This window comes from Gillisella taibaishanensis, from assembly GCF_001938985.1.
GTDB classification, from domain to species: Bacteria; Pseudomonadota; Alphaproteobacteria; order Rhizobiales; family Rhizobiaceae; genus Allorhizobium; species Allorhizobium taibaishanense.
This window is the reverse complement of record NZ_MKIN01000023.1, coordinates 1-461,373: the sequence shown is the minus strand read 5'-3', so window position 1 is coordinate 461,373 and position 461,373 is coordinate 1. Positions and strand designations below refer to the sequence as shown.

The following is a 461,373-nucleotide window of genomic DNA, read 5'->3' as shown; positions in this document are numbered from 1 at the left end:
GGGTGGGGAGGCAGGCATGGACGCAAAAACGGATATTCGCATGCATTTTGGTACATCCAGCCGGCGATTGCGGCTTGAAACCCTGGTTCGGCTGCGCTGGCTGGCCGTCGCGGGGCAGACGATCACGCTCGCCATCGTCGCGCTCGTGCTGCAATTTCCGATGCCGGTCCTGCCAGCGGCGATCCTGATCGGTGGTTTGGCGATCGTCAATTTCCTGCTGCAATTGGCCTTTCCCTCCACCCAGCGGCTGGAGCCGATCTGGACGCTGGCGATCCTCGCGCTCGACCTGTTGCAGATGGGAGCATTGCTGTTCATCACCGGCGGGCTTGCCAATCCGTTTGCGCCGCTGATCTGTGTGCCTGTGATCATCGTCTTTGCCTCGCAGCCGCTGCGTCACTCCATGACGCTGCTCGGGCTTGCCATCCTCTGCATCTCTATCCAGGCATTTTCGCCCTTCCCCCTCCCCTGGTATGCCGATTACATCGACCGCGGTGGCCCGGTCATGCTGGTGGCGATCTGGTGCTCGATTGTATCGATGACCACCTTTGCCGCCTTCTATGCCTACCGGGTGTCGAAGGAGGCCAATCTACTGGCCGACGCGCTAGCGGCGACGGAACTGGTGCTACAGAAGGAAAAGCACCTTTCCCAGTTGGACGGCCTTGCCGCGGCCGCCGCCCATGAACTCGGCACGCCGCTCGCCACGATCAGCGTCGTCGCCAAGGAAATGGAGCGGGAGATGGGGAATGATCCGCGCTTTGGTGAAGACGTGCAATTGCTGCGCAGCCAGAGCGAGCGTTGCCGTGATATCCTGAAGCGGCTGACCACGCTGTCGACTGAGGACGAGGCCCATATGCGGCAACTGCCTTTGTCATCAATGATAGAGGACGTGATCGCGCCGCATCGCGATTTCGGGATCAAGCTCAAGTTGGTTGAAAATTCGGACCGGGCAAATGAGCCGGTCGGCCAGCGCAACCCAGGTATTCTCTATGGCCTTGGAAACTTGATCGAGAACGCCCTAGATTACGCAAGAGACCAGGTCATCGTGACGGTGGAGCATGACAATCGCTTCGTGACTGTTGTGATCGAGGACGATGGAGAAGGCTTTGCGCCCGATATCCTGCTGCGGATCGGCGAACCCTACGTCACCAGCCGCAAGAGCGACGCACGGGCGGGTGGATTGGGCCTTGGCTTGTTCATCGCGAAAACGCTGCTGGAACGCTCAGGCGCGGTACTGACCTTCGAGAACAGGGGAGCCGAGGGGCCCGGCGCCAAGGTGACGGTGCGTTGGCCACGGCGGGAAATGGAAACGGCGACAAAGTGACTTTACCATGAATGGCGAGTGCGCAATAACGCTGCCGATGTCAGGGATTGAAAGAATATGACCCAGGATATGCCGACCCCCGCTCGGGACCATCACGAAGATCTCGGCCCAGATGCGCGCCTGCTGATCGTCGATGACGACCAGCCGTTTCTGCGACGCTTGGCCCGGGCGATGGAATCGCGTGGGTTTGAAGTGGAGATTGCGGGCTCCGTTGCAGAAGGTATCGCCAAAGCGAAAACCGCTGCGCCGAAATATGCGGTGGTCGATCTCAGGCTCGGCGATGGCAATGGCCTTGATGTGATCGAGGCGATCCGGGAGCAACGCAGCGATACGCGCATCATCGTGCTGACAGGCTATGGCAATATTGCCACCGCCGTGACAGCCGTCAAACTGGGTGCCGTCGACTATCTCTCGAAGCCGGCCGATGCGGATGACGTCTACAACGCCTTGACCCAGCGGCCGGGCGAAAAGGCCGATGTGCCGGAAAATCCGATGTCGGCCGACCGGGTACGATGGGAGCATATCCAGCGGGTTTACGAGGCATGCGAACGCAACGTCTCTGAAACCGCCCGCCGGCTGAACATGCATCGCCGCACCCTGCAGCGCATTCTGGCAAAGCGCGCGCCAAAATAATTCAGCAGTGATCAGTCAGGGCAGAAGCTGGGGCGACGCATCCCATTCCGCTCGCATCAATCGTTGTGCGGATGCCCGCGCGAAGGCCAGCGTCACCGCCTTGCGGGTAGCAGGGGAGAGCCGGTGCTCCGGTGCCTCCCGCAACATATGGGCGCCGTATCCATCCGAAACGATGAGCCCGCAATCTTCCGGAAAAATTTCCTGGGGCACGTCAGGAAGCGTAGCGAAAAACAGCCTGTCGCAATGCTGGCGATAGTCAGGCCATTTGCGGTCGACCCGGAAATCCTCGATGGAGGATTTGATCTCTATTATCCAGATCTCCCCTTTTTCAGAGAGACTGATCAGATCGGCGCGCCGGCCACTGGCCAGAGATAGTTCCGGCAAGACAGCGTGCCGCATTTCGCTGATGAGCAATTGCGTGCCCCGGCGAATCAGCAAAGCGCGCTCGGACTGGCGTCCGTCAATTAATCCATTCTTAACGGAAACATTAAGAATCGTCATAGATACGTCCTCTGCAGAGCCTCAGTCTGTTGCAAAAAAGCCAGTCCTCGGCAATTTGCGAAGCCGGAGACAGCGTGGGACTTCTGTTCCCTTGCAAACTTCATGCTAATCAAAAATATACCTCTATCAAAGCTGGTAAAACAGATCACTTCCCGCCCGAAAGTCGATGAGCCACCCATGCGAATCCGCAATGCACTGACCGTGCTCGGTCTTTTCTCCGCCCTTGCCATCACTGGCTGCTCCACAACGTCTGACGCCCAGAAGACCGCCGACGCCACGCCGACTTCGGCGCCGGTTTTGACGCCTGCTTCCGTCGAAACGGCACAGATCTTCGACGATGCCTACGGTCCGGTGACCGACGCTGGCTACGCACTGCCGGGGATCCCGATCCAGAAGGTCAATCCGAAGTTCCGTCGCCAGATCATCTCGTTCGAGACCAGCGAGCGGCCCGGCACGATTATCGTGAACACCAAGGAACGCTTCCTGTATTACGTTCTGCCGAACGACAAAGCGATCCGCTACGGTATCGGCGTCGGCAAGGAAGGCTTTGCCTGGCAGGGTCAGGCCTACATCGCCTGGAAGCAGGAATGGCCGACCTGGCATCCGCCGAAGGAAATGGCAGCCCGCAAGCCTGAGGTGGCCAAGTATGTCGAAAACGGCATGGGCCCGAGCATCAGCAACCCGCTTGGCGCCCGCGCCATGTACCTGTTTAACGAAAAGGGCCAGGACACGCTTTTCCGTATCCACGGCTCCCCTGAATGGGCTTCGATCGGCACCGCCGCTTCGTCCGGCTGCATCCGCATGATCAATCAGGACGTTATCGATCTTTACAGCCGCGTCCTGCCGGGCAAGGCCACCAAGGTTATCGTCCAGCAGTCCTAATCCTTTTCAGGACAATGAACTGACAGAGAAAAGCCGCCAGGGTCACCCGGCGGCTTTTTTGTTTCACGTGAAATAGAGTGTTAGCCGCGCGTGGCTATTCAAACGGATGCGGCCGCCTTTGGTGACGGCCTCATTTTTGCAGCGCTTCAGGCGCTTGCCTTCAACTGCAACCGGCGGCGATGCAGGACCGGTTCGGTATAGCCGTTGGGCTGCTCTCTGCCCTTCAGCACCAGTTCCAGCGCGGCCTGGAAGGCAATCGATCCCTCGAAATCGGTAGCCATTGGCCGATAGGCGGGATCGCCGGCGTTCTGCTTGTCGACCACGGCGGCCATGCGCTTCATGGTTTCGACCACTTGGCTCTCGGTGATCACGCCGTGATGCAGCCAGTTGGCCATATGCTGGGCGGAGATACGCAGAGTGGCACGGTCTTCCATCAGGCCGACATTGTTGATGTCAGGCACTTTCGAGCAGCCGACGCCCTGGTCAACCCAGCGTACGACATAACCGAGAATGCCTTGGGCATTGTTGTCGAGTTCCCGCTGGATTTCCTCCGGTGTCCAATTTGGCCGCGTCGCGACCGGCACCGACAGAATGTCCGACAGCTTAGCGCGGGTGCGGCTTTTCAAACCGGCCTGAACGGAAGCGACCTCCACCTGATGATAATGGGTAGCATGCAGCGTGGCAGCGGTTGGCGATGGAACCCAGGCGGTGTTGGCGCCGGCCTTGGGGTGAGCGATCTTCTGCTCGAGCATGGCGGCCATCAGGTCAGGCATAGCCCACATGCCCTTGCCGATCTGGGCATGTCCGGACAGGCCGCATTGCAGGCCGATATCGACATTCCAGTTTTCGTAAGCGGCGATCCAGGCGGCCTGCTTCATATCGCCCTTGCGGATCATCGGGCCTGCTTCCATGGACGTATGGATTTCATCGCCGGTGCGGTCGAGGAAGCCGGTATTGATGAACACGACGCGGTCCTTGGCAGCCCGGATGCATTCCTTAAGATTGACCGTGGTGCGGCGCTCCTCGTCCATGATCCCCATCTTGATGGTGTTGGGAGCCATGCCTAGCGCCTTCTCGACGCTGGTGAAGATCTCGACGGCGAAGGCCACTTCTTCCGGACCGTGCATCTTCGGCTTGACGACATACATCGAGCCGCGGCGCGAATTCTGCCGGCGTCCGTTTGGCCCAATATCATGCAGGGCGATCAGCGCGGTGATGGCAGCATCCATGATGCCTTCCGGCACTTCATGGCCGTCCCGATCCAGGATAGCCGGATTGGTCATGAGATGCCCGACATTGCGAATCAGCATCAGTGAACGGCAATGCACGGCAAATGGCTTGCCATCGGTACCGGTGAAGTCGAGATCAGGATTGAGCGTGCGGGTAAAGACGTGATCGCCCTTGGCAACCACTTCCTTGAGATCGCCCTTCATCAGGCCGAGCCAGTTGGAATAGGCGAGAACCTTGTCCTCGGCATCGACAGCGGCGACGGAATCTTCGCAGTCCATGATCGTCGTGATCGCCGATTCCAGTCTGACATCATTGATGTGAGCCTTATCCGCACCGCCGATCGCTCCCTTGCCGTCGATGCAGATCTCGATATGCAAGCCGTTGCGGCGAAGCAGATAGGATGTCACATCGCCATTTTCGCTGCGGCTTCCGGCATATTGCGATGGGTCCATCAGGCCTGTCTGTTGTCCAGATACAAGCGTGACGTCGAGATAGCCATCATTGAGCCCGAGACCGGCAACCTCAGCCCAAGTGCCTGCCGCCAGCGGCACCGACCGGTCCAGGAAGGCACGGGCCCAGGCGATGACCTTTTCGCCACGCTTTGGATTATAGCCCCTGCCCTTCTCGGCTCCATCGACTTCGGGAATAGCATCGGTGCCATAGAGCGCATCATAGAGCGAACCCCAGCGCGCATTGGCAGCGTTCAGGGCATAACGAGCATTCATGACGGGCACCACGAGCTGCGGCCCGGCAATCGAGGCAATCTCGGCATCGACATTGTCCGTCGTGACGGAAAAATCCGGGCCTTCCGGCAGGATATAGCCAATGTCGCGCAGGAAGGTCTCGTAAGCAGCTAGATCCGAGGGCGCGCCATTCTGCTTGTACCACGCATCGAGCTTGGCCTGGAACGCATCGCGCTTGGCCAGCAGGGCTCGATTCACCGGCGCCAGATCATGGACCAGGCTGGAAAAATCTCGGAAGAAGGCGTCGGGATCGACACCCGTCCCCGGCAGGGCCTTAGCGACCAAAAAGTCATAGAGATCCTGCTCGATAGCCAGACCAGAGTGTTCAACACGCGCCATATCGGCCTCCTGCGATAAATCCGTTATCAGGGATATCACAGTCGCCGCACCAAGGCGTCCCCGCGAATCCCGTTCTGCCATCGGCCAAATCGTCCTGCGGCAGCCCGGCTACAATCGCCGATCCCTATTGCGTGTCAACGGGGCATAAATCGGAGATATCTATGCCGAAAAGGAAAGAATAGCCGGCATTGCGAATGAGTGGCTTAAAGCAGGCCTTCGAGTTCCTTCAGGCGGTCATTGATCAGCCAGCCGTAATAGTTTTCTTCAGGCATGCCGCCGCGCCGGCCAAGGGCCCGGGCCCGCGCTTCCGAATTGCCAACATTATAAAGCGTCGCCGTCACACCGGGATTCTTGGAAATATCGACATTGGCAAAAGTCTTATAGTCGTCGATGGATTTGCGGATGATCGCCGCGATATAGGCAAGCGACGTATCCGGGTCCATGATTGCCTTATAGAGGCCAGCCGCATCGTTTTCGTCGAGCTTCGGATAGCCCGAGGTTTCATGGACCATGTCGGTCAGCATCAGGGCCGTCAGGGGATTGATCTGGCCAAGACCGAACGTCTGGCCGGCATAGAAGGGCTGGAAAAATACCGCGCTGAAGCGATTGTTCGGGAAGCTCTTGTTTCCAACCCGCTTGCCACGGAATTTGTCGTCCCAGACATTTTCACGGCAGGTCCACAGCTTGGCCGAATTTTTCAAATTGGCGCATTCCGCAAATTCCGGCCGAGCAACGAAATCGTCGACATCCTCGCCGTCATAGGCAAAGCGGAATGTATGGCCTGCATAGGATGCAGCCTTCACATAATAGCTCTGCAAGGTGTCATAGGCATCGACATTATACGTATGTTCGCCAACCAGTGCGCCAACGATATGGATCGGATCGATGTCATAAGCTGCGGCAGTCTTTTTGATCTTGGCGATCAATTGCCGGTCCCTGACGAGCAGATCACGGATCTTCTCATATTTCAGGTCGAAGGTTGTTTTGGTTTCCTTGGTCCGCTGCTTGGACGCACCGGGAATTGGCGGCTGTTCAGCATTGCGATTGCCTGGTGGGTCTATCCGGACCTCCGCAGCGGCGCCAAGCGCCGTGGAACACAGTGTGGAAACCGAAAGAAGAACGACCAGAGCGAACCGATGCACTATTTCCATCCCGAACAGATTGCGGACGAGCTCGCGCCCAACCGGATACCGCGTTATTGCAACACGGCGAACGGCCCTCCTTATAAAGGAAGGCCGTATCTGTCGACTATCGACCGGTTACAAGGTCGAATTAGGGCGATGTTTCGCCCTTTTCATCCTCTTGCGGTGCGAAAACGTCACAGAATGTAGCGCGACAGATCTGCATCGGCTGCAATCTCGCCGACATGCTCGCGAACATAAGCGGAATCGACCACCACCTTGGCACCACCACGATCCGGTGCATTGAAGGAGATTTCGTCTAGAACCCGCTCCATCACCGTCTGCAGCCGCCGCGCACCAATATTCTCGATGGAACTGTTGAGGTTGACGGCCACATCAGCAAGCGCATCGATGGCATCATCGGTAAACTCCAGATCGAGGTCTTCCGTCGCCATCAGGGCGATGTACTGCCGGATAAGGCTTGCCTCCGTCTCGGTCAGAATGCGCCGGAAATCTTCCTTTGTCAGAGCCTTGAGCTCGACCCGGATCGGCAAGCGGCCCTGCAACTCAGGCAAAAGGTCCGACGGCTTGGAGACGTGGAAGGCGCCCGAGGCGATGAACAGGATATGGTCGGTTTTGACCGGACCGTATTTGGTCGCGACCGTCGTGCCTTCGACCAGTGGCAGCAGATCGCGCTGCACGCCTTCGCGGGAAACACCGGCACCCATGCCGCCTTCCCGGTTGGCGATCTTATCGATCTCGTCCAGAAAGACGATGCCGTCATTCTCGACCGATTTAACCGCCTCGCGCTGAATGACATCATTATCAATCAGTTTGTCGGATTCATCGCGGATCAGGTCGGCATAGGAGGCCTTCACGGTCGTGCGAACCTTCTTGGTGCGCCCGCCCATGGCTTTTCCGAACATGTCGGAGAGATTGAGAACGCCAATATTGGCGCCGGGCATGCCGGGAATTTCGAACCCGGGCATGCCGGAGGCGGTATCCGCTACCTCGATATCGATTTCCTTATCATCGAGTTCGCCGGCCCGCAGCTTCTTGCGGAAGCTGTCTCGGGTGGCGGGAGACGCGGTAGCGCCGACCAGCGCATCCAGCACCCGCTCTTCGGCACCGGCATGGGCCTTAGCTTCCACATCCAGCCGCTTCTTTTCCTTGATCAGGCCGATGCCGATTTCGACGAGATCGCGGATGATCTGCTCGACGTCGCGGCCGACATAACCGACCTCGGTAAACTTGGTCGCCTCGACCTTGATGAACGGCGCGCCAGCCAGCTTGGCGAGACGGCGGGAGATTTCGGTCTTGCCGACGCCGGTCGGGCCGATCATCAGGATGTTCTTGGGCATGACTTCGTCGCGCAGGCTCTCATCGAGCTGCTGGCGGCGCCAGCGGTTGCGCAGCGCGATCGCCACAGCACGCTTGGCATCGTTCTGACCGATGATATAGCGGTCGAGTTCCGAGACGATTTCGCGAGGAGAAAAGGTTGTCATGGAGAATACTCTTGAAGAGGAGAGAATGAGGAGCGGTCAGTTGGCGCTTTCAAGCGTCTCGACCAGCACGTTTTCATTGGTATAGACGCAGATATCGGCGGCGATCTTCATCGCCCGGCGGGCGACGTCTTCAGCCGATCTGTCAGTGTCCATCAGCGCCAACGCCGCAGCGAGCGCGTAATTGCCGCCCGAGCCGATTGCAATTGTGCCGTGCTCTGGCTCCAGCACATCGCCATTGCCCGTGATCGCCAGCGTCACCGTCTTGTCGGCCACCAGCATCATCGCTTCGAGATTGCGCAAGTATTTGTCGGTGCGCCAATCCTTGGCGAGTTCGACGGCGGCGCGCATCAGCTGACCGGGATATTGCTCCAGCTTCTTTTCAAGCCGTTCCAGCAGGGTGAAAGCATCGGCCGTCGCGCCGGCAAAACCGGCGATCACTTCGCCCTTGCCGATGCGCCGCACCTTGCGGGCATTGCCTTTCATAACAGTCTGGCCAAGGCTGACCTGGCCGTCACCGGCCATGACTACCATGCCGCCCTTGCGCACCGTGATGATCGTGGTGCCATGCATGGTTCCATAGGGATTGTGTTCGCTCATATCGATCCGTTCCAGTCCATCGCCGTTGCGTGAGGCGCTTCGTTGACCCTTATGTAAGCGGCCAAAACGCAATTGCAAACGTCGGATGGAGGCATCGCACCTCACCTTAAAAACCGGGCTTCCGCTGCTGGATATTTCAACCCCCGCCTGATAAGGAACGGCAGGATTTCAAGGAGAAGGCCATGGCAGAGAGCCGCAGCGCCAGCGTTTCGCGCAAGACCAACGAGACCTCGGTTTCGGTTTCCGTCCAGATCGACGGCACCGGCGCGTCGACGATTTCGACCGGTGTCGGTTTCTTCGACCACATGCTGGACCAGCTGTCCCGCCATTCGCTGATCGACATGCAGATCGACGTCAAAGGCGATCTACACATCGACGATCATCACACAGTCGAAGACACCGGCATTGCCATAGGCCAGGCGATTTCGAAGGCATTGGGCGACCGGCGCGGCATCGTACGCTACGCCTCGATCGATCTTGCCATGGACGAGACCATGACCAAGGCTGCCCTCGATGTGTCCGGTCGGCCTTTCCTCGTCTGGAATGTCAATTTCTCGGCACCAAAGATCGGCACCTTCGACACCGAACTGGTGCGCGAGTTCTTCCAGGCGCTGGCGCAGAATGCCGGGATTACCCTGCATGTCCTCAATCACTACGGCGCCAACAACCACCATATTGCCGAGACCTGTTTCAAGGCGGTGGCCCGGGCACTGCGCATGGCGCTGGAGATCGATCCGCGCCAGGCCGGCCGCATTCCCTCCACCAAGGGTACTCTCTGAGGATCGAGCTTTCCCATGCGTGTTGCGATTATTGACTATGGATCGGGCAATCTGCGCTCCGCCACCAAGGCCTTCGAGCGCGTTGCCCGCGAGATGGGTCTCAATGCTGAGATCGAGCTGACCGACAAAGCCGAACGGGTGGCAACAGCCGACCGCATCATGCTTCCAGGCGTCGGCGCTTACGCCGACTGCAAGCGCGGGCTAGATGCGGTTCCAGGCATGCATGAAGCCCTGACGGAAGCGGTCATCGTCAAGGCGCGGCCGTTTCTCGGCGTCTGCGTCGGCATGCAGCTGATGTCCTCGCGCGGGCTGGAAAAGACCGTGACCGACGGCCTCGACTGGATCGCTGGCGATGTCGTCGAAATGACCCCTACCGATCCCACCCTCAAAATTCCGCAGATCGGCTGGAATACGCTGACCCTGTCTCGCCCGCATCCGCTTTTTAACGGCATTCCCACCGGGCCGGACGGGCTGCATGCCTATTTCGTGCATTCCTACCATCTGGCGGCTGACAAGCCGGAGCAAGTGATTGCCACGACCGATTACGGCGGCCCGATGACCGCCTTTGTCGGCCGCGACAACCTGGCCGGCGCGCAGTTCCATCCGGAAAAGAGCCAGACGCTGGGTCTGAAGCTGATTTCCAATTTCCTCACCTGGGCGCCTTGAGCCTGCTCCTGTTGGATAGCATACGATGATTCTTTTTCCCGCCATCGACCTCAAGGACGGCCAATGCGTTCGTCTGAAGCTCGGCGATATGGACCAGGCGACGGTCTACAATCCCGACCCGGCCGCGCAAGCCAAGGCCTTTGAAGACCAGGGCTTCGAATGGCTGCACGTGGTCGATCTCAACGGTGCCTTTGCTGGCGAGAGCGTCAATGGGTCTGCCGTGGACGCGATCTTGAAGGCCACGAAGAACCCTGTGCAGCTGGGCGGCGGTATTCGCACGATCGCCCATATCGAAAACTGGCTGAGCCGTGGCCTTTCGCGCGTCATCCTCGGCACCGTTGCGGTGCGTGAGCCGGCGCTTGTCATCGAGGCCTGCCGGCTGTTCCCCGGCAAGGTCGCCGTCGGCATCGATGCCAAGGGCGGCAAAGTGGCGGTCGAGGGTTGGGCGGAAGCGTCAGAGCTGGGCGTGATCGAACTGGCGAAAAAATTCGAAGGCGCCGGCGTTGCGGCGATCATCTATACCGATATCGACCGTGACGGGATTCTCGCCGGTATCAACTGGGCTTCGACGCTGGAATTGGCTGGAGCCGTCTCCATTCCGGTCATTGCCTCGGGCGGTCTCGCGTCAATCGAGGATATTCACCGGATGCTGGAGCCGGATGCTCGCAAACTCGAAGGTGCTATTTCCGGTCGCGCGCTCTACGATGGGCGGATCGATCCGAAAGAGGCTCTGGCATTGATTGCCGCCGCAAAACAGGATGCCGCACGATGACGCTGAAAGCCCGCATCATTCCTTGTCTGGATGTGAAGGACGGCCGCGTCGTCAAGGGCGTCAACTTCGTCGATCTGATCGACGCCGGCGATCCGGTGGAAGCGGCAAAGGCCTATGACGCGGCAGGGGCCGACGAGCTTTGCTTTCTCGACATCACCGCCTCCTCCGACAACAGGGACACGATTTTCGATGTCGTTGCCCGCACCGCCGATCACTGCTTCATGCCTGTTACCGTGGGTGGTGGTGTCAGGGCCGTGGCCGATATCCGCAAGCTGCTGCTCTGCGGTGCCGACAAGGTGTCGATTAATTCGGCAGCGGTAAACAATCCCGATTTCGTCGCTGAAGCCGCCGACAAATTCGGCAACCAGTGCATTGTCGTGTCGATCGACGCCAAGAAGGTATCCGCGCAGGGCGAAGCGGGCCGCTGGGAGATCTTCACCCATGGCGGACGTCAGCCAACCAGCATCGATGCCGTGGAATTTGCCGTGAAAATGGTCGAGCGCGGTGCAGGCGAATTGCTTGTGACTTCCATGGACCGTGACGGCACCAAGAGCGGTTACGATCTGGCGCTGACCCGAACGATTGCGGATGCGGTGCGGGTGCCAGTCATTGCGTCTGGCGGCGTCGGCACGCTTGACGATCTCGTGGCCGGCGTCAAACAAGGGCACGCCACCGCCGTTCTGGCCGCTTCGATCTTCCATTTCGGCACCTATTCGATTGCAGAGGCCAAGACACACATGGCCGAAGCCGGCATCGCCATGCGGCTCGACCGGGCCTGAAAGAGCTTATCATGACGACATTCACCATATCGGATCTCGAAGTCATCGTCGCCACCCGCGCCAAGGCCTCTCCCGATGAAAGCTGGACCGCCAAGCTAGTGGCGTCAGGTCAGGACAAGGCTGCCAAGAAGCTGGGCGAAGAGGCCATCGAGGCCGTCATGGCAGCGGTGAAAGGTGACCGCGCCAACCTGATCTATGAGAGTGCCGACCTGCTCTATCACCTCTTGGTCGTATTGAAAATTGCCGATATACCGGTAGAAACGGTGCTGGAAGAGTTGCAGCGCCGCACGGCCCAATCGGGCCTCAGCGAGAAGGCGAGCCGGAAAGATCCATGACGACAGCGATCAGGCAAGCCGAGGGGGAGGAAGCCCTTGATCATTTCCAGGTGGGCAGTTACTCGCCCTACCTGTTCTTTTCATCGGACGAATGGGCGCGGTTTCGTGCAGACACGCCACTGACCTTGACACTGGACGAAGTCCATCGCCTACGATCCATCGACGATCCGATCGATCTGGCCGAGGTGAGGCGCATCTATCTGGCGCTGTCGCGGCTCCTGTCCTCCCATGTCGAATCCTCGCAATTGCTGTTTGAGCAACGCAACCGGTTTCTCAGCACCAATGCCAGCAAGACCCCCTTCATCATCGGTATTGCCGGGTCGGTGGCGGTCGGGAAATCGACAACGGCGCGCGTGCTAAAAGAGCTTCTGGCGCGCTGGCCCTCGAGCCCGAAAGTGGATCTGGTCACCACCGACGGCTTTCTCTATCCCAATGCCACACTGGTGCGCGAGAACAAGCTGAACCGCAAGGGTTTCCCGGAAAGCTATGATACGGCGGCGCTGCTGCGGTTTTTATCGGCGATCAAGGCTGGCCAGCAGAATGTCAAAGCACCGCGCTATTCTCACCTGACCTATGACGTGCTGCCGGACCAGCATACGATCATCGATCGGCCGGATATCCTGATTTTTGAAGGGATCAATGTGCTGCAATCACGCGATTTGCCGCGCGACGGCAAGATCGTGCCGATGGTGTCCGACTTCTTTGACTTTTCGATTTATATCGATGCCGAGGAAAGCCTGATCCACCACTGGTATGTGAAGCGGTTCATGAAACTGCGGCAAACGGCATTTCGCGATCCGAATTCCTATTTCCATCGCTATGCAACGATCAGCGAGGAGGAAGCGCTGACCATTGCTGAAAACCTTTGGGCACATATCAACCTGATCAATCTGCGCGACAACATCAAGCCGACCCGGCCGCGGGCCGACCTAATCCTGCGCAAGGGAGAGAATCATCTGGTCGAACAGGTCGCCTTGCGCAAACTGTAAACGCTTGAGCTACAATTAATTTTTGCGAATTTTATAAGCCATTTCTCTGGGAGGAGAGCCATGACTTTTACCGATAATGCGGAAACCTCTGCGGTTTCCAGCCGCCGCACTTTTCTCGGCGCCGCAACAACAGCACTTGCCGTGTCAGCAGCCGGAGTGACGGCACAGGCAGCCGACCAGGTGGCCAGTGGTGGCCCATTATCGGACCTGCCAATCACCCTTCCTCGGACGGAGTTCGTATACGAAGCGATTTTCACGCTGCAGGATGCGCTCGAAATGGGGCATTCGCCATTCGGTGACCGCAGGATCATCAATATCACCGGCGGAGAATTTGCCGGCCCGCGCATCAAAGGCAAGGTTCTGCCCGGGGGTGCTGACCGGCAATTGGCCCGGCAGGACGGCGTCCGCCAGTTGAACGCCCTTTACGAACTGCAAGCCGATGACGGAGCTGTTATCACGGTCAACAACCGCGTCCTGATCGACCGCCAGCCCGACGGCACGCAGTATGCTTTTTCCCATATCGAGATCACGGCACCGCAAGGTCCGCACGATTGGCTGAACCGTCGCGTCTTTGTCGGCACGCTGCACAGCCTGAAACCAAAGCCCATGGTTCTGATCCGGGTGTTCAGCCTGGTCTAGCGGTCGTTTTGCGGTGCTTGCGCAATGCTGAACGAGGCCGCAGCTGATGCAATGTTGGAAGCACGGCCAATGAGTCAGAGCGGAATCAATCGTGCCCCGGCTTTTCGCGCATCTTCTTGATTTCACCGCGGCCGGTCTTTTCCTTGAGACGGCGCTCGATCGAGCCTTTGGTGGGCTTGGTCTTCCGGCGCGGCGGCGGCGGCGGCTTGGCTGCCTCCAGCAGCAATTCTTTCAGCCTTTCGCGCGCATCTTCGCGATTGCGCTCCTGGCTGCGAAAGCGGCTGGCCTCGATCAGCAACACACCTTCCTTCGACAGTCGCCGACCGGCAAGCTTAATGGCATTGGCCTTGACGCGATCCGGCAGCGACGGCGACGTCGTCAGCGGAAAAAAGAGTTGCACAGCTGTGGAGACTTTATTGACATTCTGCCCGCCCGGCCCGCCAGCCAGCACAAATTGCTCGGTCAATTCCCAACCGGCAATCGTCATCCTGTCATTGATATAGAGCGGGTCGCTCGCCATGGCCTTCAGTCTCCTGATGCGAGGCTCTAGCGGAAAACGCCAATTCAGGCAAATCCGGATTCAGAGCGACCGCAGCCGGATTCCGATCCGTGAATACAAACGGCCCGGCGATTTGCACCGCCGGGCCGCTCAAAACGTCACACGTGAAACTTACTCGGCAGCGACGGCCAAAACCGGAGCGGCATCGCGGACATTGCTGTCGACATGCGCTTCGAATTTCTCGAAGTTGGTGATGAACATGCCAACCAGTTTCTTGGCCTGCGCGTCATATTCGGCACCATTGGCCCAGGTCGAACGCGGATCGAGGATCTTGGTATCGACGCCCTCGACGGCAACCGGTACGGCGAAGCCGAAATTGGCGTCCGTGCGGAAATCAGCCTTCTTGAGTTCTCCAGACAGTGCCGCCGTCAGCAAGGCACGGGTGGCCTTGATCGGCATGCGGCTACCGATGCCATAGGCACCGCCGGTCCAGCCGGTGTTGACCAGCCAGCAATCGACTTCATGCTTGGCGATCAGTTCCTTGAGCAGGTTGCCATATTCGGCCGGATGACGCGGCATGAACGGCGCGCCGAAGCAGGTCGAGAAGGTCGCTTCCGGCTCAGTCACGCCGCGTTCCGTGCCAGCTACCTTCGCGGTATAGCCCGAAAGGAAGTGGTACATGGCCTGTTCCGGCGTCAGCTTGGCAATCGGCGGCATGACGCCGAAGGCATCGGCCGTCAGCATGATGATCGTCTTCGGATGGCCAGCGCGGCCGGTTGCCGACGCGTTCGGGATGAAGTCGAGAGGATAGGCGCAGCGGGTGTTTTCCGTCTTCGAACCATCGTTGAAGTCAGGAACGCGGTTCTCGTCGAGCACGACATTTTCCAGCACCGTGCCGAAACGCTTGGTGGTGGCGAAGATTTCGGGCTCAGCTTCTGCCGACAGACGGATGGTCTTTGCGTAGCAGCCGCCTTCGAAGTTGAAGATACCGTCTTCGCCCCAGCCGTGCTCGTCATCGCCGATCAGCGTGCGGGCCGGATCGGCAGACAGCGTGGTCTTGCCGGTGCCCGACAGGCCGAAGAACACAGCCGAATCGCCAGCCGGGCCGACATTGGCCGAGCAGTGCATCGGCATGACCTTCTTGGCCGGCAGCATGTAGTTGAGAGCGGTGAAGACCGACTTCTTCATTTCACCGGCATAGTAGGTGCCGGCGATCAGCACGATATTGTTAGTGAAATCGCAGGCGATCACCGTTTCCGTGCGGCAGCCATGGCGGGCCGGGTCGGCCTTGAAGCTCGGCAGGTCGATGATGGTGAACTTTGCCTGGAAGTCGGCCAGAGCAGCCCGATCCGGACGGATGAGCAAGTTACGGATGAAAAGCGAATGCCAGGCAAGTTCCGTAACAACGCGGGTCGGCAGTGCGTTCGCGGCATCGGCACCACCAATCAGGTCCTGCACGAACAGGGTTTTACCAGCAACATGTGCCAGCATGTCCTGGTGGAGAATGTCGAAATGCTCCTTCGACATCGGCTTATTGTTGTCCCACCAGACCTGGCCGTCGGTGTTGGCATCCCGCACGACGAACTTGTCTTTGGGCGAGCGGCCTGTGTGCTGGCCGGTTTCGGCTAAGAGGGCGCCATCTGCCGTCAAAACGGCTTCGCCATTGCGGATTGCATGCTCATAAAGCGCTGCCGGAAGCAGGTTGTAATGGACGCGAGCGGCCTTGCCCAAGCCAATGGTCTCGATGCCAACGCGGCTATTGTTCACTCCAAGCTCCTCCATACTACACTTCCTTCTCAGCGGGATGGCTAGATGATTATGGGGCAACGCTACTGACGATATTTTAAAAACGCAATAGCAAAAACTTCGAAAAGATCAATAATATCATACATTTAATCGTTTTAAACTGATATGCCAGATTTAAATCGGTTCAGTTTAAAGGCATTTGGGCGCCGTCAGCGGCCCCTGTGACCCAACAACGTGAGACGCCGCAGCCATCCGCCCCTTTATCTTTGCCACAATTTGTTCCACCTTTACCCTCATGACACGCCGACGACTCTGACGAGTCGAAAGGGTCGGCACGCCCGCGGCGGCGGGTCGGCAATCGTAAGGACGGAGATAAACGGCATGCAGACAATTGCGCTTGTGGATGACGACCGGAATATCCTGACGTCGGTTTCGATCGCTCTGGAAGCGGAAGGCTACAAGGTCGAAACGTACACGGACGGAGCTTCGGCGCTTGACGGGCTTTTGGCACGGCCGCCGCAGCTTGCGATCTTCGACATCAAGATGCCGCGCATGGACGGGATGGAACTGCTGCGCCGCCTGCGGCAGAAGTCCGACATCCCCGTGATCTTCCTCACCTCCAAGGATGAAGAGATCGACGAATTGTTCGGCCTGAAGATGGGCGCCGACGATTTCATCACCAAGCCGTTTTCGCAGCGTCTTCTGGTCGAGCGTGTAAAGGCCATCTTGCGCCGGGCCGCGAACCGCGATACCAATGCCGCCCCTGGCGCCGTCAAAACCACGGCCGAGCAGCAGGCCCGCAACCTGGAACGCGGGCAGCTGGTGATGGACCAGGAACGCCACACCTGCACCTGGAAAGGCGATCCGGTCACGCTGACGGTCACTGAATTCCTGATCCTGCATTCACTGGCGCAGCGCCCCGGCGTGGTAAAAAGCCGCGACGCGCTGATGGATGCCGCCTATGACGAGCAGGTCTATGTCGATGACCGCACCATTGACAGCCACATCAAGCGCCTGCGAAAGAAATTCAAAATGGTCGACAATGATTTCGACATGATCGAAACATTGTATGGCGTCGGTTATCGCTTCCGCGAAACAGCCTGACCTTCAGCGAAAGCTGAGAATATTTGAACCGGGTGCGGCGACAGCGAATGCTATTATACGGCAGAGATGAGGGATTGCGGCGGGATTTTTGTGTCCCGCTACCTTGGCGTGCCGTATGAAAGGGTATGTGTTGAAGAGGCTCGTGGACGAAAAGGACGGCGAGACCGGCGATAGCCGCCGGCCGCCCTTGCGTCTGACCTTTTCCCACCCTTTCACGCTGATCCGCCGGATCTTCGGCAACGCAGTCTTCTCCAGCCTGACGCGTCGGATCGTCTTCTTCAATCTCGCCGCCCTGATCGTTCTGGTCGGCGGGATCATGTATCTCAATCAGTTCCGCGAGGGGCTGATCGATGCGCGGGTGGAAAGCCTGCTGACCCAAGGCGAAATCATCGCCGGCGCCATTTCGGCCTCCGCCTCGGTGGATACCAATTCCATCACCATCGATCCGCAAAAACTGCTGGAATTGCAGGCCGGACAGAGCATTACCCCTGTTCCGAACGACGAGGATCTGGAATTTCCGATCAAGCCCGAGCGAGTGGCGCCTGTGTTGCGCCGGCTGATTTCGCCGACCAGAACCCGAGCGCGACTTTTCGATGCCGATGCCAATCTGCTTCTCGACTCCCGCCATCTTTATTCCCGAGGCCAAGTGCTGCGCTACGACCTTCCGCCGGTCGAGGGCGACACCGGTAGCTGGACGGAGTGGGTGACCAAACAGTTCAACCGCCTGCTGCAGCCAAGCAACGTGCCGCTCTACAAGGAAGCGCCTGGCGGAGACGGCTCGATCTATCCCGAAGTGATGAATGCCCTGACCGGCGTGCGCGGCGCCGTGGTGCGGGTGACCGAACAGGGTGAGTTGATCGTCTCGGTAGCGGTGCCGGTGCAGCGCTTCCGTGCCGTGCTCGGCGTACTGCTCTTGTCGACGCAGGCCGGCGATATCGACAAGATCGTCCATGCCGAGCGTCTGGCGATCTTGCGGGTATTCGGCGTGGCGACGCTGGTCAACATCGTGTTGTCGCTGCTCTTGTCGTCCACCATCGCCAATCCCTTGCGGCGCCTGTCGGCAGCCGCGATCCGCGTGCGGCGCGGCGCCAAGGAGCGCGAGGAAATTCCTGATTTTTCCGCCCGCCAGGACGAGATCGGCAATCTCTCGGTGGCGCTTCGCGAAATGACCACGGCGCTGTATGACCGGATCGATGCGATTGAAAGCTTTGCCGCCGATGTCAGCCACGAGCTGAAAAACCCACTGACCTCACTGCGCAGTGCCGTCGAAACGCTGCCGCTTGCCAAGACCGATGTCTCGAAACAGCGGCTGCTCGACGTCATTCAGCACGATGTTCGCCGGCTGGACCGGCTGATCAGCGATATCTCGGATGCCTCACGGCTCGATGCAGAACTGGCCCGCACCGATGCCTCCCCTGTTGATATGGAAGTCGTGCTCGGCAATCTCGTGGAGATTTCCCGCCAGATCCGCTCCACCAAAAAGCCGGTCGATATCGACTATGTCGTGGAACAGAAACAGGGGCAGAAGCAACGCTATATCGTCAACGGCCACGACTTGCGCATCGGCCAGATCGTCACCAACCTGATCGAAAACGCCCGCTCCTTCGTCCCCGAAAAGGGTGGACGAATCACTGTTAGGCTATCGCGCACCCGCAGCCGTTGCCTCATCCAGGTGGAAGACAATGGTCCCGGTATCCTCGTTGAAAATATCGATCGGATCTTTGAGCGCTTCTATACAGACAGACCGGAGGGCGAAAGCTTCGGCCAGAATTCCGGCCTCGGTCTGTCGATCAGCCGGCAGATCGCTGAGGCCCATGGCGGATCGCTGCGAGCGGAAAACATTCTCGAGCCGGAAACGGCGAAGATTCTCGGGGCGCGCTTCATCCTGACCCTGCCCGCCGAGCCAAGCCCGTGATGGCAGGCGCTCCATGACAAATCCAGGCCAAGCGCGCGAGACGTTAATTCATGCAACAGCGATCGTTCTTGGCCGGCATGGCTATCTGATCATCGGCCCGAGCGGCTCGGGTAAATCGCGGCTTGCGCGCCACCTGCTGGATAGCGCTGCCGAGACGGGTCTATTCGCCGCGCTGGTTGCCGACGACCAGGTCTCTATCGAGGTCAAAGGTGGACGGCTTCTGGCCTCGCGCCCCCGGACAATCGCCGGATTGATGGAAATCCGCTTTTCTGGTCTCGTTAAAGTCGCCAGTCTCGAGACGGCGGTAATGGACGCGGTCATTACGCCGGTGAGAGCGCAAGATGAGCCTGAACGCCTGCCACCCAGCGATGAAAGCAGACGATTTCCGGGAGATATCACCCTGCCCGTTATCCGGCTACATCAGGACCATTTGCTATCAGTTGCCAGCCTTGAACGGCTGCATTTTGCGCGAATACCGTGCTGAACGCGTAAAGACACGACTATTTTGCACTTGCACTTCGGATTTTCATCGCCAAGATGCGGTGCAAGATATGATCGTTGATTTTGGCACAGTGGAACATTGTCGCAAGGCATCGCCGCACCGGGAGATCGCTTGCTGTTTTTTATGACGGCTCTGGGTATCCCTGCGGATGGCTTGCCATACAACAGATCAGTGGACGAAACTATTGCAGTGCGATAACTGGCAGTCAGCAGTTGAGCAGGGAGCTATAAGCGAATGATCGGACTTGTGCTTGTCACCCATGGCAAGCTGGCTGAAGAATTTCATTATGCCGTGGAACATGTGGTTGGTCCGCAGAAATTCATCGAGACGATTTGTATCGGTCCTGAAGACGATATGGATCAGCGTCGCCAGGACATTCTCGACGCCGTGATGCGCGCCGATGACGGGCACGGGGTGATCATTCTCACCGACATGTTTGGCGGAACGCCATCGAATCTGGCGATTTCTGTCATGAATACCGGGCGCATCGAAGTGATCGCCGGCGTCAACCTGCCGATGTTGATCAAGCTCGCCGGTGTGCGCGGCGAAAATGACATGGAAAAGGCGCTCGTCGATGCTTCCGAGGCCGGCCGCAAATATATTAACGTCGCCAGCCGCGTCCTTAGCGGCAAGTAGGATCGGCCAGACACGAATGACTTCCTTCACCAGAGAGATGCTGATCGTCAACAAGCGCGGCTTGCACGCGCGGGCGTCTGCGAAATTCGTCCAGACCGTGCAAAGTTTTAATGCCGAAGTCACCGTCAGCAAGGACGGCACCACCGTAGGCGGCACCTCTATCATGGGCCTGATGATGCTCGCCGCCAGCCCTGGCTGCACCATCACAGTGGTGACATCAGGCGAAGAGGCAGAAAAGGCGCTTGAAACGCTGGACGCCCTGGTTCGCGACAAGTTTGGCGAGGAAATGTAAACCACGATCGAACATAAAGATATAAAGACCTCTTTATGTGATTATTGCCTTCCCCTGCTTTCCCTGATACACGAATGACACTGGCCTGCCGCAGAATGGCGGGCGGCGCATGGGCGCGTCCGCTGCTTGAAGCGGGTTATGCTCTTGCGTTTCAATCCCGGTCTGGAGAAAGCCATGAGCACTGTACAAGATTACATCGTCGCCGATATCGGCCTTGCGGATTACGGCCGCAAGGAACTGGATATCGCCGAGACGGAAATGCCGGGCCTGATGGCCTGCCGCACGGAACTGGGTGCGACTAAGCCGCTCAAGGGCGCACGCATCAGCGGCTCGCTGCATATGACCATTCAAACGGCTGTCCTGATCGAGACGCTGACGGCACTTGGCGCCGACGTCCGTTGGGCGTCCTGCAACATCTTTTCCACCCAGGACCATGCCGCTGCCGCAATCGCTGCATCTGGCGTTCCGGTCTTTGCCGTCAAGGGTGAAAGCCTCACGGAATATTGGGACTATACCGACCGGATCTTCCAATGGACCGACGGTGGCCAGTCGAACATGATCCTCGACGATGGCGGCGACGCGACCATGTACATCCTGCTCGGCGCTCGTGCCGAAGCCGGCGAAAATGTGCTGATCAACCCGGCTTCAGAAGAAGAAGAAATTCTGTTCGCGCAGATCAAGAAGCGGCTGGCTGCAACGCCTGGCTTCTTTACCCGCCAGCGCGACGCCATCAAGGGCGTAACTGAGGAAACCACGACAGGCGTCAACCGTCTGTATCAGCTCAGCCAGAAGGGCCTGCTGCCCTTCCCGGCCATCAACGTCAACGACTCAGTGACCAAATCGAAGTTCGACAACAAATACGGCTGCAAGGAATCGCTGGTCGACGGTATCCGCCGCGCCACCGACGTGATGATGGCTGGCAAGGTTGCCGTGGTCTGCGGCTATGGCGATGTTGGCAAGGGTTCTGCCGCCTCGCTGCGCGGTGCCGGCGCCCGTGTCAAGGTGACGGAAGTCGATCCGATCTGCGCCTTGCAGGCCGCGATGGACGGTTTTGAAGTGGTTCAGCTGGAGGATGTTGTCAGCTCGGCGGATATCTTCATCACCACGACCGGCAACAAGGACGTCATCCGCATCGAGCATATGCGCGCGATGAAGGATATGGCGATCGTCGGCAATATCGGCCATTTCGACAATGAAATTCAGATCTCCGCGCTGAAGAACCTGAAGTGGGTAAACATCAAGCCGCAGGTCGACATGATCGAATTCCCGGCTGGTAACCGGATGATCCTCCTGTCGGAAGGCCGCCTGCTGAACCTCGGCAACGCGACCGGCCACCCTTCCTTCGTGATGAGCGCGTCGTTCACCAACCAGGTTCTGGCCCAGATCGAGCTCTACACCAAGCCCGACGCCTACAAGAACCAGGTCTATGTTCTGCCCAAGCATCTCGATGAAAAGGTTGCGCGCCTGCATCTCGACAAGCTTGGCGTGAAGCTCACGCAGCTCTCGGATGAACAGGCTTCCTATATCGGCGTCACGCCGGCTGGCCCGTTCAAGGCTGATCACTACAGATATTAATCCGTAGCCAGATATACACAAGATATAGCGATCCCAGCCTTGACAAAAGGCTGGGATTTCTTTTTTGCTCCACCCCTTTTTTCGAATTCTTATCCACAGTATTGTTTTCAGACTTGATTCGTGTGCCTCGCAGGCGCTGCCGGATCGCGCCGGGTGATTGCTTTCACCAGGATTGCGTTCTGCTTTGCCTGTGACGCAGCAAGCGGGTTGCATGACGTCACCTGTCGCCTCGGGCCTGGTGATGCGACCCTGCAGGAGAGCACGCGAAATGGGGATGTCTTGTCGAAATGCGGCACACTGGACGGAGACAGACCGAAAATGACGGTTCATGCGAAATACCCGTTCCTACGGGGAAGGACGGGTACATATATGCGTGCAGTATCGGCGCCTCATAAGGGCTCGACGGCAGAGCTTTGTCGGTCAAGAAGCGGCTTCAGGCTGTCCTGGCCCTTGGCACGCTGGTGGCTGCGCGGCAGCACCGTCCTGGCCAGCGGGCTGGGCTTGCAAGCTGTTCTCGCTGGTTCGGCATCTGCCCAGGCGCTGAACGCCGGCAGCATTGAAACCTTTTCATCCACTGAAATGATCGGATTTTCACTGGTTATCGGCGCAATTTCCGCCACGCTTCTGTCGACGCTCTGGCTGGTACGCCAACGCAATGGCATCGAAGCAGAAAGCCGCGAAATCCGCTCTGCACTATCGGATGCTAATCAGAGAATTTCCCGCTACCAGGCGCTGATCGCCGACAAGAACCGCCGCATCGTTATCTGGGACGGCGGGGAGACCAAGCCAGAGCAACTCGGTCAATTGCCTGTCGAAACCGGTGCTCCACAAACCGAGGCTGATTTTCTCGCCTTTGGGCGCTGGATGAAGCCGGGTTCGGCCGCCGAACTGGACAACGCAATCGAAAAGCTGCGTTTCAATGCTCAGAGTTTCGACCTGATCGTCGAGACCTATCGCGACGAAGTTCTCGAAGTACAAGGCCGGGTGTCCGGTGGCCGGGCTTTTGCCCGGTTTGTAGCCCTCAACAATCTGCGCGCCGAACTGGCCGAATTGAAGATCGAAAAGACTCGCCTGACAACCGCCATCGAAACCTTCGAGAGCTTGCTGGAGTCGGTCGAGCAGCCGGTTTGGCAGCGTGATTCCGAAGGACGTCTGGTCTGGGTAAACCAGGCCTATAGCGACGCCGTTGAGGCGCTGACCCCTGATCAGGCCGTGCAGGAAAACCGGGAAATTCTCAACACCATTACCCGGGAAAAGATCCGCGCGACGCTGACGCCGATCTCGCCCTTCCACGATACGGTTTCGACCGTGGTGCATGGCAACCGCACCTTCTTTTCCGTCGTCGACACCAAGACGCCGAAGGGCTCATGCGGCATGGCGATCGACGTGTCGCGCGAAGAGGCGCTGCGCGAGGAACTGAGCCGGACTTTGAAGAGCCATGCCGAAACGCTCGATCATCTCGCTACGCCGGTCGCAATTTTCGACGGCGAACGGCGGCTGCAATTCTACAACCAGGCCTTCCAGCAGCTCTGGGATCTGGATCTCGCCTTCCTTGAATCCCGGCCCGACCACGCGGAACTGCTCGACCGGCTGCGCAGCGCCGGTAAGCTGCCGGAACAGTTGAGCTGGAAAGCCTGGAAGGAAAACACCCTTTCCGTCTATCGCTCCATCGATACGCAAACCGTGCTCTGGCACCTGCCCAACGGTCAGACGCTGCGGGTCATCGCCTCGGCCCATCCGCAGGGCGGCGCCACCTGGGTTTTCGAGAACCTGACCGAACAGGTCGATCTCGAGACCCGCTACAATACGCTGGTGCGTGTTCAGGGCGAGACCATCGATCACCTCTCCGAGGGCGTCGCGGTCTTTGGTCCCGATGGCCGTATCCGTCTGTCGAACCCGGCCTTCCGGGCGCTCTGGGGTATTACCGAGGCGCAAGCGGCGCCGGGCACCCATATCCGCGCCATCGAAGAAGCCTGCGCGCCCTCCTATGAAAAGCCGGATGGCTGGCGCGCCTTCGGCAAGATGATCACCAGCTTCGAAGATGAGCGGCCGTCCAGCCAGGGCACGATCGAGCTGATGTCCGGCCTCGTGCTGGATTATGCCGTCATCCCGCTGCCGAACGCCCAGACCATGCTGACCTTCGTCAACATCACCGACAGCGTGCGGGCTGAGCGGGCACTGCTAGAAAAGAACGAGGCGCTGCGCAAGGCCGACGAGCTGAAGAACGATTTCGTACAGCATATTTCCTACGAACTGCGCTCGCCGCTCACCAATATCATCGGCTTTACCGATCTGCTGAAGTCGACGGCAATTGGCCCGCTCAATCCGAAGCAGTCGGAATATGTCGACCATATCTCCACGTCCTCGGCCGTGCTTTTGACCATCGTCAACGATATTCTCGATCTCGCCACCGTCGATGCAGGCATCATGCGGTTGACCTATTCCGATATCGACCTGACCGATCTGCTCGACGACGTCTCCATGCAGATGACGGACCGGTTGCAGGAAGGCGGCGTGACGCTGGAAATTCTGGCTGCTCCGCATCTCGGCGACATCGTTGCCGATCAACAGCGTCTGAAGCAGATCCTGATCAAGATCATCACCAATGCCGTAAACTTCTCGCCCGAAGGCGCGAAGGTCGTGCTCAAATGCTGGCGCGAAGAGGCGGATTTCGTTTTCTCGGTCTCCGATACCGGGTGCGGTATTCCCGAGGACATGCTGCCGTCGGTGTTCAAGCGCTTCTCCTCCAATGCCAAGGGCGGCAAGCGGACCGGTGCAGGTCTGGGCCTCTCCATCGTTGAGAGTTTCGTGCATCTGCACAGCGGCACCGTGTCGATCAATAGCGTGCCTGACCAAGGAACCACGGTTCTTTGCCGGATTCCTTCAGGCGTTCTCGTCCATTCCGTCGCTGCAGAATGACCATCGCGCCATCGTCACTGTCGATCATCCTGCCCGATGAAGCTGCGACTATCCAGCTGGGCGAAGATCTGGCGCTGGCGCTAAAGGCGGGCGATTGCCTAGCGCTTTATGGGGATTTGGGTGCTGGTAAATCGACACTGGCGCGTGCATTTCTGCGGGCAATGGCCGATGACGACATGCTCGACGTGCCAAGCCCGACCTTCACCCTTGTTCAAAGTTACGAGTTGCGCATTCCCGTCGCGCATTTCGATCTCTACCGGCTGAGCGACGCATCGGAACTGGACGAACTCGGCTTCGACGAGGCCTTGGAGATCGGGATATGTCTCGTCGAGTGGCCTGAGAGAGCCGATGACCGGCTGCCGAAATCGGTGATCAGCTTGCACTACGGCTTCACTCCCGACGGCGGCCGCGCGCTGACCATTACAGGGCCGAAACTAAAACTTGACCGTATTTCCCGCGTGCTGGCGATCCGGGCCTTTCTTGACCGTAATGCCATGAAGGCCGCTCGCCGCCGCTTTCTCAGCGGTGATGCGGATTACCGTGCCTATGAGGTTGTGCGGCTGGATGGTCAACCGCAGCGAATCCTGATGGACAGCCCGCCGCGGCCGGATACGCCGGTGATCCGCTTTGGCAAGACCTATCCGGAACTGGTGCATCTGGCTGAAGATTACCGACCTTTCGTCGCCATTGACCAGTTGCTTGCCTCCATGGGCGTTACCGTCCCGCAGATTTATGCCACTGATCCCGATGGCATCTTGCTGACGGAAGATCTCGGCCAAGACGGCATTCTTGATGATGAGGGCCGGCCGATTGCCGAGCGGTATCTTGAGGCCGCCGCCACGCTGGCCTTTCTGCATGGCCAGATTGTTTCACGTGAAATCACCGTTGCGCCCGACCATATTCACCGTATCCCGGATTTTGATACGCAAGCCATGGGTTTTGAGACTGAACTGCTGCTCGATTGGTATGTCGAGTGGAAGCTTGGTCGCAAACCAACCGAAGACGAGCGGCAGACCTATGCTCAGCTCTGGTCCAAGCTGTTTAGCCAGATCAGTGATCGCGAAAGCCTTGTTTTACGCGATGTGCACTCGCCCAACCTGCTCTGGCAAGGGAACCGCCGAGGCATCCAACGCGTTGGCTTGATCGACTTCCAGGATGCGATGATCGGGCCTGCCGCCTATGATCTCGCCTCGCTGGTGCAGGACGCGCGGGTAACCGTCGAGCCGGATCTACAGCGGCAGATGCTCGATCATTATCTCGACCTGCGCCAATCGGAAGCCGGATTCGATCATGATGCGCTGCTGCGCGATTTCGCCATCATGGCAGTCCAGCGCAATTGCAAGCTGGTCGGCCTCTGGGTGCGATTGATGAAGCGGGATGGCAAGCCCGATTATATGAAGCACATGCCGCGCACCCTCACCTACCTCACCGCCGCGCTTGACCACGAGACGCTGCATCCGCTGCGCAATTGGCTGACCGGCCTTGGCCTGTTGGAGCGGGTCTGACAGGACTTTGAATGCTGCCTTGAGAGTGGTTCTGCGGGAAGATCTGCGATAGACAGAGGCAGATCCAGAGATTCGAAAGCCGAATTCAAACCCATGACCATTTCCCAAGCCATGGTGCTGGCCGCAGGGCTCGGCACCAGAATGCGTCCGATCACAGATACGCTGCCAAAACCGCTGGTGAAAGTGGCGGGCAAGACGCTGGTCGATTACGCCCTGGACCACCTGAGCCAAGCCGGCGTCGAGACGGCGGTGGTCAATATCCATCATTTTCCAGAGATGATGCTGGCGCATCTGGCGCAGCGGCCGGCGCCGCGCATTCTGATTTCGGACGAGCGTGACGGACTGATGAACAATGGTGGCGGCCTTGCCAAAGGCATCAAGCTGCTCCAGCCCGGCCCGCTCCTGGTGATGAATGCCGACCTTTTCTGGATCGGTGAGCCCAAGGGACAGCCGACCAATCTTCAAAGGCTGGGAGCCGCCTTTGACCCAGCAGCTATGGACATGATCATGCTCTGCGTGCGGCTGGAGCAGACCACCGGCCACAATGGCAAAAATGACTTCAATCTCGGCACCGATGGCCGCCTGACGCGCTACAAGTCCGATGATCCGAACCCGGTTGTCTATGCCGGGGCGCTGGCCATGGATCGCGCGCTACTCGACGATGCGCCACAGGATGCCTTCAACCTCAATATCTATTTCGACACGGCAATTACCAAGGGCAGGCTGTTCGGCTTGATGCTGGAAGGCGAATGGCTAACCGTCGGCACGCCTGAAGCAATTGGTGAGGCCGAGGCCGTTCTCGCCCGCCTGCCTCAAGGCGCCTGACGATGGAAGCGAGTGCTCCAGGCGATAGAACCGGACCCGGAAGCCGGGCAAGGATTGTGACCATCCCACCTGCCCGGCCGTTCCTGCGCTTGATCGCCGAGATGCTCTGCGACGGGCGGCTGGCGCCAGGCTATCGCTACGACCCTGCCGATCCGCTGTCGCTGTCAAAGGTCACTATTCTGGTGCCGACCCGGCGCGCCGTGCGCGTGCTGCGTGCCCAATTCGTGGAGGTCCTGGGCGGGCGCTCGGCGATCCTGCCGATCATCAAGCCGCTCGGTGAAGCCGAAGACGACGCCAGCTATTTTGACGCCGAGCCGCCGGCGCTGCTCGCGCTCAATCCGCCGATCAGCAACACGGTGCGGCTGCTGGAACTGGCGCAACTGATCCTGGCCTGGCGCAACAAGCTGCCGGATATCGTGCTGAGCATCCATACCGAAACGCCGCTTGTTGCCCCCGCAAGCCCGGCCGATGCCGTCTGGCTTGCACGGGCGCTGGTGGAACTGATCGATGCCGTGGAGACCGAAGAGCGCGACTGGAGCGATCTGGAAAAGCTCGATGCCCGCGACTTTGCCTCCTGGTGGCAGCTGACGCTCGCCTTCCTCGGCATTGCCAGCGCCTATTGGCCGGCGCGGCTGGAAGAATTGAGCCGGTCATCACCAGTTCTGCATCGCAATGCGCTGCTGCGGGCCGAGCGCGACCGGCTGGCGCGCCTGCCCGGCGATAGCCCTGTCATCGTCGCCGGCTCCACCGGCTCCATCCCCGCCGCCTCGGAACTGATCGCGACCGTGGCCCAGCTTCCCCACGGCGTAATCGTCTTGCCAGGCCTGGACAAGACCATGCCCGAGTACCAGTGGCTGACTGTCGGCGGCGAGCAGCCGCCCGGCATGCCGCCAGAGCCGACCGCACGCACGCATCCGCAATACGGGCTGCACCGACTTTTGGGCCGGCTTCACCTCACCCGTGACGATGTCGAGGTGCTGGACCCGGCGGAGCCTGATCTTGCCGACCGCAGTGAAATCCTGTCGCGTGCCCTATCGCCCGCCAAGGCAACGGATGGCTGGACCGCCTGGCGTGCTGCGTTTGGCGACGCCAGGTTCGAGGCGGCCTTTGCCGATGTGGCGCTGATCGAAGCGGCCAATGAACGGGAAGAAGCCATTGCGATTGCCATCGCGCTGCGTCTTGCGCTGGAGCGGCCCGGCAGCGACGGCGGCGAGAGCCGGGCGGCGCTCATCACGCCCGACCGCAATCTTGCCCGCCGGGTGGCGTCTGAGCTTGCCCGCTTCGGCATCGAGGCCGACGATTCCGCCGGCACGCCCTTTGCCGCGACGCCGCAGGGCACGCTGCTGACCCTGATGCTGGAAGCGGTGCTGAGGCCGGGCGATCCGCTGGCGATCGTATCTCTTCTGAAGCATCCGCTAGCCCGGTTTGGCAGGCCGGTCGAGGGCCATAGGGCTGCCGCCGATGCGCTGGAAGCTATTGCGCTGCGCGGTGGCACCGGCACCATTGATATTGCTGGTCTGGCACCAATATTCGACGAGCAGCGCATTGCGCAATTCGATGATCGGCATCCGCCCGCCTGGCGGCGCTCGATGAGCGAGACGGCGCAGGAAGACGCACGAACGTTCGCGCTTGCGCTGGCCGAAGCGGTAGAACCGCTGGCCACGCATGTCGTTGCCAAGCCCGATGGCCGGCATTTCACCGCCCGGCTGTCGCTGAAGGACTGGGCCGAGCGCACCGGCCGGGTTCTGGAAGCGGTGGCCCGTACCGATGGTGGCGATCTGGCGCCGCTTTGGGCCGACGAGGCCGGCGGGGTACTGGCGCAGATGCTGAGCGAGATCATGGAAACCGATGGCGAAATGAGCGCCGACGGTCCGCAATGGATCGAGATCGTCGCGGCGCTGACGGCGAGCCTGTCGGTCAAGCCGAAATCGCTGCGCCATCCGCGCGTCTTCATTTTCGGGGCGCTGGAATCGCGTCTGCAAACCGTCGATACCATGGTGCTCGGCGGCCTCAACGAGGGCTCTTGGCCGGGGACCACCACCAATAATCCCTTTCTGTCACGCAGCATGAAGACTGATATGGGCCTGGAGCCACCGGAGCGACAAATCGGCCAGCTTGCCCATGACTTCGAAATGGCCAATGGCACCCGCCACCTGATTTACTGCCGGGCGCTGCGCCAGGGTTCAGCACCGACAGTCGCTTCGCGCTGGCTGCAGCGGCTGCTGGCGCTGGGCGGCAAGGAATTCGCTGCCACCCTGAAGGCCCGGGGCGAGCGCTACCGGCACTTCGCTGATCTTCTCGACAAGGGGCCCGAACAAGCGCCGGCGCAACGGCCGCAGCCCAAGCCCCCGGCCGATCTGCATCCGAAGACCTATTCCTTCAGCGAGGTCGGAAGGCTGCGGCGCGATCCCTATGCGATCTATGCCCGCCGTATCCTGAAACTTGATGCCGTCGATGGTTTCAATACCGATCCCGGTGCTTCTGAACGCGGAACGCTTTATCACGCGATCATCGAGCGGTTTGTGGCCGAGATGCCTGAGAAACTGGGACCAGAAGCCGAACAGCTCATGGCGGATATTGCCGACCAGCTGTTCGTCGAGGAAAATCTACCGCCGCATATCTACGTCGTCTGGCGCAAGCGCTTTGCCGAAGTGGGGCGCGCCTTTATTGACTGGCAACGCAAGCGTGATCCGGCGAAACTGGTGACGGAAGCCCACGCCGGGGTTGAACTTCCCGGTATCGATATCCGGCTAACTGGTGTCGCCGACCGGATCGATATCCGTGCCGGCCATGCCGATATCATCGATTACAAAACCGGACTCAACCCCAGCGTCTCCCAGGCCCGCAGCCTGCTCGATCCGCAACTGCCGCTGGAGGCGGCGGCACTGGAAAGAGGCGCCTTCAAGGATGTGGGACGGCTGACGCCGGATAATCTGATCTATGTTCGGCTCCGGCCGGGTGGGCGCTTCAAGGCTGAGACAGTCAACAACGAGCTGACCGGCAAAGGTGACAAGGCCAAATCCGCGCTGGATCTTGCAACGGAATCCATCGAACAGCTGACCCGCTTCGTCGCCCTGCTGCAATCGGGCGAGCGCGGCTATGTCTCGCGGCTGATGCCTGCACTGATGAATGATTTCAGTGGCGATTACGACCATCTCGCCCGCGTGGCGGAATGGTCCACCGCCGAAGCGGCAGAGGAGAGCGGCGGCGATGACTGATCCCGAGATACTGCGCGAGGGTGAAGACCCGATCGACTGGACCACGCGGCAGCAATCGCTGGCGTCAGACCCTGCACGTTCCGCCTGGGTCTCGGCCAATGCCGGATCAGGCAAAACCCATGTTCTCACCCAGCGGGTCATTCGCCTGCTACTGGCTGGCGCCCGCCCCTCCTCCATTCTCTGCCTGACCTATACCAAGGCGGCGGCGTCTGAGATGTCTAACCGGGTGTTCGACCGGCTGGCGGAATGGGCAACCCTGTCCGATCAGGATCTCGCCGGCCGGATCGAAGCCATTGAGCGACGGCCTCCGGACCGGATAAAGATTGCCGAGGCGCGCCGGCTGTTTGCACGGGCGCTGGAAACGCCGGGTGGGCTGAAAATCCAGACCATCCATGCCTTTTGCGAGGCGCTGCTGCATCAGTTTCCGCTGGAGGCCAATGTCGCCGGGCATTTTTCGGTGCTCGACGACCGCGCTGCCTCCGTGCTGTTGGCTGATGCGCGCCGCTCGCTTTTAACAGCGACTGCTGCGGAAGACGACGCGGCGCTGGCCGAAGCCTTTGCAGAAGTCCTGAGCCTGGGTGATGAATTCGGCCTGGAAAATCTGCTCTCGGATATCGTCTCCAATCGCCATGCCGTGCGCGGCTTCCTGGCAAAAGCCCGCCATCACGGTGGCGTCGATCCCGCCTTGCGGGCAGCACTCGGCGTTACGCCTGAGGAGACGGCGCAATCGCTGGCAGAGGCCTTCTGGCCGCTGCCGAGCCTGGAGGGGCCACAGCTCTCCACCTATATCGATCTGGCGCTGAGCAAGGGTGGCGTGCTGGTACAGGGCGTGGCTTTGAAGCTTGAGGCCGCCGTTCGCCAGCCGGACGCTTTGCTGCGGGTCGGCCTGCTGGAAGAGGCCTTCTTTACTGCAGCCGACAAGCCGAAGGCCGATCGCTCGCTGATTGCCGCCGCCATGGCCAAAGCGGCCCCTTACCTGTCCGATGCGATTTTTGCTGCGCGCGACCACGTCGTTGCCTGCCGCGAGCGGCTGAGGCTCTATCGCCTCTTCACCGCTACCCGGGCAGCGCTGACGCTGGCCGAGCGGCTGGATCACGACTATGAGGAGCTGAAAAAGCGCAGCAGCCAACTGGATTTTGAAGATCTGATTGCCCGCACGGCCGAGCTTTTGACCCGCAGCACTGTTGGCCCCTGGGTGCATTACAAGCTGGACCAGGGCATCGACCACATCCTTGTCGATGAAGCCCAGGACACGAGCCCGGTGCAATGGTCGGTGATCCGGTCGCTGCGCGAGGATTTCTTTTCCGGCCAAAGCGCGCGGCCGGTGCGCCGCACCTTCTTTGCGGTTGGTGACGAAAAGCAATCGATCTATTCCTTCCAGGGCGCGCGGCCGGAGCGTTTTTCCGAGGAAGCGCGCGAGACGGCGCAGGAAGTGGCCCGCGGCGGCGAGGCCTTCAGCGCCATCCGGCTGCCGCTTTCCTTCCGCTCTACCCACGCGGTGCTCTCAGCCGTCGACCAAGTGTTTTCCAAGCCGGACAATGCGCGGGGCCTGTCTGCCACCTCGGAAGCGGTCGTGCATATGTCGAGCCGCAGCGGCCATCCCGGCACCGTCGAGGTCTGGGAGATGATCGCGCCGGAAGGCGTCGATAACGAAGAGGACTGGACCGCGCCCTTCGATGCGACGCCGGAAAGTGCGCCCTCGGCTATCCTGGCACGGCGCATTGCCCAGCGGATCGAGGCGATGATCGGGCGGGAAACCATTGTCGAAAAGGGTGTGGAGCGGGCCATCGAAGCCGGCGATATCCTCATTCTCGTGCGCAAGCGAGGTGCCTTCGTCAATGCGCTGACCCGAGCCTTGAAGCGCCGCAGCCATATTCCCGTTGCTGGCGCCGACAGGCTGCGGCTGACGGGCCATATCGCCGTGCAGGATTTGCTGGCGCTCGGGCGGTTCGTTCTGTTCAGCGCCGACGATCTGTCGCTGGCGGCGCTGTTGAAAAGCCCTCTGTTCGATCTTGGCGAGGACCATGTATTCGAAGTGGCCGCCCGGCGCGGCGACCTCTCCGTTTATGCGGAAATTGCCCGGTTGGCGGAAGAAGGATCGGCGCTGTGGCAGGCCATTCTCAACCGGCTGCAACGCTACCAGACGCTGGCGCACACGCTGCTGCCGCATGATTTCTATGCGCGGGTGCTGGGCCCGCTGGGCGGGCGGCGGGACTTTCTGGCTCGGCTCGGCAGCGAAGTCAGCGACATCCTCGATGAATTCCTGACCTTTACCCTCTCGCATGAGCAGGCCGGCCTGCCAGGGCTGCAATCCTTCATCACCACGCTGGAGCAGGAATCGCCGGAAGTGAAGCGTGAGCAGGACAAGGAGCGCAGCGAAGTTCGGATCATGACCGTGCATGCCTCCAAGGGTCTGGAAGCACCGGTCGTGTTTTTGGTCGATGACGGAGCCAAGGCCTTCAACCATACGCATCTACCGAAATTTCGCATGATCGAGACAGGTCAGAAGATTGGCGAATGCCCGATCTGGGCGCCGGTCAAGGCGGTCGATACGGCGCTGACGGCGGAAGATGTGGCGCGGCGCCGGCAGGCGACCGAGGAAGAATATCGCCGGCTGCTCTATGTCGGCATGACCCGCGCCGCCGACCGGCTGGTGGTCTGCGGCTATCGCGGCAAGCAGCAGCAGCCCGAGATCTGGCATGAAATGGTCTGGTCTGCCCTGAAGGATGATGGCGAACGCTGCCGGGAAGAGCGGTTCAAGGGATCTGACGGAGAATGGCAGGGCCTGCTCTGGCAGATGGAGGCCGGCCCGGAGCGGTTTCGCCGGCAGGAGCAGCAGACGCATGAAAAGTCGGAGCTGGAAGCCCTGCCGGAGGCGCTGCTGCGCCCTGCCCCACCGCCGCCGCGCCTGCCCCGGCCTCTCAGCCCGTCCGGTGCCGGCATCGAGATTGATGACGAAGACGGCAACCTGATGCTGAACTCACCCTTGTTCGGCAAGGGTGAGGATGCGGGCCTTGCCTTGCAGCGAGGGCGGTTGGTGCATCGCATGCTGCAAATGCTGCCAGGCCTGCCCTCTGACGAGCGCGAGGCTGCCGCACGGCGTTACAGCGAGCGCGCCGCGCGCTTTTGGCCGGCGGGAGCGCGGGAGCAGCTCGTGATCCAGGTGCTTGCCGTACTTGATCATCCGGCGCTGACCACCGTGTTTTCCGCCCATGCGCAGGCGGAACTGTCGCTGATGGGCACGATGCGGCTGGGCGGCGAAGAGCGCGCCGTTTCCGCCCGGGTCGACCGGATGGCGGTGACTGACGAAAAAGTGATCCTGCTAGACTATAAGACCAACCGTCAGCCGCCGCGCCGGGAAAGCGATGTGCCGCTCTCCCATTCCGCCCAGCTGGCTATTTATCGGGAATTGCTGACGTCCCTCTATCCAAACAGGCCGATAGAATGCCTGCTGGTCTATACGGAAGGGCCACATGTGGTGGCGCTGACGGAGGTAACGCTCAGCCATGCATTGCAGGCACTTCAGCCCCTTCACCAAGACTAAGTTGAAATCCCCGCAATAACCATCATATATGTGACAACAGGATTTCTCCAAGGAGCAGCCAATGGCTACGGTAAAAGTCGATTCCAACAATTTCGAAGCGGAAGTTTTGCAGTCTGCAGAACCCGTCGTGGTGGATTTCTGGGCAGAATGGTGCGGCCCATGCAAAATGATCGCCCCCAGCCTGGATGAAATCTCCACGGAACTGGCCGGCAAGGTCAAGATCGCCAAGCTCAACATCGATGAGAACCCGGAACTCGCCGCCAAATTCGGCGTCCGCTCCATCCCCACGCTCGCTATGTTCAAGGGCGGCGAAGTCGCCGACATCAAGGTTGGAGCTGCGCCGAAGACGGCACTGTCGAGCTGGATCGCTGGCGCTGCTTGAGTGGTGTGTAGATAATTGGATACAAAAAAGCCCGGTTTTGCCGGGCTTTTTTATTGATGATGTTAAATAAACATATGTCAGTCATTGGACGGGATATTCGATGCAAAAGCTTAGAGTCGCGTTTCTTGCTTCGAATAATGGAACTTCATTTCGGGCAATTAATCACGCCATCATTGCAAACTCCATAAACGCATCGGCTGTCGTTCTAATCAGCAACAGACGAGATTCCACTGCCCTAGCCTATGCACAGGCCAATGGCATTCCCTCGCGTCATATTCCGACCCACAATCGAGAGGCTGATGCCGATCGAGAGGTCAAGGACATGCTCCTCGCACACGGGGCGCAAATCGTTGTCCTATCAGGCTATCTGAAGAAGCTTGGGCCACTGACACTCGATACTTTTCGCGGAAAAATATTGAATGTTCATCCTGGACTGCTCCCAAAATATGGAGGTCTTGGAATGTACGGTCAACGGGTTCACCACGCTGTTCTGGAAAATCAAGAGACGGAAACTGGTGCTACGATTCATGTCGTAGATGAGGAATACGATCATGGCAGGACGCTAGCCACCGCGATTGTCAAAATAGAGCCTTCAGATGATGTAGTCTCTCTGGAGCAACGGGTCATGTCTGCGGAATGTGCCCTTTTCACCGACCTCATACGACGCATCACCGAAGGTGAAGTGCGGTTGCCTTTCTAAAAGGGCATATCCATCTCAGGAGGAATCACAACTGCCCTCCCCCTGCGGCCACCGTCTCAGCGCCTCTTGCCCCGCCTCCGTCAGTCCATAAATCCCGCGATCCACGCGCTCAAACCACCCATAAACATTAGACAGCAAAATCTTCCCCGCGTCCGGGACTGCTTTGCGCACATCGGCAACACGGGTCGGGCCAGCGGCGATAATTGCGGCGCAAGTTAATGCGTTTTGACGGTAGGCGGTCATGACAGGCACTCGGGTGCTGCCACCAAGCGCGGGATCGCCACGGCGCTTTTGGTGCTCGCGCATCAAGCGGGAGCGTCGTTTTGAGTTGGTGCGCGGCATGGGTGAGACGGAGCCAACAAGGATGCTAACCTCTCCCCGGTCGGACACGCCGAGCATACCGATGCCGAGACGGCGGCAGAGGTCGCGGTAGCGCTTGTCGGCCTCCCTGCCCTTGCCTTTTGCCGAGATTTTCGCGGCGATCCAGACTTCGTCGCAGATGCTGGCCCGGTCGACGGCCTGGAGGATGAGTTCCAGATTGAATGTCAGTTTCAATTCGCAGATCACCACGACGGGTGGATCATCGTCGCTTAGGCCGACGAGATCGCAGCCGCCGATTTCGCCTTTGACGGTGTAGCCCGCCTGTTCGAGGAAGGCTTTGACCGGGAGGTATAGGGAGGTTTCCATGGGGTATTGGAGGCCAAACTGTTTTCAGAGAAGGGCTGGATGTCGCCTGCGGAAAAAGAGCCTCACCTAAAAAATCCACTACTTAGCTAAAGCCAAGATGCTGATTTTCGTCCTCTACTGCCTGAGAGCGGCTAAGCGTCGAGATCGCCGCGCCCTTTCATCTTCCGGCGAAGCGATGCTGGATGCACGATCCCGCTTATTTCGGCGGCGTGCCGTTATCCGCCAGCACATTGCCGACCACGTAGAGCGAGCCGCCGATCAGGATGCGCGGAGCAATGGCCTGGCCTTCGGTGCGGTTGCGGATAGCCTCCAGCGCTTCGGTCACCGATGAGACGGGTTCGGCTGGAATGCCGGCGTCGTAAGCGGAACTGGCGAGCGCGACCGGATCGAGGGCGGCATCGGTGCCGCGGATCGGCACGGTGAAGGCCTGGACCGCGAGGCCTTCGAAGGCTTTGAAATAGCCGAGCGGATCCTTGGTGTTGAGCATGCCCGTAATCATGTAGAGCGGCCGGGGCTGGCGCTCCTCGAAACCGGCCATGGCTTCGGCGATGACTTCACCGGCACCGGGATTATGACCGCCATCGACCCAGATTTCAGCACCCTTCGGCGCATGGGCGATCAGCGCGCCCTCGGTCAGCTTTTGCAGCCGGCCCGGCCATTCTACGCTCTGCATGGCGGTTTCGGCCACGGCTTCAGTGACGGTAAAGCCAGCGGAACGCACCGCACGGATGGCCGCAGCCGCATTCGCGTATTGATGACGGCCGGGCAGTCTTGGCAGGGGCAAATCCATCAGGCCGGTATCATCCTGATAGACCAGCCGTCCATGCTCTTCAAAGGCCAGATAATCCTGGCCGAACACCGACAGTGGGCAGGATAGGCGCTCTGCGGTTTCCACCAGGGTATCGCGGGCCGCGGCAAATTCCTGGTGGCCGATCACTACAGGGTGGCGCTTCTTCATGATCCCGGCCTTTTCGGCGGCGATCAGTTCCACCTTGTCGCCGAGATAGGCCTGATGATCGAAGGAAATCGGCATGATGACCGCGACGGCGGGTCGGTCGACAACATTGGTGCAGTCCAGCCGCCCGCCCATGCCAACTTCCATGATCACAGCGTCGGCGGGGATTTCAGAAAACAACAGGAAGGCGGCGGCCGTCAGGATTTCAAACACAGTGATATGCTGGCCGGCATTGGCCACGGCAACGCGCCTGAGAGCGTCAGCCAGCAGGCCGTCTTCGACGATTTGGCCTTTGCCGCCCTTCACACCGATGCGGTAGCGCTCGTGCCAATTGACCAGATGCGGTGAGGTATGAACGTGCACAGCAAGGCCGGCGGCCTCCAGCAGCGCCCTGGAGAAGGCGCTGACAGAGCCCTTGCCGTTGGTGCCAGCGACGTGGATGACCGGCGGCAGGCGGTCCTGCGGATTGCCGAGTACTTCCAGCAGGCGGCGCATGCGCCCAAGGGTCATGTCGAAACCCTTGGGGTGCAATTGCATCAGCTCGTTGATGACCTGTTCAGCTTGGCTCACTACGTTTTCTATCATCTCATGTTCCAAGGCTGGCAGGAGTCTTGTCGGTTTTAAGCCGAAACCGCCCGAGACGCCTCGACCACCGATATGGTCTTGTCGTCATTGGCGCTGACGACCGGTGCCGGCTGCTTCATCAGGATTTTCAGCGTGCGGGCAAGCGTCGAGGGAATGTCGTGGCGCTTGACCACCATATCCACCATGCCATGTTCCAGCAGATATTCCGAGGTCTGGAAGCCCTCGGGCAGCTTTTCGCGGATGGTCTGCTCAATGACGCGCTTACCGGCAAAGCAGATTTCTGCGCCCGGCTCGGCAATATGCAGGTCGCCCAGCATCGCGTAGGAGGCGGTAACGCCGCCGGTGGTCGGGTTGGTCAGCACGACGATGTAAGGCAGGCCGGCTTCCTTCAGCATGTCGACGGCAACCGTGGTGCGCGGCAGCTGCATCAGCGACAGGATGCCTTCCTGCATGCGCGCGCCGCCCGACGCCGGGAACATCACCAGCGGGCACTTTTCGGCAATTGCCCGCTCGAAAGCCTTGACGATGGCTTCGCCGGCGGCAATGCCGAGCGAGCCGCCCATGAAGTTAAATTCATGCACAACGGCGACCAGCTTCAGGCCCTGCACGGTGCCGAGGCCGGCGACGATCGTGTCTTCCTGGTCGGTCTTGGTGCGGCTATCCTTGAGGCGATCGCTATATCTCTTGGAATCGCGGAATTTCAGCGGGTCTTGCGCCACTTTCGGCTGGGCGAAAGCTTCATACTTGCCGCCGTCAAAGAGATCGGCAAGGCGCGCCTTGGCCGGCATCTTCATGTGATAGCCGGACGCGGGTACGACCCACTTATTCTCTTCCAGATCCTTGTGAAATACCATTTCACCGGTCTCCGGGCACTTGATCCAGAGATTATCAGGGACATCGCGGCGGCCGAGCATCGAGTTGATGCGGGGGCGAACGTAGTTGGTAATCCAGTTCACGTCGAATACTCCTAACTCGAGCATTTCCAGATTCGGCGGGCCGGTATCCGAAAAGGCTGAAAAATAGACAATCAGGAAGGGGTGAAGCCCGGTTTGGCCCCGCTCCTTCCAAGGCAATAGCCCATTTTAGAAGGACTATTGAGCAGCCGCAAGCCGAGCGGTCTGAACGCCGCTTGCCAGGCCACGCACTAGGGTTACCACCGATTGCACGGTGTCCGCGGTCGCCTTATCATCCTTGGTTAGGCTCAGTGCGACCTGATTGACGATGGCAGTGCCGACCACGACGCCATCGGCGCTGGCGCCGATTAGGCGCGCATGTTCAGCCGTCTTGACGCCGAAGCCGACGCAGATCGGCAGATCGGTATGCGCCTTGATCCGCCCGACAGCACCGGCAACCTTCGACGGATCGGGCAGAGCAGAGCCGGTAATGCCGTTCATCGAGACATAATAGACGAAACCTGAGGTGTTTTGCAGCACCATCGGCATGCGCTTCTCATCGGTCGTCGGCGTCGCCAATCGAATGAAGTTGATGTCCCGCTTGCGGGCCGGAAGGCACAATTCATCGTCCATTTCCGGCGGCAGGTCGACGACGATCAAGCCGTCGATGCCGGCTTGAAGCGCATCGTCGAGGAATTTTTCGACGCCGTAGACATAGATCGGATTGTAATAGCCCATCAGGACGATCGGTGTCGCCTGATTGTCCTTGCGAAATTCCCGAGCCATATCCAGGGTTTTCACCAGGGTCTGGCCAGCCTTCAGAGACCGCTGACCGGCCAACTGGATCGCCGGACCATCGGCCATGGGGTCGGAAAAGGGCATGCCAAGCTCGATCACGTCGGCACCGGCACCGGGCAAAGCCTTCATGATGGCGAGCGAGGTGTCGAAGTCAGGATCGCCGCCCATGAAATAGGTAACAAGAGCCGGGCGGCCCTCCGCCTTCAGATCGGCAAACCGTTTGTCCATACGCTGCGTCATGTCAGAGCCCCATTCCCAGAATCTTGCCGACCGTGAAGATATCCTTGTCGCCGCGGCCGCAGAGGTTCATCAGGATGATCTCGTCCTTGCCCATTTTCGGCGCCCGCTTCATCACTTCGGCCAGCGCATGGCTTGGCTCCAGCGCCGGGATGATGCCTTCGGTGCGGGTGAGCAGCTGGAAGGCCTCCAGCGCCTCATGGTCCATGATCGGTACATATTCGACCCGACCCATGTCCTTCAGCCAGGAATGTTCGGGACCGATGCCGGGATAATCAAGACCTGCCGAAATCGAATGGCCGTCCTTGATCTGGCCGTCGCTGTCCTGCAGCAGATAGGTGCGGTTGCCATGCAGCACGCCCGGCGAGCCAGCTGTCAGCGAGGCGCAATGCTCGTTGCCGTCAAGTCCCTTGCCGCCGGCCTCAACGCCGATCATCCGCACGCTCTCATCATCCAGGAAGGGATGGAACAGGCCAATGGCATTGGAGCCGCCACCGACAGCGGCCACCAGAACGTCCGGCAACCGGCCTTCGATAGCCATCATCTGGTCGCGTGATTCCTTGCCGATCACCGACTGGAATTCGCGCACCATTTCCGGATAGGGATGCGGACCGGCAGCGGTGCCGATCATGTAATAGGTTTCGTCGACATTGGTGACCCAGTCGCGCAGCGCCTCGTTCATCGCGTCCTTCAGCGTGCCGTGGCCCGAAGACACCGGGCGAACTTCAGCGCCGAGCAGCTTCATGCGGAAGACGTTAGGGGCTTGGCGCTCTACGTCGGTGGCGCCCATGTAAACGATGCAGGGCAGGCCGAAGCGGGCCGCAACCGTGGCCGAGGCTACGCCGTGCTGACCGGCCCCGGTTTCGGCGATGATCCGGGTCTTGCCCATGCGCTTGGCCAGCAGGATCTGGCCGAGGCAATTGTTGATCTTGTGCGAGCCGGTATGGTTGAGCTCATCGCGCTTGAAATAAATCTTGGCGCCACCCAGCTCGGCCGTCAGCCGCTCGGCGAAATAGAGCGGGCTCGGGCGGCCGGTATAGTGGGTGTTGAGATGATCGAGTTCGGCCTTGAAGCTCGGGTCCGTCTTGGCTTTTTCCCATTCCGCCTGCAGATCCAGGATCAGCGGCATCAGGGTCTCTGCGACGAAGCGGCCGCCGAAAATGCCAAAGCGTCCATCTTCATCCGGACCGGACCGGAAGGAATTCGGGATTGGGTTCTGGTTCACTGTACACTCCCTGAAACCGGCCCCTTGGCCGTTGCCTGCCTGACGGCGGCGAAGAACTGTTCCATCCGATCAAGATCCTTGACGCCGGGGGCGCTTTCAACGCCGGATGAAACATCGAGCCCGCGGGCACCCGTCTCGGCAAGGGCATGCGCCACATTGTCCTTGTTGAGCCCACCGGAAAGCATGTAATCGACATCTGCGTCAAGATTGCGCAGCAGCCGCCAATCAAAGGTAACACCGTTGCCGCCCGGCAGTTCCGATCCCGCCGGAGCCTTGGCATCGAGCAGGAAACGGTCCGCAACCCCTATATAGGAATCGATCTGGTCAAGATCAGCAGGTTCGCGGATGGAAAACACCTTGATAACAGGAAGACCGTAGATCGCCTTGAGGGTGAGGATCTGTTCCGGGCTTTCGTGACCGTGCAATTGCAGGATATCCGGCTTCAGCAGATAGACGATATCGTCGAGGTCGTCGCTATCGGCATCGACGGTAACCGCCACGATCTTGGCCCGGCCCCGCGCCTTCTCGGCGATCCGCCCGGCAATGTCAGGCTCGATATTCCTGGGGCTCTTTTCGAAGAAGATGAAGCCGACATGGGAGGCGCCAAGGGCAACGGCCTTTTCGACGGCCTCCTCGGTCTTCAATCCGCAAATTTTGACATCAGGTTTCATGGTGAGCGAAGTGACATGAAATCGTCTTGGAGTCGAGCCGAATCAGTCGAAATCGAGGGCGTGAAGTTCAGAACCATGCCGCTTCAGCCAGTCCTTGGCCGCCTCCGTGCCGGGACAAAGCCGCTTGCACAGCGCCCAGAATTGCGGCCCGTGGTTCATTTCCTTGAGATGCGCCACCTCGTGAGCTGCGAGATAATCGATAACCTCGGGCGGCGCCATGACGATACGCCAGGAAAAGCTCAGATTCCCGTTCCAGGAACAAGAGCCCCAACGGCTGCGGGTATCCTTCAGGGCCAGACCATTGGCGGGCTTGCCGAGGCGGCCGGTATGGATCGCCACCAGGCGCTCAAGATCGTGGCGCGCCTCCTTCTTCAGAAAGGTCGAAAGGCGCCGGCCGGCATGTTCCGGCAGACCGCTGATGCGGATGAGCGGTTCGCCACCCTCGATCACGGCCTCAGTCGTTCCGCGGATCTGTCCGGTATGGACGATGCGATGCGGCACGCCGCGCAAGGGGATCGTCCCTCCTGCCCCGATTTTCGTCTCGCCAGAAAAGCGCGCCAGTTTGGTCTCCAGCCAACCACGATGACGCTCGATGAAATCGTTGACCTCACCCCGGCGGATGCCTTTCGGCACCGTCATTTTCAGCCCGCGCCCGCCGGGCTCGATCCTCAGCGTGATCCGCGTCGCCCTCCGGTTTTCGCGGATGGCAAGCGCGACAGTGCGGCCGGCCACGAATAGTTCGCGGCTCTCGGACAGATCGGGCTTTTTTGCCACCCGCGTCGGGTTGCGCAGAAACGAGGGAAACATCGGGGTCTTGTACCTGATTCGCCTGAAGCATTTCTATGGTAAGTGGAAACCGGTGTCCGCCCGGAAATGCGCAAAAACCAGAGATGAGAGCGTTTCAGTGTTGGAATGAAACGCTGGAGAGCTAAGCCATACTTCGACAGAAGCCATAAAAAAAGGCCGACACCCGGAGATATCGGCCCTCTGATCGGTGATAACGCATCAGTCCTGCGTGAAGGTTTGGACATCGCCATCGCGGCGATTAGCATTGCGCTGGTTCATGAAGCGGTCGAACTCTTCCTTGTCCTTGGCACGCTGCAGTTCCAGCACATAGGCCTCGAACTCCGCACGCATTTCCTCGAGCTTGCGGCGTTCCTGCTCGATGCGCTCCAACTCGGCGACGCGCCATTCGTCAAAAGCAAGATTGCCGGTCGATGTGCGAAAACGGTTACGATTGCGCGACCGGCGGCTGCCGCAGCATTTGGAAAACATGGCGTCCATCGCCTCGGTTGGGTTACGGTTCGATGTCCGGAAGCGGTCGCCCCATAAGATATAGGCGAGCATGGCAAGGCCAAGCGGCCAGAAGACGACGAAGCCGAGCACCATCAGAGCAATGGTCGCGGGCGTCCAGCCCGGACGCAGCAATGCTGATTGGTTCATTCCCTTATCCTCGTTGCGTCCGGGGCACGATGCGACCGGACATATTCGAGATGGGAACGGCCGGCACAACCTTCAAGCGCATGTGCCGCCCAATCCGATAAACCGCTGCTGAAATTGGCAGAATTCGATTTGCCTAAGCCGACTTTCCGCCCTTGATAACGCGCTTTACCATAGACGCGCGCTTTGCTGCGGCGACTTCCGCAGTCGATTGCGGCTTGGAATGTTCCTTGGCAAACGCCACGATGCGCGGTGCGATTTCGCGGCGGAAGCGTGAACCGTTGAAAACACCGTAATGACCGACATCCGGCTGCATGTAATGCATCCGCTTGCTGTCCGGCAGATTGGTGCAAAGCGTTTGGGCTGCCTTGGTCTGGCCGAGGCCGGAAATATCGTCATTCTCGCCTTCGACGGTCAGCAGCGCTACATTGCGGATCGCGCCGCAATCCACTGGCTTGCCGCGATGTGTCATCTCACCCTTAGGCAGAGCGTGGCGCATGAAGACAGTCTCAACCGTTTGCAGATAAAACTCTGCCGTCAGGTCCATGACAGCCAGATATTCATCGTAGAATTCACGGTGCTTTTCGGCGGAGTCCCCGTCGTTCTTCACCAGATGCATGTAGAAATCTTTTTGAGCGATCATGTGCCGGTCGAGATTCATCGACATGAAGCCTGAAAGCTGCAGGAAGCCGGGATAAACCGCACGCATGAAGCCTGGCTGCGGCCAGGGCACATTCATGATCACATTGTCCTGGAACCAGTCGAGCGGTTTGTTCTTCGCCAGTTCGTTGACAGCGGTCGGATTGATCCGCGTGTCAATCGGGCCCCCCATCAACGTCATGGAGGCCGGAGCAAACACATCGTTTTCCGATTCCATGCGCGCCACGGCCGCTAGCACCGGAACGGAAGGTTGGCAGACCGCGACAACATTGGTGTTCGGGCCGAGGTGATGCAGGATCTCGATGACATAGTCGATGTAGTCGTCGAGATCGAAGGTACCGTCGGTCATCGGCACCATGCGGGCGTCTATCCAATCGGTGATGTAGACATCGGCCTGCGGCAGAAGCGCTTCGACGGTGCCGCGCAGCAGCGTGGCATAGTGACCGGACATTGGCGCAACGATCAAGATCTTTGGATCCTCGCTGCGGGCCTGGGCCAGGCCACGGCGAAAATGGATGAGGTTGCAGAACGGCTTAGACCACGTGACTTCCTCAGTGATCGTAACCGGCGAACCATCGATGACCGTGGTCGGCAGGCCAAATTCCGGCTTGCCATAACGGCGGGTGCTGCGCTCGAACACTTCGAAACCGGCCGCCATGGTGCGGCCGATAACCGTATGAGACAGCGGGTTCAGCGGGTTGCGAAAAGCCAGCCGCATCGCATCCGCGGTTGCGCGAAACGGGGCCATGGCTGCGTGGTTCATTTCATAAAGCTGATAGAACATCGACGAATTCGCCTTTTCCTGTTGTCACCCATCCGAAGCTAAACTGGAGCAGTTAAGCCGAGGTTCAAGCAAATCATTGCCGTCGTGAATATCGTCCGAACAATCTGCCGTAGGGAAGATAGTATGCACACAAACCTTTATATTTGATAGAATTTATCAGGCGAATGCCCTCACGGGATTTTACAACTTGACAAACGGCGCGAATGGCCAGTGCTTTACATACCTCGGTTTTCACCCAATCGCCGAGGCGCCTTAGCTTTGTTTTTCCGCCATCCGCGTCATCGGGACTGGGCTCTGCTTGATCCGTCGAGATATCAACTTGACTTGACGACAGATAGCAAACGAACGGTTGCTGAATGGCACTCCCTGCTCCAGATTAGGGTGGGCACTGCCACATCAGGTTGACGCCTCGGTTTCTTCGCAGTTCTGTCGCAAAGGCGCTACATGGCTTTGCAAGACTGTGAAGCGGCTCAAGCTTGAGTGAGACAAGCGGCACTCAAGGCCGGTAACGCAGAACTCTTTTCTCTTCAAAATCCAAGCGGTTTTGAAGGTTCCACATTTTGAGGTTTACTATGACAAGCAGCAATCACCGTACCGCAACCCACGACATCCATCCCATCTTCCTGGATCGCTGGTCGCCGCGTGCCTTTACCGGCGAGACCATGACGAAGACCGAATTGCTGACCATTCTGGAGGCCGCCCATTGGGCGCCGTCCGCATTCAACTATCAGCCTTGGCGTTTCGTCTATGCCCTCAAGGGCGACGCCCATTTCGAGACGTTGCTGGGGAGCTTGATCGAATTCAACCAGGGTTGGGCCAAAAATGCGTCGGCACTGGTCTTCGTGATTTCCGACACGCTGAGCCGTCCCGCCGATGGTTCGGCACCTAAGCCGTCGCGCAGCCATAGCTTCGACGCCGGCGCTGCCTGGGGTTATCTGGCATTGCAGGCACTGCATTCCGGCTATCATGCCCATGGCATGACAGGCGTGGACTTCGACAAGGCTGCCAGCGTTCTTGGTGTGCCCGGCGACTATCATATCGAAGCTGCCGTTGCGATCGGGAAGCTCGGCGACAAGTCGATCCTGCCGGAAGGTCTGCAGGCCAAGGAATCCCCGAATGGCCGTAAGCTGCTCGAAGACGTTGTTTTCGAAGGCAAGTTCAAGGCCTAACAAATTTCCGAGCTTTGGTTTTGCGCGTGGCAGCGATATCTCGACGCTGCCACGGACTGCCAAGCTTAAAAAGACAGGTTCTGAGGCTTAATGTTTCACGTGAGTCACGAAAAAAGGCCGCGCTTTTACGAGCGCGGCCTTTCTTATTTGGCGTCTTAATGCTCAGATATCGAGATTGGCAACGTTCAGGGCATTTTCCTGAATGAACTCGCGGCGAGGTTCGACTTCATCGCCCATCAGGCGCGAGAACAGGCCATCAGCATCGGTTGCGTCGTTGACGCGAACCTGCAGCAGCGAGCGGACATTCGGATCCAGCGTCGTTTCCCACAGCTGTTCGGCATTCATTTCGCCCAAGCCTTTATAACGCTGCATCGACAGGCCCTTGCGGCCGAAGGAGAAGACGGCGTCGAGAAGATTGCGCGGACCGGAAATGATTTGCTGGCCATCCTTGCGGGTCAGAACCGGCGGCTGGCCATAGATATCGTTCAGACGAGACGACAACTGGTCGATATGACGGGCGTCAGCCGAACCGATCAGCGCGACATCGAGAGCCGCAACTTCCTTGACGCCGCGCACCATGCGCTCGAAGCGCAGGCCACCCTCTTCGGTCACGAAGCCAGACCAGCCGCGTTCGGTTTCTTCTGCGATCAGGTCCAGTCGCTTGGCAACTTCGGCTGCCGTCTGTTCGGCGCGTTCGCGGTTAGCCGTCAGTTCGTGGTTGAGCGCGCCAACGACCGCCGCCTGTTCGACGACATTGCGGTTATAGCGGGAATGCAGACCGTCGATCAGGCTGCGCAGGCGCAGGGCGTCCTGCACCACTTCACGCAGATCCTGGCCGGCGCGAACTTCGCCGCTGCCGAGCTGCAATGAAGCCTCGTCCAGACCCATACCGATCAGATATTCCTCAAGCGCCTTTTCGTCTTTCAGATACTGAATCGACTTGCCACGCGTGACCTTATAAAGCGGCGGCTGGGCGATATAGAGATGGCCACGCTCGATCAGCTCCGGCATTTGGCGGAAGAAGAAGGTCAACAGCAGCGTGCGAATATGGGCGCCGTCGACGTCAGCATCGGTCATGATGATGATCTTGTGATAGCGCAGCTTGTCGGCGTTGAACTCGTCCTTGCCGATCGAGGTGCCGAGCGCGGTGATCAGCGTGCCGATTTCCTGGCTGGACAGCATCTTGTCGAAACGGGCGCGCTCAACATTGAGGATCTTACCACGCAGCGGCAGGATTGCCTGGCGCTCACGCGAGCGGCCCTGCTTGGCGGAACCACCAGCCGAATCACCCTCTACGAGGAAGAGTTCGGATTTGGCAGGATCGCGCTCGGAGCAATCGGCCAGCTTGCCGGGCAGTGAAGCGATGTCCAACGCTCCCTTACGGCGGGTGAGTTCACGCGCCTTGCGCGCCGCTTCACGGGCAACCGCAGCCTCGACGACCTTGCCGACGAGGATCTTGGCTTCCGTAGGGTGCTCTTCAAACCATGTGCTCAATGCCTCATTGACCAGGCTTTCGACCACAGGACGCACTTCCGAGGACACCAGCTTATCCTTGGTCTGCGACGAGAATTTCGGATCGGGAACCTTGACCGAGAGAACTGCAGTCAATCCTTCGCGGCAATCTTCGCCCTGCAGCGTCACCTTCTCTTTTTTGGTGATGCCGGACGTGTCCGCATAGGAGGTAATCTGGCGGGTCAACGCCCCGCGGAAGCCGGCCATATGGGTGCCGCCGTCGCGCTGGGGAATGTTGTTGGTAAAGCACAGCACGTTTTCATGGTAGCTGTCGTTCCACCACATTGCGACTTCGACCGTGATCCCGTCCTTCTCGCCGCGGATCGCCACGGGATTGGCAACAAGCGGCTTTTTCGAGCGGTCGAGATAGCGGACGAAGGCCTCAAGCCCGCCCTCGTACAGCATTTCTTCCTGACGAATGTCAGACTTGCGCTTGTCCGTCAGCAAGATGCGGACGCCGGAATTGAGGAAGGCGAGTTCGCGCAGGCGATGCTCCAGTGTCGAATAATCGAATTCGACCTGGGTAAATGTTTCCTGGCTCGGCAGGAAAGTAATTTCTGTGCCCGACCGGCCCTCATAGCTGCCGGTGATGGCCAATGGCGCATCGGCGACACCATGGGTAAAGCTCATCTCGTGGATCTTGCCGGCCCGCCGGATTTTCATCGACAGCTTGACCGACAGCGCATTGACAACGGAAACGCCGACGCCGTGCAAACCACCGGAGACTTTATAGGAATTCTGGTCGAACTTACCGCCGGCATGCAGCTGGGTCATGATGACTTCCGCAGCCGAAATGCCTTCGCCGGTATGAATATCCGTCGGAATGCCGCGACCGTTGTCGGTGACCGTAACCGATCCCTCGGCATTGAGCGTAACCGTGACGATGTCGGCGTGACCCGCCAGGGCTTCGTCGATGGCATTGTCCACGACTTCGTAGACCATATGATGCAAGCCTGAGCCGTCATCGGTATCGCCGATATACATGCCCGGCCGCTTACGGACAGCATCGAGGCCCTTCAGTACCTTGATGGAGTCGGCGCCATAGGCAGCGCTTGCGGCATTTGCTTCATCGGTCGTTTCAGTCATTCAGCGATCTTTCCAGTGTCATGAGCAAGATTCGTGACCGCAGGAAATGGCGAATCACGTATATTGGCACAGTCCGACTATAGGGATTTTGCGGCGACTTCCAAATCGCAGCGTTAAAATTCAGCAGGATTCCACGGGATTTCCAGGGTTTTGGCGGTCTTGCTCCCACCTGCTCAGGCGTGCATCGAGATCCTCTATCACATCGGGGGGCAAGGTGCGAATCATCCCTGCCAATCGATTGGCAAAGGCCGTGTAGGATGCCGGTAGTCCGACCGTGTCCAAAGCGACTTTGGGGTGGGACATACCGGCCACGGCAAACAGGTCGTCCGCCTCGTCCCAGATGATGTTGAAATAGCCGGCGATGCGCTGCAGCAGGTCGAAGCTCGGTTTGCCACGCTGCCCGTGTTCGAGCGCGGAGAGATAGGCAGGGGTCACGCCAATCGCGCTCGCCATGTCCTTCTGATTGACACCCTTGCGCTCGCGCAGTTGGCGGATCGCCTCGCCGAACGGGGTGATCATTCCTCCCGACTCCCTCTTTCGCCACCAGCCCTGGCGAGACGCACGTAAAGTGCGCCATCGCCGCCGTGATGGTGCGCGGCAGGTTCATGCGAGGAAATCAGGTAGCGGAATTCGGGTTTGGAAAACCAAAGCGGCACAGCGCGCTTCAAGGCGCCTTCACTGCCCATCGATGAGCCTTTGCCGGTAATGACAAGCACATGGCGCATCCCGCGCTCATGGGCGCGGACCAGAAACTCCAGCAGGATCGAATGCGCTTCGCTTTGAAACAGGCCATGCAGGTCGATGCGCGCCTCAAGCTTCAGCTTGCCGCGCGACAGCTTGCGCTTGACCGGCCGCTCCAGGGGGTGGTGGACGCCGGACGGCTTTTTCGGTTCGCCGCCGGCCGCAGAACTTTCCAGCGATTGCCGCCTCGCCGCAAGACCAACTTCAGGAGGGTTTGTTGGTGTCGTCTCAGTCAAGGCATCTTCGAAGACCGTCAGATCCTCAAGACGACCAGGAAGAGGCCTGGTGGTCCGCGCCACCTTGCCCCATAGAATTCGATCCTGGGCGCTGATCCTGTCACGACCCGCCATCAGCCAAACCTCGCTGCCGCCTGCTTCGGGATCAGAATATAGAAATCCGCATCGTTGCGCACCGCCCCTGCGGCATCGCCCGCCTCATCACCCGAACCGGTAAAGATATCGCCGCGGGCAGGACCAACGATCGCTGAGCCGGTGTCGAGCGCCAGCATCAGTCGGGCAAAAGGTTTGCCGCCATACAGCCGGGTAAGGCTTTCGGAATGAATGAAGAATGGAAAGCCGAATGTGTGGATCAATCGGTCCACCGCCAGTGAGCGGCCAGCGACCAGCGGCACCTTAGCGGCAGCAACCGGACCACGGGAGAGATCGCCAGCGTCTACTTCCCGAAAGAAAATGTAGGACCTGTTGTGCCAGAGAACCTCGTCCACGTCATCCGGATGCGCAGCAAGCCAGGCGCGAATGGCCTGCATGGACATGGCCGCCGACGGAATTTCGCCGCGATCGAGCAACAGCTTGCCAATGCCGGAAAACGGATGGCCAGCCTTGGCAGCATAGGTAATGCGCCCGACCCTGCCATCGGCATAGCGCAGCCTCGCCGCGCCCTGGACATGGACGTAGAACACATCCACCTTGGATTTCGCCCAAGCAATTTCCAGGCCCCTACCTTCCAGGTAGCCTTGGTCGATCGCCCGACGGTCAGGATAATGATCCACGCCCTCGGGACCGTTGCGACCGAAGACATAGGAAGCGTCGATACCCTCGGGCCGATTGCTGTCGTCGAGATCGATCAAGTCATCCGGTCGGCGATAGAAGGGAAATCGGTAGTACGCATCACGATGATCGGACACCTCGATGTCAGGCTCGTAAAAGGCAGTGACAAAACCCGCCCCGCCATCGGTTCGACGGATCAGGAACGGCCGGCATTCCTGCTCCAGCAGATTGCGCAATGCCGCACCGTCGCCCTTGGCCACGCCTGCAGCCTTTTCCAGAAGCGGCGCCAGATCGTCAGCGGTCAATCCCAACTGCCCGGTGCGATAGGGCTTCACCGTGCGGATGTGATGCAGACAATCGGCCATTGCTGGTAACAGAGCCGACGCATTGTCAGCCCTCCAGCCGGGTAGCTGCTCGAAGGTGACAGGCTCAAGGCGCAACGATTGCGGCAGATCGTTCATTGGTCGGATTCGGTGGCGATAAGCTTCCAGTTCGGATCGCGCGAGCGCGTATCGCGGGCGAAGGTCCAGATATCGTTGACATCGCCGACATTTTCCGCATCGCCATCAATGACAGCGCCGTTGCGGTCATAGGTCGCCGAAATCAGCTGGCTGACCAGACGCACGGTGATCTGCGCTTCATTGTCGCGCACTTCGGCAGCGGTGATTTCAGCCTTGTCGATGCCGACGAATGTGGATTTCACCACTTCGCCACGCTGTTCGCGCTCGGTGATGGCAGCGTCGAAGCCCTCATAGACCTCTCGCGACAATAGGCCCTTCAGCGTTTTGCGATCGCCGGCAGCAAAGGCCGTGACGATCATTTCATAAGCCATGCGCGCGCCATTGAGGAATTCTTTTGGCGTGAAGGTGGGGTCAGTTTCAACAATCCGGCGCAGTTGCTGGTTCAGCGGCGTGCCAACCGGAGTATAAGCGTCAATTACAGTCACGCGGTCTTCACCATCGGCCTCATCTCGGCGCGGCAATGTCACCACGCGGGCGTCCTCGGTGGACGGGGCTGCACCTGTGCGGCCAGCCAGAGGATCAACTGGCGGCTTTTCGTTGCCGGTGCGACGTCCCAAAACGCTGCGCAGCTGCCAGAAAATCACCACCGCAGCCACCAGAAAGAAGAGAGTCACAAAATCATTAGAACCCATGCCACCGCACCGCTGTTTAATTTGAAGCTTTCCCTATCCATATAGTCTGCATAGATGCTGCATTCAAATAGCCCGATGAGACTTCTTTGAAACATCGGACAATTGCTTCGAAGGACCCCTGATGCGCCTGACTGCCCTTTTCTTCCTTTTGCTGCCTTTGATGGAGATCACCGGCTTCGTTCTGGTCGGCCAGTGGCTGGGCGTGCTGGCAACTATCGCCTTGGTGATCGCGTCGAGTCTTCTCGGCGTGCTGGTTCTGAGAAGCCAAGGGATCAGCCTTGCCCAACGCCTGCGCCGCCCCCGGTCAGGTGATCCGCAGCAGGCAGCACAAAGTGTTCTGAGCAGCACAGCACAAGTGTTCGGTGGTCTGCTGTTGATCCTGCCAGGCTTCATTACCGATATTCTTGGACTGATGTTGCTGATCCCCGTGGTCCGCTCCACTCTGTGGAAAATCATCAGCCCTCGCCTTGTGGTCGTCCAGACTGGCCGCCGCAGGGCGCGAGGCGGTGGTCCAGGCGCGGGTTTTGCTGATCGTGATCCGGGCAATCACCGTGACCCGCGTCGTCAGGGTCCCGTGGACAGCGGCGACATCATCGATTTGGATGAAGGTGACTACCATAGGCAGAATCCAGGCGGATCCTCGCCCTGGACCCGCCTTCCCAAGGATGAAGGTTAAGGGCGAAAGGGTTGTAAGCCCCCTGTCGAAATGTTAGATGGCCTCGAACCATAATGCCTTGAGGAACCCCGATGGCCAATGAAAATGACAATGGGGCGGAGAGCCCGTCCCTGAATATCCTTGCCCAGTATATCAAGGATCTGTCCTTCGAAAATCCGGGCGCACCGCGCTCGCTCCAGGCCCGGGACAAGGCCCCTTCGATCAATATCAATGTCAACGTCAACGCAAATCCGCTGTCTGACAACGACTTCGATGTCGTGCTGTCGCTGACCGCCGAAGCCCGTGACGAAGACAAGATCGTGTTTGCGGCCGAACTGGTTTATGGCGGCGTGTTCCGCATCACCGGCTTCCCGCAGGAACATATGCTGCCGGTGCTGTTCATCGAATGCCCCCGCCTGCTGTTCCCGTTCGCTCGCCAGATCATTGCCGACGCGACGCGCAATGGCGGTTTCCCTCCGCTGATGATCGATCCGATCGATTTCGCTCAGATGTTCGCACAGCGCTTTGCCGAAGAGCAGGCTCGCGTCAACTGACGCCTTGCCTTCAGCGCGATCACTGAGAACGAAAAAGCCCGGCAATGCCGGGCTTTTTTCATGATGCTGTGTCCGCCTTTTCAGCTTGGCCATATTGGGCCCAGATGGCTTTCTGTCCCAGCCGCTTGACGAGCGCGGCGTGCCGCTGCTGTTCGTCATCACTGAGGCGCCGCGCCAATGGTCGCGGACGTGCGGTAATTTCAACGACGACTTCCGCATCATTACTGCGGCTGCGCCGGTCATCGCTCCCCGCCTGCTCCAGACCGAAGGTCGCCTGACGGCCACCCAGCATTTCAATATAGACTTCTGCCAATAGTTCGGAGTCGAGAAGCGCGCCGTGTTTGGTACGGTGCGAATTGTCGATACCGTAGCGCCGGCAGAGCGCGTCAAGCGTGTTCGGCCCCATCGGGTGCTTGCGCCGCGCCAGCGAAAGCGTGTCGATTACATGTTCGGGACCAACTGGCGGACGACCAAGCCGCTCCAACTCGGCGTTGATGAAGCCCATATCGAAAGTCGCGTTATGCGCCACCCATTTGGCACCGTCGAAAAACGCTACGAGGTCCTCAACTATGTCGGCGAAAAGAGGCTTGTCCTTCAGGAACTCGGGCGTGATACCATGTACCGCCAGCGCGTCCGGATGGATCGCCCGGTCAGCAGGGTTGATATACACATGGAAGGTTCGCCCGGTAGGGAAATGGTTGAACAGTTCCACACCACCGATTTCGATGACCCGATCCATCTTGCTTTCAAGGCCAGTGGTTTCTGTATCGAATACGATTTCGCGCATCATCGCTCCTGAATACTTTTGTCTGCCGATATCGGCGTTGCTTAATTATCGAGCCCGCACCGCGCCGATCCAGTCTTGATTACATCAGGCTTTTGGCTTTTGCACGTCGATGCGCGCTGCTTATCCAGTCTTTAGCTGCGAAGCTGAGTGACGATCGCCCTGACTTGCGCCTGGGCCGCCTGCAGTCCATTGCCAGTGTCGACTACAAAATCGGCCCGGTCTCGTTTCTCAGCGTCAGGCATCTGGCGCGATAAGACCAAAGCCAACTTGTCCTCAGTCCAGCCAGGTCGAGACAGAACCCGACGCTTCTGCGTGGCAGCATCGCAGCTGACGACAACCACCTTGTCGAGTTGCTTTTCGCCGCCGGTCTCAAACAGCAGCGGAATGTCGAAAACGACCAGGTCAGCACCTGCCAGATCCTGATCGTCAATAAAATCTCGCTGCTTGCGGCGAACAAGCGGATGCACGATCGCCTCCAACCTCTTAAGCTTATCCGGATTCTGAGCCAGAGTTCGACTGAGGATATCGCGATTGACGACACCGTTTACGATCGCCTCGGGGAATTCTGCACTAATCGGATCGACGGCTTCACCGCGATATAGATCATGCACTGCGGCGTCGGCATCATAGACCGGCACGCCCTCCTGGCGGAAGAAATCTGCCGTGGTCGTCTTGCCCATGCCTATTGAGCCCGTGAGGCCGATGCGGATCATCCATGCGCCTCCAGATCAGCGATTACCAACTGCCGCAACTCATCCGTTACCTCTGGCCTGATCCCGAACCATTTTTCAAAGCCGGGCACCGCCTGATGCAGCAGCATGCCGAGCCCATCGACTGTCGCAAGTCCTGCTGCTTTCGCTTGGCGCAAAAGGCCCGTTTCCAGCGGTGTGTAAACAATGTCCGTGACCAATGCATGAGGAGAGAACGACCCCCAGTCGATCTGCGGCACATCCTCGCCGTTCATGCCAAGTGAGGTTGTATTGACCAGCAGTTGAGTACCCCGCAGAACGTGATGCAGCTTTTCCATGCCATGACCGGCGACCGCTTCCCCGAAATGGGCCGCGAGTTCCTGCGCGCGCGCCTCAGTGCGGTTGACAATATCTATTCTCTCGAGACCGCGATCGAGCAGGCCATGGACGATCGCCCGGCTGGCGCCGCCCGCACCAAGAACGACAGCGCGTTTTGCGGCATCCCAGCCCTGACAGCGCTGGTCGAGATTGGCAAGGAAGCCATAGACATCGGTATTGGTTGCGTGCAGACGACCTTCTTCCAGCCAGAGCGTATTGGCCGCGCCGAGCCGCACGACCACCTCATCTCTGACATCTGCAATACGGTATGCCGCTTCCTTATGAGGGATTGTAACATTGCCACCACGGTAGGGATTGCGGCCCGATTTCACACCATCGAGGAAATTGGCAAAATCATCAGGCGCAACTTCAACTTTGCGGTAATCCCCTTCCAAGCCATGTTGGCGCAGCCAGTAGGAATGGATGAGGGGAGAGCGTGAGTGCTTGATTGGAAAGCCGGCAACGAATGCAGCGGGTGCGAGTGTTTCACGTGAATCATGCATGCAGGACGTCCAGTTGCCGAAGTTTTTCGAGAAGCGGTAGAAGCGGCACACCGACGATGGTGAAGTAATCGCCTTCGACCGCCGAAAACAATTGCAGGCCGCGGCCCTCGATCTGATAGCCGCCAACGCTTTTCAAGATCTTGTCGCCGGCCTTTTCAAGATAATCATCGAGAAAAGCTTCGCTGAACATCCGCACGCTCATATGCGCGAGAGACACACGCCGCCAAATGATCTCGTCGTCTTTAGCAATGGCGAGCACGCTATAGAGAGTATGCGTTTCGCCGCGCAGGCTTAGCAACTGATCCCGGGCAGCGGCCATATCCTTCGGTTTGTGATAGACGCGATCACCCAAAGCCATCACCTGGTCGCCGCCGATCACCAGCGCTCCATCATGCCGGCGGCTGACCGCGAGGGCCTTCTCACAAGCCAGCAACTCGGCCAATTGTTCAGGCGAAAGATGCTGATGTTCGGCCCTGCCCTCGATTTCGCGTTCATCGACATCAGGGGCAGCCGTGGAAAAGGTAAGGCCCACCTCGGTCAGCAGATGTTTGCGGAAGGGACTGGTGGAGGCAAGAATGATCGGACTTTTCATTGAAACCCTCATCGCCGGACCAGCCGGCCTTTGTTTCAGGCTCTAGCGCGGCTTGGCGCGCAGTGCAATGATTGCCGCAGCCGTCTCTTCGATCGAGCGACGGGTGACATCGATCACCGGCCAGTTATGGCGTGCACAGAGTGACCGTGCATATTTCAGTTCTTCGGCAATGCTCGCGCGGTCGGTATAGCCGCTCGGATCAAAACCGCTGACGCTGCCAAGCTCCCGGTGACCCCGCACCTGGGAAATCCGGTCTGACGTGGCAATTAGCCCGACGATCAGTGGTCTAGTTGCCGCAAGCAGAGAGTCCGGCAACGGCGCCCCGGGCACGATCGGAATATTGGCCGTCTTGATACCTCTGTTGGCAAGATAGATACTCGTCGGCGTTTTCGATGTCCGGCTGATACCGACAATCACGACGTCGGCCGTGTCATAATCCTCGACCATCTGCCCGTCATCATGGTCCATCGTGTAATTCAATGCTTCGATGCGGGCGAAATAATCGGCATTCATCACATGCTGCGCACCGACGCGACGACGCGCCAGCGGACCTAGATAGGTCTGGAACGTGCCGATAATAGGCTCCAGAACGTTGACACTGGGAACGCCGAGCTCAACGCATTTACGATCGACGAAATCCGCGAGTTCAGGGTCGACGATTGTATAGAGTACGATGCCGGGTTCCTTATCGACCGACTGCAGTACCGCATCGGCCTGGCGCCGATTTCGCACCAGCGGATAAACATGTTCGATCGGACTGGAATGCTGAAATTGCACCGCGGCCGCACGCCCAGCCGAGATCAAAGTTTCACCGGTCGAGTCAGAAATCAGGTGCAGATGGAAGAAGTTTTTTTTGTTCTCCACGTTATCCTGCCCCTGCTGTTGATAGACCGGGAGAGAAATCCCGTTTCCACGCCCTCGACCTCACCCCTCGGGATAAGCCGGGTTTTATCCACAGACCTAACCCGTTCAGCGAGGTTTTCACAGGGGCTGTGCATAAGCGGAAGAAATTTTGATAATCGGATTTCTATCCATCTTCTATCCACAGATGGGCTTCAATACGAATCTGAGCCTAAAAAATTGATTTTCTTGATTAAAGTGCCATTTGAACAATGAGTTTTCCAAACACTCCTTCTTCTATCCCATCCAGGAGGTTAACGTCGGACGAACATCGTTAATCTGTGTACGACCTTTAACCCTTGCTACTCACAGACTCTTAGAAATAGAAAAAAGAAGATCTCTCTTTTTATAATTTGAAAGGCACGACCTTGAGCGCGAAAAATCGGACCGTCTTGAAAGTGCTCGAGGGGCAGACCCTCTCTCCGCCCCCAATATGGTTGATGCGGCAGGCTGGTCGCTATCTGCCTGAGTACCGGGAAACGCGGGCGAAGGCTGGAAGTTTCCTGGATCTCTGTTATTCGCCGGACTTTGCGACCGAAGTCACCCTGCAGCCGATCCGGCGTTACGGCTTCGATGCAGCCATTCTGTTTTCAGACATTCTCGTTATTCCTGACGCCCTCAACCGGAATGTCACCTTCTCCGAAGGCAAGGGTCCGGAAATGACGCCGATCAGTCCGGAGGAGATTTTAGCCCTGAAGGAGCAATCGGTCTTTCCACATCTCAATCCTGTGATTGAGACCGTGGCACGGTTGCGTAAGACATTGCCTGATGAAACGACGCTGCTCGGCTTCTGCGGTGCGCCCTGGACAGTGGCGACCTATATGATCGCCGGCCACGGCACACCTGACCAGGCTCCTGCCCGATTGTTCGCCTATCGCCATCCCCGCGAATTTCGATACCTGCTCGATCATCTCGCGGATCTTTCGGCAGAATATCTGCTGGCCCAGCTCAAAGCCGGCGCGGACGCCGTTCAGATTTTCGATTCCTGGGCTGGGGTATTGGGTGAGGAAGAGTTTGCCACCTTCTGCATCGGTCCTGTAAAGCGGATCATCGACAAAGTGCGCAGCCAGCGTCCCGATGCCAAGATCATCGCCTTCGCCAAGGGTGCGGGGCTTCTCCTGAAAGATTATCGCCAGAAAACCGCTGCTGATGCCATCGGGCTGGATTGGAGCGTTCCGCTGTCTTTCGCAGCAGAGCTACAAAAGGATGGCCCTGTGCAGGGTAATCTCGATCCGATGCTGGCGGTGGCGGGTGGTCAGCCGATGCGCGATGGCATAGACAGAATTCTCGGGAGGCTCGGGGCAGGCCCGCTGATCTTCAATCTCGGTCATGGCATCACCCCGCAGGCCGATCCGGAAACCGTGCGCGATCTCGTGCAACATGTGCGTCTGAAAGCGAGCTAGGTCATGAGCGACAAGCAGAGCAGCAAAGCCACTGGAAGAGCCGCAGGGCGGCGGGCCTTGATAGCGCTTGTTGTTTTCGTCCTGATTGTTGCAGGTCTGTTTATGGCCGGCCCAGATCGTGCCTATCTCTGGATCAAGGCGCTGCATGTCATTGCCATCATTTCCTGGATGGCAGGGCTTCTCTACATGCCGCGGCTGCTGATCTACCATTTCGACGCCCCTGCAGGTTCGCAGCAGGCCGAAACATTCGCGGTGATGGAACGGCGTCTGATGAACGTGATCATGCGTCCGGCGATGACATTGTCCTGGATTCTTGGCCTTTACCTCGCCTGGTCGGTTTTCGATTTTCAGGGGGGCTGGCTGCATGCCAAACTGGCTGCGGTGCTTTGTCTCACCGCCGCCAATGAATACCTCGCCATGGCTGCGAAGTCATTCGGCCGGGGCACTTACTTGAAAACCCCCAGGTTCTGGCGGGCATTCAACGAGATCCCGACAGTACTGATGATCGTGATCGTCATTCTCGTGGTCGTGAAGCCCTTTTGATTTTCGTAGGATAGGGCTCTGCTAGCCCGAAATGTGAACGAAATTTTCCGCGCCTCTTGCGGCGCGGCCTCCAAACAGCTATTTTCCCGCTATCTCTTTTCGTGGCATGCATCTCTCGTATTCGCCAGTCCCCCTGGCAGAACCGATACATTCCCCGCACGCCCTTCCCCAACAAGTTAGATTTATGGTCCCCTTCATGGCTGAAATGAAGCTACAAGAACTCAAGAGCAAATCGCCAACCGATCTGCTGGCCTTTGCGGAATCGCTTGAGGTCGAAAATGCCAGCACGATGCGCAAACAGGAATTGATGTTTGCCATCCTGAAGATGCTGGCAAGCCAGGACGTGGAAATCATCGGCGAGGGCGTCGTCGAACTGCTGCAGGACGGTTTCGGTTTCATGCGCTCGGCCAATGCGAATTACCTGCCGGGTCCTGACGATATCTATATTTCCCCCTCGCAGATCCGGCGTTTTTCGCTGAAGACTGGCGATACCGTTGAAGGCCCGATCCGGGGTCCGAAGGAAGGCGAGCGCTATTTCGCTCTGCTCAAAGTCAATACGATCAATTTTGAGGATCCGGAAAAGATCCGCCATAAGGTTCACTTCGACAATTTGACTCCGCTCTATCCAAACGAGCGGTTCAAGATGGAACTGGAAATCCCGACCTCCAAGGATCTTTCGTCGCGCGTAATCGATCTGGTTGCCCCGCTCGGCAAAGGCCAGCGTGGATTGATCGTCGCTCCGCCACGCACTGGTAAGACGGTGCTTTTGCAGAACATCGCCCATTCGATCACCGCCAACCATCCGGAATGCTACCTGATCGTTCTGCTGATCGATGAACGGCCGGAAGAAGTCACTGACATGCAACGCTCCGTGCGTGGCGAGGTCGTGTCATCGACCTTCGATGAGCCGGCAGTACGGCATGTGCAGGTCGCGGAAATGGTCATTGAAAAGGCCAAGCGTCTTGTCGAGCACGGTCGCGATGTCGTGATCCTGCTCGATTCCATCACCCGCCTCGGCCGCGCCTATAACACTGTTGTCCCCTCTTCCGGTAAGGTTCTGACGGGTGGTGTGGACGCCAACGCCCTGCAGCGGCCGAAGCGTTTCTTCGGTGCCGCGCGTAACATCGAAGAAGGCGGCTCCTTGACGATCATTGCAACGGCGCTGATCGATACTGGCAGCCGTATGGACGAAGTCATTTTCGAAGAGTTCAAGGGCACGGGCAACTCGGAAATCGTGCTCGACCGGAAGGTCGCCGATAAGCGCATCTTCCCGTCGATGGATATTCTGAAGTCCGGAACACGTAAGGAAGACCTGCTGGTCCCCCGCCAGGATCTGCAGAAGATTTTCGTGCTGCGGAGGATTCTGGCACCGATGGGCACCACGGATGCTATCGAGTTCCTGATCGACAAGTTGAAACAGACCAAGACGAATGGCGACTTCTTCGAGTCGATGAACACCTGATCCGATTTTGTAAGCCGGATTCATTTACGGAAACCTCCGGTCCCTGGCCGGAGGTTTTGCATTTTTCGGTAGGCGTGAGATCATCGATGGCAGCCGAGCATTTTCGGCCGCATTGATTACAGCTCTTTGGACCATTCGGTTTAGTAATGACCAGCGACACTATCTTTGCCCTTTCAACCGGCGCCCTCCCCTGCGGGGTTGCGGTCATCCGGTTTTCCGGTCCCTCGGTTGCTCAGCTGCTCGAGCACTTCTGTGGTCCTGTGCCGGAGCCACGCCAGGCGACACTAAAATCGATTCGTAACCGTGACGGTGACGTTATAGATCGGGGCTTAGTGCTGTTTTTCCCCGGACCTGCCTCATTCACTGGCGAAGACTGCGGCGAATTTCATGTGCATGGTAGTCTAGCTGTGGTCAATTCTATCCTCTCGGAGATGGCTGCATTTAAAGATTGTCGCCTGGCCGAAGCGGGTGAGTTTTCACGCCGTGCTTTTGAGAATGGCAAGCTTGATCTTGTGGAAGTTGAAGGGCTTGCCGACCTGCTGGCGGCTGAAACGGAAATGCAGCGTCGCCAGGCGATCGTTCAGGCCGGTGGCGAGGCAACTCGAACCTACGCAGAGTGGAGAGAGTTGCTGATCCATGCCCGAGCGATGATCGAAGCGGAGCTCGATTTTTCCGATGAAGGCGACATACCAGGATCCGTTTCTGACCAAGTCTGGACCAGTGTCCGCGCCTTGCATGACAAGATCAGTAAGACCCTGGCAGATGAAAAACGTGGCGAGATCATCCGCGACGGATTTAAAGTGGTGATTGCTGGACCGCCGAATGCCGGCAAATCGAGTTTAATCAATGCACTCGCGGGACGCGATATTGCCATCGTCACGCATTATGCTGGTACGACACGCGACATTCTGCACTGCGATATTGATCTTGAAGGTTATGTGGTCCGGCTGTATGACACTGCCGGAATTAGAGACACCGATGAAGCCGTGGAGCAGGAAGGTATCCGTCGTGCTCTACGGAAGATCGATGAAGCTGATCTCGTACTTGCTCTTCAAGATGTGACAGTCGAGGGATCTGCACTGGATATCATTTCGGTTCCGGTTCTTAAAGTCGGGACAAAGATCGATCTCAGTGCATCCGGCGATATTTCCGGCTTTGACCTGATGATATCGACTTCGGATCCCGGCGATATCGACAGAGTTCGCGCCGCGATCTTGAATTCGATTCGGGCACGTTTCGACTTCGGTGGTTCTGTGATTCCTAGCCGGTTACGCCACGTCGAGTGTTTGAAGCAGTCATTAGCGAATATTGAATGTGCTTTGCACAGCAGTTTGAACCTTGAAATTCGCGCGGATTATTTACGGATGGCGTCGGATTGTTTGGGTCGGTTAACCGGACGGATCGACACGGAAATTCTGCTCGGTAAGATTTTCTCGGAATTCTGCGTTGGAAAATGATTCACGTGAAACACTGGTGATGAAGATGATACGTGAGCCTGGACATTTTGACGTTATTGTCATCGGCGGGGGCCATGCAGGGAGCGAGGCCGCTTATGCTGCTGCCCGCCTCGGCGCGCAGACGTGCCTCGTAACGCATCACCGAGATACCATTGGTGTTATGTCGTGCAATCCCGCTATCGGTGGTCTCGGCAAAGGTCATCTTGTTCGGGAGATAGATGCCCTGGATGGCCTGATGGGCCGCTGCGCCGACGCCGCTGGCATTCAGTTCAGAATGCTGAACCGCAAGAAGGGGCCTGCCGTTCGCGGACCTAGGACACAGGCCGACCGTAAACTTTATCGCCAAGCTGTGCAGTCAGTCCTGTTCGATCAGGCCAATCTGTCAATTGTCGAGGGTGATGTATTTGATCTGAAACTCGCCAACGGCGCCGTTAGCGGGGTTATCTTGGCAGACGGACGTGAATTGTCTGCGGCTTCTGTTATTTTAACATCCGGCACATTCTTGCGCGGTCTTATTCACATCGGCATGAAGAAAATCCCGGCGGGGAGAGTCGGAGAAGCGCCTTCTACCGGATTAAGTGCGACGCTCTCCCGCCTTGGATTGCGGCTTGGCCGGCTCAAAACTGGTACCCCGGCTCGTCTTGATGGTCGGACGATCAATTGGTCACAACTGGAAATGCAGTCGGCTGATGAGCAGCCGGTTCCGTTTTCATTTATGACAGATCGCATTTCCAATCCCCAGATTGACTGTGGCATTACCCGCACTACGCTTGATACGCATCAGATCATTCGAGACAATATCCATCTCTCGGCAATGTATTCTGGCCAGATTGAGGGTGTGGGGCCGCGCTATTGTCCTTCGATTGAAGACAAGATCATGCGGTTCGGCGATCGCGATGGGCATCAGATTTTTCTTGAGCCAGAAGGTCTGGACGATCATACCGTTTATCCAAACGGTATCTCAACCTCCTTGCCTGAGGAGGTCCAGGAAGCATTTATGCGGACGTTGCCGGGGTTGGAGAATGTTGCCATTCTGCAGCATGCCTATGCCATTGAATACGACCATATTGATCCGAGAGAGCTGAAGACAAACCTTGAGCTGAAAAGCGTCGATGGTCTCTATCTCGCTGGACAGATTAATGGGACGACTGGTTATGAAGAGGCAGCTGCTCAGGGGCTCGTTGCTGGTCTGAACGCCGCTCGCTCGGCAGCGGGTCAGAAGGCCGTGCAGTTCAGTCGCGCTAACTCCTATATCGGCGTAATGATCGATGATCTCACCAGCTCCGGCGTGACGGAGCCGTATCGTATGTTTACGTCCCGTGCTGAATTTCGGCTCTCATTACGTGCTGACAATGCCGACATGAGGCTTACGCCTCTTGGCATAGACCTCTGCTGTGTTGGACTTGAACGGCAGGTGAAGTTTCAAGCCTATAGGCAGGAACTAGACAGCGCCATTGCTCTTCTAAATGCCAGACAGATCACACCGAATGAAGCAGGGGCCGCGGGTATCGCGGTTAATCAGGACGGCCGTCGTCGGACAGGTCTAGAACTGCTTGCTTATCCGGATGTCAAACTTCCCAACCTTGCAAGTGTTTGGCCGGAACTCACTGCACTCAACGTGAAAGTCGCAGAAGCTGTCGAGATTCATGCGACCTATGCTGTCTATATGGATCGTCAGAACGCGGATATTGCCGCAACCAAACGCGATGAAGATAGGGCTATTCCCGCTGATTTCGATTATGGACTGCTATCGGGCCTATCGAATGAGTTGAAACAAAAATTAAATCGGCTCCGTCCCGTCAATTTAGCGCAGGCGGCGAAACTTGAGGGAATGACCCCAGCGGCGGTCTCACTTATTATTGCTTATTTGAATAAGGGCTCCTTGCGCAATGCCGGCTGATACAATGAATGCGAGTCTATTAGAGCGGCTGACCGGCTTGCGTGTTTCACGTGAAACATACGAAAAATTGGACTACTTCGTCGAACTCTTTGGCAAGTGGTCAAAGGTGATGAACCTAGTGGCTCAGTCAACACGTGAGCAGGTGTGGCGTCGTCACGTCGTCGACAGCGTTCAACTGTTGAAGATTGCTCCCGGCCCAAGACGGTGGATTGATCTCGGGAGCGGCGGAGGATTTCCTGGCGTTATCACAGCGATTTTGCTCACTGAATTTGACGACGGTTGGGTCGATCTAGTGGAGAGCAACAACAAGAAAGCCGGATTCCTGCGTACTGCACTGATGGAAACCGGCGCGCGAGGTAAGGTTCATTGCCTGCGGATTGAGGAAGCTACGGAGACCCTCCCCGCCAGCGAATCCATTTCGGCCCGAGCGCTCGCCGATCTCGACCTACTTTTCGACTATGCCTCCCCTTGGACGGAAAAAAACACAGATCTTAAATTTTTCTTGCATAAAGGCCGGGATTACCAATCCGAAATTAACAATGCGCGTGACCGATGGACGTTCGATCTGGTAATACATCCAAGCGCGCTTGAGGCGGACTCTGTTATTTTGGAAGTGAGTCGGCTGGCGCGATCACAATAGATTAGTCAGGTGACCTATGGCCTTCGACAAGAACCGGATCATAACCATCGCCAATCAAAAGGGCGGGGTTGGTAAGACGACCACTGCTATTAACCTCGCGACCGCGTTGGCGGCGATTGGTGAGCGGGTACTTATCGTTGACCTAGATCCGCAGGGTAATGCCAGCACTGGCCTGGGAATTGATCGCCGCGATCGAAAGCTGTCATCCTATGATTTGTTGATTGGAAGCCATAGCGTTTCCGAAACGGTTATTGAAACGGCCGTCCCCAATTTATCGATTGTTCCTTCAACCCTTGATCTACTTGGGCTTGAAATGGAAATTGCTCAACGCCCGGATCGCGTCTTCCGGTTGAAGGCAGCCTTGCAGACTGAAGAAGGCCTAGCTTATTCTTACGTGCTGGTGGACTGCCCGCCGTCTTTCAACCTTCTCACCATGAATGCAATGGCCGCCGCTCACTCTGTGCTAGTGCCGTTGCAGTGCGAATTTTTCGCATTGGAGGGCTTAAGCCAGTTGCTTGAGACGATTGGTCAAGTTCGCCGGAGCGTCAATCCGAATCTTGATATTCAGGGCATCGTCCTGACGATGTTTGACTCGCGCAATAATCTTGCGCAGCAGGTTGTGACCGATGTTCGCACCCATCTAGGGGAGAAGGTTTATCATACGCTGATCCCGCGCAATGTTCGCGTGTCGGAAGCGCCTTCCTATGGGAAGCCCGCAATCCTTTACGATCTAAAATGTGCGGGTAGCCAGGCCTATCTTCAGCTTGCCTCTGAAGTTATCCAGCGGGAACGGCAGCGACGGGCGGCTTGATGGCTGTTTTTTTCATGAGGCACTGGACCTCAAAGAGGCATCACCTGTCTCGGCGTTGATCCAGAGGCCGCGGCGGTCGGCCTGCCGCAGGAATGTAAGCTGAGAATTCAGGATATCCGTCCTTTGCTGCGGATGAATGACGAGGCGCTCATCAGTTCAAACTCTTGATGCGCTAGGATGGAACGAAGGGGTTCGCGATGAACGATGATATTTCGAAGCGGCGCTTGGGTCGCGGCCTAGCTGCCCTAATCGGCGAAATGGATCAGCCGGTCCCAGTCGAGTCAGGTCGCACCCTGGTTTCCGCCGATCGGATGGTCCCGATTGAATTCGTATCGCGTAATCCCCGTAACCCTCGTCGTTACTTTGACAAAACGGTTTTGCAAGAATTGGCCGGCTCGATACGCCAACACGGTATTGTTCAACCAGTGGTCGTTCGCACTGTCGGTACTGAGCGTTACGAGATTATTGCCGGGGAGCGGCGCTGGCGGGCGGCTCAACTGGCTGGCCTCGTTGAAATCCCGGTCATTGTCCGCGATGTCGATGATCGTACTGCTCTAGAATTGGCGATCGTCGAGAACGTCCAGCGCGCCGATCTCAATCCGTTAGAAGAGGCGATGGGCTATGAGCAACTGATCGCCGATCATGGTTATACCCAGAATGATCTCGGAGAAATTATCGGTAAGAGCCGCAGCCATGTGGCCAACAGCCTGAGGCTGTTAAAACTGCCGGATCCGGTGAGGGACATGCTTGCCGATGGTTCTCTGTCGGCGGGCCATGCTCGCGCCCTTGTTTCGACCTCTGATCCCGTGACTCTGGCCCGACAGATCGTGACCAAGGGTATGTCGGTTCGCGACGCTGAACGGCTGGCGCAGAACGATATCAAGGGCCAAGGACAACCAAAGCCAGCCGTCGCGCCTTCCAAAGATTCGGATACAATTGCGCTCGAAAGAAGCTTGACGGATCGGCTAGGGCTTGATGTTGCGATTACTCACAAGGGTGGCGGCGGACAGTTGCGCATCAATTACAAGACGCTGGAACAGCTTGAAGAAATTTGCCGGCTACTTGAAGCGCGATAAGCCGCGGATTTTCCTTTTGCAAAGGATCCACCGAAGTAGGCTATTGGCTTGATTGAGATGTGAAGGCCACCGAGGATCTATCCACGGTGGCCTTTTGAGTCGCACTAGTTCAAACCATAATGATTTGAGGCTACCTGAAGCCTCGCCGCTGAGGGGATTAGCGCCCACGCCGCGCAGCCTGCAGCGTGACAGCCAGGAGGGTCTGTAATGACATGCTCTCTTCCATGGCGGGCTGACGTCGGCTGGCGAGGATCGCAGTCTGGAGACGGCGAGTTTCCATGGCTATGGCGTCGGACGACCAGTTCCGCAGTGACTTTTCAAACAGTGGTTTTCGTTTGAAATGGATCTGCCGGCCGAGCGTTTGCATCACTTGGCCCGGCTGTTGACGCTTCTCGTCCATTTCGCTGCGCATCAGGTCCAGCAATTGAAACTGTCGTAGGCAGCCCTGGAGCACGAGGAACATAGGCGTTTTCGAGGTCGCAATCTTCTGAACGGCGTGCAAGAGAGCATCGGCATTGCCGGACAGCACGGCATCGACAGCTTCATCGGTCGAAATTGCGCTGGCATCACCGATGATTTGCTCGACATGGGTCTCGTCGACGAGATCGTCGTTTAGGCAATAGAGCAGGAGCTTGGCAATCTCGTTACGGGATGCGCGGCGGTCGCCACCAAGGCTTTCGCTGAGAAGGGCACGGGCGGCCGGTGTCAAGCGCTTGCCGGCCGCACCAAACTCCGCGTCGATCAGTGCATTGATCGCCCTCGCATCATCCTGGTAGCAGGGGATAACCGCCATATTGCGGGCCGGTTCGGCTATCTTGCGCGTTGCCGAGCCTTTTTTCAGGTCGCCTGCTTCCATAATGAGAAAGCTGTCCTCAGGCGGGTCCTTGGCGAGAACCTGCAATCCGTCGATAAGAGCCTTCTCGTTGGCAACCCCACGCAGCCAAACCAGCCGTTGGCCGCCAAACAAGCCCAAGGAATTCATCTCATCAAGCAAACGCCCCGGATCGCCCTGAAGATCACTGCTATCTAGCCGTATTACCGAGAAAGGATCATCGAGGGCAACACCGGAGGACTTCGCAATCGCCGCCGCCCGCTCGGCAACAAGGCCGACGTCCGGCCCATAAACTAGGAATACCTTGTAGTGGCGGGCCGATTTCTGCAGAAAGCCGTCGAACTCGTGAGATTTGACTTCAACCATGGGTCTGATGTCCGATCTGCACCGGGGTGAGGTGCTTTCGCCGCATGTCAATTGGCCGAGCGCCAGTTTGCTGGTCAGAATGCCATTGCCGGTCGTCTTTTACACGGCAATGGCCTCGCCTCGGCCGTTCATGGCAAAGGCTAGCGAGCCAGAATGCTGGCCAGGTCGGCAGAAATCAGCTCGGCAAGTTCGCGAGCTCCCCGATTTTCCGCATCGCGCACAGCGCGCAATTTGGCAAATTCCTGAGTGGGGAAGTCCACCAAGGCGACGGCTTGACGATGGGCAATGCGCATGACCGAACCATCGCTTGCCTTCTTCAGCGTATAATCTGCGCTGACGGTCACACGGCCGGCCGTGGCGCGGTCGGTGCTGTTGTTGATCAACACATCCGTAGACTCGCTGTGAACCACCAGGTTGACGATGTAGTCCGGATGCGCTGGCTCACCCTGACCGCCAGCTGCAAGGAATATCAACTGGTTGCGGACCTCTTGACCGACGCGGTCGGTTGCCGGCGAAAAAGCGATGGAGGCCATCAGCTTGCGGGTGCCTGACGCTTCGCCATACAAGGGCTTCACCTGGCAACCCGCCAAGGTTCCCAGAAGACCAATGGACACGGCGAGAACGGCCCGACGATACAAATTTACACGTGAATCAGACGACAATGTTCACAATCCTCTGCGGAACCACAATGATCTTTTTGGGGGCCTGCCCCTGAAGAGCGGCTTTGACGGCATCCAGATCGAGCACCGCTTGGCTTACGGCATTCTGATCCGCATCGCGAGCGATTGTCAATTCAGCCTTCTTCTTGCCGTTGATCTGTACCGGCATAACCACTTCGTTTTCGGCAACCAGATCGGGTTCAAAAACCGGCCAGGCGGCTTCTGCGACCATCGTAGAATGACCAAGTACGGCCCAGCATTCCTCGGCCAGATGCGGCATCATCGGGGCGATGATCTGGATCAGAATCTCCGTGGCATTGCGCACGGCTGATGTGAATGCCGTGTCAGCCTTGCCCGCGGCGACCTGCGTCAATGGGGCTGCCAAGGCATTGAGGAATTCGTAGATCCGGGCGACGGCCTTGTTGAAGGCCAGCTTGTCCAGATCTGACCCCACCGCCTGCAGGGTCTTGTGGGCGACCTGTGACACAGCCCTGCCCTCGCCCTCTTTGGCCGGCGTCGACGCGGAGGTTTTCAGGACATCGGCGGCTTCCGATACGAGCCGCCACAGGCGCTGCACGAAGCGGTGCGAGCCCTCGATACCGGCTTCTGACCAGATCACATCGCGATCGGGTGGCGAATCCGAGAGGACGAAGAAGCGGGCCGTATCGGCGCCATAGGAGCCGAGAATGTCGTCGGGATCGATGACGTTCTTCCTCGACTTCGACATTTTCTCGATCGAGCCGATGGTGACTTCCTCACCGGAGGACAACAGGAAGGCGCGACGCTTGCCGTCGACGTCCTCAATCCTGATATCTGCGGGCGCCACCCACTTACCATTGGCACCGCTGCCTATCTGATAGGTTTCGTGCACGACCATGCCCTGGGTGAACAGGCCCTTGAAGGGTTCGCTCACATCGACATGGCCGGTTTCGCGCATCGCGCGGGTAAAGAAGCGGGAATAGAGCAGATGCAGGATCGCGTGCTCGATACCGCCGATATACTGGTCGACTGGCAGCCAGTGATTGGCAACGGCCGGATCGGTCGGATTGTCCTCCCAGGGCGCCGTGAAGCGGGTGTAGTACCAGCTCGAATCGACGAAGGTATCCATGGTGTCGGTTTCACGACGCGCCGGCTTGCTGCAGCAAGGGCACGCGACGTTGCGCCAGGTCGGGTGACGATCTAGCGGATTGCCTGGAACGTCGAAGGTGACGTCATCAGGCAATTTGACAGGGAGATCCTGTTTCGGAACCGGAACAACTCCGCAGTCTTCGCAATGAATGACCGGAATAGGGCAGCCCCAATAGCGCTGACGGGAGACGCCCCAATCGCGCAGGCGGAAATTGACCTTACGTTCGGCAACCGGCTCATTGCCCAGTTTCGCTGCCGTCAATTTTTCGGCTACGGCTGTGAACGCGTCCTGCGTGGTCATGCCATCCAGGAAGCGGGAATTGATCATCACGCCGTCGCCGTCATAGGCGGTGTCACCAATTTCGAAGCTGGCTGCATCGCCGTCCTTGGGCATGACCACAGGCACGACCGGAAGGCCGTATTTGCGGGCGAAATCCAGGTCGCGCTGGTCGCCGGACGGGCAGGCGAAGATCGCGCCCGTGCCATAATCCATCAGCACGAAATTGGCGATGTAGACGGGCAGTTCCCAGGAGGGGTCGAGCGGATGCTTGACCTTGACGCCGGTGTCGATGCCCTTCTTTTCAGCCGTTTCCAAGGCTGCCAGCGAGGTCCCTGCCCTGCGGCAGTCGTCGCAGAAGCTGGCAATTTCTTGAGAGTTCTCGGACAGCGCCTTGGCCAGTGGATGATCGGCGGCGATCGCCAGGAAGCTGGCGCCAAACAGCGTATCAGGCCGGGTGGTGTAGACCTGTACGTCGGTGAAGCCTACAGGGCCGCTGCCGGCAGCGATTTCCCACCGAACGGCCAGGCCTTCAGAGCGGCCGATCCAGTTCTTCTGCATCAGGCGGACTTTTTCCGGCCAATTGTCGAGCGTGTCGAGCGCGTCCAGCAGATCCTGAGCGAAGTCGGTGATCTTAAAGAACCACTGGGTCAGTTCGCGCTGCTCGACCAAGGCGCCGGAACGCCAGCCGCGACCGTCGATCACCTGCTCGTTGGCAAGAACCGTCTGGTCGACCGGGTCCCAGTTGACCTTGGATTGCTTGCGATAGACCAGGCCCTTTTCCATCATGTCGATGAACAGCGCCTGCTGACGGTGGTAATATTCGACATCGCAGGTGGCGAATTCGCGTGACCAGTCCAGCGACAGGCCCATGGATTTCAGCTGGCTGCGCATGGCTGCAATGTTCTGGTAGGTCCAGTCCTTCGGATGGACATTGTTCTGCATCGCTGCGTTTTCAGCGGGCATGCCGAAGGCGTCCCAGCCCATCGGATGCAGCACGTTATAGCCGCGGGCGCGCTTGTAGCGCGCGACGACGTCGCCCATCGCGTAATTGCGCACATGGCCGATATGGATGCGTCCCGATGGGTAGGGGAACATCTCGAGCACATAATATTTCTCGCGAGCGTCATTGTTGTCGGTCTCGAAGATCTTCGCCTCAGACCACTTTTCCTGCCAACGAGGTTCCGCGTCGCGCGGATTGTAACGTTCGGTGCTCATGATATGCCACGTCCGGATTGCTTGAAAATTTGGCTGGACCTTCACCATGAAACAGCCCAAGCGTCAAGGTTTTGCGGCGCAATCGGGCTTCTTCTGGCGCATTCGGCGCGTTACAGCGCCGCGCGTTTTATAAAACGCGCAAAGGACGCTGTACCGTTTTCAATCTGCTGCATAATTTTCTCCTTAAATCGACGATTTAAGGAATGATGCAATAGCACTGGCGAGGCTCTTGCCTTTCGCCGTCAGGCCCGCGAAAACAGGGCGCATTTCAAAAGACGGATCGCAGGCCATGACCCCTACCATGACGATTGAAGAGAGACTGGACGAGGTAAAGGGGCGGATTGCCGCTGCAGCACGGGAGGGCGGCCGTGAGCCAGCGACGGTCGAACTGGTTGCTGTGTCTAAAACCTTCGATGCAGATGCGATCCGTCCGGTGATTGCCCATGGCCAGCGGGTTTTCGGTGAAAACCGCGTGCAGGAAGCGCAGGGAAAGTGGCCACAGTTGAAGGCGGAGACGTCGGGGATCGAACTGCATCTCATCGGCCCGCTTCAGTCCAACAAGGCTGCCGAAGCAGTAGAACTGTTTGACGTGATCGAAACTGTTGACCGCGAGAAAATCGCCCGGGTTCTGGCCGAAGAGATGCGCAAGCAAGATCGGCATCCCGCGCTTTACGTTCAGGTCAACACCGGGCTGGAGCCGCAGAAGGCTGGCGTCGCGCCGCAGGAGACGGTCGCTTTTGTCGAGCTTTGCCGCTCTCAACTCGGTCTCTCAATCCTGGGTCTGATGTGCATCCCGCCGGCTGACGAAAATCCGGGGCCGCATTTTGCCCTGCTGGCCAAGCTTGCCGGTCAATGCGGTGTCGAAAGACTGTCTATGGGCATGTCCGGGGATTACGAGACTGCGATCGCTTTCGGCGCCACTAGCGTACGGGTCGGCTCTGCAATATTCGGTCATCGTTGACTGCTTGATACGAAAAACCCCGGAAGGGCGAAACCATTCCGGGGTGCGATCATGTCGGCGCTATAGCATCGGACTTAAATTGGGAGAGGCGACAATCAGTATTGATCGTCTTCTTCTTCCGGGGTGGTCGACTTCAGCGACTGCAGCTTCTTGAACACGGCATTGGCGTCGATTTCCTTTTCCTCGTCCTGGGCATAGAAATCGAGATGTTCGGTCTGCGAGGCTGCTTGCAGGGTCGCGCCAAGTTCGGCGGCCGTCGGCAGCGGGCGGCCCTTGGAGGCCTTTTCCACTTCCATGTCCAGATCGATCTGGCTGCAGAGGCCGAGCGTCACCGGGTCCATCGGCGTCAGATTGGCCGAATTCCAGTGGCTGCGGTCGCGGATCTGCTCGATCGTGCTCTTGGTCGTGCCGACGAGGCGCGAAATCTGTGCGTCCTTCAGTTCCGGATGGTTGCGCACCAGCCATAGAATGGCATTCGGGCGATCCTGGCGCTTGGAAACCGGTGTGTAACGCGGGCCACGACGCTTGGAATCGGGTACGCGAACCTTCGGCTCGGAAATTTTCAGCTTGTAGGCTACGTCTTTTTCGCCGCGTCCGATTTCGTCGCGCGACAGCTGGCCGGTGGCGATGGGATCGAGACCCTTGATGCCCTGGGCGGCTTCACCGTCGGCAATGGCTTTTACCTCCAGCGGGTGCAGCTTGCAGAACTGGGCAATCTGTTCGAACGACAGCGCCGTATTGTCTACAAGCCATACGGCCGTGGCCTTTGGCATAAGCAGTGTCTGGGCCATGCAATTACAATCCTTCTTTGGGTACGCGCCGTGGGGCGCGAGCCGTGGATACAACCAGAATTTCCGGGAAATCACCTGTCGTATACGCCCATTGTCGCAGAAATGCAATTCTTTGAGAGACAAATGACCTTTGTCTAATTGCCGCCGCTTGATGAGCTGATAAGAATTGACACCATGACTGGCACATCATGAGGCGGCACTCAAACCTCGCCTCGTGACGGGTCAAAAAAAAGAGAGTTGAGGAGCTCTCCGCAGCCTGACATGGTTGCGTGACATCAGGAGGATTTCATGTCTGCCAAGTCTTATCCCATTTTGAAGACCGCCAAGGCCCAGGCGATGATCGATGAAGACAAGTACTTGAAATGGTACGAAGAAAGCATTGAAGAACCCGAGAAGTTCTGGTCCAAGCACGGCAAGAGAATCGATTGGTTCAAGCCCTATACCAAGGCGAAGAACACCTCGTTCAAGGGCAAGGTCGGGATCAAGTGGTTTGAAGACGGGCTGACCAACGTCTCCTACAATTGCATCGACCGGCACCTGAAGACCCATGGCGAGCGCACGGCGATTATCTGGGAAGGCGACAATCCCTATATCGACAAGCGGATCACCTACAACCAGCTGTATGACAATGTTTGCCGGCTTGCCAATGTCTTGAAGGCCCATGGCGTCAAGAAGGGTGACCGCGTCACCATCTATATGCCCATGGTGCCCGAGGCCGCTTATGCCATGCTGGCCTGTGCGCGCATCGGCGCGGTACATTCGGTGGTGTTTGGCGGTTTCTCGCCGGAAGCGCTGGCCGGACGCATCGTCGACTGTGAATCCACTTTCGTGATTACCTGCGACGAGGGCGTGCGCGGCGGCAAGCCGGTCCCGCTCAAGGAAAATACCGACGTCGCCATCGACATCGCCGCCAAGCAATATGTCATCGTCAACAAGGTGCTGGTCGTGCGTCGCACAGGCGGCAAGGTGGGCTGGGCTCCCGGCCGCGACCTCTGGTATCACCAGGAAACCGCGAAGGTTAAGCCGGATTGCCCGCCGGTGAAGATGAAGGCGGAAGATCCGCTGTTCATCCTCTACACATCAGGCTCGACAGGCAAGCCGAAGGGTGTGTTGCACACGACGGGTGGCTATCTCGTCTACGCATCGATGACCCACGAATATGTGTTCGACTACAAGGATGGCGAGACCTTCTGGTGCAGCGCCGATGTCGGCTGGGTCACTGGCCATTCCTATATCGTCTACGGGCCGCTCGCCAATTGCGCGACGACGCTGATGTTCGAAGGCGTGCCGAACTTTCCCGACCAGGGCCGATTCTGGGAAATCGTCGACAAGCACAAGGTCAATATCTTTTATACGGCGCCGACGGCCATCCGGTCGCTGATGGGGGCTGGCGATGAGTTCGTCAAGCGCTCGTCGCGCGCCAGCCTGCGCCTGCTCGGCTCTGTGGGCGAGCCGATCAATCCCGAAGCCTGGGAATGGTATTATAACGTGGTTGGCGAACACCGCTGCCCGATCGTCGATACCTGGTGGCAGACGGAAACCGGCGGCATCCTAATCAGTCCCCTACCCGGCGCAACCGTGCTGAAGCCGGGTTCTGCCACCCGCCCGTTCTTCGGCGTCAAGCCGGAACTGGTCGATAACGAAGGCAACGTGATCGAAGGACCCGGCGACGGCAATCTGTGCATCACAGACAGCTGGCCGGGCCAGGCGCGCACGATCTATGGCGATCATAGCCGCTTCGTCCAGACCTATTTCTCGACCTATAAGGGCAAATATTTCACCGGCGACGGCTGCCGGCGCGATGAGGACGGCTATTACTGGATCACCGGCCGTGTCGACGATGTCCTGAACGTTTCTGGCCATCGCCTCGGTACTGCGGAAGTGGAATCGGCGCTGGTCTCGCATCATCTTGTTTCGGAAGCCGCCGTCGTCGGCTATCCACATGGCATCAAGGGCCAGGGCATCTATTGCTACGTGACGCTGATGGCCGGCCATGAGGGAAATGAGGAATTGCGTCAGACGCTGGTCAAGCACGTACGCTCGGAAATTGGGCCGATTGCAGCGCCTGACAAGATCCAGTTTGCGCCGGGCCTCCCCAAGACGCGTTCCGGCAAGATCATGCGCCGCATCCTGCGCAAGATTGCCGAGGACGATTTCGGGGCACTGGGCGACACTTCCACGCTTGCCGATCCCGGTGTGGTCGATGATCTCATCGCCAACCGTCAGAACAAGGCAACAGCCTGATAGTAAGATGGGCGGAAGGTGATCTTCCGCCCATTCCTGCTCAAAGAACGAGATTCAGCACGATTTTGAATGCCACTCGTAAAGTGGTTGCAAACAGACTATATGGGGCTTTGCTGCGGCACGCTGAACCTGCCCTCGACTGAGGCGCAGCTGGTAGGGTTTGCAGTCCATCGAAGCGTTATGACAGGTCGCGCGTTGTCAGTCCTGCGCGGCACTGTCCTAGGAGTTCCCCATGGCCCGGATCGACCAATCCGAAGACTGGCGCGAGAAGCATGCGCCGACGATCAGCACTTTCGAGTCGCTGGCAATCGAAGCCTTCGGCAATTTACCCAAGGAATTCCGCGACCTTACCGGCAATCTCGTTATCGAAATTGCCGATTTTCCGACCGATGACGTGTTCGAAGACATGGCGCTTGAGACGCCTTTCGATCTGCTTGGGCTATTTGAGGGCCGTGGCATTTCGGAGCGCTTCAGTATGGACACCGGCGATGTGCCGAACAAGATCACGCTCTATCGCCGTCCGATCCTGGATTACTGGGCTGAAAACGAAGAGACGCTCGGCGATATCGTTACGCATGTGCTGATCCATGAGATCGGTCACCATTTCGGTCTGTCCGACGACGATATGGAGCGGATTGAGGAAAGCGTCGACGACGTGATCGTGGACCGGTCCTGACGGAATTCCATTGCGACTTTGCCGTGACTAGAACCGGTAAAGATCATCCATACGGCACGCCCGAATATCGTTCGGGCGTGCCGTATGCTTTTCAGGCTTCGAAGCCGATCAGCAGATCCTTTGCATCGATCTGATCACCGGCCTTTACAAGCACTTCGGCGATCTTGCCGTCGCGTTCGGCGTGAAGGGCCGTTTCCATCTTCATGGCTTCGATCGACAACAGCACATCGCCGGCCTTGACCATCTGGCCGGCCGAGACGAAGACGCGGGAAATGACGCCCGGCATCGGCGCGCCGACCTGTGCGGCATTGCCAGCTTCCGCCTTACGGCGGGCAACGCTTGCGGCTGCGCGGCTACGGTCCGGAATCTTGATGCGGCGCGGCTGGCCGTTCAGTTCAAAGAAGACGGTGACCATGCCTTGCGGATCAGGAGCACTGGCCGCCTGATTAACGATGACAAGCGTCTTGCCCTTTTCGATTTCGGCAAACAGTTCCTCGCCGTCGCCCATGCCATAGAAATAAGAATGGGTCGGCAGGACCGAAACCGGGCCATAGGTCTCCGAGGCCAGCGCGAAATCGGTGAAGACCTTCGGATACATCAGATAGGACGCGAATTCGAAGTCGTCGATCGGACGCTCCAGCTTGGTCTCGATGGTTTTGCGCTCGGCCTCGAGGTCGGCTTCCTTCAACAGTGAGCCGGGACGGACCGTGTAAGGCTTGTCGCCCTTGAGCGCCTTTTTCTGCAGAGCTTCCGGCCAGCCGCCCGGCGGTTGGCCCAGATCGCCCTTCAGCATCGACACGACGGAATCGGGGAAAGCGATATCCTTATCCGGATTCTGCACATCGGCGACGTCGAGATCCTGGGCGACCATCATCAGCGCCATGTCGCCGACCACCTTGGAGGATGGAGTGACCTTGACGATGTCGCCGAACATGCGGTTCACGTCGGCATAGGTCTGCGCCACCTCGTGCCAACGGGTTTCCAGCCCGAGCGAGCGTGCCTGTTCCTTGAGGTTGGTGAACTGGCCACCGGGCATTTCGTGTAGGTAGACTTCCGAGGCCGGACCCTTCAGGTCGCTTTCGAAGGCAGCATACTGGGCGCGCACGGCTTCCCAATAGAAGGAAATCCGGCGGATCCATTCCGGGTCGAGGCCGGGATCGCGGTCGGTGCCCGACAGCGCCTCGACGATGGAGCCCAGGCAGGGCTGCGAGGTGTTGCCGGAGAAGGCATCCATGGCGGCATCGACGGCATCGACGCCAGCATCGATAGCGGCCAGCACCGTTGCGGCGGAAATTCCTGACGTGTCATGGGTATGGAAATGGATCGGCAGGCTGGTCGCCTCGCGCAGCGCCTTGAACAGTACCTTCGCTGCTGCCGGCTTCAACAGGCCGGCCATATCCTTGACGGCAATGATATGAGCGCCGGCTTTTTCCAATTCAGCGGCAAGCGCCGTGTAATATTTCAGGTCATACTTCGGGCGGGCGCTGTTCAGGAGGTCGCCTGTGTAGCAGATCGCTGCTTCGCAGAGCTTGTTCTCTTCCTGCACGGCATCCATGGAGACGCGCATGTTGTCGACCCAGTTCAGGCAGTCGAACACCCGGAACAGATCGATGCCGCCCTTTGCGGCCTGACGAACGAAGTATTTGACGACATTGTCGGGATAGTTGGTGTAACCGACCCCGTTTGCGCCGCGCAGCAGCATTTGCAGCAGCAGGTTAGGCGCGCCCTCGCGGATCAGCGCCAGCCGCTCCCACGGGTCCTCGGTGAGAAAGCGCATGGACACGTCAAAGGTGGCGCCACCCCAGCATTCCAACGACAGAAGATTAGGCAATGCCCGGGCATAGACGCCGGCAACGCGGGCAATGTCGTGCGTGCGCATGCGGGTGGCGAGCAGCGACTGGTGACCGTCGCGCATCGTCGTATCCGTCAGCAGCACGCGCTTTTCGTTGCGCATCCACTCGGCAAAGCCTTTGGGGCCGAGCGCGTCGAGCTTCTGCTTGGTACCTTCGGCAATGTCGGCCTCGATATAGGGGATGACTGGCTTGGCAGCCTTGTCTGACGGCTTGGGGCGCCCCTTGGTCTCCGGGTGACCGTTGACGGTCACGTCGGCGAGGTAGGTCAACAGCTTGGTGGCGCGGTCCTGGCGCTTGACTTGGGCAAACAGTTCCGGCGTCGAGTCGATGAAGCGCGTCGTATAGGTATTGTTGCGAAACTTCTCGTGCCCGATGATCGCTTCCAGGAAGGTCAAGTTGGTCGCTACGCCACGGATGCGGAATTCCCGAAGCGCGCGGTCCATCCGGCTAATGGCTTCCTGCGGGCTTGCGCCGGCAGCGGTCACCTTGACCAGCAACGGATCGTAGTAGCGGGTGATGATCGCGCCAGTATAGGCGGTGCCGCCATCCAGGCGAATGCCGAAGCCGGCAGCCGAACGATAGGCGGTGATGCGGCCGTAGTCGGGAATGAAATTGTGCTCGGGATCCTCGGTGGTGACGCGGCATTGAAGCGCATGGCCGTTGAGGCGAATATTGTCTTGCGCTGGGACACCCGATTCCGGCGTGCCGATGGCAAAGCCCTCGAGAATATGGATCTGCGCCTTGACGATATCGATACCGGTGACGACTTCTGTCACGGTATGCTCGACCTGGATGCGCGGATTGACCTCGATGAAATAGAATTTCCCGGTATCGGCATCCATCAGATATTCGACGGTGCCGGCGCCGATATAGCCGGTCGCCCGGGCGATCTTCAGCGAATATTGCGCAAGTTCCTGGCGCTGTGCTTCTGAGAGATAGGGAGCCGGCGCCCGTTCTACGACTTTCTGGTTGCGGCGCTGCACCGAGCAATCGCGCTCGAAGAGATGCACGACATTGCCGTGCGTGTCGCCGAGGATCTGACTTTCGACATGGCGGGCGTTTTCGACCAGCTTTTCCAGATAAACTTCGTCCTTGCCGAAGGCAGCCTTGGCCTCGCGCTTGGCTTCCGTGACTTCCCGGGCCAGATCCGCTTCGGAGCGAATGACGCGCATGCCGCGTCCGCCGCCGCCCCACGAGGCCTTCAGCATCAACGGGTAGCCGATCTCCTTTGCCATCCGCGCGATTTCGTCCGTGTCATCAGGCAATGGCTCGGTTGCCGGCACGACGGGAACGTCCACCTCAACGGCAAGATTGCGAGCGGAGACCTTGTTGCCGAGCTGCCGCATTGTGTGCGAGGTCGGACCAATGAAAATCAGTCCTGCATCGTTACAGGCGTCGACAAATTCTGGACTTTCTGAAAGCAGACCGTAGCCGGGATGGATGGCATCGGCGCCGGAGAGCTTGGCGACGCGAATGATTTCTTCAATTGACAGATAGCTTTCGATCGGCCCCAGGTCACGCTTCAGATGCGGTCCGCGCCCGACCTGATAGCTTTCATCCGCCTTGAAGCGATGTAAGGAAAGTTTGTCTTCTTCAGCCCAGATGGCGACCGTCTTGATGCCCAGTTCATTCGCAGCCCGAAACACTCGGATCGCTATTTCTGAGCGATTGGCAACTAAGATTTTTGAAATCGACAAAATGGGCCTCCTCATCATCACGCACGTATTGTGCGACTGCGAAGAGAATGCATAGCCCTTTGTAAGGGATCGTGCAATTTAGGCAGCACGACCGCATGATGAAATTTTCAGCTAATCAGTCCGAGCCGATAGGCCATTGCAACCATATGCTGCCGGTTTTTGGCGTTCAGCTTATCCTGCAACTCGTTGACGTACCAATCGACCGTATGATTCGAGATTTCCAGCAGTTTGCTCATCTCGTTTGAGGTCATGCCTTCTGCGAGATAGGTGAGGATCTCCAACTCGCGACGGGTGAGCCGTACATCCACCTTCTGCACCGTCGATAGCTGATCGGCCTCGCCGCTGATTTCCGCCAGTCGCCAGAAAGCGCACTTCGCCACAGAATCAAACAGCACAATTTCCAGCTGGGTCAGTTCCACTGGTCGACCGCACACGGTCATATAGCCCAACAATCCGCCGCGACCATGCACCGGGAAAATATAGCCGTCCTCCAGGCCAAACCGCTGTGCATCCATCATCATCCGCTGCATACGCTTGAAATGCGGATCATCGCCAAAGACCGTCAGCGTCTCACTCCAGCGATACGGGCGGTGGGCATGAGCAAGATAGCGGATCGAGGGGTCAATCAGCGCAAATTTCTTTGTAGCGTAAATCTGAGGCCATTTTTCCGGCCAACGCCCCGCCAAGGCGAGCGAAAGAGGGTTCTGGTCAGGCTTTGGGCTGCGGAGGAGGCCGTAACAATCAAATTTATAGACTTCCAGAACTTTTTCCAATTCGAAGACGAGTTCTTCGCGACTGCGGCACCCTTGCGATACAGCCAAAAACTGTATGAGATGATTGACACTCACACGCACCCCCTAGGTCCAGCGCAGCTGAACATTAACATTACCTAATTCTTATCAAACACTATGTCTTAAAATACACGTTAAGCTTATGTGTTCGTTAATTCAGCTACCTGAAATTTCACCCATAGCAAGCATGGGTGAAAATAGAATTGCAAAAGTCGACTTTGCACAACAAGAACCGGTCTGTATAGGCAGCGTTCAGGTTCGCCTCCTTAAAATATCGTGAGTCGTTGCCGAAAACGGCCCATTCAAAAGCCGATCTGGAGAAACTGACGCCATGTCCCTGTTACAAATTTACTGGCGAGCCCTGCAGTATCTTGGAGCCTACCGGATGAAGGTAGGGATCGTAGTGATGGCCAACGTCACCCTGGCCGTCATCACCATCGCCGAGCCGGTTTTGTTTGGCTGGATCATCGATGCCATCTCGAGCGGCAAGCCCGTCAAGAATATCCTATTGCTCTGGGGCGGGTTCGGTGTGTTCAACACCATCGCCTTTGTGCTTGTGGCACGCGAGGCCGACAGGCTCGCTCATGGCCGGCGCGCCAGCCTGCTGACGGAAGCTTTCGGCCGGATCATTTCCATGCCGCTATCCTGGCACCATCAGCGGGGCACGTCCAACGCGCTGCATACGCTGTTGCGCGCCAGTGAAACCCTGTTCGGCCTCTGGCTCGAATTCATGCGCACGCATCTTGCGACCGCTGTGGCGCTGGTGCTGCTGGTGCCGACGGCCTTCTCCATGGACGTGCGCCTCTCGCTGGTGCTGATCGTGCTTGGCCTGATCTACATGGCGATCGGCAAGACGGTCATGGACAAGACCAAGGATGGCCAGGCGTCGGTCGAAAGCCATTATCACACGGTATTTTCCCATGTCAGCGACACGATCAGTAATGTCTCGGTGGTGCATAGCTACAACCGCATCCAGGCCGAAACCTCTGCCCTGAAGGAATTTACCACCAAGCTGCTCGACGCGCAGTATCCGGTGCTCGACTGGTGGGCGATTGCAAGCGGCCTCAACCGCATTGCCTCCACTGCGTCGATGCTGATCATTCTGATTATCGGCACCATGCTGGTGCAGAGCGGCGAATTGCGGGTCGGCGATGTCATCGCCTTCATCGGCTTTGCCAACCTGCTGATTGCCCGCCTGGACCAGATGCGGCAGTTTTCTACCCAGATCTTCGAGGCCCGCGCTAAGCTCGAGGAGTTTTACGTGCTCGAAGATTCCGTTCAGGAGCGCGACGAACCGGCGGGCAACCGCGACCTGAAAGGCGTGCGGGGCGATGTGGAATTCCAGCACGTCTCCTTCGATTTCGCCAACACGACCCAGGGCGTCAAGGATGTGTCCTTCTCGGTCAAGGCCGGCCAGACGATTGCGATCGTCGGTCCGACCGGTGCCGGCAAGACCACGTTGATCAACCTGTTGCAGCGCGTGCACGAACCGCAGCAAGGTCACATTCTGATTGACGGCGTCGATATCTCGACGATCACCCGTCAGTCGCTGCGCCATTCGATCGCAACCGTGTTCCAGGATGCCGGTATTCTCAACAGGTCGATTGCCGAGAATATCCGCATTGGCCGCGAGAACGCGACGGACGAGGATATCGTGCGGGCTGCCGAAGCTGCTGCCGCCACTGATTTCATCGAGAGCCGCCAGTCCGGTTTCGATACCCATGTCGGTGAGCGTGGCAACCGGCTGTCGGGCGGCGAACGCCAGCGTATTGCTATTGCCCGGGCAATCCTCAAGGATGCGCCGATCCTGGTTCTCGATGAAGCGACCAGCGCGCTCGATGTGGAAACCGAATCCCGGGTCAAATCGGCTATCGATCGCCTGCGCGAAAATCGAACCACCTTCATCATCGCCCATCGGCTGTCGACCGTGCGCGATGCCGATCAGGTGCTGTTCCTCGACCATGGCCGGATCATCGAAATGGGCGGTTATGAGGAATTGAGCGCCAAGGGCGGCCGCTTTGCAGCCCTGCTGCAGACCAGTGGCCTGCTGAAGGATGACGAAAAGGTGGCTGCGGCCGTCTAACGTCTGTCGACACCATTAAAGAAAAAGCGCGGCCTGCGAAGGTCGCGCTTTTTTCGTTGGCGCGTCGGAAGGCTATTCAGATCCTAATCTGCTTTCTACAAGCTCAACCCAGAAGGTCGTGCCTATAGGCAAGATATCATCGTTGAAATCGTAGCGCGGATGGTGGAGCGGCGGATCGTCATCCGTGCGCTTGGTGCCGAGGAAGAAGTAGGTGCCTGGCCGCTCTTGCAGCATATAGGCGAAGTCCTCGCTGCCCATGATCGGGCGGGGCATGTCGAACACCTTGTCTTCGCCGGCAAAGCGCTTGGCGAGGGCCCGTACATAATCGGTTTCAGGCCCGTGATTGACGGTCGCGGGATAGCCGCGTTCATAGTCCAGTTCGACCCGCATGCCGTAACTCGCTGCCTGGCCCTCGGCAATTGCGCGGATGCGGTTCTCCAGCTGGTCGCGCACGCCATCGTCGAAACAGCGGATAGTCAGCACCATCTCGGCGCGTTCAGGAATGACATTGCTGGCCGCACCGGCGTGAAAGCCGCCAACGGTGACCACGACGGGATCGAGCGGGTGAATATTGCGCGACGCAATGGTTTGCAGCGCCATAATAATGCTGGCGCCGGCGACGATGGGGTCGCTGGCGCTCTGCGGCTCCGCCCCATGACCGCCACGGCCGATCACGGTAATCTTGCACTCGTCGACCGAGGCCATGACTGGTCCCTCCCGGAAACCGAAATGTCCAAAAGCAGTACCGGGATCGTTGTGCAGACCGAACACGGCGTCGCAGGGGAAGCGCTCGAACAATCCGTCTTCGATCATGAGGCGGGCGCCGCCGAAATTCTCCTCGGCCGGCTGGAAGATCAGATGCACCGTGCCGTCGAAATTACGCCGCTCTGCCAGGATGGCGGCGGCGCCGAGCAGCATGGCGGTGTGGCCGTCGTGGCCGCAGGCATGCATGCGGCCGGGGTTGAGGCTGGCATAGTCGAGCCCGGTTTCCTCCGTGATCGGCAGCGCGTCGAAATCCGCCCTGATCCCGATAGACCTGTCGCTGTTTCCGTTGCGAAGGGTTGCGACGATCCCGGTTTTTGCCAGGCCGCGGGTAACCTCGTAGCCCAGCGCCTCCAGCTTGCCGGCCACGTAATCCGAGGTGTGGAATTCCGAGAGGCCGAGTTCCGGATGCTGGTGCAGGTAGCGACGCATCGCGACGACATCTTTCATGTCGTTTGAGAAAAAGAGAGACATAGTTAACCTAAAATGTGGATGGTCGGTTTCCGATTCGCGCCTTCGGCTGCGGTTGTCGTTCCCCTGTGTGCGGGCCTCAAAAAGGGTCACGCAGGGTGTCCGGGAACGATGTCGCGAGTTTACACCCGTTCAGCTTCGGTTCAAGCAGCGCGTTGCAGTGTCGGAAACTTGGATGGAATGCATTATGATAAAGACCCAGGGATCTGCAGCGATCGAGCAGATGATACGTCCCGGGCAAAGGGAGTGGCCGAAACCGTGAAAAGCTGCTTAAGAATGCCTGATATCCCGACCATAAAGACGGCGATGCGCTCTGCTTGCGCTGCCGATTCCTCCCTTTCCATCCTGCCATCGTTCCATCAGGACAATGGTTTTGAACCTTGTCACGCTGCCGCCATCGCCCCGGTTTATGCAGCTTCGCCGACTTTACCTCAGCTGCGGGCCTTCCCTTAGGCCCCGCTGAGGCTATGTCATTGCTGCATTTCCCATGCGGCCGATTTCAATCTTGCTGGTAACAGAATTCGAGACCATGTCCCCATCTATGACGCCGTCCACAGCGCCACGCGATACAGAAACCCGCAGTATCGATCATAACGATTCGATCAGGGCCACTTATCTGACGATTGAAGAGCTCCAGGAGAAATCCAGAGCTCTCGCCACGTCGGTCATAAGCAGCCTTCCAGGCTTCTTCGATTTCGACTTCTTTGCCCGGCATAAGGAAAACGAGCGGGAAATCCTGCGCGTTTACCGCACGACGGCTGCCGATGTGGAAGCCGGGGCGACGATTACGCCTGCGGCGGAATGGCTGCTCGACAATCATTACATTATCGAAGAAGCGATCCAGGAAGTCCGCCGCGATTTTCCCCGCAAGTTCTATCGCCAGCTGCCGACGGTGCAGATCGGCGACCGGGTCATTCCCCGCGTCATGGCGCTCGCCTGGCTTTACGTCGCCCATACCCATTCGACCGTGACACGCGAAAGCATGACGGCACTCGCCGAGGGCTATCAGTCCGAACATTCGCTTGAGATCGGCGAATTGTGGGCCCTGCCCTCCATGGTCCGCTTCGTGCTCGTCGAAAATCTGAAGCGCATTTCCACGCGCGTCGAACAGTCCCGGCAGATGCGGCGCAAGGCCAACGAGGCCGCCGACGAAATCGTGCGGCTGAACGACGAAGCCGCCTGCCGCGAGTATCTGAAGCAGCTGGAAACGCTCGCCGACGACAATACGTTTGCAACGCAGTTCCTTTACCGGCTGCGCAACGGATCACAGACCTCTGCCGTCGCCGTCAGCTGGCTTGAGCAGCGGCTGGAAGCCAATGGCCGCACGACCGAAGAGGCCATGGCCTCCGAACATAACCGGCTGTCATCAGGCAATGTCACGATGGGCAGCATCATCAAGGGTCTGCGGACCATTGATGATACGGAATGGTCGGTCTGGGTCGAAGAAGTTAGCCATGTCGACAAGGTGCTGCGGACCCACAGCGACTATGAAGCGCTGGATTTCGGCTCGCGCAACAGCTACCGCAATACGATCGAGAAACTGGCGCGTCGCTCAGACAAGTCAGAGCTGGAAATTGCCCAGATTGCCATCGATCTCTCCAAGGCTGCTGCGGTTACTGGCGATCTCTCGGACGCGCCGTCTAATGTTGGCAGCGTTCTGGTCGGAGCGCAGAAGGAAGAGCTGGAAAGGGCCGTCGGGTACCGCGTGCCCGCTCATATCGCCCTCACCCGCGCCTTCAAGCGGCTGCATTGGTTGGCGATTGCGCTACCCATCCTGGCTCTGACGGCATTGGCGCTGGCGCTGATCGCCTGGTACCTTGCCTATGCCGGCCTGTCGGTGCCGCTGATCACCGTGCTGGTGATCCTGTTTGCCCTGCCGGCTTCGGAAGGTGCCACGGGCCTGTTCAACACGCTCGCCACCTTCGTGCTCAAGCCTGCCCGGTTGGCGGGCTATGAATTCAAGGAAGGCATCCCGGAGGATGCGCGAACGCTGGTTGCCGTCCCCTGCATGATTTCCAAGCGTGACCATGTCGACGAACTGGTGCGCAATCTCGAAGTCCATTACCTCACCAATCCGCGCGGCGAAGTCTATTTCGCGCTGCTCAGCGACTGGCCAGATGCCAAGGTCGAGGAAACGCCTTCTGACCTCGAAGTCTTCGAATATGCCAAGCGCGAAGTTGCCGCGCTGAATGCGCGCTACAACGAGGATGGCAAGACCCGCTTCTATTTCCTGCACCGTCGCCGGCTGCTCAATCCGCAGGAAGACTGCTGGATGGGCTGGGAGCGCAAGCGCGGTAAGCTGCATGAGTTGAACCTGCTGCTGCGCGGCGACAAGGATACGTCCTATCTGCCGGGCGCCAATATGGTGCCAGAGGGCGTACAATATGTGATGACGCTGGACGCCGATACCAGGCTGATGCGCGATGCCGTCACCAAGTTGGTCGGCAAGATGTATCACCCGATCAACCGGCCGGTGCACGATCCGGAAACTGGTCGCGTCATCAGCGGCTACGGTATTCTGCAGCCGCGCGTCACTCCGTCGTTGACCACGGGCAAGGATGCCTCGGTCTTTCAGCGGGTATTTTCGATCAATCGCGGTCTCGACCCCTATGTCTTCACCGTTTCCGACGTCTATCAGGACATTACCGGCGAAGGCAGCTTCACGGGTAAGGGCCTCTACCACGTTGACGCCTTCGAGCGCGCCATCAAGGGACAGATCGACGAGAACACCATTCTCAGCCACGATTTGCTCGAAGGCTCGTTTGCCCGCTGCGCGCTGGTGACGGATGTCGAGCTGGTCGAGGATTTCCCGACCCGCTACGAAGTGGAAATTTCGCGCCAGCACCGCTGGGCGCGTGGCGACTGGCAGTTGCTGCCTTACATTCTTGATCCGAAGCGCGGGATCACCGCTCTCGGTCGTTGGAAGATGGTCGACAATCTGCGCCGTTCGCTAACGCCGATTGCCTGGTTTGCCGCCTCCGTGATCGGCTGGTTCGCCATGAACCCGATCGACACGCTGATCTGGCAATTGCTGCTGATCTTCTCGCTGTTCGTCGCTCCGACGATCTCGCTGATCAATGCGCTTGTGCCGCGTCAGACCGATATCGTGCCGAGCGCGCATTTCCAGTCGCTCTGGGCCGATCTGCGGGGCGCCAATGCCCAGGTGGCGTTGCGTATCGTCTTTATCGCCGACATGGCCTGCATGATGGCCGATGCCATCGTGCGCTCGATGTACCGGCTTCTCGTCACTCGCAAGTTCCTGCTGGAATGGCGCACCGCCGCCAGCATCCAGTCGGTCGCCCAGGGCAGCATCGCCACCTATTACCGGACGATGCGCTATGCGCCGACGCTGGCCATCGTCGCCTTTGGCCTGTCGACCTACGAAGCCGGCTATGGTGCGCTGATCGGCCTGCCGTTCTCGCTGATGTGGGTTCTGTCGCCGCTGGTCGCCTGGTATGTCAGCCAGTCCGCCGAGACGGAAGATCGGCTGCTGGTGCCCGAGGAAACTGTCATCGAACTGCGTCGCATCGCGCGCCGCACGTGGCGCTATTACGAGACCTTCGCCAATGCCGGCGAACATTTCCTGCCGCCTGATAACTTCCAGGAAACGCCGGAGCCTGTCGTGGCGCGGCGCACCTCGCCGACCAATATCGGCGTTTATCTTCTCTCGATCGTTTCCGCCCGCCATTTCGGCTGGCTCGGCTTCGAACAGACTATCGAGAAGCTGGAACAGACCATCGGTACCGTCGAGAAGATGGATAAGTTCCGTGGTCATATCTACAACTGGTATCATACGGATACGCTGAAGCCGCTCGGCAATCGCTACATCTCGGCTGTCGACAGCGGCAACCTTGCCGGTCACCTGATTGCCATCTCGTCCGCCTGCCGCCACTGGGCGGAAGCGCCCTCAGCGCATCTCCAGGGCAGCCTCGACGGTATCGGCGATGTCGGTGGTATCCTGATGGAAGCGCTGAAGGAACTGCCCGACGACCGCAAGACCGTGCGGCCGCTGCGCACCCGCCTCTATGAGCGGATCATCGGCTTCAACAATGCCCTGGCGTCCGTCAAGCGCGAGCATGAGTTTGCCTCGATCCGGGTGATCAACCTTGCGGTTCTTGCCCGCGACATCCAGAAACTTGCCGCCAATCTCCATCACGAACTCCGCTCCGACAAGAGTACAGATCTGCTGCGCTGGAGCGAATCGCTGGTCGCGGTCTGCGAATCCCATATTGCCGACAGCGCTTTCGACCTTTCCAATATCGAGCCGCTGCGCCAGCGTCTGGCCAGCCTGCGCGACCGCAGCCGCGATCTCGCCTTCTCGATGGATTTCGCCTTCCTGTTCCGCAAGGAGCGCCGTCTGCTCTCCATCGGCTACCGAGTCGAGACTATGGAGTTGGACGAGGCCTGCTACGACCTTTTGGCGTCGGAAGCACGCCTGACCTCGCTGTTTGCCATTGCCAAGGGCGATCTGCCGACCGAGCACTGGTACAAGCTTGGCCGCCAGGTCGTGCCGATCGGCTCGCGCGCGGCGCTGGTCTCCTGGTCCGGCTCGATGTTCGAATATCTGATGCCGCCTCTGGTCATGCAGGAGCGTCAGGGTGGCATTCTGAACCAGACGAACAATCTGATCGTCAAGGAACAGATGAACCACGGCAAGCGCCTGAATATCCCCTGGGGTATTTCGGAAGCGGCTTTCAACGCTCGCGACCATGCGCTGGCCTACCAGTATACCAACTTCGGCGTGCCGACCCTCGGCCTCAAGCGCGGTCTCGGCCAGAATGCCGTCATCGCACCTTATGCGTCGATCCTCGCCAGCCAGTACGATCCGAAGGCGGCAGCGGAAAACCTGAAGAAGCTGCGTTCGCTCGGCGCGCTTGGCGCCTACGGCTTCCACGATGCCGTCGACTTCACGCCGACCCGCGTGCCGAAGGGCAAGCCCTGCGCCGTGGTCTACAATTACTATGCCCACCATCACGGCATGTCGATTGCGGCCATCGCCAACGTGACCTTCAACGGTCTGTTGCGTGAACTCTTCCATGCCGATCCGGTGATCGAAGCGGCGGAACTGCTGCTGCAGGAAAAGGCACCGCGGGAAATCCCTGTCATGAGCGCGAAATACGAGCCTCAGACCCCGGGCAAGGGCCAGGCGGATCTGCTGCGTCCGGAGATCCGCACCATCACCGATCCGCTGTCCAAGGACCGCGAACTTGTTCTGCTGTCGAACGGCCACTACTCGGTCATGCTGACGGCGACAGGCTCCGGCTTCTCACGTTGGAACGGGCTTTCCGTGTCGCGTTGGAAGCCCGACCCGACCGAAGACCGCAACGGTACCTTTATCTTCCTGCGCGATACCGCGTCGGGCGAATGGTGGTCGACGACCGCAGCGCCGCGTCGCGCGGCGGAAGAAAAGACCCGAGTCGTGTTCAGCGACGACAAGGCGGAATTCACCAAGACTGTCGGCGACATCACCTCGACCGTCGAATGCGTCGTTGCCACAGAGCATGACGCCGAAGGCCGGCGCGTAACCTTGCTCAACACCGGCACCGAAGACCGCTTCATCGAAGTGACCTCCTACATGGAGCCGGTACTATCGAGCGACGACAATGACAACGCCCACCCGGTGTTCTCGCGGATGTTCGTTAAGACCGAGCTTGGCCGCAAGGGCGACGTGATCCGCATCGAGCGCAACAAGCGTTCACCGAGCGATCCCGATATCTGCGTGGCGCATCTGGTTTCCGATACGTCGGGACCGGGCCGCAATACCGAATTCGAGACGGACCGCTATAAGTTCATCGGCCGTGGCCGCACGCTTTCCGAAGCTGTGGCCTTCGATCCCGATGCGGTTCTGTCGGGTTCGGAAGGCTTTACGCTCGATCCGATTGCCAGCTTCCGCCGCGTGTTGCGCGTGCCCGCCGGCAAGAAGGTCAGCGTGGTCTATTGGACCATTGCCGCCCCGAGCCGCCAGGAAGTCGATGTCGCCATCGAGCGCTATCGCCATCCCGACGCCTTCAACCACGAAATGCTGCACGCCTGGACCAGAACCCAGGTTGAGATGCGCCATATCGGTATCACCTCGCAGCAGGCTGCAGCCTTCCAGCAGCTCGGTCGCTACCTGATCTATCCCGACATGCATCTGCGTGCCGATCCGGATACGGTCCGCGCCGGCCTCGCCTCGCAGTCGGCACTGTGGCCCAACTCGATCTCGGGCGACTATCCGATCTTTGCGGTGCGCATCAATGACGAAATGGACACGGAAGTGGTCCGTGAAGCATTGAGTGCTCAGGATTACCTGCAGCGCCATGGCGTCGTCACCGATGTCGTTGTCCTCAATGAGCGGGCTGCGTCCTACGCCCAGGACATGCAGCATGCCCTGGAACAGTTGGCCGAGGGCATGCGCACCAAGCAGGCCGAAGGTGGCCAGCAGCATGTGTTTGCCGTGCGCCGCGATCTGATGGATGAGAGCGGCTGGAATGCCGTGCTCGCCGCTGCCCGCGTCGTTCTGCATGCCCGCAATGGCAAGATCACCGATCAGGTCACCCATGCCGCCGAGCTGTTTGCAGCGCCGCGCGGTGTGGATGCCGTGGATTCCGATTGGTATCCGCCGGTGCCTGTCATGGCTGGTCGCGCTGACCGCATCCTGCCTGACATCGACGGCAGCGATCTGGAATTCTGGAATGGCTACGGCGGTTTCGCCGAAAGCGGTGCCGAATATGTGGTGCGGCTTGGCCCTGGCCAGTCGACGCCGCAGCCGTGGATCAATGTCATCTCCAATGACAATTTCGGCTTCCACATCTCGGCCGAAGGCGCAGGCTTTACCTGGAGCCGCAACTCGCGTGACTATCAGCTGACGCCCTGGTCGAACGATACAGTCACCAACCGCACCGGCGAGGCCTTCTACGTGGCCGATCTCGACAGCGGCGAGGTGGTGAGCCCGATTGCGGCTGCAAGCAATCGTCAGGATGTGGTCTATGAAACCCGCCATGGCCTGGGCTACTCGGTCTTCTCAACCGAGGCTGCCGGTCTTGCGGTCGAATTGACCGTTACGGTCGATCAGGTCGAGCCGGTCCGCTTTAGCCGGCTGAAGATCCGCAACACCGGCAATACCACCCGGCGTCTGCGCAGCTATGGTTATGTCGAATGGATCCTCGGCAACAACCCGATGAAGACGGCTGCCTTCGTGCTGCCGTCCCATGATGCGGAAACTGGCGCACTTCTGGCGACCAACCCCTATAGCATCGACTATTCGGGCCGGTTTGCCTTCCTGACCGCTGTGGAAGCGGCAACAGGCTTTGCCTCGAGCCGCCGTGAATTCATCGGCCGCCATGGCGATATCAAGATGCCGCAGGCGGTTGCCAAGGCTTCGCCTTTGTCCGGTTCCATCGATCCGGAAGGCGATCCCTGCGCGGCGCTGGCTTTCGACCTCACCCTTGAGCCGGGCGAGGAGGCTTCGGTTACCTTCCTGATGGGCGATGCCGCAACGGTCGACCAGGCCCGCAGCCTGATCGGTGCCGCAAGAGCCAAGGGCTTCGATGGCGCTCTCAACGAGGCCAAGGCCTTCTGGGGTGACTTCACCGGCCATATCAAGGTCAAGACCGGCGACAAGGCCTTTGACCATATGGTCAACCATTGGCTGCCGTACCAGACGCTCGCTTGCCGCATCAAAGCGCGTGCCGGCTTCTACCAGGCCTCCGGTGCCTATGGCTTCCGCGACCAGTTGCAGGACAGTCTCGCCTTCCTGCTCTATCGTCCGGAGCTCGCCCGAAACCAGATCCTCAATGCTGCTTCGCGGCAGTTTAAGGAAGGTGACGTGCAGCATTGGTGGCTGCCGCAGAACGGTGCCGGCATTCGCAGCACCATCTCGGATGACGTGGTCTGGCTGGCCTATGCCATCCACTCCTATGTGACAGCGACGGCCGACAAGGCGATCCTCGATGCCGATGTCAGCTTCCTCGATGGCCCGACACTTGCTCTCGGACGGCATGACGCCTTCTTCCAGCCGGAGATCTCCGCTGAAAAGGCCTCGCTTTACGAGCATGCTGCCCGCGCGCTGGATCTGGCGATCACACGCACCGGCACCAACGGTCTGCCGCTGATCCTCGGCGGTGACTGGAACGACGGCATGAATCGGGTCGGCGTCGCCGGTCGCGGCGAAAGCATCTGGCTCGGCTGGTTCCTTGCCAATGCACTGACGGTGTTTGCGCCCTTTGCCGAAGAGCGCAAGGACTCAGGCCGCGTCAAGGCTTGGACGAACCACCTGAAGAGCCTGAAGGTCGCCCTTGAAAAGGCCGGCTGGGACGGCGATCACTACCGTCGCGGCTATTTCGACGATGGCGATCCGTTGGGCTCCGATCAGTCGGACGAGTGCCGGATCGATGCCATTGCCCAATCCTGGTCGGTTCTCTCTGGCTTTGCCGAGCCGGACCGCCAGCAGAAGGCAATGGACGCTGTCGTCGGCCGCTTGATCGATGACGAAGTCGGTATCGTGCGTCTGTTCACTCCGCCGTTCGAGAAGAGCCGTCTGGACCCGGGCTATATCAAGTCCTATCCGCCGGGCGTGCGCGAAAACGGTGGCCAGTATACCCATGCGGCGATCTGGACGGGCCTGGCGCTTTCCAAGCTCGGCCGCACGGACGAGGCATGGAAGGTGTTCTCGATGCTGAACCCGGTCCATCATGCTCAAACCACCGATGAGGCAAACCGCTACCGCGTCGAGCCCTATGTCGTCGCAGCCGACGTCTATGGCGGACCGGGCTATGAAGGCCGCGGTGGCTGGACCTGGTATACGGGCTCGGCCGGCTGGCTCTACCGGTTCGCGCTCGAAGGCTTCCTCGGCATCCACCGCGAAGGCCAGGGCATCAGCCTGAAGCCGGCGCTGCCGTCCAGCATGGACGCCTACGAGGCGGAAATCAGCATCGGCGGCAAGGCCGTCTCGGTCAAGGCGAGCCGCAAGGCTGACGGCTCCGGCTATGACGTCAGTGCCAATGGCGTTGCGGTCGCTGAAAAGGATGGAGCTTTCGCGATCAGCCTTTGATGCTCATGTGACTTGAATAGAAAAAGCGGCTGGAACTTCGGTTCCGGCCGCTTTTCATATTTGTCTCTGGCTTCATGACCTTACCGAAGCAGCCAAAACTCTCCGAGAAAGCTATGGACGGCTTGTCAGTAGCTTTATTCCTGCTGCAGTGAAGAAGACTCCTAACGTCAGGTCTATCCACCGACGTGCCCGCTGGTAAATGGCGATAATGCGTTCGGTGGAGAATGCGACAGCATAGGCCGCATGGCCGGCAACCGAGAGAATTGTGGTGCCAATCACAATGGTAAGTGCAGTGGATGCTGGTGCCGAATGTGCAAGACCAAGCGACATGATTGCAATCCACGTCAGGGCGGCCTTTGGATTGGTCAGTTGGATAGCCAAGCCACGAAAGAAGAACGCATATAAACCTCCTGAATCAAGCGAGGAGGGGGCCTTGGCCGCCGCTGTAGTCGCTGCGGAACGAAACGCCTTAAACGCCAACCACAGAAGGTAGAGACCGCCAGCGATCTTGATGATTGTCAGAACGGATGCGTAGGCCGAGATCAAGGCCGTCAAACCAATGGCGGTCATGGACGCCCAAATGAGCGAGCCAGCAGAAATACCCAATGCCAGTGCAAGGCCAGCCCTCCGGCTCACGGCCATGGAAGTCCCGATGACAGACAGTATGTTCGGCCCAGGGCTCAACATTCCGAGCGCGAAGGCTCCGAAAGCAAGACCTATTTCAGGTAAATGCTCCATCTCCTATATCCTCCATTTCATTTCCCCCAGTCATCTCCTGTTGGCAGGATAAGGCGTTGCCAGCAGCAGGACCAGACCGAGACCGAGAAAGATGGTCAGACTTGCCATGCCGGCCCGTGACGAACCGGTTGCTGTGGTGATCAGGGAGAAGGAGAGGGTGGCCATGAAGCTGGTGGCGCGGCCCGACAGCGCGTAGATGCCGAAATAGCGTCCAGCCTCCTGCGGGGCGATGCTGCGGGCGAGATAGGAGCGTGAGGAGGCCTGGACTGGGCCGAAGGCAAGGCCGATCAACACGCCGTAGAGGATATAGACCTTTTCAGCCGGCGTTCCGAACAGGCTGCCGGAGCTTTCCGTCGATAGCGGCACCAGTCCAAAGGCGGTGAAGCTTGTGCCTGTCGAGACGATGCCGATGCTGGCGGTCAAAAGCAGGATCAGGCTGATTACCACCATGATTTTCGAGCCGAGTGCTGCATCGAGCCGGCTAGCCAGCGCGCAGCCAAAAATCGCGACGACGTTGAGAATGATGCCGTAAATGCCGATTTCCATGGTCGACCAGCCGAACATGCCTGCCGCAAACACGCCGCCGAGGATCAGCAAGCCGTTGACGCCGTCCTGATAGATCATACGGGCGATCAGGAAGCGTAGGATGCCGGCCCGCTGACGGACTTCGCGTAGCGTCGATTTCAGATCTCTCAGCCCGGCTTTTACGGCTTTGCCGAATGCCTCGCCTTTTTCCTGGTCAGGCGTGAAGAAAAACATCGGCAGGATGAACAGCAGATACCAGATGGCCGAGATCGGGCCGGTGATCCGTGCATCTTCGCCGGTTACGGGGTTCAGGCCAAAGAGCGGTGTTGTACCGAGAATGGTCTTGCCGCTGTCGGGATTGGCGGCGATCAGTAGCACGACTGCTATCAGCACGATCATGCCGCCGAGATAGCCGAGTCCCCAGGCCGTATTGGAAATCCGTCCTACATCTTTCGCGCTGACCAGGCGCGGCATCATTGAGTCGTTGAAAACGATAGAAAATTCGGCAGCGATCGATGCGAGGCTGAACAGAACCAGCGGATAGATCACCGGAGAGCCCGGTGCTGCTTCCCAAAGCATCAGCAGGCAGAGGATCTTGATAACGGCAAAGAACGCGATCCAGGGCTTGCGAGCGCCGCTGCGGTCGGCGATGGCGCCAAGGACGGGGGAGAGAAGGGCGATGACAACAGAGGCAACCGTGGCGGCATTGCTCCAGGCAGCCTGGGCGCTGACGGGATCATGGGTGAAGCGGGAGACGAAGTAGGGGCCGAAAATGAAGGTGGTCACGACGGTAAAGAAGGGCTGGGCTGCCCAATCGAACAGCATCCACCCCCATATGCCCGCCTTGCCGGTCGGATTTTCGGTCTGCCCTTGCGTCTGCTGCGCCATTTTCCACCTATCGCCGCCGATGATTTCGGCGGCGACACTGGCATTATCTCATTCGGGCTTCAATCCGAATTCCTGCCAGGGCTTGCGCCCGAGATCAGGCGCTCGCCTGGGCGATATCCGTCAGCAGGCTGGCGGCGACCGTCAGGCGCGACAAGCTCGGATCGCCTTCGGTCAGCGCGATCAACTCGCTGCCCAGCCGATTGATCCTGACCGTGTCGGCAGAGCGCCAGGCGGCGACCGGATCGCGGCTGTCGCCATGACCGGTCAGGGCCTGCACGACGATGTTGCGTCTGGCCTTGAGCACGAGATCCAGGCTGCGCAGCCGGGCGAGGCTGTCATAGTGGTCGCTGGTCGGGATCTTCTCGACCGAGGAGAGAAGCCTTCCGATGCGGAAGATCTCGCTGACCTTGTAATAGCCTTCCGTCGCCTTCTGCAGGCTAGCGTCGGCCCTGAGCGCGATGGAAATCACTTCCGGCGTCACGGTCAGGCTCCACAGTTCGGCGAGATCCTCGGCGAGATCCTCCGGCACGCCGGCTCCGATCATGGCGCTGGCTTCCGCATCGATCTGCGCCGAGAAATCGGCCGGTGTGACCGCGCGCGCGAAGCCCTTGAAGGATTTGATTGCCCCCTTCAGCTTGCGCACCGCTTCTGAAAGGTCGCCGCCAGCCAGTCTTGTGTCGATCGCGAGCTTGGTAAACACTCGGTAGCTCGTGCCGACGCGCTGATAGAGATCGTTTTGCGCGTCCCCGCCGATCTCGCCGTCCAAGGCGTCGATACGATCCCAGTAGCTGCGCAGATCAAGGCTGTCGCGGGTCAGCAGTGCGGCCCTTGCGATATCCTCGACTGTTGCCCCGGTCGCATCGCTCATCCAGGCCATGAAGCCAGGGCCGCCGCGATTGATGATGTGATTGGCAAGCACGGTGGCGACGATTTCCCGATGCAGCCGGTGGCCGGCGATGTCATCGGCATAGGGCCGGCGCATCTTCTTCGGGAAATAATTGCTGAGGATGCTGGTGCAATAGGCATCGTCAGGCAGGCTGGTCTCGATCAGATCGTCAAACAGCGAGATCTTCGCGTAGGAGAGCAACACGCCGACCTCCGGTCGGGTGAGGGACTGTCCGCCGGCATAACGTTCGGCCAAAGCCGCGTCATCCGGCAGGGTCTCCACCTTGCGGTTCAGACGGCCGGAGCTTTCCAGCACTGTCATCAGCCGGGCCAATTCATCCCTGTTGGCAGCGCCTTGGCGTGTCACCAGCGAAATCGCCAGGGACTGCAGGTAATTGTTGCGCAAGACGAGCTCGCCGACGTCCTCGGTCATCGATGCCAGCAGCTTGTTGCGGGCGGGCATGTCAAGTCGGCCGGATGAAACCACCGTCGACAGCGCGATCTTGATATTGACTTCGACGTCGGAGGAGTTGACGCCGGCCGAATTGTCGATGGCGTCGGAATTGCAGCGGCCGCCCTTCAGCGAGAAGGCGATGCGGCCCTTCTGGGTGACGCCGAGATTGGCGCCTTCGCCGATCACCTTGGCGCCGACTTCGTCGGCTGTGATGCGGATCGGGTCATTGGCGCGGTCGCCGACTTCGGCATCGGTTTCCGACAGCGCCTTGACATAGGTGCCGATGCCGCCGAACCAGAGCAGATCGACCTCAGCCTTGAGGATCGCGGTCATGATCTCGAATGGTGTCGCCACCTTCTTGGCAAGACCGATTGCCGCTGCCGCTTCGGGCGTGAGAGTTACGGATTTTTCGGCGCGCGAAATGATCATGCCGCCCTTGGACAGCAACGCCTTGTTATAGTCCTGCCAGCTGGAGCGGGGCAGGGCGAACATGCGCCTGCGCTCCTGGAACGACTTTTCCATATCCGGATCGGGATCGATGACGATGTCGCGGTGGTCGAAGGCGCCGATCAGCCGGATCTTGCGCGACAAGAGCATGCCATTGCCGAAAACGTCGCCGGACATGTCGCCGACGCCAACGACGCTGAACGGCGTCTTCTGGATGTCCACGTCCATTTCACGGAAATGCCGTTTGACCGCTTCCCAGGCGCCGCGGGCGGTAATACCCATCTTCTTATGGTCGTAGCCGGCCGAGCCTCCGGAGGCAAAGGCGTCGTCCAGCCAAAATCCGGCTTCGCGCGCCAGCCCATTGGCTGTGTCGGAGAAGGTTGCCGTGCCCTTGTCGGCAGCTACGACGAAATAAGGATCGTCGCCATCCAGCCGCAGGGTATTTTCCGGCGCTACGACGGCGCCGTCCTTGATGTTGTCGGTGATCGACAACAGCGTGCGGATATAGGTCATATAGGCTTCACGGCCCATCCGCAGGTATTCTTCGCGGTTGGCCGGGCTTGGAAGTTGTCGGGGGAAGAAGCCGCCCTTTGCGCCTACAGGGACGATGACGGCGTTCTTGACCTGCTGCGCCTTGACTAGGCCCAGCACTTCCGTGCGGTAGTCCTGGGCGCGATCCGACCAGCGCAAGCCGCCGCGGGCAACCTTGCCGAAGCGCAGATGCACGCCTTCTACCTCGACGCCATAGACGAAGATTTCGCGGAAGGGGCGAGGCTGCGGCAGACCGTCCAGCTGCTGCGGGTCGAATTTGAAGGCAAGCATCGGTTTGACGGTGCCGGCGCCCTTCTGGAAATAGTTGGTGCGCAAGGTGGAATCCACCGCGTTCTGGTAACGCCTGAGGATACGGTCCTCATCCAGGCTCGGCACGGAGGCAAGCGCCGTCTCAATACCATCGCGCAGGTCTGCCAGCTTGCGTGGTCGCGATTTTTCCGAGAGCTTCGGATCGAAGGACTGGTGGAACAGTGCAAATAAGTCGGCGGTGATCTTGGGATACTTATTCAGCGTCTCTGCAATGTAGGTCAGGGAATAGACGACACCTGCTTGGCGCAGATAGGCGGCATAGGCGCGCAGCACGGCGACTTCACCAACCTCCAGCCCTGTGCTCAGCACCAGCCGGTTGAAGGCGTCGTTGTCGACAACACCGTTGAAGGCGGCAAGGAAGGTCGCTGCCACCTGGCTGCCATGCTGGGCAATGTCGAAGTCCTGACCGGCCCTGACCGACAGTTCCATGTCGTGCAGCACGACGAGCTGTTCCTTGCCACTGCCGGTATCTTTGGCAGTGATATCGAAGGTTCGTTCGCTGACGACGCTGAAGCCGAGATTTTCGAGCAGCGGCACGCGCCGCGACAGCGGCAGGTGATGGCCAGCGTGGAAGACCTTCAGATAAAGCGTCCGGCCTTCTGCCGTCTCGCGATTGTGGAAGGCAATCGAGGCCTTGGCGCCAGAAAGGCAGGTCTGGATGTGAGTGAGATCGGCAACCGTTTCTTCCGGGGAGAAAGCATCCTCGAAGGCACGGCTGACAATCAGCTGCGGTGCTTTTGCCGGAGCAAGGCTGGCAAACCGGTCGTCCCAGCGCGAGGTGATCGCCTTGACCGCCTCTTCCAACTTGTTCTGGGCGATGCGCGGCGTCTTGCCCTCGGACCGGCCGATGATGAAATGCACCCGCGCTACCCCGCCCTCGGGGAAGGCCGGGTAATAGGCGGAGAGGCGGCCCTGGTAGATCTCGGTGAAATAGGCGCCGATCTTCTCACGCACCAGTGAATTATATTCTTCGCGCGGCACGAAGACGAGTAGCGAGACGAACCGGTCAAAATGGTCGATGCGCGGCAAGACCCGCACGCGCGGCCGCTCGCTCAAGTCCATGATCTGCTCGCAGAAGCGAGACAGAAGCTCGGTATCGATCTGAAAGAGATCGTCACGCGGATAGGATTCCAGCGTGTTCTGCAGGATACGGCCGGAATGGCTCAAGGGATCGAAGTTGAACTGTTCGGTGACCTTCTCGACCTTGGCCCGCAGGAGCGGGATGTGGTTGACCGAGTGGGTATAGGCCGTGGCGGTGAACAGGCCGACGATGCGCAGTTCGCCGACAACCTTGCCATCGGCATTGAAGCGTTTGATGCCGATATAGTCCATATAGGCGCGGCGGTGGACGACGGATTTGACATTGGCTTTAGTGACGATCAGGTCGTCTGGCCCCTGAAGGAAGGCAAGGATCTCAGGCGTCGTGGTGACGGCATTGCGGCCCTGGCGCAGCACGAGCACGTCGGGGTCAGAGAGAATTCCGAGCCCCCGGCCCTTGTCGCGTTCCAGCTTGGCGCTCGCGCCGTCGCCGGAATAAAGATATTCGCGCATGCCGAGGAAGGTGAAGTTCTCGTCACGCAGCCATTCCAGGAAGGCGATGGCTTCGGCGCGCTCCGCCTTGCGCTTGACATGGACTTGCTCGGCCAGTTCGCTCATGGCGGTTTTCAGAAGCGAGACCATCGGCTGCCAGTCGGCCGCCACTGTGGCGACCTGCGAGAGCACGGTCTGCAGACGCTCCGTTAGGCCTTGCGCCTGGTCATCGGTCAGGGGTGCCAGATGCAGCTGGATGTAGCTGACGCGATCTGCGGGCTCGGTCTTGATATCGGCGAGCGTCCAGTCGTCACCGCTGTGTACCAGGATGGGGTGGACCGCGAGGTGAATGTCACGGAACTGGCTGGTAACTTCGCCCATGACCGAATCGTAAAGAAAAGGCTTGTTACGGTCGACGATCGACAGCACGCTCAGGCTGGCGCCATCAGCCTCTATCCCTTCGACAGTGGCGATGCGCACGGCGGCCTTGTCGCCCTGCCAGGACTGCAGGTCCTCGCTCGCCCGATGCGCGGCGGCTTTCAGCATTGCTGGATCGTAACGCTGGAGATCGTCGTCGCTGGCGCGTCCGAACAGGGCGGCGGGATCGATCAAACTGGTCGTGCCCTTGCCATCCGCTGCTCTGGAAAGCTCGAAAAGCTGTTCCCGTTTTACCCGTTTAGCTGCAACCACGACTTCCTCCAAAGCATTTTGCTGCGATCTGACCATCACCGTTTACTACCGGTGATTTTCAATTTCATATCTGTGAGGGCAATTTTGGGTTTCACAAGCTGATTTTTCGTCTCTTTTCATTTTTTCAGAGGCGAAAATCAAAAAATCGGCTCAAGTTTGGGTCGCTAGCCATGAAAGTTTGACAAAACAGGCTCAAAAGCGTGGAGTAGCGTCCGTCATTCATAAGGTCCGCCCATCCATGTCCGAAAGTCCGGCCAGCGCCGTCATCGCCATTTCCAGCCATGTCATTCGCGGATCGGTCGGCAATCGCGCCGTCGTGTTCGCACTCGAGAGTCTGGGTTTTCCGGTTTGGTCGATGCCAACGGTGGTCTTGCCCTGGCATCCTGGCCACGGTCCATCGACGCGCATGAATTTTGCCGATGACGTGTTCGAGGCTGCCATAGACGATCTGATCCGGGCGCCGTGGCTCTCCGAGGTAAAGGCCGTGATATCAGGCTATTTCGGTAGTCCTCGTCAGCCGCTTGCTGTGGTTCGGCTGGTCGCGGCGCTGAAGCAGCGCAACCCCGACCTTATTTATCTCTGCGATCCCGTCATCGGTGATCTGCAGGGGCTTTACGTGCCGGAAACAACGGCCGTTGCGATCCGCGACCATCTCATTCCCCTGGCCGATATCGCCACGCCCAACCGCTACGAGCTTGCATGGATGGCGGGTGCTGGCCTCGAAAGCAATAGCGCGATCATTGACGCGGCTTTATCGCTTGGCCCGTCGCTGATGGCAGTGACTTCGGCGGTGCCGATGATGGCCGGCAGCATTGGAAACCTGCTGCTCTCGAACCGTCACGCGCTTCTGGCTGAACATCGTGCCATGGACAATGTCCCAAACGGCCTTGGCGACTTGTTTTCGGCCCTGCTACTCGCCCGACTGCTGCAAAAGCATGGTGAAGAAAAGGCGCTGCAACTGGCAACGGCCGGTGTTTACGAGGTCCTCGCGCGGTCGCTGAAACGCGAAAGCGATGAGCTGACGCTGGAGCAGGATCAATCCAGCCTGATCACGCCGATGGCGCTCGTGCAGATCCGCAGGCTGCTGCATCCGGCCAGCAAGCCGGTTCGCTCATGATCTGTCGCCTCTCTGGTGGTTTTCCTTGCTTGTCAATCCTGCTGCAGCGCGATAATTCAGGGTCATGATAGATTTTCCAGCATCCCTTCTCGCCGGTTACAGCAACTTCATGAACGGTCGTTATAGCGACGAACGGGATCGCTATCGAGCTTTGGCCGATCAAGGCCAAAACCCGCAGACCATGATCGTTGCCTGCTGCGACTCCCGTTCAGCCCCAGAAACGATTTTCGATTGTGGTCCCGGCGAATTGTTCGTCGTGCGAAATGTCGCCAACATGGTGCCGCCTTTTGAACCTGATGGCCAATATCACTCGACGTCGGCTGCACTTGAGTTTGCGGTGCTGGCGCTGAAGGTCAAGAACATCATCGTCATGGGCCACGGTCGTTGCGGTGGTATTCGCGCCGCGCTTGATCCGGATGCCGAGCCGCTGTCGCCCGGGGATTTCATTGGCAAGTGGATGAACCTGATCAAGCCCGCTGCCGAGCAGATTCAGACCGCTTCGGTGATGACCGCCGCAGAGCGCCAGACGGCGATGGAACGGATTTCGATTCGCAATTCGATCGAGAACCTGCGCACGTTTCCTGAAGTGAGAGCCCGCGAGCAGGAGGGCAAGCTGTCCATCCACGGCGCCTGGTTCGACATTTCCAACGGCGAATTGTGGGTGATGGATCCCGAAAGCCGGGATTTCAAACGGCTTGATCCCTGACAGTCGGAAGGGACCGGCTTCAAGCCGATCCCCTTTTTGCCGCTGCTTAAAGCGTTTTCAGATATTCCAGCAATGCCGTCTTATCGGACGGCGACAGGTCTGTTCCAAAGTCGTGGCCGCATCGGCTGTTGCCGGAGTTGCGCTGGCCGCAATCCGTCGTCTGGGTGACGGTGTTGAGCCCGGTCTGGGTGACCGCTAAACCCACAAGTTTCGGATCGTAATCGGGGCCGACGGCAAATGTCTGCGGCCGCTTGGCGACAGGCTGCAGGAGATCTGCAAGGGTCGGTACAGAACCGTTATGCAGATAAGGCGCTGTCGCCCAGATGCCGTAAAGAACCCGCGACTCGTATTTGAACTGTGTGGTCGGCGATATCGGCTGGGTAGCAGCCTGGCTCGTCGCGGTCGTTGGTGGCTTAGCCGCAGCATCTGTTCTCGCGGCGGCGACTTTCGCCTGCACTGCTGCCAGGTTCTGGCCCTGCGAGCGCGGGAAGGCGTTTTGCAGTTCGCGCAGATCGGAGGATAGATTGAGCTCCGGCAGTTTTGCCTTGAAGGCGTCGTCTATGGCACTTTGCAGCATCGGCAGCTTCTTTTCCCTGAGGTCAAAAATGCTTTCGGCATAATGCTGGAGAATGCTGCCTTCGACAGCGACAGTCAGGATGTCGATGGAAGGTGAGGTGGCGGCAAGCTTGTCGCCGATGAAGGGAATGCGCGCGCCGGTCATGATCCCAGGCGATGCCGTCCAGTTCATGATATTATATTCGCGGCTATCTGTTCCGACATCCCACAGCGGTGTTGCCCAGGTGGCATTGCCGAGCGATGGCGTGCCGGGCTTCTGGCCGTGACAGTCGAAACAGGTGCTGCCTTTACCGTCGCTGCCGCGCCAGGTGTTGAACAGGGTCTCACCGGTTTTGGCGAGGGTGGCATCGACCGGGAAGGGGTACTTTGGCGGACCCATCTGCTTGATCAGGTCCTCGAGCGTATTCAATCCCTCGAAGTTGAGAGAATTGTTTTTCAGGTAATCATAGCCGAGCAGCGACCATTGTTCCTTGGTCGGCTCAAACACGCCAAAGACACCGTAGACTTCGCCGACATTGCGTGCGAGGCCCAGAATGTCGCTGCCATTGGCAGCAAAGCCAGGCCACTGGGTGCGGTCCTGGATGGAGGCATTCCAGAGGAAGGGATAGCGAACCGGCGCATCGGCGGGCTGAAGATTAGCCTCGATCAGCCGGGTTGGCGGCGCACCGAGGTCTAGCCCGGTGAGCCGGTTGAAGATCATGCCGACCGCATCCAGCCGACCGACGCCCCAGGTGTTATGCGGAACGCCCTTGCTGACGATCGCGTGGAAGCGCTGCGTCCAGATGGTGAAGTCGACCTGCAATTGCGCACGGCTGTTGGGATTCGGATAATCGGTCCCCAGAACTGTTTTGCTGAAGAGGTCATAGGCGATCGGGTCGGCCACCAGCTTTTGCGTGGAGGCATCCAGATCGATCAGGAATTGATGAAAATCGGATAGGGCCGGGCCGCCATCAATGCGGTAGCGGATGTCGGAGATGGCGATTTCGCGCGTGTGGCACGCCGCGCAGGTCATACCAACCTCCTTGCGACCGTCCGGTCCGGTCACCGTAAAGCCGATAGGCAATCCGTTATTGGGACCATCCATGGTCAGATAGCCATACCGCGCGAGATTGTCGGCCAGGAACGGTGTACCGTCGGCCAAGGACAGCGCCTGCATCCAGGAGAGAGGCATGAGCCGCGAACCCTGGTCCTGAGTGTAGTAGATCGCCCGGGTCGTGGCGGTCCAGTTGCTTCCCTGATCGGTATAGACGAGGCTGTCAGCTTTGGCCGCGAAGGCGGCACCAAGACAGAGCGCAGCCGCAAGCGACGACGCAGTTGCAATATTTTTCACGAAAGTCCCCCTGACTTCAGTTCAATATGAGTTGAAATGAGGAGATTAATGCACGTCAGGAACGAAAATACAACTAATGATAATACTCTAAAAAAATACCCTTTTAAATAAAGGGGGCCGCAGATCTTCCGATCTGCAGCCCTTTTTAGTCAATCCGTGTCGACGCCGGTGACCCTGATGGGCCTATCAAGGTTTGTCGATTTCCTTGCCGATATAGGCAATCGCCTGCTGGTAGACCACAGCCGCATTCCAGCCGCCGATAGCGGAGAAATTCGGCTCGCCCGGCTGATAGCCGAGACCCGGTTGCCAGCCATGACCCTTCAGGAAATTCGCAGTTGAGGACAGCGCATCGGCGCGCGAATGAATAAGGTCGATATGGCGGTCGCCATCGCCATCGACGCCATAGAGCGTGACATTCTTCGGCAGGAACTGAGTCTGGCCGATTTCGCCATGGGCAGCACCACGCGAGTTAACGTCGAGGTCACCGTCGCTGACCAGCTTCAGGGCCGCATAAAGCTGCTCGCGGAAATAGTCGCTGCGGCGGCAGTCGAAGGTCAGCGTCGAGACGGCTGAGAGGGTGTGCTCATTGCCCATATAGGAGCCGAAGCCTGTCTCCATGCCCCAGATTGCGATCAGCGGGCCGGCCGGAACGCCGAAGCGCCGTTCAATGGTCGCAAACAACTGGGCATTGGCGCGCTTCATCGCCTTGCCGCGGCTGATGATTGCCTGACCACCGCGCTTCTTCATGAATTCGTCGAAGGAGAGCTTGAAGCTCTTCTGGCCACGGTCGGCGCGAATTGTCGGCTGGTTATAGTGAACATTGGCAAACGCGCGATCAAGAACCGAGCGGCTGACGCCACGGCCGGCTGCTTCGGCCTTGAAGCCTTCGACCCACTGTTCAAATCCAGCCGATGTATTGCTGCAAGCCGGCGCAGCAGTAGCGCTTCCGCTCATGAGACCCAGTGCCGCTACAGCCACACATGCTGCCGCGCTAACCATCTTCAGTGCCATAGAAACCTCATCCAAAAGGGAAGGCGCGGCGATGTTGTCAGCCGCGCCTCAACTTGTCCTAACCCATGTCCGTAAGCATTAAGCGTTTATACTTCGTGTAAACCATAAAAATTAACGGGCACGACAGGATGTATCGCCGTCAAATCCGCGTGATCGACGAATACCGGGGCATATCGCAGGCGATATTACCCCGATAAAATGATCAGGCAGCGATGGACTTCGGCTTGATCAGGCCGCGGTTGATCAGCAGTTCGGCAATCTGTATGGCGTTGAGAGCCGCACCCTTGCGCAGGTTGTCGGAGACGACCCAGATGTTGAGGCCGTTTTCAACCGTCGCATCTTCGCGGATACGCGAGATATAGGTCGCGTCTTCGCCGGCGCACTCGACGGGCGTGATGTAGCCGCCGTTTTCATGCTTGTCGATGACGAGGCAACCGGGCGCTTCGCGCAGGATCTCACGTGCCTGATCGGCGGTGATTTCCTTTTCGAACTCGATATTGACCGATTCCGAGTGGCCGATGAAAACCGGTACCCGCACGGCCGTGCAGGTTACCTTGATCTTCGGGTCCAGCATCTTCTTGGTTTCGGCCAGAACCTTCCATTCTTCCTTGGTGTAGCCGTCTTCCATGAAGACGTCGATGTGAGGAATAACGTTGAAGGCGATCCGCTTGGTGAACTTCTTGCTCTCGACCGGGTCGGCCACGAAGACGGCGCGGGTCTGGGTGAACAACTCGTCCATGCCATCCTTGCCCGCACCCGAAACCGACTGGTAGGTCGAGACCACGACGCGCTTGATGACGGCGGCGTCATGCAGCGGCTTCAGAGCGACGACCAGCTGGGCGGTCGAGCAATTCGGATTGGCAATGATGTTTCTCTTGGTGAAGCCGGTAATGGCATCCGGATTCACTTCCGGCACGATCAGCGGCACGTCGGAATCGTAGCGCCAGGCCGAGGAATTGTCGATGACGACGCAGCCCTGCGCGCCGATCTTTGGCGACCACTTCTGCGATACGGTGCCACCGGCCGACATCAAGCAGATATCGGTATCGGAGAAATCATAGTTTTCGAGGTTCTTGACCTTCAGCACCTTGTCGCCAAAGGACACTTCCGTGCCATGCGAGCGCGCGGAGGCGAGAGCCACCACTTCATCGGCGGGAAAACCGCGCTCGGCCAGAATGTTCAACATCTCGCGGCCGACATTGCCGGTGGCGCCTGCTACTGCAACTTTGAAACCCATTATCCTGCTCGCTTTCTGTCTCTCCTCGGGTGGTGAGGGGGAAGGCGCGCAATTGCGACCTCCTTGTCCCCGGCCGTGCCGGGGAGAGAGCGGGGGCCAGAGACGTCAGACGGTTTTGGTCGTCGTTTTGGCCTTGGTGGTGGAGGACATGGCAAACGCCATCATTGCCGGGGCATAAGCCGCAGGCTGCAGACGGTCAGCACTGAAGAGGTCGAGTGCGCGCATTCCATGATCCTTTCGCCCTTGCCTTTACCGGGTTTTATGGCGGTGTCAAGAAAATCGCTGCAAACCGGGCCATCGGCACCAAGAAATGGTGCTTGCGAGCCAGTCTCCAAGGCGGAGCGGACGTTAAAATATTAGACCAAAGTCATAAGCCGAAAGCATGCCTCTCGGTTCGCCCTGATTTCTGTCAGGCTATGGATAATTCGACGCCGTGATCTGAAGCCTTTGGAGGGGGTGCACGGCCATCGGAGAACTCGTTCTGGAGGAACAGCAATGGCACACGTCGCAAGCCTCAAAGGCTCACCGCGCGGCATGACGAAGGAAGAGCGGAAAGTCATTTTCGCGTCCTCGCTCGGCACCGTGTTCGAGTGGTATGACTTCTATCTCTATGGTTCGCTGGCAATTTATATCGGCGCCACCTTCTTTTCCCAATATCCCGAGACCACCCGCAATATCTTCACGCTTCTGGCCTTTGCCGCCGGCTTCCTGGTGCGGCCCTTCGGCGCGCTGGTCTTCGGCCGGCTCGGCGACCTCGTCGGACGTAAATATACCTTCCTGATCACCATCCTGATCATGGGCGCATCGACCTTCCTGGTTGGTGTTCTCCCGGGTTCGGCCACCATCGGCATTGCTGCACCAATCATCTTGATCGTGCTGCGCATGCTGCAGGGCCTGGCACTGGGCGGCGAATATGGCGGTGCGGCCACCTATGTGGCCGAACATGCGCCCCATGGCCGCCGAGGCTTCTACACGTCCTGGATCCAGACCACGGCAACGCTTGGTCTTTTCCTGTCGCTGCTGATCATCCTCGGTATCCAGACAGCCATGGGCAAGGAAGCCTTCGCAGCCTGGGGCTGGCGGCTGCCTTTCCTGCTTTCGGTGCTGTTGCTCGGCGTTTCCGTCTGGATCCGCATGCAGATGAACGAATCCCCGGCCTTCAAGAAGATGAAGGAAGAAGGCACCCAGTCCAAGGCACCGATTTCGGAAGCCTTCGGCCAGTGGAAGAACGCCAAGATCGCCATTCTCGCTTTGTTCGGTGCCGTCGCCGGTCAAGCCGTCGTCTGGTATTGCGGTCAGTTCTATGCGCTGTTCTTCCTGCAGAACGTGCTGAAAGTGGATGCCCAGGCGGCGAACATCATGGTTGCGATCGCGCTGGCCTGCGGCACACTGTTCTTCGTCGTCTTCGGCTGGCTGTCCGACAAGATCGGCCGCAAGCCGATCATCATGGCCGGTCTGCTGCTTGCCATGCTGACCTATTTCCCGCTGTTCCAGGGCATGACCTGGGCAGGCAATCCGGCCCTGGCGCAAGCTCAGGCCACGGTCAAGGCGACGGTGACGGCGGATCCGGCAGATTGTAATTTCCAATTCAATCCGACCGGCACGGCAAAGTTTACCACTTCCTGCGATATCGCAACGGCTCTGCTGACCAAGAATTCGGTGCCGTATGAAGTCGTGCCTGGTGCGGCCGGCTCTACTGCGTCGATCAAGCTCGGCACTGCCGAGATCCAGAGCTACGACAGCATCAAGGCGGGCGCCAATGCCAAGGCTCTCGATGGCGGCTTGCAGAAGGGCGTCAATACCGCTCTGCACGACGCGGGTTATCCGCTGGTTCGCGATGCCGTCAAGGTACCGGATGCCAAGCTGAATGCCTTCATTGCCGCCAATCCGGAACTGAAGCTGAATGCCGATGCCGTTCGCGCCGGACCGAGCGCCTCGGTGCCGACGGAAAAGCTGGTGGCCGACAAGCTGCTGACCGCTGATGAAGGTGCGGCCGCCGGCATGCAGTCCATGCCGGTTTACACGATCGCCAATGGCGGTGCCTTCAAGATGGTGGCCGATCCGACTCAGGTAAAATGGGTGCCGCTGATCGCGATTCTGACAGTATTGGTGATCTATGTCACCATGGTCTACGGGCCGATTGCCGCCATGCTGGTGGAAATGTTCCCGACCCGCATCCGCTATACCGGCATGTCGCTGCCCTATCATATCGGCAACGGTTGGTTCGGCGGTCTGCTTCCGGCCACGGCCTTTGCGATGAGCGCGGCGAAAGGCGATATCTATTATGGTCTCTGGTACCCTATCGTCATCGCCGGCATGTCGTTCCTGATCGGCATGATCTTCCTGAAGGAAACCAAGAACAACGATATCGACGGCTGATCCTTCCGCCTCTCACATCCATGAACGCCCGGACGCATCGCCGTCCGGGCGTTTTCTTTTGGCGTGTCGGGGAAACCAGCTCAGGCGGCGGGCATTGGCTGCGTCAAGTCGGGCGTTCGGGCCGGCGGTGTTGGCTTACCGTGTGAGCGAGCCGGTTCCGGGATCAGTGTCTGCCGCAGCACCAGGCCATTCTCCAGAGACTGCCGGAATACCAGACCACGGCGGGCAAAGCTCAGCGCGATGATCCAGGCGAACCAGGCGCCGAAGCCGAGGCCAGCAACGACATCGCTTGGATAATGGGCGCCCACCATGACGCGTGTCATGCCCAGCCAGAGACCTGCGATAACAAAACCCAGCCTGTAGCGCGGTGCGATTAGCGCTCCGATCATCATCAATGCGCCAATGGTGGTGGCATGGCCGGAGGGGAAGCTTTCAAATTGCGCCGAGTTGGCAAAGGGTAAAAAATCGAAGGCGCCAGCACCGGAGAATTGATCCGGTCGGGCCCGGCCAAACGCGCGCTTCAGCAGATTGGCAGCAAGGCCGGAGCCGGCAATGGCAATGAAGGCGTAGCAGCCGAGCAGGCTGACGAACAGCGCCCGGCAACGCTCTTCCGCTGTCTGGGCAATCCTAGAGCTGGCACTGGCTTGCATGGCGATCACGAAACTCGCCAACAGGCACCAATCGGACTCGCCAAGCCGGGTGAGCAAGGCTGCGATCCGGTAGAAAAACGGACAGGTCACCCGCCCGGTCTGGCCAATTGCCGTGTCAAATTGCAGCGCCATCAGCAGAATGAGACTTGCGCCGGCAACGAAGCAAAGGCGCGTTCGGCAATTCGGCACACACCGCTGGCCGGTCTTGATCCTGGCAAGAATTGTCATTGCGATCCCCATGTGCTGGTGCCTACTTCAGCAGGCCAGCACATACAGGCGGATGTCTTCAACTGTGTGACACCGGTGGGGATCAGTAAGCTGACCCCGGGGGGATCAGCCAGCGCGAGGATTGGTCCCGCGCTGGAATCGATTGGAAATCAGGCGGATCAGCCCATCAAAGACTGGAATTCCGAGAGGATCGCGTCGCCCATTTCGACGGTGCCGACTTGGCTGCAGCCTTCCGACATGATGTCGCCGGTGCGGATGCCCTTGTCGAGCACGTTGGCAATTGCCTTTTCCAGCGCTTCTGCCTCTGCGACCATGGCGAAGGAATAGCGCAGGCACATGGCGAAGGAAGCGATCATGGCGATCGGGTTGGCGATACCCTTGCCGGCGATGTCAGGGGCCGAGCCATGGACGGGCTCGTAAAGCGCCTTGCGCTTGCCGGTCTTGCCGTCGGGGGCGCCAAGAGAGGCAGAAGGCAGCATGCCGAGCGAACCAGTCAGCATCGCCGCGACATCCGACAGCATGTCGCCGAACAGGTTATCGGTGACGATGACGTCGAACTGCTTGGGCGCGCGCACCAACTGCATGCCACCGGCGTCAGCCAGCATATGCTCGAGCTTGACGTCGGAGAACTTTTCCTTGTGCAGGGCGGTGACAACCTGGTTCCACAGGACGCCGGACTTCATCACATTGCGCTTTTCCATCGAACAGACAGCGTTGCGGCGAGTGCGGGCCAGTTCGAAAGCGACGGCAGAAATCCGCTCGATTTCATAGGTGTCGTAGACTTGGGTGTCGATTGCGCGCTTCTGGCCATTGCCGAGATCGGTAATGGTCTTCGGCTCTCCGAAATAGACGCCGCCGGTCAGTTCGCGGATGATCAGGATATCCAGACCTTCGACAAGCTCGGGCTTCAGCGAAGAGGAAGCAGCCAGCGCCGGATAGCAGATGGCCGGGCGCAGATTGGCAAACAGTTCCAGATCCTTGCGCAGCCGCAGCAGGCCGGCTTCCGGGCGCACGTCATAATCGACGCCATCCCATTTAGGGCCGCCGACGGCGCCGAACAGCACGGCATCCGCTGCCATGGCCTTGCCCATGTCGGCTTCGGAAATCGCTGCGCCATGGGCATCGTAGGCGCAGCCGCCAACCAGACCTTCATCGGTTTCGAAGCCGGCGCTAAGCGCGGAATTCATGTAGGAAATGATCTTGCGGACTTCGTTCATGGCTTCCGGACCAATGCCGTCGCCAGGAAGAAGGAAGAGTTTGCGGACTGTCATGAGCCGACCTCGTTTGAAACAGCAGTGCGGGGGTTTTATCGGGCGATCAAGGGCAATTCAAGGACAGCGGCGCTGCTAACGGTACGGTTTTGCCCCACAGTTGCGGCAAACTGAAGCCGCAAAGAAAAAGGCGGAGCCTGAGCCCCGCCTTCGATCCTGTCCGACAAACTTGCTTCTTTTGGCCTTACGCCCAGGGGCGCGTCGTGGCGTTCGATGCCTCAAAGGAGGCGATTGCTGCCGATTTTTCCATGGTCAGGCCAATATCGTCGAGGCCATTCAGCATGCAATGACGCTTGAACTCGTCGATTTCGAAGCTGATGCTACCGCCATCAGGGCCGGTGATTTCCTGGCTCTCGAGGTCGACCGTCAGCACGGCATTGGAACCACGCTGCGCATCGTCCATCAGCTTTTCCAGGTCTTCCGGGCTGACGACGATCGGCAGAATGCCGTTCTTGAAACAGTTGTTGTAGAAAATATCAGCGAAGCTGGTGGAAATCACACAGCGGATACCGAAATCCAGCAGAGCCCAGGGGGCGTGTTCGCGAGACGAGCCGCAGCCGAAATTGTCACCGGCAACCAGGATCTTGGCATTCTGATAGGCAGGTTTGTTGAGCACGAAATCCGGGTTGATGGAACCGTCGTCTTTATAACGAGCTTCCGCGAATAGACCGGTGCCGAGGCCAGTCCGCTTGATCGTCTTCAGGTAATCCTTCGGAATGATCATGTCCGTATCGACATTGACAACCGGCAGAGGTGCGGCGACCCCGGTGAGCTTCGTGAACTTTTCCATAGGTGTTACCTTCACTGGAGCTGAATAAAATTGCTTTCCGCATAACCGAAAACCAGCCCGATTTGAAGGAGAATCTTGGCGCCGGCACTTCGAAGGAAGAAGCCGCCCTGCTACAGTCCGCCACCGAGGGGCCGTGCCATGCTGCCACTCACATGTCGATGATCGTGCCGCGTCCGTCGTTCCAGATCCGCACGGGCTGCTCTTCGCTGCTGCGCTTGCGAGCATGCACCGGGACCGGTTTAGGCTTTAGCGTAAGCGCGCGCCAGGCGAGCGTTGCCGTCAAGACGGCTCCGAAGACGAAGGTCAGAGAGAAGGTCAGTATGGCTGCTGCCGTCAAAGCAATGATGCCGAGGCCAAGCAATCCGAGAGCACGAAGATTCTGCATGATCTTGTTCCTTTCACGGTAGCAAGGTGGGGCTTCTCCTGGCGCTTTACAAGAGTTATTGAGGTCGCAACGGGCTGCCGCAGCCAAGAGAAAACAACCAAGAGGCGTATTGTCATGCCGTCCAAGCCGATCGACCGTCCTCAGCGTCTTCGTCGCTCGTTGCTCAGCGTTCCCGCTATCAACCGGCGAGCATTGGAAAAATCGGTTTCGCTCGATTGTGATGGGATCATTTTCGACCTTGAGGATTCGGTTGCAGCCGATAGCAAGGCGGACGCACGCGACAATCTGTACCAGCTCTTGCAACACGCCGATTTGAAGGGCCGTGAAGCAATCATCCGCATCAATGGCAGCGATAGCCCTTGGTTCTCCGAGGATCTGGCTCTTGTTGCGTCCATAGGTCCGGATGCTGTGCTGTTGCCGAAGACGGAGCGGGTGGACGAATTGGCATCGCTTCGGGCTGGTGCCGGTGAAAAGCCAGCTTTGTGGGCGATGATTGAGACGCCAAAGGCAGTGCTCGATGTGGCGCGGCTTGCCGGCGAAGGGGCAGGGCTTGGCCTGGAGTGTCTGGTGGTCGGTCTCAATGATCTGCGCAAGGAGACCAGGGTGCCTGCCACACCCGGCCGCACCTTCCTGGTTCCTTGGCTGATGCAGGTGGTTCTTGCCGCGCGTGCTTATAACCTGGATGTCATCGATGCCGTCTTTAACGATTTTCGCGATCTCGAAGCCTTTGAGGACGAGTGCAGCCAGGGACGATCAATGGGCTTTGATGGGAAGATGCTGATCCACCCGGCCCAGATCGACGCTTCCAATCGGCAGTTTGGCCCTTCCGAGGCAGAAATATCAGAGGCACGCGCCATCGTCGCCGCGTTTGCCGCGCCGGAGGCCAGCGGTCTCAATGTCATCAATCATGCGGGACAGATGATAGAACGGCTCCATGCCGAGCAGGCTGAGCGGCTTCTGTCGCGATTATCGCTTTTGCCCCACCCATAAACTGAAACTTCAAACGAGAGAGGATGCGCCTGATGAAGGTTTATCGTTTTATTACCGGCCCTGATGATTCCAGCTTCTGCCACCGGGTTACCGATGCGCTCAACAAGGGCTGGGAATTGCATGGCTCACCGAGCCTGACTTTTAATGCAGCAGCAAACCAGACCTTTTGCGGTCAGGCAGTGGTCAAGACGGTCGAAGGCAAGGATTACGATCCGTCGATGAAGCTCGGCGAGCAATAATAAAATGGAAGGCCTGCTGCAGGTTGTGGCGGGCCTTCGTTGCTGCTTCAAATTTTATGAAATGCGCTTTGGAATTTACCTGTCATTCTTGAATTGAAGCTAAAGTGCACCTCTATCGCTTATGTGAGGTGAATTCGTGCGTCCAGTTTCCAAGGCTCATTCGACCGGCAATCAGCACTCCGATTTCGAAGTGAAGCTCTCGAGCGCCCATTCCCGCATCGAGAAGTCCTTCCTTGACGGTGGCGCAGTGCTGGTTTCGGTCATGGAAAATCTCGGTAGCCTCGTGGATAGTCTTGACCAGTTGACCGGCGTTCTCGACGGCAAGACCACCACCGAAACCGTGCAGGGCCTGCGCAAGACCGTTGCGGATCTTGCACTGCTGCCGGCCCGCGCTACGGCACGCCAGGATTCCTTCAGCCAGATTTCCGATCTCTGCGCCTCGACCTATGCGCATGTCGAGGAAATGCGCGAAACCATCCGCTATCTCAGAACCTTTGCAATCACGGTGAAGATAACCGGTGCCGGACTTGCCGAGTTCTCGGGCTTTGCCGATGAAATCCGCGAGCGCATCCAGTCCGGTGCCGAAGAAATTGATCGGTTTGCCACGCAATTGGCTGACATGCGCGGGCAGCTCGATACTGCCAGGGCGTTTTCCGACGGCATTCTTTCGGATTTCCGCAATACCATTCCGGCGATCGTGACATCCCTGACGTCAAGTTCCGATCAGCTGGCCTCACAGCATAAAGTGATGACCGGTATCGCCAACGAGGTGAAAAGCCTGACGCGGGCGATCCAGGGCAAGATTGCCACCGTGCTCTCGGCACTGCAGATCGGCGATATTACCCGGCAGCGGATTGAACATATTCAGAGCGGCTTTGAGTATCTGGAGGATTTTCTGGCGCAAGGTATTCTACGCGATCCCGCGGAGATTGATGCCCTGCGCCAAGCCGTACGCCATCTCGCTCACGCCCAGTTGCAGGAGTCGCTTGACGACTTCCGGCAGAAGTGCTCGTCGATTTCGGCCAATATGTCCAGTTTCACCAGCGATGCAGCCCGGGTTCTGTCCCTGCGCGACGAGTTGAACCAGTCGGGCGGCGACAACGACCGCAGCCTGCTGCGGCGGATGGAAAGCGATATCAGCCATGCCTGCGCCCTTTCGACCCGGGTCCAGGATCGTAGCCATGAGTCCGACTCCTTCGTCAGCTCCGTTACCCAGTCGGCACAGGCGCTGCAGGAGGGTATCGAGACGATCCGCTCGATCAAAACAGACATTCACTATATGGCGTTGAATTCCAACCTGCGCTGCTCGCGTCTCGGCGACGCCGGCCGTTCCGTCAATGTCGTCAGCGGCGAGCTGCGCACCTTCGCCGCCAAGCTGGAAACCCCGGCTGACGCCATTGTCGAGGACATGCGCTTCGTGGAAGAGGCGACGGCAATGCTGACGCGGGACGACAGCGACGACATCAACCATATTCATGAGCCGCTCAACCTCGCACTCGATTCGATCCGCACCGTTGCTGCTGATATGGAAAAGGGGCTGGAAACTTTCGGCTCTGAAGGCCAGCTAGTATTCAGCCGTATTAGTGCTGCCGTTACCAAGCTGGATTTTGACGGCGAACTTGGCGGACTCCTGCACGATTGCCTGGCGATCGCCGATCGGGCGAGAGGGGGTATGTCATCGCCTCCTGCCATTCCTGCCGCTGCCCAGCCGCTCAGCCAGAAAATCTACGCGATCTATACGATGGCTCAGGAGCGCGACATTCATCTGCGCTTCCTGCCTCTGCACGGCGAGGTGGACACCGGATCGTCACAACAGTCCAGCGGCGTTCAGGATGACGAGCAGCTGTTTGCTGACGCGCTGTTTTAAGCGCCAGCTCATGGGCGTTACGTCCGAACTCTCCACTGCACATAGAGCGCTCAACAGACATAAAAAAACCCGGCACTGCCGGGCTTTTTTTATGCTTGGAATGTGCCGATTACGCGGCTTCTTCCTGTGCCTCGTCCTCTTCCACGGACTTGCCGCGCTTCGGACCCTTGGCAAGATTGACTTCCACCAGCCGAACGGCTTCGGTTTCCGACATCTTGTTGACGGCGGCGATTTCACGCGCCATGCGATCCAGCGCTGCTTCGTAAAGCTGGCGTTCGGAATAGGACTGTTCCGGCTGATGCTCGGCGCGATAGAGATCGCGGACCACTTCGGCGATGGAAATCAGGTCGCCGGAATTGATCTTTGCATCATATTCCTGGGCACGGCGCGACCACATGGTCCGCTTGACGCGTGCCTTACCCTGTACCACCTTCAAAGCGCGCTCTACGAAATCGGTCTCAGAAAGTTTACGCATGCCGATTGCGACAGCTTTGGTGACAGGCACCTTGAGACGCATTTTATCCTTATCGAAATCGATTACAAAAAGCTCTAGCTTCATGCCTGCGACTTCCTGCTCCTCGATGGCGGTGATCGTTCCGACGCCGTGTGCCGGATAAACAATCGCTTCACCAGTCTTGAAGCCCTGACGTGTCGAGGATTTTTTCTGCTGGGTCGTCATTCGCTCTAAAAACTCCCTGTTACTGTATCGGCGACAGCCGACCCCAGGCCGCTAGACCCGGATAAGACGGGGGAACCGTCGGGTGACTCCATGCTGATCCAGTTACGATCAAACGACAGAAAGCAAATCAGCGACAGAACCGGTGCGGTTTGCGTGTCACAAACATTACTTTCGAGGATTTTTCGACTTTCGCGATAAGTTTGGGCATGCGGATGCCCTCACGAGTGGATCAGTTCTATAGGCTTAACATAAAAAAGTGAGGAAATCAATGTTTTGCTGCTATGCGGCCGCTTGACGAGCAAAACTGTTCTTCTTATTGCCTCAAATTTGCCCGAGAGTTTCATCGGTTAGACTCGAAGCGGGCAGATGGACGTAACCGTTTGAATGAAAAGGATATTTTTTGGAGTCGCGTTACGGTGGTGCGTCGTCTCCCGCCACCCGTCGTGCGTCGCAGCTTCGATCATGCCCGGAAAATGCATGGCAGCCCATTTAAAAAAGACAGGATGAATGATGCCCTTCCCGGTAAGCTGAGAGCAATTCCGGGAAAAGCATCGGGGCTCGATCACATTTACTTGCGTGGGTCCGCCTGAACCCTCACCGTCATTTTGTCGCAAGAGAACTGTAGGGGGCTCAATCGCCGGCGCCGGGCTTTTCCGAGAAATACAGTTCGAACTTGCCTTCGACGCCATCCATTTCCTTGGCCTCGGGCAGAGCGTCACGCTTGGTGGTGATGTTCGGCCAGATTTTGGCATAGTCGGCATTGATCTTCAGCCACTTGTCGAGGCCCGGTTCCGTATCCGGCTTGATCGCCTCGGCTGGACATTCGGGTTCGCAGACACCGCAGTCGATGCATTCATCGGGATTGATGGCTAGAAAGTTCTCGCCTTCGTAGAAACAGTCGACCGGGCATACTTCCACGCAATCTGTATATTTGCAGCGTACGCAGTTGTCAGTCACGATATACGTCATGCGGTACTCCAGAAATCTCTCGATGGCCAGGACGGCGCCGGATCTGACAGAACGGATCCAGACAAGCGAAAAAAGCGCTTTGACGCATCCCGCATTGGCTTTTCCACAAGGGCAGTGAGCTACTGCTTTCCTGCCCTGTTAGCAAGGATAAAACATCCTGATCTTTCGCGCTAAGCGATCGATTTTTTCCTGTCGCGATTGGTTCGTCTGCAAGCGTACCAGTGAGGTGGGAATATAGGCATTGAGATTGACGCATCCCTGCCGCAAGCGTTCCCTTAGGATAGGTTCAGTCCTCGCTATCCATCAACCGGTCGAGTTGGCGGCGCTCGCGCTTTGTCGGTCTGCCGGCGCCGGGCAATCGTTGCGCCTGTTCGAAAGGCGTGAGCGTGTCGCGGGGCGGTGGTGGCGGTGACTGGTCTTCATAGAGCAGCTTCGCCTGCTCATACGGGCCACGATGGCTGCCCGGCTCCCGGACTATCAAGACCAGATCTCGATTGAGAAGAGTTATCTCGAGCTTGTCGCCCGGGCGCAGGTTGGCGCTAGGCTGACGGGCCGCCTTGCCATTAACTTTGACGCGGCCTGAGACGATATGCTGCTGGGCAAGCGTGCGCGATTTGAAAATCCGCGCGAAGAACAGCCACTTGTCGATCCTTTGCGAGGCTCCGGCGAGTGGCTGTTCCTGGCTCATGGCTTACTTCTTCATCTGCTCCTTGAGAGCAGCGAGTTTGGCGAAAGGCGAATCCGGATCGATGGCCTTTTCCTTGCGTGGGGGCTTGGCCTCGAAGCGCTGCGGCTGCGACGGCTTTGCATCGCGATCCTGACGCGGGCCACGATCGTCACGGTGGGCGTTCTTGTCGCGATTGCCGTCACGGTCGCGTGGCTTGCCGTGATGGCCACCGTCGCGGCGCTGATCATTGCGCTTGTCGTCACGGTCACGTCCGCCTTCGCTGCGACCCTCGGTCTTCTGTTCACCTTCAGCAGGCCGGTTTGCGCCAGGCGCACGGCGCTCGCCCTGCGGCGGACGTCCGCCTTGGCGCTGTCCGGCAGGACGCTCGCCAGAGCGTTGTCCCGGACGCTGATTGTCGTTGCGGCCACCTGGGCGCCAGAGCAGAACGGGCTTCGGTTCAGCCGGCACGTCTGGATTGGCCAACAGGTCTGCAGAAGGCGCGGCTGTGGTGGCAGCTTCGGCTGGCTGAGCGGCGGCATCGTCCTGCGGTGCTTCACCAGATGTTTCAGCAGGAGTGTCCGAGGCGGAGGCCTCATCCGATGCATCCGCATCGTCATGAGCAGCCGTCTCGACAGCGGCCTCCGTCGCGGCGGCCTCAGGGGCAACAGATTCGCCGTCTGTCTTTTCCGTTCCGCCCTGAGCGCCGAGGAATGCCTGGGCTTCTTCCGCCTTCACTGCGTCGGCGCGGTAGCCGAGGCCCTTCAGGATTTCTTCCATATCGTCAGGCGTGGCGCCGAGAATGGAGAGCATGGCGGTCGTTGTCGTGAAACGGCGGCCGTCATAGGCACCATCAGGACGCGGCGACGTGCCGGGCTTCCAGTGCAGCAGCGGGCGGATGAGATCGGCAAGCCGCTCGAGGATGTCGATACGCACGGCACGCTTGCCGAGGAACCGGAAGCCGGCGAGCTTGTAGAAATTGCGCTCGAAGGCCGGGTCGGTGACGACAGAGGTGCGGCCGGCGGCCAGCACTGGAATGAGGTCGCCGTAGCCGGGCTTGTCCAGGCCGTCGTTCTTCAATGCCCAAAGGAGGGTGATGAGTTCCGCCGGAGCGGGCTTCAGCAGGGCCGGCATGAAGATATGGTAGGCTCCGAAGCGCACACCGTAACGGCGCATGGAGGCGCGTGCGTCCTGATCCAGCGACTTGACCTCTTCGGTCACGTCGCGGCGGAACAGCACGCCGAGGCTTTCGACAAGCTGGAACGCCAGGCCCTTTGACAGGCCCTGCAGATCTTCAGCGCGCGAGAGATCGTCGAGCGGCTTCAGGATCGTCGAGATGTGGTGATTGACGAAGCGCTCGATGCGGGCGACGACGTGGTCGCGGGCATTGCCGCTCAACGGGTCGTCGGCCAGAAGCAGAATGCGCGGACGCATAATATGGTCGGAGCCTGTCAGCCTGGCGACGGGGTCGCCGAGCCAACGCACCAGACCATCTGAACTCAGCGCCAGATCGTTGTTGCCGGAGGCATGCAGCCGAGCGGCACGCGCTTCGAATTCCAGGCCAAGCGCCTTTTGAGCTGCGGTTTGTACCGCCTTGGCATCCGGCCCCTCTGTTCCCGAAATCGGCGTAAACCGGAATCCGGAGAGTTGACCCACGTGATGCCCTTCAACAAAGACATCACCGTTTACACTGATTTCAGCTTCCAGCATCGCATTCTCTCTCAAGCGCTTCATGAGCACAGATGTCCTGCGATCAACAAAGCGTTTCGTCAACCTTTCATGTAACGCGTCGGACAATCGATCCTCGATTTCCCGCGTCTTTTCTTGCCAGTGTGTCGGATCGGCAAGCCAGCCGGGTCTGTTCGACACATAAGTCCAAGTTCGGATCTGCGCAATGCGCGCAGAAAGAGTATCGATCTCGCCGTCTGTCCGGTCGGCGCGGTGCACCTGCTCGGCCATGAAATCCTCGTTCACACTACCGCGCTTGGCGAGGTCGGCATAGAGGGTCAGGATCAGATCGGCATGTTGTGCCGGGGTAATGCGCCGATAATCCGGCAGGGCGCAGGCATCCCACAGCAACGAGACGCGGCTCGGAGACGAGGCAAGGTCCTGCACCTCCGGGTAGCGGGCGAGATAATCTAGGGCCTGCTGGTCGATGGCTGGCAGAGCCCGCACCAAGCCGGCCACTTTCGGGGCAGCGTCAAGGCTGTGACGCAGATTAGCAATCGACGAGAAGTCGAATTGGGCGGTGCGCCATTGCAGCACCTTGACCGCATCGAATTGGTGGCTCTGCAACCGCTCCACCAGTTCCGGATCAAAGGGATCGACCTGACCGGTCACGCCAAACGTGCCGTCCTTCAGATGTCGTCCGGCGCGCCCGGCGATCTGGCCGAGTTCTCCGGGATTGAGATTGCGGAACTGGTAGCCGTCGAACTTGCGGTCCTGGGCAAAGGCGACGTGGTCGACGTCGAGATTGAGGCCCATGCCGATCGCATCGGTGGCTACGAGATATTCGACATCGCCGGACTGGTAGAGGCCGACCTGGGCATTGCGGGTGCGCGGGCTGAGTGCACCGAGCACGACCGCAGCACCGCCACGCTGGCGACGGATCAGTTCGGCAATCGCATAGACCTCATCGGCAGAAAAGGCGACGATGGCGGTGCGTTGCGGCAGGCGGGTAATTTTCTTCTGGCCGGCGTAGAATAACTGCGACAGGCGCGGGCGCTCGATGACGGTGACACCAGGCAGCAGATGCTGCAGGATCGGCTTCATCGTCGCAGACCCCAGCAGCAAGGTCTCTTCGCGGCCGCGCAGATGCAAAAGCCTGTCCGTAAAGATATGGCCGCGCTCAAGATCGCCTGCCAGCTGGATCTCGTCGATGGCGACAAAAGGCAGCTTCGTTTCCCGCGGCAGGGCCTCGACCGTGCAGACGGAAAAGCGTGCCTTGGGCGGTGTGATTTTTTCCTCGCCGGTTATCAGCGCCACATGGGCGGCGCCAACCCGCTCGACCAGTCTCGTATAGACTTCCCGCGCCAGAAGACGCAAAGGCAGACCGATCATTCCCGATCCATGGGCAACCATGCGCTCGATGGCATAATGGGTTTTGCCCGTATTGGTCGGCCCCAGCACAGCAATCACGCCGCGGCCGCTCAAGATCATGGGTTGCGAAGTCAAATCGTCGCTCCGGACTGCACTGTCGAAGGAGAATGCTGGCACCTGCTTGCGGTGTCACTGCCTCCCAGGCGTCAACACATGGCGATGCCGGCCGCCAAAGGCAAGAAAAGAATCGTCCGGTCTGCGCTTTTCTGCATCAGCCAGCATAAACAACTGAAACGAGAGGTTGCGCTTTGCAGCCACATTTGAGGCGCTGGGCCAATGGGAACAGTCGAGGAACGAAAAGGCGACGAATCGCTGATACCCTTGGTTTCGGCTTTTGTTCCGCTCCAAGGGCCTACTGCCTTCGTAAGGCGGTATTACACTGCTGCAAGTTGGTGTTTCACCAGTTTAAGGCGATGGAACAAAACAAGACGCCGAACATTATAGGCTCACATCAGTCCAAGCCTTATTGAAGCAGTGAGAGGAAACCACCATGCTCGGCACTATTCTTGTTATCATCCTGATATTGCTGCTCTTGGGAGCGCTTCCTACCTGGGGCCATAGCCGTAATTGGGGTTACGGTCCGTCGGGCGGTCTTGGCCTGGTCGTTGTAATTATCATTATTTTGTTGCTGATGGGCCGTATCTGACGGCGTGATGACCAGGGAGAAGGGAACCCCCATGAAAAAGACAGTAATTGCTCTTGCGATGATCGTGCCGACTATCGCATCTTGCACCCCGACCGAACGCGGCGCCTCTATCGGTGCTGCCTCGGGTGCAGTAATTGGCGGCGTTGCCACCAATTCATGGGGCGGTGCGGCCGTCGGTGCCGTTGGCGGTGGCGTCGTTGGCGCCCTGATCGGCCAGTCGCAGGAACACCGCGGCTATTGCATCTACCGCGACCGTTATGGCCGCCGTTACGAGGCACGTTGCCGCTAAAGTTTGTAATTGCGAGACATCAAAAAAGCCGCCGGTTGCCCCGGCGGCTTTTTTTTGTCGTTCCTTATCGTGCAGATCATATCAGACGAAGAACTGACCGCCATTGGCCGAGATCGTGGAGCCTGTGATGAAGCCGGCATCGTCGGACGCGAGGAACACCACGATCCGGGCGATTTCTTCTGGCTCGCCGAGACGGCCGACCGGGATCTGCGGGATGATCCGCTCGTTCAGCACCTTCTCGGGAATGGCGCGAACCATTTCCGTCCCGATATAGCCGGGGCAAATGGCGTTGACGGTAATGTTCTTGGCAGCACCTTCCTGGGCAAGTGCTTTGGTGAAACCGAGATCGCCGGCCTTAGCCGCGGAATAGTTTGCCTGGCCCATCTGGCCCTTTTGGCCATTAATCGAGGAAATATTGATAATCCGGCCGAAGCTGCGGTCGCGCATGCCCGTCCAGATCGGATGGGTGACGTTGAACAGGCCGGTCAGGTTGGTGCCGATTACCTCGTTCCACTGCTGCGGCGTCATCTTGTGGAACATAGCGTCCCGGGTGATGCCGGCGTTGTTGACGAGAATTTCGATAGGACCGAGTTCTGCCTCGACGGTGGCGATCCCTTCCTTGCTGGCGTCGTAGGAGGATACGTCCCACTTGAACACCGGAATGCCGGTTTCTGCTTCGAAGGCCTTTGCGGCTTCGTCATTGCCGGCATAGGTGGCGGCAACCTTGTATCCGGCCGCCTTTAATGCGGTCGAAATTGCTGCGCCGATGCCACGGGTTCCCCCGGTAACCAAAGCGACCCTGCTCATTCCAGTCTCCTCTTATTGAGTGTTTTCTTGTGTTGCGCCTCTCCGTTACCCGATAGGGCAAGGAGAGGCATCCCCCCGATTCAGTGGGCTGCCGCAAATTAACGGCTTGACCGTGATTGAGTGCGGCAGGTCTTCTTGCACTGCGACAATGGAGGTTCTGTGACGGTCACGATAAACCGCTCGCTCACATCATTGCCCGCTGTTGCTTCGTGCCTGGTACCGTTCTGAACCCATCCATGAATGGTGGGCTGATGGAACTGGATGCGAAGGCACTGGCCCGGCGGTTGGCACCGGGCCGTTAGATCGTGCTGTTCACAGCCCTTCGATGCACATGGCAATGCCCATGCCACCGCCGATGCAAAGCGTGGCCAGACCCTTCTTGGCGCCGCGGCGCTTCATCTCGAACAGCAGCGTGTTGAGAATGCGGGCACCGGAAGCACCGACCGGATGACCGATAGCAATCGCACCGCCGTTGACGTTGACGATCGACGTATCCCAGCCGAGATCTTTGTTGACGGCGCAGGCTTGGGCAGCAAAGGCTTCGTTGGCTTCGACCAGATCGAGGTCTCCAACGCTCCAGCCAGCTTTTTCGAGCGCCTTGCGCGAAGCTGGGATCGGGCCTGTGCCCATGATCTTCGGATCGACGCCTGCAGTGGCCCAAGAGGCAATGCGTGCCAAGGGCTGGATGCCGCGTCTGACGGCCTCAGCCTCGGTCATCAGCAAAGCGCCGGCAGCGCCGTCATTGATCCCTGATGCATTGCCCGCGGTGACTGTGCCTTCCTTGTCGAAGGCGGGCCGCAGCTTGGTCATGCTGTCAAGCGTCGCACCAGCGCGGATATACTCGTCGGCATCGACGATCACGTCCCCCTTGCGGCCGGGAACCGTGACGGGCACGATTTCGTCTTTGAAACGGCCGGCGGTCTGAGCGGCTTCGGCTTTGTTTTGCGATGCAACGGCAAAAGCGTCCTGTTCATCGCGCGTGAGTTGCCATTGGCGGGCAACATTCTCGGCAGTCACACCCATGTGATAGCCGTAGAACGCGTCGGTGAGACCGTCCTTGATCATGGTGTCGATCATCTTCATGTCACCCATTTTGGTGCCGCCGCGCAAATGGGCGCAGTGCGGAGCAAGCGACATGGATTCCTGTCCGCCAGCAACAATAATAGATGCATCGCCGCTTGTGATCTGCTGCATGCCGAGTGCCACAGCGCGCAGACCGGAACCGCAAAGCTGGTTCATGCCCCAGGCGGTCTTTTCCTGCGGAATGCCGGCCTTCATGGCAGCCTGACGGGCGGGGTTCTGGCCCTGTCCAGCCGTCAAAATCTGCCCCAGAATAACTTCGTCGACCTCTGCGGGCTCTACGCCTGCGCGCTCCAGCACGGCCTTGATCATGGTAGCGCCCAGGTCATGCGCGGCAACGTTGGCGAACGCGCCGTTAAAGGAGCCGACTGCCGTTCGAGCCGCACTGGCAATGACGATGGAAGGCGTAGACATGGGCATCTCCTCGAAAGTGTTTTTTGCTGCTGCGAGACTGTCAAAGCTAACACGATAAGTCAAACTCTAAGCTTTTGGGGGTTTCATCCTTTGGTTGAGTTCTTTCGTCGGGAGAACGCGTCTGATTTCATCGTGATCCCGCGGCGCACAAAGAGATTGTCAGGTCCGGCGATTTGCGATTACACTTCTATTTCAGGGAAGAGCAATAATAACGACATAAGCCGGGTTAGGAGACACAATGGCCAAGACCGAGGGCGACATCATCATCAAGAAATACGCCAATCGCCGGCTCTACAACACGGGCACCAGTACCTACGTGACGCTGGAAGATCTGGCCAAGATGGTGAAGAAGGGCGAAGAGTTCGTCGTCCAGGATGCGAAATCAGGCGAAGACATTACCCATTCGGTGTTGACGCAGATCATATTCGAGCAGGAGGCGAAGACGACCAATACGTTGCTGCCTATTTCCTTCCTGCGTCAGCTGATCAGCTACTATGGCGATCAGATGCAGATGGTGGTGCCAAGCTTTCTCGAGCACTCCATGAAGGCCTTTACCGAGCAGCAGTCGCAGATGCGAGAGCAGATGACACGCGCGTTCGGCGACACGCCGCTGGCCAAGAACTTGCAGGCGCCGATCCAGCTGATGGAGGAGCAGGTGAAGCGCAATACCGAGATGTTCCATCAGGCGATGCAGATGTTTTCGCCGTTCATGACGCCGACAGCGCCTGCGCGCGATGTGAAGCGTCCAGAGACCAAAGATATCGACGATCTCAAGGAGCAGTTGCGCAATCTGCAGAGCAAGCTCGACAAGCTCTGATCCCACGCGCCAGCCTATGCGAGTCTGTCGGGTTCAGATTGAACCGGTCAGGCTCTCGCTTCTTTCGTTTTTGTTTGTCTTTTCGGAAAGACCGGATGTCACTTTTCCCGGCAAAATCCAAGACAGGTTATCCCGACACCATAAACGAAAAAAGGCCGGTAAACCGGCCTTTTTGAATCATGCAGATATAAAAGCGCTTATGCGCTTTCCTTCGGCGTCAGGACCTGGCGGCCGCGATACATGCCTGTCTTCAGGTCGATGTGGTGCGGACGGCGCAATTCGCCGGAATTCTTGTCTTCGACATAGGTCGGAGCCTTCAGACCGTCAGCAGAACGGCGCATACCGCGCTTCGACGGGCTTGTTTTTCTTTTTGGTACAGCCATTTAAATTACTCCACGTGACGGTCGAAAACCGATGAAACGGCCCACGAGAGGCCGAACAATCACTCATCCGATCTTCGAATTTGGCGGCCTTATACATGCCACCCAAGGGTTTGACCAGTCCCCGCGGGCATTTTTTTGTCATGCAGCGGTCGCAAAACGGCGGCGCAGGCCCGGTTTCAAAGGCCTGCAGCGGGTGGGAATGACTATCCCTCGTTCTGTCTTCAGGCTTCGTCCTCGGGTACGATCCAAGGCTCGGCCAGCGCGGCATCCCGCCACTTCATCCAGGCGGGGTGCGTTTGCATGCGCTCCATATAGGCAAGACTACCCTTATCCTCGGTGAGTTGGTAGGCGGAAAAACGGTTGACCACAGGCGCGTACATCGCGTCAGCGGCGCTGAATGCGCCAAATAGGAAAGGGCCGCCTGATGCGGCCAGCAACTCGCGCCAGATCGTTTCAATCCTGGCGACATCCGCCATCACGACTGCCTTCTGCTCCGGGCTGAAGGGCAAGGCTTGCTTCGGCCGCCGGAAGTTCATCGGGCAGGCATTACGCAGAGCCCTGAAGCCGGATACTATTTCAAGCGAAATCGCCCTCGCCACAGCACGATCAGCCGCCGCCTGCGGCCACAGGCCCGCCTCTGGAAACAGCTCGGCTGCATATTCGATAATGGCCAGCGATTCCCAAACCTTAACGTCGCCATGCATCAGCAACGGCACCTGCCCTGAGGGCGATATTGCCTTGATGTCGGGATTGCCTGCGGGGAAGTCGAAGCGGATCAGGATTTCCTTGAAATCGATTCCTGCAGCGGTCAGCGCAATCCATGGCCGGAAAGACCAGGACGAGTAGTTCTTGTTGGCGATGTAGAGGGTCAGATCGGTCACGGCAGCGTCTCCTATGGAATTGAAACTCCAGAGTTTCTCGTGTTTCCGGACGGAAAGCCGGTTGCCACTTTTCCTGGAACCACTTTAGCTGGCGCATCCGCCAAAAAGCCAATGCCAAATTTTGACGTCATCGATCAACGCAGCTGATATAGGGGTCTGCGCCTCGAGCACGGCGTTCGACCATGGCGGCCAAGCGGCGCAAGCCCGGACCCGGCTTGCTGGCGTTGCGATCGATGGGATTGGGCAGGGATACGGCAAGAAGAGCCGCCTGGCGGGCCGACAGTTTGGCGGCGGGGATCTTGAAGTGATGGCGGGAGGCAGCCTCCACGCCATAGATGCCCGGTCCCCATTCGGCGATGTTGAGATAGAGCTCCATCGTGCGGCGCTTCGTCCAGACCTTGTCGGCAATCAGCGCCAGGGGAATTTCCATGCCTTTGCGGATGAAGGAGCGGCTGTTCCACAAGAACAGGTTTTTCACCGTCTGCATGGTGATGGTGCTGGCGCCGCGGGTTTCCTCGCCGTCCAAGGCATCATCGATCACCGAGCGCATCTGCACCCAATCAACGCCGTCATGGCTGCAGAATTGCCCGTCTTCCGACATCATCACCGCCCGGATAAGGTTTGGCGATATCCGCTCGAGCGGCACCCATTGCCGATCATAACCGCGAAAGAGCGCAAGATCGGCCAGCATCAGCGTCGATGGGGGATGGATGAAGGGCAGGAGATAGAGCACCATCAATGCGACAGGAAGAAGCGCGAGGGCCAGCAATGCCTTGAGGATACGCAGGAAAATCAGCCGTCTGTCTCCTTCGGCCCGTCCGGTGCCTTCGGTCTCCTCGGGTTGGCTCTGTGCAGGCAGCGCCGCTTCAGGTGCGTCATCCCCAGTCAATTCCGCCACCCGCCCGTGTTCGACCTGTCGATCATGCGTTCCGGTCTCGTCGTCCGGCTGGATCGTCCTGCCGCACTCGACCTTTCCAATATTTCTAGCTGCGAATGCTGGGCAATACCAGAGCGCCGACCAAGGGTGCGGGGGGAACCCCACAGATTGTCGCTTGTGCCTTGCCTTCCAGTCTACGGCCGCCATATCTTGCGCTGCCGGGGCGGCCATGCCAAACAGCAGCCGACACATGTGAGGCAGGCTATGTTTGACGATCATCTGCGCGATACCGCCACGCGCGTCCAGGCTCTGTTGACCGACCTGCTGCAGCCGGCGGCTCAGATCGGGGAGGTCGCCCGGCCGGAACGGCTGCTGGCGGCCATGCGCCATGCCGTGCTGAATGGCGGCAAGCGGCTGAGACCCTTCCTCGTGGTTGAAAGCGCCTGGCTGTTTGGCGGTGACAAAGATGCGGCCTTGCGGGTGGGCGCTGCGCTGGAATGTCTGCACTGTTATTCGCTTGTCCATGACGACCTTCCGGCCATGGACGATGACGACCTGCGTCGTGGCCAGCCGACAGTGCATATCGCTTTTGATGAAGCGACCGCCATTTTGGCCGGCGATAGCCTGCTGACCTTTGCCTTCGAGATCATCGCCGCGCCCCAGACGCCGCTTGCCGATGGCGCCAGGACGGCGCTGGTGCTTGCCCTGGCGCGCGCCGCCGGGCTTGGCGGCATGGCCGGCGGGCAGGCGCTCGATTTAGCAGCTGAAAAGCAGGCGCCGGATGAAGCGGGCATCGTGACGCTACAGGCGATGAAGACCGGGGCGCTGCTGCGCTTTGCCTGCGAGGCCGGACCTGTCATTGCAGGGGCTGCCGAAGGCGACCGCCAAACCCTGCGCCAGTTCGGCGAGTTGATCGGTCGCGCCTTCCAGCTGGCCGACGATCTTCTCGACCTGACCGCCGATGCCGCCACCATGGGCAAGGCTACTGGCAAGGATGCCGGACGCGGCAAGGGAACGCTGGTCGGTCTAAAAGGCCAGGCCTGGGCCGAAGCCGAACTCGACCGGTTGGTCGATGCAGCGGTAGAGTTGCTCGCTCCCTACGGCGCGCGGGCCGAGACCTTGATTGGCGCCGCCCGTTTCGTTGCCAACCGCAAGAACTGATATTGCCACCGGGACACGTTTCCGGCTGCAGATCGCGGATCAATGTTTTAGAGTCCGCCTGAGAAGAACAGCCTCCGTTTTTCTCCCCACCTGAATATTGAGAGCTTCCCGTGATCGCCGATCATATCCCGCAGTTTCTTTCGGCCTATCTCGTTTATCTGGTGGCGGTGATCAGTCCAGGTCCGGCGAATATGGCGATCATCTCAACTGCGATGGCTAAAGGGCGCCGCGCGGGTCTGCTAATGGCGCTCGGCATTTTTGCTGGCTCCTTTACCTGGGCGATGGCTGCATCTTTCGGTCTTGCCGCGCTGCTGCGTCATTATGGCGAAGCCTTGATGATCCTAAAGATCGTCGGTGGGCTCTATCTCTTTTACCTGGCGATCAAGGCGGGACTGTCCGCCTGCAAAAAGCAGTCACTCCCCGGGGAGCAGCCCGGTACGGTTCTCAGGGAGCGTGCGCGGCTCACATTTTTGCGTGGCTATCTCATCCACTTGACCAATCCTAAGGCGATTTTTGCCTGGGTTGCGATTATCTCGCTTGGCCTGCCAGCCGATGCTTCGGTTGGCTCTGTCACGCTCGTCGTTGGCGGCTGCCTTTCGACCGGCTTTGTCGTGTTCTGCAGTTATGCCCTGCTGTTTTCAACGAAACGGGCGGTCAACGTCTACCAAGCCAGCAGACGTGCTGTGGATGGCGTTCTTGCGCTGATGTTTGGTGCGGCCGGAATCAAGATGCTGACATCAAGCCTGTAACGAAAAAAAGCCGCCTCGCGGCGGCTTTCTCCTGGTGTTTTGGTAGCAATCAGTTGTCCTTGAGCGGCGAAATCGAAACTTCGACGCGGCGGTTCTGAGCGCGGCCTTCGGGTGTTGCATTGGTGGCAATGGGCTGGCTCGGGCCGAAGCCCATGGCCGACATGCGCCGCGGATCGACGCCTTGCGAGCCGAGATAGTTGAGAACCGATTCGGCACGGCGCTGCGACAGATCCTGGTTATGCTGCAGGCTGCCCGTCGAATCCGTGTGGCCGTTGACGTCGACCAGGGTCCGGTTGAATTTCTTCAGCACGATCGCGACGGAATTCAGCGTCGGATAGAACGGCGGAAGCACCTGGTCTTGGTCGGTCGGGAAGGTAATATTGGACGGCATGTTCAGGATGATCCGGTCGCCCTGGCGTGTCACCGATACGCCGGTACCCTGCAACTGGGCGCGCAGTTCAGCTTCCTGATTGTCCATGTAGCTGCCGATGGCGCCGCCCGCCAGCGCGCCGATGCCGGCGCCGATCAGGGCGGCATTGCGCTTGCCGTGACCACCACCGCCGACGGCCAGACCGCCGAGGGCGCCGAGACCGGCGCCGATCATCGCGCCGCCAGCTGTATTCGACATCTTCTGCTCGCCGGTATAGGGGTCGGTGGTGGTGCAGGCACTGAGATAAGTTGCGGCCAGGGCAAGAAGGACGAATTTCTTTAGCATCGCGATAGGACTCCGTGGGTTCCGTTCTTCCTCAATATAGCAATTGCGGCAATATGAAGAAAAGAGCCCAGAGCAACAGCAGGTACGGATGACCCCAGTCTATTCCGCAGCTGTTTTTTGACCGTAGCGCTTTTCGATGTAATCGATCACCAGGGCCTCGAAATCCGCGGCGATGTCAGGACCGCGCAGCGTCAGGGCCTTTTCGCCGTCGATAAAGACGGGGGCTGCCGGATTTTCGCCGGTGCCGGGCAGGGAAATGCCGATATCGGCATGCTTGCTTTCGCCGGGACCGTTAACGATGCAGCCCATGACGGCGACGTTGAGGCCCTCGACGCCGGGGTATTTCTCGCGCCAGATCGGCATGTTCTTGCGGATATCGCTTTGGATTTTCTGCGCCAGTTCCTGGAACACGGTCGAGGTCGTGCGTCCGCAGCCCGGGCAGGCGGCAACGACAGGGATGAACTGGCGAAAGCCCATGACCTGCAAAAGTTCCTGCGCCACCTGCACTTCGCGGGTGCGGTCGCCGTTCGGCTCTGGGGTGAGCGAGACGCGGATCGTATCGCCGATCCCCTGTTGCAGCACGTAACCCATGGCCGCCGATGAGGCGACGATGCCCTTGGAGCCCATGCCGGCTTCCGTCAGACCGAGATGGAGTGCGTGGTCCGAGCGGGCGGCGAGCATGGAATAGACGGCGATCAGGTCCTGGACCTGGCTAACCTTGGCCGACAGAATGATGCGATTGCGGGCAAGGCCGATCTCCTCGGCCAGTTCGGCCGAGAGTAAGGCGGACTGACAGATCGCCTCGCGAGTGACCTGCCGGGCGGAAAGCGGGAAACCCTTGGCCTGGTTTTCATCCATCAGCCGCGTTAGCAATTCCTGGTCAAGCGAGCCCCAGTTGACTCCGATGCGCACTGGCTTGTTGTAGCGGATCGCGATTTCGACGATATCGGCGAATTGCTTGTCCTTCTTGTCCTTGAAGCCGACATTGCCCGGATTGATTCGGTATTTGGCCAGCGCCTCGGCGCAGGCCGGATGATCGGCCAGCAGCTTGTGGCCGATATAATGAAAGTCGCCGATCAGTGGCACATCAAGGCCGAGCCGCTCCAGCCGCTCGCGGATCTTCGGCACGGCGGCAGCGCTCTCGTCGCGGTCGACGGTGATGCGCACGATTTCCGAACCTGATTTATGGAGCGCTGCTACCTGGGCTACCGTCGCGTCGATATCGGCGGTGTCGGTATTGGTCATCGACTGAACGACGACAGGCGCGCCGCCGCCGACAATCACACCGCCGACGTCGACGGCGACCGATGCGCGGCGGGGTTTCGGGTCAAAATCCTCGGCTGGGTGTTCGGCTAGCGCCATAGTTGTCATCCCGATCTTGCGGATTGTTCACTTTGCTTTCAGGTGGATCAATCATGCCCGCTTGTCAACATCGTGACAGATGCGCGCCAATGGCATGGCTTCCTTGTTGGTATTTGTCTTGTCGGGAAAACCGGTTTCCACTTTTCCCTGAGAAACTCGAGTGGTCTGGTTTTGACATTTGCTACCGCTTGCGAAAACCCCAAGTGCAGATGTCAAATTCATTCCACTAGGATTGCGGCCGGTCTGCGTGACGGGCGAGGCCTGATAGCAGCAGCGCCACCAATAGCAGCAGTGGCAGGCAGCGGAAGACCAGGGCGAGCGAACTATGCTGGGCGACGAAGCCGATCAGGGACGGTGCCACGAGAATGCCGGCATAGCCCATGGAGCTGACGACCGAGAGGCCGACGCCCGAAGCCATGCCCGGCAGGTTACCGGCGGCGGAAAAGGCGATCGGCACGAGGTTGGAAATGCCGATTCCCATGACGGCAAAGCCGATGACGGCCATCCAGGGCTCGACGGCAAAGCCGGCTAGCGCCGTTCCGGCCATGGCGATCACTGCGCAGATCCGCGTGGTCGTTACCGCACCCAGCCGATCGCGCACGATATCGCCGGCAAAGCGCATGAGCGCCATGGTCAGGGAGAAGCCGGCATAGGCATAACTTGACGTGGCGACCGAGCCCATCAGTTCGTCACGCATATAAAGGGCGCCCCAGTCGAGCACGGCGCCTTCTGGCACCATGCAAAACAGCGCGACGATGCCAAGCAGCCAGGGCAGTGGCGTCATCGGCAGACGTGCTTTGCGGTGTTCGGCATCGGGATGTGGCTGGTCGCGCAGCGTGATTGGCCAGGCTGCAAGCAGCATCACGCCGGCAAGCACGGTTGCGACGAGGCTTTGCACTGTCGATCCATACGTTGCAAGCAAGGGGCCACCGATGCTGGCACCGATCAGGCCCCCCAGGCTCCAGAAGGCATGGCAGGAAGACATGATCGAGCGGCCCATCTGCCGTTCGGTTTCCACGGCATTGGCATTCATCGACACGTCCATGGCACCCATGAAACCACCGAACAGGAAGATTGCGAGGCCAGCCAAGGGGATGCTTGGAGCAAGTGTCAGAAGGAGGAGCGTTGGCAGGAAGACAACTGCGCAAGCCAGTGTAACCGTGCGCGAACCGAAACGGGCAATCTGCGCACCGGCGAGCGGCATGCAAGTGAGAGAGCCAAGGCCAAGCACCAGGATCATCAGGCCAAGCTCGGATTCACTCAGATCGAGATTGCGCGCAAAATCCGGGACTTTGGGTGCCCAGGAGCCAATGACGAAGCCATTCATCAAAAACAGAAGCGATACGGCCAGCCGTTCTCGGGTGAAAAATTCCTGCCGCATGGCTTCTCCTCCTGCTGTATCGCCAACCGATGCGGAAACTCCATTGAAACGATTTAAGTTGCAAGAGGGGTGTGAAAGTGTTGTCCGTCACGATTGATATCGGGTTGTTGGTCAAGTTTGATCTCAGTGACTGCCTCGCTTCGAGCGGCTCGTGTCCTGCTGTAAGCTAACGTCAAATAAGCCGTTTGTTCTCGGTGGTCTCAAAACCGTCACCATTCTTGTCAAGAAGCGACAAAGGGTCCAATTCATCCCACATAGCTGGTGATGTAGGGGATAACCTGCTATTTAATTGGGGGAATTCGTCATGGATCTAGTGTGGGTAGACGAATGCTCGGGCTGCAGCTGGGTGGCGGTTGAGCATACCCGTGGCTCGGCAAGGTAGACAAAGCTCGCGCATAGAGACGAAACAAGCCGTTTTACGCCATAAGTTTCAGGCGTTTTTGTTTGATAGAGCGCAGGTTTGCCGGTGTGAATCCTGATTGACGCCCTTATGTCGCTTCTCTAAGTGATGGGGCAATCATAGCTGAGGATTTCTGAAGGCCGTCAGACCTCGTTACATTGTTGAGATTCGTACGAATAGATGACAGTAGAGATTGTAGGGCGTGCCTGCGCCGCGCCGGGAGCCAGTTCTCCCGAGGAGCTTTTTGATCTTTTGCGTGCGGGCGCATGCACTGTCTCGACATTGCCCGGCGACCGCTGGGACATTGCGCGTTATTGGCATCCCGAAATCGGCACGCCCGGAAAATACTATAGTTTTGCCGCCGGTGTCATGGATGACATCTACAAATTCGACCCGGCCCTCTTCGGCATGTCACGGCGCGAAGCCGCTTTCATGGACCCGCAGCAACGCATTCTGCTGGAATTGACCTGGCGGGCGTTGGAAGACGCCAATATTCCGGCCGCCAGCCTCGCAGGTCAGAATGTCGCCGTCTATGTCGGCGCCTCAAGTTTCGACCACGCCAATCTAGCGGCGGAAGATCCGGCCGGTCCCGGCCCGCATTTCATGACCGGCAATACGCTCTCGGTCGTCTCCAACCGTATTTCGCATGTTTTCGGCCTGAATGGTCCGAGCATGACCGTCGATACGGCCTGTTCGTCCTCGCTGGTGGCGCTCGATCTCGCGGTGCGTGCTATCGCTTCGGGCGAGGTGGATACGGCGATCGTTGCCGGTATCAATGTGCTGCTGCATCCGCTGCCGTTTGTCGGCTTTGCCCAGGCGCGCATGTTGTCGGCCGATGGACTTTGCAAGGCCTATGCCAATGATGGCATCGGCTATGTCCGTTCCGAAGGCGGTGCCGTGCTGGTGCTGCGCGCAAGCGAAAAGGCCCTTCGTGAAGGCGACCGCAGCCACGCGACCATCATTGCCACGGGCACTAATGCTGCTGGCCGTACAAACGGCATTTCTTTGCCGTCGCGTGAGGCTCAGGCCGTGCTGCTGCGCGCCGTTTATGATGATAACGGGCTCGATCCCAACCGGCTCGCCTTCATCGAAGGCCACGGCACGGGCACCAAGGTGGGGGATCCAGCCGAAGTCTGGTCGCTCGGCACTGTCATCGGTCAGCGCCGCAATGACCCGATCTGGATTGGTTCGATCAAGACCAATATCGGTCATGCCGAGCCGGCCTCCGGTCTCCTGGGTGTAATGAAGGCGATGATGGCGCTGGAGCATGACCTGCTGCCGCCTTCGCTGCATTTCAACGAGCCGAACGATACTATCGATTTCGACGGGCTCAACGTGCGCGTCGCCGTAGAGCCCGTAGCGCTTTCGCGCGACGGTGCGCCGCGTCTGGCCGGGATCAATTCCTTTGGCTTTGGCGGCGCCAATGCGCATGTGGTGATTGCCGATCCGCAGCCGCAGCCGCAGCCGATCGTCAAAGCAGCGGCCGATGCCAATCACGTCTTCATGGTCAGCGCGCATAGCCAGAACAGTCTGAAAGCGCTGCTGGAAAGCTATGACACCGTCTTTGCCGCTGCCGAAAACGCCGGTGCGATCGAGGACATGGTGGCTTCTGCTGCGGCCAACCGCACCGGGCTCAAGCATCGTTTCGTGGCCAGCGGCAGCGCTGACGCTGTCGTCAAGGCGGTACGCGAGCGGCTTGAGACGGCGAAGACCGGCGGTGAGATCGGCGAAGCATTATCGCGTGCTGGCAAGCTCGCCTTCGTCTTTTCCGGCAATGGCGCGCAATGGCCTGGAATGGGGCTTGATGCCTACAAATCCAATGCCTGTTTCCGGGCGCGCTACGACGAAATCGCTTCGCTGTTCAAGGCCCATTCGCCCCTCGATCTCGTCGAAGCCCTGACCGATCCCGACCTGGAGGTCAGGCTGAAGGACACGCGGCTGGCGCAGCCCATGCTGTTTGCAATCCAGGTCGCGCTTTCCGATGCGTTGAAGGCAGCCGGATTGGTTCCCGATGCTGTTTACGGCCATTCCGTCGGTGAAGTGGCTGCCGCTTATGTGTCCGGCGCGCTGTCGCTGAAGGATGCCGTCTGCGTCATCGCCAAGCGCTCCCATCACCAGGCGGTTCTGGCCGGTGAGGGCACAATGGCGGCCCTGAAGCTCGGCGAGGCCGATGCGCGCGCCATGCTGGCCGAACTCGGCTTCGATGATCTGACCATTGCCGCGATCAACGCACCCAATTCCGTGACAGTCTCCGGCCGCGAGGACGCCATCAGGGCGCTGCGCGAGCATGCCCGCAAGCAGCGCGTTCCGGCTCAGGTTCTCGATATCGACTATCCCTTCCATCATCCGCTGATCGATAAGGCGAAGGCGGCATTTTTTGCCGATCCGCCTGTCATTACTCCCCATGATACCGTCATTCCCTTCGTCTCGACGGTTACCGGCGAAGTGCTTGACGGTCAGAACCTGACTGCGGAATACTGGTGGAAGAATGTCCGCCAGCCGGTGCAGTTCCAGGGTGCGACGGAAGCCGCCATTGCACTCGGCTGCAGTGCCTTCGTCGAAATCTCTCCGCGCGCCATTCTCGGCAGCTATGTGTCGGAAACGGCCCAGGCCCAATCGTCGCCGGCCGTCGTTGCCGCGAGCTTTAGCCGCGAAGCGCTTGATGAGACGATCGATCCAGTTGCTCGGGCGCTTGCCCGCGCCGTTGCGATCGGGGCCAGAGTCGATGAAAGCAAGGTCTTCGGCCCCCGCCGCGCTGGTGTGCTCTTACCGGGCGTGCCCTTCGAGCGCGCCGATCTGCGGCCTGATCCGACCAGTGACCGTGTCGATCTCTACGGTCGCTTCGGTCAGACGCCTTACCGGCTGAATGGCTGGCGTGTCGATCTGAACGGTGGTCACTGGAAGAACCATCTCGACTCGCATCTTTTCCCTGATCTTGCCGAACATGTGGTCGATGGCCGTGCCATCCTGCCTGGTAGCGGTTTTGTGGAAATCGCCATTTCGGCCGCGCAGGCGCTTTTCGGCTCCGATCAGCTGGAAATCGCCAATGTCGAAATCCTGCGACCGCTGGAAATCAGCGATGCCAGGATCATCGAATTGTCCACTCTGATTTCGTCGGCAACGGGTGATCTGCAGATACGCTCGCGCGAACGTTTGAGCGATGACGATTGGACGGTCAACGCGGTTGCCCGTATTCGCAAGCTGACCGCGTCCGAACAGGATGCTGCGGCTGAATTCGACCTTTCAACTCCGAGTTCGACGGTAGATTCTACGGCCGCCTACCGCACGGCGCGCAATTTCGGCCTTGATTACGGCCCTCGATTCCGGCTGCTGGACAAGGCTGTCTGCTACGGCGAGCAACTGGTCGAAGTGTTCCTGAAGCCAGCGGCGGCCCCTGGACACCCACTTCTACACTACAATCTCAACCCTATGTCGGTCGACGCTATCTTCCACGGTTTGGTGGCACTGTTCGACCGTTTCAGCGGCGAGCAGGGTGGTGCCCCATATATTCCGGTGCGGTTCGGCCGGGTTCGCACGTCAAGACTTGGCGTGCCGGTTCATCGTGCCGTGGTCGTGATCGAGCGGATCAGCGACAGTTCGATCAAGGCGCATTTCCATCTGTTCGACGCTGCAGGTGAACCAATCGCCAGCCTGAGCGACGCCCGTTTCCGTCGGACTTATCTGAAGCAGCATAAGACGCTGGATGGTCTCGCCTATCACTACGAAACGGTCGCGGTGCCGCTTGCCAAGGAGCTGAGTGCGGCGATCATCGCGCCTGTTGGTGAGGTGTTCGGGCGCCGGGACGGCGAACTCGACAATGCGACTGTTCTGATCGACGCTTGTGTGCTCAGCGCGTTCCATGCGCTTGTCGATAGGATTGCGAGTTCGGATCGTACTGTTTCTATCCAGAAAATGCCTGACGATGCGCGGTTGCGGCGCTTTCTGGTCAATGCCTTGCATCTTCTGACCGATAGCGGTTTCGCACGCTATGAGGACGGGATTTGGACGATTGACGATGGCAGCGATCTGCCGCCCGCAGAAGATTTGATCCGGGAGCTCTATCGGGATTTCCCGGAGCGCACCGTCGAACTGGTGATGATCAATGACGTGTTGGCCGCTGCCAATGCTGCCCTCGATCAACCTGGTGATGCGATCGACTGGAGCGAGATCGTCAGTGAGGCGACGCTGGAGCATTTCGCCGTGCATTCGCGGCTGGCGGTCGAGCGCCATGCATTGCTGTTGAGCGCGGTTTTAGACTGTCTCGCGACGATGGATGGCGATGCGCTGCCCCTGGTGGTCGAACTTGGGGCGGGTTCGGTGCATCTCAGCCGAAAGCTGGCGGATCTGGTACGGGGTGCCGGCGGCACACTTGTCATCTGCGAGCCGGAGGCTGGCCTGCGGCGCAATCTCGAGCTTTCCTTCGAGTCCGATCCTTGCGTCAGCGTGGTCGATGGCAGAGGCCTCGACCAGTCTGCCGCGCTGATGAAGACGGCGGCAGACCTGATCGTCAGCGCCCATGCTGACCTTCGCCAGCTTCTTGATGCGGATATGATGGCGCGGCTGAGCCATGGCACGCTTGCCAAGGCGCGCCGCCTGCTTGCAGTGCAATCGGCGCCGGGCCTGTTCCACGATTTCGCCTTCGGCCTTTCTGACGATTGGTTCGAACGCACCGTGTCCGAAGAATTGCCTTTGGGGCGGCTTGCAGATGTCGATGACTGGGCAAAGACCTTGCAGCAGGCGGGCTTCGCTCTCGTCGATGCCCATAAGCTGCAAGCAGAAGGTGGCAGCCTTGTCGCGATCGAAGCGCAGGGCAGGTCTTCTGTTGGCGAAATTGGTGTTGATGGTCTGCAGGATGCGGCGGCTGTAGTTGAGGCGCCTGCGAAACGGCCTGTCATCGTCGTGCATGAAAAGACTGCGGATCTGGCCCGGCTTTCAGCTGCGGCCCGTGCGCTTGGTGGCTCACAGGTTTCGACCCTGTGCCTGTCAGGCATTTTGGAGAAAGATCGGGCATTGCTTGCGGCTGCGCTCGGCGGAGGTACTGCACCGCCCGCCGGAATGGTTTGGCTGATGCCGGATCCGGGTGCTGGCAGCGACGGGTCGCTGCTGTTGCAGGAGCGGGTTGCTGCCTTGAGTGCTCTTGCCATGGCGGCGAGTGCGCCGGATGCCCTGGCTCAGCAGCCGGAAAAGCGGCTTGCCGTGACGCTGGTGCTTCCAGGTGGTGCGCCGGTTACCGAAATCGCCTTCGGTTCGGAGGGTGGTCGCTCCGGCCGTAGCCGCTCTGATGCGGTCAACGCTGGTCTTTGGGCCTTTGCTCGCGTGCTGCGCAACGAATTCGAGGTGCTTGATATCAGGGTCGTCGATACTGGTCCGGCCAGCAATACGCTGGAAATCATGCTGGATTGGGGCATGCGGCTGCTGGCTGGCAAAAGTGACAACCGTGAATGGTTGGTAGAGCCGGAAACGGGCCGCATGGCCGAGTTGCGTGCTGTGCCGGGTGCGGCACCGCTGATGGCTCAGCGCACGTCCGACTTTGAGTCTGCTGTCATTCGCCAGCAGGTGCCATCGCAGGTAGCGAGCATCCGGTGGGAAAGTTGCCCAGTGCCATCGATCGGACCGACAGAAGTGCTGGTCAAGACGGCGGCGACCGGCTTGAATTTCCGTGACGTCATGTGGGCCATGGGCCTTCTGCCGGAAGAGGCGCTGGAAGACGGTTTTGCCGGCGCTTCGATCGGCATGGAATTTTCGGGCGAAGTGATCGCTGTCGGTGACAAGGTCGATGATCTCGCGGTTGGCGACAAGGTTATGGCGATTGCTGCTGCCGCCTTCGGCACTCACGTGAAGGTGGAGCGGGCCGGCCTGGCGAAGTTGCCTGATGGTGTCGATACGGTTTCGGCGGCCAGCATTCCGGTCGTATTCCTGACGGCCTATTATGCGATCCATGAGCTTGGCCGGGTGCGCCCGGGCGAAACCATTCTGATCCAAGGTGCCGCCGGTGGCGTCGGCCTCGCCGCCTTGCAGGTGGCCCGGCATTTTGGCGCAACGATCATCGCCACAGCCGGCACACCGGAAAAGCGGCGTTTCCTTGAAACGCTAGGCGCCGACCATGTCTTCGATAGCCGTTCGCTCGGCTTCGTCAGCGATGTGATGGGGGTTACCGGTGGCGAAGGCGTCGATCTCGTTTTGAATTCGCTGTTCGGCGAGGCGATGGAAAAGTCGCTGTCGCTGGTCAAGCCCTTCGGCCGGTTCCTGGAACTCGGCAAGCGTGACTATTATACCGACAGCAAGATCGGGCTACGGCCCTTCCGGCGCAATGTCAGTTATTTCGGTATCGATGCCGACCAGTTGCTGGTGCTGCATCCGGAGCTTTCGCGGCGCATGCTGACGGAAATCGGCACATTGTTCGAAGAGGGCGTGTTCACACCGCTTCCCTTCCGCGCTTTTGAGCATGACGAAATCGGCGACGCCTTCCGGCTGATGCAGAATGCCGGTCATGTCGGCAAGATCATCGTGTTGCCGCCTGTGGCGGGCCGCGATCGTGTGGTGGTACGGCCCTCCAAGCGGATGGTCGTCGATCCCGACGGCCTGCATCTGGTGGTCGGCGGTATTGGCGGCTTCGGTCTTGCTGCGGCCGAGTGGTTGGTTGAGCAGGGTGCCCGTCAGATCGCGCTCTCCACCCGACGTGGTGTCGTCGACGCCGAGACGCAGTCGGCAATCGACCGGTGGTCAACGCAGGGCGTCACTGCACATGTCTGCGCCTGCGATGTGACGGATGAGACCGCGCTTGATGGCATGCTGGCACAGTTGCGCAACATCGCTCCGCTGAAGACCATCGTCCACGCGGCCATGGTGCTCGACGATGCCTTCATTTCCAATCTGACGCCCGAGCGCAACCGACCGGTCATTGAGGTCAAAGCCAAGGGTGCAGCGCTCCTGGACCGCTTGACGCGCAAGGACGCACTCGACCACTTCATTCTGTTTTCTTCGGTCACTACCTATGTCGGTAACCCGGGGCAGGGCAATTACGTGGCAGCAAACGGCTTCCTCGAAGGCTTGGCGCGCGCTCGGCGGGCCGAACGTCTTCCGGGCCTTGCGGTCGGGTTCGGAGCGATTGCCGACGCTGGCTATCTCGCGCGCAACGCCCAGGTCAACGAGCGGCTGGGGCGCCGGATCGGCAAGACGGCGCTCGACGCGCGCGATGCCCTGGCGTCTGTCGGTCGTTACGTCGCCGTTGATACCGGCAGCGTGGATGCGGCCGTGGTGACGATCTCCGAATTTGATTGGGCCGCCGCTCATTCGCTTGCCGTGATCAACGAACCGCTGTTTTCGCTGATCATGCGTCGCAATAGCCAGCATGCTGGCAGCGGCGAGGGTGGCGAGATTGACCTGGTAGCGCTGGTCGACGGCAAGGCGCCAGCTGCAGCCCAGGAAGCGCTGTTTGCCGTGCTTGCCGGCGAGATTGCCGATACGCTTCGTGTACCGAAGGAAAGCGTTTCTGCCGGTAGCGTGCTCAAGGATATCGGGCTGGACAGCCTCATGGCCGTCGAACTGGGCATGAATTTCGAGCAGAATACCGGCTTCGATATTCCGCTGAGCAGCCTTGCCGACAATGCCACTGTCGGTGATCTGACGCGGCGCCTGTATGAAAAGGTCAATCAGCGCGCGCGCGCCGGCGGGCTAGACGAAGCGCCAGCGGAAGACAACAAGATCATGGACGATCTGCATCGCCGTCATAGCGGTCAAGGACAGTAAAACGCATCGCTTTTTGCCTTCCATTGCCGTTTTGCCTAGGTTTGGGTTGAAAAATACCGCTCCATTCTGCATAGGTGATGGACGATCACTAAAATTTGCTAGGGTTTGCTGCGTATGAACGAGAATAAGCGTCAGGACCTGCTGGCTCGCATGCGCGGCGTGCAAAAGGATGTGGATCGCAGTCGGGCGAGCCGCAGCCAGCAGAGTGTGACGCGCAGCCAGGCAGGTTTTGCCGATCTGCCCGAGTACAAGCAAGTCATGATGCAGAAGCTCGTCAGCGAGCAGCTCGACATGGACAACCCCTTCTATCGCGCCCATGAAGGCTCCTCAGGAGCCATTGCCGATATCGACGGCCGCTCGCTCGACAATTTCGCCTCCTACGATTATCTCGGTTTGAATAGTGATCCACGCGTTCGCTCGGCGGCCTTGAGGGCGATCGAGCAGTTTGGAATTTCTGCGTCCGCTAGTCGGCTGGTCGCTGGCGAGCGGACAATTCATGCCGAGCTCGAAGAGGCTTTCGCCCGCAATTATCAAACCGATGCCGCCATCTGTTTCGTCAGCGGCTATCTCACCAATGTCACCACCATCGGCAGCCTGATGGGCCCTAAGGATCTGGTGATCCATGACGAGTTCATCCACAACAGTGCTCTGACCGGCATCAAGCTGTCCGGTGCCAACAGGCGCTTCTTCAAGCACAATGACGTGGCGGATCTGGAACGGATCCTTACGAGCCTTTCTCCGCTGCATGAGCGGATCCTGGTGGTCTCCGAGGGCATCTTTTCGATGGATGGCGACGTGGCAGACCTGCCCGGCCTGATCGCGCTGAAGAAGAAGTATAATTTCTGGCTGATGATGGACGAGGCCCATTCGCTTGGCGTACTCGGCGGGCGCGGCCGCGGCATTTTCGAACATTTCGACATCGATCCTGCTGAAGTCGATATCTGGATGGGAACGCTCTCCAAGACGACCTGCAGCTGCGGCGGCTATGTTGCCGGCAACGAGGCGCTGATCACCTTGCTGAAGGCGCAGGCTGGAGGCTTCGTCTACAGTGTTGGTCTCGCCCCGGCCTTGGCAGCGTCTGCCATCGCTAGCCTCTCAGTTCTCGAGGAAGAGCCGGAGCGGGTTGAAGCGCTGCGCCGCAACAGCCAGCTGTTTCTCGATCACGCCAAGGTAAAGGGCCTGGATACCGGCCTTAGCGAAGGCTTCTCCGTCGTGCCTGTGATTGTCGCGGATTCGCTCAGGGCCGTGCAGCTGTCGAACGAGCTGTTCGAGGCTGGCATCAATGCCTTGCCGATCATCTATCCGGCGGTGCCGGAGGGCTTGGCGCGGCTGCGTTTCTTCATCACCAGCGCCCATCAGCCGGAGCAGATCATCCGCAGCGTCGAAAAGACCGCTGAAATTCTCGATCGCCTGAAGGCGGAGAATTTCGGAATGGGCTCCATGGATGTCCAGAAGGTCATGCTACAGCTCGCGCAGCAGCGCTGAAGGCCCAATTCCATGACCAGCCGCAATGCGCCACGCCATGTGATCATCACCGGCGGATCGAGCGGCATCGGCCTGGCTCTGGCCAAGGCCTATCTTGCCAAGGGTTCTAAGCTGACCCTGATCGCCCGTTCGCCTGAGCGGCTTGAAGCTGCGCGCGGTCAACTGCGGTTCCACGCCAAAGAGGCCGACATCGGCCTGCAGAGCGCTGATGTCACCGATTTTGCCGGAATTTCCGCAGCCATCGCAGAGGCGCAGCAGCGGTTTGGCCCCTGCGACTTGCTGATTACCTGCGCCGGTGTCGTGCATCCGGCGACGCTGGAGGCCATTGATATCGCCGATGCGCGCCGCCAGCTCGACATCAATGTCATGGGCACCATTCACGCGGCTAAGGCGCTGTGGGCGGCTATGGCAAGCGCAGGCGGCACCATGCTGTTTCTCTCGTCTGGGGCCGCCTTCATCGGTCTGCATGGCTATGGTCCATACTGCGCCTCAAAGGCTGCGCTGGTGGGCCTTGCCGATTCGCTTCGGATGGAAGCGGTTGGGACGAAGCTGAAGGTCGCGATCTGCTTTCCGCCCGATACCGATACGCCGCAATTGGCCGGAGAACTTCCTCTGCGCTCGCCGCAGGCGCAGCGGGTGATGGGCACCGTCAAGCCCTGGAGTGCCGACGCTGTGGCGGCCAGGATCGTCAGCCAATTGCAAAAGGGTCGCAGCGAGATCTATTTCGGCATGACGCTGCTGCTTCTCGCCCGCTTCGGCTCGCTGGTGCGGCCGCTTCTCTATTGGTGGTACAGTCGCGGTGGGCGCAAATAGAGTTTGTCAGGGAAAAGCGGACCCCGGTTTTCCCGAAAAGACAAACGAAAACAAAGAAGCTTAGAGTCTGTCTGGTTCAATCTGAACCTGACAGACTCTAAGCTTAAGGTTCGTCCTCGCTGCTCACGATGGTCCTGCCAGCCGTGATATCCTTGACCATCGTGATGACCACCTCCAGGCTTCCGTCTGGAATGGCAAGAGTGATCTCGGCGCCGGTCCCGGTAAAGGCTTCGCTGCGAATCAGCAGATTGTCGATTGCGGCGAGCCTGGCCTTGACCAAGGCGAGATCGCTAAACCCGACATGCATGCTCCGCTCGGTTCGCAGGATAATCTCTGACTTCGGTGCGTCTCGCAGGCACTGTGCCGCCGTGCCGCCATAGGCGCGCATCAGCCCGCCGCTGCCCAGCAGGATGCCGCCGAACCACCGGGTGACGATGACCAGAACCCCATCCAGCGCCTGCCCGTCTATCGCCTGCAATATCGGCTTGCCAGCAGTGCCCGACGGTTCTCCGTCATCATGAAAGCGATAGGCCTGACCAAGCCGCCAGGCCCAGCAATTGTGATTGGCGCCCGCATCTGCGTGGGCATCGAGAAGGGACCGGATCTCGCCCTCATCCGTCACGGCAAAAGCCTGTGCGCGAAACCGGCTCTTCTTGATCTCCTGCTCGTAGCTGTGTAGGCCGGTAAGGGTAAACATCGGTTTTTACGCCCTGATTTGTTTTTCCATGGCGGGTTGGGCCTTGCTGCCACGCCCTTACCAAAGACGAGGAGACGATCCAGTTCCGCGCAAGCGAGTGCCTCTAGGCTTTTCAATAGTGTTACGGCAAGTCCTCGTCATGATGACGATGTTACCCGGCACAAGCGCTCTTCGGGCCGATCGGTGATTCGCTGCGAAGATGCGTCGACATAACACGACGGAGCCTTTTCGCGCCTTTGCGGCGCAATGGGACGGCTCGCGGTCACCGGGATGATCCCGGAATACAGGATAAGGCCTATGTCTGACGACTTCGAACCGGATGCGAGCATCGAAAATTCCAACTTGGCAGCCCTGGTTCTGAGCCAGGAAATCGATACGCTGACCGATGTGCTCGTCAACGCGCTCTACGAAGTCTATCGCATTCTCGACGACGAACATCAGCGTCCCGACACGGTTCACTGATCGCCGCTGACAGGCGTAATGGGAGACTATCGCCCATATTCCTTGACCGCCTGCATGACCACGAATGTCGATGTGCTCGCCACATGCGGCAGGCTGGAAATCTTCTCGCCAAGAACCTGACGGTAGCGTCTGATATCGCTGGTGCGCACCTTCAGCAGATAGTCGAAGGCGCCGGCGATCATGTGGCATTCCTCCACCTCGCGGATCTTGCGCACGGCGGTGTTGAACTCGCTGAGAGCAGTTTCGCGCGTATCGGACAATTTGACCTCGGCAAAGGCAATATGGTCGAGACCGAATTTGCGCGCGTCGAGTACGGCGCGAAAGCCGAGGATATAGCCCTCGTCCATCAACCGTTTCAGTCTCACCTGGCATGGGGTTTTCGACAGGCCCACGTGCTGCGACAATTCCGTTATCGACATGCGCCCGTCCTGTGACAGGGCTTCGACGATCTTCAAATCGAATGTGTCGAGTTCACTGCTGATGTCCGCTTTCACCATTAATTTTCCCAAAGTCTTGTTATTTTTTGGAGAAATTACCTAGAAGTGGCGCAAATTCAAGTTCTCTTACTGAATTGCAGACGTGGTATGATGATGGCATGTGATCCTTCCAGCCAGGATATGTGTGATGAACCAGAGCGTTTCCGTCGCAGCGCAGGCCGTTTCCTCTTCGCAAGAGCCGATTTTTTCAAATTTCGCTCCAGTAGTCCGGCAGCAAAGCCCGCTCCGGCAGGCTATCACCGCTGCTTATCGGCGTCCCGAACCGGAATGCCTAGCGCCGCTCTTGAACGCGGCAACCCTGCCGTCAGAGATGGCCTATTCAGTGGCGACCACGGCCCGCAAGCTGGTGGAAGCGCTGCGCGCAAAGCACCGAGGCAGCGGCGTCGAAGGTCTGGTGCATGAATATTCGCTGTCCAGTCAGGAGGGCGTGGCGCTGATGTGCCTCGCCGAGGCATTGCTGCGCATTCCCGACGATGCCACGCGCGACGCCTTGATCCGCGACAAGATCGCTGAAGGTGACTGGAAGGCACATCTCGGCACCGACCGGTCGCTGTTCGTCAATGCCGCTACCTGGGGTCTTGTCGTGACCGGCAAGCTGACCGCGACGGTCAACGACCGCAGCCTGTCGGCAGCGCTGACTCGGCTGATCGCTCGGTGCGGCGAGCCGGTCATCCGCCGTGGCGTCGACATGGCCATGCGGATGATGGGCGAGCAATTCGTGACCGGCGAGACCATCGGGGAGGCGCTGAAACGGTCGGTTCCGCTGGAAGCCAAAGGCTTTCGCTATTCCTATGACATGCTGGGCGAGGCCGCGACCACCGGTGCTGATGCCAAGCGCTATTTTGCCGACTATGAGCAGGCTATCCATGCCATCGGCAAGGCGTCTGCCGGGCGCGGCATTTACGATGGTCCGGGCATCTCCATCAAGCTGTCGGCGCTGCATCCGCGCTATAGTCGCGCTAAGGCCGAGCGGGTCATGGCGGAACTGCTGCCGCGGGTAAAGGCTCTGGCGCAGCTTGCCAAAGGCTATGATATCGGCCTCAATATCGATGCCGAGGAAGCCGACCGGCTGGAGTTGTCGCTGGATCTGCTTGAAGATCTCTGCCTTGATCCCGATCTCGCTGGCTGGGACGGCATGGGCTTCGTGGTGCAGGCCTATGGCAAGCGCTGCCCCTTCGTGCTGGATTTCATCATCGATCTCGCCCGCCGCGCTCAGCGCCGCATCATGGTGCGGCTGGTCAAGGGTGCCTATTGGGATGCGGAGATCAAGCGCGCCCAGGTGGACGGACTGGAGGATTTCCCCGTCTACACACGCAAGGTCCACACCGATGTGTCCTACATCGCCTGCGCCCGGAAGCTGCTGGATGCCCGCGATGTAATTTTCCCGCAATTTGCCACCCACAATGCCCAGACGCTGGCAGCGATCTATCATCTGGCTGGGCCTGATTTTTCGACCGGCTCCTATGAATTCCAATGCCTGCACGGCATGGGCGAGCCGCTCTATGACGAAGTGGTGGGTAAGGCGAAGCTCGACCGACCGTGCCGGATCTACGCTCCTGTCGGCACGCATGAGACGCTGCTTGCGTATCTCGTGCGTCGGCTGCTCGAAAACGGCGCCAATTCTTCCTTCGTCAACCGGATCGCCGATCCCTCGGTTTCCGTGGAATCCTTGATTGCCGATCCGGTCGAAGCTGTCAGGGCGATGACGGTGCCAGGTGCAAAGCACGACCGTATTGCTCTACCGACCGACTTGTTCGGTGCGCGCAACAATTCCGCCGGTCTTGATCTCTCCAACGAAGCGGTCCTGCAGACGCTCGGCGACACTTTGCGCCAGACGAGCCAGACGCCTTGGATGGCATCGCCCTGCCTGATCGCTGCGGCAGGCGAGTGGCCTTCTCGTCCGGTTCTCAATCCTGGTGATCATCGGGATGTCGTCGGCCATGTCAGGGAGGCAAGCGAGGCGGAGGCACGCCAGGCGGTTGCCGATGCCGCCGATCATGCCGAGGCCTGGGCGGCGACACCCCCGTCCGAGCGCGCCCGCATTCTCGAGCAGGCCGCCGATCTGATGCAAGCCCGGTTACCGGTGCTGCTCGGTCTGATCATGCGGGAGGCGGGAAAATCGGCCGCCAATGCGATTGCCGAAGTGCGCGAAGCCATCGACTTCCTGCGCTACTATGGCGAACAGGCGCGACGGACACTTGGGCCGGTACATGCGCCGCTTGGGCCGGTCGTCTGCATCAGCCCCTGGAATTTTCCGCTGGCGATTTTTGCCGGCCAGGTGGCGGCGGCTCTGGTGACCGGCAATCCGGTTCTGGCCAAGCCCGCCGAGGAAACGCCGCTAATCGCCGCCGAAGCCGTTCGCCTTCTGTTTGAAGCCGGGGTACCGACAACGGCGCTGCAGCTTCTGCCGGGCGATGGGCGGGTCGGTGCTGCGCTGGTTGCCGCACCCGAGGTCGCCGGCGTGATGTTCACCGGCTCCACTGAAGTCGCCAAACTGATTCAGGCGCAACTGGCAAGCCGGCTTGGACCGAGTGGCAAGCCGATCCCGCTGATTGCCGAGACCGGCGGCCAAAACGCGATGATTGTCGATTCCTCGGCGCTGGCCGAACAGGTGGTGGCTGATGTCATCGCTTCCGCCTTCGACAGTGCCGGTCAGCGCTGTTCTGCGCTTCGGGTACTGTGCCTTCAAGAAGAGGTGGCAGACCGTACGCTTGCCATGCTGAAGGGCGCTCTGCATGAGTTGACGCTTGGTCGCACCGACCGCCTGTCGGCCGATATCGGCCCTGTGATCACGGACGAGGCCAAAGGCGTGATCGAGGCCCATATCGAGGCGATGCGGGCGCGTGGTCTTGCCGTCGAGCAGATCGGCGGGGGCGACGATATCAGTCTCGGCACCTATGTCGCGCCAACGATCATTGAGATCAATGCGCTGTCGGATCTCGGCCGGGAGGTCTTCGGTCCGGTCTTGCATGTGTTGCGGTATCGTCGCCGCGATCTCGACCGGTTGATCGACCAGATCAATGCCTCCGGCTACGGCCTGACCTTTGGTCTGCACACCCGGCTGGATGAGACCATCGCTCATGTTACTGCTCGGATTAAGGCTGGTAACCTCTACATCAACCGCAACGTCATCGGGGCTGTCGTCGGCGTGCAGCCGTTTGGCGGACGGGGCCTTTCCGGCACCGGACCGAAGGCGGGCGGGCCGCTTTATCTGGGCCGTCTGGTACAGACGCCGCCGGTGCCTCCCCGCCATAGTTCGGTTCATGTCGACAACGGACTGCTGGATTTCATTCGCCTGCTAGAGGCGCGCGGCGAAGACGGTGCCGCAGAAGCGGCGCGCCATCTTGGCAGCCTGTCGGCCGTGGGACTCGTTCAGGAACTCGCGGGCCCGGTCGGCGAGCGCAATCTCTATGCCCTGCATGGCCGTGGCTCTATCCTCCTGATGCCGCGCAGCACCGCCGGTCTCTATCGCCAGGTGGCAAGCGCGCTTGCGACAGGCAATAGCGTCGTTATCGCGGAGAGCGAAGGGCTTGCTGCGACGCTTTCAGACCTTCCTGAGAGCCTGCGGACTCGTATCCGGTTTGTGCCCCGTTCCAATTTCTCTGCTGCCGGTCCCTTCGCCGGCGCGCTGCTGGAGGGGGAAGGGGAGAGCATCGTCGCCGATATGAAGGCCATCGCAGCGCTACCCGGCCCGCTGGTTCTCGTTCAGGCGGCATCGAGCCAGAAGATGGCCGATGACGATGCCTATTGCCTGGATTGGTTGGTCGAGGAAGTGTCGATCTCGACCAATACTGCGGCGGCCGGCGGCAATGCCAGCCTGATGGCGATCGGCTAAAGCAGTGCCAGCGAAAGCGCGAAGCGGTTTTGCGTCGGAAATGCTTTAGAACAAAAATCAGAGCATTCAGACGTTTCCATGAAATGCCTGAATGCTCTGACTCCATCGGTCAAAGCCGTAATATCTTGCTTTTCCTGCTAGGTTTGCCCACAAGGCTGGCAGTGAAAGCGGGCGGGCGGCAGAGGGATCCTGGTGGCGGGAAAAACCGTGGCAATCATTGGCGGTGGGCCGGCGGGTTTGATGGCGGCGGACGTGCTGTCACACGCCGGCTATGCGGTGACGGTTTATGAAGCCATGCCGACGCTGGCCAGGAAATTCTTGCTTGCCGGTAAATCCGGGCTGAACATCACTCATTCGGAAGATTACCAGGCATTTTCCGGCCGGTTTGGAGAAGCCGGACAACGCCTGCAGCCTGCACTGGACGATTTCGGGCCGCAGGACGTTCGGGCTTGGGCGGCCGATCTCGGTACGGAAACTTTTGTCGGCTCCTCCGGCCGGGTATTTCCGACCGTAATGAAGGCATCACCGCTGTTGCGCGCCTGGATCAAGAGCTTGCAAGACAGAGGCGTCACGGTGCTTACCCGTCATCGCTGGACGGGCTTTGCCGAAGACGGTTACCGTTTTGCCACGCCACAGGGCGACATCACCGTCTCTCCAGATGCCGCGTTGCTGGCGCTTGGCGGTGCAAGCTGGCCGAGGCTCGGGTCCGATGCCGCGTGGGTGCCGTGGCTGCGGCAAGCGGGTATTGCCGTTGCCGATTTTCGTCCGGCCAATTGCGGGTTCGATGTGGCCTGGAGCCAAATGTTCCAGGACCGGTTTGCCGGTTCACCGATAAAATCCGTCATCGCTTTGTCGGCGGCCAGGCGCACGCAGGGTGAATTCGTCATTTCCCGGCATGGTATCGAAGGCAGCTTGATCTATGCCCATGCCGCCGCACTGCGTGATGATTTGGAGCAACGGGGCTGGGCAAACCTGCTGCTTGATCTTGCACCCGGCAAGACACAGGACAAGCTTGCCGCCGCCCTTGCCCGCCAACCGGCAAAGGCCAGCTTCTCAACCCGGATGCGCAAGGGTGCCGGGCTCGATGGTGTGAAACTCGCTCTATTGCGGGAACTGGTTCCTGACATCGCCAGCCGCGATGCTGATGCTCTTGCGGCGTCTATCAAGGCACTCGCTGTGCCATTGCTGCGACCTCGGCCGATTGCCGAGGCAATTTCATCGGCCGGCGGTATTGCCTGGCGCGTCGTCGATGGGTCCTACATGCTGATAGAGCGCCCTGGACTGTTCGTGGCTGGCGAGATGCTTGATTGGGAAGCGCCCACCGGCGGTTATTTGTTGACCGCTTGCCTGGCGACGGGCCGTGCAGCAGCCAAAGGGGTGATTCGCTGGATAGAGTGTCATTCCCGTTTCGATTGAAGGTGCCTCAGTAATTCCCTCATAAGCACATGCACTGATTCGACGCGATATTAGGATGCTCCTTTTCATTTTTTTAAGGACATATATTTGTTATTTTTCAAGTCCAGCCTAATTTTCCTAATCATAACATATACTTAAATAACCCCTTAAACCTATGGCATATTAGAATTAGCAATTAAAAGTAGTGCTGCACTAAAAACGTTAGCTCTATCTTAACTTACTGTCGTAAGAATTCACACCAGAAACCCGGAGCTTTTGATGGCTATGCCACAACCTCCCGGACTTCCATCCCCGCATGATGCGGAACGATTCCAAAAATTCGCAACATGAATAAATAGCGCTTGAAATGGCTCTTCACACGGCATGACACCATGCGCGTGCGCTCCCGCCTGCTTCAAGCCCTGATTGATGGTAGAGTGGAGTCGATCTTGCACGCCGTTCTCATAGACGACAGCCGATCAATACTGCTGGCATTGCGTCTGGAACTTCGCGAATTGCCGGGTCTGGAGGTGGAAACCTTTACGGATCCCGAGAAGGCTATTCGTGCCTGTGCCGCGCGCCAGTTCGATCTGGTTCTGGTCGATTACAACATGCCAAAGCTGACCGGCATCGACGTAATCACCGCTCTGCGTGCGATGTCGAATTACGAAATGGTGCCGATCGTAATGGTCACGTCGGAAACCGAAGCGGCTGTCTGCCTCAATGCGTTGAACGCCGGCGCCACGGACTTTTTGCGCAAGAGCGCGGACCCGGTTGAACTGAGGGCGAGAGTACGCAATCTCTTGAGCCTGAGGCGGGCGCAGGTGGAACTGGCTCATAAGGCCGATGGCCTTGCCGCTGCCGTTACCGCCAAGTCGGCCGAACTCGCTGCCAGCGAAGAGGAACTGATCTGGCGTCTTGCCCGCGCCATCGAATATCGCGACGGGGCGACGGGTGATCATGTGTCCAGGGTTGCGAAGATCGCAAGACTGCTGGCCTGCGACCTCGGGCTTGATGAAGAGCGGCAACGGAAAATCTATCTTGCAGCGCCGTTGCACGATGTCGGCAAGATCGGGATACCCGATGGTGTCCTGTCGAAGCCGGGACGCCTGACGGAGAGCGAGCGTGAAGTCATGCGCCATCACGTCGATATCGGCGTGAAAATTCTGGAGAATGGCACTTCTGACCTTTTGCAGGTGGCCGAGCGGATTGCTGGCGGACACCACGAGAAATGGGACGGCAGCGGCTATCCGAAAGGACTTGTGGGCGAGCAGATCCCTCTGGAGGCGCGCATCGTGGCGCTGGCTGATGTGTTCGATGCCTTGTGCTCGCCGCGCGCTTATAAGCCGGCTTGGACGCTTGCACAGGCACTTGAGCACATACGACAGGAAAAAGGGCGGCACTTCGACCCGCTCTGTGTCGAGGCCTTCGAACGGCAATGGCCGCAGATCGTATCGATCATGACCGGTGGCGACACCAATGCGCGACTATGTCTCGACCAGGTACCCGCGCTTGACCCCGCCATGCCCGATTCAAGTGTCATCCGCCCGAAACTCTCCAAACGTCAACCCATATCTGCGCTAGCTGGACGAGAATAAATATGACAACGCAACCATTTTCGCATGAGACTATAGCGCTGCCGTCGGCGCTGACCATCCGGACGGTGCAGGCCACCAGGGATGAGATCCTTGCTGGTCTATCAGGGGCAAAATCCCTGGTGCTCGATATTCCCGACGATGCGGATGCCGATTTGAGTTTCGTCCAGTTGATTGAGGCGGCACGTCTGTCGGCGCAATCCAGTGGCAAGGATCTCAAGCTTCGTACCGCCGCGGCTGGCGGCGTGCTGTCAACACTCGAGCGCGGCGGCTTTTTGACCGAGATGGATCCGTCTGCCCGCTCCTTCTGGTTACATGAAAGGTAATGCCATGAGTGCCCATATTCTCACCGTCGACGATTCCGCCAGCATCCGGATGACGACCAAAATCGCCCTGACCAATGCCGGCTATAAGGTCACGGAAGCTGTCGATGGCCTCGATGGTCTCAACAAGGCCAAGGCAGCGCAGTTCGACCTGATCGTGACCGATTTGAACATGCCGAATATGAACGGTCTGGCGATGATCGAAGCCTTGCGCCGGTCGCCCGCCCATACAGGCATTCCGATCATCTTCCTGACGACGGAATCCGATGCCGACATGAAGAACAGGGCCAAGGCCGCCGGTGCAACCGGCTGGATCACCAAGCCCTTTGATTCCGAGCAACTGGTAAAGATCGCACGAAAGGTTCTTGGCAAATGACCAATCTGGATCCCATTCAGGTTTTCAGGACTGAAGCGGCAGAGCTGTTCGAGCAGATCGAAAGCGGCCTGCTCGATTTGTTGCATGATCTGTCCAATCAGGATCAGATCGATTCCGTTTTCCGCGGTCTTCATACCTTGAAGGGATCCGGAGCCATGTTCGGCTTCGAGGCGCTTGCTGCTTTCACCCACCACTGCGAAACCGCCTTCGACCGCGTCCGCAAAGGTGAAGTGCCCGCCACCGCCGAGCTGGTTGCTGCGGTTCTGGATGCCCAGGATCATATGAAGGCGCTGGTTGCAACGCCGAACGGCGATCACGATGCCGCGGGTGAACGTCTGCTGGCCAAGCTTCAGGCTGCGGTCAGCGGTCATGGCGGCGATCTCGCTGGTGGTCACGAGACTGCCAAAGCCCCTGCCAACGTAGCGGATAAAGTTGAGTTACCTTCGGGCCCTGTAACCCGGACCTGGCGCATGAAATTCCGCCTGCCGGCCAACTCCATGGCCAATGGTACCAATCCTCTCGGTCTGCTCGACGAATTACGCGAACTCGGCGACTGCAAGATCAAGACCGATCTCGCAGGTATTCCAAGCCTTGAAGAAATTGTTCCGGCCGATCTTTACCTGGGCTGGAGCGTCGAACTCGTCACCGATAAGCCAAAGTCCGACATCGAGGACGTCTTCATCTTCGTGATGGACGACATGGATCTCGAACTGACCGAGGACGCTGCCGCCGCTGTTGCTGCTCCTACTCCTACTCCTACTTCAACTTTTGCCCCAGCTCCTGTTGTCGTTGCTGAAACGGAAAGTAAGCCGGCTCAACCTCAAGCGCCTGCTTCCCCCGCCGTTGTGCCCGCTGCTGCCGGTTCCAACGATGCCAAGCATGGTCGGGCTGCCGAAAATGTCCGGGTTCCCGCCGAACGTCTCGACGAGTTGATGGACCGGGTCGGCGAACTTGTCATTGCCCAGTCCCGTCTGTCGCAGCTTGCCAACACCAGCGCCGACATCATGCTGCGCTCTGTGTCGGAGGATGTGGAACGGCTGTCGGGCGAATTGCGCGACACGATGATGGTGCTGCGCATGGTGCCGGTTGGCAGCCTGTTCACCCGCTTCCGTCGCCTGGTGCATGACCTTGCCCGGGAGACCGGTAAGGTGATCGAGCTGGAGACCGAAGGCGAAACCACCGAAGTCGACAAAACCGTTATCGAACGACTGGCCGATCCGCTGGTGCATCTGGTGCGCAACTCCATCGACCATGGCCTGGAGCCACCGGAAGAACGGGTGGCGGCCGGCAAGAGCAAGGCCGGCAAGGTCGTGCTCGCGGCCCATCAGTCCGGCGGCGAAGTCATCATCACCATCAAGGATGATGGCCGCGGCATCAACCGTGACCGGGTACGGGCCAAGGCGGAATCGTCCGGCCTGATTCAGCCAGGCCAGCAGTTGATGGATCAGGAATTGCTGCAGCTGATTTTCCAGCCCGGTTTTTCGACGGCACAGACCATCACCAATCTGTCTGGTCGCGGCGTCGGGATGGACGTGGTCAAGAAGACCGTCGAAGCCCTGCGCGGCGTGATCGACATCCGCAGCGAAAACGGCAAGGGGTCAGAAATTTCGCTGCGCATTCCGCTGACGCTCGCCATTATCGATGGTCTGCTGGTGCGGGTTGGCACCGGTTGCTACGTCATTCCGCTGTCGGCGGTCGAGGAATGCCTGGAACTGTCCATCGAAGACGATTTGCGCTCGCGCGGTCGCAGCTTCATATCGCTGCGCGACAGCCTGGTGCCGTTCTTAAGGCTTCGGGATCTTTTCCGTACCGGCACGCAACCCGATCCGTTCCAGAAGGTCGTGGTGATCTCGACAGGCGACGAGCGGGTCGGCCTAGTCGTCGACCAGATCATTGGCGACCATCAAACTGTGATCAAATCCATGTCCAAGCTCCACCACGATGTCGCGACCTTCTCGGGCGCAACCATTCTGGGTGACGGCAGTGTGGCACTGATCCTGGACGTAACGCATCTGGTCAATGCCGGACAACAGCAGGAGGCGCAATTGCGTGCAGCAGGATGAGCATCATTCCCGGTAAAGACGATTTCAATCACTTCTGGGCAAACCGCGACGAAGTCGCCGTTCTGACCTTCAACCTGAACGGCGAGACCTTTGCAATCGAGGCCATAACCGTACAGGAGATCATCGATCTCCTGCCGGAAACCAAGGTGCCAGGGGCTAAACCTTTCGTCTCCAGCGTGATCAATTTCCGCGGCAAGGTCATTCCGCTTGCCGATATCAGGCTGGCATTCGGTATGGAGGCCACGGAGCCGACGATCGATAGCCGGATCATCGTCATCGAACTCGATGTCGAAGGCGAAGCTACCTTGACAGGCATTCGCACCGACAGGGTGTTCGAAGTCACAACCCTGGCGCGCTCCGCCAGTGAGCCGCCCCCAAGCGTCGGAATGCGGTGGCGTTCTGATTATATCGAATGCCTCGTCAAGCGTGATGGAGAATTCATTATTCTCCCCAATCTCCAGGCAATTTTCTCAAGCACGACCGACCGGATGACGCCCCCCGCGGTTGGCCTAACCAACAACTGAGGCTGCTATGCGATTTACGATCAAACTTAAACTGGGGTTGGCCTTCGGCATCGTCGTGACTTTGCTGATTTGTAGCTCGGTTCTTGGCGTTCAGAGCCTGAGCACGATGAACGATGCGATGAGCAATGCCCTACAAGGACCAGTTGACCGCTTGCGGCTGGCGCAGGAACTGCAGGTGCAGCAGCTTCAGCAGGTGCGTCAGCAGAAAAATGTACAGCTTGCCCAATCCCAAGAAGAAATGAAGGCTGGAATCGCCAAGGCTAACGCGGCCCGGACCGAATTCGACGCCGCATTTGCTGCGGTCGTCGCAAAGGCTACGGAACAAGGCAAGGTGCTTTGGAACAAGCTTGCCGTCCTTGAAGAAGATTTCCGTCGGAGCGATGATCAGGTCAAGGCTTTTGTGCTTGCTGGCGACACGACCAGCGCCCTCAAGATCTCGACTGGTGTAAACCGTGCGGCCGTAAACGATATCGACGAACTTCTTTCCCAGATCGTGACCATGGAGCAGACGCGCTTGCACAGCGCTGACGAGGCCGCCGACGACGAATATTCAGAGACCCGTCTGCTGCTCGTTTCGCTCTCGGCAGTGGCTTCCATCCTGGCTGTCATCGCTGCAATTTGGATTGTCGTGAGTGTCACCGGTGGCATCAACCGCGCAGTCATTGCCGTGCGAAAGGTTTCCGATGGTGATCTCACCGAATTCGCCGAAATCCGCTCGCGCGACGAAATCGGCACTCTGCTTGAGTATGTCAACACAATGATCGAGCGTCTGCGCGGTGTCGTTGCCGATGCGCTGACCGCCTCCGATAACGTCTCGTCCGGCAGCCAGGAACTGTCCTCCAGTTCCGAACAACTTTCGCAGGGTGCGACGGAACAGGCATCGTCTGCTGAAGAGGCCTCCGCTTCGATGGAAGAGATGGCTGCCAATATCAAGCAGAACGCCGATAATGCTGCCCAGACCGAGAAGATTGCTCGCCAGTCGTCCAAGGATGCGGAAACTTCTGGCGAAGCGGTCAACCGTGCCGTTGGCGCCATGCGCACCATCGCCGAGAAGATCTCTATCGTTCAGGAAATCGCCCGCCAGACCGACCTTCTCGCGCTGAATGCGGCTGTTGAGGCGGCCCGTGCCGGCGAGCATGGCAAAGGCTTTGCCGTGGTTGCTTCTGAAGTGCGCAAACTGGCCGAACGCAGCCAGGCAGCGGCCGCCGAAATCAGCACGCTGTCTGGCCAGACGGTGCAGGTGGCAACCGAAGCCGGCGACATGCTCAATCGCCTCGTCCCCGACATCCGCAAGACCGCAGAACTGGTCTCGGAAATCTCGGCGGCCTGCCGCGAGCAGGATATCGGCGCANGTCTGGCCAGACGGTGCAGGTGGCAACCGAAGCCGGCGACATGCTCAATCGCCTCGTCCCCGACATCCGCAAGACCGCAGAACTGGTCTCGGAAATCTCGGCGGCCTGCCGCGAGCAGGATATCGGCGCAAGCCAGATCAACGAAGCGATCCAGCAGCTCGACAAGGTGACGCAGCAGAATGCCGGCGCATCCGAAGAGATGTCGGCGACGTCGGAAGAACTGGCGGCTCAGGCTGAGGAACTGCAGGCTTCGATTGCTTTCTTCAAGGTTGACAGCGCTCAACGCAAGTCGGCAGCTCGGGCTGCCGCCGCACCGGCGTCACGGCCTCAGCGGGAACCTGCCCGAAAGGCTGCTGGTCAGGCCAGCTCGCCTCGCCGTGGCGGCCAGCCTGTTCTTGTGCAGCAGGCGCGCGCCAAGGGGTTTGCTTTGGATCTCTCCATGGGCGGACCTGATGACGAAGACATGGAGTTTCGTCACATCGCCTAAGATCTAACCTGAACGGCGCGAACAAATACTGCGCTGTTCAGACTGAACTGTCAGTTCGATCAGATCTTCAAAGGTCTTTTGCCGGCGCATGTCTTCAAGCCACGACGAGGCATGTCTTCGAATGGCTGACCTGCGCCACAACTCTTGGATACATAATTCAAACTATACCCGCTCTCATTCCGAATGACTGGAGTATTACTCATGCGGTTTACAATCAAACTAAAACTGGCGCTGGCGTTCGGATTGATCATCTTGTTGTCCGGTGCCATGGCTGCACTGTCGATCGACAAGCTTTCATCCTTGAACGACGCGATAACTGTTATTGTGAAAGGGCCTGCCGAAAATCTGCGTGATGCCGGCGCTCTTTCGAATGCCGTTCTGGCCGCCCTGCGCTATGAAAAAAATGCCATCATCGCCACTGATCCGGTCAAGATCGCTGGCCAAATCGACAATGTCAAAAAGCAGCAGGAAAAGATCGACAAGGCCCTCCTCCAGCTGGGGGATACGACCGATAAAAAACTGCTGGCTCCGCTGGCCGAGTTTCAAAAAACTCTGATCAGCTGGCGTCAGACCCAGGGAGAAGTTCTGCGTCTTGCTGCAGAAAATACGCCTGAAAGCAACCAGAAGGCTGGCGTCATGTCTATGGCGGAGGGGGCCAAGGCTGCTGATGCTATGCTGGCGCGTGTCGATGACGTCAACGCTGCTATTTCAACTCAGCTTGAAGAGACAGATCAGGCCACGAATGCAGAATATGCCTTGTCTCGCACGATCTTGCTGTCGGGCATTGTGGCACTTCTCCTCATCTCGATCGCGGTGGCCTTTGCTATAGCGCTCGGCATAAACCGTGGGCTTGCCAAAATTGCGTCCGTTGCTGATGCCGTAGCGATTGGCGATCTCGACAAGAAGGTCGAGGTGAAGACCAATGATGAAATCAAAGACCTGGTCACCACGATCAATGTGATGACTGAAAACCTGAGGGCAACGGCAACGCTCGCCAGCCGGATTGCCGAAGGCGACCTGTCGCAAGATATCAAGCCATTGTCAGACAAGGACTCTCTTGGCATCGCCATGCGGACGATGACGCTTAATCTGCGCGAGACCGCTTCTATTGCTGACCAGATTGCCAATGGCGACCTGACGGTTTCGCCAAAGCCCCGCTCGAATGTCGATACGCTTGGCCAGGCCCTGCAGCTGATGGTGGAGCGCTTGCGTGGCGTTGTGTCTGACGCACTGTCTGCTTCGGACAACGTGTCGTCGGGTAGCCAGCAGCTGTCGTCTGCTTCAGAGCAGGTCAGCCAGGGTGCGACGGAACAGGCATCGTCTGCCGAAGAGGCTTCGGCCTCGATGGAAGAGATGGCTGCCAATATCAAGCAGAACGCCGATAATGCCGCTCAGACTGAGAAGATCGCTCGCCAGTCGTCCAAGGATGCGGAAGCGTCAGGCGAAGCGGTCAACCGTGCCGTGGGCGCGATGCGCACCATTGCCGAGAAGATCTCGATCGTCCAGGAAATCGCCCGTCAGACCGACCTTCTTGCCTTGAACGCGGCTGTCGAAGCGGCCCGTGCCGGCGAGCATGGTAAGGGCTTTGCAGTTGTTGCCTCTGAAGTGCGCAAGCTTGCCGAACGCAGCCAGGCGGCTGCCGCTGAAATCAGCACGCTGTCTGGTCAGACGGTGCAGGTGGCAACCGAAGCCGGCGAGATGCTGAACCGTCTGGTTCCTGACATCCGCAAGACCGCAGAATTGGTCTCGGAAATCTCCGCTGCCTGCCGCGAGCAGGATATCGGCGCAAGTCAGATCAACGAAGCGATCCAGCAGCTCGACAAGGTGACGCAGCAGAATGCCGGCGCATCCGAAGAGATGTCGGCGACGTCGGAAGAACTGGCGGCTCAGGCAGAGGAACTGCAGGCCTCGATTGCTTTCTTCAAGATCGAAAACGGCAGCGGCCGCAAATTGGCTCCGCAAGCTCCCGCCCGCGCCACGCCGGCCAAATCCAAGGTCACAGCATCCGCCAAACCCCGCCAACCCGCTCCGTCTCTAACGGTTTCCGCCCAGCAGGCAAGGGCCAAGGGATTTGCCCTCGACCTGTCCATGGGTGGTCCCGATGATGAGGATCTGGAGTTCCGCCAGCCGGCATAACGCAATTCTGGGTCGGTGAGGCGCAGTGCCGCTTCACCGACCGCTTACCCTCTAGATGTTGCGACCTGACAGGTCGGATACCGACAAAATCTGACGTCATGCAACATGTGCAGATGCAATAAAAAACGCCGGGTAACCTTAGAATTTAATAAAATTCGAAGTTGTTAAATTGCCTGGTAACCCTTTGACGATAGCCTTTCTATTAGTTGCGGAGCTCTGATGTAGCTCTGAGTGGAAACTGGAATTCCCCTTGGGGGAGGAGAATGTGAGAACGACAATGCGGTTCACGATCAAACTAAAATTGGCCTTATCCTTCGGTCTTATGATCGTCATGCTGATCGCCATGGCCCTCTACGGAATTTCCAGCCTTTCGACGATCAATCAATCCACTTCCGACATTATCGACGGTCCGGTCAAGCGGCTTGAATATGGTCTCTCGGCATCCGGAAAGATGTCTGAAGCTATCCGCGCTCAGAAAAACGCGCTCCTTGCAAAAGATGCAGCTGAGGCGGACAAATATTTCAAGGCTGCTGATGCCAATACCAAAGATCTGCTTGATCTTGCAGAAAGTGGCCTCGAAATTGCTAGCCCGCAGGGCAAGCCTTATTGGGAACAGGTGATCACCACCACCAAGGCATTCCAGGATAATTCTGCGAAACTGCCTGGGACTGTGGCCAGCGGCAAGATCGAGGATGCCGTCGCGCTTTCGAATGGTGAACTGCGCACGCTGGCTGCCAAGACCGGCGAAGCGATCAACAAGCTGATCGATATCCAGAAGCAGGCCATGGCGAAGGCCGACAATGATAGCGATGTCCTCTATCAGAACACCAAGCTGGCACTGATGGCCGTGGCCGCAGGTGCAACGGTGATCGCAATCATCGCCGCGCTATGGATCGCCATTGGTATTGGCAGTGGCCTGCGCAAGATTTCTGCTGTGGTCAACGGCGTTGCTACCGGCGATCTCGACCAGAAAATCGAGATCAAGAGCAATGACGAGATCAAGGATCTTGTCGATACGATCAATGTGATGACTGGCAACCTGCGCGAGACTGCGGCGGTTGCCGACCGGATCGCGGCTGGCGATCTCGCAATCGACGTCAAACCGCTCTCGGACAAGGATGTGTTGGGTTTATCGATGCGCAGCATGGTCACCAACCTGCGCATCACCGCTGGGGTTGCGGAATTGATCGCCTCGGGCGATCTGTCCGGCGACGTTAAGCCGCTGTCCGACCGCGATACGCTTGGCATCGCTATGCAGCGCATGACTTACAATCTGCGCAATACTGCTGGCGTTGCCGACCTGATTTCAAATGGCGATCTGACGGTCTCGCCAAAGTCGCTTTCGGATAAGGATACTTTGGGCCTTGCCCTGCAGTCGATGGTGGCGCGCTTGCGTGGTGTTGTGGCCGACGCACTGTCGGCTTCGGACAACGTCTCGTCGGGCAGCCAGCAGCTGTCGTCTGCTTCAGAGCAGGTCAGCCAGGGTGCGACCGAGCAGGCATCGTCTGCCGAAGAGGCTTCGGCTTCGATGGAAGAGATGGCTGCCAATATCAAGCAGAACGCCGATAATGCTGCCCAGACTGAGAAGATTGCTCGCCAGTCGTCCAAGGATGCCGAAGCATCTGGCGAAGCCGTCAACCGTGCCGTTGGCGCCATGCGCACCATCGCCGAGAAGATCTCGATCGTTCAGGAAATCGCCCGTCAGACCGACCTTCTCGCGCTGAATGCAGCTGTTGAAGCCGCCCGTGCCGGTGAGCATGGCAAGGGCTTTGCAGTTGTTGCCTCTGAAGTGCGCAAGCTTGCCGAACGCAGCCAGGCGGCTGCCGCTGAAATCAGCACGCTGTCTGGTCAGACGGTGCAGGTGGCAACCGAAGCCGGTGAGATGCTGAGCCGTCTGGTGCCTGACATCAGAAAGACGGCTGAGTTGATTTCCGAAATCTCGGCTGCCTGCCGTGAGCAGGATATCGGTGCCAGCCAGATCAACGAAGCGATCCAGCAGCTCGACAAGGTGACGCAGCAGAATGCCGGCGCATCCGAAGAGATGTCGGCGACGTCGGAAGAACTGGCGACTCAGGCCGAGGAACTGCAGGCATCGATCTCCTTCTTCAAGGTGGATGCGATGTTATCATCTAAAAAAGAATTGCGGCATAAAGTAACCGCAAGTCGGAAACCCGAGCAACCTGGTCCTGTACGCACCCCGGCGAAGCCTCAAACTGTCAAAGCGCAGAAAGCGCGTGTTGAAGGCTTCGCTCTCGATCTCTCCGTCGGCGGACCCGACGATGAGGATGACGATTTCAGGCAGATTGCCTAGTGCATTTTGAAGATCCCGACTGTGGCGTCGGGACCGTTCACGCAGGCCGATGGATGGGCTGCGCTCTACCGATCAATCGGTCGCTCAAGGTTGAATGAAATCAGCCTTGACGCGGAAAATTGGGGCGGAAATCTTTCTAAAAGGGCACAGCGATGCGTTTCACCATCAAGCTTAAGCTAGCACTATCTTTCGGTTTTCTCGTGGTCCTGATCGCCGTACTCGGGATTTTCAGTCTTTCCCAGATCGGCAACGTCAATGGCAAGGCGAACGAGATTGCAACGAACTGGATGCCGAGTGTCGATACCTCTAATCGTTTGAATACGATGACGTCGGACTTTCGGATTGCCGAATTGCAGCACGTCATCTCACAAGATGATGCTGGCATGAAACGCTGGCTCGGCGAACAGAACCAATTAGCCGATTCCATTGCCAAGCTTCAGTCGAAATACGAAACGCTGATTGGCTCTCCCGAGGAGCGCGCGCTGTTTGAAAACTTCCAGCAACTCTGGAAGGAATATATGAAATTCCACGAAAAGGCCGTGGATTTTTCCTCGCACAATGAAACAGACAAAGCCATGGCCATCTACAATGGCGAAGGCAAGAAGGTTTACGACGATGCATCCAATGCCCTGTTGAAGCTTGTTGAATACAACAGCGCAGGTGGTAATAAAGCTGCTGCGGAAGGTGTCGCAATCTACGATTCAGCCAAATTGCTTGTCATTTCAGGCATTGGTTTCTGCGCAGTCGTTGCTATCGCAATCGCCATCTGGATTTCGATGTCGATCGTTCGCGGTCTGAAACGCGGGATTGAACTTTCTGATGCTGTCGCTATCGGCGATCTCAACTATGAGATCAATCATCCGTCCAATGATGAGATCAAGGATCTGATCAATAGCATGCAGCGCATGACATCCAATCTGCGTAACACCGCGCAGATTGCCGACCAGATCGCCAACGGTGATTTGACCGTAACTCCAGCACCCTTGTCGGACAAGGATACTCTTGGTCAGTCTCTCCAGATGATGGTCGAGCGTCTGCGTGGGGTCGTGGGTGACGCGATAGCAGCTGGTCAAAATGTGTCCTCCGGTAGCCAGCAGCTGTCGTCCGCCTCAGAACAGGTCAGCCAGGGTGCAACGGAACAGGCATCGTCTGCCGAAGAGGCGTCTGCCTCGATGGAAGAGATGGCTGCTAACATCAAGCAGAATGCTGATAATGCCGCTCAGACCGAGAAGATTGCTCGCCAGTCGTCCAAGGATGCGGAAGCATCTGGCGAAGCGGTCAACCGTGCCGTTGGCGCCATGCGCACCATCGCCGAGAAGATCTCGATCGTTCAGGAAATCGCCCGTCAGACTGACCTTCTTGCCTTGAACGCGGCTGTTGAAGCGGCCCGTGCCGGTGAGCATGGCAAAGGCTTTGCAGTTGTTGCTTCTGAAGTGCGCAAGCTTGCCGAACGCAGCCAGGCGGCCGCGGCTGAAATCAGCACCCTGTCCGGCGAGACGGTGCAGGTTGCCACACAAGCGGGTGAAATGCTCAATAAGCTGGTGCCTGACATTAGAAAGACGGCGGAGCTTATTTCGGAAATCTCGGCCGCCTGCCGCGAGCAGGATATCGGCGCAAGTCAGATCAACGAAGCCATCCAGCAGCTCGACAAGGTGACGCAGCAGAATGCCGGTGCATCGGAGCAGATGTCGGCGACATCGGAAGAGCTGGCCGCCCAAGCCGAGGAACTGCAGGCCTCCATCGCCTTCTTCAAGGTCGAAAACGGCAATGGCCGCCGATTGACGCCGCCGGCCGGCCGAAACGCTGCGGCCAAGGCTAAGGCCGCGCCATCCGCCAAACCCCGCCAACCCGCTTCGTCTCAAACGGTTTCCGCCCAGCAGGCAAGGGCCAAGGGCTTTGCCCTCGACCTGTCCATGGGTGGTCCCGATGATGAGGATCGTCTCTTCCAGGAAAGCGCGTAACATGACAGGACTTCCGACAGAATCGCAATTCGTGACGTTCAGCCTGGGTGAAGAAGTCTTTGCCGTGCCCGTCGCTGTGGTCCGGGAAATTCTCGACCACGAAGAGCCTTTCAAGATCCCGCATGGACCGGATTACTTGCTGGGTCTGCGTGATGTTCGTGGCCAGGGCGTGCCGGTGATCGATCTTCGCCTGCGCCTTGGCATGACGCGCACGGTCAAGACACCGCATACGCGTATCCTGGTTATGGATGTGCCGTTGAACGACCGCAGTCTTGCGGTCGGCGTGGTCGCGGACAAGGTGTTTGAAGTCATCCCGTTCCGCCATGCTGATATCGAGCAGGCACCCGACATCGGTATCCGCTGGCGCTCTGACTATATCCATGGCGTCGTGCGCCGCGAGATCGGCTTCGTGGTCATCATCGATTTGGCACGGCTGTTTTCGGGTGACGAGACGGCACTGGTCATCCCGACCTCTGCCGTCGCCTGATCAAGGTCCGCATGTTGCGGCTGGATGGGCAATTCCGTTAGCGCGGCGTCTCTCTCCTGGGACGCGGCGAGCGGACCGCCCATGCCGGACAGGCACGGCGGAAAGCAGCCGGCGTCGTAGCTAAAAGACTTTCAAAAACTGAAACCATTGGGAGGCAGCCAGCGTGAATGCCATGGCAGAAGCAGCGTTCGCCGATAACAGGATCAGCCCGAAGAATTTCCGGCGGCTGTCGAACTTCATTTTTGAGTATAGCGGCATCAAGATGCCGGAAACGAAGATGACCATGCTGGAAGGGCGTCTGCGCCGACGCCTTCGCGCCACCGGCTATGCGGATTTCGACAGCTATTGTCACTATATCTTCGAGGACGGCGGTATGGAGACGGAGGCGGTCCATCTCATCGATGCCGTCACGACCAACAAGACCGACTTTTTTCGTGAGCCTAACCATTTCGATTATCTCACTCAAAAGGCTCTGCCCGAGCTTGAGGCCTCCGGGGTAAAGCGGATTCGTATCTGGAGTTCCGCCTGCTCTGTTGGCGCTGAGCCATATACGCTGGCCATGGTTCTCGCTGACTATATGGAGAACCGCAGCGGCCTCGACTATCAGATCCTGGCGACCGATCTTTCGACAGAGGTGCTGCAAAAGGCGCGCCGCGGCGTTTATCCTGCGGATATGCTCGATCCTGTGCCGCGAGCCTTCGTGGCACGCTACGTGATGCAGGCGCGCGACAAGCAACGCAGCGAGATGCGCATCTCGCCCAAGCTGCGCGCCCATGTCGGCTTTGGCCGTCTCAACCTGATGGACGATAGCTATCAGGTGGGCGAGCCCATGGACATTATTTTTTGCCGTAACGTTATGATTTATTTCGATAAGCAGACCCAGTTCAGTGTCTTGAAACGGCTATGCGCCTGTCTGAAGAAGGGCGGCTATCTCTTCATTGGTCATTCCGAGTCGATTACCGGATTGGATCTGCCGCTCAAGCAATTGGCCAATACTGTTTTCAGGAAGGTGTAGCATTCGATGCCGAAGAAAATTCGCGTGCTCATCGTCGATGATTCCGCAAGTGTCCGACAGATCCTGACCAATGTCCTGCAATCGGACCCGGCAATCGAGGTAATCGGCTCGGCCGCCGATCCCTTCGCCGCCGCCCGGCGTATTGCCGAGGAGATCCCGGATGTCATCACGCTGGACGTCGAAATGCCGCGCATGGACGGTATCACCTTCCTGCGCAAGCTGATGTCGCAGCGGCCCATTCCTGTCGTGATGTGTTCGTCGCTCACGGAAGCCGGCAGCGAGACCCTGATGCAGGCCATGGAAGCCGGCGCGGTCGATATTATCCTGAAGCCGAAGATTGCTGCCGCCGATCACCTGGCCGAACAGGCCGAGCGGATCTGCCAGGTGGTGAAAAGCGCTGCGCAGGCCCGGCTTGGGTCCCGCAAGATCACAGCCGACCGGTCCGCCTCGTCCCTTGAGCCGGCGAAGAAGCTGACCGCCGACGCCATGCTGCCGCCGCCGAGTGGCCGCGCCATGGCCAAAACCACGGAAATGGTGGTCTGCGTGGGAGCCTCGACCGGCGGCACCGAGGCACTCAGGGAGTTTCTCGAGCATATGCCGGCAAACTCTCCCGGTATTGTCATTGTCCAGCATATGCCGGAAAAATTCACCGCAGCCTTTGCGAAGCGGCTTAACGGTCTGTGCGAGATGGAAATCAAGGAAGCGGAAGACGGAGATCCCGTGCTGCGCGGTCATGTGCTGATCGCACCCGGCGACCGCCACATGATGCTGGAGCGCCAAGGCGCTCGTTACTATGTGTCGGTCAAAGCAGGCCCGCTGGTGTCGCGCCATCGCCCGTCCGTCGACGTGCTGTTTCGCTCGGCAGCGCGCGCGGCTGGCGCCAATGCCATGGGCGTGATTATGACTGGCATGGGCGACGATGGCGCGCGCGGCATGAACGAAATGCACCAGGCCGGCGCCTTCAACATCGCCCAGGACGAGGCGACCTCCATCGTCTTCGGCATGCCCAAGGAAGCGATCGCCCATGGCGGGGTTGACCGGGTCGTACCGCTGCACCAGATCGCTCCGGAAATTCTGGCGGAGGACCGGCGACGGTAGTGCCCGAACGTTTTACTTTAATGCGTTTCCCAGACTGCCACGCACAATGTGCTCTAGCACCCCAAATCTGCTGCATATTCCCTCAAATCGAGCCCGATTTAGGGGGAATTATGCAGCAGGCGCACCAGCGCAGCTGAGCCTTGTGTTTGTTGCGCTAAAATAACCTTGAGTTAACCATGTTGCGCCAGAATGAGTCTGCCCGATGCCTATGGGTTGCCCGATATATTTGGGTCTTGAGGAGCGATGCGAGGCTCCGTGACGGCTGACCGAGGTAGTCCATGCCCATCATCACCTTCGCCAATACCAAAGGCGGCGCCGGCAAGACCACTGCGGTGCTGTTGCTTGCCACCGAGCTGGTGCGTCGCGGCTACCGCGTCTCGGTGATCGATACCGATCCGCAGCGCTGGATTTCACGTTGGTTCGAAGGCGCGCAGGCTCAGGCAGATGGTCCGGCAGCTAATTTGAAGGTTGCCACCTATATTTCCGTCAGCGCCTTGGCGCGCACCATCGAGGCCTATCGCGGCAATTCCGATTATATCATCGTCGACCTGCCCGGCGCGCAATCACCGCTGCTGGCAACCGCGCTTGGCTTGTCCGATCACGTGATGATCCCGATCCAGGGCAGCGCCATGGATGCCCAGGGCGGGGCCCAGGTTATCGAACTGCTGCAATATCTCGACGCCAAGGGCAATATTCGCATTCCCCACTCTGTCGTGTTGTCGCGCGTCAACTCGCTGGTGACCACCCGTGCCCTGCGTGCGGTGAAGATCCTGCTGGCCGAGCGTTCGGTGCGGGTGCTGGCAACGCCGATCATCGAGCGTGCGGCCTATCGCGACATGTTTGAACATCGCGTCAGCCTGCATCATCTCGATCCGGAACGGGTCAGCAATCTCGACAAGGCAATCGTCAATGCCGAGCGCTATTGCGATGAGGTTGAGACACTCGTGCCAGCAGTACGCATGCCGGTTGCCGATAACAGAAGCACCGGCTTTGCCGAACTGCCCATGTTGCGGGCCGCCTACTGATCAGAGACTGTCAGGTTCAGATTGAACCAGACAGACTCTCGATTCTTTTGTTTTCGTTTGTCTTTTCGTGAAAACTGGGTCCCACTTTTCCCTGACAAACTTTAGTCCGCCAGGTGCTGAAAGGCGTCGACGACCTTTTCATAAACACCGCGCTTGAACGGCACGATCAAGTCGGGAAGGTCGGCCATCGGCTTCCAATCCCATTCGTCGAATTCCGCATGCTGGCTGGTCGGCGGTGGGTTGATCTGGATCTCGCTCTCGTCGCCTTCGAAGCGGAAGGCGAACCAGCGCTGGGTTTGACCACGGAACTTGCCGCGCAGGCCAATGCCGATCAGTTCCGGCGGCAAATCGTAATTGATCCAGTCCGGCGCCTCGGCCAAAAGCGTCACGCTCTTCATGCCGGTTTCTTCGTAGAGTTCTCGGTAGGCGGCGGCCAGTGGGTCCTCGCCGGGATCAATGCCGCCCTGCGGCATCTGCCAAAGCTGCGGCGAGCCGTCATATTCAGAATTGACGAGCGGGATGCGCCGTCCGGCCCAGACCAGGCCTTGCGCATTCAGCACCATGATGCCGACGCAGGGGCGGTACGGCAGGTCCTCGGCTTTGACGGTCGTCTGGGTCATGGCATCCTCGTTTTGGGGGCACTTTGGGCAGCACCCGTAGAAATCACTGCTGTGCTTCCATGGCAAGGGCAGAAATGCCGACGATTTCGATGCCGCGTGCCTTGGCGCCTTCCGCCCATTTGGCAATAGTCTCGACGCTTTCATCGAAGGCAGAGGCCACGCCTATTGCCTGGCCATTGCGCCGGGCGATCCGCTCCAATTCGTCCAGCCGTTTCAGGATCGCTTTTTCCTGCACCTGATCGTCGAGCTGCAGGTCGGCGACGGAGAAGGGCATGTTCATGGCCTTGGCATAGGTCGGCGCCAACGATTGGGCCGATGAGCCGTCGTCGAGAAACAGCAGGCCGCGCGCGGCGATATCGCGCATAGCAGGTTCCAATGCATCCGCATTGGTCAGGAAGCGGCCGCCCATGTAATTCATCAGGCCGGTATAATTGGTGGTGCTGGCCATGGCACGGTGCAGGTCGCGCAACGTCTCGGTCGACGGCTTCCCCACTTGCAATGTGCCACGCCCGGGATCGTTTGCCGGATAACCAACCGGCTCCATCGGCACCTGCAGCAGAATTTCGTGACCGCTGCGTCGTGCCTCTTGCATCCAGCGCGACAGGCTATTGCCGCTGGCGGCAAAGCCTAATGTGACTTCTTCCGGCAGGCGCTTGATCGCCTTTTGTGTGCCAGTCTGACTGAGGCCAAGTCCGCTGACGACGATGGCGATCCGTGTGCCATGGGCGCCCGACCAGGGTCGGGCATATTGCTCGATTGGCCGTAAGCCATCACGTCCGAGCTTAGGAATTCGTCCTTCGGGCGTGTCCTCGAGCAGCTCTGGATTGGGCTGGGCGGCCATGCGCGGATCCTGGCCGACATGCGGCGCTGAAACAAGCGCAGGTCCGGAGCCCTCGCGGCTTCCCGGGGAATATTTGGTAACGACCGAGCCATCCGGCAGGGTGGAGGGCTCTACAGTCGCGCCTGAGGTCGGTGCGCTGGCTTCCATGCCGCGTGACTGGCCTGGGGCCTTGGGCGGGGTATCACTCGCGGGGAGGGCGGCGGTAACGGGTTGAGCGGTCGCAATCGCTGACGGGCTGCGCAGGGGTAACGGCGTCAGCGCCGTATAAAAGGACAGGGCGATGATGGCGCATGTGGCTGTTGCCGTGAGAAGGGTCTTTTGCGACGGGCTCCGACGTTTGCGCGGTTTCTTTCGGTTCTGGCCCAGAGCGGCGTGAAGATCGGCGCACATAATTATGCCTTTCAGCGCATAAGACACAACCAGTCGGCCAAGCGAATCACGCGGCCCATGCCCGGACCATGCCTCGGCCAGAGAGATGGTTCAAGAGCGCGCCGGGCTCTGAATGAACCATCGCCTTTGCACGAATGAGAGAGCTTCTGGTCCCGCAACAAAAAATGCCGGCCCCCATGGGACCGGCATCCACGACATCTAGATGTCGTTGATCGATTTACTTCTTCTTGGCGCTTTCGAGCACGGCTTTGCTTGGGTCCGGCGGGAAGGACGCATCGGTTTTGACACCGCGCATCAGGTCGAGTGCGTAGTTGAGCTGGACGTCGTCCTTCGGATCCGGCGGCACGTAGGCGACCGAGCCGGAGCCTTCTTCCGTCTCGCTCTGGCCCTGGATATGGCCCGGCAGCGAGGATTCGCCCTCGGTGCGCAGCTTGCCCTGCAGGTCGGCCGGTAGCGGCTCTTCCACCTTGATATCAGGATGGATGCCGGTGCCCTGGATCGACTTGCCCGACGGCGTGTAATACAGCGCCGTGGTCAGGCGCAGCGCGCCCTTGTCGCCCATCGGGATGATGGTCTGGACCGAACCCTTGCCGAAGCTGCGAGTGCCGACCACGGTTGCCCGCTTCAGGTCCTGCAGCGCGCCGGCCACAATTTCAGAGGCAGACGCCGAACCGCCATTGACCAGCACGATCAGCGGCTTGCCATCGGTGAGGTCGCCGGCCGTTGCGTTGAAGCGGCGGGTATCTTCCGGATCGCGCGAACGGGTGGAGACGATCTCGCCCTTCTGCAGGAAGGCGTCGGAGACATAGATCGCCTGGTCGAGCAGGCCGCCTGGGTTGAGACGCAGGTCGAGAACGAAGCCCTTCAGCTTGTCGGCCGGGACGTCCTTCTTGATCTTGTTGATCGCCGCTTCCAGGTCGTCGTAGGTCTTCTCGGTGAACGAGATGATCCTGATATAACCGACATCACCTTCGACGCGCGACTTGACGGCACGGATCGGAATGATTTCGCGCATGACGCTCATCTCGATCGGCTTGTCCACGCCCTTGCGCAGGATGGTCAGTTTGATCGGGGTGTTGACGGCGCCGCGCATCTTTTCAACGGCGTCGTTGAGCTGCATGCCGCGTACTGGCGTGCCGTTGATCTCGGAGATCAGGTCGCCAGCGAGAATGCCAGCCTTGGCACCGGGTGTATCGTCGATCGGGGTAATGACCTTGACCAGGTCATTTTCCATGGTCACTTCAATGCCGATACCGCCAAATTCGCCCTTGGTCTGCGTCTGCATGTCTGCAGCTTCCTGGGCGTTCATGTAGCTCGAATGCGGGTCGAGAGAGCTCAACATGCCATTGATGGCGGCTTCGATCAGCTTTTTCTCATCCGGAGGCGTGACATACTGGGCGCGGACGCGTTCGAACACGTCGCCGAAAATCGCCAGTTCCTTGTAAGTGGAATTGCCTGCCGCCTCGGCGGGAACGCCAGCCGAATAGACAACGCTCATCGCCGTCGCGCCCATCAGCGCGCCAACCAGCATTATAGAAGCCCTACGTATCATTGCGTACCTTTCCGGCGTCCTTCGCCCACCATGGTCGGGAATCAACCGAGTTGCCGTCTTTTCGAAATTCTATGTAAAGGGTTGGGCGATCTGTTTCCAGCGCGAAAGCAGCCGCACTGACCACTCTCTTGTCACCCATAGCACCAATCGGTTCGCCGGACAGCACGAATTGTCCCGCGTGAACATTGACGCGGTCCATGCCGGACAAAACTATGTGATATCCGTTGCCTGTATTCAGGATGGCCATTTTCCCGTAACTGCGGAATTGTCCTGCATAAACAACCGTCCCATCGGCGGGCGCCGTCACCACCGCTGCCGGGGCCGTGGCAAGGACTATGCCTTTGGCCTCGTGTCCGGTGCCATCGGCATCGCCGAATGACCGCAGGACATCGCCGACAGCCGGAAGACCCAGCTTCCCCTTCAATTCATCGAAGGAAAATGCGGGTGCAATGCGGTTTTTATCGGGCGGAGAGTTCTCGGCATTCAGGCGCGCCTGGTCGCGCTCGGCATCGGTCATCTTCAGACGTTTCTGCTCTTCGAGCTTCGCCTGGTCCGTGGCTTGGCGCACTGAGGCAATTTCGTTTTCGAGGCTGCCGATCAGGCCCTGAAGCGAAGAGGATTTCTGGGCAAGCGCCTCTGCGCGGGCCTGTTCTTCCTGGAGTTGAGTATTGTTTTGCTGGCTGAGCCTGGCATTCTCGGCAAGAAGCATATCCATACGGGTTTCTTCTTCCTGCCGGCTCTTCAGGCTTGCGACCATCTGATCCCGCTCGGCCAGGCTTGCCTTGCGCAGGTCCGCCAGTTCCTGCAGGTCATTGGCCAGTTTTTCGGTTTCCTTGCGCATGCCGGGAACCACGGCGCCGAGAAGGATGGCTGTGCGCACAGCGCCAAGCGCATCTTCCGGCGTCACCAGCAGGGCCGGCGGCGGGTTGCGGCCCATGCGCTCAAGCGCGCCAAGCACTTCGGCCAGCACGGCGCGGCGCTCCCGGAAGGACTTGTGGATCGTATCTTCGCGAACTCCATAATCCGCCAGCTTCTTTTCACCGTCGGCAATCTTCTGTTCAAGATCCTTGCGGCGGGCGGCCGAATCGATCAGTGCCTGGCGCAGGCTGGTGCTGCTCTTATCGAGCGCGTCGATGCTCTTGCGCAATTCCTCTGATTTCTGGGAGGAGAGCTGCATGGTCTGCGACAGATCCTGCAATTGTTTTGAAACGTCTTCCCGCTTCTGCCGCAGAGCCGTTGCCGGATCGTCCACGGCTGTTGCAGTCGGAGACGCTGCCGGGGCGGATGGCTGCGATGGTAAATCGCCTGCGCCAGGAGCCGTTGGCGCCGCAGCGGCCGGTGGTGAAACGGGTGTCGGCGGAGCGGTCTGCTGCGCGCTGGCGCTTGAAGACAAGGTCACCACGCAGATCACCAGAAAGGCTCCGCATGGCACTATCGCGCCTGACATCGCTCTGCCGACCGAGGGCCTGTCTGCGCAATTTACTGCCATCGCGGTAGTGATCTGTCCTTGGGTGGCCGGAGTGACCTGAATACTTCAGGCGATGACTTGGGCATGATTTGGAATTTGCAGGGTAGCCGATTTGCACAATCGCGAAAAGTCCGATGTCAGACAGCAATACGGCCTGCGCATGGCATCATGCGCAGGCCGTATCATTAATCGTAATCCGTGGGGCTAGCGGGACATCTGTTCAGCACGTCCCGCATCGCTCACGCCTTAACGGCAAACGCGAACCACCTTGACGAACTTCTCGCCATGATGCCAGCGCACGATGCGGCGCATTTCGCAGTGCGGCGGCGGCGCACGGTGCATGTGGCGCGGCGGGCCACGGCGGTCGTTGTCACGGATGATGACGGTGTCAGCATGGGCCGGAATAATGGTGCCGGCCATGGACGCAATCGCCAGCGCCGAGGCAAGAAAGATCTTCTTCATGGTGTCTCCTCTGGACATCTCTGCAGGCGTCAGCTGAAAAAGCCTGTGCTCTGCAACGTTTTGCCCGCCGCCTCTCATCCATCGGACAAAGAACGGCAGGGGTCGGAGCCTTGAACGCCGATCAAGGCAAAAGGTTGCATCAGAAATGCCGTTCACCGATATGTGAAGACCTTTCATAGTCCGTTTGGGGATCGGACAGCCTATGGTCTTCAGAAATCAATAGCCCGGCCGTTGATCTCCCAGTCGCCGAAGCGAGCCGGATCGGCACCGCCGCGTCCACCCGTTTCAGCCGGTGGGTTCTGCTTTTTTTCCGCAGCACGGCGAGCCTCAGCTTCTGCAAGGGCACGACGGGCTGCAGGCGACAAAGCTTTTTCCTGTATCGTATCTCCATTCGACAAAGGCTCGGTTTGCGAAAAGGCGCTGCCTTGCCCTGGGTTGTCGTGCTGGTCCATGGTCGACGTCCTGTTACGATTGAAAAAGATCGATCCTCTCAACATATGTAGGACATCGTTGCCCGCCGGAAAACCCTCATCCGTTGCGGCGGCTCAGGAGGACCCGATGAATATCATGCGTACCGCCATGCTTCTGGCATTCATGACTGCCCTGTTCATGGGCGTCGGCTTTCTTGTCGGCGGTAAAGGCGGGATGATGATCGCCTTTGTTGTTGCGGCTGGTATGAACCTGTTCTCCTATTGGAATTCCGACCGGATGGTGCTGTCGGCCTATCACGCCCAGGAGGTCGACCAGCGTAACGCGCCTGAGTTCTACGAGATTGTCCGTGGGCTGACCCAAAATGCCGGCCTGCCGATGCCCAAGGTCTATATTTTTGATAATCCGCAGCCCAATGCCTTTGCTACGGGTCGCAATCCCCAAAATGCCGCCGTTGCTGCCTCGACCGGCCTGTTGCAGGCACTGACGCCGGAGGAAGTGGCCGGCGTGATGGCCCATGAACTGGCCCATGTCGAGCATCGCGACACGCTGACCATGACGATCACTGCGACATTGGCGGGTGCGATCTCGATGCTTGGCAATTTCGCCTTCTTCTTCGGTGGCCGCCGTGATGAAAACGGCAATGGTGGTGGGATTATTGGGCCGTTGGTGGCGATGATTGTCGCGCCTTTCGCCGCCATGCTGGTGCAGATGGCCATCAGCCGCACCCGGGAATATGCCGCCGACCGCCGTGGGGCGGAAATCTGCGGCAATCCGCTTTGGCTCTCTTCTGCACTCGCCAAAATCGCTGGCGCGCACCAGCCGAATTATCAAGCCGAACGCAATCCGGCCACCGCGCATATGTTTATCATCAACCCTCTGTCGGGCCAGAAGATGGACAATCTGTTTTCTACCCATCCTGATACGGGCAAGCGGATTTCAGCCCTTCAATCGCTGGCGCAGGAGATGGGCGTGCGGCAGGCAAGCGCCTCACGTCCGCAGCAGCAGACGGCTCCTTCCGCTGGTCCCTGGGGAGGCGCAAGCGCACAAAGATCGACGGATGACCCTTGGGGTGTTAAGGGAAGCGCAAAATCGCGTTCGGTTCCCCAAGTTGGACGGCGCGGCCAGGATGACGACGCCCCGAAGGGACCATGGAATTGAACGACAGACGCGGGAAAACCGGACCAGATAATCGCTCCTCGGGCCGCTCCTCAGGCCAATCGAAAGATAAGCCCGTGCACAGGCCGCGCGGGCCGGTTTACGATGATAAGCCGGGCCTTGATGCCCGTCTTGCCGCAAGCAGGCTCCTGGCGGCGGTGATCGACCGCAAGACGTCGCTCGACGGTATGATGGATGGCGATCACGGTAATCCGGCCTATACCGCCCTGTCGGACGCGGATCGAAGCCTGGTGCGTGCCATCGTCAATACGTCGCTGCGCTTCCTGCCACGCATCGAGGCGATGCTGGCGCTCCTGCTAGATACGCCTTTGCCTGAAGGTGCGCGCGCGCTCTACCACTCGCTGATCGTTGCGGCCGCCCAGATGATCTATCTCGACGTACCCGACCACTCCGCCGTCGACCTTGCGGTCGAGCAGGCCAATCGCGATCCGCGCAGTCGCCGCTTTGCCAAGCTGGTCAATGCGGTGCTGCGCCGCCTGGGCCGTGAAAAGCAGGCGCTGCTGGACGAGGTTGCTGATGTCATCTGCATGCCGGACTGGTTTTATAAGCGGCTGGTCGCCGTTTACGGCCCGGATGAGGCCCGGCGCATTGCCGAGGCGCAACTGACGCCGGCGGCAATCGACGTGACCGTCAAGGCGGATGCGGATCTATGGGCGGAAAAGCTCAACGGTTCTGTTTTGCCGACAGGCAGCGTCCGGCTGGCTAGCTTTTCCGGTGCGGTTTCCGGCCTTGCCGGGTTTGAGGACGGTGCCTGGTGGGTGCAGGACGCGGCGGCGGCTCTGCCGGTGCGCATGTTCGGCGCCATCGAAGGCAAGCGTGCCGTCGATCTCTGCGCTGCCCCCGGAGGCAAGACGGCGCAATTGCTGAACGCTGGTGCCAAGGTGACGGCGGTCGAGCAATCGGCCAACCGGCTAAAGCGTCTGGAAGGCAATTTGCAGCGGCTCGGCTTCACGGCTGATCTTGTTCATAGCGACCTGGTGGATTTCTCACTTGCCGAAGACCAGGAGGGTTTCGACATCGTGTTGCTCGATTCGCCCTGTTCTTCGACCGGCACGACACGGCGCCATCCCGATGTACTCTATACCAAGGGTCCGCAGGATATCACCAAGCTCGCTGGCGTGCAGGAGAAATTGCTGCGCCATGCACTGACGCTGGTGGCGCCTGGCGGTTCCATCGTGTTTTCCAATTGCTCGCTCGATCCTCTTGAAGGCGAGGACATGGTGGCGCGGGTGCTGGCCGATCATCCCGACTACATGCGGGTGCCGATGCAGGCGGCCGATTGGCCTGGTCTGGAAAGCGCCGTTACCCCACTTGGCGAATTCCGCACCACGCCAGCCATGCTGCCGGACACGGAAGGTCGCACCGGTGGGCTCGACGGCTTCTATGCCTGCCGTTTGCAGCGCTCGACCGCCTAAGTTGACTTAAGTGTTTCAGGCAATCGCTTCCCACTGCTGGAAACACTTTAAATCTCGGGCTTAAAGCGCGGATTTAAGTAAATCTTTACACAATTTGTGGCTGATAGACCGTTATCCTTCTATTTCGGTGATCGTCCCACACTTTACCGCGCAGTGCCGGATAAGATTGCGCGCGGATCGGAATATCAAATGGCACAAAGACAGGGCCAGGGGTTGCCGGTGCTCTACGTCCGCGAGACCTCGCGGCGGTGGCGCAAGCACGCCTGGCTGCCGGTACGGGTGGCAATTTCGCGTTTCGGTCGCCGCCAAGTACGCCTGCTCGTGGCCCCGACAGATCTCAGGGTCGTCGATCCCTATGTGGCTTCGGAAATCTTCGAGGGGCGGTTTCCGCTGGCAGGACGGTTGCTGGATTGCGGCCGCGCCTCGCCCTTCACCGTGGAACTGCCTTCGCAGGTCTTCGCCGCCAAACTGCATTCCTTTTCCTGGTTGCGGCATATCCGTGCCTCCAAAACGGCCGAGGCGTCGGCTCATGCCCGCGCTATTCTCGATAGCTGGATCAAGCTGAACGGCAAGCGCTCTGGTATCGGTTGGCAGCCTGCCGTTCTCGCTCAGCGGATCATCGCCTGGCTTTCTCATTCTCCCGTCGTGCTGCAGGATTGCGAAACCGGCTTTTACCGTCGCTTCCTGAAAAGCCTTGGCCGCCAGGTTGCCTATGCCGGTCTGCTTGCCGATATCGCGCCTGACGGTGCCGATCGGCTGAAATTGCGCATTGCGCTGGCCATGGCCTCTATCGCCATGACCGCCTCGACGCGCCGGATCCGCAAGGCGGCGCAAAATCTGGACCTGGAACTGGAGCGCCAGGTGCTGGCTGATGGCGGCCATGTCTCGCGCAATCCGCAGGCAGCCCTCGATATTCTGTTCGATCTGCTTCCGCTCCGGCAGACCTATGTCAATCTCGGCCATGACGTGCCGGTCAAGCTGATTTCCACCATCGACCGAATGTTTCCGGCCATCCGCTTCTTCCGTCACAGCAATGGCGATCTGGCTCTGTTTAACGGCGCGACAGCGACGCTGGCAAACGACCTGATGTCGGTGCTGCGCTATGACGAAAGCGGCGGTCAGCCGTTTCGCGCACTGCCACACAGTCATTACCAGCGACTTGCGGCCGAAACCGCCGTCGTTCTCGTCGATACCGGTGCACCGCCGCCCGGAGACATCAGCCGCAGCGCTCATGCCGGCTGTCTGTCCTTCGAGTTTTCATCCGGCCGCCATCGGCTGGTGGTCAATTCCGGGGCGCCGCGCTTTGCCGGCGACCGTTACCGGCAGATGGCCCGGGCAACTGCGGCCCATTCCACCCTCGTTATTGGCGACCAGTCCTCCAGCCGTATCTCCGCCTCCCGCTATCTTGGGCCGATCGTCACTGGCGGCGTGTCGTCCGTCGATGTGATGCGCCGCGCCGGTGACGATGGCAGCGACCATCTCACAGCCCGCCATGATGGCTATCGTCGCGGCTTCGATATTCTGCATGAGCGCGATCTTCGTCTCAATGCGACAGGCACCAAGCTGGTCGGTCATGACCGATTGCTGTCGGGCAAGGGCGAGCCGCTGTCCGAACCGCCAAAAAGCGGCGCGATCGTCCGTTTCCACATTCACCCCTCGGTCCGCCTCATCCAGGAGGACGAGCATAATATCCGCTTGAGCGCCAATGGCGGTAGCGAGACCTGGATCTTTTCCTCGCCGACCGGCTATCCGGTCATCGCCGAGGATGTGTTCTTCGCTGGTCTGTCGGGTATCCAGACCTCGGAACAGATTGAACTTTCCATGGATACGCCGGAAATCTGGTGGTTTTTTTCGAAGCAGGGATAAGCCTGTTTCCTCCGACACGAGCCTGTGCTAGGCGGGCGGGCATCGCTGCCTGCGGTCCGCGGGCTTTGTTCATGCAATTCCCATCCCGGGCGCTAACTCTCCGGTTTTTGAGGAATTGCTCTTTCGGAGTGAAGGCCATGGCTGTTGTCTCGAAGAAAATCCCCGTTCCCGACAGGGTTAAGATCCGCACTGCGCTTCTGTCGGTTTTCGACAAGACTGGCGTCGTCGATCTTGCCCGCGCCCTTAACGATCTCGGCGTGCGTCTTCTGTCGACCGGCGGCACTTATAAAGCGCTGATCGAGGCCGGTCTGCCGGCAACTGACGTGTCCGACGTGACAGGTTTTCCCGAAATCATGGATGGCCGGGTCAAGACCCTGCATCCGTCCGTACACGGCGGCCTTCTGGCAATCCGCGACGACGAAGAGCATGTCGAGGCGATGCGCGCCCATAAGATCGAGGCGATCGACCTTGCCGTGATCAATCTCTACCCGTTCGAAGCCGTGCTGGCGGCCGGTGGCGACTATCCGACGACGGTCGAAAATATCGATATCGGCGGCCCGGCAATGATCCGCGCGTCGGCCAAGAACCATGCCTATGTGACCGTGGTGACCGATCCAGCTGACTACACCCAGCTTCTGGACGTGTTGAAGGCCGATGATTGTCAAACGCCTTACGCGCTGCGCCAGCAATTCGCCGCCCGCGCCTATGCCCGCACTGCCGCTTATGACGCCACGATTTCCAACTGGTTTGCCGATGCGCTGGCCATCGAGGCACCGCGCCACCGGGTGATCGGCGGCAGCCTGCGCGAGGAAATGCGTTATGGTGAAAATCCGCATCAGAAGGCCGGCTTCTACGTTTCGGGCGATCAGCGGCCCGGCGTCGCCACCGCCAAGCTGCTGCAGGGCAAGCAATTGTCCTACAACAATATCAACGATACCGACGCCGCCTTCGAACTCGTTTCTGAGTTCCTGCCTGAAAACGGTCCTGCCTGCGCGATCATCAAGCACGCCAATCCTTGCGGCGTTGCTGTCGGCAAGACCTTGGCCGATGCCTATCGTCGGGCGCTTGCTTGCGACAGCGTCTCGGCCTTCGGCGGCATCATCGCGCTGAACCAGACGCTCGACGCCGAGACTGCCGAGGAAATCGTCAAGCTGTTCACCGAAGTGATCATCGCTCCTGATGTCACAGACGAAGCCAAAGCCATCATCGCCCGCAAGGCCAATCTGCGCCTCTTGGTAACGGGCGGCTTAGCCGATCCACGCGCACCGGGGCTCACCGCCAAGACTGTCTCCGGCGGTCTGCTGGTCCAGAGCCGTGACAATCTGGTGGTTGAAGATCTCGACCTGAAGGTCGTCACCAAGCGTGCGCCGACTGCGTCCGAACTTGAAGATATGAAACTTGCGTTCAAGATCGCCAAGCATGTGAAGTCCAATGCCGTTATCTATGCCAAGGACGGTCAGGCTGTCGGCATTGGCGCCGGCCAGATGAGCCGGGTCGATTCCGCCCGTATCGCCGCCATGAAGGCGGAGGATGCTGCCAAGGCGCTTGGGCTCGGCGAACCGCTGACACGCGGCTCGGCTGTCGCCTCCGAAGCCTTCTATCCCTTTGCCGATGGTCTGCTGGCTGCCATTGCTGCTGGCGCGACGGCGGTGATCCAGCCCGGTGGATCGATGCGTGATGCCGAGGTGATTGCCGCGGCCGACGAGCACAACGTGGCCATGGTCTTTACCGGCGTGCGCCACTTCCGCCATTAAAGTTGGTCGACCTGCAGCACTGCGCGTTTATGAAACGTGCGGTGCTGTCACACTCTAATTATGCAGTAAACACAAAAGGCGCAGAACCATGGTTCTGCGCCTTTTATCTATTGTGCTTTCAGGATGTATTCTTGCTCAGCTCGTCGGTCTGGACCGTGCATAGGTCAGTTCCGGCACGGCTGCGTCATCTTCCCACGGCGCTTCCATTGGCTTGCCGAGGACAGGCAGGATGCCCTTGGGCGAGGTGAGGCGCGGCGGCGGATCGATGAAGGCGCCCGGCGTATTGACCTTTTCCTCGATCACCCGCTGCACCATGGCGCCAATGGCCGCCTGGCGACCCGCCTTGTTAAAGAAATCGCCCTTGATCTGGATGGTGGCTGCCAAAGCTTTCACCAAGTCCTGCATCAGGTCGGTATCGACAGGCTCCGGCCGCTTCCAGAAATCGTCCAGTCTGCCCTGGTGGGTGAGGCCCGGTACATCGAACACGGCGCAGCCGAGCACGATGGTCGGCTTTTTGGCGCGCAAGCTGTGGAGGCCAACGGTGGAATTGACGATGACCACACCTGCGGTCTTGGCCAGAATGCCATGCAGATCGCCGTCTTCGATGAAGACGACGCGGTCTTCGATCTTCAACTCACGGGCGAGGTGGCGCAGCACCTTGTTCCAGCGTTCCAATCCATTATCGAGCGGGTGCTGCTTGAACAGAAGCTTGCTGCCGGCTGGCGCATTTTTGACGAAGGACGCGATCACCTGACGCATCATGTCGCGCAGGTGGCGATAGGGCGAATTGGCGCGGATCTGGTAATCGCTCTGCAACTGCAGCGCCACGAGATAGAAGGGCGGCTGGCCGTCATCGAGAAAATTCTCAGGCAGACCGGCCGGCTTGCCGACTTTCAGCAGCCAGGGCAGGTAATCCACCAGGGCCGAATAATACTTGTCGGCATTGTAGAGCGGATAGAAGGGGCGGCCGAAGAAATTGAGGAGGTTATAGATCACCTCGTTGAAGGCTTCCTGACCAAAGGTATGAGGGTATTTCACCGCCACGTCAGGCTCTTCCACCTTCGCGGCGATGTCACGAATTACCTTCGGATCATTGGGAAAATGCGAGAAGCGGCCCATGCCGTCGCGCTCGAAGGTCAGCCAATCCGGCCGCAGATAGCCCCATTCCACTGCGTGGCAGCGTACGCCCAGTTCGGCGCCGATCTCTGCCGCCTTGGCATGATAGGGAAGCCGGTCAGCGTAGTAGACGATGTCGGTAATGCCCTTTTCGGCAATCAGGCGGCGCAGGTAGGCCGGCCATTTGGCAAAGGAACCGCGGTAATTCTTCGCGCCGCGTTTTCGCCAGAACAGGAAATCGCCCAGCGTGAAATTGACGTGATGGGTTTTTACGCCCGCTCGCTCGAAAGCTCTTGCAAATTCCGTCCAGAAAATGGAGGGAGGTCCTTGAAGGAACAGTACGGACTTTGGCTGATCAGCAGATGTCATTGCGGACGCGACCCCTCGTCTCAAATTTTACGCAAGCACAGTAATTCATTGGCCCTTATAGGCCATGTTATGATTTTGTCGTATGACCCAAACACCACAGAAGGCAGGGATTCGTTAGGGAATCGTTTATTTCGAGTGACAAAGCGACGCACATTTCTTTTTCTCCAAGGTCCGGCCTCACCGTTTCTCTTAGAGCTTGCTAGAGCCCTGGAGGCGCGCGGCTCAGCCGTGCGTAAGGTCAATTTTTGTTCAGGTGATGTCATTTTCTGGAGAAAATCGAAATTCGATTTTTTTCGTGGCAAGGATGAGGCATGGCCTGATTATCTCGAGCGGCTGATTGTCGGCCATGATGTTACTGACCTGCTGATGCTTGGCGATGGCCGACCCAAGCATGCCGCAGCCATCGAAGTTTGCCGCAGGATCGGGATCAAAGCGCATATCTTCGAGCATGGCTACCTGCGTCCGGACTGGCTGACCATCGAGCCATTCGGCATGTCCAGCCAATCGCGGTTCCCGGCCGACCCTGAAGCCATTGCCGCCTTAGCGGACGGTGTGACACTGCCGCCGCTGCGCCCACCCTATCCGTCAAGCTTCCTCACCTACGCGCTCTACGATCTGCTCTATCATGTCCCTAACGTTGCGCTCGGCTGGCTTTTGCATCCGCATTACCGGACCCATGGGCCGGTGCATCCCGTGCAGGAATATAGCGGCTGGATACGCAAGGGCCTCACGGCTCGCCGCAGAAAAGAGCAGGCAAACCGTATTGCGCAACGCTACCTTTCGCCCGTTAGGACCTTCGATTTCTTTCTCTTCCCGCTGCAATTGCCGGGAGATTACCAGATCCGCCGTCATGCCCCGATGGGCGATCTGTTTCGCATCCTGCAGGCGGTGATTGGCTCTTTCAGCCGACATGCGCCGGCTGGCAGCCGTTTACTGTTCAAGACCCACCCGATCGACAACGGCCTTCATGACTGGGTGACGCAGATCGCCGGGATGGCCGCCCGATGCGGTGTTGCCGACCGGATCGATGTGATCGATGGCGGCGACCTGGCGACTCTGATCAAGGCATGCCGGGGCCTTGTCACGGTCAATTCGACGGTTGGCTTGACAGCCCTGCAACTGCAAAGTCCCGTCATCGCGCTCGCGCCGGCCATCTACGACGTGCCGGGCTTGAGCCACCAGGCAAGCCTTGCCTCCTTCTGGCAAGAGCCGGAAGCGCCCGACACGGCTCTGCTCGACCGCCTGATCCGCGCTATGACCGCCACCATCCAGATTCCCGGCGGCTTCATTGGCAAACAGGCCATTGTCGAAGGCGCGGCGGCCATGGCGGAAAAGCTGCTGGAGAACAATAAGGCGCTTAGCGCTGAACCAGTGTCGCAACGCGGATGGTTTCGGTACGGGGAAGAACTCGCAAATGCTGAAAATAGCCTGACATCTGAATGTTAAGGCTAAATGGCTGCCGAGAACGTCCCGGCATCCAATGTCCGCATCTAATGATTGACTAGGGCAAATCCAATAGGATCAACTGAGAACACCAACCGGCTGTGTCGGTCTCAAGCCTCTACCGTCTCTCGAACATCATCCAGAAGAAAATGCACAATCACGTAGCGCGACTGATAGCGTTTACCGCTATCGGATATGGTCTCAACACTTCCACCATCGGCGGGGTGCCAGCTCTTATAATGTGGATTGTTGGTTATAAGCGTGATCGCTTTGCCTGAAAGTCGTCCACTAAGACGATAACGAGCCTCGGCAAGTGGCCAGATTTTTTCAAAGTCCTCCTGGCTGACACGAACTTTCAACGCCTTGCGATTTACGACCTTTCCAGGTGAGCCATCGTCTTGAACGACCGGCTGTAGATGAACGTCGACCTCCTCCGCATCATCCAGCAGAAAGCTATGTTCGTTTGGCCAAAACCGTCTCATGTATCGCTCCTCCCAAAGCTACCAGACTGTCAGGAGGATGATTGTAGCGGTTATGGTGCAGGAGGCAACGGAAATACGCACGCTGCCGATTCGCGTATTTTCAGGCTCCCGATCGCATGCAGTCCGGTTGCCGCTTTGGCCTTAGATTTAAACCAGCCTTCTTTCGAATTCATGGATGCAAGGCATAGCATCCCTGAGGTTGCCATTTGAGATTGCAGATATTGAAGTCCAAAGCTAGACAAAGCGGTCGAGAGGGCGGCAAATCCCGCCCTCTCCTTTGACTAGCGACGTTTCTTGCGCCAGGGCGCATCCCTCTGCCAGTCGCCGGCCATGATGCAGCCGAATGGGATTAGCTCGTCGACCACTTCGGCCAAGCCGTAATGCTCGATCTGGGCCCGCACGTTTGCAGCACTCTTGTAGGCGCTCGGCAATTCCGACGCGTCTACAAAGCCCGAAAAAAATCGCGCATCGAGACCGCTCGTTTCCTTCGCAAGAATCGCGGCAATATTGTTTGGACTGAGGCCACGCGAATCTGCTCCGTATTCAGCGGCCAGCTGTCGCATATGTGTGCTGCGCGAAAAATTGCGACCAGCGCCATGCGGCGAAAAGCCGAGGCCATGAGCAGCATTTGAGCCGCGAACGATCAATACCGGCTCCGCCATGTTGAGCGGAATAATGGTAAGATCGGTCGCATCCGGGGCCCAGTTTTCGAAGGCAGGTGTCGCACCCTTGCCGTGATAGAACAGTCCGTCCGATTTCCGGAAGACAAAATTGTGCTCGTTCCAGAAGCGATCGGCCACCTTGGCGGAGAGTTTTGCTGCTGCCATGTCGTGCAGCGCATAATGGTTTTCCTTCGTCCACTGGCGGATGATCTGAAGCGCGGACCAGTAGAACTCGCCCTCCTCGGTCTCCGCCGGAATCCAGGCATTCTCGCGGTGCGTTTCCGGCGAGAGACGTTCCCGGAATTTGTTGGCAACCGTCATGCCTTTTTCGTAAAGGCGAGCGCCCGGTGCCCGCGATCCATGATGGGTCACCAGCGCGGTCTCGCCGGTTGATTTCATCGTGCCGACATAGGCGAAATGATTGCCGTCACCTTGCGTTGCAAACTGGTCGACTGCTAGGTTCAGCGGACCCTCCCGAAGGTAAGGGTTCTGCTGAAACGCCAAGAGCGTCTCCTCTGACGGCTTGATCTGAGCGCCGCGGGGACGCCCGCCGGGACCGAAATGCGTTACCGAATGGACGGCGTCGAGAAGCGATTTCGGATCGACGCCGGGGAAGATCGAGATCGCCATCGAGCAGCAGATATCGGCCGAATGCATGCCGGGATGGATCGCTTCGGACGCAACCACCCCGCCGACCGGAATCGTCCCGACCGGACCCGCGGGACAGGCATCCGGCATGATTGCGGCGGACCGAACCACCGGCGTGCGCACCAAAGCCCGCATGGTCGCATTGACCTTCTCTACATTGTCTTGCTCGAAGGCGTTCTCGGCGCGGATGTTGGAATAGATCTCGATATCGTTGTCCGCGCGCAAGGCAAGCATTGGCCCCGGCTGAAAGGCTTTTGCCGCTTCCAGAGCCTCCGCGACAGATCCGCCCTCGCTTAATTTCTTGTTGGCCGCGTCGAGTGCCGGGCGAAACCACTTGCCCTGGCTCATTCCCGCATCAATCAAATCCTGCCCGCTCAATATCTCGATCATCTTCTTTTCTGCGATTGCAGTCCTTCTTCGTTTCGTCAGGTTTCATCAGCCCCGGTGACGAGGTGAGGCAAGACAGTTAACTGAGCTACGCATTCTGTTTAAAAATGCGGGATGACTTGAACATCCGACCTCCCCATCGCAAGTCGTTGGGGCGCTCTTACCTGTAGTCCTGCCGGCATTCACCGGGATATTGTTGCAGCGGCGACAAGGGTGGACGAAACCGGATGGCCCCGCTCGTGCCAGAGAGCGCCGCCAAGGGAAGGAGTCGAACCTTGCCAGACCATCCAGGTGTGGAGGCTGTAGTTCCGTCCGGCATTCGCCGCTGCAAGTCTAGTTATGGCATTAGACCGGGCGCTTCCCACCGGTCCTCCCCAACAGGGAGGCGACGGCGGTGCGGGCTTTAAACCCACCACTCCATTTGCGGAGCGCCAGCTTCGATTCCAGCCTTTTTCTTTGTCATGGCGACCTGTGACAAGGAAACTCCGCTACCAAGATTGGGATGTGACATCCCTTGCAGGGTTTGAACCTGCCGCGGCTATGTAGTTTCCTTTTGCATTCGCCATGTCAGTTGTCCGTGACGACAAGGTTGGAGAAACGTCCTGCTCTATCCACTGAGCTACGGGTTCAGAAAATGGAGAACCCGGCGGGATTCGAACCCGCGACCTGGAGGTTAACAGCCTGTAGTTTCATCCGGCATTCGTCACGGTTCCCGCGCCGTTCACGGCGGCGTGGGGGTATTGCCTCTACGTCAGAGTTCGACCGCCTCGATGGTTTTCACCCAGCTGTCGGCCCCGTTATTCGCAGCGAACGCGGAGATCACGCTATAAACCGTGTCCGAGAAGCCGCCGATATTGAGCACGTCGTTGCGCGTTGGTGCCTGCGAGGTGGCGTGGGGCTGGATGTCGAGGCAGACCAGCTTTGCAGCCGGGTTGCCCCGCTTTATCCTCGCCCATTCCGTCATCACGGCGGTTGGCTGTCCGCTACCGCGCGCATCCACCCAGGATTCGTTGTCCGAGATGAACACGACGAGATCAACTTTGGCTTTCTCGTCTGCGAGCTTCCTCAACGGCGCAGAGCAATTTGTTCCGCCGCCGCCGACCGCAGCCAGCTTGCTGGCATTCGTCATCACTGAATCCCTGCGGTTGAGATTGACATCGACCACCTCATTTTCGAACGGCAGCACACGCGCCTTTGGGTTTCGCTGCAGGAACGCCGCCGTCATCAAACCTGCCACGTCAATGCAGCGCACTGCGGACGTTGCGCCCTCGCGATAACCGGTCACGGACGACCCCATGGAGCCGGACACGTCGGGGCAGAGCACGACATGGCCAGACAATGACGGTACATTGGCGATCGCAATATCCATCGCATCCTGCAATGCATCATGCACCTCGTCCGGGACCTGGCCGGCAACCATCTTCCACGTCATCATCAACTGATAGGGGAAGACTTTGGCATTCCGGATCTCATCCGGGTTGGCCAGCCGGGCAGCCAGCGTGGACGCGACGCCCTCGACCTCAAACACGCCCCTGCGGGCAAAGGTGTTCAGGTTCTGACGCACCATCTGCCAGCTGCCTTTTTCGGCGATCTCGACCCAATGCTCCCGTGTCAACGGCAACGAAGTCAGCATCTGGAACGGCACATCCGGTATCGGCAACGTCTGGTCCTGCCGGAAGGCGTGCAGCGCCTTGACGAGGTCCGGCAGCGCCGCATGATCGTATGGTTTGCCAATTATCCATGCATAAAGCGCCTTTTTTTCTTCCGAGGCAGGCTTCGGGTGCACCATGCGGATCACGTCGGCAAGCGAGGGATCGTTGCCGACCATCGCCCGCAGGACCTGCACGGTGCTCGCCCGTTCCAGCCATGCCTGGACCAGCTTCTTTGGCCTCGTGCCAAGCGACTTGCGTCCTGTCGCACCTGATCGCATAACCTGGACGAATCCGCGCAACATCTTGCCGCTCCGGACCACGCGCGGAAATGCAAGTGCAAAGGCTTCACTCTGAAGGTCGGAAAGCACCGCCAGCAAGGTGACCGGCATGTCTTTCATATAGCCATTCTCTGCGGCATGAATCGCCACCTTGGCCAAAAACTCCGGCTCGACCTGAAGTGCCAGCGTCTTCACCGATTCCAGCTGCTCGGCACCATCCACATAGAAGGTTCCATTGAACGTGCCGGTTACGGCATACTGTGCCAAAGCTTCGCGTGGCGTCAGTTGATAAGCCGGAGCACCTTCATGGTTTGTCGTCTCTGCGACGGGAAGAAGCTTTCCGAGATATGTTTTGAAGATCGCCTTGTTGACCATGACAGCACCTGTTGTTTGGTTCGTGCCAGATACAATTCAAGAGGCGTGCCAAGTGATTGAAAACGGATTTGAAAGCGCACAAAATAATCTTATCTATTTGTAATAAAATGAATATTTATTGTGCCTATTCGAGGGAGGTGAAAGATTGCTTGAGTGCTGCATATCCAATATTCTATCTAAAATTATTGACTCTTATAAAACTGGATAATCCATGAAGCGTCGCGTCGCCCTCAGCATCTTAGGAACTACCCTTGATGCGGGAAAATGGGAAAATCGCTGGACCCGGTGGCGGCCAAATGTCGGACTTTGTCAGCAGAGCGGGTTGTTCATCGATCGGCTGGAGCTCATCCACGATAATCATGCGATCGCACTTGCCAGTCGGATCACCAGTGACATCGCCACCGTGTCTCCGGCGACCGAGGTGCGTAGCAATCTGATCAATTTCAAGGATCCCTGGGACTTCTCTGAGGTCTATACGCATCTGCGAGATTTTGCTCGCAATTATGCGTTCGACCCGGAAACTGAGGATTATTTCGTTAACATTACGACGGGCACGCACGTTGCGCAGATATGCTGGTTTTTGCTCACCGAAGCCCGAATTATTCCGGGTCGCTTGCTGCAACTTTCACCACCACGCGACCGGGAACTGGCACAGGATTTCGCTGGCACGCACAGGATTATCGACCTTGACCTCTCCCGCTATGACGAGATCGCCAAGCGTTTCGCCTCAGAGCGACAAGACGCGGCATCTTTTTTGAAATCAGGCATTTCGACTCGTAACGCGGCATTCAACCGAATGATCGACGAAATCGAGAGAGTCGTCATCCGCTCGACGGCTCCCGTTCTCCTGACGGGTCCGACGGGGGCCGGAAAATCGCAACTCGCCCGCAGGATTTACGAGCTCAAGAAAAACCAGCGCAAGCTTGATGGCCCATTCGTAGAAGTCAATTGTGCGACCCTGCGGGGCGACCAAGCCATGTCCACTCTGTTTGGTCACGTAAAAGGTGCATTCACCGGCGCTGCAGGCGAGCGTGCAGGCTTGCTTAAATCGGCAGACAAAGGCGTACTCTTCCTAGACGAGATTGGCGAACTTGGCCCCGACGAACAGGCCATGTGCTTGCGCGCGATTGAGGAAAAGCGATTTCTGCCCGTCGGGGCTGACCGAGAGACATCGGCAGACTTTCAACTGCTTGCCGGTACCAATCGCGACCTCGGCGCAGATGTTCGCAAAGGGAGGTTTCGCGAAGATCTGTATGCTCGGCTCAATCTATGGACTTTCCAGCTTCCAGCCCTTCGAGACCGCAAGGAGGATATAGAACCGAATCTTGAGTTCGAACTCCGGCGTTTTCTGGAGCGGGAGGGCGAAAATGTCACGTTCAACAAGGAAGCGCGCGACCGTTACCTTACCTTTGCGACCGGTCCCGAAGGGACCTGGAGCGCGAACTTCCGCGACCTTTCGGCTTCCGTTACCCGCATGGCGACCTTGGCACCTCATGGACGCATTACGACAGAGGTCGTCGACGATGAGATCCGGAGATTGAGCAACTTTTGGCGCTTGTCATCCGACCGCCACGAAGCTGATACACTGCTCGAGGAACTGTTGGGTTTCGACGCGGCCGCACGCCTGGATCCCTTCGACGCCATCCAGCTTTCTGCTGTGATCCGCATCTGCAGGGAACACATAACATCGAGCTCTGCGGGCAGGGTTCTGTTTGCGCAGTCGCGATTGGAGAAGAAGAGCAGCAACGATGCCGATCGCCTCATCAAATATCTAGCCCGATTTGGTCTTAAATTCGAAGACGTAAGAGTGGCTCGATAAATCTACAGCCGCTGTGCCTTTGTTGTGGCCCCGGCGCATTTCTGCGCTCTCATGTAGGGACTGTGGCCTCACCAGATTAGCGGAGAATCCTTATAGGTGAAGGTCACCATGGCGGAGAGGGTGGGATTCGAACCCACGATACGGTTGCCCGTATGCCGCATTTCGAGTGCGGTGCTTTCGACCACTCAGCCACCTCTCCGGTCACATTGGTCGGCGCTCGGTGGCGCGGGCTGTCTCTTAGCGGCGAATGCTGGGGCTGGCAAGAGCGAAAAATGCAGAATTTCGAGCGTGATGCGCGGTTGCCTGGTTTTGGCTGTTGCCCGAAAGCCAAAGGTGCTGGCTGAAGTGCGGGCGGGTTTGCCTGATGGTCATAGATTTACAGGTGTCTGCCTTGACAGTCACGCGCTTGTCACGTATGCGACGAGCGACTTTAGGTAGGAGTGCCCGGATTAGGGCTTTTATCTACATTCGCTTTCCGTCTTCGGGAAGATCCACCGGCGGGTTTTCAACGACCTGCTCTCCGACTGACAAAAAGACGGTCGTCCGGCAATTGCTGGTCAGAACCGGAAACGAACATGAAAGGATAAAAAATGTTCGCAGTCATCAAGACCGGCGGTAAGCAGTACCGCGTAGTCGCCAACGACGTGCTGACCATCGAAAAGCTGGAAGCCGACGCAGGCGCAACTGTAGAATTCACCGAAGTTCTCGTGGTCGGCGTTGGTGCCGATGCGACGATCGGTGCGCCTTTCGTTGCTGGTGCAACGGTCAAGGCTGAAGTGGTCGAGCATAACCGTGGCAAGAAGGTGATCGCGTTCAAGAAGCGTCGTCGCCAGAATTCCAAGCGGTCGCGCGGTCATCGTCAGCACCACACCGTCGTGCGCATCACTGACATCGTCGCTGCCTAATCGGTCAACGGGAAACTAGGGTTTAAAGGAGAACTCCAATGGCACATAAAAAAGCTGGCGGTTCATCGCGCAACGGTCGCGATTCGAATTCCAAGCGCCTTGGCGTGAAGAAGTTCGGCGGCGAAGTCGTCATTCCAGGCAACATTATCGTTCGTCAGCGCGGCACGCAGTGGCATCCCGGCGCCAATGTCGGCATGGGCAAGGATCATACGATCTTCGCACTCACCGCTGGCAATGTGAACTACCGTACGAAGTCCAACGGCCGCGTATTCGTGTCCGTTATGCCGAAAACGGCGGAAGCCGCAGAATAAAGCCGGTGATCTTTCAACAGCCGGCGTCTCATCGACCCGGCTGAGCTTATAGGTTCAGTCAAGACAAAAGGGAAGATGAGGCGCCACCTCTCTTCCCTTTTTCTTTACCTCCAAAGGAGACTGAACCATGGAACGTTTATTATTGCGGGAGGACCAATTACGGTCGCCCGAAGACCGGTTGAGGCCGGATCGGATACGGAGCAGTTGCCCCGTCCTATTGTCGCAGCGGCTCGTCATGCGCGCCCCGCACGTAGAAGACATCGACGCCCTTACCCATCTCGCCAATAACGCCGCCGTTGCGACCATGGTGTCGCGCATGCCTCACCCTTACACGGCCGCAGACGCCGCGGATTTCGTGCGACGTTCCAATCTCGGCGAGATCGGTAAATGCGTCTATGCCATCACAAAGGGTGAAAACGGCGAGTTTCTCGGTTGTTGCGCGCTGGAGCCGCATACCGATCTGGAGACATTGGAAATCGGCTATTGGCTGGGTCAGCCCTATTGGAACCAGGGCTATGCCACCGAAGCTGCTCACGCGCTGATCGACATGGCGTTCCGCACCCGCGATATCGCTTTCATCGATGCGCGGTGCCGGGTCACCAATGTCGCCGCGCGCCGGGTAATCCAGAAATGCGGTTTCCAATTCCAGGGCTCAGGCATGGTCGGCCATCTCGCCGCCCGTGGCATGGTGCCTGTCGAATGGTATCGGCTGGACCGCAAGACCTGGATGTCGCTGAAGAGCTGGGGGGAGATGCGGTGATGACGGCTCTGCAAAAGCCCCGCCCAGCGGCGGCAGCACCATCGCTCGGCCCTTGCCCGGTTATCGAAACGTCGCACTTGACCTTGCGTCCGCACCGGCTTGCCGATGCGGACGCTATGGCCCAATCGCTGAATGATTGGCGGGTCACGCGCATGCTGAGCCGGGTACCGATGCCCTATGACAAGCAGGATGCTTGCGATTGGCTCAATCGGACAGGTGCTGGCGTCACGCGCGATTGGCACCTGGCGATCACCGCCGGCGACGACGTCCATATCGGCATGGTCGCACTCGAACTGCGGCATGGGCAATGGCATCTCGGCTATTGGCTAAACCGCTTCTACTGGGGCAAGGGGTTGATGAGCGAGGCGACGGCTGCGGCCGTCGACCGGTTCTTCCGGCGTATGCCGGAGGTGGATCTCTATTCAGGCGCCTTCGCCGACAATGGCGCCTCGCTAAAGATCCAGGACAAGCTCGGGTTCACGCTCACGCGCTGTGCCGATCTCTACAGCCTGTCGCGAAACGCAATGGCGCCGCATATTGAGACACGGCTGACGCAGGATGCTTTCCAGCGGGCAAGAAGCCTTTGAAAAAGGGGACGGCAGATCACTGATCCGCCGTCCCGATATTACGTCAGTTCCACCCATACCGGAAAATGGTCCGAACCGACGGCATTGGTGTCGACATGGGCAGACTTTAACCGTGGGGCCAGTGATCCGCTCAGGAAGCAGTAATCGAGATGCATGCGGCGTTCCGGATGTCCGGTTTCCTCCCAGCTATAGCAGCCGGGCGTCAGTTTCCCGAGGCGGGCGAGCGCGTCCAGAGGCACGTCGGCGCGGGCCGTGTGGCCGTAATAGGCGTCTTCGATGCCGGTCATTTCGACATATTCGAGCGATCCCGGCTGCATGTTGAAATCGCCGAGCAGCAGAAAATCCTCGGGCAGCGGCGGTTGCGGCAGGCCGAACTCCTCGCCGCCGGTTATCGCACCGCCCTCCTGGATGAAGTTGATGGCACGTTCTTTGAGGTAGCGGATCTGGGTGATACGTTCACTTGGCGCGACATGATCGAGATGGACGGAATAGACCCGCAACGGGCCGCCGGGCGCATCGATCACTGCCTCGGTCGCGGCGCGCTGGGTATTGAGCTTTTCGAAGGTGCGGGTGCGCGGCAAAAGCAGCATCCGGTTAGCGAGGATAGGCCAGCGCGAGAGGATCATGTTACCGAATTGGTACCGCTTGTCGACGCGGCGGCCTTTGATCAGGGCGGAGGAAGCATGCAGATCGCAGGCGGGGCCATAGACCCAGTGGTAGTCCGGAAAGTGGTTGGCAAAGATCTCCGGCAGGTCGGCACCCCCATTGGCGGGCGAGCCGCGGGTGACCTCTTGAAGGGCGATAACGTCGGCGTTCTCGATGTTCGCGGCGATCCTGATGGGATCGAATTTCCCGTCCAGACCCATGCCGTATTGGATATTGTAACTCACGAAACGCACGATACTCTTTGACCTCCGCGTCAAGCGGCGATAACGATGGCCGCAATTCAAGGTATCCTGGCACAGGAAGCACGACAGTCCCATGAAATTTCTCGACGAAGCCAAAGTTTACATCCGTTCCGGCGATGGCGGCGCAGGTGCCGTGTCCTTCCGTCGTGAGAAATTCATCGAATTCGGCGGACCTGATGGCGGCGATGGCGGTCGTGGTGGCGATGTCTGGGTGGAGGCGGTCAACGGTCTCAACACGCTGATCGACTTCCGCTTCCAGCAGCATTTCAAGGCCTCTGTGGGCACCCATGGCATGGGGCGTAACCGCACCGGCGCCAATGGCGATCATGTGACGCTCAAAGTGCCTGTCGGCACCCAGATCTTCGAAGAGGATGGCGAGACACTGATCATCGACATGGTCGTGGAAGGCCAGCGCTTCCGTCTGGCCGCCGGCGGCAATGGCGGCTTCGGCAACGCGCATTTCAAATCTGCGACCAACCAGGCGCCTGACTGGGCCAATCCTGGCCTCGAGGGCGAAGAAAAGACCATTTGGCTGCGGCTGAAGCTGATTGCCGATGCCGGTCTTGTTGGCTTGCCCAATGCCGGCAAATCGACCTTCCTCGCTGCTGTTACCCGTGCGCGGCCGAAGATCGCAAACTATCCCTTTACGACGCTGCATCCCAATCTTGGTGTGGCGACCGTGGACGAGCGCGAATTCATTCTCGCCGATATTCCGGGCCTGATCGAAGGTGCCCATGAAGGCGTCGGTATCGGCGACCGATTCCTCGGCCATGTCGAGCGCACCCGGGTGCTGCTGCATCTTGTCTCCGCCCAGGAAGAGGATGTTGCGCTTGCCTATAGGACCGTGTCCCATGAACTGGAAGCTTACGACGGCGGGCTGGAAGACAAGCCCGAGATCGTTGCATTGTCTCAGATCGATGTGCTCGACGAAGATGAGCTGAAGAAGAAGGCGAAGGCTCTGCAAAAGGCCTGCGGCAAGAAGCCGATGCTGATCTCTGCCATTACCGGCAAGGGCATGCTTGAGGTGCTGCGCGCGCTGCGCGATGTGATTGTCGAAAACCGTCGCTATGACGACGAGACGATTTCGCAGCGGCCGAAAAAGCAGCGCCACAAGCTGGAAGACCGGCTCGAGGAAAGCGAGGAGGATGAGGAATGAGCGCACCGCTTGCCTCTCTTTCCGGCTATAAGCGGATCGTCATCAAGATTGGCTCGGCGCTGCTGGTCGATCGTGGTGCCGGGCTGAAACATGCCTGGCTCGATGCTGTCTGTGACGATATCGCGGCATTGAGGGCCAAGGGTGTTGAGATCCTCGTCGTGTCATCTGGTGCCATTGCGCTTGGCCGCACGGTGCTGAAGCTGCCGTCAGGCGCGTTGAAGCTCGAGGAAAGCCAAGGGGCTGCAGCGGTAGGGCAGATCGCGCTTGCTCGGCATTGGTCGGAGAGCCTGTCGCGTTCGGATATCGTGGCAGGTCAGATCCTGCTCACGCTTGGCGATACCGAAGAGCGCCGCCGCTATCTCAATGCCCGTGCTACGATCAACCAGTTGCTGAAGCTCGGTGCCGTGCCGATCATCAACGAAAACGATACGGTGGCGACGACGGAGATCCGCTATGGCGACAATGATCGCTTGGCGGCGCGCGTTGCGACCATGACCGGCGCGGATCTCCTGATCCTGCTTTCCGATATAGACGGCCTTTATACCGCTCCGCCGCATCTCGACCCGGAGGCGAAACTGTTGCCGGTGATCTCTGAAATCACGCTGGAAATCGAGGCGATGGCGGGCGGTGCCGCATCCGAATTGTCGCGTGGAGGCATGCGCACCAAGATCGATGCCGGAAAGATTGCCACCGGTGCCGGCTGCGCCATGATCATTACATCGGGCAAGCTTCTGCATCCGCTCAAGGGCATCGACGAAGGGGCCGCTCATTCCTGGTTTGCGCCCTCGGCCATGCCGGTTACCGCGCGCAAGACGTGGATTGCCGGCCAATTGCAGCCGGCTGGTATTCTCACCGTCGATGCGGGTGCGGAAACCGCGCTCAGGGCCGGCAAGAGCCTGCTTCCGGCTGGCGTGCGTGAAGTTGCCGGCCAGTTTCATCGCGGCGATACGATTTCGGTGATCGGCCGCGAAGGCCGGGAGATCGCGCGCGGCCTGGCAGGCTATGACGCAGATGAAGCGAGGCGGATTGCCGGTCACAAATCGGCGGAAATCGAGGCATTGCTCGGCTATGCCGGCCGTGCGGCAATGATCCACCGCGACGATCTCGTCATGACCGAAACGGCCGGAAAGACGATACGAAAGAAGGACGAAGCCCATGCTTGATGCGGTTGCCAAAGCGAATGGTATCGAAGCGTTGATGCTGGAAATCGGCGCCAAGGCCAAGGCCGCGGCGCGACCGCTTGCCGTGGCGTCGACGCAGCAGAAGAACGCTGCCCTTCTTGCGATGGCGCAGGCGATCATCGAGCGGAAGGCCGAGATCTTGGCCGCCAACGCCATCGACCTGAAGGCTGCTGCCGAGGCTGGCTTGAGCTCTTCCCTGGTCGACCGTTTGACGCTCAACGACGCGCGCGTAGACGGCATGGCCCAGGGCTTGCGCGAGGTGGCGGCGCTGAAAGATCCGGTTGGCGATGTTATCGATGCTTGGGATCGTCCTAACGGTTTGAAGATCGAGCGGGTGCGCACGCCGCTCGGCGTCATCGGAGTGATCTACGAAAGCCGCCCCAATGTGACGGCCGATGCCGGTGCGCTTTGCCTCAAATCCGGCAATGCCGTCATTCTGCGCGGCGGTTCAGATTCGGTGCATTCGTCGCGCGCAATTCACACCTGCCTTGTGGAGGGTTTGAAAGCGGCTGGACTGCCGCAAGAGGCTATTCAACTGGTGCCGGTCACGGATCGGGCGGCTGTTGGCGCTATGCTGACCGGGTTAAACGGCAGCATTGACGTGATCGTGCCGCGCGGCGGCAAGAGCCTGGTTGCGCGCGTTCAGGCGGATGCGCGGGTGCCTGTGTTCTCGCATCTGGAAGGGATTTGCCACGTCTATGTCGATGGTTCGTCCGATCTCGACATGGCCAAGCGCATTGTCGTCAATGCCAAGATGCGCCGTACCGGCATTTGCGGCTCAGCGGAGACGCTGCTGATCGACAGTGCCGCTATCGGCAGCCATCTGATGCCTATCCTGGAAGCGCTGACTGAAGCCGGCTGCGAAATCCGTGCGTCTGCGACAGTGCTGAAGGTGTTTCCGGGCTTTAAGCCGGCGGTGGATGAGGATTGGCGCACGGAATATCTCGATGCGATCATTTCCGTGGCCGTCGTCGACGGGATCGGCGGGGCGATCGATCATATCGCCCGCTATTCCTCCAATCACACCGAAGCTGTCATTGCCGAAGACCCTGAAGTGGTCGAGCGGTTCTTCAACGAGATCGACTCGGCCATCCTGGTCCACAATGCCTCGACACAGTTTGCCGATGGCGGTGAATTCGGCATGGGAGGAGAAATCGGCATCGCGACTGGCAAAATGCACGCGCGCGGTCCCGTTGGGGTCGAGCAATTGACCTCATTCAAGTACCGCGTGCATGGCACCGGGCAGATCAGGCCCTGATGTGGACCATGCCGTGACCGAGGATGTGACCCACCCTGATGTGGCGGGACGTTACCTGCGTATGCCGCACACGGAGCGCGGCATGGTGGTCGGCCTGTTTGGCGGATCGTTCAATCCCCCGCACCAGGGACATGTGCTGGTGGCGGAAATCGCCTTGCGCCGGCTCGGGCTCGACCAGCTCTGGTGGATGGTAACCCCGGGGAATCCCCTGAAGAGCCGTAGCCAGTTGGCGCCACTTGCCGAGCGATTGGCGCTGTGCGAGGCCATGGCCGAAGATCCGCGACTGAAGGTGACAGCCTTTGAGGTCGGGCTTGGAAACAGTTATACCGCTCATACGCTTGAATATGTGAAGCGGCTCAATCCGCATGTGCATTTCATCTGGATCATGGGCGCCGACAACCTGCGCTCGTTCCATCACTGGCAGAACTGGCAGAAAATCGCCATGACCTTCCCGATCGCGGTGATTGATCGTCCCGGCGCAACACTCGCTTACCTTTCGTCGAAGATGGCCCAGCGGTTCGATTTTGCACGTGTCGATGAAAGCGATGCCGGCGTGCTTTGGCGCCGACAGGCGCCGGCCTGGACCTTCATTCATGGGCCGCGCTCCACCTTGAGCTCCACGGCGCTTCGCAAGGTCCCCGTCTTGAAAGATTAACTATTCGATGCCACCTTAACAGTGACCAGTGGCAATGGTTGTCACTGAGTCGCTTCGTGCTGTTACTCACGGAAAGGACAAACTCTGACAACAGTACACACCAAGGGCCGCGTCTCCATCGCGATCCCGAAAAGCCCGGAACGTGGCGTCGATGCCGCAGCCCGCGCGCTTGAGCTGGTCCTCACGAGCCTTGAGGACTCGAAAGCAGAAGATATCGTCTCTATCGACATCGCTGGGAAATCCGCGCTGGGCGACTACATGGTGGTCGTGTCCGGTCGCTCTTCCCGTCATGTCGTGGCGATCTGCGAACATCTCGTTTCCGATCTTAAGGATGAAGGTCTTGGCGCACCGCGCGTAGAAGGCCTCGAGACCGGCGACTGGGTGTTGATCGACGCCGGAGACATCATCGTGCACGTCTTCCGCCCCGAAATCCGCGAGTTCTACAACATCGAAAAGATGTGGGCCGCGCCGGATATCGAGGAAAGCCGCCTGCACTGACAGAGTTCGAGCCACCATAAGGCGGCCTCGATCATGTCAAACACGACACGAACAGCACTTGCGTCCGAACGGATGCAGGAAGGCCGATGTGTCGACTAAAAGCGGGTCTGAGCCCTGATTGGCATTGCCGATTTTGGGCGTGCAAGACTTTGGCACTATAGCTGGCAGCACTCGTCGCTGCGGCAAGCTTGTTTTGTGCGCTTCGCTTCAGGACCCTAAAGAGGATTGGGATGCGGATAGGCATCATTGCCGTCGGCCGGTTGAAAGCCGGGCCTGAAAAAGATCTCGTGTCCCGCTATCTGGACCGTTTCGCCAAGGCAGGGCCGGCGAGCGGATTGGAATTTGCGCGCGTCAGCGAACTCACCGAGAGTCGGGCCTCCAACGCGGCGACCCGCAAGCGTGAAGAGGCGGCGCAAATCGAAAAGGCCATGCCTGACAATCCCCTGGTGATCGCGCTCGATGAGCGCGGCAAGAGCTGGGACAGCCAGGAATTCGCCACCTATCTCGGTGACCACAAGGATCGCGGGCGGCGTGACATGGTGATCGTCATCGGCGGTGCCGACGGGCTCGATCCTGATTTCCGCGATCGTGCCGATCTCAACCTCAATCTCGGCCGTATGACCTGGCCGCACCAGATGGTGCGGATTATGCTCGCCGAGCAGCTCTACCGAGCCGTCACGATTCTTTCCGGCCACCCTTATCACCGGTCCTGATCAGAGGCTGGTCATATTTTTGAACGGTCGTGACCCCACATCCGCGTGATCTTCAGCTTTTTTCTTGACAGAGCCTGTCTTGTTTAGCCATAAAACGAGACAGTGAATGTCATGTTTGACGGACTGAAGCCGATGTTGGTATGCAGCTGTAATTTCATCACCGAACAGGAAATCCGCGACACGATCACGGCCTTCCTGGAAGAAGACTGTTGGCAGCTGATCGTGCCTGCAAAAGTCTATCATGCGATGGAAAAGCGCGGCCGTTGCTGCGGCTGTTTCCCGAACGTCGTTGATATTATCGTTTCCACAACCCAGGCCTTCCACGCCAAGCGCGCCAGCGACGATGAAAAGGTCGTCGATTTCATGGAGCGCCTGAAGCGTTTCCAGGAAGAACAGAAGAACGAGTTGATCGAGCGTCGCAATCGCGTCAACCGTACCGCATGACATTGGCGCTGGTTGCATGGGAATATTTGTCGCGCTTAGCGTAAATATCCTCAGCCTTTCAAGCGGTTGTCTTTTTCATCTATCACGCTGATCTGTTGCCAACCCCGCCATTGAGCGGGGTTTTTGCATGCATGCGTGATCCGAGTTTTTGGAATCATTCTAAAAAATACTCTCGACTTGATGACCCAATCCTGCTTTTATCGGCGCCTCGGCAAATCGCTGGCGCGAGACGCCGCGTGCTGTAAACTGTGACACGTTACTCACGATCAGGCACCGATGGCGGCGCGGTCATGTGGGCGAGTTTTTTGAAAATAGGGGTTTTGCCATGAAGGGCGATGCAAAAGTAATTGAACGTTTGAACCAGGCTCTGTTCCTGGAACTGGGCGCCGTAAATCAGTATTGGCTGCATTACCGTCTTCTAGAAGACTGGGGCTACACCAAGCTCGCCAAGAAGGAACGGGCAGAATCAATCGAGGAAATGCAGCACGCCGACAAGCTCGTCGCGCGCATTATCTTCCTGGAAGGTCATCCGAACCTGCAGACGCTCGCACCGCTGCGTATCGGTCAGAATGTCAAGGAAGTGCTGGAAGCCGACTTGGCTGGCGAATACGACGCCCGCGCGGCCTACAAGGAATCCCGTGACATCTGTTATCAGGCTGGTGATTACGTCAGCATGAAGCTGTTCGAACAACTGCTGATGGATGAGGAAGGTCATATCGACTTCCTCGAAACACAGCTCGAGCTGTTCTCCAAGCTCGGCGCCGAGAAATACGGTCAGCTCAATGCTGACTCCGCCGACGCTGTAGAATAATTCAAGCTCAATTGAAAAAGGCCCGGCTTGCTCACGCAGGCCGGGCCTTTTTTGTGATGCCTATATCTGCCGCTTGTCAGGCGCCGAGTGCTTTTTCAAGCAGCCGGCCCATGCGTTCGGCAAAGGCGCGAGCATCGGCTGGCTTTTCGCCATCAAGGATGCGTGCCTGGTCGTAGAGCAGGTGAATGGCATCGTTCTGCAGGGCAGGCGCATGCTTTGCGTGGGCCATGGCCTTAACCAGGGCATGGTCCGCATTCAGTTCGAGCACCGGCTTAGACGTAGATGCCAACTGGCCGGCTCCTGCCAGGATCTTCTCCAGCTGCCGGTCGTAGCCGGTTTCTGCCGCGACCAGGCAAACGGGGCTTTCCGTCAACCGGTCGGAGGCTCGTACGTCGGCAACGTCATCCTTCAACTCTTCCTTGGCAAGCACCAGGAAGGCGGCAATATCGGCCTTTGCCTCTTCCGGCTTGTCTTCACCATCCTTGGATGCGCCGTCCGGCTTGGCAAATTTGGCCAGATCGGCGGCACCCTGGCTGACGGACTTCAGCGTCTTGCCCTCGAAATCAGGGGCATTCATCACCCAGAAACTGTCGACCTGATCGGATAGCAGCAGCACCTCGATACCGCGAGCGCGGAACCCTTCCAGCTGCGGCGACGCCTTGATCTGCTCCAGGCTGCTGCCGGTCAGGTAATAGATCGTATCCTGTTCCGGCTTCATGTCCTTAACGTAGTCGGCCAGGCTGCGCAGGTCTTCACCTGACGTCGTGGTCCGGAAGCGGGCAAGGCCGAGCAACTGGCTGCGCCGCTCGAAATCCTCGTAAATCCCTTCTTTTAGCACGGCGCCGAAATTCTGCCAGACCGTCAGATAGGTTTCCGGCTCGCTCTCGGCCAGCTTCTCAAGCGCAGTCAGGACGCGGTTGGTGACGCCCTTGCGAATGGCTGACAGGATCGGGCTTTCCTGGATCATTTCCCGCGATACGTTGAGCGGCAGATCGGCTGTGTCGACCAGGCCACGCACGAAGCGCAGATAGCGCGGCAGAAGCTCGGCATCGTCGGTAATGAACACGCGCTTTACGTAGAGCTTGATGCGACCCTTGCGATCAGGATCGAACAGGTCGAACGGCGGTGTGCCGGGTACAAAGGCCAGCGTGCGGTAATCATGCCGGCCTTCGGCGTGGAAATGCACCGTCAGGGCCGGCTCGTCATACTGCCCGGAGATGCCGCGATAGAAATCGGCGTAGTCTTCCTTGCTGATCTCGGATTTGGAGCGGGTCCAGAGCGCCGACCCATCGGTGATGTTCACCGGTTCTGCGCCTGGTTTTTCGATCAGCGAAATCGGAACGGGAACATGGCCGGACTGCTGCTTGACGATCCGCTCGACCTGATGGCGCGAGGTATAATCCTTTGCCTCTTCCATCAGATGCAGGGTGATGCGGGTGCCCCGCGCGGGTGCGCTGGCTGCATCCAATTCGCTGATCGAGTAGCTGCCCTTGCCGTCGGAGGACCACATCCAGGCCTGCGCTTCGCCGGCGCGACGGGTGGCGACATCGACGCGATCGGCGACCATGAAGCAGGAATAGAAGCCGACGCCGAACTGGCCGATGAGCTGCGCACCACCGTTCGCACCCTCCTCCTGCGCCTTGCTGGCTTCGATCTTTTCCATGAAGGCGCGGGTGCCGGAACGGGCAATCGTACCGAGCGCCTCGACCAGCTCCCCGCGGCTCATGCCGATACCGTTATCTTCGACGATCAGTTGCCGCTGTTCGGCGTCCAGCAGCAGCCGGATGCGCGGATCCGGATCCTCCGCCAGCAGGCCTGGCGTGGTGATGGCTTCGTAGCGCAGCTTCTCGCAGGCATCGGCGGCATTCGACACCAGTTCCCGTAGGAACACGTCCTTATCCGAGTAGACCGAGTGTACCATCATATGCAGAAGACGGGCCACATCGGCTTCGAACACATGCTGTTCTGCGGTGGTCGTGGCCGATTTTTCGGCGGGTTCTGTCGACATTGTATCTTCCCCGTATCGCTCAAACACTGCGGGCCGCGCTGAGCCGTTTATTCTCGAGAATAGGCCCTGCAGTTGATAAGTTTCGCGGACGTCCGGCACGGTTGCACCAGCTGCCCGCAGCGCGCCAGAGGTGGCGAAAGATCAGAGGAAATTCAAGGCCCAATCGCGTGGACGCCTGCGGGTGCCAGCAAATTTTCAGAAGAAACAATAATCGGCGCCTATAGGGCGCACTTAACAGATTGTCCACGTCACCGACGGAACAAATTTCACTTTAGCCCGTTGAACGCGGGTCGGCATAGACGAACGCCATCACATTAGCGAGCTCTACATCAGAAATGGAGCGCAGTGATCCGTTTGGCAAGTGCCAGCGTAAAAGATTGAAACAGTTATTGTCATGGTTTCAAACGTTGAATTTCTCTCGGCCGCGATCTTCGGTCGCGCACATGGAGGTTGTGATGAATTCCCTACAAGCCGACAAGAAGCTTATCCGGATTGCAATGGCAGCGCCTTATCTGGAGCGCCAGGAAGAACACGACCTGGCGGTGCGCTGGAAACACAGCAACGACCAGGCCGCTCGCAACCGTATTGCCCATGCCCATATGCGTCTGGTCATCGCCATGGCATCGAAGTTTCGAGGATTTGGCCTGCCGCTCGGTGACCTCATCCAAGAAGGGTATATAGGGCTGCTGGAAGCTGCGGCAAGGTTCGAGCCGACCAGGGAAGTGCGTTTTTCAACCTATGCCGGCTGGTGGATCCGAGCTTCCATGCAGGATTACATCTTGCGGAACTGGTCTATCGTTCGCGGCGGGACGAGTTCTTCGCAGAAGGCGCTGTTTTTCAATCTGCGTCGCCTGCGTGCCAAACTTGCCCAAGGTGACAAGCGGCTGACCGATCAGGCCATTCATCAGGAAATTGCCACTGCACTTGGCGTCAGCCTTGCCGATGTCCAGTCGATGGATGCCCGTCTTTCGTCCAATGATACGTCGCTGCAGGCACCGATTTCCAACAATGGCGAAGAAGGTGCGGAGCGGCTGGACATGCTGGCCAGCGACGACCCGACCCCGGACGAGCAGGTATCCGACATGATCGATACCGAACGCCGTCTAGACTGGCTGCGCGGCGCTATGAGCCATCTCAACGAGCGGGAAACGCGCATCATCCGCGCCCGGCGCCTGTCGGAGGATAGTGCTACCCTTGAAGAGCTTGGCTGCGAACTCGGCATTTCCAAGGAACGGGTCCGTCAGATCGAGACCCGTGCTATGGAAAAGCTGAAGGTAGCACTGGTTCAGGCCAATCCGCAGATGGTGGCCTGAGCACTTCTTTGCTTCGATTTCAGAACTGAATTTGGTTTAAAGGCGGGTCGTTCCCGCCTTTTTTCATTCCGAGATGATCTTCACCCGGCTTCCCGGCGTGAGCGTTTGCCCGGCGGGAATGGCGTTCAGCACCTTGAACAGTTCGAGCTTCCTGTCGGTGCCCATCATTCGGGCAGACAGGGTGGCGAGCGTATCGCCGGATGCGACGGTGACCACGCGCACGCGCAGCGGCTTCAGCGTTTTTGCTTCCTCGGGCGTAATCCGCCGGAAAGTCGCGCGCAGCAGATCTGCGGTTGGCGCCAACTGGTCGCTACCCTTGGGCACAGCGGTCAGGAAGCGGAAGATCTGGTTGCCGAGACGCACGACCGTCACATCGAAGTCCCAGCGGTCGGCAGTGGCGCGCGCAGTTGCCGCCTCCATGCCGTTGATCTTGGTCTCACGGATGCTGTCAGCCACCAGGCCGGTTACCCAGCCGCTTGAGATATAATTGGTCAGGCTGCGGTTTTGAGTATCGGCCACGCCATCGAACCGGATAGCGACATCGCCTGGGCCGGTGGCCATGACGGCCTCGACCTTGTTGTCGATCTGGAACCCATCCGGCACATCGAAGCGGATGCCAAGCCCGCCATGCAGGAAGGTGCGGCCGCGCACATAGCCCTCTTGCGGGCTGTCGCCGTAGAGCATGCCGTCAATGCCATCAAGGAAGTAATCGCGGCCCTTGTCGCCGGTCGTTCCGTCGGGACCGAAGGCACGCGCGTGATCGCGGGCAAGTTCCACCCGCTGCGGCGTGCTCGGATGGCTGGACAGGAAGTCCATGCTCTGGTCGGCATTGGGGTCTGCGGAGCTGTAATGCTGGTAGGCGGCCATGGAATCAAGGAAGCGCGCCGCCGCATAGGGGTCGTAGCCGGCTTCCCCAAGCGTACGCACGCCGATCGTATCGGCCTGTAACTCCTGTTGGCGCGAGAAGGCTGCAAGCCGCAGCTTGCCGCGAGCGAGCGCCTGCTTGCCGGCGAGATCGCTGGAGAGCACTTCGGCCACAACCCGGCTGGCAATCACCTCGGCTTCTTCGCGCCGCTGCCGCTCGATGCCGTGGTTGGCGGTGACATGGGCCATCTCATGAGACAGCACGGCTGCAACTTCGGAGGCATCATTGGCAAGTGCCAGCAGGCCGCGCGTGACGTAGAGATAGCCGCCCGGCAGCGCAAAGGCGTTGATGGCAGGCGAATTGAGAATGGTGATGCGGTAGGACTGCTGCGGATTTTCGGAAACGACCGTCAAGGCGCCTGCGATTTTAGCCACCAGCCGCTCGGTCTTCTCGTCATGATATTCGCCGCCATAGCTCGCCACGATGCGCGGGTGCTCGCGCGCGCCCATCTGGGCGCGAGGATCGTCCTTTTGCACTTCCTGGACGATCTGCGGCGATGACGAGGGCGAGAGATTGGGCTGGTAGGACTGCTCGTACATGGATTGGCAGCCGGATAGCGACAGCGCCGCGGCAAAACCAATGCTCAGCCGCAGGGCCGTACCGACTCTGGCGCCCGGACGCAGCTGTCCTGCGACCAGCCGTGCGGTCTGCCGGGTGCCGTTCCGTGCCGGTGCCATCGGGATCATCTTGCAGCGCATCCTTGAACCGTCTTCGTCCCCTTGAACTTCAGCGCCTGCACGCCTTGCCGGCTTCGGCAAAGCAGGGGCCCAACGATTTTTCTCCAAATCCTTAACAGCATATTATTGATTTGGATAAAACTGCGCACTGCACAAGATCAGTCATTTGGATAAGAAAATGTTAATGATGGCATTGATTTGTGCATATTCGATCCACGCCATGACATCAGGTCGCGTCGAAATAATGGCCGAGAGCATTGTCAGGAAAGCGGGAATCGATTTTCAAACCGGCGCAATGCGCCAAAGAAGCTATAGCTAATCCCTGCGATGATAAGGGCCAAGAAAAGTCGCAATCGCTGCCGGACCCTCGCCGGAGAGAAAGCGCTTTGTATTGCAGTGCATTAGAATTTTACCCTGATCGAGAAACAACACGTCTTCTGCCAGTCGCTGCACATCCTGCGGATCATGGGTTACGATCAGCACACTCTGGCGGGTCTCGCGCTGCAATTCGATGAGAAGGTCAGCCATGCTGGCGCGTAGGCCCGGATCGAGAGCCGCAAAGGGTTCGTCCAGCAGCAGGATCGGCTTGCGCCGCACCAGCGCTCTGGCAAAGGCTGCGCGCTGACGTTCTCCGCCTGATAGTGTCGATGGCTTGCGTTTCTCGAAGCCGGCAAGACCGACGCGCTGCAGCGCCTGGCTCACCGCCTGTTTATCCTCGGCGGTCAACCGCAAGGAGGGATCGATGCCAAGGCCGATATTGGTGGCGAGATCGAGATGGGCAAACAGATTATGATCCTGAAAGACCAGCGAGACTGGCCTTGCTGCGGGTGGAAGCCCGGTTACGTCTTTGCCGCAAATCCGGATTCGCCCGGTCTCCGGTTGCTCGAAACCGGCAATCAGGTTGAGCAGGGTGGACTTGCCGGAACCGGACATGCCGGCGATGGCGGTCATTTTGCCGGGCGTGACGCTGAGATCAAAGGCAAAGTCCTGGCCGCCAAGTCGTAGCGTGACATCGTCGAGAGCGATAATCGCGTCTGTCTTATCGCTGTCTCTCATGATCGATCCCTTTCTTTCCCACCTGCCGTACCGACCACCGTCAGCACGAGGCAGACAAGACCAAGCACCAGCGCCAGTCCATCGGCATCGGCTGTGCGGTAGCTGCCCATGCGGCTATAGATCAGCCAGGGAAGGGTGACTAGCGCATCGGCGCCAAACAGGGCGACAGCCCCGAGGTCACCAAGCGACAGGGCCATCGCGAATGACAGCGCCGTTAGCAGGGGGCGGCGCAGACCCGGCCAATCGACATGGCGCAGCTTTGCAAAGCCGGCAAGGCCGAGGCTTTCGGCCAGGCGCGCTGTGCGCTGGCGATGGCTGGCAAGGGCGGGGGTGAGCACCCGCATGGTGAAGGGCAGGGCCATGATGGCATTGATCGCCACCACCACCGCCGCGACCACGACAGGTGCCGTCGAAGGCGAAGGGCTGCCAAAGCGGCGCAACAGCAGGAACCAACCGGTCGCCAGCACGATCGCCGGCACCAGCAGCACCAGCGATGCGGTAGCGCCGATCAACCGTGATAGACCGGCAGCGGCAAACCCTCCATGGCGCAACGCCGCCAGCGCCGTGCGGGATCGAATGAAGAGGAGGCTAAGGCCGAGGGCAACGAGACCAGCCGGCGCGGCAATCGCAAGGCTTGTGGCCATAGCGCGCCAGAGAGCTTGGTCGTTGAGCAAACGGCCAAGATCGGCTTTCAGCCCCGCGATGACGATTTCGGCAAACGGTGCGATCAGGAACAGGCTGGCTATGACAAGCACTGTTGCGTCGCGGCATCGTGCCGACCATGGGGTGCCGTCGAGCCGCAAGATCGGCTTGTTATCGTCGATGGTCCTGTCATCGACGGATGGGAGCAGTGACAGCAGCGCGAGCAGAGTGGCGGTGACGGCAAGTTGCAGAGCAGCGAGCGATACGGCGCGCGACGGATCGAAATCGAAGCGTAGCGCCTGGTAGATCGCGACTTCCAGTGTCGTTGCGCCCGGCCCGCCGCCAAGCGTTAGGACCAGGGTGAAACTGGTGGCGCAGAGCATGAAGATCAGACCGGCGATGCCAGGGAGCAGGCCGCGCAGCGCCGGCCATTCGACCCTGCGGAAGATCGGCCCCGAACCCATGCCAAGGCTGGCGGCCATGCGCCAGTAGTCGGGCGGCACCCGCTCAAGTCCCGCCAGCAGCAGGCGCGTTGCCAGCGGCATGTTGAAAAACACATGCGCCAGGAGAATGCCGGAAAGGCCGTAGATGCTGACTGGCGTTTCGCGGCCCAGCGTGGCCAGCAGTCGATTGGCGAGACCATTGTGGCCCCAAATGCCGATCAGGCCGAGTGCGCCGATCAAGACCGGCAGGCCCATCGGTAGCGCCATCAGCCGGATTAGCCACCGCCGCCCGAAAAACTGCCTTTGCCGGGCAAGGGCGAGCGCTACGGGCAGCGCAAAGGCGAGCGACAGCAGCGTCGACAGCGACGCCTGCACAAGGGTGAAGCGCAGGATGGACAGCGTGTAGCTGTCCGACAGCGTCGGCATGGTGCCGCCGGTGGCAGCAAGCAGCGAGAAGACGGCCGATCCGATAAAGCCGAACAACCCGGCTAGGCCGATCACCCCGCCTGCAATCGGCCTCATATGGGCGCGCGCGCCAGCCATAGCGGCGTTATTTTGCCGCCATGGCCGCCTGCCATTCCGCGATCCAGGCCTTGCGATTGGCAGCGACCTCCTCCGGGCTCATCAAGAAGGTCTTCGACGGCTGTACCAGATGGTTGAAGGCGTCCGGCAGCGGCGTCGAGGTCTTCGTCACCGGCATCATCCAGTTGTTCGTCGGGATTTCGTCCTGGAAGCCTGTGGTCAGCATGAATGTCAGGAACTCTTGCGCCAATTGCTTGTTCTTGGCGTTCTTCAGCAGGCCAGCGACTTCGATCTGGATATAGTGGCCTTCGAGGAAGGAGGCGGCCTGATAGCGATCGGTCTTCTCCGCGACGATGTGATAGGCCGGCGACGTGGTGTAGGAAAACACCATCGGCACTTCACCCTTGGTGAACAGGCCATAGGCTTCCGACCAGCCCGGGGTGACGGTCAGCACCCGGTTCTTGAGCTTGGCCCAAGCCGCCGGTGCGTCCTTGCCATAGACAGACTTGACCCAGAGGAGCAGGCCGAGGCCTGGCGTCGAAGTACGGGGGTCTTCGATGACGATCTTCTGGGACGGGTCGCCCTCGACCAGATCTTTCAGGCTTTTCGGCGGGTTCTTGATCGTCTGGGTGTCATAGACGACGGCGAAGTGGCCATAGTCGTAGGGCACGAAGATATCGTCCTTGAAGCCGCCGGGCACCTGAGCCTTTGAGGTGTCGATGCCATGCGGGGCAAACAGACCGGTCTGCTTGGCTTCCTCGACAAGATTTGTGTCAAGCCCGAGTGCCAGATCCGCTTGGCTGGACGCGCCTTCGAGCTTCAACCGGTTGAGCAGGGCGACGCCATCTTCCAGACCGACGAAGTTGACGGTGCAGCCGCAGGTCTTTTCGAACGTAGCCTTCACCTTCGGGCCAGGACCCCATTCGGAGATGAAGCTTTCATAAGTGTAGATGGTCAACACCTTGTCTTCGGCGCGGGCCGCGGGGGCGCCGGCCATAACGGCTGCAAACAGCGCGGTTGCAGCGCCATAGCCAAAGCGGCCAAATCTAAGACGGGGCAGGGACAGCACGGCCATGGGCCTTTTCTCCTCAAATAGTTTCAAGACGGGGAAAAGGCGGCGTGACAGCAGCGCATCTAATCCCTCCGCCGGTGTTAGCCGGATCAGGTTCCGCGGGTTGGCGCTTTGGCCTCTCAGCAATGGCAGACTCCATTGCACCCCGTTAGATCTGAAGGAGGTTTAGCCACGCGGAAGGAAACTGACAAGGGGCGAAAATTATCGCTGGGAAGGTGTTGCGTATGCCCGGCGCGCTTTGGCAGTGCACTTTCATTTTGGAGCCTTTATAAGCAATACTCTACTAGCGCCATTTTTTGACGTAAATGAGATATTTCGTTGACGTCCTGTCCTGCCTTCTGGTTAACTGTCGGCGCTGCAGTTGGTTGAATATACTTTTTGCTTTGGGTGATGGAGGAGCACTGCCATGCCACTGGAAAAGAGCGATATTGATTTCGTATGCAACTCGGTCCGGTTCACGGGCAAATACACAGACCACGGCCAGACTTGGTCCGACCTTCAGATCATGACTCTTGCCAAGGCGAGGACCATGGATAAAGGAGGACGGGCAGAACAGTTCCTCAATCATTATCTTGCCGGTTCGGGCGAGCCGATTAATTTCTCGCTTAGGACATTGATGGAAGAAGACCCCGGGGTGCGTGCACGTATATTTGGCGCAATTAACGCCGCTCGGGCGCAAGCGAAGAAACCAGGCCTGGAGCATTCGCGGGACGCCCCGGTCTTATCTCAGCCATCTCCCGTATCATCAGGCAGCGTTGATATTCCTCAGAAATACTTTCAAAATCACGATTGGCAATTTGCGACCGGCTCATTGAACGTAAACTGGCAGTTCATTGAGGAGATCAGTCGTAATGGCGTCGTGATGATGAAGGTCGAGGTCTGGACTTCGAACATCTATCGTTGGCATCCAGAAGAAGCCAGGCGGACCCAATGTGTCCATCAGACGGCGGTCAATCTTCAAAATCCGAAACAGGAAAGTTACTTTCCGATAGACGAGAGCGTTCACGGGTCCGGAATGCTTCCAGGCCTGGTCACGCCGGACTATTCCAAAAAGAAGACCACGAACTATAAGCCAGCCAAAGATTTTTTGATGGTGGCGAAACCGGAAGCGATCCTCGTCCCCAAGGTGGCTCCCTCTCGTTGACACTGTTCGTATGTCACGGCTCATGATTTTGAGCGGCTTTTTCTGATTGGGCGGTAGCGCAAAAGCGCTATCGCGGGCATGATAGGAAACGGAACTTCCTTCATGGCCGACCAGCATTAATGATCGTATCTCAAGCTCAACTTCCGGATAACGAACCCGCCGCCCCGGACCTGACATTTGCCGAGCAGCTTCGCATGGCCGGCCAGTCCTTTTGGTCGAGCCATGTCCGGGGCCGGATCATTCTTCTGTCCCTGTCCTTGCTCGTGGTCATCCTGCTTTTGACCTACGGCCAGATCCTGCTCAATCGCTGGAACCAGCCTTTTTACAATGCGCTGGAAAATCGGGACTTGCCGGCCTTCTGGCTGGAATTGCGCAACTTCTTTTTCATTGCCGCCTTTCTTCTCGTCATCAATGTCGCGCAGACCTATTTTAGTCAGATGACCGCGCTCTACATGCGCGAAGGCCTTGCGCGTGACATGGTGGATCAATGGCTGAAGGGCAGGCGCGCTTATCGGCTATCGGTCTCCAGCCCGCTCGGCGTCAATCCCGACCAGCGTCTGCATGAAGATGCGCGCAAGCTCGCGGAATCCACGACATCGCTCTCCGTCGGCCTCGTTCAGTCTACCATCCTGCTGATCAGTTTCGTCAGCGTGCTTTGGAAATTGTCGGGCGATTTTTCTCTGCCGATCTTCGGCCACCAGATCGCCATTCCCGGCTATATGGTATGGGGCGCTTTGATTTATGCCGGCGGAGCGGCTGTCGCAAGCAATCTGGTTGGGGCGACGTTGACGCGTCTGAACGCGACCCGCTATGCCCGGGAAGCGGAGTTGCGTGCGGCACTGATGCGCGGCAACGAACATCTGGAGCCGATTGCGCTGGCGCGGGGCGAGGACGTCGAGCGAGCGCGCATTCATGCAACCATTGACCGGGTTCTCGCCATCATCCGCAAGCTGGCGGTCGCCTTGACCAATCTTACCTGGGTGTCGGCGGCCTTCGGCTGGTTGGCGCTGATCGTGCCTGTCCTGATTGCCTCTCCCGCCTATTTCGGCGGCACGATGACCTTCGGCGGCTTGATGATGGCGGCCTCTGCCTTTACCCAGGTCTATACGGCGCTGCGCTGGTATGTCGACAATTTCGGCGCCATAGCTGACTGGAAGGCCACCCTGCTGCGGGTGATGGTGCTGCGCGCCGCTCTGACAGAGCCTGATCTGACGGAGACGGTGGACGGTCAGATCCGGATCGAGGCCGGCAAGCCGGGCGAACTGTCCTTTGAGGATCTCTATATTCGCACCCCGGTCGAGGCCGAGGCCCATTGGGGCGGTTATCACCTCAAAGAAGAAAACCCTGTCATCCTCGCTGGCGAGCGGGTGATGGTCAATGGTGACCCGGGCATCAACCGGCGGCAATTCTTTAATGCCATCGCCGGGCTCTGGCCCTATGGCGAAGGGCTGATCCGCCTGCCGGAGGAGGATCACATTCTGTTTGTGCCGCAGACGCCCTACATGCCCGAGGGACGGCTGCGCGATATTCTCGCCTATCCCGAGGATGGCTCCGTCTACGGCGACGAGGCGATGGTGCTGGCGTTGAAAGCGGTCAAGCTTGGCAAGTTTGCGAGCGCGCTGGACGATCGCCAGCGCTGGGATCGGGTGCTGGACAAGGACGAACAGATGGCGCTGACCTTCGCGCATATCCTGTTGCGCAAGCCGCGCTGGGTAATTTTCAACGACGTGCTCGATGGCATCGAGCAGGAAACGGCTGTGGCGCTCAGCCAAGTCATGACGCAACTAAACGATGCGACGCTCATCTATATCGGTCGGGCGCAACGCTTTATCGATGCCGTATCACCGCGTATTCTGCATCTGGAGCGCATGGATGTGCCGGTGCCGGAGTGAGCATGCGCGCGGTCGACGCGAGTCGCCGTGAAATATTGGTGGACTCGTGGGTCCCGGCAGCTTACTGCATGACCATCGACCCATCTTAGGGTCTGAAGCGAATTGGCGCGGCTACATGCCGGCGACATTTTCGAATGGCGGCGCCACGTCTTGTCAGACATGGCATCGATCCTTGGCTCTTTATTGCGCCATGACAGACAGAAGAGACTGAGCGTTTCGTCGCTACGGTTTGTCGGTGACGGATGCGCGCCGGTTTTCCCGCAAAGACAAGCGAAAACACGTGAAATCTTGGACTGTCCGGTTCAAAGCGAACCGGACAGTCTTTGCCTATTTGAAACGACCTATAGAGGCTGGACATGATTGAATTGACCCCGACGCAGATCCGCGGATTGAAACTGGCCAAGGATGGCGATCTCCACCCGCAGCCGGCGAAGAAATGGACCCATCTCAACGCCGAAGTGACCTATTCCAAAACCGATCGCTTCAAGGAGCGCCCGCAGAAGATCAAGTTCCTGACGACAACGACGCTCAACGAACTGACCGAGTTCGGTTTGCTGGAACGTTGTAACACGGCCGACGAAGCCGATCAGGATTCGCGCCGCATCACCATGGCCGGCAAGATGTGGCTTCTGAAAACCAAGTGATTGGTGCTACCCGATGGTCAAGGCGGGTGCAGCGCCGCGCGTTTTATAAACGCGCAGAGGACGCTGTAACGCTTTAAATCTGCTGCATAATTTTCTCCTTAAATCGATTTCGATTTGAGGAATTACGCAGTAGCCGCCGCGACCGTCACGGTGAGATGACTAGCCTTCCAATTCCTCGCGCAGCATTTCCAGTTCCAGCCACTCTTCTTCCATGCGGGTGATGGACTGGCGCAGCGCCTCCATCTCGGTGGCGAGCTTGTTGAAAGTGGTGGGATCCTTGGTGAAGAGGTTGGGATCAGCCATTTTCGCCTCGCGCAGGGCGATTTCCTTTTCGGCTTTCTCCATCTCCTTCGGCAGGTTTTCGAGCGCAAATTTCTGCTTGAAGGAGAGCTTCCCCTTAGCCTTCGGCGCGCTGTCGCTGCTTTTGCCGCCCGCGTCCTGAACCTTGGCCTTCTCCGCCTTTTCAGCCCGCTTGCGCTCGTCTTCCAGACCCTTGCGCTGGGCCAGCATGTCGGAATAACCGCCGGCATATTCAATCCAGCGCCCATCCGGGGCTTCGGGATTGGCCGGCGCGATGGTTGACGTCACGGTGCGGTCAAGGAAATCACGGTCATGGCTGACAAGGATGACAGTGCCGGAATAGCTGGCGACGATCTCCTGCAGAAGGTCCAGCGTCTCGATGTCGAGATCGTTGGTCGGTTCGTCGAGGATCAGCAGGTTGGAAGGCTTGGCCATCATGCGGGCCAGCATCAGCCGGGCGCGTTCGCCACCTGAGAGATTGCGGATCGGGGTGCGCGCCTGCTCCGGCTGAAACAGGAAATCCTTCATATATCCGGTCACGTGCTTCTGTTCGCCATTGACGAGCAGGTTTTCACCACGTCCATCGGTCAGGTAATGAGCCAGCGAATCGTCCGGGTTCAGGTCTTCGCGCTTCTGGTCGAGCGTGGCGATCTCCAGATTGGTGCCGAGCTTGATGGTGCCGCTGTCGGGCGCCAGTTGTCCGGTCAGCATTTTCAGAAGCGTCGTCTTGCCGGCGCCGTTCGGGCCGACGAGACCGATGCAGTCTCCGCGATGCACACGGATGGAAAAGGGCGAGATAATCGTGCGCTCACCATAGGCCTTGGTGATCTTGTCGGCCTCGATTACCAGCTTGCCGCTTTCCTTGCCTTCGGTGGCACTCGCCTGGATCGTGCCCTGTGGCCCTTTGTGGCCGCGATAATCGGCTCGCAGGGTTTGCAGGTTGCCGAGCCTGCGCATGTTGCGCTTGCGTCTGGCGGTGACGCCGTAGCGCAGCCAATGCTCTTCGCGCTCGATCGCTTTGCCGAGCTTATGCTGCTCGATTTCTTCCTCTTCCAGCACCTTGTCGCGCCATTCCTCGAAATACGCAAAGCCCCGCGCCAGCCGGCGCGACAGGCCGCGATCGAGCCAGACGGTGGCGGTCGAGCATTTCTCGAGGAAGCGTCGGTCGTGGGAAATCAGCACAAGGGCACTACGGCTCTTGCGCAATTCCTCTTCCAACCATTCAATGGTCGGCAGGTCGAGATGGTTGGTCGGCTCGTCCAGCATCAGGATATCGGGCTCGGGCGCCAGCACCCGCGCCAAGGCCGCGCGCCGGGCCTCGCCGCCAGACAGGCTCTGCGGGTTTTCCTGGCCGGTCAGGCCCAGATGCTCCAGCAGATAGGTGACGCGGTAGGGATCGTCGCCAGGGCCAAGGCCCGCCTCGGCATAGGATTGCACCGTGGCATGGCTGCCGAAATCGGGAGCCTGTTCCAGATAGCGGATGGTGGCGGAGGGATGGCGAAACACCTCTCCCGATTGCGCCTCGACCAGGCCGGCGGCAATCTTCATCAGGGTCGATTTGCCAGAGCCGTTGCGCCCAACCAGGCAGATGCGGTCGCCCGGCTCCACCTGCAGACCGGCGCCGTTGAGCAGCGGCGTGCCGCCGAAGGACAGGAAGATATTGTCAAGCTTGAGGATAGGCGGTGCCAAGGGTCACGCTCCGGTCATGTCATAAGGGCGGGCAAGGATCACGGCATGGCCGCTGACAAGCGACAGCGTTACCGGACCTTCGGCCACGTTGGAAATGGTGCGGGACGATCCGAATGGCAGATCGAAACCCTGTAATGGATAACGGGCGCCGGCAATAGTCAGCCCGGTAAGGGCCGAAAAGCCGAGCACGGAAAACAGCGAGCCTTGCGGCAGATCGAGGTCCAGGCTCTTGCCAGCTTCAAGCGGCCAGGCTTCTTCTTCGCCTGACGTCAGGTGAATGGCGAGGCCCTGCGCCGCCAGCGCCACGGCCAACAGCAGATGCATGATGGCGTGGTCGGAGCGCTCGCCGCCAAGGGCACCGGCCAGCAGCAGCCGTGTGGCGCCGCGCTTGCGTGCTTCCTCAATGGCGATTTCACCATCCGTCAGGTTTTTACGGGCCGGGTAGGGCATGCGCGGCACGCCCGTGAAGGCCTCGGCGGAAAATCCGTCTGAACTATCGAAATCTCCAACCCACAGCTCCGGCATCAGGCCAAGGACCTCAGCATGGCGCATGCCGCCATCGGCGGCGATCGCACGTGTTCCCGCCACTGCCGAGGTGAGTCGTGGCGTAATGGCAAGGGGGCCGCCGAGCAGGATGGTGAAGGTCGTTTCCGTCATGGCCTTGCCATACTGCATAATTCCTTAAATCGGAATCGATTTAAGGAGAAAATCATGCAGCAGGTTTGAAGTGCTACAGAGAACCTGGATGCGCCATATGTGGCGCATGGCGCTGTAGCGCGTCTCGGCGGAAATGCAAAAGGCGTTCCATGATATTAGGAACGCCTGGGGCATTTTCGGTCCGATCGCTCGAAGTTTGTCCAGGACGAGGCCTGAACGAAGGGATTGTCAGCCGCGTGCGGCAAAAACCTTCTTCTTCGGCGCTGGCAGCAGGCCTTCGCGCTGAAGCTTCTTGCGGGCGAGCTTGCGCGTGCGACGCACGGCTTCCGCCTTTTCGCGGGTCTTCTTTTCCGACGGCTTTTCATAGGCCGAACGGGCCTTCATTTCACGAAAAAGACCTTCGCGCTGCATCTTCTTCTTGAGCACGCGCAGTGCCTGTTCAACATTGTTATCGCGGACGAGTACCTGCACTGTATCTCCTTTGGTGGTTGATGGAATAGGTGTCGTTTTAACTGTGGTTCAGGCTGGGCCACCGGGCGTCAGCCAAGAGCCAGCCGGCTTTTTCGTATCGAGGCCGCTGCCAGAACGGGGCGAGCGGTCCCTGTCGATTTCATCTTCGGCGATCGACCGGTCAAAGCCTTCGCTCTCAAAACGAACACGGTAGCGCCGGGTTCCCTGCTGTTCCGGCAGGGTGGCCAGAACCTTACAAACGCCCACAGAACGCGAGAGCCTGACTGGTCCGTCCTTCAGCACGACCATGTCGCCTGTCTTGTACAAATGCGCTGCCATGCCGGTCTCCTTCAAGCGATGTCTCTGACGAGCCATCCCGCAGAATAAAGTGTCAGACCGAATGCCGGAAAACCGCGATTATTGGCCGTGGTGAGACGGTGCGGAGACGGTGCGAACGGCGCGTTGGTTGATGTCTACGGTTCTTTTCGACCAGATTGGCCTTAAGAAAGTCGCCGCAGGCGTCGGTGATTTTTGCCTGATCCGTTGTCGAACCGCTCTGGTTCGATCTCGCGGCAGGCAGGCCGGATGGCCGGCAGAGTCATCATTCAGGCAGGGGAAACAGGAACCCGTTACCATCCGGAGCCAAAAAGCTTTCCTGCCGGAAACGCTGGCTCCATCCTGAATGGTCGGGCAGGATATGGGCGGCAAACTGGCAGATTTCAAGCAAAACACAAGCTTTATTTGCAAAGCCGTACGGTGGTGCGCGTTTTGCAATGGGCGCACTGGGCGTTTTAACACATTAAATCTATTGCATAATTCTTAAAATTGGCTCCGATCCACGCAATCAGGCGGTCGGTCCGCCATGGCTTGTCGCAAGGCCTTGCACTCACTACCTTCCCGAAAATTCATCTGGACGCAGGAGCAATCATGGCATTTTCCGGCCAGTTCATGGGAAGCGCGGATTACATTGCCGATAAGGATCTGACGATCGCCGTCAACGCTGCCATCGCGCTGGAGCGGCCGCTTCTGGTCAAGGGCGAGCCGGGCACCGGCAAGACCGAACTGGCCCGCCAGGTGGCATCGGCTCTTGGTCTGCCGATGATCCGAATGGAACATCAAATCCACCACCAAGGCGCAGCAAGGGCTTTACGAATACGATGCCGTGTCGCGGTTGCGCGATAGCCAACTCGGCGATCCGCGTGTCAGCGATATCGGCAATTACATCAGGCGTGGCAAGCTTTGGGAGGCTTTTGCGGCAGGGCAAAAGACGGTGCTGCTGATCGACGAGATCGACAAGGCAGATATCGAATTTCCAAACGACCTGCTGCAGGAACTCGACCGGATGGAGTTTCATGTCTATGAAACCGGCGAGACGGTGAAGGCGCAGGTACGGCCTATCGTCATCATCACCTCAAACAACGAGAAGGAACTGCCGGACGCCTTCCTGAGGCGCTGCTTCTTTCATTATATCCGTTTTCCCGATGCCGAGACCTTGGCGCGGATCGTCGAGGTTCATTATCCAGGCATCAAGCCTCGGCTGCTGACGGCGGCGCTGACCCGATTTTACGAAATTCGCGAGACGCCTGGCTTGAAAAAGCGTCCGTCCACTTCGGAAGCGCTGGACTGGATCAGGCTTCTGGTCGCCGACGAGGTCGATCCGGCCGATCTGAGGGCGGATGCGACCCAAGCGCTGCCCAAGCTGCATGGAGCGCTGCTGAAGAACGAGCAGGATGTGCATCTGTTCGAGCGACTGGTCTTTATGGCCTGGAGGGACGGGCGCTGACCTGCTGCGCTGCAGCTAAGGTTTTCATTGATTCGCAACGGTTGAAGGCGTAAATGACGTCTCTCTATCGTGGTGATTTGGCCGGCCGGCTTGCAGCCACGTAAAATAAGTCGCTAAAGGGCCGAGGTGAGTTCCAAGACTTTCCGAGGCTTAGGCGACAGCAAGCTGCCGACCGTGCCGTGACAGGAAAGTTGGACCTTCAATGCCGATCAAGATCCCCGATACGCTACCCGCCTTCGATGCCCTCGTGCATGAGGGTGTGCGGGTGATGACGGAAACCGCAGCGATCCGTCAGGATATTCGTCCGCTGCAGATCGCGCTCCTTAACCTCATGCCAAACAAGATCAAGACCGAGGTGCAGTTTGCCCGGCTGATCGGCGCCTCGCCGTTGCAGGTGGAACTGACCCTGGTGCGGATAGGTGGCCACAAGGCGAAAAACACGCCGGAAGAGCATCTTCTGTCCTTCTACCACACCTGGGAAGAGGTGAAGCACCGCAAGTTCGACGGTTTCATCATCACAGGCGCGCCGGTTGAGACGCTGCCGTTCGAAGAGGTGACCTATTGGAACGAGATGCAGCAGATCCTCGACTGGACGGAAACCAATGTCCATTCGACGATGAATGTCTGCTGGGGCGCGATGGCGGCGATCTACCATTTTCATGGCGTGCCGAAACATCCGTTGAAGGAAAAGGCGTTCGGCGTCTACCGCCACCGCAATCTGGCGCCGGCCTCGATCTATCTCAACGGCTTTTCCGACGATTTCCAAGTGCCGGTTTCGCGCTGGACCGAAGTACGGCGCGCCGATATCGAAAAAGTGCCCGATCTCAAGATTCTGATGGAATCGGAAGATATGGGCGTCTGCCTCGTGCAGGAAGACAAGGCGAACCGGCTCTACATGTTCAATCACGTCGAATATGATTCGACGTCGCTGGCCGATGAATATTTTCGCGACGTGAATGCCGGTATTCCCATCCGGATGCCGCATGACTACTTTCCGCACAACGACGATACGTTGACGCCGCTCAACCGCTGGCGCAGCCATGCGCATCTTCTGTTCGGAAACTGGATCAACGAGATGTACCAGACGACGACTTACAATCTAAGCGACATAGGCAAGGACCGCTAGCGATGGCAGACAATCTCGTGATCCGACCCATCGTGGCCGACGATGAGGCGGAATGGCGCCGGCTGTGGCGGGCCTATCTCGCCTTCTATGAAACCGAGTTGCCTGAGGAAATCTATGCCACCACCTTCGCCCGGCTGATCAGCGGCGGCGCTGGCGAGTTTCGCGGCTTTCTGGCGTTGGTCAATGGCAAGCCGGTTGGCCTCAGCCATTATGTCTTCCATCGGTCCTGCTGGTATCTGACCGACGTCTGCTATCTCCAGGATCTCTATGTCGACCCTGAAATCCGCGCTAGCGGCGTTGGCCGGGCGCTTATCAGCGCCGTCAAGGCGGCGGCGGAGGAGGCAGGGGCCGGCAAGGTCTACTGGATGACCCAGGAATTCAACGCCACCGCCCGCCGTCTTTACGACAAGGTGGCGGACAAGACGCCATTCATCATCTACCAGCAGCCGCTATAGCCGATGTTCCTGCCCTTCTTCCTCAAGCTCAGACAAGAGAAAATTCCCGTCTCGCTGCGGGAATATCTGGCGCTTCTGGAAGGGGTTGAGCGTGGGCTTGTCGATTTCGACATCGAAGCCTTCTACTATCTGGCGCGCACGGTGCTGATCAAGGACGAGCGGCATATCGACCGGTTCGACCTTGCCTTTGCTGAATGCTTCAAGGGGCTGCAGGCGGTATCCGGTGAACCTTCCGGTGCCGCATCCCAGGACCTGCCCGAGGACTGGCTGCGCAGGCTCTCGGAAAAGCATCTGTCGGAGGAAGACAAGGCATTGATCGAGGCGCTCGGCGGTTTCGACAAGCTGATGGAGACCCTGAAGCAGCGGCTGGCCGAGCAGAAGGAGCGCCATCAGGGCGGTTCCAAATGGATCGGCACTGCTGGAACTTCACCCTTCGGCGCCTATGGTTACAATCCCGAAGGTGTCAGGATCGGCCAGGACCAGTCTCGCCACCGCAGGGCGGTGAAGGTCTGGGATAACAGGGAGTTTCGCAATCTCGACGATTCCGTCGCACTCGGCACCCGCAATATCAAGGTGGCCCTGCGTCGTCTCAGGCGCTTCGTGCGCGAAGGGGCGGCCGAGGAATTCGATCTCGACGGTACGGTGCAGGCGACGGCGGAAAGCGGCTATCTCGAGGTCAGGACGAGGCCGGAGCGGCGCAATGCCGTCAAGCTGCTGATGTTCTTCGATATCGGCGGCTCGATGGACGATCACGTCAAGGGCGTGGAGGAGCTGTTTTCAGCGGCGCGGGCCGAATTTCGCCACATGGAACATTTCTATTTCCACAACTGCCTTTATGAGCGGGTGTGGAGGGACAATCGACGCCGACGGTCCGATACACTCGCAACGGACGACATCATCCGCACTTACGGGCCCGACTACCGGGTGATCTTCGTGGGGGATGCGGCGATGAGCCCCTATGAGATCACTATGGTTGGCGGCTCGGTGGAACATTGGAACGGAGAGCCGGGGGCAGTGTGGCTTTCGCGCATGGTGTCGCATTTTCGCAAGTGCCTGTGGCTCAACCCGTTGCAGCAGGATCATTGGGATTATACCCATTCCGTCGGTTTGATTTCGCGGTTGATGGGCGGGCGGATGCATCCGCTGACCCTAGGCGGGCTGGAGGATGCAGCGCGGGAACTGGCACGCTGAACGGCGTAAAAGACAATGGGGCACGGCGTCGGATCACCGGCGCCGGCATGGGAAAATGAGGAAGCAGATGCAGCGTTTGGAATTTGGAAAGACGGCTACGGGCGAAACGGTGGAACAGGTGGTGCTGCATGGCGGCGGCCTGATGGCCAAGGTGCTGACCTGGGGGGCAGTCCTCCAGGATCTGCGCATGGAAGGCCATGTGGCACCGCTGGTGCTCGGTTTCGAACGGTTCGAGGACTATGCCTTCCACTCCCCCTATTTCGGCGCGACACCCGGCCGGCTCGCCAACCGCGTTGCCGGTGGCCGCTTCACGCTCGATGGCCAGGACTATCAGCTGGAATGCAACGAACGTGGCTTCACCCACCTGCATGGCGGCAGCGACGGCATGGGTCGGCGTAACTGGTCGATTGCGGATCTTGCTCGCGACCGGGTGGTGCTCGAGATTACCGATCCCGCTGGGCGTGCTGGCTATCCCGGAAATGCCCATATCCGCGCCACCTATCATCTGCAGGACCATGGCGTTCTGTCTGTCGTCTACGAGACGACGACTGATGCGCCGACGCTCGCCAATGTCTGCCAGCACTCCTATTTCAACCTTGATGATTCTCCTGATATTCTCGACCACGAACTGATGATCGCTGCCGATCATTATCTGCCCGTCGACGACAGACTGATCCCTACCGGCGAGCAGCGTCCGGTTGCCGCCACGCCGTTTGATTTTCGGCAGATGGGCGTGATGCGCCGTGTCGAGGATGGCACCCAGGCGCCGTTCGACCACAATTTCTGTCTGTCGCAGGCGCGGGTCGCCAAGCGCAGCGTCGCGATGGCCCGCAGCCTCAAATCCGGCCTGTCCATGGAAGTGCGCACGACGGAGCCAGGCGTGCAACTTTATGCGGGCGTCTATCTGAATGTGCCGGTCGCCGGCCTTGAAGGACGCCGCTATGGCGCCTTTTCCGGCCTCTGCCTGGAAACCCAGATCTGGCCGGATGCGATCAACCAGCCGGGCTTTCCCTCGGCCGTCTTGCGCCCCGGCGAAACGCTGAGGCAGGAAACCGATTACGTATTTTCGGCAAGCTAATAGTTTCTTCGATCAGATGAGGAGCAACCAAAGCGTGACGCGGGAACAAATTATGGCATAATCGTGTTTACCACATCCGTCGGGCGCGATGCGGGCGGCTGTGGGAGGACATGTCTTGGTTTCCGAAAAAGCATTGATTTCAAAGATCACCTGGCGGCTAATGCCGTTTCTGGGCCTTCTTTATTTGATCGCCTATATCGATCGACAGAATGTCAGCTTCGCCAAGCTGCAGATGGTCGGCGCGCTGGGCTTGAGCGAATATGCCTATGGGCTCGGCGCTTCGCTGTTTTTCATCGGCTATTTCCTGTTTGAGGTGCCGAGCAATCTGTTTCTTGAGCGGTTCGGCGCCAGCCGCTGGTTTGCCCGCATCCTGGTCTCCTGGGGTGCGGTGACCATTGCACTCGCCTTCACCCAGAACGCTACGATGTTTTATATCCTGCGCTTCCTGCTGGGTGTCTGCGAAGCCGGATTTTTTCCTGGTGTACTCTATCTTCTGACGCTTTGGTTCCCGAGGGATTATCGCGGCCGGATGGTTGGGCTGTTCATGATCTTCAGCGCGCTTGCCAATGCCGTCGGCGCGCCCTTGGGCGGTGCTCTTCTCGATCTCGATGGCTTCCTTGGCTATCAGGGCTGGGAATGGGTGTTTCTCGCAACTGGCGTTCCGGCCGTGATCGCCGGCTTCGTCACTTGGTTCTACCTCTCCGATACGCCAGCCAAGGCCAATTTCTTGAGCGATGAAGAAAAGGCCTGGCTACAGACGCGACTCGACCAGGAAAATATCGGCATGGACCACAATGCCGATAACGGCTTCAAGGCGCTCGCCAATCCGAGGGTGTTGCTGATGTCGGTCTGCTATATCGGCTTTCCGCTGGCGGCCTATGGGCTCAGCTATTGGCTGCCGACCATCGTCAAGGGCTTTGGCGTGTCCAATACCATGAACGGGCTGATCAACATCATCCCCTGGATTGCCGTCGCCATCGCTCTTTATACCGTACCTGCCGTGGCCGACCGCAAGGAGAACAAGACGCCCTATATCGTCATTCCAGCTTTCATCGGCGCGGTCAGCCTGGTGATGTCGGCGGTACTAACCGATCAGGTGCTACAGTTCGTCTTTCTCTGCATCGCGGCTGCCGGGATCTTTGCGGGTCAGCCGGTGTTCTGGAGCCTGCCGTCGCGTTTCCTCAAGGGAGCTGGAGCCGCGGCCGGACTTGCCGCCATCAATTCGGTTGGCAATCTCGGTGGCTTCGTTGCGCAGAATGTCGTGCCGTTGATCCGCGACCAGACGGAAAGCACTATCGCTCCGATGTTCTTCCTCGCTGCCTGCCTCGCCATCGCAGGCGTGCTTGTGATGGTCATTGGCAGGTTGATGGCCCGTACGGCTGCAGAGACGGCCCGATCCTGACAATCAAACGGCGCGGCAATTGCAGGCAAGCCTCCACAGAAGCCCGTGGATCGCTACCGGCGCTAGGCGCTTACTGCATAATTCCTAAATCGGGATCGATTTAAGGAGAAAATTATGCAGCAAATTTAAAGCGCTACAGCATCGTGCGTTTTATAAAACGCACGATGCTGTAGCGGACAGCGGGGATGGTTACACTGTGATCGGCACCAAAACTTGAGGGCACTGAATAGACAGTGCTTCTTGAGGATGCTGAACTTTAAAATAGGAAGAGGTTGGCTCAGATATCTTGTAAATCAGCCGAGACCCGGTTAACCGCCGGATGCTAATTTCACAGTTTGCGAAAAGATATCGAGTAAACTGGAGCGGGCGAAGGGATTCGAACCCTCGACCCCAACCTTGGCAAGGTTGTGCTCTACCCCTGAGCTACGCCCGCTCATTTGCCATCGGTCCGGGGTAGTAAGCTGAACCGTGGGTCGCTGTGTTGCGGCGACGGGCGGTATATGACCCAAGTGCTTTTCGATTGCAACAGAGAAATGACGGCGGCTCCAAGATTTTTTTCAATCGCTGTCTAAGCCGTTTTATTGAAAAGATTATTTCGTGGCATGGCCGCCTGTCATTTCACGGAGGGACTGAGGGCAGCTTTGCGCTCGACCTTTATAAAACAGTTGAAGCCTGGGAGCCGTTGCCGCTAAACACTCGAAGTCGGTTGTGGATGCCCCTTGCGGCTGCCCACCGAACATTGCCGATCCATCGAGCAGGACCATCATGACCGAGACCGTACCGAAAACGCCCGCCGATCTGTTTGCCTTTCTCGATGGCCTTGGCATCGAGCATAAGACCTTGACCCATCCGCCTGTCTTTACCGTTGCTGAATCGGTCAGCCTGCGCGACGAAATTCCCGGCGGCCACACGAAGAACCTGTTCGTGAAGGACAAGAAGGACCAGTTCTTTCTTCTCACGGTGGAGGAGAACGCCGTGGTTGACCTGAAGACCGTGCATCTGACGATCGGCGCGGCCAGCAAGGTGTCGTTCGGCAAGCCGGAAAAACTGATGGAATATCTGGGTGTTGTCCCAGGTTCGGTGACGGCTTTCGGCGCGATCAACGATAGCGAGCACAAGGTCACCTTCGTTCTCGATGCCGACCTGATGCAGCACGACATCATCAATTGCCATCCGCTGTCGAATGACGCTACAACCTCCATCGGGCGCGACGATCTGTTGCGCTTTTTGGCGGCGACGGGGCATGAGGCCGTTGTCTTGAAAGTCACCGCCTGACACACGATTTAACAGCTTGGAAAGCGCCTCTCTGAGATGTGCTTTTTGAGCGATCCAGCGGCGACGATCGCTGCGGCACGTTCTACCATTGTCTCTTTGGAGGCCGGGTCGGGGTGCTAAAACGGGAAATGCGGCAGAGCCTTGTGTGCGGCACATACGCGCGCGGACTGTCGTGAACAGGCGGAGATGGTGATGAGCAATTCTGGCAATCCTTATGGCGGCTCCTATGGCGGGCAGATGACGGCGAACGCGCAGTTTGGCGCCGCTCCGGCATCCGCATCGGCCGCTCCGGCGGCTGGCGACCTGATCAAGGAAACGACCACCCAGGCCTTTGCCAAGGACGTGCTTGAGGAATCCAAGCGCCAGCCCGTGCTGGTCGATTTTTGGGCGCCGTGGTGCGGTCCCTGCCGGCAGTTGACGCCGATCATCGAAAAGGCCGTCAACGATGCCAAAGGCAAAGTCAAGCTGGTCAAGATGAATATCGACGACCATCCGACCATTGCCGGCCAGCTTGGCATTCAATCGATCCCCGCCGTGGTTGCCTTTATCGATGGCCGTCCGGCCGATGGTTTCATGGGTGCTCTGCCCGATAGTCAGGTGCGCCAGTTCATCGACAAGCTCGGCGGTCCCGCGGGCGGTGCCGATCAAGCGGCGGAAATCCAGGCGGTGCTCGAGGAGGCCAAGGGGCTTTACGACGAAGGCGATTTTGATGGCGCTGCCCAGCTCTATGCCGCCGTCATGCAGGCCGATCCTGAAAATGCCAAGGCCGTCGCCGGTATTGCCGATTGCATGCTGGGGCTCAACCAGCATGAACGCGTGCGCGAGATCATCGACGGTCTGCCTGAAGACATGGCCAAGAGCCCTGAAATCCAGGCGCTGGCAAAGAAGCTCGAGCAGATCGAAGAGGCCCGCAAGCTTGGCGATCCAGTGGCGCTTGAGCAGCAGCTTTCTCTCAATCCCGACGATCATGCCGCGCGCCTCAACCTGGCCAAGATCCGCAATGTTGAAGGCAAACGCCAGGATGCCGCCGAGCATCTGCTGCTGATCATGAAGAAGGACCGGACCTTCGAGGACGACGGTGCGCGCCGGCAATTGCTGGAGTTTTTCGAGGTCTGGGGTCCGACCGATCCGGCGACCATTCAGGCCCGACGCAAGCTCTCCTCCATTTTGTTTTCGTGATCCTGCAATCGCTGACGGGGTTGCGACCGGGCTCTTCGAAGCGATCGTGAAATTTGGTTGTGGGTGGTCATCAAGTTCGCTCTTGAGATCTGCCCGCAGCACGCCACATTATGACAAGTGGAAGCAGCAGTAATGCGTGCTTCCACACCCCTTCAGAGCATCGGTTCGTTGTGCCCCATAGGCGGAATCGAGCTTGCTTTGTCTTTCGCATGTCCGGGTGAAAGCCGCTGTGCATTGTGCCGGAAATGTCTTCAGGAGGTTGGAATGCAAGTCGGCAATGCGCGCTATTTGACGGCGGCTGATTTTCCGGAGACGTTGCCGGTGTTTCCGTTGACGGGAGCGCTGCTGTTACCGGCAGGGCAATTGCCTCTGAATATTTTCGAGCCGCGCTATTTGGAAATGTTCGATGCGGCGCTGCGCAGCAACCGGTTGATCGGCATGATCCAGCCGGCGCTGACTGAGCCTTACGAGATCTCGCACGGCGTGCCTGCGCTGTGCAGCATGGGCTGCATCGGCCGGATCACGTCCTTTGCCGAAACTGGCGATGGCCGCTATATCCTCTCGCTGGCTGGGATCTGCCGCTTCCGGATGGTCGAGGAAGTGAAAACCTCCCACCCATTCCGCACCGCCCGTATTTCGCCGTTCATGGCCGATCTCGCGTCCGAGAGCCAGGAAAACAGTGTTGACCGGGATCGGCTGCTTGAGGTGTTTCGTGCCTATCTCGACGCCAACAAGCTGGAAGCCGATTGGGATAGTGTGCAGCGGGCCAGCAATCTGACGCTGGTCAATTCGCTCTCGATGATGTCGCCGTTCACGCCCGCTGAAAAGCAGGCACTGCTGGAGGCGACGGATCTGCATAGCCGCACTGAAACCCTGATCGCCATCACCGAAATCTACTTGGCGCGTGGTCTCAATGACGCGGACCCTGTTCTGCAATAAGCTGAAGCATTTCCGGACGGAAAGCCGGTTCAGCTTTCCTTTGGAATGCTCTTAAGAGGTGACGGCAATGGACCAGAGAATGAACGGTGTCGATCCGAAGATGCTGGAGCTTCTGGTATGCCCGCTAACTAATGGCCGGCTGACGCTTGACCGTGAGCACAACGAGTTAATTTCAGAAAAGGCGAGGCTCGCCTATCCGATCCGCGACGGTATTCCGATCATGCTAGTGTCAGAGGCCCGCAAGATCGAAGACTGACCTTTGGTTGACGTTTTAGTGCGGGTTGCGCAGACAATTAGATCGTCTGGCCGGCCAGAAGCTTCGGTCCATGCTTGACGCCTGTACCGGCCGCCTCCGAGATGAAATAATGCTTCAGCTTCGGCAGGCGTTCCACAAGACCAAGGCCGAAATCCCGCGCAATCCTGATGGGCGTGCTGTCATTCGAGAATAGCCGGTTCAGAACGTCAGTGGTTACACCCATGCGGAACGTGTCAAAGCGGCGCCAGGTCTGGTAGCGCTCCAGCACCGTCAGATCGCCGATGTCGAGTCCGAGGCGATCGGCTTCGACGATGGTTTCCGCAAGCGCTGCGACATCCTTGAAGCCGAGGTTGAGGCCCTGGCCGGAAATCGGATGAATGCCGTGGGCCGCGTCGCCGGCAAGCGCCAACCGCGGAGAGACAAAGGCCCGCGCCAGCGTCAGGCCCAGCGGAAAGGCGCGCCGGTCGCCGGTCGCGCGGATCGTGCCGAGCTTGTGGCCGAAGCGACGCTCCAGTTCTGTTTCAAAAATCAGGTCGTCTTCTGCCACCAGCCGATTGGCGTCATCTGTGCGTTCCGTCCAGACAAGCGATGAACGATTGCCGGTCAGAGGCAGAATGGCAAATGGGCCAGCGGGCAGGAAATGTTCTTCCGCGACGCCGTCGTGCGGGCGCTCGTGCTCGACTGTCGTGACGATGCCGGACTGGCCGTAGGACCAGTTGACGGTCTTGATACCAGCCATGTCACGCAGGCGCGAGCGCACGCCGTCGCAGGCAATCACCAGACGGCTGGCCAGCGTGCTGCTGTCAGACAGTGTAATCTGCGCCTGAGCACCGCCCACCGAAAAGCCTGTGGCTTTCAGCCCGTGGCGGATCGTGATGCCAACCTCTGCGGCCTTGTCGATGAGTGCGCCGACCATGGCGACGTTGGGCACCATATAGGCGAAAGGCCTGCCTTCCTCGATGCTGCCATCGAATGTCAGGAAGACTGGACGGACCGGATCGCTGGTGCGCGAATCCGTGACGATCATCCGGTTGATCGGCTGCGATTGCGGTTCGATCGCGCTCCAGACGCCGAAAACTTCAAGCATTTTCGTAGCTGCAGCGATCACGGCTGATGCGCGCGGATCCTTGCGCCATTGGCCCTCAGGCGCGGCTTCGATTACCACGATCTCCAGATGCGGGGCTGCGAGTTTGACGGCCAGGGCCGCAGAGAGGCCGACATAGCCGCCTCCAACCACTGTGATGTCCGCCATCGTGAACTCCCTTCCTGCTTGCATCGTGATAGCTTGTATCGCATTCAGGGTCTTATATAGATCAGTTAGAACCGACTTCCTACCGCCGGAGCTTTTCCAAAATGCCGCAGACAGAAAATTCTCAAACGCCGATGGAAAAACTGATCGAAACCCTCGATATCGAGGCACTCGAAATCGATCTGTTCCGCGGTGTCAGCCCTCAGGTGGGATGGCAGCGGGTTTTCGGTGGCCAGGTTATCGCCCAGGCGTTGATGGCGGCGCAACGCTGCGTCGAGGGCGAGCGCTATGTGCATTCGCTTCACGCCTATTTCTTGCGCCCGGGCGATCCCGAGGTGCCGATCCTGTATCAGGTAGAACGGACACGCGACGGTGCCAGCTTCTCTACCCGCCGCGTTGTGGCGATTCAGCACGGCAAGGTTATCTTCTCGATGTCGGCCTCCTTCCAGGATGATGAGGAAGGCTATTCTCATCAGTTGGTGATGCCGAATGTAACGCCGCCCGAGGGATTGATGGGCGAGCGGGAGTTTCGCGAGATGTTCCTGTCGCAGGCGCCGGAGCATGTGCGCGCCTACTGGGCGCGCGAACGTCCGGTGGAATTTCGCCCGACCTCCTTCCTCCATTACCTGACCAAGGACAAGCTGGAGCCCAAGGCCGATATCTGGGTGCGCATGACCGGCACTGTTCCCGATGACCGCCGGCTGCAATCGGCGATCCTTGCCTATCTCTCCGACATGACGCTTCTCGATGTGGCGCTTTATGCCCATGGCTCGTCCGTATTCGACCAGCGCATCCAGGCCGCCAGCCTCGATCACGCCATGTGGTTCCATCAGCCCACCAAGCTCGATGACTGGCTGCTCTACTCCCAGGACAGCCCCAGCGCCTCGGGTGGTCGGGGAATGACCAGAGGCTCAATTTATACGCGGACCGGCCAACTGGTCGTTTCGGTTGCGCAAGAAGGCCTGATTCGGAAAAGGGCAAATGATTAATTTTTGTGCAGTTTCATGAAATTGCACAAAAAAAATTGTAATTTTGCCCAATTGGCTGCCCTTTTTTTGGTGCCCTCGATAAAATCCTTATGATTTCAATTGGTTATCTTCCGATTCGGACTTGGCACACCGTTTGAATGTAAGGAGCCAGTCGCTGCCCGCTGTCGCAGGCTGAGCGTCGAGGAGATACGGCGTTTTTCGCCGCCGATAACCAGAGGATGGGAAACCAGATGAAGATTGTGATGGCCATTATCAAGCCGTTCAAGCTGGACGAGGTGCGTGAAGCACTTACGGCTGTCGGTATCCAGGGCCTGACCGTCACTGAGGTCAAGGGCTATGGGCGCCAAAAGGGGCATACGGAGATCTATCGCGGCACGGAATATGCCGTCAGCTTTCTGCCCAAGCTGAAGATCGAAGTGGCCGTGGCGACTGACCTGGCCGACAAGGCCGTCGAAGCCATCGCGTCGGCCGCCAAGACCGGCCAGATCGGCGACGGAAAGATTTTCGTCTATTCGATCGATCAGGCGGTGCGTATCCGCACTGGCGAAACCAACACCGAAGCCTTGTAAGACCGGCCGTCTAGGGGAGTTCATATCTATGTCGCTTTCGAAATTTACATCTCTAGCCATGCGCCTTTCGGCTGCATCGGCTGTCCTGCTGGCGCCGGCAATTGCCTTCGCGCAGGATGCGGCGCCTGCCGTTGCGGCGGCTGCGGCAGCGGCTCCTGTTCCCGACAAGGGCGACACGGCCTTCATGTTCCTGTCGACCATCATGGTTCTCTTCATGGCCGTTCCCGGTCTCGGCCTGTTTTATGGTGGCCTGGTACGCGCCAAGAACATGCTGTCCGTGCTGATGCAGTGCACGGTCATCGCTGCGATGGTGATGATCGTCTGGGTTATCTATGGCTATTCCTTTGCTTTCGGCGGCGGCGAAAATCCATTTTTCGGCGGCTTCGCCAAAATGTTCCTGTCGGGCGTCGACACGACGACGACGGCTGCGACCTTCACCAAGGGCGTGGTCATTCCGGAATATATCTTCATGTTGTTCCAGATGACCTTCGCGGCAATTACGCCTGCGCTGATCATCGGCGCCTTTGCTGAACGTATCAAGTTCTCGGCAGCTATCCTGTTCTGCCTGCTGTGGGTCACCTTCGTCTATTTCCCGGTCGCTCACATGGTCTGGGATGCGAAGGGCTATCTCTTCGGCCTCGGCGCGCTTGATTTCGCTGGCGGCACGGTCGTTCACATCAACGCTGGTGTTGCTGGTCTTATCGGCGCCATTCTGGTCGGCAAGCGCACCGGCTACGGCAAGGACATGATGGCTCCGCATTCCATGACGCTCACCTATGTCGGTGCCGCCATGCTGTGGGTCGGCTGGTTCGGCTTCAACGCCGGCTCCAATCTCGAAGCCTCTGGTGGCGCCATGCTGGCCACCGTCAACACCTTCATTGCGACGGCGGCTGCCATTCTTTCCTGGTGCCTGGTTGAATCCTTCACGCGCGGCAAGGCCTCGATGCTGGGCGCTGCTTCGGGCATGATCGCAGGTCTGGTTGCCATCACGCCGGCCGCCGGTATCGTCGGTCCGATGGGCGCCATCGTCATGGGCGTCATCGTTTCGCCGCTGTGCTACTTCTTCGTCTCCGTGGTGAAGAACAAGTTCGGCTATGACGACACTGCTGATGTCTTCGGCGTCCATGGCGTTGGCGGCATGTTCGGTGCCATTTCCACCGGCATTTTCGCCAGTGCCTCGCTCGGCGGCGTCGGCTACGTCGGTGAGCAGACCATGGGCGGTCAGGTCATGGTGCAGATCCAGGCTGTGGTCATCACCATCCTGTGGACCGGTATCGGCTCTGCGATCCTCTACAAGATCGTCGATGTCATCGTTGGCCTGCGCGTTCCAGTCGAAGCCGAGCGCGAAGGTCTCGACCTCGCCTCGCACGGCGAAGCTGCTTACCACTCTTAATAGATCGTCATACCCTTGCGGTTCATCCGCAGAGGTAAGGCAAACTTCCAACCCGGGCCTCGCGCCCGGGTTTTGCGTTTATGGGCGCAGAGGTGTTTGTCTGCGCCAACGCGAGCCGATGCTGGCAATGGAATGTTGGCATCTCCGGCTCGAAATCCGGTTGTGAAGCTCCATATATATCCGTCAGGATCAGGGGGATTTTCCGCAGGCGCCAAGGGGTAATCCATGGTTAAAGGAGCGTTAACCCCCTTTCTGGTAATCTAGACATTCGCAGCTGGCCCGAGATTCGTTCTGTGCCGGCGCTTGCGAATCTTGATCAAATTGCACTTTTGACAAATTGCACTGGCAGGCGAGAACGGATGAGCAGAAGCACGCTGGCAGCATTGGAAGAGCGATCGCCGCGGATGATCGTCATGGGTTTCATCATGCGGCAGTGTCTGGCGCTGCTGGGCTTTGCGCTATTCTTAGGCCTGGTGGCGGCCGTTGCGGCCCTGGCCACCTGGAATGTCGCTGATCCCAGCCTTTCCTATGCCACGAGCCGGTCTCCCACCAACGTTCTCGGCTATCCCGGCGCTGTCTTTGCCGATCTGGCCATGCAGTTCTTTGGCCTCGCCTCTGTAGCGGCGCTGCTGCCTGTTCTGGCCTGGTCGCTTTCGTTGATATCGGGCCGCAAGGTTACGCGCCTGCCGCGTCGCTTTGCTGCTTGGGGCACTGGTGCCGTTGCTGGCGCTGCCGTTTTCGGCTGTTTTCCGCCGCCTGCTACCTGGCCGATCCCCAACGGTATCGGCGGGGTGATCGGCGATATGATCCTGCGCTTCCCGGCGCTTTTCGTCGGCGCCTATCCAACCGGCGGTTTTGCCATGGTCCTGGGTGTGATCTTCGCGGCGCCGATGTTGTGGCTCATGTTGTTTGCAGCCGGCATCATCGGCAATGAGGATGACGATTTCGAAGCTGAGATCCTGGCCGCCCGGGCTGGATCGCAGGGCGCTGCGCGCAAGGGCAAGGCGGTGCCGATCGTTGAAGAAGACGAGGAAGATGACCGCACCGGGCCACTCGCCCTGATCGCGGGTGCTGTTACTCACGCCTGGTTCACTGGTCAGGCGCGTCTACGCAGGCTTGCTGGCGTCAAGCCGCAGCGGCGCGAACGCGCTGGTTTCGATCAGCCCTACGATTTCAACGATGATACGGTCATGCCCGTCCAAGGCATCGGCCACGGTGACCATCGCGCCGATCCGTCCTTCGAGCCCGGCGAACGCAGCCCCGGTCGCCGACGCATAACCCCGCCATCCGTCGCCTTGGATGATGATAGTGAAGCGCCATTCGACCTGCGGACCCGTGGCCGCTCCGCTGATGACATCTTGTTTGACGACGAAGACGAAGACCGCGCCGCAAGGCCAGCCGCACGGCGGGTGGCAGCAGCACCTGAGCGCCCGCGTCCTGCGGCTGCGCCCGTAGCCAGCTTTGCCGGTCCGCGCGGCACTCGAGGCTTTCAGCTACCATCGGTGCAGCTTCTGGCAGAGCCGCGTGCCGTGGCCAAGGATACAAGCCTTTCTGCCGATCAGCTTGAGCACAATGCCAGGATGCTGGAAGGCGTCCTCGAAGACTTCGGCGTCAAGGGTGATATCATCGAGGTGCGTCCCGGTCCTGTCGTGACACTTTACGAACTGGAACCAGCGCCGGGCATCAAGTCTTCGCGGGTGATCGGTCTTGCCGACGATATCGCCCGTTCCATGAGCGCGATTGCCGCGCGCGTTGCCGTCGTGCCCGGTCGCAATGCCATCGGTATCGAGTTGCCGAACCGGTCGCGTGAAACCGTCTATCTCAGGGAAATGATCGGCAGCCGCGATTTCGACGGCTCCAAGGCCAAGCTGCCGATGGCGTTAGGCAAGACCATTGGTGGCGAGCCCGTGATTGCCGATCTCGCCAAGATGCCGCATCTGCTGGTCGCCGGCACCACCGGCTCCGGTAAATCAGTGGCGATCAACACGATGATCCTGTCGCTGGTCTATCGCCTGCCGCCTGAAAAGTGCCGGTTGATCATGATTGACCCGAAAATGCTGGAACTGTCGATCTATGACGGCATTCCGCATCTGCTCTCGCCTGTTGTCACCGATCCGAAAAAGGCCGTCGTCGCCCTGAAATGGACGGTGCGCGAGATGGAAGAGCGCTACAAGAAGATGTCAAAGATCGGTGTTCGCAATATCGACGGCTTCAACAGCCGCGTCGAGCAGGCGATCGAAAAGGGTGAGGTGCTGACCCGTACCGTTCAGACCGGCTTCGACCGCCAGACCGGCGAAGCGATGTATGAAACAGAGACCTTCGATCTGCAGCCCATGCCCTATATCGTCGTGATCATCGACGAAATGGCCGACCTGATGATGGTCGCCGGCAAGGATATCGAAGGTGCCGTACAACGCTTGGCGCAGATGGCGCGTGCGGCCGGCATCCATGTGATCATGGCAACGCAGCGCCCATCCGTCGACGTCATCACCGGTACGATCAAAGCGAATTTCCCAACGCGCATCTCCTTCCAGGTGACCTCGAAGATCGACAGCCGGACGATTTTGGGTGAGCAGGGCGCCGAGCAGCTGCTCGGCATGGGTGACATGCTCTATATGGCCGGCGGCGGCCGCATTCAGCGTGTCCACGGGCCTTTCGTGTCCGACAGCGAAGTCGAGGACATCGTTGCCTATCTGAAAACTCAGGGTGCGCCCGATTATCTCGATGCCGTGACGATTGATGAAGATGGTGACGAGGACGGCGGCGGTCCTGCCGGCACCGGCAATCTCTCCGAATCGGATGACCCCTATGATCAGGCTGTCGCTATCGTTCTGCGTGACGGCAAAGCGTCGACTTCCTATGTGCAGCGTCGGCTTGGCATCGGCTATAACCGCGCCGCCTCGCTGATTGAGCGGATGGAGCAGGAGGGGATCATCGGTCCCGCCAATCATGCCGGCAAGCGAGAAATCCTGGTGCCAACGGAAGCTGACATCGTCGAACGATAAGATGAGCTACTGCATAATTTCTTAGATCGGAATCGATTCAAGGGGAAATTATGCAGCAAATTTAAAGTGTTACAGCATTCTATATGCGCTTTATAAAACGCACGGTGCTGTATGACCCGGCACCCGGACGTGGAACGTCGGGGTGCCGAATTACGTTCCTGCGGTCACATTCCGGTGTGCGTCAACAAGGCGCCCGGTTTATGGGGTAAGGGACGGGCAAAAGGAGACACGAATGCATAAAAAGACGTTTGCGCCGGCCGCTATGGCAACGGCAGGGAGTATTGGCCGCCGGGGTTTTCTCGGCCTGGCAACGGCTGGTATCGCACTTGCTGCCACAGGTGCCGCGGCGCCAGCTTTTGCCCAGGCAGAGGCCAGTTCGGCTCAGCGTATCGCCGATCATTTCGCCTCGGTAAAAACCATGATGGGGGAATTCGTGCAGTTTGGCCCGCGCGGCGAACAGACAGCCGGTAAATTCTACATCGAACGGCCGGGCAAACTGCGCTTCAACTATGAACAGCCTTCGCCGATGCGGGTGATTTCCGATGGCCGCAACGTGGCGATCGGAAATCTGAAAATGAAGACCTGGGACGTTTATCCGCTGTCCAAGACGCCGCTCAGCCTGCTCTTGTCAGACCGCATTGATCTCGGCCACCAGATGGTGCGCCAGGTGAAGGAAGAGCAGGACCTGACAACGATCGTGCTAGGCGACAAGTCGATTTTCGGTGACCAGACCATCACCCTGATGTTCGATCCGAAGACCTTCGAACTGCGCCAGTGGACAGTCACCGATGCGCAGGGCAAGGACACGTCCGTGATGATCTTCAATGTTCAGCAGGGTGTGAACTTCGATGACAAGGTTTTCGAGGTTCCCTATGACGATATCCGCAATCGCGGTTAAGCAGATCTGCCTCGGGTGAGGGGTGAAATCGAAGAGTTTCTGGCCTTTTCGCTGTTAAAATCCGTTGGCTTTGCATAAAGCAATGCGCAAAGCCGGATCGTTACGGCGCTCAAGGACAACCTCATGACTTTTTCCGTGACAACCTGGAACATAAATTCCGTGCGGCTGCGCATGCCGATCGTCGAGCAGTTCTTGACGTTGCGCCAGCCCGACATTCTCTGCCTCCAGGAGATCAAGTGCCAGAACCACGAGTTTCCGCTCGAGGCCTTTCAGGCGCTTGGCTATCCGCATGTCATCATGCATGGCCAGAAGGGCTACCACGGCGTCGCCATCGTCTCGAAATTTCCGTTGAGCGAAGACCATCGTCAGGATTTCTGCGGCGTCGGTGATAGCCGGCATATCTCGGCGATCTTCGAGTGGGGCGGCCGGCGCATTCGACTGCATAATTTCTACGTACCCGCCGGTGGTGACGAGCCCAATCGTGAGGTCAATCCGAAGTTTGGCCACAAGCTGGATTTCGTCGAGGAGATGAAGGCACTGTCTGCCATGGCCGAGACGGATACATCGGCAATTCTCGTTGGCGATCTCAATATTGCACCGCTGGAACATGATGTCTGGTCGCACAAGCAGATGCTGAAGATCGTTTCCCACACGCCGGTCGAGACATCGGGCCTGCTCGAAGTCATAGAGCGCGGCGGCTGGGTCGACCTGATGCGCAAGCTGGTCGATCCATCGCAAAAACTCTATACATGGTGGAGCTACCGCGCCAAGGATTGGGACGCAGCCGACAAGGGCCGCCGGCTTGACCATATCTGGTCGTCACCAGACCTGTTGCCGGCCCTTAAGACGATCGAAATCCTGCGTGATGCGCGCGGCTGGGAACGGCCGTCTGACCACGTTCCGGTTACGGCGCAGTTCGGTCTTTAATCCGCTTCTCTATCGAAACCGATCTTCCATGCCCTTTGCACCGGACGCCAATGCCAGCAGGTTCTGGCGGATGCGGTCCTGCATGACCATGCCGAGCTGCGGGTATTCTTCCAGAAGCCTGTGAAAAAGCGGGCGAGGGATGCGTAGCACCTCGGCATCTTCGAGGGCGATGGCCGTGTATTTGCGCTCCACCATGGTGGCCAGCGCCAGTTCCGACAACATGGTGCCGGGGCCAACCACGGCAGCGACGACCGGGCGCCCGTCCCGCCCGGTATTGGTCAGCTCGAACTGGCCACGGACCACGACATAGGCGCATTCAGCCGGGGAATGTTCGCGAAACAGCGGCTGGCCTTGACCGATCGGCCGATGTTCCGCGCCAAACGCGATCAGCCGCAGCTGATCCGGCTCCAGCCCCTGAAACAGCGCCAGAGACGAGAGCAGCTGCATATCATCGCTTAGCGCCATCGCAATTGCCCCCGTTTATTGCCCCTCGCGGGATGCTTCAAGGAATGATCTTGTAGCCGCCGTTTTCCGTCACCAGGATTTCGGCATTGGATGGATCTCGTTCTATCTTCTGACGCAGACGATAGACATGAGTTTCCAGCGTATGGGTGGTCACCCCGGAATTATATCCCCAGACTTCTTCCAGAAGCACGTCGCGGGTCACCACTTTTTGGCCGGCCCTGTAGAGATAGCGGATGATCGCCGCTTCCTTTTCCGTCAGCCGGATCTTTTTGCCGTCCTCGGTGGTCAGCAGCTTCTGGCTCGGCTTGAACAGATAAGGTCCGACGGTAAAGGTGGCGTCTTCGCTCTGCTCGTGCTGGCGCAACTGAGCGCGGATACGGGCAAGCAGCACCGCAAAGCGGAAGGGCTTGGTGACATAGTCGTTGGCACCGGCTTCCAGACCGAGAATAGTGTCTGAATCGGTGTCGTGGCCGGTCAGCATGATAACGGGCGCTTTGAAACCGCTCTTTCGCAGCAGTTTCACTGCTTCGCGACCGTCCATGTCAGGCAGGCCAACGTCCATGATCATCAGGTCCACTTGGCCGTTGCGGGCCGCCTGGACGCCCTTGGTGGCGTTGGACTCCTGCTGGATCGAAAACTCTTCGTAAAGCGAAAGTTGTTCCACCAGCGTGTCGCGCAGGTCATTGTCGTCATCGACCAGAAGGATCGTCCGGGCAGCCATGCGTGCTATACTCCCAAGCAATGAACAGAGCAGAGCGCACTGTTCTTGAATTCATTGTCTTATCTAGCCAACTCACTCTACAAGAAAAGTGTTCAGCAAAGCAAAACTCCGTGAGCGTCATGCAGAAGACAAGAGTTTGTTCCGTCTCCAGCTCCAAGACCAACCCCGGCTCCGGTTCAAGGTGCAGTCTGCGCAAGATTGTGGTGCGCCGCAAGCCCGGTGACAAGAGCTGTGCCATCGTCCAGGCTGGACCGCTGCGATTTGCAGCCGCCATCGGCCGTTCCGGCATTACCGCCTTCAAGCGCGAGGGAGACGGTGCAACCCCACGCGCTTCCATGCAGCTGCTTTCAGGCTATTTCCGGGCGGATGGGCATCCTGTTCTTCGCTCTCGCCTGCCGCTGTTGCCGATCCATGCCGATATGCTCTGGTGTGACACCCCAAGCCATCCCGCTTATAACAGGCCAGTGAAAGCACCGTTCAGCGGCGGTCACGAGCGTTTGCAGCGGCAGGATCGACTTTACGATGTTTGTCTGGTGATGGACTGGAATGTCACCAGCCGCAAGCGCGGCCGCGGGTCAGCGATTTTCTTTCACATTGCTCGGCCGGATTTCGGGCCGACCGAAGGCTGTGTGGCGATAAGCCCCGCCGATATGCGCCGGCTGTTGGCACTCGTCTCGCCCTCGACCATCGTCACGGTTCTGTGAAGTGGTGTGCGTGGCGGCAAGGCCTTGGCAGGCTAGGGTAATCACCTATCTATGGAACCGGTATTGCCGGACGCGCATTCCTCGCTGCGGCGGCTGGTGTTGCGCTTCGCGGCACCACTGGTTTCTTGATACTGGTTTCTCAAAGGGCCATTGCGGCCCTCCGTCTGATCTCAAACCCGCTCTTGGGCCCGTTCTCGATTGGAGATTTCTTCGTGGCAGACCAAACTTACATCAGTTTTTCCGATGGCAATCGCATTCCGCAGGTTGGGCTCGGCGTATGGCAGACTCCCAATAACGAGGCTGCACCGGCCGTGAGGGCGGCCCTTTCCGCGGGTTATCGCCATATCGATACTGCGGCGGTTTATGAAAACGAGGAGGGTGTCGGCGAAGGCATCCGCTCTTCCGGTGTGGATCGCGGCGACATCTTCCTCACCACCAAGCTCTGGAATAACGACCAGGGTTTCGATAGTGCGCTGAAGGCCTTCGATGCTAGTCTGAAGCGGCTTGGCACCGACTATGTCGATCTCTATCTCATTCATTGGCCCTCGCCGCATCGCGGCCTGTTCGTCGAAACCTGGAAGGCTTTTATCCGCCTGAAGGAAGAAGGCCGCATCCGCTCGATCGGCGTCTCGAATTTCTATCCGGAGCATCTGCAGAAGATTATCGACGAGACGGGCGTCGTGCCTGTCATCAACCAGATCGAACTGCATCCGGATTTTCAGCAGAAGGATGCACGCGCCTTTCATCTGACCCATTCCATCGCCACCCAATCCTGGAGCCCGCTCGGTCAGGGCAAGCTGCTGAACCATCCTGTCATCGGCAAGATCGCCGAAAAGCATGGTCGCTCCGCGGCGCAGGTGATTATCCGCTGGCATATTGAAAGTGGTCTTGTGGTGATCCCGAAATCGGTGACGCCGTCGCGCATCGAGGAAAACTTCAAGGTCTTCGATTTCAGCCTCGACCCCGAAGACATGGCTGAAATTTCGACGCTGGACAGCAATTCCACACGTATCGGACCTGATCCGCTCACGGCAAGCTTCTGATTTCACGTGAATCATTGCTTTAAACGACGAAAGGCGGCCAGTGGCCGCCTTTCGTATGTGCGGGTTGAAACCGTCTTACTTCCAGTCGCGGATGTCGACGAAGTGGCCGGCGATGGCAGCAGCAGCAGCCATGGCGGGGGAGACGAGATGGGTGCGGCCCTTGTAGCCCTGGCGACCCTCGAAATTGCGGTTCGAGGTCGAGGCGCAACGCTCTTCCGGCTTCAGCCGGTCGTCGTTCATGGCCAGGCACATGGAACAGCCCGGCTCGCGCCATTCGAAACCGGCATCCTTGAAGATCTTGTCCAGTCCCTCGGCTTCCGCCTGTTCCTTGACGAGACCGGAGCCCGGAACCACCATGGCAGAGACGGTCGCGGCAACCTTGCGATCCTTCAGCACAGCTGCGGCGGCGCGCAGGTCTTCAATGCGGCCGTTGGTGCAGGAGCCGATGAAGACGCGGTCGATGGCGATATCGGTGATCTTGGTGCCGGGCTTCAGGCCCATGTAGTCGAGCGCCCGCCACTTTGAAACGCGCTTGTTTTCGTCCTTGATATCGTCGGGATTCGGCACGGTCCCCTGAACCGAGATGACGTCTTCCGGCGAGGAACCCCAGGAGACGATCGGCGGCAGGTTGGCGGCATCGAGCACGACGGTGCGGTCGAAATGGGCGCCTTCATCCGTATGCAAGGTCTTCCAGTAGCGGATCGCCATTTCCAGTTCTTCGCCCTTCGGCGCGCGTGGCTTGCCTTTGATATATTCGAAGGTCTTTTCGTCAGGCGCGATCAGGCCGGCGCGGGCGCCGCCTTCGATGGTCATGTTGCAGACCGTCATGCGGCCTTCCATCGACAGGGCCTGGATGGCTTCGCCAGCAAATTCGATGACGTGACCGGTGCCGCCAGCCGTGCCGATTTCACCGATGATCGCCAGAATGATGTCCTTGGCGGTGACGCCTTCCGGCAGCTTGCCGTCGACACGCACCAGCATGTTCTTGGCCTTCTTCTGGATCAGCGTCTGGGTGGCAAGAACGTGTTCCACTTCCGACGTACCGATACCATGCGCCAACGCGCCGAAGGCGCCATGGGTCGAGGTATGGCTGTCGCCGCAGACGATGGTCATGCCAGGCAGGGTGAAGCCCTGTTCGGGACCGACGATGTGAACGATGCCCTGGCGCTTGTCCTTTTCCGAATAATATTCGACGCCGAAGTCTGCGGCATTCTTGGCCAGAGCTTCGACCTGAATGCGGCTTTCCTCGTTCTTGATGCCTTCCGCACGGTCAGGCGTGGTCGGTACATTATGGTCCACGACGGCGAGCGTGCGGGTCGGGGCATGGACCTTGCGGCCCGTCATGCGCAGACCTTCGAAGGCCTGCGGGCTCGTCACCTCATGCACGAGGTGGCGATCGATGTAGAGAAGACAGGTACCGTCTTCCTGGCGATCGACCAGGTGGTCATCGAAAATCTTGTCGTAGAGGGTCCGGGGTGCGCTCATGGCTGTTCATCCGTCGAAGGGTTGAAAAGGGATTGGTGGTCATATGACCGCGTCAAGGCGGGTTTGCAAGACTGTCAGAGCTACGGTCTGCCGATCAGAGACCGGCGTAGCGAGGGCGCCCGTTATAGCAACTGGCTGCCAAGCGCTCCGGCGACACGCGCAAAAAAGCGTGCCGGCAGACGCTTATGGTCTTGCAGCACGAATATGTCAGGCGCGAGACATCCGAATTTAGATCCCATGGCGGTCTGATACCAGTTTCCCAGGCAAACGGCAATTCAAAGATTGGAGGCTGTGGCGCAGGGCAAGCAGAGCGTCACCCGATCTTTTGCAGCCGGGAGACATCGAAATCCTCGGGGTCTAGACCCTCCGCGGATCGATTGGCCATCTGGCGCCAGGCATTCTCCAGATGACTGACAAAGCGTCTTTTTTCCAGCAGCGAACGGCTGATGGTCTTATCGAGAATCGCTCGTTTCAGACGCGCGCGCGCGTCGTCATTTCTGGCAAGACCAACGCACAGATTGACATAGTCTTCCGTGTTGCGGGCGATCAGTTCTGTGAGCCCAGCGCATGTCAGCAGACTTGCTGACATGCGACCGGCAAAATTTTGCCCCATCAGGGCTGGAACTGGCAGGCCGGATCGAAGAGCCGCATGCGTGAAGGAGAGGCTGTTGAAGGGAGTGCAGTCCAGCCCAATATCGGCGAGCTGGATCTTGGCGCTGTCTCCGACGGGTCCGGCCGACTGCGTGAAGATCAGCCGCTCTTCGCTAACAGCCTGGCGTTTCATCCATATGCGGAGGTTCTCGCGAGCGAAGTCGCTCTCACAATCGAGCCATAAAACACTGTCCGGCGTACCTTGAAGGATGGCGCACCAGAGATCCACCGTACGTGGAGAGATTAGATATGACGGATGAAAGGCGGCAAAAACGACCTGCCCCTGCGGTAGGCCGAACTGCTCTCGTGAAACCGTCGGCGGCTGGTCCGTTGGCTCGATGAATGTGAAGGCATCGGGCAAACGGCAGATCGCCTGCGCGTACAGACCGCGCGATCTCTTTGGTAGCACGATATCGTCAGCTATGTAGTAATCGCAGACGAGCCCGCTTCTTGGTCCTGGATGGCCTGCGAGGGCGACATGCAATGGTGCGATCCGATGGCGCAGCAGAGCGGGATGGCCGCCATCCGCATGACCGAGCAGATCGACGAGAACGTCTATATCGGCCTCCCGCAAGGCGCTGACCGCCTCATCCTCTGTCAGACCCGCCATAGATATATGGCGAAGCGACGCCAACCCGTCATCCTGCTCCGGAGAGTGGTCGCCAATCAGCATGACTTCGAGAGCGTCCTGGTCATGGGCACCGGCAAGGCTCAGAACCTGCTGGCGGATATCCGGGCTGCTTGTGTTACTGGGCAGGAGATAGGCGACCCTGACCTTCTCGCCGGCCGGCCGCGTCCAGGCCATTCTTTCGAGGTTGGGTGCAGGCAAGATGCTGGCCCATAAGCCGTTCAATATCTCGTCGTCACACCAAGTCAGGTGCGTGGTCTGGCTGTCCAGCGCGTAGTAGGCGTCCTGCCGCCGGACGAGCCGGTCGCGCATGGCCTGATCGCTCATGCGCATTTCGTCGATATTTAGACTACGGCGCAAGGTGGCTCGATAGTCTTGCCAGACGCGGTTGTCGAAGGATCCGGCCCGGATTGACTGCCTGGACGTCTTGAGCTGCTCGATATCCGACCGGCTCGCGTTTTCGATCCCTGTCCGGCGCACTTTTTCGGCAATGGTGAGCAAAACGTGAGACTGTGCCGGGAGCAGCTTTGCTGCACGCTGGTAGAAAGCTGCGGCCTCCTGAAAATATTCCAGCTTTACGCAGCACTGCGCCATGGCCAGCAGGGCTTGCGGCGCCGGATGCAGGTCTGCCGCCAGGCAGATTTTGAGCGCCGAATAGGCATCTTCATGATTGCCGGCCGCATAAAGTGCCATCGCTTGGGCAAGTTTGTCGGACATTGGCCTTTTCGCTCCTGTTCATGATCGCGTTATCGGTTCGATCTGGCGCCGGGCTTGTCCTGTATCTCCAGCCTCAGGAAACATTGCCGATCTATTGGCCAAACCTGCGCATTCTCATCGCCGGAACCTCGCATGTCCTTGCTGTCCATTGTCTTGCCCAGCCGTCGTTCGCTCGATCAAAGCCGATTTTCTCTGGAAACCGCGCTGATTTATGCGGAAAAGCGTGACGCTGTGCTGATTGTCTCCGACAATTCCGGTGACCCAGCTAAGGAGGAATGGCTGAAGCGGCTGGGAAAACGGATCCGCTACATCTCGTCCGATGCCAAGGATGGAATGAGCAATTTGCTGAATGCGCTTGCATATGTGGAGACGCCGTTCCTGCTGCCTTTTGCGGATGATGATGCCATCTATGTCCTCGATGATCGGCCACCGCTCGATCTCGCTGATTTGCCGTCCGACGTGATCGGTGTGCGCCCGCAGACGATGAACTGGCGAAACGATCGGGGCGTTGTCGATGTCATTACGGCCAGTCTCGATGGCGAACGGCCATCCGACAGGATATATCAATATAGCGATTCAGCTGGTGGCAATAACGCATTATATTACAGCATTTATCGTAGTTCTTTGTTCTCAGGCGTGCTGAGGATATTCTGGGACCATCATCCGACGCGCGGTGCCTATTGCGACTGGAGCTTTGTGGTCACCTTCCTTTGCTGTGGAAAAATGCTTTATGATCCGGCGCTGATCTACTGTTATGATGTGGGCCAATGGAACACGCCAAAAGCAGTGGATGCCTCGGTCATTGATCTGCTTCGTCAGGTCGGCCTGCCCGAGATCGCTCTGCACTTTCAACAATTTCTGATGTTTTTGGATGTGCACAGCCTGCTGTGCTGGCGTGATTTGCCGCTGACGGCAATTGATCGTGATGATGCGATGTCCATCAACGTCAAGGCGAACCTGGATGGGTTCCGCAAGCGTGTCGCCCGCGACCCTCATCTTTATTCGCAAGAGGTGAAGGACGCGGTTGGAGCGCTCGGTGCTGAAACCGATCCGAACCGATTGTTTGCTGCAATCCTACCGGTTGCCGACATCCTCAAGCCAGGCCTTGCCGATGGGTATCGCCGCTATTTAGCGGTTTTGACCTAGAGATTGTCGGGTTCGGATTGAACCAGACGCTTCCTATGGTTTTTTGTTTTCGGTCGGCTTTTCGGAGCGCCGGTTCCATTTCACCCCGACAACCTCTAGGCTGGTGCCTGACTCTGCCTTGCGCGCATCCGCTGCTCGACTTGCCGCAGGATCAGTGACAGGCCGATGGTAAGGATCAGGTAGATATAGGCGACGATCGAGTAGCTCTCGAAGAAGCGGAAGGAGCCGGAGGCGTAGATTTTGCCGGCCTGGCTGATATCGGCGACGCCCAATACCGAGACCAATGACGAATCCTTGACCATGGCGACGAAATCGTTGGAGAGCGGCGGGAAGATCACCCGCAGTGCCTGCGGCAGGACCACGAGGCGAAAGCGCTGCGTGCGGCTGAGCCCCAGCGATTTTGCAGCCTCGATCTGGCCCTTGTCGACGGACTGGATGCCGGCCCGGAAGATCTCGGCGATAAACGCGGAATAGCCGATGCAAAGGGCAACGATCGCCCGCCACATCAGCGAGACATCCCGCACCTGCAGCGGCTCCAGCCAGCCGGCGTTGACCAGCGGAGCAGTCAGGCTGTTATAGAGCGACACAAAGCCCGGCGCGCCGACAAAGGCGACGTAGAACAACAGCACCAGCACCGGAATGCCGCGCACGACTTCGACATAGAAGCGAGAGACCTGGCGCAGCACGATGCTATCTGCCATCCCGGCCAATGCAAGCAACAGGCCAAGCAGACAGGCGAGGGCAAAGCCGGTCAGCGTCACGAAGATGGTGACGCCGATGCCACGTGAGACGGTTTCAAACACCTGCTTGTAGAGGTCATTGACGGCGATGGTTATCGCCAACGCAAGCGCCAGCCCGGCGAGTGCCACCAGCCACCAGGGGAAGTCTTGTTTGTCGCCATTCGGCAGGGTTTGAAAGGCCATTAATGGGTCCGCACGGCCATCAATTGCCGAGCTTGTAGTCGAGGAACCACTTTTTGTTCAGCGCATCGAAAGTCCCGTCTGCTTTCAGCGCGGCAATGGCGGCGTTAACAGGTTTTACGAGGTCGGAGCCCTTCTGGAAGATGAAGCCGAAATCCTCTGCGCCAAGCGGCTCGCCAACGATCTTGAGGGCGCCATTGGAGGCGTCTACATACCCCTTGCCGGCGGTGCTGTCGGTCAAAACCAAATCGACATCGCCGGTCTTCAGAGCCTGAACGGTTGCGCCAAAGGTCTCGAACAGCTTGATACGCGGGTTCTGCTCGTTGCCATCAAGCACTTCATAGACGGCGGTGTAGAAGGGACTGGTGCCGGGCTGGGCGCCGATCAGGCCTTTGTCTAAGGCCTTGAAGCTCTTGGCATCGGTAAAGCGTGTCTCATCGCCGCGCACCAGCATCAATTGCTGCGAGCGCATATAGGGATCGGAGAAGTCGACCTTCTGCTTGCGGTCTTCCTTGATGGTGATACCGGTCATGCCGATATTGTACTGGCCGTCGGCGACCGCCTGGATCATCGCGTCCCAGGAGGTGTTCTGATATTCCACCTTGAAATTCAGCCGCTTGGCGATCTCGTTCATCGCGTCATATTCCCAGCCGACCGCCTTGCCGCTCTTGGGATCGACGAATTGCAGCGGCGGATAGGCATTTTCGGTGACGACGATCACCGTCTTGCCGCCAAGATCGGGCAGGTCGGCTGCAAACGTGGCAAAGGGGGCGAGCAGAAGGGCGGAAAGACCGGCTAGAACGGCGCGGCGCAAAGACATGAAATATCTCCTGAATATGTGGCGCAGAAACTGTGTCACAGGTGATCCGTGGATTTCAAGGAAATTGCAGCCGTATTCCGGTCATCCCGGCGACATCGTGCCGAAGGCGGCGACGAGCGCGACCGCAATCAGGCCAAGGGCGATCTCTACGCAGCTTCCGATCTGCATATTGCGCACGGCTTGTCTTGGCGAGAGGTGCATGCGTGGCACGAAGACATAGCGGTTGACCAGCGCAATCGCCACCATGGTGGCCACCGCCGCAATCTTCAACACCAGCAGGCGCTGATAGGCGAGGTTTAGGTCGAAGTGTGTTGCGCCAATGATCAGCCACGAATTCAGGAGGCCGCTCAGCAAGGTCACTACAACCGCGACATGGCCGATCGTCGAAAACCGCATCAGGCCTTTCAAGGCTTCCGACCGCTTGGTGTCGTCAGCCATGGCTTGCAGCAGCAGAAGCACCGGCGCCAGCCCACCGAGCCAGAGGCCAGCGGCAACAAGATGCAGGCTGTGATTGGCCTTGTGCAGCAATCCGAGGAGGCCTTCTTCAACTGCTGCATGGCCGCTGAGACTGAGAGAGATCAGCAACGGCAGGCCAAGCAGGGTTACGACCGGGCCACGATGGCGGGGGAGCAGGACATATCCCAAGAAGAGCAGTAGGGCAAAGCCGGCCTGCAGCCCGAGGGCTGCGCCGCTGCGTGTCGCTTCCAGCACTTCGATAGCAAGCGCTGGGTTTACGCTTTGCCAGCCGTCATCAAGCATGGCGGCTTGGGCGGCAATCTTGCCGGCACCTGCGAGGGTGACCAGCAACAGGGTCGGGCCGTAGATCGGTGCCAGGCGGTGCTCGATGGTGGTTTCAAGCTCCTTGCTAACGGCAAGCCACAGGAAACCGTACGCGCCCCAGATGAGGAGCGCGCCGGCGTCGAACACGAAACGGCAGAGGATTTCGGCCTGTTCAGGTGTCACGGCTTGACGGTGAAGCTGGTCGTGCCGTTCGACTTGTGGCCATCGACCGACAGCACGTGCCACTCGACGGTATAGGCGCCGGGTGCCAGCGTGCCGGTAACCGGGACACTCAGGCCCTTACCATCCTTGCTCAGGACTGCCTCGCCGATCTTGACCTTCTGCTGTTGGGTATCAAGGACGTCGACGCCGGAGAATTTGGCTTCGAGTGCTTCGGTGAAGGTGAGATCGATGGTCTTCGGCGCACTGGCGACGGTTGCTTTGTCGGCTGGCGTGGCAGTGGCCAGATGGGCATGAGCAAAAGCCTGGCCGGCGATGGCGGTAACAGCGGCAAATGCGATGGCAGCGATTGTTTTGCGGGTGAAAGACATGTGTAAGGTCCTTTGGCTTTATGGGAAGTGGTTGATGAAGATGGGTTTGGCAAGTCTGGTGGAGATGTTTGCGCTCAGCTGAGCGCCCGTTTCAGCGGCTTGATCCGTCGGATCAGCAGCATGTCGATGACGAGGACGGCGAGCAGCGTGGCGCCGGTCAGGGGAAACAGCAGGGACGTGACCAGCATGACGAGGGCGCCGGTCTTCCACAGACGCATATCGGCGGGATAGGCAGGTGCGACCAGTCGTGATGCCCCTTTCGGTCGGCGTTTCCACCAGAGAACGAAGCCGCTGACGCTGAGGAAGATCACCGCCAGGCAATAGACGGTGACGAGGACGAGGTTCCACAATCCGATCGTTCCCATGTGGAAGGAAACGCCGAGCGCCATGGCCTTGCCGGCCAGGCCGTAGTTTTCATACTTGATATCGGCCAGCACCTTGCCGGTATAGCGATCGATATGCACGGTTCGGTCTGAAAGTGGATCAGTGCTGTCACTGCTCATCGTGTCGCGGGAAATGCTCCAGACGCCCGTCTCATCCTTGGGGAAGTTCAGCTGGAAGCGCTGGTCGGAGCCGGAGCCGAAACCAATGGCGCGGGCAAAGGCAATGACATTGTCGAGCGTTGCGGGCTGACCGTGACCAAGGCCGGGATGGCCGGCATCCGAGCCGGACATCGGCATCGGCGCTTCCTCAAGTGTCCAGGGCACGTCCTTGATGCTGCCGTGGTTCATGCTGGCATGGGTGGCATCGGAGAGGGGAGCGTCGCTCCATTTGCCGATCGGAAAGGTGCTCCAGGCCTGTGTGAATTTTGCGCCCCAGACCCCTGCCCAGCTGAGCCCGGACACCAGGAAGACCAGCAGCAGGATGGAGGCATAAAAGCCGATGGTGCGGTGCAGGGCCTTCCAGAGTTGGCGGCCCTTTTCGGTAAACCGGGGAAACAGCAAGGCGGAGAAACCTTCGCCGTTGCGCGGCCACCACATATAGAGGCCTGTTATCACAAGTACGATGCCGAAACCCGCGGCGATCTCGATCAACCGGTCGCCGATCGTGCCGATCAGCAGGTCACTGTGGATGCTGTTGGCGAGATCGTAGAGCGCGCTGCGCCGATCCCATTGGCCTAGCACCTGCGCGTCATAGGGATTGACCGCCACCATGATGGCGGCCTCGCCGCGGTCGACACGAAAAACGGCGACGCTTTCGGGCGTGGACGGGGCGATGTAATGGGCAAGCGTGCCATCAGGCACATTGGCAAGGGCGGCGTCGGCCTGCTGCGAGACGGTGGTTTTTGTGGCAGCCGGAGTGACGGAGAAGGCCTTTTCGCCATCGCGTCCAACCAGCGTGGCACTCCACATCATGATCAGGCCTGTGATGGCCAGCATGATGAGGAAGGGGGCGACATAGAGACCGGCGTAGAAATGCCAGCGCCAAGCCGCAAGATAAAATCCTCGTGTGGAGGCGATCGCTGGCTTTTCGGCCGGCATAGAAGTGACGAGTGTCATGATTGACCCCAATTGCGGCGTCCATGGCCAGATGCTCATATCGGGCAGCCAACAAGGCTGCTTGCTCCGATGCGTTTCATATGGCAGGGCGCGAATCTGATGGAGCGGTGGCCTTGGGCGGGATACAAATCCCTAATACCTCTTGATCCCCGCCGGAGACACACTGGGCTTCCCCATCAGGGACAGCGCAGTGCCAGATCGGACATCAGGCAAGGGGTGGCGCGCGCGGCGCGGTATTGGGCGGGAAGAGCCGCAGGATGATGGGTGCCTCTGCGGACGGACCTGCTATGTCGAGGCTGGCTTCGGCCCGCACGCCGCCGGTATCGGCGGGCGCTGGTAGCAGAATGGAGGCGCTGATACGGCAGGCGTCGCAGCCGCTTTGGCCTGCATGGTCGTGCTGCTTGCCGTGATCATCAAAGGTGAACGTGCTCTGATCGGAAATGCAGAGCACCGGCAGGGAGCCGTCCGGTAAGGTATAGGCCGAAAGATCGACGGAGGTCTGCGGCGCTGCCACCGCCTCGGGCACCTTGTGGGCAAAGCCGATGGCGACAAGGGCGACCATGCACAAAACGTGCACCGCCATTCGCCATGTCATCCGCCTTGCACGCATCCGCGCTCCCCTGACGATGCCGGATCTTTCGTGGCATCGGACATCCAGCAGTAAGCGCCGGACGGTCATCTTTCAAGAGACATGCAAGGCTGTCCGCCTGCGTCGCGTGGCCGCAGGACGGGCAATAAAAAAGGCGGCCCGAAGACCGCCTTTTTCAAACAAATGATGTCGGGCTTATTCAGCCGAACCTTCGGCAGCCTTTGCTGCTTCGGCTTCAGCGGCAGCAGCCTTTTCGGCGGCTTCGGCAGCGGCCTTTTCAGCGGCCAGAGCCTGAGCTGCTGCAACCTTTTCGGCTTCCAGACGTGCCTTTTCTTCGGCCAGAGCGGCGCGCTCGGCATCATTGAGCTTACGGGCGCGGGTGCCGGTGTTTTCAACGATACGAGCAGACTTACCGCGACGGTCGCGCAGGTAGTACAGCTTGGCGCGACGGACCTTACCGCGGCGAACAACTTCGACGCCTTCGACCAGCGGCGAGTAAACCGGGAAAACGCGCTCGACGCCTTCGCCGTAGGAGATCTTGCGAACGGTGAAGCTTTCGTTGATGCCGCCGCCGGAGCGGGCAATGCAAACGCCTTCATAGGCCTGTACGCGGGTACGGGTACCTTCCGTCACGCGGACGTTAACGCGAACGGTATCGCCCGGGGAGAATTCCGGCAGGGTGCGCTTGGCTTCGATCTTGGCGGCCTGTTCGGCTTCCAGCTGCTGAATGATGTTCATCGGTTTAACCTTTTCAAGTTCTTCTGAAACAGCCAGAGCGCTCATCAATTATCCCTCGGTCGAACCTTGGGTTTACGCCTTGCGGCGGGAGCGGTTTCGCAGTTCTTTGTTTTCGGTCATCAGGATAAAACCCGTTTCCGCGCCTGCCCATATACCAATCGCTCCGGCTTGTCATCCCTCTGGGCGAGGATTTTTGCGGGCGTCTTGGCTTGCACTGCCGGGAGCCGGTTGCAATAACGGCTCAGAGGGGGAGCGCTCATGTCCATTGAAATCATCTGCCTGATGTTTGCCGCCGGGTTTTTCTCGGCCGTCGTCAATGCCATCGCCGGTGGCGGGACCTTCCTTACTTTCGGCGTGCTGACGCTGGCCGGCCTACCCTCGGTGACGGCCAATGCGACGTCCTCAATCATCCAGTTCCCCGGCTATATCACCTCGACGCTCGCCTATCGCCGCGAAATTGCTGCCCATTGGAAAAATGCGCTGATGCTGTCGCTGATCTCGGCCGTCGGGTCGCTGATTGGGGCACTGATCCTGATATCACTCTCCAATCCGACCTTTAGTCGCATGGTGCCCTGGCTGTTGTTGATGGCAACGGTGATTTTCGCGCTTGGCCCAAAGCTCAGCCGCAAGGCCGGGCAGCAGCATACAGCCAGCCGGCTCGGCCTGCTGCTGCAGGGGCTGACCTCGATCTATGGCGGGTTTTTCGGGGCGGGCATGGGCATCATGATGCTGGCCTCCCTGCAATTTGCCGGCGGCGGTGACTATCATTATCTCAATGCGTTGAAGAACCTACTGGCCATCGTGATTGCGGCCATTGCCATTCTGGTCTTTGCGTCTGCGGGTGCAGTCTCCTGGCTGCATGCCAGCATCATGCTGCCGGCTGCAGCACTCGGCGGTTACGCGGGGGTGGCGATGGCCAAGCGCGCCCCGCAGAAGCTGTTGCGCCTGCTGGTGATTGCCGCCGGCTTTTCGCTGGCGATCTATTATTTCTTCAAGGGCTGATTCAGCAGGTCTGGCCGGCGCTCCTGCGTCAGCTTCAGCGCCTGCTCGCGCCGCCAGGCTTCGATGACAGCATGGTTGCCTGAGGTCAGAACGGCGGGGATGTCCATCCCCTCAAAGACCTGCGGGCGGGTGTAATGGGGGTGTTCCAAAAGGCCGGTTTCGAAGCTTTCGTGCAGGCCAGACTGGTCATTGCCCATCACGCCCGGCAGGATGCGCACCACGGCATCGAGAAGGGTCAGCGCAGCGGGCTCGCCGCCGGACAGGATATAGTCGCCGATAGAGACTTCCTCGAGCTGCCGTGCCTCAATCACCCGCTGGTCGACGCCTTCGAACCGGCCGCAGACGATGACGACACCGCTGCCATCTGCGATTTCACGCACCCGCTTCTGGGTCAGCGGCTTGCCGCGCGGACTCATCAGCAGGCGTGGCCTGTCATCGGCGTCGAGACTGTCGATGGCGCGGGCGAGAACATCGGGCTTCAGCACCATGCCGGCGCCGCCGCCGGCCGGGGTGTCATCGACGCTTCGATGCTTGTCCTCGGCAAAATCGCGGATCTGCACGGTCTCGATGGCCCATTGGCCACGCTCCAGCGCCCGGCCGGCGAGCGACAGGCCAAGATGCCCCGGAAACATGTCCGGGTAGAGCGTCAGAACGCTAGCCTTGAATGTCATGGTCAGCGGCCGCCGGATTTCGGCTTGCCATCAGCGCTAAAGGGCTCTTCGCTGCCATCATCCTTCAGGCCGGCGGCCAGTGGATCGACCAGCAGCTTGCCGCCTTCCAGATCGATCTCGAGTACGGCGGCTTCCGAAAACGGCACGAGCACCGGGCGCCGGCCAGGACCTTTGACTTCCAGAAGATCGCCGGCGCCGAAATCGAACACGGCGGTGACGGTGCCGTAGCTGACGCCTTCTGCATCGACCACTTCCAGGCCTTCGAGATCGGCGTAGTAGAATTCGTCCTCGTCCAGCTCTTCGTCCGGCAAGGCGCTGCGTTCGATGAACAGTTCAAGCCCGTTCAGCGCTTCCGCGGCGTTGCGGTCATTGATGCCGCGAAAGCGCACCACGACCACGGTTTTTGCCTCGCGGATATCGAGAACCTCAAATACCCGGCCATCTTTGGCGTGCAGATTGCCATAATCGCCCAATGCCAGCGGATCGGCGGTAAAGGATTTCACTCGCACTTCACCGCGCAGGCCTTGAGCTGCGCCAATGACGGCCATGGGCACGGGATTTTCAAGCTTGGTCATGACGATGCAAGTCCTTGGGGCGCAAAGGGTCGAATGGCACGGCGGGTGCCATCTCTACATAAACGACAAACGGGCGGCATGAAACCATGCCGCCCGCCGGTCAGACCATATTGCAGGTCGATTATGCAGCGGCTTCTGCAGCAGCGGCAGCGGCGTCTTCAGCCTTCTGCTTCTTCTCGGCAGCGCGTTCCAGAGCGCGCTTGCCCGGCTTTGCCTTTTCAGGGTTGCTGCGAACAGCGCGTTCGGCCAGGCCGGCTTCTGCGAGGAAGCGCAGGACGCGGTCGGTCGGCTGAGCGCCCTTGGCGAGCCATTCCGTGATGCGCTCGACGTTCAGTTCGACGCGCTTTTCATTGTCCTTGTCCAGCATCGGGTTCCAGGAGCCGACCTTTTCCAGGAAGCGGCCATCACGCGGCGAACGGGCGTCAGCAATGACGATCTGGTAGTAAGGACGCTTCTTGGAACCGCCGCGGGCGAGACGAATCTTCAGGGACATAGGTATACTCCTTGGTTTTTAACCGGCGCACTCTTGTGTCGTCCGGCTTGTTGTTGAGGCCGCCGTCAGGCGGTCTGTTCGATTTGACCGCCGTGTGCGGCGGCAATGGCTTCATGGTGCCGGATGACTTCCTTGATGATGAAATTTAGGAAGGTCTCCGCAAAGTCCGGGTCGAGTTGCGCGTCCTTGGCAAGCTGCCGCAAACGCCCGATCTGATATTCCTCTCGCGCCGGGTCAGCGGGCGGCAGATCGTATTTGGCCTTCAACACGCCCACTGCCTTGGTGCAGCGGAAGCGTTCGGCCAGCATGTGCACCAGCGCCGCGTCGATATTGTCGATCGACTGGCGGTAACCGGCGAGTTCCTGCTTGATGGCGGGGTCAATCATGAATAGTGATCCTCACTTCTTTTTCGGTAGTCCGGGAAGACCCGGAAAACCTCCACCAAGTCCGGGCAGTTTTCCACCACCCAGACCGGGAAGACCCCCGCCCATGCCACCAAGGCCCGGAGGTGGCTTGATGCCGGCCGCTTCAGCCTGTTTGGCAAGCGCCTCCAGCTGCTTGGGATCCATGCTCGACAGATCGGGCATGCCCCCCATGCCGCCGCCCAAGCCCATCTTGCCGGCCAGGCCGCCCATCAGCTGCTTCATCATGCCGCCGCCCTTCTTGCCGCCCATCATTTTCATCATGTCGGCCATCTGGCGGTGCATTTTCAAAAGCTTGTTGATTTCGGCGGCATCGGTGCCGGAGCCCTTGGCAATGCGCTTCTTGCGGGAATGCTTGAGAATATCCGGGTTGGCGCGCTCGGCCCTGGTCATCGAGGAGATGATGGCGATCTGGCGGCCGAACATCTTGTCGTCCATGCCTGAAGACGCCAGCTTGTCCTTCATGCCGGCCATGCCGGGCATCAGGCCCATGATCCCGCCCATGCCGCCCATCTTCTGCATCTGGCGAAGCTGCTCGGCGAGGTCATCAAGGTCGAATTTGCCCTTGGCCATCTTCTCGGCCATGGCCTTCGCCTTTTCGGCGTCGATATTCTCGGCGGCCTTTTCGACCAGCGAGACGATATCGCCCATGCCGAGAATGCGGTCGGCAATACGGCGCGGATGGAACTCGTCGAGTTCCGTCATCTTTTCGCCGACGCCGATCAGCTTGATCGGCTTGCCGGTGACGGCGCGCATCGAAAGGGCTGCACCGCCACGGCCATCGCCGTCCATGCGGGTGAGCACCAGGCCGGTGATGCCGACGCGCTCATCGAAATTGCGCGCCAGATTGACGGCGTCCTGACCGGTCAGCGCATCCGCGACCAGCAGAATTTCGTGCGGCTTGGCGTTCTTCTTGATGTCGGCCATCTCGACCATCAAGGGTTCGTCGATATGGGTACGGCCGGCGGTATCGAGGATAACGACGTCATGGCCGCCGAGCTTGGCAGCCTGGACGGCGCGGCTGGCGATATCGGTCGGCGACTGACCGGCGATGATCGGCAGCGTGTCGACGCCGGTCTGTACGCCCAGCTGCCGTAGCTGCTCCTGAGCGGCCGGACGACGGGTGTCCAGCGAGGCCATCAGGACCTTTTTGCGGTCCCGGTCGGTCAGGCGCTTGGCGATCTTGCCGGTCGTGGTGGTCTTACCCGAGCCCTGCAGACCGACCATCATGATGACAACTGGTGCGGGCGCATGCAGATCGATGGAGACGCCTTCGGCACCCAGCATGTCGACCAGCTCGTCATGGACGATCTTGACGACCATCTGGCCGGGCTTGATGGACTTGAGAACGGCGGCGCCGACGGCCTTCTCCCGAACCTTGTCAGTGAAGGTACGCACGACTTCCAGCGCGACGTCGGCTTCCAGCAGGGCACGGCGAACCTCCCGCAGGGCGGCGGAAACATCGGCTTCCGACAACGCACCACGGCCGGTCAGTCCATTCAGAATGGAACCAAGGCGGTCCTGCAGGCTTTCAAACATCGCATCATCCTCTTCGGCTGGGTTGCCCCAAACCTCGGGTTTCTCGTGGGCGAAAACAAGACGCAAAGCCAAAAACCACCCGAGGGCGCATCGCGCTGTCGGGTGTTGACCTCCGGGATCTCTTTATACCTTTGCGGGTCCCGGTCGGCGGCTCGGAGTCGTGTCTCGTCGCAGATTTGGCTGCGGTAAACAGCAATTTTGATCGAGAGTCAAGAATGACCCGGCGATCCCGGTGCTTTGGGGTGGTTTTTCAGGCCGCGCCTACGGCTTTGCGTAGCGCTTGCTGTACTCGGCTTCGTAAAAAGCCAACCGGTCGTGCAAGTGCATGATGACCTGGGTATCGCCATTATTGGCGTCACCTGTCATCTTTTTCACCCATCGCGTGGCCTCCTGGGAGAATTCGTAGGTGGTGAGTCCATGCTCACGCAGGACAGTTTGCGGATCTATTCCGAATTTGACCGCAGCTTGCAGATGACCCTGCACCCGCGCATAATCTTCAAAACTTGCGAGTTTTTCCGTTGGATGAGGGTCCATGGGTGTCGCTGCAAACCGTCCGCCGTTTGGATTTGCAAAGGCCTCGCCATAAGCTTTGGCGAAAGTGCCGCTCGGGTCGGGCGCCGCTTTCCATTCTTTGGTAAAACCGTCGCCGACCTCCTGAAACTGGGTGTCGGTCACGCCCAATATTCGTTCGACCTCGGCTTTGTCCATATTGTTTGCCATGCGCGCATTGGCTGCGGCCCATTCTTCGAAACTGACGCCGTTGATGGGGGCTGGAAGTGACTGGGCGGATGTTGGTAGTGTCAAACCGATAACGATTGGGCTTGCCAAGACCGCGACTTTGAAAAATGATTTTATGAACATCATTCATAAACCTGTTTGCGAAAATCGATGGTCTGTTCATATCTAGGGAGCAGTGACTTCAAGGAAAGACGTCGATAAAAACGACCGAAGGCAAAATGGCAAAAAGAAATTCATATTATCGCGGTCCGGTGACCGATCATTTCGACGGTACCCATTTTTTCAACCCTGGCGGCATTCTGCCTTTCGGTTTTGCCTCCGTCCTGCGTTGGCAGATGAACGGCAACCGTTCCCGCTGGCCCCGGCATGTTGATTTGCCACAAGGCAAGGCAAAACCTGCGGACCGCGTGACGGGCAAGGATCTGAGGGTGACCATGGTTGGCCATGCGTCGCTGCTGATACAGGTCGCCGGCGTCAATATCCTGACGGACCCCGTCTGGTCGAAGCGTGTCAGCCCGGTTTCCTTTGCCGGGCCGAAGCGTGTGATCGAGCCGGGTATCGCGTTCGAGGATCTTCCGCCCATCGATGTGGTTCTGGTCACCCACAATCATTACGACCATCTCGATGTCCGGACGCTGCGGCGCTTGCAGCATGCTTTTGCGCCGAGGTTCGTCACACCGCTTGGCAACGATACGATCATTCGTCGGGCCGTACCTTTGGCGCATGTCAGCGTGCTCGACTGGCACGGGCATCTGGCGGTCGCAGAGGGTGTCCGGGTGACCGCCACGCCGTGTCATCATTGGTCGGCGCGCGGCGGGCGCGACCGGCGCATGGCGCTGTGGGCGGCCTTTGTGATCGAGACCCCAGCCGGACGCATCTACCATGTCGGCGATACGGGCTTTCATGATGGCATCAACTACCGCAAGGCGGCGGAGACATTCGGGGATTTCCGGCTGGCGATCCTGCCGATCGGCGCCTATGAACCGCGCTGGTTCATGCGCGGTCAGCATCAGAATCCGCAGGAAGCGGTCGAAGGGTTCAAGCTGTGCAAGGCAGCCTTTGCCGTCGGGCATCACTTTGCCACGTTCCAGTTGACCGACGAGCCGATGCTGGAACCCCTGGAGCATCTGGGGCTGGCGCTTGATGCCGCCGGTATCGAGAGGCAGCGCTTCAGGCCACTTCGGGCTGGCGAGGTTTTCGACGTGCCGCCACTGTGATAGGGTGCACCCTGGGTTACAAAGACTGGCATTCTGAGTGAAGTTCCGCCATATAGCGCTTCACAACGGCAGGAACGAGGCGCAATGGATAATCGGGTCGAATTCGCGAAGATGAACGGGCTTGGTAACAAGATCCTGGTCGTCGACATGCGCGGCCGCTCCGACCGGGTGACCCCGCAGGCGGCAATCGCGCTGGCCAGAGACCCCCAGACCAGCTTCGACCAGATCATGGCGATCCACGATCCGAAGGTCGCAGGCACCTTCGCCTATATCGACATCATCAATTGCGATGGCACGCTGGCTCAGGCTTGCGGCAACGGCACGCGCTGCGTCGTGCAGGCGCTCTCGGTCGAGACCGGTCAAAAAGCTTTCACCTTCCAGACGCTGGCTGGCATCCTGAACGCTGTCGAGCATGAGGACGGCTCGATTTCCGTCGACATGGGCGCGCCGGTCTTCGACTGGAAGCTGATCCCGCTATCGGAAGAGTTCCACGACACCAGCCGGATCGAATTGCAGATCGGGCCGATCGATGCGCCGGTGCTGCATTCGCCCGCGGTCATGTCGATGGGTAATCCGCACGCCGTCTTCTGGGTGGACCGCGATCCGATGTCCTTCGATCTGGAGCGCTTCGGCCCGCTTCTGGAAAACCATCCGCTGTTTCCGCAAAAGGCCAATATCACGCTGGCTCAGGTGACGTCCAAGACGTCGATGGTCACCCGCACCTGGGAGCGTGGCGCCGGCCTGACGCTGGCCTGTGGTTCTGCCGCCTGTGCGGCTGGCGTCTCGGCTGTCAGGACCGGGCGAACGGAGCGCAAGGTAACGATTACCGTCGCCTCCAGCCCCAACCGTCAGACCCTTGATATCGAGTGGCGCGAGCGTGACGGCCATGTGATCATGACCGGAGCTGCCGAGTGGGAATGGGCCGGGCGGCTCGATCCTGCAACAGGCGCCTGGGAACGTGATGCTTTGAACGACAACGAGGCCTCTGTCTCGTGAGCGGCGTTGACGTCATCACCTTCGGCTGTCGCCTCAACACCTACGAATCCGAAGTGATGAAGGCCGAGGCCCTAAAAGCAGGTCTTGATCACGCCATCCTGGTCAATACCTGTGCAGTGACCGGTGAGGCGGTGCGCCAGGCGCGCCAGGCCATCCGTCGAGCTCGCCGGGAGAACCCTCAAGCCCGGATCGTGGTGACCGGCTGCGCCGCCCAGACCGATGCGGCCAGCTTTGCCGCCATGCCGGAAGTGGATCTGGTGCTGGGCAACGAGGAAAAACTCAAGGCCGAGAGTTATCAGGCACTGCCGGACTTCGGCGTGGCCGCAAGCGAAAAACTGCGCGTCAACGATATCATGAGCGTGACCGAGACCGCGCCGCACATGGTCAGTCATATCGACGGTCATGTGCGTGGTTTTCTGCAGGTGCAGAACGGCTGCGACCATCGCTGCACCTTCTGCATTATCCCCTATGGCCGAGGCAATTCGCGCTCGGTGCCGATGGGCGCGGTGGTGGAGCAGGCGCGCAGGCTTGTCGAAAACGGCTACCGCGAAGTGGTGCTGACCGGTGTGGATGCGACCAGCTACGGTGCCGACCTGCCGGGCCAGCCCAGCCTTGGCCTGCTGGCAAAGACACTGCTGAAACAGGTGCCAGAGATCCTGCGGCTGCGGCTGTCGTCGATCGACAGTATCGAGGTCGACCGGCATCTGCTCGACCTGATCGCTGACGAGCCGCGCTTCATGCCGCATCTGCATCTGTCATTGCAGCATGGTGACGATCTGATCTTGAAGCGAATGAAGCGCCGCCATTCACGCGCTGATGCCCTTGCCTTTGCCGCAGAGGTGCGCCGGCTCCGGCCGGACTTCAGCTTTGGGGCTGACATGATTGCCGGATTCCCAACGGAAACCGAGGAGATGGCCGAGAATTCCGCCCGGCTGGCACAGGAGATCGGCATTGCGCATCTGCATGTCTTTCCCTACAGCCCGCGACCGGGCACACCGGCGGCGCGCATGCCTCAACTCGATCGGGGCCTGGTCAAGGCACGGGCGGCGAGCCTTCGCGCGGTTGCCGAACGGCTGCATCATGCCCATCTTGAGTGCAGGGTCGGTTCAAGGCAGCGGCTGCTGGTCGAGCGAAACGAGATGGCACATACCGAGGATTTCACCCTGGTCGCCACACCCGGTCATCCGCCGGGCGCCCTTGTCGAGGTGGTGATCGGTGGTCACAATGGGCGCAACCTGATCATGGAAGCGGCAGCATCTGCTGCGGCCTGATATTGAAAAGTAAAGAACATCATGGCGCTTGGATTCATCAAAAAAGTCTTCACCTTCGGCAAGGAGAAGCCGGCTGCTGACGAGGCCCAGCCTCAGGCCGATGCTGTCCTATCGCCCGAGGAGCAGGCCGCGATCGCCGCCGAGACCGAGCCGCATGCGCGGGTCGAGGATCTGCCTGTCGCCGACGATCCTGTTTTGGCCGAGGAGATGGAGACTGCCGGTGGCCCTGCCGATGATGTGCCGGCTCATGAAACTATCGACGACGAAGAGGACCTGACGGCAGAGGATTTGAGCCTCGTGCCGCTATCGCTGCTGGAGGCCGAGGAAGAGGCGCAAGAGGAAGAGACCGACCTGCCGCCATCCTTCGACGCGCTTCTTGAGGAGGCGGAAGAGGCTGCGCCCGGATCGGAAGTTGCGCTGCCCAAGGGGTTCTCGACGGCGGTTTTCGTCGAACCTGAGCCTGAAGCACCTGAGGAAAAGCAGAGCTGGTTCCAGCGGCTGAAGGCCGGGCTGTTTCGCACCTCCTCGCAACTGACCGGCCAGATCGCCGCGCTGTTTACCAAGCGCAAGCTCGACGAGCAGACGCTTGAGGAGTTGGAAGACCTGCTGATCCAGGCCGATCTCGGTGTGGAAACCGCAATGCGGGTCACCGGTACGCTGTCATCAGAACGCTATGGCAAGGACGTGACCGGCGAGGATGTGACCCGGATCATGGCGGCCGAAATCGTTAAGGTGCTGAAGCCGGTGGCAAAGCCGCTGGCGCTCGACCTCAATCACAAGCCGCATGTCATCCTGGTCGTCGGCGTCAATGGCACCGGCAAGACCACGACGATCGGCAAGCTGGCCGCCAAGCTCTCTGGCTCCGGCCTGAAGGTGATGCTGGCGGCGGGCGATACGTTCCGCGCTGCCGCCATCGAGCAGCTGAAGATCTGGGCCGACAGGACCGGCTCGACCTTTATCGGCACCAAGCTCGGCGCGGATGCGGCGGGGCTTGCCTATGACGCCTTCGAAAAGGCGCGGGCCGAGAAGTCCGACGTGCTGATCATCGATACCGCTGGCCGGTTGCAGAACAAGACCGAGTTGATGGCCGAGCTGGAAAAGATCGTGCGCGTGCTGTCGAAGCTCGATCCGGATGCGCCGCACACGGTTTTGCAGACGCTGGACGCTACCACCGGCCAGAATGCCATGAACCAGGTCGAGATCTTCCGCAATGTGGCTGGCGTGAACGGGTTGATCATGACCAAGCTGGATGGCACGGCACGAGGCGGCATTCTTGTCGCCATCGCCGCCAAGCATAAGCTGCCGGTCTATTTCATCGGTGTTGGCGAAGGGGTGGATGATCTCGAACCCTTCGAGGCCGAGGATTTCGCCCGTGCCATTGCCGGTTTCGGCCCGTAATTCGACGCAATTGCCCCGTAGACGCCCCTTTCTCCCAATTCAGCAGAGCAGGACACCATGACCGTTGGAAATGCAGGCCGGGATGTGAGCGCCCCAGATGCAAGCGCCCCAGATGCAAGCGCAAAGGAACAGCATCATCCCATGCTGAAACTGGCGCTGGAACTCGGTCCCTTGTTGGTGTTCTTCTTCGGCAATCTCAGGGGAGAGTGGCTGGCGTCGCATTTTCCGGCGCTGACCGCCGTGGGCGGTCCACTGTTTATTGCCACGGCGCTGTTTATGGCCGCCACCGTGCTGTCGCTGATCATTTCGAAAATTGTGTTCAAGCACTTGCCGATCATGCCCTTCGTGTCCGGCGTCGTGGTGCTGGTGTTTGGATCGCTGTCGATCTGGCTGCAGGACGACACATTCATCAAGATGAAGCCGACCATCGTCAACGCCCTGTTCGGCGTCGTGCTGCTCGGTGGGCTTGCGTTCGGAAAGTCGTTGCTCGGCTATGTTTTCAACGCGGCCTTCCAGCTGGATGACGAGGGCTGGCGCAAGCTCACGCTCCGCTGGGGTGTGTTCTTCCTGTTTCTGGCGGTTCTGAACGAGGCGGTCTGGCGCAATTTCTCCAACGATGTCTGGGTGAATTTCAAGGTTTGGGGCACGATGCCTATCACCATCCTCTTCACTCTGGCGCAGATGCCGCTGATCATGAAACACTCGCTCGACAAGGGCGAAGAGGCGGGCAAGTGAACGGCCAAATGGACGCTTCGGCGGGCTCGCCGAAAACCCATCACGCGGCCTCATTCTGGCTTGCAGTTCCCGTTATCATTCTCATCGTGCAGGTCCTGGCCGAGCACTTCATGGGCAGGATCTGGATCTGCTCCTGCGGCTACGTGAAACTGTTCGAGCCGGGCGTAAATACGCCGGGCAACTCCCAGCACCTTGCCGACTGGTACACGCCCTCGCATATCATCCACGGCTTCCTGTTTTATGGCCTGGGTTGGCTGGTCCTGCGGGGTGGCTCTTTCGCCCAGCGGCTGACGCTTGCGACCCTGATAGAAAGCGCTTGGGAACTGCTGGAAAATTCGCCTCTTATCATCGACCGCTATCGGTCGACCACCATGGCCGTGGGCTATGAGGGCGATAGCATCCTGAATTCCGGCATGGATACGGTGTTCATGATGCTGGGCTTCCTGTTTGCTGCCCGCGTGCCGATCTGGCTGACAATTGCCATCGCAGTGGGTTTCGAACTGCTGACCGGCTTCCTGATCCGCGACAACCTCACTTTGAACGTGCTGATGCTGGTCTGGCCGGTTGATGCGATCAAGGCTTGGCAGGCGGCACTATAGGGTCTTTGACGGCCAGCGTCTTCTGGATTGCCGGATAAAGTCCTTGCTCGATCGACTGGGCGTCGAAGGGGCCGACCCTTTTATAGACGATCGTGCCGTCGGGCGCGACGAGATAGCTTTCGGGGATACCATAGACGCCCCAGTCGATGGCAGCCTTGCCGTTGGGATCGATGCCGATGGCCTTGTAGGGGTTGCCGAGTTCGCCGAGGAAGCGCAGAGCGTTATCGCTCTTGTCCTTGTAATTGATGGCGACGATCTGGATGCGCGGATCATTGCTCAGCTGCTTTAGCAGCGGATGCTCGTCTCGGCAGGGCACGCACCAGGAGGCAAAGACATTGACCAGCGTCAGCTTTCCAGCAATGGCGGATGAGGTCAGTGCCGGCAGATTGGCGCCCTCGAGCGGCGGTAGGTCGAGGGTCGGTGCCTTGGTGCCAATCAGCGCCGAGGGTATGTCGCTGACATTTTTGCCATTGACGTCCTGGTCATAGAGCATTTTCCCGGCGGTACCGGCAATCAACGCGAAGACCGCGAGCGGCAGCGCCGCAAGCAGGTAGCGCGACAGACCACGCTTGCTGGTGGTTTCGCCGGTGGTTGAACTTGCCTCGTCGTGCATGGTCAGACCTGTTCCGCCGAAGAGTGGGGCCCTGTGGTTGCTGCGGACCGGCGGCGGATGCCGGCGGCATCCAGCGCCTTCAACTCTTTCAGCCGGGCGCGACCGTCGAGCCAGATCCACAGGATGAGACAGAGAATGGCGGTGGCCGTCAGCCCGTAGGCGGTGCCGATGTAGAAGGCGTATTTCATGATGCGCTATCCTGGGAGGCGATGCGGGCGGCCAGCCGGCGCTGGGCCATGATCCGCCGGCGCCAGATTTCGTTGCGCATCGCCATCAGATGCAGCGTGAAAAATAGCAGCGTGAAGGCGATTGCCATGATCAGCAACGGCCGCAGAAACTCGGGATCGACGCTCGGGCCGCCGAGCTTCATGATGCTGGCCGGCTGATGCAGCGTGTTCCACCATTCTACCGAGAACTTGATGATCGGGATGTTAACGAAGCCGACCAGGATCAGCACGGCGCTGATCCGTGCCGATTTCGAGGGGTCGTCCATGGCGCGGTTCAGCGCGATCAGGCCGAGATACATCAGGAACAGGATGAAGACCGAGGTCAGGCGCGCATCGCCCCAGGCCCACCATGTGCCCCACATCGGCCTGCCCCAGAGAGAGCCGGTGACCAGCGCGATAAAGGTGAAAGCAGCCCCCAGCGGTGCTGCGGCGCGGTGGCTGACATCGGCCAGAGGATGGCGCCAGACCAGTGTGCCGATCGCGGAAATCGCCATCACCGAATAGCACATCATCGCCAGCCAGGCGGCGGGCACATGGATATACATGATCCGCACCGTATCGCCCTGCTGATAGTCGCCTTCGGTTGTGAAGCTGAGAGTGAGGCCGGCGGCAAACAGCAAGGCTGTAAGAATGGCCATCCATGGCAAGACACGCGCCACCAGCTCCAGGAACCGGGTCGGATTGGCAAGCGCGTTCAGGCGGGCGCCGATTTTGGTTGGGGCGAGGCGGGTTTCGGTCATGCTGCTTTCTATCCGGAGGAATGGGTTGCTGCAATTGATCGCGATCAATTGCAGGCTGTCAATATGATCAGTCCGCCATGTTTCTCAGCGCCAGCGCCGCAGCACTCGGTCCGATGACCGCGAAGAACAGCGTCAGCGCGCTCAGGAACAGAAAGGGAGGAAGGAAAGGCGCCGGATCCTCCACTGCGGCATAGGAAGCGCTGACACCGAAAATCAGCACGGGAATGGCAAGCGGCAGCACCAGGATCGACACCAGCAGCCCGCCCCGCGGCAGGGCCACGGCCACGGCAGCACCGGCAGCGCCTATGAAGGTGAGGGCCGGCGAGCCGACCAGCAGTGTCAGCATCACGGCGCCGATCGCGGTCTCGCTCATATTCATGAACAGGCCGAGCAAGGGCGAGGCGATGACCAGCGGCAGGCAGGTGGCCACCCAATGGGCAAGGCATTTGATGAAGACGGTGACGACAAGCGGGGTTTCCTGCATTAGCAGCAGATCGAGCGATCCATCGTCGCGGTCTGCCTGAAACAGCCGGTCGAGCCCGAGCAGGGCCGACAGCAGCGCCCCGATCCATACGATGGCCGGGCCAATGCGCGATAAAAGGTTCATGTCAGGCCCGACGCCGAACGGAATGACCGCCACCACTGTCAGAAAGAACAGCACGCCGATCAGGGCGCCGCCGCCCGCCCGGACGGACAACTTTATATCGCGCAGGAAGAGAGCGATCACGCAGCGTCCTCCATGTCGCGGTAATCGAAGCCCTTCATCTCGAGCATCTGCGGATTGTTGAGTCCCAGTGGCTGATGGGTGGCGGCGATGACCATGCCTCCCCCCGTCAGATGGTCGCGGACAAGGCCGGAAAACATCGCATCCGCCTTGATATCCAGAGCCGCTGTCGGCTCGTCGAGAAGCCAGACTGGACGATGGGCAACGAGCAGCCTTGCCATGGCGAAGCGTCGCTGCTGTCCGGCTGAGAGATAGCCATAGGGCAGGTGGGTAATGCCGGCGAGGCCAACGCGTTCTGCGGCATCCTCGATGTCGAGGCTTGTCCCCTGATCGGCATCGCCCAGGAAGTCTTTCCAGAAGCTGAGATTTTCTGTCACGGTCAGCTCCGCCTTCATGCCGTTGCGGTGGCCGAGATAGTGGCTGACCTCGCGCACCGGTCGTGGTTCGGCTCCGGGTGATTCGTAAGCGACCGTGCCATGGTCGGGCCGGATGAAGCCGGCGACGACGCGGAGCAGGGTCGATTTGCCCGAGCCATTGCGGCCGGTCAGCACCAGTGCCTCGCCGCCCGAAAGCGTGAAGGAGACGCCTCTAAACAGCAGATCCTCGCCGCGTCTCGCTGCCAGATTCAGGGCATTTAGCCGGGTGATTTCCCCTTTGTTTAGCAAAGCTTACTGCCTTTAAAAATTTGTGCCGTTTGGCCTTCTACACTCTGGAACAGTTCTTGGAAATTCTCTATAAGACCTGCAACCACGCCAGCGACCGGCGTGTCCATCATCCTAGCGCCGAACTTGAATGTTGCATCTGCGATTTTCACGGGCGGACAGCGGAAATGGTCGCACCCGCATCCTGATGTGCATGTAGTGCATAGGCGTCCGCACGTATGTGTTGGCTATCAGTATCAGCGGGGTTTATTCCGTGTCCAAATCGCTCGACAGTTTCAATTGCCGGTCGACGCTCACCGTCGATGGCAAGGACTATGTCTATTACAGCATCCCGAAAGCCGAGGCCAATGGCCTGGCCGGTGTGTCGAAGCTGCCCTATTCCATGAAGGTGCTGCTTGAAAATCTGTTGCGCAACGAAGATGGCCGTTCGGTCACCAAGGCCGACATCCAGGCCGTTGCTTCCTGGCTCACCAACAAGGGTCTGACGGAAGCTGAAATCGCTTATCGCCCCGCCCGCGTGCTGATGCAGGACTTCACCGGCGTTCCCGCCGTCGTCGACCTGGCCGCCATGCGTGACGGCCTCAAGGCTCTCGGCGGCGATCCGGAAAAGATCAACCCGCTGGTTCCAGTCGATCTGGTTATCGACCACTCGGTCATCGTCGACGAATTCGGTACGCCGCAGGCGTTCGCCCGCAACGTTGAGCTGGAATATCAGCGCAATGGCGAGCGTTACCGCTTCCTGAAGTGGGGTCAGCAGGCGTTCAAGAACTTCCGCGTTGTTCCTCCGGGCACCGGCATCTGTCACCAGGTGAATTTCGAATATCTTGGCCAGACTGTCTGGACCAAGGAAGAAGACGGCGAAACGACCGCCTATCCCGACACCTGCGTCGGCACAGACAGCCACACCACCATGATCAACGGCCTTGGCGTTCTCGGCTGGGGCGTGGGCGGTATCGAAGCCGAAGCTGCCATGCTTGGCCAGCCGGTCTCCATGCTGCTGCCTGAAGTCATCGGCTTCAAGCTGACCGGCACGCTCAAGGAAGGCGTCACCGCGACCGACCTCGTTCTGACCGTCGTGCAGATGCTGCGCAAGAAGGGCGTCGTTTCGAAGTTCGTCGAATTCTTCGGCCCCGGCCTCGACACGCTGCCGGTTGCAGACCGCGCCACCATCGGCAACATGGGTCCCGAATACGGCGCCACCTGCGGCTTCTTCCCCGTAGACAGCGCCACCGTTGGCTATCTCAACATGTCCGGCCGTGCCAAGGACCGCATCGCGCTGGTCGAAGCCTATTCCAAGGCGCAGGGCATGTGGCGCGACAATGACGGTTCGCAGCTCGTCTTCACCGACACGCTGGAACTCGATTTGAACGATGTCGTGCCGTCGATGGCCGGCCCCAAGCGTCCGGAAGGCCGCCTGCCGCTCGAAACCATCGCACCGAACTTCGCAACCGCGCTGGAAGCCGATTATAAGAAGCCAGGCCAGATCGACACGCGTTATGCGGTCGAAGGCGAAGGCTTCGACCTCGGCCACGGCGATGTCTGCATTGCCGCCATCACCTCCTGCACCAACACCTCGAACCCGAGCGTGCTGATTGCAGCCGGCCTTCTCGCCCGCAACGCCGTTGCCAAGGGCCTGAAGTCCAAGCCATGGGTCAAGACCTCGCTTGCTCCAGGAAGCCAGGTTGTGGGCGAATACCTTGAAAAGTCCGGCCTGCAGAAGGAACTGGACGCTCTGGGCTTCAACCTGGTCGGCTTCGGCTGCACCACCTGCATCGGCAATTCTGGCCCGCTGCCGGCGCCGATCTCCAAGACCATCAACGACAAGGGTCTGATCACGGCTGGCGTTCTCTCCGGCAACCGTAACTTCGAAGGCCGCATCTCGCCGGACGTTCAGGCCAACTACCTGGCTTCCCCGCCGCTCGTCGTCGCCTACGCGCTCGCCGGTACGGTCCAGAAGGACCTGACCACCGAGCCGCTCGGTGAGGACAAGGACGGCACCCCCGTCTTCCTCAAGGACATCTGGCCGAGTTCTGCCGAAGTGCAGGAATTCATCCAGAAATACGTCACCCGCGAGCTGTTCGAATCCCGCTATGCGGACGTGTTCAAGGGCGACGAGAACTGGCAGGCCGTGCAGGTTCCGGAAGGGCAGACCTATGCCTGGGACGACAAGTCCACCTACGTCCAGAACCCGCCCTATTTCGTCGGCATGCCGAAGCAGGCTCGTAGGGGCGTCGAAAACATCGTCAACGCTCGCGTTCTCGGTCTCTTCGGCGACAAGATCACCACCGACCACATTTCTCCGGCCGGTTCGATCAAGGCGCAGTCTCCGGCTGGCGCTTACCTGATGGGCAATGGCGTGGCCGTGACCGACTTCAACCAGTACGGCACCCGCCGTGGCAACCATGAAGTCATGATGCGTGGCACTTTCGCCAATATCCGCATCCGCAACCACATGCTCGGCCCGAACGGCAAGGAAGGTGGCTACACCATCCACTATCCGTCCAAGGAAGAGATGTCGATCTACGACGCTGCCATGAAGTACAAGGCAGAAGGCGTTCCGCTGGTCATCTTCGCGGGCGTGGAATACGGCAACGGTTCTTCGCGTGACTGGGCTGCCAAGGGCACCAACCTGCTCGGCGTACGCGCTGTCGTCGCTCAGTCCTTCGAGCGTATTCACCGCTCGAACCTGGTCGGCATGGGCGTTGTTCCCTTCGTCTTCGAAGAAGGTACCACCTGGGCCTCGCTCAACCTCAAGGGCGATGAACTGGTGACGATCGAAGGCCTCGATGGCGAAATCAAGCCGCGCGAGAAGAAGATTGCCAAGATCACTTATAGCGACGGTTCCGTGAAGGAAGTGCCGCTGGTCTGCCGTATCGATACGCTTGACGAAGTCACCTACGTCAACAACGGCGGCATCCTGCAGACGGTTCTGCGCGATCTGGCTGCTTAAGATAACGAGCCTGTGATATGAGAGCGTTTCAGAGTTTTACTAAAAGCACTGAAACGCTCTAACAGGCTGTTTTGCGCCCTTCCGGGCAGGGAACCTGTTCCCATTTCCCCTGGATATGCTTTATGGAAGCCGCTGGCAGCATTGCCGGCGGCTTTTGCATGCTGATTTCGCTTCATGGTTGCTCTCACCCCAACGTGACTTGGTGTTGAAGCCTCTCCTGTTTATCTTAAATACCGATGACAGGATTGACGGCGGCGAATTTGCCGTGGCCAGAGTGCTTAAGGCAAGGTTCATCTAGCCGAATTTACACTGCCCGTTAGCCTAGTTCATCAATGCAAGCATGCTAGACTTGGCGGCGCCGGTGCATGGTGTGCCTCTGGTGCGCAAAAGAAACTGGGACTGGGGGTGGCCTGCCATTGCAGATCGCTTAAAGGCAGGCTCGAAGGATTGATATTGGGGCAGAACCGATGATTTCGATGAAAGATGCAGCTTTCCAAAGTGGACGTCCTAGCACCGGCTGGGCAAAAGCCTTGGTTGGTGGCATGACTTTCGGTTTGCTTGTGTGCTTTTCGAGCATCGTTCAGGCGGACGAGGTCAGGCCGCCGAGAGGTGTCGTCGAACTCTTCACCTCCCAGGGCTGTCAGTCCTGCCCGCCTGCTGACAAGGCTTTCGAGAGGCTGGCAAAGCAGCCTGACGTGATCGCGCTTGCCTATCATGTCGACTACTGGAACTACCGCGGTTGGACCGATACGCTCGGTTCGCCCGGCAATACTGCCCGTCAATATGCCTATGCGCGCAGCTTCGGCCGCAGCGGGGTGTATACGCCGCAAGCGGTCATCAACGGTTCGATGCAGATGAAGGGGACGGATGCCGAGGCACTGTCTGGTAAGCTGGATTCGCTGAAGGCCAGCGGTAATGGATTGTCGGTAAAGGTGACCGCCGCGATCCAGGGGGACGAACTTTCCGTTGGCATCGGCAATGGACAGGGTCGTGCCGACGTGGTCATCGTCTATTTCAAGCGCCGCAAGGATGTCGACGTGCTGAAGGGCGAGAACAAGGGTCAGCGCATGACCTATTGGAACAGCGTCAGTGACATCCAATCGGTCGGCATGTGGAATGGTAGTGATCTCAAGCTGACCGTACCGTCCAAGGTGTTACGCAACAATGGCTGTGACGGCTTTGCCGTGCTGTTGCAATCGTCTACGCAAAATGGTGAACCTGGGCGCATTATCGGCGCGGCACTGGTCATGACGCCGCCAGCGACCAATGAAACGGCCCTGAAAAACGTCGATCCCTGATCGAGTCCCTTTCTGAGAGCGAAACGAGTTAATCGACCCGCCTTCACGATGAAGAGGGACCGAACTTCCATTGCTGCTCAGAGAAAAAATGGCTTCAGCGGGTCCGGCCGGGAACATTGGGGGGCTGGGGGTAAGGGGTCAATGCGCCAGACCGGACCCTTGACGCTGACGCGTCAACTGAAGACGGTGCAATCTCTTCTGTAAATGGGGCGCTGGTTTGACCGAAATACGGCGAAGCAAAAAAACCTTCTAAAACGATACAGTCCAGAAATGACGCAGTGCCGGATTGATGCATGTTTCGGTTGTGTTCTCACTGACGGTGTGGCGTGTTAAGGCCGCAAGTATTTGCGAATGCTTGTAAATCAGGCTTCAGAAACAATGCTCTAAGCCGTTGTTGGTCATGCCTCTCTTGGGCGCGGGCGCAAACCGGCCCCTTGCAATTTGGTGTGTGTCAGGCAAACTGTCACCGGCTTGTCATGAACAGCACGAAGGAGCCCCTATGACCGATCAGCCGGATTTGCCGCATGACGGTGCGCCCGCCAGCTCGGACAATAGCTCAAGGTCAGGCACCAGAGCCGCGACCGTGATCGAGCTCAAGGATTACCGGCAAAGCCCTGATCCGCTGCCCGTCACTTTTCACCGCCGGGAACTCGATGCCATCCTCTGGGTTTATGGTCGCATGGTCGGGGAAGGAGAATGGCGCGATTACGCGCTTGACCACCTCAAGGACAAGGCGGTGTTCTCCGTCTTCAAACGCTCTGGCGAATTGCCGCTCTACCGGATCGAGAAGAACCCGAAGCTGGCTGCAAAGCAGGGTGCCTTTTCGGTGGTCAACACCCAAGGCACGATCCTGAAGCGTGGTCATGACCTGAAGCAAGTGCTCAAGGTGTTCGACAAGGTGTTGAAGCTGGTCGAATAGTCTGCGTTTAACGGCTGTCCGGGGTGTCTGGATTTGTCAGCCTTTGAAGAGGCTGCCCGGATAGGCCTTTTCATCGGGGATGCTGGTATTGCCGTCCCCGAGCGCTCGCTGCATGAAGACAGTGTCGAGCCAGCCGCCGTGCTTGAAGCCTGAGCCTGTTATGCCGCCGGCATGGGTGAAGCCCAGGCTCCCATGGACGCCGATCGATGCCGGGCTTGCGCCGCCGATCACCGCAATCATCTGCCGGAAGCCCAAGGCGGTGCATTGCTCGATCAGGCTCGCCAGCAGTGCCTTGCCGACACCCTTGCCTTGAGCGGCTGGCGAAAGATAGATCGAATCCTCGACTAGCCAGCGATAGGCGGGCCTTGCGCGGAAAGCCGAGCCATAGGCGTAGCCGATAAGGCTGCCGTCTTTATCTTCAGCGATCAGATAAGGGTAAGATTGCGAGGTGATGGCCTCCATTCTTGCCGCCATTTCCGCCTCGTCGGGTGCTGCGATTTCATAGCTTGCTGTGCCCGTCAAGACCGAGTGTCTGTAGATTGCTGTTACGGCAAGAATGTCGGCCAGGGTGGCGGCGCGGATCGTGATTGTCATGGGATATGCAGCGCGTTCGAGGATGGTGCGCGCGGTCTGCCACAGGCGGTCTGTCACCGCAAGATGTGCCACGAAAAAGGGCGGCCCGAAAGCCGCCCTTTTGAAGGTCTTGTGATACCGCTTCTGTTAGCGACGGTCGCCCATGAAGCGCAGCAGGAACAGGAAGAGGTTGATGAAGTCGAGATAGAGGGTCAGCGCACCAAGGATAGCCTTGCGGCCAGCCGTGTCGTAACCATCCTGCTCGAAATACATTTCCTTGATCTTCTGGGTGTCATAGGCGGTCAGGCCGGCAAACACCAGGACGCCAATGGCCGAGACAGCGAAGGCGAGCGCCGAAGACTGCAGGAAGATATTGACCACCGAGGCAATCAGCAGGCCGATCAGGCCCATGATCAGGAACGAACCCATGGCGCTCAGGCTGCGCTTGGTGGTGTAGCCATACAGTGACAGGGCGCCAAACGAGGCGGCCGTCACGAAGAAGGTCTGCACAACGCTCTGGCCGGTATAGATCAGCAGGATCGAGGAGAGCGACAGGCCGACCAAGCCGGCATAGACCAGGAAGGTCGTGCGGGCTGCCGAAACACTCATCGACTGAATACGGAAGCTCAGGAAGAACACCAGAGCGACAGGCGCCAACATGACAAGCCACTTCAATGGGCTGCCGTAAAGGGCGACGCCAATGTTGGTCAGCATCACGCCATTACCAAACTGACCGACGGCCTGCGATGGATCGGTCGTGGTGGCCAGCAGCGAAATGACAAAGGCGGCAATGCCTGTGATGGCAAGGCCGACACCCATTAGGTTATAGACCGTCAGCATGTAGCTGCGCAGGCCCTGGTCGATCATCTCCGCCGAGCCTAGGCCGCTACGCGCCTGATAATTGCGAAAATCAGACATGGTTTCCTCTCGTATAAGCCCCGGTTGGTTCACGGTGCGGGATCTTGTCCCAAGCGCCGCTGCGGGGCTCCAGCATGCGTGCCAACAATATGGGAGCAAAGGCGCTGAAGGACAAGGCCTTTTCCCTTAAACCTCGGTAATGTGGCTGGCGGGCAGCCAAAGCGGTTAATGGCTGGGCACGGTTCTCATCAAAGTTCACGCAGAACCGGTGCCGCCTTCTGCCCAAGGACGCGCCATGTGCCGGCAAGGCCGATGCCGATGGTGGTGACCAGCGCCAACGCGACCGTCGAGACGGCAACACCAGGCAGGAAACTCGCCGGCAGCTTCATGATCTGGCTGACCACGTACCAGCCGGCGACACTGCCGGCCAGAAGCGCAAAGATCGCGGTGGCGAGCCCCAGCAGCAGATATTCGTAGGTGAAGGCCCGAATCAGCATCGGGCGGGTAGCACCCAGCGTCTTCAGCACCACCGCATCATGGGTGCGACCTCGATTGCCTGCCGCAAGCGCACCGGACAGAACCAGCACGGATGAGATGAGGGCAATGGCGGCTGCAGCGCGGATGGCAACGGCCAATTGCCCGACCAATGCATCGACCATATCGAGCGCGTCCTTCACCCGCACGCTCGTGATCGTCGGAAAGGCCTTGGTGACGGAGCGAAGGATAGCGGCTTCCTGCTGCGGGCTGGCATTGGGCTCGGTCAGGGTGGCGAGCCAAGCATGCGGCGCACCGGCAAAGGCATTGGGCGAGAATACCATGACGAAATTGATCGACAGGGACTGCCAATCGACCTTGCGAAAGTTGGCTATTTTGGCGGTCAGGTTGCGGCCGAGCACATTGACTGTGACGGTATCGCCAATCTTTAGCCCGAGATCGCTGGCTTCCTGGGCGGAAAACGAGACAAGCGGCTCGCCCTTGTAATCCGGCGCCCACCACTGGCCTTCAGTCACCGTCGCATTCTTCGGCACATCCTTGGCATAGGTTATGCCCCGGTCGCCGCGCAGCACCCATCGGCCCTGCGGCGGCACGCTGATTTTGGCGATATCCTGGCCGTTGAGGGCGGTAATGCGGCCGCGCAGCATCGGCACTTCGACGATCTGCCCCTGCGGCGCCTGCTGCTGGACGACCTGGCGGAAGCCGTCGAGTTGGTCGCGCTGGATGTCGACGAAGAAGAAATTCGGCGCCTTTTCCGAAAGTGTTCCGGTGAGGTTGTTGCGCAGATTGCCGTCGATCATCGACAGGGTCACGAGAAGCGCAAGCCCCAGGCCGAGCGACAGGATGACCGATGGCGTCAGCGCGCCGGGCCTATGGATATTGCCGACAGCAAGGCGAAGCGCCGGTGAGGGCAGCCGCGGGCTACGCCGGGCCAGGGCGGCGATGCCGTAGGCGACCAGCCGCAGCACCACGAAGCTCGCGGCCATGGCAATCAGGAAGAAAATCGCCAGTCGACGGTCATAGGCGGTGACGATGGCAAGCCCGGCCAAAGCCGCGATTGCCAGTGCAGCAACCAGCACATAGGGCCAGGAGGGCAGGCGCCGTGTCTCGAAACCCTGCTCGCGAAACAGCGCCGTCGCCGGCACTTCGCGCGCATGGCCGAGAGGCATGACGGAAAAGGCCAGCGTGGTCAGCCCGCCGAACATCAGTGCCAGCAACAGCGACCGCGGATAAATCGCGAAGTCGGCGGGTATCGGCAGGAATTGCGCCAGGTAATAGCTGGCGATCCAAGGTGCTACGGCGCCAATGGCAAGCCCCAGCGCAATGCCGAGGCCGGCAATCATCATGATCTGAAACAGATAGACCATTACGACGACGGAAGCGGGCGCGCCTAGGCATTTCAAAGTGGCAATGACGCTGCGCTTGCTGTCGAGAAAGGCGCGCACGGCATTGGCGACCCCCACACCGCCGACGATCAGGGCGGTAAGACCGACCAGGGTCAGGAACTGCGAAAATCGCGTGATATTGGCAGTCAAATTGGGGGCTGCACGGTCGCTGGTGCGGATCGACCAGCCAGCATCGGGAAACTCCGCCTTTGCCCTGTCCTGGATGATTTTCAAAGACGGAGCGCCGGGTTTCAACTTGATCTTGTAGACCTGCTCTACCAAGCTGCCTGTCTGGATCAGGCCCGACGCGGCCAGCGCTTCGCCGCTGGTCAGCAGCCGAGGCGCGAAGCCGAACCCTTCGGATACGGCATCTGGCTCTGTCGTGATGGTGCCTGTAATGACGAGCTTGGTTGAGCCTATCAGCAGGCTATCGCCAAGTTTCATGCCCAGCCGGTCCAGCAGCAGCGGTGCTGCGACGGCGCCATAGGCATCGCCCTGCTTTTGCAGCAGGTCTGCCAGCGGCTTGTCGGGTGCGGCAACAAAGCTGCCATAGAGCGGATAGACTATATCGACCGCCTTGACCTCGACCAGTGACTGGTCGGACCCATCGGGCAGGCGGGCCATGGAGCGCAGGCCGGTGGAATGCGAGACGGTACCGAACTCGCTCAAGAAGGCCTTTTCCCGGTCATTAGCCTCTCGATTGGTCAGTTCGAAGCGGAGATCGCCGCCGAGTAGCGACTGGCCTTGGCTGGCGATGGACTTCGTGATCGAGGTCGAGACGGAGTTAACGGCGGCAATCGCTGCCGTGCCCAGCGCAATGCAGGCCAGGAAGATATAAAAGCCCGCCAGCCCGCCGCGCATTTCCCGGGCGCTGAGGCGAAGCGCGGTTTTGAGCCGCATCAGAAATGTGTTCATGCCGGCACGACCTCGCCGGTCTCGGTCAGGCCAGCTGCCTCGTCCGGCTCGATCCGGCCAGAGCGCACCCGAACCTGGCGCGAGCAGCGCGCGGCAAGGGCTGTATCATGGGTAACCAGTACCAGCGTCGTCTTGCGCTCGGCTTGCTTGGCAAACAGGAGATCGGCGATCTGGCGGCCGGTGGCGCCATCGAGATTGCCGGTCGGCTCGTCGGCGATGACAACGGCGGGCGAGGGGGCAAGTGCTCTGGCGATGGCCACCCGCTGCTGTTCGCCGCCGGACAATTGGCCGGGATAGTGGTTGAGCCGTTCTCCGAGGCCGACGGCCTGCAATTCGCGCGTGGCGATGTCGAACGGGTTTTTGATGTTGGCCAGTTCCAGCGGCACGGCGACATTTTCCAGTGCCGTCATATTGGCGATCAGGTGGAAGGACTGGAAGACGATCCCGATATTGCGGCCGCGAAAATCGGCGAGCGCGTCTTCGCTGAGGCCATGCAATGCGGTCCCGTTGATATGGATTTCGCCGCTGTCCAGCCGCTCCAGGCCGGCCAGCACCATCAACAGCGTCGATTTTCCCGACCCTGAGGGACCGACGATACCGATCGATTCGCCCTCGGCGATATCGATATCGATGCCTTTGAGGACATGGACGGAAGCGGCGGCCTTGCCGAGGGTAAGATCGGCTTTTCTGAGCTGAATGACGGTTTGTCTCACGCGCGTTTCGTCCTATATGAGTTTCAAGGCGGCGGTCTCGGCTTTGTCGTCTTGGGTCGTCATGGCCGGTTTTGCGAATTTAGGATAGCCATCATGGGTTTTAAACCTGTCCCCCTTCACTTCGTTGGCATAGTGCTGGCCGGTTTGACGGTCGCAACCGGATTTGCCGGGTCTGGCCATGCCCAGCAGGCTGTTCAGCCGGCGGGACCGGTCGAGGGTGCCGCGCCAGCCCCGGCCGATCCTTCCAAGCCAGGCGACGGTACTAAGGGCGACGATGGCATGACCGATCCGACCATGCAGGACGATACGACAGCCGATGTACCTGTCGCCGAAGCACAGATTCAGCTGATCGGGCTCGGCGACAGCCTGATGGCCGGTTATCAATTGCAGGGCGACGAAGCGCTGCCGAGCCAGCTGGAAAAGGCGCTGCACGATAAGGGCCTGAATGTCAGCATCGGCAATGCCGGTGTTTCCGGCGATACGACCGAAGGCGGTCTGGCTCGGGTCGACTGGTCAGTGCCGGATGGCACCCAGGGCGTCATCCTGGAGCTTGGCGCCAATGATGCGCTGCGCGGCATCGCGCCGGAGGAAACGGAAAAAAATCTATCGGCCATTATCGAGAAGCTGCAGGCCCGCAAGATCGGCGTGCTCCTGGTCGGCATGATCGCGCCGCCGAACATGGGAGCGGACTATGCCCACCGGTTCAATCCGATCTATAAACGCTTGGCCGATAAATATAAAATCCCGCTTTATCCCTTCGTTCTCGATGGTGTCGCCACCGATGCAAACCTGAAACTGGGCGATGGCATGCATCCCAACGCCAAGGGCGTCGGCGTCATGGTCGAGCGCATGCTGCCGAGCGTGCAGAGTTTCGCGAAAGGTCTGGAGGATAAGGTAAATTAACGGGTTGATTACCCTTTGGAAGCATGATTCGATGTTAGCATCTGCAAAAGATTCGGGGAGCTCGCCATGCCGAGATTATTCACTGCCCTCGAAATTCCGCGCAATCTGGCTTTAAGCCTTTCCTTGCTGCGCGGCGGGCTTCCTGGAGCCCGATGGATCGATGTGGAAAATTACCACATCACCTTGCGGTTCATAGGCGATATCGACGGGCGCACCGCCGATGAGATCGTCGACCGGCTGGACCGGATCGACCGGCCTGAATTTCAGCTCAGTCTTAGTGGCATCGGCTCCTTCGGGTCCAAGAAGCCCCATTCCATCTGGGCCGGCGTGACGCCGCATCCGCAGATGACCGCCTTGCAGGGCGAGATCGAGCGGATCTGCCAGCGGGTGGGGCTGCCGCCGGATCCGAGAAAATTCATGCCGCATGTCACGCTGGCGCGGCTGAAGTCTTCGAGACTGGATGACGTCGTACATTACCTTTCAGGGCGCGGTAACTTCCAGACCGCGCCCTTTTTCGTTCCGCGTTTCGTGCTGATGTCTTCCAAGGAATCTGTCGGTGGTGGTCCCTATCTGACGGAAGAGATCTTCCCGCTCTACGAGGAGCGGTCGGATACCGGATTTGCCGCAGTGGCCGAGCATTCTCTCAACGGCTGATCCCGGCATTGCTACCCTAGGAACTTTTTGAGCCGCAGGGGCTTACCTCCTGCGGCAGGCCGGTTTCGGCGCAATCCAGATGGGAAAAAAATCATGCGATACGAGCGACTTGCACCCGAAGCCGTTGCCGGCGCCTTGCGCGAAGTCGATGGATGGAGCTTGAGCGAGGACAAGACTGCCATCACCAAGGAATTTTCCTTCGACGATTTTGCCCAGGCGTTCAGCTTCATGACCGAATGCGCGATCATGGCCGAAAAGATGGGGCATCATCCGGAATGGTCGAATGTCTATCGCCGGGTCGATGTACGGCTCACCACCCATGATGTCGGCGGTTTGACGGGGCATGACTTGAAGCTGGCTGCCGCCATGGATCAGGCTGCCGCGCGGCGGATTTGATCAGGGTCGGTTTGACACGGCCTTTCGCCGTTCCCATATCGAGAGCGAACGAGATAAGAGGCAGGTTATGGCCAAGACGAAGATGGATGACGTGAAGATCGGCGAAATTCTGCTGCCGGGTGATGAGGCCGAGCAGGAGAAGCAGGAGCAGACATTGCGCGCTACGTTCTGGCCGAAGATGAGGAAGGCGATCCGCCACATTCCCTTCAGCCGGGATGTTATCGCCGCCTTCTACTGCGCCACCGATCGGCAGACGCCGCTCCGGGTGCGCGGAATTCTTCTGGCCGCGCTCGGCTATTTCGTTTTGCCCTTCGACGCTATTCCCGACATGTTGGCTTTTGTCGGTTTTACCGACGATATCGCGGTCCTGACCACAGCGCTTGCCATGATCAACGGGCATATTAAGGAGCGGCATTACGATGCCGCCGACTCCGTCCTGGCTGACGATGGCGACCACGCACCCGAGCGCAATCAGGGTGACGCCAAACGCGCCTGATAGCGACAATTTCACTGTGCGATCGGCTCATCTTCCGGAAGGTCCAAATCCTGCCTGATTCCTTGTGTTCTTCGAAAGGGCCGGTTGATCTGCCGGTGCGTTCAATCTGTCCTATTTTCGGAAAAGTCCTGGCTTGAGGCGTCGATTTCTCGGCTAAATGCTGTGCATTTTGCGCCTTGTTGACGGTTTGGTAACCAAAATTAAGTCAAATTGAATGCGGTTTCGAGGCTGGGCATGAGGCCAAAACGGCGCTTATGTTCGACGGTAAAAGCGGCAGGAAGAAAATGTTTGTAAAAAGAATCGCAACCGCAGTCGCAATGATGCTGGCCTTCACGGGGGTGGCGGCGGCGCAATCGCCGAGCCCGACGCGGATCGAGCAGTTCAAGGCCTGGGGTGCTTACTCCTACAAATCAGGCAATAACACGGTCTGCTATGTGTTGTCCGTGCCGACCAGCAAGGAACCGCCGTCTGTCAATCACGGCGATATCTTCTTCATCGTCTCGCAGCGCCCCGGCCAGAACATCTCCTACGAGCCGCAGGCGATGATGGGCTATACGCTGAAGACCGGCTCCAAGGTGACGGTCAAGATCGATGCCAAGAGCTTCACCATGTTCACCAAGGACAGCGCTGCCTGGGTGGAGAACGCTGCGGAAGAGCCTGCTCTCGTTGCCGCGATGAAAACCGGTAAGAGCATGAGCGTCCAGGCCGTCTCCGGCCGCGGCACGCCAACCAATTACGCCTATTCCCTGCAGGGCATTTCGGATGCGTTGAAGCGTATCGAGAAGTGCAAGTAACATCTGCTACTTGCTGCGATGAAGGCCGGGTTTCCCGGCCTTTTTGCGTTTGGGGATGACGCGGCGGCAATTTGATGCTAAAGGCGCGGCAAATGCGGTCTTGAAGGCCGTCGCGCGGTTGTCTGCGGATGACGGCGCCTGAGGCTTAAAGCGTTACAGCGTCCTTTGCGCGTTTTGATAAAATGGGCGGCGCTGTAGTTTCTTGAACACGATAATGTTGAAAATGGAGCGCAGCCGCCGTCCGTCAGGATGCGATGGACGCCTCTGGTTTTGATGAGGTAAAGCGATGGCTGCCACGGAAATCATCATCGAGCGGACGGCATCCGCGCGCCCCGCCGCCATGGCTGGGGTGCCCAAGCCGACATTGATCGGCCAGACTCGTGAAGAGATGGGTGAGATGCTGCGTGGTGTCGGCGTGCCTGACAAGCAGATCCGCATGCGTGTTGCGCAATTGTGGAACTGGATCTACGTGCGCGGCGTCTCTGACTTCGACCAGATGTCCAACGTCGCCAAGGACCTGCGTGAGAAGCTGAAAACCGCATTCACCATCGCCCGGCCCGAAATCGTCGAAGAGCAGGTGTCCAACGATGGCACCCGCAAATGGTTGCTGCGCTATCCGCCGCGCGGGGCCGGCCGGCCGGTTGAAGTAGAATGCGTCTATATTCCGGAAGAGGGACGCGGCACGCTTTGCGTTTCCAGCCAGGTCGGCTGTACGCTCACCTGTTCTTTCTGTCATACCGGCACCCAGAAACTGGTGCGCAACCTGACGGCAGAAGAAGTCTTGTCGCAATTGCTGCTTGCGCGAGACCGGTTGGGCGATTTCCCGGATCGTGATGCGCCCGTCGGCGCCATGGTGCCGAATGAGGGCCGCAAGATCACCAATATGGTGATGATGGGCATGGGCGAGCCGCTCTATAATTTCGAGGAAGTGAAAAAGGCGCTGCTGATTGCCTCCGATGGCGATGGCTTGTCGCTGTCCAAGCGCCGCATCACGCTGTCGACCTCTGGCGTCGTGCCGGAAATTTACCGCACCGGCGACGAGATCGGCGTGATGCTGGCGATCTCGCTGCATGCGGTGCGCGACGATCTGCGCGACATTCTGGTGCCGATCAATAAGAAATATCCGCTCAAGGATCTGATCGAGGCCTGTCGCAACTATCCGGGCCTATCGAATGCCCGGCGCATCACTTGGGAATATGTGATGCTGAAGGATATCAACGATAGTCTCGAAGACGCCAAGGGCCTGATCCAGCTGCTAAAGGGCATTCCGTCCAAGATCAATCTGATCCCTTTCAATCCCTGGCCCGGCACCAATTACCAGTGTTCGGACTGGGACCAGATCATGAAATTCGCTGATTTCATCAATTCGGCCGGCTATGCCTCGCCGATCCGCACGCCGCGCGGCCGCGATATCCTGGCCGCCTGCGGTCAGTTGAAGTCGGAGTCCGAGCGGATGCGCAAGACCGAGCGGCTGGCCTATGAGGCGATGATGATCGTCGGCCACGGCGAGGACGATTGAGCGCTAGAGTTTGTCAGGGAAAAGTGGAGTTCACCTGCAAGCTCTTAAGATTTTGACAGGTCTTAGGCCATGGGCACGGAGCAGTTTCTAACGATGCTGATCATGCCGGTCGGTGGCTTGATGATCGGCTTCGTTATGCTTTTCATCACCCGCAAAGACCGTATCGATAGCGAGAAGACGCGCAAGCCCGTCCATTGACTGGTAACGCGTGGCAGTTAACGCGCCTGAGTCATCAAGATCTTCGCTGCGAAAACGGAAAACACGCCTGCGAAGGTGTAATCCATTCCCCGTAAAACCTTCGGATTGCTTTGCAGCCAGCCGGCGAGCTTGTCGGCGGCGAGCACGATGGCGATCGTCACCGGTAGCGATATCAGCATGAACCAGAAGCCGAGAAAGATCAGCTTGCCCGTGACATTGGGATCATGGGCCGTCACGAATTGCGGCAGGAAGGTCATGAAGAAGATGATGACCTTGGGATTGAGCAGATTGACCCAGATCCCGTTCAGAAAGGCTGCCTTGGCGTTGCCTTTCACGCCAGCCTCGGGCTTGGCCACAAATTTCGAGCCGTGGCGAACGGCTTGAAAGGCCAGCCATGCCAGGTAGGCCGCGCCGCCGCTTTTCAGGATCAGGAAAGCTGTCGGCGACGCCACGATCAGGGCCGAAACGCCGAATGCGACCAGCAGCGTGTGAACGGTGATGCCGATGTTGGTGCCGATCAGCACGGCCAAGCCCGCCATGCGTCCATCGCGCAGCGCACGACTGATTGAGAGCGTCATATCCGGTCCGGGCGTTGCTGCCAGAAGAAGGCAGGCGGCGCTGAACACGAGAAGGGTCGGCAGATCGGGGATGAAGGACATGGCAAACTCGCGAATAAGCCCGGCAGGATGCCTATATCCTTACCGGGCTGGTTTCGCTTTGCCAATAAGCCTGTTTGGCCCGGCCCCTATTTGGCCAAATGCCCCTTGAAGGCCTCGGCATAGTCAGGATGCCAGCGCGACAGTGGCGGGCGATTTTCGATGATGTCGCCAGCGGCCCAGGCGATGCGCTTTTCGTCCGTTGCTCTGTCAACATCGTTGTCCGGGCAGAGAATGTAGAAATCACCGCGCGTCAGGCTCTCAAGCATGAAATCCACCGTCTGTTCCGGTGTCCAGGCTGCATCCGGCTTGGACGGGCGGCCGTTGGCGGTCAAGCCGGTGAAGACGAAGCCCGGGATCAGCAGATGGGCGCTGACATTGCAATCAGGCGTGTTGCGCAATTCGTGTTGCAGGGCTTCGGTAAAGGCTTTGACGCCGGCCTTGGCAACGTTATAGGCTGGGTCGCCGGGTGGTGTGGTGATGCCTTGCTTGGAGCCGGTATTGACGATGATTGCCGGGTCTTTGTGAGCGATCATATCGGGGCCGAAAACCCGGGTGCCGTGGATGACGCCCATCAGGTTGACGGCAAACACGTTTTCCCAATTAACCTGTGGGCCAAACAGACTGCTGCCGGGCTGGATGCCGGCATTATTCATCAGCAGATGCACGCGGCCGAAGCGCTGCAGCACGGCCCGTTCCAGTGCCTCCAGTTCGTCGAGGCGGCTGACGTCGGTTTCGATCGCGACAATATCGCTTTCGGGATGTTCCGAGACGGCGGCAACTTCGCTGCGAGCATTGGCAAGCGCATCGCCGCCGAGATCGGCGAGAACCACGCACATACCCTTGATGGCGAAAGCCTTGGCGGCGGCAAGGCCGATGCCGGAGGCTGCCCCGGTGACAACGGCCACCTTGCCCTTGGCAATTACCGAGTGAATGTCGGTCATGTCTTGCTCCTTTGATGGTTGAAAGGGTACGCTTGCGTCAACAATGAAAACCCCTCCAAATCTACCGTTTCAATGCAATTCCAGGCTGAAATCACTGATATTGCCCGTCGTATTGTCGCAATGCTGACCATCGGCATATGGGCCTTGGGGTTCCCAAGTCAAATTCTTGTGGTCATTTCCCAATCGTCTGGGCCTACTCAAGGATCTGCTCAACAAAGCCGGCTGCGGGGCTTGGGCCTTGCATGGCGCGTCAATCCGGCTAAAAGTGCCTCCAACCCAAGGAGGCCCGGTTGAGTGGCCTCGCCCAGACATACGGACTTCGATATCATGGCACTTCCGAAAGACGTCAAAAAGGTCGTCCTCGCCTATTCCGGCGGTCTCGACACCTCGATCATCCTGAAATGGCTCCAGACCGAACTCGGTGCTGAAGTCGTGACCTTCACCGCCGATCTCGGCCAGGGTGAAGAGCTGGAGCCGGCCCGCAAGAAGGCGGAGATGCTGGGCATCAAGGAAATCTTCATTGAGGACGTGCGCGAAGAATTCGTGCGCGATTTCGTCTTCCCGATGTTCCGCGCCAACGCCGTCTACGAAGGCGTCTATTTGCTCGGCACCTCGATCGCACGGCCGCTGATTTCCAAGCACCTGATCGAGATCGCCAAGAAGACCGGCGCCGATGCGATTGCTCATGGGGCTACCGGCAAGGGCAATGACCAGGTTCGTTTCGAGCTGTCGGCTTATGCGCTGAACCCTGATATCAAGATCATCGCTCCCTGGCGCGACTGGGCCTTCAAGAGCCGGACCGATCTTCTGGCCTTTGCCGAGCAGAACCAGATCCCGGTTGCCAAGGACAAGAAGGGCGAAGCACCGTTCTCGGTCGACGCCAACCTTTTGCACTCCTCCTCCGAAGGCAAGGTTCTGGAAGATCCGTCCCAGGAAGCGCCGGAATATGTGCATATGCGCACCATTTCCCCGGAAGCTGCACCCGACAAGGCGACCGTCATCAAGGTTGGCTTTGAAAAGGGTGATGCCGTCTCGATCAATGGCGTGCGGATGAGCCCGGCAACGCTGCTGGCCGAGCTGAACGCCTATGGCCGCGACAATGGCATCGGCCGTCTCGACCTCGTCGAAAACCGCTTCGTTGGCATGAAGAGCCGTGGCGTTTACGAGACCCCCGGCGGCACCATCCTGCTGTCGGCCCATCGCGCCATCGAATCGATCACGCTCGACCGGGGTGCAGCGCATCTCAAGGACGAGCTGATGCCGCGTTATGCGGAGCTGATCTATTACGGCTTCTGGTTCTCGCCGGAGCGCGAAATGCTGCAGGCCATGATCGACAAGAGCCAGGAACATGTCGAAGGTGAAGTGACGCTGAAGCTCTACAAGGGCAATGTCATGGTCATCGGCCGCGAGAGCTCGAAGTCGCTCTATTCCGACCAGCTCGTGACCTTCGAAGACGACCAGGGCGCCTACGACCAGAAGGACGCGGCCGGCTTCATCAAGCTCAACGCGTTGCGCCTGCGCACCCTCGCAAAGCGCAATCTCGGCAAGTAAAGTCCACAGGGCATTTTTCTTCAAAGCCGTCGCCGGGCCTCCGGCGGCGGCTTTTGTCGTTATGGTTCTGCCTTCCAGGCGCGCAGGAAGCCGAGATAGGCGAAGACGGCAACGAATTCCATCAGGGGAATGATGGTGCCGAATGCGGTCAGGGGATCGCCGAGCCAAGAGGCGGCAAGCCCGCCCAGAAAGCCGCAGCCCATCTGCACGAAACCCATCAGCGCCGCAGCCGAACCCGCGAGTTTTGGATGCGGTAGCAGGCCGGCGGTGGAAATATCAGGGATGACGAAAGCGATGCCGAAGGCACAGATCCCGACCGGACCCATGACCGACAGATAGGTCGGCGTCAGCAGATGGGTGGACAGCAGGATCAGCAGCCCGCCTGTGGCGGCAAGCACCAGCCCGCAGCGCAGCGCCTGGCCCGGCCGCAGCTGGCTTGCCAAAAGCCGCAGCGCCACCGAGCCCGCGAAATAGGAACCGGTCTGCATCAGCATCCCAAGCCCGAACTGCGCCGGTGTCAGTCCGACTTTGCCGATCAAGACGAAGGGCAGCATGGTCGACTGGGCATAGAGCGCTCCTACACAGCCGCCAAGCACCAGCGCCGAGCACAGCACGCGCCGGTCGGCCACCAGTGTGGCATAGGCGCCGAGCAGCCGCGCCGGCTTGATCATACCTCGGTCCGGCACAGCGGTTTCCTTCATCAGCGCCGCGACGGCGGCGAGACTGACAACGCCGAAGCCGACCATCAAGAGAAACACCGCCTGCCAGCCGAACGCCGATAGCGCCAGTCCCCCGATCGTCGGACCGAGTGCCGGGCCGACGGCAAGCATGATGCCGATCATGTTGATGATGCGTGACGCCTGCTCGCCAATGAACTGGTCGCGCACCATGGCGCGCGACACCGTGACCCCGACAGAGGCGCCGATGCCCTGGACGACGCGCCCGGCCAGCAAAAATTCGACGGAGGGCGCAAGGGCGGCCGCAAGGCTGCCGATCAGGTAGATGCCGAGAAAGGCAAGCGTTGTCTTGCGGCGGCCAAACGCATCGGAGCAAGGACCGGACAGCAATTGTGCGCAGGCGAAACCGGCAAAATAGAGCGACAGGCTCATTTTGATCGCGGCATCTGTCGTGGCAAAGGCCTGGACCAGCTGCGGCATGGCTGGCGTGTAGATCGCCATGGACACCGGACCGATCATGGTCAGGAGCGCGCCGAGCAGCGTGGTACGGTTTTCGCTCATCCGGGCGGCGGGTGGTGCGGGCTTTGTCATGGTGAAAAGTAAGGCATCGTTGTTGGCGCAATGTGCGGGATCGGTCGCCCGGAGGCGGATCTTTAGCGAGGGTGCACTGGTAAAGCAGGCGCACGGCAATTGAAATCGAAAATGCCATCCGTTGTCACGGTCTAAGCGGTTCCAGCGCCAGCGATAGCCCGGATGACAACTGCGTAACGATGGGTTGCTGTGGGGTGACAATTGGCGGGGGCATCGCCTATATCTTTGGAGATCAATAGGAAGGATTGCTTTGCGATGACATCTCCCGACCGCGCTTTTTCCACCGTCACCGAATGGACCGGGCCGCATGGCCTGCCGAATTTCACCGCCATAAGCGACGAGGATTTCGCCCCGGCCTTCGAGGTAGCACTGGCCGAGCACGATGCTGATATCGACGCCATCGCTACGGCGACGCAAGAGCCGACGTTTGAAAACACCATCGTGGCGCTGGAAATTGCTGGCGACGGTCTGTCCCGGGTCTCGACGCTTTTCTGGAACAAGGCCGGTGCCGATACCAATCCTGTCATCCAGGCGCTGGAGCGCGAGATCGCGCCGAAAATGTCGCGCCACTATTCGAAGATCAGCATGAATGCGGCGCTTTTTGCCCGCGTCGATGCGCTCTGGGAAAAGCGCGATAGTCTGGGCCTGACGCTCGAACAGATGCGGGTGCTGGAGCGCCATTGGAAGGGCTTTGTCAAATCGGGCGCCAAGCTTGCCAAGCCTGACCAGGAGCGGCTGGCGGCGATTAACGAGCGGCTGGCCAGCCTCGGCGCCAATTTCGGCCAGAATGTCTTGGGCGACGAGACCGAGTGGGCGCTGCCGCTGTCTTCGGACGAGGACCTGGCCGGTCTTCCCGATTTTCTGCGTGACGCCATGGCTGCGGCCGCCAAGGCGCGCGGCAAGGGTGAGGCCTATGCCGTGACGCTATCGCGTTCGGTGATCGTGCCGTTCCTGACCTTCTCTGAACGTCGCGACCTGCGCGAAACTGCCTTCAAGGCCTGGGTGGCGCGCGGTGAAAATGGCGGTGAGCGCGACAACCGCGCCATCGTCACCGAAACGCTGAAGCTGCGGGCCGAGAAAGCCGGCCTGCTCGGCTACGCGAATTTTGCGGCGCTAAAGCTCGACAACACCATGGCTAAAACCCCCGACGCGGTGAACGGTCTGCTGATGCAGGTCTGGGAGCGCGCCGTGGCGCAGGCAGCCATTGAGGAGAAGGAGCTGGCGGAACTGATCGCCAAGGAAGGCAAGAACCACCCGGTCGCCCCTTGGGACTGGCGCTTTTATGCCGAGAAGCTGCGCTCGGAACGCTTCAACTTCTCCGAAGCGGAACTGAAGCCCTATCTGCAGCTGGAAAAGATCATCGAAGCCAGCTTTGCCGTGGCCGAAAAGCTGTTCGGCATCAAGGCCGTGCCGCTCAAGGATGTCGCGGGCTATCATCCCGATGTGCGGGTCTTCGAGATCCGCGAAGCCGATGGCACGCTTAAGGCGCTGTTCCTCGGTGACTATTTTGCACGGTCTTCCAAGCGCTCGGGCGCGTGGATGAGTTCCTTCCAGTCTCAGCACAAGTTGCCGCTCAAGAATGGGGCTCACGGCGAGCTGCCAATCATCTACAATGTCTGCAATTTCGCCAAGCCCGCCGAAGGCAAGCCGGCGCTGCTGTCGCTGGACGATGCCCGCACGCTATTCCATGAGTTCGGCCACGCCCTGCATGGCATGCTGTCTGACGTCACCTATCCCTCGGTATCCGGCACCGGCGTCTCGCGCGATTTCGTCGAGCTGCCCTCGCAGCTTTACGAGCATTGGCTGACCGTGCCCGACATTCTCAAGACCTATGCGGTGCATTACCAGACCGGTGAGGCCATGCCGCAGGCACTGCTCGACAAGGTCCTGGCGGCGCAGACCTTCAATGCCGGCTTCGACACCGTTGAGTTTACCTCGTCGGCGCTTGTCGATATGGCCTTCCACACCCGCAAAGAACCGGTGGAAGACCCGATGGCGGTGCAGGCCGAAATACTCGGCAAGATCGGCATGCCGTCCTCCATCGTCATGCGCCACGCGACGCCGCATTTCCAGCACGTGTTTTCAGGTGACGGCTATTCGGCCGGCTACTATTCCTACATGTGGTCGGAAGTGCTGGATGCCGATGCCTTCGAAGCTTTCGAGGAAACCGGCAATGCCTTCGACGCCGCCATGGCCAAGCGTCTGAAGGACAATGTCTACGCCATTGGCGGTGCCGTCGATCCTGAAGAGACCTACAAGGCATTTCGCGGTCGGCTGCCAAGCCCCGAGGCGATGCTGAAGAAGCGCGGCCTCGCCGCTTGACGCGGCCGTCTCATAAACGTGCGGTTGTCGCGAAATTTTCATGAAACTGTCACGGCGCCTTGAGGCGCCTGACATCTGCCTCTGCTCTTGTCAGCTATCGGTTCACGCGAACCGGCAAGTTTTCAAGGAGAGGTTCCATGTCCAAATCCTTTAGGGCGGTGAGCCGCCGTTCTTTCCTCGTCGGCACCGGCGCTGCCGGTCTGGCCGCCGGCTCCGGTCTGCCGCTGCCTTATTATGCCCGCGCTGCCGACCGTCCGGTCTTTACCCATGGCGTACAGTCCGGTGATGTCGACCTTCAGTCCGGGATGATCTGGACCAGGGTCGATCGGCCCTCGCGTATCATGATGGAATATTCGACCACCGAGAGCTTCGCCAACGCCGTGCGGCTTCCCCCGCTCAACGCCCTGCCGGACAGTGATTATACCGTGAAGCGGCTGCTGACCGATCTGCCTTCCGACCAGGAGATTTTCTACCGGTTCACGGCAGCCGATCTTGCCCATATCAACAGCATATCGGAGCCCATTGTCGGTCGCTTTCGCACGGCACCGGCATCGAAGCGCAATGTCCGCTTCGTCTGGTCGGGTGATACTGTCGGCCAGGGCTGGGGCATCGACGAAACCGGCATGAAGACCTATTCGACCATCGCGAAGCATCAGCCGGATTTCTTCCTGCACTCCGGCGACACGATCTATGCGGATGGCCCGTTGAAAGACGAAGTCGACCTGAAGGACGGGACCAAGTGGAAGAATGTCGTCATCAATGACGAAAAGCGCAAGGTCGCGGAAACGCTGGACGAATATCGCGGCCAGTGGAAATACAACATGATGGACAAGCATGTTCTGGCTCTGTCGGCGATCTGCCCCACCTTCTACCAGTGGGACGATCATGAGGTGACCAATAACTGGTCCTCCGGCAAGGATTTGACGGCCGACGACCGCTACAAGGAAAAATCCGTGGCGCTGCTCTCTGCCCGGGCCGGGCGCGCCTTCCACGAGATGACGCCGATCCGCTATACGCCGACCGAGCCGGGCCGTGTCTACCGCAAGATTGCCTATGGGCCGCTGGTCGACGTGTTCTTCCTCGATATGCGCAGCTATCGCGGCTCCAACCATGACGGCATGGAGACGGCACAATCGCCGGAATCGCGCATTCTCGGCGAGCAGCAGGTCGCCTGGTTGAAGCGCGAGTTGACCAACTCGACGGCGACCTGGAAGATCATCGCTGCCGACATGCCGCTCGGGCTGGTCGTCTGGAACGATTTTGCCAATCGCAAGGGCACCGAAGCCGTCGCCCAGGGTGACAATGGCGCGCCACGTGGGCGTGAACTGGAGATTGCCGAGCTTCTGCGCCACATGAAGACGACGGGCATCCGCAATACCGTCTGGCTTACCGCTGACGTTCACTACACCGCCGCTCATTACTACAATCCTGACAAGGCCGCTTTCCAGGATTTCGATCCCTTCTGGGAATTTGTATCCGGGCCGCTACATGCCGGGACGTTCGGCCCGAACGATCTCGACATGACTTTCGGGCCGGAATTGAAGTTCATCAAGGCGCCGACGACTGAGCAGGGCCAGAACCTGCCGCCCTCGGCAGGATTACAGTTTTTCGGCGTCGTCGATGTCGATGGGGCGAGCGAACAGCTCACCGTGCGGCTGATGGATCGGGATGACAACGAGCTGTACAAGGTCACGCTCGATCCGGTTCGGGGCGCCTGAATTCGGGTTATGCGGAGGGCGCAGGGCGGCAAAGCTGCTTTGCCCCTTTCGCAATTGCAAAAAACAGGCTATAGGCGCCGCAAAGTAACAGGCGCGGTCTTTGGTTTCATCATCGGCACCGGCATGGGCTTCGCGCCAGAGCCATCAGAGATCCTTATCATGAAGATTCGCAATATCGCGATCATCGCGCACGTTGACCATGGGAAAACCACGCTGGTCGACGAACTCCTGAAGCAGTCCGGTTCGTTCCGTGAAAACCAGCGCGTCGCAGAACGCGTGATGGATTCGAACGACCTGGAAAAGGAGCGCGGCATCACCATTCTGGCCAAGGCGACCTCCGTCGAGTGGAAGGGCGTCCGCGTCAACATCGTCGACACCCCCGGCCACGCCGACTTCGGCGGTGAAGTCGAGCGTATCCTGTCGATGGTGGACGGCGCCATCGTTCTGGTCGACAGCTCCGAAGGCCCGATGCCGCAGACCAAGTTCGTGGTCGGCAAGGCGCTGAAGGTCGGTCTTCGCCCGATCGTTGCGATCAACAAGATCGACCGTCCCGATGGCCGCCATGAAGAAGTCATCAACGAAGTCTTCGACCTGTTCGCGAGCCTCGACGCCACCGATGAACAGCTCGACTTCCCGATCCTTTACGGTTCCGGTCGCGATGGCTGGATGAATATCGCGCCTGAAGGCCCGAAGGATCAGGGCCTTGCCCCGCTTCTCGATCTCGTGCTCGAACACGTTCCCGAGCCGAGCGTTGGCGACGAAGACGGTGCATTCCGCATGATCGGTACGCTGCTGGAAGCCAACCCCTTCCTTGGCCGCGTCATCACCGGTCGTATCCATTCCGGCTCGATCAAGCCGAACCAGTCCGTCAAGGTTCTGGGTCAGGACGGCAAGGTTGTTGAAACCGGCCGTATCTCCAAGATCCTCGCGTTCCGCGGCATCGAGCGTACCGCGATCGATGAAGCCCATGCGGGCGATATCGTCGCGATTGCCGGCCTGTCCAAGGGCACGGTTGCCGACACGTTCTGCGACCCTTCGGTAACGGAAGCGCTGGAAGCTCAGCCGATCGATCCGCCGACCGTGACTATGTCCTTCCTCGTCAACGACAGCCCGCTGGCCGGCACTGAAGGCGACAAGGTGACGAGCCGCGTTATCCGTGACCGTCTCTTCAAGGAAGCCGAAGGCAATGTGGCGCTGAAGATCGAGGAATCGGAAGGCAAGGATTCCTTCTACGTGTCCGGCCGTGGCGAATTGCAGCTGGCCGTTCTGATCGAAACCATGCGCCGCGAAGGCTTCGAGCTGGCCGTGTCGCGTCCGCGCGTCGTCATGCACAAGGACGAGAACGGCACCCTGATGGAGCCGATCGAAGAAGTCGTGATCGACGTCGATGAAGAGCATTCCGGCGTCGTCGTGCAGAAGATGTCCGAGCGCAAGGCCGAGATGACCGAACTGCGTCCTTCGGGCGGTAACCGCGTTCGTCTGGTGTTCTACGCGCCGACCCGCGGTCTGATCGGCTACCAGTCCGAACTGCTGACCGACACGCGTGGCACGGCGATCATGAACCGCCTGTTCCACAACTATCAGCCTTACAAGGGTGAGATCAGCGGCCGTACCAACGGCGTTCTCCTGTCCAACCAGTCTGGCGAAGCCGTGGCCTATGCCATGTTCAACCTGGAAGACCGCGGCCCGATGATCATCGAGCCAGGCGAAAAGGTTTACGCAGGCATGATCGTCGGTATTCACTCGCGTGATAACGATCTGGAAGTGAACGTGCTCAAGGGCAAGCAGCTGACCAACATCCGCTCTGCCGGTAAGGACGAAGCTGTCAAGCTCACCCCGCCGATCCGCATGACGCTCGACCGCGCTCTGTCGTGGATCCAGGACGATGAGTTGATGGAAGTGACCCCGAAGTCGATCCGTCTGCGCAAGTTCTATCTCGACGCCAACGACCGCAAGCGTTTTGGCAAGGCTCGCGCCGCTCAGGGCTGAGGCCCGGCGCTGAAGCTGAGAATGCGTGCTACATCAACCCCGGCCTCGGCCGGGGTTTTTTATTATCTGGTTTTTTGTGCATGGGCCCCTGGTGGCGGCGGGCTTTGCCTGAAATCTGCGTGCGCCACTCTTGCCTGAGTGTTTAAGAAAGCGTTAATCTCGTGCTCAGGCGATGTGGCAAACGCGAGGTGGGGCGGGTTTGCAGGGGGATCAGCCCGGGCCTGACGAGATCACCCCAGTCGGATGAGAGAGACGTTATGAAGACGTTATCGATTGACGTGCGACCGGCTGCCCCGGATGACGCAAGAGCGCTTTCGCAGGCCCATCGGGAGGCTTGGCACAACAGCTATTCCGGCCTCATTCCCCACCAGGCGCTGACCCGTATGGTCGAAAGACGCGGCGAATCCTGGTGGCGCAAAGCCACCAGTGGCCCGGCAACCGTACTGGTCGTCGATATCGGCGGTGTCATCGCCGGCTACGCAACGCTCGGCCTCAACCGCGCCCGTGGCCTTCCCTATGACGGCGAGATCTACGAGATCTACATGCGGCCGGAATATCAGGGTGTCGGCCTCGGCCACACGCTGTTTCACGAATGCCGCCGCCTGCTGAAATCGCTGGGATGTCGGGGGCTGGTGGTCTGGTGCCTGGAAGATTGCACGGTCGCTGCCGAGTTCTTCCGCTCTAACGGCGGCGTCGACGGTGTCGAGGGCGTTGAAGATTTCGACGGCGTCAACCTTAGGAAGCTGGGCTTCATCTGGGCCTGAGCGACAAGCCTCACCTGTCTTTACCTTGATTTCGTCCATTCTTGGTTCTGCCGACCCAGGTGGTTGCTTTGCCTTAAGAAACCCTTTACGACACCGTGGATTTCAACCATCCCATGGGGTTAGACATGCGTATTGATGCGATCGCGATCGGTAAAAATCCGCCGGAAGATATCAACGTCATCGTTGAAGTGCCGGTCGGCGGCCAGCCGATCAAGTACGAGATGGACAAGGAAGCCGGCACGCTGATCGTTGACCGTTTTCTCTACACGCCGATGCATTATCCCGGCAATTACGGTTTCGTGCCGCATACGCTCTGCGAGGATGGCGACCCGCTCGACGTGCTGATCTGCAACACCCGGCCGCTGGTGCCGGGCTGCGTCATCAATGTCCGCCCGATCGGCGTGATGATGATGGAAGACGACGGCGGTCTCGACGAGAAGATCCTGGCCGTACCGGTGCCGAAGCTGACCCGTCGCTATGACAAGGTGCACAACTACACCGACCTGCCGGAGATCACGCTGGCCCAGATCAAGCACTTCTTCGAGCATTACAAGGATCTGGAGCCCGGCAAGTGGGTGAAGATCGGTGATTGGGGCGATGTCGATGTCGCCAAGAAGATGATCCTTCAGTCGATCGAGCGCGCCAAAAAGTAAGGCGGCTTACCGCGATGTTGCGGTGACTGCATTCAGCTTTTCTATGACATCCTCCGGATCACCATCGATCCGGAGGATTTTTTGTCTGGCGGTATCGCCGGAAACAAGGCTGATCGATGACTTGGGAAGGCTGAGCCGCTTAGCGAGCAAGGCGATCAACGCCTTGTTGGCGCGCCCCTTTTCGGGCACATCGCTGACCCTGACTTTGAGATGGGCCTCGCCATTGGCATTGGTTTCAATGCCATCAATCCCGTCGCGGCCGCCGTTCGGCGTCAATCGTACGGCAAGGCGGATATGGTCCTCGGCGCGGCGATAACACCGCTCCATGATTATCGCAGCAACATCGGGGCGATGGTGTTCCACATCAACGAGCGGATGAAGAAGATGATCAGCAGCAGGATGATTGGGGAAATATCTATGCCACCCAGGTTCGGCATGATGCGGCGGATCGGACGCAGTGCGGGCTCGGTGACATTGAACAGGAACAGGCCAACTTGATTGACAAACCGGTTGCTGGAATTGATCACGTTGAAGGCATAGAGCCAGGAGAAGATCGCGCTGGCGATCAAAATCCAGGTATAGAGATTAAGGGCGAGATCAATCGTCTGCAACAGGGCAAGCATGTCCGTCTCCATTTGCGCGTTGACAGACATGTAGAGATTGGAACGGAAACGAGCAAGTGTCGCCTTGCCAGCTATCGTTATTCATGTTTAACGCAAGTTGTGCCGTCATCGCCCCATCCAGGCGGCCAGGAAAACAGCCGATGTCCATCTCGCAGTCCGAAGATCGTTTCGCCGCCTTTCGCCATGCCGCCTATACGAAATTCTTCCTCGCCCGGTTCCTCGCGGCTTTTGCCATGCAGATCGTCAGCGTGGCTGTCGGCTGGCAGATGTATGCCGTCACCGGCAACGCGCTCTATCTCGGCTTAATCGGGTTGGTGCAGTTTCTGCCGGCGCTGCTGCTGATCCTGGTAACCGGGACGGCTGCTGACCGAATGAACCGCCGGATGATCGTTGCGATCTGCCTCGGCGTCAGCGCGGTCTGCGTTGCGCTACTGCTGGCTCTGACCATCGGCAATGCCTTCGCACCCCTGCCGGTGCTGGCGATCATGACAATTTTCGGCATTGAGCGCGCCTTTATGGGTCCGGCAGTGCAGTCGCTGGCGCCCAATCTTGTGCCGGAGCAGGACCTTGCCAATTCGTTTGCCTGGAATGCCTCCTCGTGGCAGACAGCCTCGATCCTTGGCCCGGTTGCAGGCGGTTTGCTTTACGGCGTTGGCCCCCTTGCCGCCTATATCGTGGCGCTGGTCTTCATGGCGGCCGGCACTCTATTGGTTCTCCTGGTGCCGAAACCTGCGCAGCGGAGTGCAAACGAGCCGAAGACCTGGACTTATCTGTTGGCTGGCTTCAAATTCATCCGGCATGAAAAAGTGGTGCTTGGTGCGATCTCGCTGGATCTGTTTGCCGTGCTGCTTGGCGGCGCCGTGGCGCTGATGCCGGTCTATGCGTCCGACATTCTAACCATGGGACCGATGGGGCTTGGCATCCTGCGCTCGGCACCAGGCGTCGGCGCCATTGCCATGGCAACCTTCCTCGCGACCTTCCCGATCAAGCATCGCGCCGGTACGATCATGTTCATCGGCGTGGCGATTTTCGGGATTGCCACCGTGGCTTTCGGGATTTCCAAGGTCTGGTGGGTTTCGGCCCTGGCGCTGGCCGTCATGGGGGCAGGGGACATGATTTCGGTCTATGTGCGCGAAACGCTGCTGGCGCTCTGGACGCCGGATCAGGTGCGCGGCCGGGTCAATGCTGTCAATTCCGTCTTCATCGGCGCATCCAACGAGCTTGGCGAGTTTCGCGCCGGTACCATGGCGCACCTGATCGGCCCGGTTGCGGCGGTCGTTGTCGGCGGGGTAGGGACGCTGGCGGTCTCGATCATCTGGGCAATGACCTTCCCGAAGCTGCGCACCATTGATACGCTGGAAGCGCCGGATAAGGCCTGATGTGGTTAAGCCTGCCTTCGCGAGGCTTGCTCTTGCGAGCCAAGGTTCTGCGCTTCCTCGGCAAAGACCAGATCGAGAAACTCGGACAGCCATGCCTTTAGCGGCGCATCGAACAGCATCCGACCTTCCAGATGCGCCCGGCCGGGCTGGGCATTGGGCATGGTAAAGCGTTCGGCGCCATGCACTACCCAACGCTGCATCATGGCGCGGGTCAGTTCGGCGTGGAACTGTACGCCGAAGGCTTTATCGCCGTAGCGGATGGCCTGATTAGGATAGATATCGCCTGTCGCAAGCAGTGTCGCGCCATGGGGCAGCTCGAACCCCTCGCGGTGGAAATGATAGACCATCTTTGGCCATTTCATCAGTAGCCGGCCGTGGTTGGTCGGCTGGATGGGATACCAGCCGATCTCCACCAGTTCGCGCTCATGCGCCTTCACCTTGCCACCGAGATGGCGGACCAGCATCTGCGCGCCCAGGCAGATTCCGAGATAAGGCCGGTTTTCCTTCAGCGGCACCGAAATCCAGTCGATCTCATCATGCACGAATCGATCAGGATCGTTGGCACTCATCGGGCCGCCGAAGACGACGGCGCCGCTATGGCCGTTTAAGGTCTTCGGAAGCGGATCGCCGAGCGCAGGCCGTCGGATATCGAGGGGAAAGCCTTTTTCGACAAGAAGCTGGCCGACACGACCGGCGCTCGAGCGTTCCTGATGCAGGACGATGAGGATCGGACGGCGCGTCGGCACGGCTCTTGCCGGATCATGAAGCATCAGGCTGTTCCGGCTGCTGATCTCCATTCTGGTTATCGGCAGCAGCACTGTCATTCGTCTGGCCGGCTCGTTTCGCGGCCTTCTGCCTGGCAAGAACTCGATCCCGATCGGATACGCCGAGCAGGTCGGCGACACGCCAGAGAATATGATCTTCCATCTCGTTGCGCACACCGTCGGCATAGACGATGTCCCAGAGCACGCTGACCAGTTCCAGACGCTGGTTCTCGGTTAACCGCCGCTTCAATTCCGAGGTGAAGTGATAGTAGTCGACCGCTTCGCTTTCTGCTTGCTGGCCGGCCTCCATCAGCGCATCGATCTTGCCGCGGTCGAGGTCGTAATGCTCCCGGATGCTCTTTTTGAGGATCTTTCGTTCGGCGGGGCTGATAGTGCCATCGGCTTCCATCACCTGAAAACAGAGGGCAACGATCAGCACCCGCGTGTCATTGCCATCGAATTCACTGCCCGGATCGCCGGCGATGATGCTTTGAAAGAAGCTGTTGAGGCGTTCCAGCATGAAGGGTCCTTAAAAGAGGTTGAGTCTTGTCTTTTCGTCCTGGGCCTTGCTGCCGTCGCGCACACCCGGATCATCAGGTGCGCCGCCGAAGAAGGGCTCGGGTTCTGCCGTTCCCGGCGCAGTCTTGGCTGGAGGTGAAACCGGGGCAACTGGCTTTGCCGGCTCGGGCGCGGGCGTCGGCTTGTTTTCGCGCGCCTGATGCGGTTGACCAAGCGGAGGCAGTTCAGCAAGGGCGCTAGCGCCACTGACGACCGTTCCTTCTTCGACCGGGCCTGACAGCTGGGCGTAAGGGATCTTCCACTCAAAAGCGTCCAGCTTTCCGCTGACGGGAGAATAGGGCAGCCAGGTTTCCGAAACCTGGCCGTCGGCCACCCATGCGGGATCGCGCGGTGCCTTCAATGCCTGGCTCATCCAATATCGGATGCGGGCCTGATCGCCGGTTTCGGCATCCTCGATATCGGCCAGCAGCAGGAACATCCGCTCGCTCGCCTGCATGCGGGCAGCGCCTTCTGCCTTGGCGCGGGCCTTGCCGAAATCGCGCGCTTCCAGCGCCATTTCGGCAACGATGAGCAGGGAGTAGATATTGTTTGGCTTAACCTGTTCCAGCCGCTCGGCTCGCTTCAGCCGATCGACGGCACCGTCGCCGCCGCGCGCCTGAACATACAAGCTGGCAATTTCAGGATGCGGTGATAGCTTCCAGGCAGCTTCCAGAACCGATGCCGCCTTGCGCAGGTTGTCTTCGCGCAGGTAAGCGCGGGCGGCGGTCAGTGATGCGGGAATCAGGTCTTTGGCGAGCTTCAGCGCGCTCGTGGCATTGTCGCGGGCCGCTGCCGGATCGCCATCCAGTTGATCCATTGCCTTGGCGGTCAGCAGCACTGCCTTCAACCGGTCAGCTTCCGCCCGGGTCAGAACACCGGCGACGCGCTGCTGGTCGAGCAGATGAATGGCGTCGCTCCAGGCGCTGGTCTGGCACCGATATTCCAGCGCTGCCTTGGCCGCCCAAGGTAGGTAGGGGGCGTCTTCGGCTGCCCGTTCGGCATATTGGCGGGCTGCTTCGTGTGCGCCCGCGCGCGTTGCCTCAAGATAGAGGCCGCGCAGGCCGAGTTCGCGGGTCTCCGGGTCGGCGACCATCTGCTCGTACATGCGCCGGGCATCATCATGCTTGCCTTCAATCAGGGCGGCCTGGGCTTCCAGCACCATGATCAGCGGTTCCTGATCGGCGCGGATCAAGCCGCGGGCGCGGGCACTCATCCGTCGCGCCAAGGCGGCATTGCCGGCGCCAGCGGCGATCAGGCCCGTGGAGATTGCCTGATAGCCGCGATCGCGCTTGCGGGCGCGGAAATAGCGGCGCACTGAATGCGGCGAGGTCCAGAGCGTGCGCACCAGCCACCAGGCGATCATCACGATAGCGACGATGGCGACGATCAGGGTGGCGGCAGCCGTCAGGCTCATTTCGATCAACTGGCCCTGCCAGACGATCTGCAATTCGCCGGGACGATCCGCCAGCCAGGAAAAGCCAAAGCCGAGAGCGAGAACAACAAGGATATAGACGACAATACGAATCATGGTGCCTGTCCTTATCCCTGCCGTCCGGCGACAGCGCGCGCCAGCGCGTCGGAAACCTGGTTTTCAACGGTGATGCGGGCGTCGAGCGCTTTCTTGAAGGTGGCGGAGACGTTGCGTCCGGCTTCCGGCAGGCTTTCCCATTCGGCTGCAGCACCCTTCAGGTCGCCATTGCGGATCTTGTCCTCGATGCGCGCGACAATCGCCGAGGCGCTATCGCCTTCGACGTTGCCGACCGGCCGCACCTTGACGACAGACAATGCGCTTGCCCAAAGCCGTTCGCCGATATTGGCGCTTTCGGCCGGTGCGTTGATGGTGGAGAGGATCTTGTCGGCCACCGGTCCGAATTGCCGCAGCAGTTCGGTACGCGAGGTGACGCCGGTCGTCGCGTATGGTTCAAGGGCTGCTACTGCCGTGTCTTCCGGCGCTATGCTACCGAGCGTGCGCAATTCGGCAAGGAAGGGACCGCCACGGTCGGCGGCGGTCTTCAAGGCCGAGGCGGCAATGGCGCGGGCGACTTCGATATCGTCGCGCGGCCTATTGATCTTGGTTTCGATGGCGCCGACCTTGTCGGTGAGTTCCGTCTGGCCCTCGGTCAGCTTTTCGGTGCGGCCAGCCAGTTCCGATTTCAGCTGATCGATTGCCTGGTTGGCACCAGCGAGCTTGGCCTGCAAATCGCTGACGGTGGCCGGATCGACGCCGGGCTGCTGCTGGCGATTTTCCAACTGCGCAAGCCGTTGTTCAAGCGCAGAGACATCGGCAGGAGCGGAATTTGCAGCGGTGCCGGCCTTCAACTGCTCGATTTCGGTGGAAAGCGATGCCAGGCGCTGGTCGGTGGCGGTCTTGGAGGTTCCGGAGCCAGCAGATGGAACGATACCGGCATATTGCAGAGCGCCTGCGCCGAGAAGCGCGATCAATCCGCCGACAATGCCGGCAGCGATCAAGCCTGACATGGCGGGTGAGGAAGCTCTGTGGTTGGAGTCCAAAGGCGAAGAATTGGATGCGTCCGAGGGTGGAGCTGGCTCATCGGGCGGTGGTGGCGAGAAGGCAGAGCTTGCACTGCCGAAGTGGACGTCACCCTTGCCCTGATCTTCCGTGCCTTCAGCCTTAGGCTCCTCGGCTGACGTGTGTTCGTTCTCGATGGCTTCCTTGACCGTTTCGGCATCACGCGCATCTGGCACTGCATCCGAAAGCGTAGCGGTCTCTTCAACGGTTTCCGTTGGAGCAACCGACTCGGCCCTTGTCTGATGCGATTGCATCTCGTGAGGCTGATGGTCCGAAACGGATGATGAAACGGAAGCTGCCTCGGTCGTGCCGTTGTCCACCCCGGCACTCTCAGCGGCCACCTCGGTCATGTTTGCCTCTTTTGCGGATTTTTCAGCGTCGATTTCGCTGCTCTGCGGCCCGTTTACCGGCGTTGCGGTCAAGTCGATGGTTACCGGCTCTCCGGTGCTTTTGGAGCGGCGTGGGGGTTTTCCGGAAACCATGGCAACCTCGCTTTCAATGAGTACGGGATGAAATTAGTCAGGGATCGAATGGAAGGAAAGGGGTTAGCCCGCAATTGCCGCCAGCTTCGTGGTTTTATAGGAGAGAAAACAGTCCATCTTCATCTGGTTTGGGAGCAATCGACACCTTGTGAGAGAACGGTTCCTGCACCTTTTCGGCAATATCGGGGCTGAGGCAGAAAAATTGTGCGCCTGCGAAAAGATCGACCACCTCTGTCTTGATAGGAAGGGCAAAAAATCGTCTGGCGGTCTCGGCCGAGTAGAGGAGGACGGCGTCGATACCTTTACCCGCAAGCTGCTCGATGATCTCTTCGCTCGAGTAGTCGATCGGCTGCATGCGATAGGCTTCGACCGTAACGGCAGGGATACCATGCCGGACAAGGCCCTGTTCCAGGCTCGCCTTGCGCGGATGGCCGGCAAGATAAAGCAGCGGTTTGCTCCAATCGATCGCCGCTTGCGCAATGCAGGCGCTTAAGGCTTCGCCATCGCCATCGGCACTCGTGACATTGCTAAAGCCGAGCGCCCGGGCAGCGGTGGCTGTGGCAGCACCCACTGCAAACAGCGGTGTTTCGAGATGCGGTCGAAGCACTTGGCTATCGGTGGGACAGGCCTTCAAGGCTTCCGCACTGGTGATGGCCAGCGCCGCATGCGGCCTGGTCATTCCCGAAAGCACCGCATCTGGATGATGCTGCGCCTGCGCCAGCGGCAGGATCACCGGCTCATGTCCCAGGGCGGCCAAGCGTTCGGCCGTTTTGCGGCTGGCACTTTGCGTCCGGGTCACGAGCACGCGCATGGCGTCAACCCCAACCGTCGAAGAAACCGGGTCCGGCTTTGTCCCTGACCTTTTCGCCGGCATTCCAGCCGATCGACAGACCGTCGGCGCAGCGGCCTTCCGCCTCGATCGAATGATGGACTGTGCCATCGGGCGTCAGGATCGTGCCGGTCAGCCTGATCCTCTCGCCGTCCGATATTGCATAGCCGGCTATCGGAGTGCGGCAGGAGCCGTCGAGGGCTGCAAGGAAGGCGCGCTCGCAGGAAACCGCTTCATAGGTCGGGCGGTGATTGATCGGCGCCAGGAGATCCTGAATGCGCTGATCATCAATGCGCGCCTCGATGCAGATCGCGCCCTGGGCCGGGGCAGGAGGAAAGTGCTCGAGGTCGAGATATTCGGTAATGACCTTTTCCTTGTCGAGCCGCTTCAGGCCGGCGACGGCCAGCAGCGTTGCGTCGACATCGCCTTCGGCCAGCTTGCGCAGCCGTGTTTCCACGGCGCCGCGATAGGTGATCACCTTGAGATCAGGACGCAGACGGCGGATCAGTGCCTGGCGCCGGAGTGAGGCGGAGCCGATGACCGCACCCTCGGGCAGATCGAGCAGTTTCGGTGCGGTGCGGCCGATAAAGGCGTCACGCATGTCCTCGCGAGGCAAATAGGCGGAAATTTCTAGCCCGTCCGGTAGCGCCGTCGGCATGTCCTTGGAGGAGTGCACGGCGAAATCCAGCCCGCCGGACAGCAATTGCTGTTCCAGTTCCAGCGTGAACAGGCCCTTGCCGCCGATCTCAGCCAGTGCCCGGTCGGTGATGCGGTCGCCGGTGGTCGAGAGCACGACGATCTCGAACATGTCGGGGGACAGGCCATGGGCCTCTGCCAGCCGGGCGCGGGTTTCATGGGCCTGGGCCAGCGCCAGCGGGCTGCCGCGCGTGCCGATGCGGAAAGGTTTCGTTTGCATCCGAAGTCATCCATTGTTACCGGAGGTTCTCGTACCCATGTTTGGCCTTCCTCGCAATCAATCAAATCGACGCAATTCAACCTCTATGACAGGTCGCCTGATAATTCTCGGCATCGAAACCAGCTGTGACGAAACCGCGGCCGCCGTTGTCGTGCGCGATGGTGACGGACGCGGCGAGATCCGGGCCGATGTGGTGCTGAGCCAGCTCGACGAACACAGCGTCTATGGCGGCGTCGTGCCCGAGATCGCGGCTCGCGCCCATGTGGAAGCGCTGGACACGCTGGTGCAAGAGGCGCTGGCCAAGGCCGGGGTCGGACTTCGCGATATCGACGCCGTGGCGGCCACGGCAGGTCCGGGTCTGATCGGCGGCTTGATCGTCGGGCTGATGACCGGCAAGGCGATTGCCCGCGCGGCGGCAAAGCCGCTTTATGCGATCAACCATCTGGAAGGCCATGCGCTGACGGCGCGTCTCACCGACAATGTCGCCTTTCCCTATCTGATGCTGCTGGTATCAGGCGGGCATACCCAGCTGGTTCTGGTGCGCGGCGTCGGCGATTACCAGCGCTGGGGCACAACGATCGACGACGCGCTTGGCGAGGCCTTCGACAAGACGGCAAAGCTGCTCGGCCTGCCTTATCCCGGCGGTCCGGCGGTGGAGCGCGCTGCCAAGAGTGGTAACGAAAAGCGTTTTTCCTTTCCCCGACCGCTGGTCGGCGAAGCCAGGCTTGATTTTTCCTTTTCGGGACTGAAAACGGCAGTGCGCCAGGCGGCCGAGGCGACGGCGCCTGTGAGTGAGCAGGATATCGCCGATATCTGCGCCTCCTTCCAGCGTGCCATCGCCCGCACCATGGACGACCGGATCGGCCGGGGGCTGGCGCGGTTCAATGCGGAATTTCCTGGTCTCGAAGAGGCTCCGGCTTTGGTCGTCGCTGGTGGCGTGGCGGCCAATCAGGCCCTGCGCGGCGCCTTGCAGATGCTCTGCGACCGGCACGGCTTCCGCTTCATTGCGCCGCCGCATCATCTGTGCACCGACAATGCTGCGATGATTGCCTGGGCCGGTCTGGAGCGGCTGGCCCATGGCTTTCCGGCGGACGATCTCTCGGTATCACCCCGCGCCCGCTGGCCGCTCGACGGCCAGGCCGTAGCGGTACTGGGCTCCGGCAAACGAGGCGCCAAGGCATGAGCGAGACGGTAGTCGGACAGCATCACATCGTCGTGATTGGCGCTGGCGCCTTTGGCACGGCGCTGGCCGTGGTCATGGCACTTGAGGGGCGTGCCAAGGTGACGCTGCTCGGCCGTGACCCATCGCTGATCGCCGATCTAAAGGCGGATGGCGTGCATGACGCGGCGCTGCCGGGTGTGTCACTGCCGTACGGTCTCGATTTTGCCTTTGAACCCGATGTGCTTGGAAATGCCGACATCGTGCTGTTTGCCATGCCCTCCCAGGCTCAGGCCGATGCGGCTATGGCCTATGGTCCCTATCTGGCGCCCGAAGCCATGGTCGTGACCTGTGCCAAGGGCATCGATCGCGCGACATCGCGCCTCCTGACCGATCTCCTCGAAGAAAAGCTGCCGCATCATCCGGTGGCGGTTCTTTCAGGCCCCGGTTTTGCCATGGATATCGCCCGTGGTTTGCCGACGGCCATGGCGCTTGCTGCGTCCAATATTGACATGGCCGAGGAACTGGCCCGGTCGATCTCGACCCGAACTTTCAGGCTCTATGCCTCTGACGATCGCACTGGCGTGCAGCTCGGCGGCGCCTTGAAGAACGTGCTGGCGATTGCCTGCGGCATGGTGGAGGGCCGGGGGCTCGGCGAATCCGCCCGGGCGGCGCTGATCTCGCGCGGGCTTGCGGAAATGTCGCGGCTGGTGACCGCCATGGGGGGTAAAGCCGATACGGTGCGCGGGCTTTCCGGGCTCGGCGATCTGGTGCTGACGGCGACCAGCCATCAATCCCGCAACCTGCGTTATGGCTTGGCGCTCGCCCATGGCGATGCCGCAGGACCGGGCAGCGGACCTCTGGTCGAAGGCGCTTTTGCTGCCGCCGTCGCAGCCCGGCTCGCCGAACATTACGGCGTCGTCATGCCGATCACCGAGGCCGTTGCCGCCATCATCGAAGGCGCGCTGGATATCGACCATGCCGTGGATGCCCTGATGACCCGGCCGATTACGACAGAATAAGAGTACCACTGAAGAACAATCGAGGAGCTATGCCATGCTGTTTGCTGTGATCTGCGCCGACAAGCCCAATCATCTGGACCTAAGAATGGCGACACGCCCGCCGCATGTCGAATGGCTGAACGGTTTGAATGCCGAGGGTGTGCTGAAGATCGGCGGCCCCTTTCTTGATGACGCGGGCAAGCCCTGCGGCTCAATGCTGCTGATCAAGGCAGACGACTTGGCGTCTGCCAAGGCCATTGCGGCTGAAGATCCCTATGCAAAGGCCGGGCTGTTCGAAAGCGTCGAGATCAAACCCTATAACTGGGTCTTCAACAATCCCGAGGCATAAGATCCATGGCGTTCTGGCTCTATAAATCCGAACCGTTCAAATGGTCCTGGGCCATGCAGAAGGACGCCGGTGCCGTCGGCACCGAATGGACCGGTGTGCGCAACTATCTCGCCCGCAACAACATGCGCGCGATGAAAATCGGCGACAAAGGTCTATTCTACCATTCCAACGAAGGGCTTGAGGTCGTCGGGATCACTGAGGTCTGCGCGCTCTCGCATCCCGATTCGACTGCCGAAGGCGACGCTCGCTGGGACTGCGTGGATATCCGCGCCGTCTGCGATATGCCAAAACCGGTGACGTTGAAGGACGTGAAGGCCAATCCAAATCTGGCGCAGATGGCGCTTGTCACCTCGATGCGGCTTTCGGTGCAGCCTGTGACGGAAGAGGAATATTTCGAGATCTGCCGGATGGGCGGGCTCGACAATCCGCCGGTGTGAATCGGGCCGATGAAGATCGATCCGCGTCGGTTCATTCTCGACAATACAGATGTCATGGCGCCGCCGCATGTGCCGGAAATCCGGCTGCATCTGGCCAGCGAAGTGCATGATCTCTGGCTGAAAACCGAGGAAGATCTGGCGGAGATTGGCCTGCCGCCACCGTTCTGGGCGTTTGCCTGGGCCGGGGGGCAGGGGCTGGCTCGCTATATCCTCGATCATCCGCAGGCGGTGGCCGGAAAGACGGTGGTGGATTTCGCCAGCGGCTCCGGGTTGGTAGCAATCGCTGCCGCAAAGGCCGGGGCTCTGTCGGTCGTTGCTGCCGATATCGATCCGTTTGTGCCAGCGGCCATCGCGCTCAACGCCGCCGAAAACGAGGTTGAGCTTGCGATTTGCGCTGAAGATCTCGTGGGCAAGCCGCTTCAAGCCGATGTGTTGCTGGCGGGCGACGTGTTCTACGATCAAAGCTTTGCCGAGCGCCTTCTGCCTTGGTTCTCGCTGCTTTCCGGATCTGGCCTAACCGTTTTGGTGGGCGATCCCGGCCGCAGCTATTGTCCAAGAGACAGGATGCAAGCCTTGGCCAGCTACGAAGTACCTGTCACCCGGGTACTGGAAGACAGCGAGATCAAAAGGACCACGGTCTGGCGCTTTGCCTGACCACTGTTCAAGGTCTGATGATGCAGACGCTGGCTTGGTAGGTGCAAGGGGAGGCCTGTAGCGCCTCCTTCACGTCGATGATCTTTGCCTTTGGCGCCAGCTGCCGGCTTTCATCCCTCACGCCATTGCTGCGTGACGCAGAGACCGGCAGAACATAGGTTCCCCCTGGCACGCCAATGCCGATGATTGATCCGCGGGAACCGGCGAAATGGTGATGCCGCGCAGCGATTGCATCGCCAGCATATGCTGACGTGACGAGCGGAAAACCGCAGCAAAGCGCGAAGCCGAGCATAAAAATCCGCGACCTCGTACGGGTAATTCTACCAGTGGCAGGCAAGGTTTTTTCTCCGGTGCGACCAAAATCTAGTTAACGAAAGGTTAATATCGACTCGTGGAAAATCAAGGGTTTTCCGCAATTTGCGCTACCGGGCGGACGTTTTTCTTAAGGACTGCCCTATATTATCAGTTGACCGTCTTTGGTCTGGGGCGGGGCTTGCCAATCGATTAAATTGAAAGCCGTTCTCAAATGCGCCTTGTCCTGCATCAAACGGAGGATTAAAGGTCCAATTTGACGCACTGCACTCCCGCTGGCAGCGCCCTATATCCCTTCCATTCCAAAGGTGGAATGCACTTGAACGCCGTGAGGACAAGATGGCGAACGTGACAAAACAACGGCCTTTGTCGCCGCATCTGCAAATTTACAAGCTTGTTCCGACGATGTTGATGTCGATTGTACATCGCATCACCGGTGGTGCCCTGTATTTTGGTACCGCTCTGGTGGCGTGGTGGCTGATCGCCGCATCGACGGGCGCTGACTACTATGATTGGGTGTCCTGGCTTATGGGCACATTCATCGGCAAGATCGTGCTGTTCGGCTTCAGCTGGGCACTGATCCATCACATGATTGGCGGCATGCGCCATTTTGTCTGGGACATGGGCTACGGTCTGGAGAAACACTTCAACACCAAGCTCGCCCAGGCAGTTGCCGTTGCCTCCGTTACCCTGACCGTCGTGGTCTGGATCATCGCCTTCATCATTCGCTGAGGTTACAATCATGGATATGCGTACACCGCTCGGCAAGGTTCGCGGTCTGGGATCTGCCAAGGACGGAACTGAACATTTCTGGCGTCAGCGGCTGACGGCCGTCGCCAATGTGCCACTCTTCCTGTTTTTCATCTTCTTCATGCTGACCCATGCCGGCGCGCCCTATGCCGACGTCGTTTCGGCGTTGTCGAACCCGATTGTCGCCGTCCTCATGGGCCTGGTCGTGCTTTCGGGCCTCATCCATATGCGGATCGGCATGCAGGAAATCATCAGCGATTACATTCATAACGAGTTGGTGAAGATGAGCCTGACGATGCTCAACACGTTTTTCGTGGTCATCACCGGTTCGCTCTGTCTTTTCGCCATCCTCAAGATCGCGTTTGTAGGATAATTCATCATGGCAGCGACAAGTTCTTCTCAATCCGGCCCGACGATTAACGGCAGGAGCTACACCTATGTCGACCACGCCTATGACGTGGTCGTGGTCGGTGCTGGCGGCGCCGGTCTGCGCGCGACGCTCGGCATGGCAGAGCAGGGGTTCAAGACCGCCTGCATCACCAAGGTTTTCCCAACCCGCTCCCACACGGTTGCAGCCCAGGGCGGCATCGCCGCTTCGCTCAACAACATGACGCCGGATTGCTGGCAGTGGCATCTCTATGACACGGTCAAGGGTTCCGACTGGCTCGGCGATGTCGACGCCATGCAATATCTTGCCATGGAAGCCCCGAAGGCGGTCTATGAGCTTGAACATTACGGCGTGCCCTTCTCGCGTAACGAAGAAGGCAAGATCTATCAGCGTCCGTTCGGCGGTCACATGCAGAATTACGGTGAAGGCCCGCCGGTACAGCGCACCTGCGCTGCCGCCGACCGTACCGGCCACGCCATTCTGCATACGCTCTACGGCCAGTCGCTGAAGCACAATGCCGAATTCTTCATCGAATATTTCGCGCTCGACCTGATCATGGCGCCCGATGGCCGCTGCACCGGCGTCGTTGCCTGGAACCTCGACGACGGCACGATCCACCGCTTCACGGCGAAGATGGTGGTGCTGGCGACCGGCGGTTACGGCCGCGCCTACTTCTCGGCGACCTCTGCGCATACCTGCACCGGCGACGGCGGCGGCATGATCGCACGCGCCGGCCTGCCGCTGCAGGACATGGAATTCGTGCAGTTCCATCCGACCGGCATCTACGGCGCCGGCTGTCTGATCACCGAAGGCGCACGCGGCGAAGGCGGCTATCTCGTCAACTCCGAAGGCGAGCGCTTCATGGAACGCTATGCACCTTCGGCCAAGGACCTTGCCTCGCGTGACGTCGTTTCGCGCTGCATGACGCTGGAAATCCGCGAGGGTCGTGGCGTCGGCAAAAACAAGGACCACATCTTCCTGCATCTCGATCATCTCGATCCGGCCGTTCTGCACGAGCGCCTGCCCGGCATTTCCGAGAGCGCCAAGATCTTCGCCGGCGTCGACGTGACGCGCGAACCGATCCCGGTTCTGCCGACGGTTCACTACAATATGGGCGGCATTCCGACCAACTATTGGGGCGAAGTGCTTAACGCCAATGCTGAAAATCCTGAGCGGATCGCACCCGGCCTGATGGCTGTTGGCGAAGCCGGTTGCGCCTCGGTACATGGTGCAAACCGCCTCGGTTCCAACTCGCTGATTGACCTCGTGGTCTTTGGCCGCGCCGCAGCCATCCGCGCTGCCGAAGTGATCGACCGCGTCTCGCCGATCCCGGCGCTGGATATAGCTGCCTGCGACAAAATCATGGAACGCTTCGACGCGATCCGTCATTCCAGCGGCTCGACGCCGACGGCCGTGCTGCGTGACAAGATGCAGCGCGCCATGCAGGAAGACGCCGCCGTGTTCCGTACCCAGGAAGCGCTCGAAAGCGGTTGCCGCCGCATTTCGGCGATCTGGAAGGAACTGCCTGACATCAAGGTCACCGACCGGTCGCTGATCTGGAACTCGGACCTGGTGGAAACGCTGGAACTGCATAACCTGATGCCGAACGCGATCACCACGGTTTATAGCGCCGAGGCCCGCAAGGAAAGCCGTGGCAGCCACGCCCGCGAGGACTATGTCGACGGTCCGTTCGGCGGCCGCGACGACGTCAACTGGCGCAAGCATTCGCTGGCCTGGGTCAACGAAGCTGGCGATGTGAAGCTGGATTATCGTCCAGTTCATACCGAGCTTCTGGCTGACGGGATCGATCCTAAGAAGATCGAGCCCAAGGCCCGCGTTTATTGATGGGATCATATCACCATGGTTGAACTGACGCTTCCCAAGAATTCGCAGATCAAGCCAGGCAAGGTCTGGCCGAAGCCTTCAGGTGCCAAGAACCTGCGGGAATACCAGATCTATCGCTGGAGCCCTGACGATGGCGAAAATCCCCATCTCGACACCTATTATGTCGACATGGACGATTGCGGCCCGATGGTGCTCGACGGTCTGCTCTATATCAAGAACAAGATCGACCCGACGCTGACCTTCCGTCGCTCCTGTCGCGAGGGCATCTGCGGCTCCTGCGCGATGAATATCGATGGCACCAACACGCTGGCCTGCACCAAGGGCACTGATGACGTGAAGGGCACGGTCAAGATCTATCCGCTGCCGCATATGCCTGTGGTCAAGGACCTGGTACCCGACCTCAATAACTTCTATGCCCAGCATCGCTCGATCGAGCCCTGGCTGAAGACGGTGTCGCCGACGCCGGCCAAGGAATGGAAGCAGAGCCACGACGACCGGTTGAAGCTCGACGGTCTCTACGAGTGCATTCTTTGCGCCTGCTGCTCTACGTCTTGCCCGAGCTACTGGTGGAACGGTGATCGTTACCTCGGTCCGGCCGTGCTGCTGCAGGCCTATCGTTGGTTGATCGACAGCCGCGACGAAGCCAAGGGCGAGCGGCTCGACAATCTGGAAGATCCTTTCCGACTTTATCGTTGCCACACGATCATGAACTGCGCGCAGGTCTGTCCAAAGGGCCTGAACCCGGCCAAGGCGATTGCCGAAATCAAGAAGATGATGGTCGAACGTCGCGTCTGACCTTATCTGCGCCAAGCCTGCACCATTCGGAGCGGGCTTGGCGTTATCACGAGAATGACAGCAGAGCCGTCCTTGTTTCAGCCTGCGGCTCACGCGGTTTTGTAAGAAAAATTTCGGCCGGTCCGACGCAATCGCTTCGTTTGCCGGCGGCTCTATGTGTGCCTGCCTTGATTTCAAACCGGTTTTGGCGCTAGTTTCCGGGCGTTTGGTACAGGCCAGTCTTTGGGGTGTTTAACGCATAGCGCTGAAAGCGCGTCCAGGCTGACGACGAAGAAGCAACCGGGAGTGTTAGGATGAAACTGAAATTTGCGGCGACGGGTGTTCTGGTCGTGCTTTCGCTAGCCGGATGTCAGCGCACGTCCAGCGATTACGGGTCCTCGTCGCTGCCGCCTCTTCAGGCCCAGCCGGTTCCGCAAGTCCAGTCCGGACAATTGCCGCCGCCTGGTGGCGCTAACCAGTTTCCAGCCGCTCCGACGACTGCCAACCAGAGCGCCGCTCTGACGCCGAACGCACCGCCGCCGGGCGGGTCTCTCGATTTCACCAAGGAACAGATGGTCGGCAACTGGCGGGTGGCAAATGGCCAGACGAGCTGCGACATGTTCCTGACGCTCACCAATCTCGGTGGTGGCTCGCGCGGCGGCACGCGCGGCTGCGTTGGCCCTCTGACGGCCATGGGCGCCTGGGAAGTTACCAATAAGCAGCTGATGTTGAAGGACCGCGACGGTAACGTGATCGGCAGCCTCTACAAGACAGCCGACAACCGTTTCAGCGGCTCAACCAGCAGCGGCCAGCCGATCAGCCTTAGCCGTTAAGACGATTTGATAATATTGTCCGAGGGGCTGGCGCCGGTCTGGCGCCCGCCCTTTCTTTTGCTGCCCGAACATTATGGGTAGCCCTTCCTTGCCTGCGGAGTCCGACATGCAGCCTGTGCCCGATTACACCCTCAGCGTCAGCGAGGATCTGAAGGCCAGGGTTGCTTCAGGCGAATTGACGGCGGACCCGGCGCAGATTGGCGTCGCCGCGAAGCTTGACCGCATCCTTCTGCAGTTGAAAGAGCGCAAGCCAGCCAAGAAATCCTCTGCTCTTGGCTGGATCTTTGCAAGGCATCGTGCACCGCAGACCCGGATCATGGGACTTTACGTGCACGGTAGCGTCGGTCGCGGCAAAACCATGCTGATGGACCTGTTTTTCCGCATGGCGCCAGTGCAGAAAAAGCGGCGGGCGCATTTCCATGAATTCATGGCCGATGTGCACAATCGCATCCATGCCCATCGCCAGAAGCTGAAGAATGGCGAGACCAAGCAGGCCGATCCGGTGCCGCCAGTGGCCGAACAATTGGCAAATGAGGCAGAACTGCTCTGCTTCGACGAATTCACCGTCACTGATATCGCCGATGCGATGATCCTGTCGCGATTGTTCACCGAACTGTTTGCGCGCGGCTGTATTCTGGTGGCGACCTCTAATGTCGAGCCTGACAATCTTTATCCGGACGGGCTCAATCGCAGCCTGTTTTTGCCCTTCATCGGCCTGCTCAAGCAGTATGTGGAGGTCCTATCGCTGGATTCGCCCACCGATTACCGGCTGGAGAAGGCGGATCAACTGCCGATCTATCTGGCGCCTGCCAATGCGGCGGCGGATCGGGAAATGGACCGCGCCTGGAAATTGATTACCGCCAGCCGTATCGAGAAGCCTGAAGAGATCGAGATGAAGGGTCGGGTTGTCCCCGTGCGCAGGGCGGTCGGCAAATACGCGCGCTTCACCTTCAACGAATTGTGCGAGCAGCCGCTTGGCGCATCCGATTTTCTGGCCATTGCCGATCGCTTCCATACTGTCTTCATCGATCACATTCCCCTGTTGGGGCCCGAAAAGCGCAACCAGACGAAGCGTTTTATCATCCTGATCGATGCGCTCTACGATCATCACATCCGCGTGCATGCAAGCGCTGCCGCTGAGCCGGAAGCACTGCTCACAGTCAGAAAAGGCACCGAAGGTTTCGAGTTCGATCGTACCGCATCGCGCCTGTTTGAGATGCGCAGCCGCGAATATCTTGAGGCTCACGCTGCTCGTTATGTACAAATGTGAAGAATTGATGACTGAATATCTTACCTTTACGTAAGATTTTTATAGTCTAAACGATTGAAAAAACTCAGGTTGTAAATATCGGTTGCGCTTTTTTCCAGGCCGCGCTATGCGAATGGCCCAAAGGCCGGTCATTCTTTCCCGGAAGGCCCACCTTGGTTTTGGATCTAAAAGGAAGCACTTCAATGGCGCGCAACAAGATCGCACTTATTGGTTCTGGAATGATCGGTGGCACGCTGGCCCATTTGGCCGGCCTCAAGGAACTCGGCGACATCGTCCTGTTCGACATCGCCGATGGTGTGCCGCAGGGCAAGGGTCTGGACATCGCGCAGTCCTCCCCCGTTGAAGGCTTCAATGCCAAGCTGACCGGCTCGAGCGACTATGCCGCTATCGAAGGTGCAGATGTCTGCATCGTCACCGCTGGTGTCCCGCGCAAGCCCGGCATGAGCCGCGACGACCTGCTCGGCATCAACCTCAAGGTCATGGAGCAGGTTGGCTCCGGCATTAAGAAGTATGCCCCCAACGCTTTCGTCATCTGCATCACCAACCCGCTCGACGCGATGGTCTGGGCTTTGCAGAAGTTTTCCGGCCTGCCGGCCAACAAGGTTGTGGGCATGGCTGGCGTGCTCGACAGCTCGCGCTTCCGTCTGTTCCTGGCTGAAGAATTCAACGTCTCTGTGCAGGACGTCACGGCATTCGTGCTCGGCGGCCACGGCGACACCATGGTGCCGCTGGCTCGTTACTCCACAGTCGGCGGTATCCCGCTGACCGATCTCGTCAAGATGGGCTGGGTCACTGCCGAACGTCTCGAGCAGATCATCCAGCGCACCCGCGACGGCGGCGCCGAAATCGTCGGCCTGTTGAAGACCGGTTCGGCCTTCTACGCGCCGGCTGCTTCCGCGATCGAAATGGCGGAATCCTACCTCAAGGACAAGAAGCGCGTTCTGCCTTGCGCCGCTCACCTGACCGGCCAGTATGGCGTCAAGGACATGTATGTGGGCGTTCCCACCGTCATCGGTGCTGGCGGTGTCGAGCGTGTCATCGAGATCGAGTTGAACAAGGACGAAGAAGCCGCCTTCCAGAAGTCGGTCGGCGCGGTTGCTGGTCTCTGCGAAGCCTGCATCAATATCGCTCCTGCCCTGAAGTAATTGCCACGCAGTCGAGAGCGGGGGCCGGTCACGGCCTCCGCATTTGCGTGCATTCGATTTTCCGATCTACTGCGTGATTCCTTAAATCCAGGTCGGTTTAAGGAGGAAATTAAGCAGAGAATTTCAAGCGTTACAGCGTCCTTTGTGTGTTTTCAGAACGCGCGGCGCTGCAGGGCCAAAGATAGGACCAGACGATGAACATTCACGAATATCAGGCCAAGGCTCTTCTGAAGGGCTTTGGTGCGCCGGTCGCTGAAGGCGTGGCGATTCTCTCAGCTGATGAAGCGGCTGCTGCCGCCAAGCAGCTCCCGGGCCCGCTTTACGTGGTCAAGAGCCAGATCCATGCTGGTGGCCGCGGCAAGGGTAAGTTCAAGGAGCTCGGCCCCGATGCCAAGGGCGGCGTTCGCTTGGCGAAGTCGATCGACGAAGTCGTGGCTCACGCCAAGGACATGCTCGGCAACACGCTGGTTACCGCCCAGACTGGCGACGCCGGCAAGCAGGTCAACCGTCTCTATATCGAAGACGGCGCCGACATCTCCCGTGAGCTTTACTGCTCGCTGCTGGTCGACCGTTCTGTTGGCCGCGTAGCCTTCGTGGTTTCCACTGAAGGCGGCATGGACATCGAAGCCGTTGCCCACGATACGCCGGAAAAGATCCACACCATCGCCATCGACCCGGCGACCGGTGTCACGGCAGATGATTTGGCCAAGATCTCGGCTGCTCTCGCCCTCGAAGGCGTCGCCGTTGAAGACGCCAAGTCGCTGTTCCCGGTGCTTTATAAGGCCTTCAATGAGAAGGACATGGCGCTTCTGGAAATCAACCCGCTGATCGTCATGACCAATGGCCATCTGCGCGTTCTCGACGCCAAGGTCTCGTTCGACGGCAATGCACTGTTCCGTCACGACGACATCCGCGCGCTGCGCGACGAGACGGAAGAAGATTCCAAGGAAATCGAAGCCTCCAAGTGGGACCTGGCTTACGTTGCCCTCGACGGCAACATCGGCTGCATGGTCAATGGTGCCGGTCTCGCCATGGCGACGATGGACATCATCAAGCTTTACGGCAAAGAGCCGGCTAACTTCTGCGACGTCGGCGGTGGCGCTGGCAAGGAGAAGGTGGCGGCTGCCTTCAAGATCATCACGGCCGACCCGAAGGTCGAGGGCATCCTCGTCAACATCTTCGGTGGCATCATGAAGTGCGACGTTATCGCCGAAGGCGTGATCGCTGCCGTCAAGGAAGTCGGCCTCAAGGTTCCGCTGGTCGTGCGTCTGGAAGGCACCAATGTCGATCTCGGCAAGAAGCTGCTCAACGAATCGGGTCTCGCCATTACGGCTGCCGACGATCTGGATGACGCCGCCAAGAAAATCGTCGCTGCTGTGAAGGGCGCCTGAGCTGATGGCCGATAAATCCAAGACCGTAAAGCGCCAGCCCTTCGGACCGAACGAGACAGATATCAATCTGTGCTATTTCGTCAGCTGGGATGCCGACTTCGATCCTGAAGGTGGCGTTGCCGAACGTTGGGCGCATTTCACCGACCGGGACGATGCCGCCGCTTACTTCGCTGAGAAGTGCAAGGATGCCAGCCTGTTCGTCTGGAAGGGCGAGCTTGGCGTCGCCAAGTCCGACGACCATTTCGACTGGTTCCACACCCAATGGTCCAAGAGCCTTGATGCGCATCTGACGCAAAAGCCGGCCAATGGCATGGGCTATCGTTTTTCCAATGACGCCTTTGAGGCATTTGAACCCCTCGAATTCGAGGAAGAGGAAGCCGAGTAATGTCGATTCTGATCAACAAGAACACCAAGGTCCTCGTACAGGGCCTGACCGGCAAGACCGGCACCTTCCACACCGAGCAGGCTCTTGCCTATTACGGTACGCAGATGGTCGGCGGTATTCATCCGAAGAAGGGTGGCGAAACCTGGACCGGTTCTAAGGGCGAAAGCCTGCCGATCTTCGCATCCGTTGCTGAAGGCAAGGACAAGACCGGCGCTGATGCAAGCGTGATCTACGTTCCGCCGGCAGGTGCTGCCGACGCCATCATCGAGGCAATCGATGCGGAAATCCCCTTCATCACCTGCATCACCGAAGGCATTCCGGTCATGGATATGGTGCGGGTCAAGGCTCGTCTTGAAAAGTCCAAGTCGCGCCTGCTCGGCCCCAATTGCCCTGGCGTGCTGACGCCGGAAGAATGCAAGATCGGCATTATGCCGGGCTCGATCTTCCGCAAGGGTTCGGTCGGTATCGTCTCGCGTTCGGGCACGCTGACCTATGAAGCCGTGTTCCAGACGTCCAACGAAGGCCTCGGCCAGACGACGGCTGTCGGCATCGGCGGCGACCCGGTCAAGGGCACCGAATTCATCGACATCCTGGAAATGTTCCTCGCCGACGAAGCCACCAAGTCGATCATCATGATCGGCGAAATCGGTGGTTCCGCTGAAGAAGACGCTGCCCAGTTCCTGATCGACGAAGCCAAGAAGGGCCGCAAGAAGCCGATGGCTGGCTTCATCGCCGGCCGTACCGCGCCGAAGGGCCGTACCATGGGCCATGCTGGCGCCGTGGTTTCCGGTGGCAAGGGCGATGCGGAATCCAAGATCGCGGCCATGGAAGCGGCCGGTATCAAGGTCTCGCCGTCCCCGGCACGCTTGGGTACAACTCTGGTTGAAGTCCTTAAGGGCTGAACCACATAGAAGAGCAAGGACAGGCGGGCCATTCGGCTCCGCCTGTCATGATGTTTCTAAAAGAGTCCAGCCGAGCACAAGCCATGGCTGGCACATATTCGACAAACCGAATATTCGGTCGGATAGTTCGGTGATGACCTCAAGTCGGGAGGCGGGCACGAGGCCCGCATAAAACCATGGCAAGGCAAGAAGCCAACGAGCAGTTTCAGATCACCTCGTTCCTGGACGGATCGAACGCGATCTATATCGAGCAGCTTTATGCGCGTTACGAGGACGATCCGGGCTCGGTATCGCCTGAGTGGCAGTCTTTCTTCAAGGCGCTGGGCGACAATCCAGCTGACGTGAAGAAGGCGGCCAAGGGAGCCTCCTGGCAGCGTTCGAACTGGCCGCTGACGCCGCGCACCGATCTGGTTTCGGCGCTCGACGGCAATTGGGGCCTGGTTGAAAAGGCCATCGAAACCAAGGTCAAGGGCAAGGCTGAAGCAACGGCTGCCGCCGTTGGCAAGCCCGTTTCGGAAGCCGAAGTGCTGCAGGCGACCCGCGACAGCGTGCGCGCCATCATGATGATCCGCGCCTATCGCATGCGTGGCCATTTGCATGCCAAGCTCGACCCGCTCGGCATTGCCAGCGCTGTGGAAGACTATAACGAATTGTCTCCGGCGTCCTACGGCTTCACCGAGGCAGATTATGGTCGCAAGATCTTCATCGATAACGTCCTGGGTCTGGAATATGCCACGATCCCTGAAATGATCGATATTCTCGAGCGCACTTATTGCACCACGCTCGGCGTCGAATTCATGCATATCTCCAATCCGGAGGAGAAGCAGTGGATTCAGGAACGCATCGAAGGTCCCGATAAGGGCGTCGATTTCACGCCGGAAGGCAAGAAGGCGATCCTCTCCAAGCTGATCGAAGCCGAGGGCTTCGAGCAGTTCATCGACGTCAAGTACAAGGGCACCAAGCGTTTCGGTCTCGACGGCGGCGAATCGCTGATCCCGGCGCTGGAGCAGATCGTCAAGCGCGGCGGTCAGGACGGACTGGAAGAAGTCGTGCTCGGCATGGCTCACCGCGGGCGCCTCAACGTGCTGACCAACGTGATGCACAAGCCGCACCGCGCCGTGTTCCACGAGTTCAAGGGCGGTTCGTTCAAGCCAGACGAAGTCGAAGGCTCTGGCGACGTGAAGTACCATCTGGGTGCGTCTTCCGACCGTGAATTCGACGGCAACAAGGTGCATCTGTCGCTGACGGCCAATCCGTCGCATCTGGAAATCGTCAACCCTGTGGTCATGGGCAAGGCCCGCGCCAAGCAGGACCAGCTCGCCAAGGTATGGGACGGCGATGTCATTCCGTTGAAGGAGCGCGCCAAGGTTCTGCCGCTGCTGATCCATGGCGATGCGGCTTTCGCTGGCCAGGGCGTCGTTGCTGAAATCCTCGGCCTGTCGGGTCTGCGCGGTCACCGCGTTGCCGGCACCATGCATTTCATTATCAACAACCAGATCGGCTTCACCACCAATCCGGCCTTCTCGCGCTCGTCGCCCTATCCGTCCGACGTGGCCAAGATGATTGAAGCGCCGATCTTCCACGTCAATGGCGACGATCCGGAAGCGGTTGTCTATGCCGCGAAGATCGCCACCGAATTCCGGATGAAGTTCTTTAAGCCTGTCGTCATCGACATGTTCTGCTATCGCCGCTTCGGTCATAACGAAGGCGATGAGCCGTCCTTCACGCAGCCGAAGATGTACAAGGAAATCCGCGCTCACAAGACGGTCGTGCAGGTCTATGCAGATCGCCTGATCGCCGAGGGTCTGCTGACCGAAGGTGACGTGGAAAAGATGCGGGCTGATTGGCGCGCCAATCTGGAGCAGGAATTCGAAGCCGGTCAGTCCTACAAGCCCAATAAGGCCGACTGGCTGGATGGTGTCTGGTCGGGTCTGCGTGCAGCCGACAATGCCGACGAACAGCGCCGCGGCAAGACCGCCGTGCCGATGAAGAACCTGAAGGAGATCGGGCGCAAGCTGTCGACCATTCCTGATGGGTTCAAGGCGCATCGCACGATCCAGCGCTTTATGGAAAACCGTGCGCAGATGATCGAAACCGGCGAAGGCATCGATTGGGCCATGGCGGAAGCTCTGGCATTCGGTTCGCTTGTGCTCGATGGCCACAAGATCCGTCTGTCCGGCCAGGATTGCGAACGCGGCACGTTTTCGCAGCGTCACTCGGTTCTCTACGATCAGGAAACTGAAGACCGATACATTCCGCTCGCCAACCTGGCGCCGAACCAGGCCCGCTACGAAGTCATCAACTCGATGCTGTCTGAAGAGGCCGTACTCGGCTTCGAATACGGCTATTCGCTGGCCCGTCCGAATGCGCTGACCCTCTGGGAAGCCCAGTTCGGCGACTTCGCCAACGGTGCCCAGGTCGTGTTCGACCAGTTCATCTCGTCTGGTGAACGCAAGTGGCTGCGTATGTCCGGTCTCGTCTGCCTGCTGCCGCATGGTTACGAAGGTCAGGGTCCGGAACATTCGTCCGCCCGTTTGGAGCGTTGGCTGCAGATGTGCGCTGAAGACAATATGCAGGTTGCAAACTGCACGACGCCGAGCAACTACTTCCACATTCTGCGCCGGCAGATGAAGCGCGACTTCCGCAAGCCGCTGATTCTGATGACGCCGAAGTCGCTGCTGCGCCACAAGCGGGCAACCTCGACGCTGGCGGAAATGGCGGGCGAAAGCTCGTTCCACCGCCTGCTCTGGGACGATGCCGAGATCATCAAGGACGGCCCGATCAAGCTGCAGAAGGACGCCAAGATCCGGCGCGTCGTCATGTGCACCGGGAAGGTCTATTACGATCTGCTGGAAGAGCGCGAAAAGCGCGGCATCGACGACGTCTACCTGCTGCGTATCGAACAGCTCTATCCGTTCCCGGCCAAGGCGCTGATCAACGAGCTCAGCCGCTTCCGCAATGCCGAGATGGTCTGGTGCCAGGAAGAGCCGAAGAACATGGGTGCATGGTCGTTCATCGACCCGTATCTGGAATGGGTTCTGGCTCATATCGACGCCAAGTATCAGCGGGTGCGCTATACCGGCCGTCCGGCGGCTGCCTCTCCGGCAACCGGCCTGATGTCCAAGCATCTCGCCCAGCTACAAGCCTTCCTGGAGGACGCGCTGGGCGGCTGATGCCGCCAGCGCTCCTTTCGCTCGAAATCCTATCGATCAACGGAATTTATCATCATGGCCACTGAAATCCGCGTCCCCACTTTGGGTGAATCCGTCAGCGAAGCCACCGTCGGCACCTGGTTCAAGAAGGTTGGCGACGTCGTGAAGGCGGACGAGCCGCTCGTCGAACTCGAAACCGACAAGGTCACCGTCGAAGTACCTTGCCCGGCATCGGGCGTGCTGACCGAAATCGTTGCCCAGAACGGCGAAACCGTCGGTCTCGGCGCTCTGCTCGGCCAGATCGCCGAAGGTGCGTCTGCTGGTGCCGCCGCGCCAGCCGCTGCCGCCGCTCCGGCTGCCCCGGCTGCTGCTGCTACCCCGGCTCCGGCTGCTGCCGCAACCTCCGGCATGCCGGCTGCTCCGGCTGCCGCCAAGATGCTGGCTGAAAACAATCTCTCCGCCGACCAGGTCGATGGTTCCGGCAAGCGTGGTCAGGTGCTGAAGGGGGACGTCATCGCTGCTGTTGCCAAGGGTGCTTCTGCGCCAGCCGCTGCTGCCGCTCCTGTTTCCGCACCGCGTCCGGTCTCGTCTGCCGACGACGCCTCGCGCGAAGAGCGCGTCAAGATGACCCGCCTGCGCCAGACCATTGCCAAGCGCCTCAAGGATGCCCAGAACACCGCCGCGATGCTGACCACTTACAATGAAGTGGACATGTCGGCAGTGATGAGCCTGCGCAACAAGTACAAGGACATTTTCGAGAAGAAGCACGGCGTCAAGCTTGGCTTCATGGGCTTCTTCACCAAGGCCGTGACCCACGCCCTCAAGGAACTGCCCGCCGTCAACGCCGAGATCGACGGTACCGACATCATCTACAAGAACTACTGCCACGTTGGCATGGCCGTCGGCACCGACAAGGGCCTCGTCGTTCCCGTCATCCGCGATGCCGACCAGATGTCGATCTCGGGCGTCGAGAAGGAACTCGGTCGTCTTGCCAAGGCTGCCCGTGACGGTTCTCTTAGCATGGCCGACATGCAGGGCGGCACCTTCACCATTACCAATGGTGGCGTGTATGGCTCGCTGATGTCCTCGCCGATCCTCAATGCGCCGCAGTCGGGCATTCTCGGCATGCACAAGATCCAGGACCGTCCGGTCGTGGTCGGCGGTCAGATCGTCATCCGTCCGATGATGTATCTGGCGCTCTCCTACGACCACCGGATCGTCGATGGCAAGGAAGCCGTGACCTTCCTGGTGCGCGTCAAGGAAAGCCTGGAAGATCCGGAGCGTCTGGTTCTCGATCTCTAATCTGCCAAATAGCGAAGCGGGTTCCATCGGAGACGCGCTCGACATTAGAGTGCTTTCAGGAAAAGTGGGAACCGGTTTTCCATCCTGAAGCACGTTAAAACAAAGAGCTAGAGGGTTTCCGTGGGTCCTTGAACACGGAAACCCTCTAAAAGGTGAATGTCGATGGAACCAACCTTTCTTGCTGCTTCGCCGTTTCTGCCCGTCATCGGGCTGAGTGTCCTTCTGCTCCTTTTCCATGTCATGCTGCAGGGCATGATCGCGACGAAGGAGCTCGGGACCGACTGGAATGCAGGTCCGCGTGACGATGGGCTTGAGCCCAAAAGTGCGCAGGCAGGCCGTGCTGCGCGGGCTTCGTCCAATTTCCGCGAGACATATCCCGGCTTCATCGCCCTGGCTTTCGGATTGATCCTGGCTGGCGATCCGCATGGTTTCGGTCTCATCGGGGCCTGGGTTTGGTTCGTGTGCCGGTTGGTTTATATTCCGCTTTATCTGGCTGGCATTCCCTATATCCGTTCGCTGGTTTGGCTCGGCTCGGTCGCAGGGATTGTGGCGATGTTCCTGGTTCTGATGTTCTGACCCGGTTAGAACGCATGCATGCCGGTTTCGTCTTCCTCGATGAAGCGCGGATCCGTTTCTGATGTCGAGGATAAGCTATGCATCCCTATCTGTTCGAACTGGCGTCCCTGATGGCGATCTTCGTTTTCGCCATCGTGTCCCCTGGCGCTGATCTTGCCATGGTGATCCGGCAGTCGCTGCTGCACGGCCGCCGCGCGGCGATCATCACCAGTTTCGGCATCGGAACCTCGCTGATGTTCCATGTGACCTATACGATCCTCGGCCTTGGCCTGATCATTTCCCAGTCGATCTACCTGTTCAACATCGTCAAATGGTGTGGTGTCGCCTACCTCATCTATATCGGCATCAAGTCTTTGCGTGCCGGACGGCAGGATCTGAACGCCGTGGCGAAAGACAGTGACGGCGAGGCGCGGCGGCAATCGGCTGCAAAATCCTTCGGTCTTGGCTTCGCCGCGAATGCGCTCAATCCGAAGCCGGTGTTTTTCTTCCTGTCGATCTTTTCGACGGTGGTCAGCCTGCACACGCCTATCGCGGTCAAATTCTCCTATGGATTGGTCATGGCGACATGCCTGATCCTCTGGTTCGTCGGCGTTAGCGTTTTCATGACCACGCCGAAGATCCGCGAAGGCTTTTCCCGGGCCAGCCAATGGATCGACCGCGTCAGCGGCGCCGTTTTCATCGTGCTTGGTCTGAAGCTGGCGACGGAAAAAGCCGGCTAATAATTGGCGGAAGGCTCGTATCTTCCGCAGATATCATCCTTGCCCTGACAGGCTTACGGCATGTCGGGCAGCATTATCGGTACAGAGGAATGAACCATGGCTTATGATCTTGTTGTAATCGGCAGCGGCCCTGGCGGCTATGTCTGCGCCATCAAGGCGGCCCAACTCGGGCTTAAGGTTGCTGTCGTCGAAAAGCGCGCCACCTATGGCGGAACCTGCCTGAATGTCGGCTGCATCCCTTCAAAGGCGCTGCTGCACGCTTCGGAAATGTTCCACCACGCTGCCCATGGTATGGCCGAACTCGGCGTTGAGGTCGGTGCGCCCAAGCTTAACCTCGAAAAGATGATGGCGCACAAGGATGCGACCGTGAAGTCCAACGTCGAGGGCGTCTCCTTCCTGTTCAAGAAGAACAAGATCGACGGCATCCAGGGCACGGGCAAGATCCTCGCCGCCGGCAAGGTCTCCGTCACCAACGACAAGGGCGAAGAGCAGGTCCTCGAGACCAAGAACATCGTCATTGCCACCGGTTCTGACGTCGCAGGCATTCCGGGCGTTGCTGTCGACATCGACGAGAAGGTCATCGTGTCCTCCACCGGTGGTATTGCGCTCGACAAGGTTCCGGGCAAGATGATCGTGGTTGGCGGCGGCGTCATCGGCCTCGAGCTCGGCTCGGTCTGGTCGCGCCTCGGTGCCAAGGTCACGGTGGTCGAATATCTCGACACCATTCTCGGCGGCATGGACGGCGAAGTCTCCAAGCAGTTCCAGCGCATGCTGGTCAAGCAGGGAATCGAGTTCAACCTCGGCGCCAAGGTCACCGGTGTAGAGAAAGCCGGCGCTGGTGCCAAGGTTACATTCGAGCCGGTCAAGGGCGGTGAAGCTCAGGTTCTGGAAGCCGATGTCGTGCTGGTCGCGACTGGCCGCAAGCCCTATACGGCCGGTCTTGGCCTGGAAGAGGCTGGCGTTGTCCTCGACAATCGCGGCCGTGTGGAAATCGACGGTCATTTCAAGACCAATGTCGACGGCATCTACGCGATCGGCGACGTGGTCAAGGGGCCGATGCTGGCGCATAAGGCTGAAGACGAGGGTGTGGCCTTGGCCGAAATCCTGTCCGGCCAGCATGGTCATGTCAATTATGACGTCATCCCCGGCGTGGTCTACACCCAGCCGGAAGTGGCCTCTGTTGGCAAGACCGAGGAAGAGCTGAAGGCCGCAGGCGTTACCTACAAGGTTGGCAAGTTCCCCTTCACCGCCAATGGCCGTGCCCGCGCCATGCAGGCTACCGACGGTTTCGTCAAGGTTCTCGCCGACAAGGAAACCGACCGCGTGCTCGGCGTGCACATCATCGGCCTCGGTGCTGGTGAGATGATCCACGAGGCAGCCGTGCTGATGGAATTCGGCGGTTCTTCGGAAGATCTTGGGCGCACCTGCCATGCGCATCCGACTATGTCGGAAGCCGTCAAGGAAGCCGCTCTCGCGACCTTCGCCAAGCCGATCCATATGTAACGGCCTGGGTTCGTCAGGAAACGCGGAAGCCGGTTTCCCTGAGGGATTCTATCGTTGCAGCCGATCCACAAAACCGGATTAGCGCGGCAGGTATTATATTTTGTAAGGTTGAAAGCCGTGGCTTGCTTAGCGAGCCACGGCTTTTATCGTTGGGCCGACATTGCGCTTAAGTTTTGATAAAAGGCAAAATCATGGCCTCGCATCCGCGTCTCTCCTATTCGGTTCCACAGCGGCTGTTACACTGGCTGATGGCGCTGCTGATTTTCTTCAATCTGATCTTCTCTGATGGTATGGAGCACTGGAACCGGCTGATGCGCCGGGGTGAGACGGTGGCGCCCGATGATGTCGCCTCCGCCAATATCCATGCCTATGTCGGCATCGCCATTTTGGTTCTCTGTCTTATCCGCTTTACCCTGCGGCTGGTTCAGGGGGCGCCTGCTGCGCCGGCGGAAGAGCCGCCCCTGCTCAAGCTTGCCGCAAAGCTGGCCCATCGTACCTTCTACGCCTTGTTCCTGCTGATGCCAGTCACCGGGATCGCCAAATATTACTTCGGCAACGAGACCCTCGGCTTCCTGCACGGCGGGCCGCTGAAACTGCTTTTGTGGGTGCTGATCGTCGTGCATGTCCTCGCCGCACTCATCCACCAGTTCTACTGGAAGACCGATGTGCTGGCGCGGATGACGCGCGGGGTTTGATGCGCTTTACGGCGCGGGGGTAACGGTAAAGCCTTTGGCCCGTAGCAGCGCCACGAGGCCGCCTTCGCCTGGAAGGTGCAGGGCGCCAACCGCCATGAACACCTTACCCTTGTCGAGATAAGGCGTGGCGCGCTCTGCCATCACCTTGTTGCGGTCGGTGATGATCCGCTTGTCGAAATCGGTATGGCCGTCCTTTTTCGCGGTTTCGGCATCCGGTGCGACCAGTTCCAGGGCCGGCATGATTTCGCCGACCTTACCCTGCAGATAGAGGTTGATCGTGGTCTCGTTGATGTCGTCGATCTTGTCGCCCAGTTCCACCGCCTCGACCATCGACTTCATATGGAACTCCATGGGAAGATCATTCATTGCGGCGAGTTGCTCCGCGTAGGTTTCGACGCCGACCACCTGCTTGCCTGCCTTTGCCGCGGTCTCGGCGATCTGCTGGTCAAGGAAGGCCTGACCTTCTGCCTTTCGTTCTTTCTCGCAGTTTGACTGCGCAAAGAAGCTCGCGAGGATCCATGGCTTCATCCTGTTCACGGCTAAAAGCGCCAGGCCGCGCTGCTTCAATCCGGCCTCGACCACCGTCTTCTGCTCTGCGGTCAATCGGCTGGTGATCGTCGTGCCGTCGGTAAACATCGATAGCTCGGGCTTGGCGAGCAATGCCGTTGCCGCCTTCTTGTCGTCGAGCACTTCGTCGGATTCGACGATAATCGTATCGGCTCCGCTCGCTGCTTCCGGCGCGCCCTTGGGCATGGCCAGAACGCGCGGATCGGTGACATGCATAGTGCCGAGCAGGAAGGACGGCGAAACGCCTGCCTTTTCGATCTTCCAGAAAATGCTATGGCCGTTTGGTACCTTGGCTGCCTCGGCCTGGAAATTCGCATAGGCTTTCGGGTCCTTCTGGCGCGCTTCCGGCAGCAGATTGCGTCCCGTGCAAGCCATGTCGTCTGCGCGGGCTGGAAGGCAGGTGAGGAGCGCGGCGACCAGCAGGGCGAGGATGACCAGGGGAACGGCCAGTGCGACGGCTATAAGGCGTTCGGTCCAGCGCGTTAGATCGGCTCTCGTCGTCATCTGCATGGTTGTCATATCCTGCTTCATCTCTTGTACCAGGGCTGGCCAGGAGAGAATGGGCCGCGCCTTAAGATTTTCTCGTGTTATGGCTCGGGTCTGAATATTCCGTTCACGCGCGCGGGTGCGCACGGTCGTAGACATCGAGCAGACGCGCCGAATCGACCCCGGTATAGACCTGCGTGGTGGAGAGGCTGGCATGGCCGAGCAATTCCTGAATGGTGCGCAGATCGCCGCCGCCGCTCAGCAGATGGGTGGCAAAGGAATGGCGCAGCGCATGCGGGGTCGCCGTATCAGGCAGGCCGAGGGCCGAGCGAAGCCGCTGCATTTCCTTCTGGATGATGCCCTGCTGCAGCTTGCCGCCTCGGGCGCCCCGAAAAAGTGGCTCGGTCGGCTCCAGATGGTAGGGGCAGAGCTTGCGATAGATTTCGACCGCTTCCCGTACGGCTGGCAGCAGCGGCACGAGCCGGGTCTTGTTGCCCTTGCCAGTGATGCGCAAGGTTGCGGTCGTTGCGGTAAAATCGGAAGGGGTCAGATTGAGCGCTTCTGAAATTCGCAGTCCGCAGCCATAGAGCAACGAGAAAACAGCGGCATCCCGGGCTGCGATCCAGGGCTCCTCATTCATCTGGGTGTCCTGGTCGATCACGGTCAGGGCCTGGTTGGGCGTTAGCGGCTTAGGCAGCGATTTCGGCTGTTTCGGCGAGCGAATGGCGCTAGCGCCGGCAGCGTTGACGAGACCCTTGCGTTCGAGATAGCGCAGCAGCGAGCGAATGCCGGCCAGATGCCGGCCAAGCGAACGCGCACCGGCGCCTTCCTTGCGACGCGAGGACAGAAAGGCGCGCAGGTCGGAGGGCTTGAGCGTCTTGATATCGGCAATGGATGGCGGGCCGCCGATATAGCCGGTCAGGAAGGTCAGGAACTGGCGGGTATCGCATTCGTAGGCGGTCAGCGTGTGCTCGGACAGCCGCCTTTGTCCGCTAAGGCTCGCCAGCCAATCCTGGCGCTGTGCCATCAGATCAGGCGCGGCGATCAACAACAGTTCCGTCACGATGAGATCCTCTGCAATACGTCTGCGGCCGATGTAGCCGCCTATGGGCTACTGCGCCCGCATGGAATGCAGCGAGCGCCAGAGTGCACCTTGCCGGAGAGCCGTTAGGGAACGGTTAACGATTGCAGCTTCGGCCCTGGCCGAGCCCGGTCGCACGGTGTTTCTCAAAACCTTTTGCTCTCGTAACACAATGCGCCGCATCATCCGCTGATGGTGTTGCATATCGGAAAATATCGTGCAGGTTGCGCATGTATAGGTAGTATTTCTGAAAACAAAAATGCTGGATTTCAGGAGGATTGCTAAAGGTCAAATCCAATATTATACTTTAGTTTCGTCTTTTGTATTTCACGGAATGCTATCGAATATTTTAATATTCAGATTGACTAATGACCCGGAGTTCAGGCCCGATTTTGGAAAGGTCTGTCGTTCGTTGGAGAAAGTCATCATGCAATTCAAGTCTATTCAAACGAAGATCGCGGTCCTCGCGGGTCTCTGCGTGCTGTCGGCTACAGCCGGGCTCGTCGGCTACGGAATCGTATCGGCTGGTCAGACCCAGCGCTTCGTCGGTGACAATGTCACCGAATTGACCGAGGCAAAAACCCGGGAAGGGTTGGCAACCCTGGCATCAACCCAGGCCGGCATTATTCGCGCTTCGCTCGACAGCGCTTTCGATACGGCCCGTAATCTCGCGCGCGGTTTCGAAGTGGCTGTTGGCGACAAGACCAGCGGTACGCCTGTCGATCTGAGGCGGGGTCAGCTCAACGGCATGCTGCTCAACCTGCTTAAGGATAATCCGCGGTTCAACGGCACCTATAGCGCATGGGAGCCGAATGCACTGGACGGAAAGGACGAGGATTATCGCAATCGCCGTGACGTTGGGTCCGATGCGACCGGACGCTTCCTGCCCTACTGGACGCGAGACGCCGCAGGCAAGATCGCGATTCAGCCACTTGTTGAATATGACAGTGCCGAACTACATCCTAATGGCGTTATGAAGGGTGGCTGGTATATCGGACCGCAAAAGGGTGGAGGCGAAAGTATTCTCGACCCCTTGCCCTATATCGTTCAGGGAAAGAACGTATTTCTCGCAACCATGTCCGTGCCTATCATGATTGACGGCAAGTTCCGAGGGGTAGCCGGCGCTGATTTTGATCTGTCTTTTGTGCAAAAGCTGGCAGAGGACGTCCGCGCTTCCATCTTCGGCGGCAAGGCGGGAGTCAAGATCGTCAGCTACAAGGGCCTGGTCGTTGCCGACAGCGAGCATCCCGACCTGATAGGGCAGCGTTTCGACAAGGCGACGCCGGCGCTCGCTAGCTATCTGCCGATGATTCAGGATGGCAAAGCCGATGTTCTCGCAGATGCCGATCAATTTCAGGCTTTTGCTCCCATCGTCATTGGCCGTACCAAAACGCCCTGGTCGGTGATTGTGTCTGTGCCGCGTCCGGTGGCCATGGCCGAGGCCGTTGGTCTTGATCAGGCTCTGACCGCGCGTGGCCACAGCGACATGCTCCTGCAGATCATCGCCGCGCTGGTCATTGCTGTCGGTGGCATTGCCGCCATGTGGTTTGTGGCGCGCAGCATTGTAAGGCCTATCCGTGCCATGACGGCCAGCATGGGTCGGCTTGCCAGCGGCGAGACCGCTATCACCATTCCCGGCGCTGGTATGGTCGATGAAATTGGTGCGATGGCTGGTGCCGTCGAAGTCTTCCGCGACAATGCGATTGCAGCGCTGAAGCTTGAACAGGAGTCGACGGCTGCGCGCCTGACCACTGAGGAAGAACGACGCCGCAATGCGGATGCGGAAAAGCGCCGCGCAGAGGCGATGGCAGAGGCCACGTCCGGCCTCGCCGATGGGCTGAAGCATCTCGCAAATGCCGATCTCACCTTCCAGTTGTTGCGGCCCTTCGCCCCTGAATTCGAAAGCCTGCGGACGGATTTCAATACCGCCATCACGCAGTTGCGCGAAGCGATGGTTGCGGTCAGCCATGCATCGCAATCGATCGACAATGGATCGCTGGAAATCAGCCGGAGTTCGGATGAGCTCTCGAAGAGGACGGAACAGCAGGCGGCATCGCTGGAAGAGACGGCTGCAGCTCTCGACGAGATCACCGCGAATGTCGGCAATTCTTCCAAACGAGCCGAGGAGGCTCGCTCCGTAGCGGTCGAGGCCAACGGCAGTGCGACGAGTTCCGGCCGTGTCGTAGCCGATGCCGTTGATGCCATGCAGCGGATCGAGCAGTCCTCCAGCCAGATCGCCAACATTATCGGCGTAATCGATGAAATCGCTTTCCAGACCAACCTCCTGGCGCTCAACGCCGGCGTCGAAGCTGCAAGGGCGGGTGAGGCCGGCAAAGGGTTTGCCGTCGTTGCGCAGGAAGTGCGGGAATTGGCGCAGCGCTCTGCCCAGGCGGCCCGGGAAATCAAGGAACTGATCCGCAATTCTACCGTAGAAGTCGAGCGTGGTGTCGAATTGGTGCGCAATACCGGTGAATCCCTGAAGACGATCGTCGACTATATCATCACCATCAACCAGCACATGGATGCGATCGCGACCTCGGCGCGGGAACAGTCGGTTGGCCTGTCCGAGGTCAATACGGCCGTCAACCAGATGGACCAGGTGACCCAGAAAAATGCGGCCATGGTCGAGGAAACCAATGCCGCAAGTGCTGCTCTCGCTTCCGAGGCCGGTGCGCTGATCGATCTCGTAAGGCGGTTCAGGCTGCAGTCCGGCCAAGCGACAGCTCAGGCCGACACACAGCCAGCCCTGCGCCGCGCCGGCTGATCTTATGATGAACCGGGCTCGTCCTCTGGGCGAGCCCGCTCTTCTGCTGTTCTCTATCTGGCAGATTTCGGTTTCATTTTGCGGCTGTCGGAGGCATGGTCCGCCGCCATGAGCATCGAATCGTCAGATCTTTTCGGATCCCCGCGCAAGCCGCCGGCCGTGCGGCGTGCTGTGCCCGTTCTCGTTCCGATGCCGGCCCCTGGTCCCTATAGCTATGCGGTGCCCGAGGACGTGACCGTTACGCCCGGATCGATCGTGCAGGTGCCGCTTGGGCCGCGCAAGGTGGTTGGTGTCGTCTGGGATGGTGAGGACGAGGGCAAGGTCGATCCGGCCAAGTTGCGCCAGATCGAAAAGCTGTTCGATTGCCCGCCGTTGGACGAGGGCATGCGCCGCTTCATCGATTGGGTCGCCGCCTATACGCTGTCACCGCCCGGGCTGGTGGCGCGCATGGCGCTCCGGGCACCGGCGGCTTTCGATCCCGAACCGATGATCGAAGGTTTGCGTTTTTGTGGTCACGAGCCGGAAAAGCTGACGCCGGCGCGGCGCAAGGTGCTTGATCTGGCCGGAGATGGCCTGTCCTGGACCAAGAGCGGTCTTGCCCATGCCGCCGGGGTGTCGACCTCTGTGATCGATGGCATGGTCCGTCTCGGCCTGTTTGAGACCGTCTTCCTGCCGCCGCCGCCGCTCGTCGCAGCTCCCGATCCTGCATATGCGTCTCATCGACTGGCCGGGCCGCAATTGGCAGCCGCCGATGTGCTGGTGGACGGCGTTCGCGAGGGTGGTTTTTCCGTCGCCCTGATCGATGGTGTCACCGGCTCCGGCAAGACGGAGGTTTATTTCGAGGCGATTGCCGAGACGCTGAGACAAGGTCGGCAGGTGTTGATCCTGCTGCCGGAAATTGCGCTTACTACGGCCTTTCTCGAACGATTCCAGGACCGGTTTGGCGCCAAGCCCGGAGAATGGCATTCGGATCTTGCCACCAAGACCCGCGAAAAGGTCTGGCGCCAGACGGCAACCGGTGACATTCGCGTTGTCGCAGGCGCGCGCTCGGCCCTGTTCCTACCCTTTGCCGATCTCGGCCTTATCATCGTCGACGAAGAGCATGATCCGGCCTTCAAGCAGGAAGACAGGGTCTTCTACAATGCCCGCGACATGGCGGTCGTCAGGGCGCGGATCGCGAAGATCCCGGCGGTGCTGGTATCGGCGACGCCATCGGTCGAAAGTCAGGTCAACAGCTATAGCGGTCGCTATAAGCGCATCCATCTGCCGACGCGCTTTGCCGATGCGGCCATGCCAGATCTGCATCTCGTAGATATGCGTCGGCATCCGCCCGAACGGGGAGGGTATTTGTCACCGCTGATGGTGCGGGCCATCGGCAAGACCGTAGAAAAGCAGCAGCAGGCCCTACTGTTTCTCAACCGGCGCGGTTATGCGCCTTTGACGTTGTGCCGGGTTTGCGGTCATCGATTCCAGTGCCCGCAATGTTCAAGCTGGCTGGTAGAACACCGGTTTCGGGGTCAGATCCAGTGCCACCAATGCGGCTATAACGAGCCGACGCCGAATGCTTGTCCCGAATGCGGCACGCTCGATCATCTCGTGGCCTGCGGTCCTGGCGTCGAGCGGATTGCGGAGGAAGTGGAGCGGCATTTTCCTGATGCGCGCACCCTGGTACTTTCCTCCGATCTCGGCGGAGTCAAGCGGCTGCGGCTGGAACTTGAGGCGATTGCCAAGGGGGAGGCCGATATCGTCATCGGCACGCAATTGGTGGCTAAGGGCCATAACTTCCCGCTGATGACCCTGGTCGGCATTATCGACGCCGATATCGGCCTTGCCAATGGCGATCCGCGCGCCGCCGAGCGAACCTTCCAGCTTCTCAGCCAGGTCACCGGCCGGGCAGGGCGCACCGGCCTGAAAAGCCACGGCCTGCTGCAGACCTACCAGCCGCAACACCCCGTGATGCAGGCGATCGTATCAGGAGATGCAGAGGCTTTCTACGAGCGGGAAATTATCGAGCGCGAACGGGCGGTATTGCCGCCCTATGGCCGCCTCGTGTCGATCATCGTTTCGGCGGATAACCGAGCCGATGCCGAAACCCATGCCCGGCAGCTGCGGCAGGCAGCCCCGGCTGAAAGCGGCATTGCCATTCTCGGTCCGGCCGAAGCGCCGATGGCGCTGATCCGCGGGCGCCACCGTTTCCGTCTGCTTGTTCACGGCCGAAAGACCAGCGACATGCAGAGGTTCGTCGCGGCCATGCTGAAAAACGGTCCCAAGGAGCGTCGTTCGATTCAGGTCCAAGTCGATGTCGATCCGCAGAGTTTCCTGTGATGCAGCGAAAGTCTGGTCCGCAACGGCGTCTTCTCCTGTTCGTCGCCCGTTTGCCGTAAGATCGGCCTGTGTCATAAGAGCCCATCGTTGTGCCGGGTCGTTGATCCGGCCTTTGCGAATAACTACTCGAGTTACTCAGGGAAAAGTGGATAGCGGTTTTCCCGAAAAGACAAACAAAACAGAAAAGGCTGAAGTCTGTGTGGTTCAATTCGAACCTGACAGACTCCAGGAATTGCCAAGGGGCTGACATGGAGTTTTATTTTCCGACCGAAACCGGCGAGCAGCTTGCCTTTGCAAGCGCCGCTGCTACCGCCCTGATCGGGCTGTTAATCCTGTTTGCGCCTGGCATCACCATGAGAATGCTTGGCCTTGGCATTATGGCCGGTCGCCGTGAGGGGCTGGCAGCGATACGTTTCGGCGGAGGCCTGTTGACCGGGCTCGGTGGCAGCGTCGTGATGCTCGCCCAGCCGATGCTTTATCTTGCTTACGGGGCAACGCTTGCGGCTGGCTGCTTCGGCCTGGTCCTGTCTGTTCTCTCTGACCATAGCGCGACCTGGCGCACAGTTCTATCTCTGGTAGTGGCTGGGATTTTGGCGTCTTTGCCCTTCGTCTATGTCTTCGGTCTTGTCTGAGGCAGAATCGCGCCGGCCCAGTCGATAATTTGACCGAAGAGATCACAAAATCGTCAAAAGCGGGTTGCCCTCTCCGTTTATTCCGTTAATACCCGTGTTGCGAGTCCGGGGATCGTATGGTAGACGGACCGCAAATTTGGACGATGCGGGCCGTGGCGCCCGTAGGTCCGGGGGAAAACTTAAACGATATCAAACTGGTTTTGCGCCGTCAGGCGCATCCGAGCGGTTTGAATCACATTCAGGGAAATTTGTGCCCGTGGCAGACACATCCCAGCCCAATTCCGGCCAGCCAAAGTCCGGCCAGCCGGTCTCAGCAGTTGCCGAGCGCTATGCCTCGTCGCTTTTCGATCTGGCGCTCGAGTCCGGCTCGATCGATGCCGTCGCTGCCGATCTCTATCGCTTCCAGGCGATGATTGATGAGAGCGCGGATTTGAAGCGGCTTGTGGCAAGCCCCGTCTTCACCAGCGAACAGCAGACCGGCGCCATCGTCGAGCTCTGCCAGAAGGCTGGTATCGGCGGCCTCGTGGGCAACTTCCTGAAAGTCGTCGCGGCCAACCGTCGCCTGTTTGCCGTTCCCGGCATGATCGCAGCCTTCCGCTTGATCGCGGCACGCCATCGTGGCGAACTGGCTGCCGATGTGACCTCTGCTCATGCGCTGACGCCAGCGCAAGAAACCGAACTGAAGGAGGCGCTGAAGAGCGCTACCGGAAAGACTGTGACGCTGAGCGTGACCGTTGATCCGTCTCTCCTGGGTGGCCTGATCGTCAAGGTCGGCTCGCGCCAGATTGACACGTCTCTTCGCACCAAACTTTCCACCCTTAAGCTTGCACTGAAAGAGGTTGGCTGATGGATATCCGCGCCGCGGAAATTTCCGCAATTCTTAAAAATCAAATCAAGAATTTTGGTCAGGAAGCTGAAGTTTCCGAAGTTGGCCAGGTTCTGTCCGTCGGTGATGGTATCGCTCGCGTCTACGGGCTCGACAATGTCCAGGCCGGCGAAATGGTCGAATTCCCCGGTGGTATCCGGGGTATGGCGCTGAACCTCGAATCCGACAATGTCGGCGTGGTTATCTTCGGCTCCGACCGTGACATCAAGGAAGGCGACATCGTCAAGCGCACCGGCGCTATCGTTGAAGTTCCCGTTGGTCCTGAGTTGCTGGGTCGCGTTGTTGATGCGCTCGGCAACCCGATTGACGGCAAGGGTCCCATCACCTCGGCGACCCGTTCGCGTGTTGACGTCAAGGCGCCTGGAATTATTCCGCGCAAGGGTGTTCATGAGCCTATGTCTACCGGCATCAAGGCTATCGATGCTCTGATCCCGGTTGGCCGTGGCCAGCGCGAATTGGTGATCGGCGACCGTCAGACCGGCAAGACCGCCATCATTCTCGATACCTTCCTCAATCAGAAGCCTGCTCACGATGCTGGCGGTGACGACAAGATCTTCTGCGTTTACGTAGCTATCGGTCAGAAGCGTTCCACCGTTGCCCAGTTCGTCAAGGTTCTGGAAGAGCGCGGCGCTCTGAAATATTCGATCATCATCGCTGCAACCGCATCTGATCCTGCTCCAATGCAGTATCTGGCGCCGTTCGCCGGCTGCACGATGGGCGAATATTTCCGCGACAAGGGTCAGCACGCCCTGATCGCTTATGACGACTTGTCCAAGCAGGCTGTTGCATACCGTCAGATGTCGCTGTTGCTGCGTCGTCCTCCGGGCCGCGAAGCTTATCCTGGCGACGTTTTCTATTTGCATTCGCGTCTGCTTGAGCGCGCAGCAAAGCTCTCTGACGATCGTGGCGCTGGTTCGCTCACCGCTCTGCCGGTTATCGAAACTCAGGGCAACGACGTGTCGGCCTTCATTCCGACCAACGTGATCTCGATCACCGACGGCCAGATCTTCCTCGAAACCGACCTGTTCTATCAGGGTATTCGTCCGGCTGTTAACGTCGGTCTGTCGGTTTCGCGCGTTGGTTCTGCCGCCCAGGTCAAGGCGATGAAGCAGGTTGCCGGTTCGATCAAGGGTGAGCTTGCCCAGTATCGTGAAATGGCCGCCTTCGCCCAGTTCGGGTCCGACCTTGATGCCGCCACCCAGCGCCTGCTGAACCGTGGTGCTCGCCTGACCGAACTTCTGAAGCAGCCGCAGTTCTCGCCGCTGAAAGTGGAAGAGCAGGTCGTGGTGATCTTCGCCGGTGTGAACGGCTACCTCGACAAGCTCGCCGTTGGCGATGTCGGCAAGTTCGAGCAGGGCCTGCTGTCCTACATGCGGACAGAAGGCAAGGCTATCCTCGATGCAATCCGCACGGAAAAGGCTATCAGCGACGACGTCAAGGGCAAGCTCAAGGCTGCTCTCGACACGTTCGCAAAGTCTTTCGCCTAAAACCGGATTCGAGCCAAGGACGGATTAACGGATGCCTTCACTAAAGGATCTGAAAAACCGGATCGCCTCCGTCAAGGCGACGCAGAAAATTACCAAAGCGATGAAGATGGTCGCTGCGGCAAAGCTGCGTCGCGCTCAGGAAGCGGCCGAAGCCGCCCGGCCGTTTTCCGAACGGATGGGCGCCGTGCTTGCCAATATCGCTCAGGCGGTCGGCAGCGACGATGGCGTATCGCCCCTGATGACCGGCACCGGTAAGGACAACGTGCATCTGCTCGTCGTCTGCACGGCTGAGCGCGGTCTTTGCGGCGGTTTCAATTCGCAGATCTCCCGCTTTGCCCGCGATCATGTGCGTAGTCTTTTGGCTGCCGGCAAGACGGTCAAGATCTACTGCGTCGGCAAGAAGGGCTATGACAGTCTGCGTCGTGAATTCGGCGCACTGATCGTCGATCGCACCGAATTGCGCGATGTGAAGCGTGTTGCTTTCGAAAACGCCGATGCCATCGCCCGTAAGGTGATCGGCATGTTTGAAAAGGGCGAATTCGACGTCTGCACCTTGTTCTACTCGGAGTTCAAGTCGGTCATCAGCCAGGTGCCGACGGCCCAGCAGCTGATCCCGGCTGCGGCGCCGCAGGTGTCCGCCGCTGCAAGCGGTGCGGCAGCGATCTACGATTACGAACCGGATGCCGCGTCGATCTTGTCCGACCTGATCCCGCGCAATATTGCCGTCCAGATTTTCCGTGCGCTTCTCGAGAATGCCGCCGGAGAAATGGGTGCCAAGATGAGCGCCATGGACAATGCGACGCGCAACGCCGGCGACATGATCAACAAGCTGACACTGAGCTATAACCGCCAGCGCCAGGCTAAGATCACCACCGAACTCATTGAAATCATTGCGGGCGCAGAAGCGCTCTGAGCTAAGAAAGAGGGTAATAACATGGCCCAGACATCTCCCGCAGCGGGCAAGGTGACCCAGGTTATCGGCGCCGTCGTTGACGTTGCTTTTGACGGTAACTTGCCGCCGATCCTGAACGCGCTGGAAACCACCAATGGTGGCAACCGACTCGTCCTGGAAGTTGCACAGCATCTCGGTGAAAACGTTGTCCGCACGATCGCTATGGACTCGACCGAAGGTCTGGTTCGTGGTCAGGCCGTGTCGGATACCGGCGCTCCGATTTCCGTTCCGGTTGGCGATGAAACGCTCGGCCGTATTCTGAACGTGATCGGTGAGCCCGTTGACGAGCTTGGCCCGGTTGTCACACAAGCCCGCCGCGCCATCCATCAGCCTGCTCCTGACTATGTTGAGCAGTCGACGGAATCTGAAATCCTCGTCACCGGCATCAAGGTTGTTGACCTTCTGGCACCTTACGCCAAGGGCGGCAAGATCGGCCTGTTCGGCGGTGCTGGCGTTGGCAAGACCGTTTTGATCATGGAATTGATCAACAACGTTGCTAAGGCACACGGTGGTTACTCAGTGTTTGCCGGTGTGGGTGAACGTACCCGCGAAGGCAACGACCTCTACCACGAAATGATCGAATCCAAGGTGAACGTGGATCCACATGAAAACGGTGGCTCTGCTGCCGGTTCCAAGTGCGCGCTCGTTTACGGCCAGATGAACGAGCCTCCAGGTGCGCGTGCCCGCGTTGCCTTGACCGGTTTGACCATCGCTGAAGACTTCCGCGACAAGGGCCAGGACGTTCTGTTCTTCGTGGACAACATCTTCCGCTTCACGCAGGCTGGTTCTGAAGTGTCGGCTCTTCTGGGTCGTATTCCTTCAGCCGTTGGTTATCAGCCAACACTGGCAACGGACATGGGCGCTCTGCAGGAACGTATTACGACGACGCATAAGGGGTCTATCACCTCTGTCCAGGCGATCTACGTTCCCGCCGACGACTTGACCGACCCGGCTCCTGCAACATCCTTCGCCCACTTGGATGCAACGACGGTTCTGAACCGTTCGATTGCTGAAAAGGGTATTTATCCGGCCGTTGACCCGCTCGACTCCACCTCGCGCATGCTTGATCCAATGATTGTTGGCGAAGAGCATTACGAAGTGGCTCGTAAGGTTCAGTCGACCTTGCAGCGCTACAAGTCGCTTCAGGACATCATCGCCATCCTCGGCATGGACGAGCTTTCGGAAGACGACAAGATTGCCGTTGCCCGTGCCCGTAAGATCGAGCGCTTCCTGTCGCAGCCATTCCACGTTGCCGAAATCTTTACCGGTTCGCCGGGCAAGCTGGTTTCGCTGGAAGACACGATCAAGGGCTTCAAGGGCCTGGTCAATGGCGACTACGACCACATGCCTGAGGCCGCCTTCTATATGGTTGGATCGATGGACGAAGCCATCGAAAAGGCAAAGAAGCTGGCAGCCGTTGCTGCCTGATCCATGGATCGACGAATGCGCGGTTTCGGCCGCGCTTTCAATTTCCATCGTTAGAAAGTAAAGAGCCATGGCTGACAATTTCAATTTCGAATTCGTTTCCCCCGAGCGCCTGCTGATCTCGGACAAGGTAAGCGAGGTTGTCATTCCGGCAACCGAAGGCGAGATGACCGTCATGGCCCATCACGCGCCGACAATGACGATGATCAAGCCAGGCGTTGTCACCGTGAAGTATGCGTCCGGGCAGAGCGGCAAATATGTGATTTTCGGTGGCTTTGCCGATATTACACCTGAGGGCTGCACGCTGCTGGCCGAAAGCGCCGTTTCGGTTGATGAGCTCAGCCGTGACACGCTGATGAAGCGTATCGATCGCGCCAAGGCCGATTTGGAGGATGCGGAAAACCACGAGCATCGCACCAAGCTGGAGCATTTCCTCGATGCGATGACCCACCTGAATGGTGTGTTGATCCCCGGTTGATTTCTTCCAGTGATTGCTTTTCAGAAAGCGGCCCCAGCGGCCGCTTTTTTTATGGTTGTAGCACGCCGGGCGCGGGCTGAAACAAGGCCCGGCCTGGAACGCCAATCAGTTGGGCCATAGCCGTTACATCCGCAATTTTCACTCGTGATGGTAAATTGGTCTTACGGGTACAACTTGCCGATTCCCAACAGGTTGATAGGTACGTATCGACGCACATAACCCGCCGCAAGCTTCTGATATTAAAAGATAAAATTATGATCCAGCATTCTATGCCTCTGTGGGTTGAATGAGTCATGTCTGCTACGCGGAATGACCGTTCTTAAAGAGTGGTTTAGCGACAAAAAGCCCTCAAAAATGGACGAAACCGATCATTGACACCGGCTCCGCCTAACGTCACTGTTTGCAATCGCGCTGTTAAACACCATCTCTAATCGATTAGAATGCGGTCGGCCCGGAATATGAAGTCTGCTGTCTGTCTTCATATTCGGCGACATGGTGGTCGCTGGGTTTAACGGTGCGCCGTCGACCCGGCAGAGTGGCGAGAAGACTGCGAAGCCGAGGGGTTTCGAGGGTGAGGGACTGGGACATGAAGGTGGGCATCATAGGGGCGGGTATGGTTGGCAGTTCAGCCGCCTACGCCTTGGCCATGCTCGGGATCGCTTCCGAGATCGTGCTCGTGGATAACAATGCTGACCTGGCGCAAGCCCAGGCGGAGGACATTTCGCATGCCGTCCCCTTCGTTTCGGCCACGGTAGTGCGGGCGGGTGACTACGACGATTGCGCTGGGGCCGGTGTGATTATCATTTCCGCTGGCGTCAGCCAGAAGCCTGGAGAAACCAGGCTTGAGCTGCTCGGGCGTAATGCGGAGGTGTTTCGCAATGTCATCGGCCGTATTTTACAGGCGGCGCCACAGGCGCTCTTGCTGATCGCGTCCAATCCGGTCGATATCATGACCGATATCGCCACCCGTTTGTCTGGTCTACCGCCGCAACGGGTGATCGGTTCTGGCACCATTCTAGATACGGCCCGGTTCCGCAGCCTGCTCGGACGGCATTTGCAGATCTCGCCCCAGTCCGTTCACGCCTATGTCCTGGGCGAGCACGGCGATAGCGAAGTGCTCGGCTGGTCCAACGCGATGGTCGGCGCTGTGCCGCTTCAGTCTTTTGCGCAGCAGGCAGGTCGACCGGTAACGGACGAAGTTCGCCTGAAGATCGATGCTGGCGTGCGCGGTGCGGCCTACAAGATTATCAAGGGCAAGGGCGCCACTTACTACGGGATAGGCGCCGGGTTGGCGCGGATCGTCAAGACGATTGCCCGCGATCAGCGTGACGTGCTTTCGGTTTCGAGCGTGACCAAGGAACTTGCCGGGGTGACAGACGTTGCGGCGTCCGTGCCGCGTGTCATTGGCGCCGAAGGGATCGTCATGGATTTGGTGCCCGATCTCGATGAGACGGAACGTATTGCCTTAAACGCCAGTGCGAGAATGCTGAAAGATTTGGCACTCTCGGTGCCCTGCTGAAAAATTACTGCCACGGACCCTCTCCTTCATCCAGGGTTCAGCAGATTGCGGACATTGTCATCAGATGGAACCCATGATTGTTTCTGGACAAGACGCCGAAACACCGGCGACCCAATTGGCGAATTTCATGCAGAAGGCTGCCGGAGCCGCGGCGCTTCTGAAGGCCCTTTCGCACGAGAATCGGCTGCTGATCCTGTGTATCCTGAGCGAGGGCGAGAAAACCGTCAGTGAGTTGGAGGTTATCCTGCAATTGCAGCAGGCGATTGTCTCTCAGCAGTTGGCGCGCTTGCGCATGGACAATCTGGTTGAAAGCCGGCGCGCCGGCCGCCAGATCTATTATTCGATCACCAATCCCTCGGTGAAGGAACTGGTGTCGCTTCTCTACCGCATGTATTGTGCGCCGGCAGGCGAGGTTGCCGCTTTCGACCTGCGCGACTGACCCGCCCTGCATGCCACCCGACTTGTTGCGTCGGCACTCGGTGATACACAGCGGCAGACGGATTTTCGATGATCGACAAGTTGGAATTCTTTATCGCTCTCGCGCGGGCGGAACATTTCGGACGCGCTGCCGAGGAATGCGGCATTTCCCAGCCCACGTTGTCTGCCGCGATCCGCCAACTTGAAGATCAGCTTGGCGTTGTTTTGGTTCAGCGCGCGTCGCGATTTCAAGGCCTGACCCCTGAGGGGCAGCGGGTATTGGAATGGGCGCGGCGCATTGTTGGCGATGCCCGCACGATGCGCGAAGAAATGCGCGCGGCTCGCAACGGTCTGGCTGGCCATATCCGCCTTGCCGTCATCCCGACGGCGCTGGCCATGGTGCAGAAATTGACGGAGCCGTTCCAGGCTCGCCACCCGGCGGTCACCTTTCAGGTTCTGTCACGCAATTCACTCCAGGTTTTGAGCCTGCTCGAAAACCTCGAGATCGACGCTGGCGTCACCTATCTTGACAACGAGCCGCTTGGGCGGGTCACCTCTGTGCCGCTCTATGCGGAGCGCTATCACCTGATTGCCGCAACCGGCACGCCTTTGGCCGATCGAGAAAGCGCCACATGGCGGGAAATAGCTGATCTTCGGCTTTGTCTATTAACCCCCGATATGCAGAACCGACGCATCATCAATCAGCATTTTACAGAAGCCGGTGTCGTCCCGCGTCCAACGCTCGAATCCAATTCGATGATCGTGCTGTTTTCCCATATCCGCACCGGCCAGTGGGCGTCGATCATGCCTCGTAACGTTGCGGAATCCTTTGGCTTTCCTGAAGAAATCCGGATGGTTCCGATCATCGAACCGCAGGCGCAGCATTTGGTTGGGTTGGTAGCTACGCATCGCGAGCCCTATACGCCTTTAGTCTCGGCCCTGTTGCACGAGGCCCGCCGGTTAGCGACGGAACAGGCCTTTGATAGGTTTTTTCTATCGCGTAACGAATCGCCGTTATTGACCTAGCGAGGTGGCAATCGGCATTCTCTCAACTTGATGATTTTCAGTTCAGCCTGCAGCCTCTAGCGCGGGTTATGGACGTTGATGAGGTTGGCGATGAACATGCATGTGGTTGCCGAGGCGGATATCGCCAGAGTCGAGGCGATAGTCGAGGAATTGAAACATCTTGAGGGGCCTCTTTTGCCGATCCTGCATGCGGTTAAAGCGGAATTCGGCTTCGTGCCCGACAGCGCCAAGCCTGTCATTGCTAAGGCATTGAACCTGTCGCGCGCCGAGGTGCATGGCGTTGTCAGTTTCTATCACGATTTTAAGGATCATCCCTCGGGTCGGCATGTGCTGAAGCTCTGTCGCGCCGAGGCTTGCCAGTCCATGGGATGCGAGCCTCTTGCCGATAAGATCAAGGCTAAACTCGGGATTGATTGGCACGAGACCACAGCTGACGGCGCGGTGACGCTGGAGCCGGTCTTCTGTCTTGGCCTCTGTGCCCAGGCGCCAGCGGCCATGTTGGATGGGGAGTTGCATGCCCGCCTGGATGAACACTGTCTCGAGGGCCTGATCACGGAGGCCCGCCAATGACCGTGACAGTTTTCGTTCCCCGCGATGCGGCAGCCCTTGCTGTCGGCGCCGACAAGGTCGCCGCTGCTATTGAGCGCGAAGCTGCTGTTCGCAAGCTGGATATCACGATCGTTCGCAACGGTTCGCGCGGTATGCTCTGGCTGGAAACGCTCGTGGAAGTCCGGACCGATCATGGCCGCGTCGCCTATGGTCCGGTGAAGCCATCTGACGTGGCCGGCTTGTTCGATGCGGGCTTTCTGAGCGGCGCGGCTCATCCGCTCTGTCATGGGCCGACCAGCGAAATGCCCTATCTGAAGAACCAGACGCGGCTGACCTTTTCCCGCTGTGGGATTACCGATCCGCTGTCGCTTGATGATTACCGCCATTACAAGGGCCTGACCGGCCTTGAAAAGGCGGTCGAAATGGCGCCCGCCGAGATCATCAAACAGGTGACCGACAGCGGCTTGCGCGGCCGAGGCGGGGCGGGCTTCCCAACCGGCATCAAATGGAAGACCGTGGCCGATGCCAGGGCAGACCAGAAATATATTGTCTGCAACGCAGATGAGGGCGATAGCGGCACCTTTGCCGACCGGATGATCATGGAAGGCGATCCCTTCGTGCTGATTGAGGGCATGGCGATCGCTGCCATCGCGGTCGGCGCTACCAGGGGCTATATCTACACCCGCTCGGAATATCCGCATGCGATTGCCGTGATGCGCGAAGCCATCGAGATCGCCCGCAAAGAAGGCATTCTGGGCAGCGCGGTGCTTGGCTCCGCTTACGCCTTCGACATGGAAGTCCGCGAAGGCGCCGGTGCTTATGTCTGCGGCGAGGAAACCTCGTTGCTCAACAGTCTGGAAGGCAAGCGTGGCGTGGTGCGTGCCAAACCGCCGCTGCCGGCGCTGGAAGGCCTGTTTGGCAAGCCGACCGTCGTCAACAATGTCATGTCGCTCGCTTCCATTCCCGTCATCATGGACCGTGGTGCGCAGTTCTACCGCGATTACGGCGTTGGGCGCTCGCATGGCACTATCCCGATCCAGATTGCCGGTAACGTCAAATACGGTGGTCTCTATGAAACCGCCTTCGGCCTGACACTCGGAGAGATCGTCGAACAGATCGGCGGCGGCACGGTGTCTGGCCGTCCGATCAAGGCGGTGCAGGTGGGTGGACCCTTGGGTGCTTATTTCCCGCGCAGCCTGTTTGACACCGTTTTCGATTATGAGGCCTTCACCGCCGCTGGCGGGCTGATCGGCCATGCAGGTATCGTGGTGTTCGACGATACGGCCGATATGCTGAAGCAGGCCCGGTTTGCCATGGAATTCTGCGCAGTGGAAAGCTGCGGCAAGTGCACGCCCTGCCGCATTGGTTCGACACGCGGTGTCGAGACGGTAGACCGGATTGCGCAAGGCATCGAGCCGGAGAAGAACAAGGTCCTGCTAGAAGACCTGTGCAACACCATGAAATTTGGGTCGCTCTGCGCATTGGGCGGTTTCACGCCCTATCCCGTGATGAGTGCCCTGACGCATTTCCCCGGCGATTTTCAGCCCCAGCCTGGTTTGGCGCCCCTCGTTGAAGCTGCGGAGTAAGCTCTATGTCTCTTATCCATGAAATCGACTACGGCACGCCCGCTTCCACCTCCACCGACCTGGTGACGCTGACCATTGATGGTCGCGAAGTCACGGTAGCGGCGGGAACCTCGATCATGCGCGCCTCGATGGAGGCCGGCATTCAGGTGCCGAAGCTCTGCGCTACCGACATGGTCGATGCCTTCGGTTCCTGCCGACTCTGTCTAATCGAGGTCGAGGGTCGCAACGGCACCCCGGCCTCCTGCACCACACCAGTTGCCCCAGGGATCGTCGTCCATACCCAGACCGAGCGGTTGAAGCAGATCCGCAAGGGGGTGATGGAGCTTTACATCTCCGACCATCCGCTGGACTGTCTGACCTGTGCGGCCAACGGTGATTGCGAATTGCAGGACATGGCCGGCGCGGTTGGCCTGCGCGACGTGCGCTACGGCTATGAGGGCGACAACCACGTCAAGGCGCGCGGTGGCGATGGCCTTAACGCCCGCTACATGCCGAAGGACGAGAGCAATCCCTATTTCACCTATGACCCTTCGAAATGCATCGTCTGTTCGCGTTGCGTGCGGGCTTGCGAGGAAGTTCAGGGCACGTTCGCGCTGACCATCGAAGGTCGCGGCTTTGACAGCCGGGTCTCGCCCGGCGCGCATGAAGCGTTTCTGGAATCGGAATGCGTCTCCTGCGGTGCCTGCGTCCAGGCCTGTCCGACGGCGACGCTGACTGAAAAGTCGGTGATTGCCATTGGCCAGCCGGAGCATTCGTTGGTCACCACTTGCGCCTATTGCGGCGTCGGCTGCTCCTTCAAGGCGGAAATGCGCGGCGAAGAATTGGTGCGCATGGTGCCGTGGAAGGATGGCAAGGCCAATCGCGGTCATTCCTGCGTCAAGGGTCGGTTCGCCTATGGCTATGCCAGCCACAAGGATCGTATCCTGAACCCGATGGTGCGCGAGAAGATCACCGATCCCTGGCGGGAAGTGACCTGGGACGAGGCCTTTGCCCATATCGCTTCGGAATTCAAGCGGCTGCAATATCAATATGGTCGCGATTCCATCGGCGGCATCACCTCGTCGCGCTGCACCAATGAAGAAACCTATCTGGTGCAGAAGCTGATCCGCGCCGGCTTCGGCAATAACAATGTCGATACTTGCGCCCGCGTCTGCCATTCGCCGACTGGCTATGGTCTCGGTCAGGCCTTCGGTACCTCGGCCGGCACCCAGGATTTCGACAGCGTCGAGCATTCGGATGTCGTGCTTGTCATCGGCGCCAATCCCACCGATGGCCATCCGGTGTTCGGTTCGCGGCTGAAGAAGCGGCTACGTAAAGGTGCGAAGCTGATCGTTATCGATCCGCGCCGCATCGATCTCGTCAAGACGCCGCATGTTGAAGCCTCTTTCCATCTGCCGCTGAAGCCCGGCACCAATGTCGCCGTGCTGACCGCGATTGCCCATGTCATCGTCACAGAAGGGCTGTTTGACGAGCGCTTTATCCGCGAGCGCTGCGACTGGTCGGAATTCGAAGATTGGGCCGCCTTCGTCTCCGGGGCGGAGCACAGCCCGGAAGAGACGGAGAAGTTCACCGGCGTTCCCGCTGCCGAATTGCGCGGTGCTGCCCGGCTCTATGCCACCGGCGGCAATGGCGCGATCTACTACGGCCTTGGGGTCACCGAACACAGCCAGGGCTCGACCACGGTCATGGCGATTGCTAATCTGGCCATGGCGACCGGAAATATCGGCCGTCCCGGCGTTGGCGTTAACCCATTGCGCGGCCAGAACAATGTCCAGGGCTCCTGCGACATGGGCTCCTTCCCGCATGAACTTCCGGGCTATCGCCATATCTCCGACGATGCCACCCGCGAGACCTTCGAAAAGCTCTGGGGCGTGACCCTGAACAACGAGCCGGGCCTGCGCATTCCCAACATGCTGGATGCGGCTGTCGAAGGCACGTTCAAGGGGCTCTATGTGCAGGGCGAGGACATTCTCCAGTCCGATCCGGATACCAAGCATGTGTCGGCAGGCCTGGCGGCGATGGAATGCGTTGTGGTCCACGATCTCTTCCTGAATGAGACCGCCAATTACGCCCATGTCTTCCTGCCGGGTTCGACCTTCCTCGAAAAGGACGGCACCTTTACCAATGCCGAGCGTCGCATCAACCGCGTGCGCAAGGTGATGAGCCCGAAGAATGGCTATAGCGACTGGGAAGTCACCCAGAAAATGGCGCAGGCCATGGGGCTGCCTTGGAACTATACGCATCCGTCGCAGATCATGGACGAGATTGCCGCGACCACGCCGAGCTTTGCCGGTGTCTCCTATCCGATGCTTGATGAAAAGGGGTCGGTGCAATGGCCCTGCAACGAGAAGCATCCAGAGGGATCGCCGATCATGCATGTCGACGGTTTCGTGCGCGGTAAGGGCAAGTTCATCCGCACCGAATATGTCGCAACGGACGAACGTACCGGTCCGCGCTTCCCGCTGCTGCTCACCACTGGCCGTATTCTCTCGCAGTATAATGTCGGCGCGCAGACGAGGCGTACGGATAACGTCGTTTGGCATGGCGAGGACCGGCTGGAAATCCATCCGCATGACGCCGAACAGCGCGGCATCAAGGAAGGCGACTGGATCAAGCTCGCCAGCCGTTCAGGTGATACGACGCTAAGGGCACTGATCACCGACCGGGTGGCGCCTGGTGTGGTCTATACGACCTTCCATCACCCCGATACGCAGGCCAATGTCATCACGACTGACTATTCCGACTGGGCCACCAATTGCCCGGAGTACAAGGTGACGGCAGTGCAGGTCTCACCCTCCAACGGCCCGACCGATTGGCAGCGGGATTACGATGATCTGTCGCGGCAGTCGCGTCGCATTGTCGGCAAGCTGGAGGCGGCGGAATAGAGCATGGTCGAGATGCCAACGGGGCAGAAGGGCTCGCCGTCATGACCGATCGTAAGACCGTCAGCAATGTGCCGCAGTGGCAATATCGGCAGGGTGCGACCCGCAGGGCGACCCGTGTTGTGCCGGAGGAAGTGCCTGTTGCCTTTTCCTATGGTGGCTCGACACATGCAGTGATGATGGCGACGCCTGACGATCTTGAGGATTTCGCTGTCGGCTTTTCTCTGGCTGAAGGCATCATCCGTCGGGCTGACGAAGTCCTCGATGTTGAACTGCTCGAGGCTGGCAGCGGCATCGACGTGCAGATCACGCTTCGCGATGCGACGGCTGAAGCACTGACTGCGCGTCGCCGCCGGATGGCCGGGCCTGTTGGCTGCGGCCTTTGCGGTATCGAGTCGATTGAGCAAGCAACGCGGGATGTGCCTGAGGTGACCGGGACTTTCAAGCTGACGCCGGCCGAAATCCGCCAAGCACTCGATGGACTTGCCAAAGGCCAGGCATTGAATCGTGAAACGCACGCCGTGCATGCCGCCGGCTTCTTCATTCCCGGTGAAGGCCTGCTGGCGGTTCGGGAAGATGTTGGGCGCCATAACGCACTCGACAAGCTTGTCGGGGCGGTTTTAAAGGCCGGCCGACAAGGCGCGGAAGGTGTGGTCGTCGTGACGAGCCGGCTTTCCGTCGAAATGGTGCAGAAGACGGCCGTGCTTGGATCGCCAGTATTGCTGGCGATCTCGGCGCCGACCGCACTTGCCATCCGCACGGCGGAGGAGGCAAGCATGACGCTGATCGGCATCGCCCGTGGCGATGATTTTGAAGTCTTTACCAGTCCAGAGCGCGTAGAAGCCGGGGTTTCCGCCGATGTCGCATGAACAGAATGCCGAAAAACTGATCCGCATGGCCAATCAGATCGCTACGTTTTTCAAATCGCAGCCGGAAGCGGAGCGTCTGGCCGGGATCGCCACGCATATTAACAAGTTCTGGGAGCCGCGGATGAGGCGCCAGTTCTTCGAGATGATCGATGGGCAGAGCGAAGGCTTTGATCCGCTCGTCGTCGAGGCTGCAAAGCAAGTGGTGCGGCCTGTCGACAATAGCGCGGCTACTTTTGGTCTGTCTGCGTCGCGCTCGGCGTGAGCACCCTATGACGATTGCTCTGAATGCGCTCCCAGCATTGGCGGATCGTCCATTAAACCCTTAGACGAAAAGGGATAGAACGTGCGTTCGGTTAAGAAAATCAGTGGAAAGATTCGCGGATAAGCGACGTGGGCGCTCAGAAGGCGATATCGACCAAAGCCATTGAACAGTTTGCCTGACCATTCATCGTCGGCAGTACAAGACGCGCTTATGTGGCGAAGACCACAGGAGCGGGGGAAACGCCCAGCCATCCTAGGAGGGATATTCATGGCAGTTACGAATGCGCCGGGGACAGCGCTGTCATCATCTGCGGGCTTGCTAGACCGGGAACGGATCATAGCAAAACCAGGCTTCAATCGCTGGCTGGTTCCGCCGGCGGCTCTGGCAATTCATCTGTGCATCGGCATGGCCTATGGTTTCAGCGTGTTCTGGCTGCCGCTCAGCAAGGCGCTGACCGGGGCAGCACCGGCAAGCTGCGCCAATCTTGGCGTGATCGATGCGCTGTTTACCACCGAGTGCAATTGGCGCGTTGCCGATCTCGGCTGGATCTATACGCTGTTCTTCGTGCTGCTCGGCTGTTCTGCGGCACTCTGGGGCGGCTGGCTGGAACGCGTCGGTCCGCGCCGGGCCGGCTTCGTCTCGGCCTGCTGCTGGTGCGGCGGCATTCTGGTCGCGGCAGTCGGCGTCATGACCCATCAGCTGTGGTTGATGTGGATCGGTGCCGGCGTCATCGGCGGCGTCGGCCTCGGTCTTGGCTACATTTCTCCCGTTTCCACCCTGATTAAATGGTTTCCTGATCGGCGCGGCATGGCGACGGGTATGGCGATCATGGGCTTTGGCGGCGGGGCGATGATCGGTGCGCCGCTCGCCAACCTGCTGATGGGCATGTTCAAGTCGGATGCCGGTCCAGGCGTCTGGCAGACCTTCGTGGTCATGGCGCTGATCTATTTCGTCTTCATGATGGGTGGTGCATTCGGCTATCGAATTCCGCCGGCCGGCTGGCGTCCGGAAGGATGGACTGCACCTGTTGCCAAAAGCAGCATGATCACCCATCGGCATGTGCATCTGCGCGACGCCCATAAAACCCCGCAGTTCTGGTTGATCTGGGCGGTGCTCTGCCTGAACGTTTCGGCCGGCATCGGCGTGATCGGCATGGCTTCGCCGATGTTGCAGGAAATCTTTGCGGGTTCGCTGATCGGCATGCCTGATCTGACCTTCTCGCAGCTCGACGCGGGCCAGAAGGCGCAGATCGCCGCAATCGCGGCCGGATTTACTGGTCTTCTGTCGCTGTTCAACATCGGGGGCCGTTTCTTCTGGGCTTCTATGTCGGACCGCATCGGCCGCAAGAACACCTATTATTGCTTCTTCCTGCTCGGCATCTTGCTCTATGCATTGGCCCCGACGCTTGCCATGCTCGGCTCCAAGGCCCTGTTCGTGCTCGCCTTCGGCATTATCCTGTCGATGTATGGCGGTGGCTTCGCGACCGTTCCGGCCTATCTCGCGGATATCTTCGGGACGCAATTCGTGGGCGCCATCCATGGCCGGCTGCTGACGGCCTGGTCGACGGCCGGGATCGTTGGTCCTGTTGTGGTCAACTATATCCGCGAAGCGCAGATCGCCTCCGGCGTTGCGCCCGGTCCTGCACTTTATACCGGCACGATGTACATTCTGGCTGGCATGCTGGCCTTGGGATTGCTGGCCAATGCGCTGGTTCGACCCCTGTCGGACAAATGGTTCATGTCAGATGAGGAAGTCGCAGCCCTGCAGGCCAAGACCGCAGCAGCCAATGCTGGCCCGACCGGATCCTTCGGCATCGGCAAGGGTGGTTTCGACGCCAAGGCCGCACTTGCCTGGGCTGTTGTCGGCATTCCCCTGCTTTGGGGTGTGTGGGTGACCCTGCGCAGCACCATGGTGCTGTTCGGCTAAGGACTTCGGTCAAAGGCCGCCTCGCTTAAAGTGGGGCGGTCGATCTTATACAACGCCAAAACAAAAAAGCGGCCAGAGCGGCCGCTTTTTTATTGGGAGTATGTCAGTCTGATCAGGCGGCCAGATCTTCGAGATCGCTGCCCTTGAACATCTTCGACAGGTTCAAGAAGCAAATCATGCCGTTTTCATTGGCAATGATGCCTTCCGAGAAAGTCTTGTCGAAGGAGGCCGAGACTTCCGGAACCGGCTGAACCTGGCTCGAGGGGATGGTCAGGATGTCGGAGACGCGATCGACGAGCATGCCGATCACCATATTGTGGACTTCGGCAACGACGATCGCCGAACGCTCGTTGGCGACCGTGCTCTTCATGCCGAGCTTGTAAGCGAGATCGATGATCGGGATGACCGAGCCGCGCAGGTTCATCACGCCGATAACGTCTGCTGGTGCATGCGGGATCGGCGTTGACGGCGCCCAGCCGCGGATTTCGCGGATCGTGGTCGTCTTGACGCAGAACTCCTGGTCATGCAGGCGAAAAGCAATGATTTCGAGGTTTTCACCGCCGAAGCTGGTAGGGGTAATAGGTGTAGCCATGATATCCGTCCCGCCTGTCTCTTGCCCATTCGCCCTGTAAACAGAGGATCCGCCGGGCCTTTTTGCGATCATAAATCCGTGTCGATGCCATGCCTTGCGTCACTAACAACGTCACGCTGCATATCTGTCATTGCTCATCCTAACGGAAGAATGTTTCTCAAATCTAAACTGTTCGAGAAGGCTGCGCAGGTTTTCGGCTTGTTGTGCAAGTCCATGGCTGGCGGCCGAGCTTTCCTCGACCATGGAAGCATTCTGCTGGGTGTTCTGGTCCATCACGTTCACGGCCTTGTTGATTTCATGCAGACCTGTCGCTTGTTCCCGCGATGCTTCGACGATGGCAACAATATTGCGATCGACTTCCTGAACTTCGGTCAGAATGGTCGTCAGCGCGTTGCCCGTTTCGCCCACCAACGAAACTCCTGTCTCGACCTGGCTGGAAGACGTATTGATCAGAACCTTTATCTCCTTGGCAGCCTTTGCCGAGCGCTGCGCCAACTCGCGCACTTCCTGGGCAACAACCGCAAATCCCTTGCCGGCTTCACCAGCGCGGGCGGCTTCCACACCGGCATTCAGTGCGAGGAGATTAGTCTGGAAGGCGATGTCATCGATCACGCCGATGATGTTGGAAATCTCGCTGGAGGATCGCTCAATCTGCCCCATGGCGGCAATAGCATTGCGCACCACATCGCTCGATGCTTCCGCCTGCGTTCTGGTCCGTGCGACGAGCTTGGCAGCTTCGGCTGCTCGCTTGGCGCTATCGGTGACCGTCTGGGTGACTTCTTCAAGTGCTGCGGCCGTTTCCTCGACAGAGGCCGCCTGCTGCTCGGTTCGTCGCGACAAATCGTCGGATGCTGATTTGATCTGGTTGGTGCCAGCGGCAATCGCGCCGGCATTCACTGCGACATTGTGCATGGCCGCTGTCAGTTTCGCCATCGCCTGATTGAAATCCAGCCGAATTTGATCGAGGCCGGCAACGAAGGGGCGCTCCAGGGTGACAGTCAAGTCACCTTCGGATACGGCTTGCAATGCCTCGCCAATTTCTGAAACCGAGCGAACCCGGTCGGTAACATCAGTCGCGAATTTCACGACTTTGGTGACACGGCCGTCGGCATCGAAGATCGGATTGTAGGACGCTTGGATCCAGGCGACCTTGCCGCCCTTGCCGATGCGTTTGAATTCCTCGGCAACAAATTCGCCGCCCGCGAGCTTTTCCCAGAACAGTTTGTAATCCGTGCTGGATGCGTAGGCGGGATCGCAGAAGATCGAATGATGTCTGCCCTTTATCTCTTCCCAGGTGTAGCCAAGCACGGCGAGAAAGTTTTCGTTTGCCGCCAGGATTTCACCGGTCTTCGTAAATTCGATCACCGCTTGCGCCCGGGAGATCGCCGTCATTTTCCCGCGATCCTCCAGCGTCTGAATCTGTGCGGCCGTTACGTCATTGGCAATTTTCACGATCTTGTACGGCTTGCCGTTGCCATTGCTAACAGGGTTGTAGGAGCCGTTGATCCAGACGTCTTCGCCTGCTTTGTTGATTCTTTTGAAGGTCGCTGTTTGGGCCTCGCCGTCGGCAAGCTTTTTCCAGAACGTCTTGTAGTCCTGCGAGGATGTGTAGGTCGGATCACAAAACAGCGCGTGTTTGCGGCCTTTCAATTCTTTAGGCCTGTAACCCATCAGCCGGCAGAATATATCGTTGGCTGAAAGTATTGTACCATTGAGGTCGAATTCTATAACAGCCTGAGACTTCGCTAGCGCTGTCAAAACATTTTTGGAATCTGAGCCAAAGCCAAGCATTACTTTCCCCTTCATGTTGAGATTAGCACGCCCGGTTCTGTGGCCACGAAAGCTGCATCTTGTGCAGTTTCTTTTTGGCGGCCTTGCCGTTCGAGTTAATTTACCCATGAATATATAGGGAATTTTATTAATAAAAACTTATAATCATATTCGAAGAAGCTGCTCTAAAGTATTGAGATGAATTTTCAGTTATACAGTCCAATATAAATCAAAATGTTGCGTGGAATAATATAACGTGCAGCAGCCTTAACATTTTTAATGTTTTATTTTATAATTATCAGTATTCCTTTTCGTAAAACACTCCGCCGCCACTGTCGCCATTTGCGCCCGCTTGGCCCTTGAGCTTGATGCCCCGGCCAACATCGAGATTGATAACAGCCTTGCTGCCGGTGCTGCCCTGCTGAAATTCCAGATAGGTCTTGTCATTGAGATATTTACCGGCGCTGAACTGGGTGTTTCCCTTTGCGTCTGTGCTGACATCGAGATCGTCGACGCCGACGGCGCTGCGCAGGCTGTTGAACAGGGAGGTGGAGTTGCCACCGCCCAGCTGCCCGACGGCATCGGCAAGCTGCGCGATCTGCAACGGAGATAGCTTTGACATGGACTGGCCAAAGATCAGCTGCGCCAGAACTTCGTCCTGGGGCAGCGCGGGTGCGGAGGAGAAGCTGATCTGAGGATCTGTTGCAACGCCTTCGACCGTGGCTGTCAGGGTCGTGCTGCCCGATGTGCTTGACGCAACGAAATCGACGACCGGAATCAGGCCGCCACTGAAGGTGATCTTGCCGGTACTGAAATCCAGCCGCTTGGTGAGGATGACCATCCGGCCTCGCCGCATGGTAAAGCCCCCCGATACCTGCGGCGCCGCGACGCTGCCGGCCAGCGATACGGTGCCGCCAAGTTCCGCATCAATGCCGCGGCCACGCACGAAGATCTGTGATGGCGCAGCGATCTGCAGGTCGAGCTTGATCGGGGAATTGGCTCCGTCTCCAGGTTTTTCCGGGTTCAGAATAGCCGTCTGGCGGCGCACATCTGCGGGAGCGTTCTTATGCTTGATATCGATTTGCGCGATAGAGCCCGGCAGGCGTGAGGGTATGGTGATCGAGGTCTTGTCCAGCGTGAGCTTGCCGGACAAGGTCGGCCCGTCCACCAGCGGTCCTTTAAGGCCGAGCGTTCCGGTGGTCGTCGCGGTCACAAGCGTGCCGTCGACATAGACGGCGTGGTCGAGCTTGACTGAAATGTCGGCGGGCAGGCCCTGACCTTTCAGGTCAATGGTGCCGGTGGCTGAGACCTTGCCGCCGGCTGAAATCCGACCACTCACATTGTTGATGCGTGCCTGGTCGCCATCCAAGGCCACGTCGACCGTCAATTGCTCCAGGGCGATATTGTGCCTGACATCGATCAGCCTTGCCTTTGATGTGGTGACCTTGCCTGACAGCGCCGGCGTCGACAAGCTGCCGCCGATGCGGATATCGCCGTTAGCCATGCCTTCTGCGGTCAGGCCTTGCTTGGTCAGCACGCCCTGGAGGGCGGCGAGCGGCAGATTGGCTTTGAAGGCCATATCGACGGGCTTGTCACCCGCAAGCGACAAGTAGCCGCCGCCGGTGACGCTGATGCCACCGGAGCCAGTGACCTTGCTCTGAACCGCGAGTCGGTTTTCGGCGAAGGTGCCGGAAGCGGTGATCGACAGAGGTGGCAGGCCGGCTGCAGCGATTTTGGCGGCGCTGGCATCCTCCCAGCGCAGGTCATAGGCCACGTTGGGAGCAGCCGATGTGCCCGTCGCGGTAATCTTGCCGGAAATGGTCCCGGCCGCGTCCAGGCCTGATGAGATCGTATTGGCAAGCGAGGCGGGTAGAGCGTTGATCTGAGCGGTCAGATCTAGAGTAGCGCCTGCCTTGCCGGTGACGGAAACCGTGCCGCTGCCTGTCTTGATGGCGAGATTATCGATCGTGGCCGTGCCGCCCTCGACCGTGATATTTGTCGGTCGGGAGAGCGTCAGTGCAATGCCGCGCGGACTTGCGGCAAACTCCTGCAACGCAATCCCGATGCTGCTGCCGTCCTGCTGCACCAATGCCTTGCCGGTCAAAGGCGCATTGTCATAGCGACCGGACAGATCGATATCGGTGCGCGTGCCGCGCCGGTCGAAATTCAGAGCGAGCTGCTCGACAGTGGCCGAACTGGTTGCGATCCGGTCAGCCTTTGCCGTGCCTTGCAGTGCCAATGCCGTCAGGTCACTGGTGGTGATGTCGATCGCAGGCTTGACCACGGTCACGGTGCCTTGTCGAATCGCCGAGCCATCAGCCTTGATCTGGGCAGCAATCTTGCCACCGGTCTCATCCAGCTTGATGTCTCCCTTGAGGTCGCCGGAGGCGGTCTGTCCGCCAAGGGCAGCCAGTAGGCCGAGATCGGGGAAATCGAATGTCAGCGAACCGCTTGGCAGAAAAGCCTTTGAGAAGGTGAGGGCGCCGCTGAGATGATTGTCGCCAACCGTGAGCTTGAGGGTCGGCAGAGCCGTGACGCCGTCCTTGGATGTAAGGTCGAGCGCTGACGTCACCGGCTTGCCGTCGAGGCTGCCTTTTGCCGTCACTGTCGCCGTGGGGGCGCCGCGTATCAGATCGGCCTTGGCCTCCATGGCAAAGCCGCTGAGCTTCCGTCCTGCCAGCATGGCATCGTCGATGTTAATCGTTGCATCCGTTTTGAGGGCGGCAACGGGGCCGTCAGCCTTGACCGTGAAGCCTGCCTTGCCGGACGCATTGGGTTGCAGCACCGCGAGATCGCTGAGTTCACCCGAGAGATCGGCGGAAACCTGCTGATCCACAAAGGAGAACTGGCCCGCTGCCTTGAGTAGACGGGTGTCCAGTGCAAAGTTCGGAACGGCAAGGCCTGATGCCGCTGAATAGCGCGCTTCGCCTTTGAGCTTGACCATATCGGTCTGCGCACCAGTTTTGGCGACAAGCTTTTCCGCCAGCGGCTGCGGCAGCGCCTCGGGGCGGGCAAACAGCTGATAGCTTGCCGCCACAGCTTTGTCGGCAAGGGTGTAGCTGGCGTCTATGCTGCCGCCAATCGTTGGGCTCTCGATGGTCAGTGGCTGAGCAGCGATCCGGTCGCGGTCGACAGAGACAGGTGCCTTCAGCGTTAGCGGCGCCTTGACTGCCCGTGCCAGATTGGGATCCGTCAGTTGCGCCTGCTGAACGCTCAATACCGTGTCGATTATACCCTTGCGCTGGGCAAGATCGAAGGCCGGTGCATGGGCGGTCAGCGTGATGCCACTGAAATTGCCTTGGGGCATAGACAGGTGATCGACGGTCGCGCTGGCATCGAGCTTTGCCGCATCGGCCGCACCCGTCAGGCTGAAAGACAACCCGGCGACATCTGCCAGCAATGTGCCATCGCCCATAGGCAAGCGAAGCTTGGCGGCGCCGTTCTTGCCCTCGAGCATAGCCTTCAGAGAGTTCTCGCCTTTCGGCGAATATGTTCCGCTCGCCTTCATGGCAAGGCTGCCGGTTTCGAGACTGCCTTTTTCCATGGTCAGCGCGCCGTCGTTATCGATCCTGGCTGCGAGATCGATCATCGTGTTGCCGGCAAACAGATCGCGTAGATCTGCTGGCATCAGGCTATCAAAGGCGCCGTTTCCGTTGAGCGTGACGTGCCGGCCGTCGCTGGCAAGCCTATGAGTGGCGATCACGTCGAGCCGCGGCGTCCCATCAAGTGCGCCCGTCAACTCGCCCTTCCAATTGTCGATCGGCCCGCCGCCCTTGACGGTGATGGCAATGGCCGGCGTGTTGGGCAGTTGCAACAGAGTGGCCAGCAATCCGCCCTTCGGCTCCTGCAGGACGGCATCTATGTCGAGCCGGTTCTGTTGCGGGGCAAATGCGACATTGGCCGAAAGGGCGGTCTGTGGCAGATCGACGCCGCGTAAGGCAAGGCGCGAGGCAATCGTATTGCTGCTCGCCGCCAGATTGCCGTCGAGCGCCAAGCGGGCAGCAGTTCCGAGCAATGGCTTTTCCAGCGTGATCTGGGGAACGGAAATCCGCTCAACATTGACATCGACGGGCAGGGAAAAGTCGGTGTCGTTTGTGCTCTGTGTCGCGGGTTCAGTGGAGGGAAGAGGCTTGCGCAGCAGCGTGATGCTGGAGGCGGCAATATCGGAGGCTTCGAAACGGCGCGACAGCAGCGCAAATGGAGACCATTTGATCGACAGATTTTCTATTTCGCCATAGGTGCCGCTCGCATCCGAAACGGTGATCTTTGCCGCGCGCAGATGGCCGTTCAAAAGGCCGCCGAGGCCGTCGATGGCGATGACACGGTTCGGCTTCGAGGCAAGCGAGGCCACGAGATCTCCAACGAACCGGCTGCCGAACTGGGTCGTGCCGACGAGCGTCAAGGCAATGACCAGCATCGCGCTGAGGATCAGCAAACCGTAGCCAAGCACGCGGCCAAGGCCGGAAAGGAGGATCTTGAGGGCTGCCACTGTCTGTTACGACCTTTTCTGTCCGTCCATTCGACTGCTGAGTCTGCGTCAGAAACTCTGTCCAATACCGACATATATGCCGTATTTGTCGCCATTGGGATAGGGATTGAGCGGTACTGCTACATCGAGCCGGATCGGGCCGAACGGCGTTGCATAGCGCAAGCCAATGCCGGCCCCGGCTTTGATGTCAGAAAAATCAGGGACATGGCCACTGGAGACGGTGCCGACATCGAGGAAGGGAACGAGCCCGATCGTCTCGGTGATACGCACCCGGGTTTCGAGCGAGGCCGTCAGATAGGAAAACCCGCCGGTCGGGTCGTCAGCACTGTTGCGTGGCGAGATGCTTTGATAGCCATAGCCGCGCACGGAGCCGCCGCCGCCGGTGAAGAACCGCCGCGTCGCCGGCACATCGGCAAGCCCGCCGGATCCAAACAAGGTGCCGGCTGCCAGCTTGCCGGCGAGAACCACCCCGTCGTTTTGACCTAAGCCATAGTAACCTGAAATAGAGCCCTCAAAGTTGGAAAACACCGTGCTGCCAAGGAATTCATAGCTGGGGGCGGCACTCAGCGTGGCGCGGTAGCCGCCAGTCGGGTTCAGTTTATTGTCGCGGGTGTCGCGCACGTAGTCGAGCGGAACCGAAAAGGTCAGGTAATCATTGCGGCCAAAGGCATCGTCGATCCTGGCATATTCCAATGCTGTCGCTGCCGAGACGGTGTCGTAATCGTTGAGTTCGTAGGAATAGCCGAGCTTACCCGTAACGGAATTTGCGTCGTAGGAATCGGTGTTGAGAGTGGCGGCCTTGATCGATGCTTCCAGTGTGCCCGAGGGCAGGAGAAAGCCCGGCTTGGTGAAGGTGACACCGGCGGAATAGTCGAAATCGGTCGCATTGGTCTTTTGACCGATGCCGCTGACCGTACCCTCGATACGCAGGGATTCCGCCTGTCCGAACAGATTGCGGTGGCCCCAATATCCCTGCAGCCCGGCGCCATCGATGGTGGAATAGGTGGCGCCCGCCCCAAAATAGCGGAACTTGCCTTCGGAGACGTTGATCCCGAGCGGAATGGCGCCTTGAGGATTGAGCTTGTCAGCCGGCGTAATCGTGACGCTGGAAAAGACGCTGAGCTTGCGCAGGCGGTCGGCGGCCTTGCGCAGTTCTTCCGGTGAGTAAGGCTGACCGGCATTCAGCCGGGAATATTTCTGGATGAAAGTGGGATCGACGGCCTTGGCGCCTGAAACGGTGACCGGCCCGAGGGGCGCGACAGGCCCGGCAGAAACGCCGATGGTCACTTCCACTGTATTGGAGCGGTGGTCGGCCTCGACCTTGCGTTCGGACACGTGGGTCAGCGGACGACTTTCCGCCTTCAGGTCCTCAGCCATCTTGTTGGCTGCCTTGATGATCACAAGCGAGCCTGCCGGCTTGCCCGTCACCAAATTATACGTGGCCGGATTAAGACGGGCGGCATCTCCAGTCAGATTGACCTTGCCGAGGGTAAACAGCGGGCCCGGATCGATCTCAACCTTCACAGGCACTGGCTTGTCGCGGGCAAAACTCGGGTTGGGCGGCAGGCTGTCGATCGGCGTTCCGTCAATGGAAATGGTGATGACGCCACCATAATAGGAATGCTCATATAGTGTGGCAAGAAGGCGCTCGCGATCCTCGCGTGCCTTGATGACGACCCCGAGATCGCCTGAGACCGGCTTGCTCTTGTCCTGAAGCAATTGCGAGCTTTTCTTCAGCGCATCTTCCAGGTCATCGGCATCTTTACCGGACGCTTTCGGCTGCGTTGTCAGATCGACACTATAGCGCACGGGATCAACGACATCGGCGCTGGCGTCGTCGCGGCCCCACAGTGTAATCCCAAAAATTTTGAAAGCATAAGCATCGGCCGGAAACGTCAGTGACGTCACACCCAAGACGAGACATGCCAGAGCGATGCCTGACGTCCGAAACGCTTTACTGACATTCGGCAATGTCGCCCCACGCGAAATCAACAGTGTCTGAGGTCCTTATCCGGCCGGAGCAGCCAACCAAGCCCCTTGCTCCTAAACCGCCATCCCCAGTTGCGATCATACCCGAAAAGGCTGCCAAGTGTACCATTTCGGAATATATAAATTGAAAAGCGCTGGCGGCTGCCGCCAGCGCTTTGACTTTATCAGTAGCCGCGCGGGCAGCTGTCTACGTAGCGGCGACCGTAACGGTCGCGGTAGTAGCACTGTCCAGGCTGTTCGTTGACGCGGCCGATGATTGCGCCGGCGACACCGCCAACCGCTGCGCCGACGGCGGCACCGCGAACATTACCGGTGGCAAGGCCGCCGATGATCGCGCCAGACGCTGCGCCGATGCCCGCACCCTTTTCGGTCTGCGTGCAACCGGCAACAGCCAGGCCTGCCAGTACCAGTATGATAGCCTTCTTCATGTCCAACTCCACATTAGGTAAACCCGAAACCTGGTCGCCGTTTTCCGGCTCCGGTCTTCGGCGCGTCCGCCCCTGCTCTTCGTTATGCAGTATTATTTTTGTATCTTGATGCTTTTCCGAAGTTTTTCCGAAAAGGTCATCGCCGAAACATATAGCTGATGTCACGAATGTCCATCCGAAAACCAATGATTTTTAGCATGCACTCAATAGGTTTGATGCGTAAGCCAACTCGCCTGTTTTTATAGCTGTCCGGCAAGGTAGACTCGACCAATCTCAATGGTACGGTAACGTATGATCAAGACTTTTTATTTAGACATACCTAAAAAACATATGGTGGCGTGAGCATGGTCGTTTCGGCAAGCTTGACACAGATCAAATCTGTCTCCGTGCCGTTCGGCTAAGTCTTTGACAACGGCGATGGCGCCGGAGGGTCCGCGCCATTTGTCGCAGTTTAGAATCACTTTACAAAAGGGGTTGACCGCTGCCCCGAACGATCTCAAAAGAGATTGAGAAAGATTGGAGCAGGCGCAATGGACTTCGAAGCGTTTTTCAAGAGCGAACTGGACGGCCTGCACGAAGAAGGACGATACCGGGTTTTTGCCGATCTTGAGCGCCAGCGCGGCCAGTTTCCCCGGGCTACCCGCTACACCGAAAATGGTTCGCACGACGTCACCGTATGGTGTTCGAACGACTATCTCGGCATGGGCCAGAACCAGGCTGTGGTCGAGGCGATGAAAAGCACCATCGATCACTGTGGCGCGGGTGCTGGAGGCACCCGGAATATCTCTGGTACGAACCATTATCATGTCCTGCTCGAGCAGGAACTTGCCGACCTGCATGGCAAGGAATCCGCGCTGATCTTCACGTCGGGCTATATTTCCAATTGGGCGACGCTCGGCACGCTCGGCCAGAAAATCCCCGGCCTGATTATTTTCTCCGATGCTCTCAACCATGCTTCGATGATCGAAGGCATTCGCTATGCGAAATGCGAACGTGTCATCTGGAAGCACAACGACTTGAAGGATCTGGAAGCCAAGCTGAAGGCTGCCGATCCCAAGGCTCCGAAGCTGATCGCGTTCGAAAGCGTCTATTCCATGGATGGCGACATCGCGCCGATCAACGAGATCTGCGATCTTGCCGATCGGTACGGCGCCATGACCTATCTCGATGAAGTGCATGCCGTTGGCATGTATGGCCCGCGCGGCGGCGGCGTTGCCGAGCGCGAAGGGATCATGGACCGGCTGACGATCATCGAAGGCACGCTCGGCAAGGCCTTTGGCGTGATGGGCGGCTATATCACCGCCTCGACGGCGCTGTGTGATTTCATCCGCTCTTTCGCTTCTGGCTTCATCTTTACCACGGCATTGCCGCCGTCGCTGGCGGCTGGTGCGGTCGCGTCGATCCGGCATCTGAAGACCAGCCAGATCGAGCGTTTCGCCCACCAGGAACGCGTCCGCCGCTTGCGGTCGCTGCTCGATGCGCGCGGTATTCCGCATATGCCCAATCCGAGCCATATCGTTCCCGTGATGGTCGGCGATGCCGCGAAGTGCAAATGGATCTCCGATATCCTGCTCGATAACTTCAATATCTACGTGCAGCCGATCAACTATCCGACGGTGCCAAAGAAGACCGAGCGCCTGCGCATCACCCCGACGCCGCTGCACAGCGATGCCGATATCGATCATCTGGTCGGCGCCCTGCATCAGCTCTGGTCGCGTTGCGCTTTGGCCCGCGCTGTCGCCTGATTTTTCACATTTCGCCCTTGCATGAGTTGTGCGGGTCATGGTCACATGGCCCGCATTTGCGTTGAGGGAGAATGGGAATGTCGATAGTGGAGCGGGTCAATCTTGTGCTGGAAGAGGCGGTGTCCAGCGAGACGCTCGTCGGCGCCGTGGTCATGGTGTTTCGCCATGGGCAGCCGGTCTTGCGGCGGGCAATCGGCTATGCCGACCGGGAGGCCCGCATTCCCGTCGGCTTCGACACGATCTTTCGTTTTGCTTCGGTGACCAAACCCTTCGTCGCGCTGACGGCGCTGAGCCAGATCGACAAGGGCTTGCTTGGTCTTGACGATCTCGTTGCCGACCATCTGCCCTGGTTCCGACCGAAGACGCCGACGGGCAAGCCAGCGCCCATCACGGTGCGGCATCTGCTGACCCATACATCCGGCCTGACCTATGACCCCGCGCTGCAAAGATTGCCGCGCGAGCGGGCCATTACTCTCGGCCTGCTCGATACCGACCTTACGCTTGAGGAAAATTTCAGCCGCCACAATGCTATACCGCTCGCCTTTGCGCCTGGCGAGCGCTGGGCCTATTCGATCAGCATCGACATTCTCGGGGCTGTTGTCGCCAAGGTCCATGGCGAGCAGGCGCAGCAGCAAGAGGCAAGCGCGGAGCCAGCTGCTGCTGCGAGCCCGCTGGCGCGTCATTTCGATTCCATCGAAAGCAGGACGGTGCTGGAGGCTGCTGTCGTCGCGCATGTCTGCGAGCCCTTGCGGCTTGCCGACGCCCGTTTCCATGTCACGGACATGGCGCGTCTGGCGGTGCCCTATCGCGATGGCGAGCAAAGAGCGGAACGGATGGAAGATCGCTGGCAGGCGACCGCGCCCTGGGGTGGCGAGGGGCCGGTGTTTTCACCCTCTCGGATCTTCAATCCGCGTGCTTTCCAATCCGGTGGCGGGGGCATGGCCGGAACAGCGCTCGATGTGCTGACATTGCTTGAGACCATCAGGACCGGCGGAGGATCATTGATCTCGCCGGACCTCGCCAAAGCTGCCTTGACGAACCAAATCGGTGAAGTCCCGATGGGTCTCGATGGCAAACGGTTCAGTTTTCTAGGCGCCGTTATCACCGATCCCGCTGCTGCCAAGACAGCGCTTCCGGCCGGAGCGGTGCAGTGGGGCGGCGTCTACGGCAATACCTGGTTTATCGTGCCCGAGGCAGGCCTGACGGTGGTCAGCATGAGCAATACCGCGCTTGAGGGATGCGACGGCGCCTATGCCGAGCGCCTGCGCGCTGCGGTTTGCGAAGATCTAGATTTGTGAGGTTTAAGCCGCCCGGCGCGTCTTAAGGATTGCCTCTCGGGCGCGGTCGCGTGCTTCTGCGTCGGCAGCAAAGATGTCCGATATCGTCGAGGCCGGTGCAAGACCGCAGAGGTCGTCCATGACGGCCTCGACCACGTCTGCCATGGCGAGAAAGCCGATCTTCCCTTCGACGAAGGCCTCGAAAGCGCACTCTTCGGCTGCGTTCAGTACCGCTCCCTGCAGGCCGCCGCGTTCCAGTGCGGTGCGGGCCAGCCGGATTGCCGGAAAGCGCTCAAGGTCCGGGGCTTCGAAATCCAGCCGAGCCAGGGTGGTGAAGTCTAGCCGGTCGACATTGAGCGCCGACCGGTTCGGATAGCTGAGGGCATAGCCAATTGCGGTGCGCATGTCCGGCACGCCAAGTTGCGCCAGAACGGAGCCATCGGCATAACCGACCATGGAATGGACGATCGACTGAGGATGGACGATGACCTCGATCTGGTCGGGCGTGAGGTCGAAGAGGTGCTTGGCCTCGATCATTTCCAACGCCTTGTTGAACATCGAGGCGCTGCCAACGGATACTTTCAGCCCCATCGACCAGTTCGGATGGGTGCGGGCTGTCTCGACGTTGACATCGGCCATCTGTTCGCGGCTGAAGGTGCGGAAGGGACCGCCGGAGGCGGTGAGAACGACGCGTTCCAGCGCTTCGCGATGACGCTCGTCAAGGCATTGGAAAATCGCGGAATGCTCGCTGTCGACGGGGATAAGCTTGCCGCCGCCCCGACGCACTGCCTCGACGAACAACTCTCCGGCCGAAACGAGGCATTCCTTGTTGGCAAGTGCAATGTCGGCGCCGCGTGCCGCGGCGGTCAAGGTTGGCTGTAATCCCGCTGTGCCGACGATAGCCGCCATTACCCAGTCGGCTTCGAGACTGGCAGCTTCCTGCAAACCACTGGTGCCGGCACCCACGGCAATGCCGCTGCCGGATAGAAGATCTTTCAATGCCTGGTACTGTGTGTCATCGGACGTAACGGCAAGTTTGGCGCCAAAAGAGCGCGCTTGCTCGGCTAGTAGCGCGACGTTGCCGTGTCCGGTCAGCGCCATTATCTCGAAACTGTCACGCTCGCCCGTCTGCCTGATCACATCGAGCGTATTGGTGCCAATCGAGCCGGTCGACCCCAGGACGGTCAGTCGGCGAGGCTGAGACGTGACGGTATTCATTGATCTATCCGGCAATTGCAGCTGTTGCCCATGCCTCTACAGGGGAATGGACAAGGCGGCAAGCGGCAACGATTGATAAGCACAACCATGCGGCGTGTGCTGCGGAAGGTCGGTCAACGCCCGGGAAACACCCGACAGAACCGACTTGCGTCAGACTGGATCAAAATGTCGGCATGGCTGTTATCGTCGGCTTCAGCCGCTCGTTCAGCGAAACAACAGCGATCGTGCTTGCTGCGATCAGCGCAGCTCCAATTGCGAGAACAATCATTGCTCTACCCTTTCAGCCTTAGAACGGCTCATGCCTTATTAACACAACTTAACCTTGCTCGAGGCTTAATCGGCGGAAGGGAAGATCACAAATCGATTCCAATTTTAATAAAATCGCAGTAAAGTCGATGATGCTAATAAATGTTAACCTCCAGTCAACGAATTAACCATAAAGATTATAAGACACGGCGGAATGGGCGCTTCGCGACCCACCGGGCATGATGCCAGTCCCACCGTACCGGGTTCGATCCGGTATCTCCACGAAAGAGCGATAGTCTTGCGAACGCTGCGTGCATACGCCTGCGTCCAGGGCTTGAAACGGGTGATGGCGGTCAGTTCCTGTTTGAAAGGGCTGATTTTGCGGGGATTGGCAATTGGTTCAGCATGCAGAGGCAGAACGGGCAGGTGGATCGCAGGCGGGAAGCCTGCGTGACCGGCTTAATTTTGCCGGCCTGGATCAGGACGCCTGCAACTTGCTGCGTCGCCACAGGGCAGATTTGGAGCCGGAGGTCGAGGCTGGCCTGCGCGAGCTGTTCCGTCGGCTGCAGACCGCGCCCGAAGCATCGCGTCAATTTACTGGCGAGCGTCAGATCGATCGGCTCCACGATCTCTACGTTTCTCATTGGGACGTAATGACGGATGCGCGGTTCGACGCGCTCTACGCTGAACGCGTCAAGGTTCTCTCCGATAGCCAGAGCCGCATGGGGCTCGACCCGCGCTGGCAGATTGCCGGTCACGCCATCGTTCTAGAACGGTTGGTCGCGGCGGTCTTTGCCGATCTTGCCAACCGTGGCTTCCTGCCGTCGTCGCGCAAGCGTGCCAGCGAGTTGCAGGCTCTGGTCGCGGCGTTAATCCGCCTGGTCATGGTCGATGTCGAAATCGCTGTGTCGCTGCGATTCAATGAGTTGCGTCTCAAGCATCACCGCGACCTTTCCGAACTGCGCCGTAAGGAACGCTCTTGCGTGACCGACCTGTTCAACGATGCCTTTGCCGCGCTGTCCCATGGAGATCTGTCTTGCCGGTTGCGGAAGGACGTTCCTGAGGAATACAGCGATCTGGTGGCAAGCTTCAACGGTGCGATGGACAGCATATGCGCTGCCGTTTCGCAGATGGACGCCAATCGTCGCAAGGCCGAAGAGGCGAGCCTGACGCTTGGCGAGCATGGCGTCGCTCTTGGCGCGCGGGCCGATGCAACGGCTGTCGATCTTGATGCCGCAAGTGCTGGCCTGCGCAAGGTCAGCGAAACCGTCAGCCGCAGTGCTGCGCAATCCAAGGCAACCGAAAATGCCGTCGGTATGACCGTAAAGGCGGTTGAGGCGAGCGGCGAGGTCGTCGGTAAGGCCATTGCGGCCATGGCAGATATCGAGGCTTCGGCCGAGCAGATCGGCCATATCATCGGCTCGATCGACGAAATTGCCTTCCAGACCAATCTTCTGGCGCTGAATGCAGGGATCGAAGCGGCCCGGGCTGGAGATTCCGGACGCGGCTTTGCCGTGGTCGCCCAGGAAGTGCGGGCGTTGGCCCAGCGGTCAGCTGAGAGCGCTCGCGAAATCAAAGCGCTCGTCGCCGCGACGAAAAATCAGGTCGAGGCTGGCGTCGAGATGGTCAATCGGACGCAGGGCGCGATCTCCAATATCGTTACCCAGGTCGTCGACATCAATCAGTCCGTATCCGTCATGGCCGGTGAGACCGCCCGGCAAGCCGAGGCTTTGGGCGGGCTCGCAAGCGTTTTGGAAGCGCAGGGCGAAGCCGCACGCACCAATGCTGACTGGTCGAGAAAGACGGCTGAAGACAGCAGCGATCTGCACACTGTGATCGTGGAACTGGGCAGGACCGTTCGCCAGTTTACGATTGAGCGCGGCCAATATCGCCATGATGCACCATCACAGGCCTATCCGGTGCCGGTTGCTGCCGCTGTCGAAGGCACACTACCCGCATTTGCAGAAGACTTCGACGGGCACGATTTTTTAGTACCGATTCGGGCTGGAGGCCTGTCGATGTGAGCGGTTTATTTACTTACCTCTTATACAACAGACCGAGGTTCCGGGTGAAAACTGCTTTCCGTGCCGGAGAAGCGGGAGTTTTTAACCGTCAGACCCTTCAGGGGACTACAGAGAGAAACAGTAGGGAAACAGTCTATGGCGAGCAAGAAAGGCGCACCGGCACAGCTTAAGCTGGCATCGGTGCTGGACTTGAATGAAGCGTCTCAGCTCAAGGACAAGCTTCTGTCCATGCGGGGAGGGGCACTAGAGATCGACGCATCCGGCGTTGAGCGCATGGGAGCTCTGTGCGCCCAGGTACTCGTGTCGGGCGCAAAGACCTGGGAAGAAGACAAGCATACGTTTTCGATCAAGCAGGCGTCAGACGCTTTTAACAAAACTATTCAGCTCTTGGGCTTGAACAACGATCAACTGATCGCGGAGATCCGGCAATGAAAAAGAAAGTATTAACCGTGGATGATTCCAGAACCATCCGCAACATGTTGCTCGTTACCCTCAACAATGCGGGTTTCGAGACGATCCAGGCTGAAGACGGTGTCGAAGGCCTCGAAGTGCTTGAAGAATGCAATCCTGACGTGATCGTCACGGACATCAACATGCCCCGTCTCGACGGCTTTGGTTTCATCGAAGGGGTTCGTCGCAACGAGAAGTATCGCGCCGTGCCGATTCTCGTGCTGACGACCGAAAGCGATGCGGAGAAGAAGAACCGGGCTCGCCAAGCTGGCGCCACCGGTTGGATCGTCAAGCCCTTCGACCCGACGAAACTGATCGATGCGATTGAACGTGTAACCGCCTAACGGGGTCTGACTTCGATGGATATGAACGAAATCAAAGAGATCTTTTTTCAGGAATGCGAAGAACAGCTCGCAGAACTGGAATCCGGTCTTCTGAAAATGAACGATGGGGATCGTGACCCGGAAACGGTGAATGCCGTATTCCGTGCCGTTCACTCCATCAAGGGAGGCGCAGGCGCGTTCGGTCTGGACGATCTCGTTGCCTTCGCTCACGTTTTTGAGACCACTCTTGATTGTGTTCGTTCCAATAAGTTGGAGCCGGGCGTCGAAGTCATGAAGGTGATGCTCAAGTCGGCTGACGTACTCGCCGACCTGACCAATGCCTCCCGTGACGGCGGTAGCGTTGATCCCTCGCGCTCGAGCGGCCTCGTCAAGGAACTGGAAGCTCTGGCCAAGGGTGAACTTCCCTCCTCATCCGGCGCGCCAGCTGCGGCTCCTGCAAAGGCGGCTGCAAAGCCTGCGCCTGCCGCAGCTCCTACTGACGACAGCGGTTTTGCGCCGATCCCCTTCTCTTTCGACGAATTCTCCGAAGAAGAGCCGCCGATCGCGCCTGCGACGCTGGAAGTCACATTCAAGCCGCGCCGCGATCTTTATGCCAAGGGCAACGATGCGACGCTGCTTCTGCGCGATCTGTCGCGCATTGGTGAAGTCAGCCTGAACTGCAATACCAGCGCCGTTCCGACGCTCGAATCCCTTGATCCCGAAGAAGCCTATTTCTTCTGGAAGATCCTGGTGAAGAGCGAAAAGGGCGAAGATGGCGTCAGAACCATCTTTGAATTCGCTGAGTGGGACTGCGATCTTGAAGTCAAGGAGCAGGAAGTCTCGGCGAGCGATGGCACCGAAGAGTTGCCAATGACTCCCGTGCCTTTCGATCTGTCGGCTCTCGATGACGACACCGGCGCAGAGGTCGAAGACAACGGTGCCGATCTGGTTGCCGAAGCAGTCGAAGCCGCCGATACCGCCAGCAAGGTGGTCAAGCTGGCCGGTGCTGCCCGGGAAAAGAAGGAATCGCCGAGCGCTGCCGCAGCGGCGGCCGCAGCAGCCGCAGCCGCCCAGAACCAGGCAAATTCTGCCGCAGGCCAGACGATCCGCGTCGATCTCGACCGCGTCGACCGCCTGATCAATCTGGTAGGCGAACTCGTCATCAACCAGGCCATGCTCTCCCAGAGCGTTATCGAGAACGATGCAAACGGCACGTCCTCGATCAATATGGGCCTGGAAGAACTGCAGCAGCTGACCCGCGAGATCCAGGACTCGGTCATGGCGATCCGCGCGCAGCCGGTCAAGCCGGTCTTCCAGCGCATGTCACGTATCGTTCGTGAAGTTGCGGACATGGTCGGCAAGTCCATCCGTCTGGTGACGGAAGGTGAAAACACCGAAGTGGACAAGACGGTCATCGATAAGCTGGCCGAGCCGCTGACCCACATGATCCGTAACGCCGTCGACCACGGTATCGAGACGCCGGAAAAGCGTACTGCCGCCGGTAAGAACCCCGAAGGTACTGTTAAACTGACGGCAAAGCATCGTTCTGGCCGTATTGTCATCGAACTTGTCGATGACGGTGCCGGTATCAATCGCGAACGGGTGCGTCAGAAAGCTATCGATAACGACATCATCCCAGCGGATGCCAATCTCTCGGATGAAGAAATCGACAATCTGATCTTCATGCCGGGCTTCTCAACCGCCGACAAGATCTCCGACATTTCCGGTCGCGGCGTTGGTATGGACGTTGTGAAGCGCTCGATCCAGGCGCTGGGCGGCCGTATCTCGATCAGCTCGCGTCCGGGCCATGGCTCTACCTTCACCATGAGCCTTCCGCTGACGCTTGCAGTTCTGGATGGCATGGTCGTGACCGTTGCCGGCCAAACCCTGGTCGTGCCGCTGACCGCGATTGTCGAAACCCTGCAGCCGGAAGCCCAGAACATCCATTCCTTTGGTGCCAACCAGCGGCTGATTTCGATCCGCAACAGCTTCTGCCCTCTGGTAGACGTCGGCCGGATCCTGAATTTCCGCTCGGTGCAGGCCAACCCGATCGACGGCGTTGCGCTCCTGGTGGAATCCGAAGGTGGCGGTCAGCGTGCCTTGATGGTCGATGCCATCCAAGGTCAGCGCCAGGTCGTGATCAAGAGCCTCGAAGCAAACTATACCCATGTGCCCGGCATTGCCGCGGCAACCATTCTGGGCGACGGCCGTGTGGCTCTCATCCTGGACGTGGATGCTGTCGTCGCTGCCTCGCGCGGTCAGTCACTCAAGCAGGAAATGTCGTTAGCTGTCGCAGGATAGTCTCATGTCGAATGCGGTCAAAAACATCGTCCAGGGCAATCGCGATCTGATCGCGTTCCGTATCGGTGATCAAGAGTTTTGCGTCAATATCATGCAGGTGCGGGAAATCCGTGGATGGACCCCCGCAATGCCATTGCCGCATTCTCCGCATTACGTGGTCGGCGTCATCAACTTGCGTGGTGCCGTCCTGCCGATCGTCGACCTGGCGGTGCGGCTTGGCCTGAGACGGACCGAACCGACCGTGCGCCATGTTATCATTGTCGTTCAGACCAAGACGAAAGTCGTCGGTCTTCTGGTCGACGCCGTGTCCGATGTCCTGACTGTGACAGACGAGACGATACAGCCGATGCCCGAGGTCTCTTCGGACCTCGAGCGTCAATATGCACGGGGGATACTTGCCATCGACAAGCGGATGATCTGTTTGATCGAGCTGGCAGGCCTTTTCTCAGAAGCGGAAAGTGAAGCGGCATGATATCGACCTTTTCTGCGCAGAGCCGCCAATCGGACGACGAAGTCATGGCCAGCGGCGAGTATCCGCTGACACGGCGCGATCTCAACGAGATCGCTGCCATGATTTACGCCGATGCGGGGATTGCGCTGAACGACTCCAAGGCTTCCTTGGTCTATTCCAGGCTGTCGAAACACATCCGCAATCTGGGTTTGCGCGGTTTTCGCGAATATTGCGCACTTGTCTCCTCGCAGGAGGGGGCAGCAGCGCGGCGCGAGATGCTGTCGCATCTGACAACGAATTTCACTCGCTTCTTCCGCGAAAACCATCACTTCGACCATCTGCGCACCGAGGTGCTGCCGGGGCTTATCAACCGCGCTAAATCCGGGGGCCGGGTGCGGATCTGGTCGGCCGCCTGTTCCGACGGCCAGGAACCTTATTCGATCGCGTTGACGGTCCTGTCGTTGTTGCCGAATGCTGCAGATTACGACTTCCGTATCCTGGCAACCGATATCGATCCGAAGATCCTGGCGCTTGCTCGGGCAGGTGCCTATGACGAGACCGCGCTTGAAACCATCAGCCCGGCCATGCGCAAGCAATGGTTCCGTGAAGTCGATATTGGCGGACGCCGTAAGTTCCAGGTCGATGACAAGCTGAAGAAGCTGATTACCTTCAACGAGTTGAATCTGATGGCGCAGTGGCCGCTCAAGGGGCCGTTCGATGTGATTTTCTGCCGGAACGTTGTGATCTATTTCGACGAGCCGACCCAGGTGAAGATATGGTCTCGTTTCGCCGGATTATTGCCGGAGGGCGGTCATCTGTATATCGGCCATTCCGAGCGCGTATCGGGCGATCCGAAGAACCTGTTCGATAACATCGGTATCACGACCTACAAATATACCGGCAAGACTGGAGGGCGCAAAGCATGACATCAGCAGCTCGCGTTCTCGTCGTTGACGACAGCCCGACCATGCGTGGGTTGATCACCGCGGTTTTGAATTCCGATCCGGAAGTCAGCGTCATTGGCCAGGCCAAGGACGCCATGGAAGCGCGCGCGGCCATCAAAGAACTCAATCCCGATGTCGTTACCCTCGACATTGAAATGCCGAACATGAACGGCCTCGAGTTCCTGGAAAAGATCATGCGGCTGCGGCCCATGCCTGTGATCATGGTCTCGACCATGACCCATAGGGGTGCTGAAGCGACGCTTGCCGCGCTCGAAATCGGCGCTTTCGACTGCGTCGGTAAGCCAATGCCCGGTGAGCCACGTCCGTTCGGCGATCTCGCGGAGAAGGTCAAGGCGGCTGCCCGTTCGCAGCGCCGGCCAATCAGGTCGACGGGGCCTGCCGCAGCAACGGTCACTGCACCTGCGCCAGATTTCAGGGTCGGGCGCAAGATCGTGGCAATCGGTTCGTCGACCGGCGGTGTCGAAGCCTTGATTGCTGTGCTCCAGAAGTTTCCACGCAATTGTCCGCCGACGGTCATTACGCAACATATGCCACCAACCTTCACCAAGAGCTTTGCGGAGAGGTTGAACCGGCTGTGCGCTCCTGTCGTCGAGGAAGCAACCGATGGTGCAAGATTGCAGATCGGCAAGATCTATCTCGCACCCGGTGGCGAGCGGCATCTGCAGGTGGTGAATGCCTCCGCGCCAAGCTGCCGTTTGCTGGAATCTTCTCCGGTCAACGGCCATCGGCCTTCGGTCGATGTTCTCTTCGACTCGGTGGCGGAATTGGCTGGACGCAATGCTGTCGGGGTCATACTGACGGGTATGGGGCGCGATGGAGCGTCTGGATTGCTCAAAATGCGAAGTGCAGGGGCGCGGACCATAGGGCAGAACGAAAAGACCTGTGTGGTCTATGGCATGCCTCGCGTCGCCCATGAACTGGGTGCTGTCGAGCATCAATTGCCGCTTGGCTCAATCGGCGAAGAAATTCTCAAACTAACGGCCGCACGGAAAGAAGGTTACGAATAATGTCAATAGCTGAAAAAATTAAGGTCCTGATTGTGGACGACCAGGTGACCAGCCGTCTGCTTCTCAGCGACGCACTGACCCAGCTTGGATTCAAGCAGATCACGGCCGCCGGCGATGGTGAGCAGGGCATGAAGATCATGGCCCAGCAGCCCCACCACCTGGTGATTTCGGACTTCAACATGCCGAAGATGGACGGGCTTGGCCTTCTGCAGGCGGTTCGGGCCAACCCGGCGACGAAGAAGGCCGCCTTCATCATTCTGACCGCGCAGGGGGATAGGGCGCTGGTTCAGAAGGCGGCGCAATTGGGAGCTAACAACGTTCTCGCCAAGCCGTTTACCATCGAGAAGATGAAGGCGGCCATCGAAGCTGTTTTCGGAGCATTAAAATGAGTGACGAAGCTGCGGCTCGTAGGGTCCATATTATTCAAGGTGAGTACAAGGTAGTCAGCGACCCTGGTGTCGTGCTGTCAACCATCCTGGGTTCCTGCGTGGCTGCATGCATACGTGATCCCATTGCAGGCGTTGGCGGCATGAACCATTTCCTCCTGCCGGGATCTGCAAATCCCGGCATGGGGGGCGGGGATGCGACCCGCTATGGCGTCCATCTGATGGAGCTTCTGATCAACGGCCTACTGAAGAAGGGCGCCCGCCGTGATCGGCTGGAAGCCAAGATCTTCGGTGGTGCGAAGACCATCGCCACCTTCTCGAATGTCGGCGAGCAGAATGCCGCCTTTGCGGTGCAGTTCCTGCGCGACGAAGGCATCAAGGTGGTTGGCTCTTCCACGGGTGGGGAACATGGACGGAAACTGGAGTTTTGGCCCGTGAGTGGTCGTGCCCGTCAGTACCCGCTGACCGGAGCAGAAACCCAGAAGACCGTGGCCATGGAACAGCGTCCGGTCAAAGTCGAAAAGCCCGTCGAGAGCTCTATCGAGTTTTTCTAATAAAACCTATTTTATACGCAATCCGGATTTGTGCTCGTTGCGTATAAGTTGGGTAGTCGCCAGTTCGACGTTTTCGGACAAGGCTGCCATGAAAAGACTGCTCAACTACAGGTGATGTTCTTCTTCTGGCTCTCGGTTTACTGGAAATTGACGTTCATCAGAATAGGGTATGTACGAACTACAATAAAGAGAATGACATGGAGTGTATCGGAGTAATTGCTACGATGAACTCCGGGAGAAAAATGCCGCAAGACTGAGTCTGTATTGGAGGCCACGAGCGTGGAAGAATCACTGCCTGAAATTCTGATGCGTGTTGTGACTGAACTTCACGATGTCGCCTACCTTATTGAGCGCGTCGAGCCGCAGTTGCTGGAACTCGGCGGCGATAAGGCGATGGAATCGCCTGAAACGTTGAAGGTTCTGCAAGGCATCGATCTGGCCGTTCAGAAATCCCGGGGGCTTGCTGAATTCATCGACACGATCACGGCCGATGTTTCCAACGATTGGAAGGTGGACATGACCACCGCGCTCAGTCTGGTCAAGCTTGCCGAGATGCAGAAGGCGTTGGGCGATGGTCTTCGCCACGGACATTCACAGCCGCTCAGCAAGGCTGCTGGAGACTTCGATTTTTTCTGATGGATCACAAATTGCCATCAGCGCATTCGATCGCTCCGATTCGGGGCGATCTTCGTTTTCAGGACCAGGACTTGACGGCAATCATCCTGGAATCTCGGGCGACGAGGCGGCAAGAACGCGGGAATCCTGGCTGAGACCGCCATGCTTCCAAGGCATGCATCTGCGTTAATACGGCTTTAAATATCTGTTTTATCTTGCTTTACATCCTATGTGGCTGGACCTTTCCAGCCATTGCTAAAGGAAACGCTCGCACAAGCTTCGCGACCTAGAGTCGCCGCAGGCCAAAAGCCGTAACCTCAGTTTTGACGGTGCGAGACAGAATGAATCTGTTCAATCAACTACTCCAGGTCTTCAAGAACCTTTCGTCCTTGGGACCAACCAAGCTATGGACGCTCGCCGGTGTCGGCGTTCTCTCGGTGGCGCTCGTCATCGGCGCGGCATTTTTCGTAAACAAACCTGCTTATGAAACGCTGTATGTCGGCCTTGAGGCGACAGACGTCAATCAGATCAGCATAGCACTGGCAGAGGCTGGAGTTCAGTTCCAGACCGGCACCGATGGCAAAAGCATCCAGGTCCAGGCCGGGATGACCGGCAAGGCACGGCTGTTGCTGGCCGAGCGCGGCCTGCCGAATAGCACCAATGCTGGCTATGAACTCTTTGACAATGTCGGCTCCCTCGGTTTGACGTCCTTCATGCAGGAAGTGACCCGGGTCCGCGCGCTTGAAGGCGAAATCGCTCGCACGATCCAACAGATCAACGGCATTGCTGCCGCGCGTGTCCACATCGTCATGCCTGACGTCGGCAATTTCCGCCGCGGCGCGCAGAAGCCGTCGGCCTCGGTAATGATCCGGGCAAGCAACGAGACTGGACGCAAATCCGCATCCTCGATCCGCCACCTGGTTGCGTCGGCGGTTCCTGGCCTGGAAGTCGACGATGTTACCATTCTCGATTCGACCGGCCAGCTCTTGGCATCCGGTGATGAAACGGGCGGTGTGGCTAACCGCAATCTGGGCGTTGCCCAGTCGGTCCAGCAGGAAATCGAATCCAATATCGACAAGGCGCTGGCGCCTTTCCTCGGCATGGACAATTTCCGCTCCAGCGTCACGGCGCAGTTGAACACCGACCAGCAGCAGATTCAGGAAACGGTCTACGATCCCGACTCTAAGGTTGAGCGCTCGACCCGCACGACCAAGGAAGCGCAGAAATCGCAGCAGCGCCAGTCCGACACGGCAGCGACCGTAGAACAGAATATTCCCCAGGCGGCGCCACAGTCCGGCGGAGCTGGTCCTGAGTCGTCCGACCAGCAGGACAAAAAAGAAGAGCAGACCAACTACGAGATCAACAGCAAGACCATTGCGACCGTCAAGAGTGGCTATAAGCTCGAAAAGCTGTCGGTTGCTGTTGTGGTCAACAAGCAGCGGGTCGCTACCATGGTCGGCGAACCGGTCGATCAGGCTAAGATCGATGCCTATCTTGCCGAAATGCAGAAGATCGTGAAATCCGCAGCTGGCCTCGACGATATCAGGGGCGATGTCGTGACGTTGACGGCCATGGACTTCCTTGAAAACCAGCTGCTCAGCGAAGCACCGACCGGTCCTGGCGTGTTTGAGATCCTCAGCCGCAATATGGCTGGCATCATCAACTCGCTCGCCTTCCTGGCTGTTGCCTTCCTGGTTGTCTGGATGGGCATTCGTCCGATGGTTCGCTCTATGGGCGGTGGCAGCGGTGCTGCTGCGCTTGAAGGCGGCAGCGACGCGGTGGCCGGTCTCGAACTGCCCGACTTCTCGCCTGGCCTTGATGCCGGTGCCGGTGGTGGTGGCCTAATGGATGGCTTCGGCTCCGACTTCGGCTTCGACAGCGCTGACGATGTTCTGGCTCTCGATAACGATCCGAATGGCGGCTTCAACCGTCGCGTCAAGGAAGGGCCGGAACGGCGCCTGGCGCGGATGGTGGAAATCTCAGAAGAGCGTGCCGCCAAGATCCTTCGCAAATGGGCAGTCGAAAACGCGGCGTGATCCATTGCCTTACAACCCTAAGCAAGCTGCGCCGTCCCTGGACGGCGCAGCTTCTTTTGTATGGTGCCGATTAGCCACAGCTTCCGTGCTAAACCCCGTAGCCTTTGGATCATATTTACATAGAATAAACTCATGGTGATTCGGCGTGATCCGGATGACGAGTGTAACCACGGAATGGGCGGCTTCCGTGGCCAAGCATACAGCGAGGTGGCCGTTTCGTCCCTTGAAAGGGGAGCCTATGAGTGTCGAACTCCTTGAGCCTGGCGGCTATCAAGGGATCCGCAGCCTGAAGACGGCAAGCAGGCCGGAAGGGCCGCGATTGCGCGATGCGATGATCCGGCAATTGTCCTCTGCCGCCTCTTCCGGAAAGCTTGCGACTGCGATGCATATTCTCACCGAATATGCCGGTGCGTCGCACTACCTTCTGGCGCGCTACGACCTTATCCAAGAAAACGGACTCGATTTCGTTGTAACGGCCGATTGGCCCTTCGATCTTGCTCGTGGCGTTGCCACGGAGCTCTCCGGCGCCTGCTCGCGGGCGACCGAGCTGGAAAAATGCCTGGGTCTGCTGCAAGCGAAATTCGTGCTTCTGCCCGAAGAGCTTGAACTGCCATCCGGCGCCAGTCGCCAATATTGCTCTGTCATGTTCAATGTCGGGCGCACGCGCCTGGCGCTGGTCATGTTGCTCCCTGACGGATTCGTGATTTCGCCGGATCGACTGCGCGATGTTGGACTTCTGGCGGCCTATTGCGTCAGCTTGTCCGCCGGCCGCTCGCAGAAGGCGGATCGCGATTTCGAACTGACTGAGCGCGAACTCGAATGTCTGTTCTGGATCGCCGAAGGCAAGACCAGCGACGAAATCGCGACGATCCTCGGTATTTCCCGCAATACGATCAACAACTACATCACCAGCGTGATGCGCAAGACGGCGACGAAAACCCGCTCCGAGGCGATCGCCTACGCGGTTCGCAACAATTTGGTGTAAGAGGCGGCTGATGGCTTTCAATGCAGACATGTCAAGCGGTAGGACGGCCGCAGCCGACCTGAAAGCCAGACTGACGGTCAACCGGGGCGAAATCTTTCCTCGGCTGATCGCCATGCAGAAGGCTATCAATGCCCGAAGTTTCGCGGTGTTCCGGGTGACGGGTTCCGGCTTGCCGCGCAAGCGCATGCTGCAATGCGAATGCGAGAGCTGGGCGGCCAATGGCGCGATCGGCAGCTCGTCGGAGGCCTTTGTCTCCTGCTACGGCGACCTGCTGCTAAGCCACATTGATGATCTTTTGTTGCCGTTGATGTGGAATGCCAAGGACAATGCCGTGTGCTGCATGAGCAGCGAATTCGGCGCGTTCATCACGCGACTGCCGCCCGGTACTCTGCCTTTTGCTGGCGTTGCCTTTCCGGTTCGGCTCGGAGCTGTCGGTAATGGCTATGTGATTTTTGCGCTAAATGGGTCTGAGGACATCGATAGCGACGTGATGATCGACATGCATAACCGCAGCTGCAAGCTGATGATGGATATCCTGTCGCTGAGCGAGCGCAAGGTGGCGCCGTCGGAAGCTTTGAGCGACCGGGAAATTGCCTGTCTGCAACTGGCCGGTGATGGCAGGATCAGCGAAGAGATCGCTGATAATCTTGGACTGTCGGTCCATACCGTCAATGCCTATCTCGGCTCCGCGACGATCAAGCTCGATTCGGTCAACCGCATCCAGGCAATCGCCAAGGCTATCCGACTAGGCTACATCAACTGAACCGCCGACAACATGCACCGAACCTGTGTGGCTGCATAAGGCAGCCTCAGAGGCTGCCTCGACACGATCAGCTTGGCTCTCTGGCTTCGTGGATCCATTCCCGCCAAATCGCCACCAGAATGGCCATCAGCACTGGGCCGACGAACAGGCCGAGCATGCCCATGGTCTTCACGCCGCCAATCAGGCCAAAGAAGGTCGGCAGGAACGGTAGCTTGATCGGCCCACCCACCAGCCTCGGCCGCAGCGTCTTGTCGACTATGAAAAGCTCGACCGTGCCCCAAGCCAGAAGCCCTAGGCCGCTGAACATCGAGCCACTGGCGACAAGATAGATAGAGACAAGGGTAAAGGAGAGCGGTGCACCGCCTGGGATCAGCGCCATGAAACCGGTGATGATGCCGAGCGTGACCGGTGAGGGCACGCCGGCAATCCAATAGGCAAAGCCAAGCACGATGCCTTCACCGACGGCAATGATACTCATGCCGGTCACCGTGGAGCTGATGGTCAGCGGTACCAGCCGCGACACCCTTTGCCAACGGCCAGGCAGGATACGGTCTCCGACCACATCGACCTGCTCGACGATGCGCTCGCCGTCGCGATAGACGAAGAACAAAGCGATCAGCATGAATAGCAGTGTCAGGATGCTATGAAAGGCTGAAGAGCCGACGACGAGCAAACCGCGATAGATCGTGCCGATATTGGCGCCGCTGATTAGCTGTACCAGTTCTCCCAGCGCGCCTGGATGGCCGACATATTGGTCCCAATGCTCCGAGAGCCAGGAGCCGGCCAGTGGCACCTGCATCAGCCATGGTGGCACGGGGGCGCCGACTTCATTGGCCTTGAGGGCCCAAACGCCCCAGCTCTTCACTTCATCAACGGCATAGACGCCAGCCAGGGAAATTGGAATGACGATGAAGGAAACGACGAGAATGATGGCAATCGTAGCACCGATCGTACGGTTGCCGTGGGCAGCGACCAGGATACGGCGATAGATTGGCCAGCTGGCAAAGCCGATAACCATGGCGGCCAGCATCGGCACGATGAATCCGTAGAAGAAATAGGCACTTGCCATCAGCACTGCCAGCAGCAGCCAGCGGGCAGCTGAGGTGGGTGCAACCAGCGCATTGCGCTCGGCGGCTGTGCGGCGCACGGGGACAGGGGAACTCGGTACGACGCTATCGTTCTTCACAGTTCTCACGCTCACCTGTCCACTCCGACGTCCAACGACCGCTCTGAAGCATCATGTCTTCAACTCGGCAGGGGCGCGCATTACGCCCGTCGCTCAACGATAGTTCCTAATTCCAAAAAGCTTGTGAAAATATGGCGGCACCGCTGCAAAATCGCGAATATTTTGCTGATGGCTTAAAAATGGTGATTCCGACGCGATTCGAACGCGTGACCCTCAGATTAGGAATCTGATGCTCTATCCTGCTGAGCTACGGAACCACTATCCCTTCCATACAAAAAGCAACTGGTGAAGCCAAGCCTTTTTCATTGTGTCGATTGATCTGCCAGCCGCTGTTCGGCGAGCCGCACCCAGTAGGATATGCCGTAGGCAATCGCTTCGTCGTTGAAGTCGTAGGCCGGATTGTGCAGGCCGGCGGTGGCGCCATTGCCGATCATGATATAGGCGCCGGGACGCGCCTTCAGCATGAACGCGAAATCCTCACCGGCCATGGATGGGTCAACATCGGCATTCACATTAGCTTCGCCGACGATATCCATCGCAGCGCGGGCCGCGTTGTCGGTTTCGCGCGGATGGTTCGATGTCACCGGGCAGGGTTTTTCATAGATGACGTCTGCCTCGGCGCCGTGGGCGCTGGCAATGCCGGCGACGATCTCGCGGATGCGGCGCTCTGCCATCTCCTGGGTCTCGTCGTCATGGGTGCGCACCGTGCCGGTCAACTCAGCCGTTTCCGGAATGATATTGTGGGTCGTTCCGGCCTGGAACCGTGTGACCGAGACGACGAGAGAGCGTACCGGGTTGACATTGCGGGCGGCGATCAGCTGCAGATTGGTCACGATTTCGGCCCCAATCGCAATCGGGTCGATGGCCCGGTGCGGTTCGGCGGCATGGCCGCCCCGGCCTTTAATGGTGATGAAGAACTTGTCGGGGGCTGCCATGATCCCGCCCTTGCGGATCGCGAACGTGCCGACCGGCATGCCTGGCATATTATGCATGCCATAGACTTCGGCAATGTCGAAGCGCTCCATCAAGCCGTCCTCGACCATGGCGAGTGCGCCGGCACCGCCTTCTTCAGCGGGCTGGAAGATGACAGCGATCGAGCCGCTGAAATTGCGTGTTTCCGCAAGATATTTCGCAGCACCCAGCAGCATGGCGGTATGGCCGTCATGACCGCAGGCATGCATGCGGCCATCGGTCTTGGAGGCCCAGGGTTTGCCGGTGATTTCCTGGAGCGGCAGGGCATCCATGTCCGCGCGAAGCCCGATGACCCGGCTGCCATCGCCCTGTCCCTTGATCAGCCCCACGACGCCGGTACGACCGAGGCCTGTTACCACTTCGTCGACGCCGAATTCCCGCAATTTTTCTGCGACAAAGGCTGCCGTCTCGTGAACATCATAAAGGATCTCGGGGGTCTGGTGCAGATGATGGCGCCATTGCCGGACATCGGCTTCCAGTTCTGCGGCGCGGTTCAAGATGGGCATCGTTTTTCCTGATCACATGCGTTTGAACCGGGCGTGTCCGGCTCATTTCTCGCCCTGATGCAATTGACGTTGCGAACGGGCTTTGTCATTGGTTCGACATATAGGACATATGGTTGCCCGATGCGAGAGACATTGCGGGCTGCCGGTCCAGTTTCCGGAAGGAGAAATCATTGCCCGTGCTGTCCAGCCCTATCCGGCGCGCTATCGTTCGCTTTGCCTTGCTTGCCGCCCTGCTGCCCTCGGCTGCGGCCGCTAATCCAATACTGGTGGTGGATGTGAATTCGCTGACGGTGCTCGAGCATCAGGACACGTTCAAGAAATGGTATCCGGCCTCGCTGACCAAGCTGATGACCGCTTACACGACATTTCGGGCGCTGAGGGCCGGCGAAGTGCGGCTGGATAGCGTGGTGACGCTGACCCCGCTTGCGGCATCCCAGGCGCCCAGCAAGATGTTCTTCAAGCCAGGGGCGAAGATGACCCTTGATGATGCCTTGAAGATGATGCTGGTCAAATCCGCCAATGACATCGCCATGGCGGTGGCCGAAAATGTCGGCGGTAGCCAGGCAGCTTTCGTTGCCCGGATGAATGCCGAGGCCGCTCGCCTTGGCATGACATCAAGTCATTTCGTCAATCCGAACGGCTTGCCGGCCCCTGGCCAATATACCACCGCGCGCGATCTTGCGGTTCTCGCCGTCACCATTCGCCGGGAATTCCCTGAATATGCCGGTTATTTCAAGATCGAAGCGATCGATACCGGCAAGAAGATCTACCCCAATGTCAACATGCTGGTCGGCCGGTTCGATGGCGCCGACGGCATGAAGACCGGCTATATCTGCGCCTCCGGTTTCAACCAGATCACGTCAGCGACGCGCAATGGTCGGACGCTGATTTCCATTGTGATGGGCGCTGACAGTCTGGCGGCCCGCGCCGACATTTCCGCCAATCTCTTGCAGAAATATTTCGATCATCCCGAGGCCCAGGGGCAGCGCCTTTCGGCACTTGGCCCTGACAGTGTCGACGGCTTGAACGCAGTCAACGATGTCTCGGCGCAGATGTGTTCCACCGAGGCGCATAAGCGGCGCAGCGAGACGAGGGACGAAACCGGCCGCATGAAGCTGCAATCGCCCTATATCCACGAACTGACCGCGCCGCCTGTGCCTGTGTTTGCCGGCATCATCCCAGGCAGCGAGCCGCCAGATCCGCCTGCAACCGCCAAGCAGCAGAAGGGTGACGTTCCGCGCCCTGTGCCGCGCCCGCAATTATAATCGAGGCTCTGCCATGGCCGCTCTTGCCGACCGTATTCCCGTATCGATCCTGACCGGTTTTCTCGGTGCAGGAAAATCGACGCTGCTCAACCGGTTGCTGAAAGATCCGGCGATGCGTGATGCCGCCGTCATCATCAACGAATTCGGTGAAGTCGGCATCGATCATCTCCTGGTGGAAGCATCGGGCGATTCGATCGTCCAGCTGTCCGACGGCTGCCTGTGCTGCACGGTGCGTGGCGAACTCGTCGATACGCTGGCCGAACTGGTAGACGCCTTGCAGACCGGCCGGATCAAGGCCCTATCACGCGTGGTGATCGAGACCACCGGTCTTGCCGATCCGGCGCCTGTCATGCAATCCGTGCTTGGCCACCCTGTTCTGTCGCAGTCCTTCCAGCTGGAGGGTCTGGTGACCGTGGTCGACGCGGTCAACGGCAATGCGACCCTCGACAGCTATAGCGAGGCCGTGCGGCAGGTTGCCGTGGCCGACCGGCTAGTGCTGACCAAAGCCAGCCTTTCCGATCCAACCGCGATCACTGCGCTGAAGGGCCGGATCACTGCCCTCAATCCACGCGCGCCCATCGTCGACGCCGAAGCGGCTGATGCCGGCGAGGCCGTGATTCTGAACAACGGGCTCTACGACCCCGCGACCAAACTGCCTGATGTGGCGCGCTGGCTGCAGGAAGAAGCGCATGCCGATGCGCATCACCATGATGATCACCATGGCCAGGAGCACGACCACGACCACGACCATGATGGCCATCACCACCATGATCACGCTCATAGCCATCATCACCACGATGATGTGACCCGGCATGGCGCGAGCATCCGGTCCTTTTCGATCCTGCATGATGAACCGGTCGATCCGGCGGCGCTGCATATGTTCATCGATTTGTTGCGCTCGGCGCATGGCGAAAAAATGCTGCGGATGAAGGCAATCGTTGGGCTGAAGGACGATCCCGAGCGCCCTGTCGTTATCCATGGTGTCCAGTCGATCTTTCATCCGCCGCATCGGCTGGCAGCCTGGCCCGATCCGTCCGACCGCCGCAGCAGGCTGGTTATGATCACTGACGGGTTGGATGAAGCCTATGTGCGCGACCTCTTCGACGCCTTCACCGGCAAGGTCGCTATCGACCGGCCTGACCGTCAGGCACTGGAAAACAATCCGCTGAGCGTGCCCGGCCTGTCCTTCTGAATCGAGGAAACGACAGGATCGGACCGAAAACTGGGTACCGGTTTTCGGATAAATCCGATGCCAAAACAAAAAGCCAGAGCATCGCGCTGACTCCGATCTTCGGGGCGATGCTCTAGGCTTCCAGAACGTCGCCAGGCTTGGCAATGACGAAGCGGTGGCCTGTCGCCGTCTTCTGGCTCGCGATCAGCGTGTACCTGTTCTCATGGCAGAAATGCGGGATATCGATGGCCGCCAACGGATCGGTCGTCTCAACGATAAGCCGGCTACCTGGGGGCATGTTGCTCAATCGCTTCTGGGTCTTTAGCACCGGCAGTGGGCATTTCAGTCCGCGTAGATCCAGGCTCTGATCCGGACTTTCCAGCGGCTCGGCCTTCACCGGGCGGCCCAGAATTTCCAGAAGGGCTTTGCCGCCGGCTCGGACGGTGTATCCATGGCCATCATGCTCGCCTGTGGTGGCGGAGCAAAAGGATTGGCAATCGGTACAGGACCGGTTGCCGGCAGGGCAACAGTGGCGGTCTGGGTCGGATCGATGGCATTGGGTGCCGTTGCTGCATTTGAGCCTTGACCAGATGCTTGGTCTAGGGCCTGAGCCTGACCTGGCTCGCCGTTGCGCCCGGTCTTTGCGGTGCTGCCCAGCGATGCGAACAGCGGTTCGGCGCTGGAGACCGGCTCCGACATGTTTTTAGCTTTGGGGACCGGGTTGGTGGGATCGGTCACTTCGGACAGTTTTAGCAGTTTGCCGGCCTTCAGCGCCGAACCAGTCGGGGCAAAAGCGAGGTCATGGCCCTTCTTCAGATTGGCCACCAGTGCCTTGCGTTCGGCCTCGGTCGGATCGTACCAGACCTTGTCCTCGTATTTTTTCATGGCCTTGGCATAGTCGCGGTTATATGCCGCGTTATAGGAGGCAAGCGTGGCTGCCAGCTGCGGCGGCGTGCTCATCGGCGGACAGGCGCCGGCCGGGTTCAGGCCCTTGCCGCCCTCGACCTGCTGATTGAAGACATATTTCTTGTCGCAGACGCCTACCTGCGGCGGTTGTTTGGTGATTTCGAACTGGTCGTAACCGGCCTTGAGCATTTGCCAGAAAGGCATATGCGGGCTGTAGCGATGACGTGCCATGTTGTCGGCGGTCATGCGGAAGGGGAAGGCCTGCAATTGTACGGTCTGCTGGCCGCCGCGGAAGGCGTCGCGCGCGAAGGCGTAGATTTCCAAAATCTGGGCATCGGTCATCGAGTAGCAACCTGACGATGAGCAGGCGCCGTGGATCATCAGGTTTGTACCGGAGCGGTTGTTGACCGCATCGTATTTGTTTGGAAAGCCAGTGTTGATCGCCAGGTAATATTTGGAAGAAGGGTTGAGATTGGCCGGCGTCAGGGCATAGAAACCCTCGGGGGCCTGCCGGTCGCCTTCCTTCTCCTTTGGACCCAGCTTTCCGGACCAGGCGCAGATCTGATATTCGGCGATTTTGTCGTAACGGCCGTCCGTCTTCGCCTTCCAGATTTCCAAAACGCCTTCTTCCTTGAAGATGCGAATGGCTATTGGTGAATTGCGCTCCATGCCCTTCGCCTTCATCGAGGCAAGGATTTCGGGCGGCAAGGGTTGCTCGACCTTGTTGGACACATTGTTCGGCAGCTTTTTATCGCCGACACTGTCCAATGTGTCGTTGCACCCGGCCAGGACCAGGGCGGTGACGATCAGCAGGGAAGCATTTCGAATGCGCATTGTCGAGTTCAACCGGGTCTGATAGCGGGGCGTCGGCACGGGGATAGGGGTGATATATGCGAGCGCATCCTCAACCCCTGGATTGCAGAATGTCGGTCGCATTCCGACAGGACCATATCAAGTCCAAGCCTGCCGATCCAGCCTCGATCCTTGCCTGAATATGGTTACCAAAATGTCAACGAATGGTAAATGGTACGGTAGCTACGCCGATATCAATCCGGCCATAAGATCAGATTGGATCTTTTCTGGGGCGAGTGCCTGGCACGGATCAATCCGTGGCCAGGCATCTTAAATCCATTTGTCTTAGAGATTGCGGCCGATATCGAGGAATTTCTGCCGGCGCTGATTGCGCAGTTCCAACCCGCTAAGGCCGGACATGTCCTTCAACGCCGCCGCAATGGTCTCGCCAGCGCGGTCGATGACCGTTTCGGGATTGCGATGGGCGCCGCCGACCGGTTCTGGGATGATATCGTCGATGATACCGAAACCCTTCAGGTCTTCGGCAGTGATCTTCATGTTGGTGGCGGCTTCCTTGGCGCGTGTGCTGTCGCGCCAGAGGATGGACGCAGCACCTTCCGGCGAGATCACCGAATAGATCGCATGTTCAAGCATGAAGACGCGGTTGCCGGTCGCAATGGCAATAGCGCCGCCGGAGCCGCCTTCACCGATAACAACTGAGATAAGCGGCGACTTCAGATTGAGGCACATTTCCGTGGAGCGGGCGATGGCTTCCGCCTGGCCACGTTCTTCGGCGCCGACGCCCGGATAGGCACCGGCGGTATCGACCAGCGAAATGACCGGCAGGCCGAACCGATCGGCCATTTCCATGACGCGAATGGCCTTGCGATAGCCTTCCGGACGCGGGCTGCCAAAATTATGCTTGAGGCGCGATTTGGTGTCGCTGCCCTTTTCCTGGCCGATGATCGCCACCGGCTGGCCGCGGAAACGGGCGAGGCCTGCCTGGATGGCGGCGTCTTCTGCAAATTTGCGGTCGCCAGCCAGCGGCGTGAAATCGGTGAACAGGCGCGAGGCGTAATCGACGAAATGCGGACGCTGGGGATGGCGCGCCACCTGGGTCTTCTGCCAGGCGTTGAGCTTGGAATAAATCTCTTCCATGGCCTCGCGAACGCGAACTTCCAGACGCGAGATCTCTTCCGAGGTGTCGATGCTTTCGTCCTCGCTCTTCAGCTTCTTCAACTCGTGAATCTTGCCTTCGAGGTCGGAAATAGGCTTTTCGAAATCGAGATAGTTGATCATCAGGTCCGTTCCGATCCGTTACTCTGTCCTGCTCACGGGGCCAAGCGCAAAGCCTTGCGCGGTCACCGTCCTGTCTTGGCTGCCTGCCCGATCCTGCCGTTTATCTCCGGCACTGGGGCGAGCTGGCCGCTCCGTCACAATGCTGATCGCATCCCTGTCGTTTTGGCGATGTGCTTATCAACCCGGCGGGCTTAGCACATCGCTTGGCCGCGCTTCTAATCGTGGTTTTTCCTATGTTTTGCAAGAGGGTGATGCGTTTCGACCAGAATCTGCAGCCTTTCTTCGAGCACATGGGTGTAGATTTGCGTCGTCGAAATGTCGCTATGTCCAAGTAATTCCTGCACAACACGTAGATCTGCGCCATTTTCCAGCAAATGACTGGCAAAGGCGTGCCGGAGCACGTGCGGCGAGACCGCATCGCCGTCCAGACCTGCCCTGATGGCCAGATCCTTCAATTCCCGGGCAAAAACCTGGCGCGGCAGGTGGCCCTCGCGGCTGGCCGCCGGAAACAGAAAGCCGATGGCAGCCGCTTTCGTCTTTTGCTTGTCGGCTGCGGCCAGTTCCTGCGCCCTCTCCTTTGCTTCGGCATAGGCGCGCATGGCCGATATCGCAGAGCGTGACAGCGGCACCAGCCGCTCCTTGTTGCCCTTGCCGCGGATGACCAGGAAGCGCCCTTCCTGTGCCAGAACGTTGGCGGGCAGGGAAACGAGCTCGCTGACGCGCATGCCGGTGGCATAAAGCAGTTCCAGCAGCGCCAGGCGCCGCAGTCGTTGCAGCCGCTCGGCACCCTCAAGAGCAGCTTCTGCTTGCGCCAGCGCCAGCATCTTGTCGACATCGGCAATCGACAGGGTCTTGGGCAGGGGGCGGCCCTTTTTCGGGGTGTCGAGGATTGCGGTCGGATCGTCTTCGCGCAGCCCCTCTGCATAGAGGAATTTGTAGAATTGCCTGAGCGCCGACAGTCGGCGCGCCTGAGAAGAGGGCTCAAAGCCGCGCTGGCCCAGATTGGTCAGATAGGCGGAGAGATCCTCACTGCTGACGCTCATGACCGAAACCTTGCGCTCCGTCAGAAAGGTGTAGAGATCGTCAAGATCGCGCTCATAGGACACAAGCGTATTACCGGCCGCCCCACGCTCTGCGCTCATCATTTCCAGGAAGGCCTCGATGCGGGCGCGGCCGAGATCAACCATGGCTATCGATCTTTCGTCTGTTGCTAGGGTCTGTCAGGTTCAGATGAACCGAACAGACTCTAGGTTCTTTTGTTTTCGTTTGTCTTTTCGGGAAAACCGGTTTCCACTTGTGCCTGACAAACTCTCATGCCCGGTTTTACGGTTGGGGCACTTTGTTCTGCATGGTGGCCACGGTGGCGGAGATTTCGCGCTGGCTGGGCTCTACGAAAATCACCAGTGCCCACATGGCCGCATAGATCATCGCCGCGATACTCGCGAGGATAAAGAGAAAGCGGAACAGGCTGGGCATGGTTCGGTCTCCTGCCGGGCAAAAGCAAGTGCCTTCGATCACGGTATATCGGCCCAAGCTGACCCTGTTTCAAGTTGGGATGCAACAGGTTTCGATGCTGCCCTGCGGTGGCCAAAGCGGCAAAGGCTGCGGCGCGGGTTGTTAGCCGGATATCCGGGGATATTCGATCTCGTGAATCTGGAGGCGGAATGCGGCGAGTGCTTGACGTGGCCGCGGCATTTGTCAATAGGGTGATCAACTGTTGCGAAAAGGCTGATGACTTAACCGATGCCCCATGCTGTTTCTCCTCTTGCCGAGCAGGCACGCTCGGCGCTCGGGCGTCGAAATCTGGTTTTCGTCGGATTGATGGGGGCTGGAAAATCCGCCATTGGCCGTCTCGTCGCCCAGCAACTCGGAATGCCCTTCGTCGATACCGATACCGAGATCGAGCGCGTCTCGCGCATGACGATCGGAGAACTGTTTGCCGCTTATGGCGAACCGGAATTTCGGGCGCTCGAGACGAGGGTCGTCCGGCGGCTGCTGCGCTCGGGGTCGAAGGTGGTATCGACCGGCGGCGGCGCCTTCATCAACGACAGAACCAGAAGGCAGATCGAGCGCGGTGGTGTTTCCGTCTGGTTGAAAGCCGATCTCGAGGTGCTCTGGGAGCGGGTCAACAAGCGAGACAACCGTCCGCTGCTGAAGACCGAAAATCCCAAACAGACGCTGGAAAAGCTGATGCAGGATCGCTATCCGATCTACCAGCGGGCCGATATCACCATTTCCTCGCGCGATGTGCGCAAGGAGGTCATCGCAGACGACGTGATGCACGCGGTGATCGCCTATCTGAGCAAAGGCAGGACCAATCGATGAGCAGCCAGCAGACCTCCGAGCACCTCGTGCATGTTCCCTTGGGCGAGCGCGCCTATGATATCCTGATTGGGGACGGATTGATCGGCCGCGCTGGCGGTGAGATCTCCACCCGCATCAAGGGCCGCAAGGCGGCTATTATCACCGACGAGAATGTCGGGGCACTCTATCACGGCCCGCTGATGGACAGTCTGGAGGCCGATGGTTTCGATACGGTGTCCCTGACGTTGCCAGCGGGCGAAAAGACCAAGAGCTTCGACCATCTGACCAAGGTCTGCGACGTGCTGCTGGAAGCCCGGATCGAGCGCAATGACGTCGTGATTGCGCTGGGCGGTGGGGTGATCGGCGATCTGACCGGCTTTGCCGCCGGCATCGTGCGGCGCGGCGTGCGTTTCGTGCAGATCCCGACATCGTTGCTGTCGCAGGTCGACAGCTCGGTTGGCGGCAAGACCGGTATTAATGCGCGGCAGGGCAAGAACCTCGTCGGCGTCTTCAATCAGCCGGATCTGGTGCTTGCCGATACGGCGGTGCTGAATACGCTGAGCGAACGCGAATTTCGCGCTGGCTACGCCGAGGTTGCCAAATATGGCCTGATCGACAAGCCTGAATTCTTCGACTGGCTGGAGCGCAATTGGCGCGAGGTCTTTTCGGGCGGGCCGGCCCGGACGGAGGCAATCGCGCTGTCCTGCCAGGCCAAGGCCGATGTGGTCGTGGCGGACGAGCGGGAGAACGGCCGTCGGGCGCTGCTCAATCTCGGCCACACCTTCGGCCATGCACTGGAGGCGGCGACGCATTACGACAGCAGCCGGCTTGTGCATGGCGAGGGCGTGTCCATCGGCATGGTGCTGGCGCATGAGTTTTCCGCGCGCCTCAACCTGGCAAGCCCCGACGATGCCAAGCGCGTCGAGCGCCACCTGAAAGAGGTTGGTCTGCCGACCCGTATCAGCGACATCAAGGGCGATATGCCGCCGGCTGAAGAGCTGATGAAGGCCATCGCCCAGGACAAGAAGGTGAAGGGCGGCCAGCTGACCTTCATCCTCACCCATGGCGTTGGCCAGTCCTTCGTGGCTGACGATGTTCCGTCTTCCGAAGTTCTGTCCTTCCTCAGCGAAAAGCTGGAGCGCTGATTACCAACGTACCGCTTCGCCAGGCGCCGAGGGCTCGATCGCCAGCGCATGCAGGCCAGCGTCGAGCTCTGGCTTCAGCAGGTCGGTGACGGCCCGGTGCCGGGCAAGCCTGGTCACGCCGACAAAGCTTGCAGAGACAATGCGCACCCGCATATGGGTTTCGCCGGTGCCTGATATATCCGGCTGGTGTCCTGCATGGTGATGGCTTTCGTCGATGACGGCAAGCCGCTCCGGCTGGAAATGCTCGGTCAGTTTCTGCTCGATCGTTTCACGAAGCGACATCGGGCTTGGTTCCCATTCTGGTGGCGCCCGTTTTGGCGGGCTCGTTTTGGCTAGGTTGGGGTGGTTTTCGGAAAAGCCTCCAAAAGGGCAATAACAATGTGATTTGTCAATTCTTGTTGTGAGCGGGGGAAAGCCCCATAATTTGCCAATGAAACTCGATTCAAAATATTTCGACAAGATCCGCACGCGCCGCAAGAAAAGCGCCGAGCCGGAGCCGCCTGTCACAACCTGCCAATGGGACGGCTGCGAGCGCCCCGGCGCGCATCGCGCCCCTGTGGGCCGCAATGCCGAGGGCCAGTTCTTCCTGTTCTGCTTTGAGCATGTGAAGGAATACAACAAGGGCTACAACTACTTCTCCGGTCTCTCCGACAGCGAAATCGCCCGCTACCAGAAGGAGGCGATCACAGGCCATCGCCCAACCTGGACGGTCGGCGTCAACAAGGCTGCCAAGGGCGCACCGATCCAGTCCACTATGCGTTCCGGTTCTGCCGCATCGCAGGCGCGGATGAAGGATCCGTTCGGCTTTGTCAGCCAAGGGCGCGGCAATGGGTCGCGGATTGAGCCGCAGGCGCGCAAGCTGAAGACATTGGAGGCGAAAGCCTTCGATGCTCTGGGCTTGACCGGGGCGGCAACGCCGCAAGACATCAAGACCCGCTACAAAGAGCTTGTCAAAAAACATCATCCGGATGCAAATGGCGGAGACAGGGGCTCTGAAGAACGTTTTCGGGCTGTCATTCAGGCCTATCAATTGTTAAAGCAATCGGGTTTCGTGAGTTGACATGGTCTGTCTGCTCAGGCCGATTGCCTACGCAAAGCTGCAAGAGCATGTCGCGCAAAAGTGCCTAGCGGTTTGCGGTAAAGACATGCGCAGAATAATGACTGCCGGACGGGCAGAGTGAGTGCGACCCTGATTGTATGCGCCGGGTGATGCCGCCCGGCTTGGAGAGATGATGAGCAAGATTGATCTAGATATCGCCAACCTGCCCGACACGACCGTTTCCGTCCGGGAGGTGTTCGGCATCGATAGCGACATTCGTGTGCCGGCTTATTCCAAGGGCGATGCCTATGTTCCGGATCTCGACCCCGACTATCTGTTCGACCGGGAAACCACGCTCGCCATTCTGGCCGGCTTTGCCCATAACCGCCGCGTTATGGTGTCCGGTTTTCACGGCACGGGTAAGTCCACCCATATCGAGCAGGTCGCTGCCCGGCTGAACTGGCCCTGCGTGCGCGTCAACCTCGACAGTCATGTCAGCCGTATCGACCTCGTCGGCAAGGACGCTATCGTTCTGAAGGACGGCAAGCAGATCACCGAATTCAAGGACGGCATCCTGCCCTGGGCCTATCAGCACAATGTCGCGCTGGTGTTTGACGAATACGACGCCGGCCGTCCGGACGTGATGTTCGTCATCCAGCGCGTGCTGGAAAGCTCCGGTCGTCTGACCCTGCTCGACCAGAGCCGCGTCATCCGCCCGCATCCCGCTTTCCGGCTGTTTGCGACCGCAAACACGGTGGGTCTCGGTGACACGACCGGCCTCTATCACGGCACCCAGCAGATCAACCAGGCACAGATGGACCGCTGGTCGATCGTGACGACGCTGAACTATCTGCCGCACCAGAAGGAAGTCGACATCGTTCTGGCCAAGGTCAAGGGCTTTGCCGCGACCGAAGGCGGTCGTGACAACGTCGCCAAGATGGTGCGGCTGGCCGACCTGACCCGGTCTGCCTTCATCAACGGCGATCTGTCGACGGTGATGAGCCCGCGTACCGTCATCACCTGGGCTGAAAATGCCGAGATCTTTGGCGATGTCGGTTTTGCCTTCCGCGTCACCTTCCTCAACAAGTGCGATGAGCTGGAGCGGACCCTGGTGGCTGAACAGTATCAGCGCGCCTTCGGCATAGAACTCAAGGAAAGCGCCGCCAATATCGTACTTGGCGCCTGAAAAGAGACGTAAGGAACATGGCAGGTCGCGGCGACAATTCACAGGCGAAATCCGGCACGGCGGTGGATACCGAACCGTTGCGCCGGGCGATCACCGGCTGCGTCCGCTCGATTGCGGGCGATGCCAATGTCGAGGTGGCCTTTGCCAATGACCGGCCGGGCATTGCCGGCGAGCGCATTCGCCTGCCGGAAATCTCCAAGCGGCCGACCGCCCATGAACTGGCTGTCACCCGTGGTCTGGGCGATTCCATGGCGCTGAGGCTCGCGTGCCATGACCAGAAAGTCCATGCCGCGATGGCGCCGGATGGGCAGGACGCTCGCTCGGTCTTCGATGCCGTCGAACAGGCTCGAGTGGAATCGCTCGGCGCGCTGCGTATGACCGGTGTTGCCGCCAATCTGACGTCGATGACCTCGGAAAAATACGCCAAGGCGAATTTCTCCGGCATCGAGCGCCGCGAGGATGCACCGCTGGCCGAGGCCGTGGCGATGCTGGTGCGCGAGACTTTGACCGGGCAAAAGCCGCCGGAAAGCGCCGGCAAGGTGCTGGACCTGTGGCGGTCCTTCATCGAGGAAAAGGCAAGCGGCGATTTTTCCAATCTGGCCCATGTGATCGAGGACCAGCAGGCCTTTGCCCGCGTCGTGCGTCACATGCTGTCGTCGATGGAAATGGCTGAGGACTTCGGCGAGGATCCGGACCAGAGCGAAGAGGAAGAAACCTCGGAAGAGGACCAGCAGCGCAGCGGCGAGGAAGAGCAGGAGAATTCCGAGGAGGAAGCCGGCTCCGAAAGCGCGCCTGCCGATGAAAGCGAATCTGCCGAAGAGCAGATGGACGACGGCGAAATGGACGGCGCCGAAATTTCCGACGACGACATGGCGGAAGAAGGCGACGAGGACAGCGAAACGCCCGGCGAAATGCGCCGGCCGGCCAGTCCTTTCGACGATTTCAACGAGAAGGTCGATTACAAGGTCTTCACTGAGGCCTTCGACGAGGAAATTTCGGCCGAAGACCTATGCGACGAGGCCGAACTGGACCGGCTGCGCGCCTTCCTTGATAAGCAGCTCTCGCATTTGCAGGGTGCTGTTGGGCGCTTGGCTAACCGTTTGCAGCGCCGTTTGATGGCGCAGCAGAACCGGTCCTGGGATTTCGACCTGGAAGAAGGCTATCTCGATCCGGCACGCCTGACCCGACTGATCATCGATCCGATGCAGCCGCTATCCTTTAAGCGCGAAAAAGATACCCAGTTCCGCGATACGGTGGTGACGCTGGTCATCGACAATTCCGGCTCGATGCGCGGCCGCCCGATCACGGTTGCGGCTACCTGCGCCGACATTCTGGCCCGCACGCTGGAACGCTGCGGCGTCAAGGTCGAGATCCTTGGCTTTACCACCAAGGCCTGGAAGGGCGGACAGAGCCGTGAGCAATGGCTGGCCGGTGGCAAGCCGCCGACACCCGGCCGTCTCAACGATCTGCGCCACATCGTCTACAAATCGGCGGATGCCCCCTGGCGTCGCGCGCGGCGCAATCTCGGCCTGATGATGCGTGAAGGTCTTCTGAAGGAAAATATCGACGGCGAAGCACTGATCTGGGCGCATAATCGGCTGCTGGCCCGGCGCGAGCAGCGCAAGATCATGATGATGATTTCCGATGGGGCGCCGGTGGACGATTCCACGCTGTCGGTCAATCCTGGCAATTATCTGGAGCGGCATCTGCGGGCGGTGATCGAGCAGATCGAGACCCGCTCGCCGGTCGAACTGCTGGCGATCGGCATCGGCCACGACGTTACCCGCTACTACCGCCGGGCTGTGACCATCGTCGATGCCGACGAGTTGGCAGGCGCCATGACCGAACAATTGGCGGGTCTGTTCGAGGACAAGCCAGCCAAGGCTGCGCGTGGCGGTTCCTTCCGCCGCGCCGGCTGAGCGCGCGTCGGCTTGCCGTTGACGACAAGATTCAAATCCGTTGGATGGGCGCTCCGCGCCTCGGGCTTGTGTCTGCCGGCTCTGGTGCTGATGGCTGGCGTCGCCGTCTCTGAGCCTGCGTCGGTGGTCAGCCGCCGGATTGAGCAGTTCACCTCCGATCCCGACCAAAGAATTTTCGGAAAGCTGGAATTTCTCGGCGGCCTCGACCTGTCCTCCTCCAACAGCCTGTTCGGCGCCTGGTCTTCGATCCGCTTTCGCCCTGATGGCAAGCATTTTATCGGAGTCCTCGACACCGGCGATTGGATCTCGGGATCGATCCTCAGGGACGATAAGGGGAGGCTTTCGGGGCTTGCGGAGGTCTCGCTCTCTCCGATGCTGGACCGGCAAGGCAATAGCCGTACCCCGAAGCGGATGATGGACGCGGAGAGTCTGGCGATCCGCGATGACAAGATTTATGTCGGTTTCGAGGAGCGGCATCGGATCGATCAGTATCCGCTTGACGGATTTGAAACGGCCAAGCCTGAACGCAGCCTGCCGCTGCCATTTTCCAAGAAAGTTCTCGGTAGCAATCGCAGTCTAGAAATGCTGACGGCGTCACCGGCCGACGGACCTCTTGATGGCGGCCTCGTGACGGTGACCGAAGAAAGCCTTGATGAGGACGGCAATCTTTATGCCGGCGTCGTCGACGGCCCACAGATGGGCGGCTTCAAAGTGGTCCGTAAGGACGATTTCGATGTGACCGACGGTGCATGGCTGCCGGATGGTGACCTGTTGCTGCTGGAGCGTCGGTTTAAGTTTCCAAGCGGCTTCGGCATGCGCATCGTCAGGGTCAAGGGTGAGACCATCAAGCCTGGCGCCCTCGTCGATGGTGAGGTGCTGCTGGAGGCCAGTCAGGCCAGCCAGATCGACAATATGGAGGGGCTTGATGTCATCGACATGGGAGACGGCGATCTGCGCGTGATCCTGGTCTCCGATGACAACCATTTCCTGCTGCAGCGGACGCTGATGCTGGAATTTAGGCTGCTGCCTTGATCAGAGCCTTATCAGGCGTTCGTCGCTTGATAGGGCTTCAGCGAAGACATCAGCGCGCCATACGGCAGAAGCATCACCAGACCGACAGTCATCTTCACGCTGAAATCGCCGATTGCCCAGGAGATCCAGCGGGGAATTTCCGGCGAAAAGGCGCCAAGCAGAGGTGCCGCACCGATGGCGAATGGATCGTTTGCGCCAATGAAGACGAAGAAGGGCGCGAAGGAGACCGAAAAGAAGATCACCGTATCCAGCACCGAGCCGACCAGCGAGCCGACCAGCGGCGCCTTCCACCAGCTCTGCCGGCGCAGCCGGTTGAAGACGCTGATGTCGAGCAACTGACCGACCAGATAGGCGCTACCGGAGGCGATGGCAATGCGCGGCTGGCTGGTGGCAAATGACAGGGCGACGCCGACCAGGAAGCCGACGAAGACCACTTTGCGCGCCGTCGAGGGGCCAAACTGCCGGTTGGTGAGATCGGTGACCAGGAAGGCGACTGGATAGGTGAAGGCGCCATAGGTCAGGAGATCGCCCAATTGCACGCCAGCCAATTCTCCCGACAGCGGAAACTGCACGAGAATATTGGAAGCGACCACGACCAAGGTCATGAGCAGGCTGTAGATGAGGATGTGTCGTGTAAGACGCATTTTTTTATCCTGGGAGATGCCACCAGCTACGGCACGATTGTAAGACAACCGACCATAACGCAAATGAAATTGAAAGCGCCGAGAAAACTCCCGGCGCGTCGATCACGCAAAGGAAAAGGCTTGAGCGGAATCCGCTCAAGCCCTCCCTAAAGTCAGCGCTTTAGCCTTTAAATCAGGCGGTAGCGGTCTTCTTGACGATCTGGCGGCGCAGCAGACGAGCGCGCATGCTCAGTTCAGTTTCGCTTGCCTTCAGCAGGAAAGCGTCCAGGCCACCGCGATGCTCGACGGAACGCAGAGCAGCGGCAGACACGCGCAGACGGTAGCGCTGGCCGAGGGCATCGGAAATCAGCGTGACGTCGCACAGGTTCGGAAGGAACTTGCGGCGGGTCTTGTTGTTGGCGTGGCTTACATTATTACCCGACTGGACGCCCTTGCCGGTCAATTCGCAACTGCGGGACATGATGCACCTATTCTTCTTGGCAATCGGAGAGCAATCCGGGCAAACACCCAGGGCGCAATCCAACGCGGTCTGATTGGAAAGTTGCGGTTCTATAGTCAGCTGGAGCCGCCCCGTCAAGCCAAACCTTAGCAAAAGGGCGGATTTATCGATGCTCCGGCTCTGGTCTTGCCACAATGAACACCATAAATGAAGTGATCCAGACCTCGCAGCCCGAGATCTCCCAGCCAAGGTGCCGCAATGCGTTTCAATCTCATTCCCAAACTGTCCTTCTCGCTCGCCGCCCCGGTTTTCATTGCCGCGATGTCGACCTTCGGCCTCCAGCCGGCGCTGGCCGGGGAAACGTATAAGGTGGAATATCGCGTCAGCCTCCTTGGGCTCTCCGTGGCACGGGCGAACTTCGTGACCGAACTCAACGGCTCTGGCTACAAGATCGACGGCACGATCACGTCGGCGGGGATTGCCGATGTGTTTACCAGCCTAAACGCCAAGACCACCGTGACCGGCCAGGTGGCTGGCGACAAGCATTTGCAGCCCAGCAGTTACAATCTCGTCTACACGCGCGGCAAGCGCACTCGCGTCTATGACGTGCGCTACTCCGGCGGCAATGTCGTGGCGACGACGATCACCCCCGAGCCGAGCCGCAATAAAGACCGCTGGATTCCCGTCAGCCCTTCGGACCTGCGCGCGGTTCTTGATCCTGTCGGCGGCTTGACGCTGCCTGATGACGGCAAGATTTGCTCCAAGACCCTGCCGATTTTCGATGGCGAGAGCCGGCTCGACCTGGTGATGTCGCCCAAGGGCAAAAGCAAGTTTACTGCTGGCAATGTCTCGGGTGAGGCAATCGTCTGCTCTGTCCGCTACGTGCCGAAATCCGGCTTCAACAAGGGCCGCAGCGATATCGAATATTTGCGCAGCGCCAATGACATGGAAATCTGGTTTGCCAAGACCGGCACCATGACCCTCTATGCGCCCGTCTATGCGCGGGTACCGACGCGGGTAGGTACGCTGTCGATCACCGCAACCAAGTTTGGTGCCTGACGATTGAATTGTTGCTGCAAATCTCAAATCGAAATCAATTTGAGAAAATTATGCAGCCTATTTAAAGTGTTGCAGCATCGTGGGGGGTGCCGAAGGACGATGCTGTAGGGGGCGAGGGGTAATGAAGGTTCGTGCAACGCTGATCGGTTTTTCGGCCATTCTGATGTGGTCGTTTCTGGCGCTGTTTACCGCGGCGTCCGGCACGATGCCGCCGTTTCAGCTTTCGGCAATCTGCTTTGCCATTGGCAGCCTTCCCGGCATTGCCGTCTTCATCCTGCGACCGCAGCGTCTTGCCCTGCTGAAGCAACCGGCCAAGGTCTGGTTGATCGGTATTGCAGGGCTGTTCGGCTATCATTTCCTGTATTTTACGGCGCTGCGCAATGCACCCGCCGTCGAAGCCGGCTTGATTGCCTATCTCTGGCCATTGCTGATCGTTTTCGGATCTGCCTTGCTGCCGGGTGAGCGGCTGCGCTGGTATCACATGCTGGGAGCGGTTGCTGGTCTTGCCGGCACGGTGCTGATCATCGGCAAGAACGGACTGTCCTTCGATCCGGCCTATGCGCTCGGTTATGGCGCGGCGCTGCTCTGCGCCTTGACCTGGTCAAGCTATTCGCTGGCGACCCGCCGGTTCGATGCGGTTTCGACCGATGTGGTAACGGGTTTTTGCGCGGCGACGGCTGTTCTGTCGCTGCTATGTCATCTCGGGCTTGAGACCACCGTCTGGCCTGAGAGCGCCAGCCAGTGGATTGCGGTTCTGGGTCTTGGGCTTATGCCTGTCGGCGCGGCGTTCTATGCCTGGGATTATGGGGTCAAGAACGGCGATATCCAGATTCTCGGGGCCGCCAGCTATGCAGCGCCGCTTTTGTCGACCTTGATCCTGCTTGCCTTCGGTTTCGGTGAGCCAAGTCCGCGACTTCTGGCCGCCTGCCTGCTGATCACCGGCGGAGCGACTTTGGCGGCGAGCGGCATGCTCCGCCGCAAGGCCGCCGTTGCGGATGCAGTCTGACAAAATTACCGACCGGGCATCATCTTCATCAACACGCCATCCTTCAGCACGGTGTGATGATAGATCGCGGCGAGAGCATGGACGGCAGCAAGGCCGATAATCGTCCAGGCGATGAAGGAATGCATCTCGCCCAGCAGATGGCGGTAGTCCGGGGAAACGCCGATCGGATCGGCAATGGCAAACAGGCCGAAGAAATCGACCGGTTTGCCCTGCGACCAGCGCCAGAGAAAGCCGAGGCAGATCTGGGCGGCGAGTCCGAGATAAAGCAAACCATGGGCAGCTTTGGCAGCGAGGCGCATCAAGCCCTGTTCTTCGGGCGGGATGGATGCGAGACTGGCTAGCCGCCAGGCAAGGCGTGCAACGAACACGCAAAGAAGTGTGATGCCGGCCCCGTAGTGCAAAGCCTTCAGGCCGTTGCGCAAGGCGCTACCCTTTTCCGTGAAATCCCAGATCTCTGCGCTGAGAAACAGTAGCATAACCAGCAGGGCCGTTGCCCAATGCAGCCAGATCATGCCGCTGTTGTAACGGGCAGGTTGCGGCGGATGAGAGGGGGAAGACAGCTCGATGGTCATGTGATGCACTCCAAAGGGGATTTTGCGGTGCAACAGAGACGGTCATGCTGACAGAGGCCTGAAATGATGAACTTTCTTATACCAAGGCTCGAAGATGCTGACGCATCCTCGCCTTTGAAGAATTTCGAATATCTCAAATGTATCAAAGGCTTGAGATATTCGAAAATGGAATACGAAGAGTCATTTTCAATGACTCTTCGTATTAGGCCGGATCGGTGCCGGGTTCCCAGCCGGGCGGGGCCATTTCGAAACTGTCGAAGACAAAGCCGGGTGAAACGGTGCAGCCTACCAGGGTATAGTCGCCAAGGCTTTCCGCCGCCTGCCAGGCCAGCGCCGGTATCACGGCCTGGGGTCGCTCTCCGCGCCCCAGATCCGTACCGAGAACAAGCGTCTCGACAGTCTTGCCATCGTCGGAGCGGTACAGCGCCAGCGGTGCGCCGGCATAGTAATGCCAGATCTCAGCCGCATCCTTGACCCGGTGCCAATGCGAGCGCTGGCCTGCTTCAAGCAGATAATAAATGGCGGTGGAATGGCCGCGCGGACCGCCTTTGGCATCGCGGAAGGTTTCCGTATACCAGCCGCCTTCGGGATGCGGCTGCATGGCGAGGGCGGCAATGATCTCTTCGGCTGATGGCATTTAGAAGTTATCCTTGCGCTTGCGGATTTCGGCAAAGACCTCTTCGTTGCTTTTGCTTTCCATCAGCAGGCCGCGCCGGATCTTCGGATCAGCGACCCGCAGGAAGGGGTTGGTTTCCTTTTCGAGATACATCGTGGTGGGAATGGTGAAGCGGTCCTCGGCCCGCATTGCCTCGATGTCGCGGGCTCTCGCCTGAAGCCGCTCATTGTCCGGATCGATTGTCAGGGCAAATCGGGCGTTGGCCAGCGTGTACTCGTGGCCAAAATAGATGGCTGTTTCGTCGGCCAGCACAGCCAATTTCTGCAGTGAATGCCACATGTCTGTGGCCGAGCGCTCGAACAGCCGCCCGCAACCGAGCGCAAACAGCGTGTCCGCGGCAAAGAGTAGCTTTGCATCCGGGAAGTGGAAGCAGACATGGCCGGCAGTGTGCCCGGGGGTTTCGATCACCTGCACCCGATGCGGACCGAACAGAAATTCGTCGCCGTCGCTGACGGAGCGATCAAGGCCTGGAATGGCGACTGCCTCGTTGCGCGGGCCGATGATCTCGCAGCCATAACGCTGCTTCAGCGCCAGATTGGCCTCGACATGGTCATTGTGGTGATGGGTGGTGAAGATATGACTGATCGTCCAGCCGCGCCGTTCGGCGGCGGCGACAATCGGCCCTTCCTCGGGCGCATCGATCGATGCAGTCAGGCCTGTTTCAGGGCAATGAACCAGCACGCCGTAATTGTCGGTGCGGCATTGAAAAATTTCGATATCCGGGCTCTTCATCGGTCTGGACCTCTGGATTTGCGAAGAAAACAGCGCGGCAACACCAGCGCTTGCAGGATGGCTTTCGGAGAATCTAGCGCCAAGACCCTTGATGTCCAACCGCCTGATGTTAACAATCTTGCCATGCATGTGGATATAGTCGATCTCCGTCAGTTTTATCACACCATGCTCGGCCACGCTGCCGAGCAGTCGATCAGCATGGCGCTGTCTTCGCTTTGGGCGCGGCTGCCGGAAGAGCGGCTTGTGGGGCTGGGCTATTCAATCCCCTATCTGGACCGGTTTAGGGCTGATACCGAGCGGACCTTCGCCTTTATGCCAGCCGGCCAGGGGGCCGTGAACTGGCCGCCGGGGGAGCGCTCGGCGACGGCGCTTGTTTTCGACGAGGAATTGCCGCTGCCCGATAGCTGCGTCGACCGTGTGCTGATGGTGCATTCGCTGGAATTTGCCGAAAATCCGCGTGAGACGCTCAAGGAAATCTGGCGCGTGCTGGCCCCGGGTGGGCGGCTGGTGATGGTTGTTCCCAATCGTCGCGGCGTCTGGGCGCGAATGGAGCATACGCCGTTCGGCTCCGGTCGGCCCTATTCGCGTGGGCAGCTGACGGCGCTGCTGCGCGAGACCAATTTTACACCCGGTGCGAGCACCGAAGCGCTGTTCTTCCCGCCATCAAAGATCAGGACCGTGCTGAAGATGCATGGCGCCTTCGAGCGCTTCGGGCGGATGCTCTCTCCGGTCTTTGCCGGCGTCATCGTGGTGGAAGCGCAGAAACGGCTCTATCAGGGGCTGCCTGTTGCCGTGCGCGCCTCGCGCCGTGTGTTTGCGCCGGTTTTAAGCCCACAGGGCGTGCCGACCACCCGCCAGGGGCTGTTGCCGCCCTCGACAAAATGAACCGTCCGGGCTAGGTGGAAGATAGTTGTCAGCCCGAGACTTTATCAGGACATTCCTTCGATGAGCAGCACCATGAACCAGCCCGTTCCGCGTCCCGGCATCCTTGATATCGCCGCCTATGTGCCCGGCAAGGAACATGCGCCTGGCGTGGCGAAAGTGTTCAAGCTGTCATCGAACGAGACGCCGCTCGGCCCGAGCCCGAAGGCGATTGAGGCCTTCAAGGCATCGGCCGCAAATCTCGAGCTCTATCCCGATGGCCAGGCGGTGAAGCTGCGGGAAGCGATTGCCGCTGCCCATGGGCTCAACGCTGCCAATATCATCTGCGGCAATGGTTCGGACGAATTGCTTGGCTTGCTCTGCCACGTCTATCTCGGCGCTGGCGACGAGGCCGTTATCACCGAGCACGGTTTTCTGGTTTACCGTATCCAGATCATGGCGGCCGGTGCGACGCCTGTCACCGTCAAGGAGCAGGATTGCCATGTCGATGTAGACGCGATCCTTGCTGCCGTGACCGACAAGACCCGGATGGTGTTCATCGCCAATCCCGGCAATCCCACAGGTACCTATGTGCCCGGCGCCGATATCCGTCGGCTGGTTGCCGGCCTGCCGAAGCATGTGTTGCTCGTCCTCGATGCGGCCTATGCGGAATATGTCCGGCGAAACGATTACGAGGCGGGCCTTGAGATTGTCTCTGAAAACCGCAACGTCGTAATGACCCGCACCTTCTCGAAGATCCATGGTCTGGCGGCGCTTCGGATCGGCTGGATGTATGGTCCTGCCGATATTCTCGATGCGTTGCACCGGGTGCGTGGTCCATTCAACATGAACGCACCGGCGATTGCCGCTGGCGCAGCCGCCATCACCGATCGCGATTTTGCGGATCAGGCCGTGGCGTTCAATCTGGAATGGCTGGAGCGGTTGACCGTGGCGTTCGAAGGCCTCGGGCTGAAGGTGACGCCTTCGGTCACCAACTTTCTGCTCATCCATTTCCCAGATGTCGACGGCAAGCGCGCGCCTGAGGCCGATGAATTCCTGACCAGCCGTGGCTACATCTTGCGGGCGGTCAAGGGCTATGGTTTTGCCAACGCGCTGCGCCTGTCGATCGGAACGCCCGAAGCCAATCTCGGCGTCATTGCTGCCCTTACCGAATTTATGGGCAGGTCGTAATGTCTGCCGTCATGTTCGAAAAAGTCGCGCTTATCGGCATCGGTCTGATCGGCTCGTCTATCGCTCGCGACATTCGCGCGCTTGGCCTTGCCGGCGACATCGTGATTTCCACCCGCTCGCCGCAGACCTTGCAGCGCGCCGAGGAACTGCAGCTTGGCGACCGCTATACGGTGTCGGCTGCAGAGGCTGCTGACGGTGCGGATCTGGTGATCGTCTCGGTGCCGGTCGGTGCATCGGAAAGTGTTGCCCAGCAGATCGCACCGCATCTGAAGCCGGGTGCCATTATTACCGATGTCGGCTCGACCAAGGCCTCGGTTATCGCGCAGATGGCGCCGCATATGCCCGAGCATGTGCATTTCATTCCTGGGCACCCTCTGGCAGGTACGGAAAAGTCAGGACCGGATGCGGGTTTCAAGGGGCTGTTCAAGGGGCGCTGGTGCATTTTCACGCCGCTCGAAGGCACTGACCCGCAAGCAATTTCCCGGCTAAAGAGTTTCTGGGAGGCGCTGGGTTCGCGGGTCGACGAGATGGACCCGCAGCATCATGACAAGGTGCTGGCGATCGTTTCGCATCTTCCGCATATCATCGCCTATAATATCGTCGGCACGGCAGACGATCTGGAAGCGGTGACGGAATCGGAAGTGATCAAGTATTCGGCCTCGGGTTTCCGCGACTTTACGCGACTGGCGGCGTCCGATCCGACCATGTGGCGCGACGTCTGCCTGCATAACAAGGACGCTATCCTGGAAATGCTGGCTCGTTTTTCGGAGGATCTCGCTTATCTGCAGAGAGCGATCCGCTGGGGCGAGGGCGACAAACTGTTCGAACTTTTCAGCCGTACCCGCACCGTGCGCCGCTCGATCGTCGATGCGGGGCAGGATGTCGATGCGCCTGATTTCGGGCGCCACGCGCTGGACGACAAGCCTAATACGTGAAATTCGGCGTCTGATGCAGATGTAACCATCCCGTCTGCGGTTAGATCGGCGGGATATTGCCGAGCGGGATGAAGCCGAGAACGACGACGCCATTGGTGATCTGCAAGGTCACCTGGCCGGAATTCTGGCCTAGGAAGGCAGCTTTCAAACCTTTTGCTGCCAGCTTGGCGATGTCACGGGTGTCTGGATACGCTGCGATGACAAGATCACGCCATGCGTCGACCTTGCTAATCTCCAGTTTCAATGTGCCCGACGCAAGACCCGTCGAATTGTCGATTGAGATCGGTCCGGTCGCCTTGATCGTGCGGCCTTGGCCCATGTCGATTTGGAGGTCGCGGATCTCGCCGCTCAACCCGCGCAACTTGATCGGTTCTGGATGATCGATTTCAAGCGCACCGGCTTGGCCAAGTAGCTTGAGGTCAATTTGGGCGGCCATTGCAGGCAGATTCGGGTTGCGGTCGTCCTGGCCGAAATTCATGCCGGAAAAACGAGCGGTGCCGACGAGATCCTCGCCATCACGCTGCAGCCTTCCTCGGCCGTCAGCAGCGTCGATCCGAAGCACTCGGCCGGAGACTGCGTCGGTCAGATTGGCCTGCAATGTGTGAACTGTCGTGGCAGACGAATCAATGCCGTTCATGCCGAGCGACAGACTCGACCGCAGGCTTTCCCATTGGAAGGAACCGGCAAGGCCCGTCGATGTCTGCAGGATCGCCGGGCCATCGATTTCCCACTTGATCTTGCCCGGGCGGAAGATTTCGGCCGTCGAGCGAAACGCACCGAACGAACCGGTAATGCCGTTGCGGCGGTCGTTGATCGGCACCTTGTTGCAGTTGAGGCCGATATGCAGCGGGAAACCGCTCATCCGCATGCCCGGGCAGTCTAGCGCCGAGGCGAGGGGATTGTCGCCATCGAAGGCGTGTTCGAGCTTGGTCGTCGCATAGTTGGCGGCAGCAAACCAGCCGGCGGAATAAACCAGTGCCAGCAGGATCAGGATGATGACAACCTTCACAAGCCGCGATTTCTTGCTCCCCAATTTCTCGTCAGGTGCTTTCGTCCGGCTGGACAAGGCCATGCGTTTCTCCAATCGACTGCCAGTGTGTTCGTTCGTCATAGCATCTGCCATGCACAATGACGATCCGAGGCTTTGCGTTCCAATACCTTATGCAGAGACTATGTATGACATTTCATGTCCCTTGTTCGCATCTGGAATCGCTGCATTATCTGCTTCAAGAAATTCATTTTCGCTGGATAATTTCACGTCTTCCGGACAATAAACTGAGAGTGAGACAGCAGGAGTTCGGTTATGGCGGGCGATATGGACGAATTTTGGGTCTTCGGCTACGGATCTTTGATGTGGAACCCGGGTTTTGTCCACGAGGAAAGACAGAGCGCCATCGCTCACGGCTTCCGCCGGTCGCTCTGCGTTCGATCCTTCGTACATCGCGGCACAGAAGAGGCCCCTGGACTGGTGCTCGGGCTGGATCGGGGTGGTTCCTGTCACGGCGTTGCGTTTCGTGTGGCTGAGGGCAGTTGGCCTGAAACGCTGGCTTATCTGCGCGCTCGTGAATTGGTGACGATGGTTTACCTGGAAAGGCGGCTTGCGCTGAGGTTGGCCGATGGCCGGCAGGTCTCTGCCACCGGCTACGTCGTCGACCGCAGCCATCGCCAATATGCAGGGGCAATTACCGTTGAGGAAGCCGTCGAGGTCGTCGCAGGAGCCAAGGGGCAATCGGGCGACAATCGCGCCTATGTGACGAATACTGCCGAGCACCTGCGCAGCATGGGAATCCGGGACCATTGGCTGGAACACGTGGTCAAGGGGCTGGAACTACGTCAGATATGATCAGCGACGAGCTGATAGGCCCTTTACTGCTTGCCCAGCAGGGTGTCGACGCGGTTGCGGGCCGTGGGCGGCAAAGGCAGGTCCGGATTGTCGCGGGCGGCCTCCAGAAGCAGGGCATCACTTGCCTTTTCCAGTTCCTGGGTCAGGCGCTCGAAAAACGCGTCGGGCGTCAGGCCCGGCTGGATCGGCGGTAGAATGCGGATCTTGTAGTGGCCGGGATAGCGCATCATGCTGCGGCGGGGCCAAAACAGGCCAGCATGCATGGCGACAGGCACGACAGGCACTTTCAAGTCGCGGTAGAGACGTGCAATGCCATATTTGTATTCAGGGTCGGCGCCCGGCGGGCGTCTTGTGCCTTCTGGATAGATGATGAGCTGGCGGCCGTTTTCCATCTCGATTGCAGTACGCTGCATCACCTTGACCATTTCCTTTCCCCGGCCGCCGCGATTCACGGGAATCATCTTCTGCTTGGCCGCATACCAGCCGAACAGCGGAATCCACATCAACTCGCGCTTCAGGATGTAGACCGGGTCATCAAGCCAGGGCAGCAGCGCATAGGTATCCCAGAAGGATTGATGCTTGGGCGCCAGGATGTAGCCGCTCGCCGGAATATTTTCGAGCCCTTCGATTTCGAAATGGGTGCCGACCACCGTCTTCATCAGCCAGTGGTTGAAGCGAGCCCAGCTCTTGGGGACGTTATAGGCAATCTTGCGCGGCAGGATGAAATAGATGGGCGCCAGAACGACCATCCAGATGATCAGGTTGGCGTAAAACAGAATGTTGAAAAGATGCGACCGCAGAGCAAGCATGAATGATATTCCGCCGAAAGATGGCCCCTGCCTATACGAAATTTCTAGCAAGCGGAAGATGCTGCGCCACGGCGTTTTCGGCTAGCTTTGGGCGCTTTGCTGCCCGAATCACGACGATTGCGGCGGGGCAATGCCTGGCGTGCGCAACCCCTGCCAGTTGTCGTAGCCGATCAGGTCGCGACCATAGGCGATCAGGATCTTGGCATATTCAAACAGCAGTGTGCGTAGTGCGTTCGGATCGGCATACCAGGCCTTGGTGCGCAGATCGGCGGTAACGACAGGATATGGAATGAACTCTGTCTGTTTATCGGTGCGCCTCAGTTCCATCAGGCTGCGCTGCATGTGGTAATTGCTGGTGACGACCAGTACCGAGGAGAAGCCCTTGTCGTGAATCCATTGCGCTGTCTCGTTGGCATTGCCTATTGTGTCGATGGCGCGGTAGCCCATGTCGACGCAGCAGGCGAATAGGTCTGATGAGCCCTGGGTCATCTTGCGAATGGCGGACGATGTCGTCGAGGGATGAACACCCGAAATCAACAGGCGCTTGCCGGACCCCTTGCGAAGCAGGTCGACCGCCTGGTCGATGCGCTGATAGCCGCCGGTCAGGACAACGATGGCATCAGCCTTAGGATCATCCGGCGGCATCATGGCGGTGACGGTATCGGCAAAATGCAGGAAGCCAGCGACCAGGCAGGCAATGACAAGCAGCATTCCGTAGCCGCCATAACGCAGCAGGCGGCGCAGCGGACCGGATCGGTGAAACAGCCGTCCGTTACGCGTGCCCAAGCGCGCGTCCGGCTGGCCGCTGTCTCTGGTCCCTTGATCTCGATCAGGGTCTGGCTGGCGCATCGTCGTTGCTCATGCATGAATATCTTCGCGCCGAATGGTTCAAGCCATTCAGCGCGAGGGTGTGTGTCGAACTCATTCGGGCGGCAGTCCGCCGCTGCGGCTGGGATCCGATCTAATCTGGTCGATTTCGTAAATGGCGCGCATGACAGTCAACCGGGCCGTCACGGTGGTCAAAAGAGCAATAATGATCATCGTGGCGAAAATACCGAGATAGCCGGTAAAGCCGATTTCAAACCGTCCGAACATGGCTGTCGCTTGGTCGGTCTGCGGCGTGGCTAGCGTGTTGCTCTGCCAGATGCTGGCGAGCGCAAACAGGCCTGCGGCCGCCAGCCCGCCGGCTGTCGAGCCTTTGAGGCTGATCTTCAGAAAGTGTTTCTGGAATTCGCGGGCGACGAAAATGCTTTCGGCCCCGACGAAGTGCAGCACCTCGATGATGTGTCTGTTACCGGACAGGGCGCCGCGAGTGGCAAAGATTACTGTCAGCACCATGGCGGTAAAGACCAGGATCAGCAGGCCAAAGCCAATCATGACAGTGGTGCGGGCCATGGAAACCAACCTGTCCACCCAGGTGCGGTGATCGTCCAGCGAGGCCTGCGGGATCTGGGAGGTCAGAAGGTCGCGCATCGCTGCGAAATCGGGCGGGTTGTTCTCGTCGATGGTGATGATCACCAGCCGCGGCACCGGCAATTCATGAATATCGAGGCCGCTGCCCAACCATGGCTCGAGCAGGCGGGCGGTGGCGGCTTCATCGACGACCTGCCCGGTCTTGGTGCCGACGAAGGTCAGTGCGAGGTCCTTAGCCTTGGTCAGCGCCTCGTCCATGTTGACGTTGTCATCAGGCTTGATCTGGATGGTGATTTCTCGCGAAATCTGGCTTTGCCAGCTAGAGGCCGTCGCCCTGATCATTGAGACGGCGCCCAGCGTCAGGCAGGCGAGAAAAGCCATGATGGCAATCACCACCATCAGGGCGTTGCCCTGAATATTCGAGGGCGGCAGGATGGCGCCCGTCGGACGAACCTGCATTTCCACCCGCTTTTGCGGACGCAACCGGTCCTGTGTGGGTTTCGCCTGCGGCGGCTTGGCCGGCTGCGCGCTGGCTGGCGGCGGCTGGCTTCCCTGCGGCGGTGGCGGCTTGCGATCATTCATAAATGTCGAGCCGCCCTTCGGTCAGAATCATCCGGCGGGCATCGAGCTGGTCCATCAGTGCCAGATCATGGGTGGCGATGACCACGGCGGTGCCCAGTCGGTTCAACTCCAGAAACAGGCTGAGCAGGCGGCGCGCCATCGGCGGATCGACATTGCCGGTCGGTTCGTCCGCCAGCAGCAGTTCCGGCCGGTCGATCAAGGCGCGGGCAATGGCGACACGCTGCTTTTCGCCGCCCGACAGGATCGGCGGCAGCACATTGATGCGCTCGCCAAGGCCGACCCATTTCAGCAGTTCTAGCACGTCTTGTTTATAGGTCGACTCATCCTTGCCGCGCACCCGCAGCGGCAGGGCCACATTTTCGTAGGTGGTGAGATGGTCGAGCAACTGAAAATCCTGGAACACGATGCCGACTCGGCGTCGCAGCAAGGGCAGTTCATCGCGTGGAATCTGGGTGATATCGCGGCCGAAGCTGCGGATGAGCCCGCGTGTCGGCTTTAACGACATGAACAGCAGGCGCAGAAGCGTGGTCTTCCCGGCTCCTGACGGTCCGGTCAGGAACTGGAAGGAGCGCTTCGGGATGTCGAAGGTCAGGTCGCGGAGGATCTCGGGTCCCATCCCATAGCGCAGCCCGACATTTTCGAAGTGGATCAATGGATAAACCCGCTCTTGAGCCCGTTGACGAATGCTCAGTTCTTAACGGTTCCGGTTACCATTTGGTAAACGCCACGTTGGGCCGGCGGTCAGCCGGTGATTTTTTACAAATCATTAACCATTCGAATTTACGGTTTGGAAGGATTGGTTTCAATGCCCCGCGTGAGACTATCGCATCTTGATTGTGCGAAGCTTGCGGGTCGGGCGTCCATCTGTTGAAGGCAAACTGATGGTTGGGTGCTCGGCACCCACCGAAGTTGCACTGGCGAGGGTTCCATGAACGCATTCCGTTTCCGGCGTCACGACGTCGAGTTCGATGTCGATCTTCTGCCGCCCGAGCGAGCTTATCGGCCCCTGCCGCGCGCCGGCTTTCCCCTGGCCAACGACGTCAGCGATGCCAAATTCGTTACGGTGAACGATCCGGTCGGCGCACTGCGCAGCCGTATCCAGGACGAGCTAAACCGCAGGCCAAGCAGCAAGCCTAACCAGTTCTGGCCGTCGGCAGTTGAGGGCGCCTACCAGCAACTGGCGCAGCTTGAAACCCGGCTAGGCACCTTGTCTGAGCGCTCCTTTACCTCGCTGGTCGCCGCCGTCGTCCTGGTCGTGTTTCTTGCTGCCGGTGGCTTCTGCCTGTTCGGGAGTAACCAGCCGGCACCGATGGGCAGGGCGCTCGACATTTCTCATGTCAGCCTGACGCCGCAGATGGCTGATGGCATGCCGGTTCTCTTGGTCAATGCCATCGTCGAAAACCGAGCCGCTGCCGTGCAGAGGCTACCGGACATCAGGGCTGATCTCTATCTCGACGGCAGGTTGGCCGCATCGACCCTGATTGCCCCGCCGGCCGAGGAGATCGGCAGCGGGCAAAGCCGTGGCGTCGTCGCAAAACTGCGCCATCCCGGTGGAAAAAAGCCGGAACTCAAGCTTTCCTTTGCGACCGAGGGTGTCCCACAGGGCTGATTATGCTATCGGCGAGGGATGACGTGTCCGCTGCCTATGACGGGCAATGCCAACTCCTGGAGAACCTTATGCCTGTCGTTCGCGGAAAAAACATCGAGCCGCTGTTCACCGCTGAACAGATCGCGGCACGGAATATCGAACTCGCCAAGGCGATTGTTGACGGTCCCTCCGAGGATCTTCTCGTCATCTCGATCCTGAAGGGCTCCTTCATTTTCGCCGCCGACCTGATTCGGTCGCTGCATCATGTCGGCATCGCGCCTGAGGTGGAATTCATCACCCTGTCCAGCTACGGCACCGGCACTGTTTCCCAGGGCGTGAAGATCATCAAGGACATCGATAGCGACGTGACTGGCCGAAACGTTCTGCTGATCGACGATATCCTGGAATCGGGGCGCACCCTGCTGTTTGCTCGCGACCTCATGTATCAGCGTGGTGCAGCCAATGTGACCATTGCCGTGTTGCTCGATAAGAAAGTGAAGCGGCAGGAAGCGCTTGAAGCCGATTATGTGGGTTTCGAATGTCCCGACTATTTCGTCGTCGGCTACGGCATGGACGTCGCCCATGCCTTTCGCGAGCTTCCTTTCGTCGGCGTGGTCACCGGCGACGCGGCATGATCGCCTGAATATCCAATAATATCATTGGTTTGATATATCCCCGTGCCGAGTCCGGTGCGGGGATATTTTTGTATCGCGGCAGGACATGAGGCTGTCTAAGCGGTAGAAATTGTTAACCATCCCCGCGTGTAAGTCGTGGCCTGTTTACCTCTCGCAAAGGAAAAGCTGATGATTTGCGTTACATGCAAGAGCGTTGCCGATCCTGACTGATTCGAGAGGGCGGCGCATGACGGGCGCAGATGTGGCTGCGTAATCGGTCTTGCGAAAACAGCTGCATGATGCGGGCTTCCGGCCTGTCCGGTCGGGTGCCTATGCAGCGGGATAAAAGATGGGAATTCGGATATGGCCAAGATACTGATTACCGAAGACGAAGATGCGCTGCGCTCCTTCGTTGCCCGGGCGTTGCGGCTCGACGGACATGAAACCCATGAGGCTGCCGATGGTGCTGAGGGGCTCGAAATGCTGGCCACTAGCAAGTTCGACCTTCTGCTGTCAGACATCCGCATGCCTGTCATGGACGGGATCGAACTGGCGCATCGCGCCCATTCCGGCTTTCCAGGCCTGAAGATCCTGCTGATGACCGGCTATGCCGAGCAACGGGAACGCGCCGACGATCTCCTGGAAAAAATCGTGGACGTGGTGCCAAAGCCCTTTGCCCTGCCTGATATCCGCAAGGCCGTGGCCCTGGCATTGGCCGCCTGATTTCTTCCCTTTTTACAGATCGAGCAGCCGTTCCAGATAGCGGCGCTCTACCTCAGGGCTCGCGTTGTTGCCGAGCTTGTTTCTGATCGCGTCCAGAATTTCGCGGGCGCGCTGAACATCGATCTCGTCAGGTATCTTGACCCTTTCGCCGAAATCCGGACCCATGGTCGACCGAGGCCGACCCAGTGGGTCGCGGCCTGCCTGATTGCCTTCGGCCATGCCCTGACCCTGGCCTTGTCCCTGGCCGCGCTGCATCGCCTGCATCATCTGGTTCATCATGTCACGGGCGCCCTGGCGCAGTGCTTCCAGCGCACGGCCCTGGCCCTCCACGGCGCGGTCGCCTTCGCTCTTGCCGAGCGCTTCGCCGGCGCCCTGCATTTCCCGGCCAGCCTGTCCGAAATTGTCGCCGGGCTTGATGCCGAGCTTGCCAAGGCCGTCCTGCACACCCTTCAACTGCTTGCCCAGCGCATCCTGCTGCTGGCGCAATTGCTTCAGGGCTTGCTTCAACTGATCGGTCGTCATCTGATCTGGTGGTAGGTTCTGGTCGCCTTCGCCCTTCTTCTGCTCAGCCTGGTTGCGGCCCTGCTTTTTTCCTGGATTGTCCTGGTCTTCATCCGGAGACGGACCAGCCTGCGGGTCCTGTTGCATCATGCCGTCGTCGTCCTGCGGCTGCAGTTCGTCGTCCATCTGCATACGGTTCTGCAGCGCCTGGTTCAGCCCGAAGGTCTTATCCATCAGCTTCTGCTGGTCCTGCATGATCTGGCCCAGCTTGTCGATCTGCTTGCGCGCCTCGCTGGTTTCCTGCTGTTGCTGCGGATTGGACCGCTGTGGGCGGCCAGCCTGCAGATTGTTCATCATCCGCTGCATGTCCTGCAGCATCTGGCGGGCGGCATCCTTGTTGCCTGATCGTGCCAGGTTTTCGATCTGGTTCATCATGTTTTCCAGATCGCGCTGGGTCAGAACTTTCTGGGCGCTTTGCTGGTTCTGCTGGCCGTTTTGCGGCTGCTGCCGTTCGGCCAGCGCCTTCATATACTCCTGCATCGCCTGGCGGACATCATCCATTAGCTTCTTGACCTCGGCATCCGGCGCATTTCGGGCGAGCGCATCCGACAGTTTCTGCTGGGCGTCCGACAGCTTCTTTTCCGCCAGCGACAAATCGCCGTCGTCGATGCCAAGCGCGATTTCCCAAAGATAATCAGCCGTGTCCTTCATCGCGTCCGGCGTCGATGCTAGTTGCATGCGGGCATGGGCCGAGGAAATCGCCAGGTAATGGCTGAGCTGCGGAATGGTCTCGTCAGCGCGCAACGTCAGGGCCTCGTTGAAGGCGATGGCGCGGGGCATCTGCCGCATGTCGAGCGCAAAGATTTGACGCTGCTCGGCAACGGCTGCGGCAAGCGGTTGCGAGAAATTATGGGTCGGCAGGACCATCTCATGCGGCGCACTCCGTCCTTCCTGGCCAAGCCCATCGCGAGCGACCAGGGTGATGCGCACCTTTTTGCCGGTCAGCGGATGTTCGGTCAGGTTGCGGCTCGCCAGGCTCTTAATGTCACGGGTATTGCGGCTAGGCAGATCGAGCTTGAATTCCGGTAGGGGGTAGAGCGGCTTGGCATCAGTGGCGGCCTCGACCGGCACAATTTCGGCATGCGCTTCGGTCACGCCGTAATCATCTTTGGCGGTAAAGCCGATTTCGAGCGCACCGTTGACGGCCCGTTTCGGAACGCCGTCGAAAGCGATGGTCGGGGCATGATCCGGAATTACCTTTACCGGCCATTGCCGTCCACCAAGATCCAGCGTGCCGCTTTCCGACAGCGCAAGCGTCAGGCTGCGGGCATCGGTGCGTTGGTCGGTGGGCACGTCGGGTGCCGGTGCCTTCGGAGGCTCTGCTGTCGCTGGTGTACCCGGAGCGGGACCTTGCGGTTCTGCCTTGGCCTGCTGGAGGGCAACGGCTAGGCCGCCGGAGGCAGGCCTGAAACTGGTCTTTTCATTGTCTGTGCTGCCTGTCAGCCGCACCGTGACCACCGATTGCGCGGGAACGCTGATCGCCTGGCTTGCTTCGCCGTTGCGGCTGGTGAGAAAGACCGGTGGTTTGCCGGTATAGGCGGGCGGCGTGATCCAGGCATCGACGCGCAGTGACGGCGCCTGGTCCTGAGAGCCCTGCAGCAGGAAGGCATCGGAAAGACGGCCTGCGCCGTTTGAACCGGAATAGGCAAAGGCGATGACCAGCATCAGAGCCGGCAGGGCTCTGAGGCCATGGCTATCGAACGCGGCGATATCGGGCTTTGGTGGACCGGGATCGAGCGTAGCGATGCGCGCGGCCATGCGGCGCTGATGCTCCTGCCAGAGCGCGCGGGCAATGGGCGTGTCGAAGGCGGGCTGTTCGGTCTGGATGCCGATCGGTTGATGGGCGAGACGATTGCGCTCTTCCAGCAGCCGGTCAGCTTCGGGCACCTGCGGCCAGCGCAGGCGCCCGAAGGGCAGCAGCGACGCCAGAAAACCGAAGGCCAAGAGCAAGACAAGCGCCCAGCGAAGAATGTCAGGGATTTCGCGGAAGAAGCCGAGCCAAGCAAAAGACAGGAAAACTGCAGCAAGTGAGGCTGGCAGCACCAGGCATGGCAGCAGGCGCTCTGAAAAAAGCACCAGTTTCGCCGTAAAACGGTTGACTGCAAGCCTACGGGCCAGCTTGCGGTCGCCGTTCAAAGGGCTGTGTTCCTGCGGACCGGAAGCGGTCATGATGCGGTCTCCGGTTGCCTGCCATTGCCCCGCCTGCCGTCAGGCATGCGAGCGGGTGGCGCAGGCCTCATGCGGTCGCAAAGGAACGTGGCGTTGCATCTCATGCGCTAAGGATAGCATTGTTTGTGGCGAAGACGAGGGGTTGCCGGGAAAAGAGGCGGATTTTTGCGCGCAAACAGCGATATCGACCCATCAAGTGATGCGGCGGACTCCTGTCGCGCCACCGCTTGGTTTCCCTTTACCGCTCGTCAGGCTTGCCGACAAAGACCGGTATCTGGCCGTCAGAGCAGCGGATCGAGGAAGAATTTCTTGTCCGGCGTCTTGGACTGGGTCGGCGCATCCGCTTTGTTCTGCTGGGCCACAGGCGTGCTCGGCTTGTCCAGATCGCCCTTGCGGCCGCAGCCAGCAGTGGCCACGCTCACGGCGCCGAGCAGGGCGGCGGAAATCATCAGTCTACGATAGGAGATGGTCATAATGTCCTGTCCAGCATGGTGTTGCAGATCTATCTAGCCAAAAACTTGGGAGTATGCACCTCGGTTTTTGGCCGGAGTGTCGGGCGTTTGGTCATAACCGCGCGACGCTCCAGATTTCGTTCTGACGCATCGGCTTGGCGAAAAACCTGATTCCACTTTTTTGCCCGATGCTCCAGACGGATAGCAGCTATTCTCAGTTGCGGCTGCGCCACCAGGCGATCTGCTTGCGCACTTCGTCCGGTGCCGTGCCGCCATAGCTCTTGCGGCTGGCCACTGAGGCTTCCACCGTCAGCACGGAATAGATGTCGGTGGTGATCGCCGAATGGATGGCCTGCAGGTCTTCCAAGGAAAGCTCGGCCAGGTCGCAGCCCTTCTGTTCGGCCAGCGCCACGGCGCGGCCGGTGACGTGATGGGCGTCGCGGAACGGCAGTCCGGCCTCGCGCACCAGCCAGTCGGCAAGGTCGGTTGCAGTGGAAAAGCCGCTGCCTGCTGCAGCCTTCATCCGGTCGGCGCGCACGGTCATGTCGCGGACCATGCCAGTCATGGCGGCAAGCGCCAGTTCCAGGCTCTCGGCGGCGTCGAACACCTGTTCCTTGTCTTCCTGCATGTCCTTGGAATAGGCGAGCGGCAGGCCTTTCATGATCGTCAGCAGCGCGATCAGCGAACCGTTGATGCGGCCGGTTTTGGCGCGCACCAGTTCGGCGGCATCCGGGTTCTTCTTCTGCGGCATGATCGAAGAGCCGGTCGAAAAGGCATCCGAGAGGCGGATGAAGCCGAATTGCGGTGTCGACCAGATGACGATCTCTTCGGCGAGCCGCGACAGATGGGTGGCCGATATCGCGGCAATCGACAGGAATTCCAGCGCGAAATCGCGGTCGGATACGGTGTCGATGGAATTGCGGGTCGGCTCGCGGAAGCCCAGCGCCTTCGCGGTCATGTGCCGGTCGATGGCGTAGCCGGTGCCAGCAAGCGCCGCAGCGCCGATCGGGCTTTCGTCCATGTGCTCGATGGCGTGGCGCACCCGCTGGCGGTCACGGCCGAACATTTCCACATAGGCCATGCAGTGATGGCCGAAGGTAACGGGCTGGGCGGTTTGCAGGTGGGTGAAGCCAGGCATGACGGTGTCGGCATGTTCTTGCGCCCGGTCGAGGAAAGCGGCAATCAGGCCGGTCAGCAGGCTCTCGGCTTTCTGCAACTCTTCCTTGACCCAGAGGCGGAAGTCGAGCGCCACCTGGTCGTTGCGCGAGCGGGCGGTGTGCAGCCGACCAGCAGCGGTACCGATCAGGTCGGCCAGCCGCGCCTCGATATTCATGTGAATGTCTTCGAGTTTGCGCGAGAACATGAAAGTTCCGGCGTCGATCTCTGACAAAATAGTGTTCAGGCCGGTGACGATCTTGTCTTTGTCTTCGCTGGAAATAATGCCTTGATGGGCGAGCATGGTGGCATGGGCGATCGAGCCGCGGATATCCTGGGCATACAGCTTCTTGTCGAAATCGATGGAGGCGTTTATCTCCTCCATGATAGCCGCGGGACCGGAGGCAAAACGGCCGCCCCACATCTGGTTGGAGGATGTCGTGTCTTTGGTGTCCTCGGCCATGCTCAATAGATCCTGGAGACGTCGATGACGAAAAAAAGACCGCTGGGCCTTCCTTCCGCCAAGCTGATTGCGATTGCGGCGATTGCCGGTCTGATCGCCGGCGCGGTTGCGGTATACGTGAAGGAGACCGGGTCTGGCAATGGTCCCGAGCTTGCGGCAACGGGTGGCTGCGAGGCGGCGGACAAGACGATCCGCGCGCTCGACCCGCTCATCAAAGGCCAGGTTGCTGCAATCGTTGCGGCCAATCCGCCACGCCCGATCACCGATCTTGCCTTCAAGGATGCCGGCGGTGCCGACAAGAGCCTTGTCGACTTCAAGGGCAAGCCTGTTCTCGTCAATCTCTGGGCGACCTGGTGCCTGCCCTGCCGCGAGGAAATGCCGGCATTGAACCGGTTGCAGCAGGAGAAGGGCGGTGACCGGTTCGACATCGTGGCGATCAATATCGATAGCGGCAGCGACGAAAAGCCCAAAGCGTTCCTTGGCGACAACGGCATCGACCACCTGCCACTTTACCGCGACAGTTCAATGGGGGTGTTCAACACTCTGAAAAAGCAGGGCCTGGCTTTCGGCCTGCCGGTCACCCTGTTGCTCGATGGCGAGGGTTGCTTGATAGGCTCGATGAACGGCCCGGCTGCTTGGGATAGCCCGGATGCCAAGGCGCTGATCGACAAACTCGTTGCTCTCTAGACCATTTCCGGGCGCAAAACCGCGACGAACTTCTTCTGGAAATGCTCTATTTCCATTCTTCCGCTGCCAACTCTGAAGGTGACGTTCATGCTGAAACTCTGGGGCCGTGCCAATTCCAACAATGTCAAAAAAGTCCTCTGGATGGTCGAGGAGCTTGACATCCCTTACCAGCGGATCGACGCCGGCGGGGCCTATGGCATCGTCAACGATCCCACTTTTCGCGATCTCAATCCCAATGGCCTTGTGCCTGTTCTTGAAGACGGCGAAGCGGTCCTGTGGGAATCCAATGCCATCGTCCGCTATCTCGCAAACTGCTATGGCGGTGCAGATTTCGAACTTCCCGATCCCGTTGCCCGTGCTCAGGCGGAGAAGTGGATGGATTGGACGACATCGTCAGTGGCGGGTTCCTTCCGCGACCTGTTCTGGGGTCTGGTGCGCACACCGGAAGACCAGCGCGATATGGCCAAGATCGAGGCGGCCCGCCAAGCCGTGGGCAAGCTGTTGGCGATGGCGGATGCGGCGCTTGTCGCCAAGCCCTATCTGTCGGGAGAGAATTTCGGCATCGGCGATATTCCGCTCGGCTGCTTTGTTTATGCCTGGTTCGAAATGCCGATCGAGCGGCCGGATCTACCCAATCTCGAGGCCTGGTACGGTCGGCTCAAGGGCCGGCCCGCTTATCAGCGGGCGGTGATGATACCTTTGAGCTAACCGGAAGGGGCTGAAATTACCGCGTTGGGACCGGTACTTCGCCGCGGTAGTCGTAGAAGCCTCGGCCGGATTTGCGGCCGAGCCAGCCAGCCTCGACATATTTGACCAGCAGCGGGCAGGGGCGATATTTGCTGTCAGCCAGGCCGTCGTGCAAGACCTGCATGATCGACAGGCAGGTATCGAGGCCGATGAAATCGGCGAGTTGTAGCGGCCCCATCGGATGGTTGGCACCGAGCTTCATCGCGGTATCGATGGCCTCGACCGAGCCGACGCCTTCGTAGAGCGTGTAGATGGCCTCGTTGATCATCGGCAGCAGAATGCGGTTGACGATGAAGGCGGGGAAATCTTCGGCGACAGTAATCGTCTTGTCCAGCGAACGGACGAAGGTCTTGGCCGTCTCGAAGGTGACTTCATCGGTGGCTATGCCGCGCACCAGTTCCACAAGCTTCATCACGGGTACCGGATTCATGAAATGAATGCCCATGAAATGTTCCGGGCGGTCCGTCGAGGCTGCTAGTCTCGTGATCGATAAGGACGAGGTATTGGTTGCCAGGAGTGCTTCCGGCTTCAGCACGGGGCAGATCTGACTGAAAATCTTGCGCTTGACGGTTTCGTCCTCGGTCGCAGCTTCGATCACCAGGTCCACCTGGGCCAGATCCTGAACGTCGCTGACGCCTGAAATGCGCGCCAACGCCGCCTTGCGCTCGCTGTCTTCCATCTTACCATTGGCGACCTGACGAGCCATGTTGCCATTGATCGTCGCAAGGCCCGCATCGATTCGATCCTTGGCCAGGTCGTAGAGCGTGACATCGTAGCCTGCGAGGGCGGAGACATAGGCAATGCCGCAGCCCATCTGGCCCGCACCGACGATTCCAACATTTTTGATCTGAACATTCACGGTCATTGCGTCTTCCATCCCTGCCTCGGCGCTGCGCAGCGTCCGCCTCTAAAGCCGCCCGGCTCCCACCGGCGTGTCGCCGGTGCGGTTACGGTGCTACTTCCCCGGTGGCCTGCCCAGCAGTGATAAAGCGATGCCTCGCGGTTTTCCAGTCCCGATCTCTGCCAGGCGCCGGATTCCGTCACCAGACCGCGGTCTTTCGATTACCGTTTTGGCATATACCCCGGAGCTTTAGGGTTATTTTAAGCAGCCACGACTAAAGTTTCGGCAAAGTGGCTGTGTCCTGTTGGGGCGTGCTGTCCATGAATGGTACCAGGGGAGATGTCGCATGCGCATAGCGCGTAAGTTGCCGTTATTTGTCTGTCTGATTACGATTCTTTCGATCGGGGCAGCCAGTTGGGCCACGCTGATGCAGAGCTCCACCCTGGTGAAAAAGGAAGTGATGCAGAAGCTGGAGGCGACTGCCGACGGACGCCGCAACGAGGCCCAGCTCTATTTAGAGAATCTCATCACCAATCTGCGCGCTTTTTCCAGCGTTTCCACCACGGGTGAAGCGCTCTACAAGTTCAAGGCCGACTGGCGTTATCTTGGCGAAAAGCCGCGCGAGGCGTTGGTCGACCGGTATATCACAAAGAATCCTAATCCGGCTGGTCAGCGCGCGCAGATGGAAACAGCGCGCATCGACACCTATGACAGCAACCATGCCAAATTCCACCCGCTGCTGCGCATGGCGCTGCAGCAATATGGCTACGCCGATGTCTTCCTGATCGATCCGAAGGGCAATATCGTCTATTCGGTACAGAAGAGCGACGAATACGGTGCCAATGTTGCCGATCCAGCGCTGAAGGATGGCCCGCTTGCCCAGGCCTTCAACCAGGTGGCCAAGAGTGACGATCGCCAGCTCTACGCGCTTTCCGATTTTACCCGCTACGGTTCGTCGGGCCAGACGGTTGCCTTGCTGTCGACGCCGCTCTTCATGGGCGACATCAAGATGGGCGTTCTTGTGGTGGCCATTCCCTCCGACCGCCTGACGGCGATGTTCTCCAATCGGACGGGGCTGGGCGACACTGGCGAAACGATCCTGGTTGATTCAAACAATATGATGGTCAATGATTCCGTCTTGACCGGCGATAAGGATTCGCTGGTACGCAAGGTGGAAGCGCCGATCCTGACGGAAGTATTGAAAGGCAGCAAGGCCAGCGGTCAGATCGACGGCTACCGTGATATGGTTAGCTATGCCGCCGCCATTCCGCTGAGCTTTGCCGGTCATAACTGGGCGGTTACGGCGCTGATGAGCGAGAAGGAGGCATTGGCCAATGTCGCGCAATTGCGCAACATGGTCCTGCTGATTGCAGCCGTTCTTTTGGCGCTTGCCATTACCGGCGCTGTCCTGTTTTCCCGTTCGCTGACCAACCCGATCAACCAGCTGGTCGACAGCATGAAGCGGCTGGCCGATGGCGACACCGGCATCGTGCTTGCTGGTGAAAATCGCGCTGACGAAATCGGCGACATGGTACGTTCGGTTGCTGTTTTCCGCGATGCGGCCATCGAGAAGAGCAGGCTGCAATCGGCGGCCGAAAGTGACCGCAAGACCTCGGAAGCCGAACGACTTGCTCGCGAGGCAGCCCGCAATGAGGAAACCGCGCGGCTGCAGCAGGCGGTCAACATTCTCGGCGCCGGTCTGCAGCGCCTGGCCGCGGGCGACCTGACCACGACCATCGAGACGCCCTTCATGGAAGGTCTCGATCGGCTCAGGACCGACTTCAACGATTCGATCCGCCGCCTTGCTTCGACCATTCGCCAGCTCTCGGGCAGCACAGGTTCGATCAACGGCACGGCGAGCGGAATGGTAGCGGCAACACACGATCTGTCGCGCCGGTCCGAGCAGCAGGCAGCCGCTATCGAGCAGACGTCCGCTGTCATCAACCAGATTATGGACGCGATCCGCACAGCGACCGATCGCGCCGAAAACGCTAGGCGGATGGTAGCCGATGCGAAGACGTCGACGGAGCGCTCCGGCACCATCGTCGGCTCGGCGATTGGCGCCATGGGCCGGATCGAAGAAGCTTCCCAAGCCATTTCGCAGATCATCAACGTTATCGACGAGATCGCTTTCCAGACCAACCTGTTGGCGCTGAATGCCGGCGTTGAGGCAGCCCGTGCGGGCGAAGCGGGCAAGGGCTTTGCGGTCGTTGCGCAGGAAGTGCGCGAACTGGCCCAGCGTTCGGCGGGGGCTGCCAAGGAAATCAAGGAGCTGATCAGTAAATCCGGTGAGGCGGTCAAAACCGGCGTCGGCCTGGTGCGCAATACCGGCGAAGCCTTGGGTGATATTGCCGGGCAGGTCGTGCATATTAACGAGGAAATCTCCTACATTGCCACAGCCGTTGGCGAGCAGTCGGAAAGCGTGCGGGAAATTTCGACAGCAATCCGGCAGATGGAAGAGGTTACCCAGCAGAATTCGCAGATGGCTGACCGGACCAATTCCGACATGTCGCGCCTGACCAGCGATGCCGAAGCACTCTCGAACCTTGTCGCCCAGTTCCGTGTCATGGATGGCGAGATCGTTCCGAACCCTTCCGCACACCGTTCGGCAGCGCCACGCCCGGGTGCGGCACCTGCGCGCCCGACCATCAAGCAAGCCGATCCCTCGACCAATCGTGCAACCGCATCGCCGGCACGCGCGCTGATGGGCAAGCTGTCGGCCGGCCTTAATGGTGGCGGCCAATCGGCTCCCAGTGGTGGCAACAACTGGGAAGAGTTTTGATTACCGACAGGGGCGCTCGGCTTAAGCCGGGCAGGGCTGTCTGTGAGACAGAAAATCGCTGAATATGAAAAAGGCCGCATCGCTGCGGCCTTTTTCATGAGACGTAATAGCCAGTGAAGCCTAGAGTTTGTCAGGGAAAAGCGGAACCCGTTTTCCCGACAAGACAAACGAAAACAAAAGAATCGAGAGGCCGTATGGTTCAATCTGAACCTGACAGACTCTAGAGCGCCTTTTCGAGTTCTGGCAACAGTTCGAAGAGGTCGCCGACCAAGCCATAATCGGCCACCTGGAAGATCGGGGCTTCCTCATCCTTGTTGATGGCGACGATCACCTTGGAATCCTTCATGCCGGCCAGATGCTGAATGGCGCCGGAAATGCCACAGGCGATGTAGAGCTGTGGAGCAACTACCTTGCCGGTCTGGCCAACCTGCCAATCGTTCGGCGCATAGCCGGCATCGACGGCAGCGCGTGAAGCACCGACGGCAGCCCCGAGCTTGTCAGCGAGCGGCAGGATGACTTCCTTGAACTTATCGGAGGAGCCGAGTGCGCGGCCACCGGAGACGATGATCTTTGCCGAGGTCAGTTCCGGACGCTCCGAAGCAGACAGCGCGTCGGACACGAAGCTCGACAGAGCAGGATCGGCCGCAGCGGAAATGCTTTCAACCGGGGCGGAGCCAGTGGCCTGCGCTGCTGCAAAGGACGCCGTGCGCACGGTGATCACTTTCTTGGCGTCGGTGGCTTGCACGGTCTGGATGGCATTGCCGGCATAGATCGGCCGCTTGAACGTGTCGGCAGAGACGACTTCGACGATTTCCGAGACCTGAGCGACATCGAGCAGGGCGGCAACGCGCGGCGCGACATTCTTGCCGACCGACGTGGCGGCGGTCAGGATCGTGTCATAGGCGGGCGCCAGCGAGACGATCAGAGCGGCCAGCGGCTCAGCCAGTTGGTGGGCAAGCTCGGCGCTTTCAGCCAGCAGCACCTTGGAGACGCCGGCAAACTTGGCGGCCGCCTCGGCAGCGGGCTTGGCATCGGTGCCAGCGACCAGAACATGGATGTCCGAGCCAATTTGGCTTGCGGCCGTCAGGGCCTTGGCAGTCTGTTCGGAGACGGTTGCGTTGTCGTGATCTGCCAGAAGAAGAATGGCCATTTTACTATATCTCCCAATCCGAAATCAAAGCACGCCGGCTTCGTTCTTGAGCTTGTCGACAAGCTCGGCGACCGTCTTGACCTTGATGCCAGCCTTGCGGCCGCCGGGCTCCTCGGTCTTCAGCACCTTCAGGCGCGGTGCCGTGTCCACGCCGAAATCGGCGGGCGTCTTCTTGTCGAGTGGCTTTTTCTTGGCCTTCATGATGTTCGGCAACGAGGCATAGCGCGGCTCGTTGAGGCGCAGATCGGTGGTGACAACGGCCGGCAGCTTGACGGCGATGGTCTGCAAACCGCCATCGACTTCGCGGGTCACATTGGCGGTGCCGTCGCCGATTTCCAGCTTGGAGGCGAAGGTAGCCTGGGCCCAGCCGAGCAGGGCTGACAGCATCTGGCCGGTCTGGTTGCTGTCGTCATCGATCGCCTGTTTGCCGACGATGACGAGACCCGGCGCTTCAGCTTCAACCACGCCCTTCAAGATCTTGGCGACAGCCAGCGGCTCTACGGCATCGTCGGTCTCGACCAGGATGGCGCGATCTGCGCCCATGGCAAGCGCGGTGCGCAGGGTTTCCTCGGCCTTGGCCGGGCCGATGGAGACGACCACGACTTCTTCGGCCTTGCCGGCTTCCTTCAGGCGCAGCGCTTCTTCAACGGAGATTTCGTCGAAAGGATTCATCGACATCTTCACATTGGCAAGCTCGACGCCGGAACCATCAGGCTTGACGCGGATCTTGACGTTATAGTCAACGACGCGCTTGACGGGCACGAGAATCTTCATGGGGTCCTTCCTTGCTTCGGTCCTGATCGCCACATCGCGCGGGCTCGCCGCGAGGCTGCAATCGCTTAATAGATTTTCCGGTTCGCGCTGCTCTTCAACAAAAGAGACCGGCGCTCTGACCGATTTGTTTCAGACTGCGGCATTTCGCCCGATGGCGATGGTCGAATGGCGACATCGATACGCATTTTTTCCTCAATTACAACGCGCTCGTTCAGCCATTCGCCTCTCCTCCACGCTTTGAGGCGACGGCGAAGAAATATATAACTTTTACGTTCACGTCAATTATCCGCTTATTCACAGATGCCTGCAAGCGACATCATCAGTGCGGCCGGAGGTCCGGAAGATCGCCGCTCGACCCTTGTTGCAGCCAGTTAAACCGGGCTCTAGCGATTCTTGCCGGGTACCCAGAGCACGTCAGCCTTGCCAACGTCATTGGCAAAGCGGGCCGCGACAAACAGGAAATCAGACAGACGATTGACATATTTTAGCGCCGGTGCGGAAACTGCTTCGCCCGGGATCTGCATCAGGTCGACGATGATCCGCTCAGCGCGCCGGGCGATGGTCCGGGCAAGATGCAGGTTTGCCGCAGCTGGCGTTCCACCCGGCAGCACGAAGGACTTCAGCGGTTCCAGATGGGCATTGAGCGTGTCGATTTCCTGCTCGATCCGGTCCACCTGGCTCTGCACGACACGCAGCGGCTCCCATTCCAGGGTCTCGCCGGTGTCTGGTGTCGCCAGGTCGGCGCCGAGATCGAAAAGGTCGTTCTGGATGCGAAACAGCATGCCGTCCAAGGTGCTGTCGTCTGCGGTGTAGAGCCGGGCGATGCCGATGGCGCTATTGGCTTCGTCGATCGTGCCATAGGCATCGACGCGCAGGTCGTGCTTGAAGCGGCGCGGGCCGCAGACCAGGGCCGTCGTGCCGTCGTCGCCGGTACGGGTATAGATTTTATTGAGCTTTACCATGAAACCATCAGTCGTGGGAAAAGAGGATGCGAGAGCTATACGTCAGGGATATGGAACCAGTTTTGCCACAATAGAACCGGACGCCATTTTTACTGGCAGACTCTAGGTTCTCGTGTGTTCATTTGTCTTCTCGGGAAAACCGGGTTCCACTTTTCCCCTGCCAAACTCTAGAAAACGCTCTAACGGCCGCCGCCGGTGATCCACAGGGTGAGCATAATCAGCACGACGGCGATCGCCTGCAGCAGCACGCGCATCTGCATCAGCTTGTTTGAGCGGTTTGCGTCGCCGCCCTTCATCATGTTGAAGAGGCCGCGCACCAGAACCAGCGCGACGAGGCCCATGACGATGATGGCCAGAATGGTGGTGAATGTGGACATGGTGCGCTGCTGACTTCCCTAGTGACGGGCCTTATGGCTGGCCTTGTAACTGCCGTTCCGATCAATCCAGTGCCCGCATCAGCCGATAGAAGAGATCGGATGGCATCAGCCGCTTGAGCGCAACGCCCTGTTTCGCCGGTTTCGTGACGAGATAATGTGGCCGCGGACGCTTCGCGGTCAAGGCGTGTTGCAGCACTTTATACACGGCATCCGGTCCAAGCTTGTTGCGGTTCTTTGGGCCTGTGCCCTCAAGGCGGGCCAGTTGCCGCTTGTAGTCCTCAGCATGCACGGAATGCTCGACATCGATATTGCGGCGGATGGCTGCCAGCGCATTGGCGGTAAACCGGCTTTCGATCGGTCCTGGTTCGATCAGGCTGACCATGACGCCGCTGCCCTCCAGTTCCATGCGCAGGGTCAGAGACAGGCCTTCAAGTGCAAACTTCGACGCGGTATAGGCGCCGCGCCAGCGATAGGGGATGAGGCCGAGAATGGAGGAGCATTGCACGATCCGGCCCGACCCTTGCGCCCGCATCACGGGCACAATCCGCCGTGTCAGGTCATGCCAGCCGAACAAGTTGGTCTCGAACTGTTCGCGCAGCGCCGCCGTCGGCAGATCTTCCACCGCGCCTGCCTGGCCATAGGCGCCGTTGTTGAAGAGAGCATCGAGCCTGCCGCCGGTGCGCGACAGCACGGTTTCGGCAAGGGTCGCGATACTGGCCTCATCACGATAATCCATCAGGAGGGCTTCCAGCCCGTCGTCTTCAAGCGGCTTCAGGTCTTCGGGCTTGCGAACCGTGGCGAACACCCGCCAGCCCTCCTGCTTGAGGGTGCGGGCGCAATAGGCGCCGATGCCGGAGGAGCAGCCCGTCACGATAATGCTTTTCTGGCCGTTCATCGGCGATTCTCCACTTACAAATGCAATGAGGTCTCCCATATCAGACCTCTAGACGCAATTGTGACAGGCGCGACATCTTGCGGCGGCAAGCGATGAACAACGGGAGATGGAATGCGATCCTATCTGGGCAGACTCTATAAAGTGGCCTTCGATGCGGTCTGGCATTTCACCGAGGATGACGGCTGGGCGATGGCCAGCCATGTGGCGCTGTCCATGCTGCTCGCAGTATTTCCCTTCCTGATCTTCGGAACAGCGCTCGCAGGTATGCTCGGTGCAAATACGTTTGCCCCGACAGCCATTCATTTCATCTTCGATACGTGGCCGGAAGAAATCGCCAAACCGATTTCGGAGCAGATCGTGCAGGTGCTGACCATTCCGCGCGGTGGGCTTTTGACTATTTCGGTTCTGGCGGCCGCCTATTTCGCCTCTAATGGCGTCGAGGCGCTCCGCACGGCGCTCAATCGCGCCTACCGGGTAACCGAGACGAGGCCCTGGTATATTACCCGGCTCACCAGCCTTGGCTTTGTAATGATGGGCGTGATCGCCTTCATCGTGATTAGCGTGTTGCTGATCGCCGTGCCGATTGCGCTGCGATTTGCCGAACAACAGTTTCCGTTGCTCAAAAATTTTCTGGCGCTGGTGTCGAACTGGAGCGTGTTTGGCACATTGATATTGCTCGCCATCGGTCTGACGATTTCGCATCTGTGGCTGCCGGCCGGACGGCGCCGGCTGATCGATGTTCTGCCTGGCATCTGCCTGACGCTACTGCTCTGGCTTCTAGGCGCTCTGGCCTTTGCGGCCTATCTCTCGACCTTCGCCAATTACGCCGCCACTTATGCAGGCCTTGCGTCGATCATGGTGGTGATCGTGTTTCTCTATATGCTGGGCGTGCTGTTTCTGATCGGTGCGGAATTCAACGCCGCACTCATGAAATTTGCCGCCCCGCGCGCTACCCGACGTAGTACGTCAAAGCCCAACCAGCCGGCGAATGTCGAGGGGCGATAAGCCCTCAGCCCGCAAGTGCCTGAGGCCTGCGGATTGCAGGCTTTTTGACAGTTTACGACCGTCCTCGCCGAGGATCAGTCGATGGTGGGTATAAGCAGGCGCGGGCAGGTCGAGCAGGTGTTGCAGCAGCCGATGCACAGCGGTGGCGGCAAACAGATCCGCGCCACGCACCACATGGGTGACGCCCTGAAGCGCATCATCGACGACAACAGACAGGTGATAGCTGGAGGGGGCGTCCCAGCGCCATAGAATGACATCTCCCCAGCTGGCGGGGTCGGACGATATCTGTTCCTGGCCTGCATCGCTCACCTCCTGCCAGAAAAGCGGCCCCTCGACCATGGACAGGGCCTTGGCCATATTGAGCCGCAGGCTATGACGTTCCCCATCCGCGATCCGCTGCTGGGCCACCTGTCGGTTCGAATGCCTTTCATCAGTCGGGTAGTGCAGGGCGCCATCGGGATCACGCGGCCAAACTTGTCCCCCGGCTTCGACCACTTCGGCCTGCCTGCGGATCTCCGCCCGGCTGAGAAAGGCGGGATAGATCAGGTCCATCGCCTCCAGCTTGGCAAGGGCAGCGCGATAGGCGTCGATATGCTCTGACTGGCGACGCACCTGATGTTCGAACGTCAGGCCAAGCCAGGCGAGATCCTCATGGATCGCGGTCTCGAATTCCTGATTGCAGCGGTCGATATCGATATCCTCGATCCGCAGCAGCAGCCGTCCGCCTGTCTGCTGCGCCAGATCGGCATTTACCAAGGCAGACAAGGCATGACCCAAGTGCAGATAGCCGTTCGGGCTCGGCGCAAAACGCAGAACCGGAGGGCTCGTCGTGGGTTCGGGCAGGCAAGACAATTGCGGCGGGCGATTGGACATGATTTGTTTTGCCATGATTTGGAGGGCGAGGAAAAGATGGACGAGGCTCTGCGCATTCGCACGCAAGCAGATCTGGCGACCGGGCTCGACGCCCTTGTTGGCATCGATCCGCGCCTAGAAGCAATCGCACGCGAGGCCGGGCCGCTACCGCTCAGGCTGACGGTGCCCGGTTTTGAAGGGCTCGCCTTTATCATCGTGTCTCAAATGGTATCGCGCGCCAGCGCCGATGCGATCTGGCGCCGGCTCTGTGCGGCAATGGGTACGCCCGAGCCTTCCGCGTATCTGGCGCTTGGCGAGGAGGCGCTTGCGCTTGGTCTGTCGCGGGCCAAGTATGTCTGCCTCAGCGGTCTTGCAAGAGCGATCGTCAATGGTGAGTTCGATCCGTTTGCCGTACTCGACAAGCCGGTCGAGGAGGCCCTGGCCGATCTTGTCCGGTTGAAGGGCATCGGGCTCTGGACGGCGGAAGTTTATCTGATGTTCTGCGGCGGTCACGCAGATGTGTTCCCGGCTGGCGATGTCGCCTTGCGGGCGGCTGTCGCCCAGGGGCTGGGCTTGTCAGTTCGGCCTGACATCCGCCAGACCGCCGAAATCGCCTTGGCTTGGCGGCCTTACCGCGCCATTGCGGCACGCTTGTTCTGGGCACTTTATGCGGTGCGTTTACGAAGGGATGTGGCGCCAGCGCCGGTCTGAGAGAGAATCACGTCGCTGCTTATTTATTGGGCTTCACAATCCTGTAACAGCAGGCCTAATATAGAAGGAGAAGATGCCGAATCGATCAGGAGAATGCCTTGACGATTGCAGTTTCGCCCCAGTCCTTGCCGGCGTTGGTTTTGAACGCTGACTACAGGCCGCTGAGTTATTATCCCTTGTCGCTATGGTCCTGGCAGGACGCGATCAAGGCGGTTTTCCTTGACCGTGTGAACATCATCGCGGAATACGACCATTCGGTCTGCTCACCCAGCTTTTCCATGCGGCTGCCGAGTGTCGTTAGCCTGAAAACCTATGTTCAGCCGACCCGCAACCCGGCCTTCACGCGGTTCAATGTTTTTCTGCGCGATAAATTTCAGTGCCAGTATTGCGGCTCGCCTGACGACCTGACCTTCGACCACGTCATCCCGCGCGCCCATGGCGGCGAGACGACCTGGCAGAATGTCGTGGCTGCCTGCTCGCCCTGCAATTTGCGCAAGGGATCAAAAATGCCCAAACAGGCAAACATGTTCCCGGCCCAGAAGCCCTATCAGCCGAGCGTGCAGGACCTGCACAATAACGGGCGCTCGTTCCCACCCAACTATCTCCATGAAAGCTGGGTGGATTATCTCTATTGGGATTCCGAACTGCAGCCCTGATTTAAAACTTTATCCGACGCGCACCCCAGAAGGCGATGCCAGCGAGGATCAGGCTGGTCAGCACGTTCCAGCCTGCCAATGAAACGCCGAAGATTCGAAGCGCCGCTTCCGTGCAGGACGGCCCCTTGAAGCTGTTGAGCTGTGCCAGTATGTCGCCGCCGCTGTTGAAGCCGGCGCCTGATGTGGCCGAGCAGGCACTCGGGCCTTCCCAAAAATGCCATTCCACGCCGGCGTGATAGACGCCAAGCCCAGCGCTGACTACCATGATCAGGCCAAGCAGCAGAATGAGGCTCTTGGTGACCCGGGGGGGCAGATTGGCGCTGGCGGCGAATACGGTGACGAGGCCGATGGCGGCGCCGATGTAATAAGGCTTGCGCTGCAACAGGCACAGCTCGCAGGGAATGTAGCCGCCGATATATTCGAAGGCGAGCGCCGAGCCGACGACGCCAGCCATGCCGAGGGTCAGGAGAAGGGCCGGAGTGAGGCCAGGGCGGGCGGAGGTAGTCATCTTGTGTCTCCGGAAGGGTCTATCAATGAGCGATGAGGCGATAGGCGACGAAAAGTCCGATCAGCACGACAGCCGCGACGGCAGCGATCTGTCCGAGACGCTTTTCGATGAAATGGCGAATCGGTTCGCCGTAACGGCGCAGCAGCCAGGCCAGCAGGAAGAAGCGGCCACCGCGTGCAACGATCGCCGAAACGATGAAGAGCCAGATATTGACGTGCGCCACGCCCGACAAAATGGTGACCACCTTTATCGGCGGCAGATGCGCCAGACCTGACGTGATGAGCAACAGCACCACCGTTTCGTAATCCACGGAGAGGCGCAACTGGTCGAAGGCTTCAGCTTTTCCGTAGAATTCTAGAATCGGGCGGGCGATGCTTTCATAGGCGAAATAGCCGAGAAACCATCCGGCAATGCCACCGAGAACCGAGGTGACCGTGGCGATAGCGGCATAGCGCCAAACTTTTTCTGGCTTTGCCAGTGCCATTGGCAGGAACAGGACGTCGGCTGGGACCAGAAAGATCGAGCTTTCGACAAAGGAGATCGCTGCCAGACAGACTTCCGCCGATTTGCGGGCAGCCAGAGACATGGTCCAGTCGTAAAGGCGTCGCAGCATGCTTTCTCCTTGCAATGTCACAGGTCGGACGCAGCTGCAGCCCGTATTTTGCGGCCGCTGCCGCTTGCGACGACGAAAGACGGAAAACCCGGCCTTTCGTCAAGTCTTATCGTGTGCCGACTGCTGCGGTCTGTGTCGGGACCTATATGCCGCAGGAGAGGCTTCCATGTAAATCGGCTGGAAAGTGTGGCGCGAAGCGGCCGGCAAACTTTTCCGTGAAATTGGAAATTCAAAAAAAACACGGTTGACCGACCCCCCTTCAACCGTATAGTTCCTGCTTCGTAAGCTAAAAAGCGCGTCTGTCCCCCGGCTGACGTCTTGCTTTCGAGGCATTACAGGCCCCTTTGGCGGAATTGGTAGACGCGCCTGACTCAAAATCAGGTTCCGAGAGGAGTGCTGGTTCGATTCCGGCAAGGGGCACCAATCCAACTCATCATCAATGACGATATCGACGCCTTGCAATGCTTGTTGCAAGCGGTTCGACCGGTCAGGACATCATCCGGCTGGGTGCGCAGTGGATGCGGTTGCGGCCATGCTGCTTGGCGCGGTAGAGTGCCATATCGGTGGCGGCCATGAATTCTTGGAAGCGCCCAAATTGATCATGGGCCTCAGCCAGTCCGAAGCTAGCCGTTATCCTGCCGGCAGGCAGCGGCGCGAGACAGATCCTCTCCAGGCAGATCCTTAGCCGTTCGGCAATCGCTTGCGCCTGCGAGAGAGAGGTGTTGGGCAATAATACGCAGAATTCCTCGCCGCCAATCCGGCCGGCGAGGTCGTCCGGCCGCAGGTTGCTGCGAATCGCCTGCGCTGCGGCCGTCAGGGCATGGTCGCCCATCTCATGGCCATAGGCATCGTTGATACCCTTGAAATGGTCGAGGTCGAATAGCAGCAGTGACAGAGGCTCGCCTGTCACTGCAGCACCGGAAAACGCCTGCTCGCCGCGGGCAAGGATGAAACGCCTGTTCGCGAGGCCTGTCAAAGGGTCGGTATTGGCCTGGTGTTCCAGCGTCTTGAGCGACATGTCCAACTCGCTTACCAGCGAGCAGACCGCTTGTGCGACCGTTCCAATCTCATCACGGGTCTTGACCTTGACTGCCAAAGGCGCGCCTTCGGTCCGATAACGATCGATGGAGTGGCTCAACTGTCGTAGCGGCCTGGTGATGCGCCAGAGCGCAAACAGGCATCCGGCCGTGCCGGCCAGCGTCGAAAATAGAACCACCAACAAGACCCTCATGCCGCTTAATTCGCCACCCGACAGCAAGTGGGCAACCACAGCCAGAAGCGGAACATGGATCGAGACAAAGCAAATAACGAAAATCTTGACTGTCAGCGACGACTCGATCGCCTGGAGCGTCATCCGCGGCAATCTGATCATCTCGCTTTCCTTAAGTGTGTCAGTGAAATCTCTCCCTTATTGCAACCCGCACCATAGACAGGAATTGTCGCAGGTAGAAAAGTCTTTTTGCGGCATTTTGCCGCTTTTGTGGGCCGATAGCATCTTGGGAGGGGCCAAACGATCGGGCAAAAGAATCATCGCGCCGTCGGTGACGGCGCGATGTCGCGCTTTACCCAGAGTTTTGCGGTGGGTTACGGGTTACCGGTGCTGGTCCCCGTGCCGGAGCTATTGCCGGTTCCCGAGCCTGGCGTCGCTGGCGCGGTCGTCGTGCTACCGGTCCCGCCGGTTCCTCCCGTCGTCGAACTTGAGCTTGGTGCCGAACCGGACGTTGCCCCTCCAGTGTTGGCATTGCCGTTGCTGCTGTTATCTCCACATGAAGCCAGCAATCCGAGGAGAGCGACGACCGGTACGATTTTCTTCAGCATAATATCCTCCTTATTTCGCGCACCGCAGATGTGCACTTGTGTTTTAGACCTCAGAAATATCGCGGATCTTCGTCCTAAAGGCGGCATGGATGCGATGTTTTTAAGGTCTTGTGTCGCATATAGGCAAGCGACAGACCAGCTTTCAACCTTCTGGATTGCGATTTGTTCCAGATGCGATGGAAGCGGCCGCATGATCCCCTGCAAGGAAAGCAGGGTGGAGATGGCGTGCGTCCGCAATGCTACCGGAGTTTCACCGGCCATCCCGCAACGCGGCAGATGATTGTGCGGTTGCGAAAGGAATGATAGGTTGGAGACCGTGGTTGGGGATGGACCCAGCGGACCAAATTCAGGGCCATATCGATGTTCCTACCTGCCTCAGGGTCCTATCAAGCCCTTAAAGCTCGCTTTTCCTGGTCGATCCCACAGGATTTCAACATGGGTCGGGCTGTGAGTGACGACTGGGCGGACCGCGAGCCGGATCGCATCTGTCTCGAGCATTTTTCGCCTGATGGCGCTCATCTTTCCATGACCTATGGCACGCTGGCCGCGCGATCCAATGCTTTTGCCCATGCGCTCAGTCAACTCGGCATCAAACCAGGTGACAGGGTGACGCTGCTGTTGCCTCAGGGCTTCGAAACTGTCATCGCGCATGTCGCGATCTACAAACTCGGTGCGATTGCCCTGCCGCTGGCGCTGCTGTTCGGTGCCGATGCCCTGGAGTATCGGCTGAAGACGGCCGGGGCTGTCGCTGTCGTGACCAATAGTTTCGGCCTGTCTCGTCTCGAGCCGATCCGTGCTGCGCTTGGTGATCTCAGCCATATCGTTTCGGTGGATGCGCCGGCGGCAGTCGGCGATATCCTGTCCTTCGATGCGCTCTGGCAAGGCGGTTCCGCCGATTTTTCCGGGCCGGTGACTGGACCTGACGATCCGGCTTTGATGATTTTCACCTCAGGCACGACGGGTGCGCCAAAAGGCGCCCTGCACGGACATCGGGTTCTGGCTGGCCATATTCCCGGCTTCCAGTTCGCCCACGAAGGTCTGCCGCTGCCTGGCGACAAGATCTGGACGCCGTCCGATTGGGCCTGGGCGGGCGGCTTGCTGAATGTGCTGATGCCGGCGCTGTTGCTTGGTGTCCCTGTTGTCTCCTCGCCGGCACAGAAATTCGATCCGGCGATGGCCTTCCGCATCATGGCTGAGATGAAGGTGCGCAATGCCTTCATTCCACCGACAGCGCTGCGGCTGCTGAAAACAATCGAAAGTCCGCGCCAGCAGTATGATCTTGTGCTGCGCACGATTGGCTCGGCGGGAGAGTCTCTCGGCCGTGAAACCTATGAATGGGTCAAGTCCGCGCTCGGTATCACTCCTAACGAATTCTATGGTCAGACGGAGTGCAATTTCGTGCTCTCCTCGTCAGCCAAGCTTGGCGTGACCAAGGCAGGCGCCATCGGCAAGGCAGTGCCGGGGCATAGCGTGGCGATTATCGACGACAAGGGCCGGGTGCTGCCTGCGGGCCAGATCGGGCAGGTGGCGATTGCCCGTCCTGATCCTGTGATGTTTCTGGAATATTGGCGCGACCCCAAGGCGACTGCGCAGAAATTCATAGGTGACTGGATGCTGACCGGCGATCTTGGCCGCCAGGACAGCGAAGGCTATGTCGAGTTTTTCGGCCGGGACGACGATGTGATCACCTCGTCCGGCTATCGCATCGGCCCGGCGGAAATTGAGGATTGCCTGATTGGCCATCCTGCCGTGCGGCTGGCGGCAGCGGTGGGCAAGCCAGACCCAGTGCGGACGGAGATCGTCAAAGCCTATGTCGTCCTTGCCGCGGGTTTCAAGGCAAGCCCGGATTTGGCCCGTGAAATTGCAGATTGGGTCAAACATCGGTTGTCGATGCATGAATATCCGCGAGAGGTGGAATTCATTGCCGATATGCCGCTGACGACAAGCGGCAAGGTAATCCGTCGCCTGCTGCGTGATAGGGATGTCTCGCAGGTTGCGCCAGCCGAAAGGGCCAGGAGTGCCTCGGCCTGACAGCCTTTGCGGCGAGCGCGAACCGCTGTTAGCTGTCTCTTTGCAACCGGCCAAGTACCTTGTCGCGCAAAATACGGGCGATATTGCGGGTATTGCGGTAGAGATGCAGCTGTGCTGCCACCTGGCGCACGTCACGGTCAGCATTGCGCTTCAAGCCAATGACCACGGTGCCCATCTCCTCGCGCTCACGCCACAGCCGGCTCATGATCGGATGATCCGGCACGGCGCAGGAGTCGGTGCGCAGGATGTTGGCGTCGTCCAGGTGCCATTCCGTCAGTTTGGCGACGAGAAGCTTTCCCGGTGAATAGCGCGCGTAGCGCTCGTCATAGGCCGTCTTCCAAGTATAGGCTTCGGCACCCATGATGAAAACGACCATGGCGGCCACCGCTCGGCCGTCGAGGTCGAGCGTGTGAATGCGCACGGAGTCCCGTTCGGCAAGGTTTGTGATGGCTTCGCGGGCAAAGGCTGCACGCAGCCTGTCCATGACCAACGCCGTGCGCTTGCGTCCCTTCCAGCCGCTGGCTTCAAGCGCCAGGAACTCCTCCATGCGGGTCTGCACATCTCCAGGCTGGCGTGCCACGGAATAGGTGAGCTCGCCCTGACCAGCCAAAAGCTTCATCTGTCGCCGCATCTCGCGTGAATGCGATTTGCCGATGGCCTGACGCAAATAGCCCTCGCCGTCTTCGAGGCTATCGAGCATCGGTCGCTGGTAAGGATTTGTAATGGTCAGTGGCAGATCGCGGCCGATGGCAACGGCGCGCAGCAGTTTGGTCACGGGGCCATCCAGACGCAGATCCGGCAAGACCAGCACAGAAGGCAGCCGGATATCAGCATGACCAAGGCCATCGAAGAGATTGTCCAGCGTCTCGATCGGATCTTCCGCATCGATGAGGGGCGTGCCAAGCGGTCCGAAGGGATTGGACCAGACGCGAATGATGGAAGGCCCAACGGCAAAGCCTGGTTTCTCGACTGAAAACGGCATTAAAAGCCGGATTCGACTGCGGCCCTGGCGGTCGTCGCGTATCAGAGCCATGCGAACTTCCCGGTCGTCCAGTCGTGGAATGGCGGGCGCGAGAAAGCGGGCTGAAAAGAAGATATTCGGCTCCAGCGCCCGATTGGTAAGATAGTCCATCTCGTGTTCGAGATCATAACTGGTCTGTCGGGGATAGAGCCAGAGATGCCGCCCGGGACGGCCGACAGGAATCTGGCCGTCGGCGGTGGGACGGTTGACCGGGTCGGAGACCGTCTGCAGCATCTGACGCTCCTCATATCGGCCCTGAGTCATTGCGTGATTCATCGTCGCGCCGTCGTCGCGGGCCGTGTCCGGTTCTGACCCGTTCTCTGGGCTCGTCTCGTTAAAGACAGGCGATGTGTTCATTTCACGCAACCCTTTTTGCATCATGCGGGGCTGTTCCTCGCCATACGTGACAAAGGATCGGCGAAGGCGAAGAGGACGATGCCAAGCGCATGGCGCACGGCAATATGCAGTAACGTTGCTTCCACCAGCATGGCCGATGCCGCTGCCGTGGCAGCGCCGGTCAACCCGTAGAGCGGAATGAGGGTTACATTCAGCCCGATATTAGCTGCTAACGCAATCACATACAGTAAGACACACAATTTTTGTCGGCCAGCCATAGTCAGCAGCATTTCGCCGGGGCCGATCAGCGCCTTGGTGAGTGCGCCCGCAAACAGAATGGCCATAAGCGGATAACCGGCGGTAAAATTTGGGCCGAAAAGACCCAGCAGCACCTCTCCGGCCGCTAAAACCATCAGGCCGATCACCAGGGAAGGCCAGAAGCACCAACGTGCCATCCGGCCGGCAAAGAGCGCAAGCGGAAGGATGTCAGCCTCGTTCATCAGCGCGGAAAAGCGCGGACCTGCTGCCGCCTTGACAGCGAAATAGACGAATTGCACCAGCGCCATGGTCTTGGCTGCGGCGAAATAAATGCCCACCTGGTCAGGCGGCAGATAGAGCCCGACGACCATGACGTCTGAATTGGTCAGGAGAAACAGGAAGCCCTCGATCAGAAAGATCGGCACGGCGACCCTCAGCCAGGTCATGAAATCGATCCGTCGGGGGCCTTTCAGATATTTGCGGCGCAGGCGCCACTGAATGGTGGCGAACTGGCAGAGCGTCGTCACATAGGTTGCCGCAAGGGCGGCCTGCATGGCTGTGGTGGCGGTGCGCGGCGCGCCCGCCATGACGGCGGCCACCATGAAGGCGAGGATCAGAATTGGCCGGACGATGTACGTGGGGCTTAGCGCCGCCACCGGCCAGCTGTTGGCCCGCGCCGTTCCGTCCAGCACATCGCCGAGCGCGATCATCGGCAACGCGAACAGGCCGAGAAACAATGGCGTCATATAGTAATCGGCAACGCGCTCACCGGCAAAATGCAGCAGCACCAGCCCGGCTGCGGCAAGGCAACTGGCAAGGCACAGAGAGAAGATCCTGATGGTAACCGTGATGCCCCGGATCTCGGCAATTTCCTGGCGCGCATGATATTGCGGCAGGAAGCGGATGACGGTCGAGTGGAAACCGAGGCAGGAGAGATTGCCGAACAGCACCACCAGCACCCAGACGAACACGAAGATCCCGTATTCGAAATCCCCCATCAGCCGAGCCTGGACGATTTGTGAGAAAAACGCAATTCCGGCGCTGACGACGCGGATGGCAAAGGCGATCAGTGCCATGCGCTGGGCATGCGCTACATCGTCCTGACCGGCGAGAGCCGTGAGAATTTTCAGCACAGGCGCGCGCAGCCTCGCCGGCAGGATCGTCTCAATCCTCTGGATAATCGCCATCATAGATACGCAATACTCACCGGCCCATTCCTCACGAGAAGACAAGTCTTGTCAGCCCAGGGTTAACAAAAGGATGAACGGCGGGAACGCAAGCGCAGATACGCGTCAAAATGGGAGATGCCGCGACCAAAGTGGCCTGGCCTGTCGATCGGGAGCTTACAAAAAAGGCCAGAACCGAAGCCCTGACCTTTTCATGTTTTAAGCCATCAAGGCTCCATGGCAGTGCTTGAAGCGCTTGCCGGAGCCGCAGGGACACATCTCATTGCGTCCAACCTTGCCCCAGGTCGAGGGATCGTTCGGATTGCGGCTTTCGGGTGCGACGTTGCCGTCGGTGGCGGCAAACTCGTCCTGACCGGTCTGCGGGTTTTCGTGGTGCCCATGCATGATCGGCAGGGTCGGCTCGGCCGGTGCCTCGCGCACGATCTCCACCCGCATCATCTGCGCGGTGACGCCCTCGCGCATGTTGGCCAGCAGTGCCTGGAACAGTTCGAAGGCTTCCGCCTTGTATTCCTGCAGCGGGTCGCGCTGGGCGTAGCCACGGAAGCCGACGACCGAGCGCAGATGGTCGAGATTGACGATATGTTCGCGCCAGAGATTGTCGATGGTCTGCAGCAGCACGGAGCGCTCGATATAGGCCATGATTTCAGGGCCGAAACGCTCGGTCTTGTCGGCCATAACAGCATCGGCGGCCTTCTTGACCCGCTCGACAATGTCGTCCTCGGCAATGCCTTCTTCCTGCGCCCAGTCTTCGATGGGAAGATCAAGGTTGAGGATGCCCGTCATCGCTTCCTTCAGACCGGCCACATCCCACTGTTCGGCATAGGCCTTTTCCGGAATATGGGTGCGAACGATCGTGTCGATCAGTTCGTGGCGCATGTCGTCGATGGTCTCTGTCAGGTCCTCGGCATCCATCAACTCGACGCGCTGCTCGAAGATAACCTTGCGCTGGTCGTTCAGTACATCGTCATACTTCAACAGGTTCTTACGGATGTCGAAGTTGCGGGCCTCGACCTTCTTCTGGGCGCGCTCCAGCGCCTTGTTGATCCAAGGGTGGACGATGGCTTCGCCTTCCTTCAGACCCAGCTTCTGCAGCATGCTGTCCATACGGTCTGAACCGAAGATCCGCATCAGGTCATCCTGAAGCGAGAGGTAGAATTTCGAACGGCCCGGATCGCCCTGACGGCCGGAACGGCCGCGCAGCTGGTTGTCGATACGCCGGCTTTCATGGCGCTCGGTGGCGATGACGTAGAGACCGCCGGCGGCAAGCGCCTTTTCCTTGAGGGCCTTTACTTCCTCGCGGATCGCCTGTTCCTTGGCGTCGCGCTCGGGACCGGGTTCCATGCCCTCGAGATCACGCTCAAGCCGCATGTCGATATTGCCGCCGAGCTGGATGTCGGTACCACGGCCGGCCATATTGGTGGCGATGGTGACGGCGCCAGGCACGCCGGCCTGGGAGACGATATAGGCTTCCTGCTCGTGATAGCGGGCGTTCAGCACGTTGAAATCGGTAAAGCCGCTCTGGCGCAGCATGGTCGCCAGCAGTTCGGATTTCTCGATTGAGGTGGTACCGACCAGAACCGGCTGATTGCGGGCGGCGGCGACCTTGATCTCCTCGATGATCGCCTTGAACTTTTCCTCGAAGGTCCGGTAGACCTCGTCATCCTCGTCGATACGCTGGATCGGCAGGTTGGTCGGGACTTCGATGACGCTGAGGCCGTAGATGTCCTGGAATTCCTCGGCTTCGGTATTGGCCGTGCCGGTCATGCCGGCAAGCTTGGAATACATGCGGAAATAGTTCTGGAAGGTGATCGAGGCCAGCGTCTGGTTTTCCGGCTGGATCGTCACCTTTTCCTTGGCTTCCAGCGCCTGGTGCTGACCTTCCGAATAACGGCGGCCCGGCATCATGCGGCCGGTGAATTCGTCGATGATGACGATTTCGTCATTGCGGACGATGTAGTCCTTGTCGCGCTGGAACAGCTTGTGGGCCTTCAGCGCGTTGTTGATGTGGTGGACGATCGCAACATTTTCCACGTCATAGAGCGAGACGCCCTTGAGCAGGCCTGCGTCTTTCAGCAGGTTTTCCAGCTTCTCGGTGCCGGCCTCGGAGAAATTGGCCGATTTTTGCTTCTCGTCGATTTCGTAGTCTTCGGCGCTCAGCATCGGGATGAAGGCGTCGATGGTGGTGTAGAGATCGGACCGGTCGTCGAGCGGACCGGAGATGATCAGCGGCGTGCGCGCTTCGTCGACCAGGATCGAGTCCACTTCGTCGACGATCGCGTAATTATGACCGCGCTGGACCATCTGGCCGCGCTCATACTTCATGTTGTCGCGCAGATAGTCGAAGCCAAGCTCGTTATTGGTCGCGTAGGTGATGTCGCAGGCATAGGCCTCGCGGCGCTCGTCGTCGTTCATGCCGTGCACGATTACGCCGGTGGTCAGGCCGAGAAAGCTGTAAAGCCTGCTCATGATGCCGGCGTCGCGGCTGGCGAGATAATCGTTGACCGTCACGACATGCACGCCCTTACCGGACAGCGCATTGAGATAGACGGCCAGCGTCGCTACCAGCGTCTTGCCTTCGCCGGTCTTCATTTCGGCAATGGCATTTTCGTGAAGGATCATGCCGCCGATCAGCTGCACATCGAAGGGGCGCATGCCGAGCGCCCGGCGCGAGGCTTCGCGCGCCACTGCAAAGGCCGGCACAAGGATGTCGTCAAGCGTCTTGCCATTGGCAAGCTCGGCCTTGAACTCAGCCGTCTTTGCGGCCAGTTCGGCATCGCTCAGGGCCTTGATACTATCTTCAAGGGCATTGATGGCGGCCACGCGAGGCTTATTTCCCCGGATGCGGCGTTCATTCGAGGAGCCGAAAAGTTTGCGGGCGATCCCACCAAGACTGACCATGTCCATGGTCCTTTCTGAATTCCGTCACAAGGGTGAAACCGAAGCGCCGGTATCTTTCCGAGCGCTCGAGACCACATGACAGTGGAGATTGGCGTACCGCGGCCGGAAACTGCTCTGGACGCGGAGATGCGTGACAGATAAGAGGGGGGTCGAATTATGTCAACGGGACAGCATGCACCACAAGTGCCACAATCGCGTGGTTTAGGGTGTTTTCGACCCGATTGGCAGTCTCAATCGGCCACTTTACCGAAGGGTTATTTCATGCTGCGTTCTCATAAACTCGTCCTGGCGGCCTGCGCCGCCCTTGTGACGCTGTCTTCCTACGCCCAGGCCGACGATGCCGTTGTCGCCAAGGTCGGCAAACTGGAAATCCATCAGTCGGAACTGGATCTGGCGATCGCCAATCTCGATCCGCAGTTCGCCCAGATGCCTGACGACCAGAAAAAGGTTGCCGCTCTCTCCGGCGCCATCGACGTAAAGCTGCTGGCCGGTAGCGCCATGGGCGAAGGCATGCAGAACGATGCCGCTTACAAGCAGCGCATGGCCTTCATCGGCGACCGCGAACTGCACAACGCCTATTTCAAGAAATACGTCGTCGACATGACGACCGATGCGGAAGTCAAGGCGCGCTACGACAAGGAAATCGCAGCCCTGCCGAAGGAGCAGGAAATTCACGCCCGTCATATCCTCGTGAAGACCGAGGATGAGGCCAAGGACGTGATCAAGCAGCTCGACGCCGGCAAGGATTTTGCCGAGCTTGCCAAGGAAAAGTCCACGGATTCCAGCGGCTCTGACGGTGGCGACCTCGGCTTCTTCGGCAAGGGCCGCATGGTGCCTGAATTCGAAGAGGCCGCCTTTGCCCTGAAGCCCGGCACCTACACCAAAACGCCGGTGAAGAGCCAGTTTGGCTATCACGTCATCAAGGTCGAAGAAATCCGCGACGCGGCTCCGCCGAAGTTCGAAGACGTTCAGCAACAGGTTCGCCAGCTGGTGATGCGCGACAAGTATCTCGCCCTGCTGGAGAAGGCCAAGACCGCTGAAAAGGTCGAAGTTGTCGATCCGAGCCTGAAGAAGGGCTACGAGGACATCAGCAAGCAGCAGGCCGAGCCGGACGCTGCCGTTCAGCCGAAGCCTTAAGCCAACACCGATCCGTCGCATCGTGCCTGAGGCGCGATGCGACGGGTTTCTTGCGTCGAAGTCTTAGCATCCATACCTTTCTGGGGGCCATTTCCTGCCATGTCAGCCAGTGTTTCTCCTCTCGCACCAAAAACCTTTGCGGACATGCCTGCGGTCCGTGGAGTTGCCATGGCGACCGCCGCAGCCGGTATCAAATACAAGAACCGGACCGATGTACTGCTGATGGCCTTCGACAGGCCCGCAAGCGTCGCCGGCGTGTTTACCAAGTCCAAGTGCCCCTCGGCGCCAGTGGATTTCTGCCGCAAGAACCTCTCCCATGGCGTGGCTCGCGGTGTGGTGGTCAATTCCGGCAATGCCAATGCCTTTACCGGCGTGAAGGGCCGAGCAGCGACCGAATTGACGGCGAAGTCGGCTGCAAGTGCTCTCGGCTGCGCTGAAAGCGAAATCTATCTCGCCTCGACCGGTGTGATCGGCGAGCCGCTCGACGCGACGAAATTTGCCGGCGTGCTTGATGATATGGCGCGCGATGCCAAGGGCGATTTCTGGTTTGAAGCCGCCAAGGCAATCATGACCACGGATACCTATCCCAAGGTCGCGACCCGGACGGCCGAGATCGGCGGCGTGACCGTAACGATCAACGGCATTGCCAAGGGTGCGGGCATGATCGCCCCTGACATGGCAACAATGCTGTCCTTCGTCGTCACCGACGCCGATATCGCACCCGCTGCTTTGCAGGTTCTGCTTTCGGCTGGTGTCGGTCCAAGTTTCAATTCCGTGACTGTCGATAGCGATACATCCACCTCAGACACGCTGATGGTCTTTGCCACGGGTGCTGCCGCCGACGATGGCCAGGCACGGGTGGAAAGCGCCGACGATGTTCGCCTCGACGGCTTTCGCGCCGCCTTCAACGATCTGCTGAAGGATCTTGCCCTGCAGGTGGTGCGCGACGGCGAAGGCGCCCGCAAGATGGTCGAAGTGACCGTCAAGGGCGCTGAAAGCGATGCAGCAGCCAAGGTGATTGCCCTTTCGATCGCCAATTCGCCACTGGTGAAGACCGCGGTTGCCGGCGAGGATGCCAATTGGGGCCGCGTTGTCATGGCTGTCGGCAAGGCCGGCGAAATGGCCGACCGCGACCGGCTGGCAATTTGGTTCGGTGATGTCCGCGTTGCCGTCAATGGCGAGCGCGATCCGGCTTATTCGGAAGCGGCGGCCACCGCCGTGATGCAGCGCGAGGATATTCCTGTTACCGTTGATCTGGGCCTTGGCTCCGGCACCGCAACAGTCTGGACCTGCGATCTCACCAAGGAATATGTGGCGATCAACGGGGATTACCGGAGTTGATGGTGGTAGATTTCACCTCATCTGCGACCCCGAACCTGCCGCAGGTGCGCCGGCTGGAGGCTGTCAGTTTTCGCGCATGGCCTGCTGCATCTGTGCAGTATGACGGCAGCTGGCAGATCAGGTTGACGGGCGGGCATCCGTCCAAGCGGGTCAACTGCGTTGTTGCGCTTGACCGCTCGGATACACGCGACATTCGCCTGCGCCTTGAAAAGGCAGCGCGCAAGTTCGAGTCCTATGGCCGGACTATGGTGTTTCGCGAAACCCCCCTGGCGCCGCCGCAAGTCGTAGACGTATTGCGTGAGGATGGCTGGGTCCGCTTCGATGAGAGCCTAGTCATGTCGCTTGATCTGTCGCTGATGCCTGACCACGATGTCATGGATCACCTGCCGACCCAGGATATCGGCCGTTTCGTCGATGCGAGCCTGACGCTGCGCAACGAAGATGATGCGTCAAAGCCGGCGCTGGCCGAGTTGATCAGCAATATAAAGCCGCCACTCGGCCTGTTTCTGATCGAGCAGCCGGACAATGGCCCGGTCGCCGCGGCAATGTGCGTTCAGGACAACGATCTCGCCGGCCTTCTGCAACTGGCTGTCGGCAACGCCTATCGCGGCCAGGGTACCGGTTTCGAGTTGACCTATGCCGCCTTGCGCTGGGCGAGAATTCGCGGTGCCAAAAGTGCTTGGTTGCAGGTGCAGGCCGATAATGAGGCCGCTCTTGCGCTATACCGCAAGCTGGGTTTCCAGGAAGCCTATCGCTATTGCTACTGGCGTCAGGACGGCGAGGCATGACCGCGGACACGCCTCGCTCCATCCTTCTGGTCGCCGCCTGTGCGCTTCTCGACAGCGATGGGCGCATTCTCCTGGCGCAAAGGCCAGAGGGTAAGTCGCTGGCCGGTCTCTGGGAGTTTCCCGGCGGCAAGGTAGAACCGGGCGAGACGCCAGAAGAGACGCTGGTGCGCGAGCTTGAAGAAGAACTGGGGATCATCACGAAAATCCCATGCCTTGCACCGCTGACCTTCGCCAGCCACACCTATGAAACCTTCCATCTGCTGATGCCGCTCTATGTGTGCCGTCGCTACGAAGGCATCGCCCAAGGCTGCGAAGGCCAAGCCCTGAAGTGGGTAAAGCCGGGCGATTTACGCTCGTATCCGATGCCGCCGGCCGATGAGCCGCTCATTCCCTTCCTGCAGGATCTGTTGTGATCTGAGGGCGAAGCCGTACTGTGGAAAATCCGGATGGGCTGTCGCTTGCTCACCGGTTTTTATCGTCGATTAATAGAAAGTTAATCCTCAAGCCCGCAATATTCCATCATCATGCAGTGGCGCTTGGTGCATCGCCTGATGCCCACTGGCGCCAAACGGCATGATCGCTTGGGGCGCGATATCGTTTGATACAAATTGCTACGGTTTTTCAAGGCCTTGAGATTTTGCTCCTGTAGGCTTGCTATTCCTGCGGTGACGAAATCCCGGCTTCCTTTTAAAGGAAGCGCTTGGAGAATCAGTTTGCGCTCGCAGCTTTCGCTTACGGTGAAGCGCTGAGGCAGGCATCCACAACGGCTAATTTTCTTAAATCGCGAGCGGTTTGAGAAAATTATGCATCAGATTGAGAATGAAGTGGCTTCTTATGTGCGTTTGGACAAACGCACGGTGCCGAAAACTCGTTTCGTCGGGCTTTCCTCCCCATGCGGAACGAATTGTGAGGATTGCGATGACGCAGAAGGATTTCGGAAAGGGCGGACGGCAGTCGCGACGCGCGACTTCCAGATCTGGTGGCGTGGGCCGATCCGGCAGAATGGGCGCAATCAACCTTGCTCTCTTGTTTGCCGTCACCGCCATTGCGGTGTCGCTGGTCTTGACGCCGATGCTGTCAGACAAGACCACTGGGCAAATGGCCGGCCGACCGGCCGACATCGATGGCATGAGCACGGGATCCATTCCCGGCGGCCGTGATGCTGGAAAGCACTATACGATCCGTCGCAGCGTACTGCAGGATACGCCCGGTTCCGTCTGCATCATCAGCCCCGGCAACGGCAATAGCTGCTGAATTTCCTGATCATCCAAATAGGCTTTCACCCATTTTTGGTGAGTGGCGCCCCGCTTAATATTGGGGAGGCGTTAATCTCTGCCACGCTACCGTTTGTCGTAGAAACGGTGCCGATACGATGCCGTAGGGCGCCTTGCCGCGTGCGGGCACCTAATAAGTGACCATGCGGGAGCGCTTGGTTCCGGGGCGATATCATGGGGTTCATGCGCTTGATCTGCGGACCAGTTTCAGTGTTTCGGCAGTCGTGCGGGGCAACGGCGATCGAATACGGCCTTATCGTCGGCCTGGTCGGCGTGTCACTCTATCTGGGGCTCTCTGTCTACTATGATGCTCTCGTTGCCCTGTTCGATGTCATCATTGCCGCCATGGCCAGGCTGGTGTGAGCGCCGCTGCATAATTTCCTCAAATCGGTAGAGATTTAAAGAGGAAATTATTCAGCAGATTTAAAGTGCTACAGCGAACCTTTGTGCGCCATATATGGCGCACGGCGCTGTCGTTTCATGACTTGTCTTTCAGGGCGTCGGCAAGGCTGATCTTCGCCGAGCCCGGCTTCAGCGGCTTGGGCTGGCTTTCATGCGGCGCCCAGCCGGACATGTAGATGATCGAGAAGCTGGCGCGGATTCGGCCGTCTGGATCGCTGTGGCGTTCAGCGTACAGCTCGGCAGCCCGCACGAAGAAGCGGCGCGTCAGCGGCTTGCGGCTGCGGGCACGCAGCGGATTTGTCATGCCCATGGCTTTCAGATCCCGCATCAACTCGAAGATGCTGTCATAGCGCACGGTGTAGGTCTCGACATCGACAACAGGCAGGGCAAAACCCGCCCGCTGCAACAGGCCGCCCATGTCACGTACATCGGCAAATGGAATCACCCGTGGGCTTGCCCCACCTTCCAACTCGATTTCGGCGCTCAGCAGTACGTCGCGCAATTCACCAAGCGTTCCGGCTCCCGGCAATGCGGTCAGCAGCAGCCCATCCGGCCGCAGCGCCCGCCGCATCTGGATCAGCAGGCCTGGGGTGTCGTTGGCCAGATGCAACACCAGCGGCGATAGCAGAAGATCCGCGCTCTGCTCGGCCAATGGCAGATGCTCGATCGTGCCGGTCGTAATTGTTTCGCCGGCGTTTGCAAATCGAGGGCTGGTTTCCACCCGTCGCAGGCTTTCGATCCGGCCGCTTTCCAGACAAGCGCGGGCAACCCGTCCATCCATGCCGTGCAGTTCCACGGCGGCTTTGAATTGCCGCTCGACCACAGCCAAACGCTCGGCCAATTCCTGAGCCACAATATCGAGCAGAAAGCCGGCGCCGCTATCGCCGCCTCCAAGGGCGCGCTCGCGGTTGCGGATGACCAGGTCCGGGTCGAATAAAGCATCCATCGGAAAGTCCTCTTCTCGTCATGGATCGGCGGCGCCGGTCTTAATGGAATCCGGCTGAGGTGCAAGCGCCGAGGCTCAGGTGTCGATCTACTGCATAATGGCAGGCGGAGGAATTGGTTTGCCAAGAAAAGCACCAGGATTGCCGGAGCAGCATTTCCGGTGAAATGGCTTGAAGTCGGTCTTGGGAAACGTGCATGATGGCGCAGTTTCATCTTGGCGATGTAAAATGAGCAGAGAGGGGCCGTTTACAAGGCGGCAGGGGCGAGATTGGGTGATGTCGGGCACATCGGCGGTGGAAGGATTGTCTTTGCCCTGCGCGGGGTGCGAGCGGTGCAGCGACTCACCTCGACGGCGGCAAAGGTGGTGCGCGACCTCGTCTATCCGCCTGGCTGTGCAGCCTGCGGGCTGCCGATTGCGGACGCCGGTTGCCTATGTTCGGGTTGCTGGTGCAGCGTGCGGTTCATCGAGCGGCCCTATTGTGAAATTCTCGGTCTGCCCTTCGGATTTGATCCCGGGCGGGGCATGGTCTGCGCCGAGGCGATCGCCAATCCGCCCGTCTTCGACAGGCTGAGGGCGGTTGCCGTACATGACGGTGCGGCTCGCGATCTGGTGCATCGGTTGAAATATGGAGATCGCACCGATCTGGCGCCGATGATGGCAGGCTGGATGAAACGGGCGGGAGGCGACGATCTGGCGCGCGCGGATGCGATCCTGCCGGTGCCGCTCCATCGTTGGCGGCTGTTTTCCCGCCAGTATAACCAATCGGCGGAACTCGGCCGGGCGCTGGCGAGGTTGTCGACCAAGCCGTTCCTGCCTGGTGTGCTCGTGCGCGTCAAACGGACCAGCAAGCAGGTGGGGCTGTCGCAGACGGCGAGAGCCGAGAATGTGCGCGGCGCCTTCAAGGTGCTGGAAAGCCGCCGCGATGCGGTTTTCGGCCGGCATATTGTACTGATCGACGATGTCTACACGACAGGCGCAACCGTCACGGCCGCGACCCGTGCTCTGAAGCGCGCCGGTGCGGCCGAAGTCACGGTTTTGACCTTTGCAATGGCCTTGGCAGCGCCTATATGACAAGCACTTGCATGACGGCATTGATCCTTTGACAATGGGGAAACGAATATGGCATCCGTGACGATCTACACGCGGAAATATTGCGAATATTGTGCCCGCGCCAAGGCGCTGTTGACCTCCAAGGACGTGGATTTCACGGAGATCGACGCCACCGGCAATGCGGAACTGCGCCAGGAAATGATCGACAAATCGGGCGGTACTACCTTTCCGCAGATCTTCATCGGGGGAACTCATGTCGGAGGCTGCGACGATCTGCATGCCTTGGACCGGGCCGGTAAGCTCGATCCGATGCTAGCTGGCTGAGGCTCCTCATGACGATTAAGGTTGCTGCTCTGCAAATGTGTTCCGGCAAGGACCTGGACAAAAATGCTCAGACCATGGCGCGTCTGGTGCGTGAGGCCGCCGCTGCCGGGGCTACTTATGTCCAGACCCCCGAGATGACCGGAGCCCTGCAGCGCGACCGTGCGGCCTTGAAGGCAATGCTGCGCGACGACGAGCATGATCTGATCGCCGTGACTGCGGCTAAACTTGCCGCTGAATTGAAGATCCATGTTCATGTCGGCTCGACCGCCATTGCGCGCGACGATGGCATGATCGCCAATCGTGGCCTGCTGTATGGACCCAATGGCCGGCGGATCTGCACCTATGACAAGATCCATATGTTCGACGTCGATCTCGACAATGGCGAGAGTTGGCGCGAAAGCTCGGCCTACCATCCCGGCAAGACCGCAATCGTTGCCGATCTGCCGTTTGGCAAGCTTGGCTTTGCGATTTGCTACGATCTTCGCTTTCCCTCGCTGTTTCGCTCCGAAGCCATGGCGGGCGCCGAGATCCTGACGGTGCCTGCGGCCTTCACCCAGCAGACGGGCGAAGCGCACTGGCATGTACTGCTGCGGGCGCGTGCTATCGAGAACGGTGCCTTCGTGATTGCCGCCGCCCAGGGTGGCACCCATAAAGATGGCCGCCAGACCTATGGTCACTCGTTGATCATCGACCCATGGGGCACGATCCTGGCCGAAGGACCCGCAGCGGGAGAGGCGGTTGTCATGGCTGAGATCGATGTTGAGGCCGTAAGGGCCGCACGCATGAAGATCCCTAATTTGAAGAATGGCCGCGATTTCAATCTCGATCACGTCCCTGTCCTCGCCAAGGGAGGGCAGACGGTGTGATCCGCTATTCCCTCGTCTGCGATCAGGCTCATGAATTCGAAGGTTGGTTTTCGGAAAGTGCCGATTTCGATCGGCAGAAGGCCAGCGGCTTCCTGACCTGCCCGATCTGCTCCTCACCCTCGATCTCGAAAAGCCTGATGGCGCCGATGGTGACGACAGCGCGTGCCAAGGAAGAGCGGCAGATGGTCGCCCATGATACGGCGCAACGGGAAGCCTATATCAAGCTGAAGGAAGCGGTTGCGGCTGTGCGCGCCAATAGCGAGGATGTCGGCGAGCGTTTTCCGGAAGAGGCGCGCAAAATCCATTACGGTGAGGCTGATGCGCGCGGCATTATCGGCAACGCCAGTCCGGACGAGGCGCGGGCGCTGATCGACGAGGGGATTGAGATCGCTCCTCTTCCGGTCCTGCCTGACGATGTCAATTGACCGCGTTACCGTCCGATCCACTGGCCGATCAACTGGCGCATCATCTGGCGATTTATAATTTCGGTCTGCATGTCGCTGCCTACGACGATCCTGCTGTCAGAGGTTTCGTCTCCCGAGAGCCCCTGAATTTCGAAGCGGCTGCGCGAGCTGAAGGTTATATTGGCCGTTCCGGCTATGCTGGCGAACCCGGTCCCGAGAGTTGGGGCGTACAGGCGTTCCCTCGTTTTATCGCGGGTAGCGGCTTTACGTCCGGCCCGAGCTCCCTGTCCCTCTGGCAGGATATCGAAACGCTGATGGCGTTTTCCTATAGTGGCGTCCATGCGGAGGCGTTAAAGAACGCGCGGGCGTGGAACATCAAGCAGACGTGGCCGCCGCTGGTGCTGTGGTGGGTGCCGGCAGGCACAAGGCCGGAATGGTCGGATGGGGTCTCTCGACTGGAGCATCTGGCCGAGCATGGGGCAAGTCCTGACGCCTTCACCTTCAAACAGGCGTTTTCACCCGATGGCGCGCCTTATAGTCCCGACAGATCCAGGATGAAGGCACTGGTTGCCGAAAACCTGTCCCGGCAACAGGATCTCCTCCATTTGCTCACATCTATCTCCGTGTGACCGGGATCACGCTTCGCTGACTGCCGGTCTGCGGGTCAACATCATGTAATTCACGTCGGTATCCGAAGACAGGTTCCATTGGTTCTGGAAGGGGTTGAAGAACACACCGATGGTCTCGGTGACTTCCATGCCCGCGCCCAGAATAGGATTGCGGAGTTCTTCGGGCCGGACAAGCTTTTCATATTGGTGAGTACCGCGGGGCAGCCAGCGCAGCACGTATTCGCAGGCGCCGATGGCCAGGGCGGCGGCCTTCAGGGTGCGGTTTATGGTCGAGATCAACATCAGGCCGCCGGGGCGCACCATGGAGGCGCAGGTGGAGATGAAATATTCAACATCGGCGACATGCTCGACCACTTCCATGTTCAGCACGATATCGAAGGTCTCGCCTGCGGCAGCCAGGCTCTCAGCGGTGACGGCGCGGTAATCGACCCGTATGCCGGTCTGGGCGGCATGGGTGCTGGCGATGCCGATATTCTTGGCCGAGGCGTCGGCGCCGAGCACGTTGGCGCCCATGCGGGCGATAGGCTCGGACAGCAGACCGCCACCGCAGCCGATGTCGAGAACGCGCAGATCGGCAAGCGGCTGGGCAGAGCGCGGATCACGTCCGAAATGCTTGCAGGCATTATCCCTGATATAGGTGAGGCGAATGGGATTGATCTTGTGCAGCGGTTTGAACTTGCCTGTTGGATCCCACCATTCGGCGGCCATTGCGGAAAACCGGTCGACTTCGGCCTGATCGATCGTGCTCTTTGCGGTCTCGCTCATTGGGTTCTCCTGACTGACGATGGTGATAGGCATGGCACGAGGCTTTGTTTTGTACTCGTGAGGTCGGACGATCCACCGCCAAAGTCAAGGGTAGGCGACACCTTGTCGCTCCAAAAAGTCAATGATGTGTGTTGAGACGGATCTGCCTCAAAAAAGCCGGAGGATCTTGATCGGACTACTTTCATCGTGAGGAGCCAATACTGGCCGGGAACAAATAAACCGGGACCACGTTACGGTGCCGAATGGAGCCAACTGGCATTATAAGCCAAGGCTAAAGCATGTTCATGAAATCACATAGTGCGTTTCTCAGGACGTGCGGCAAAAAAATAATCCGGAGCAGTTCAGTGTTTCTAAGAAATAGTGAACTGCTCTGACCAAGGTCAGGGACGGCCAGGGAGATCGAATTGATGAAACCACTCTATTTATCGGCCTTTGTGGGACTGGCGGCGCTTACGCTACCCGCCGCCGCGGAGGCGGCTCAGGCCTTCGCAACGGCCAATGTCAACTTGCGGGCTGGGCCCAGTACGCAATACCCGCCGGTCCTGGTCGTGCCAGCTGGCAATTCGGTCGAGATTTTCGGCTGCCTCTCCTCCGCCAACTGGTGTGACGTCGGCTATGCGGGCTATCGCGGCTGGATCTCCGGCAGCTACCTGCAGACCCAGTATTCCAGTCGGCGGATCTACGTCGACCCCGATTACTACGGGCAGCTCGGCATCCCCACGGTAACCTTCCAGGTCGACAACTACTGGGATCGTTACTATCGCGGTCGCGATTTTTACCGTGAGCGTGATCGCTGGCGCCGTGCGCCTCCGCCGCCGCCGGTCTGGCACCGCGATGGCCCGCCTCCGCGCTTCATGGGTGGTAATCCTCCTCCGCCCCCACCGCCGCCGGGCGGTCCAGGCAGGTACGACCCTCGGATGGATGGTGATCGTAACCGTCCGGGCGACGGTCGCCCATGGCATCGCCCTGGCGATATGCGTCCCGATGACCGGCGCCCTGGCGACATGCGCCCTGATGACCGACGTCCCGGTGACATGCGCCCCGATGACCGGCGCCCAGGCGACATGCGCCCCGATGATCGGCGCCCTGGTGACCAGCGTCCCGGTGACATGAGACCGGGTGACATGAGACCGGGTGACATGCGGCCAGGTGGCATGCGGCCGGATGATCCTCGCCGTGGCCCGCCGCAGCCGCCGCAGCCGCCGCGCCCAGATCGAGGCCCTGATGGTAATCGGCCCCCACCGCCACCACCGGCGCCGGATCGTGGTCCGCCACCACCACCACCACCACCACCGCCGGGGGGTGCATGTGCACCGAATACGCCAAATTGCCCGCCTCGGTAATTTGATCTCGGCACTTTATAGGTGTCCTTTGCAGGAGGGTCGCGTAGATGCGGCCCTCTCTGCGTTTTGGAGGCGTTAGGCCCCATAATTGATCTTTTTCGTCTATCCTGTATTTCTCATAGTTTTTTAGAACAACATATTTTAGTTGTAATTCATGTACGTGACACATCTACTTAAAATTGCAAAAATTCACTTTTCCTTAATTGAAACCCTGCTTTTCTAACTGCGTCGACAGGGGGTGTCGGCGCCGCAAGGAAAAGTCAAGATACAGCTTTGAGACGTGCTGCGTTGGCGTCACCTCGATGGCGATCTAGCGTGGATCGCTTGTCGGCTTTGAATTTCGGGATCACGCACGAAATTACCAAACGTCATACTAATCAATCCGTTAGTCGTCGGGTGATTGTGGCCGCTGGTCCTTGGGGCAGCGCAACCGAGGTCATGTCATAGTCAGTCATGAGGGGATGAAATGAAGAATATGCGACTTTCCAGGCAACTGTTTTCATTGGTTGCCATGCTCGTTTGCGGCTTTGCCGCCGTGCTTTACTTCCAGATCAGAACATCCAGCCATTCCATCATCGAGCAGCGCTATGACATGCAGCGCATCCAGACCGAAAGTGCTGTCTCCATCCTCAAGATGTATTACGAGCGCGAGCAAAAGGGCGAGATGACCAGACAGGCGGCTCAGGCTGCAGCCTTCGATACTCTCTCCGCCATTCGTTATCAGCCCGATGGCTATATGTTCGCCTATGATTACGATGGTGTCCGACTGGCCTATCCGAACAAGACCGGCGTTGGCACCAACCAAATTGCGGTAAAGGACAAGAACGGTCTTGCCCTGATTTCCGAACTGATCAAGGCGGGCCGCGGCGGTGGCGGCTTTGTCGAATACAACTGGAATCGTTTGAACACGCCTGCGGACACAGTCTACCCGAAAGTAGGCTATGCCCTGGCGTTCGAACCCTGGAAAATGGTTGTCGGGACAGGCGCCTATCTGGATGATCTCGAAAACTATATTCAGTCCGACGTGAACAAGACAATTACGGCTGCCCTTTGCGTACTTCTGGCCACACTTGCAGTCGCATATCTGGTCATCAAGTCCGTCACCGGTGCCTTGGGTGACTTGCGCGGCGCGCTGCTTGATGTGGCGAATGACAGCACCGACTTTGTTGTTCCCCATATCGAAAGGGAAAACGAAATCGGCGCCATGGCTAAGGCAACCGAGGTGTTGCAGCAGAAGGCCAGGGAGAGGCATGCCATGGCCGCTCGCCAGGAGGAGCAGCAGAAAGAACTCGACGGGGAGCGCCAGCGCAATCTCGATCGTCAACACGAAGAGGCCGCTCAGCAGGCGAGAGTGGTCAGCACGATCGGTGCTGCGCTCTCACGACTTGCCAAAGGTGATCTCGCCGTACGCTGTGCCGACTTGGGCGGCACTTACGAGGAGCTGCGTCGCAACTTTAACGAGGCTCTATCCATGCTCGAAGAGGCCCTCTTGCGTGTTCGCCGCAAGAGCCAGGAGATCGGTGTCAGCAAAGACGAAATTCGCCGCGCCTCCCGCGAGCTTGCGCAGCGGACCGAGCATCAAGCCGCCAATCTGGAGGAAACCTCGGCGGCGCTGGACGAATTGACCGTGGCTATTCGCCAGACATCGGAAGGCGCACGCGAAGCCGCCAACCGGGTGCAGACGGTCAGCCACGAAGCACAGCAGAGCGATGACGTGGTCAACCGTGCCATCGAGGCGATGAGCAGCATCAAGAAGTCCTCCGAGGAAATCACCAAGATCATCGGCGTCATCGATGAGATCGCATTCCAGACCAATCTGCTGGCGCTGAATGCCGGGGTCGAGGCGGCGCGCGCCGGTGAAAGTGGCAAGGGCTTTGCCGTCGTTGCCCAGGAAGTACGTGAACTCGCACAGCGCTCGGCGGCAGCGGCCAAGGAGATCAAGGAACAGATCGCCCGTTCCTCCGATCAGGTTCAGCAGGGTGTGGATCTCGTCGGTGATACCGGCTCCGCACTGCGACGGATTTCACAGCAAATCACCCAGGCCAATGACGTCGTATCGCGTATCGCCGCTAGCGCCGCCGAGCAGGATACCACGCTGCGATCAATCTCCTCGGCTCTGAACCAACTCGACAGCGCGACGCAGAAAAATGCCGCCATGGCGCAGGAAACCACCGGTTCGGCTGAGGTGCTCGATGCCGATGCAGGCGAATTGCTGCATCTGATCGATGAGTTCCGTCTTTCTGGTGGGAGTCAGCCTGGAGCTGCTCTCCACGCCATTCCGCCCGTCCGCCTTGTTGGTTGACGCGAGCATTGGCGTAATGATTACGGATGGGGCCTTTCGAGGCCCCATTTCGGTTTGAGGACCGTCTTGATCCGTCGTTCCTGCCTCTATTCAAGCCACTTACGGGAGCGCTGAGGTGAAGCTCAACGTTGGAGCGTTAAGCTGCAAGAAGCATGCATGAGAGCCTCGATGGCGGCAAAAAAAGGGGCCTTGTCGGCCCCTTTTGCGTCTGATGATGAGTTGGCTAATTCGGCTTCAGTCGAGCTTGCGGGTCTTCAGCCGGTCGAGCAGCATTTTTGCCAGCGCTTCGTAATCGCCGTCGAAATGGTGGCCACCTTCCAGCTTGACGACATCGACCTTCTTGGTATCGAGCAAGTGGCAACCATCGTCTTCCTCGTCATCGGCGCCGTAGAGGCACTGTACGAGGCCAGCGGGCATTTTGGCGATTTCCTTGGTGGGATCGCCACCAGCACCGCTGCCTTTTGCGCCAAGCCAGCCGGTGACGGAGATCTCGAAGTCCGAAGCCTGGGACATCGACAGCAGTGAGACCTGGTTGACCTTCTGGCGCAGATTCTCCGGCAGGAGATTGTAAACCGGCGGGGTGATGTCGGCACCGAAGGAGAAGCCGACAAGCATGACATGTTTGACCTTCCAGCGCTTGGTATAGGTGTTGATGATCCGGGCAAGATCGTCTGCGGTCTCCTGCGGTTTGCGGGCTGACCAGAAATAGCGCAGTGAATCGACGCCGATGACCGGCAGTCCTTCCTGCTGGAAATAGCCGGCAATTTCGCTGTCGATATCGCGCCAACCGCCGTCACCGGAATAGATAATCGCCATCGTATCGAACGCCGGCTTATCGACTTCCATCACTGTCAGCGGCAGGCCCAAAGGCTCCGCTTCCTTGGCTGTTGCGGCAATCATCACGTCGATACCGTCGGACAGCGTCTGGGCGGCAGGCTTTTGGCTGTCGGCAACGTCGATGTCGGAATGATCTTTCAACAGATCGGCGACATGGGTGCGGCCAACGGGATCGGCCGTTGTGGAGAAGCGAACGCTTGCCGGATCTGGCAGGGCGCCATCGGTGAGGCCATAGACGATGCCGCCGTTTTTCGGGGTCTTTTCGGCTGGCGTACAGAACTGGTCGGGCAGGGGAATGACATCGCCTGGGTCGACGGCCAGGGTCTCGCCGATCGTAGCGTTCGGGGTCTGGGCCAGGATCGCCAGGGCCAGGGTGCCGCCTTCGCCGATGCCGGCGACGAGCGGCGGCAGATAGTCGGAGCCGCCGATGCGCCGCTGGATCTGATGGGAGAGATCCTCGATATCGGAGACGGTGTAGATGCAGTCGTCCTCGTCGGAGGATTTGAGATCGGCTTGCAGCGATTGCAGGTAGCGCGGTGTGTCAATGCCGACCACGACCGAGCCATTGCCCCGCAGCCGTTCCGCCTCAGCCTTCATCTGGTCGTTCCAGCCGCTCTTATCGGAGAGCAGGAAAACGACTGACTTCGGCTTGCCGTCAGGTAGGGTGATGACAGGATCTGGAATGGTGCCGGTCTCATAGGGTTCATCGGCGGCGAGCGCTGGGCTGAGCAAGCCGGCGCCGGCCGAAGCCAGGATCAGGCATCCCGTAATCAGCAAGCGCCTGGCGACAGCGCCGACACTGAGACGATAAACTGACGATTTCATTTCTTTACCACGCCTTTCAGACCGCCACCGATCAGGAGAGTTGCGTCCAGGAGGGCGATCACCGGACTGAGACCGCCCGAAACGGCAAGATAGCGGGGTTGCCATTCGGGGTGGAACTTCTGCTTGAAAGCACGTAAGCCTTTGAAATTATAGAAGCGCTCACCATGCTCATAAAATGTGTTGGCAATGCGGTCCCAGACCGGTGCCACTTCTCGGCGCGACAGGCCCGACAAGGGCGCCATGCCGAGGTTGAAATGCCCATAGCCTTCGGTGCGAAGGTAGGTCAGCAGGCTGACGAACAGGTAGTCCATCGCGCCCTTCGGCGCATCAGGCGAAAAGCGCATCAAGTCTATCGAGGCCTCTGCCTTGGTCTCCGTGACAAGGATATTGGCGAAGGCGACAATATTGCCCTCGGCGCGTAGTACGATCACCGGCTGACTGAGAATATACTCATCAGTAAAGGCGCCGAGCGAAAAACCCTTTTCCTTGGCACGGTGCTGGGCAAGCCAGCCATCTGAGACGGCTCTGAGATCTTCGAGTACATTGGGCACATCGGCGACCGGGATGATCTCGTAGCTCAATCCGTCACGTTCAGCCTTGGAAGCGCTTTGGCGCAGGTTGGCCCATTTGCCGCCCTTCAGGTCGAAGCGTGGGAGATCGACGACTGCCAATTCGCCCAGCTTGAAGGCCTGCATGCCGGCATCGGCAATGGCTGGCAGCAGGACGGGCGATGCCTGATAAAATACGGCCCGGCAGCCGGCCAGACGGGCGGATTCGACGAATTGCCATACCAGTTCGTCACGCGCTTTCTTCGGTCCGACCGGATCGAGGAAGGCAATCCACGACCGTCCTTGTTTGCCATACATCAGGAAGGCCTGGCCATCGGGCGAGAACATCACCGCCTTGTCGCCGGTGCGCACCAGATTGCTATCGGCCACGTCGGACTTGCCGAGAATGCCGACAGCCTTTTCGATATCCTCAGGCGTGGACGGGGTGACGGCAGGTGCTGCGGGCCGCAACAGACTGAACACCGCAAGCGCCGTCGAAAAGATCGTCAGGCCGAGCATGGCGCGCAGCGAACGGGGGGCCGACTCGGAAAACTCGAACTCCCACCAGAGCGAGCGCGTGTAGTCCACGTCGCGGTAGACGAAAAACAGGATGAGGCAGGCGCAGATGCAGATCAGTGCGATTGCCGTCAGCCAGGAAGCCGTCAGCACCTGACGGAACAGCGAGGCCGGGCGCACGAACAGGCGTTTGCTTGCAAACAGGCCGATCAGCAAAACAGCCAGCGCCGAGGCCTCGAACACGGCAAAGGCGCGCAGCAGCGATAGGACCAGCGCGACGGCCGCGCCGACCATGGCGGCCCACCAGGCGCCATCCAGCCGCTGGGCAAGACCGCGGGCGGTGATGACCAGGAACAGGCCGAGCAAGCTGGTGAAGAAATGCGCGCCTTCGACCACCGACAGCGGCAGGATATTCTGCAGGAGTTCCAGATCGCTTTCCGGCGTCGGCGTAACGCTCGAAAAGATCAGCATGACGCCGAGAATGAAGGTGAGGGCGCCAAGCAGCGCCGGCGAAATCCGCGCTGCTGTCCGTCCGACGCCCGCGAGCGCCGGCGTCTTGGAATAGTGCCGCAGCTCAGTGAACGACACCAGCGCGATGGCAATGATCAGCGGCAGGACGTAATAAATCAGGCGGTAAACGACAAGCGAGGCCAGGACCGCATCGATATTGGTGGTCGGGCCAAGTGCGGCGAGAATGACGGTTTCAAACACGCCGATACCAGCCGGCACGTGGCTGAGCACGCCGATGCCGATGGCGATTGAATAAATTGCGAAGAAGGCCGGCCAGGAAATGGCGGCCTGTTCGGGCAGAAGCGCATAAACCACGGAGGCGGAAAAGGCGAGATCGGCGACGGTCACGAGGAACTGGCGCGACAGCGTCGGCGTGTCGGCCATGCGCAGGGTGACGCCGGCAAAGCTCAGGCTGCGGCGCTGACCAATCACGATCAGAACGCCGAAGCCGAGCAGGATGGCAATGGCGAACGCACGGAGCCAAACCGGGCTGATGTCGAGCAGCGGCGCGATTTCCGATGACATCGGAATGAGCGACAAGGCGGTGACGGCAGCAAGGCCAAGGCTGAAGGAGAGGGTGACGAAAGCGATGACGCGACCGATATCATCAGGCGCAAGACCGGCCCTCGAATAGGCGCGGTAGCGGATAGCGCCGCCCGAAAGCATGCCGAAGCCCGCCGCATTGCCTACCGCATAGGCACTGAAGGCAGTCAAGGCTACTTCCGCCATCGGCCGTTTGCGACCGATGAATTCCATGGCGTTCCAGTCGTAAAGGCAGAGCGACATGAAGCTGAGGGCGGTAAACACGACGGCAAGCAGGATCTGGTCATAACCTGTCGTCGCCATGGCCGAGACCACATCGTCATAGCTGACCTCTTCCGTCAGCCGATAGATTGCCAAGGCAACGGCGGCGAAAACGATCAGCGTGAATACGGCGGCGATCGCTCGCCCGTATTCGGCAAGAGCTGCACGCCATCCGGACCTGGTCGGCGGCTCTGCGCTCTCCGGGCTCTCGGATTGTAGTTCGGCTGCCATGCGATCGTCCCTTCCGTTGACTTCTCGTAAAGCGGCGAATGTTCGCCGTCTCACGTTATAGATAATGCATATACAAACTTAATCGTTCACGAGCTTTGCCCACAAACCCTGCCGGATTTAAGGTCAAATGCCGAAAGCGATGCCAAAGGAAAATCCTCTGGATGGGTCGGTTCCTGCTCCGGCTCGCCTTCCGCAACTGCGATAGGGATGCCGTTCGCATATTTCCAGATGCCGCATAAATCCGCAGGTCGAGTTTCGATATGAGGATTTATGCGGCATTATTCTGACTTTGCAGGTCTGTACTGAATTATGGCTGAATGCGGTATCCTAAAAACATGACAAAAACGTTTGCGGTGCGCCTCTTTCTCAGGCGTACCGTATGGGGCGAACTTGCCGTTGCGCCTTTGCCCCGAATTGTCTAAAAGCCCGCCAGCCGCGTCTGCAAGATGCGGGATTGGTTTTTGCCGGACATATCCGGCACAGGTTTGAGGTCGAAACGGTCAGGCCATGGCGCGCATTGTGATGAAATTCGGCGGAACGTCCGTCGCCAATCTTGAACGCATTCACAACGTCGCGCGGCATGTGAAGCGCGAAGTCGATGCTGGCCACGAGGTTGCCGTCGTGGTCTCGGCCATGTCTGGCAAGACGAATGAGCTCGTCGACTGGGTCCAGAATATGCCAAAGGTGGCTGGCGCCGCATCGCCTTTCTATGATGCGCGCGAATATGACGCTATCGTGGCCTCGGGCGAGCAGGTTACCTCAGGCCTGCTGGCTATCGCGCTGCAGTCGCTCGGCATCAATGCACGCTCCTGGCAGGGCTGGCAGATCGCCATCAAGACCGACAATGCCCATGGTGCCGCCCGCATCCAGGAAATCGACGGGTCCGAAATAATCCGCCGCATGGGCGAAGGCCAGGTGGCCGTCGTTGCCGGCTTCCAGGGTATCGGTCCCGACAACCGGATCGCGACGCTCGGGCGCGGCGGTTCCGACACATCCGCCGTGGCGATTGCCGCCGGCGTCAAGGCCGACCGCTGCGACATTTATACCGACGTCGACGGCGTCTATACCACGGACCCGCGCATCGAACCGAAGGCACGTCGCCTGAAGAAGGTCGCCTTCGAAGAAATGCTTGAAATGGCCTCGCTCGGCGCCAAGGTGCTGCAGGTGCGTTCCGTCGAGCTGGCTATGGTGCATAAGGTGCGCACGTTCGTGCGCTCAAGCTTTGAAGATCCCGATGCTCCGGGCATGGGTGATGTCTTAAATCCGCCCGGAACGTTGATTTGCGATGAGGAAGAGATCGTGGAACAGGAAGTTGTGACTGGCATTGCCTATGCCAAGGACGAAGCCCAGATTTCGCTGCGCCGGCTGGCCGATCGTCCCGGCGTGTCTGCGGCGATTTTCGGGCCGATGGCCGAATCGCATATCAACGTCGACATGATCGTCCAGAATATTTCTGAAGACGGTTCCAAGACCGATATGACCTTCACGGTCCCCTCTGGTGACGTGGACAAGGCCCTCAAAGTTCTCTCCGACAACCAGGAGACGATCGGCTTCGACGTGCTGCAGAGCGAAAAGGGCCTGGTCAAGGTGTCCGTCATCGGCATCGGCATGCGCAGCCATGCTGGCGTCGCTGCGACCGCTTTCCGGGCACTTGCTGAAAAAGGCATCAATATCAAGGCGATCACCACGTCTGAGATCAAGATTTCCATCCTGATCGACGGTCCTTATGCCGAATTGGCGGTTCGCACTTTGCATTCTTGCTACGGTCTCGATAAGGCTTGATCAACGGGTGGGAATTTGCCACCCTTGATCAGTATGACCGTCGGCATTTCGCCTTCGGTTCGGCATTATCGGGAGTATGCACGCGATGAGAGACCTTTCTGCGGGTCCGCGCGTCCTCCTCAAGCGGCTTCGCGAATTGATGGCGGAGCCTCTTGAGCCTCAGGAGCGTCTTGACCGTATCACTCGCCAGATCGCGAGCAATATGGTCGCCGAAGTCTGCTCCGTATATGTCCTGCGCTCCGATGGCGTGCTGGAACTTTATGCGACCGAGGGTCTCAATCCCGACGCAGTGCATCTGGCGCAGCTGAAAATGGGACAGGGCCTGGTCGGCACCATCGCAGCCTCTGCCCAACCGCTCAATCTTTCCGATGCGCAGGCGCATCCGGCTTTCCGTTATTTGCCTGAAACGGGGGAAGAAATTTATCATTCCTTCCTCGGCGTGCCGATTTTGCGGGCTGGCCGCAGTCTTGGCGTTCTTGTCGTCCAGAACAAGGCGCAACGGAATTATCGGGAAGACGAGCTTGAAGCGCTTGAAACCACGGCCATGGTGCTGGCCGAAATGATTGCCACCGGCGATTTGAAGAAGATCACCCGGCCGGGTCTGGAACTGGACCTGACGCGGGCCGTGACCATTGATGGCGACAGCTATAGCGAAGGCATTGGCCTTGGCCATGTCGTGCTGCATGAGCCGCGCATCGTCGTCACCAATCTTCTGAACGAGGATACCGAGACCGAGCTGAAGCGCATGGCCGAATCGCTCGGCTCGCTGCGCATTTCCATCGACGACATGCTGTCGCGCCGCGAAGTGGCGATGGAGGGTGAGCACCGCGAAGTGCTCGAGACCTACCGGATGTTCGCCCATGACCAGGGCTGGGTGCGGCGCATGGAAGAGGCGATCCGCAACGGTCTGACGGCAGAAGCGGCGGTCGAAAAAGTGCAGAGCGACACCAAGGCGCGAATGATGCGCCTGACCGATCCCTATATGCGCGAGCGCATGCATGATTTCGACGATCTCGCTAATCGGCTGTTGCGTCAGTTGACAGGCTTTTCCGGCAGTAGTTCGGATGGTTTCCCGAATGATGCGATCATTTTCGCCCGTGCTATGGGGGCAGCCGAACTGCTCGACTATCCGCGTCAGAACATTCGCGGCCTTGTGCTGGAAGATGGGGCGGTGACCAGCCATGTGGTGATCGTCGCGCGTGCCATGGGCATTGCCGTTGTCGGTCAGGCAGCCGGTGCCGTGGCGCTAGCGGAAAATGGCGACGCCGTCATTATCGATGGTGACGACGGCAAGGTGCATGTGCGGCCAATGGCTGACCTGCAGAAGGCCTATGAGGAAAAGGTCAAGCTCAGGGCTCGGCGCCAGGAACAGTTCCGGGCGCTGCGCGATGTCGAGCCGCTCAGCAAGGACGGTCAGCGAATCAAGCTGCAGATGAATGCCGGGCTGATGGTCGATCTGCCGCAGCTTGCCGATTCGGGCGCTGAAGGCATTGGCCTGTTCCGCACTGAGCTGCAATTCATGATCGCCTCGACCATGCCAAAGGCCGACGAGCAGGAAGCGCTTTATCGCAACGTTTTGAAGCAGGCCAAGGGCTTGCCAGTGACCTTCCGCACGCTGGATATCGGCGGCGATAAGGTGCTGCCCTATTTCCGTAGCCATGAAGAGGAAAACCCGGCGCTTGGCTGGCGCGCCATCCGGCTGTCGCTCGATCGGCCTGGCCTGCTGCGCACCCAGATGCGGGCGCTGTTGAAGGCGGCTGCTGGCGGTGAACTGAAGATGATGTTGCCGATGGTGACGGAGGTCTCGGAAATCCGCGCTGCCCGCGAATTGCTGCAGAAGGAAGTGCAGCATATCTCGAAATTCGGCCACGGCCTGCCGCGTCGCCTGCAATTCGGCGTGATGCTGGAAGTGCCGGCGCTGATGTGGCAGCTCGACGAGCTGATGCAGGAAGTCGACTTTGTCTCTGTCGGTTCCAATGACCTTTTCCAGTTTTCCATGGCGGTTGACCGGGGCAATGCCCGGGTTTCCGACCGCTTCGATATTCTGGGACGGCCGTTCCTGCGCATTTTGCGCGACATCGTCCGCGCTGCCGACAAGCATGACACGCCGCTGACGCTGTGCGGCGAGATGGCCGGCAAGCCATTGTCTTCAATGGCGCTGTTTGCTATCGGCTTCCGCTCGGTGTCGATGTCGCCGACATCGATCGGGCCGATCAAGGCGATGCTGTTGCAGCTGGATGTTGGCAAGCTTTCGGAAGAGCTGAATGCTCTTCTGGATGATAACCGGCCGAGTGAACCGATCCGGGCCTTCCTCACCCGGTTTGCCGAGCAGAATGGCGTTCCGCTCTGAAAATTGACTGATAATAAGAGGTAAAGGGTGGCGAAGCTTCCTGTCGATAAAATGCGCGAACTTGAGCGCCGGTTTGGCGAGATCGAGGCGCGCATGTCCGCCGGGCCGGCTGCCGACGTCTATGTCAAGCTTGCTTCCGAATATTCCGAGCTGCAGCCGGTGGTCAAAGCCATCCGCGAACTGGTGCAGGCGGAAAAGGAAGTGGCTGACCTGAAGGCACTGCTTGCCGACAAGGCAACCGACCGCGACATGCGCGAGCTCGCGGAAATGGAACTGCCTGACGTTGAGGCGCGGCTGGAGGGCCTGGAAAAGGAAATCCAGATCCAGCTTCTGCCCAAGGACGCCGCCGACGAGAAAAGCGCGATCCTGGAAATCCGTGCCGGTACGGGCGGGTCGGAGGCGGCGTTGTTTGCTGGTGATTTGTTTCGCATGTACGAGCGCTTCGCGGCATCGAAGGGCTGGAAGGTCGAGGTTCTCTCGGCCAGCGAAGGTGAAGTCGGCGGCTATAAGGAAATTATTGCCACCGTCAGCGGTCGCGGCGTTTTCTCCAAGCTGAAATTCGAATCTGGCGTGCATCGCGTGCAGCGGGTGCCGGATACGGAAACCCAGGGCCGCATTCACACCTCGGCAGCAACGGTGGCGGTGCTGCCGGAAGCGGAAGAAATCGATATTGAAATTCGCGCCGAAGACATCCGCATCGATACGATGCGTTCGTCCGGCGCCGGCGGCCAGCATGTCAATACGACCGACTCGGCTGTGCGAATCACCCATCTTCCCACCGGCCTGATCGTCACCAGTTCGGAAAAGTCGCAGCATCAGAACCGCGCCAAGGCCATGCAGGTGCTGCGCTCGCGCCTGTTCGACATCGAGCGGCAGCGTGCCGACAGCGAGCGGTCGGCAGACCGCAAGAGCCAGGTTGGCTCGGGTGACCGTTCCGAGCGGATTCGCACCTACAATTTTCCGCAGGGACGTGTGACAGATCATCGCATCAACCTGACGCTCTACAAGCTTGACCGGATGATGGTCGGTGAAATCGATGAAGTGGTCGATGCGCTCATTGCCGACTATCAGGCCGGTCAACTGGCCCAGCTTGGCGAGCAGGCATGAGCGCTTCTGCGGTGACGCTGAGCCAGGCACTCGCCACTGCGCGAAGCCGGTTTGCAACCGCCGCAATAGCCGATCCGGCTGGGGATGCCCGCATACTGATCGCCGGTCTCCTGGGGTTGAGCGCCACTCAGCTTATCGCCGGGAGCGACCGGATGTTGAGCGCCGAGGAACTTGGCCGGATCGAAGCTGCGGTTGAGCGGCGGCTAGCCTTTGAGCCGGTGCATCGCATTCTCGGCAAGCGGGCGTTTTTCGGGCTTGATCTTGCTTTGTCTCCCGCAACGCTTGAGCCGCGTCCCGATACCGAAGTTCTCGTCGAACGCGCTTTGCCGTATCTCGCTGAGATCATTTCAAAAAAAGGCAATGCACGGCTGCTGGACCTTGGTACGGGAACCGGAGCGATCGCGCTGGCTCTGCTGCAGGAATGTCCTGCAGCCACGGCTTTGGCGACCGATATTTCCGCAGATGCGCTTGCCGTGGCGCGGGGAAATGCCGAGGCAAATGGTCTTGCTGACCGGTTTCAGACGCTGGAAAGCAACTGGTTCGAGCGCTTATCCACACGCTTCGACATGATCCTGTCGAACCCACCTTATATCGTGCGTTCAGTGATCGAAGATCTTGCGCCTGATGTAAAGCATTTCGATCCGATGGCGGCGCTCGATGGTGGTATTGACGGTCTTGACGCATACCGGGCGATCGCGAGCGGAGCGGAGGCTTTCCTTGAGGAGGAGGGCATTGTTGGGGTTGAGATCGGCTATGATCAGGCGCGTTCCGTGACGGAACTTTTCGTCGATCAAGGCTTTCTCCTGTTAGAGGACGCGAAGGATTACGGCGGAAACGATCGTGTTTTGCTGTTTGTCAAATCCCTATCAACACGTTGAAGCGCCTGCCAAGGAACTTTCTGCAACGCAAAGAAAGGGCTTGGATTTCATAAGGAAGCGGGATAGGTTGCGGTCACGCATCGGGCAGCTGGGAATGAACAAGGATTCGTTTGACCCTGGAGCGACCGCGACTAAGCCTTTGCAAGGAAAAGTTCGCGGCGCAAATTAGTCCTGGTGCGTGGATCAGATAATTTACTGCTTGATTCCTTAAGCCTCTACCGGTTTAAGGGGCAAAATTGTGCAGGACTTTAATGAGTTGCGGCAGACCCGCTTGTCTTGGTTTCAGGCGTAGGCAGCTGCAATGTTCACCAGCGGCCGTATGTTGCATTGGCGCAGTATGCCCCGCAGCGCGTTGAGCCCCGGTTCGATTAACGAACGGGCCGCGTCGCCCTCATATCAGCAAGACAGAAATCAGGTGAGTAATCGATGAGGCCAGGACAGCAAAACAAGCGCAGTCGGGGGCGTAGCAATGGCGGCAGCAATAACGGTAATAACAACGGTTTTAACCGGAAGGGCTCCAACCCGCTGACCCGGACCTATGACAGTTCAGGGCCGGACGTGAAGATCCGCGGCACGGCGCAGCATATCGCTGAGAAGTACATGGCGCTGGCCCGTGATTCCCAAAGCTCCGGCGACCGGGTCATGGCCGAAAACTATCTTCAGCATGCCGAGCATTATAACCGCATCATTGCCGCCGCCCAGGCGCAGATGCAGGAGCGCGTTAATCGCGACGACCGCGACTACAATGATCGCGACGTGTCGGACATGGATATGGACGACAATGATGGCGGTATGGATCGTGGCTTCCAGCCGCAGCCGGACATTCAGGCTGCTCAGCCTCGCGTCCAGCAGGAGCGGGCTGAACGTCCGGAGCGTGCCGAGCGCCCTGAACGCCAGGAACGTCCCGAACGCCAGGAACGGGCTGAGCGTCAGGAACGGCCTGAGCGTCAGGATCGTCGTCAGGAACGCCCCCATCAGGAGCGTCGGCCACAGCCAGTGGCTCAGCCGCAGCCCGAACTTGATATTGCCGGTAGCGGTCCGCAGCCGGTAATCGAGCATACGCCTGTCGAGGCTGAATTTGCCGCTGAGGAAAGCGCCCAGCAGGCCAATGCAAAGCCATCCGAGCGCCAGACCCGCCGCCGCACGCCGACTGCTCGTCCGCGCCGTCCGCGTCGCACGGCGGAAGAGGGGGCTGCAGAAGGTGGTGAGACCCCGGTCAGCGAAGGCAAGGCCCCGGTTAGCGAAGGCAAGGCAAAGGGTCGCGCCAAGAGCGATGACGGCGATGCCCCAGCCCTGGTAGACACCGTTTCCGAATAAGAATTCGAACCCGGCTTAAGCCGGGATCTCGAATGCCAGAGAGTTATTTCAACCCCTGTCGCGATTACGCGGCAGGGGTTTTCCTTTGCCTTGCGATTCATCAATAAAAGCCAATATTTTTCGGCTAACCTGCTCTTTAAAGAGGAAAAATGCCTCCCCATATCTGGGCTACAGATTGACCATATCGATAAAAAGATAGTTCCAATCGCCGGGCCTGCCGCATAGGGGGCCTTATCCTCAAAACCCATGCCGTGCCTTGATGGGCGGTCTGGAGACTGGAGAGTAAGATGAACGTTGAGAAATATTCCGAGCGCGTCCGTGGCTTCCTGCAATCTGCGCAAACCCATGCGCTGTCGGAAGGCCACCAGCAATTTACCCCTGAACACGTGTTGAAAGTCCTGCTGGACGACGACCAAGGCATGGCCTCGTCGCTGATCAGCCGCGCGGGTGGCGATCCCAAGGAAGTGCGGATTGCCAATGATGCGGCCCTTGCCAAGTTGCCGAAAGTGTCCGGTGGCAATGGCCAGGTCTATCTGGCGCAGCCCCTGGCGCGGGTATTTTCGACGGCCGAAGATGCCGCAAAAAAGGCTGGCGACAGCTTTGTAACGGTCGAGCGCCTTTTGCTGGCGCTGGCCGTGGAGAGCTCCGCCTCCACGTCGGCCAGCCTGAAGAAGGGTGGCGTGACGGCTGCAGGCCTCAATCAGGTGATCAACGATGTTCGCAAGGGCCGCACGGCTGATACGGCCAATGCCGAACAGGGTTTCGACGCCCTGAAGAAATACGCTCGCGACCTGACTGCCGAAGCCCGCGAAGGTCGGCTTGATCCTGTCATTGGCCGCGACGATGAAATTCGCCGCACTATGCAGGTCCTGTCGCGCCGCACCAAGAACAATCCCGTCCTGATCGGTGAACCCGGCGTCGGCAAGACGGCGATTGCCGAAGGTTTGGCAATTCGGATCGTCAATGGCGACGTGCCGGAAAGTTTGAAAGACAAGAAGCTCATGGCACTCGACATGGGCTCGCTGATTGCCGGCGCAAAATATCGCGGTGAATTCGAAGAGCGCTTGAAGGCGGTGCTGAATGAGGTTCAGGCCGACGAAGGCGAAATCATCCTATTTATCGATGAGATGCACACACTTGTCGGTGCCGGCAAGAGTGATGGTGCCATGGATGCATCCAACCTGCTGAAGCCGGCCTTGGCACGCGGAGAATTGCACTGCGTTGGTGCGACGACGCTGGATGAATATCGCAAGCATGTCGAAAAAGATCCGGCCCTTGCCCGGCGGTTCCAACCTGTCATGGTCGACGAGCCGACGGTGGAAGATACGATTTCCATCCTGCGCGGTCTTAAAGAAAAATACGAGCAGCATCACAAGGTGCGGGTTGCAGACTCCGCGATCGTTGCGGCTGCAACACTTTCTAACCGCTACATCACCGACCGGTTTCTGCCAGACAAGGCAATCGACCTGATGGACGAAGCTGCGTCTCGCCTCAGAATGCAGGTGGATTCGAAACCGGAGGAGCTCGATGAGCTCGACCGCCGCATTATCCAGCTGAAGATCGAGCGGGAAGCCTTGAAGAAGGAAACCGACGTTGCCTCCGCCGACCGGTTGAAGCGGCTGGAAAGCGAATTGGCTTCACTTGAAGAAGAAGCCGATGCGCTGACCGCCCGTTGGCAGTCGGAAAAGCAGAAGCTCGGTCTGGCCGCCGATCTGAAGCGCCAGCTTGACGAGGCCCGCAACGATCTGGCCATTGCCCAGCGCAAGGGTGAGTTTCAGCGCGCCGGCGAACTGGCCTATGGCGTAATACCAGGCCTGGAAAAGCAGCTTGCCGATGCAGAAGCCAAAGACGCGTCCGGCGCGGCCAGCATGGTGCAGGAAGTGGTGACGCCAGACAATATCGCCCATATCGTCTCTCGCTGGACCGGCATTCCCGTAGATCGAATGTTGCAAGGCGAGCGCGAAAAGCTGCTGCGCATGGAAGACGAACTGGGTAAATCCGTCGTTGGCCAAGGCGATGCGGTACAGGCGGTATCGAGGGCCGTGCGTCGCTCGCGTGCCGGTCTGCAGGACCCAAATCGGCCGATCGGCTCGTTCATCTTCCTCGGCCCGACAGGTGTCGGTAAGACAGAGCTTACTAAGTCGCTCGCCCGCTTCCTTTTCGATGACGAGACGGCAATGGTGCGGCTCGACATGTCGGAATATATGGAAAAACATTCCGTATCCCGGCTGATCGGTGCTCCTCCGGGCTATGTCGGCTACGAGGAAGGCGGCGCTCTGACGGAGTCGGTACGGCGCAAGCCCTATCAGGTCGTCCTGTTCGATGAGATCGAAAAGGCGCATCCCGACGTCTTCAACGTGCTATTGCAGGTTTTGGATGACGGCCGTCTGACTGATGGCCAGGGTCGCACGGTGGACTTCAAGAACACGATCATCATCATGACCTCCAATCTCGGAGCGGAATATTTGACCGCACTTGGCGAGAATGAAGACGTCGATAGCGTCCGCGATCAGGTGATGGATGTCGTCCGGGCTTCGTTCCGGCCGGAATTCCTCAACCGCGTCGACGAGATCATCCTGTTCCACCGCCTGCGGCGCAGCGAGATGGGCGCGATCGTGGCAATCCAGATGCAGCGGCTGCTGGCCCTTCTTGCAGAACGAAAGATCACCGTCGATCTCGGCGAAGATGCCCGCGATTGGCTCGCCAACAAGGGCTATGATCCCGTGTATGGTGCAAGGCCGTTGAAGCGGGTGATCCAGAAATACCTGCAGGATCCTCTGGCGGAGCAAATCCTGTCCGGCGAAGTGCTCGACGGGACCGACGTGAAGATCTCTGCCGGTTCGGATCGGCTGCTGATCAAGCCGATCACGCCTGTGGATCAGGCGGCGGCGTAAGTGATACATCGGGGCGAGGATTTAAAATCCTTGCCCCGATCAACTTCGCGGTCGGCACTGTTGAATTTAATTGCACCTCATTTGTCGTCTGATGCGGCATCGCATTCAGGACGCTGTTTCTGGCGGTTTTTGCCTACTATTGAGCTTTAAGCCTCGCCAGCTCGTTGTTTATCGCCACTTTTGAAAGATCTTTGTCTATTAGAGGAAAGCATGCTTGAGACGACATTACGTCCGTCTCGAAGGCGCTGATCGCATCCTCTTTCCGGTTCAGCATTTCCAACGCGTAGCCTTTGAGCGCCCAAACACCCTGACAGTGGGTGAAGGTCGAAGCTAAATTGGGGTCTTCGAGATAGGCGATGGCATGGAACGGGTCATGAGATGCGAGGCGCTCGCGAGCAAGAGCAAAATTTATCAAGCCACCGCCGGCTGACCATCCGCTTGTATTCTTGGCTTCCGCTGTATCGATGAAGACGGACAGTTCTCTCGCTGTGGTAAAGTCTCTGGCCATCAATGCTTTTCGAAGAGCTTCATATACTGTGCTGATCGCGGCGCCGCCGAGTTGGCCTTTTCCGCTCAGAAGGCGCGTGACACCAACAGCGCGTTGGCAATCGGGAATTTCCTCAAGGCTATGACCAATCGCTGCCCAGGTAGCGGGCTCCGTGAGGTGGCTGGATAAGGCGGAATCCTGCAGTTTTTCGCGCAGTCTGTTGAGCGACTGGTCTGCACTGTCCTGCAACGGCAGTCGTAAGCATGTTTTGATTGAATTCAGTAATCCGATCCAATTGCCTGCTTCGGTCGACCATATATTGAGTGTACCGGGCTTTGCGGGGGGCAGATATCCGGCTTCAATCTTTTCGGCGAGCGCTACGTTCAAAGGAAGAAGCGCCTGCTTGGGAACATGAGAGAGATCGGGTATGTATAGAACCTGTTTACGGTCGCTCGTATCAATGGCTGTCAGCCATTCTTTATTTGGAATTTCCAGTAGTTCTTTCAAGGCATTAAGGACTAGCTGGGGATGAAGTTCCGAACCTCGTAGTTCCGCGGATATGCTGTTGTCGAGAAATTTCAGGATAAGATGATTCTTGATGCTCTCCGCCGGATCAAGAATGTTGTTGGCGAGGTTCCGCGGTGGCATCAATGCCCAGATCGCCGTTTCCAAAGAGGGATCGTCCTTAACTGCCGTAAGAGCGGCGCGCCATTGCAGCAGGGTCCGTTCGATCGACTCTCGCTGTTCAAGATTGGCTGCTCGATACTGCTCGGCAATAAGTGAGAGCTTCGGCCCTCTCTCGAGTCCAGGGAGAAGATTGCCGTCGCTCTGTCCGAAGGCGCGAAGACTTTTGGCCGTTTCTGCAAGTTTGAGCGTGATGGAGAACTGCTGTGGTATGGCAATGTCATCGATCTTTGTCGACCGCCCTTCCGGCATTGCCCTCAAAGTTTCGCGCGCGGTATCGAGGGCTTCGAGAAACTTCAAGAAGTCCTCGGTGTTCGTATCGCGTTTTGAGGCTACGGTTTCCAGCACTTTTAGAACATGGGTGCGAATGATTTCATCCGCTCTTGTATCTCGATATTGGAGCCCGACAAATTTCCCTGGTAGAAAGGCGAGTTGCACCAAGAGAACGACAATGCAAACGACCTCAACAGCCTTCATCACGTGCCCAAGATTGGAACCATGACGGCGGCCCTCCAGAAACCGGTGCCGTTCCGATGGAATAATCAGGCCTTTTCTGTCGGCAGCGCCGACATGTCTCGTCCAGGATTTTACCTTGCTGGGGAAAAATGCAGTGCCTGCATATAGTCTGGCAGCGATCAGAAGGCAGCCCAGAAATGCTTCCGCATAGAGCGGCATGTTCGGTAAAAGGACGATAGCGCCGGTCACCAGCAAGGTTGTGAGCAATATCGCATATGCTTCCGCTTGAATGCCGGCTCCGAAGAAATGGCTTGCGGGAAAAAGCAAGCTGATCCAGCTAAAGCTCCGGCTCCATTTCCTGTTCTGAAAGCTTCTCTCGACGAATTTCGCGGTTGCCTTATCGTCCAGTAGCGCAGCCAGGTCGTCTTTCATAAAGATCGGCAAGCGTGTTTGGGGATCGCTATAGGCCTGCCGACCCACTTGGCGTCTCTCCGTCACCTTGCGAGCCGAATTGGCGACGGTCAGCCAGAAGAAATAGTTTCTGGTGCCTATGTCTCCGGCCTTCTGGCGGAAATCGCTCTCGAGCCAGAGGAAGTTGCATTCCTCTTCTATGACCTCGACGATGGCGGCAACACCCTCGCCGTTTTGAAACTCTTCGTACTGGTCACTGTCACGAGCAACGGCGGCAGGAAGGAAAGTTTGCAGTCTTGACGCTATTTCGCCGTGAAAGATTTTGCGCCGCTCGAAGGAGACGGGAATCGCTCGATTAAAGAGCGCAGTCCAACATGCCGCCTTCCAGACAAGTCTGTTCGTCTCGATCCAATCTTTCCGTGTCTCGATCAATTCATCCAAAGATCTCAGAAGTTCCGACATCAATATCTGCTCGTCACCTTCAGGCGGCATATCGAGATGTAATTCGGCCTTGAGCTTATTACCGTCGAGAGCATCGGAGGCAGGTGCATCACCTTCAATCCGATGATTGTCGGGTGCCGCCTCCTCTTCCGGTGTTGCCGGCGGCCAGTTAGGCGAAGCGGCAAGGTTAAGAGCGATGTCGCGCGCTTCCACGAGCCGCTGAAAACCGGCCGGATCATCGTCAGGACGGCAAGTCTTTAGCTTTTTGGCGTAGGCCCGTTTGATTTCACGTTGATCGCGCGTCGGATTGATGTCGAGTATTGCCCAGCAATTCAGTATCAAGGGGAAGGATCCTTAAACGAGAGGGCGCTCGAGATAGGTCAAGGCAGCCGCGAAATCCTGCCTAACCGCATCCAGATGCCGGCTCGATTGATTTTGGATGTCGAGTTCGAACCGGGTAAGAAGTGCTCTTATCTGCTCACGGGTCTCCCCGAGGCTCTCGGCGTAAAGTCTCTCGGCCCAAGCGATCAATGCCCGGTTTTCCCGTTGGTCTCGCGGCAGCAGCTTCGTTGAGGAGAGGGCCGCGAACCGCTTTGCTAGCTCCTCCTCCGTCAGATTGTCTTGATTCCTGAAGAATTTGCGGTGGGTTTGCCCCGTCGATACTACCGTGGCTTCGACTTCAAGAGCACCATTTATGTCATAGGTATAGCGGACATCGATGGCCTCATGACCCGCAGGACCCGTCGGAATTTTGAATTGAATGTCGCCGAGGCGGATATTCTGGCTCGGGCGCATGCTTTCGCCCTGAAGAACCTGGAACAGGATTTCGGTTTGTCCATTGCTCACCGTCCTATAGCGATTGAGCCGGCTGATCGGCACGACAGCATTGCGCTCGATGATTGGAGAATAGGTTGATCCGTCCGGTGAAAGTGGATCGTGCACAGCAGTGCCCAAAGTGAAGGGGCAGACGTCCGTCATGACGATTTCTTTTAGAGCCGAATGCCGCGTCTTCAGTGCCGCCTGCACAGCAGCGCCTAAGCCAACAATATGATCGGGCCTGGCATGAAGCAGTGGAAATCTGCCAAACATGCGCGTTGCAAGGGCGCGGATCATCGGCATTCTGCTCGCTCCGCCAACCAGAACGACCTGGTCGATCTCCTCCGGCTTGATGCGGGCATCGCGAATAGCCCGGTCGATTGGCGCCCTGAGACGTCGCAACAGGCTCTGGGAGATCTCCTCGAATTGCTCCCGGCTGATGGTACCCGAATAGGTCGAATCGGTTGTGGTAAAGTGATAGGTCGTGTTAGCGTTATCAGACAGGGCCCGCTTGACACGCTCGGCTTCGGCAAAGATCCGCCCTTTTTCCTCAGGCGATAAGGCGTCTCCCGAAAGATCATGTCTTTCCATCAGAGCATTGATCAGGACCTCGCGAAAATCGTCGCCACCAAGCGCAGTGTCGCCAGCCGATGCGCGAATTTCCATCACGTCGTCATATTTCTCAAGGAGGGACACGTCGAACGTTCCGCCCCCTAGGTCGAGGATCAAGAAGCTGCCTTCCTGCGCATTCTCCAGTCCATGGGCCAAGGCGGCCGCTGTCGGCTCGTTGATCAATCGCTCCACGCGCAGGCCAGCCAGAGCTGCAGCGTCGAGCGTTGCCTTTCGCTGAACATCGTTGAAATAGGCGGGCACCGAAATGACCGCCTCATCGATAGTTTGTCCAAGTCTGGCTTCCGCATCTTCTCGCAACGATTTTAGAATTAGCGCCGAAAGTTCCTCTGCGCGCCAGCGGTAGGTTCCGACCTGAAAAACCTGGGAGCTACCCATCGCCCGCTTGAAAGATGCGACAGTTCGGTCAGGGTGTGTAGCCAAGCGATCGATAGCGGCCCTTCCGATAAGAATCTCGCCATCATCACCAATGCTGACAGCCGACGGGGTCAGGATGTCGTTCAAAGCATTTTCTATTGGCTGGGGACCGTCGTCGCGCCATGTGGCGACCAGCGAGTTGGACGTGCCAAGATCTATTCCGATAACTACCATAATTTGCTAATCACCTTAATATTTAACTGTCGTGTTTCATAGCAAGCGCCATCTTCTTCTTGTCGTTACACAACAGAAGTATCAATGTGGTTTATACCAAGCGATGTTTTTAATTTTTATTGCGATCAAACGAGCGTCACTTTGTCAAAGTGATTTCGCCACCTGACCCCTGGGGCCTTTGCAAACGATCAGTTCGTTGCCGCGACCTGCCGGTTCTTCTCAGCACTGCTCAGCAGGTCGTCGATGCGCTGGCGCTCGACTTCGAATTTGGCGAGAACATCGCCACCGAGCGACTTTCCATCCGGCAGGCGAACCTTCATCGGGTCGACCTTGGTGCCATTGACGATGATTTCGTAATGCAGATGCGGGCCGGTGGATTCGCCTGTCGTTCCGACCCAGCCGATCACTTGACCTTGGCGGATTTTCGCTCCGGCCACCACGCCCTTGGCGATGGCGCTTTGGTGGTTATAGGAGCTTTCATAGCCGTTCGGGTGGCGGACAATCGTCTGGTTGCCATAACCGCCGGAATCCCATCCGGCCTTTTCAACGACACCATTGCCGGCTGCGATAATCGGTGAACCCGATGGTGCGCCCCAGTCGACGCCGGTATGCATGCGCGAATAGCCGAGGATCGGATGGCGCCGCATGCCAAAACCAGAACGGAACACGCCGTTTGGCACCGGGTTGCGGAGGAGGAACTGGCGGTTTGTCTTGCCGTTTTCGTCGAAGTAGTCGACGGAATTGTCGGACGGGTCCTGGAAACGATAAAGCGATGTCGTGGTATCGCCAAAGCGGGCGCGAAGGAACAGCAGTTCGGAATCCGGCGCTGCCTTGCCGCTCTCATCTGCGGCCGAATAAAACATCTCCAAGCCATCCGTCGGCCGCAGCGGTGCTTGAAGATCGACGCTGCTTGCCAGCATGCGTACAATCTGGGCAGTCAACTCTCGGCTCAAGCCGTAGGAGAGCGAGGCGCGATAGATTCCATCGTAGATGCTGGGCAAATCGCGGCTGGCCGTAACGGGCGGGCTGTTTTCGTCGAAGGCCGTCGCAATAGCGTCCAGCATTGGCGGCTCGGTACCTTCGACGAGGCGGCTCTGGTCGTCGACAGCCATGGTCACAAGATGTTTGCCGCCGCGATAGGCGCTGAAGCGCACGACCCGCGCCTGCTCACCGCGCTGGATAATGCCCAGACGCAAAACATCGCCGGACTGCAAGGAAGGGCTGCCCAGCTTCTCGCTGAGGCTGTCGGATATCGCCTTCGCCTTGGCTTCCGGGTAACCGGCACCTGTCAGAGCGGAAATGATGGTTTGCTCACGACGCACGGGAATGATGTCATCGGCATATTCGTCGGTTTCAGGCGTGACCGGATCCGGCGTCGAAACGCTCAGGTTCTGCTCGACCACTCGTGCTGAAAGCCCAGGATTCACATCGAGATTGCCATCGGGATCGGCGAACCGTTCGGGATCTATATAATAGAGTGCCGAAACCTGCTGTGTGCCTTCTGTCAGCACGGATCCGTTGGAGCGGACATTTTCCTCAACTTCATCGGAGGTCATGCCCGGCGCCAGCTTGAAGGGGACGCCGTTAGCCGGAAACGCAATTGTTTTCAGGCTTACTTCTGAATCAACGTTAGAGCCGTAGATTGTCCCTGTCCTCGGCGTTACCGTCTGCTCGCCGCCCGCAAAGATGCTGAGCGGATCGAAAGGTGGGTAATTTTCTTGAGTCGAGAGACTGGTCGAGACCAGCATTTTCAGATGCGTGAATGGCTGACGGCGCACGACATCCTTGTCGCCGTTGCGGATCATCGTCGAGACATCAAGCACGGAACGGCTCGCGGTCTTCGCGGAGATGACCGTATTGATCAATCGTCCGCCCCGGCGCACGCCATCGGACGTGTTGTCATGCTGTTTCAGGTCGGCCAAGGCAAAGGCTTCGGCCGGTATGGCCAATTGCTGGCGGCCGTCAAGCGCTGCAAACAGCGCAACCCCCATAAGGACCGAAGAGGTGATGCCAGTCAAAAAGGTACCAGTGAGCCAACGAAGGGAGATTTCCCGGCGATCAGGCGCACGCCGCCCATCCGCTAGAATGGGCGGTTCAGTGCCAAGTGATCGCAACAGGGTCCTATCCAAACTCATCTTTTACGCTGCACCTGCCATAGGTCCCGAGTGATCCCACTATAAGCGCCCTGATGGCCGACCTGCCAAGCAGCAGACCGCTCTCTAATAAGCAGATGTACGGCGCCTCATTTATACATCTGCCCGCTTGATGCCAGACTGTCAAATCGAGCTCTGTTCGAGATCCTAAGTTAGGGCACAAGCTTCAGAGTTGTCCCTGCTCCCGAACTGGCTTCATATCCTACCAGCGGGCCGCCCTCAGACCATCAGAATGTGTATTTCTAAGGGCGATTAGATTTTCTGGAGGAAATGACGCTCTTTGATATGGGAAATAGGCAAGGCCGTACGTCCGGCCGCTCATGGAAACGAGGTAAAATTCACCATTAATGACGCATTATCAGCCACTTGCCTAAAAAGTGGATTTTCCCGCAAAAATGGGTTTGACATGATGAGGGTGTGGGCTTAGAACCCGGCTCCAGAAGACGAGGGCGGCGGCGCTGCTAGCGGC

394 protein-coding genes, 4 tRNA genes, 3 pseudogenes and 2 riboswitches are annotated in these 461,373 nt (G+C 59.1%); of the genes and pseudogenes, 233 read left to right on the top strand and 168 right to left on the bottom strand.

Features of this window, described 5'->3' with window-relative positions:
• The first annotated feature begins 16 nt into the window (after nt 1-16).
• Entirely contained in the window at nt 17-1,321 is a 1,305-nt protein-coding gene (locus BJF91_RS18865; RefSeq protein ID WP_075616054.1) for an ActS/PrrB/RegB family redox-sensitive histidine kinase, read from the top strand.
• Nucleotides 1,322-1,378: 57 nt separating this feature from the next.
• Nucleotides 1,379-1,954, top strand: a complete 576-nt coding sequence (locus BJF91_RS18860) for an ActR/PrrA/RegA family redox response regulator transcription factor (protein ID WP_075616053.1) — start codon at nt 1,379-1,381, stop codon at nt 1,952-1,954.
• Between the two features lie 15 nt (nt 1,955-1,969).
• Here the strand turns inward: BJF91_RS18860 and BJF91_RS18855 are convergent, their stop codons facing one another.
• Entirely contained in the window at nt 1,970-2,455 is a 486-nt protein-coding gene (locus BJF91_RS18855) for an MmcB family DNA repair protein (RefSeq protein ID WP_075616052.1), read from the bottom strand.
• 177 nt (nt 2,456-2,632) lie between these two features.
• Between BJF91_RS18855 and BJF91_RS18845 the strand changes: the two genes are divergently transcribed.
• The gene (locus tag BJF91_RS18845) at nt 2,633-3,337 is read left to right on the top strand and encodes a L,D-transpeptidase (RefSeq protein ID WP_075616050.1); all 705 of its coding nucleotides are present in this window, start codon (nt 2,633-2,635) and stop codon (nt 3,335-3,337) included.
• A 146-nt stretch (nt 3,338-3,483) separates the two neighbouring features.
• On the opposite strand, the gene BJF91_RS18840 is transcribed toward BJF91_RS18845, so the two are convergent.
• The 4 genes from BJF91_RS18840 to hslV form a co-directional block, all read right to left on the bottom strand.
• Nucleotides 3,484-5,649: a malate synthase G gene (locus BJF91_RS18840; RefSeq protein WP_075616049.1), complete on the bottom strand. Its 2,166-nt coding sequence runs from the start codon at nt 5,647-5,649 to the stop codon at nt 3,484-3,486.
• Between the two features lie 203 nt (nt 5,650-5,852).
• Nucleotides 5,853-6,800: a DUF1402 family protein gene (locus BJF91_RS18835; protein WP_075616048.1), complete on the bottom strand. Its 948-nt coding sequence runs from the start codon at nt 6,798-6,800 to the stop codon at nt 5,853-5,855.
• A 167-nt stretch (nt 6,801-6,967) separates the two neighbouring features.
• Nucleotides 6,968-8,275, bottom strand: coding sequence for an ATP-dependent protease ATPase subunit HslU (gene hslU, locus BJF91_RS18830; RefSeq protein WP_075616047.1), 1,308 nt, complete (start codon nt 8,273-8,275; stop codon nt 6,968-6,970).
• Between the two features lie 36 nt (nt 8,276-8,311).
• The gene (gene hslV / locus BJF91_RS18825) at nt 8,312-8,872 is read right to left on the bottom strand and encodes an ATP-dependent protease subunit HslV (protein ID WP_075616046.1); all 561 of its coding nucleotides are present in this window, start codon (nt 8,870-8,872) and stop codon (nt 8,312-8,314) included.
• A gap of 182 nt (nt 8,873-9,054) precedes the next feature.
• Between hslV and hisB the strand changes: the two genes are divergently transcribed.
• From hisB to BJF91_RS18790, 7 genes are read left to right on the top strand one after another with little or no spacing between them, the layout of a single operon-like run.
• Nucleotides 9,055-9,651: an imidazoleglycerol-phosphate dehydratase HisB gene (hisB, locus tag BJF91_RS18820; protein WP_075616045.1), complete on the top strand. Its 597-nt coding sequence runs from the start codon at nt 9,055-9,057 to the stop codon at nt 9,649-9,651.
• A gap of 15 nt (nt 9,652-9,666) precedes the next feature.
• On the top strand, nt 9,667-10,317 hold the full coding sequence (gene hisH, locus BJF91_RS18815; RefSeq protein WP_075616044.1) for an imidazole glycerol phosphate synthase subunit HisH: 651 nt from the start codon (nt 9,667-9,669) through the stop codon (nt 10,315-10,317).
• Nucleotides 10,318-10,342: 25 nt separating this feature from the next.
• Nucleotides 10,343-11,089: a 1-(5-phosphoribosyl)-5-[(5-phosphoribosylamino)methylideneamino]imidazole-4-carboxamide isomerase gene (gene hisA, locus BJF91_RS18810; RefSeq protein ID WP_075616043.1), complete on the top strand. Its 747-nt coding sequence runs from the start codon at nt 10,343-10,345 to the stop codon at nt 11,087-11,089.
• Nucleotides 11,086-11,868, top strand: coding sequence for an imidazole glycerol phosphate synthase subunit HisF (gene hisF, locus BJF91_RS18805; RefSeq protein ID WP_075616042.1), 783 nt, complete (start codon nt 11,086-11,088; stop codon nt 11,866-11,868). Before hisA ends, hisF begins: the two co-directional genes overlap by 4 nt.
• Before the next feature lie 11 nt (nt 11,869-11,879).
• Entirely contained in the window at nt 11,880-12,203 is a 324-nt protein-coding gene (locus tag BJF91_RS18800; RefSeq protein WP_075616041.1) for a phosphoribosyl-ATP diphosphatase, read from the top strand.
• Complete coding sequence (gene coaA, locus BJF91_RS18795) at nt 12,200-13,192, top strand: type I pantothenate kinase (protein ID WP_075616040.1); 993 nt, start codon at nt 12,200-12,202, stop codon at nt 13,190-13,192. The genes BJF91_RS18800 and coaA overlap by 4 nt, the downstream gene beginning before the upstream one ends.
• Before the next feature lie 60 nt (nt 13,193-13,252).
• Nucleotides 13,253-13,831: a DUF3237 domain-containing protein gene (locus BJF91_RS18790; protein WP_075616039.1), complete on the top strand. Its 579-nt coding sequence runs from the start codon at nt 13,253-13,255 to the stop codon at nt 13,829-13,831.
• Between the two features lie 85 nt (nt 13,832-13,916).
• On the opposite strand, the gene arfB is transcribed toward BJF91_RS18790, so the two are convergent.
• Nucleotides 13,917-14,351: an alternative ribosome rescue aminoacyl-tRNA hydrolase ArfB gene (gene arfB / locus BJF91_RS18785; protein ID WP_075616038.1), complete on the bottom strand. Its 435-nt coding sequence runs from the start codon at nt 14,349-14,351 to the stop codon at nt 13,917-13,919.
• 150 nt (nt 14,352-14,501) lie between these two features.
• Nucleotides 14,502-16,112: a phosphoenolpyruvate carboxykinase gene (locus BJF91_RS18780; RefSeq protein ID WP_075616037.1), complete on the bottom strand. Its 1,611-nt coding sequence runs from the start codon at nt 16,110-16,112 to the stop codon at nt 14,502-14,504.
• Between the two features lie 345 nt (nt 16,113-16,457).
• Here BJF91_RS18780 and BJF91_RS18775 point away from each other — a divergent pair, with 345 nt between their 5' ends.
• The 13 genes from BJF91_RS18775 to purN all read left to right on the top strand — a co-directional run bounded on the left by BJF91_RS18775 (nt 16,458) and on the right by purN (nt 35,193).
• Complete coding sequence (locus BJF91_RS18775) at nt 16,458-17,180, top strand: response regulator transcription factor (RefSeq protein ID WP_075616036.1); 723 nt, start codon at nt 16,458-16,460, stop codon at nt 17,178-17,180.
• A 130-nt stretch (nt 17,181-17,310) separates the two neighbouring features.
• A complete protein-coding gene (locus BJF91_RS18770; RefSeq protein ID WP_407639898.1) occupies nt 17,311-19,095 on the top strand; it encodes a stimulus-sensing domain-containing protein in 1,785 nt (594 codons plus the stop codon).
• Between the two features lie 13 nt (nt 19,096-19,108).
• A complete protein-coding gene (locus BJF91_RS18765) occupies nt 19,109-19,579 on the top strand; it encodes an HPr kinase/phosphorylase (protein ID WP_075616034.1) in 471 nt (156 codons plus the stop codon).
• Between the two features lie 252 nt (nt 19,580-19,831).
• On the top strand, nt 19,832-20,233 hold the full coding sequence (locus tag BJF91_RS18760; RefSeq protein WP_012654538.1) for a PTS sugar transporter subunit IIA: 402 nt from the start codon (nt 19,832-19,834) through the stop codon (nt 20,231-20,233).
• Nucleotides 20,234-20,249: 16 nt separating this feature from the next.
• Complete coding sequence (locus BJF91_RS18755) at nt 20,250-20,525, top strand: HPr family phosphocarrier protein (protein WP_075616033.1); 276 nt, start codon at nt 20,250-20,252, stop codon at nt 20,523-20,525.
• Nucleotides 20,526-20,699: 174 nt separating this feature from the next.
• A complete protein-coding gene (gene ahcY, locus BJF91_RS18750; RefSeq protein ID WP_075616109.1) occupies nt 20,700-22,100 on the top strand; it encodes an adenosylhomocysteinase in 1,401 nt (466 codons plus the stop codon).
• Nucleotides 22,101-22,469: 369 nt separating this feature from the next.
• Nucleotides 22,470-25,019: a sensor histidine kinase gene (locus BJF91_RS18745; RefSeq protein WP_075616032.1), complete on the top strand. Its 2,550-nt coding sequence runs from the start codon at nt 22,470-22,472 to the stop codon at nt 25,017-25,019.
• Nucleotides 25,016-26,524, top strand: coding sequence for a tRNA (adenosine(37)-N6)-threonylcarbamoyltransferase complex ATPase subunit type 1 TsaE (gene tsaE, locus BJF91_RS18740; RefSeq protein WP_075616031.1), 1,509 nt, complete (start codon nt 25,016-25,018; stop codon nt 26,522-26,524). Before BJF91_RS18745 ends, tsaE begins: the two co-directional genes overlap by 4 nt.
• A 93-nt stretch (nt 26,525-26,617) precedes the next feature.
• A complete protein-coding gene (locus BJF91_RS18735; RefSeq protein ID WP_075616030.1) occupies nt 26,618-27,349 on the top strand; it encodes a nucleotidyltransferase family protein in 732 nt (243 codons plus the stop codon).
• A gap of 2 nt (nt 27,350-27,351) precedes the next feature.
• Entirely contained in the window at nt 27,352-30,567 is a 3,216-nt protein-coding gene (addB, locus tag BJF91_RS18730; protein WP_075616029.1) for a double-strand break repair protein AddB, read from the top strand.
• On the top strand, nt 30,560-34,111 hold the full coding sequence (addA, locus tag BJF91_RS18725; protein ID WP_075616028.1) for a double-strand break repair helicase AddA: 3,552 nt from the start codon (nt 30,560-30,562) through the stop codon (nt 34,109-34,111). The genes addB and addA overlap by 8 nt, the downstream gene beginning before the upstream one ends.
• Nucleotides 34,112-34,172: 61 nt before the next feature.
• Nucleotides 34,173-34,493, top strand: a complete 321-nt coding sequence (trxA, locus tag BJF91_RS18720) for a thioredoxin (RefSeq protein ID WP_075616027.1) — start codon at nt 34,173-34,175, stop codon at nt 34,491-34,493.
• Between the two features lie 100 nt (nt 34,494-34,593).
• A complete protein-coding gene (purN, locus tag BJF91_RS18715) occupies nt 34,594-35,193 on the top strand; it encodes a phosphoribosylglycinamide formyltransferase (RefSeq protein ID WP_075616026.1) in 600 nt (199 codons plus the stop codon).
• Between the two features lie 15 nt (nt 35,194-35,208).
• Here purN and BJF91_RS18710 read toward each other — a convergent pair whose 3' ends face one another.
• The 9 genes from BJF91_RS18710 to BJF91_RS18670 all read right to left on the bottom strand — a co-directional run bounded on the left by BJF91_RS18710 (nt 35,209) and on the right by BJF91_RS18670 (nt 44,128).
• Complete coding sequence (locus BJF91_RS18710; RefSeq protein ID WP_075616025.1) at nt 35,209-35,880, bottom strand: DUF2161 domain-containing phosphodiesterase; 672 nt, start codon at nt 35,878-35,880, stop codon at nt 35,209-35,211.
• Between the two features lie 196 nt (nt 35,881-36,076).
• On the bottom strand, nt 36,077-37,420 hold the full coding sequence (locus BJF91_RS18705) for a bifunctional folylpolyglutamate synthase/dihydrofolate synthase (RefSeq protein WP_075616024.1): 1,344 nt from the start codon (nt 37,418-37,420) through the stop codon (nt 36,077-36,079).
• 35 nt (nt 37,421-37,455) lie between these two features.
• Complete coding sequence (gene accD / locus BJF91_RS18700; protein ID WP_075616108.1) at nt 37,456-38,376, bottom strand: acetyl-CoA carboxylase, carboxyltransferase subunit beta; 921 nt, start codon at nt 38,374-38,376, stop codon at nt 37,456-37,458.
• A 135-nt stretch (nt 38,377-38,511) separates the two neighbouring features.
• Nucleotides 38,512-39,351 carry a tryptophan synthase subunit alpha gene (gene trpA / locus BJF91_RS18695; protein ID WP_075616023.1) on the bottom strand — a complete coding sequence of 280 codons (840 nt, stop codon included), beginning with the start codon at nt 39,349-39,351 and terminating at the stop codon, nt 38,512-38,514.
• A 1-nt stretch (nt 39,352) separates the two neighbouring features.
• Nucleotides 39,353-40,573: a tryptophan synthase subunit beta gene (gene trpB / locus BJF91_RS18690; RefSeq protein ID WP_075616022.1), complete on the bottom strand. Its 1,221-nt coding sequence runs from the start codon at nt 40,571-40,573 to the stop codon at nt 39,353-39,355.
• On the bottom strand, nt 40,570-41,244 hold the full coding sequence (locus BJF91_RS18685) for a phosphoribosylanthranilate isomerase (RefSeq protein ID WP_075616021.1): 675 nt from the start codon (nt 41,242-41,244) through the stop codon (nt 40,570-40,572). The genes trpB and BJF91_RS18685 overlap by 4 nt, the downstream gene beginning before the upstream one ends.
• Nucleotides 41,245-41,286: 42 nt before the next feature.
• A complete protein-coding gene (locus tag BJF91_RS18680) occupies nt 41,287-42,051 on the bottom strand; it encodes a M48 family metallopeptidase (RefSeq protein ID WP_075616020.1) in 765 nt (254 codons plus the stop codon).
• A 198-nt stretch (nt 42,052-42,249) separates the two neighbouring features.
• Entirely contained in the window at nt 42,250-42,687 is a 438-nt protein-coding gene (locus BJF91_RS18675) for a DUF2852 domain-containing protein (RefSeq protein WP_075616019.1), read from the bottom strand.
• A 133-nt stretch (nt 42,688-42,820) separates the two neighbouring features.
• Nucleotides 42,821-44,128: a polyhydroxyalkanoate depolymerase gene (locus BJF91_RS18670; protein WP_075616018.1), complete on the bottom strand. Its 1,308-nt coding sequence runs from the start codon at nt 44,126-44,128 to the stop codon at nt 42,821-42,823.
• A 572-nt stretch (nt 44,129-44,700) separates the two neighbouring features.
• Between BJF91_RS18670 and BJF91_RS18665 the strand changes: the two genes are divergently transcribed.
• On the top strand, nt 44,701-45,297 hold the full coding sequence (locus BJF91_RS18665; protein ID WP_075616017.1) for a nitroreductase family protein: 597 nt from the start codon (nt 44,701-44,703) through the stop codon (nt 45,295-45,297).
• Between the two features lie 162 nt (nt 45,298-45,459).
• On the opposite strand, the gene gyrB is transcribed toward BJF91_RS18665, so the two are convergent.
• From gyrB to BJF91_RS18640, 5 genes are all read right to left on the bottom strand, one after another.
• Nucleotides 45,460-47,895 (bottom strand): DNA topoisomerase (ATP-hydrolyzing) subunit B, encoded by a 2,436-nt coding sequence (gene gyrB / locus BJF91_RS18660; protein ID WP_075616016.1) that lies wholly within the window; start codon nt 47,893-47,895, stop codon nt 45,460-45,462.
• A gap of 120 nt (nt 47,896-48,015) precedes the next feature.
• Entirely contained in the window at nt 48,016-48,411 is a 396-nt protein-coding gene (locus BJF91_RS18655; protein ID WP_075616107.1) for a helix-turn-helix domain-containing protein, read from the bottom strand.
• Nucleotides 48,411-48,986: a Smr/MutS family protein gene (locus BJF91_RS18650; protein ID WP_075616015.1), complete on the bottom strand. Its 576-nt coding sequence runs from the start codon at nt 48,984-48,986 to the stop codon at nt 48,411-48,413. The genes BJF91_RS18655 and BJF91_RS18650 overlap by 1 nt, the downstream gene beginning before the upstream one ends.
• On the bottom strand, nt 48,986-50,104 hold the full coding sequence (gene mltA, locus BJF91_RS18645) for a murein transglycosylase A (RefSeq protein WP_075616014.1): 1,119 nt from the start codon (nt 50,102-50,104) through the stop codon (nt 48,986-48,988). Before mltA ends, BJF91_RS18650 begins: the two co-directional genes overlap by 1 nt.
• Nucleotides 50,101-50,796 (bottom strand): Tim44/TimA family putative adaptor protein, encoded by a 696-nt coding sequence (locus BJF91_RS18640; RefSeq protein WP_075616013.1) that lies wholly within the window; start codon nt 50,794-50,796, stop codon nt 50,101-50,103. The genes mltA and BJF91_RS18640 overlap by 4 nt, the downstream gene beginning before the upstream one ends.
• 121 nt (nt 50,797-50,917) lie before the next feature.
• Between BJF91_RS18640 and BJF91_RS18635 the strand changes: the two genes are divergently transcribed.
• Nucleotides 50,918-51,472 (top strand): FxsA family protein, encoded by a 555-nt coding sequence (locus BJF91_RS18635; protein ID WP_075616012.1) that lies wholly within the window; start codon nt 50,918-50,920, stop codon nt 51,470-51,472.
• A gap of 71 nt (nt 51,473-51,543) precedes the next feature.
• Nucleotides 51,544-52,005: a protein-export chaperone SecB gene (gene secB, locus BJF91_RS18630; protein ID WP_075616011.1), complete on the top strand. Its 462-nt coding sequence runs from the start codon at nt 51,544-51,546 to the stop codon at nt 52,003-52,005.
• A 58-nt stretch (nt 52,006-52,063) separates the two neighbouring features.
• Here secB and dnaQ read toward each other — a convergent pair whose 3' ends face one another.
• The 5 genes from dnaQ to BJF91_RS18605 form a co-directional block, all read right to left on the bottom strand.
• Nucleotides 52,064-52,792, bottom strand: coding sequence for a DNA polymerase III subunit epsilon (gene dnaQ / locus BJF91_RS18625; protein ID WP_075616106.1), 729 nt, complete (start codon nt 52,790-52,792; stop codon nt 52,064-52,066).
• A 131-nt stretch (nt 52,793-52,923) separates the two neighbouring features.
• Nucleotides 52,924-53,505 (bottom strand): dephospho-CoA kinase, encoded by a 582-nt coding sequence (coaE, locus tag BJF91_RS18620; protein WP_075616010.1) that lies wholly within the window; start codon nt 53,503-53,505, stop codon nt 52,924-52,926.
• Complete coding sequence (locus tag BJF91_RS18615; protein ID WP_075616009.1) at nt 53,502-54,362, bottom strand: shikimate dehydrogenase; 861 nt, start codon at nt 54,360-54,362, stop codon at nt 53,502-53,504. The genes coaE and BJF91_RS18615 overlap by 4 nt, the downstream gene beginning before the upstream one ends.
• The gene (locus BJF91_RS18610; protein ID WP_075616008.1) at nt 54,355-54,954 is read right to left on the bottom strand and encodes a Maf family nucleotide pyrophosphatase; all 600 of its coding nucleotides are present in this window, start codon (nt 54,952-54,954) and stop codon (nt 54,355-54,357) included. The genes BJF91_RS18615 and BJF91_RS18610 overlap by 8 nt, the downstream gene beginning before the upstream one ends.
• Nucleotides 54,955-54,996: 42 nt before the next feature.
• On the bottom strand, nt 54,997-55,818 hold the full coding sequence (locus tag BJF91_RS18605) for a pyruvate, water dikinase regulatory protein (RefSeq protein WP_075616007.1): 822 nt from the start codon (nt 55,816-55,818) through the stop codon (nt 54,997-54,999).
• 404 nt (nt 55,819-56,222) lie between these two features.
• Between BJF91_RS18605 and hemE the strand changes: the two genes are divergently transcribed.
• From hemE to BJF91_RS18565, 8 genes are all read left to right on the top strand, one after another.
• Nucleotides 56,223-57,257 (top strand): uroporphyrinogen decarboxylase, encoded by a 1,035-nt coding sequence (gene hemE, locus BJF91_RS18600; RefSeq protein ID WP_075616006.1) that lies wholly within the window; start codon nt 56,223-56,225, stop codon nt 57,255-57,257.
• 3 nt (nt 57,258-57,260) lie between these two features.
• Nucleotides 57,261-57,800: a protoporphyrinogen oxidase HemJ gene (hemJ, locus tag BJF91_RS18595; RefSeq protein WP_075616005.1), complete on the top strand. Its 540-nt coding sequence runs from the start codon at nt 57,261-57,263 to the stop codon at nt 57,798-57,800.
• 196 nt (nt 57,801-57,996) lie between these two features.
• Nucleotides 57,997-59,262: a transcription termination factor Rho gene (gene rho / locus BJF91_RS18590; RefSeq protein ID WP_139310764.1), complete on the top strand. Its 1,266-nt coding sequence runs from the start codon at nt 57,997-57,999 to the stop codon at nt 59,260-59,262.
• 146 nt (nt 59,263-59,408) lie between these two features.
• Nucleotides 59,409-60,719: a tRNA uridine-5-carboxymethylaminomethyl(34) synthesis GTPase MnmE gene (gene mnmE, locus BJF91_RS18585; RefSeq protein WP_075616004.1), complete on the top strand. Its 1,311-nt coding sequence runs from the start codon at nt 59,409-59,411 to the stop codon at nt 60,717-60,719.
• A gap of 25 nt (nt 60,720-60,744) precedes the next feature.
• Nucleotides 60,745-62,619 (top strand): tRNA uridine-5-carboxymethylaminomethyl(34) synthesis enzyme MnmG, encoded by a 1,875-nt coding sequence (mnmG, locus tag BJF91_RS18580; protein ID WP_075616103.1) that lies wholly within the window; start codon nt 60,745-60,747, stop codon nt 62,617-62,619.
• Between the two features lie 4 nt (nt 62,620-62,623).
• Nucleotides 62,624-63,259 carry a 16S rRNA (guanine(527)-N(7))-methyltransferase RsmG gene (gene rsmG / locus BJF91_RS18575; RefSeq protein WP_075616104.1) on the top strand — a complete coding sequence of 212 codons (636 nt, stop codon included), beginning with the start codon at nt 62,624-62,626 and terminating at the stop codon, nt 63,257-63,259.
• Nucleotides 63,260-63,275: 16 nt separating this feature from the next.
• Nucleotides 63,276-64,070 (top strand): ParA family protein, encoded by a 795-nt coding sequence (locus tag BJF91_RS18570; protein ID WP_075616003.1) that lies wholly within the window; start codon nt 63,276-63,278, stop codon nt 64,068-64,070.
• Between the two features lie 197 nt (nt 64,071-64,267).
• Nucleotides 64,268-65,146: a ParB/RepB/Spo0J family partition protein gene (locus tag BJF91_RS18565; protein WP_075616002.1), complete on the top strand. Its 879-nt coding sequence runs from the start codon at nt 64,268-64,270 to the stop codon at nt 65,144-65,146.
• A gap of 157 nt (nt 65,147-65,303) precedes the next feature.
• On the opposite strand, the gene holA is transcribed toward BJF91_RS18565, so the two are convergent.
• The 3 genes from holA to leuS form a co-directional block, all read right to left on the bottom strand.
• Nucleotides 65,304-66,344, bottom strand: a complete 1,041-nt coding sequence (gene holA / locus BJF91_RS18560; RefSeq protein ID WP_075616001.1) for a DNA polymerase III subunit delta — start codon at nt 66,342-66,344, stop codon at nt 65,304-65,306.
• Between the two features lie 140 nt (nt 66,345-66,484).
• Complete coding sequence (gene lptE / locus BJF91_RS18555; protein ID WP_075616000.1) at nt 66,485-67,006, bottom strand: LPS assembly lipoprotein LptE; 522 nt, start codon at nt 67,004-67,006, stop codon at nt 66,485-66,487.
• Nucleotides 66,996-69,626 (bottom strand): leucine--tRNA ligase, encoded by a 2,631-nt coding sequence (leuS, locus tag BJF91_RS18550; protein WP_075616102.1) that lies wholly within the window; start codon nt 69,624-69,626, stop codon nt 66,996-66,998. Before leuS ends, lptE begins: the two co-directional genes overlap by 11 nt.
• 301 nt (nt 69,627-69,927) lie before the next feature.
• Between leuS and BJF91_RS18545 the strand changes: the two genes are divergently transcribed.
• On the top strand, nt 69,928-70,587 hold the full coding sequence (locus BJF91_RS18545; protein WP_075615999.1) for a YggS family pyridoxal phosphate-dependent enzyme: 660 nt from the start codon (nt 69,928-69,930) through the stop codon (nt 70,585-70,587).
• 95 nt (nt 70,588-70,682) lie between these two features.
• On the opposite strand, the gene BJF91_RS18540 is transcribed toward BJF91_RS18545, so the two are convergent.
• Entirely contained in the window at nt 70,683-71,378 is a 696-nt protein-coding gene (locus BJF91_RS18540) for a DUF1013 domain-containing protein (RefSeq protein WP_075615998.1), read from the bottom strand.
• Between the two features lie 288 nt (nt 71,379-71,666).
• Between BJF91_RS18540 and acs the strand changes: the two genes are divergently transcribed.
• Nucleotides 71,667-73,622 (top strand): acetate--CoA ligase, encoded by a 1,956-nt coding sequence (gene acs / locus BJF91_RS18535; RefSeq protein WP_075615997.1) that lies wholly within the window; start codon nt 71,667-71,669, stop codon nt 73,620-73,622.
• A 232-nt stretch (nt 73,623-73,854) separates the two neighbouring features.
• Nucleotides 73,855-74,298, top strand: a complete 444-nt coding sequence (locus BJF91_RS18530; protein ID WP_075615996.1) for a metallopeptidase family protein — start codon at nt 73,855-73,857, stop codon at nt 74,296-74,298.
• Nucleotides 74,299-74,389: 91 nt separating this feature from the next.
• Here BJF91_RS18530 and pyc read toward each other — a convergent pair whose 3' ends face one another.
• Both pyc and BJF91_RS18520 read right to left on the bottom strand, forming a co-directional pair.
• On the bottom strand, nt 74,390-77,848 hold the full coding sequence (gene pyc / locus BJF91_RS18525) for a pyruvate carboxylase (protein ID WP_075615995.1): 3,459 nt from the start codon (nt 77,846-77,848) through the stop codon (nt 74,390-74,392).
• 107 nt (nt 77,849-77,955) lie between these two features.
• Nucleotides 77,956-78,696 (bottom strand): helix-turn-helix transcriptional regulator, encoded by a 741-nt coding sequence (locus BJF91_RS18520; protein ID WP_075615994.1) that lies wholly within the window; start codon nt 78,694-78,696, stop codon nt 77,956-77,958.
• A gap of 274 nt (nt 78,697-78,970) precedes the next feature.
• Here BJF91_RS18520 and BJF91_RS18515 point away from each other — a divergent pair, with 274 nt between their 5' ends.
• The gene (locus tag BJF91_RS18515; protein WP_075615993.1) at nt 78,971-80,722 is read left to right on the top strand and encodes a glucan ABC transporter ATP-binding protein/ permease; all 1,752 of its coding nucleotides are present in this window, start codon (nt 78,971-78,973) and stop codon (nt 80,720-80,722) included.
• 72 nt (nt 80,723-80,794) lie between these two features.
• Here BJF91_RS18515 and BJF91_RS18510 read toward each other — a convergent pair whose 3' ends face one another.
• The gene (locus BJF91_RS18510) at nt 80,795-81,934 is read right to left on the bottom strand and encodes a M20 aminoacylase family protein (RefSeq protein ID WP_075616101.1); all 1,140 of its coding nucleotides are present in this window, start codon (nt 81,932-81,934) and stop codon (nt 80,795-80,797) included.
• A 550-nt stretch (nt 81,935-82,484) separates the two neighbouring features.
• On the opposite strand from BJF91_RS18510, the gene BJF91_RS18505 reads away from it, so the two are divergent.
• On the top strand, nt 82,485-90,986 hold the full coding sequence (locus tag BJF91_RS18505) for a GH36-type glycosyl hydrolase domain-containing protein (RefSeq protein ID WP_075616100.1): 8,502 nt from the start codon (nt 82,485-82,487) through the stop codon (nt 90,984-90,986).
• A gap of 111 nt (nt 90,987-91,097) precedes the next feature.
• Here the strand turns inward: BJF91_RS18505 and BJF91_RS18500 are convergent, their stop codons facing one another.
• From BJF91_RS18500 to BJF91_RS18490, 3 genes are all read right to left on the bottom strand, one after another.
• The gene (locus BJF91_RS18500) at nt 91,098-91,724 is read right to left on the bottom strand and encodes a LysE family translocator (RefSeq protein ID WP_075615992.1); all 627 of its coding nucleotides are present in this window, start codon (nt 91,722-91,724) and stop codon (nt 91,098-91,100) included.
• Between the two features lie 30 nt (nt 91,725-91,754).
• The gene (locus BJF91_RS18495) at nt 91,755-93,137 is read right to left on the bottom strand and encodes an MFS transporter (protein ID WP_075615991.1); all 1,383 of its coding nucleotides are present in this window, start codon (nt 93,135-93,137) and stop codon (nt 91,755-91,757) included.
• 94 nt (nt 93,138-93,231) lie between these two features.
• A complete protein-coding gene (locus tag BJF91_RS18490) occupies nt 93,232-98,004 on the bottom strand; it encodes an NAD-glutamate dehydrogenase (RefSeq protein ID WP_327790071.1) in 4,773 nt (1,590 codons plus the stop codon).
• Nucleotides 98,005-98,242: 238 nt separating this feature from the next.
• On the opposite strand from BJF91_RS18490, the gene pdxY reads away from it, so the two are divergent.
• A complete protein-coding gene (pdxY, locus tag BJF91_RS18485) occupies nt 98,243-99,121 on the top strand; it encodes a pyridoxal kinase PdxY (protein ID WP_075615989.1) in 879 nt (292 codons plus the stop codon).
• A 64-nt stretch (nt 99,122-99,185) separates the two neighbouring features.
• Complete coding sequence (locus BJF91_RS18480) at nt 99,186-99,827, top strand: carbonic anhydrase (RefSeq protein ID WP_075615988.1); 642 nt, start codon at nt 99,186-99,188, stop codon at nt 99,825-99,827.
• 46 nt (nt 99,828-99,873) lie between these two features.
• Here the strand turns inward: BJF91_RS18480 and BJF91_RS18475 are convergent, their stop codons facing one another.
• The 3 genes from BJF91_RS18475 to BJF91_RS18465 form a co-directional block, all read right to left on the bottom strand.
• A complete protein-coding gene (locus BJF91_RS18475; RefSeq protein WP_083943378.1) occupies nt 99,874-101,733 on the bottom strand; it encodes a di-heme-cytochrome C peroxidase in 1,860 nt (619 codons plus the stop codon).
• 186 nt (nt 101,734-101,919) lie between these two features.
• A complete protein-coding gene (locus BJF91_RS18470; RefSeq protein ID WP_075615987.1) occupies nt 101,920-102,744 on the bottom strand; it encodes a lytic murein transglycosylase in 825 nt (274 codons plus the stop codon).
• Between the two features lie 202 nt (nt 102,745-102,946).
• Entirely contained in the window at nt 102,947-103,981 is a 1,035-nt protein-coding gene (locus BJF91_RS18465; protein WP_075615986.1) for an aspartate-semialdehyde dehydrogenase, read from the bottom strand.
• A 495-nt stretch (nt 103,982-104,476) separates the two neighbouring features.
• Between BJF91_RS18465 and BJF91_RS18460 the strand changes: the two genes are divergently transcribed.
• The gene (locus BJF91_RS18460; protein ID WP_075615985.1) at nt 104,477-106,360 is read left to right on the top strand and encodes an MFS transporter; all 1,884 of its coding nucleotides are present in this window, start codon (nt 104,477-104,479) and stop codon (nt 106,358-106,360) included.
• Nucleotides 106,361-106,440: 80 nt separating this feature from the next.
• On the opposite strand, the gene BJF91_RS18455 is transcribed toward BJF91_RS18460, so the two are convergent.
• From BJF91_RS18455 to BJF91_RS18440, 4 genes are all read right to left on the bottom strand, one after another.
• Nucleotides 106,441-107,238, bottom strand: coding sequence for a phosphatase PAP2 family protein (locus BJF91_RS18455; protein ID WP_139310763.1), 798 nt, complete (start codon nt 107,236-107,238; stop codon nt 106,441-106,443).
• Between the two features lie 158 nt (nt 107,239-107,396).
• Complete coding sequence (gene leuB / locus BJF91_RS18450; protein WP_075615983.1) at nt 107,397-108,509, bottom strand: 3-isopropylmalate dehydrogenase; 1,113 nt, start codon at nt 108,507-108,509, stop codon at nt 107,397-107,399.
• Between the two features lie 184 nt (nt 108,510-108,693).
• A complete protein-coding gene (gene leuD / locus BJF91_RS18445; protein WP_075615982.1) occupies nt 108,694-109,299 on the bottom strand; it encodes a 3-isopropylmalate dehydratase small subunit in 606 nt (201 codons plus the stop codon).
• A 148-nt stretch (nt 109,300-109,447) separates the two neighbouring features.
• On the bottom strand, nt 109,448-109,684 hold the full coding sequence (locus tag BJF91_RS18440; protein WP_075615981.1) for a hypothetical protein: 237 nt from the start codon (nt 109,682-109,684) through the stop codon (nt 109,448-109,450).
• Between the two features lie 114 nt (nt 109,685-109,798).
• Here BJF91_RS18440 and BJF91_RS18435 point away from each other — a divergent pair, with 114 nt between their 5' ends.
• The 3 genes from BJF91_RS18435 (at nt 109,799) to BJF91_RS18425 (ending at nt 112,780) form a co-directional block, all read left to right on the top strand.
• A complete protein-coding gene (locus BJF91_RS18435; protein WP_075615980.1) occupies nt 109,799-110,674 on the top strand; it encodes an HpcH/HpaI aldolase/citrate lyase family protein in 876 nt (291 codons plus the stop codon).
• A 32-nt stretch (nt 110,675-110,706) separates the two neighbouring features.
• Nucleotides 110,707-110,913, top strand: a complete 207-nt coding sequence (locus tag BJF91_RS18430; protein ID WP_075616098.1) for a DUF1737 domain-containing protein — start codon at nt 110,707-110,709, stop codon at nt 110,911-110,913.
• A 136-nt stretch (nt 110,914-111,049) separates the two neighbouring features.
• The gene (locus tag BJF91_RS18425; RefSeq protein WP_075615979.1) at nt 111,050-112,780 is read left to right on the top strand and encodes a chemotaxis protein; all 1,731 of its coding nucleotides are present in this window, start codon (nt 111,050-111,052) and stop codon (nt 112,778-112,780) included.
• A gap of 109 nt (nt 112,781-112,889) precedes the next feature.
• Here BJF91_RS18425 and BJF91_RS18420 read toward each other — a convergent pair whose 3' ends face one another.
• From BJF91_RS18420 to BJF91_RS18405, 4 genes are all read right to left on the bottom strand, one after another.
• Nucleotides 112,890-113,459, bottom strand: coding sequence for a CarD family transcriptional regulator (locus BJF91_RS18420; protein WP_075615978.1), 570 nt, complete (start codon nt 113,457-113,459; stop codon nt 112,890-112,892).
• A 630-nt stretch (nt 113,460-114,089) separates the two neighbouring features.
• Nucleotides 114,090-114,428, bottom strand: coding sequence for a ferredoxin FdxA (gene fdxA, locus BJF91_RS18415; RefSeq protein ID WP_075615977.1), 339 nt, complete (start codon nt 114,426-114,428; stop codon nt 114,090-114,092).
• Between the two features lie 286 nt (nt 114,429-114,714).
• Complete coding sequence (locus tag BJF91_RS18410; RefSeq protein ID WP_075615976.1) at nt 114,715-115,116, bottom strand: RNA-binding S4 domain-containing protein; 402 nt, start codon at nt 115,114-115,116, stop codon at nt 114,715-114,717.
• A gap of 3 nt (nt 115,117-115,119) precedes the next feature.
• Nucleotides 115,120-118,251: a helicase-related protein gene (locus BJF91_RS18405; protein WP_075615975.1), complete on the bottom strand. Its 3,132-nt coding sequence runs from the start codon at nt 118,249-118,251 to the stop codon at nt 115,120-115,122.
• Between the two features lie 430 nt (nt 118,252-118,681).
• On the opposite strand from BJF91_RS18405, the gene BJF91_RS18400 reads away from it, so the two are divergent.
• Both BJF91_RS18400 and BJF91_RS18395 read left to right on the top strand, forming a co-directional pair.
• Entirely contained in the window at nt 118,682-118,837 is a 156-nt protein-coding gene (locus tag BJF91_RS18400; protein WP_015917565.1) for a DUF3309 family protein, read from the top strand.
• Nucleotides 118,838-118,868: 31 nt separating this feature from the next.
• Nucleotides 118,869-119,126: a YMGG-like glycine zipper-containing protein gene (locus BJF91_RS18395; RefSeq protein WP_075615974.1), complete on the top strand. Its 258-nt coding sequence runs from the start codon at nt 118,869-118,871 to the stop codon at nt 119,124-119,126.
• An 81-nt stretch (nt 119,127-119,207) separates the two neighbouring features.
• Here the strand turns inward: BJF91_RS18395 and phbB are convergent, their stop codons facing one another.
• Together phbB and BJF91_RS18385 are read right to left on the bottom strand one after the other, a co-directional pair.
• Nucleotides 119,208-119,933 (bottom strand): beta-ketoacyl-ACP reductase, encoded by a 726-nt coding sequence (phbB, locus tag BJF91_RS18390; RefSeq protein WP_075615973.1) that lies wholly within the window; start codon nt 119,931-119,933, stop codon nt 119,208-119,210.
• Nucleotides 119,934-120,245: 312 nt separating this feature from the next.
• Nucleotides 120,246-121,427 carry an acetyl-CoA C-acetyltransferase gene (locus BJF91_RS18385; protein WP_075615972.1) on the bottom strand — a complete coding sequence of 394 codons (1,182 nt, stop codon included), beginning with the start codon at nt 121,425-121,427 and terminating at the stop codon, nt 120,246-120,248.
• A 238-nt stretch (nt 121,428-121,665) separates the two neighbouring features.
• Between BJF91_RS18385 and phaR the strand changes: the two genes are divergently transcribed.
• The gene (phaR, locus tag BJF91_RS18380; RefSeq protein ID WP_075615971.1) at nt 121,666-122,244 is read left to right on the top strand and encodes a polyhydroxyalkanoate synthesis repressor PhaR; all 579 of its coding nucleotides are present in this window, start codon (nt 121,666-121,668) and stop codon (nt 122,242-122,244) included.
• Nucleotides 122,245-122,441: 197 nt separating this feature from the next.
• On the opposite strand, the gene rpmF is transcribed toward phaR, so the two are convergent.
• The 3 genes from rpmF to mtgA all read right to left on the bottom strand — a co-directional run bounded on the left by rpmF (nt 122,442) and on the right by mtgA (nt 124,367).
• Entirely contained in the window at nt 122,442-122,627 is a 186-nt protein-coding gene (gene rpmF, locus BJF91_RS18375) for a 50S ribosomal protein L32 (protein WP_007604390.1), read from the bottom strand.
• 221 nt (nt 122,628-122,848) lie between these two features.
• Nucleotides 122,849-123,508, bottom strand: coding sequence for a glutathione S-transferase family protein (locus BJF91_RS18370; RefSeq protein ID WP_075615970.1), 660 nt, complete (start codon nt 123,506-123,508; stop codon nt 122,849-122,851).
• Nucleotides 123,509-123,635: 127 nt separating this feature from the next.
• On the bottom strand, nt 123,636-124,367 hold the full coding sequence (gene mtgA, locus BJF91_RS18365; RefSeq protein WP_075616097.1) for a monofunctional biosynthetic peptidoglycan transglycosylase: 732 nt from the start codon (nt 124,365-124,367) through the stop codon (nt 123,636-123,638).
• A 282-nt stretch (nt 124,368-124,649) separates the two neighbouring features.
• On the opposite strand from mtgA, the gene BJF91_RS18360 reads away from it, so the two are divergent.
• Together BJF91_RS18360 and BJF91_RS18355 are read left to right on the top strand one after the other, a co-directional pair.
• The gene (locus tag BJF91_RS18360) at nt 124,650-125,546 is read left to right on the top strand and encodes a polyprenyl synthetase family protein (RefSeq protein WP_075615969.1); all 897 of its coding nucleotides are present in this window, start codon (nt 124,650-124,652) and stop codon (nt 125,544-125,546) included.
• A 110-nt stretch (nt 125,547-125,656) separates the two neighbouring features.
• Nucleotides 125,657-126,295: a LysE family translocator gene (locus tag BJF91_RS18355; RefSeq protein WP_075615968.1), complete on the top strand. Its 639-nt coding sequence runs from the start codon at nt 125,657-125,659 to the stop codon at nt 126,293-126,295.
• 49 nt (nt 126,296-126,344) lie between these two features.
• Here the strand turns inward: BJF91_RS18355 and BJF91_RS18350 are convergent, their stop codons facing one another.
• The 3 genes from BJF91_RS18350 to BJF91_RS18340 form a co-directional block, all read right to left on the bottom strand.
• Nucleotides 126,345-127,010: an OmpA family protein gene (locus BJF91_RS18350; RefSeq protein WP_075615967.1), complete on the bottom strand. Its 666-nt coding sequence runs from the start codon at nt 127,008-127,010 to the stop codon at nt 126,345-126,347.
• A gap of 99 nt (nt 127,011-127,109) precedes the next feature.
• Nucleotides 127,110-128,372, bottom strand: coding sequence for a flavodoxin-dependent (E)-4-hydroxy-3-methylbut-2-enyl-diphosphate synthase (gene ispG / locus BJF91_RS18345; protein ID WP_075615966.1), 1,263 nt, complete (start codon nt 128,370-128,372; stop codon nt 127,110-127,112).
• A gap of 226 nt (nt 128,373-128,598) precedes the next feature.
• On the bottom strand, nt 128,599-129,753 hold the full coding sequence (locus BJF91_RS18340) for an MFS transporter (protein ID WP_075615965.1): 1,155 nt from the start codon (nt 129,751-129,753) through the stop codon (nt 128,599-128,601).
• Nucleotides 129,754-130,333: 580 nt separating this feature from the next.
• Between BJF91_RS18340 and BJF91_RS18335 the strand changes: the two genes are divergently transcribed.
• The 3 genes from BJF91_RS18335 (at nt 130,334) to BJF91_RS18325 (ending at nt 140,200) form a co-directional block, all read left to right on the top strand.
• Nucleotides 130,334-137,902, top strand: coding sequence for a type I polyketide synthase (locus BJF91_RS18335; RefSeq protein ID WP_075615964.1), 7,569 nt, complete (start codon nt 130,334-130,336; stop codon nt 137,900-137,902).
• 114 nt (nt 137,903-138,016) lie between these two features.
• Nucleotides 138,017-139,387: an aminotransferase class I/II-fold pyridoxal phosphate-dependent enzyme gene (locus BJF91_RS18330; protein ID WP_075615963.1), complete on the top strand. Its 1,371-nt coding sequence runs from the start codon at nt 138,017-138,019 to the stop codon at nt 139,385-139,387.
• 12 nt (nt 139,388-139,399) lie between these two features.
• Nucleotides 139,400-140,200: an SDR family NAD(P)-dependent oxidoreductase gene (locus tag BJF91_RS18325; protein ID WP_075615962.1), complete on the top strand. Its 801-nt coding sequence runs from the start codon at nt 139,400-139,402 to the stop codon at nt 140,198-140,200.
• A gap of 103 nt (nt 140,201-140,303) precedes the next feature.
• Here the strand turns inward: BJF91_RS18325 and BJF91_RS18320 are convergent, their stop codons facing one another.
• Nucleotides 140,304-140,897, bottom strand: coding sequence for an IMPACT family protein (locus BJF91_RS18320; RefSeq protein WP_075615961.1), 594 nt, complete (start codon nt 140,895-140,897; stop codon nt 140,304-140,306).
• A 297-nt stretch (nt 140,898-141,194) separates the two neighbouring features.
• Between BJF91_RS18320 and BJF91_RS25055 the strand changes: the two genes are divergently transcribed.
• The gene (locus BJF91_RS25055) at nt 141,195-141,359 is read left to right on the top strand and encodes a hypothetical protein (RefSeq protein ID WP_162843886.1); all 165 of its coding nucleotides are present in this window, start codon (nt 141,195-141,197) and stop codon (nt 141,357-141,359) included.
• Nucleotides 141,360-141,385: 26 nt separating this feature from the next.
• Here the strand turns inward: BJF91_RS25055 and BJF91_RS18315 are convergent, their stop codons facing one another.
• Nucleotides 141,386-141,856, bottom strand: coding sequence for an Lrp/AsnC family transcriptional regulator (locus BJF91_RS18315; RefSeq protein ID WP_075615960.1), 471 nt, complete (start codon nt 141,854-141,856; stop codon nt 141,386-141,388).
• Nucleotides 141,857-141,983: 127 nt separating this feature from the next.
• Between BJF91_RS18315 and putA the strand changes: the two genes are divergently transcribed.
• The 16 genes and pseudogenes from putA to BJF91_RS18240 all read left to right on the top strand — a co-directional run bounded on the left by putA (nt 141,984) and on the right by BJF91_RS18240 (nt 163,839).
• Entirely contained in the window at nt 141,984-145,691 is a 3,708-nt protein-coding gene (gene putA, locus BJF91_RS18310) for a trifunctional transcriptional regulator/proline dehydrogenase/L-glutamate gamma-semialdehyde dehydrogenase (RefSeq protein WP_075615959.1), read from the top strand.
• 192 nt (nt 145,692-145,883) lie between these two features.
• The gene (locus BJF91_RS18305) at nt 145,884-147,107 is read left to right on the top strand and encodes a TIGR03862 family flavoprotein (RefSeq protein WP_139310762.1); all 1,224 of its coding nucleotides are present in this window, start codon (nt 145,884-145,886) and stop codon (nt 147,105-147,107) included.
• Nucleotides 147,108-147,535: 428 nt separating this feature from the next.
• The gene (locus BJF91_RS18300) at nt 147,536-148,684 is read left to right on the top strand and encodes an HD domain-containing phosphohydrolase (RefSeq protein WP_075616096.1); all 1,149 of its coding nucleotides are present in this window, start codon (nt 147,536-147,538) and stop codon (nt 148,682-148,684) included.
• 2 nt (nt 148,685-148,686) lie between these two features.
• Nucleotides 148,687-149,007, top strand: coding sequence for an STAS domain-containing protein (locus BJF91_RS18295; RefSeq protein ID WP_075615957.1), 321 nt, complete (start codon nt 148,687-148,689; stop codon nt 149,005-149,007).
• A gap of 4 nt (nt 149,008-149,011) precedes the next feature.
• A complete protein-coding gene (locus BJF91_RS18290; RefSeq protein WP_075615956.1) occupies nt 149,012-149,380 on the top strand; it encodes a response regulator in 369 nt (122 codons plus the stop codon).
• Entirely contained in the window at nt 149,377-151,443 is a 2,067-nt protein-coding gene (locus BJF91_RS18285) for a chemotaxis protein CheA (protein WP_075615955.1), read from the top strand. Before BJF91_RS18290 ends, BJF91_RS18285 begins: the two co-directional genes overlap by 4 nt.
• Entirely contained in the window at nt 151,440-151,967 is a 528-nt protein-coding gene (locus tag BJF91_RS18280) for a chemotaxis protein CheW (protein WP_075615954.1), read from the top strand. The genes BJF91_RS18285 and BJF91_RS18280 overlap by 4 nt, the downstream gene beginning before the upstream one ends.
• 7 nt (nt 151,968-151,974) lie before the next feature.
• Nucleotides 151,975-153,306: pseudogene (locus BJF91_RS25645) on the top strand (methyl-accepting chemotaxis protein); the annotation flags it as partial.
• A gap of 23 nt (nt 153,307-153,329) precedes the next feature.
• Nucleotides 153,330-153,806, top strand: a pseudogene (locus BJF91_RS25640) (methyl-accepting chemotaxis protein); the annotation flags it as partial.
• 201 nt (nt 153,807-154,007) lie between these two features.
• Nucleotides 154,008-155,942 carry a HAMP domain-containing methyl-accepting chemotaxis protein gene (locus BJF91_RS18270; protein WP_075615953.1) on the top strand — a complete coding sequence of 645 codons (1,935 nt, stop codon included), beginning with the start codon at nt 154,008-154,010 and terminating at the stop codon, nt 155,940-155,942.
• 277 nt (nt 155,943-156,219) lie between these two features.
• A complete protein-coding gene (locus BJF91_RS18265) occupies nt 156,220-158,253 on the top strand; it encodes a HAMP domain-containing methyl-accepting chemotaxis protein (protein WP_075615952.1) in 2,034 nt (677 codons plus the stop codon).
• A 152-nt stretch (nt 158,254-158,405) separates the two neighbouring features.
• Nucleotides 158,406-160,214 (top strand): methyl-accepting chemotaxis protein, encoded by a 1,809-nt coding sequence (locus tag BJF91_RS18260; protein ID WP_075615951.1) that lies wholly within the window; start codon nt 158,406-158,408, stop codon nt 160,212-160,214.
• 1 nt (nt 160,215) lies between these two features.
• A complete protein-coding gene (locus tag BJF91_RS18255; RefSeq protein WP_075615950.1) occupies nt 160,216-160,701 on the top strand; it encodes a chemotaxis protein CheW in 486 nt (161 codons plus the stop codon).
• A gap of 172 nt (nt 160,702-160,873) precedes the next feature.
• A complete protein-coding gene (locus BJF91_RS18250) occupies nt 160,874-161,716 on the top strand; it encodes a CheR family methyltransferase (RefSeq protein ID WP_075615949.1) in 843 nt (280 codons plus the stop codon).
• Nucleotides 161,717-161,722: 6 nt separating this feature from the next.
• Nucleotides 161,723-162,814 (top strand): protein-glutamate methylesterase/protein-glutamine glutaminase, encoded by a 1,092-nt coding sequence (locus BJF91_RS18245; protein WP_075615948.1) that lies wholly within the window; start codon nt 161,723-161,725, stop codon nt 162,812-162,814.
• A gap of 278 nt (nt 162,815-163,092) precedes the next feature.
• On the top strand, nt 163,093-163,839 hold the full coding sequence (locus tag BJF91_RS18240; protein ID WP_075615947.1) for a ParA family protein: 747 nt from the start codon (nt 163,093-163,095) through the stop codon (nt 163,837-163,839).
• 101 nt (nt 163,840-163,940) lie between these two features.
• Here the strand turns inward: BJF91_RS18240 and BJF91_RS18235 are convergent, their stop codons facing one another.
• From BJF91_RS18235 to BJF91_RS18210, 6 genes are all read right to left on the bottom strand, one after another.
• Nucleotides 163,941-164,459, bottom strand: coding sequence for an RNA pyrophosphohydrolase (locus tag BJF91_RS18235; protein ID WP_075615946.1), 519 nt, complete (start codon nt 164,457-164,459; stop codon nt 163,941-163,943).
• Nucleotides 164,460-164,502: 43 nt separating this feature from the next.
• Nucleotides 164,503-165,690 (bottom strand): divergent polysaccharide deacetylase family protein, encoded by a 1,188-nt coding sequence (locus tag BJF91_RS18230; protein WP_075615945.1) that lies wholly within the window; start codon nt 165,688-165,690, stop codon nt 164,503-164,505.
• Between the two features lie 217 nt (nt 165,691-165,907).
• On the bottom strand, nt 165,908-167,242 hold the full coding sequence (locus BJF91_RS18225) for a S41 family peptidase (RefSeq protein WP_075615944.1): 1,335 nt from the start codon (nt 167,240-167,242) through the stop codon (nt 165,908-165,910).
• On the bottom strand, nt 167,232-168,689 hold the full coding sequence (locus BJF91_RS18220; RefSeq protein ID WP_083943376.1) for a murein hydrolase activator EnvC family protein: 1,458 nt from the start codon (nt 168,687-168,689) through the stop codon (nt 167,232-167,234). Before BJF91_RS18220 ends, BJF91_RS18225 begins: the two co-directional genes overlap by 11 nt.
• Before the next feature lie 267 nt (nt 168,690-168,956).
• Nucleotides 168,957-169,172, bottom strand: coding sequence for a hypothetical protein (locus BJF91_RS18215; RefSeq protein ID WP_075615943.1), 216 nt, complete (start codon nt 169,170-169,172; stop codon nt 168,957-168,959).
• A 209-nt stretch (nt 169,173-169,381) separates the two neighbouring features.
• Entirely contained in the window at nt 169,382-169,624 is a 243-nt protein-coding gene (locus tag BJF91_RS18210) for a DUF1674 domain-containing protein (RefSeq protein ID WP_075615942.1), read from the bottom strand.
• 106 nt (nt 169,625-169,730) lie between these two features.
• Between BJF91_RS18210 and htpX the strand changes: the two genes are divergently transcribed.
• From htpX to purH, 4 genes are all read left to right on the top strand, one after another.
• Complete coding sequence (gene htpX / locus BJF91_RS18205) at nt 169,731-170,762, top strand: zinc metalloprotease HtpX (RefSeq protein ID WP_075615941.1); 1,032 nt, start codon at nt 169,731-169,733, stop codon at nt 170,760-170,762.
• The gene (locus BJF91_RS18200; protein WP_075615940.1) at nt 170,753-172,195 is read left to right on the top strand and encodes an RsmB/NOP family class I SAM-dependent RNA methyltransferase; all 1,443 of its coding nucleotides are present in this window, start codon (nt 170,753-170,755) and stop codon (nt 172,193-172,195) included. The genes htpX and BJF91_RS18200 overlap by 10 nt, the downstream gene beginning before the upstream one ends.
• A 189-nt stretch (nt 172,196-172,384) precedes the next feature.
• Nucleotides 172,385-174,061, top strand: a complete 1,677-nt coding sequence (locus BJF91_RS18195; RefSeq protein WP_075615939.1) for a heparinase II/III family protein — start codon at nt 172,385-172,387, stop codon at nt 174,059-174,061.
• Between the two features lie 137 nt (nt 174,062-174,198).
• Nucleotides 174,199-175,815, top strand: coding sequence for a bifunctional phosphoribosylaminoimidazolecarboxamide formyltransferase/IMP cyclohydrolase (gene purH, locus BJF91_RS18190; RefSeq protein ID WP_075615938.1), 1,617 nt, complete (start codon nt 174,199-174,201; stop codon nt 175,813-175,815).
• Between the two features lie 135 nt (nt 175,816-175,950).
• On the opposite strand, the gene BJF91_RS18185 is transcribed toward purH, so the two are convergent.
• Nucleotides 175,951-177,300 carry a capsule biosynthesis protein gene (locus BJF91_RS18185; RefSeq protein ID WP_075615937.1) on the bottom strand — a complete coding sequence of 450 codons (1,350 nt, stop codon included), beginning with the start codon at nt 177,298-177,300 and terminating at the stop codon, nt 175,951-175,953.
• On the opposite strand from BJF91_RS18185, the gene BJF91_RS18180 reads away from it, so the two are divergent.
• The gene (locus tag BJF91_RS18180) at nt 177,259-178,746 is read left to right on the top strand and encodes a capsule biosynthesis protein (protein WP_234801662.1); all 1,488 of its coding nucleotides are present in this window, start codon (nt 177,259-177,261) and stop codon (nt 178,744-178,746) included. The genes BJF91_RS18185 and BJF91_RS18180 overlap by 42 nt on opposite strands.
• A gap of 107 nt (nt 178,747-178,853) precedes the next feature.
• Here BJF91_RS18180 and BJF91_RS18175 read toward each other — a convergent pair whose 3' ends face one another.
• The 3 genes from BJF91_RS18175 to BJF91_RS18165 form a co-directional block, all read right to left on the bottom strand.
• Entirely contained in the window at nt 178,854-179,225 is a 372-nt protein-coding gene (locus BJF91_RS18175) for a hypothetical protein (protein ID WP_075615935.1), read from the bottom strand.
• A gap of 281 nt (nt 179,226-179,506) precedes the next feature.
• Nucleotides 179,507-180,925, bottom strand: coding sequence for an RtcB family protein (locus BJF91_RS18170; RefSeq protein ID WP_184412836.1), 1,419 nt, complete (start codon nt 180,923-180,925; stop codon nt 179,507-179,509).
• 748 nt (nt 180,926-181,673) lie between these two features.
• Nucleotides 181,674-183,227, bottom strand: a complete 1,554-nt coding sequence (locus BJF91_RS18165; protein WP_075615934.1) for an RNA-binding protein — start codon at nt 183,225-183,227, stop codon at nt 181,674-181,676.
• 211 nt (nt 183,228-183,438) lie between these two features.
• Here BJF91_RS18165 and rtcR point away from each other — a divergent pair, with 211 nt between their 5' ends.
• Nucleotides 183,439-185,046 carry an RNA repair transcriptional activator RtcR gene (gene rtcR, locus BJF91_RS18160; RefSeq protein WP_075615933.1) on the top strand — a complete coding sequence of 536 codons (1,608 nt, stop codon included), beginning with the start codon at nt 183,439-183,441 and terminating at the stop codon, nt 185,044-185,046.
• Nucleotides 185,047-185,155: 109 nt separating this feature from the next.
• On the opposite strand, the gene BJF91_RS18155 is transcribed toward rtcR, so the two are convergent.
• Nucleotides 185,156-185,245, bottom strand: a tRNA-Ser gene (locus BJF91_RS18155).
• Nucleotides 185,246-185,636: 391 nt separating this feature from the next.
• On the opposite strand from BJF91_RS18155, the gene rplU reads away from it, so the two are divergent.
• The 4 genes from rplU to BJF91_RS18135 all read left to right on the top strand — a co-directional run bounded on the left by rplU (nt 185,637) and on the right by BJF91_RS18135 (nt 187,609).
• Entirely contained in the window at nt 185,637-185,951 is a 315-nt protein-coding gene (gene rplU, locus BJF91_RS18150) for a 50S ribosomal protein L21 (protein WP_075615932.1), read from the top strand.
• A gap of 38 nt (nt 185,952-185,989) precedes the next feature.
• The gene (rpmA, locus tag BJF91_RS18145; protein WP_075615931.1) at nt 185,990-186,262 is read left to right on the top strand and encodes a 50S ribosomal protein L27; all 273 of its coding nucleotides are present in this window, start codon (nt 185,990-185,992) and stop codon (nt 186,260-186,262) included.
• A 127-nt stretch (nt 186,263-186,389) separates the two neighbouring features.
• Nucleotides 186,390-187,022, top strand: coding sequence for a GNAT family N-acetyltransferase (locus BJF91_RS18140; protein ID WP_075615930.1), 633 nt, complete (start codon nt 186,390-186,392; stop codon nt 187,020-187,022).
• A complete protein-coding gene (locus BJF91_RS18135; RefSeq protein WP_075615929.1) occupies nt 187,022-187,609 on the top strand; it encodes a GNAT family N-acetyltransferase in 588 nt (195 codons plus the stop codon). Before BJF91_RS18140 ends, BJF91_RS18135 begins: the two co-directional genes overlap by 1 nt.
• Before the next feature lie 38 nt (nt 187,610-187,647).
• Here BJF91_RS18135 and BJF91_RS18130 read toward each other — a convergent pair whose 3' ends face one another.
• Nucleotides 187,648-188,508, bottom strand: a complete 861-nt coding sequence (locus BJF91_RS18130) for an endonuclease/exonuclease/phosphatase family protein (RefSeq protein WP_075616093.1) — start codon at nt 188,506-188,508, stop codon at nt 187,648-187,650.
• A gap of 82 nt (nt 188,509-188,590) precedes the next feature.
• On the opposite strand from BJF91_RS18130, the gene obgE reads away from it, so the two are divergent.
• The 8 genes from obgE to bfr all read left to right on the top strand — a co-directional run bounded on the left by obgE (nt 188,591) and on the right by bfr (nt 195,233).
• The gene (gene obgE / locus BJF91_RS18125; RefSeq protein ID WP_075615928.1) at nt 188,591-189,673 is read left to right on the top strand and encodes a GTPase ObgE; all 1,083 of its coding nucleotides are present in this window, start codon (nt 188,591-188,593) and stop codon (nt 189,671-189,673) included.
• Nucleotides 189,670-190,836 (top strand): glutamate 5-kinase, encoded by a 1,167-nt coding sequence (gene proB, locus BJF91_RS18120; RefSeq protein WP_075615927.1) that lies wholly within the window; start codon nt 189,670-189,672, stop codon nt 190,834-190,836. The genes obgE and proB overlap by 4 nt, the downstream gene beginning before the upstream one ends.
• A complete protein-coding gene (locus tag BJF91_RS18115; protein WP_075615926.1) occupies nt 190,829-192,112 on the top strand; it encodes a glutamate-5-semialdehyde dehydrogenase in 1,284 nt (427 codons plus the stop codon). The genes proB and BJF91_RS18115 overlap by 8 nt, the downstream gene beginning before the upstream one ends.
• Nucleotides 192,087-192,767, top strand: coding sequence for a nicotinate-nucleotide adenylyltransferase (locus tag BJF91_RS18110; RefSeq protein ID WP_075615925.1), 681 nt, complete (start codon nt 192,087-192,089; stop codon nt 192,765-192,767). The genes BJF91_RS18115 and BJF91_RS18110 overlap by 26 nt, the downstream gene beginning before the upstream one ends.
• 84 nt (nt 192,768-192,851) lie before the next feature.
• Nucleotides 192,852-193,265, top strand: coding sequence for a ribosome silencing factor (gene rsfS, locus BJF91_RS18105; protein ID WP_075615924.1), 414 nt, complete (start codon nt 192,852-192,854; stop codon nt 193,263-193,265).
• 230 nt (nt 193,266-193,495) lie between these two features.
• Nucleotides 193,496-193,978 carry a 23S rRNA (pseudouridine(1915)-N(3))-methyltransferase RlmH gene (gene rlmH, locus BJF91_RS18100; RefSeq protein ID WP_075615923.1) on the top strand — a complete coding sequence of 161 codons (483 nt, stop codon included), beginning with the start codon at nt 193,496-193,498 and terminating at the stop codon, nt 193,976-193,978.
• A gap of 132 nt (nt 193,979-194,110) precedes the next feature.
• A complete protein-coding gene (locus BJF91_RS18095) occupies nt 194,111-194,422 on the top strand; it encodes a (2Fe-2S)-binding protein (protein ID WP_075616092.1) in 312 nt (103 codons plus the stop codon).
• 325 nt (nt 194,423-194,747) lie between these two features.
• On the top strand, nt 194,748-195,233 hold the full coding sequence (gene bfr, locus BJF91_RS18090; protein ID WP_075615922.1) for a bacterioferritin: 486 nt from the start codon (nt 194,748-194,750) through the stop codon (nt 195,231-195,233).
• Nucleotides 195,234-195,309: 76 nt separating this feature from the next.
• Here bfr and htpG read toward each other — a convergent pair whose 3' ends face one another.
• The gene (gene htpG / locus BJF91_RS18085; RefSeq protein WP_075615921.1) at nt 195,310-197,241 is read right to left on the bottom strand and encodes a molecular chaperone HtpG; all 1,932 of its coding nucleotides are present in this window, start codon (nt 197,239-197,241) and stop codon (nt 195,310-195,312) included.
• Between the two features lie 455 nt (nt 197,242-197,696).
• Between htpG and BJF91_RS18080 the strand changes: the two genes are divergently transcribed.
• The gene (locus BJF91_RS18080) at nt 197,697-198,554 is read left to right on the top strand and encodes an RNA polymerase factor sigma-32 (RefSeq protein ID WP_075615920.1); all 858 of its coding nucleotides are present in this window, start codon (nt 197,697-197,699) and stop codon (nt 198,552-198,554) included.
• Between the two features lie 63 nt (nt 198,555-198,617).
• On the opposite strand, the gene BJF91_RS18075 is transcribed toward BJF91_RS18080, so the two are convergent.
• The 4 genes from BJF91_RS18075 to thiB form a co-directional block, all read right to left on the bottom strand.
• A complete protein-coding gene (locus tag BJF91_RS18075) occupies nt 198,618-200,156 on the bottom strand; it encodes a M48 family metalloprotease (RefSeq protein ID WP_456061817.1) in 1,539 nt (512 codons plus the stop codon).
• Between the two features lie 315 nt (nt 200,157-200,471).
• On the bottom strand, nt 200,472-201,212 hold the full coding sequence (gene thiQ / locus BJF91_RS18070; RefSeq protein ID WP_075615919.1) for a thiamine ABC transporter ATP-binding protein: 741 nt from the start codon (nt 201,210-201,212) through the stop codon (nt 200,472-200,474).
• The gene (gene thiP, locus BJF91_RS18065; protein WP_075615918.1) at nt 201,209-202,840 is read right to left on the bottom strand and encodes a thiamine/thiamine pyrophosphate ABC transporter permease ThiP; all 1,632 of its coding nucleotides are present in this window, start codon (nt 202,838-202,840) and stop codon (nt 201,209-201,211) included. The genes thiQ and thiP overlap by 4 nt, the downstream gene beginning before the upstream one ends.
• Before the next feature lie 7 nt (nt 202,841-202,847).
• Nucleotides 202,848-203,816 carry a thiamine ABC transporter substrate binding subunit gene (gene thiB, locus BJF91_RS18060; RefSeq protein WP_075616090.1) on the bottom strand — a complete coding sequence of 323 codons (969 nt, stop codon included), beginning with the start codon at nt 203,814-203,816 and terminating at the stop codon, nt 202,848-202,850.
• 124 nt (nt 203,817-203,940) lie between these two features.
• A riboswitch (TPP riboswitch) is annotated at nt 203,941-204,049 on the bottom strand.
• A 248-nt stretch (nt 204,050-204,297) separates the two neighbouring features.
• On the opposite strand from thiB, the gene BJF91_RS18055 reads away from it, so the two are divergent.
• The 3 genes from BJF91_RS18055 (at nt 204,298) to BJF91_RS18045 (ending at nt 207,571) form a co-directional block, all read left to right on the top strand.
• Nucleotides 204,298-205,035: a hypothetical protein gene (locus BJF91_RS18055; RefSeq protein ID WP_075615917.1), complete on the top strand. Its 738-nt coding sequence runs from the start codon at nt 204,298-204,300 to the stop codon at nt 205,033-205,035.
• 119 nt (nt 205,036-205,154) lie between these two features.
• Nucleotides 205,155-206,927: an ABC transporter ATP-binding protein/permease gene (locus tag BJF91_RS18050; RefSeq protein WP_075615916.1), complete on the top strand. Its 1,773-nt coding sequence runs from the start codon at nt 205,155-205,157 to the stop codon at nt 206,925-206,927.
• A 356-nt stretch (nt 206,928-207,283) separates the two neighbouring features.
• A complete protein-coding gene (locus tag BJF91_RS18045) occupies nt 207,284-207,571 on the top strand; it encodes a hypothetical protein (protein ID WP_075615915.1) in 288 nt (95 codons plus the stop codon).
• A 159-nt stretch (nt 207,572-207,730) separates the two neighbouring features.
• Here the strand turns inward: BJF91_RS18045 and BJF91_RS18040 are convergent, their stop codons facing one another.
• From BJF91_RS18040 to BJF91_RS18025, 4 genes are all read right to left on the bottom strand, one after another.
• A complete protein-coding gene (locus BJF91_RS18040; RefSeq protein WP_075615914.1) occupies nt 207,731-209,560 on the bottom strand; it encodes an ABC-F family ATP-binding cassette domain-containing protein in 1,830 nt (609 codons plus the stop codon).
• A 3-nt stretch (nt 209,561-209,563) separates the two neighbouring features.
• The gene (locus BJF91_RS18035) at nt 209,564-210,217 is read right to left on the bottom strand and encodes a thiamine diphosphokinase (protein ID WP_075616089.1); all 654 of its coding nucleotides are present in this window, start codon (nt 210,215-210,217) and stop codon (nt 209,564-209,566) included.
• A 228-nt stretch (nt 210,218-210,445) separates the two neighbouring features.
• Nucleotides 210,446-210,688: a 30S ribosomal protein S21 gene (gene rpsU / locus BJF91_RS18030; protein WP_075615913.1), complete on the bottom strand. Its 243-nt coding sequence runs from the start codon at nt 210,686-210,688 to the stop codon at nt 210,446-210,448.
• A gap of 48 nt (nt 210,689-210,736) precedes the next feature.
• Nucleotides 210,737-211,006, bottom strand: a complete 270-nt coding sequence (locus BJF91_RS18025) for a cold-shock protein (protein WP_075615912.1) — start codon at nt 211,004-211,006, stop codon at nt 210,737-210,739.
• A 588-nt stretch (nt 211,007-211,594) separates the two neighbouring features.
• On the opposite strand from BJF91_RS18025, the pseudogene BJF91_RS18020 reads away from it, so the two are divergent.
• From BJF91_RS18020 to BJF91_RS17995, 6 genes and pseudogenes are all read left to right on the top strand, one after another.
• Nucleotides 211,595-212,450: pseudogene (locus BJF91_RS18020) on the top strand (AAA family ATPase).
• 59 nt (nt 212,451-212,509) lie between these two features.
• Nucleotides 212,510-212,587, top strand: a riboswitch (SAM riboswitch).
• A gap of 65 nt (nt 212,588-212,652) precedes the next feature.
• Nucleotides 212,653-213,576, top strand: coding sequence for a homoserine O-acetyltransferase MetA (gene metA / locus BJF91_RS18015; RefSeq protein WP_075615911.1), 924 nt, complete (start codon nt 212,653-212,655; stop codon nt 213,574-213,576).
• 2 nt (nt 213,577-213,578) lie between these two features.
• Nucleotides 213,579-214,031, top strand: coding sequence for a GNAT family N-acetyltransferase (locus tag BJF91_RS18010; protein ID WP_075615910.1), 453 nt, complete (start codon nt 213,579-213,581; stop codon nt 214,029-214,031).
• A gap of 3 nt (nt 214,032-214,034) precedes the next feature.
• Nucleotides 214,035-215,222 carry a vWA domain-containing protein gene (locus BJF91_RS18005; protein WP_075615909.1) on the top strand — a complete coding sequence of 396 codons (1,188 nt, stop codon included), beginning with the start codon at nt 214,035-214,037 and terminating at the stop codon, nt 215,220-215,222.
• A 67-nt stretch (nt 215,223-215,289) separates the two neighbouring features.
• On the top strand, nt 215,290-216,300 hold the full coding sequence (locus BJF91_RS18000) for an aldose epimerase family protein (RefSeq protein ID WP_139310760.1): 1,011 nt from the start codon (nt 215,290-215,292) through the stop codon (nt 216,298-216,300).
• Nucleotides 216,301-216,415: 115 nt separating this feature from the next.
• Nucleotides 216,416-217,702: an MFS transporter gene (locus BJF91_RS17995; RefSeq protein ID WP_075615907.1), complete on the top strand. Its 1,287-nt coding sequence runs from the start codon at nt 216,416-216,418 to the stop codon at nt 217,700-217,702.
• A gap of 358 nt (nt 217,703-218,060) precedes the next feature.
• Here the strand turns inward: BJF91_RS17995 and BJF91_RS17990 are convergent.
• Nucleotides 218,061-218,135: transfer RNA gene (locus BJF91_RS17990), tRNA-Gly, on the bottom strand.
• 332 nt (nt 218,136-218,467) lie between these two features.
• Here BJF91_RS17990 and BJF91_RS17985 point away from each other — a divergent pair.
• The 4 genes from BJF91_RS17985 to BJF91_RS17970 all read left to right on the top strand — a co-directional run bounded on the left by BJF91_RS17985 (nt 218,468) and on the right by BJF91_RS17970 (nt 221,351).
• Nucleotides 218,468-218,977 (top strand): prolyl-tRNA synthetase associated domain-containing protein, encoded by a 510-nt coding sequence (locus BJF91_RS17985; RefSeq protein ID WP_075615906.1) that lies wholly within the window; start codon nt 218,468-218,470, stop codon nt 218,975-218,977.
• A 192-nt stretch (nt 218,978-219,169) separates the two neighbouring features.
• Entirely contained in the window at nt 219,170-220,156 is a 987-nt protein-coding gene (trxA, locus tag BJF91_RS17980; RefSeq protein ID WP_075616088.1) for a thioredoxin, read from the top strand.
• Between the two features lie 264 nt (nt 220,157-220,420).
• Nucleotides 220,421-221,095 carry an LON peptidase substrate-binding domain-containing protein gene (locus BJF91_RS17975; protein ID WP_075615905.1) on the top strand — a complete coding sequence of 225 codons (675 nt, stop codon included), beginning with the start codon at nt 220,421-220,423 and terminating at the stop codon, nt 221,093-221,095.
• A 67-nt stretch (nt 221,096-221,162) separates the two neighbouring features.
• On the top strand, nt 221,163-221,351 hold the full coding sequence (locus tag BJF91_RS17970) for a Trm112 family protein (protein WP_075616087.1): 189 nt from the start codon (nt 221,163-221,165) through the stop codon (nt 221,349-221,351).
• A gap of 37 nt (nt 221,352-221,388) precedes the next feature.
• Here BJF91_RS17970 and BJF91_RS17965 read toward each other — a convergent pair whose 3' ends face one another.
• Nucleotides 221,389-222,603, bottom strand: coding sequence for a ubiquinone biosynthesis hydroxylase (locus BJF91_RS17965; protein WP_075615904.1), 1,215 nt, complete (start codon nt 222,601-222,603; stop codon nt 221,389-221,391).
• 101 nt (nt 222,604-222,704) lie between these two features.
• Between BJF91_RS17965 and tesB the strand changes: the two genes are divergently transcribed.
• The 6 genes from tesB (at nt 222,705) to xth (ending at nt 230,381) form a co-directional block, all read left to right on the top strand.
• Nucleotides 222,705-223,589, top strand: coding sequence for an acyl-CoA thioesterase II (tesB, locus tag BJF91_RS17960; RefSeq protein WP_075615903.1), 885 nt, complete (start codon nt 222,705-222,707; stop codon nt 223,587-223,589).
• 218 nt (nt 223,590-223,807) lie between these two features.
• On the top strand, nt 223,808-224,158 hold the full coding sequence (locus BJF91_RS17955; protein WP_324615723.1) for a P-II family nitrogen regulator: 351 nt from the start codon (nt 223,808-223,810) through the stop codon (nt 224,156-224,158).
• A 28-nt stretch (nt 224,159-224,186) separates the two neighbouring features.
• The gene (locus tag BJF91_RS17950; protein ID WP_075615901.1) at nt 224,187-225,551 is read left to right on the top strand and encodes an ammonium transporter; all 1,365 of its coding nucleotides are present in this window, start codon (nt 224,187-224,189) and stop codon (nt 225,549-225,551) included.
• 359 nt (nt 225,552-225,910) lie between these two features.
• Nucleotides 225,911-228,556 (top strand): DNA translocase FtsK, encoded by a 2,646-nt coding sequence (locus BJF91_RS17945; RefSeq protein ID WP_075615900.1) that lies wholly within the window; start codon nt 225,911-225,913, stop codon nt 228,554-228,556.
• A gap of 232 nt (nt 228,557-228,788) precedes the next feature.
• A complete protein-coding gene (locus BJF91_RS17940; RefSeq protein WP_075615899.1) occupies nt 228,789-229,454 on the top strand; it encodes an outer membrane lipoprotein carrier protein LolA in 666 nt (221 codons plus the stop codon).
• Nucleotides 229,455-229,577: 123 nt separating this feature from the next.
• A complete protein-coding gene (xth, locus tag BJF91_RS17935; protein ID WP_075615898.1) occupies nt 229,578-230,381 on the top strand; it encodes an exodeoxyribonuclease III in 804 nt (267 codons plus the stop codon).
• Nucleotides 230,382-230,390: 9 nt separating this feature from the next.
• On the opposite strand, the gene BJF91_RS17930 is transcribed toward xth, so the two are convergent.
• Nucleotides 230,391-230,846 carry a cyclic nucleotide-binding domain-containing protein gene (locus tag BJF91_RS17930; protein ID WP_075615897.1) on the bottom strand — a complete coding sequence of 152 codons (456 nt, stop codon included), beginning with the start codon at nt 230,844-230,846 and terminating at the stop codon, nt 230,391-230,393.
• A gap of 37 nt (nt 230,847-230,883) precedes the next feature.
• Nucleotides 230,884-231,567, bottom strand: a complete 684-nt coding sequence (locus tag BJF91_RS17925) for a response regulator transcription factor (RefSeq protein ID WP_075615896.1) — start codon at nt 231,565-231,567, stop codon at nt 230,884-230,886.
• Nucleotides 231,568-231,686: 119 nt separating this feature from the next.
• Between BJF91_RS17925 and BJF91_RS17920 the strand changes: the two genes are divergently transcribed.
• On the top strand, nt 231,687-232,271 hold the full coding sequence (locus BJF91_RS17920; protein WP_075615895.1) for a L,D-transpeptidase family protein: 585 nt from the start codon (nt 231,687-231,689) through the stop codon (nt 232,269-232,271).
• Between the two features lie 212 nt (nt 232,272-232,483).
• Nucleotides 232,484-233,314 (top strand): aldo/keto reductase, encoded by an 831-nt coding sequence (locus BJF91_RS17915; RefSeq protein ID WP_075616086.1) that lies wholly within the window; start codon nt 232,484-232,486, stop codon nt 233,312-233,314.
• Nucleotides 233,315-233,389: 75 nt separating this feature from the next.
• On the opposite strand, the gene leuC is transcribed toward BJF91_RS17915, so the two are convergent.
• Nucleotides 233,390-234,799, bottom strand: coding sequence for a 3-isopropylmalate dehydratase large subunit (gene leuC, locus BJF91_RS17910; RefSeq protein WP_075615894.1), 1,410 nt, complete (start codon nt 234,797-234,799; stop codon nt 233,390-233,392).
• 313 nt (nt 234,800-235,112) lie between these two features.
• Entirely contained in the window at nt 235,113-236,795 is a 1,683-nt protein-coding gene (locus BJF91_RS17905) for an O-linked N-acetylglucosamine transferase family protein (protein WP_075615893.1), read from the bottom strand.
• Between the two features lie 132 nt (nt 236,796-236,927).
• On the opposite strand from BJF91_RS17905, the gene BJF91_RS17900 reads away from it, so the two are divergent.
• Nucleotides 236,928-237,941 carry a glycosyltransferase family 2 protein gene (locus tag BJF91_RS17900; RefSeq protein WP_075615892.1) on the top strand — a complete coding sequence of 338 codons (1,014 nt, stop codon included), beginning with the start codon at nt 236,928-236,930 and terminating at the stop codon, nt 237,939-237,941.
• A 95-nt stretch (nt 237,942-238,036) separates the two neighbouring features.
• On the opposite strand, the gene BJF91_RS17895 is transcribed toward BJF91_RS17900, so the two are convergent.
• From BJF91_RS17895 to rplS, 7 genes are all read right to left on the bottom strand, one after another.
• Entirely contained in the window at nt 238,037-238,864 is an 828-nt protein-coding gene (locus BJF91_RS17895) for an amino acid ABC transporter permease (RefSeq protein WP_075615891.1), read from the bottom strand.
• 19 nt (nt 238,865-238,883) lie between these two features.
• Nucleotides 238,884-239,681 carry a basic amino acid ABC transporter substrate-binding protein gene (locus tag BJF91_RS17890; protein WP_075615890.1) on the bottom strand — a complete coding sequence of 266 codons (798 nt, stop codon included), beginning with the start codon at nt 239,679-239,681 and terminating at the stop codon, nt 238,884-238,886.
• Between the two features lie 81 nt (nt 239,682-239,762).
• Nucleotides 239,763-240,644 (bottom strand): copper homeostasis membrane protein CopD, encoded by an 882-nt coding sequence (copD, locus tag BJF91_RS17885; RefSeq protein WP_075615889.1) that lies wholly within the window; start codon nt 240,642-240,644, stop codon nt 239,763-239,765.
• Nucleotides 240,641-241,012 carry a copper homeostasis periplasmic binding protein CopC gene (gene copC, locus BJF91_RS17880; protein WP_075615888.1) on the bottom strand — a complete coding sequence of 124 codons (372 nt, stop codon included), beginning with the start codon at nt 241,010-241,012 and terminating at the stop codon, nt 240,641-240,643. The genes copD and copC overlap by 4 nt, the downstream gene beginning before the upstream one ends.
• A 74-nt stretch (nt 241,013-241,086) precedes the next feature.
• On the bottom strand, nt 241,087-242,511 hold the full coding sequence (locus BJF91_RS17875) for a PepSY-associated TM helix domain-containing protein (protein ID WP_075616085.1): 1,425 nt from the start codon (nt 242,509-242,511) through the stop codon (nt 241,087-241,089).
• 205 nt (nt 242,512-242,716) lie between these two features.
• Nucleotides 242,717-243,094, bottom strand: coding sequence for a hypothetical protein (locus BJF91_RS17870; protein WP_083943374.1), 378 nt, complete (start codon nt 243,092-243,094; stop codon nt 242,717-242,719).
• Nucleotides 243,095-243,295: 201 nt separating this feature from the next.
• On the bottom strand, nt 243,296-243,838 hold the full coding sequence (gene rplS / locus BJF91_RS17865) for a 50S ribosomal protein L19 (protein ID WP_075616084.1): 543 nt from the start codon (nt 243,836-243,838) through the stop codon (nt 243,296-243,298).
• A 258-nt stretch (nt 243,839-244,096) separates the two neighbouring features.
• On the opposite strand from rplS, the gene BJF91_RS17860 reads away from it, so the two are divergent.
• Entirely contained in the window at nt 244,097-244,840 is a 744-nt protein-coding gene (locus BJF91_RS17860; RefSeq protein WP_075615886.1) for a sulfite exporter TauE/SafE family protein, read from the top strand.
• Here BJF91_RS17860 and trmD read toward each other — a convergent pair.
• From trmD to BJF91_RS17830, 6 genes are all read right to left on the bottom strand, one after another.
• Nucleotides 244,822-245,511, bottom strand: coding sequence for a tRNA (guanosine(37)-N1)-methyltransferase TrmD (gene trmD / locus BJF91_RS17855; RefSeq protein ID WP_075615885.1), 690 nt, complete (start codon nt 245,509-245,511; stop codon nt 244,822-244,824). The genes BJF91_RS17860 and trmD overlap by 19 nt on opposite strands.
• Nucleotides 245,512-245,513: 2 nt before the next feature.
• Nucleotides 245,514-246,086, bottom strand: a complete 573-nt coding sequence (rimM, locus tag BJF91_RS17850) for a ribosome maturation factor RimM (protein WP_075615884.1) — start codon at nt 246,084-246,086, stop codon at nt 245,514-245,516.
• 121 nt (nt 246,087-246,207) lie between these two features.
• Nucleotides 246,208-246,579, bottom strand: a complete 372-nt coding sequence (gene rpsP, locus BJF91_RS17845) for a 30S ribosomal protein S16 (protein WP_075615883.1) — start codon at nt 246,577-246,579, stop codon at nt 246,208-246,210.
• A 65-nt stretch (nt 246,580-246,644) separates the two neighbouring features.
• Entirely contained in the window at nt 246,645-246,965 is a 321-nt protein-coding gene (locus BJF91_RS17840; RefSeq protein WP_075615882.1) for a chorismate mutase, read from the bottom strand.
• A 12-nt stretch (nt 246,966-246,977) separates the two neighbouring features.
• Nucleotides 246,978-248,540 (bottom strand): signal recognition particle protein, encoded by a 1,563-nt coding sequence (ffh, locus tag BJF91_RS17835; RefSeq protein ID WP_075615881.1) that lies wholly within the window; start codon nt 248,538-248,540, stop codon nt 246,978-246,980.
• Between the two features lie 261 nt (nt 248,541-248,801).
• On the bottom strand, nt 248,802-249,404 hold the full coding sequence (locus BJF91_RS17830) for a hypothetical protein (protein ID WP_075615880.1): 603 nt from the start codon (nt 249,402-249,404) through the stop codon (nt 248,802-248,804).
• Nucleotides 249,405-249,496: 92 nt separating this feature from the next.
• Between BJF91_RS17830 and BJF91_RS17825 the strand changes: the two genes are divergently transcribed.
• The 6 genes from BJF91_RS17825 (at nt 249,497) to BJF91_RS17800 (ending at nt 255,494) form a co-directional block, all read left to right on the top strand.
• The gene (locus tag BJF91_RS17825) at nt 249,497-250,495 is read left to right on the top strand and encodes an MBL fold metallo-hydrolase (RefSeq protein WP_075615879.1); all 999 of its coding nucleotides are present in this window, start codon (nt 249,497-249,499) and stop codon (nt 250,493-250,495) included.
• Nucleotides 250,496-250,579: 84 nt separating this feature from the next.
• Nucleotides 250,580-251,491: a diaminopimelate epimerase gene (dapF, locus tag BJF91_RS17820; protein ID WP_075615878.1), complete on the top strand. Its 912-nt coding sequence runs from the start codon at nt 250,580-250,582 to the stop codon at nt 251,489-251,491.
• Entirely contained in the window at nt 251,488-252,762 is a 1,275-nt protein-coding gene (mtaB, locus tag BJF91_RS17815) for a tRNA (N(6)-L-threonylcarbamoyladenosine(37)-C(2))-methylthiotransferase MtaB (protein ID WP_075615877.1), read from the top strand. The genes dapF and mtaB overlap by 4 nt, the downstream gene beginning before the upstream one ends.
• A 21-nt stretch (nt 252,763-252,783) precedes the next feature.
• Complete coding sequence (gene ftsY / locus BJF91_RS17810) at nt 252,784-254,160, top strand: signal recognition particle-docking protein FtsY (RefSeq protein ID WP_075615876.1); 1,377 nt, start codon at nt 252,784-252,786, stop codon at nt 254,158-254,160.
• Nucleotides 254,161-254,217: 57 nt separating this feature from the next.
• Nucleotides 254,218-254,895 carry a septation protein A gene (locus BJF91_RS17805; RefSeq protein ID WP_075615875.1) on the top strand — a complete coding sequence of 226 codons (678 nt, stop codon included), beginning with the start codon at nt 254,218-254,220 and terminating at the stop codon, nt 254,893-254,895.
• Between the two features lie 8 nt (nt 254,896-254,903).
• The gene (locus tag BJF91_RS17800) at nt 254,904-255,494 is read left to right on the top strand and encodes a DUF2585 domain-containing protein (protein WP_075615874.1); all 591 of its coding nucleotides are present in this window, start codon (nt 254,904-254,906) and stop codon (nt 255,492-255,494) included.
• On the opposite strand, the gene BJF91_RS17795 is transcribed toward BJF91_RS17800, so the two are convergent.
• The 5 genes from BJF91_RS17795 to ccmA all read right to left on the bottom strand — a co-directional run bounded on the left by BJF91_RS17795 (nt 255,469) and on the right by ccmA (nt 258,463).
• Entirely contained in the window at nt 255,469-256,107 is a 639-nt protein-coding gene (locus tag BJF91_RS17795; protein ID WP_075615873.1) for a DsbE family thiol:disulfide interchange protein, read from the bottom strand. The two genes, BJF91_RS17800 and BJF91_RS17795, sit on opposite strands and share 26 nt — an antisense overlap.
• Nucleotides 256,108-256,109: 2 nt before the next feature.
• Complete coding sequence (ccmD, locus tag BJF91_RS17790; RefSeq protein ID WP_075615872.1) at nt 256,110-256,295, bottom strand: heme exporter protein CcmD; 186 nt, start codon at nt 256,293-256,295, stop codon at nt 256,110-256,112.
• Nucleotides 256,292-257,074: a heme ABC transporter permease gene (locus BJF91_RS17785; protein ID WP_075615871.1), complete on the bottom strand. Its 783-nt coding sequence runs from the start codon at nt 257,072-257,074 to the stop codon at nt 256,292-256,294. Before BJF91_RS17785 ends, ccmD begins: the two co-directional genes overlap by 4 nt.
• Before the next feature lie 67 nt (nt 257,075-257,141).
• Nucleotides 257,142-257,801 (bottom strand): heme exporter protein CcmB, encoded by a 660-nt coding sequence (ccmB, locus tag BJF91_RS17780; RefSeq protein WP_075615870.1) that lies wholly within the window; start codon nt 257,799-257,801, stop codon nt 257,142-257,144.
• Nucleotides 257,798-258,463, bottom strand: coding sequence for a heme ABC exporter ATP-binding protein CcmA (gene ccmA / locus BJF91_RS17775; RefSeq protein WP_083943373.1), 666 nt, complete (start codon nt 258,461-258,463; stop codon nt 257,798-257,800). The genes ccmB and ccmA overlap by 4 nt, the downstream gene beginning before the upstream one ends.
• 250 nt (nt 258,464-258,713) lie before the next feature.
• Between ccmA and acnA the strand changes: the two genes are divergently transcribed.
• Nucleotides 258,714-261,410: an aconitate hydratase AcnA gene (gene acnA, locus BJF91_RS17770; RefSeq protein WP_075616082.1), complete on the top strand. Its 2,697-nt coding sequence runs from the start codon at nt 258,714-258,716 to the stop codon at nt 261,408-261,410.
• On the opposite strand, the gene BJF91_RS24835 is transcribed toward acnA, so the two are convergent.
• Nucleotides 261,407-261,586, bottom strand: a complete 180-nt coding sequence (locus tag BJF91_RS24835; RefSeq protein ID WP_139310757.1) for a hypothetical protein — start codon at nt 261,584-261,586, stop codon at nt 261,407-261,409. The genes acnA and BJF91_RS24835 overlap by 4 nt on opposite strands.
• 366 nt (nt 261,587-261,952) lie before the next feature.
• Here BJF91_RS24835 and BJF91_RS17765 point away from each other — a divergent pair, with 366 nt between their 5' ends.
• Together BJF91_RS17765 and BJF91_RS17760 are read left to right on the top strand one after the other, a co-directional pair.
• On the top strand, nt 261,953-262,708 hold the full coding sequence (locus BJF91_RS17765) for a DUF1223 domain-containing protein (RefSeq protein ID WP_075616081.1): 756 nt from the start codon (nt 261,953-261,955) through the stop codon (nt 262,706-262,708).
• Between the two features lie 499 nt (nt 262,709-263,207).
• Entirely contained in the window at nt 263,208-263,627 is a 420-nt protein-coding gene (locus BJF91_RS17760) for a DUF2794 domain-containing protein (protein ID WP_075615869.1), read from the top strand.
• Nucleotides 263,628-263,663: 36 nt separating this feature from the next.
• Here the strand turns inward: BJF91_RS17760 and BJF91_RS17755 are convergent, their stop codons facing one another.
• From BJF91_RS17755 to BJF91_RS17740, 4 genes are all read right to left on the bottom strand, one after another.
• Nucleotides 263,664-264,221, bottom strand: a complete 558-nt coding sequence (locus BJF91_RS17755) for a GNAT family N-acetyltransferase (protein WP_075616080.1) — start codon at nt 264,219-264,221, stop codon at nt 263,664-263,666.
• 126 nt (nt 264,222-264,347) lie between these two features.
• On the bottom strand, nt 264,348-265,118 hold the full coding sequence (locus BJF91_RS17750) for a Bax inhibitor-1/YccA family protein (protein WP_075615868.1): 771 nt from the start codon (nt 265,116-265,118) through the stop codon (nt 264,348-264,350).
• 188 nt (nt 265,119-265,306) lie between these two features.
• The gene (locus BJF91_RS17745; protein WP_075615867.1) at nt 265,307-267,853 is read right to left on the bottom strand and encodes an ABC transporter permease; all 2,547 of its coding nucleotides are present in this window, start codon (nt 267,851-267,853) and stop codon (nt 265,307-265,309) included.
• Nucleotides 267,850-268,566, bottom strand: coding sequence for an ABC transporter ATP-binding protein (locus BJF91_RS17740; protein ID WP_075615866.1), 717 nt, complete (start codon nt 268,564-268,566; stop codon nt 267,850-267,852). Before BJF91_RS17740 ends, BJF91_RS17745 begins: the two co-directional genes overlap by 4 nt.
• A gap of 279 nt (nt 268,567-268,845) precedes the next feature.
• Here BJF91_RS17740 and BJF91_RS17735 point away from each other — a divergent pair, with 279 nt between their 5' ends.
• The 7 genes from BJF91_RS17735 (at nt 268,846) to BJF91_RS25440 (ending at nt 273,526) form a co-directional block, all read left to right on the top strand.
• A complete protein-coding gene (locus BJF91_RS17735; RefSeq protein WP_075616079.1) occupies nt 268,846-269,469 on the top strand; it encodes an arylesterase in 624 nt (207 codons plus the stop codon).
• A 66-nt stretch (nt 269,470-269,535) separates the two neighbouring features.
• Nucleotides 269,536-270,123, top strand: a complete 588-nt coding sequence (gene thpR / locus BJF91_RS17730) for an RNA 2',3'-cyclic phosphodiesterase (protein ID WP_075615865.1) — start codon at nt 269,536-269,538, stop codon at nt 270,121-270,123.
• A gap of 93 nt (nt 270,124-270,216) precedes the next feature.
• A complete protein-coding gene (locus tag BJF91_RS17725; RefSeq protein WP_075615864.1) occupies nt 270,217-270,519 on the top strand; it encodes a 4a-hydroxytetrahydrobiopterin dehydratase in 303 nt (100 codons plus the stop codon).
• 82 nt (nt 270,520-270,601) lie between these two features.
• Nucleotides 270,602-271,015, top strand: coding sequence for a YkvA family protein (locus tag BJF91_RS17720; protein WP_075616078.1), 414 nt, complete (start codon nt 270,602-270,604; stop codon nt 271,013-271,015).
• 284 nt (nt 271,016-271,299) lie between these two features.
• On the top strand, nt 271,300-271,809 hold the full coding sequence (locus BJF91_RS17715; RefSeq protein WP_075616077.1) for an invasion associated locus B family protein: 510 nt from the start codon (nt 271,300-271,302) through the stop codon (nt 271,807-271,809).
• 340 nt (nt 271,810-272,149) lie between these two features.
• Nucleotides 272,150-273,328, top strand: a complete 1,179-nt coding sequence (gene rlmN, locus BJF91_RS17710; protein ID WP_234801667.1) for a 23S rRNA (adenine(2503)-C(2))-methyltransferase RlmN — start codon at nt 272,150-272,152, stop codon at nt 273,326-273,328.
• 69 nt (nt 273,329-273,397) lie between these two features.
• Complete coding sequence (locus tag BJF91_RS25440; protein WP_267890169.1) at nt 273,398-273,526, top strand: hypothetical protein; 129 nt, start codon at nt 273,398-273,400, stop codon at nt 273,524-273,526.
• Nucleotides 273,527-273,543: 17 nt separating this feature from the next.
• Here the strand turns inward: BJF91_RS25440 and BJF91_RS17705 are convergent, their stop codons facing one another.
• Nucleotides 273,544-274,185, bottom strand: a complete 642-nt coding sequence (locus BJF91_RS17705) for a LysE family translocator (protein ID WP_075615862.1) — start codon at nt 274,183-274,185, stop codon at nt 273,544-273,546.
• Nucleotides 274,186-274,271: 86 nt separating this feature from the next.
• Nucleotides 274,272-275,126, bottom strand: coding sequence for an SDR family NAD(P)-dependent oxidoreductase (locus BJF91_RS17700; protein WP_075615861.1), 855 nt, complete (start codon nt 275,124-275,126; stop codon nt 274,272-274,274).
• Nucleotides 275,127-275,453: 327 nt separating this feature from the next.
• Between BJF91_RS17700 and BJF91_RS17695 the strand changes: the two genes are divergently transcribed.
• Nucleotides 275,454-276,677, top strand: a complete 1,224-nt coding sequence (locus BJF91_RS17695; RefSeq protein WP_075616076.1) for an argininosuccinate synthase — start codon at nt 275,454-275,456, stop codon at nt 276,675-276,677.
• 59 nt (nt 276,678-276,736) lie between these two features.
• Here BJF91_RS17695 and BJF91_RS17690 read toward each other — a convergent pair whose 3' ends face one another.
• Nucleotides 276,737-277,915, bottom strand: a complete 1,179-nt coding sequence (locus BJF91_RS17690; protein ID WP_075615860.1) for a multidrug effflux MFS transporter — start codon at nt 277,913-277,915, stop codon at nt 276,737-276,739.
• A 285-nt stretch (nt 277,916-278,200) separates the two neighbouring features.
• On the opposite strand from BJF91_RS17690, the gene BJF91_RS17685 reads away from it, so the two are divergent.
• The 5 genes from BJF91_RS17685 to ppa all read left to right on the top strand — a co-directional run bounded on the left by BJF91_RS17685 (nt 278,201) and on the right by ppa (nt 285,391).
• On the top strand, nt 278,201-280,267 hold the full coding sequence (locus BJF91_RS17685) for a M3 family metallopeptidase (protein WP_075615859.1): 2,067 nt from the start codon (nt 278,201-278,203) through the stop codon (nt 280,265-280,267).
• Nucleotides 280,268-280,404: 137 nt separating this feature from the next.
• Nucleotides 280,405-281,985, top strand: a complete 1,581-nt coding sequence (locus BJF91_RS17680) for an alkaline phosphatase D family protein (protein ID WP_075615858.1) — start codon at nt 280,405-280,407, stop codon at nt 281,983-281,985.
• A gap of 159 nt (nt 281,986-282,144) precedes the next feature.
• A complete protein-coding gene (gene typA / locus BJF91_RS17675) occupies nt 282,145-283,974 on the top strand; it encodes a translational GTPase TypA (protein WP_075616075.1) in 1,830 nt (609 codons plus the stop codon).
• A gap of 257 nt (nt 283,975-284,231) precedes the next feature.
• Nucleotides 284,232-284,738: a GNAT family N-acetyltransferase gene (locus tag BJF91_RS17670; protein ID WP_075615857.1), complete on the top strand. Its 507-nt coding sequence runs from the start codon at nt 284,232-284,234 to the stop codon at nt 284,736-284,738.
• A gap of 125 nt (nt 284,739-284,863) precedes the next feature.
• Nucleotides 284,864-285,391 carry an inorganic diphosphatase gene (gene ppa, locus BJF91_RS17665; RefSeq protein ID WP_075615856.1) on the top strand — a complete coding sequence of 176 codons (528 nt, stop codon included), beginning with the start codon at nt 284,864-284,866 and terminating at the stop codon, nt 285,389-285,391.
• A gap of 6 nt (nt 285,392-285,397) precedes the next feature.
• On the opposite strand, the gene BJF91_RS17660 is transcribed toward ppa, so the two are convergent.
• Together BJF91_RS17660 and BJF91_RS17655 are read right to left on the bottom strand one after the other, a co-directional pair.
• The gene (locus tag BJF91_RS17660) at nt 285,398-285,718 is read right to left on the bottom strand and encodes a DUF167 domain-containing protein (protein ID WP_075615855.1); all 321 of its coding nucleotides are present in this window, start codon (nt 285,716-285,718) and stop codon (nt 285,398-285,400) included.
• A gap of 2 nt (nt 285,719-285,720) precedes the next feature.
• Nucleotides 285,721-286,014, bottom strand: coding sequence for a YggT family protein (locus BJF91_RS17655; RefSeq protein ID WP_407639896.1), 294 nt, complete (start codon nt 286,012-286,014; stop codon nt 285,721-285,723).
• A gap of 140 nt (nt 286,015-286,154) precedes the next feature.
• Here BJF91_RS17655 and BJF91_RS17650 point away from each other — a divergent pair, with 140 nt between their 5' ends.
• Complete coding sequence (locus tag BJF91_RS17650; RefSeq protein ID WP_075615853.1) at nt 286,155-287,393, top strand: MFS transporter; 1,239 nt, start codon at nt 286,155-286,157, stop codon at nt 287,391-287,393.
• Nucleotides 287,394-287,398: 5 nt separating this feature from the next.
• Here BJF91_RS17650 and BJF91_RS17645 read toward each other — a convergent pair whose 3' ends face one another.
• The 6 genes from BJF91_RS17645 to hemC form a co-directional block, all read right to left on the bottom strand.
• Nucleotides 287,399-288,163 (bottom strand): glutamine amidotransferase, encoded by a 765-nt coding sequence (locus BJF91_RS17645; RefSeq protein ID WP_075615852.1) that lies wholly within the window; start codon nt 288,161-288,163, stop codon nt 287,399-287,401.
• Nucleotides 288,153-288,677: a tellurite resistance TerB family protein gene (locus BJF91_RS17640; protein ID WP_075615851.1), complete on the bottom strand. Its 525-nt coding sequence runs from the start codon at nt 288,675-288,677 to the stop codon at nt 288,153-288,155. The genes BJF91_RS17645 and BJF91_RS17640 overlap by 11 nt, the downstream gene beginning before the upstream one ends.
• 9 nt (nt 288,678-288,686) lie before the next feature.
• Complete coding sequence (locus BJF91_RS17635) at nt 288,687-290,243, bottom strand: heme biosynthesis protein HemY (protein ID WP_075615850.1); 1,557 nt, start codon at nt 290,241-290,243, stop codon at nt 288,687-288,689.
• Between the two features lie 11 nt (nt 290,244-290,254).
• On the bottom strand, nt 290,255-291,595 hold the full coding sequence (locus BJF91_RS17630) for a COG4223 family protein (protein WP_162843885.1): 1,341 nt from the start codon (nt 291,593-291,595) through the stop codon (nt 290,255-290,257).
• Nucleotides 291,596-291,821: 226 nt separating this feature from the next.
• Nucleotides 291,822-292,538, bottom strand: a complete 717-nt coding sequence (locus BJF91_RS17625) for a uroporphyrinogen-III synthase (RefSeq protein ID WP_075615848.1) — start codon at nt 292,536-292,538, stop codon at nt 291,822-291,824.
• 4 nt (nt 292,539-292,542) lie between these two features.
• Nucleotides 292,543-293,472, bottom strand: a complete 930-nt coding sequence (gene hemC, locus BJF91_RS17620; protein WP_075615847.1) for a hydroxymethylbilane synthase — start codon at nt 293,470-293,472, stop codon at nt 292,543-292,545.
• Between the two features lie 85 nt (nt 293,473-293,557).
• On the opposite strand from hemC, the gene tsaD reads away from it, so the two are divergent.
• The 21 genes from tsaD (at nt 293,558) to BJF91_RS17510 (ending at nt 315,014) form a co-directional block, all read left to right on the top strand.
• A complete protein-coding gene (tsaD, locus tag BJF91_RS17615) occupies nt 293,558-294,655 on the top strand; it encodes a tRNA (adenosine(37)-N6)-threonylcarbamoyltransferase complex transferase subunit TsaD (RefSeq protein WP_075615846.1) in 1,098 nt (365 codons plus the stop codon).
• Nucleotides 294,652-295,653, top strand: a complete 1,002-nt coding sequence (locus BJF91_RS17610; RefSeq protein WP_075615845.1) for an NAD(P)H-dependent glycerol-3-phosphate dehydrogenase — start codon at nt 294,652-294,654, stop codon at nt 295,651-295,653. Before tsaD ends, BJF91_RS17610 begins: the two co-directional genes overlap by 4 nt.
• 34 nt (nt 295,654-295,687) lie before the next feature.
• Entirely contained in the window at nt 295,688-295,981 is a 294-nt protein-coding gene (locus BJF91_RS17605; RefSeq protein ID WP_075615844.1) for a YciI-like protein, read from the top strand.
• 5 nt (nt 295,982-295,986) lie between these two features.
• A complete protein-coding gene (locus BJF91_RS17600; RefSeq protein WP_075615843.1) occupies nt 295,987-296,418 on the top strand; it encodes an EVE domain-containing protein in 432 nt (143 codons plus the stop codon).
• A gap of 9 nt (nt 296,419-296,427) precedes the next feature.
• A complete protein-coding gene (locus BJF91_RS17595) occupies nt 296,428-297,072 on the top strand; it encodes a class I SAM-dependent methyltransferase (RefSeq protein ID WP_075615842.1) in 645 nt (214 codons plus the stop codon).
• A gap of 651 nt (nt 297,073-297,723) precedes the next feature.
• On the top strand, nt 297,724-298,116 hold the full coding sequence (gene sdhC / locus BJF91_RS17585; protein WP_075615840.1) for a succinate dehydrogenase, cytochrome b556 subunit: 393 nt from the start codon (nt 297,724-297,726) through the stop codon (nt 298,114-298,116).
• Nucleotides 298,117-298,126: 10 nt separating this feature from the next.
• Nucleotides 298,127-298,507, top strand: a complete 381-nt coding sequence (sdhD, locus tag BJF91_RS17580; RefSeq protein ID WP_075615839.1) for a succinate dehydrogenase, hydrophobic membrane anchor protein — start codon at nt 298,127-298,129, stop codon at nt 298,505-298,507.
• Between the two features lie 6 nt (nt 298,508-298,513).
• Nucleotides 298,514-300,367 carry a succinate dehydrogenase flavoprotein subunit gene (gene sdhA, locus BJF91_RS17575; RefSeq protein WP_075615838.1) on the top strand — a complete coding sequence of 618 codons (1,854 nt, stop codon included), beginning with the start codon at nt 298,514-298,516 and terminating at the stop codon, nt 300,365-300,367.
• Between the two features lie 15 nt (nt 300,368-300,382).
• The gene (locus BJF91_RS17570; protein ID WP_075615837.1) at nt 300,383-301,162 is read left to right on the top strand and encodes a succinate dehydrogenase iron-sulfur subunit; all 780 of its coding nucleotides are present in this window, start codon (nt 300,383-300,385) and stop codon (nt 301,160-301,162) included.
• Between the two features lie 293 nt (nt 301,163-301,455).
• Nucleotides 301,456-301,974 (top strand): protease inhibitor Inh/omp19 family protein, encoded by a 519-nt coding sequence (locus BJF91_RS17565; RefSeq protein ID WP_075615836.1) that lies wholly within the window; start codon nt 301,456-301,458, stop codon nt 301,972-301,974.
• Between the two features lie 106 nt (nt 301,975-302,080).
• On the top strand, nt 302,081-303,244 hold the full coding sequence (gene zapE, locus BJF91_RS17560) for a cell division protein ZapE (RefSeq protein ID WP_075615835.1): 1,164 nt from the start codon (nt 302,081-302,083) through the stop codon (nt 303,242-303,244).
• Between the two features lie 182 nt (nt 303,245-303,426).
• The gene (gene mdh / locus BJF91_RS17555; RefSeq protein ID WP_075615834.1) at nt 303,427-304,389 is read left to right on the top strand and encodes a malate dehydrogenase; all 963 of its coding nucleotides are present in this window, start codon (nt 303,427-303,429) and stop codon (nt 304,387-304,389) included.
• A gap of 194 nt (nt 304,390-304,583) precedes the next feature.
• Nucleotides 304,584-305,780, top strand: coding sequence for an ADP-forming succinate--CoA ligase subunit beta (gene sucC, locus BJF91_RS17550; protein WP_075615833.1), 1,197 nt, complete (start codon nt 304,584-304,586; stop codon nt 305,778-305,780).
• A gap of 4 nt (nt 305,781-305,784) precedes the next feature.
• Entirely contained in the window at nt 305,785-306,165 is a 381-nt protein-coding gene (locus BJF91_RS17545; RefSeq protein ID WP_075615832.1) for a hypothetical protein, read from the top strand.
• Nucleotides 306,165-307,067 (top strand): succinate--CoA ligase subunit alpha, encoded by a 903-nt coding sequence (sucD, locus tag BJF91_RS17540; protein WP_075615831.1) that lies wholly within the window; start codon nt 306,165-306,167, stop codon nt 307,065-307,067. Before BJF91_RS17545 ends, sucD begins: the two co-directional genes overlap by 1 nt.
• A gap of 176 nt (nt 307,068-307,243) precedes the next feature.
• Entirely contained in the window at nt 307,244-310,240 is a 2,997-nt protein-coding gene (locus BJF91_RS17535) for a 2-oxoglutarate dehydrogenase E1 component (RefSeq protein ID WP_075615830.1), read from the top strand.
• A gap of 54 nt (nt 310,241-310,294) precedes the next feature.
• Nucleotides 310,295-311,521 carry a 2-oxoglutarate dehydrogenase complex dihydrolipoyllysine-residue succinyltransferase gene (gene odhB, locus BJF91_RS17530; RefSeq protein ID WP_075615829.1) on the top strand — a complete coding sequence of 409 codons (1,227 nt, stop codon included), beginning with the start codon at nt 310,295-310,297 and terminating at the stop codon, nt 311,519-311,521.
• A gap of 162 nt (nt 311,522-311,683) precedes the next feature.
• Nucleotides 311,684-312,097 carry an MAPEG family protein gene (locus BJF91_RS17525; RefSeq protein ID WP_075616074.1) on the top strand — a complete coding sequence of 138 codons (414 nt, stop codon included), beginning with the start codon at nt 311,684-311,686 and terminating at the stop codon, nt 312,095-312,097.
• A 77-nt stretch (nt 312,098-312,174) separates the two neighbouring features.
• Complete coding sequence (locus tag BJF91_RS17520; protein WP_075615828.1) at nt 312,175-312,816, top strand: LysE family translocator; 642 nt, start codon at nt 312,175-312,177, stop codon at nt 312,814-312,816.
• A gap of 96 nt (nt 312,817-312,912) precedes the next feature.
• Entirely contained in the window at nt 312,913-314,319 is a 1,407-nt protein-coding gene (gene lpdA, locus BJF91_RS17515) for a dihydrolipoyl dehydrogenase (RefSeq protein WP_075615827.1), read from the top strand.
• Between the two features lie 191 nt (nt 314,320-314,510).
• The gene (locus BJF91_RS17510) at nt 314,511-315,014 is read left to right on the top strand and encodes a cytochrome b (RefSeq protein ID WP_075615826.1); all 504 of its coding nucleotides are present in this window, start codon (nt 314,511-314,513) and stop codon (nt 315,012-315,014) included.
• Between the two features lie 6 nt (nt 315,015-315,020).
• On the opposite strand, the gene BJF91_RS17505 is transcribed toward BJF91_RS17510, so the two are convergent.
• Nucleotides 315,021-316,091: a TraB/GumN family protein gene (locus BJF91_RS17505; RefSeq protein ID WP_234801660.1), complete on the bottom strand. Its 1,071-nt coding sequence runs from the start codon at nt 316,089-316,091 to the stop codon at nt 315,021-315,023.
• A gap of 103 nt (nt 316,092-316,194) precedes the next feature.
• Nucleotides 316,195-317,130 carry a tyrosine recombinase XerC gene (locus tag BJF91_RS17500; RefSeq protein ID WP_075615824.1) on the bottom strand — a complete coding sequence of 312 codons (936 nt, stop codon included), beginning with the start codon at nt 317,128-317,130 and terminating at the stop codon, nt 316,195-316,197.
• Between the two features lie 445 nt (nt 317,131-317,575).
• On the opposite strand from BJF91_RS17500, the gene BJF91_RS25360 reads away from it, so the two are divergent.
• The 17 genes from BJF91_RS25360 (at nt 317,576) to BJF91_RS17415 (ending at nt 339,133) form a co-directional block, all read left to right on the top strand.
• Nucleotides 317,576-319,912, top strand: a complete 2,337-nt coding sequence (locus BJF91_RS25360) for a methyl-accepting chemotaxis protein (protein WP_075615823.1) — start codon at nt 317,576-317,578, stop codon at nt 319,910-319,912.
• A gap of 108 nt (nt 319,913-320,020) precedes the next feature.
• Complete coding sequence (locus tag BJF91_RS17490; protein WP_075615822.1) at nt 320,021-322,237, top strand: primosomal protein N'; 2,217 nt, start codon at nt 320,021-320,023, stop codon at nt 322,235-322,237.
• A gap of 248 nt (nt 322,238-322,485) precedes the next feature.
• Nucleotides 322,486-322,869 (top strand): AGROH133_08824 family phage infection protein, encoded by a 384-nt coding sequence (locus BJF91_RS17485; protein WP_075615821.1) that lies wholly within the window; start codon nt 322,486-322,488, stop codon nt 322,867-322,869.
• Between the two features lie 250 nt (nt 322,870-323,119).
• Complete coding sequence (locus tag BJF91_RS17480; protein ID WP_075615820.1) at nt 323,120-323,716, top strand: F0F1 ATP synthase subunit delta; 597 nt, start codon at nt 323,120-323,122, stop codon at nt 323,714-323,716.
• On the top strand, nt 323,716-325,242 hold the full coding sequence (gene atpA, locus BJF91_RS17475) for a F0F1 ATP synthase subunit alpha (protein ID WP_075615819.1): 1,527 nt from the start codon (nt 323,716-323,718) through the stop codon (nt 325,240-325,242). The genes BJF91_RS17480 and atpA overlap by 1 nt, the downstream gene beginning before the upstream one ends.
• 31 nt (nt 325,243-325,273) lie before the next feature.
• Complete coding sequence (locus BJF91_RS17470) at nt 325,274-326,155, top strand: F0F1 ATP synthase subunit gamma (protein WP_075615818.1); 882 nt, start codon at nt 325,274-325,276, stop codon at nt 326,153-326,155.
• A 21-nt stretch (nt 326,156-326,176) separates the two neighbouring features.
• On the top strand, nt 326,177-327,622 hold the full coding sequence (gene atpD / locus BJF91_RS17465) for a F0F1 ATP synthase subunit beta (protein WP_075615817.1): 1,446 nt from the start codon (nt 326,177-326,179) through the stop codon (nt 327,620-327,622).
• Nucleotides 327,623-327,689: 67 nt separating this feature from the next.
• Nucleotides 327,690-328,097 carry a F0F1 ATP synthase subunit epsilon gene (locus BJF91_RS17460; RefSeq protein ID WP_075615816.1) on the top strand — a complete coding sequence of 136 codons (408 nt, stop codon included), beginning with the start codon at nt 327,690-327,692 and terminating at the stop codon, nt 328,095-328,097.
• Nucleotides 328,098-328,683: 586 nt separating this feature from the next.
• Nucleotides 328,684-329,616 carry an L-lactate dehydrogenase gene (locus BJF91_RS17455; RefSeq protein ID WP_075615815.1) on the top strand — a complete coding sequence of 311 codons (933 nt, stop codon included), beginning with the start codon at nt 328,684-328,686 and terminating at the stop codon, nt 329,614-329,616.
• Nucleotides 329,617-329,743: 127 nt separating this feature from the next.
• A complete protein-coding gene (locus BJF91_RS17450) occupies nt 329,744-330,055 on the top strand; it encodes an ArsR/SmtB family transcription factor (protein WP_139310754.1) in 312 nt (103 codons plus the stop codon).
• A gap of 68 nt (nt 330,056-330,123) precedes the next feature.
• Nucleotides 330,124-331,059, top strand: a complete 936-nt coding sequence (locus tag BJF91_RS17445; RefSeq protein WP_075615813.1) for a LysR family transcriptional regulator — start codon at nt 330,124-330,126, stop codon at nt 331,057-331,059.
• A 90-nt stretch (nt 331,060-331,149) separates the two neighbouring features.
• Nucleotides 331,150-331,629 carry a formate dehydrogenase subunit gamma gene (locus BJF91_RS17440; RefSeq protein WP_075615812.1) on the top strand — a complete coding sequence of 160 codons (480 nt, stop codon included), beginning with the start codon at nt 331,150-331,152 and terminating at the stop codon, nt 331,627-331,629.
• Nucleotides 331,626-333,194 carry a formate dehydrogenase beta subunit gene (locus tag BJF91_RS17435; RefSeq protein ID WP_075615811.1) on the top strand — a complete coding sequence of 523 codons (1,569 nt, stop codon included), beginning with the start codon at nt 331,626-331,628 and terminating at the stop codon, nt 333,192-333,194. The genes BJF91_RS17440 and BJF91_RS17435 overlap by 4 nt, the downstream gene beginning before the upstream one ends.
• 5 nt (nt 333,195-333,199) lie before the next feature.
• Nucleotides 333,200-336,079, top strand: a complete 2,880-nt coding sequence (gene fdhF / locus BJF91_RS17430) for a formate dehydrogenase subunit alpha (RefSeq protein ID WP_075615810.1) — start codon at nt 333,200-333,202, stop codon at nt 336,077-336,079.
• A gap of 41 nt (nt 336,080-336,120) precedes the next feature.
• Nucleotides 336,121-336,945 carry a formate dehydrogenase accessory sulfurtransferase FdhD gene (fdhD, locus tag BJF91_RS17425; RefSeq protein WP_075615809.1) on the top strand — a complete coding sequence of 275 codons (825 nt, stop codon included), beginning with the start codon at nt 336,121-336,123 and terminating at the stop codon, nt 336,943-336,945.
• Complete coding sequence (locus BJF91_RS17420; RefSeq protein ID WP_075615808.1) at nt 336,935-337,207, top strand: formate dehydrogenase subunit delta; 273 nt, start codon at nt 336,935-336,937, stop codon at nt 337,205-337,207. The genes fdhD and BJF91_RS17420 overlap by 11 nt, the downstream gene beginning before the upstream one ends.
• A gap of 267 nt (nt 337,208-337,474) precedes the next feature.
• Nucleotides 337,475-339,133, top strand: a complete 1,659-nt coding sequence (locus tag BJF91_RS17415) for an OFA family MFS transporter (RefSeq protein ID WP_075615807.1) — start codon at nt 337,475-337,477, stop codon at nt 339,131-339,133.
• A gap of 112 nt (nt 339,134-339,245) precedes the next feature.
• Here BJF91_RS17415 and BJF91_RS17410 read toward each other — a convergent pair whose 3' ends face one another.
• The 5 genes from BJF91_RS17410 to BJF91_RS17390 all read right to left on the bottom strand — a co-directional run bounded on the left by BJF91_RS17410 (nt 339,246) and on the right by BJF91_RS17390 (nt 348,401).
• Nucleotides 339,246-339,725 carry a chemotaxis protein CheW gene (locus BJF91_RS17410; RefSeq protein ID WP_075615806.1) on the bottom strand — a complete coding sequence of 160 codons (480 nt, stop codon included), beginning with the start codon at nt 339,723-339,725 and terminating at the stop codon, nt 339,246-339,248.
• A gap of 111 nt (nt 339,726-339,836) precedes the next feature.
• The gene (locus BJF91_RS17405) at nt 339,837-341,516 is read right to left on the bottom strand and encodes a methyl-accepting chemotaxis protein (protein WP_083943371.1); all 1,680 of its coding nucleotides are present in this window, start codon (nt 341,514-341,516) and stop codon (nt 339,837-339,839) included.
• 277 nt (nt 341,517-341,793) lie between these two features.
• Entirely contained in the window at nt 341,794-345,984 is a 4,191-nt protein-coding gene (locus BJF91_RS17400; RefSeq protein WP_075615804.1) for a translocation/assembly module TamB domain-containing protein, read from the bottom strand.
• 48 nt (nt 345,985-346,032) lie between these two features.
• Nucleotides 346,033-347,973: an autotransporter assembly complex protein TamA gene (locus BJF91_RS17395; protein WP_083943383.1), complete on the bottom strand. Its 1,941-nt coding sequence runs from the start codon at nt 347,971-347,973 to the stop codon at nt 346,033-346,035.
• 164 nt (nt 347,974-348,137) lie between these two features.
• Nucleotides 348,138-348,401 (bottom strand): glycine zipper domain-containing protein, encoded by a 264-nt coding sequence (locus tag BJF91_RS17390; RefSeq protein ID WP_075616072.1) that lies wholly within the window; start codon nt 348,399-348,401, stop codon nt 348,138-348,140.
• 530 nt (nt 348,402-348,931) lie between these two features.
• Between BJF91_RS17390 and hemA the strand changes: the two genes are divergently transcribed.
• Together hemA and BJF91_RS17380 are read left to right on the top strand one after the other, a co-directional pair.
• On the top strand, nt 348,932-350,146 hold the full coding sequence (gene hemA / locus BJF91_RS17385) for a 5-aminolevulinate synthase (RefSeq protein WP_075615803.1): 1,215 nt from the start codon (nt 348,932-348,934) through the stop codon (nt 350,144-350,146).
• Nucleotides 350,147-350,223: 77 nt separating this feature from the next.
• The gene (locus BJF91_RS17380) at nt 350,224-351,444 is read left to right on the top strand and encodes a serine hydrolase domain-containing protein (protein WP_075615802.1); all 1,221 of its coding nucleotides are present in this window, start codon (nt 350,224-350,226) and stop codon (nt 351,442-351,444) included.
• A gap of 3 nt (nt 351,445-351,447) precedes the next feature.
• Here BJF91_RS17380 and dxr read toward each other — a convergent pair whose 3' ends face one another.
• Nucleotides 351,448-352,641, bottom strand: coding sequence for a 1-deoxy-D-xylulose-5-phosphate reductoisomerase (gene dxr / locus BJF91_RS17375; protein WP_075615801.1), 1,194 nt, complete (start codon nt 352,639-352,641; stop codon nt 351,448-351,450).
• Nucleotides 352,642-353,282: 641 nt separating this feature from the next.
• On the opposite strand from dxr, the gene BJF91_RS17370 reads away from it, so the two are divergent.
• From BJF91_RS17370 to visR, 13 genes are all read left to right on the top strand, one after another.
• Nucleotides 353,283-354,911: a globin-coupled sensor protein gene (locus BJF91_RS17370; protein ID WP_075615800.1), complete on the top strand. Its 1,629-nt coding sequence runs from the start codon at nt 353,283-353,285 to the stop codon at nt 354,909-354,911.
• Nucleotides 354,912-355,046: 135 nt separating this feature from the next.
• On the top strand, nt 355,047-355,343 hold the full coding sequence (locus BJF91_RS17365; protein ID WP_075615799.1) for an STAS domain-containing protein: 297 nt from the start codon (nt 355,047-355,049) through the stop codon (nt 355,341-355,343).
• A complete protein-coding gene (gene cheY1 / locus BJF91_RS17360) occupies nt 355,340-355,705 on the top strand; it encodes a chemotaxis response regulator CheY1 (protein ID WP_006726298.1) in 366 nt (121 codons plus the stop codon). Before BJF91_RS17365 ends, cheY1 begins: the two co-directional genes overlap by 4 nt.
• Nucleotides 355,706-355,720: 15 nt before the next feature.
• Entirely contained in the window at nt 355,721-357,985 is a 2,265-nt protein-coding gene (locus BJF91_RS17355; RefSeq protein ID WP_075615798.1) for a chemotaxis protein CheA, read from the top strand.
• A gap of 4 nt (nt 357,986-357,989) precedes the next feature.
• Entirely contained in the window at nt 357,990-358,457 is a 468-nt protein-coding gene (locus tag BJF91_RS17350; RefSeq protein ID WP_075615797.1) for a chemotaxis protein CheW, read from the top strand.
• Nucleotides 358,454-359,362: a protein-glutamate O-methyltransferase CheR gene (cheR, locus tag BJF91_RS17345; protein ID WP_075615796.1), complete on the top strand. Its 909-nt coding sequence runs from the start codon at nt 358,454-358,456 to the stop codon at nt 359,360-359,362. The genes BJF91_RS17350 and cheR overlap by 4 nt, the downstream gene beginning before the upstream one ends.
• A complete protein-coding gene (gene cheB, locus BJF91_RS17340; RefSeq protein ID WP_075615795.1) occupies nt 359,359-360,408 on the top strand; it encodes a protein-glutamate O-methylesterase CheB in 1,050 nt (349 codons plus the stop codon). Before cheR ends, cheB begins: the two co-directional genes overlap by 4 nt.
• Nucleotides 360,408-360,797 (top strand): response regulator, encoded by a 390-nt coding sequence (locus tag BJF91_RS17335; RefSeq protein WP_015917356.1) that lies wholly within the window; start codon nt 360,408-360,410, stop codon nt 360,795-360,797. Before cheB ends, BJF91_RS17335 begins: the two co-directional genes overlap by 1 nt.
• A complete protein-coding gene (gene cheD / locus BJF91_RS17330; protein ID WP_075615794.1) occupies nt 360,794-361,348 on the top strand; it encodes a chemoreceptor glutamine deamidase CheD in 555 nt (184 codons plus the stop codon). The genes BJF91_RS17335 and cheD overlap by 4 nt, the downstream gene beginning before the upstream one ends.
• 264 nt (nt 361,349-361,612) lie before the next feature.
• Entirely contained in the window at nt 361,613-361,984 is a 372-nt protein-coding gene (gene cheT, locus BJF91_RS17325; RefSeq protein ID WP_456061815.1) for a chemotaxis protein CheT, read from the top strand.
• A gap of 320 nt (nt 361,985-362,304) precedes the next feature.
• Entirely contained in the window at nt 362,305-363,999 is a 1,695-nt protein-coding gene (fliF, locus tag BJF91_RS17320; protein WP_075615793.1) for a flagellar basal-body MS-ring/collar protein FliF, read from the top strand.
• A 331-nt stretch (nt 364,000-364,330) separates the two neighbouring features.
• Nucleotides 364,331-364,984 carry a transcriptional regulator VisN gene (gene visN, locus BJF91_RS17315; RefSeq protein ID WP_234801666.1) on the top strand — a complete coding sequence of 218 codons (654 nt, stop codon included), beginning with the start codon at nt 364,331-364,333 and terminating at the stop codon, nt 364,982-364,984.
• 10 nt (nt 364,985-364,994) lie between these two features.
• Nucleotides 364,995-365,747, top strand: coding sequence for a transcriptional regulator VisR (gene visR, locus BJF91_RS17310; protein WP_075615791.1), 753 nt, complete (start codon nt 364,995-364,997; stop codon nt 365,745-365,747).
• Between the two features lie 67 nt (nt 365,748-365,814).
• Here the strand turns inward: visR and BJF91_RS17305 are convergent, their stop codons facing one another.
• From BJF91_RS17305 to BJF91_RS17295, 3 genes are all read right to left on the bottom strand, one after another.
• The gene (locus BJF91_RS17305; RefSeq protein ID WP_267890170.1) at nt 365,815-366,933 is read right to left on the bottom strand and encodes an AI-2E family transporter; all 1,119 of its coding nucleotides are present in this window, start codon (nt 366,931-366,933) and stop codon (nt 365,815-365,817) included.
• 180 nt (nt 366,934-367,113) lie between these two features.
• Nucleotides 367,114-367,190: transfer RNA gene (locus BJF91_RS17300), tRNA-Arg, on the bottom strand.
• A 45-nt stretch (nt 367,191-367,235) separates the two neighbouring features.
• Entirely contained in the window at nt 367,236-368,411 is a 1,176-nt protein-coding gene (locus tag BJF91_RS17295; protein WP_075615790.1) for a M20 aminoacylase family protein, read from the bottom strand.
• A 176-nt stretch (nt 368,412-368,587) separates the two neighbouring features.
• Here BJF91_RS17295 and BJF91_RS17290 point away from each other — a divergent pair, with 176 nt between their 5' ends.
• On the top strand, nt 368,588-369,676 hold the full coding sequence (locus BJF91_RS17290; protein ID WP_075616069.1) for a D-alanyl-D-alanine carboxypeptidase family protein: 1,089 nt from the start codon (nt 368,588-368,590) through the stop codon (nt 369,674-369,676).
• 13 nt (nt 369,677-369,689) lie between these two features.
• On the top strand, nt 369,690-370,868 hold the full coding sequence (locus tag BJF91_RS17285) for a CobW family GTP-binding protein (RefSeq protein WP_075615789.1): 1,179 nt from the start codon (nt 369,690-369,692) through the stop codon (nt 370,866-370,868).
• Nucleotides 370,869-370,980: 112 nt separating this feature from the next.
• On the opposite strand, the gene BJF91_RS17280 is transcribed toward BJF91_RS17285, so the two are convergent.
• The 5 genes from BJF91_RS17280 to BJF91_RS25045 all read right to left on the bottom strand — a co-directional run bounded on the left by BJF91_RS17280 (nt 370,981) and on the right by BJF91_RS25045 (nt 375,320).
• A complete protein-coding gene (locus BJF91_RS17280) occupies nt 370,981-371,244 on the bottom strand; it encodes a sulfurtransferase TusA family protein (RefSeq protein WP_234801659.1) in 264 nt (87 codons plus the stop codon).
• Complete coding sequence (locus BJF91_RS17275; protein ID WP_075615788.1) at nt 371,241-372,587, bottom strand: L,D-transpeptidase family protein; 1,347 nt, start codon at nt 372,585-372,587, stop codon at nt 371,241-371,243. Before BJF91_RS17275 ends, BJF91_RS17280 begins: the two co-directional genes overlap by 4 nt.
• 303 nt (nt 372,588-372,890) lie before the next feature.
• Nucleotides 372,891-373,844 carry an acetyl-CoA carboxylase carboxyltransferase subunit alpha gene (locus BJF91_RS17270; RefSeq protein ID WP_075615787.1) on the bottom strand — a complete coding sequence of 318 codons (954 nt, stop codon included), beginning with the start codon at nt 373,842-373,844 and terminating at the stop codon, nt 372,891-372,893.
• A 215-nt stretch (nt 373,845-374,059) separates the two neighbouring features.
• Nucleotides 374,060-375,031: a site-specific tyrosine recombinase XerD gene (gene xerD, locus BJF91_RS17265; RefSeq protein WP_075615786.1), complete on the bottom strand. Its 972-nt coding sequence runs from the start codon at nt 375,029-375,031 to the stop codon at nt 374,060-374,062.
• A 136-nt stretch (nt 375,032-375,167) separates the two neighbouring features.
• Nucleotides 375,168-375,320 carry a hypothetical protein gene (locus tag BJF91_RS25045; RefSeq protein WP_162843882.1) on the bottom strand — a complete coding sequence of 51 codons (153 nt, stop codon included), beginning with the start codon at nt 375,318-375,320 and terminating at the stop codon, nt 375,168-375,170.
• Between the two features lie 267 nt (nt 375,321-375,587).
• On the opposite strand from BJF91_RS25045, the gene BJF91_RS17260 reads away from it, so the two are divergent.
• Nucleotides 375,588-376,169, top strand: coding sequence for a shikimate kinase (locus tag BJF91_RS17260; protein ID WP_075615785.1), 582 nt, complete (start codon nt 375,588-375,590; stop codon nt 376,167-376,169).
• The gene (aroB, locus tag BJF91_RS17255; RefSeq protein ID WP_075615784.1) at nt 376,166-377,293 is read left to right on the top strand and encodes a 3-dehydroquinate synthase; all 1,128 of its coding nucleotides are present in this window, start codon (nt 376,166-376,168) and stop codon (nt 377,291-377,293) included. The genes BJF91_RS17260 and aroB overlap by 4 nt, the downstream gene beginning before the upstream one ends.
• Here aroB and BJF91_RS17250 read toward each other — a convergent pair whose 3' ends face one another.
• Nucleotides 377,294-377,575 carry a BolA family protein gene (locus BJF91_RS17250; RefSeq protein ID WP_075615783.1) on the bottom strand — a complete coding sequence of 94 codons (282 nt, stop codon included), beginning with the start codon at nt 377,573-377,575 and terminating at the stop codon, nt 377,294-377,296.
• A gap of 148 nt (nt 377,576-377,723) precedes the next feature.
• Between BJF91_RS17250 and BJF91_RS17245 the strand changes: the two genes are divergently transcribed.
• The 4 genes from BJF91_RS17245 (at nt 377,724) to BJF91_RS17230 (ending at nt 382,469) form a co-directional block, all read left to right on the top strand.
• A complete protein-coding gene (locus BJF91_RS17245) occupies nt 377,724-378,353 on the top strand; it encodes a J domain-containing protein (protein WP_075615782.1) in 630 nt (209 codons plus the stop codon).
• 172 nt (nt 378,354-378,525) lie between these two features.
• Complete coding sequence (cobS, locus tag BJF91_RS17240; RefSeq protein ID WP_075615781.1) at nt 378,526-379,518, top strand: cobaltochelatase subunit CobS; 993 nt, start codon at nt 378,526-378,528, stop codon at nt 379,516-379,518.
• Nucleotides 379,519-379,535: 17 nt separating this feature from the next.
• Nucleotides 379,536-381,437 carry a cobaltochelatase subunit CobT gene (cobT, locus tag BJF91_RS17235; RefSeq protein ID WP_075615780.1) on the top strand — a complete coding sequence of 634 codons (1,902 nt, stop codon included), beginning with the start codon at nt 379,536-379,538 and terminating at the stop codon, nt 381,435-381,437.
• A 90-nt stretch (nt 381,438-381,527) separates the two neighbouring features.
• Nucleotides 381,528-382,469 (top strand): esterase-like activity of phytase family protein, encoded by a 942-nt coding sequence (locus BJF91_RS17230; protein ID WP_075616067.1) that lies wholly within the window; start codon nt 381,528-381,530, stop codon nt 382,467-382,469.
• 11 nt (nt 382,470-382,480) lie between these two features.
• Here BJF91_RS17230 and BJF91_RS17225 read toward each other — a convergent pair whose 3' ends face one another.
• Complete coding sequence (locus BJF91_RS17225; protein ID WP_075615779.1) at nt 382,481-383,113, bottom strand: VUT family protein; 633 nt, start codon at nt 383,111-383,113, stop codon at nt 382,481-382,483.
• A 172-nt stretch (nt 383,114-383,285) separates the two neighbouring features.
• On the bottom strand, nt 383,286-383,573 hold the full coding sequence (gene rpmB, locus BJF91_RS17220) for a 50S ribosomal protein L28 (RefSeq protein ID WP_075615778.1): 288 nt from the start codon (nt 383,571-383,573) through the stop codon (nt 383,286-383,288).
• 237 nt (nt 383,574-383,810) lie between these two features.
• On the opposite strand from rpmB, the gene BJF91_RS17215 reads away from it, so the two are divergent.
• Both BJF91_RS17215 and yddG read left to right on the top strand, forming a co-directional pair.
• Nucleotides 383,811-384,611 (top strand): DUF3108 domain-containing protein, encoded by an 801-nt coding sequence (locus BJF91_RS17215; protein WP_083943369.1) that lies wholly within the window; start codon nt 383,811-383,813, stop codon nt 384,609-384,611.
• Nucleotides 384,612-384,732: 121 nt separating this feature from the next.
• A complete protein-coding gene (yddG, locus tag BJF91_RS17210) occupies nt 384,733-385,617 on the top strand; it encodes an aromatic amino acid exporter YddG (protein ID WP_075615777.1) in 885 nt (294 codons plus the stop codon).
• A 5-nt stretch (nt 385,618-385,622) separates the two neighbouring features.
• On the opposite strand, the gene BJF91_RS17205 is transcribed toward yddG, so the two are convergent.
• The 3 genes from BJF91_RS17205 to gloB all read right to left on the bottom strand — a co-directional run bounded on the left by BJF91_RS17205 (nt 385,623) and on the right by gloB (nt 387,597).
• Nucleotides 385,623-386,189 (bottom strand): cytochrome b, encoded by a 567-nt coding sequence (locus BJF91_RS17205; protein ID WP_075615776.1) that lies wholly within the window; start codon nt 386,187-386,189, stop codon nt 385,623-385,625.
• 202 nt (nt 386,190-386,391) lie between these two features.
• Nucleotides 386,392-386,826 carry a cupin domain-containing protein gene (locus BJF91_RS17200; protein ID WP_075615775.1) on the bottom strand — a complete coding sequence of 145 codons (435 nt, stop codon included), beginning with the start codon at nt 386,824-386,826 and terminating at the stop codon, nt 386,392-386,394.
• The gene (gene gloB / locus BJF91_RS17195; RefSeq protein WP_075616065.1) at nt 386,827-387,597 is read right to left on the bottom strand and encodes a hydroxyacylglutathione hydrolase; all 771 of its coding nucleotides are present in this window, start codon (nt 387,595-387,597) and stop codon (nt 386,827-386,829) included.
• A 123-nt stretch (nt 387,598-387,720) separates the two neighbouring features.
• Here gloB and BJF91_RS17190 point away from each other — a divergent pair, with 123 nt between their 5' ends.
• From BJF91_RS17190 to BJF91_RS17180, 3 genes are read left to right on the top strand one after another with little or no spacing between them, the layout of a single operon-like run.
• Nucleotides 387,721-388,482: a class I SAM-dependent methyltransferase gene (locus BJF91_RS17190; protein ID WP_075615774.1), complete on the top strand. Its 762-nt coding sequence runs from the start codon at nt 387,721-387,723 to the stop codon at nt 388,480-388,482.
• Between the two features lie 60 nt (nt 388,483-388,542).
• Nucleotides 388,543-389,649 (top strand): histidinol-phosphate transaminase, encoded by a 1,107-nt coding sequence (hisC, locus tag BJF91_RS17185; RefSeq protein WP_075615773.1) that lies wholly within the window; start codon nt 388,543-388,545, stop codon nt 389,647-389,649.
• A complete protein-coding gene (locus tag BJF91_RS17180) occupies nt 389,649-390,584 on the top strand; it encodes a prephenate/arogenate dehydrogenase family protein (protein WP_075615772.1) in 936 nt (311 codons plus the stop codon). The genes hisC and BJF91_RS17180 overlap by 1 nt, the downstream gene beginning before the upstream one ends.
• Before the next feature lie 40 nt (nt 390,585-390,624).
• Here the strand turns inward: BJF91_RS17180 and BJF91_RS17175 are convergent, their stop codons facing one another.
• Complete coding sequence (locus tag BJF91_RS17175) at nt 390,625-391,656, bottom strand: DUF2125 domain-containing protein (RefSeq protein ID WP_075615771.1); 1,032 nt, start codon at nt 391,654-391,656, stop codon at nt 390,625-390,627.
• A gap of 231 nt (nt 391,657-391,887) precedes the next feature.
• Here BJF91_RS17175 and BJF91_RS17170 point away from each other — a divergent pair, with 231 nt between their 5' ends.
• Complete coding sequence (locus tag BJF91_RS17170; RefSeq protein ID WP_083943367.1) at nt 391,888-392,427, top strand: gamma-glutamylcyclotransferase; 540 nt, start codon at nt 391,888-391,890, stop codon at nt 392,425-392,427.
• A 23-nt stretch (nt 392,428-392,450) separates the two neighbouring features.
• Here BJF91_RS17170 and BJF91_RS17165 read toward each other — a convergent pair whose 3' ends face one another.
• From BJF91_RS17165 to ftsE, 4 genes are all read right to left on the bottom strand, one after another.
• On the bottom strand, nt 392,451-393,236 hold the full coding sequence (locus BJF91_RS17165; protein WP_075615770.1) for a lysophospholipid acyltransferase family protein: 786 nt from the start codon (nt 393,234-393,236) through the stop codon (nt 392,451-392,453).
• 108 nt (nt 393,237-393,344) lie between these two features.
• Nucleotides 393,345-394,085 (bottom strand): YdcF family protein, encoded by a 741-nt coding sequence (locus BJF91_RS17160; protein ID WP_083943366.1) that lies wholly within the window; start codon nt 394,083-394,085, stop codon nt 393,345-393,347.
• Between the two features lie 72 nt (nt 394,086-394,157).
• Nucleotides 394,158-395,231, bottom strand: a complete 1,074-nt coding sequence (locus BJF91_RS17155; protein WP_184412839.1) for a cell division protein FtsX — start codon at nt 395,229-395,231, stop codon at nt 394,158-394,160.
• Nucleotides 395,224-395,883, bottom strand: coding sequence for a cell division ATP-binding protein FtsE (ftsE, locus tag BJF91_RS17150; RefSeq protein ID WP_075615769.1), 660 nt, complete (start codon nt 395,881-395,883; stop codon nt 395,224-395,226). Before ftsE ends, BJF91_RS17155 begins: the two co-directional genes overlap by 8 nt.
• Before the next feature lie 276 nt (nt 395,884-396,159).
• Between ftsE and BJF91_RS17145 the strand changes: the two genes are divergently transcribed.
• The 3 genes from BJF91_RS17145 to BJF91_RS17135 all read left to right on the top strand — a co-directional run bounded on the left by BJF91_RS17145 (nt 396,160) and on the right by BJF91_RS17135 (nt 398,156).
• Entirely contained in the window at nt 396,160-396,840 is a 681-nt protein-coding gene (locus BJF91_RS17145; RefSeq protein WP_075615768.1) for a hypothetical protein, read from the top strand.
• Between the two features lie 68 nt (nt 396,841-396,908).
• Nucleotides 396,909-397,454: a hypoxanthine phosphoribosyltransferase gene (hpt, locus tag BJF91_RS17140; protein WP_075615767.1), complete on the top strand. Its 546-nt coding sequence runs from the start codon at nt 396,909-396,911 to the stop codon at nt 397,452-397,454.
• A gap of 342 nt (nt 397,455-397,796) precedes the next feature.
• Complete coding sequence (locus BJF91_RS17135; protein WP_075615766.1) at nt 397,797-398,156, top strand: response regulator; 360 nt, start codon at nt 397,797-397,799, stop codon at nt 398,154-398,156.
• Nucleotides 398,157-398,168: 12 nt separating this feature from the next.
• On the opposite strand, the gene BJF91_RS17130 is transcribed toward BJF91_RS17135, so the two are convergent.
• From BJF91_RS17130 to argH, 3 genes are all read right to left on the bottom strand, one after another.
• On the bottom strand, nt 398,169-400,886 hold the full coding sequence (locus BJF91_RS17130) for a TIGR02302 family protein (protein WP_139310753.1): 2,718 nt from the start codon (nt 400,884-400,886) through the stop codon (nt 398,169-398,171).
• A gap of 281 nt (nt 400,887-401,167) precedes the next feature.
• Nucleotides 401,168-401,359: an LPS translocon maturation chaperone LptM gene (gene lptM, locus BJF91_RS17125; RefSeq protein ID WP_083943365.1), complete on the bottom strand. Its 192-nt coding sequence runs from the start codon at nt 401,357-401,359 to the stop codon at nt 401,168-401,170.
• A gap of 193 nt (nt 401,360-401,552) precedes the next feature.
• On the bottom strand, nt 401,553-402,956 hold the full coding sequence (argH, locus tag BJF91_RS17120) for an argininosuccinate lyase (RefSeq protein ID WP_075615764.1): 1,404 nt from the start codon (nt 402,954-402,956) through the stop codon (nt 401,553-401,555).
• A gap of 24 nt (nt 402,957-402,980) precedes the next feature.
• Between argH and tlpA the strand changes: the two genes are divergently transcribed.
• Nucleotides 402,981-403,643 carry a thiol:disulfide interchange protein TlpA gene (gene tlpA / locus BJF91_RS17115; protein ID WP_075615763.1) on the top strand — a complete coding sequence of 221 codons (663 nt, stop codon included), beginning with the start codon at nt 402,981-402,983 and terminating at the stop codon, nt 403,641-403,643.
• Between the two features lie 87 nt (nt 403,644-403,730).
• Entirely contained in the window at nt 403,731-404,351 is a 621-nt protein-coding gene (locus BJF91_RS17110; protein WP_075615762.1) for a glutathione S-transferase, read from the top strand.
• Between the two features lie 16 nt (nt 404,352-404,367).
• On the opposite strand, the gene BJF91_RS17105 is transcribed toward BJF91_RS17110, so the two are convergent.
• A complete protein-coding gene (locus BJF91_RS17105) occupies nt 404,368-405,255 on the bottom strand; it encodes a 3-hydroxybutyryl-CoA dehydrogenase (protein ID WP_075615761.1) in 888 nt (295 codons plus the stop codon).
• Nucleotides 405,256-405,658: 403 nt separating this feature from the next.
• Here BJF91_RS17105 and BJF91_RS17100 point away from each other — a divergent pair, with 403 nt between their 5' ends.
• Nucleotides 405,659-408,013 carry a methyl-accepting chemotaxis protein gene (locus BJF91_RS17100; protein ID WP_162843881.1) on the top strand — a complete coding sequence of 785 codons (2,355 nt, stop codon included), beginning with the start codon at nt 405,659-405,661 and terminating at the stop codon, nt 408,011-408,013.
• A 220-nt stretch (nt 408,014-408,233) separates the two neighbouring features.
• On the opposite strand, the gene BJF91_RS17095 is transcribed toward BJF91_RS17100, so the two are convergent.
• From BJF91_RS17095 to BJF91_RS17075, 5 genes are all read right to left on the bottom strand, one after another.
• Nucleotides 408,234-409,163, bottom strand: a complete 930-nt coding sequence (locus BJF91_RS17095) for an electron transfer flavoprotein subunit alpha/FixB family protein (protein ID WP_075615759.1) — start codon at nt 409,161-409,163, stop codon at nt 408,234-408,236.
• 24 nt (nt 409,164-409,187) lie between these two features.
• Complete coding sequence (locus BJF91_RS17090; protein ID WP_075615758.1) at nt 409,188-409,937, bottom strand: electron transfer flavoprotein subunit beta/FixA family protein; 750 nt, start codon at nt 409,935-409,937, stop codon at nt 409,188-409,190.
• 383 nt (nt 409,938-410,320) lie between these two features.
• On the bottom strand, nt 410,321-410,899 hold the full coding sequence (locus BJF91_RS17085; protein ID WP_075615757.1) for a cob(I)yrinic acid a,c-diamide adenosyltransferase: 579 nt from the start codon (nt 410,897-410,899) through the stop codon (nt 410,321-410,323).
• A gap of 179 nt (nt 410,900-411,078) precedes the next feature.
• Nucleotides 411,079-411,276, bottom strand: coding sequence for a twin transmembrane helix small protein (locus BJF91_RS17080; RefSeq protein ID WP_075615756.1), 198 nt, complete (start codon nt 411,274-411,276; stop codon nt 411,079-411,081).
• A 61-nt stretch (nt 411,277-411,337) separates the two neighbouring features.
• Nucleotides 411,338-412,171, bottom strand: coding sequence for an SDR family oxidoreductase (locus BJF91_RS17075; RefSeq protein WP_075615755.1), 834 nt, complete (start codon nt 412,169-412,171; stop codon nt 411,338-411,340).
• Between the two features lie 111 nt (nt 412,172-412,282).
• On the opposite strand from BJF91_RS17075, the gene BJF91_RS17070 reads away from it, so the two are divergent.
• On the top strand, nt 412,283-413,176 hold the full coding sequence (locus BJF91_RS17070; protein WP_075615754.1) for a YihY/virulence factor BrkB family protein: 894 nt from the start codon (nt 412,283-412,285) through the stop codon (nt 413,174-413,176).
• Here BJF91_RS17070 and gluQRS read toward each other — a convergent pair.
• Nucleotides 413,138-414,049: a tRNA glutamyl-Q(34) synthetase GluQRS gene (gene gluQRS, locus BJF91_RS17065; RefSeq protein ID WP_075615753.1), complete on the bottom strand. Its 912-nt coding sequence runs from the start codon at nt 414,047-414,049 to the stop codon at nt 413,138-413,140. The two genes, BJF91_RS17070 and gluQRS, sit on opposite strands and share 39 nt — an antisense overlap.
• Nucleotides 414,050-414,085: 36 nt before the next feature.
• Here gluQRS and BJF91_RS17060 point away from each other — a divergent pair, with 36 nt between their 5' ends.
• On the top strand, nt 414,086-414,739 hold the full coding sequence (locus BJF91_RS17060) for a DNA-3-methyladenine glycosylase family protein (RefSeq protein ID WP_075615752.1): 654 nt from the start codon (nt 414,086-414,088) through the stop codon (nt 414,737-414,739).
• A gap of 98 nt (nt 414,740-414,837) precedes the next feature.
• Nucleotides 414,838-415,395: an HNH endonuclease gene (locus BJF91_RS17055; protein ID WP_075615751.1), complete on the top strand. Its 558-nt coding sequence runs from the start codon at nt 414,838-414,840 to the stop codon at nt 415,393-415,395.
• A gap of 1 nt (nt 415,396) precedes the next feature.
• Here the strand turns inward: BJF91_RS17055 and BJF91_RS17050 are convergent, their stop codons facing one another.
• Both BJF91_RS17050 and BJF91_RS17045 read right to left on the bottom strand, forming a co-directional pair.
• Complete coding sequence (locus BJF91_RS17050) at nt 415,397-415,903, bottom strand: disulfide bond formation protein B (RefSeq protein WP_075615750.1); 507 nt, start codon at nt 415,901-415,903, stop codon at nt 415,397-415,399.
• Between the two features lie 22 nt (nt 415,904-415,925).
• Entirely contained in the window at nt 415,926-416,516 is a 591-nt protein-coding gene (locus BJF91_RS17045) for a YqaA family protein (protein WP_075615749.1), read from the bottom strand.
• Between the two features lie 338 nt (nt 416,517-416,854).
• On the opposite strand from BJF91_RS17045, the gene BJF91_RS17040 reads away from it, so the two are divergent.
• Nucleotides 416,855-416,939 (top strand) — tRNA-Leu (locus BJF91_RS17040).
• Between the two features lie 64 nt (nt 416,940-417,003).
• On the opposite strand, the gene BJF91_RS17035 is transcribed toward BJF91_RS17040, so the two are convergent.
• Complete coding sequence (locus BJF91_RS17035) at nt 417,004-417,888, bottom strand: GGDEF domain-containing protein (protein ID WP_083943364.1); 885 nt, start codon at nt 417,886-417,888, stop codon at nt 417,004-417,006.
• 180 nt (nt 417,889-418,068) lie between these two features.
• Between BJF91_RS17035 and BJF91_RS17030 the strand changes: the two genes are divergently transcribed.
• Together BJF91_RS17030 and BJF91_RS17025 are read left to right on the top strand one after the other, a co-directional pair.
• Complete coding sequence (locus BJF91_RS17030; protein ID WP_075615748.1) at nt 418,069-418,614, top strand: hypothetical protein; 546 nt, start codon at nt 418,069-418,071, stop codon at nt 418,612-418,614.
• 80 nt (nt 418,615-418,694) lie between these two features.
• On the top strand, nt 418,695-420,365 hold the full coding sequence (locus BJF91_RS17025) for an AMP-binding protein (RefSeq protein WP_075615747.1): 1,671 nt from the start codon (nt 418,695-418,697) through the stop codon (nt 420,363-420,365).
• Nucleotides 420,366-420,393: 28 nt separating this feature from the next.
• On the opposite strand, the gene BJF91_RS17020 is transcribed toward BJF91_RS17025, so the two are convergent.
• The 3 genes from BJF91_RS17020 to secA all read right to left on the bottom strand — a co-directional run bounded on the left by BJF91_RS17020 (nt 420,394) and on the right by secA (nt 426,065).
• Nucleotides 420,394-421,620, bottom strand: a complete 1,227-nt coding sequence (locus BJF91_RS17020; protein ID WP_075616060.1) for a GNAT family N-acetyltransferase — start codon at nt 421,618-421,620, stop codon at nt 420,394-420,396.
• A 143-nt stretch (nt 421,621-421,763) separates the two neighbouring features.
• Nucleotides 421,764-423,167: a lipopolysaccharide biosynthesis protein gene (locus tag BJF91_RS17015; RefSeq protein WP_075616059.1), complete on the bottom strand. Its 1,404-nt coding sequence runs from the start codon at nt 423,165-423,167 to the stop codon at nt 421,764-421,766.
• A gap of 198 nt (nt 423,168-423,365) precedes the next feature.
• Entirely contained in the window at nt 423,366-426,065 is a 2,700-nt protein-coding gene (gene secA / locus BJF91_RS17010; protein ID WP_075616058.1) for a preprotein translocase subunit SecA, read from the bottom strand.
• Between the two features lie 261 nt (nt 426,066-426,326).
• Between secA and BJF91_RS17005 the strand changes: the two genes are divergently transcribed.
• From BJF91_RS17005 to BJF91_RS16980, 6 genes are all read left to right on the top strand, one after another.
• Nucleotides 426,327-427,202 (top strand): peptidylprolyl isomerase, encoded by an 876-nt coding sequence (locus BJF91_RS17005; protein WP_075615746.1) that lies wholly within the window; start codon nt 426,327-426,329, stop codon nt 427,200-427,202.
• Between the two features lie 99 nt (nt 427,203-427,301).
• Nucleotides 427,302-428,543: a bifunctional glutamate N-acetyltransferase/amino-acid acetyltransferase ArgJ gene (gene argJ, locus BJF91_RS17000; RefSeq protein ID WP_075615745.1), complete on the top strand. Its 1,242-nt coding sequence runs from the start codon at nt 427,302-427,304 to the stop codon at nt 428,541-428,543.
• Nucleotides 428,543-429,331 (top strand): GNAT family N-acetyltransferase, encoded by a 789-nt coding sequence (locus BJF91_RS16995; protein ID WP_075615744.1) that lies wholly within the window; start codon nt 428,543-428,545, stop codon nt 429,329-429,331. Before argJ ends, BJF91_RS16995 begins: the two co-directional genes overlap by 1 nt.
• The gene (locus tag BJF91_RS16990; protein ID WP_075615743.1) at nt 429,328-429,744 is read left to right on the top strand and encodes a (deoxy)nucleoside triphosphate pyrophosphohydrolase; all 417 of its coding nucleotides are present in this window, start codon (nt 429,328-429,330) and stop codon (nt 429,742-429,744) included. The genes BJF91_RS16995 and BJF91_RS16990 overlap by 4 nt, the downstream gene beginning before the upstream one ends.
• Before the next feature lie 589 nt (nt 429,745-430,333).
• Nucleotides 430,334-430,585, top strand: coding sequence for a hypothetical protein (locus BJF91_RS16985; protein WP_324615722.1), 252 nt, complete (start codon nt 430,334-430,336; stop codon nt 430,583-430,585).
• A 230-nt stretch (nt 430,586-430,815) separates the two neighbouring features.
• Nucleotides 430,816-430,968, top strand: coding sequence for a Flp family type IVb pilin (locus BJF91_RS16980; RefSeq protein WP_234801657.1), 153 nt, complete (start codon nt 430,816-430,818; stop codon nt 430,966-430,968).
• A 115-nt stretch (nt 430,969-431,083) separates the two neighbouring features.
• On the opposite strand, the gene BJF91_RS16975 is transcribed toward BJF91_RS16980, so the two are convergent.
• The gene (locus BJF91_RS16975) at nt 431,084-431,953 is read right to left on the bottom strand and encodes a methyltransferase domain-containing protein (protein WP_075615740.1); all 870 of its coding nucleotides are present in this window, start codon (nt 431,951-431,953) and stop codon (nt 431,084-431,086) included.
• 312 nt (nt 431,954-432,265) lie between these two features.
• On the opposite strand from BJF91_RS16975, the gene BJF91_RS16970 reads away from it, so the two are divergent.
• From BJF91_RS16970 to BJF91_RS16950, 5 genes are read left to right on the top strand one after another with little or no spacing between them, the layout of a single operon-like run.
• Nucleotides 432,266-433,024: a ComF family protein gene (locus tag BJF91_RS16970; RefSeq protein WP_210289078.1), complete on the top strand. Its 759-nt coding sequence runs from the start codon at nt 432,266-432,268 to the stop codon at nt 433,022-433,024.
• Nucleotides 433,025-433,072: 48 nt separating this feature from the next.
• On the top strand, nt 433,073-433,327 hold the full coding sequence (grxC, locus tag BJF91_RS16965) for a glutaredoxin 3 (protein ID WP_075615739.1): 255 nt from the start codon (nt 433,073-433,075) through the stop codon (nt 433,325-433,327).
• An 8-nt stretch (nt 433,328-433,335) separates the two neighbouring features.
• Nucleotides 433,336-434,193 (top strand): carbon-nitrogen hydrolase family protein, encoded by an 858-nt coding sequence (locus BJF91_RS16960; RefSeq protein WP_075615738.1) that lies wholly within the window; start codon nt 433,336-433,338, stop codon nt 434,191-434,193.
• On the top strand, nt 434,190-434,618 hold the full coding sequence (locus BJF91_RS16955) for a DUF1178 family protein (RefSeq protein WP_075615737.1): 429 nt from the start codon (nt 434,190-434,192) through the stop codon (nt 434,616-434,618). The genes BJF91_RS16960 and BJF91_RS16955 overlap by 4 nt, the downstream gene beginning before the upstream one ends.
• Nucleotides 434,615-435,226: a DUF3291 domain-containing protein gene (locus tag BJF91_RS16950; RefSeq protein WP_234801656.1), complete on the top strand. Its 612-nt coding sequence runs from the start codon at nt 434,615-434,617 to the stop codon at nt 435,224-435,226. Before BJF91_RS16955 ends, BJF91_RS16950 begins: the two co-directional genes overlap by 4 nt.
• A 6-nt stretch (nt 435,227-435,232) precedes the next feature.
• Here BJF91_RS16950 and ubiG read toward each other — a convergent pair whose 3' ends face one another.
• Complete coding sequence (gene ubiG, locus BJF91_RS16945; protein ID WP_075615736.1) at nt 435,233-435,991, bottom strand: bifunctional 2-polyprenyl-6-hydroxyphenol methylase/3-demethylubiquinol 3-O-methyltransferase UbiG; 759 nt, start codon at nt 435,989-435,991, stop codon at nt 435,233-435,235.
• A 407-nt stretch (nt 435,992-436,398) separates the two neighbouring features.
• Here ubiG and BJF91_RS16940 point away from each other — a divergent pair, with 407 nt between their 5' ends.
• Together BJF91_RS16940 and BJF91_RS16935 are read left to right on the top strand one after the other, a co-directional pair.
• Complete coding sequence (locus tag BJF91_RS16940; RefSeq protein ID WP_075615735.1) at nt 436,399-437,334, top strand: SH3 domain-containing protein; 936 nt, start codon at nt 436,399-436,401, stop codon at nt 437,332-437,334.
• A 466-nt stretch (nt 437,335-437,800) separates the two neighbouring features.
• Nucleotides 437,801-439,636: a methyl-accepting chemotaxis protein gene (locus BJF91_RS16935; RefSeq protein WP_075615734.1), complete on the top strand. Its 1,836-nt coding sequence runs from the start codon at nt 437,801-437,803 to the stop codon at nt 439,634-439,636.
• A 234-nt stretch (nt 439,637-439,870) separates the two neighbouring features.
• Here BJF91_RS16935 and BJF91_RS16930 read toward each other — a convergent pair whose 3' ends face one another.
• Together BJF91_RS16930 and mprF are read right to left on the bottom strand one after the other, a co-directional pair.
• Nucleotides 439,871-441,298, bottom strand: coding sequence for a virulence factor family protein (locus BJF91_RS16930; RefSeq protein ID WP_075615733.1), 1,428 nt, complete (start codon nt 441,296-441,298; stop codon nt 439,871-439,873).
• A complete protein-coding gene (mprF, locus tag BJF91_RS16925) occupies nt 441,295-443,907 on the bottom strand; it encodes a bifunctional lysylphosphatidylglycerol flippase/synthetase MprF (protein ID WP_075615732.1) in 2,613 nt (870 codons plus the stop codon). Before mprF ends, BJF91_RS16930 begins: the two co-directional genes overlap by 4 nt.
• 507 nt (nt 443,908-444,414) lie before the next feature.
• Between mprF and BJF91_RS16920 the strand changes: the two genes are divergently transcribed.
• The 6 genes from BJF91_RS16920 to clpB all read left to right on the top strand — a co-directional run bounded on the left by BJF91_RS16920 (nt 444,415) and on the right by clpB (nt 454,235).
• The gene (locus tag BJF91_RS16920; RefSeq protein WP_075615731.1) at nt 444,415-445,689 is read left to right on the top strand and encodes an aspartate kinase; all 1,275 of its coding nucleotides are present in this window, start codon (nt 444,415-444,417) and stop codon (nt 445,687-445,689) included.
• 85 nt (nt 445,690-445,774) lie between these two features.
• Complete coding sequence (gene ptsP / locus BJF91_RS16915) at nt 445,775-448,039, top strand: phosphoenolpyruvate--protein phosphotransferase (protein WP_075615730.1); 2,265 nt, start codon at nt 445,775-445,777, stop codon at nt 448,037-448,039.
• A 27-nt stretch (nt 448,040-448,066) separates the two neighbouring features.
• Nucleotides 448,067-449,146 (top strand): peptide chain release factor 1, encoded by a 1,080-nt coding sequence (gene prfA / locus BJF91_RS16910; RefSeq protein ID WP_075615729.1) that lies wholly within the window; start codon nt 448,067-448,069, stop codon nt 449,144-449,146.
• Nucleotides 449,143-450,024 carry a peptide chain release factor N(5)-glutamine methyltransferase gene (gene prmC / locus BJF91_RS16905; protein WP_075615728.1) on the top strand — a complete coding sequence of 294 codons (882 nt, stop codon included), beginning with the start codon at nt 449,143-449,145 and terminating at the stop codon, nt 450,022-450,024. Before prfA ends, prmC begins: the two co-directional genes overlap by 4 nt.
• A 426-nt stretch (nt 450,025-450,450) precedes the next feature.
• Nucleotides 450,451-451,341 (top strand): DUF4167 domain-containing protein, encoded by an 891-nt coding sequence (locus tag BJF91_RS16900; RefSeq protein ID WP_075615727.1) that lies wholly within the window; start codon nt 450,451-450,453, stop codon nt 451,339-451,341.
• A 287-nt stretch (nt 451,342-451,628) separates the two neighbouring features.
• On the top strand, nt 451,629-454,235 hold the full coding sequence (clpB, locus tag BJF91_RS16895; RefSeq protein WP_075615726.1) for an ATP-dependent chaperone ClpB: 2,607 nt from the start codon (nt 451,629-451,631) through the stop codon (nt 454,233-454,235).
• Nucleotides 454,236-454,371: 136 nt separating this feature from the next.
• On the opposite strand, the gene BJF91_RS16890 is transcribed toward clpB, so the two are convergent.
• From BJF91_RS16890 to BJF91_RS16880, 3 genes are all read right to left on the bottom strand, one after another.
• Entirely contained in the window at nt 454,372-457,056 is a 2,685-nt protein-coding gene (locus BJF91_RS16890; protein WP_075615725.1) for a J domain-containing protein, read from the bottom strand.
• 12 nt (nt 457,057-457,068) lie between these two features.
• Nucleotides 457,069-458,751 (bottom strand): molecular chaperone HscC, encoded by a 1,683-nt coding sequence (locus BJF91_RS16885; RefSeq protein ID WP_075615724.1) that lies wholly within the window; start codon nt 458,749-458,751, stop codon nt 457,069-457,071.
• Nucleotides 458,752-458,939: 188 nt separating this feature from the next.
• Complete coding sequence (locus BJF91_RS16880) at nt 458,940-460,886, bottom strand: M23 family metallopeptidase (protein WP_075615723.1); 1,947 nt, start codon at nt 460,884-460,886, stop codon at nt 458,940-458,942.
• Nucleotides 460,887-461,373 lie beyond the last annotated feature (487 nt).

Bases quoted from the DNA above. Each gene is read 5' to 3' on its own strand.
- BJF91_RS18865 (WP_075616054.1), top strand. From the start codon at position 17: ATGGACGCAAAAACGGATATTCGCATGCATTTTGGTACATCCAGCCGG.
- BJF91_RS18860 (WP_075616053.1), top strand. From the start codon at position 1,379: ATGACCCAGGATATGCCGACCCCCGCTCGGGACCATCACGAAGATCTC.
- BJF91_RS18855 (WP_075616052.1), bottom strand. From the start codon at position 2,455: ATGACGATTCTTAATGTTTCCGTTAAGAATGGATTAATTGACGGACGC.
- BJF91_RS18845 (WP_075616050.1), top strand. From the start codon at position 2,633: ATGCGAATCCGCAATGCACTGACCGTGCTCGGTCTTTTCTCCGCCCTT.
- BJF91_RS18840 (WP_075616049.1), bottom strand. From the start codon at position 5,649: ATGGCGCGTGTTGAACACTCTGGTCTGGCTATCGAGCAGGATCTCTAT.
- BJF91_RS18835 (WP_075616048.1), bottom strand. From the start codon at position 6,800: ATGGAAATAGTGCATCGGTTCGCTCTGGTCGTTCTTCTTTCGGTTTCC.
- hslU (WP_075616047.1), bottom strand. From the start codon at position 8,275: ATGACAACCTTTTCTCCTCGCGAAATCGTCTCGGAACTCGACCGCTAT.
- hslV (WP_075616046.1), bottom strand. From the start codon at position 8,872: ATGAGCGAACACAATCCCTATGGAACCATGCATGGCACCACGATCATC.
- hisB (WP_075616045.1), top strand. From the start codon at position 9,055: ATGGCAGAGAGCCGCAGCGCCAGCGTTTCGCGCAAGACCAACGAGACC.
- hisH (WP_075616044.1), top strand. From the start codon at position 9,667: ATGCGTGTTGCGATTATTGACTATGGATCGGGCAATCTGCGCTCCGCC.
- hisA (WP_075616043.1), top strand. From the start codon at position 10,343: ATGATTCTTTTTCCCGCCATCGACCTCAAGGACGGCCAATGCGTTCGT.
- hisF (WP_075616042.1), top strand. From the start codon at position 11,086: ATGACGCTGAAAGCCCGCATCATTCCTTGTCTGGATGTGAAGGACGGC.
- BJF91_RS18800 (WP_075616041.1), top strand. From the start codon at position 11,880: ATGACGACATTCACCATATCGGATCTCGAAGTCATCGTCGCCACCCGC.
- coaA (WP_075616040.1), top strand. From the start codon at position 12,200: ATGACGACAGCGATCAGGCAAGCCGAGGGGGAGGAAGCCCTTGATCAT.
- BJF91_RS18790 (WP_075616039.1), top strand. From the start codon at position 13,253: ATGACTTTTACCGATAATGCGGAAACCTCTGCGGTTTCCAGCCGCCGC.
- arfB (WP_075616038.1), bottom strand. From the start codon at position 14,351: ATGGCGAGCGACCCGCTCTATATCAATGACAGGATGACGATTGCCGGT.
- BJF91_RS18780 (WP_075616037.1), bottom strand. From the start codon at position 16,112: ATGGAGGAGCTTGGAGTGAACAATAGCCGCGTTGGCATCGAGACCATT.
- BJF91_RS18775 (WP_075616036.1), top strand. From the start codon at position 16,458: ATGCAGACAATTGCGCTTGTGGATGACGACCGGAATATCCTGACGTCG.
- BJF91_RS18765 (WP_075616034.1), top strand. From the start codon at position 19,109: ATGACAAATCCAGGCCAAGCGCGCGAGACGTTAATTCATGCAACAGCG.
- BJF91_RS18760 (WP_012654538.1), top strand. From the start codon at position 19,832: ATGATCGGACTTGTGCTTGTCACCCATGGCAAGCTGGCTGAAGAATTT.
- BJF91_RS18755 (WP_075616033.1), top strand. From the start codon at position 20,250: ATGACTTCCTTCACCAGAGAGATGCTGATCGTCAACAAGCGCGGCTTG.
- ahcY (WP_075616109.1), top strand. From the start codon at position 20,700: ATGAGCACTGTACAAGATTACATCGTCGCCGATATCGGCCTTGCGGAT.
- BJF91_RS18745 (WP_075616032.1), top strand. From the start codon at position 22,470: ATGCGTGCAGTATCGGCGCCTCATAAGGGCTCGACGGCAGAGCTTTGT.
- tsaE (WP_075616031.1), top strand. From the start codon at position 25,016: ATGACCATCGCGCCATCGTCACTGTCGATCATCCTGCCCGATGAAGCT.
- BJF91_RS18735 (WP_075616030.1), top strand. From the start codon at position 26,618: ATGACCATTTCCCAAGCCATGGTGCTGGCCGCAGGGCTCGGCACCAGA.
- addB (WP_075616029.1), top strand. From the start codon at position 27,352: ATGGAAGCGAGTGCTCCAGGCGATAGAACCGGACCCGGAAGCCGGGCA.
- addA (WP_075616028.1), top strand. From the start codon at position 30,560: ATGACTGATCCCGAGATACTGCGCGAGGGTGAAGACCCGATCGACTGG.
- trxA (WP_075616027.1), top strand. From the start codon at position 34,173: ATGGCTACGGTAAAAGTCGATTCCAACAATTTCGAAGCGGAAGTTTTG.
- purN (WP_075616026.1), top strand. From the start codon at position 34,594: ATGCAAAAGCTTAGAGTCGCGTTTCTTGCTTCGAATAATGGAACTTCA.
- BJF91_RS18710 (WP_075616025.1), bottom strand. From the start codon at position 35,880: ATGGAAACCTCCCTATACCTCCCGGTCAAAGCCTTCCTCGAACAGGCG.
- BJF91_RS18705 (WP_075616024.1), bottom strand. From the start codon at position 37,420: ATGATAGAAAACGTAGTGAGCCAAGCTGAACAGGTCATCAACGAGCTG.
- trpA (WP_075616023.1), bottom strand. From the start codon at position 39,351: ATGACGCAGCGTATGGACAAACGGTTTGCCGATCTGAAGGCGGAGGGC.
- BJF91_RS18685 (WP_075616021.1), bottom strand. From the start codon at position 41,244: ATGAAACCTGATGTCAAAATTTGCGGATTGAAGACCGAGGAGGCCGTC.
- BJF91_RS18680 (WP_075616020.1), bottom strand. From the start codon at position 42,051: ATGTTTCCCTCGTTTCTGCGCAACCCGACGCGGGTGGCAAAAAAGCCC.
- BJF91_RS18675 (WP_075616019.1), bottom strand. From the start codon at position 42,687: ATGAACCAATCAGCATTGCTGCGTCCGGGCTGGACGCCCGCGACCATT.
- BJF91_RS18670 (WP_075616018.1), bottom strand. From the start codon at position 44,128: ATGTTCTATCAGCTTTATGAAATGAACCACGCAGCCATGGCCCCGTTT.
- BJF91_RS18665 (WP_075616017.1), top strand. From the start codon at position 44,701: ATGACAAGCAGCAATCACCGTACCGCAACCCACGACATCCATCCCATC.
- gyrB (WP_075616016.1), bottom strand. From the start codon at position 47,895: ATGACTGAAACGACCGATGAAGCAAATGCCGCAAGCGCTGCCTATGGC.
- BJF91_RS18650 (WP_075616015.1), bottom strand. From the start codon at position 48,986: ATGGCGGGTCGTGACAGGATCAGCGCCCAGGATCGAATTCTATGGGGC.
- mltA (WP_075616014.1), bottom strand. From the start codon at position 50,104: ATGAACGATCTGCCGCAATCGTTGCGCCTTGAGCCTGTCACCTTCGAG.
- BJF91_RS18640 (WP_075616013.1), bottom strand. From the start codon at position 50,796: ATGGGTTCTAATGATTTTGTGACTCTCTTCTTTCTGGTGGCTGCGGTG.
- BJF91_RS18635 (WP_075616012.1), top strand. From the start codon at position 50,918: ATGCGCCTGACTGCCCTTTTCTTCCTTTTGCTGCCTTTGATGGAGATC.
- secB (WP_075616011.1), top strand. From the start codon at position 51,544: ATGGCCAATGAAAATGACAATGGGGCGGAGAGCCCGTCCCTGAATATC.
- dnaQ (WP_075616106.1), bottom strand. From the start codon at position 52,792: ATGCGCGAAATCGTATTCGATACAGAAACCACTGGCCTTGAAAGCAAG.
- coaE (WP_075616010.1), bottom strand. From the start codon at position 53,505: ATGATCCGCATCGGCCTCACGGGCTCAATAGGCATGGGCAAGACGACC.
- BJF91_RS18615 (WP_075616009.1), bottom strand. From the start codon at position 54,362: ATGCATGATTCACGTGAAACACTCGCACCCGCTGCATTCGTTGCCGGC.
- BJF91_RS18610 (WP_075616008.1), bottom strand. From the start codon at position 54,954: ATGAAAAGTCCGATCATTCTTGCCTCCACCAGTCCCTTCCGCAAACAT.
- hemJ (WP_075616005.1), top strand. From the start codon at position 57,261: ATGAGCGACAAGCAGAGCAGCAAAGCCACTGGAAGAGCCGCAGGGCGG.
- rho (WP_139310764.1), top strand. From the start codon at position 57,997: ATGGCTGAAATGAAGCTACAAGAACTCAAGAGCAAATCGCCAACCGAT.
- mnmE (WP_075616004.1), top strand. From the start codon at position 59,409: ATGACCAGCGACACTATCTTTGCCCTTTCAACCGGCGCCCTCCCCTGC.
- mnmG (WP_075616103.1), top strand. From the start codon at position 60,745: ATGATACGTGAGCCTGGACATTTTGACGTTATTGTCATCGGCGGGGGC.
- rsmG (WP_075616104.1), top strand. From the start codon at position 62,624: ATGAATGCGAGTCTATTAGAGCGGCTGACCGGCTTGCGTGTTTCACGT.
- BJF91_RS18570 (WP_075616003.1), top strand. From the start codon at position 63,276: ATGGCCTTCGACAAGAACCGGATCATAACCATCGCCAATCAAAAGGGC.
- BJF91_RS18565 (WP_075616002.1), top strand. From the start codon at position 64,268: ATGAACGATGATATTTCGAAGCGGCGCTTGGGTCGCGGCCTAGCTGCC.
- holA (WP_075616001.1), bottom strand. From the start codon at position 66,344: ATGGTTGAAGTCAAATCTCACGAGTTCGACGGCTTTCTGCAGAAATCG.
- leuS (WP_075616102.1), bottom strand. From the start codon at position 69,626: ATGAGCACCGAACGTTACAATCCGCGCGACGCGGAACCTCGTTGGCAG.
- BJF91_RS18545 (WP_075615999.1), top strand. From the start codon at position 69,928: ATGACGATTGAAGAGAGACTGGACGAGGTAAAGGGGCGGATTGCCGCT.
- BJF91_RS18540 (WP_075615998.1), bottom strand. From the start codon at position 71,378: ATGGCCCAGACACTGCTTATGCCAAAGGCCACGGCCGTATGGCTTGTA.
- acs (WP_075615997.1), top strand. From the start codon at position 71,667: ATGTCTGCCAAGTCTTATCCCATTTTGAAGACCGCCAAGGCCCAGGCG.
- BJF91_RS18530 (WP_075615996.1), top strand. From the start codon at position 73,855: ATGGCCCGGATCGACCAATCCGAAGACTGGCGCGAGAAGCATGCGCCG.
- BJF91_RS18515 (WP_075615993.1), top strand. From the start codon at position 78,971: ATGTCCCTGTTACAAATTTACTGGCGAGCCCTGCAGTATCTTGGAGCC.
- BJF91_RS18510 (WP_075616101.1), bottom strand. From the start codon at position 81,934: ATGAAAGATGTCGTCGCGATGCGTCGCTACCTGCACCAGCATCCGGAA.
- BJF91_RS18505 (WP_075616100.1), top strand. From the start codon at position 82,485: ATGTCCCCATCTATGACGCCGTCCACAGCGCCACGCGATACAGAAACC.
- BJF91_RS18500 (WP_075615992.1), bottom strand. From the start codon at position 91,724: ATGGAGCATTTACCTGAAATAGGTCTTGCTTTCGGAGCCTTCGCGCTC.
- BJF91_RS18495 (WP_075615991.1), bottom strand. From the start codon at position 93,137: ATGGCGCAGCAGACGCAAGGGCAGACCGAAAATCCGACCGGCAAGGCG.
- pdxY (WP_075615989.1), top strand. From the start codon at position 98,243: ATGTCCGAAAGTCCGGCCAGCGCCGTCATCGCCATTTCCAGCCATGTC.
- BJF91_RS18480 (WP_075615988.1), top strand. From the start codon at position 99,186: ATGATAGATTTTCCAGCATCCCTTCTCGCCGGTTACAGCAACTTCATG.
- BJF91_RS18470 (WP_075615987.1), bottom strand. From the start codon at position 102,744: ATGGCACTGAAGATGGTTAGCGCGGCAGCATGTGTGGCTGTAGCGGCA.
- BJF91_RS18465 (WP_075615986.1), bottom strand. From the start codon at position 103,981: ATGGGTTTCAAAGTTGCAGTAGCAGGCGCCACCGGCAATGTCGGCCGC.
- BJF91_RS18460 (WP_075615985.1), top strand. From the start codon at position 104,477: ATGGCACACGTCGCAAGCCTCAAAGGCTCACCGCGCGGCATGACGAAG.
- BJF91_RS18455 (WP_139310763.1), bottom strand. From the start codon at position 107,238: ATGACAATTCTTGCCAGGATCAAGACCGGCCAGCGGTGTGTGCCGAAT.
- leuB (WP_075615983.1), bottom strand. From the start codon at position 108,509: ATGACAGTCCGCAAACTCTTCCTTCTTCCTGGCGACGGCATTGGTCCG.
- leuD (WP_075615982.1), bottom strand. From the start codon at position 109,299: ATGGAAAAGTTCACGAAGCTCACCGGGGTCGCCGCACCTCTGCCGGTT.
- BJF91_RS18440 (WP_075615981.1), bottom strand. From the start codon at position 109,684: ATGCAGAATCTTCGTGCTCTCGGATTGCTTGGCCTCGGCATCATTGCT.
- BJF91_RS18435 (WP_075615980.1), top strand. From the start codon at position 109,799: ATGCCGTCCAAGCCGATCGACCGTCCTCAGCGTCTTCGTCGCTCGTTG.
- BJF91_RS18430 (WP_075616098.1), top strand. From the start codon at position 110,707: ATGAAGGTTTATCGTTTTATTACCGGCCCTGATGATTCCAGCTTCTGC.
- BJF91_RS18420 (WP_075615978.1), bottom strand. From the start codon at position 113,459: ATGACGACCCAGCAGAAAAAATCCTCGACACGTCAGGGCTTCAAGACT.
- fdxA (WP_075615977.1), bottom strand. From the start codon at position 114,428: ATGACGTATATCGTGACTGACAACTGCGTACGCTGCAAATATACAGAT.
- BJF91_RS18410 (WP_075615976.1), bottom strand. From the start codon at position 115,116: ATGAGCCAGGAACAGCCACTCGCCGGAGCCTCGCAAAGGATCGACAAG.
- BJF91_RS18405 (WP_075615975.1), bottom strand. From the start codon at position 118,251: ATGATCTTGAGCGGCCGCGGCGTGATTGCTGTGCTGGGGCCGACCAAT.
- BJF91_RS18400 (WP_015917565.1), top strand. From the start codon at position 118,682: ATGCTCGGCACTATTCTTGTTATCATCCTGATATTGCTGCTCTTGGGA.
- BJF91_RS18395 (WP_075615974.1), top strand. From the start codon at position 118,869: ATGAAAAAGACAGTAATTGCTCTTGCGATGATCGTGCCGACTATCGCA.
- phbB (WP_075615973.1), bottom strand. From the start codon at position 119,933: ATGAGCAGGGTCGCTTTGGTTACCGGGGGAACCCGTGGCATCGGCGCA.
- BJF91_RS18385 (WP_075615972.1), bottom strand. From the start codon at position 121,427: ATGTCTACGCCTTCCATCGTCATTGCCAGTGCGGCTCGAACGGCAGTC.
- phaR (WP_075615971.1), top strand. From the start codon at position 121,666: ATGGCCAAGACCGAGGGCGACATCATCATCAAGAAATACGCCAATCGC.
- rpmF (WP_007604390.1), bottom strand. From the start codon at position 122,627: ATGGCTGTACCAAAAAGAAAAACAAGCCCGTCGAAGCGCGGTATGCGC.
- BJF91_RS18360 (WP_075615969.1), top strand. From the start codon at position 124,650: ATGTTTGACGATCATCTGCGCGATACCGCCACGCGCGTCCAGGCTCTG.
- BJF91_RS18350 (WP_075615967.1), bottom strand. From the start codon at position 127,010: ATGCTAAAGAAATTCGTCCTTCTTGCCCTGGCCGCAACTTATCTCAGT.
- ispG (WP_075615966.1), bottom strand. From the start codon at position 128,372: ATGGCGCTAGCCGAACACCCAGCCGAGGATTTTGACCCGAAACCCCGC.
- BJF91_RS18340 (WP_075615965.1), bottom strand. From the start codon at position 129,753: ATGCGGCAGGAATTTTTCACCCGAGAACGGCTGGCCGTATCGCTTCTG.
- BJF91_RS18335 (WP_075615964.1), top strand. From the start codon at position 130,334: ATGACAGTAGAGATTGTAGGGCGTGCCTGCGCCGCGCCGGGAGCCAGT.
- BJF91_RS18330 (WP_075615963.1), top strand. From the start codon at position 138,017: ATGAACGAGAATAAGCGTCAGGACCTGCTGGCTCGCATGCGCGGCGTG.
- BJF91_RS18325 (WP_075615962.1), top strand. From the start codon at position 139,400: ATGACCAGCCGCAATGCGCCACGCCATGTGATCATCACCGGCGGATCG.
- BJF91_RS18320 (WP_075615961.1), bottom strand. From the start codon at position 140,897: ATGTTTACCCTTACCGGCCTACACAGCTACGAGCAGGAGATCAAGAAG.
- BJF91_RS25055 (WP_162843886.1), top strand. From the start codon at position 141,195: ATGTCTGACGACTTCGAACCGGATGCGAGCATCGAAAATTCCAACTTG.
- BJF91_RS18315 (WP_075615960.1), bottom strand. From the start codon at position 141,856: ATGGTGAAAGCGGACATCAGCAGTGAACTCGACACATTCGATTTGAAG.
- putA (WP_075615959.1), top strand. From the start codon at position 141,984: ATGAACCAGAGCGTTTCCGTCGCAGCGCAGGCCGTTTCCTCTTCGCAA.
- BJF91_RS18295 (WP_075615957.1), top strand. From the start codon at position 148,687: ATGACAACGCAACCATTTTCGCATGAGACTATAGCGCTGCCGTCGGCG.
- BJF91_RS18290 (WP_075615956.1), top strand. From the start codon at position 149,012: ATGAGTGCCCATATTCTCACCGTCGACGATTCCGCCAGCATCCGGATG.
- BJF91_RS18285 (WP_075615955.1), top strand. From the start codon at position 149,377: ATGACCAATCTGGATCCCATTCAGGTTTTCAGGACTGAAGCGGCAGAG.
- BJF91_RS18280 (WP_075615954.1), top strand. From the start codon at position 151,440: ATGAGCATCATTCCCGGTAAAGACGATTTCAATCACTTCTGGGCAAAC.
- BJF91_RS18270 (WP_075615953.1), top strand. From the start codon at position 154,008: ATGCGGTTTACAATCAAACTAAAACTGGCGCTGGCGTTCGGATTGATC.
- BJF91_RS18265 (WP_075615952.1), top strand. From the start codon at position 156,220: ATGCGGTTCACGATCAAACTAAAATTGGCCTTATCCTTCGGTCTTATG.
- BJF91_RS18260 (WP_075615951.1), top strand. From the start codon at position 158,406: ATGCGTTTCACCATCAAGCTTAAGCTAGCACTATCTTTCGGTTTTCTC.
- BJF91_RS18255 (WP_075615950.1), top strand. From the start codon at position 160,216: ATGACAGGACTTCCGACAGAATCGCAATTCGTGACGTTCAGCCTGGGT.
- BJF91_RS18250 (WP_075615949.1), top strand. From the start codon at position 160,874: ATGGCAGAAGCAGCGTTCGCCGATAACAGGATCAGCCCGAAGAATTTC.
- BJF91_RS18245 (WP_075615948.1), top strand. From the start codon at position 161,723: ATGCCGAAGAAAATTCGCGTGCTCATCGTCGATGATTCCGCAAGTGTC.
- BJF91_RS18240 (WP_075615947.1), top strand. From the start codon at position 163,093: ATGCCCATCATCACCTTCGCCAATACCAAAGGCGGCGCCGGCAAGACC.
- BJF91_RS18235 (WP_075615946.1), bottom strand. From the start codon at position 164,459: ATGACCCAGACGACCGTCAAAGCCGAGGACCTGCCGTACCGCCCCTGC.
- BJF91_RS18230 (WP_075615945.1), bottom strand. From the start codon at position 165,690: ATGTGCGCCGATCTTCACGCCGCTCTGGGCCAGAACCGAAAGAAACCG.
- BJF91_RS18225 (WP_075615944.1), bottom strand. From the start codon at position 167,242: ATGATACGTAGGGCTTCTATAATGCTGGTTGGCGCGCTGATGGGCGCG.
- BJF91_RS18220 (WP_083943376.1), bottom strand. From the start codon at position 168,689: ATGTCAGGCGCGATAGTGCCATGCGGAGCCTTTCTGGTGATCTGCGTG.
- BJF91_RS18215 (WP_075615943.1), bottom strand. From the start codon at position 169,172: ATGAAGAAGATCTTTCTTGCCTCGGCGCTGGCGATTGCGTCCATGGCC.
- BJF91_RS18210 (WP_075615942.1), bottom strand. From the start codon at position 169,624: ATGGACCAGCACGACAACCCAGGGCAAGGCAGCGCCTTTTCGCAAACC.
- htpX (WP_075615941.1), top strand. From the start codon at position 169,731: ATGAATATCATGCGTACCGCCATGCTTCTGGCATTCATGACTGCCCTG.
- BJF91_RS18200 (WP_075615940.1), top strand. From the start codon at position 170,753: ATGGAATTGAACGACAGACGCGGGAAAACCGGACCAGATAATCGCTCC.
- BJF91_RS18195 (WP_075615939.1), top strand. From the start codon at position 172,385: ATGGCACAAAGACAGGGCCAGGGGTTGCCGGTGCTCTACGTCCGCGAG.
- purH (WP_075615938.1), top strand. From the start codon at position 174,199: ATGGCTGTTGTCTCGAAGAAAATCCCCGTTCCCGACAGGGTTAAGATC.
- BJF91_RS18185 (WP_075615937.1), bottom strand. From the start codon at position 177,300: ATGACATCTGCTGATCAGCCAAAGTCCGTACTGTTCCTTCAAGGACCT.
- BJF91_RS18175 (WP_075615935.1), bottom strand. From the start codon at position 179,225: ATGAGACGGTTTTGGCCAAACGAACATAGCTTTCTGCTGGATGATGCG.
- BJF91_RS18170 (WP_184412836.1), bottom strand. From the start codon at position 180,925: ATGATCGAGATATTGAGCGGGCAGGATTTGATTGATGCGGGAATGAGC.
- BJF91_RS18165 (WP_075615934.1), bottom strand. From the start codon at position 183,227: ATGGTCAACAAGGCGATCTTCAAAACATATCTCGGAAAGCTTCTTCCC.
- rtcR (WP_075615933.1), top strand. From the start codon at position 183,439: ATGAAGCGTCGCGTCGCCCTCAGCATCTTAGGAACTACCCTTGATGCG.
- rplU (WP_075615932.1), top strand. From the start codon at position 185,637: ATGTTCGCAGTCATCAAGACCGGCGGTAAGCAGTACCGCGTAGTCGCC.
- rpmA (WP_075615931.1), top strand. From the start codon at position 185,990: ATGGCACATAAAAAAGCTGGCGGTTCATCGCGCAACGGTCGCGATTCG.
- BJF91_RS18140 (WP_075615930.1), top strand. From the start codon at position 186,390: ATGGAACGTTTATTATTGCGGGAGGACCAATTACGGTCGCCCGAAGAC.
- BJF91_RS18135 (WP_075615929.1), top strand. From the start codon at position 187,022: ATGACGGCTCTGCAAAAGCCCCGCCCAGCGGCGGCAGCACCATCGCTC.
- obgE (WP_075615928.1), top strand. From the start codon at position 188,591: ATGAAATTTCTCGACGAAGCCAAAGTTTACATCCGTTCCGGCGATGGC.
- proB (WP_075615927.1), top strand. From the start codon at position 189,670: ATGAGCGCACCGCTTGCCTCTCTTTCCGGCTATAAGCGGATCGTCATC.
- BJF91_RS18115 (WP_075615926.1), top strand. From the start codon at position 190,829: ATGCTTGATGCGGTTGCCAAAGCGAATGGTATCGAAGCGTTGATGCTG.
- BJF91_RS18110 (WP_075615925.1), top strand. From the start codon at position 192,087: ATGGCACCGGGCAGATCAGGCCCTGATGTGGACCATGCCGTGACCGAG.
- rlmH (WP_075615923.1), top strand. From the start codon at position 193,496: ATGCGGATAGGCATCATTGCCGTCGGCCGGTTGAAAGCCGGGCCTGAA.
- BJF91_RS18095 (WP_075616092.1), top strand. From the start codon at position 194,111: ATGTTGGTATGCAGCTGTAATTTCATCACCGAACAGGAAATCCGCGAC.
- bfr (WP_075615922.1), top strand. From the start codon at position 194,748: ATGAAGGGCGATGCAAAAGTAATTGAACGTTTGAACCAGGCTCTGTTC.
- htpG (WP_075615921.1), bottom strand. From the start codon at position 197,241: ATGTCGACAGAACCCGCCGAAAAATCGGCCACGACCACCGCAGAACAG.
- BJF91_RS18080 (WP_075615920.1), top strand. From the start codon at position 197,697: ATGAATTCCCTACAAGCCGACAAGAAGCTTATCCGGATTGCAATGGCA.
- BJF91_RS18075 (WP_456061817.1), bottom strand. From the start codon at position 200,156: ATGGCACCGGCACGGAACGGCACCCGGCAGACCGCACGGCTGGTCGCA.
- thiQ (WP_075615919.1), bottom strand. From the start codon at position 201,212: ATGAGAGACAGCGATAAGACAGACGCGATTATCGCTCTCGACGATGTC.
- thiP (WP_075615918.1), bottom strand. From the start codon at position 202,840: ATGGCTGGCGCGCGCGCCCATATGAGGCCGATTGCAGGCGGGGTGATC.
- thiB (WP_075616090.1), bottom strand. From the start codon at position 203,816: ATGGCCGGCGCCCCCGCGGCCCGCGCCGAAGACAAGGTGTTGACCATC.
- BJF91_RS18055 (WP_075615917.1), top strand. From the start codon at position 204,298: ATGCCACTGGAAAAGAGCGATATTGATTTCGTATGCAACTCGGTCCGG.
- BJF91_RS18050 (WP_075615916.1), top strand. From the start codon at position 205,155: ATGATCGTATCTCAAGCTCAACTTCCGGATAACGAACCCGCCGCCCCG.
- BJF91_RS18045 (WP_075615915.1), top strand. From the start codon at position 207,284: ATGATTGAATTGACCCCGACGCAGATCCGCGGATTGAAACTGGCCAAG.
- BJF91_RS18035 (WP_075616089.1), bottom strand. From the start codon at position 210,217: ATGACGGAAACGACCTTCACCATCCTGCTCGGCGGCCCCCTTGCCATT.
- BJF91_RS18025 (WP_075615912.1), bottom strand. From the start codon at position 211,006: ATGGCAGCGCATTTGTACAAGACAGGCGACATGGTCGTGCTGAAGGAC.
- metA (WP_075615911.1), top strand. From the start codon at position 212,653: ATGCCGATCAAGATCCCCGATACGCTACCCGCCTTCGATGCCCTCGTG.
- BJF91_RS18010 (WP_075615910.1), top strand. From the start codon at position 213,579: ATGGCAGACAATCTCGTGATCCGACCCATCGTGGCCGACGATGAGGCG.
- BJF91_RS18005 (WP_075615909.1), top strand. From the start codon at position 214,035: ATGTTCCTGCCCTTCTTCCTCAAGCTCAGACAAGAGAAAATTCCCGTC.
- BJF91_RS18000 (WP_139310760.1), top strand. From the start codon at position 215,290: ATGCAGCGTTTGGAATTTGGAAAGACGGCTACGGGCGAAACGGTGGAA.
- BJF91_RS17985 (WP_075615906.1), top strand. From the start codon at position 218,468: ATGACCGAGACCGTACCGAAAACGCCCGCCGATCTGTTTGCCTTTCTC.
- trxA (WP_075616088.1), top strand. From the start codon at position 219,170: ATGAGCAATTCTGGCAATCCTTATGGCGGCTCCTATGGCGGGCAGATG.
- BJF91_RS17975 (WP_075615905.1), top strand. From the start codon at position 220,421: ATGCAAGTCGGCAATGCGCGCTATTTGACGGCGGCTGATTTTCCGGAG.
- BJF91_RS17970 (WP_075616087.1), top strand. From the start codon at position 221,163: ATGGACCAGAGAATGAACGGTGTCGATCCGAAGATGCTGGAGCTTCTG.
- BJF91_RS17965 (WP_075615904.1), bottom strand. From the start codon at position 222,603: ATGGCGGACATCACAGTGGTTGGAGGCGGCTATGTCGGCCTCTCTGCG.
- tesB (WP_075615903.1), top strand. From the start codon at position 222,705: ATGCCGCAGACAGAAAATTCTCAAACGCCGATGGAAAAACTGATCGAA.
- BJF91_RS17955 (WP_324615723.1), top strand. From the start codon at position 223,808: ATGGGAAACCAGATGAAGATTGTGATGGCCATTATCAAGCCGTTCAAG.
- BJF91_RS17950 (WP_075615901.1), top strand. From the start codon at position 224,187: ATGTCGCTTTCGAAATTTACATCTCTAGCCATGCGCCTTTCGGCTGCA.
- BJF91_RS17945 (WP_075615900.1), top strand. From the start codon at position 225,911: ATGAGCAGAAGCACGCTGGCAGCATTGGAAGAGCGATCGCCGCGGATG.
- BJF91_RS17940 (WP_075615899.1), top strand. From the start codon at position 228,789: ATGCATAAAAAGACGTTTGCGCCGGCCGCTATGGCAACGGCAGGGAGT.
- xth (WP_075615898.1), top strand. From the start codon at position 229,578: ATGACTTTTTCCGTGACAACCTGGAACATAAATTCCGTGCGGCTGCGC.
- BJF91_RS17930 (WP_075615897.1), bottom strand. From the start codon at position 230,846: ATGGCGCTAAGCGATGATATGCAGCTGCTCTCGTCTCTGGCGCTGTTT.
- BJF91_RS17925 (WP_075615896.1), bottom strand. From the start codon at position 231,567: ATGGCTGCCCGGACGATCCTTCTGGTCGATGACGACAATGACCTGCGC.
- BJF91_RS17920 (WP_075615895.1), top strand. From the start codon at position 231,687: ATGCAGAAGACAAGAGTTTGTTCCGTCTCCAGCTCCAAGACCAACCCC.
- leuC (WP_075615894.1), bottom strand. From the start codon at position 234,799: ATGAGCGCACCCCGGACCCTCTACGACAAGATTTTCGATGACCACCTG.
- BJF91_RS17905 (WP_075615893.1), bottom strand. From the start codon at position 236,795: ATGTCCGACAAACTTGCCCAAGCGATGGCACTTTATGCGGCCGGCAAT.
- BJF91_RS17900 (WP_075615892.1), top strand. From the start codon at position 236,928: ATGTCCTTGCTGTCCATTGTCTTGCCCAGCCGTCGTTCGCTCGATCAA.
- BJF91_RS17895 (WP_075615891.1), bottom strand. From the start codon at position 238,864: ATGGCCTTTCAAACCCTGCCGAATGGCGACAAACAAGACTTCCCCTGG.
- BJF91_RS17890 (WP_075615890.1), bottom strand. From the start codon at position 239,681: ATGTCTTTGCGCCGCGCCGTTCTAGCCGGTCTTTCCGCCCTTCTGCTC.
- copC (WP_075615888.1), bottom strand. From the start codon at position 241,012: ATGTCTTTCACCCGCAAAACAATCGCTGCCATCGCATTTGCCGCTGTT.
- BJF91_RS17875 (WP_075616085.1), bottom strand. From the start codon at position 242,511: ATGACACTCGTCACTTCTATGCCGGCCGAAAAGCCAGCGATCGCCTCC.
- BJF91_RS17870 (WP_083943374.1), bottom strand. From the start codon at position 243,094: ATGGCGGTGCACGTTTTGTGCATGGTCGCCCTTGTCGCCATCGGCTTT.
- rplS (WP_075616084.1), bottom strand. From the start codon at position 243,838: ATGAACATCATTCAGCAGCTGGAAGCCGAACAGGCCGCCAAGATCGAA.
- BJF91_RS17860 (WP_075615886.1), top strand. From the start codon at position 244,097: ATGTCCATTGAAATCATCTGCCTGATGTTTGCCGCCGGGTTTTTCTCG.
- trmD (WP_075615885.1), bottom strand. From the start codon at position 245,511: ATGACATTCAAGGCTAGCGTTCTGACGCTCTACCCGGACATGTTTCCG.
- rimM (WP_075615884.1), bottom strand. From the start codon at position 246,086: ATGACCAAGCTTGAAAATCCCGTGCCCATGGCCGTCATTGGCGCAGCT.
- rpsP (WP_075615883.1), bottom strand. From the start codon at position 246,579: ATGTCCCTGAAGATTCGTCTCGCCCGCGGCGGTTCCAAGAAGCGTCCT.
- BJF91_RS17840 (WP_075615882.1), bottom strand. From the start codon at position 246,965: ATGATTGACCCCGCCATCAAGCAGGAACTCGCCGGTTACCGCCAGTCG.
- ffh (WP_075615881.1), bottom strand. From the start codon at position 248,540: ATGTTTGAAAGCCTGCAGGACCGCCTTGGTTCCATTCTGAATGGACTG.
- BJF91_RS17830 (WP_075615880.1), bottom strand. From the start codon at position 249,404: ATGATGTTCATAAAATCATTTTTCAAAGTCGCGGTCTTGGCAAGCCCA.
- BJF91_RS17825 (WP_075615879.1), top strand. From the start codon at position 249,497: ATGGCAAAAAGAAATTCATATTATCGCGGTCCGGTGACCGATCATTTC.
- dapF (WP_075615878.1), top strand. From the start codon at position 250,580: ATGGATAATCGGGTCGAATTCGCGAAGATGAACGGGCTTGGTAACAAG.
- ftsY (WP_075615876.1), top strand. From the start codon at position 252,784: ATGGCGCTTGGATTCATCAAAAAAGTCTTCACCTTCGGCAAGGAGAAG.
- BJF91_RS17805 (WP_075615875.1), top strand. From the start codon at position 254,218: ATGACCGTTGGAAATGCAGGCCGGGATGTGAGCGCCCCAGATGCAAGC.
- BJF91_RS17800 (WP_075615874.1), top strand. From the start codon at position 254,904: ATGGACGCTTCGGCGGGCTCGCCGAAAACCCATCACGCGGCCTCATTC.
- BJF91_RS17795 (WP_075615873.1), bottom strand. From the start codon at position 256,107: ATGCACGACGAGGCAAGTTCAACCACCGGCGAAACCACCAGCAAGCGT.
- ccmD (WP_075615872.1), bottom strand. From the start codon at position 256,295: ATGAAATACGCCTTCTACATCGGCACCGCCTACGGGCTGACGGCCACC.
- BJF91_RS17785 (WP_075615871.1), bottom strand. From the start codon at position 257,074: ATGACCGAAACCCGCCTCGCCCCAACCAAAATCGGCGCCCGCCTGAAC.
- BJF91_RS24835 (WP_139310757.1), bottom strand. From the start codon at position 261,586: ATGAAGCGAAATCAGCATGCAAAAGCCGCCGGCAATGCTGCCAGCGGC.
- BJF91_RS17765 (WP_075616081.1), top strand. From the start codon at position 261,953: ATGACTTTCGGTTTGCTTGTGTGCTTTTCGAGCATCGTTCAGGCGGAC.
- BJF91_RS17760 (WP_075615869.1), top strand. From the start codon at position 263,208: ATGACCGATCAGCCGGATTTGCCGCATGACGGTGCGCCCGCCAGCTCG.
- BJF91_RS17755 (WP_075616080.1), bottom strand. From the start codon at position 264,221: ATGACAATCACGATCCGCGCCGCCACCCTGGCCGACATTCTTGCCGTA.
- BJF91_RS17750 (WP_075615868.1), bottom strand. From the start codon at position 265,118: ATGTCTGATTTTCGCAATTATCAGGCGCGTAGCGGCCTAGGCTCGGCG.
- BJF91_RS17745 (WP_075615867.1), bottom strand. From the start codon at position 267,853: ATGAACACATTTCTGATGCGGCTCAAAACCGCGCTTCGCCTCAGCGCC.
- BJF91_RS17735 (WP_075616079.1), top strand. From the start codon at position 268,846: ATGACCGATCCGACCATGCAGGACGATACGACAGCCGATGTACCTGTC.
- thpR (WP_075615865.1), top strand. From the start codon at position 269,536: ATGCCGAGATTATTCACTGCCCTCGAAATTCCGCGCAATCTGGCTTTA.
- BJF91_RS17725 (WP_075615864.1), top strand. From the start codon at position 270,217: ATGCGATACGAGCGACTTGCACCCGAAGCCGTTGCCGGCGCCTTGCGC.
- BJF91_RS17720 (WP_075616078.1), top strand. From the start codon at position 270,602: ATGGATGACGTGAAGATCGGCGAAATTCTGCTGCCGGGTGATGAGGCC.
- BJF91_RS17715 (WP_075616077.1), top strand. From the start codon at position 271,300: ATGTTTGTAAAAAGAATCGCAACCGCAGTCGCAATGATGCTGGCCTTC.
- rlmN (WP_234801667.1), top strand. From the start codon at position 272,150: ATGGCTGGGGTGCCCAAGCCGACATTGATCGGCCAGACTCGTGAAGAG.
- BJF91_RS25440 (WP_267890169.1), top strand. From the start codon at position 273,398: ATGGGCACGGAGCAGTTTCTAACGATGCTGATCATGCCGGTCGGTGGC.
- BJF91_RS17705 (WP_075615862.1), bottom strand. From the start codon at position 274,185: ATGTCCTTCATCCCCGATCTGCCGACCCTTCTCGTGTTCAGCGCCGCC.
- BJF91_RS17700 (WP_075615861.1), bottom strand. From the start codon at position 275,126: ATGACCGACATTCACTCGGTAATTGCCAAGGGCAAGGTGGCCGTTGTC.
- BJF91_RS17695 (WP_075616076.1), top strand. From the start codon at position 275,454: ATGGCACTTCCGAAAGACGTCAAAAAGGTCGTCCTCGCCTATTCCGGC.
- BJF91_RS17690 (WP_075615860.1), bottom strand. From the start codon at position 277,915: ATGAGCGAAAACCGTACCACGCTGCTCGGCGCGCTCCTGACCATGATC.
- BJF91_RS17685 (WP_075615859.1), top strand. From the start codon at position 278,201: ATGACATCTCCCGACCGCGCTTTTTCCACCGTCACCGAATGGACCGGG.
- BJF91_RS17680 (WP_075615858.1), top strand. From the start codon at position 280,405: ATGTCCAAATCCTTTAGGGCGGTGAGCCGCCGTTCTTTCCTCGTCGGC.
- typA (WP_075616075.1), top strand. From the start codon at position 282,145: ATGAAGATTCGCAATATCGCGATCATCGCGCACGTTGACCATGGGAAA.
- BJF91_RS17670 (WP_075615857.1), top strand. From the start codon at position 284,232: ATGAAGACGTTATCGATTGACGTGCGACCGGCTGCCCCGGATGACGCA.
- ppa (WP_075615856.1), top strand. From the start codon at position 284,864: ATGCGTATTGATGCGATCGCGATCGGTAAAAATCCGCCGGAAGATATC.
- BJF91_RS17660 (WP_075615855.1), bottom strand. From the start codon at position 285,718: ATGGAGCGGTGTTATCGCCGCGCCGAGGACCATATCCGCCTTGCCGTA.
- BJF91_RS17655 (WP_407639896.1), bottom strand. From the start codon at position 286,014: ATGCTTGCCCTGTTGCAGACGATTGATCTCGCCCTTAATCTCTATACC.
- BJF91_RS17650 (WP_075615853.1), top strand. From the start codon at position 286,155: ATGTCCATCTCGCAGTCCGAAGATCGTTTCGCCGCCTTTCGCCATGCC.
- BJF91_RS17645 (WP_075615852.1), bottom strand. From the start codon at position 288,163: ATGCTTCATGATCCGGCAAGAGCCGTGCCGACGCGCCGTCCGATCCTC.
- BJF91_RS17640 (WP_075615851.1), bottom strand. From the start codon at position 288,677: ATGCTGGAACGCCTCAACAGCTTCTTTCAAAGCATCATCGCCGGCGAT.
- BJF91_RS17635 (WP_075615850.1), bottom strand. From the start codon at position 290,243: ATGATTCGTATTGTCGTCTATATCCTTGTTGTTCTCGCTCTCGGCTTT.
- BJF91_RS17630 (WP_162843885.1), bottom strand. From the start codon at position 291,595: ATGACCGAGGTGGCCGCTGAGAGTGCCGGGGTGGACAACGGCACGACC.
- BJF91_RS17625 (WP_075615848.1), bottom strand. From the start codon at position 292,538: ATGCGCGTGCTCGTGACCCGGACGCAAAGTGCCAGCCGCAAAACGGCC.
- hemC (WP_075615847.1), bottom strand. From the start codon at position 293,472: ATGCAAACGAAACCTTTCCGCATCGGCACGCGCGGCAGCCCGCTGGCG.
- tsaD (WP_075615846.1), top strand. From the start codon at position 293,558: ATGACAGGTCGCCTGATAATTCTCGGCATCGAAACCAGCTGTGACGAA.
- BJF91_RS17610 (WP_075615845.1), top strand. From the start codon at position 294,652: ATGAGCGAGACGGTAGTCGGACAGCATCACATCGTCGTGATTGGCGCT.
- BJF91_RS17605 (WP_075615844.1), top strand. From the start codon at position 295,688: ATGCTGTTTGCTGTGATCTGCGCCGACAAGCCCAATCATCTGGACCTA.
- BJF91_RS17600 (WP_075615843.1), top strand. From the start codon at position 295,987: ATGGCGTTCTGGCTCTATAAATCCGAACCGTTCAAATGGTCCTGGGCC.
- BJF91_RS17595 (WP_075615842.1), top strand. From the start codon at position 296,428: ATGAAGATCGATCCGCGTCGGTTCATTCTCGACAATACAGATGTCATG.
- sdhC (WP_075615840.1), top strand. From the start codon at position 297,724: ATGGCGAACGTGACAAAACAACGGCCTTTGTCGCCGCATCTGCAAATT.
- sdhD (WP_075615839.1), top strand. From the start codon at position 298,127: ATGGATATGCGTACACCGCTCGGCAAGGTTCGCGGTCTGGGATCTGCC.
- sdhA (WP_075615838.1), top strand. From the start codon at position 298,514: ATGGCAGCGACAAGTTCTTCTCAATCCGGCCCGACGATTAACGGCAGG.
- BJF91_RS17570 (WP_075615837.1), top strand. From the start codon at position 300,383: ATGGTTGAACTGACGCTTCCCAAGAATTCGCAGATCAAGCCAGGCAAG.
- BJF91_RS17565 (WP_075615836.1), top strand. From the start codon at position 301,456: ATGAAACTGAAATTTGCGGCGACGGGTGTTCTGGTCGTGCTTTCGCTA.
- zapE (WP_075615835.1), top strand. From the start codon at position 302,081: ATGCAGCCTGTGCCCGATTACACCCTCAGCGTCAGCGAGGATCTGAAG.
- mdh (WP_075615834.1), top strand. From the start codon at position 303,427: ATGGCGCGCAACAAGATCGCACTTATTGGTTCTGGAATGATCGGTGGC.
- sucC (WP_075615833.1), top strand. From the start codon at position 304,584: ATGAACATTCACGAATATCAGGCCAAGGCTCTTCTGAAGGGCTTTGGT.
- BJF91_RS17545 (WP_075615832.1), top strand. From the start codon at position 305,785: ATGGCCGATAAATCCAAGACCGTAAAGCGCCAGCCCTTCGGACCGAAC.
- sucD (WP_075615831.1), top strand. From the start codon at position 306,165: ATGTCGATTCTGATCAACAAGAACACCAAGGTCCTCGTACAGGGCCTG.
- BJF91_RS17535 (WP_075615830.1), top strand. From the start codon at position 307,244: ATGGCAAGGCAAGAAGCCAACGAGCAGTTTCAGATCACCTCGTTCCTG.
- odhB (WP_075615829.1), top strand. From the start codon at position 310,295: ATGGCCACTGAAATCCGCGTCCCCACTTTGGGTGAATCCGTCAGCGAA.
- BJF91_RS17525 (WP_075616074.1), top strand. From the start codon at position 311,684: ATGGAACCAACCTTTCTTGCTGCTTCGCCGTTTCTGCCCGTCATCGGG.
- BJF91_RS17520 (WP_075615828.1), top strand. From the start codon at position 312,175: ATGCATCCCTATCTGTTCGAACTGGCGTCCCTGATGGCGATCTTCGTT.
- lpdA (WP_075615827.1), top strand. From the start codon at position 312,913: ATGGCTTATGATCTTGTTGTAATCGGCAGCGGCCCTGGCGGCTATGTC.
- BJF91_RS17510 (WP_075615826.1), top strand. From the start codon at position 314,511: ATGGCCTCGCATCCGCGTCTCTCCTATTCGGTTCCACAGCGGCTGTTA.
- BJF91_RS17505 (WP_234801660.1), bottom strand. From the start codon at position 316,091: ATGCAGATGACGACGAGAGCCGATCTAACGCGCTGGACCGAACGCCTT.
- BJF91_RS25360 (WP_075615823.1), top strand. From the start codon at position 317,576: ATGCAATTCAAGTCTATTCAAACGAAGATCGCGGTCCTCGCGGGTCTC.
- BJF91_RS17490 (WP_075615822.1), top strand. From the start codon at position 320,021: ATGAGCATCGAATCGTCAGATCTTTTCGGATCCCCGCGCAAGCCGCCG.
- BJF91_RS17485 (WP_075615821.1), top strand. From the start codon at position 322,486: ATGGAGTTTTATTTTCCGACCGAAACCGGCGAGCAGCTTGCCTTTGCA.
- atpA (WP_075615819.1), top strand. From the start codon at position 323,716: ATGGATATCCGCGCCGCGGAAATTTCCGCAATTCTTAAAAATCAAATC.
- BJF91_RS17470 (WP_075615818.1), top strand. From the start codon at position 325,274: ATGCCTTCACTAAAGGATCTGAAAAACCGGATCGCCTCCGTCAAGGCG.
- atpD (WP_075615817.1), top strand. From the start codon at position 326,177: ATGGCCCAGACATCTCCCGCAGCGGGCAAGGTGACCCAGGTTATCGGC.
- BJF91_RS17460 (WP_075615816.1), top strand. From the start codon at position 327,690: ATGGCTGACAATTTCAATTTCGAATTCGTTTCCCCCGAGCGCCTGCTG.
- BJF91_RS17455 (WP_075615815.1), top strand. From the start codon at position 328,684: ATGAAGGTGGGCATCATAGGGGCGGGTATGGTTGGCAGTTCAGCCGCC.
- BJF91_RS17450 (WP_139310754.1), top strand. From the start codon at position 329,744: ATGCAGAAGGCTGCCGGAGCCGCGGCGCTTCTGAAGGCCCTTTCGCAC.
- BJF91_RS17445 (WP_075615813.1), top strand. From the start codon at position 330,124: ATGATCGACAAGTTGGAATTCTTTATCGCTCTCGCGCGGGCGGAACAT.
- BJF91_RS17440 (WP_075615812.1), top strand. From the start codon at position 331,150: ATGAACATGCATGTGGTTGCCGAGGCGGATATCGCCAGAGTCGAGGCG.
- BJF91_RS17435 (WP_075615811.1), top strand. From the start codon at position 331,626: ATGACCGTGACAGTTTTCGTTCCCCGCGATGCGGCAGCCCTTGCTGTC.
- fdhF (WP_075615810.1), top strand. From the start codon at position 333,200: ATGTCTCTTATCCATGAAATCGACTACGGCACGCCCGCTTCCACCTCC.
- fdhD (WP_075615809.1), top strand. From the start codon at position 336,121: ATGACCGATCGTAAGACCGTCAGCAATGTGCCGCAGTGGCAATATCGG.
- BJF91_RS17420 (WP_075615808.1), top strand. From the start codon at position 336,935: ATGTCGCATGAACAGAATGCCGAAAAACTGATCCGCATGGCCAATCAG.
- BJF91_RS17415 (WP_075615807.1), top strand. From the start codon at position 337,475: ATGGCAGTTACGAATGCGCCGGGGACAGCGCTGTCATCATCTGCGGGC.
- BJF91_RS17410 (WP_075615806.1), bottom strand. From the start codon at position 339,725: ATGGCTACACCTATTACCCCTACCAGCTTCGGCGGTGAAAACCTCGAA.
- BJF91_RS17405 (WP_083943371.1), bottom strand. From the start codon at position 341,516: ATGCTTGGCTTTGGCTCAGATTCCAAAAATGTTTTGACAGCGCTAGCG.
- BJF91_RS17390 (WP_075616072.1), bottom strand. From the start codon at position 348,401: ATGAAGAAGGCTATCATACTGGTACTGGCAGGCCTGGCTGTTGCCGGT.
- hemA (WP_075615803.1), top strand. From the start codon at position 348,932: ATGGACTTCGAAGCGTTTTTCAAGAGCGAACTGGACGGCCTGCACGAA.
- BJF91_RS17380 (WP_075615802.1), top strand. From the start codon at position 350,224: ATGTCGATAGTGGAGCGGGTCAATCTTGTGCTGGAAGAGGCGGTGTCC.
- dxr (WP_075615801.1), bottom strand. From the start codon at position 352,641: ATGAATACCGTCACGTCTCAGCCTCGCCGACTGACCGTCCTGGGGTCG.
- BJF91_RS17365 (WP_075615799.1), top strand. From the start codon at position 355,047: ATGGCGAGCAAGAAAGGCGCACCGGCACAGCTTAAGCTGGCATCGGTG.
- cheY1 (WP_006726298.1), top strand. From the start codon at position 355,340: ATGAAAAAGAAAGTATTAACCGTGGATGATTCCAGAACCATCCGCAAC.
- BJF91_RS17355 (WP_075615798.1), top strand. From the start codon at position 355,721: ATGGATATGAACGAAATCAAAGAGATCTTTTTTCAGGAATGCGAAGAA.
- BJF91_RS17350 (WP_075615797.1), top strand. From the start codon at position 357,990: ATGTCGAATGCGGTCAAAAACATCGTCCAGGGCAATCGCGATCTGATC.
- cheR (WP_075615796.1), top strand. From the start codon at position 358,454: ATGATATCGACCTTTTCTGCGCAGAGCCGCCAATCGGACGACGAAGTC.
- cheB (WP_075615795.1), top strand. From the start codon at position 359,359: ATGACATCAGCAGCTCGCGTTCTCGTCGTTGACGACAGCCCGACCATG.
- BJF91_RS17335 (WP_015917356.1), top strand. From the start codon at position 360,408: ATGTCAATAGCTGAAAAAATTAAGGTCCTGATTGTGGACGACCAGGTG.
- cheD (WP_075615794.1), top strand. From the start codon at position 360,794: ATGAGTGACGAAGCTGCGGCTCGTAGGGTCCATATTATTCAAGGTGAG.
- fliF (WP_075615793.1), top strand. From the start codon at position 362,305: ATGAATCTGTTCAATCAACTACTCCAGGTCTTCAAGAACCTTTCGTCC.
- visN (WP_234801666.1), top strand. From the start codon at position 364,331: ATGATCCGGCAATTGTCCTCTGCCGCCTCTTCCGGAAAGCTTGCGACT.
- visR (WP_075615791.1), top strand. From the start codon at position 364,995: ATGGCTTTCAATGCAGACATGTCAAGCGGTAGGACGGCCGCAGCCGAC.
- BJF91_RS17295 (WP_075615790.1), bottom strand. From the start codon at position 368,411: ATGCCCATCTTGAACCGCGCCGCAGAACTGGAAGCCGATGTCCGGCAA.
- BJF91_RS17285 (WP_075615789.1), top strand. From the start codon at position 369,690: ATGGCCGCTCTTGCCGACCGTATTCCCGTATCGATCCTGACCGGTTTT.
- BJF91_RS17275 (WP_075615788.1), bottom strand. From the start codon at position 372,587: ATGCGCATTCGAAATGCTTCCCTGCTGATCGTCACCGCCCTGGTCCTG.
- BJF91_RS17270 (WP_075615787.1), bottom strand. From the start codon at position 373,844: ATGATCAACTATCTCGATTTCGAAAAGCCTATTTCCGACCTCGAAGGC.
- xerD (WP_075615786.1), bottom strand. From the start codon at position 375,031: ATGGTTGATCTCGGCCGCGCCCGCATCGAGGCCTTCCTGGAAATGATG.
- BJF91_RS25045 (WP_162843882.1), bottom strand. From the start codon at position 375,320: ATGCCCAGCCTGTTCCGCTTTCTCTTTATCCTCGCGAGTATCGCGGCG.
- BJF91_RS17260 (WP_075615785.1), top strand. From the start codon at position 375,588: ATGCCCCATGCTGTTTCTCCTCTTGCCGAGCAGGCACGCTCGGCGCTC.
- aroB (WP_075615784.1), top strand. From the start codon at position 376,166: ATGAGCAGCCAGCAGACCTCCGAGCACCTCGTGCATGTTCCCTTGGGC.
- BJF91_RS17250 (WP_075615783.1), bottom strand. From the start codon at position 377,575: ATGTCGCTTCGTGAAACGATCGAGCAGAAACTGACCGAGCATTTCCAG.
- BJF91_RS17245 (WP_075615782.1), top strand. From the start codon at position 377,724: ATGAAACTCGATTCAAAATATTTCGACAAGATCCGCACGCGCCGCAAG.
- cobS (WP_075615781.1), top strand. From the start codon at position 378,526: ATGAGCAAGATTGATCTAGATATCGCCAACCTGCCCGACACGACCGTT.
- cobT (WP_075615780.1), top strand. From the start codon at position 379,536: ATGGCAGGTCGCGGCGACAATTCACAGGCGAAATCCGGCACGGCGGTG.
- BJF91_RS17230 (WP_075616067.1), top strand. From the start codon at position 381,528: ATGGCTGGCGTCGCCGTCTCTGAGCCTGCGTCGGTGGTCAGCCGCCGG.
- BJF91_RS17225 (WP_075615779.1), bottom strand. From the start codon at position 383,113: ATGCGTCTTACACGACACATCCTCATCTACAGCCTGCTCATGACCTTG.
- rpmB (WP_075615778.1), bottom strand. From the start codon at position 383,573: ATGTCCCGCAGTTGCGAATTGACCGGCAAGGGCGTCCAGTCGGGTAAT.
- BJF91_RS17215 (WP_083943369.1), top strand. From the start codon at position 383,811: ATGCGTTTCAATCTCATTCCCAAACTGTCCTTCTCGCTCGCCGCCCCG.
- yddG (WP_075615777.1), top strand. From the start codon at position 384,733: ATGAAGGTTCGTGCAACGCTGATCGGTTTTTCGGCCATTCTGATGTGG.
- BJF91_RS17205 (WP_075615776.1), bottom strand. From the start codon at position 386,189: ATGACCATCGAGCTGTCTTCCCCCTCTCATCCGCCGCAACCTGCCCGT.
- BJF91_RS17200 (WP_075615775.1), bottom strand. From the start codon at position 386,826: ATGCCATCAGCCGAAGAGATCATTGCCGCCCTCGCCATGCAGCCGCAT.
- gloB (WP_075616065.1), bottom strand. From the start codon at position 387,597: ATGAAGAGCCCGGATATCGAAATTTTTCAATGCCGCACCGACAATTAC.
- BJF91_RS17190 (WP_075615774.1), top strand. From the start codon at position 387,721: ATGCATGTGGATATAGTCGATCTCCGTCAGTTTTATCACACCATGCTC.
- hisC (WP_075615773.1), top strand. From the start codon at position 388,543: ATGAGCAGCACCATGAACCAGCCCGTTCCGCGTCCCGGCATCCTTGAT.
- BJF91_RS17180 (WP_075615772.1), top strand. From the start codon at position 389,649: ATGTCTGCCGTCATGTTCGAAAAAGTCGCGCTTATCGGCATCGGTCTG.
- BJF91_RS17175 (WP_075615771.1), bottom strand. From the start codon at position 391,656: ATGGCCTTGTCCAGCCGGACGAAAGCACCTGACGAGAAATTGGGGAGC.
- BJF91_RS17170 (WP_083943367.1), top strand. From the start codon at position 391,888: ATGGCGGGCGATATGGACGAATTTTGGGTCTTCGGCTACGGATCTTTG.
- BJF91_RS17165 (WP_075615770.1), bottom strand. From the start codon at position 393,236: ATGCTTGCTCTGCGGTCGCATCTTTTCAACATTCTGTTTTACGCCAAC.
- BJF91_RS17160 (WP_083943366.1), bottom strand. From the start codon at position 394,085: ATGCGCCAGCCAGACCCTGATCGAGATCAAGGGACCAGAGACAGCGGC.
- BJF91_RS17155 (WP_184412839.1), bottom strand. From the start codon at position 395,231: ATGAATGATCGCAAGCCGCCACCGCCGCAGGGAAGCCAGCCGCCGCCA.
- BJF91_RS17145 (WP_075615768.1), top strand. From the start codon at position 396,160: ATGAACGCATTCCGTTTCCGGCGTCACGACGTCGAGTTCGATGTCGAT.
- hpt (WP_075615767.1), top strand. From the start codon at position 396,909: ATGCCTGTCGTTCGCGGAAAAAACATCGAGCCGCTGTTCACCGCTGAA.
- BJF91_RS17135 (WP_075615766.1), top strand. From the start codon at position 397,797: ATGGCCAAGATACTGATTACCGAAGACGAAGATGCGCTGCGCTCCTTC.
- BJF91_RS17130 (WP_139310753.1), bottom strand. From the start codon at position 400,886: ATGACCGCTTCCGGTCCGCAGGAACACAGCCCTTTGAACGGCGACCGC.
- lptM (WP_083943365.1), bottom strand. From the start codon at position 401,359: ATGACCATCTCCTATCGTAGACTGATGATTTCCGCCGCCCTGCTCGGC.
- argH (WP_075615764.1), bottom strand. From the start codon at position 402,956: ATGGCCGAGGACACCAAAGACACGACATCCTCCAACCAGATGTGGGGC.
- tlpA (WP_075615763.1), top strand. From the start codon at position 402,981: ATGACGAAAAAAAGACCGCTGGGCCTTCCTTCCGCCAAGCTGATTGCG.
- BJF91_RS17110 (WP_075615762.1), top strand. From the start codon at position 403,731: ATGCTGAAACTCTGGGGCCGTGCCAATTCCAACAATGTCAAAAAAGTC.
- BJF91_RS17105 (WP_075615761.1), bottom strand. From the start codon at position 405,255: ATGACCGTGAATGTTCAGATCAAAAATGTTGGAATCGTCGGTGCGGGC.
- BJF91_RS17100 (WP_162843881.1), top strand. From the start codon at position 405,659: ATGCAGAGCTCCACCCTGGTGAAAAAGGAAGTGATGCAGAAGCTGGAG.
- BJF91_RS17095 (WP_075615759.1), bottom strand. From the start codon at position 409,163: ATGGCCATTCTTCTTCTGGCAGATCACGACAACGCAACCGTCTCCGAA.
- BJF91_RS17090 (WP_075615758.1), bottom strand. From the start codon at position 409,937: ATGAAGATTCTCGTGCCCGTCAAGCGCGTCGTTGACTATAACGTCAAG.
- BJF91_RS17085 (WP_075615757.1), bottom strand. From the start codon at position 410,899: ATGGTAAAGCTCAATAAAATCTATACCCGTACCGGCGACGACGGCACG.
- BJF91_RS17080 (WP_075615756.1), bottom strand. From the start codon at position 411,276: ATGTCCACATTCACCACCATTCTGGCCATCATCGTCATGGGCCTCGTC.
- BJF91_RS17075 (WP_075615755.1), bottom strand. From the start codon at position 412,171: ATGAACGGCCAGAAAAGCATTATCGTGACGGGCTGCTCCTCCGGCATC.
- BJF91_RS17070 (WP_075615754.1), top strand. From the start codon at position 412,283: ATGCGATCCTATCTGGGCAGACTCTATAAAGTGGCCTTCGATGCGGTC.
- gluQRS (WP_075615753.1), bottom strand. From the start codon at position 414,049: ATGTCCAATCGCCCGCCGCAATTGTCTTGCCTGCCCGAACCCACGACG.
- BJF91_RS17060 (WP_075615752.1), top strand. From the start codon at position 414,086: ATGGACGAGGCTCTGCGCATTCGCACGCAAGCAGATCTGGCGACCGGG.
- BJF91_RS17050 (WP_075615750.1), bottom strand. From the start codon at position 415,903: ATGACTACCTCCGCCCGCCCTGGCCTCACTCCGGCCCTTCTCCTGACC.
- BJF91_RS17045 (WP_075615749.1), bottom strand. From the start codon at position 416,516: ATGCTGCGACGCCTTTACGACTGGACCATGTCTCTGGCTGCCCGCAAA.
- BJF91_RS17035 (WP_083943364.1), bottom strand. From the start codon at position 417,888: ATGATCAGATTGCCGCGGATGACGCTCCAGGCGATCGAGTCGTCGCTG.
- BJF91_RS17030 (WP_075615748.1), top strand. From the start codon at position 418,069: ATGTCGCGCTTTACCCAGAGTTTTGCGGTGGGTTACGGGTTACCGGTG.
- BJF91_RS17025 (WP_075615747.1), top strand. From the start codon at position 418,695: ATGTTCCTACCTGCCTCAGGGTCCTATCAAGCCCTTAAAGCTCGCTTT.
- BJF91_RS17020 (WP_075616060.1), bottom strand. From the start codon at position 421,620: ATGCTGCAGACGGTCTCCGACCCGGTCAACCGTCCCACCGCCGACGGC.
- BJF91_RS17015 (WP_075616059.1), bottom strand. From the start codon at position 423,167: ATGGCGATTATCCAGAGGATTGAGACGATCCTGCCGGCGAGGCTGCGC.
- secA (WP_075616058.1), bottom strand. From the start codon at position 426,065: ATGGTCAGTCTTGGTGGGATCGCCCGCAAACTTTTCGGCTCCTCGAAT.
- BJF91_RS17005 (WP_075615746.1), top strand. From the start codon at position 426,327: ATGCTGCGTTCTCATAAACTCGTCCTGGCGGCCTGCGCCGCCCTTGTG.
- argJ (WP_075615745.1), top strand. From the start codon at position 427,302: ATGTCAGCCAGTGTTTCTCCTCTCGCACCAAAAACCTTTGCGGACATG.
- BJF91_RS16995 (WP_075615744.1), top strand. From the start codon at position 428,543: ATGGTGGTAGATTTCACCTCATCTGCGACCCCGAACCTGCCGCAGGTG.
- BJF91_RS16990 (WP_075615743.1), top strand. From the start codon at position 429,328: ATGACCGCGGACACGCCTCGCTCCATCCTTCTGGTCGCCGCCTGTGCG.
- BJF91_RS16985 (WP_324615722.1), top strand. From the start codon at position 430,334: ATGGGCGCAATCAACCTTGCTCTCTTGTTTGCCGTCACCGCCATTGCG.
- BJF91_RS16975 (WP_075615740.1), bottom strand. From the start codon at position 431,953: ATGGATGCTTTATTCGACCCGGACCTGGTCATCCGCAACCGCGAGCGC.
- grxC (WP_075615739.1), top strand. From the start codon at position 433,073: ATGGCATCCGTGACGATCTACACGCGGAAATATTGCGAATATTGTGCC.
- BJF91_RS16960 (WP_075615738.1), top strand. From the start codon at position 433,336: ATGACGATTAAGGTTGCTGCTCTGCAAATGTGTTCCGGCAAGGACCTG.
- ubiG (WP_075615736.1), bottom strand. From the start codon at position 435,991: ATGAGCGAGACCGCAAAGAGCACGATCGATCAGGCCGAAGTCGACCGG.
- BJF91_RS16940 (WP_075615735.1), top strand. From the start codon at position 436,399: ATGAAACCACTCTATTTATCGGCCTTTGTGGGACTGGCGGCGCTTACG.
- BJF91_RS16935 (WP_075615734.1), top strand. From the start codon at position 437,801: ATGAAGAATATGCGACTTTCCAGGCAACTGTTTTCATTGGTTGCCATG.
- BJF91_RS16930 (WP_075615733.1), bottom strand. From the start codon at position 441,298: ATGAAATCGTCAGTTTATCGTCTCAGTGTCGGCGCTGTCGCCAGGCGC.
- mprF (WP_075615732.1), bottom strand. From the start codon at position 443,907: ATGGCAGCCGAACTACAATCCGAGAGCCCGGAGAGCGCAGAGCCGCCG.
- BJF91_RS16920 (WP_075615731.1), top strand. From the start codon at position 444,415: ATGGCGCGCATTGTGATGAAATTCGGCGGAACGTCCGTCGCCAATCTT.
- ptsP (WP_075615730.1), top strand. From the start codon at position 445,775: ATGAGAGACCTTTCTGCGGGTCCGCGCGTCCTCCTCAAGCGGCTTCGC.
- prmC (WP_075615728.1), top strand. From the start codon at position 449,143: ATGAGCGCTTCTGCGGTGACGCTGAGCCAGGCACTCGCCACTGCGCGA.
- BJF91_RS16900 (WP_075615727.1), top strand. From the start codon at position 450,451: ATGAGGCCAGGACAGCAAAACAAGCGCAGTCGGGGGCGTAGCAATGGC.
- clpB (WP_075615726.1), top strand. From the start codon at position 451,629: ATGAACGTTGAGAAATATTCCGAGCGCGTCCGTGGCTTCCTGCAATCT.
- BJF91_RS16885 (WP_075615724.1), bottom strand. From the start codon at position 458,751: ATGGTAGTTATCGGAATAGATCTTGGCACGTCCAACTCGCTGGTCGCC.
- BJF91_RS16880 (WP_075615723.1), bottom strand. From the start codon at position 460,886: ATGAGTTTGGATAGGACCCTGTTGCGATCACTTGGCACTGAACCGCCC.